This window comes from Devosia lacusdianchii (genome assembly GCF_022429625.1).
Classification (GTDB): domain Bacteria; phylum Pseudomonadota; class Alphaproteobacteria; order Rhizobiales; family Devosiaceae; genus Devosia; species Devosia lacusdianchii.
Genome location: NZ_CP092483.1, coordinates 1,018,020 through 1,475,611, shown reverse-complemented (window position 1 = coordinate 1,475,611; position 457,592 = coordinate 1,018,020). Strand labels below are relative to the sequence as shown.

434 protein-coding genes and 4 tRNA genes (1 of these 438 only partly in view) are annotated in these 457,592 nt (G+C 63.5%); 174 read left to right on the top strand and 264 right to left on the bottom strand.

All coding sequences use genetic code 11. From position 1 onward, the window contains the following. On the bottom strand, nt 1–4,932 hold the beginning of the coding sequence (locus MF606_RS07160) for a DUF5801 repeats-in-toxin domain-containing protein (protein ID WP_240233121.1). 8,598 nt of this gene lie to the left of the window's left edge; 4,932 of the gene's 13,530 nt are visible here — the first part of the coding sequence; it begins with the start codon at nt 4,930–4,932; its stop codon lies beyond the left edge, outside the window. A gap of 314 nt (nt 4,933–5,246) precedes the next feature. Here MF606_RS07160 and MF606_RS07155 point away from each other — a divergent pair, with 314 nt between their 5' ends. Next, nucleotides 5,247–6,050 carry a transglutaminase-like cysteine peptidase gene (locus MF606_RS07155; protein ID WP_240233120.1) on the top strand — a complete coding sequence of 268 codons (804 nt, stop codon included), beginning with the start codon at nt 5,247–5,249 and terminating at the stop codon, nt 6,048–6,050. Nucleotides 6,051–6,056: 6 nt separating this feature from the next. Here MF606_RS07155 and MF606_RS07150 read toward each other — a convergent pair whose 3' ends face one another. The 7 genes from MF606_RS07150 to MF606_RS07120 all read right to left on the bottom strand — a co-directional run bounded on the left by MF606_RS07150 (nt 6,057) and on the right by MF606_RS07120 (nt 12,916). Beyond that, a complete protein-coding gene (locus MF606_RS07150; RefSeq protein WP_240233119.1) occupies nt 6,057–6,656 on the bottom strand; it encodes a ribbon-helix-helix domain-containing protein in 600 nt (199 codons plus the stop codon). Next, nucleotides 6,646–7,977, bottom strand: a complete 1,332-nt coding sequence (locus tag MF606_RS07145) for an HlyD family type I secretion periplasmic adaptor subunit (protein ID WP_240233118.1) — start codon at nt 7,975–7,977, stop codon at nt 6,646–6,648. Before MF606_RS07145 ends, MF606_RS07150 begins: the two co-directional genes overlap by 11 nt. Further along, the gene (locus MF606_RS07140; protein WP_240233117.1) at nt 7,974–10,124 is read right to left on the bottom strand and encodes a type I secretion system permease/ATPase; all 2,151 of its coding nucleotides are present in this window, start codon (nt 10,122–10,124) and stop codon (nt 7,974–7,976) included. The genes MF606_RS07145 and MF606_RS07140 overlap by 4 nt, the downstream gene beginning before the upstream one ends. A gap of 76 nt (nt 10,125–10,200) precedes the next feature. Continuing rightward, nucleotides 10,201–11,607, bottom strand: coding sequence for a TolC family protein (locus MF606_RS07135; RefSeq protein ID WP_240233116.1), 1,407 nt, complete (start codon nt 11,605–11,607; stop codon nt 10,201–10,203). Between the two features lie 11 nt (nt 11,608–11,618). Beyond that, nucleotides 11,619–11,981 (bottom strand): hypothetical protein, encoded by a 363-nt coding sequence (locus MF606_RS07130; RefSeq protein WP_240233115.1) that lies wholly within the window; start codon nt 11,979–11,981, stop codon nt 11,619–11,621. A gap of 103 nt (nt 11,982–12,084) precedes the next feature. Continuing rightward, nucleotides 12,085–12,663 carry a hypothetical protein gene (locus tag MF606_RS07125; RefSeq protein ID WP_240233114.1) on the bottom strand — a complete coding sequence of 193 codons (579 nt, stop codon included), beginning with the start codon at nt 12,661–12,663 and terminating at the stop codon, nt 12,085–12,087. A gap of 160 nt (nt 12,664–12,823) precedes the next feature. Next, nucleotides 12,824–12,916 (bottom strand) — tRNA-Ser (locus MF606_RS07120). A gap of 31 nt (nt 12,917–12,947) precedes the next feature. Between MF606_RS07120 and MF606_RS07115 the strand changes: the two genes are divergently transcribed. Continuing rightward, nucleotides 12,948–13,640: a DUF2147 domain-containing protein gene (locus MF606_RS07115; RefSeq protein ID WP_240233113.1), complete on the top strand. Its 693-nt coding sequence runs from the start codon at nt 12,948–12,950 to the stop codon at nt 13,638–13,640. On the opposite strand, the gene MF606_RS07110 is transcribed toward MF606_RS07115, so the two are convergent. Continuing rightward, nucleotides 13,641–14,339 carry a glutathione S-transferase family protein gene (locus MF606_RS07110; RefSeq protein ID WP_240233112.1) on the bottom strand — a complete coding sequence of 233 codons (699 nt, stop codon included), beginning with the start codon at nt 14,337–14,339 and terminating at the stop codon, nt 13,641–13,643. It lies immediately after the preceding gene. A gap of 100 nt (nt 14,340–14,439) precedes the next feature. Beyond that, on the bottom strand, nt 14,440–14,880 hold the full coding sequence (locus MF606_RS07105) for a glyoxalase superfamily protein (protein ID WP_240233111.1): 441 nt from the start codon (nt 14,878–14,880) through the stop codon (nt 14,440–14,442). Between the two features lie 344 nt (nt 14,881–15,224). Between MF606_RS07105 and MF606_RS07100 the strand changes: the two genes are divergently transcribed. Next, complete coding sequence (locus MF606_RS07100; protein ID WP_240233110.1) at nt 15,225–15,995, top strand: sulfite exporter TauE/SafE family protein; 771 nt, start codon at nt 15,225–15,227, stop codon at nt 15,993–15,995. A 131-nt stretch (nt 15,996–16,126) separates the two neighbouring features. Here MF606_RS07100 and MF606_RS07095 read toward each other — a convergent pair whose 3' ends face one another. The 4 genes from MF606_RS07095 to MF606_RS07080 all read right to left on the bottom strand — a co-directional run bounded on the left by MF606_RS07095 (nt 16,127) and on the right by MF606_RS07080 (nt 22,022). Continuing rightward, a complete protein-coding gene (locus MF606_RS07095; RefSeq protein WP_240233109.1) occupies nt 16,127–18,226 on the bottom strand; it encodes a molybdopterin-containing oxidoreductase family protein in 2,100 nt (699 codons plus the stop codon). A gap of 851 nt (nt 18,227–19,077) precedes the next feature. Continuing rightward, nucleotides 19,078–19,704, bottom strand: coding sequence for a hypothetical protein (locus tag MF606_RS07090; protein WP_240233108.1), 627 nt, complete (start codon nt 19,702–19,704; stop codon nt 19,078–19,080). Nucleotides 19,705–19,962: 258 nt separating this feature from the next. After that, a complete protein-coding gene (gene sugE / locus MF606_RS07085; RefSeq protein ID WP_240233107.1) occupies nt 19,963–20,277 on the bottom strand; it encodes a quaternary ammonium compound efflux SMR transporter SugE in 315 nt (104 codons plus the stop codon). A 143-nt stretch (nt 20,278–20,420) separates the two neighbouring features. After that, complete coding sequence (locus MF606_RS07080; protein ID WP_240233106.1) at nt 20,421–22,022, bottom strand: MDR family MFS transporter; 1,602 nt, start codon at nt 22,020–22,022, stop codon at nt 20,421–20,423. 140 nt (nt 22,023–22,162) lie between these two features. Here MF606_RS07080 and MF606_RS07075 point away from each other — a divergent pair, with 140 nt between their 5' ends. The 3 genes from MF606_RS07075 (at nt 22,163) to MF606_RS07065 (ending at nt 25,437) form a co-directional block, all read left to right on the top strand. Next, a complete protein-coding gene (locus MF606_RS07075) occupies nt 22,163–22,789 on the top strand; it encodes a MarR family winged helix-turn-helix transcriptional regulator (protein ID WP_240233105.1) in 627 nt (208 codons plus the stop codon). Nucleotides 22,790–22,894: 105 nt separating this feature from the next. Further along, nucleotides 22,895–23,533: an OB-fold-containig protein gene (locus MF606_RS07070; RefSeq protein ID WP_240233104.1), complete on the top strand. Its 639-nt coding sequence runs from the start codon at nt 22,895–22,897 to the stop codon at nt 23,531–23,533. Then, a complete protein-coding gene (locus MF606_RS07065) occupies nt 23,533–25,437 on the top strand; it encodes a flotillin family protein (protein ID WP_240233103.1) in 1,905 nt (634 codons plus the stop codon). Before MF606_RS07070 ends, MF606_RS07065 begins: the two co-directional genes overlap by 1 nt. 224 nt (nt 25,438–25,661) lie before the next feature. Here the strand turns inward: MF606_RS07065 and MF606_RS07060 are convergent, their stop codons facing one another. The 4 genes from MF606_RS07060 to MF606_RS07045 all read right to left on the bottom strand — a co-directional run bounded on the left by MF606_RS07060 (nt 25,662) and on the right by MF606_RS07045 (nt 28,947). Then, nucleotides 25,662–27,629: a DEAD/DEAH box helicase gene (locus MF606_RS07060; RefSeq protein ID WP_240233102.1), complete on the bottom strand. Its 1,968-nt coding sequence runs from the start codon at nt 27,627–27,629 to the stop codon at nt 25,662–25,664. Nucleotides 27,630–27,823: 194 nt separating this feature from the next. After that, complete coding sequence (locus tag MF606_RS07055) at nt 27,824–28,030, bottom strand: tautomerase family protein (protein WP_240233101.1); 207 nt, start codon at nt 28,028–28,030, stop codon at nt 27,824–27,826. 5 nt (nt 28,031–28,035) lie between these two features. Then, nucleotides 28,036–28,458 (bottom strand): nucleoside-diphosphate kinase, encoded by a 423-nt coding sequence (gene ndk, locus MF606_RS07050; RefSeq protein ID WP_201655129.1) that lies wholly within the window; start codon nt 28,456–28,458, stop codon nt 28,036–28,038. An 81-nt stretch (nt 28,459–28,539) separates the two neighbouring features. Then, nucleotides 28,540–28,947: a hypothetical protein gene (locus tag MF606_RS07045; protein WP_240233100.1), complete on the bottom strand. Its 408-nt coding sequence runs from the start codon at nt 28,945–28,947 to the stop codon at nt 28,540–28,542. Nucleotides 28,948–29,130: 183 nt separating this feature from the next. Here MF606_RS07045 and MF606_RS07040 point away from each other — a divergent pair, with 183 nt between their 5' ends. The 4 genes from MF606_RS07040 to MF606_RS07025 all read left to right on the top strand — a co-directional run bounded on the left by MF606_RS07040 (nt 29,131) and on the right by MF606_RS07025 (nt 33,367). Continuing rightward, on the top strand, nt 29,131–30,999 hold the full coding sequence (locus MF606_RS07040; protein ID WP_240233099.1) for an ABC-F family ATP-binding cassette domain-containing protein: 1,869 nt from the start codon (nt 29,131–29,133) through the stop codon (nt 30,997–30,999). Further along, a complete protein-coding gene (locus MF606_RS07035; RefSeq protein WP_240233098.1) occupies nt 30,996–31,427 on the top strand; it encodes a cupin domain-containing protein in 432 nt (143 codons plus the stop codon). The genes MF606_RS07040 and MF606_RS07035 overlap by 4 nt, the downstream gene beginning before the upstream one ends. A gap of 78 nt (nt 31,428–31,505) precedes the next feature. Then, nucleotides 31,506–32,369, top strand: coding sequence for a DUF4344 domain-containing metallopeptidase (locus MF606_RS07030; RefSeq protein ID WP_240233097.1), 864 nt, complete (start codon nt 31,506–31,508; stop codon nt 32,367–32,369). Between the two features lie 80 nt (nt 32,370–32,449). Further along, nucleotides 32,450–33,367 carry an ABC transporter substrate-binding protein gene (locus tag MF606_RS07025; protein WP_240233096.1) on the top strand — a complete coding sequence of 306 codons (918 nt, stop codon included), beginning with the start codon at nt 32,450–32,452 and terminating at the stop codon, nt 33,365–33,367. Here the strand turns inward: MF606_RS07025 and MF606_RS07020 are convergent, their stop codons facing one another. The 3 genes from MF606_RS07020 to MF606_RS07010 form a co-directional block, all read right to left on the bottom strand. After that, nucleotides 33,368–33,985: a YitT family protein gene (locus tag MF606_RS07020; protein WP_240233095.1), complete on the bottom strand. Its 618-nt coding sequence runs from the start codon at nt 33,983–33,985 to the stop codon at nt 33,368–33,370. Further along, a complete protein-coding gene (locus MF606_RS07015; RefSeq protein ID WP_240233094.1) occupies nt 33,982–34,431 on the bottom strand; it encodes a DNA polymerase III subunit chi in 450 nt (149 codons plus the stop codon). The genes MF606_RS07020 and MF606_RS07015 overlap by 4 nt, the downstream gene beginning before the upstream one ends. Nucleotides 34,432–34,610: 179 nt before the next feature. After that, complete coding sequence (locus MF606_RS07010) at nt 34,611–36,092, bottom strand: leucyl aminopeptidase (protein WP_240233093.1); 1,482 nt, start codon at nt 36,090–36,092, stop codon at nt 34,611–34,613. Between the two features lie 213 nt (nt 36,093–36,305). Here MF606_RS07010 and MF606_RS07005 point away from each other — a divergent pair, with 213 nt between their 5' ends. The 6 genes from MF606_RS07005 (at nt 36,306) to rsmA (ending at nt 43,641) form a co-directional block, all read left to right on the top strand. After that, nucleotides 36,306–37,376, top strand: coding sequence for an LptF/LptG family permease (locus MF606_RS07005; protein WP_240233092.1), 1,071 nt, complete (start codon nt 36,306–36,308; stop codon nt 37,374–37,376). After that, on the top strand, nt 37,373–38,443 hold the full coding sequence (locus MF606_RS07000) for an LptF/LptG family permease (protein ID WP_240233091.1): 1,071 nt from the start codon (nt 37,373–37,375) through the stop codon (nt 38,441–38,443). Before MF606_RS07005 ends, MF606_RS07000 begins: the two co-directional genes overlap by 4 nt. A gap of 26 nt (nt 38,444–38,469) precedes the next feature. Further along, the gene (locus tag MF606_RS06995; RefSeq protein ID WP_240233090.1) at nt 38,470–40,749 is read left to right on the top strand and encodes an LPS-assembly protein LptD; all 2,280 of its coding nucleotides are present in this window, start codon (nt 38,470–38,472) and stop codon (nt 40,747–40,749) included. A gap of 94 nt (nt 40,750–40,843) precedes the next feature. Then, nucleotides 40,844–41,743, top strand: a complete 900-nt coding sequence (locus MF606_RS06990) for a peptidylprolyl isomerase (RefSeq protein WP_240233089.1) — start codon at nt 40,844–40,846, stop codon at nt 41,741–41,743. A gap of 54 nt (nt 41,744–41,797) precedes the next feature. Beyond that, the gene (pdxA, locus tag MF606_RS06985; RefSeq protein ID WP_240233088.1) at nt 41,798–42,796 is read left to right on the top strand and encodes a 4-hydroxythreonine-4-phosphate dehydrogenase PdxA; all 999 of its coding nucleotides are present in this window, start codon (nt 41,798–41,800) and stop codon (nt 42,794–42,796) included. Continuing rightward, a complete protein-coding gene (gene rsmA / locus MF606_RS06980; protein ID WP_240233087.1) occupies nt 42,793–43,641 on the top strand; it encodes a 16S rRNA (adenine(1518)-N(6)/adenine(1519)-N(6))-dimethyltransferase RsmA in 849 nt (282 codons plus the stop codon). Before pdxA ends, rsmA begins: the two co-directional genes overlap by 4 nt. Here rsmA and MF606_RS06975 read toward each other — a convergent pair. The 8 genes from MF606_RS06975 to fabD all read right to left on the bottom strand — a co-directional run bounded on the left by MF606_RS06975 (nt 43,638) and on the right by fabD (nt 51,373). Continuing rightward, nucleotides 43,638–44,873: an MFS transporter gene (locus tag MF606_RS06975; protein ID WP_240233086.1), complete on the bottom strand. Its 1,236-nt coding sequence runs from the start codon at nt 44,871–44,873 to the stop codon at nt 43,638–43,640. The genes rsmA and MF606_RS06975 overlap by 4 nt on opposite strands. Before the next feature lie 193 nt (nt 44,874–45,066). Beyond that, nucleotides 45,067–45,705 (bottom strand): guanylate kinase, encoded by a 639-nt coding sequence (gene gmk, locus MF606_RS06970; RefSeq protein ID WP_240233085.1) that lies wholly within the window; start codon nt 45,703–45,705, stop codon nt 45,067–45,069. A 10-nt stretch (nt 45,706–45,715) separates the two neighbouring features. Beyond that, nucleotides 45,716–46,606 (bottom strand): YicC/YloC family endoribonuclease, encoded by an 891-nt coding sequence (locus MF606_RS06965; RefSeq protein ID WP_240233084.1) that lies wholly within the window; start codon nt 46,604–46,606, stop codon nt 45,716–45,718. Further along, a complete protein-coding gene (mltG, locus tag MF606_RS06960; protein WP_240233083.1) occupies nt 46,603–47,721 on the bottom strand; it encodes an endolytic transglycosylase MltG in 1,119 nt (372 codons plus the stop codon). The genes MF606_RS06965 and mltG overlap by 4 nt, the downstream gene beginning before the upstream one ends. 163 nt (nt 47,722–47,884) lie before the next feature. Next, complete coding sequence (gene fabF, locus MF606_RS06955) at nt 47,885–49,153, bottom strand: beta-ketoacyl-ACP synthase II (protein WP_240233082.1); 1,269 nt, start codon at nt 49,151–49,153, stop codon at nt 47,885–47,887. Between the two features lie 23 nt (nt 49,154–49,176). Continuing rightward, a complete protein-coding gene (locus tag MF606_RS06950) occupies nt 49,177–49,413 on the bottom strand; it encodes an acyl carrier protein (protein ID WP_035100440.1) in 237 nt (78 codons plus the stop codon). A gap of 216 nt (nt 49,414–49,629) precedes the next feature. Next, a complete protein-coding gene (gene fabG, locus MF606_RS06945) occupies nt 49,630–50,367 on the bottom strand; it encodes a 3-oxoacyl-[acyl-carrier-protein] reductase (protein ID WP_240233081.1) in 738 nt (245 codons plus the stop codon). A gap of 55 nt (nt 50,368–50,422) precedes the next feature. After that, nucleotides 50,423–51,373 (bottom strand): ACP S-malonyltransferase, encoded by a 951-nt coding sequence (gene fabD / locus MF606_RS06940; protein WP_240233080.1) that lies wholly within the window; start codon nt 51,371–51,373, stop codon nt 50,423–50,425. 99 nt (nt 51,374–51,472) lie between these two features. Here fabD and MF606_RS06935 point away from each other — a divergent pair, with 99 nt between their 5' ends. The 7 genes from MF606_RS06935 (at nt 51,473) to alr (ending at nt 58,230) form a co-directional block, all read left to right on the top strand. After that, nucleotides 51,473–53,071, top strand: coding sequence for a GGDEF domain-containing protein (locus MF606_RS06935; RefSeq protein ID WP_240233079.1), 1,599 nt, complete (start codon nt 51,473–51,475; stop codon nt 53,069–53,071). Then, complete coding sequence (locus tag MF606_RS06930; protein ID WP_338084425.1) at nt 52,968–53,477, top strand: VOC family protein; 510 nt, start codon at nt 52,968–52,970, stop codon at nt 53,475–53,477. Before MF606_RS06935 ends, MF606_RS06930 begins: the two co-directional genes overlap by 104 nt. Nucleotides 53,478–53,766: 289 nt before the next feature. After that, complete coding sequence (rpsF, locus tag MF606_RS06925; protein ID WP_240233077.1) at nt 53,767–54,189, top strand: 30S ribosomal protein S6; 423 nt, start codon at nt 53,767–53,769, stop codon at nt 54,187–54,189. Between the two features lie 18 nt (nt 54,190–54,207). After that, nucleotides 54,208–54,462: a 30S ribosomal protein S18 gene (gene rpsR / locus MF606_RS06920; RefSeq protein ID WP_035100429.1), complete on the top strand. Its 255-nt coding sequence runs from the start codon at nt 54,208–54,210 to the stop codon at nt 54,460–54,462. Nucleotides 54,463–54,690: 228 nt separating this feature from the next. Beyond that, nucleotides 54,691–55,263: a 50S ribosomal protein L9 gene (gene rplI, locus MF606_RS06915; protein ID WP_240233076.1), complete on the top strand. Its 573-nt coding sequence runs from the start codon at nt 54,691–54,693 to the stop codon at nt 55,261–55,263. Nucleotides 55,264–55,612: 349 nt separating this feature from the next. Then, on the top strand, nt 55,613–57,097 hold the full coding sequence (locus MF606_RS06910) for a replicative DNA helicase (RefSeq protein WP_240233075.1): 1,485 nt from the start codon (nt 55,613–55,615) through the stop codon (nt 57,095–57,097). A 2-nt stretch (nt 57,098–57,099) separates the two neighbouring features. Further along, on the top strand, nt 57,100–58,230 hold the full coding sequence (gene alr, locus MF606_RS06905; protein ID WP_240233074.1) for an alanine racemase: 1,131 nt from the start codon (nt 57,100–57,102) through the stop codon (nt 58,228–58,230). 18 nt (nt 58,231–58,248) lie between these two features. Here the strand turns inward: alr and MF606_RS06900 are convergent, their stop codons facing one another. Then, the gene (locus MF606_RS06900) at nt 58,249–58,641 is read right to left on the bottom strand and encodes a nuclear transport factor 2 family protein (protein ID WP_240233073.1); all 393 of its coding nucleotides are present in this window, start codon (nt 58,639–58,641) and stop codon (nt 58,249–58,251) included. Between the two features lie 83 nt (nt 58,642–58,724). On the opposite strand from MF606_RS06900, the gene MF606_RS06895 reads away from it, so the two are divergent. The 3 genes from MF606_RS06895 (at nt 58,725) to radA (ending at nt 61,135) form a co-directional block, all read left to right on the top strand. Then, nucleotides 58,725–59,117, top strand: coding sequence for a winged helix-turn-helix transcriptional regulator (locus tag MF606_RS06895; protein ID WP_240233072.1), 393 nt, complete (start codon nt 58,725–58,727; stop codon nt 59,115–59,117). 67 nt (nt 59,118–59,184) lie between these two features. Continuing rightward, complete coding sequence (locus MF606_RS06890) at nt 59,185–59,733, top strand: DUF1697 domain-containing protein (RefSeq protein WP_240233071.1); 549 nt, start codon at nt 59,185–59,187, stop codon at nt 59,731–59,733. A 1-nt stretch (nt 59,734) separates the two neighbouring features. Continuing rightward, entirely contained in the window at nt 59,735–61,135 is a 1,401-nt protein-coding gene (radA, locus tag MF606_RS06885; protein WP_240233070.1) for a DNA repair protein RadA, read from the top strand. 1 nt (nt 61,136) lies between these two features. On the opposite strand, the gene MF606_RS06880 is transcribed toward radA, so the two are convergent. Further along, entirely contained in the window at nt 61,137–61,505 is a 369-nt protein-coding gene (locus tag MF606_RS06880; protein ID WP_240233069.1) for a DUF2200 domain-containing protein, read from the bottom strand. A 229-nt stretch (nt 61,506–61,734) separates the two neighbouring features. On the opposite strand from MF606_RS06880, the gene MF606_RS06875 reads away from it, so the two are divergent. The 4 genes from MF606_RS06875 to MF606_RS06860 all read left to right on the top strand — a co-directional run bounded on the left by MF606_RS06875 (nt 61,735) and on the right by MF606_RS06860 (nt 65,387). Further along, complete coding sequence (locus tag MF606_RS06875; protein WP_240233068.1) at nt 61,735–62,370, top strand: CvpA family protein; 636 nt, start codon at nt 61,735–61,737, stop codon at nt 62,368–62,370. 169 nt (nt 62,371–62,539) lie between these two features. Next, nucleotides 62,540–64,036 (top strand): amidophosphoribosyltransferase, encoded by a 1,497-nt coding sequence (gene purF / locus MF606_RS06870; protein ID WP_240233067.1) that lies wholly within the window; start codon nt 62,540–62,542, stop codon nt 64,034–64,036. Continuing rightward, the gene (locus tag MF606_RS06865; RefSeq protein ID WP_240233066.1) at nt 64,036–64,770 is read left to right on the top strand and encodes an SDR family NAD(P)-dependent oxidoreductase; all 735 of its coding nucleotides are present in this window, start codon (nt 64,036–64,038) and stop codon (nt 64,768–64,770) included. Before purF ends, MF606_RS06865 begins: the two co-directional genes overlap by 1 nt. Nucleotides 64,771–64,781: 11 nt before the next feature. After that, nucleotides 64,782–65,387, top strand: coding sequence for a GNAT family N-acetyltransferase (locus MF606_RS06860; protein WP_240233065.1), 606 nt, complete (start codon nt 64,782–64,784; stop codon nt 65,385–65,387). A 112-nt stretch (nt 65,388–65,499) separates the two neighbouring features. Here MF606_RS06860 and MF606_RS06855 read toward each other — a convergent pair whose 3' ends face one another. The 5 genes from MF606_RS06855 to MF606_RS06835 all read right to left on the bottom strand — a co-directional run bounded on the left by MF606_RS06855 (nt 65,500) and on the right by MF606_RS06835 (nt 70,938). Next, nucleotides 65,500–66,762: a hemolysin family protein gene (locus MF606_RS06855; RefSeq protein WP_240233799.1), complete on the bottom strand. Its 1,263-nt coding sequence runs from the start codon at nt 66,760–66,762 to the stop codon at nt 65,500–65,502. Between the two features lie 283 nt (nt 66,763–67,045). Further along, a complete protein-coding gene (gene der / locus MF606_RS06850) occupies nt 67,046–68,506 on the bottom strand; it encodes a ribosome biogenesis GTPase Der (RefSeq protein WP_240233064.1) in 1,461 nt (486 codons plus the stop codon). A gap of 36 nt (nt 68,507–68,542) precedes the next feature. After that, nucleotides 68,543–69,367, bottom strand: a complete 825-nt coding sequence (locus MF606_RS06845; protein WP_240233063.1) for a tetratricopeptide repeat protein — start codon at nt 69,365–69,367, stop codon at nt 68,543–68,545. Nucleotides 69,368–69,453: 86 nt separating this feature from the next. Next, nucleotides 69,454–69,969, bottom strand: a complete 516-nt coding sequence (locus MF606_RS06840; RefSeq protein WP_240233062.1) for a 2'-5' RNA ligase family protein — start codon at nt 69,967–69,969, stop codon at nt 69,454–69,456. A gap of 405 nt (nt 69,970–70,374) precedes the next feature. Continuing rightward, the gene (locus tag MF606_RS06835; protein WP_240233061.1) at nt 70,375–70,938 is read right to left on the bottom strand and encodes a TetR/AcrR family transcriptional regulator; all 564 of its coding nucleotides are present in this window, start codon (nt 70,936–70,938) and stop codon (nt 70,375–70,377) included. 76 nt (nt 70,939–71,014) lie between these two features. On the opposite strand from MF606_RS06835, the gene MF606_RS06830 reads away from it, so the two are divergent. Continuing rightward, on the top strand, nt 71,015–71,899 hold the full coding sequence (locus MF606_RS06830; protein ID WP_240233060.1) for an NAD(P)-dependent oxidoreductase: 885 nt from the start codon (nt 71,015–71,017) through the stop codon (nt 71,897–71,899). Nucleotides 71,900–71,910: 11 nt separating this feature from the next. Here MF606_RS06830 and guaA read toward each other — a convergent pair whose 3' ends face one another. After that, nucleotides 71,911–73,482 (bottom strand): glutamine-hydrolyzing GMP synthase, encoded by a 1,572-nt coding sequence (gene guaA / locus MF606_RS06825; RefSeq protein ID WP_240233059.1) that lies wholly within the window; start codon nt 73,480–73,482, stop codon nt 71,911–71,913. Nucleotides 73,483–73,591: 109 nt separating this feature from the next. Between guaA and MF606_RS06820 the strand changes: the two genes are divergently transcribed. Both MF606_RS06820 and MF606_RS06815 read left to right on the top strand, forming a co-directional pair. Beyond that, complete coding sequence (locus tag MF606_RS06820) at nt 73,592–74,821, top strand: acyltransferase family protein (RefSeq protein ID WP_240233058.1); 1,230 nt, start codon at nt 73,592–73,594, stop codon at nt 74,819–74,821. 59 nt (nt 74,822–74,880) lie between these two features. Further along, on the top strand, nt 74,881–76,092 hold the full coding sequence (locus MF606_RS06815) for an acyltransferase family protein (RefSeq protein ID WP_240233057.1): 1,212 nt from the start codon (nt 74,881–74,883) through the stop codon (nt 76,090–76,092). On the opposite strand, the gene MF606_RS06810 is transcribed toward MF606_RS06815, so the two are convergent. From MF606_RS06810 to MF606_RS06795, 4 genes are all read right to left on the bottom strand, one after another. Next, nucleotides 76,089–76,574 carry a TspO/MBR family protein gene (locus MF606_RS06810; protein ID WP_240233056.1) on the bottom strand — a complete coding sequence of 162 codons (486 nt, stop codon included), beginning with the start codon at nt 76,572–76,574 and terminating at the stop codon, nt 76,089–76,091. The two genes, MF606_RS06815 and MF606_RS06810, sit on opposite strands and share 4 nt — an antisense overlap. Before the next feature lie 67 nt (nt 76,575–76,641). Beyond that, nucleotides 76,642–77,058, bottom strand: a complete 417-nt coding sequence (locus tag MF606_RS06805; protein WP_240233055.1) for a hypothetical protein — start codon at nt 77,056–77,058, stop codon at nt 76,642–76,644. Then, nucleotides 77,055–78,347 carry an RsmB/NOP family class I SAM-dependent RNA methyltransferase gene (locus tag MF606_RS06800; protein WP_240233054.1) on the bottom strand — a complete coding sequence of 431 codons (1,293 nt, stop codon included), beginning with the start codon at nt 78,345–78,347 and terminating at the stop codon, nt 77,055–77,057. The genes MF606_RS06805 and MF606_RS06800 overlap by 4 nt, the downstream gene beginning before the upstream one ends. Next, complete coding sequence (locus MF606_RS06795; RefSeq protein WP_240233053.1) at nt 78,347–78,784, bottom strand: MAPEG family protein; 438 nt, start codon at nt 78,782–78,784, stop codon at nt 78,347–78,349. The genes MF606_RS06800 and MF606_RS06795 overlap by 1 nt, the downstream gene beginning before the upstream one ends. A gap of 493 nt (nt 78,785–79,277) precedes the next feature. On the opposite strand from MF606_RS06795, the gene MF606_RS06790 reads away from it, so the two are divergent. Beyond that, nucleotides 79,278–79,658 carry a hypothetical protein gene (locus MF606_RS06790; protein ID WP_240233052.1) on the top strand — a complete coding sequence of 127 codons (381 nt, stop codon included), beginning with the start codon at nt 79,278–79,280 and terminating at the stop codon, nt 79,656–79,658. Nucleotides 79,659–79,767: 109 nt separating this feature from the next. Here MF606_RS06790 and guaB read toward each other — a convergent pair whose 3' ends face one another. Beyond that, entirely contained in the window at nt 79,768–81,270 is a 1,503-nt protein-coding gene (gene guaB / locus MF606_RS06785; RefSeq protein WP_240233051.1) for an IMP dehydrogenase, read from the bottom strand. A gap of 276 nt (nt 81,271–81,546) precedes the next feature. Between guaB and MF606_RS06780 the strand changes: the two genes are divergently transcribed. Beyond that, complete coding sequence (locus MF606_RS06780; RefSeq protein ID WP_275693131.1) at nt 81,547–82,941, top strand: MFS transporter; 1,395 nt, start codon at nt 81,547–81,549, stop codon at nt 82,939–82,941. Between the two features lie 27 nt (nt 82,942–82,968). After that, entirely contained in the window at nt 82,969–84,360 is a 1,392-nt protein-coding gene (locus MF606_RS06775; protein ID WP_240233050.1) for an MFS transporter, read from the top strand. Between the two features lie 135 nt (nt 84,361–84,495). Here MF606_RS06775 and MF606_RS06770 read toward each other — a convergent pair whose 3' ends face one another. The 7 genes from MF606_RS06770 to MF606_RS06740 form a co-directional block, all read right to left on the bottom strand. Then, nucleotides 84,496–85,236: an RlmE family RNA methyltransferase gene (locus MF606_RS06770; RefSeq protein WP_240233049.1), complete on the bottom strand. Its 741-nt coding sequence runs from the start codon at nt 85,234–85,236 to the stop codon at nt 84,496–84,498. Then, nucleotides 85,226–86,413, bottom strand: coding sequence for a Ppx/GppA phosphatase family protein (locus MF606_RS06765; RefSeq protein WP_240233048.1), 1,188 nt, complete (start codon nt 86,411–86,413; stop codon nt 85,226–85,228). The genes MF606_RS06770 and MF606_RS06765 overlap by 11 nt, the downstream gene beginning before the upstream one ends. A gap of 155 nt (nt 86,414–86,568) precedes the next feature. After that, nucleotides 86,569–87,363 carry an NAD-dependent epimerase/dehydratase family protein gene (locus MF606_RS06760; protein ID WP_240233047.1) on the bottom strand — a complete coding sequence of 265 codons (795 nt, stop codon included), beginning with the start codon at nt 87,361–87,363 and terminating at the stop codon, nt 86,569–86,571. A 10-nt stretch (nt 87,364–87,373) separates the two neighbouring features. Then, complete coding sequence (locus MF606_RS06755; protein WP_240233046.1) at nt 87,374–89,047, bottom strand: ABC transporter ATP-binding protein; 1,674 nt, start codon at nt 89,045–89,047, stop codon at nt 87,374–87,376. Between the two features lie 8 nt (nt 89,048–89,055). Then, the gene (locus tag MF606_RS06750) at nt 89,056–90,207 is read right to left on the bottom strand and encodes an ABC transporter permease (RefSeq protein WP_240233045.1); all 1,152 of its coding nucleotides are present in this window, start codon (nt 90,205–90,207) and stop codon (nt 89,056–89,058) included. Continuing rightward, nucleotides 90,204–91,187, bottom strand: coding sequence for an ABC transporter permease (locus tag MF606_RS06745; RefSeq protein ID WP_240233044.1), 984 nt, complete (start codon nt 91,185–91,187; stop codon nt 90,204–90,206). Before MF606_RS06745 ends, MF606_RS06750 begins: the two co-directional genes overlap by 4 nt. A 66-nt stretch (nt 91,188–91,253) precedes the next feature. Continuing rightward, the gene (locus MF606_RS06740) at nt 91,254–93,167 is read right to left on the bottom strand and encodes an ABC transporter substrate-binding protein (RefSeq protein WP_240233043.1); all 1,914 of its coding nucleotides are present in this window, start codon (nt 93,165–93,167) and stop codon (nt 91,254–91,256) included. Between the two features lie 174 nt (nt 93,168–93,341). Here MF606_RS06740 and kdgD point away from each other — a divergent pair, with 174 nt between their 5' ends. Beyond that, nucleotides 93,342–94,247, top strand: a complete 906-nt coding sequence (gene kdgD / locus MF606_RS06735; protein WP_240233042.1) for a 5-dehydro-4-deoxyglucarate dehydratase — start codon at nt 93,342–93,344, stop codon at nt 94,245–94,247. 325 nt (nt 94,248–94,572) lie between these two features. Here kdgD and MF606_RS06730 read toward each other — a convergent pair whose 3' ends face one another. Next, the gene (locus tag MF606_RS06730) at nt 94,573–95,580 is read right to left on the bottom strand and encodes a mannonate dehydratase (protein ID WP_240233041.1); all 1,008 of its coding nucleotides are present in this window, start codon (nt 95,578–95,580) and stop codon (nt 94,573–94,575) included. A gap of 183 nt (nt 95,581–95,763) precedes the next feature. Between MF606_RS06730 and MF606_RS06725 the strand changes: the two genes are divergently transcribed. The 5 genes from MF606_RS06725 (at nt 95,764) to MF606_RS06705 (ending at nt 100,208) form a co-directional block, all read left to right on the top strand. Beyond that, nucleotides 95,764–96,492, top strand: coding sequence for a FadR/GntR family transcriptional regulator (locus MF606_RS06725; protein WP_240233040.1), 729 nt, complete (start codon nt 95,764–95,766; stop codon nt 96,490–96,492). Nucleotides 96,493–96,616: 124 nt separating this feature from the next. Then, nucleotides 96,617–97,501, top strand: a complete 885-nt coding sequence (locus MF606_RS06720; RefSeq protein ID WP_240233039.1) for an SMP-30/gluconolactonase/LRE family protein — start codon at nt 96,617–96,619, stop codon at nt 97,499–97,501. 113 nt (nt 97,502–97,614) lie between these two features. Continuing rightward, entirely contained in the window at nt 97,615–98,172 is a 558-nt protein-coding gene (locus tag MF606_RS06715; RefSeq protein ID WP_240233038.1) for a TetR/AcrR family transcriptional regulator, read from the top strand. A 173-nt stretch (nt 98,173–98,345) separates the two neighbouring features. Further along, nucleotides 98,346–99,770, top strand: coding sequence for a DHA2 family efflux MFS transporter permease subunit (locus MF606_RS06710; RefSeq protein WP_240233037.1), 1,425 nt, complete (start codon nt 98,346–98,348; stop codon nt 99,768–99,770). An 84-nt stretch (nt 99,771–99,854) separates the two neighbouring features. After that, a complete protein-coding gene (locus tag MF606_RS06705) occupies nt 99,855–100,208 on the top strand; it encodes a hypothetical protein (protein WP_240233036.1) in 354 nt (117 codons plus the stop codon). A gap of 50 nt (nt 100,209–100,258) precedes the next feature. Here the strand turns inward: MF606_RS06705 and MF606_RS06700 are convergent, their stop codons facing one another. Genes MF606_RS06700 through hemP form a run of 9 tightly spaced genes read right to left on the bottom strand, consistent with a single transcriptional unit; the run spans nt 100,259 to nt 106,828 of the window. Continuing rightward, nucleotides 100,259–101,197, bottom strand: coding sequence for an energy transducer TonB family protein (locus tag MF606_RS06700; RefSeq protein WP_240233035.1), 939 nt, complete (start codon nt 101,195–101,197; stop codon nt 100,259–100,261). After that, entirely contained in the window at nt 101,198–101,647 is a 450-nt protein-coding gene (locus tag MF606_RS06695; protein WP_240233034.1) for an ExbD/TolR family protein, read from the bottom strand. It abuts the gene before it with no gap. Beyond that, nucleotides 101,647–102,339, bottom strand: a complete 693-nt coding sequence (gene tolQ / locus MF606_RS06690) for a protein TolQ (protein WP_240233033.1) — start codon at nt 102,337–102,339, stop codon at nt 101,647–101,649. The genes MF606_RS06695 and tolQ overlap by 1 nt, the downstream gene beginning before the upstream one ends. 3 nt (nt 102,340–102,342) lie before the next feature. Then, nucleotides 102,343–102,768, bottom strand: coding sequence for a hypothetical protein (locus MF606_RS06685; RefSeq protein ID WP_240233032.1), 426 nt, complete (start codon nt 102,766–102,768; stop codon nt 102,343–102,345). Continuing rightward, a complete protein-coding gene (locus MF606_RS06680; RefSeq protein ID WP_240233031.1) occupies nt 102,765–103,592 on the bottom strand; it encodes a heme ABC transporter ATP-binding protein in 828 nt (275 codons plus the stop codon). Before MF606_RS06680 ends, MF606_RS06685 begins: the two co-directional genes overlap by 4 nt. A gap of 4 nt (nt 103,593–103,596) precedes the next feature. Further along, nucleotides 103,597–104,700 (bottom strand): FecCD family ABC transporter permease, encoded by a 1,104-nt coding sequence (locus tag MF606_RS06675; RefSeq protein ID WP_240233030.1) that lies wholly within the window; start codon nt 104,698–104,700, stop codon nt 103,597–103,599. 11 nt (nt 104,701–104,711) lie between these two features. Beyond that, nucleotides 104,712–105,590 (bottom strand): heme/hemin ABC transporter substrate-binding protein, encoded by an 879-nt coding sequence (locus MF606_RS06670; RefSeq protein ID WP_240233029.1) that lies wholly within the window; start codon nt 105,588–105,590, stop codon nt 104,712–104,714. A gap of 8 nt (nt 105,591–105,598) precedes the next feature. Continuing rightward, complete coding sequence (locus MF606_RS06665; RefSeq protein WP_240233028.1) at nt 105,599–106,651, bottom strand: hemin-degrading factor; 1,053 nt, start codon at nt 106,649–106,651, stop codon at nt 105,599–105,601. A gap of 9 nt (nt 106,652–106,660) precedes the next feature. Further along, nucleotides 106,661–106,828: a hemin uptake protein HemP gene (gene hemP, locus MF606_RS06660; protein ID WP_240233027.1), complete on the bottom strand. Its 168-nt coding sequence runs from the start codon at nt 106,826–106,828 to the stop codon at nt 106,661–106,663. A 193-nt stretch (nt 106,829–107,021) separates the two neighbouring features. On the opposite strand from hemP, the gene MF606_RS06655 reads away from it, so the two are divergent. Continuing rightward, nucleotides 107,022–109,124: a TonB-dependent receptor domain-containing protein gene (locus MF606_RS06655; RefSeq protein ID WP_240233026.1), complete on the top strand. Its 2,103-nt coding sequence runs from the start codon at nt 107,022–107,024 to the stop codon at nt 109,122–109,124. A gap of 56 nt (nt 109,125–109,180) precedes the next feature. On the opposite strand, the gene MF606_RS06650 is transcribed toward MF606_RS06655, so the two are convergent. Together MF606_RS06650 and greA are read right to left on the bottom strand one after the other, a co-directional pair. Then, nucleotides 109,181–109,732 carry a glyoxalase superfamily protein gene (locus tag MF606_RS06650; RefSeq protein WP_240233025.1) on the bottom strand — a complete coding sequence of 184 codons (552 nt, stop codon included), beginning with the start codon at nt 109,730–109,732 and terminating at the stop codon, nt 109,181–109,183. 197 nt (nt 109,733–109,929) lie between these two features. After that, nucleotides 109,930–110,412: a transcription elongation factor GreA gene (gene greA / locus MF606_RS06645; RefSeq protein ID WP_240233024.1), complete on the bottom strand. Its 483-nt coding sequence runs from the start codon at nt 110,410–110,412 to the stop codon at nt 109,930–109,932. Between the two features lie 287 nt (nt 110,413–110,699). Between greA and MF606_RS06640 the strand changes: the two genes are divergently transcribed. The 3 genes from MF606_RS06640 to MF606_RS06630 all read left to right on the top strand — a co-directional run bounded on the left by MF606_RS06640 (nt 110,700) and on the right by MF606_RS06630 (nt 112,983). Then, complete coding sequence (locus MF606_RS06640; protein WP_240233023.1) at nt 110,700–111,467, top strand: amino acid ABC transporter substrate-binding protein; 768 nt, start codon at nt 110,700–110,702, stop codon at nt 111,465–111,467. A 71-nt stretch (nt 111,468–111,538) separates the two neighbouring features. After that, the gene (locus tag MF606_RS06635; protein ID WP_240233022.1) at nt 111,539–112,219 is read left to right on the top strand and encodes an amino acid ABC transporter permease; all 681 of its coding nucleotides are present in this window, start codon (nt 111,539–111,541) and stop codon (nt 112,217–112,219) included. Further along, entirely contained in the window at nt 112,216–112,983 is a 768-nt protein-coding gene (locus tag MF606_RS06630; protein ID WP_240233021.1) for an amino acid ABC transporter ATP-binding protein, read from the top strand. The genes MF606_RS06635 and MF606_RS06630 overlap by 4 nt, the downstream gene beginning before the upstream one ends. An 89-nt stretch (nt 112,984–113,072) precedes the next feature. On the opposite strand, the gene MF606_RS06625 is transcribed toward MF606_RS06630, so the two are convergent. Continuing rightward, nucleotides 113,073–113,312: a hypothetical protein gene (locus MF606_RS06625; protein WP_240233020.1), complete on the bottom strand. Its 240-nt coding sequence runs from the start codon at nt 113,310–113,312 to the stop codon at nt 113,073–113,075. A gap of 150 nt (nt 113,313–113,462) precedes the next feature. Between MF606_RS06625 and MF606_RS06620 the strand changes: the two genes are divergently transcribed. Then, entirely contained in the window at nt 113,463–114,212 is a 750-nt protein-coding gene (locus MF606_RS06620; protein ID WP_240233019.1) for an FRG domain-containing protein, read from the top strand. A gap of 8 nt (nt 114,213–114,220) precedes the next feature. Here MF606_RS06620 and MF606_RS06615 read toward each other — a convergent pair whose 3' ends face one another. From MF606_RS06615 to MF606_RS06585, 7 genes are all read right to left on the bottom strand, one after another. Next, nucleotides 114,221–114,583 carry a hypothetical protein gene (locus MF606_RS06615; protein ID WP_240233018.1) on the bottom strand — a complete coding sequence of 121 codons (363 nt, stop codon included), beginning with the start codon at nt 114,581–114,583 and terminating at the stop codon, nt 114,221–114,223. After that, nucleotides 114,568–114,864 (bottom strand): hypothetical protein, encoded by a 297-nt coding sequence (locus tag MF606_RS06610; RefSeq protein ID WP_240233017.1) that lies wholly within the window; start codon nt 114,862–114,864, stop codon nt 114,568–114,570. The genes MF606_RS06615 and MF606_RS06610 overlap by 16 nt, the downstream gene beginning before the upstream one ends. Before the next feature lie 136 nt (nt 114,865–115,000). Next, a tRNA-Gln gene (locus tag MF606_RS06605) sits at nt 115,001–115,074 on the bottom strand. A 138-nt stretch (nt 115,075–115,212) separates the two neighbouring features. After that, nucleotides 115,213–116,571 (bottom strand): FAD/NAD(P)-binding protein, encoded by a 1,359-nt coding sequence (locus tag MF606_RS06600; protein ID WP_240233016.1) that lies wholly within the window; start codon nt 116,569–116,571, stop codon nt 115,213–115,215. Between the two features lie 16 nt (nt 116,572–116,587). After that, a complete protein-coding gene (locus tag MF606_RS06595; protein WP_240233015.1) occupies nt 116,588–117,040 on the bottom strand; it encodes an RrF2 family transcriptional regulator in 453 nt (150 codons plus the stop codon). Nucleotides 117,041–117,151: 111 nt separating this feature from the next. Beyond that, nucleotides 117,152–117,700 carry an RBBP9/YdeN family alpha/beta hydrolase gene (locus MF606_RS06590; protein ID WP_240233014.1) on the bottom strand — a complete coding sequence of 183 codons (549 nt, stop codon included), beginning with the start codon at nt 117,698–117,700 and terminating at the stop codon, nt 117,152–117,154. Between the two features lie 8 nt (nt 117,701–117,708). Beyond that, entirely contained in the window at nt 117,709–117,936 is a 228-nt protein-coding gene (locus tag MF606_RS06585; RefSeq protein ID WP_240233013.1) for a hypothetical protein, read from the bottom strand. 355 nt (nt 117,937–118,291) lie between these two features. Between MF606_RS06585 and MF606_RS06580 the strand changes: the two genes are divergently transcribed. The 8 genes from MF606_RS06580 (at nt 118,292) to MF606_RS06545 (ending at nt 128,533) form a co-directional block, all read left to right on the top strand. Then, entirely contained in the window at nt 118,292–119,221 is a 930-nt protein-coding gene (locus tag MF606_RS06580; protein ID WP_240233012.1) for an ArsR/SmtB family transcription factor, read from the top strand. Between the two features lie 200 nt (nt 119,222–119,421). After that, entirely contained in the window at nt 119,422–120,933 is a 1,512-nt protein-coding gene (gene arfA, locus MF606_RS06575; protein ID WP_240233011.1) for an arabinosylfuranosidase ArfA, read from the top strand. 244 nt (nt 120,934–121,177) lie between these two features. Beyond that, the gene (locus tag MF606_RS06570) at nt 121,178–123,097 is read left to right on the top strand and encodes an ABC transporter substrate-binding protein (RefSeq protein ID WP_240233010.1); all 1,920 of its coding nucleotides are present in this window, start codon (nt 121,178–121,180) and stop codon (nt 123,095–123,097) included. A gap of 293 nt (nt 123,098–123,390) precedes the next feature. Next, nucleotides 123,391–124,395 carry an ABC transporter permease gene (locus MF606_RS06565; protein WP_240233009.1) on the top strand — a complete coding sequence of 335 codons (1,005 nt, stop codon included), beginning with the start codon at nt 123,391–123,393 and terminating at the stop codon, nt 124,393–124,395. Between the two features lie 4 nt (nt 124,396–124,399). After that, nucleotides 124,400–125,257 carry an ABC transporter permease gene (locus MF606_RS06560; protein WP_240233008.1) on the top strand — a complete coding sequence of 286 codons (858 nt, stop codon included), beginning with the start codon at nt 124,400–124,402 and terminating at the stop codon, nt 125,255–125,257. Between the two features lie 199 nt (nt 125,258–125,456). After that, on the top strand, nt 125,457–126,503 hold the full coding sequence (locus MF606_RS06555) for an ABC transporter ATP-binding protein (RefSeq protein WP_240233007.1): 1,047 nt from the start codon (nt 125,457–125,459) through the stop codon (nt 126,501–126,503). Then, nucleotides 126,500–127,411 (top strand): ABC transporter ATP-binding protein, encoded by a 912-nt coding sequence (locus tag MF606_RS06550; RefSeq protein ID WP_240233006.1) that lies wholly within the window; start codon nt 126,500–126,502, stop codon nt 127,409–127,411. Before MF606_RS06555 ends, MF606_RS06550 begins: the two co-directional genes overlap by 4 nt. A gap of 171 nt (nt 127,412–127,582) precedes the next feature. Further along, nucleotides 127,583–128,533: a glycoside hydrolase family protein gene (locus MF606_RS06545; protein ID WP_240233005.1), complete on the top strand. Its 951-nt coding sequence runs from the start codon at nt 127,583–127,585 to the stop codon at nt 128,531–128,533. Between the two features lie 54 nt (nt 128,534–128,587). On the opposite strand, the gene MF606_RS06540 is transcribed toward MF606_RS06545, so the two are convergent. From MF606_RS06540 to putA, 3 genes are all read right to left on the bottom strand, one after another. Beyond that, on the bottom strand, nt 128,588–129,100 hold the full coding sequence (locus MF606_RS06540) for a GNAT family N-acetyltransferase (protein ID WP_240233004.1): 513 nt from the start codon (nt 129,098–129,100) through the stop codon (nt 128,588–128,590). A gap of 120 nt (nt 129,101–129,220) precedes the next feature. Beyond that, complete coding sequence (locus MF606_RS06535; RefSeq protein ID WP_240233003.1) at nt 129,221–130,321, bottom strand: M24 family metallopeptidase; 1,101 nt, start codon at nt 130,319–130,321, stop codon at nt 129,221–129,223. Between the two features lie 239 nt (nt 130,322–130,560). Then, a complete protein-coding gene (gene putA, locus MF606_RS06530) occupies nt 130,561–134,061 on the bottom strand; it encodes a bifunctional proline dehydrogenase/L-glutamate gamma-semialdehyde dehydrogenase PutA (protein WP_240233002.1) in 3,501 nt (1,166 codons plus the stop codon). 161 nt (nt 134,062–134,222) lie between these two features. On the opposite strand from putA, the gene MF606_RS06525 reads away from it, so the two are divergent. After that, nucleotides 134,223–134,690: an Lrp/AsnC family transcriptional regulator gene (locus MF606_RS06525; protein WP_240233001.1), complete on the top strand. Its 468-nt coding sequence runs from the start codon at nt 134,223–134,225 to the stop codon at nt 134,688–134,690. A 314-nt stretch (nt 134,691–135,004) separates the two neighbouring features. Here MF606_RS06525 and MF606_RS06520 read toward each other — a convergent pair whose 3' ends face one another. The 7 genes from MF606_RS06520 to MF606_RS06490 all read right to left on the bottom strand — a co-directional run bounded on the left by MF606_RS06520 (nt 135,005) and on the right by MF606_RS06490 (nt 143,197). After that, complete coding sequence (locus MF606_RS06520; RefSeq protein ID WP_240233000.1) at nt 135,005–136,585, bottom strand: peptide ABC transporter substrate-binding protein; 1,581 nt, start codon at nt 136,583–136,585, stop codon at nt 135,005–135,007. Between the two features lie 96 nt (nt 136,586–136,681). Next, on the bottom strand, nt 136,682–137,746 hold the full coding sequence (locus tag MF606_RS06515) for an ABC transporter ATP-binding protein (protein WP_240232999.1): 1,065 nt from the start codon (nt 137,744–137,746) through the stop codon (nt 136,682–136,684). Further along, nucleotides 137,743–138,780 (bottom strand): ABC transporter ATP-binding protein, encoded by a 1,038-nt coding sequence (locus MF606_RS06510; protein ID WP_240232998.1) that lies wholly within the window; start codon nt 138,778–138,780, stop codon nt 137,743–137,745. The genes MF606_RS06515 and MF606_RS06510 overlap by 4 nt, the downstream gene beginning before the upstream one ends. Next, entirely contained in the window at nt 138,777–139,949 is a 1,173-nt protein-coding gene (locus MF606_RS06505) for an ABC transporter permease (RefSeq protein WP_240232997.1), read from the bottom strand. Before MF606_RS06505 ends, MF606_RS06510 begins: the two co-directional genes overlap by 4 nt. Beyond that, nucleotides 139,946–140,875: an ABC transporter permease gene (locus MF606_RS06500; protein ID WP_240232996.1), complete on the bottom strand. Its 930-nt coding sequence runs from the start codon at nt 140,873–140,875 to the stop codon at nt 139,946–139,948. The genes MF606_RS06505 and MF606_RS06500 overlap by 4 nt, the downstream gene beginning before the upstream one ends. A 214-nt stretch (nt 140,876–141,089) precedes the next feature. Next, a complete protein-coding gene (locus MF606_RS06495) occupies nt 141,090–141,584 on the bottom strand; it encodes a GAF domain-containing protein (RefSeq protein ID WP_240232995.1) in 495 nt (164 codons plus the stop codon). Then, nucleotides 141,581–143,197: a GGDEF domain-containing protein gene (locus MF606_RS06490; protein WP_240232994.1), complete on the bottom strand. Its 1,617-nt coding sequence runs from the start codon at nt 143,195–143,197 to the stop codon at nt 141,581–141,583. Before MF606_RS06490 ends, MF606_RS06495 begins: the two co-directional genes overlap by 4 nt. Nucleotides 143,198–143,637: 440 nt before the next feature. Here MF606_RS06490 and MF606_RS06485 point away from each other — a divergent pair, with 440 nt between their 5' ends. The 3 genes from MF606_RS06485 (at nt 143,638) to MF606_RS06475 (ending at nt 144,847) form a co-directional block, all read left to right on the top strand. Continuing rightward, the gene (locus MF606_RS06485) at nt 143,638–143,958 is read left to right on the top strand and encodes a DMT family transporter (RefSeq protein WP_240232993.1); all 321 of its coding nucleotides are present in this window, start codon (nt 143,638–143,640) and stop codon (nt 143,956–143,958) included. 33 nt (nt 143,959–143,991) lie between these two features. Continuing rightward, a complete protein-coding gene (locus MF606_RS06480; RefSeq protein WP_240232992.1) occupies nt 143,992–144,360 on the top strand; it encodes a DMT family transporter in 369 nt (122 codons plus the stop codon). Between the two features lie 94 nt (nt 144,361–144,454). Continuing rightward, the gene (locus tag MF606_RS06475) at nt 144,455–144,847 is read left to right on the top strand and encodes a MarR family winged helix-turn-helix transcriptional regulator (RefSeq protein ID WP_240232991.1); all 393 of its coding nucleotides are present in this window, start codon (nt 144,455–144,457) and stop codon (nt 144,845–144,847) included. Between the two features lie 46 nt (nt 144,848–144,893). On the opposite strand, the gene MF606_RS06470 is transcribed toward MF606_RS06475, so the two are convergent. The 3 genes from MF606_RS06470 to cysT are packed head-to-tail and all read right to left on the bottom strand — an operon-like array spanning nt 144,894 to nt 147,676. Beyond that, a complete protein-coding gene (locus tag MF606_RS06470; protein WP_240232990.1) occupies nt 144,894–145,931 on the bottom strand; it encodes a sulfate/molybdate ABC transporter ATP-binding protein in 1,038 nt (345 codons plus the stop codon). Between the two features lie 13 nt (nt 145,932–145,944). Then, a complete protein-coding gene (gene cysW / locus MF606_RS06465; RefSeq protein ID WP_240232989.1) occupies nt 145,945–146,817 on the bottom strand; it encodes a sulfate ABC transporter permease subunit CysW in 873 nt (290 codons plus the stop codon). Then, on the bottom strand, nt 146,807–147,676 hold the full coding sequence (gene cysT / locus MF606_RS06460) for a sulfate ABC transporter permease subunit CysT (protein ID WP_240232988.1): 870 nt from the start codon (nt 147,674–147,676) through the stop codon (nt 146,807–146,809). The genes cysW and cysT overlap by 11 nt, the downstream gene beginning before the upstream one ends. A gap of 83 nt (nt 147,677–147,759) precedes the next feature. Here cysT and MF606_RS06455 point away from each other — a divergent pair, with 83 nt between their 5' ends. Next, nucleotides 147,760–149,091 carry an AAA family ATPase gene (locus MF606_RS06455; protein ID WP_240232987.1) on the top strand — a complete coding sequence of 444 codons (1,332 nt, stop codon included), beginning with the start codon at nt 147,760–147,762 and terminating at the stop codon, nt 149,089–149,091. Nucleotides 149,092–149,101: 10 nt separating this feature from the next. Here the strand turns inward: MF606_RS06455 and MF606_RS06450 are convergent, their stop codons facing one another. Beyond that, the gene (locus tag MF606_RS06450; RefSeq protein WP_240232986.1) at nt 149,102–149,590 is read right to left on the bottom strand and encodes a group III truncated hemoglobin; all 489 of its coding nucleotides are present in this window, start codon (nt 149,588–149,590) and stop codon (nt 149,102–149,104) included. Beyond that, nucleotides 149,587–150,270, bottom strand: coding sequence for a helix-turn-helix transcriptional regulator (locus tag MF606_RS06445; protein WP_240232985.1), 684 nt, complete (start codon nt 150,268–150,270; stop codon nt 149,587–149,589). Before MF606_RS06445 ends, MF606_RS06450 begins: the two co-directional genes overlap by 4 nt. 97 nt (nt 150,271–150,367) lie before the next feature. Here MF606_RS06445 and MF606_RS06440 point away from each other — a divergent pair, with 97 nt between their 5' ends. From MF606_RS06440 to MF606_RS06425, 4 genes are all read left to right on the top strand, one after another. Further along, entirely contained in the window at nt 150,368–150,970 is a 603-nt protein-coding gene (locus MF606_RS06440) for a superoxide dismutase (RefSeq protein WP_240232984.1), read from the top strand. Nucleotides 150,971–151,117: 147 nt separating this feature from the next. Continuing rightward, nucleotides 151,118–151,456, top strand: a complete 339-nt coding sequence (gene fdxA / locus MF606_RS06435; RefSeq protein ID WP_240232983.1) for a ferredoxin FdxA — start codon at nt 151,118–151,120, stop codon at nt 151,454–151,456. After that, on the top strand, nt 151,453–152,004 hold the full coding sequence (locus MF606_RS06430; RefSeq protein ID WP_240232982.1) for a flavin reductase family protein: 552 nt from the start codon (nt 151,453–151,455) through the stop codon (nt 152,002–152,004). Before fdxA ends, MF606_RS06430 begins: the two co-directional genes overlap by 4 nt. A 91-nt stretch (nt 152,005–152,095) precedes the next feature. Beyond that, nucleotides 152,096–152,380, top strand: coding sequence for a DUF6894 family protein (locus MF606_RS06425; protein ID WP_240232981.1), 285 nt, complete (start codon nt 152,096–152,098; stop codon nt 152,378–152,380). 258 nt (nt 152,381–152,638) lie between these two features. Here MF606_RS06425 and MF606_RS06420 read toward each other — a convergent pair whose 3' ends face one another. After that, nucleotides 152,639–153,664, bottom strand: coding sequence for a sulfate ABC transporter substrate-binding protein (locus MF606_RS06420; RefSeq protein WP_240232980.1), 1,026 nt, complete (start codon nt 153,662–153,664; stop codon nt 152,639–152,641). A gap of 307 nt (nt 153,665–153,971) precedes the next feature. Between MF606_RS06420 and MF606_RS06415 the strand changes: the two genes are divergently transcribed. From MF606_RS06415 to MF606_RS06375, 9 genes are all read left to right on the top strand, one after another. Continuing rightward, a complete protein-coding gene (locus tag MF606_RS06415; protein ID WP_240232979.1) occupies nt 153,972–158,645 on the top strand; it encodes an NAD-glutamate dehydrogenase in 4,674 nt (1,557 codons plus the stop codon). Nucleotides 158,646–159,086: 441 nt separating this feature from the next. Then, on the top strand, nt 159,087–160,034 hold the full coding sequence (locus MF606_RS06410; protein WP_240232978.1) for a class 1 fructose-bisphosphatase: 948 nt from the start codon (nt 159,087–159,089) through the stop codon (nt 160,032–160,034). 201 nt (nt 160,035–160,235) lie between these two features. Beyond that, complete coding sequence (locus MF606_RS06405; protein WP_240232977.1) at nt 160,236–161,513, top strand: AGE family epimerase/isomerase; 1,278 nt, start codon at nt 160,236–160,238, stop codon at nt 161,511–161,513. Nucleotides 161,514–161,565: 52 nt separating this feature from the next. Then, complete coding sequence (locus MF606_RS06400) at nt 161,566–162,351, top strand: SDR family oxidoreductase (protein ID WP_240232976.1); 786 nt, start codon at nt 161,566–161,568, stop codon at nt 162,349–162,351. 109 nt (nt 162,352–162,460) lie between these two features. Beyond that, entirely contained in the window at nt 162,461–163,333 is an 873-nt protein-coding gene (nadC, locus tag MF606_RS06395; RefSeq protein ID WP_240232975.1) for a carboxylating nicotinate-nucleotide diphosphorylase, read from the top strand. Between the two features lies 1 nt (nt 163,334). Further along, nucleotides 163,335–164,165, top strand: coding sequence for a 3'(2'),5'-bisphosphate nucleotidase CysQ (cysQ, locus tag MF606_RS06390; protein WP_240232974.1), 831 nt, complete (start codon nt 163,335–163,337; stop codon nt 164,163–164,165). A gap of 133 nt (nt 164,166–164,298) precedes the next feature. Further along, the gene (locus MF606_RS06385) at nt 164,299–164,847 is read left to right on the top strand and encodes a PadR family transcriptional regulator (protein WP_240232973.1); all 549 of its coding nucleotides are present in this window, start codon (nt 164,299–164,301) and stop codon (nt 164,845–164,847) included. Nucleotides 164,848–164,861: 14 nt separating this feature from the next. Then, nucleotides 164,862–166,112: an efflux RND transporter periplasmic adaptor subunit gene (locus tag MF606_RS06380; RefSeq protein ID WP_240232972.1), complete on the top strand. Its 1,251-nt coding sequence runs from the start codon at nt 164,862–164,864 to the stop codon at nt 166,110–166,112. A gap of 5 nt (nt 166,113–166,117) precedes the next feature. Next, nucleotides 166,118–169,474 carry an efflux RND transporter permease subunit gene (locus tag MF606_RS06375; protein ID WP_240232971.1) on the top strand — a complete coding sequence of 1,119 codons (3,357 nt, stop codon included), beginning with the start codon at nt 166,118–166,120 and terminating at the stop codon, nt 169,472–169,474. A 55-nt stretch (nt 169,475–169,529) separates the two neighbouring features. Here the strand turns inward: MF606_RS06375 and MF606_RS06370 are convergent, their stop codons facing one another. After that, nucleotides 169,530–170,003 carry a GNAT family N-acetyltransferase gene (locus MF606_RS06370; RefSeq protein WP_240232970.1) on the bottom strand — a complete coding sequence of 158 codons (474 nt, stop codon included), beginning with the start codon at nt 170,001–170,003 and terminating at the stop codon, nt 169,530–169,532. A gap of 76 nt (nt 170,004–170,079) precedes the next feature. Here MF606_RS06370 and MF606_RS06365 point away from each other — a divergent pair, with 76 nt between their 5' ends. Continuing rightward, on the top strand, nt 170,080–170,298 hold the full coding sequence (locus tag MF606_RS06365) for a helix-turn-helix domain-containing protein (RefSeq protein ID WP_240232969.1): 219 nt from the start codon (nt 170,080–170,082) through the stop codon (nt 170,296–170,298). Between the two features lie 8 nt (nt 170,299–170,306). Continuing rightward, on the top strand, nt 170,307–170,825 hold the full coding sequence (locus MF606_RS06360; RefSeq protein ID WP_240232968.1) for a Clp protease N-terminal domain-containing protein: 519 nt from the start codon (nt 170,307–170,309) through the stop codon (nt 170,823–170,825). Between the two features lie 4 nt (nt 170,826–170,829). Here the strand turns inward: MF606_RS06360 and MF606_RS06355 are convergent, their stop codons facing one another. The 10 genes from MF606_RS06355 to MF606_RS06310 form a co-directional block, all read right to left on the bottom strand. After that, on the bottom strand, nt 170,830–172,725 hold the full coding sequence (locus tag MF606_RS06355) for an ABCB family ABC transporter ATP-binding protein/permease (RefSeq protein WP_240232967.1): 1,896 nt from the start codon (nt 172,723–172,725) through the stop codon (nt 170,830–170,832). Next, nucleotides 172,725–173,045: an ArsR/SmtB family transcription factor gene (locus MF606_RS06350; RefSeq protein WP_240232966.1), complete on the bottom strand. Its 321-nt coding sequence runs from the start codon at nt 173,043–173,045 to the stop codon at nt 172,725–172,727. The genes MF606_RS06355 and MF606_RS06350 overlap by 1 nt, the downstream gene beginning before the upstream one ends. 97 nt (nt 173,046–173,142) lie before the next feature. Then, nucleotides 173,143–174,912 carry a LysM peptidoglycan-binding domain-containing protein gene (locus MF606_RS21610; protein ID WP_275693130.1) on the bottom strand — a complete coding sequence of 590 codons (1,770 nt, stop codon included), beginning with the start codon at nt 174,910–174,912 and terminating at the stop codon, nt 173,143–173,145. A 132-nt stretch (nt 174,913–175,044) separates the two neighbouring features. After that, nucleotides 175,045–176,661, bottom strand: coding sequence for a citramalate synthase (cimA, locus tag MF606_RS06340; RefSeq protein ID WP_240232965.1), 1,617 nt, complete (start codon nt 176,659–176,661; stop codon nt 175,045–175,047). 8 nt (nt 176,662–176,669) lie between these two features. After that, entirely contained in the window at nt 176,670–177,164 is a 495-nt protein-coding gene (locus MF606_RS06335; RefSeq protein WP_240232964.1) for a GFA family protein, read from the bottom strand. Next, on the bottom strand, nt 177,164–177,640 hold the full coding sequence (locus tag MF606_RS06330; protein WP_240232963.1) for a GFA family protein: 477 nt from the start codon (nt 177,638–177,640) through the stop codon (nt 177,164–177,166). Before MF606_RS06330 ends, MF606_RS06335 begins: the two co-directional genes overlap by 1 nt. After that, a complete protein-coding gene (locus MF606_RS06325; RefSeq protein ID WP_240232962.1) occupies nt 177,637–177,945 on the bottom strand; it encodes an endonuclease domain-containing protein in 309 nt (102 codons plus the stop codon). The genes MF606_RS06330 and MF606_RS06325 overlap by 4 nt, the downstream gene beginning before the upstream one ends. A 176-nt stretch (nt 177,946–178,121) precedes the next feature. Beyond that, nucleotides 178,122–179,540 carry a cysteine--tRNA ligase gene (cysS, locus tag MF606_RS06320; RefSeq protein WP_240232961.1) on the bottom strand — a complete coding sequence of 473 codons (1,419 nt, stop codon included), beginning with the start codon at nt 179,538–179,540 and terminating at the stop codon, nt 178,122–178,124. Between the two features lie 246 nt (nt 179,541–179,786). Continuing rightward, nucleotides 179,787–180,236: a c-type cytochrome gene (locus MF606_RS06315; protein ID WP_240232960.1), complete on the bottom strand. Its 450-nt coding sequence runs from the start codon at nt 180,234–180,236 to the stop codon at nt 179,787–179,789. A 96-nt stretch (nt 180,237–180,332) separates the two neighbouring features. Next, nucleotides 180,333–181,334 (bottom strand): fumarylacetoacetate hydrolase family protein, encoded by a 1,002-nt coding sequence (locus tag MF606_RS06310; protein ID WP_240232959.1) that lies wholly within the window; start codon nt 181,332–181,334, stop codon nt 180,333–180,335. A gap of 184 nt (nt 181,335–181,518) precedes the next feature. On the opposite strand from MF606_RS06310, the gene MF606_RS06305 reads away from it, so the two are divergent. Next, a complete protein-coding gene (locus MF606_RS06305; protein WP_240232958.1) occupies nt 181,519–182,679 on the top strand; it encodes a DUF2865 domain-containing protein in 1,161 nt (386 codons plus the stop codon). On the opposite strand, the gene gltX is transcribed toward MF606_RS06305, so the two are convergent. From gltX to MF606_RS06290, 3 genes are all read right to left on the bottom strand, one after another. Continuing rightward, entirely contained in the window at nt 182,624–183,961 is a 1,338-nt protein-coding gene (gene gltX, locus MF606_RS06300) for a glutamate--tRNA ligase (RefSeq protein ID WP_240232957.1), read from the bottom strand. The two genes, MF606_RS06305 and gltX, sit on opposite strands and share 56 nt — an antisense overlap. Then, nucleotides 183,958–185,625: an NAD+ synthase gene (locus MF606_RS06295; RefSeq protein WP_240232956.1), complete on the bottom strand. Its 1,668-nt coding sequence runs from the start codon at nt 185,623–185,625 to the stop codon at nt 183,958–183,960. The genes gltX and MF606_RS06295 overlap by 4 nt, the downstream gene beginning before the upstream one ends. Before the next feature lie 122 nt (nt 185,626–185,747). After that, entirely contained in the window at nt 185,748–186,725 is a 978-nt protein-coding gene (locus MF606_RS06290) for a hypothetical protein (RefSeq protein ID WP_240232955.1), read from the bottom strand. A 202-nt stretch (nt 186,726–186,927) separates the two neighbouring features. Here MF606_RS06290 and MF606_RS06285 point away from each other — a divergent pair, with 202 nt between their 5' ends. Further along, nucleotides 186,928–187,368 (top strand): response regulator, encoded by a 441-nt coding sequence (locus tag MF606_RS06285; protein WP_275693128.1) that lies wholly within the window; start codon nt 186,928–186,930, stop codon nt 187,366–187,368. On the opposite strand, the gene MF606_RS06280 is transcribed toward MF606_RS06285, so the two are convergent. From MF606_RS06280 to rpiA, 5 genes are all read right to left on the bottom strand, one after another. Beyond that, the gene (locus tag MF606_RS06280; RefSeq protein WP_240232953.1) at nt 187,365–189,272 is read right to left on the bottom strand and encodes a PAS domain-containing sensor histidine kinase; all 1,908 of its coding nucleotides are present in this window, start codon (nt 189,270–189,272) and stop codon (nt 187,365–187,367) included. The genes MF606_RS06285 and MF606_RS06280 overlap by 4 nt on opposite strands. A 113-nt stretch (nt 189,273–189,385) precedes the next feature. After that, nucleotides 189,386–190,762 (bottom strand): class II 3-deoxy-7-phosphoheptulonate synthase, encoded by a 1,377-nt coding sequence (locus MF606_RS06275; protein ID WP_240232952.1) that lies wholly within the window; start codon nt 190,760–190,762, stop codon nt 189,386–189,388. A 244-nt stretch (nt 190,763–191,006) separates the two neighbouring features. Then, a complete protein-coding gene (gor, locus tag MF606_RS06270) occupies nt 191,007–192,386 on the bottom strand; it encodes a glutathione-disulfide reductase (RefSeq protein WP_240232951.1) in 1,380 nt (459 codons plus the stop codon). A 118-nt stretch (nt 192,387–192,504) separates the two neighbouring features. Beyond that, entirely contained in the window at nt 192,505–193,032 is a 528-nt protein-coding gene (locus MF606_RS06265; RefSeq protein WP_240232950.1) for a DUF2059 domain-containing protein, read from the bottom strand. Nucleotides 193,033–193,098: 66 nt separating this feature from the next. Further along, nucleotides 193,099–193,797 (bottom strand): ribose-5-phosphate isomerase RpiA, encoded by a 699-nt coding sequence (rpiA, locus tag MF606_RS06260; protein WP_240232949.1) that lies wholly within the window; start codon nt 193,795–193,797, stop codon nt 193,099–193,101. A gap of 383 nt (nt 193,798–194,180) precedes the next feature. On the opposite strand from rpiA, the gene MF606_RS06255 reads away from it, so the two are divergent. Both MF606_RS06255 and moaA read left to right on the top strand, forming a co-directional pair. Beyond that, nucleotides 194,181–194,645 carry a L,D-transpeptidase gene (locus MF606_RS06255; protein WP_420842258.1) on the top strand — a complete coding sequence of 155 codons (465 nt, stop codon included), beginning with the start codon at nt 194,181–194,183 and terminating at the stop codon, nt 194,643–194,645. A 224-nt stretch (nt 194,646–194,869) separates the two neighbouring features. Beyond that, nucleotides 194,870–195,883: a GTP 3',8-cyclase MoaA gene (moaA, locus tag MF606_RS06250; protein ID WP_240232948.1), complete on the top strand. Its 1,014-nt coding sequence runs from the start codon at nt 194,870–194,872 to the stop codon at nt 195,881–195,883. Nucleotides 195,884–195,886: 3 nt separating this feature from the next. Here moaA and MF606_RS06245 read toward each other — a convergent pair whose 3' ends face one another. Continuing rightward, on the bottom strand, nt 195,887–196,564 hold the full coding sequence (locus MF606_RS06245) for a TetR/AcrR family transcriptional regulator (RefSeq protein WP_240232947.1): 678 nt from the start codon (nt 196,562–196,564) through the stop codon (nt 195,887–195,889). Nucleotides 196,565–196,630: 66 nt separating this feature from the next. On the opposite strand from MF606_RS06245, the gene MF606_RS06240 reads away from it, so the two are divergent. Further along, nucleotides 196,631–197,857, top strand: a complete 1,227-nt coding sequence (locus MF606_RS06240; protein WP_240232946.1) for a glycosyltransferase — start codon at nt 196,631–196,633, stop codon at nt 197,855–197,857. Nucleotides 197,858–197,872: 15 nt separating this feature from the next. Here MF606_RS06240 and MF606_RS06235 read toward each other — a convergent pair whose 3' ends face one another. The 4 genes from MF606_RS06235 to MF606_RS06220 form a co-directional block, all read right to left on the bottom strand. After that, nucleotides 197,873–198,712 (bottom strand): polysaccharide deacetylase family protein, encoded by an 840-nt coding sequence (locus tag MF606_RS06235; protein WP_240232945.1) that lies wholly within the window; start codon nt 198,710–198,712, stop codon nt 197,873–197,875. Nucleotides 198,713–198,733: 21 nt separating this feature from the next. After that, on the bottom strand, nt 198,734–199,135 hold the full coding sequence (locus MF606_RS06230; RefSeq protein ID WP_240232944.1) for a VOC family protein: 402 nt from the start codon (nt 199,133–199,135) through the stop codon (nt 198,734–198,736). Between the two features lie 16 nt (nt 199,136–199,151). After that, nucleotides 199,152–199,631: an Lrp/AsnC family transcriptional regulator gene (locus tag MF606_RS06225; RefSeq protein WP_240233795.1), complete on the bottom strand. Its 480-nt coding sequence runs from the start codon at nt 199,629–199,631 to the stop codon at nt 199,152–199,154. A gap of 144 nt (nt 199,632–199,775) precedes the next feature. After that, nucleotides 199,776–200,267 (bottom strand): thermonuclease family protein, encoded by a 492-nt coding sequence (locus MF606_RS06220; RefSeq protein ID WP_240232943.1) that lies wholly within the window; start codon nt 200,265–200,267, stop codon nt 199,776–199,778. Between the two features lie 166 nt (nt 200,268–200,433). On the opposite strand from MF606_RS06220, the gene MF606_RS06215 reads away from it, so the two are divergent. Both MF606_RS06215 and MF606_RS06210 read left to right on the top strand, forming a co-directional pair. After that, nucleotides 200,434–201,960 (top strand): sensor histidine kinase, encoded by a 1,527-nt coding sequence (locus tag MF606_RS06215; RefSeq protein ID WP_240232942.1) that lies wholly within the window; start codon nt 200,434–200,436, stop codon nt 201,958–201,960. Nucleotides 201,961–202,034: 74 nt separating this feature from the next. Next, complete coding sequence (locus MF606_RS06210; protein WP_240232941.1) at nt 202,035–203,108, top strand: HD-GYP domain-containing protein; 1,074 nt, start codon at nt 202,035–202,037, stop codon at nt 203,106–203,108. Here MF606_RS06210 and cobT read toward each other — a convergent pair. Continuing rightward, a complete protein-coding gene (cobT, locus tag MF606_RS06205) occupies nt 203,105–204,127 on the bottom strand; it encodes a nicotinate-nucleotide--dimethylbenzimidazole phosphoribosyltransferase (RefSeq protein ID WP_240232940.1) in 1,023 nt (340 codons plus the stop codon). The two genes, MF606_RS06210 and cobT, sit on opposite strands and share 4 nt — an antisense overlap. Nucleotides 204,128–204,190: 63 nt before the next feature. On the opposite strand from cobT, the gene MF606_RS06200 reads away from it, so the two are divergent. Both MF606_RS06200 and MF606_RS06195 read left to right on the top strand, forming a co-directional pair. Further along, entirely contained in the window at nt 204,191–205,033 is an 843-nt protein-coding gene (locus MF606_RS06200) for an adenosylcobinamide-GDP ribazoletransferase (protein WP_240232939.1), read from the top strand. Between the two features lie 80 nt (nt 205,034–205,113). Further along, on the top strand, nt 205,114–205,800 hold the full coding sequence (locus tag MF606_RS06195; protein ID WP_240232938.1) for a retropepsin-like aspartic protease family protein: 687 nt from the start codon (nt 205,114–205,116) through the stop codon (nt 205,798–205,800). Here MF606_RS06195 and dusA read toward each other — a convergent pair. Both dusA and MF606_RS06185 read right to left on the bottom strand, forming a co-directional pair. Next, nucleotides 205,797–206,837, bottom strand: a complete 1,041-nt coding sequence (gene dusA, locus MF606_RS06190) for a tRNA dihydrouridine(20/20a) synthase DusA (protein ID WP_240232937.1) — start codon at nt 206,835–206,837, stop codon at nt 205,797–205,799. The two genes, MF606_RS06195 and dusA, sit on opposite strands and share 4 nt — an antisense overlap. A gap of 59 nt (nt 206,838–206,896) precedes the next feature. Next, complete coding sequence (locus tag MF606_RS06185) at nt 206,897–208,519, bottom strand: ABC-F family ATP-binding cassette domain-containing protein (protein ID WP_240232936.1); 1,623 nt, start codon at nt 208,517–208,519, stop codon at nt 206,897–206,899. Nucleotides 208,520–208,816: 297 nt separating this feature from the next. Between MF606_RS06185 and MF606_RS06180 the strand changes: the two genes are divergently transcribed. Continuing rightward, the gene (locus MF606_RS06180; RefSeq protein WP_240232935.1) at nt 208,817–210,178 is read left to right on the top strand and encodes an FGGY-family carbohydrate kinase; all 1,362 of its coding nucleotides are present in this window, start codon (nt 208,817–208,819) and stop codon (nt 210,176–210,178) included. Between the two features lie 77 nt (nt 210,179–210,255). Continuing rightward, complete coding sequence (locus tag MF606_RS06175) at nt 210,256–211,557, top strand: NAD(P)/FAD-dependent oxidoreductase (RefSeq protein ID WP_240232934.1); 1,302 nt, start codon at nt 210,256–210,258, stop codon at nt 211,555–211,557. Here the strand turns inward: MF606_RS06175 and MF606_RS06170 are convergent. Continuing rightward, a complete protein-coding gene (locus tag MF606_RS06170; RefSeq protein ID WP_240232933.1) occupies nt 211,532–212,446 on the bottom strand; it encodes a DMT family transporter in 915 nt (304 codons plus the stop codon). The genes MF606_RS06175 and MF606_RS06170 overlap by 26 nt on opposite strands. 270 nt (nt 212,447–212,716) lie before the next feature. Further along, nucleotides 212,717–215,239, bottom strand: a complete 2,523-nt coding sequence (locus tag MF606_RS06165; protein ID WP_240232932.1) for a beta-mannosidase — start codon at nt 215,237–215,239, stop codon at nt 212,717–212,719. A gap of 255 nt (nt 215,240–215,494) precedes the next feature. On the opposite strand from MF606_RS06165, the gene MF606_RS06160 reads away from it, so the two are divergent. Next, nucleotides 215,495–217,474: a putative bifunctional diguanylate cyclase/phosphodiesterase gene (locus MF606_RS06160; protein ID WP_240232931.1), complete on the top strand. Its 1,980-nt coding sequence runs from the start codon at nt 215,495–215,497 to the stop codon at nt 217,472–217,474. Between the two features lie 34 nt (nt 217,475–217,508). After that, the gene (locus MF606_RS06155; RefSeq protein WP_240232930.1) at nt 217,509–217,655 is read left to right on the top strand and encodes a YciI family protein; all 147 of its coding nucleotides are present in this window, start codon (nt 217,509–217,511) and stop codon (nt 217,653–217,655) included. 39 nt (nt 217,656–217,694) lie between these two features. On the opposite strand, the gene MF606_RS06150 is transcribed toward MF606_RS06155, so the two are convergent. Together MF606_RS06150 and MF606_RS06145 are read right to left on the bottom strand one after the other, a co-directional pair. Then, nucleotides 217,695–219,554: an ABC transporter ATP-binding protein gene (locus MF606_RS06150; RefSeq protein ID WP_240232929.1), complete on the bottom strand. Its 1,860-nt coding sequence runs from the start codon at nt 219,552–219,554 to the stop codon at nt 217,695–217,697. Nucleotides 219,555–219,872: 318 nt separating this feature from the next. Continuing rightward, entirely contained in the window at nt 219,873–221,723 is a 1,851-nt protein-coding gene (locus MF606_RS06145; RefSeq protein WP_240232928.1) for an ABC transporter ATP-binding protein, read from the bottom strand. 311 nt (nt 221,724–222,034) lie between these two features. Between MF606_RS06145 and pepN the strand changes: the two genes are divergently transcribed. Beyond that, complete coding sequence (pepN, locus tag MF606_RS06140) at nt 222,035–224,674, top strand: aminopeptidase N (protein ID WP_240232927.1); 2,640 nt, start codon at nt 222,035–222,037, stop codon at nt 224,672–224,674. A 264-nt stretch (nt 224,675–224,938) separates the two neighbouring features. Beyond that, nucleotides 224,939–226,600 carry a sensor histidine kinase gene (locus MF606_RS06135; RefSeq protein ID WP_240232926.1) on the top strand — a complete coding sequence of 554 codons (1,662 nt, stop codon included), beginning with the start codon at nt 224,939–224,941 and terminating at the stop codon, nt 226,598–226,600. A gap of 209 nt (nt 226,601–226,809) precedes the next feature. Here MF606_RS06135 and MF606_RS06130 read toward each other — a convergent pair whose 3' ends face one another. From MF606_RS06130 to ccmI, 8 genes are all read right to left on the bottom strand, one after another. After that, nucleotides 226,810–229,692 (bottom strand): bifunctional [glutamine synthetase] adenylyltransferase/[glutamine synthetase]-adenylyl-L-tyrosine phosphorylase, encoded by a 2,883-nt coding sequence (locus MF606_RS06130; protein WP_240232925.1) that lies wholly within the window; start codon nt 229,690–229,692, stop codon nt 226,810–226,812. A 106-nt stretch (nt 229,693–229,798) separates the two neighbouring features. Beyond that, nucleotides 229,799–231,229, bottom strand: a complete 1,431-nt coding sequence (locus MF606_RS06125) for a sensor histidine kinase (RefSeq protein ID WP_240232924.1) — start codon at nt 231,227–231,229, stop codon at nt 229,799–229,801. 3 nt (nt 231,230–231,232) lie between these two features. Then, nucleotides 231,233–231,904 (bottom strand): response regulator transcription factor, encoded by a 672-nt coding sequence (locus tag MF606_RS06120; protein WP_240232923.1) that lies wholly within the window; start codon nt 231,902–231,904, stop codon nt 231,233–231,235. 203 nt (nt 231,905–232,107) lie between these two features. Further along, the gene (locus MF606_RS06115; RefSeq protein WP_240232922.1) at nt 232,108–233,646 is read right to left on the bottom strand and encodes a Do family serine endopeptidase; all 1,539 of its coding nucleotides are present in this window, start codon (nt 233,644–233,646) and stop codon (nt 232,108–232,110) included. A gap of 274 nt (nt 233,647–233,920) precedes the next feature. Further along, entirely contained in the window at nt 233,921–234,364 is a 444-nt protein-coding gene (locus MF606_RS06110; RefSeq protein WP_240232921.1) for a cytochrome c-type biogenesis protein, read from the bottom strand. Next, the gene (locus tag MF606_RS06105) at nt 234,361–236,334 is read right to left on the bottom strand and encodes a heme lyase CcmF/NrfE family subunit (RefSeq protein ID WP_240232920.1); all 1,974 of its coding nucleotides are present in this window, start codon (nt 236,332–236,334) and stop codon (nt 234,361–234,363) included. The genes MF606_RS06110 and MF606_RS06105 overlap by 4 nt, the downstream gene beginning before the upstream one ends. 187 nt (nt 236,335–236,521) lie before the next feature. Continuing rightward, nucleotides 236,522–236,995 carry a cytochrome c maturation protein CcmE gene (ccmE, locus tag MF606_RS06100; protein ID WP_240232919.1) on the bottom strand — a complete coding sequence of 158 codons (474 nt, stop codon included), beginning with the start codon at nt 236,993–236,995 and terminating at the stop codon, nt 236,522–236,524. After that, complete coding sequence (gene ccmI, locus MF606_RS06095; RefSeq protein WP_240232918.1) at nt 236,992–238,191, bottom strand: c-type cytochrome biogenesis protein CcmI; 1,200 nt, start codon at nt 238,189–238,191, stop codon at nt 236,992–236,994. The genes ccmE and ccmI overlap by 4 nt, the downstream gene beginning before the upstream one ends. 123 nt (nt 238,192–238,314) lie before the next feature. Here ccmI and MF606_RS06090 point away from each other — a divergent pair, with 123 nt between their 5' ends. Both MF606_RS06090 and MF606_RS06085 read left to right on the top strand, forming a co-directional pair. Then, nucleotides 238,315–239,379 carry a hypothetical protein gene (locus MF606_RS06090; protein ID WP_240232917.1) on the top strand — a complete coding sequence of 355 codons (1,065 nt, stop codon included), beginning with the start codon at nt 238,315–238,317 and terminating at the stop codon, nt 239,377–239,379. Continuing rightward, the gene (locus tag MF606_RS06085; protein WP_240232916.1) at nt 239,376–241,394 is read left to right on the top strand and encodes an FAD-dependent oxidoreductase; all 2,019 of its coding nucleotides are present in this window, start codon (nt 239,376–239,378) and stop codon (nt 241,392–241,394) included. The genes MF606_RS06090 and MF606_RS06085 overlap by 4 nt, the downstream gene beginning before the upstream one ends. Here the strand turns inward: MF606_RS06085 and MF606_RS06080 are convergent, their stop codons facing one another. The 29 genes from MF606_RS06080 to MF606_RS05945 form a co-directional block, all read right to left on the bottom strand. Continuing rightward, nucleotides 241,395–242,612, bottom strand: coding sequence for a hypothetical protein (locus MF606_RS06080; protein WP_240232915.1), 1,218 nt, complete (start codon nt 242,610–242,612; stop codon nt 241,395–241,397). It lies immediately after the preceding gene. Nucleotides 242,613–242,734: 122 nt separating this feature from the next. Next, entirely contained in the window at nt 242,735–243,208 is a 474-nt protein-coding gene (locus MF606_RS06075) for a hypothetical protein (protein ID WP_240232914.1), read from the bottom strand. A gap of 58 nt (nt 243,209–243,266) precedes the next feature. After that, nucleotides 243,267–244,643: a sensor histidine kinase gene (locus tag MF606_RS06070; RefSeq protein ID WP_240232913.1), complete on the bottom strand. Its 1,377-nt coding sequence runs from the start codon at nt 244,641–244,643 to the stop codon at nt 243,267–243,269. Between the two features lie 2 nt (nt 244,644–244,645). Beyond that, nucleotides 244,646–245,305 (bottom strand): response regulator transcription factor, encoded by a 660-nt coding sequence (locus tag MF606_RS06065; RefSeq protein ID WP_240232912.1) that lies wholly within the window; start codon nt 245,303–245,305, stop codon nt 244,646–244,648. 28 nt (nt 245,306–245,333) lie between these two features. Beyond that, the gene (locus MF606_RS06060; protein ID WP_240232911.1) at nt 245,334–245,627 is read right to left on the bottom strand and encodes a hypothetical protein; all 294 of its coding nucleotides are present in this window, start codon (nt 245,625–245,627) and stop codon (nt 245,334–245,336) included. A 61-nt stretch (nt 245,628–245,688) separates the two neighbouring features. Then, nucleotides 245,689–245,883, bottom strand: a complete 195-nt coding sequence (locus MF606_RS06055; protein ID WP_240232910.1) for a type II toxin-antitoxin system HicA family toxin — start codon at nt 245,881–245,883, stop codon at nt 245,689–245,691. Beyond that, on the bottom strand, nt 245,884–246,132 hold the full coding sequence (locus MF606_RS06050; protein WP_240232909.1) for a DUF1902 domain-containing protein: 249 nt from the start codon (nt 246,130–246,132) through the stop codon (nt 245,884–245,886). Nucleotides 246,133–246,196: 64 nt separating this feature from the next. After that, complete coding sequence (locus MF606_RS06045) at nt 246,197–246,964, bottom strand: glycoside hydrolase family 108 protein (protein WP_240232908.1); 768 nt, start codon at nt 246,962–246,964, stop codon at nt 246,197–246,199. Next, entirely contained in the window at nt 246,957–250,679 is a 3,723-nt protein-coding gene (locus tag MF606_RS06040; protein ID WP_240232907.1) for a baseplate multidomain protein megatron, read from the bottom strand. The genes MF606_RS06045 and MF606_RS06040 overlap by 8 nt, the downstream gene beginning before the upstream one ends. A gap of 73 nt (nt 250,680–250,752) precedes the next feature. Continuing rightward, entirely contained in the window at nt 250,753–251,223 is a 471-nt protein-coding gene (locus MF606_RS06035; RefSeq protein WP_240233794.1) for an NlpC/P60 family protein, read from the bottom strand. A gap of 8 nt (nt 251,224–251,231) precedes the next feature. Next, complete coding sequence (locus tag MF606_RS06030) at nt 251,232–252,122, bottom strand: DUF2163 domain-containing protein (RefSeq protein ID WP_240232906.1); 891 nt, start codon at nt 252,120–252,122, stop codon at nt 251,232–251,234. After that, nucleotides 252,119–252,739, bottom strand: a complete 621-nt coding sequence (locus tag MF606_RS06025) for a DUF2460 domain-containing protein (protein ID WP_240232905.1) — start codon at nt 252,737–252,739, stop codon at nt 252,119–252,121. Before MF606_RS06025 ends, MF606_RS06030 begins: the two co-directional genes overlap by 4 nt. A 174-nt stretch (nt 252,740–252,913) precedes the next feature. Then, a complete protein-coding gene (locus tag MF606_RS06020) occupies nt 252,914–253,462 on the bottom strand; it encodes a phage tail tape measure protein (RefSeq protein ID WP_240232904.1) in 549 nt (182 codons plus the stop codon). Next, nucleotides 253,452–253,640, bottom strand: coding sequence for a rcc01693 family protein (locus tag MF606_RS06015; RefSeq protein ID WP_240232903.1), 189 nt, complete (start codon nt 253,638–253,640; stop codon nt 253,452–253,454). Before MF606_RS06015 ends, MF606_RS06020 begins: the two co-directional genes overlap by 11 nt. Continuing rightward, nucleotides 253,637–253,951, bottom strand: a complete 315-nt coding sequence (locus MF606_RS06010; protein WP_240232902.1) for a gene transfer agent family protein — start codon at nt 253,949–253,951, stop codon at nt 253,637–253,639. Before MF606_RS06010 ends, MF606_RS06015 begins: the two co-directional genes overlap by 4 nt. A 150-nt stretch (nt 253,952–254,101) precedes the next feature. Then, a complete protein-coding gene (locus MF606_RS06005; protein WP_240232901.1) occupies nt 254,102–254,515 on the bottom strand; it encodes a phage major tail protein, TP901-1 family in 414 nt (137 codons plus the stop codon). A gap of 142 nt (nt 254,516–254,657) precedes the next feature. Next, nucleotides 254,658–255,047 carry a DUF3168 domain-containing protein gene (locus MF606_RS06000; RefSeq protein ID WP_240232900.1) on the bottom strand — a complete coding sequence of 130 codons (390 nt, stop codon included), beginning with the start codon at nt 255,045–255,047 and terminating at the stop codon, nt 254,658–254,660. A gap of 3 nt (nt 255,048–255,050) precedes the next feature. After that, a complete protein-coding gene (locus MF606_RS05995) occupies nt 255,051–255,392 on the bottom strand; it encodes a phage head closure protein (RefSeq protein WP_240232899.1) in 342 nt (113 codons plus the stop codon). Further along, nucleotides 255,389–255,955: a head-tail connector protein gene (locus MF606_RS05990; RefSeq protein ID WP_240232898.1), complete on the bottom strand. Its 567-nt coding sequence runs from the start codon at nt 255,953–255,955 to the stop codon at nt 255,389–255,391. The genes MF606_RS05995 and MF606_RS05990 overlap by 4 nt, the downstream gene beginning before the upstream one ends. Nucleotides 255,956–256,219: 264 nt before the next feature. Further along, nucleotides 256,220–257,440, bottom strand: coding sequence for a phage major capsid protein (locus MF606_RS05985; RefSeq protein ID WP_240232897.1), 1,221 nt, complete (start codon nt 257,438–257,440; stop codon nt 256,220–256,222). 10 nt (nt 257,441–257,450) lie between these two features. After that, complete coding sequence (locus tag MF606_RS05980; RefSeq protein ID WP_240232896.1) at nt 257,451–257,927, bottom strand: HK97 family phage prohead protease; 477 nt, start codon at nt 257,925–257,927, stop codon at nt 257,451–257,453. Then, a complete protein-coding gene (locus MF606_RS21605) occupies nt 257,927–258,055 on the bottom strand; it encodes a hypothetical protein (protein ID WP_275693127.1) in 129 nt (42 codons plus the stop codon). Before MF606_RS21605 ends, MF606_RS05980 begins: the two co-directional genes overlap by 1 nt. Nucleotides 258,056–258,059: 4 nt before the next feature. Continuing rightward, the gene (locus tag MF606_RS05975; protein ID WP_240232895.1) at nt 258,060–258,248 is read right to left on the bottom strand and encodes a hypothetical protein; all 189 of its coding nucleotides are present in this window, start codon (nt 258,246–258,248) and stop codon (nt 258,060–258,062) included. Between the two features lie 2 nt (nt 258,249–258,250). After that, the gene (locus tag MF606_RS05970) at nt 258,251–259,405 is read right to left on the bottom strand and encodes a phage portal protein (RefSeq protein ID WP_240232894.1); all 1,155 of its coding nucleotides are present in this window, start codon (nt 259,403–259,405) and stop codon (nt 258,251–258,253) included. Between the two features lie 209 nt (nt 259,406–259,614). Then, the gene (locus MF606_RS05965) at nt 259,615–260,871 is read right to left on the bottom strand and encodes a DNA-packaging protein (RefSeq protein WP_240232893.1); all 1,257 of its coding nucleotides are present in this window, start codon (nt 260,869–260,871) and stop codon (nt 259,615–259,617) included. After that, nucleotides 260,849–261,271, bottom strand: coding sequence for a hypothetical protein (locus tag MF606_RS05960; RefSeq protein WP_240232892.1), 423 nt, complete (start codon nt 261,269–261,271; stop codon nt 260,849–260,851). Before MF606_RS05960 ends, MF606_RS05965 begins: the two co-directional genes overlap by 23 nt. 262 nt (nt 261,272–261,533) lie before the next feature. After that, nucleotides 261,534–261,920 carry a DUF2147 domain-containing protein gene (locus tag MF606_RS05955; RefSeq protein ID WP_240232891.1) on the bottom strand — a complete coding sequence of 129 codons (387 nt, stop codon included), beginning with the start codon at nt 261,918–261,920 and terminating at the stop codon, nt 261,534–261,536. Nucleotides 261,921–262,060: 140 nt separating this feature from the next. Next, nucleotides 262,061–263,320 (bottom strand): Hsp70 family protein, encoded by a 1,260-nt coding sequence (locus MF606_RS05950; protein WP_240232890.1) that lies wholly within the window; start codon nt 263,318–263,320, stop codon nt 262,061–262,063. Nucleotides 263,321–263,635: 315 nt separating this feature from the next. After that, nucleotides 263,636–264,292, bottom strand: coding sequence for a diguanylate cyclase domain-containing protein (locus MF606_RS05945; RefSeq protein WP_240232889.1), 657 nt, complete (start codon nt 264,290–264,292; stop codon nt 263,636–263,638). Between the two features lie 216 nt (nt 264,293–264,508). On the opposite strand from MF606_RS05945, the gene MF606_RS05940 reads away from it, so the two are divergent. Beyond that, on the top strand, nt 264,509–265,402 hold the full coding sequence (locus tag MF606_RS05940) for a DMT family transporter (RefSeq protein ID WP_240232888.1): 894 nt from the start codon (nt 264,509–264,511) through the stop codon (nt 265,400–265,402). On the opposite strand, the gene MF606_RS05935 is transcribed toward MF606_RS05940, so the two are convergent. After that, nucleotides 265,399–265,854, bottom strand: a complete 456-nt coding sequence (locus MF606_RS05935; protein WP_240232887.1) for a YcgN family cysteine cluster protein — start codon at nt 265,852–265,854, stop codon at nt 265,399–265,401. The genes MF606_RS05940 and MF606_RS05935 overlap by 4 nt on opposite strands. Nucleotides 265,855–265,987: 133 nt before the next feature. Between MF606_RS05935 and MF606_RS05930 the strand changes: the two genes are divergently transcribed. From MF606_RS05930 to MF606_RS05900, 7 genes are all read left to right on the top strand, one after another. Continuing rightward, nucleotides 265,988–268,150 carry a transglycosylase domain-containing protein gene (locus MF606_RS05930; protein WP_240232886.1) on the top strand — a complete coding sequence of 721 codons (2,163 nt, stop codon included), beginning with the start codon at nt 265,988–265,990 and terminating at the stop codon, nt 268,148–268,150. Nucleotides 268,151–268,185: 35 nt separating this feature from the next. Further along, entirely contained in the window at nt 268,186–268,437 is a 252-nt protein-coding gene (locus tag MF606_RS05925) for a type II toxin-antitoxin system RelE family toxin (protein WP_338084418.1), read from the top strand. A gap of 9 nt (nt 268,438–268,446) precedes the next feature. Beyond that, nucleotides 268,447–268,776, top strand: coding sequence for a helix-turn-helix transcriptional regulator (locus MF606_RS05920; RefSeq protein WP_240232885.1), 330 nt, complete (start codon nt 268,447–268,449; stop codon nt 268,774–268,776). Between the two features lie 116 nt (nt 268,777–268,892). After that, on the top strand, nt 268,893–269,465 hold the full coding sequence (locus tag MF606_RS05915; protein ID WP_240232884.1) for a DUF1214 domain-containing protein: 573 nt from the start codon (nt 268,893–268,895) through the stop codon (nt 269,463–269,465). Continuing rightward, the gene (locus tag MF606_RS05910; RefSeq protein WP_240232883.1) at nt 269,465–270,007 is read left to right on the top strand and encodes a DUF1254 domain-containing protein; all 543 of its coding nucleotides are present in this window, start codon (nt 269,465–269,467) and stop codon (nt 270,005–270,007) included. The genes MF606_RS05915 and MF606_RS05910 overlap by 1 nt, the downstream gene beginning before the upstream one ends. Nucleotides 270,008–270,037: 30 nt before the next feature. After that, the gene (locus tag MF606_RS05905; RefSeq protein ID WP_240232882.1) at nt 270,038–270,343 is read left to right on the top strand and encodes a metallophosphoesterase family protein; all 306 of its coding nucleotides are present in this window, start codon (nt 270,038–270,040) and stop codon (nt 270,341–270,343) included. A gap of 27 nt (nt 270,344–270,370) precedes the next feature. Beyond that, complete coding sequence (locus MF606_RS05900) at nt 270,371–270,736, top strand: VOC family protein (protein ID WP_240232881.1); 366 nt, start codon at nt 270,371–270,373, stop codon at nt 270,734–270,736. Nucleotides 270,737–270,742: 6 nt separating this feature from the next. Here MF606_RS05900 and chrA read toward each other — a convergent pair whose 3' ends face one another. The 3 genes from chrA to MF606_RS05885 all read right to left on the bottom strand — a co-directional run bounded on the left by chrA (nt 270,743) and on the right by MF606_RS05885 (nt 273,684). Further along, nucleotides 270,743–271,954 carry a chromate efflux transporter gene (gene chrA, locus MF606_RS05895; protein WP_240232880.1) on the bottom strand — a complete coding sequence of 404 codons (1,212 nt, stop codon included), beginning with the start codon at nt 271,952–271,954 and terminating at the stop codon, nt 270,743–270,745. Nucleotides 271,955–272,054: 100 nt separating this feature from the next. After that, complete coding sequence (locus tag MF606_RS05890; protein WP_240232879.1) at nt 272,055–272,744, bottom strand: TetR/AcrR family transcriptional regulator; 690 nt, start codon at nt 272,742–272,744, stop codon at nt 272,055–272,057. Between the two features lie 115 nt (nt 272,745–272,859). Continuing rightward, nucleotides 272,860–273,684 carry a hypothetical protein gene (locus MF606_RS05885; protein ID WP_240232878.1) on the bottom strand — a complete coding sequence of 275 codons (825 nt, stop codon included), beginning with the start codon at nt 273,682–273,684 and terminating at the stop codon, nt 272,860–272,862. Nucleotides 273,685–274,036: 352 nt separating this feature from the next. Here MF606_RS05885 and MF606_RS05880 point away from each other — a divergent pair, with 352 nt between their 5' ends. Further along, a complete protein-coding gene (locus MF606_RS05880) occupies nt 274,037–275,182 on the top strand; it encodes a DUF2336 domain-containing protein (protein WP_240232877.1) in 1,146 nt (381 codons plus the stop codon). Nucleotides 275,183–275,188: 6 nt separating this feature from the next. Here the strand turns inward: MF606_RS05880 and MF606_RS05875 are convergent, their stop codons facing one another. The 3 genes from MF606_RS05875 to MF606_RS05865 are packed head-to-tail and all read right to left on the bottom strand — an operon-like array spanning nt 275,189 to nt 278,496. Beyond that, nucleotides 275,189–275,524: a DUF1491 family protein gene (locus MF606_RS05875; RefSeq protein ID WP_240232876.1), complete on the bottom strand. Its 336-nt coding sequence runs from the start codon at nt 275,522–275,524 to the stop codon at nt 275,189–275,191. Then, entirely contained in the window at nt 275,525–276,724 is a 1,200-nt protein-coding gene (locus MF606_RS05870; RefSeq protein ID WP_240232875.1) for a peptidoglycan-binding domain-containing protein, read from the bottom strand. Next, the gene (locus tag MF606_RS05865) at nt 276,721–278,496 is read right to left on the bottom strand and encodes a PAS domain-containing sensor histidine kinase (RefSeq protein WP_240232874.1); all 1,776 of its coding nucleotides are present in this window, start codon (nt 278,494–278,496) and stop codon (nt 276,721–276,723) included. The genes MF606_RS05870 and MF606_RS05865 overlap by 4 nt, the downstream gene beginning before the upstream one ends. Before the next feature lie 377 nt (nt 278,497–278,873). Here MF606_RS05865 and MF606_RS05860 point away from each other — a divergent pair, with 377 nt between their 5' ends. The 3 genes from MF606_RS05860 to MF606_RS05850 all read left to right on the top strand — a co-directional run bounded on the left by MF606_RS05860 (nt 278,874) and on the right by MF606_RS05850 (nt 280,107). Further along, complete coding sequence (locus tag MF606_RS05860; RefSeq protein WP_240232873.1) at nt 278,874–279,167, top strand: hypothetical protein; 294 nt, start codon at nt 278,874–278,876, stop codon at nt 279,165–279,167. A 202-nt stretch (nt 279,168–279,369) separates the two neighbouring features. Further along, the gene (locus tag MF606_RS05855; protein WP_240232872.1) at nt 279,370–279,633 is read left to right on the top strand and encodes a hypothetical protein; all 264 of its coding nucleotides are present in this window, start codon (nt 279,370–279,372) and stop codon (nt 279,631–279,633) included. Between the two features lie 48 nt (nt 279,634–279,681). After that, the gene (locus tag MF606_RS05850) at nt 279,682–280,107 is read left to right on the top strand and encodes a SufE family protein (protein WP_240232871.1); all 426 of its coding nucleotides are present in this window, start codon (nt 279,682–279,684) and stop codon (nt 280,105–280,107) included. 1 nt (nt 280,108) lies between these two features. On the opposite strand, the gene MF606_RS05845 is transcribed toward MF606_RS05850, so the two are convergent. The 10 genes from MF606_RS05845 to MF606_RS05800 all read right to left on the bottom strand — a co-directional run bounded on the left by MF606_RS05845 (nt 280,109) and on the right by MF606_RS05800 (nt 287,605). Continuing rightward, a complete protein-coding gene (locus tag MF606_RS05845) occupies nt 280,109–280,609 on the bottom strand; it encodes a DUF6456 domain-containing protein (RefSeq protein ID WP_240232870.1) in 501 nt (166 codons plus the stop codon). Next, nucleotides 280,596–280,970, bottom strand: a complete 375-nt coding sequence (locus MF606_RS05840; protein ID WP_240232869.1) for a helix-turn-helix domain-containing protein — start codon at nt 280,968–280,970, stop codon at nt 280,596–280,598. Before MF606_RS05840 ends, MF606_RS05845 begins: the two co-directional genes overlap by 14 nt. Nucleotides 280,971–281,177: 207 nt before the next feature. Beyond that, a complete protein-coding gene (locus MF606_RS05835; RefSeq protein ID WP_240232868.1) occupies nt 281,178–281,600 on the bottom strand; it encodes a Ros/MucR family transcriptional regulator in 423 nt (140 codons plus the stop codon). Between the two features lie 128 nt (nt 281,601–281,728). Then, nucleotides 281,729–282,082 carry a monovalent cation/H(+) antiporter subunit G gene (gene mnhG, locus MF606_RS05830; RefSeq protein WP_240232867.1) on the bottom strand — a complete coding sequence of 118 codons (354 nt, stop codon included), beginning with the start codon at nt 282,080–282,082 and terminating at the stop codon, nt 281,729–281,731. Beyond that, nucleotides 282,079–282,375: a cation:proton antiporter gene (locus MF606_RS05825; RefSeq protein ID WP_240232866.1), complete on the bottom strand. Its 297-nt coding sequence runs from the start codon at nt 282,373–282,375 to the stop codon at nt 282,079–282,081. Before MF606_RS05825 ends, mnhG begins: the two co-directional genes overlap by 4 nt. Further along, complete coding sequence (locus tag MF606_RS05820) at nt 282,372–282,851, bottom strand: Na+/H+ antiporter subunit E (RefSeq protein ID WP_240232865.1); 480 nt, start codon at nt 282,849–282,851, stop codon at nt 282,372–282,374. Before MF606_RS05820 ends, MF606_RS05825 begins: the two co-directional genes overlap by 4 nt. Continuing rightward, nucleotides 282,848–284,386 carry a proton-conducting transporter transmembrane domain-containing protein gene (locus MF606_RS05815; RefSeq protein WP_240232864.1) on the bottom strand — a complete coding sequence of 513 codons (1,539 nt, stop codon included), beginning with the start codon at nt 284,384–284,386 and terminating at the stop codon, nt 282,848–282,850. The genes MF606_RS05820 and MF606_RS05815 overlap by 4 nt, the downstream gene beginning before the upstream one ends. An 11-nt stretch (nt 284,387–284,397) precedes the next feature. Continuing rightward, entirely contained in the window at nt 284,398–284,775 is a 378-nt protein-coding gene (locus tag MF606_RS05810; RefSeq protein ID WP_240232863.1) for a Na+/H+ antiporter subunit C, read from the bottom strand. Then, complete coding sequence (locus MF606_RS05805; protein WP_240232862.1) at nt 284,775–285,200, bottom strand: MnhB domain-containing protein; 426 nt, start codon at nt 285,198–285,200, stop codon at nt 284,775–284,777. The genes MF606_RS05810 and MF606_RS05805 overlap by 1 nt, the downstream gene beginning before the upstream one ends. After that, on the bottom strand, nt 285,197–287,605 hold the full coding sequence (locus tag MF606_RS05800) for a putative monovalent cation/H+ antiporter subunit A (protein WP_240232861.1): 2,409 nt from the start codon (nt 287,603–287,605) through the stop codon (nt 285,197–285,199). The genes MF606_RS05805 and MF606_RS05800 overlap by 4 nt, the downstream gene beginning before the upstream one ends. Before the next feature lie 182 nt (nt 287,606–287,787). Here MF606_RS05800 and MF606_RS05795 point away from each other — a divergent pair, with 182 nt between their 5' ends. The 5 genes from MF606_RS05795 to MF606_RS05775 all read left to right on the top strand — a co-directional run bounded on the left by MF606_RS05795 (nt 287,788) and on the right by MF606_RS05775 (nt 293,694). Continuing rightward, the gene (locus MF606_RS05795; RefSeq protein ID WP_240232860.1) at nt 287,788–289,866 is read left to right on the top strand and encodes a S9 family peptidase; all 2,079 of its coding nucleotides are present in this window, start codon (nt 287,788–287,790) and stop codon (nt 289,864–289,866) included. Nucleotides 289,867–290,018: 152 nt separating this feature from the next. Further along, on the top strand, nt 290,019–291,029 hold the full coding sequence (locus MF606_RS05790) for an AraC family transcriptional regulator (protein ID WP_240232859.1): 1,011 nt from the start codon (nt 290,019–290,021) through the stop codon (nt 291,027–291,029). Between the two features lie 27 nt (nt 291,030–291,056). Beyond that, nucleotides 291,057–292,241 carry an MFS transporter gene (locus tag MF606_RS05785; RefSeq protein ID WP_240232858.1) on the top strand — a complete coding sequence of 395 codons (1,185 nt, stop codon included), beginning with the start codon at nt 291,057–291,059 and terminating at the stop codon, nt 292,239–292,241. Nucleotides 292,242–292,379: 138 nt separating this feature from the next. Further along, on the top strand, nt 292,380–292,985 hold the full coding sequence (locus MF606_RS05780; protein WP_240232857.1) for a superoxide dismutase: 606 nt from the start codon (nt 292,380–292,382) through the stop codon (nt 292,983–292,985). A 163-nt stretch (nt 292,986–293,148) separates the two neighbouring features. Further along, entirely contained in the window at nt 293,149–293,694 is a 546-nt protein-coding gene (locus MF606_RS05775) for a response regulator (RefSeq protein WP_240232856.1), read from the top strand. Here MF606_RS05775 and MF606_RS05770 read toward each other — a convergent pair. Beyond that, a complete protein-coding gene (locus MF606_RS05770) occupies nt 293,691–294,263 on the bottom strand; it encodes an LOG family protein (protein WP_240232855.1) in 573 nt (190 codons plus the stop codon). The genes MF606_RS05775 and MF606_RS05770 overlap by 4 nt on opposite strands. Then, complete coding sequence (locus MF606_RS05765; RefSeq protein WP_240232854.1) at nt 294,260–295,747, bottom strand: helicase HerA-like domain-containing protein; 1,488 nt, start codon at nt 295,745–295,747, stop codon at nt 294,260–294,262. The genes MF606_RS05770 and MF606_RS05765 overlap by 4 nt, the downstream gene beginning before the upstream one ends. 118 nt (nt 295,748–295,865) lie before the next feature. Here MF606_RS05765 and MF606_RS05760 point away from each other — a divergent pair, with 118 nt between their 5' ends. Then, nucleotides 295,866–297,167, top strand: coding sequence for a TIGR03808 family TAT-translocated repetitive protein (locus tag MF606_RS05760; protein WP_240232853.1), 1,302 nt, complete (start codon nt 295,866–295,868; stop codon nt 297,165–297,167). On the opposite strand, the gene MF606_RS05755 is transcribed toward MF606_RS05760, so the two are convergent. The 6 genes from MF606_RS05755 to MF606_RS05730 form a co-directional block, all read right to left on the bottom strand. Beyond that, nucleotides 297,154–298,827, bottom strand: a complete 1,674-nt coding sequence (locus tag MF606_RS05755) for a saccharopine dehydrogenase family protein (RefSeq protein WP_240232852.1) — start codon at nt 298,825–298,827, stop codon at nt 297,154–297,156. The genes MF606_RS05760 and MF606_RS05755 overlap by 14 nt on opposite strands. Further along, nucleotides 298,824–299,285: a thiol-disulfide oxidoreductase DCC family protein gene (locus MF606_RS05750; protein ID WP_240232851.1), complete on the bottom strand. Its 462-nt coding sequence runs from the start codon at nt 299,283–299,285 to the stop codon at nt 298,824–298,826. The genes MF606_RS05755 and MF606_RS05750 overlap by 4 nt, the downstream gene beginning before the upstream one ends. A gap of 82 nt (nt 299,286–299,367) precedes the next feature. Then, complete coding sequence (locus tag MF606_RS05745) at nt 299,368–300,291, bottom strand: GSU2403 family nucleotidyltransferase fold protein (protein ID WP_240232850.1); 924 nt, start codon at nt 300,289–300,291, stop codon at nt 299,368–299,370. Nucleotides 300,292–300,516: 225 nt separating this feature from the next. Continuing rightward, entirely contained in the window at nt 300,517–301,512 is a 996-nt protein-coding gene (locus tag MF606_RS05740; RefSeq protein ID WP_240232849.1) for an asparaginase, read from the bottom strand. A 195-nt stretch (nt 301,513–301,707) separates the two neighbouring features. Further along, complete coding sequence (locus tag MF606_RS05735; protein ID WP_240232848.1) at nt 301,708–302,046, bottom strand: SH3 domain-containing protein; 339 nt, start codon at nt 302,044–302,046, stop codon at nt 301,708–301,710. A gap of 121 nt (nt 302,047–302,167) precedes the next feature. After that, nucleotides 302,168–302,602, bottom strand: coding sequence for a hypothetical protein (locus MF606_RS05730; protein ID WP_240232847.1), 435 nt, complete (start codon nt 302,600–302,602; stop codon nt 302,168–302,170). A 195-nt stretch (nt 302,603–302,797) separates the two neighbouring features. Here MF606_RS05730 and MF606_RS05725 point away from each other — a divergent pair, with 195 nt between their 5' ends. After that, entirely contained in the window at nt 302,798–303,655 is an 858-nt protein-coding gene (locus tag MF606_RS05725) for an NAD-dependent epimerase/dehydratase family protein (protein ID WP_240232846.1), read from the top strand. 20 nt (nt 303,656–303,675) lie between these two features. Here MF606_RS05725 and MF606_RS05720 read toward each other — a convergent pair whose 3' ends face one another. From MF606_RS05720 to MF606_RS05670, 11 genes are all read right to left on the bottom strand, one after another. Continuing rightward, nucleotides 303,676–303,894, bottom strand: coding sequence for a DUF6500 family protein (locus MF606_RS05720; RefSeq protein WP_240232845.1), 219 nt, complete (start codon nt 303,892–303,894; stop codon nt 303,676–303,678). Next, a complete protein-coding gene (locus MF606_RS05715) occupies nt 303,895–305,556 on the bottom strand; it encodes a urocanate hydratase (RefSeq protein WP_240232844.1) in 1,662 nt (553 codons plus the stop codon). It abuts the gene before it with no gap. An 11-nt stretch (nt 305,557–305,567) separates the two neighbouring features. Further along, a complete protein-coding gene (locus MF606_RS05710; RefSeq protein ID WP_240232843.1) occupies nt 305,568–305,897 on the bottom strand; it encodes a TfoX/Sxy family protein in 330 nt (109 codons plus the stop codon). Between the two features lies 1 nt (nt 305,898). Further along, complete coding sequence (locus MF606_RS05705; RefSeq protein ID WP_240232842.1) at nt 305,899–306,993, bottom strand: DUF917 domain-containing protein; 1,095 nt, start codon at nt 306,991–306,993, stop codon at nt 305,899–305,901. Next, nucleotides 306,994–308,247, bottom strand: coding sequence for a Zn-dependent hydrolase (locus tag MF606_RS05700; RefSeq protein ID WP_240232841.1), 1,254 nt, complete (start codon nt 308,245–308,247; stop codon nt 306,994–306,996). It lies immediately after the preceding gene. After that, the gene (locus MF606_RS05695; protein WP_240232840.1) at nt 308,244–309,602 is read right to left on the bottom strand and encodes a dihydroorotase; all 1,359 of its coding nucleotides are present in this window, start codon (nt 309,600–309,602) and stop codon (nt 308,244–308,246) included. Before MF606_RS05695 ends, MF606_RS05700 begins: the two co-directional genes overlap by 4 nt. Before the next feature lie 74 nt (nt 309,603–309,676). Further along, entirely contained in the window at nt 309,677–310,429 is a 753-nt protein-coding gene (locus MF606_RS05690) for an ABC transporter permease (RefSeq protein WP_240232839.1), read from the bottom strand. Then, nucleotides 310,426–311,361 (bottom strand): ABC transporter ATP-binding protein, encoded by a 936-nt coding sequence (locus MF606_RS05685; RefSeq protein WP_240232838.1) that lies wholly within the window; start codon nt 311,359–311,361, stop codon nt 310,426–310,428. Before MF606_RS05685 ends, MF606_RS05690 begins: the two co-directional genes overlap by 4 nt. Next, entirely contained in the window at nt 311,358–312,551 is a 1,194-nt protein-coding gene (locus tag MF606_RS05680) for an ABC transporter permease (RefSeq protein WP_240232837.1), read from the bottom strand. The genes MF606_RS05685 and MF606_RS05680 overlap by 4 nt, the downstream gene beginning before the upstream one ends. 234 nt (nt 312,552–312,785) lie before the next feature. Beyond that, nucleotides 312,786–313,697, bottom strand: a complete 912-nt coding sequence (gene osmF, locus MF606_RS05675; RefSeq protein WP_240232836.1) for a glycine betaine ABC transporter substrate-binding protein OsmF — start codon at nt 313,695–313,697, stop codon at nt 312,786–312,788. Between the two features lie 163 nt (nt 313,698–313,860). Continuing rightward, nucleotides 313,861–315,405 (bottom strand): aromatic amino acid ammonia-lyase, encoded by a 1,545-nt coding sequence (locus tag MF606_RS05670; RefSeq protein WP_240232835.1) that lies wholly within the window; start codon nt 315,403–315,405, stop codon nt 313,861–313,863. A 119-nt stretch (nt 315,406–315,524) separates the two neighbouring features. On the opposite strand from MF606_RS05670, the gene MF606_RS05665 reads away from it, so the two are divergent. Together MF606_RS05665 and MF606_RS05660 are read left to right on the top strand one after the other, a co-directional pair. Further along, on the top strand, nt 315,525–316,658 hold the full coding sequence (locus MF606_RS05665; protein ID WP_240232834.1) for a LysR family transcriptional regulator: 1,134 nt from the start codon (nt 315,525–315,527) through the stop codon (nt 316,656–316,658). Nucleotides 316,659–316,737: 79 nt separating this feature from the next. Then, entirely contained in the window at nt 316,738–316,878 is a 141-nt protein-coding gene (locus MF606_RS05660; RefSeq protein WP_240232833.1) for a hypothetical protein, read from the top strand. Between the two features lie 6 nt (nt 316,879–316,884). Here the strand turns inward: MF606_RS05660 and rhaM (MF606_RS05655) are convergent, their stop codons facing one another. From rhaM (MF606_RS05655) to MF606_RS05625, 7 genes are all read right to left on the bottom strand, one after another. Beyond that, nucleotides 316,885–317,217, bottom strand: a complete 333-nt coding sequence (gene rhaM / locus MF606_RS05655; protein WP_240232832.1) for an L-rhamnose mutarotase — start codon at nt 317,215–317,217, stop codon at nt 316,885–316,887. Further along, on the bottom strand, nt 317,214–318,212 hold the full coding sequence (locus tag MF606_RS05650; protein WP_240232831.1) for an ABC transporter permease: 999 nt from the start codon (nt 318,210–318,212) through the stop codon (nt 317,214–317,216). Before MF606_RS05650 ends, rhaM (MF606_RS05655) begins: the two co-directional genes overlap by 4 nt. Beyond that, complete coding sequence (locus tag MF606_RS05645; RefSeq protein WP_240232830.1) at nt 318,209–318,613, bottom strand: endonuclease domain-containing protein; 405 nt, start codon at nt 318,611–318,613, stop codon at nt 318,209–318,211. The genes MF606_RS05650 and MF606_RS05645 overlap by 4 nt, the downstream gene beginning before the upstream one ends. Nucleotides 318,614–318,783: 170 nt before the next feature. Next, nucleotides 318,784–319,761, bottom strand: a complete 978-nt coding sequence (locus MF606_RS05640) for an ABC transporter permease (protein WP_240232829.1) — start codon at nt 319,759–319,761, stop codon at nt 318,784–318,786. Next, a complete protein-coding gene (locus MF606_RS05635; RefSeq protein ID WP_240232828.1) occupies nt 319,758–321,263 on the bottom strand; it encodes a sugar ABC transporter ATP-binding protein in 1,506 nt (501 codons plus the stop codon). Before MF606_RS05635 ends, MF606_RS05640 begins: the two co-directional genes overlap by 4 nt. Nucleotides 321,264–321,441: 178 nt before the next feature. Next, nucleotides 321,442–322,428 carry a rhamnose ABC transporter substrate-binding protein gene (gene rhaS, locus MF606_RS05630; protein WP_240232827.1) on the bottom strand — a complete coding sequence of 329 codons (987 nt, stop codon included), beginning with the start codon at nt 322,426–322,428 and terminating at the stop codon, nt 321,442–321,444. Nucleotides 322,429–322,480: 52 nt separating this feature from the next. Further along, complete coding sequence (locus tag MF606_RS05625; RefSeq protein WP_240232826.1) at nt 322,481–323,287, bottom strand: DeoR/GlpR family DNA-binding transcription regulator; 807 nt, start codon at nt 323,285–323,287, stop codon at nt 322,481–322,483. A 183-nt stretch (nt 323,288–323,470) separates the two neighbouring features. On the opposite strand from MF606_RS05625, the gene MF606_RS05620 reads away from it, so the two are divergent. Both MF606_RS05620 and rhaI read left to right on the top strand, forming a co-directional pair. Continuing rightward, entirely contained in the window at nt 323,471–325,570 is a 2,100-nt protein-coding gene (locus tag MF606_RS05620) for a bifunctional rhamnulose-1-phosphate aldolase/short-chain dehydrogenase (protein ID WP_240232825.1), read from the top strand. A 7-nt stretch (nt 325,571–325,577) separates the two neighbouring features. Then, the gene (gene rhaI / locus MF606_RS05615) at nt 325,578–326,867 is read left to right on the top strand and encodes an L-rhamnose catabolism isomerase (RefSeq protein WP_240232824.1); all 1,290 of its coding nucleotides are present in this window, start codon (nt 325,578–325,580) and stop codon (nt 326,865–326,867) included. 234 nt (nt 326,868–327,101) lie between these two features. On the opposite strand, the gene MF606_RS05610 is transcribed toward rhaI, so the two are convergent. Further along, a complete protein-coding gene (locus tag MF606_RS05610) occupies nt 327,102–328,598 on the bottom strand; it encodes a CoA-acylating methylmalonate-semialdehyde dehydrogenase (protein WP_240232823.1) in 1,497 nt (498 codons plus the stop codon). 245 nt (nt 328,599–328,843) lie between these two features. Between MF606_RS05610 and MF606_RS05605 the strand changes: the two genes are divergently transcribed. Then, nucleotides 328,844–329,719 carry a LysR family transcriptional regulator gene (locus MF606_RS05605; protein ID WP_240232822.1) on the top strand — a complete coding sequence of 292 codons (876 nt, stop codon included), beginning with the start codon at nt 328,844–328,846 and terminating at the stop codon, nt 329,717–329,719. Here MF606_RS05605 and MF606_RS05600 read toward each other — a convergent pair. Continuing rightward, the gene (locus MF606_RS05600; protein WP_240232821.1) at nt 329,716–330,615 is read right to left on the bottom strand and encodes a LysR substrate-binding domain-containing protein; all 900 of its coding nucleotides are present in this window, start codon (nt 330,613–330,615) and stop codon (nt 329,716–329,718) included. The genes MF606_RS05605 and MF606_RS05600 overlap by 4 nt on opposite strands. Nucleotides 330,616–330,733: 118 nt before the next feature. On the opposite strand from MF606_RS05600, the gene MF606_RS05595 reads away from it, so the two are divergent. Both MF606_RS05595 and ybaK read left to right on the top strand, forming a co-directional pair. Then, complete coding sequence (locus MF606_RS05595) at nt 330,734–330,913, top strand: hypothetical protein (protein ID WP_240232820.1); 180 nt, start codon at nt 330,734–330,736, stop codon at nt 330,911–330,913. Nucleotides 330,914–330,955: 42 nt separating this feature from the next. After that, on the top strand, nt 330,956–331,429 hold the full coding sequence (gene ybaK, locus MF606_RS05590; protein ID WP_240232819.1) for a Cys-tRNA(Pro) deacylase: 474 nt from the start codon (nt 330,956–330,958) through the stop codon (nt 331,427–331,429). A gap of 120 nt (nt 331,430–331,549) precedes the next feature. On the opposite strand, the gene MF606_RS05585 is transcribed toward ybaK, so the two are convergent. The 4 genes from MF606_RS05585 to MF606_RS05570 form a co-directional block, all read right to left on the bottom strand. Continuing rightward, entirely contained in the window at nt 331,550–331,693 is a 144-nt protein-coding gene (locus MF606_RS05585) for a DUF1127 domain-containing protein (RefSeq protein ID WP_240232818.1), read from the bottom strand. 262 nt (nt 331,694–331,955) lie between these two features. Further along, on the bottom strand, nt 331,956–332,087 hold the full coding sequence (gene cydX, locus MF606_RS05580; protein WP_240232817.1) for a cytochrome bd-I oxidase subunit CydX: 132 nt from the start codon (nt 332,085–332,087) through the stop codon (nt 331,956–331,958). A 9-nt stretch (nt 332,088–332,096) separates the two neighbouring features. Then, on the bottom strand, nt 332,097–333,245 hold the full coding sequence (cydB, locus tag MF606_RS05575) for a cytochrome d ubiquinol oxidase subunit II (RefSeq protein WP_240232816.1): 1,149 nt from the start codon (nt 333,243–333,245) through the stop codon (nt 332,097–332,099). Beyond that, a complete protein-coding gene (locus tag MF606_RS05570) occupies nt 333,242–334,849 on the bottom strand; it encodes a cytochrome ubiquinol oxidase subunit I (protein WP_240232815.1) in 1,608 nt (535 codons plus the stop codon). The genes cydB and MF606_RS05570 overlap by 4 nt, the downstream gene beginning before the upstream one ends. 359 nt (nt 334,850–335,208) lie before the next feature. On the opposite strand from MF606_RS05570, the gene cydD reads away from it, so the two are divergent. Both cydD and cydC read left to right on the top strand, forming a co-directional pair. Then, on the top strand, nt 335,209–337,011 hold the full coding sequence (cydD, locus tag MF606_RS05565) for a thiol reductant ABC exporter subunit CydD (protein WP_240232814.1): 1,803 nt from the start codon (nt 335,209–335,211) through the stop codon (nt 337,009–337,011). Beyond that, the gene (gene cydC, locus MF606_RS05560) at nt 337,008–338,660 is read left to right on the top strand and encodes a thiol reductant ABC exporter subunit CydC (protein WP_240232813.1); all 1,653 of its coding nucleotides are present in this window, start codon (nt 337,008–337,010) and stop codon (nt 338,658–338,660) included. The genes cydD and cydC overlap by 4 nt, the downstream gene beginning before the upstream one ends. A 135-nt stretch (nt 338,661–338,795) precedes the next feature. On the opposite strand, the gene MF606_RS05555 is transcribed toward cydC, so the two are convergent. Next, nucleotides 338,796–339,515 (bottom strand): Crp/Fnr family transcriptional regulator, encoded by a 720-nt coding sequence (locus MF606_RS05555; protein ID WP_240232812.1) that lies wholly within the window; start codon nt 339,513–339,515, stop codon nt 338,796–338,798. Between the two features lie 167 nt (nt 339,516–339,682). Between MF606_RS05555 and MF606_RS05550 the strand changes: the two genes are divergently transcribed. The 3 genes from MF606_RS05550 to MF606_RS05540 are packed head-to-tail and all read left to right on the top strand — an operon-like array spanning nt 339,683 to nt 342,572. Beyond that, nucleotides 339,683–341,962 (top strand): heavy metal translocating P-type ATPase, encoded by a 2,280-nt coding sequence (locus MF606_RS05550; protein ID WP_240232811.1) that lies wholly within the window; start codon nt 339,683–339,685, stop codon nt 341,960–341,962. Beyond that, entirely contained in the window at nt 341,959–342,369 is a 411-nt protein-coding gene (gene cueR, locus MF606_RS05545; protein ID WP_240232810.1) for a Cu(I)-responsive transcriptional regulator, read from the top strand. Before MF606_RS05550 ends, cueR begins: the two co-directional genes overlap by 4 nt. A 2-nt stretch (nt 342,370–342,371) precedes the next feature. Then, nucleotides 342,372–342,572, top strand: a complete 201-nt coding sequence (locus tag MF606_RS05540) for a heavy-metal-associated domain-containing protein (RefSeq protein WP_240232809.1) — start codon at nt 342,372–342,374, stop codon at nt 342,570–342,572. Between the two features lie 206 nt (nt 342,573–342,778). Here MF606_RS05540 and MF606_RS05535 read toward each other — a convergent pair whose 3' ends face one another. The 3 genes from MF606_RS05535 to MF606_RS05525 form a co-directional block, all read right to left on the bottom strand. Continuing rightward, nucleotides 342,779–343,726, bottom strand: coding sequence for a substrate-binding domain-containing protein (locus tag MF606_RS05535; protein WP_240232808.1), 948 nt, complete (start codon nt 343,724–343,726; stop codon nt 342,779–342,781). A 75-nt stretch (nt 343,727–343,801) separates the two neighbouring features. Continuing rightward, complete coding sequence (locus MF606_RS05530; RefSeq protein ID WP_240232807.1) at nt 343,802–344,824, bottom strand: ABC transporter permease; 1,023 nt, start codon at nt 344,822–344,824, stop codon at nt 343,802–343,804. After that, entirely contained in the window at nt 344,805–346,346 is a 1,542-nt protein-coding gene (locus MF606_RS05525; RefSeq protein WP_240232806.1) for a sugar ABC transporter ATP-binding protein, read from the bottom strand. Before MF606_RS05525 ends, MF606_RS05530 begins: the two co-directional genes overlap by 20 nt. A gap of 195 nt (nt 346,347–346,541) precedes the next feature. Here MF606_RS05525 and MF606_RS05520 point away from each other — a divergent pair, with 195 nt between their 5' ends. Together MF606_RS05520 and MF606_RS05515 are read left to right on the top strand one after the other, a co-directional pair. Next, entirely contained in the window at nt 346,542–347,567 is a 1,026-nt protein-coding gene (locus MF606_RS05520) for a LacI family DNA-binding transcriptional regulator (RefSeq protein WP_240232805.1), read from the top strand. Between the two features lie 9 nt (nt 347,568–347,576). Next, entirely contained in the window at nt 347,577–347,924 is a 348-nt protein-coding gene (locus MF606_RS05515) for a gamma-glutamylcyclotransferase family protein (protein ID WP_240232804.1), read from the top strand. Here the strand turns inward: MF606_RS05515 and copM are convergent, their stop codons facing one another. Beyond that, nucleotides 347,925–348,272: a CopM family metallochaperone gene (gene copM / locus MF606_RS05510; RefSeq protein WP_240232803.1), complete on the bottom strand. Its 348-nt coding sequence runs from the start codon at nt 348,270–348,272 to the stop codon at nt 347,925–347,927. A gap of 111 nt (nt 348,273–348,383) precedes the next feature. Here copM and MF606_RS05505 point away from each other — a divergent pair, with 111 nt between their 5' ends. From MF606_RS05505 to MF606_RS05495, 3 genes are read left to right on the top strand one after another with little or no spacing between them, the layout of a single operon-like run. Next, nucleotides 348,384–348,731, top strand: a complete 348-nt coding sequence (locus MF606_RS05505) for an ArsR/SmtB family transcription factor (protein ID WP_420842242.1) — start codon at nt 348,384–348,386, stop codon at nt 348,729–348,731. Continuing rightward, entirely contained in the window at nt 348,728–349,201 is a 474-nt protein-coding gene (locus MF606_RS05500) for an SRPBCC family protein (RefSeq protein WP_240232801.1), read from the top strand. The genes MF606_RS05505 and MF606_RS05500 overlap by 4 nt, the downstream gene beginning before the upstream one ends. Then, a complete protein-coding gene (locus tag MF606_RS05495) occupies nt 349,201–349,983 on the top strand; it encodes an alpha/beta fold hydrolase (protein ID WP_240232800.1) in 783 nt (260 codons plus the stop codon). The genes MF606_RS05500 and MF606_RS05495 overlap by 1 nt, the downstream gene beginning before the upstream one ends. 45 nt (nt 349,984–350,028) lie before the next feature. Here the strand turns inward: MF606_RS05495 and MF606_RS05490 are convergent, their stop codons facing one another. From MF606_RS05490 to MF606_RS05480, 3 genes are all read right to left on the bottom strand, one after another. Beyond that, a complete protein-coding gene (locus MF606_RS05490) occupies nt 350,029–350,886 on the bottom strand; it encodes an alpha/beta fold hydrolase (protein WP_240232799.1) in 858 nt (285 codons plus the stop codon). Between the two features lie 125 nt (nt 350,887–351,011). Then, nucleotides 351,012–351,515 (bottom strand): SRPBCC domain-containing protein, encoded by a 504-nt coding sequence (locus MF606_RS05485; protein ID WP_240232798.1) that lies wholly within the window; start codon nt 351,513–351,515, stop codon nt 351,012–351,014. A gap of 11 nt (nt 351,516–351,526) precedes the next feature. After that, nucleotides 351,527–351,868, bottom strand: a complete 342-nt coding sequence (locus tag MF606_RS05480) for an ArsR/SmtB family transcription factor (protein ID WP_240232797.1) — start codon at nt 351,866–351,868, stop codon at nt 351,527–351,529. Between the two features lie 92 nt (nt 351,869–351,960). Between MF606_RS05480 and cobF the strand changes: the two genes are divergently transcribed. From cobF to cobM, 7 genes are all read left to right on the top strand, one after another. Further along, the gene (gene cobF, locus MF606_RS05475; protein WP_240232796.1) at nt 351,961–352,689 is read left to right on the top strand and encodes a precorrin-6A synthase (deacetylating); all 729 of its coding nucleotides are present in this window, start codon (nt 351,961–351,963) and stop codon (nt 352,687–352,689) included. A 54-nt stretch (nt 352,690–352,743) separates the two neighbouring features. After that, nucleotides 352,744–353,898 (top strand): precorrin-3B synthase, encoded by a 1,155-nt coding sequence (locus MF606_RS05470; protein WP_240232795.1) that lies wholly within the window; start codon nt 352,744–352,746, stop codon nt 353,896–353,898. A gap of 2 nt (nt 353,899–353,900) precedes the next feature. Beyond that, complete coding sequence (locus tag MF606_RS05465; protein WP_240232794.1) at nt 353,901–354,533, top strand: precorrin-8X methylmutase; 633 nt, start codon at nt 353,901–353,903, stop codon at nt 354,531–354,533. Next, entirely contained in the window at nt 354,530–355,252 is a 723-nt protein-coding gene (locus MF606_RS05460; RefSeq protein ID WP_240232793.1) for a precorrin-2 C(20)-methyltransferase, read from the top strand. The genes MF606_RS05465 and MF606_RS05460 overlap by 4 nt, the downstream gene beginning before the upstream one ends. Then, nucleotides 355,249–356,010 carry a precorrin-3B C(17)-methyltransferase gene (locus MF606_RS05455; RefSeq protein ID WP_240232792.1) on the top strand — a complete coding sequence of 254 codons (762 nt, stop codon included), beginning with the start codon at nt 355,249–355,251 and terminating at the stop codon, nt 356,008–356,010. Before MF606_RS05460 ends, MF606_RS05455 begins: the two co-directional genes overlap by 4 nt. Further along, entirely contained in the window at nt 356,007–357,212 is a 1,206-nt protein-coding gene (gene cbiE / locus MF606_RS05450; RefSeq protein ID WP_240232791.1) for a precorrin-6y C5,15-methyltransferase (decarboxylating) subunit CbiE, read from the top strand. The genes MF606_RS05455 and cbiE overlap by 4 nt, the downstream gene beginning before the upstream one ends. 61 nt (nt 357,213–357,273) lie before the next feature. Next, complete coding sequence (gene cobM, locus MF606_RS05445) at nt 357,274–358,032, top strand: precorrin-4 C(11)-methyltransferase (protein ID WP_240232790.1); 759 nt, start codon at nt 357,274–357,276, stop codon at nt 358,030–358,032. On the opposite strand, the gene MF606_RS05440 is transcribed toward cobM, so the two are convergent. The 3 genes from MF606_RS05440 to MF606_RS05430 form a co-directional block, all read right to left on the bottom strand. Beyond that, the gene (locus MF606_RS05440) at nt 358,029–359,252 is read right to left on the bottom strand and encodes an OpgC family protein (protein ID WP_240232789.1); all 1,224 of its coding nucleotides are present in this window, start codon (nt 359,250–359,252) and stop codon (nt 358,029–358,031) included. The genes cobM and MF606_RS05440 overlap by 4 nt on opposite strands. After that, a complete protein-coding gene (gene mdoH, locus MF606_RS05435) occupies nt 359,239–360,999 on the bottom strand; it encodes a glucans biosynthesis glucosyltransferase MdoH (protein ID WP_240232788.1) in 1,761 nt (586 codons plus the stop codon). Before mdoH ends, MF606_RS05440 begins: the two co-directional genes overlap by 14 nt. A gap of 155 nt (nt 361,000–361,154) precedes the next feature. Then, nucleotides 361,155–362,759, bottom strand: coding sequence for an OpgD/OpgG family glucan biosynthesis protein (locus MF606_RS05430; RefSeq protein ID WP_240232787.1), 1,605 nt, complete (start codon nt 362,757–362,759; stop codon nt 361,155–361,157). 204 nt (nt 362,760–362,963) lie between these two features. On the opposite strand from MF606_RS05430, the gene MF606_RS05425 reads away from it, so the two are divergent. Then, nucleotides 362,964–363,737, top strand: coding sequence for an SDR family NAD(P)-dependent oxidoreductase (locus MF606_RS05425; RefSeq protein ID WP_240232786.1), 774 nt, complete (start codon nt 362,964–362,966; stop codon nt 363,735–363,737). Here the strand turns inward: MF606_RS05425 and MF606_RS05420 are convergent. Then, a complete protein-coding gene (locus MF606_RS05420; RefSeq protein ID WP_240232785.1) occupies nt 363,734–366,181 on the bottom strand; it encodes a bifunctional diguanylate cyclase/phosphodiesterase in 2,448 nt (815 codons plus the stop codon). The genes MF606_RS05425 and MF606_RS05420 overlap by 4 nt on opposite strands. Nucleotides 366,182–366,400: 219 nt before the next feature. On the opposite strand from MF606_RS05420, the gene dinB reads away from it, so the two are divergent. Further along, on the top strand, nt 366,401–367,648 hold the full coding sequence (dinB, locus tag MF606_RS05415) for a DNA polymerase IV (protein WP_338084454.1): 1,248 nt from the start codon (nt 366,401–366,403) through the stop codon (nt 367,646–367,648). A 42-nt stretch (nt 367,649–367,690) separates the two neighbouring features. On the opposite strand, the gene phnE (MF606_RS05410) is transcribed toward dinB, so the two are convergent. The 11 genes from phnE (MF606_RS05410) to phnG all read right to left on the bottom strand — a co-directional run bounded on the left by phnE (MF606_RS05410) (nt 367,691) and on the right by phnG (nt 377,644). Beyond that, nucleotides 367,691–369,028 (bottom strand): phosphonate ABC transporter, permease protein PhnE, encoded by a 1,338-nt coding sequence (phnE, locus tag MF606_RS05410; RefSeq protein WP_240232770.1) that lies wholly within the window; start codon nt 369,026–369,028, stop codon nt 367,691–367,693. Further along, a complete protein-coding gene (phnE, locus tag MF606_RS05405; RefSeq protein ID WP_240232768.1) occupies nt 369,028–369,996 on the bottom strand; it encodes a phosphonate ABC transporter, permease protein PhnE in 969 nt (322 codons plus the stop codon). Before phnE (MF606_RS05405) ends, phnE (MF606_RS05410) begins: the two co-directional genes overlap by 1 nt. A 139-nt stretch (nt 369,997–370,135) precedes the next feature. After that, complete coding sequence (gene phnD / locus MF606_RS05400) at nt 370,136–371,044, bottom strand: phosphonate ABC transporter substrate-binding protein (RefSeq protein ID WP_240232766.1); 909 nt, start codon at nt 371,042–371,044, stop codon at nt 370,136–370,138. Between the two features lie 62 nt (nt 371,045–371,106). Further along, on the bottom strand, nt 371,107–371,928 hold the full coding sequence (gene phnC, locus MF606_RS05395) for a phosphonate ABC transporter ATP-binding protein (protein ID WP_240232757.1): 822 nt from the start codon (nt 371,926–371,928) through the stop codon (nt 371,107–371,109). A gap of 270 nt (nt 371,929–372,198) precedes the next feature. Then, the gene (locus MF606_RS05390; protein ID WP_240232755.1) at nt 372,199–372,810 is read right to left on the bottom strand and encodes an LbetaH domain-containing protein; all 612 of its coding nucleotides are present in this window, start codon (nt 372,808–372,810) and stop codon (nt 372,199–372,201) included. Then, a complete protein-coding gene (gene phnL / locus MF606_RS05385) occupies nt 372,807–373,508 on the bottom strand; it encodes a phosphonate C-P lyase system protein PhnL (protein WP_240232753.1) in 702 nt (233 codons plus the stop codon). The genes MF606_RS05390 and phnL overlap by 4 nt, the downstream gene beginning before the upstream one ends. A gap of 204 nt (nt 373,509–373,712) precedes the next feature. Next, the gene (gene phnK, locus MF606_RS05380) at nt 373,713–374,489 is read right to left on the bottom strand and encodes a phosphonate C-P lyase system protein PhnK (protein ID WP_240232745.1); all 777 of its coding nucleotides are present in this window, start codon (nt 374,487–374,489) and stop codon (nt 373,713–373,715) included. A 136-nt stretch (nt 374,490–374,625) separates the two neighbouring features. After that, the gene (locus MF606_RS05375; protein WP_240232738.1) at nt 374,626–375,501 is read right to left on the bottom strand and encodes an alpha-D-ribose 1-methylphosphonate 5-phosphate C-P-lyase PhnJ; all 876 of its coding nucleotides are present in this window, start codon (nt 375,499–375,501) and stop codon (nt 374,626–374,628) included. Then, a complete protein-coding gene (locus tag MF606_RS05370; protein WP_240232736.1) occupies nt 375,498–376,586 on the bottom strand; it encodes a carbon-phosphorus lyase complex subunit in 1,089 nt (362 codons plus the stop codon). The genes MF606_RS05375 and MF606_RS05370 overlap by 4 nt, the downstream gene beginning before the upstream one ends. Nucleotide 376,587: 1 nt before the next feature. Continuing rightward, the gene (gene phnH, locus MF606_RS05365; protein WP_240232734.1) at nt 376,588–377,187 is read right to left on the bottom strand and encodes a phosphonate C-P lyase system protein PhnH; all 600 of its coding nucleotides are present in this window, start codon (nt 377,185–377,187) and stop codon (nt 376,588–376,590) included. 1 nt (nt 377,188) lies between these two features. Then, nucleotides 377,189–377,644 carry a phosphonate C-P lyase system protein PhnG gene (gene phnG / locus MF606_RS05360; protein WP_240232724.1) on the bottom strand — a complete coding sequence of 152 codons (456 nt, stop codon included), beginning with the start codon at nt 377,642–377,644 and terminating at the stop codon, nt 377,189–377,191. A gap of 76 nt (nt 377,645–377,720) precedes the next feature. On the opposite strand from phnG, the gene phnF reads away from it, so the two are divergent. Further along, entirely contained in the window at nt 377,721–378,446 is a 726-nt protein-coding gene (gene phnF, locus MF606_RS05355) for a phosphonate metabolism transcriptional regulator PhnF (protein ID WP_240232723.1), read from the top strand. Here phnF and phnN read toward each other — a convergent pair. Together phnN and MF606_RS05345 are read right to left on the bottom strand one after the other, a co-directional pair. After that, nucleotides 378,443–379,006, bottom strand: a complete 564-nt coding sequence (gene phnN, locus MF606_RS05350) for a phosphonate metabolism protein/1,5-bisphosphokinase (PRPP-forming) PhnN (protein ID WP_240232718.1) — start codon at nt 379,004–379,006, stop codon at nt 378,443–378,445. The genes phnF and phnN overlap by 4 nt on opposite strands. Further along, entirely contained in the window at nt 379,003–380,151 is a 1,149-nt protein-coding gene (locus MF606_RS05345) for an alpha-D-ribose 1-methylphosphonate 5-triphosphate diphosphatase (protein ID WP_240232716.1), read from the bottom strand. The genes phnN and MF606_RS05345 overlap by 4 nt, the downstream gene beginning before the upstream one ends. Nucleotides 380,152–380,350: 199 nt before the next feature. On the opposite strand from MF606_RS05345, the gene MF606_RS05340 reads away from it, so the two are divergent. The 5 genes from MF606_RS05340 (at nt 380,351) to MF606_RS05320 (ending at nt 385,622) form a co-directional block, all read left to right on the top strand. Further along, the gene (locus MF606_RS05340; protein WP_240232715.1) at nt 380,351–381,691 is read left to right on the top strand and encodes an extracellular solute-binding protein; all 1,341 of its coding nucleotides are present in this window, start codon (nt 380,351–380,353) and stop codon (nt 381,689–381,691) included. Between the two features lie 65 nt (nt 381,692–381,756). After that, a complete protein-coding gene (locus MF606_RS05335; RefSeq protein WP_240232714.1) occupies nt 381,757–382,641 on the top strand; it encodes an ABC transporter permease subunit in 885 nt (294 codons plus the stop codon). A 10-nt stretch (nt 382,642–382,651) separates the two neighbouring features. Next, the gene (locus MF606_RS05330; RefSeq protein ID WP_240232713.1) at nt 382,652–383,569 is read left to right on the top strand and encodes an ABC transporter permease subunit; all 918 of its coding nucleotides are present in this window, start codon (nt 382,652–382,654) and stop codon (nt 383,567–383,569) included. Nucleotides 383,570–383,577: 8 nt separating this feature from the next. Beyond that, nucleotides 383,578–384,693: an ABC transporter ATP-binding protein gene (locus MF606_RS05325; protein WP_240232712.1), complete on the top strand. Its 1,116-nt coding sequence runs from the start codon at nt 383,578–383,580 to the stop codon at nt 384,691–384,693. 17 nt (nt 384,694–384,710) lie between these two features. Further along, entirely contained in the window at nt 384,711–385,622 is a 912-nt protein-coding gene (locus MF606_RS05320) for a TIM barrel protein (protein ID WP_240232711.1), read from the top strand. A gap of 36 nt (nt 385,623–385,658) precedes the next feature. Here MF606_RS05320 and MF606_RS05315 read toward each other — a convergent pair whose 3' ends face one another. The 5 genes from MF606_RS05315 to MF606_RS05295 form a co-directional block, all read right to left on the bottom strand. After that, nucleotides 385,659–387,386, bottom strand: coding sequence for an ABC transporter ATP-binding protein (locus MF606_RS05315; protein ID WP_240232709.1), 1,728 nt, complete (start codon nt 387,384–387,386; stop codon nt 385,659–385,661). Nucleotides 387,387–387,413: 27 nt separating this feature from the next. Then, nucleotides 387,414–387,725 carry a hypothetical protein gene (locus MF606_RS05310; RefSeq protein ID WP_240232708.1) on the bottom strand — a complete coding sequence of 104 codons (312 nt, stop codon included), beginning with the start codon at nt 387,723–387,725 and terminating at the stop codon, nt 387,414–387,416. 95 nt (nt 387,726–387,820) lie between these two features. Beyond that, on the bottom strand, nt 387,821–388,702 hold the full coding sequence (locus MF606_RS05305; RefSeq protein WP_240232707.1) for a phosphotransferase family protein: 882 nt from the start codon (nt 388,700–388,702) through the stop codon (nt 387,821–387,823). 121 nt (nt 388,703–388,823) lie between these two features. Beyond that, nucleotides 388,824–389,246 (bottom strand): riboflavin kinase, encoded by a 423-nt coding sequence (locus MF606_RS05300; protein WP_240232706.1) that lies wholly within the window; start codon nt 389,244–389,246, stop codon nt 388,824–388,826. Then, nucleotides 389,243–389,749, bottom strand: coding sequence for a flavin reductase family protein (locus tag MF606_RS05295; protein ID WP_240232705.1), 507 nt, complete (start codon nt 389,747–389,749; stop codon nt 389,243–389,245). Before MF606_RS05295 ends, MF606_RS05300 begins: the two co-directional genes overlap by 4 nt. Before the next feature lie 110 nt (nt 389,750–389,859). On the opposite strand from MF606_RS05295, the gene MF606_RS05290 reads away from it, so the two are divergent. Next, nucleotides 389,860–390,459: a PadR family transcriptional regulator gene (locus MF606_RS05290; protein ID WP_240232704.1), complete on the top strand. Its 600-nt coding sequence runs from the start codon at nt 389,860–389,862 to the stop codon at nt 390,457–390,459. Nucleotides 390,460–390,499: 40 nt separating this feature from the next. Here the strand turns inward: MF606_RS05290 and MF606_RS05285 are convergent, their stop codons facing one another. The 9 genes from MF606_RS05285 to MF606_RS05245 all read right to left on the bottom strand — a co-directional run bounded on the left by MF606_RS05285 (nt 390,500) and on the right by MF606_RS05245 (nt 401,545). After that, a complete protein-coding gene (locus tag MF606_RS05285; RefSeq protein WP_240232703.1) occupies nt 390,500–391,852 on the bottom strand; it encodes an NtaA/DmoA family FMN-dependent monooxygenase in 1,353 nt (450 codons plus the stop codon). Nucleotides 391,853–391,900: 48 nt separating this feature from the next. Further along, entirely contained in the window at nt 391,901–392,725 is an 825-nt protein-coding gene (locus tag MF606_RS05280) for an ABC transporter permease (RefSeq protein ID WP_240232702.1), read from the bottom strand. Beyond that, the gene (locus MF606_RS05275) at nt 392,718–393,548 is read right to left on the bottom strand and encodes an ABC transporter ATP-binding protein (protein WP_240232701.1); all 831 of its coding nucleotides are present in this window, start codon (nt 393,546–393,548) and stop codon (nt 392,718–392,720) included. The genes MF606_RS05280 and MF606_RS05275 overlap by 8 nt, the downstream gene beginning before the upstream one ends. 7 nt (nt 393,549–393,555) lie before the next feature. Beyond that, entirely contained in the window at nt 393,556–394,671 is a 1,116-nt protein-coding gene (locus MF606_RS05270) for an ABC transporter substrate-binding protein (RefSeq protein WP_240232700.1), read from the bottom strand. Between the two features lie 295 nt (nt 394,672–394,966). Continuing rightward, complete coding sequence (locus tag MF606_RS05265; RefSeq protein WP_240232698.1) at nt 394,967–396,055, bottom strand: ABC transporter ATP-binding protein; 1,089 nt, start codon at nt 396,053–396,055, stop codon at nt 394,967–394,969. Nucleotides 396,056–396,060: 5 nt separating this feature from the next. Beyond that, complete coding sequence (locus MF606_RS05260; protein WP_240232695.1) at nt 396,061–396,888, bottom strand: carbohydrate ABC transporter permease; 828 nt, start codon at nt 396,886–396,888, stop codon at nt 396,061–396,063. Then, nucleotides 396,885–397,790, bottom strand: a complete 906-nt coding sequence (locus tag MF606_RS05255) for a carbohydrate ABC transporter permease (RefSeq protein WP_240233792.1) — start codon at nt 397,788–397,790, stop codon at nt 396,885–396,887. Before MF606_RS05255 ends, MF606_RS05260 begins: the two co-directional genes overlap by 4 nt. A gap of 78 nt (nt 397,791–397,868) precedes the next feature. Beyond that, a complete protein-coding gene (locus MF606_RS05250) occupies nt 397,869–399,167 on the bottom strand; it encodes an ABC transporter substrate-binding protein (RefSeq protein WP_240232692.1) in 1,299 nt (432 codons plus the stop codon). A 59-nt stretch (nt 399,168–399,226) separates the two neighbouring features. Then, a complete protein-coding gene (locus MF606_RS05245) occupies nt 399,227–401,545 on the bottom strand; it encodes an alpha-L-rhamnosidase (RefSeq protein ID WP_240233791.1) in 2,319 nt (772 codons plus the stop codon). 273 nt (nt 401,546–401,818) lie between these two features. On the opposite strand from MF606_RS05245, the gene MF606_RS05240 reads away from it, so the two are divergent. The 10 genes from MF606_RS05240 to MF606_RS05195 all read left to right on the top strand — a co-directional run bounded on the left by MF606_RS05240 (nt 401,819) and on the right by MF606_RS05195 (nt 412,211). Then, nucleotides 401,819–402,820, top strand: a complete 1,002-nt coding sequence (locus MF606_RS05240; protein WP_240232690.1) for a LacI family DNA-binding transcriptional regulator — start codon at nt 401,819–401,821, stop codon at nt 402,818–402,820. A 209-nt stretch (nt 402,821–403,029) separates the two neighbouring features. After that, entirely contained in the window at nt 403,030–404,565 is a 1,536-nt protein-coding gene (locus MF606_RS05235; protein WP_240233790.1) for an ABC transporter substrate-binding protein, read from the top strand. A 96-nt stretch (nt 404,566–404,661) separates the two neighbouring features. Next, a complete protein-coding gene (locus tag MF606_RS05230; RefSeq protein WP_240232688.1) occupies nt 404,662–405,603 on the top strand; it encodes an ABC transporter permease in 942 nt (313 codons plus the stop codon). Next, entirely contained in the window at nt 405,603–406,466 is an 864-nt protein-coding gene (locus tag MF606_RS05225) for an ABC transporter permease (protein WP_420842241.1), read from the top strand. The genes MF606_RS05230 and MF606_RS05225 overlap by 1 nt, the downstream gene beginning before the upstream one ends. Next, the gene (locus tag MF606_RS05220) at nt 406,466–407,674 is read left to right on the top strand and encodes an amidohydrolase/deacetylase family metallohydrolase (protein ID WP_240232686.1); all 1,209 of its coding nucleotides are present in this window, start codon (nt 406,466–406,468) and stop codon (nt 407,672–407,674) included. Before MF606_RS05225 ends, MF606_RS05220 begins: the two co-directional genes overlap by 1 nt. A 5-nt stretch (nt 407,675–407,679) precedes the next feature. Next, a complete protein-coding gene (locus MF606_RS05215) occupies nt 407,680–408,687 on the top strand; it encodes an ABC transporter ATP-binding protein (RefSeq protein ID WP_240233788.1) in 1,008 nt (335 codons plus the stop codon). Continuing rightward, nucleotides 408,684–409,646, top strand: a complete 963-nt coding sequence (locus MF606_RS05210; protein ID WP_240232684.1) for an ABC transporter ATP-binding protein — start codon at nt 408,684–408,686, stop codon at nt 409,644–409,646. The genes MF606_RS05215 and MF606_RS05210 overlap by 4 nt, the downstream gene beginning before the upstream one ends. 13 nt (nt 409,647–409,659) lie before the next feature. Then, nucleotides 409,660–410,151 (top strand): RidA family protein, encoded by a 492-nt coding sequence (locus tag MF606_RS05205; RefSeq protein ID WP_240232682.1) that lies wholly within the window; start codon nt 409,660–409,662, stop codon nt 410,149–410,151. A 22-nt stretch (nt 410,152–410,173) separates the two neighbouring features. Next, nucleotides 410,174–411,382 (top strand): aminotransferase class V-fold PLP-dependent enzyme, encoded by a 1,209-nt coding sequence (locus MF606_RS05200; protein ID WP_240232680.1) that lies wholly within the window; start codon nt 410,174–410,176, stop codon nt 411,380–411,382. 43 nt (nt 411,383–411,425) lie between these two features. Continuing rightward, the gene (locus tag MF606_RS05195) at nt 411,426–412,211 is read left to right on the top strand and encodes an IclR family transcriptional regulator (RefSeq protein WP_240232678.1); all 786 of its coding nucleotides are present in this window, start codon (nt 411,426–411,428) and stop codon (nt 412,209–412,211) included. A gap of 103 nt (nt 412,212–412,314) precedes the next feature. Here MF606_RS05195 and MF606_RS05190 read toward each other — a convergent pair whose 3' ends face one another. The 8 genes from MF606_RS05190 to MF606_RS05155 all read right to left on the bottom strand — a co-directional run bounded on the left by MF606_RS05190 (nt 412,315) and on the right by MF606_RS05155 (nt 420,035). Beyond that, on the bottom strand, nt 412,315–413,061 hold the full coding sequence (locus tag MF606_RS05190; RefSeq protein WP_240232675.1) for an SDR family NAD(P)-dependent oxidoreductase: 747 nt from the start codon (nt 413,059–413,061) through the stop codon (nt 412,315–412,317). A gap of 17 nt (nt 413,062–413,078) precedes the next feature. Beyond that, nucleotides 413,079–414,257: an L-rhamnonate dehydratase gene (rhmD, locus tag MF606_RS05185; RefSeq protein ID WP_240232672.1), complete on the bottom strand. Its 1,179-nt coding sequence runs from the start codon at nt 414,255–414,257 to the stop codon at nt 413,079–413,081. An 11-nt stretch (nt 414,258–414,268) separates the two neighbouring features. Beyond that, nucleotides 414,269–414,586 carry an L-rhamnose mutarotase gene (gene rhaM / locus MF606_RS05180; RefSeq protein WP_240232670.1) on the bottom strand — a complete coding sequence of 106 codons (318 nt, stop codon included), beginning with the start codon at nt 414,584–414,586 and terminating at the stop codon, nt 414,269–414,271. Between the two features lie 9 nt (nt 414,587–414,595). Beyond that, a complete protein-coding gene (locus MF606_RS05175) occupies nt 414,596–415,372 on the bottom strand; it encodes an L-rhamnose 1-dehydrogenase Lra1 (protein WP_240232668.1) in 777 nt (258 codons plus the stop codon). Then, nucleotides 415,356–416,096: a FadR/GntR family transcriptional regulator gene (locus MF606_RS05170; protein WP_240232666.1), complete on the bottom strand. Its 741-nt coding sequence runs from the start codon at nt 416,094–416,096 to the stop codon at nt 415,356–415,358. Before MF606_RS05170 ends, MF606_RS05175 begins: the two co-directional genes overlap by 17 nt. Next, nucleotides 416,096–417,088, bottom strand: coding sequence for an ABC transporter permease (locus tag MF606_RS05165; protein ID WP_240232664.1), 993 nt, complete (start codon nt 417,086–417,088; stop codon nt 416,096–416,098). The genes MF606_RS05170 and MF606_RS05165 overlap by 1 nt, the downstream gene beginning before the upstream one ends. A gap of 10 nt (nt 417,089–417,098) precedes the next feature. Next, the gene (locus MF606_RS05160) at nt 417,099–418,619 is read right to left on the bottom strand and encodes a sugar ABC transporter ATP-binding protein (RefSeq protein ID WP_240232662.1); all 1,521 of its coding nucleotides are present in this window, start codon (nt 418,617–418,619) and stop codon (nt 417,099–417,101) included. A 228-nt stretch (nt 418,620–418,847) separates the two neighbouring features. Next, nucleotides 418,848–420,035, bottom strand: a complete 1,188-nt coding sequence (locus tag MF606_RS05155) for a sugar ABC transporter substrate-binding protein (RefSeq protein ID WP_240232660.1) — start codon at nt 420,033–420,035, stop codon at nt 418,848–418,850. A 158-nt stretch (nt 420,036–420,193) separates the two neighbouring features. On the opposite strand from MF606_RS05155, the gene MF606_RS05150 reads away from it, so the two are divergent. Next, the gene (locus MF606_RS05150; RefSeq protein ID WP_240232652.1) at nt 420,194–420,871 is read left to right on the top strand and encodes an SGNH/GDSL hydrolase family protein; all 678 of its coding nucleotides are present in this window, start codon (nt 420,194–420,196) and stop codon (nt 420,869–420,871) included. Here MF606_RS05150 and MF606_RS05145 read toward each other — a convergent pair. Continuing rightward, the gene (locus tag MF606_RS05145; protein WP_240232650.1) at nt 420,858–421,985 is read right to left on the bottom strand and encodes a mandelate racemase/muconate lactonizing enzyme family protein; all 1,128 of its coding nucleotides are present in this window, start codon (nt 421,983–421,985) and stop codon (nt 420,858–420,860) included. The two genes, MF606_RS05150 and MF606_RS05145, sit on opposite strands and share 14 nt — an antisense overlap. A 142-nt stretch (nt 421,986–422,127) precedes the next feature. Between MF606_RS05145 and MF606_RS05135 the strand changes: the two genes are divergently transcribed. The 9 genes from MF606_RS05135 (at nt 422,128) to MF606_RS05095 (ending at nt 430,957) form a co-directional block, all read left to right on the top strand. Next, nucleotides 422,128–422,880: a FadR/GntR family transcriptional regulator gene (locus MF606_RS05135; RefSeq protein ID WP_275693126.1), complete on the top strand. Its 753-nt coding sequence runs from the start codon at nt 422,128–422,130 to the stop codon at nt 422,878–422,880. Then, nucleotides 422,877–423,656, top strand: a complete 780-nt coding sequence (locus MF606_RS05130) for an acetoacetate decarboxylase family protein (protein WP_240232648.1) — start codon at nt 422,877–422,879, stop codon at nt 423,654–423,656. Before MF606_RS05135 ends, MF606_RS05130 begins: the two co-directional genes overlap by 4 nt. Then, nucleotides 423,656–424,636 (top strand): C-terminal binding protein, encoded by a 981-nt coding sequence (locus tag MF606_RS05125; RefSeq protein ID WP_240232640.1) that lies wholly within the window; start codon nt 423,656–423,658, stop codon nt 424,634–424,636. The genes MF606_RS05130 and MF606_RS05125 overlap by 1 nt, the downstream gene beginning before the upstream one ends. Continuing rightward, nucleotides 424,633–425,682, top strand: a complete 1,050-nt coding sequence (locus MF606_RS05120) for a Gfo/Idh/MocA family protein (RefSeq protein ID WP_240232633.1) — start codon at nt 424,633–424,635, stop codon at nt 425,680–425,682. Before MF606_RS05125 ends, MF606_RS05120 begins: the two co-directional genes overlap by 4 nt. Further along, nucleotides 425,679–426,500 (top strand): sugar phosphate isomerase/epimerase family protein, encoded by an 822-nt coding sequence (locus MF606_RS05115; RefSeq protein WP_240232631.1) that lies wholly within the window; start codon nt 425,679–425,681, stop codon nt 426,498–426,500. Before MF606_RS05120 ends, MF606_RS05115 begins: the two co-directional genes overlap by 4 nt. Further along, nucleotides 426,497–427,303, top strand: coding sequence for an SDR family NAD(P)-dependent oxidoreductase (locus MF606_RS05110; RefSeq protein WP_240232629.1), 807 nt, complete (start codon nt 426,497–426,499; stop codon nt 427,301–427,303). Before MF606_RS05115 ends, MF606_RS05110 begins: the two co-directional genes overlap by 4 nt. After that, nucleotides 427,300–428,067: an SDR family NAD(P)-dependent oxidoreductase gene (locus tag MF606_RS05105; protein ID WP_240232627.1), complete on the top strand. Its 768-nt coding sequence runs from the start codon at nt 427,300–427,302 to the stop codon at nt 428,065–428,067. The genes MF606_RS05110 and MF606_RS05105 overlap by 4 nt, the downstream gene beginning before the upstream one ends. 653 nt (nt 428,068–428,720) lie before the next feature. After that, on the top strand, nt 428,721–429,665 hold the full coding sequence (locus tag MF606_RS05100) for a tagatose kinase (protein ID WP_240232625.1): 945 nt from the start codon (nt 428,721–428,723) through the stop codon (nt 429,663–429,665). Next, nucleotides 429,662–430,957 (top strand): D-tagatose-bisphosphate aldolase, class II, non-catalytic subunit, encoded by a 1,296-nt coding sequence (locus MF606_RS05095; protein ID WP_240232623.1) that lies wholly within the window; start codon nt 429,662–429,664, stop codon nt 430,955–430,957. Before MF606_RS05100 ends, MF606_RS05095 begins: the two co-directional genes overlap by 4 nt. On the opposite strand, the gene MF606_RS05090 is transcribed toward MF606_RS05095, so the two are convergent. From MF606_RS05090 to MF606_RS05055, 8 genes are all read right to left on the bottom strand, one after another. Then, nucleotides 430,937–431,704 carry an SDR family NAD(P)-dependent oxidoreductase gene (locus tag MF606_RS05090; protein ID WP_240232615.1) on the bottom strand — a complete coding sequence of 256 codons (768 nt, stop codon included), beginning with the start codon at nt 431,702–431,704 and terminating at the stop codon, nt 430,937–430,939. The genes MF606_RS05095 and MF606_RS05090 overlap by 21 nt on opposite strands. After that, the gene (locus MF606_RS05085) at nt 431,697–433,394 is read right to left on the bottom strand and encodes a GMC family oxidoreductase (protein WP_240232609.1); all 1,698 of its coding nucleotides are present in this window, start codon (nt 433,392–433,394) and stop codon (nt 431,697–431,699) included. Before MF606_RS05085 ends, MF606_RS05090 begins: the two co-directional genes overlap by 8 nt. Before the next feature lie 3 nt (nt 433,395–433,397). Next, complete coding sequence (locus MF606_RS05080; protein WP_240232607.1) at nt 433,398–434,126, bottom strand: SDR family oxidoreductase; 729 nt, start codon at nt 434,124–434,126, stop codon at nt 433,398–433,400. A gap of 98 nt (nt 434,127–434,224) precedes the next feature. Beyond that, a complete protein-coding gene (locus MF606_RS05075) occupies nt 434,225–435,133 on the bottom strand; it encodes an ROK family protein (protein WP_240232606.1) in 909 nt (302 codons plus the stop codon). Nucleotide 435,134: 1 nt separating this feature from the next. After that, nucleotides 435,135–435,824: a ribulose-phosphate 3-epimerase gene (locus tag MF606_RS05070; protein ID WP_240232605.1), complete on the bottom strand. Its 690-nt coding sequence runs from the start codon at nt 435,822–435,824 to the stop codon at nt 435,135–435,137. Between the two features lies 1 nt (nt 435,825). Continuing rightward, nucleotides 435,826–436,632, bottom strand: coding sequence for an alpha/beta fold hydrolase (locus MF606_RS05065; RefSeq protein ID WP_240232603.1), 807 nt, complete (start codon nt 436,630–436,632; stop codon nt 435,826–435,828). Further along, the gene (locus MF606_RS05060) at nt 436,629–437,450 is read right to left on the bottom strand and encodes a sugar phosphate isomerase/epimerase family protein (protein WP_240232602.1); all 822 of its coding nucleotides are present in this window, start codon (nt 437,448–437,450) and stop codon (nt 436,629–436,631) included. The genes MF606_RS05065 and MF606_RS05060 overlap by 4 nt, the downstream gene beginning before the upstream one ends. Further along, nucleotides 437,450–438,526 carry a Gfo/Idh/MocA family protein gene (locus MF606_RS05055; protein WP_240232600.1) on the bottom strand — a complete coding sequence of 359 codons (1,077 nt, stop codon included), beginning with the start codon at nt 438,524–438,526 and terminating at the stop codon, nt 437,450–437,452. Before MF606_RS05055 ends, MF606_RS05060 begins: the two co-directional genes overlap by 1 nt. A 151-nt stretch (nt 438,527–438,677) precedes the next feature. Between MF606_RS05055 and MF606_RS05050 the strand changes: the two genes are divergently transcribed. Beyond that, nucleotides 438,678–439,865 carry an ROK family transcriptional regulator gene (locus MF606_RS05050; protein WP_240232598.1) on the top strand — a complete coding sequence of 396 codons (1,188 nt, stop codon included), beginning with the start codon at nt 438,678–438,680 and terminating at the stop codon, nt 439,863–439,865. 120 nt (nt 439,866–439,985) lie between these two features. Next, on the top strand, nt 439,986–441,023 hold the full coding sequence (locus MF606_RS05045; RefSeq protein WP_338084413.1) for a LacI family DNA-binding transcriptional regulator: 1,038 nt from the start codon (nt 439,986–439,988) through the stop codon (nt 441,021–441,023). Nucleotides 441,024–441,091: 68 nt separating this feature from the next. On the opposite strand, the gene MF606_RS05040 is transcribed toward MF606_RS05045, so the two are convergent. From MF606_RS05040 to MF606_RS05025, 4 genes are all read right to left on the bottom strand, one after another. After that, a complete protein-coding gene (locus tag MF606_RS05040; protein WP_240232596.1) occupies nt 441,092–441,841 on the bottom strand; it encodes an ATP-binding cassette domain-containing protein in 750 nt (249 codons plus the stop codon). Continuing rightward, nucleotides 441,834–442,892 (bottom strand): ABC transporter permease subunit, encoded by a 1,059-nt coding sequence (locus tag MF606_RS05035; protein ID WP_240232594.1) that lies wholly within the window; start codon nt 442,890–442,892, stop codon nt 441,834–441,836. Before MF606_RS05035 ends, MF606_RS05040 begins: the two co-directional genes overlap by 8 nt. Nucleotides 442,893–442,994: 102 nt before the next feature. Beyond that, nucleotides 442,995–443,987 (bottom strand): ABC transporter substrate-binding protein, encoded by a 993-nt coding sequence (locus MF606_RS05030; RefSeq protein ID WP_240232592.1) that lies wholly within the window; start codon nt 443,985–443,987, stop codon nt 442,995–442,997. A gap of 489 nt (nt 443,988–444,476) precedes the next feature. Then, nucleotides 444,477–445,376 (bottom strand): sugar-binding transcriptional regulator, encoded by a 900-nt coding sequence (locus MF606_RS05025; protein WP_240232591.1) that lies wholly within the window; start codon nt 445,374–445,376, stop codon nt 444,477–444,479. A 186-nt stretch (nt 445,377–445,562) separates the two neighbouring features. On the opposite strand from MF606_RS05025, the gene MF606_RS05020 reads away from it, so the two are divergent. Then, complete coding sequence (locus MF606_RS05020; protein ID WP_240232589.1) at nt 445,563–446,477, top strand: tagatose-bisphosphate aldolase; 915 nt, start codon at nt 445,563–445,565, stop codon at nt 446,475–446,477. Nucleotides 446,478–446,493: 16 nt separating this feature from the next. After that, nucleotides 446,494–447,912: an ROK family protein gene (locus MF606_RS05015; RefSeq protein WP_240232588.1), complete on the top strand. Its 1,419-nt coding sequence runs from the start codon at nt 446,494–446,496 to the stop codon at nt 447,910–447,912. Between the two features lie 35 nt (nt 447,913–447,947). Here the strand turns inward: MF606_RS05015 and MF606_RS05010 are convergent. Further along, a tRNA-Gln gene (locus MF606_RS05010) sits at nt 447,948–448,022 on the bottom strand. A 176-nt stretch (nt 448,023–448,198) separates the two neighbouring features. Here MF606_RS05010 and MF606_RS05005 point away from each other — a divergent pair. From MF606_RS05005 to MF606_RS04980, 6 genes are all read left to right on the top strand, one after another. Continuing rightward, nucleotides 448,199–448,275, top strand: a tRNA-Pro gene (locus MF606_RS05005). Nucleotides 448,276–448,577: 302 nt separating this feature from the next. Further along, nucleotides 448,578–449,573 (top strand): helix-turn-helix transcriptional regulator, encoded by a 996-nt coding sequence (locus MF606_RS05000; RefSeq protein WP_240232586.1) that lies wholly within the window; start codon nt 448,578–448,580, stop codon nt 449,571–449,573. 61 nt (nt 449,574–449,634) lie between these two features. After that, on the top strand, nt 449,635–450,132 hold the full coding sequence (locus MF606_RS04995; protein WP_240232585.1) for a hypothetical protein: 498 nt from the start codon (nt 449,635–449,637) through the stop codon (nt 450,130–450,132). Further along, a complete protein-coding gene (locus MF606_RS04990; protein WP_240232583.1) occupies nt 450,129–452,345 on the top strand; it encodes a VWA domain-containing protein in 2,217 nt (738 codons plus the stop codon). The genes MF606_RS04995 and MF606_RS04990 overlap by 4 nt, the downstream gene beginning before the upstream one ends. 24 nt (nt 452,346–452,369) lie before the next feature. Next, nucleotides 452,370–453,719, top strand: coding sequence for a hypothetical protein (locus MF606_RS04985; protein ID WP_240232581.1), 1,350 nt, complete (start codon nt 452,370–452,372; stop codon nt 453,717–453,719). Then, the gene (locus MF606_RS04980) at nt 453,719–454,177 is read left to right on the top strand and encodes a hypothetical protein (protein WP_240232579.1); all 459 of its coding nucleotides are present in this window, start codon (nt 453,719–453,721) and stop codon (nt 454,175–454,177) included. The genes MF606_RS04985 and MF606_RS04980 overlap by 1 nt, the downstream gene beginning before the upstream one ends. Before the next feature lie 200 nt (nt 454,178–454,377). Here the strand turns inward: MF606_RS04980 and MF606_RS04975 are convergent, their stop codons facing one another. Continuing rightward, nucleotides 454,378–457,170, bottom strand: a complete 2,793-nt coding sequence (locus tag MF606_RS04975; protein ID WP_240232573.1) for a bifunctional aconitate hydratase 2/2-methylisocitrate dehydratase — start codon at nt 457,168–457,170, stop codon at nt 454,378–454,380. Between the last annotated feature and the right edge of the window lie 422 nt (nt 457,171–457,592).

Here is a 457,592-nt window from a genome sequence, read left to right as displayed (position 1 = left end):
CGAACCCGATGCGGCGGTGAATACGATGGGTTGCGAACCAGGGTCCTGCGGCGGGCCCTGGAGGGCCGACTCGTTCACGTGGTTTGCAATGACGACGCCGGCATTGACCGACAGGTTGGGCAGATTGGGCACCTGCCCGGTCGTGCCGGTGAAGTTGAACGTGGACGTAGTGGTCTGGGTCGAGGGAGCGACAGGCTCGTCCATCTCGGTCGCAGCAGGAGGCGTGCCGATCAGCGCTGGGCTGTCGTCGTCGACGTTGAAGGTCAGCTTGCCGGGGGTAGCATCGCCGTCCCGGTCGATGACTTTGAGGCCGAATTCGAGCCGCAGGTTGTCTTCGAACGAGGTCTCGACGGTGCCGGCTGTTGCCGGGTTGTCCTGCGAAGGATGGCTGAGCGGCCGGAAGACCGTCAGGGTATAGGTACCATCCGACTCCACCTCGAGGGTGAATGCCTTTACCTGGCCAACGCCGGGCACGTTGATTGTACCGACCAGCGTGCCGCCCTGCGCAAAACCGGCGCCAACGCCCGCAGCGTCTGTGCCCGCAAGCCAGCTCGTGACGACGTTGTAGGGCGTGCCGACGCCATTGGCACCGACATAGATAGCCTGGAGCGGATTTACCGCACCGTTCTGGCCGTTGACGGTCAGGCTATCGACAACGATCTTGTCGAGCCCATCCGCACCGGCGTTGAAGTTGATGGCGCCTGTCGCGGTCTTTCCGTCGGCGTTGTCGCCCGGGCCGCCGGGCACACCATGCAACTGGCTGTCGTCGTCGAGACGCTGGACCGTTTCGCTGTCGATCACCTTTGGCGCGTCGTCGCGGAACTGAATCTTGCTGCCAATGTCGACGGTCTGGCTGACGGTGTCGCCATCGTAGTCGGTGACCGTAACCTTGATGCTGATCTTGCCAGCCAAGGTTTCGATGTCGTTGGGACCGTTGTTAGGATCGTGCTGAATCGGCAGATACTGCGCGATAGCAATATGGCCCTCATTGCCGGAAGTGTAGGTCGTAACCGCAAAGGCGACGTCCCCAGCGGGGTCGGCGCTGCCGTCTGCTGCCGCAAGACGCCCGACGATCAGGCCATTTTCCTCGAAGAGGAAGATGGCCGTGCCGCCGGTCGCGAAAAGCCCGGACGGCGTTCCGTTCGCCGCAATTTCCATCGTGACCGCTACGGTCTTGTAGTCGTCGGCTCCGGACGCGCTGTTAATGACGATCTCGGCGTCGCCATCGGCCGCGTAACCGATCCGCGAAGTGATGGATTCCGCCGTCTCGAGCGATTTGAAGAGGTTGCGAACGAAGGACGCGCTGGTGTCATCCGCCTGCGACTGTTGCCCGGCACTCTCGTCGTGCGTCACAACCGAAGCAGTCGTACGCACCGACACCGAGGGAATGTCATCGGTAACCGTGACATTGACCTTGCCGTTGAGCGGCACGCTGTCGCCATCGCCATCGGTCGCCCGGATGATCGAGCCGAAATCTATCGAAGGGATAGATCCGTTCCCCGATACAAGCGCGGTGTTCTCGCTGTTGGTGTTGTCATCGACATGGTCGAGCTGGTCGTTCAGGCGGAAGGTGAAGTCGCCGTCCGCCTCCAAGGTGAAGCCGAACACCAGCCGCGACGCAACCGGGAGATAGAAACCCAGGCCGAGGGTGTCGACGTAACCAATGATGGTATCGCCAATCTTGGTATAGGAAAGCTGCTCGCCCTTGGACTGCAACTGTAGACCGTTCAGCACGGACAACGCGTTGGCAGTGAACGAGAAACCGCCGCCCGCGGCAGCGCCGTCGGCGCCAAAATCCACGGTGGCCGTCAGATTTCCCGAGCTCTTGGCGACACCGAGCCAACCGGGGATCACATACTCCGTTGAAGAGTTGCCGTCCGAACCATTGTCGGGGCTGGACCCACTCGAGCGCAGGCTGTCGATATCGTCTTCATCGACCGTGATCGAGGCATTGGCGCTTCGCACCGCCGGACCGTCATCGTCGAATGACAGGTAGGAGCCCTGGGTGGTGATGAGGTCGATCGTGGCCGACTTGACGATGGTGTCGCCGTCATTGTCCGTGCGAGTGACGGTGTATTGCAGCTGAATGGGTCCGGATTCGCCCTGCAGGCTGAGCACGGCCGACGAATCGAACTGATTGCCGTCCGTATGCTTGATCGCCTGGTAGAGCGTGGTCTGCAGCTGACCATCGACAATCTCGATGTCGAAGACGACCGTGCCATCAGCGGTGCGGCCTTCGATCGTGGTGGCGTTGAGCTGGAACAGGGTGATGGCACCGCCATCGGTGGCCGACAGATTGGTGGCGGTACCCTGGCTGGAAATCCCAACAAAGCTCAGGACGCCGGTGTCGCTGCCGCCGTCGGAGCCAAACGAGCCGCCGACTGCGAATAGCGAGGTCAGGCCGCCGCCACCAACGGTGGTGGTGGTGCGACCGAGATATTCGTTGAGCGGCGCGGTGACGTCGTCATCGGCGTTGCCATCAGCGACCTCGCCCGAACCATTGGCGCGATCCATACCGATGGTTTCGTCCAGTTCGGACTGAAGGCCCTTGAAACCCTCGGGTATGGACGTTTCAACCGTCAGCGTCGGACCGTCGTCGTCGAAAGAGAAGTACGAACCTTCGCTGGTGATGAGGTCGATCCTGGCGGACTCGGTGACAGTGTCGCCGTCGCCGTCTGTGCGGGTCACGGTGTATTGCAGCTGAATGGGGCCGGATTCGCCCTGCAGGCTGAGCATGGCGGACGAGTCGAACAGGTTGTCGTCGTTGGTATGCGCGATCGCCTGGTAGAGTGTAGTCTGGAGTTGGCCATCGACAATCTTGATGTCGAAGACGACGGCGCCGCTAGCGGTGCGGCCTTCGATCGTGGTGGCGTCAACCTGGAACAGAGTGATGGCGCCACCCTCGGTGGCTGACAGATTGGTCGCGGTACCCTGGCTGGAAATGCCAACAAAGCTCAGGACGCCGGTATCGGTGCCGCCGTCGGAACCGAACGACCCGCCAACAGCAAACAGGGAGGTCAAGCCAGTGCCGCCGACCGTGGTGGTGGCGCGGCCGAGATACTGGTTGGTAGGTTCGACTACGTCGTCATCGGCATTGCCGTCCGCGACTTCGCCGGCGCCGTTGGCACGATCGGCGCCGACGGTTTCGTCGACTTCGGACTGGAGGCTCCTGGAACCCTCAGATGAGGTAGCCTCGACGGTGAGCGTCGGGCCGTCGTCCTCAAACGTGATCGCGCCGCCCCGGCCGCCTGAACCGGTCAGCGGGATGGAGGCGGTCTGGCTGGCAACGTCGCCGTCACCGTCTGTCGCGGTGACCGTGTAGGTCAGCGACAGAACCGGACCGGAGCTCTCGCCGCCGATCAGGGAAAGAGACAGAGGTTCATCGGCGTTCAGCGGATTGCCATGCTCCAGCGGCAGCAGCTGCTGCACGACAAGGCTGACGGCGGCCGGATCGGCAGAACCGTTCAGAGAAATGCGGAGGGCGATGAAGCCGTTAGCGCCGCCAATGCGGCCGGTGATGGAGCCGTCGGCCTCGGTGAACAAGTAGATGGTGCGGGCTTCGCTCGGCAGGCCTGCAAGCTCGGTGCCCGGCACATCGGTGACCACGAGGTTGGTCCGCACACCGGCAGCTTCCTCACTCGAGCCGCTGAGGGCGAGCGCGAACTGATGCGCTACGACGCCGCCGTCAGCGCCAAGGCTGACTGTGCTGGAGAACAGGGCACCGAGGGCGCTACCGCCTTCTCCGGCGGAGGTGGAAACCTGCCCGAAAGCCTTCGCGCCGGCCTCCAGGACGTTGCTGGTCAAGTTAGCGGCGGAGAAACTGCCATTCACGTCGTCAAAAGCGGCGTTGAAATCGCCACCCTTTGGGCCGAAGGATTCATCGAGCACCAGATGAACGCCACCAGCGCCCTGCTCGCCGCCCTCACTTCCCTCGCCGCCTTCACCCGACGTCGGGACGAGGCCTACGGTGACAGTCGGGGTATCGTCGTCGACATTGACCGACATGGTGCCGTCGACAAAGTCGCCATCGCTGTCGGAGACGCGATAAGCGATTTCCAGCACGACGTTGTCTTCGCCCGCCCCTGGGTGATGGATGGCGGCCAGTTGTTCGATCGTATAGGCGCCCGTCGTGGTGTCGGTCAGCGTGACGCGCATGACTTCGATGCCATTCTGGCTGATGGTCAGCACCAGACCGTCAGGCGAGACCGCGGAGGAGAAGCCGAGACCAGCGGGGAACGTCGCGCCGGTCAGCAACAGGCTGCCAACGCCGTTATTGCCGTAGTCATGAACGAGCGTACCGGTCAGCGGGCCCGAAGCATCGTCGCCGAGCCCACCGGGATTGCCCCCGGGGAGGTCGTCGTCGTCGAGGAGGCTCGCGCCATTCCCGCCCACGGTCGGCGACGTGTCGGGAAGACCTTCGTAGAACGGCCGATCGACGCCACCACCAAAGGACAGCGCCGTTGGCGGCAGCAGGTCGCCTATCGCGAATGCGTCGCCAATACCGCCCACGGGAACTTCGAAATTACCGCCCGACCCGCGGGCGGCGTCACCACCGGCGGGACCGGCTGCGGCCTGGATGTCGTTGGCAGCAAACAGGGCGGCCACGGTCTGGGGCGGGATTTCCACCGCGCCGATCATGATGGTCAGGCCTTCGATGGCGCCATTGGGCACCACGATGACCGATCCATCCGCCTGAACGAATTCGAGATCGGTGCCATTGACTCGCGGCTGGTCAATGCTGGCCTCGGCCGGCAGACGAACGACGCTGCCCTCCTCGACCGCAAGGACAAGACGCTGCCCGGTTTCACCTAACGCGGGTACTGGTTGCGGTTCGACTGCTGGAGGGGTCGCCTGGGCCACAAGCACGTTGCCCTCGTTCGTCGCACCCTCGAATTGGTCGGCATTCACAACGCCGTCAATACGCTCAACCATGACACACCCATCGACCGAATGGTTAAATATTGGTTGAGTTATAGTCTTACCGAAATGCTAATCACAATTGGGGCACACCGTACTTCACATATCCTGGTATGCTCGACGCGGAAATATCTGCTTAACCTTAATCCATAGGCATATCAGGATATGCGTGTGGTCCGACGGAGTAGCCGGATGGATCGGTGTACCGCCGCGCGCCGTCCAAAGATCGATAAAGTTTTATCGAAACTATTTCACCGAAACAAACCAAGTAAATTTGGCGAAACTCAATACGGCGATGAGAAAGTCCACCTCACCAACGAGGTGGGCAAATGCGCAAGCGCGGTATCAACAAATATCGATCAGTATTGATGACGGCTGCGATTTCAATTCTGTCGCTAGCGCAGATCGGCACAACTAGCGCTATCGATCAGGACTTCAAAAGCAATTCGCCGGCGATCACCAGCAGCCCAAGTATCGTTCAAGAGAAACCGAACGTTGTTTCCCTCGGAGTCTTTCAATCCGTGGCGATTTCTGCTGCGCGGTTGCCGGCCGCCGGCAAATGGATAGATGCGACAAGCAGGGACTATCGGGCGTTTTTCGGGGCGTCCTGCGTCAGCTCCGGTTTCAGCCAGTGCAACACACCCTTTGCGCGCAAAGCTCAGGCCGCCAAGCGCAATGCAACGGATCTATCGGGGCAGCCGCTGCTGCGGTTCGTAAACAGGGCGATCAACAACGCCCTGCCCTACCAATCCGATGCCGATGCCTGGGGACAGGCAGACCGCTGGGTGACCATGTCCGAATTGTCAGCAAAGGGTCGCGGCGACTGCGAAGACTACGCGATTGCCAAGTATTGGTTGCTGCGCTCGCTCGGCTTCCCTAGTGAAAACCTGCAGGTTGTTGTTCTAGCCGATACACGGCGTCAGGTCTTCCACGCGGTGCTGGTAGCGCATTATGACGGTACGCCCTATGTGCTCGACAATCTCTCCAACTCGCTGCGGACAGATGCCAGCCTTCGCAACTACATGCCGATCATGTCGTTTGCCGACGGTAAGAGCTATATCCACGGCTTCACCAACCCAACCAACAATGTGGCCGTAAACCTGAGCACCGTCGCCCCCGGCGAAGGCTTCTAGGATCGGTCAGGTCAGCACGAAGCCAACAAGAACATTGGCGGGTGCAGGCGGCGGAATGACGACGCGAACCTGCGTACGCCGCTCATGGGTGTCGACCCGAATGGACATGGCGCATTCGAGGGTCGTTCCTGGCCGGATTTCGGCAAATAGCTGCTCGATCGGGCGATCCAGCGTCAGTTGGGCTCCATCTGGCGACTGCGCTCGGGCCACGATCGTCTTAAGATAGCGCAAGAACTCGTCATTGACGCGCACAAGCCGCTTCTGGCGGTCGAGCGCGAATGACGGGGATGGCGCCAGCTGCATCAGCTGGACGACCGCCAAAGGCGCTGCCAATGGCGCCATGCGGCTCTGCTCATCCAGAAGGCGCTTGGTAACGGCGCTTCGGACCGCGCGAGAGACGTTGATATTGTCGGGTCGGGCAACTTCGAGTATCTCGCGGACCAGGTCGGTCGGCCGCCGACCCGATTGCTGTGCCAGAACCTGGAGCGCATCCCAAAACGCCGCCTCGAGCCGCAAGGCATGACGTCCCGATGCCGTGCTTACGGTGCGGAAAATCGGCGTAGCCCAGTCCATCGGCGAGCCGGCGGCTTCGGGATTATCGTTCAATGAAGGCCTCCTGCCGGACCTTATTGATCGGCTTGAGGAGGTATTGGAGGACAGAACGGCGCCCGGTGAGAATGTCCACTGTCGTCACCATGCCGGGCAGGATGGCCAGTTCCTGCCCCCGGTAGTCGAGCGCAGCGCGCTCGGCGCGGATGGTGACGAGGTAGTAGGTCTCGCGGGTATTCTGGTCGACAATGCTGTCGGCGGATACGTTCTCCACGGTGCCCTCGAGACCGCCGTAGATGGAAAAGTCGTAGGCGGAAAAACTGATCCGTGCCTTCTGACCGGGGATGACGAAGGCGACGTCGGCGGGCCGCAGCTTGGCCTCGACCAGCAGGAAGTCAGATTTGGGTACGATGTCCAGCAACTTGGCGCCGGCGGTCACCACGGCACCAATGGTCGTCACGTCGATGCTGTTGACGACGCCATCCACGGGCGAGCGGATGTCGGTCCGCGCCACGCGATCCTCAGCGCCGCGCAATTGCTGCTGCGCGCTGGCCAACTCGGCGCTGCGCAAGGTCAGATCAGATAGCGCCTCCTGGCGGAACTGCAAATCCGCTTGCTCCATCTGCAGTTCGGCCTCTCGCAGCGCCGATTCCAGCCGAGCCATGCCCTCTTCTGCTGCCGCGATCTGTCCCGAGAGGTCGCCAACTTCGGCCTGCAAAGCCAGAAGGTCGGTGCGCGCCGCCAGACCGCGCTCGGCCATAGGTGTGATGAGTGCCAGCCGCTCCTGCGAAATGCTGAGATTGCCCTCCACGCGAGCCTTGTTGGCAACGACCTCATTGAGTTCGCGCTGCCGCTGCTCGACGCGCTGCGCGAGAACAAGCTTGGTGCTGGCCAGGCTTGAGAGGCGGGAATTCAGCAGATCGGTCTCGGCTAGACAGACGGCAGGAGCCTGATCCTGGACGGTGCCAGGGCACGTATAGTCCAAGGCCGCACCGCCCGTGCTTTCGACGCGCAGCCGCTCGACCTGAGCGAGCAGCGCAAGTACACGCGCCTCCACCTCGCCCGCGCTGGAGGCGGTCGTCGTATCGTCGAGACGCGCTAGCAGCTGGCCGGCAGACACCTGTTCGCCCGATCGCACCAACAGTTCGGTGACGACACCCTGCTCGGCGCTCTCGATGATCTGTGTCTTGCCCGACGGGATCACCCGCCCCTCGGCACGGCTGATTTCATCGACCTCGGCCCAACTGGCCCACAGCAGGAAAGCTGCAGCAGTCGCGCCGATAATCGCGATGACATAGGCCCAGGACCGTGGCGGTTCATCGGCTGGCAATGCCAGCCGTTGCGCATCCTTGCGGCGGGACGGCCGAAAGAAGTTCATCCGCCCTCCCCGCGAGCGCGCAGTTGCGCCAATACAGCATCCTTGGGACCGTCGGCAATCAGCCGACCGTTGTCGACGACCAGGAGGCGCGTAACCAGGGAGAGCAAGCTGTAGCGATGGGTCGCGATCAGAACGGTCTGGTCGGGCGCGACGCTGGCTTCGAGATGCTTGATGAGCTGCCTTTCGGTAGCCAGGTCCATCGAACTGGACGGTTCATCGAGGAACAACACCTTTGGCTCGACGAGCATTGCCCGGGCAAGCGCGAGAGCCTGGCGTTGCCCGCCAGACAGTAGCATACCGCGCTCGCCCACCGGCATATCGTAGCCCTGCGGATGCCTGGAGACGAAGTCCTCGACGCCGGCCTTGCGCGCGGCGCTGAGCAGGCGCTCCTCGCTTGCGGTCGGGTCGCTCATCAGAATGTTGTCGCGAACGGTGCCGTTGAATATTTCGGGGTCCTGGACCACGAAGCCCACTGCACGACGCAAGTCCTCCGGGTGATATTGGGCGATGTCGATGCCATCGACCAGGATCTCGCCCTCGCTGGCCGTATGGAAATTGACCAGCAGACGGCCGATCGTGGTTTTGCCCGACCCAATGCGCCCAATGATGCCGACCTTCTCGCCCGGCTGGATTGAAAAGCTGATGCCATCGAGGACGAAGACCTTGGAGCCCGGATAGGCGAATCGGACCTTGCTGAATGAGAGGCGGCCGGCCCGAACCACCCGCTGGATTGGGCTTTGCTGGTTTGGGCGCTCATCGGGCAGCTTCATGATTGCATCGATCGTCTGATACGCCTCAACCGCGGTTCGGGCCCGCAACAGGGTCGACGCGATCATGCCGATGGGCGCGATCAACCGGTTGGACAGCATCATCGCCGCAATAATGGCACCGGTGGTCACATCGCCGGACGCGAATTGGTATGATCCGCCCACGATAATCCCGACGAGGGAAAGCTGGGATAAAGCGGCCGTCGTGTTGCTAGCGACGGCCTGCAATTTGCGGATCTGATCCTGCGTACGGGACGATGCCAGTACAGCCGCGTCCCAACGGCGCAGCAATTGGCCCTCTGCCCGCGAGGCCTTCACGGTCTGGACCGCTGTCAGGGCTTCGACAAGAACGGAATTTCGCGCGGAAGATTCACTCAGAGCGGCCTTCACGGCGCGGCCCGACATGCTGCCCACGATCAAGGTCACGATAATGGCGATGACGCCGGCGATGAGCGGGAATACGACCAGCCAGCCGATCAACACGGCGATAATATAGGCGAAGACGCCCAGGAACAGGACATCGACGAACATGACCAGCGAGCTGGCGGCCACGAATTCGCGCAGCACCTCGTATTGCCCGATGCGACTGACGAACGCGCCGGTGGATTCCGGGCGCTTGGCCATGGGGGTATTTAGCACTCTGTCGAACAAGGCGGAGGACAGCCGGAAATCAATGCTGCGGCCGACATATTCGATGACGGCGGAGCGAGCCAATTTCAGCAGGGTATCGAAGATGACCACCGCCGTAACCCCAACCGCCAGCACCCAAAGCGTTGTCTGCGATGCGTTCGGCAGTACCCGGTCATAGACGTTCATCGTGAACAAAGGGAAGGCGAGCGCGAACAGATTGATGAAGGCGGCCGCAAGCAACACATACCAGATGCTGCGGGTATGGCCGGCTACGGCCGACCAGAACCAGTGGCCCTGCTGCGCCAGGCGCTTGCCCGATGCTTCCTGGACGGCCTCATAGTTTGGCGACACCAGCAAGAGATGTTGGGAGCTCTTGCCCTTGATGTCACGTCCGTCGAGGATGACTTCGGCGTGCTGCTCGGGATCGTAGGCCCTGAACGAGCGCCTGCCGGCACGTTCGAGCAGCACGACAGGCGAGCGCGTTTCGGGGAAGATCAGGGCAGGAAAATCGAACTCGCGCAGGCGCGCAGGGGCAACGTGTGCGCGGCGGACACTGACGCCAATCCGCCCGAAGGCCGCCTCAACCTGCTCGGGTCCAAGCAGCCCATCCTTAAGCGGCAGGCCAGCCGTCAGCAGCGCCGCAGAGTCCGACTTCCGCCAGGCCCGTGCGAGATAGCGCACACATTCGAGGATGACATCGATCGGTCGCTCATCGTGAGCGACGACATCGGGCGTAACTGCCGCGTCCATCTATCGCTCTCGTAACAACTGATTACGCCTCCGACTGCCGGCTAATACCATATCGGCAGTCAAACTAGGCGGCCGGTCAATTGCCGTAGGTCGGAATGGTTAGCGGCTGACGTGCCCGCGGCTCGGCATTTTCCCACGACGGGGTGTCTGTCGCGGCCCGCGTATCCGCCACGGCCGTCGGGTCTGCGGCTACGCCGATGAAGGACAGCAGGTCGCCACTTGCGGCGAGAACGCGGTACTCGGCGAACATGACGCTGTACTGCGCCGTCTGCTGCAGCACCTGAACATTGAAGCGTGTGTTCTGTGCATCGAGAACGTCGAGCAAGGAACGTTCACCAATATTGAATTGCTCGCGATAGGAGCCGATCAGCTCCGAAGACGAGGTCAACTGCTGCTGGTAGACATTCGCCAGTTCCGCCTGGCTCTTGAGGCGCAGCCAGGATTCGCGAACCGCCTGCTCTACTTCACGCACCGTCTGGTCGAAGACCAGCTTTGCTTCGCTTTCGCGGCGGATTTCTTCCTGAACCTGCGCTTCCTTGATGCCGCCGTCAAAGATGTTCCAGCGCATGGAGAGGCGCAGGCTGGCATCGTTAGTCATGTTGTCGCTGCCGGAAATGTCGTATCCGGTGGCAACCCGCCCCTCAAGCGACAGCTTGGGGCTGAAAGCGGACTCAGCCTGATCGACCAGCGCCGACGCGGCATCGATATCCGCGCCCGCCGTCAGCATGCGCGGGTTGTTGATGATCGCCTTGGCGATGGCGATTTCCAGCGAGTCAGCGATCGCACCCGCGGCGCGCGGAGGCGCGCTCACAGGGCCGGGCATCATGCCGACAAGTGTCTTGAACTCGATCTGGGCCGCGGCCAGCTCGACACCGGCCTCAGTAAGGCGCGCGCGGGAGGCAGCCAGGCGTTCGATCGACTGGAAGCGATCGGCTTCGGTGAGCTGGCCGCTCTCGATCGCCGAGGCCACGTCGGTGACCATCGCTTCGTGGAAGCCTACATTTTCGCGGGTCAGACCAACGATCTGCTGCTGGAGAAGGACCTGGTAGTAAACCCGGACGATCTGGAGGGCGATGTATTCGCTGCGCTCAAGAACGCGGTAGGAGGCGCTGTCAACACGAGCCGATTGCCGGGCAACCTCGGCATCGCGGAAACCGCCATCGAGCAGGTCGAACGTCGCGACAAGGCCCACCTGGGCCGGAAAGAGCGCGTCGCCGCTAATATTGAGGGCGCGACGCGACGGGTTGTCGAGAAGCTGCACGCCAGCGGACGCTTCGAGATCGACGCGTGGCGAGAAAAGCCCGATCGCCTGACGGAGCTCGAACCCAGTCGCATCGTGATTCTGGACCGCTTGCCCGATCTCTGGATTTGATTCCATGGCGATCTGCACAGCGTCGCGCAGTGGCATGGCGGCCGCAGCATGGGACAAGGCGACGAGCGCCACGCCGGACAGAAGTACGCGCCTGATGAAAACGAGATTCATGTGCTTACACGCTACCTGAACGAGAGGTGACGCTGGTAAAAGCAATCACACTTCTGAATTGACGCAGTGTCGAAATGACCGGTTTCCAAGTAACCGGCCGCAGCCTCGCAGGCCCAGCGCGCTTCCATCGCCCAAACGAAGGATGGGCGCGTGGAAGCCAGAACCGACGGCTCGTTCATGGCACTCTTGGCATTGTCCAGATTGGACCACACGGTTTGACGGATAACGTCGGGTGACTGATTGGCGAGATCGGACTGCGAATAGGAAACGCACGCCCCGCGGTAACCACCCGCAAGGTCGGCAGCCTGAATAGTCCCAGCGGTGCAGAACAATACCAGTCCCGCAACCGCGCTACGCATCAACGAAAATCGCATGAGCCCCCTCCACGAGGGTTCATGATTACTGCATCACATAACTTCGAGCAAGCGTTGAGCTAGGCCAACAAGAATTCGGCAGCTGATATGTTGCCGGAAAGTCTCACGCCGCCCTAGACATCAGAACGTTCACACCCCGCATTTTCTCTAACTTGGCAAGATTCTCTCGAGCAATTCTCTGTCCGTCCGGCAGAGGACCAGAAAACGAAGTAACTCCACCAACACTGACGCCAATTTGTTTGATGGCTCCAGCATTATCGAAGACAATGAGGTCCTGGAGTTGCTCGCAGATGCGGTTGCCTATTCCTTCAGCAAGGTCCGGGGCCACATTGAGCAGGTGGATCGAATACAGCCGCCCGTCAATGTCGGCCACGCGGTCACTTGCGCGAACGCATTGCATTATTGCGTTCTTGAACAATTGCCGTTCGGCAGTCTCGACAGTTCGGCCCGCGGAATCAGTAATCGACACCACGAGTACAGCCGACGATCCGGAGTTGACTGGCTGACCCGTTGGGTTCGCCTGGGGCCGGGAGGCATCACGCAGCAAGTAGTGCCAGGCCGCGCCAGCGATGATTGCCGCAACCGCCACCCAGCGGACCACGTCCAGCATTTCCCTGGGTGCCAGGACGAGACCGCCAAGGACCAGGCCGGTCGCTGCCGCACGTACTACCTTCATATTCATCCGCGACCTCCATCGGGGCGGGACAATCGATAGGGAGCCGTGAGTTTTGTGCTTCGGGATTATGAGCAATGAAGCTCAATTTGTACGAACCGCCGCCGCTCGCGGCCAAAGCTGGCGGAGCCCGGAATTCCAGGTTGTTGAAAACTCAAACCATGGGGAATGGCGGAGAGGAAGGGATTCGAACCCTCGAGACAGTTCATCACCATCTGCGCCCTTAGCAGGGGCGTGCCTTCGACCACTCGGCCACCTCTCCGGCACGGGCTGGATAGCGGGCGAGGTGGGGGATGGCAAGCGGTTTCTGCCGCCAGCGGCGCTGGACGAACAACAGTGAAGCCAAGCGGGCACTTCTACCGGCATTGCGACCGCTAATTGGTTTGTTCGGTGGGAGAATGGCGGGTAATCGTCAGGTGCGCGATGCTCGAATCGGGAAACGAGCTTGGCTAGCGGAGTGCGTCGGGATGGGAAACTGGATCAGGTCGATACTGGTGCTGGCGGCAGTGCTTGGCGGGACGATGGCAGCCGTGTCACAGGAGCCCGTGCCAATCATCGCGGATCCGATCGAGGGCATCTGGCGCACGTTGCTGCTGTCGGAAGTAACCATTGCCCCCTGCCCTGAGGGCTGGTGCGGGACGCTCAGCAAAATCGTGGTGCCGACCGAAGGACTGACTCCGGAGGAAATCGCGGCAGCACAGAGTATGCCGGTCGAGAGCTTTACCGATGCGCGCAACAAAGACCCAGAACTGCGCAACCGGCCAATGCTGGGATTACAGATCGTCACCTTAAGGCCCGGCAGCAAGCCGGGGATATATGACGGAGAGGTCTATAACCCGCAGGATGGCAACATCTATTCGGGCTATATGGAAATGCTGGGACCGGATGCGGTACGGCTCAATGGCTGTGTTCTGTTCAACGTCATCTGCCAGGGCGAGGATTGGGTCAGGGTGATACCCGAACCCGAGGTTGAGGCCAGCCAATAGTCAGCGCTGATTGAACAGAATCTTCTGGGCTTCCTTGTCGGTGGCCAGGTTGTTCACGTGGGTGTCTTTACCCCAGTTGAGGCCACGCGCCACGGCGGGACGGGCATTAAGGCGGTCGAGCCAGGCAGCGAAATTCGGCAGTTCGGTCCGCGAAATGCCGTAGCGCTCCCAGCCCTGGGCCCAGCCGATGCTGGCGATGTCGGCGATGGAATAGTCGCCGGCAATGTAGTCCCTGCCCTCAAGCTGCTTGTTCAGCACGCGGAACAGGCGGTGGGTTTCGTCGGTATACCGCTTCTGCGCATAGGGGATTTTCTCGGGTGCGTAGACGTTGAAGTGGTTGTTCTGGCCCAGCATCGGGCCGAAGCCGCCAACCTGCCAGAACAGCCATTCATCGACCTTGACCTGCTGGCGCGGGTCGGTCGGGTAGAACTGGCCGAACTTGAGGCCGAGATATTTGAGAATAGCGCCAGATTCGAAGATCGAGATGGGCTGACCATCAGGGCCCTCGGGGTCGACGATGGCGGGAATCTTGTTGTTGGGTGAGATAGCCAGGAATTCGGGGGTGAATTGTTCGCCCTTGCCGATATCGATGCGGTGATAATTCCACGGGACGCCCAATTCTTCGAGCAGGATGTGGACCTTCTGCCCGTTCGGGGTGGGCAGCGAGTAGGCCTCGATCGGTTTGGTCTGGGTGGTCATCGCCATATCCGTTTTAGTAGGGAGTGCGTCGATATATCGGCGCTTTACGATGGAAGGCAAGGCCACTTATTGGTGACCTGCCTTCCATCAGATGCGGCGGTCATGCTCGCCGCAGCACCATTTGCGGATTGCCGTTGCCGCGTAGGGCCGACGAGATGCCGTGGATATCCACGGTGGCGACGACGCGCTGGCGGTGAGCGGCGAACATAAAGGTGGGCGTGACGTTGACGGGTTCGTCAAAATTCACGGTCACCTTATAGTGCTGCATATCGCTCATCAGCTGCACGCCGATGAGCATGCCGGTGAATGGCTGATCGAGGTACAGCCCCTTGACCCGGTTGCCGACCTGGAACGGAGCGGCCACGCGGTCGGGTAGCGAGGCGCGGGCGGTGTTCCAGTCGCGGAAACCGTGGGCACGGGCGACGACCTCAAGGGCGGCGCCGTGAGACAAGGTTTCGCCGGCCCTCGAGCGCTCTTCGCGCAGAGCCTTTGCTTCGGATTTGAGGGTTTGGGCGGACGGAATATCCAGTGAAAACGACATGACTTAGGTCCTCTCATTTGCATGAGGCGACTGTTTCATGGGAGCTCGCATTGCCATGGTGCGCCTCGCAAAGATGAACCGGAGTTCGTGTCTTTCGCTTGGTCTGGACTTCACCGTCGGAATTGCTTCCGGCGAGCGGCGGGTGCCAGCGACCTGAGCGCGATATGATCCCCAGCGCGGGTTTTGTCAACGGCATGGCTGGGCTGCGATCGTTTCGGGTGATGGCTGCAATCAGACAAATGTGTTGGGCCGGGGTGTTTTCTGGGGGTATGGGCATTGCTGAGAGCCCTCAGGATGGATTCCGGCCTTAGCCGGAATGACATCGTGGGTTGGGGACAGAGCTGATGATCGAGACGTTGTTTCTGCTGGTAGCCGGCCTGATAGGCGGGGCGTTGAACTCTTTGGCGGGCGGTGGCTCGTTTATCGTGTTCCCAGCCCTGCTGCTGGCGGGGGTGCCGCCGGTGATTGCCAATGCGTCGAACACCTATGCCGCCCTGCCCGGCTATGTGAGCGGAGCGTTTGGCTATTGGCACGCCATGGCCAAGTACAAGGATCGGCTGGTGCTCTACGGCATCGTGGCGGCGGTGTTCGGCTATGTGGGCGCGGAACTGCTGCTGGTGGTGTCGGACGAGTTGTTCTCGCTGGTGGTGCCGTGGCTGATGCTGTTTGCCGTGCTGCTGTTCATCTTCGGCAACCGGCTCAATGGGCTCGTGGCAGCGCATGGTGGCGGGCGGCGCGGCATGAAGGTGGCGGGGACGGCGCTGCTGCTGCTGTTCCTCGCCGGCGTCTGCGTCTATGGCGGGTTCTTCAATGCCGGGCTGGGCATTCTGCTGCTCGCTTTCCTCGCCACCGCGGGGATGAGCGACATCCACGCGATGAACGGGCTGAAGCTGTTCATCTCGTCGACCGTGGCGCTGGTCGCGGTGGCGCGGTTCGCGCTGAGCGGGTCGATCGACTGGTACCATGGCTCGATCGCCCTGGTTGGTGTCGTCGTCGGCGGCTATGTCGCGGCACGAAATGCCCATTTGATCCCCACGCAATGGATTCGCGTGGCGGTGATTATCTATGGGCTGTTCATGACCGGGTATTTCTTTTGGGGGGCTTACGTCGCGTGACGCGCCCTGCAAACTCGATCGTCATCCTCGGGCTTGACCCGAGGGGACTGCACTTCATCAGCACTCGGCAAGTGAAGAGCCCTCGGGTCAAGCCCGAGGGTGACGTGCAGTGAGTGGGGGTGCCAAATGCGCTACTGAAGCTCAGCCCGCCTGATCCAGACCGCTGCGTCGTGGAAGGTGGCGCCGCCGAAGGGTGGGGCTGGCGTGGCGTTGGTCAGGGTGTTGATGCCTTTGCCGCCGCGGTGGGCCTTGTTCTGGTGCAGTCCCTCGGCAATCAGCACGCCGGTGGGCAGGCCGGTGCGGATACGGGCGGTGAGGTCGACATTGCCCCTGCCATTGCCGACGGTGACGAATTCGCCGTCGGCAATGCCGAGCCGTGCAGCGTCATCGGGATGGATGAAGACCGAGGGAACGCCTTCGCGCTTCTGGCTGCCGGGGGTTTCGTTGAAGCTGGAATTGAGGAAGGCACGGGCCGGGCTGGTGGCGAGGCGGAACGGGTGCTCCGCATCGGCAGCCTCGATGATGTCCCAATGGTCGGCGAAGCGCGGCATATCGGCGGGATCGCACGTCCAGAGATAGCCCTTCTTAATGCGGGTTGCCTCCCAGTCGGGGGCGAAGCGGAAGCGCTTGTCGGGCCAGGCAAAGCCGTCGGCAAAACGGGCGACGGAATCGGGACGCTCGCGATCGACGAAGCCCGACTTCTCGACCTCAGCCAGATCGGGATAGTTCGAGCGGCGGAAGGTTTCGGCGACAACGTCGCGGTCGGTGGTGCGGAAAATGTCGTCGTCGAGGCCGAGGCGCAGGGCCAGGGCGTTGATGACTTCGTGGTTGGATTTGGTGCCGGCGAGGCGCTCGATGACGGCGGGGCCGTAGAGGACACGGGTGTGGCCGCCACGGGTGTAATAGTCATTGTGTTCGAGGAACATGGTGGCCGGCAGGACGATATCGGCAAACTCAGCCGTTTCGGTCATGAACTGTTCGTGCACGACGAGGAAGAGGTCCTCGCGGGCGAAGCCAGCATGGGTGCGCGTCTGGTCGGGCGCGACCGAGGCCGGGTTGGTGTTCTGGACGATCATGGCCTTGACCTGACCGCCGCCCTTGAGAGCCTTGGCGTCGCCTGACAGGATGGGGCCAATTTCGGACATGTCGAGCCAGCGTGGGTCGCCCTTTTGCAGATGCGTGCCTTCGAGGCGGGACTTGTCGAGCTTCCAGGTACCGGAATTGGAGTGGAAGGCGCCACCGCCGCGATGCTGCCAGGCGCCGGTCATGGCGGGGATACAGAGTGCCGCATGCATGGCGGTGGAACCATTGCGCTGGCGGGTGAAGCCATAGCCGAGGCGGAAGTAGCTGCGCGGAGTGGTGCCGACGAGGTGGGCGAAGGCGGTGATCTGCTCGACGGAAAGGCCAGTGATCTCGGCGGCCCATTCCGGCGTTTTGGTCGCGAGATGGGCTTCGAAGTCGGGACCAAAGTCGGTGTATTTGGCCATGTAGGCGCGATCGGCGAGGTTGTCGCGCAGCAGGATGTGCATGACCGAAACGGCCAGCGCACCGTCGGTGCCGGGGCGCAGCACGAGGCCCATGTCGGCCTGGGCCATGGTGGCGGTTTCGTAGATGTCGATGACGACGACCTTGGCCTTGCGTTCCTTCCTGGCGCGCATGGCATGGGTCATGACGTTGACCTGGGTGTGCACGGCATTGGTGCCCCAGATGACGACGCAGTCGCTTTCGGCCATCTGCTCGGGATTGACGCCGCCGAGCATGCCGGTGCCGGCGATGAAGCCCGGCCAGGCGGTGCCGGTGCAGATGGTGTCGTATTGGCGGGAATAGCCCTTGGCGGCGCGCAGGCGGTCGATGCCGTCGCGGTGCACGTGGCCCATAGTGCCGGCGTAGTAATAGGGCCAGATGGCTTCAGCGCCGTGTTCGGCTTCGATGGCGGTGAAGCGAGCGGCGATTTCGTCGAGGGCTTCGTCCCAGGAGATGGGCTGCCACTGGCCGGCGCCTTTGGGGCCGACACGACGCAGCGGCTGGGTCAGGCGCTCCGGGTGGTGGACGCGCTCGGCGTAGCGGGCGACTTTTTCGCAGATGACGCCGGCCGTATAGGGATCATCCTTGGCGCCACGAACGCGGCCGATGGTGCCGTTATCGATGATGTCGACATCTAGCGCGCAGGCGGATGGGCAATCATGCGGGCAGACCGAGCGGGCGGTGCGAATGGCGACAGATTGGTTCATGGCGCGAAAGTAGCCGAGGGCGGGCCGGCGCTCAATTGAATTGGGGTGATGGGCGGCATTCGCGACGTGAATGCGTGCGGAAGCGCCGCCTGTGGTGCGGTTGTCGTGTCGTCCCGTGTTCGCCCGCGAGTAGAGCGATGGTGGCGAGGCATCTGCCTCGATGGGTAGTTTGTGTTGAGGCAGTTGCCTCGCCACCATGCCGGGTTGTCTAGCGGGTCCGGGTTCAGGCGCTACCAATATTGCAGGCGCGGCTGCCGAATTTCCCCCGCACAAGGAAGGCGACCCCTCCTCCTCCGGCTATCCCCACGACCATCACTCGTCATGACTGGGCTCTGACGTGGGCAACGGGGGAAGTATGGCATGGGTGTTGAGGGCGGGGATAAGGGGAATAGGGTGGGAGTGTCATCCTCGCCCTCGATCGTCACCCTCGGGCTTGACCCGAGGGGTCTATGCTTTAGCCGGCGCTCAGAAAGTGCAGAGCCCTCGGGTCAAGCCCGAGGGTGACGACCCGGTGGGTGTGATTGGCGAAGGGGTGATTGGCGCGGATCGCCACGGACATTGATTACGGCCGCAGCCTGTCCTCGGGCGCGAAGCGACCCGGGGGCCGGAATGACATCGTGGTGGTGGAGATTGCCGCTTGCTCGATCGTCACCTTCGGCTGATCCGAGGTCTATCGCCGCTTGTGCCGTGTTGGGAGTGGCTCTCGGGTCGAGCCCGAGGGAACGCTGGTGCGTGTATTGGATATTGCCCTCACCAACACCTTTCACTTGCACACAGCCCAATCATTCGGGCGCAGCCTTCGTGGCCTCCGGGCCAAAAAGCTCCATCGGAGCGATTTTTCTGCGGCCAGCTCAGAGGGTCGCGAAAGCCTTCGTGCTCGTTTCGGCGTTGCGGCGGGCGCGGTTGGTCGCGTGGATGGCAAGCTGGGCGGCGCCGGAGTGGAATTGGGAGAAGGTGACCTTTTGAGCGTCGTGCGTGGTGATGGTGACACCACGCCAGTTGGGGCGGACAACCCGCACGTCGGACCAGGCCAGCTTGGTCTCGCGGCCAAAGGCGGTCTTGTGTTCAAGCAGGGTATTGTTCCAGCGGACGCGGTTGAACAGGCCGCCGAGGCCAATGCCAATGGCCCCTGCCCCCAGCAAGACCGAGGCGGCGAAGGTAGCGAGCATCTGGGTTGCTTCGACGTGCTTGGTACCGCCGATGAAAATGACGGCGGACATCAGCACCACGGCAAGGGCGGCCGCACCGTAGCAGGCGAAATATTCGACCATCGATGGCCGCAGTTCCGACCAGCCATCGACGCTGACGGCCTCTTCGCTCTGTACGAGGCGTAATGCAAGGAAAGCTGCATAGCCAAAGGCGACAACACCCGCAGCGCGAGCAAGCGGCAGACCGGCGGTAAAGGGGACGTATTTCAGAACCAGAAGCGAAACGATTACGAACAGTGGCACAGCCACTTCCTGCCAGCGCAAGGGCACTATTGCTCTCCAAGACTATTGGGGGGCCGGCGACGCGAGTTCGGCATTCCTATGCCGTGAATCTAACAAGGATAGCTGATTTGACCATTAACAATTTTGGGAGCGGCCCATGTTCGGATGGAACATCAGCTTTTTTGCCACAGTCGGGCAACTGAGAAAGTGATTCAAGGCGCTGGCCGACTGATTCCGAGAATCCGCCTAACCGATTGAAGCTATGGGTACTTCCCGCAGACCAAACCTGCGGGAAGCGTTAGTTCCTTATGACACCAGCTTGAGCCCGATGATGCCGGCAACGATCAGGCCGATACTGGCCAGACGGGCAGCGGTTGCCGGGTCGCCGAACAGGTACATGCCGAGCAGCGCGGTGCCGACGGTGCCAATGCCGGTCCAGACGGCGTAGCCCGTGCCAACAGGCAGGTCGCGAAGGGCGATGCCCAGAAGCACGACGCTGATGATCATGGCGCCGACGGTGAGCGTGGTGGGAACGAGCTTGGTGAAGCCGTCGGTGTATTTGAGGCCAATCGCCCAGCCCATCTCAAACAGGCCGGCGATGACGAGATAGACCCAAGCCATTGGGATCTCTCCTTGCATTGGCGGGTCGTCCCGGCCGATGAGCGAAAACGCGAGGTCGTCCACGCGCCGCAAAGACATAGGTGGGGCAGTGGGAAAGCGGAAGAGCTTCCCCGGGCCATGAGATGGTCTGGGGAAGCATGGGACTAGCGCGATGCGACGATGGGTGCGCCAACAGCGGCAGCGGTGGCGTGTTCCTCGGCATCGATCTCGGCCTCGGGTTCGGTGCGCAGCGTGGTGGCCAGCGGCAGTTCCTTGAGCAGGAAGGACAGGCCGAAGGCGATGATCGCCGCAGCGGCTGCGGTGAGGAACACCGGGTGGAGGGCCGCGGCGAAGCCTTCGAGCACCTGAACGCGGACAGCTTCCGGTAGCTCGGCGATGGCCTTGGCGTTGAACGCGCCCGGGCCATGCGCCGGCATCACGTCGCCCAGTTGCGCGGCGAGGCCGCTCGAGAAGATGGCGCCGAAGACCGAGACGCCGATGGAGCCGCCAATCTGGCGGAACAGCGTCGAGCCGGCGGTGGCGACACCAACGAGGGACCGCGGCACGGCATTCTGGGTTGCAGTGACGCCGACACTGTTCACCGGACCGATCCCGAGGCCGACGATGAACATATAGACGGCGATCTGCCAGTCGGGCGTATCCAGACGCATCATACCGAGCAGCAGCAGGCCGACAAAGAGGACTACCGTCGCCAGGATTGGCAGGATCTTGTAGCGGCCGGTCTTGCTCATGACGAAGCCGGACAGGGTCGAGGCGCCGATGAGGCCGACCATCATGGGCAGAAGCTGGAACGCCGAATTGGTGGGCGATATGCCCTTGGCGATCTGCAGATACATGGGCAGGAAGGTGATCGACCCGAACATGGCCATGCCAACGAGGAAGCCAATGGAATTGGTGACCAGGAAGGTGTTGTTGCGGAAGAGCTGGAGCGGCAGCACCGGCTCGGACGCGTGGGCTTCAACCCAGATGAAGGCCGCGAGCGTTGCGGCCGCAAGAGCGACGAGGCCGATGATTTGTACCGACAGCCAGGGGAAGGTGTTGCCACCCAGGCTGGTGGCCAGCACGAAAGCAGAGAGCGCCGCGGTCAGCAGGACGAAGCCCATATAGTCGATCTTGTGCGAGACCCGATCCGCCCGTGGCTTGAGGGCGACGCCGATAACGGCGAGCGCCAGCAGGCCGAGCGGCAGGTTGATGATGAAAATCCAGCGCCAGCTCAGGTGTTCGACGATGAAGCCGCCGAGCAACGGACCAACAACGGTGGCCACCCCGAAGACGGCGCCGAAAATGCCCTGAACCTTGCCGCGCTGGCGGGGTGGAATGATATCGGCGACCACAGTCATGGCGACGACCATGAGGCCACCGCCGCCCAGACCCTGCACCGTGCGAGCGAGGATGAGGAAGGTCATGGAATTGGCGAAGGCCGATAGCGTCGCGCCGATCAGGAAGATGACGATGGCGGCCTGCAGCACGATCTTGCGACCATAGAGGTCGCCCAGCTTGCCGTAGATCGGCGCGACCACGGTGGAGCTCAGCAAATAGGCGATGACCACCCAGGTGAGGTGATCGAGGCCGCCGAGCTCGGTGACGATGGTCGGCAAGGCAGTCGAAACGATGGTCTGGCCGAGCGAGGCCAGCAGCAGCGTGACGGCAACAGCACCGATGATAAGGCCCACCGACTGCGCCTGCGACGCGTCGGCGGCCGAACGCGTCTGCGACGCGTCGACGGATTGAGTGTTCTCGGACATTGGGCGATCCTTTGCCCGCAGGTGAGGCCGGATTCGGCCGTTCACTTGCGGATTGCGTTACTGAGGCATATATCTGCCTACAGCAATTACATGTCAATAGCATGCAATTGTGAGAAGCATGCGAAATTGCGAGGACTGCCATGCCCCATACCGGCGGCACGACCGACATCAACCTGCTGTTGCGCAAGGCCGGAATCTCGGAGGCCACGGCCGAGGCGACGATCGGCATCGATGCCCTGTTGCAGAATTGGCGGCGGCGGGCGCAGAAGCGCGAACTGGGACACCGGGCCCTGGCGGACCTCAAGATCGGGCTGGACCTGGCACAGCTCGACGTACTGTTCGCGATCGAGGCACCGGTCGATGAATTCGGCGAGATGGCCGCCGGCGAAACCATGGTGGCATCGGTTGCGGAGCGGCTCGCCATCGACCCGTCGCGCGCGAGCCGGGTGGTCAGCGAGATGGTGGAGATGGGCTACGCGCGGCGGGCTGTGAGCCAGGCCGATGCGCGGCGCACGATCATCGAGCTGACCGATGCCGGACGGACAGTGGTGCGGGCGGTGCGCGCCTACAAGTTCCTGATTATGGGTGATTTTCTCAGTGGCTGGGATGCGGCTGAATTGGCGGCATTCCTGCCCATGCTGCGCAAGTTCGGGCATTGGTCGGAACATACCGATCTCGGCGCGACGAAATTCGCCGACGACATCGCAGAACTGGCCAAGCAAATCGGCGCGGCGACAGTGAAAACCGGTGCAATTGAAACTGTCTGATAAAGAGATCGCAATCTTGACCCGGGGGGCTGCGGCCTCGATATAGAATTGTACAGTCCGAACCGACGGACAATCAGGCCCAATCGACCAGCAGGAGGCTAGCCGATGGACGTGTTTGCAAGCGAGACTGCGCCGTTCGTCGTCGCGCTTGGGCTGACTCTTGCCATTGCATTGATCGAATTGCTGGGCCTGTTGCTCGGCGCCCAGCCGTCGGCCGTGGTCGACAGCGCCCTGCCGGATTTCGATGCTGACGTCGATGGGGTAGAGCTTGGGCCTCTGAGCCAGACGCTGAGCTGGCTGAGCTTCGGCAAGCTCCCTGCCCTCGTCGTGCTCATCCTCATCTCCGCCAGCTTCGGGCTCATCGGTTTCATCGGGCAGGATGTGCTGCGCCGGACGATCGGCTTTGCCATCGACCCCTGGATCGCCAGCGTGCCCGCTGCCATTGGTGCGGCCTTTGTGACGCGGCATGTCGGGCTGGCGCTGGCCAGGATCATGCCCAAGGAAGAGAGCGAGGCCGTCAGCACCAAGGCTTTTGTCGGTCGGGTCGCGACGGTGTTCCGCGGCATAGCCGGCAAGGGTCATCCGGCTGAAGCAAAGCTCACAGATATTCACGGCAAGACGCATTACGTGCTGGTTGAGCCCGATGAGGGCGAGCCGAACATGCCGGAGGGTTCGGAGGTGGTGATCATTGCCCAGGAGGGGCCGGTCTACCGAGCGATCACCAAACTCAAACCGGCTGACTGATGCCCAAGGCCAAGACGCCGCCTGGCGACGCCGGGCCATTGCCCGACATCCCGCCGCCGACGACGACCCAGGACATTGTCGACCTAGCGCCGCCGCCTGATCCGAATACTCTGCCGACAACCACTATCCAAGCAACGCCGCCAACCCCGATCCAGGAGTTCAGCCCCGTGTCCCAATCCCTCAACGACATCCTGATCATACTTGCCGTGATCCTCGTCGCGCTCTTTGCCATCGGCATGGTGTTTGCGCGCCTCTATCGCCGGTCGTCCAAGGAGGTGAGCTTCGTGCGCACCGGCTTTGGCGGGCAGAAGGTGATCATGAATGGCGGCGCGCTGGTGTTCCCGGTGCTGCATGAGCAGATCCCGGTCAACATGAACACGCTGCGGCTCGAAGTGCGGCGCGCGGCGGACCAGGCGCTGATCACCAAGGATCGCATGCGCGTCGATGTGCAGGCCGAGTTCTATGTGCGCGTGCAGCCGGTGATCGAATCCATCGCCAATGCGGCGCAGACGCTGGGCCGGCGGACGATGGAGCCGGCGGCGCTCAAGGAGCTGGTGGAAGGCAAGTTCGTCGATGCGCTGCGCGCGGTGGCGGCCGAGATGGCGATGGAGGAATTGCACGAGCAGCGCGTAAACTTCGTGCAGAAGGTGCAGGCGGCCGTGTCGGAAGACATTCTCAAGAACGGGCTGGAGTTGGAATCGGTGTCGCTGACCGGGCTCGACCAGACCAATCGCGAATTCTTCAATCCGGACAATGCCTTCGACGCGGAAGGTCTCACCAAACTGACGCAGGCGATCGAGGAACGGCGCAAGGCCCGCAACGACATCGAGCAGGAAACGCAGGTGTTGATCGAGCGCAAGAATTTCGATGCCCAGGCGCAGAAATACCAGATCAGCCGCGACCAGGAGTTTGCGCGACTGGAACAGGAGCGTGAAATCCAGGTGCGGCAGGCCGAGCAGAGCTCGCTGATCAAGCAGCAGCAATCGGATCGCGAGCGCGAAGCCGAACAAGCGCGCATCCTGGCGGCGCAGCAGGTGCGCGAGTCCGATATTGCCTCGAGCCAGATCGTGCAGGAACGCGAGATTGCCACGGCACTGGCCGTGGAAGCAGCGGCGGTGGAAAAGGCCAAGCAAATCTCACTGGCCGAGCAGGCGCGCGACATTGCCGTGGCAGTGAAGAGCAAGGAGAAGTCCGTTGCCGACGCTGCCGCTGACGAGGCGCGCGCCCTCGCGGCAAAGGCCGCAGAGGAGGTCACGACATCGCGGCAGACGGCGGTGGCGGAACGCGAAAAGGCGATCCAGCTGATCGAAGCCCGCAAGGCAGCCGAGCAGGCGGCGATCTCGATCACCGTGGCGGCCGAGGCCGAGAAGGCGGCGGCGGCGGACCGGGCCGAGGCCGTACGCATCGGCGCTACTGCAGACGCCGAGAAGGTGCGCGTGGCGGCGAAGGGTTCGGCCGATTCCGAAAAGCTGCGCGCCGAGGCGCTGGCGGCCATCTACAAGGTCGAGGCCGAGGGCAAGCGCAATGTCAACGAGGCGAGCAACACGCTCAACGCCGAGCAGATCGCCATGCAGGTACGGATCAAGCTGATCGAGGCCCTGCCCCAGATCATCGCCGAGAGCGTCAAGCCGATGCAGAATATAGACGGGATCAAGATCCTGCATGTCGATGGGCTGAATGGGTCGAGCCAGAATGGTGGCGGCGAAGGTGCGGGTGTTGCCGGCGGCGGTCTGGCCGATCAGGCGGTGGCGGCTGCATTGCGCTATCGCAGCCAAGCGCCGCTCATCGATGCGCTGATGAGCGAGCTGGGGCTGAGCGGGGGGACGCTGGATGGGCTGGCGGGTTCGGTGACGAATGGCGGGGCGGTGGCCAAGCCGGAGATCGATGTGAAGGCGCGGAAGTAGGCTTAGCCCACTTCCACATTTCACCCACCGGTGCTGCCCGCGGACTTGATCCGCGGGTATTCCGCTGCCTGTGCTGTGCTGAGAGTGGCCCTCGGGTCAAGCCCGAGGGAACGCCGGCGGGTGTGAATGCCACGAGCGGGCCTTGGGTTGCGCGTGCCCCCTCATCCGCCCTTCGGGCACCTTCTCCCACGAGGGGAGAAGGGGGGAGAACTTCGGCCGGTGCCCTAGACCTGTGGTTTGCGCTTTGGCTTGTGGTCTTTCTTGGCGGGCTTTTCCTTCTTGGCGAAGGGGGCGCCATCGGCGGGCTTGCCGGCCCATTTGGGCTTGCCCTTGTCCTTGCTTGGCGGAGCCTTGCTCACTTTGGGCGGGCGGGGCTTGTCGAAGTCCGGGCGTGGGGCGCGCGGTTCGTCGCCTGCGGGGTTCCAGCCGCCGGTGGATGCCGGAGCTTCAAGATCATCCGGGCGGAGGCCAGCCGAGCCATAGCGGGCCTTGCGGTCGGCGCGCTCGGGGCGCGGTGCGTTGGGGTCGTAGCGTTCGACGGGACCTGGGGGACGACGCTGGGACGGGGGCGGACCGGAGCGGCGTTCGCCGGGGCCGTCGACAGCGGAGATGGTGACGCCGCGTTCGCCCGAGCCGTTCTTCTCGATGCTGCGGGCAAAGGCGTCGGCCTTCTGGGCGGCGACTTCAAAGATGGATTCGGTGTCGAAAATGCGGATCGAGCCGATGGCGGTCTTGGTGACGTTGCCGGCCTTGCACAGCATGGGCAGCAGCCAGCGCGGCTCGGCCTTGTGCTTGCGGCCGACGGAGACCTTGAACCAGGTGCCGCCCTCGAACTTTTCGCGGGTGCGCGGGTCCTTGTCGCCGGGTTTGTCGAAGACCGGAGCATCGGACACATCCTCGGGCGCGGGGCGCGCGGCGAGCTGCTGACGCAGGTAAGCGGCGGCAATGGCCTCAGCGGAATGGCGGGCCATGAGCTGGGCGATGAAATCGGTTTCGTCTTCAGCGATGGGTTTGCTCAGCATGTCGTTGGCGAGGATGCTCTCGCGATAGCGGGCTTCGATGGCCTCGGCGGAGGGCGGCGCCATCATGGTAACGTCGAGCTTGGCGGTTTTGAGGACGCGCTGGGCAACGTTGCGGCGATGCATCGGCGAGATGATGACGCAGGTGCCCTTGCGCCCTGCCCGGCCGGTGCGGCCCGAACGGTGCAGCAGCGTATCGGGATTGGTCGGCAGATCGGCGTGGATGACGAGGTCGAGATTGGGCAGATCGATGCCGCGGGCGGCGACGTCAGTGGCGACGCAGATGCGGGCGCGACCGTCGCGCATGGATTGCAGCGCATTGGTGCGCTCGGCCTGGGAGAGTTCGCCCGAGAGGGTAACGACGTCGAAGCCCCTATTGTGGAGCCGCGCAGAGAGGTGCTTCACGCCTTCGCGGGTGGAGGCGAAGACGATGGTGTTGACCGCCTCGAAATAGAGCAGCGTGTTGATGATGGCGTTTTCGCGCTCGGCTGCAGGAACCAGCATCAGCTTGTAGTCGATGTCGGCATGCTGCTCGTTGGCGCTGGTGGCGGCGACGCGCAGCGCGTCGCGCTGGAAGGTTTTGGCGAGCTGGGCGATCGGCTTGGGGACGGTTGCGGAGAAAAGCAACGTGCGGCGATCTTCGGGGGCGGCGTCGAGAATGAATTCAAGGTCTTCGCGGAAGCCGAGATCGAGCATTTCGTCGGCCTCGTCGAGCACGACGGCGCGAAGCGCGGACATGTCGAGACCGCCGCGCGTGATGTGATCACGCAGGCGGCCGGGCGTGCCGACGACGATGTGGGCGCCGCGATCGAGGGCGCGGCGTTCGGTGCGGGCATCCATGCCACCGACGCAGGACGCGGTCTTGGCGCCGGCTTCGGCATAGAGCCAATCGAGCTCGCGCTGCACCTGCAGGGCCAGTTCGCGGGTGGGTGCGATGACGAGGGCCAGCGGGGCGCCGATTTCGGTGAAGCGCTCGGCGTCGCCGAGCAGCGTCGGGGCGATGGCCATGCCGAAGGCGACGGTCTTACCGGAGCCGGTCTGGGCGGAGACGAGCAGGTCGCGGCCGGCGGTTTCGTCTTCGATGATAGCGGCCTGGACGGGCGTCAGGGTCTCGTAGCCTTTGGCAGCAAGGGCACGGGCGAGCGGGGCGAGAATGGTCTCGGGAAGGGACAATGCGTTTCTTTCATGGGACGCCGATCAAGCAACGGCGTCATTCCCGCGTAAGCGGGAAGCCCACTTCTTGCGGATGGATCGGTAAGGGAGACCCGCCGGGGCGGGATAAGCTGTGGTGTTACCGGCACCATAGCACAAACAAAGCAAAAAGGCCGCCCGGCGGGCGGCCTGGTGTTCAATCGGTTTGCGCCACGTCAGTCCTTGGGCTGCTTGGCCAGTTCGGCCACGGACTTGCCCTTATAGCCCCAGTTCTCCTGAGGCACTTCGTCGATCACGACGAAGGTGGTTTCCGGACGCTTGTCCAGCACGCGGACCAACACGTCCGTAATACCCGCGATAACCTCGGACTTCTGCTCGGCAGTGACGTTGTTCTCGAAGATACGGACGTTGACGTAGGGCATTCTTATTAGCCGACCAGTTCGTCGTCGTTGAAGAAGAACTTGATCTCGGAGGCAGCGGTTTCCGGAGCGTCCGAACCGTGGACCGAGTTTTCGCCGATCGAGAGGGCGAATTCCTTGCGGATGGTGCCTTCGGCAGCGTTGGCCGGGTTGGTGGCGCCCATGACTTCGCGGTTCTTGAGGATGGCGCCTTCGCCTTCCAGAACCTGAACGACGACAGGCGAAGCAATCATCTGCTCGACCAGTTCGCCGAAGAAGGGGCGGTCCTTATGGACGCCGTAGAAGCCTTCGGCCTGAGCGCGGGTCATGTGGATCTTCTTGAGGGCGATCGGACGCAGACCGGCTTCTTCGAACTTGGCGATGATCTTGCCGATGAGGTTACGACGGACGGCATCCGGCTTGATGATGGAGAAGGTGCGTTCGAGCGCCATGGGGTCGATCCTTGAATGGGTCTGTTGGAAAGGTCGCGCCTTGTAGCGGGAGACTGCGACGGAGACAAGACGGGGCGGCGATCAGTCGGCTGGTGCGACACAATCCGCACCGGGATCGGCGATCTCGACCGTACCATGCGCCTGCGCATTGTTCTGCGGGTCGAGGACCGTGACATCGAGGTTGGCGATGTCGGCATGCGCCTCGATCACCTGCTCTACCGCGATAGGCACGATCTGCATGGTGCACATTTCAGATGTGCTGACCGTGGGAATAGTGACCGCAACGATGGTGCCGCGCGGCTCGGCCAGCTGGGCCGGCTCAACGGCCTGGCAGGCGCCGCCGTCAAAGGTGGCCGTGAGCAGCACGCGCTCGGCGTCGAGCCGGCAGGCCGAGAGGTCGGTGAAGCTCGGGGCCTCCTCGGCGAAGACAGCGCTGGCGAAGAGGCCGGCGATCAACAGGGCCGGAAGGGTCGTGAAGGGGGCGGGCATAGAATGTCTCTCCTCGATGAAATTCAGGGCCGTCCTGTCGGGGCGGTTGACCACCATGCGACGGCAACGGTTGCCATAAGCCTTGCTTAACTCTATCCAGCGGCAAACACTTTGTCGCAGGTCGTTTGCCGCATTGGCGCCGTTTGCCTTTCGGACCCTGCCCTCTCCTTAGATTGCCTGATCATGCTCGTTATCAATAACCTCACCTATCGCATCCAGGGCCGCGAACTGTTCGAAGACGCTTCGGTGGTGCTGCCGACTGGCTCCAAGACCGGCTTCGTGGGCAAGAACGGCACGGGCAAGACGACGCTGTTTCACCTGATCCAGGGGCATATCGGCGCCGATTCCGGGACGATGGAGCTCAACAGGAAGGCGCGTATCGGCGCGGTGGCCCAGGAAGCGCCGGCCGGCAATGAGAGCGTGCTCGAAGTGGTGCTGGCGGCCGACAAGGAACGCACGGCCCTATTGGCAGAGGCCGAGACAGCGACAGATCCCAACCGGATCAGCGAGGTCTATACCCGCCTGGCCGATATCGACGCCTACTCCGCCGACGCGCGGGCCTCGTCCATTCTCAAGGGACTGGGCTTCGAGCAGGATCGACAGAATTCGCCGACGCATGAATTGTCGGGCGGCTGGCGCATGCGCGTAGCACTGGCCGGCGTGCTGTTCAGCCAGCCCGACCTGCTGCTGCTCGACGAGCCGACCAACTATCTCGACCTGGAAGGCACGCTGTGGCTGGAAAAGTACCTCGCCACCTACCCCTACACCGTCTTCATGATCAGCCACGATCGTGACCTGCTCAACAAGTCGGTCAATTCGATCATCCATCTCGAGCATCGCAAGCTGACCTTCTACAAGGGCAATTACGACACGTTCGAAACGACGCGCCGCATGCAGATGGAGCTCAACAACAAGAGCCGCGACAAGGCGCTGGACCAGGTGGCCCATCTGCAGAAATTCGTCGACCGCTTCCGCGCCAAGGCCACCAAGGCCAAGCAGGCCCAGTCGCGCATGAAAATGATCGAGAAGCTGAAGCCGCCGGCGGCGATGTTCGACGAATATGCGGCGCCGTTCACCTTCCAGCAGCCCAAGGCCGAACAGGCGACACCGATGATCACGCTTGATGGCGTATCGGCCGGCTATGGCGACAGGACGGTGCTGCGAAACGTCACCATGCGCATCGACCCGGAAGATCGCATCGCGCTGATCGGCGTCAACGGCAATGGCAAGTCGACCTTTGCCAAGCTCTTGGCCGGCGACATCAGCCCGATGGGCGGGCAGTTGCGCAAGGGCAAGAAGCTCGAAATCGCGCATTTCGCGCAACACCAGATGGACAAGCTCAAGCCCGAATGGACGCCGTTCGAGCATGTCGTCGACCTGATGCCCACGGACAGCGAGGCCCGGCGGCGGTCGCGGCTGAGCCAGATGGGGCTGACCAAGTCGCGCATGGATACCAAGGCGAAGAACCTGAGCGGCGGCGAGCGGGCGCGCTTGCTGATGGGTCTCATCACGTTCGGCGGTCCGGGGATGATGATCCTCGACGAGCCGACCAACCACCTCGATATCGACAGCCGCGATGCACTGGTACATGCGCTGAACGACTATGAAGGCGCCGTGCTGATCATCAGCCACGATCGCCACCTGATCGAGGCGACCTGCGACACGCTGTGGATCGCCGAGAACGGTACCGTGCGCGAGCTGGACGAGGATCTGGACAGCTACCAGCGCAACATCACCTCGACCAAGGAAGGTAAGGGCAGCGGCGGTTCCAAGGGCGATCGCAAGGCCAACAAGCAGGAGGCCGCGGCCAAGCGAGCCGAGATCGCGCCGCTGAAGAGCGCCATTAAGGATGCGGAAACCAAGATCGCCCGTTTGAAGGTGGAAATCGGCAAAATCGACGCCCAGCTCGAGGACCCCAAGGTCTACAACGGCGCTCCCGACCGCATGATTGCGTTGGGCAAAGACAAGGCGCGATTCGGCGCTGATCTAGAGACCACCGAAGAGCAATGGCTGGCGCTGAGCGCCGAGTTAGAGGAAGCCGAGCGCGCATGAGCAAGCTCGCCGCCAAGGATGTGATCTTTACCCTCGGGATGGAACGCCACCCCGAGGGCGGCTGGTATGCCCGCACATTCGAGGACCAGGTCAGCGCCGACGGTCGTGCCCAGTCTACGGCGATCTATTATCTGCTCGAAGCGGGCGATGCCTCGCATTGGCACCGCGTCGATGCGGTCGAGGTGTGGCACTACTACGCCGGTGCGCCGCTCAATCTGCGGATATCGGACGGCAAGACGGTGGTCGAGCACCGCCTGGGCAATGACCTGCATGCTGGTGAGCGGCCGCAGGTCGTGGTGCCGCGCGATGCCTGGCAGTCGGCTGTCAGCACGGGTGGCTGGACGCTGGTGGGATGCACGGTGGCGCCGGGCTTCCAGTTCTCCGGATTCGAGCTGGCCGACCCCGATTGGGAGCCGGGGAAGGATTAACCTGTCCCTGCCGCCCCCGTTGACAGTGACAGGCCGTTGCCGTCTGCTGTCGATCTCGAAGGTTGCCGAAAGAGCATCATGCGCATCCCTGGTTCAAAGCTGGCCGTTGCCTTGCTGCTTTGCCTGCTCGCATTTATCGGCGCCATTCAGGCGCAAGAGCTGACCAAGAGCCAGCGCGCAGAAATCCGTCGCTTTGCCTATAATAACAGCCTGTTCGTGCTCTATCACGAAGTGGCGCATCTGCTGTTCCACCAGCTCGAACTTCCGATCCTGGGTAAGGAAGAGGATGCGGCCGACAATATGGCCACGTGGATTTTGCTCAACAAGCGCACCGAGGCGACCGACAAGGCCCTGGCCGACGCGGCGCAGGGTTGGGTTCTGTCGGGCATTGCCTATGACAGCGGCGGCGAGGAAAGCGACTACGCGGCCAGTCACAGCCTCGACAAGCAACGCGCCTACCAGATCGTCTGCCTGATGGTGGGCAGCGACGACGCTGCGTTCCGTCCCATCGCCAACGAATACCGGATGGACAGCGACCGCCAGGAAACCTGTGCCTGGGACTATGAGACGGTCGATCGGAGCCTGAAGGGCCTGCTGGGTGGGCGCAATAACAAGGCCGGACAAGGCACTGATGTGACCGTGACCTATCACGACGCCGGCGGCCGGCTCAAAGCGGCAGCGGATGCGTTCAAATCGAGCGGCGTGTTCGATCAGGTTGCGGACGAGCTGCGGCAGAATTACAGCCTGCGCGAGCCCGTGCAGTTCAACGCCAAGCGCTGTGGCGAGGCCAATGCCTTCTATGATCCGGAAACGGTGGAAGTCATCTTCTGCTACGAGCTGATGCAGGACTATATGGACCTCTATGCCGACAGCATGCCCGAGGAAGTGGCCCCTGCCCCACGCCAAACCGGCGTCGGTAAGGAGAAGAACTCCAAGTTCTAGGACCTCGCCTAAAACTTGATATTGACAGTCAATATTAAGGCGATCCACAAAGCGCAGCATTGTTGCCTTGGGGATCAGCCATGACGCTCACGCTTTCTCGCCGCCATTTCGCTCTGGGAGGCGCGGGCATCGTGCTTTCGGGCCTGCTGCCCCGTGCGGCGTTCGCGCAGACGGCCACTCGATCAGTCACAACCAAATACGGCACTTACGACATTCCGGCCGACCCGCAGCGTGTGGTCTGCATCGACTCCCGGCTTGACCTGCAACCGGCGCTGGCGCTGGGCCTACCGGTGGTCGGATACGGGCACTCGCAGCCCGGAGGCTGGGTGCCTGTCCCCGAAGGGCTCGAATTCTATGGCTCCGAGGTCAATATCGAGCAGGTGCTGGCGTCGGACCCCGACCTCATCATCTGCGCCGACTACGATCCGGACAGTGTGTGGTGGCCGGCCAACAAGCTGCGCGAGATCGCTCCGGTAGTGCCGACTTCGGGTGGCAAACCGTGGAAGGAAGCGTTCCGCGAACTCGCGACCCTGCTGGGGATGGACGGCCATGGCGAAGCGGCCATTGCCGAATACGATGCACTGATAGCTGAGATCAAAGAGCGGCATGGCGAGAAGCTGGCTACCAAGACCGTGGTCAGCGTGCAGCCAGGCGAAGGCGTGCTCTATGTTATGAACGGGCCGAAAATGCTGCAGCCGCAAGTGCTCGCCGACCTCGGCGCCAAGACGTTGCCGCCCGCCGCCGACCAGCTCTACGACAGCGGCGAGATTGCTGCGGAGGCGTTCGGCGATACCTTGGGCGGGGTCGACGGCATCCTGCTGGCGACGACATCGCCGGAAGGGGCCAGCATGCTGGATGGGGAGGCCCTCTGGTCGCGCTTGCCGGCAATCGAGGCCGGGGCCCTGATCGCGTCAAACGGCAATATCAACTATGGCAGCCTCTATTCAGCAATCCAGGTCGCCAAGCTGGTGGACGAGCTCTACGGCAAGATCACCTGATCAGGAGAAGCCGACATATCGCCCTGGCTTGTGGTTGAGGGCGATGATGAAGTTCATCACCAGCGCGCCCAGGATCGAGTAGAGCACTCGGTCCAGCGGCAGGATGAAAAAGGCCGCGACCAGGATGACGGCATCGACGCCGAGCTGGAAGTAGCCCGCGCGGATTCCGAAGTTTTCCTGCAAATAGAGCGACAGGATATTGATGCCGCCGACGCTGGCCTTGTGGCGGAACAGCGAGAGAATACCCAGGCCAATCATGCCGCCACCGACCAGCGCGGCGAAGAGCGGGTGAATGCTGCTGATATCGAGCCAGTCGGGAATGTGCGCAGTGAAATAGGATACCAGGCCCACGCAGACGAAGGTCTTGATGGTGAAGGGCCAGCCCATGCGCAGGACCGCCAACACGTAGAACGGCAGGTTGACGGCGAAAAACAACCAGCCGAACGGAATGCCGGTGACGTATTGCAGCAGCAGGGCCAGACCGGCGGTGCTGCCGGTGGTCAGCGTAACCTGCGCGTAGAAGACAATGCCCAGCGATAGCAGCATGGTGCCGATAAGCATGGCGAAGATGTCTTCGTGCAGCCGATGGCGGCTGGGCGTCGAAAGATCAGGCGTCATGCTTTCTTGACCCAGCGGCCGTCGGCTTCCTGCTGCCAATAAGTCAGGGAATTGCCACCTTCCTTGAGGGCCTTCCAGGCAATTCGAGCCTCAGCCACAGCGTCGGGATCGTGGCCGGAGAACATGTAGACGACGCGTTCGTAGCCGTCAGCCGACTGAGGCACGGCACGATCGATGAAGAAGCGGCATGCGGCGCCGTTGGGGTTATCGGTGCCGGTGGTGATCAGGATCGGCTGATGCGCGTCGGGGCCCTCGCCCGCCAAGCCGTGGGCGAGGAAACTGTCCTCGCGATAGGTCCAGAGGTGGGCGTCCAGGGCTTCGGCGCGCTCGGTGGAGCCGACTTCGATGACCGCGCGCCAACCACGCTCAAGCGTCTTTTCAAGAAGCTGGGGGATGACCGCTTCGAGTGGACGGACTTCGAGGTGGTAGAAGAGAACGTCGGGCATGAGCCTACTTAAGCGGTGGAGATGGGCGGGCGGAAGCGAATTCTCCACATTCGCTGTGTCATTCCGGCGAACGCCGGAATCCAGCCTGAGATGACTGAGCCGGCCGTGCTCGTGGAAAGCCCTCAGGATGGATCCCGGCTTTCGGCGGGATGACATCGTGTTTGCCGAGCTTGCGCCGATCAGCCCTGATAATAATCCCTTACCAGCCGATCCAGCAGAGCTACGCCGAAGCCGGGGGCCCAGGAGGTGTTGACCTCGCTGTTGCTGGCGCCGAAGGCGGTGCCGGCGATGTCGAGGTGGGCCCAGGGTACGTCGTTGACGAAGCGCTGGAGGAACTGGGCTGCGGTGATGGAGCCGGCGGGGCGGCCGACCGAGTTGCGGATATCGGCGAACTTGGACTCGATCAGCTTGTCATAGGCGGCGGCCAACGGCATGCGCCAGAGCTTCTCATTGGCGTTGAGGCCGGCGTTGAGGAGCTGGATGGAGAGCTCGTCATTGTTGGAGAACAGGCCGGCATGCTCGTGGCCGAGGGCAACAACGATAGCGCCGGTGAGCGTCGCGAGGTTGATCATGAAGCGCGGCTTGAAGCGGTCCTGCGTGTACCAGAGCGCATCGGCCAGCACGAGGCGGCCCTCGGCGTCGGTGTTGATGACCTCGATGGTGGTACCGCTCATCGCCTTGACGATGTCGCCCGGGCGAACGGATTTGCCCGAGGGCATGTTTTCGACGAGACCTATGACGCCAACGGCGTTGACCGGCGCCTTGCGCGTCGCCAGCGCCAGCATAAGGCCAGTGACGGCGGCGGCGCCGCCCATGTCGCCCTTCATATCCTCCATGCTCGCGGCGGGCTTGATGGAGATACCACCGGTATCGAAGACCACGCCCTTGCCCACGAAGGCCAGCGGCGCGGCGCCGACATCGCCACCGCGCCATTGCATGACGACAAGGCGCGCCGGACGATCGGAGCCCTGGGCGACGCAGAGCAACGAGCCCATGCCGAGCTTTTCGAGGGCTGCGGGTTCGAGGATTTCGATCTCGACGCCGAGCTTGCCAAGCTCCGCGGCGCGGGCGGCGAACTCGACCGGGCCCAGGGCGTTGGCAGGCTCGTTGATGAGGTCGCGGGCCAGCAGGGTGCCGTCGACCGTAGCGCCGCGATCGGCGATGGCCGCAGCGGCCGCAGCGGGATCGGCAACGTGCAGGGTAACGGCGAGATCGGCGACCACGTCGTCGGCGCGGGCCGACTTGTATTTGTCGAACTTGTAGTGCCGCAAGCGCAGGCCGGCGGCGAGTTCGCCGATGGCGGCGGGGGTGACGCCGGGCTCGTCGACTACCACGGCTACCGTTTCGGCGCGCGTCGCGGCGATCTTGGCCAGCAATGAGCCGCCACGATCAGTCCAGCCGTTGAGCGGCGTTTCGCTACTGGCCTTGCCGCTGCCGAGCACGAGGAGGCGTTTGCCGCCCTGCCCCAGGATATCGAGCGACTGCCCCTGCTTGCCCTTGAACGCGCCGGCCGCCGCGGTCACCGACCAATCAAGCCCGGTGGCCGACCAGATCGCGGCAGCGGCGCCAGCGGGCGCCTCGCCTTCGGCGGCATAAATGACGATCAAGGCGGCAGACGCGCCGGCGAGAGCTGACGTGCGGATAGCGAGAGACTGGGACATGAAGATTGGCCTTGGTGGGCAAAATGGCGTGGACGCGCCGGAGACTGAAAGTCCTACATTGAGGTGTTTAGGCGGCGCGTCAATCCCGCAACAGGCGAGCAGACAAATCCGTGCACAGCCGGCGATGCGCTTGTCTGGCGAGACGAACTGGACCAAGTTCGCCCCGGCAGCCGGGACATATTTCTGGCATGCGCGACGACTAGAACGGGCAGCATGAAACGACTGACGGCCTATCTCTCACGCCTGTTCATGACAGACGCGCTGATTCTGTTCGGCGTGGTGTGCTTCCTGCTATGGCTGGTCAACTGCCTGCGCTCGTTCGACGTGGTGTCGGTGAAGGGCCAGAGCATTCTGACGCTGGCGGCGCAGGGCCTGCTGACCATGCCGCAATTGTCGATCGCGTTCTTCTATGTCTGTGTCGGCATCGGCCTGGCGCGGGCGCTGCAGGCCCTGCAGGCCAACCGCGAGCTGCACATCATTCACACCAGTCACGGGCTAGGCTCGCTGTGGAGCGCCACGGCGGTGGTGGCCGGCGCGGGCGTGATCTGCGTGCTGCTGCTGTCGAATTTTCTCGAGCCCTATGCCAACCGCCGCCTCAACGTGCTCACGGCCAGCGTAGCGGCGGACCTGGTTAGCTCGACCCTCAAGCCGCAGCGCTTTACCCAGGTCACCCCGGGCGTGGTGCTGCTGATCGGCGGGCGATCGGGCGACGGCGAAATCCAGGAATTCTTCGCCGATGACCGGCGCGACCCGGAAACGCGGCGAACCTACATCGCACAAGCGGCGCGCGTGTCGACGGATGGCACGAATTACGTGATCGAGCTGCGCGATGGCTCGCTGCAATACACCGAGGCCGATGGCCGGTTCTCGAAGGTCACGTTCGGGCGATATGACCTGAGCGTAGACCGGCTCTCCCAACCGATGGGCGTGCCAAATCCGCTGCTCGAGATCGACAGCCTGACACTGGTCAGCAACGCGATCCGTTCGGGCGCATGGCCGCAGGACGTGGTGTCGCTGCTAGTCAATCGTGCCTCCGAAGGCCTGCGGGTGATCGGCATCTGCATGGTCGTGCTGGCTGTGTCGGGCTTTCCCAGTGGGCGCCGGTCTCGCTTCAATGTGCCGATGGAGGCCATCGTCATGCTGCTGGCCTTCGGGGAGCGTGGCATCAGCGCTTATAGCCCGTTGGGCCCGTCAACCGGGGCGCTGTTGATGATCATCGGCGGTGGCGCGGTTCTGATCGCCAGGACCTGGGTGCGTCCCGCTCCGCAGGTGGTGACGGCATGACGCGCGTCGACTGGGTCGTCCTCAACCGGCTGGGCAGCCGCATCGGTGTGACGGTGTTCGTCTTTTACGGGCTGATCGCGCTGGTGGAATCGCTCGACACTTGGCGGTTCAATTTCGTCGCGGACAATCATGGCCTGCCGATGGCCCTGGTAATGGTGGCCATGAGCGCGGTGCGCTGGACCATCAAGACCCTGCCGGTCACGGTGCTGATGGGGGCCGTTCTGGGCTTCATGGAGTTGAAAGCGCGGCACGAGCTGACGGTCATTCAGTCCAGCGGCATTTCGATCTGGCGGCTGGTTCGGGCACCGACTATCGCGCTGATTTTGGCTGGTTTTGCGATCGCGCTGGCGGCCGAAACCGTGAGCACGCAGATCAACCGGCAGCTCAGCCCCACCCCGCCTGGCCAGGTGAGTCAGTTGGTCCCGGCGGGAGAAATCTGGCTGGAGCAGCGGAGCGGCGACAGCCACTATGTCATCATGGCCAATGGCATGCTGAACGGCGGACGCCTGCTGGCCGATGTTACCTTGTTCCACCTGACGCCGGGAATGGAGGAGCGCATCGAAGCGCCCGAAGCAATGCTCGAAGATGGGCAATGGGTTATGCCGCAGGCGACGACGCGCAGCGCCGACCAGCCGGCGCGGACGCTGCTGAATTATCGGCTGCCCACGAATACCACGCCGGCCGAGCTCAGCCTCAAGCTCTCTTCGACCGAAGACATGACATTTTTTGAGCTGGCGCAGTTACTTCAGGCGGGCGTCGCGGACCCCACGATCCGTACGGCGGCGACCATGCGGCTGATTAAACTGCTGGCTCTGCCGCTGGTGCTAACGGGTTCGCTCTTCATTGCTTTTGCGTTTACCGCAGGTTATCGAAGGTCATCTAATTATGGTCCGGCGGTCCTCTATGGGATCGTGCTTGGCTTCGTTGTGTTCGTGATTACCGAGATGGCCGACCGCGCCGGGTCGACCGGTGTTCTCGATCCCACGTTTGCGGCGGTCGGGCCGGCGTTTGTAGCTATCGTCATCGGTGTGACGGTGCTGTTGCACAAGGAAGACGGGCGCGCGTGAAGACAAGGGGCTGGGGCGAAAGGATTGTGTCGTCGCTTCGCCTGGCTAGCGCCAGCGCGGTGCTGATGCTTGCCCTCGCCACCGCAACCTCAGCGCAGGGTCTTGTTCCGGCTGATCTTTTCAATGCGCCCATCGACTCGTCCGCGCCAGCCGGCGTCGAGGCGAACAGCCTCGTGTTCGAGGGCGCCACCGGCATCATCACCGCCAATGGCGACGTGGTGTTGACGCAAAGCGGCTACACGCTGACCGGGCAAAGCCTGGTCTATGATCGCCGCAGCAAGACGGTTCATTTCAGCGGCGCCGTGACCATCCTCGACCCATCGGGCAATCTGATGGAAACGCAGGACCTGGAAGTGACCGGCGGGATGAAGCAGGCCTTCATCAATTCGCTAACCATCACGACCTATGACGGCGCGCGCATTACCGCTGACAGCGTGGACTATGACGCGGCGCTACAAACGCTGCTGCAGGATGCCAGTTATGCACCCTGTGGCGAGTGCGTCGACGATCAGGGCCGCCGGATCGGCTGGTCGGTCAATGCCGCGCAGATCACCTACAATGCCGAGGATGGCTCGCTCTATCTCGAGCAGCCCACCCTGTCCTTGCTGGGCATTCCTGTTGCCTGGCTGCCGTTTCTGTGGCTGCCTGATACGAGCGAGGCGGCCCTCGCCAATGTGCGTACGCCATCGATCGACTATAGCGATGCCATCGGCCTCAAGGTCGAGGTGCCGGTGACGGCCTATTCGAGCCGCTGGACCGATATCATCCTGACCCCGACGCTGCTGACCCGCCAAGGGTTCCTGTTGGGCGCAGAGTGGGTGCAGAGGTTCGACGCCGGTTCATTCCAGATCAAGGCGTCCGGGCTTTATCAGTTCGACAAGAATGCCTTTACCTTCAGCGAGGCACAAACCGACTGGCGCGGCGCCGTTCAGACATCGGGTGAATTCCGCCCGATCGAGGACTGGAAGGTGGGCTGGAGCTACACCGCCTTCACCGACGCTGCCTATCTTATCGACTACCGGATGAGCACAGCCAAATCGTCGGTCAACGAGGTCTACGCGACCCATGTTACCGACGACACCTTCATCGATGCGCGCGTGCAGCAGTTCAACTTGCTGGGCAATGTGACGGCGGCCGACCAAGGCAAACAGGGGCAGGCCCTGCCCGCCTTGCGGTATGAGCATATCGAAGAACTAGCGCCGGGCCTGGGCCGGATCGAGATCAGCGCGCGGCTGCTGGGCGTGCGGCGCGACCTCGATTCCGCCACTGATATCAACGGCGTGCCCTACACATTCGGCTATTCCGGCAACAAGCAGCATGCGAGCTTCCAGGCCGGATGGCAGACGCAGTGGATTGGCGCGGGCGGCTTCGTCGCGACGCCCTATCTCGGTGGTCGCGCGGATGTCGCATATTACGACGGCAGCAGCGCGCTCCCCGCGGCCCCTGGCGAGACGACGCTATGGAGCGCCACACCGATCGCGGCGATGGACGTGCGCTTTCCCATGGCAGCAAACGACGGCTCGACCGTGCATCTGATCGAGCCGATCGGGCAGTTGGTCTATCGCGGGTCCAACACCACGGCGGTCGGCATCACCAATGACGACGCTCAGAGCTTCGTGTTCGATGACACAAACCTGTTCAGCTACAACCGTTTCTCAGGCAATGACCGGCAGGAGACCGGCCTGCGGGCCAATATTGGCGGCCGCTACCAAGCTAACTTCGCTGACGGCAGCTATCTGGAGCTGATCGCGGGTGGATCGTTCCAGCTCGCCGGCCCCAATGCGTTCGCGGCGGCAGACCCGGCGCAAACGGCTGTCGGCGCGGGCCTGAGCGACGGAGCCTCTTACGCAGTGCTGGGCGCCTATGGCTCGTTCCTGCCGGGGTTCGAGGTGGGCGGCAAGCTGCAGGTCAATGCGAGCGACCCGAAGGTCACCCGAGCCGGACTGGGCGCCAGTTTTGCGAATTCGGGCTACTCTGCGACCCTCGACTACAATTTCATCGCGGCCAACGCCGCGACCGGCCAACTCGCGGACCAGCACCAGATCGGTGCCGAAGTTGGCGTGCCGGTGGCCGAGTACTGGACGGTCCGCGCCAACACCTATTGGGACCTCGCCGCGAACAACTGGCTGCAGGTGGGCGGCGCGCTGACCTATGACGATGGCTATCTGGTGGTCGGCGCCGGTGTGACCCGGACGGGACCCACCCACACGACTGCCAACGATACCCGGTTCACGGCAACGTTCCGTCTAAAGGCCCCCGCCGGGTTCGATCTCGGCTATAGTGGCGGTGTCGGCTTGCCCAGGTGAACCGGATTTTGGCCGTATTCAGCGAGCAATTGACAGCGACATTTTCCCGCCGCATGGAAGCGGGAGCACACGAAATTCGAGGCGAGCGACAATAATGGCGAACGGTTTCTGGGGGCGCGCAACTGGCGCCGTTATCATGGGTGCGGTGCTGACCATTGCTGCGGCTATGCCAGCCCTGGCTCAGAACGTGCGCGTCACCGTCAACGGCACGCCGATTACCGACATGCAGGTTGCCCAGCGCGTGAAGCTGTTCGCGCTCGAAGGCAACAATGGTGGGCAGAAGGGCGCGACCGATCAGTTGATCGATGAAGCCATCCAGATGACCGAGGCCAAGCGCCTCGGCATCACGGTCTCCAATGCGCAGGTGGATGACGCGTTCCTGCAGATCGCTCGCAACCTCAATGTCAGCCAGGAACGGCTGGCGCAGATGCTGCAGCAGGGCGGCATCAACATGGATACGCTCAAGGATCGCCTGCGCGCCGCGATCGCCTGGAACGGCGTGACAGAAGCGGCCATCATGCCGCAGGTGCAGATTTCGGACCTTGACCTGGACCAGCAGGCGGCAGGTCAGCTCCAAGCCTATCAGAACTTCGACTATATCCTCAAAGAGATCATTTTTGTCGGCCAGGGCTCCAGCAACCGCACCGGCCAGGCCAATCGCTACAAGGCGAGCTTTGCTGGCTGCGATACGGCCGTCGATCTGTCGCTTGGTTTCACCGACGCCGCCGTGATCGATGTCGGCCGTCGTCATGCCACGCAGATGCCTGAAGCCATCGCCAAGGAACTGGCCGGCCTCAATGTCGGCGGCATCACCAAGCCGCGTGTCGTGGAGAATGGCGTGTCGATGCTGGCAGTCTGTGAGAAGACGCAGGCGCAGGATCTGACCTTCATCAAGGGCGACCTCCGCGCAGAGGCCGGCAACGAGGCTCTGAGCGGCCGCGTCAGCAGCTACATGGAACAGCTGCGCAAGAACGCCAAGATCATCTACAACTAAGCACGGATGGCCCGCGTCGCGGGCCTTTCTGCCTGTTCACCGACGGGGGCCGAGATGGACAAGCCGCTGGCCATCAGCATGGGCGAACCTGCGGGTGTGGGGCCGGACATCGTGCTGGGCCTCTATGCGCGCCGGCGGGAGCTGGGGCTGAGTCCATTCTGCCTGTTCGGAAACACCGACTTTCTGAGGGCCAGGGCCGAACGCCTGGGTCTGAGGATCGAGATGATCGAAGTGGCGGTGGCCGATGCGGCGCCGGCGTTTGCCGATAGCCTGCCGATCGTGCCAATCGAGGGTCTGGTTTCCGACAATCCTGGACATGCGTCGCCACTATCAGCCAATGCGGTTATCGGATCGATCGCCGCTGCAATGGACGCCACTCTCACCGGAACCTGCCGGGCGCTGGTAACGGCGCCGATTCACAAGGCTGCCCTCTATCATTCCGGCTTCAAGCACCCTGGTCACACCGAGTTTCTCGCTGAGCTTTGCGCGCGGGGCGGCAAGCCGCCGCTTCCTGTGATGATGCTCGCCCACGGCGGATTGCGCACCGTGCCGGTGACCATTCATGTGCCGATCAAGGATGTGGCCAGCCTGCTGACGCGCGACCTCATCGTTGAGACCGTGCGGGTGGTGGCGCATGACCTCAAGCAGCGCTTTGGTATCGCAGAGCCGCAGATTGCCGTGGCAGGCCTCAATCCGCACGCGGGTGAAGGCGGAGCCATCGGGCGGGAGGACCTGGAGATCGTGGCGCCGGCGGTGGCACAGTTGCAATTCGAGGGGATCGCCGTGGAAGGCCCCCTGCCCGCCGACACGCTGTTCTACCCCACGCATTGGGCGCGCTATGACGCGGTGGTAGCGATGTATCACGATCAGGCGCTGATCCCGATCAAGACTGTCGCATTCGAGGACGCCGTCAACGTGACGCTGGGCCTGCCCATCGTGCGGACGTCGCCCGATCACGGAACAGCATTCGACCTGGCTGGAACGGGCCGCGCCTCGTCCAAGAGCTTTCTAGCGGCCATCAGCATGGCCGACGGCATGACGGCGCGCTCATGAGCCAGATCGACAATCTGCCGCCGCTGCGCGAAGTCATCGCCGAGCACGGGCTGCGCGCCAAGAAGGAGTTGGGGCAGAACTTCTTGCTGGACCTCAACCTGACGTCGCGCATTGCGCGGGTCGGCGGTTCGCTCGAGGGTGTGCGGGTGATTGAGGTCGGACCGGGTCCCGGTGGTTTGACGCGAGCGCTGCTGGCCGAGGGGGCGCGCGAAGTGGTGGCGATCGAGCGCGATGCCCGGGCGCTGCCGGCGCTGGTGCAGATTGCCGAGGCTTACCCGGGTAGGCTGACCGTCATCAGCGGCGACGCCATGGAGATGGATTATCGGCTGCTCGCCGATGGCCCGACGAGGATCATTGCCAACCTGCCCTACAATATCGCAACGCCGCTGCTGACCGGCTGGCTGACGCTCGACCCATGGCCGAGCTTTTTCGAGAGCCTGACGCTGATGTTCCAGCGCGAGGTTGCCGAGCGCATTTGCGCCAAGCCCAGTGAGGATCCCTATGGCCGGCTCGGCGTGCTCGCCGGATGGCGGACCGAGGCGCGGATTGCGTTCAATGTGGGCCGTCAGGCCTTCGTGCCGCCGCCCAATGTGACATCGGCCGTGGTTCATCTGGTGCCGAAAACGATCGGTGACGATGTGACGGTGAAGAACCTCGAACATGTCACCCGTGCGGCTTTTGGTCAGCGGCGCAAGATGGTGCGGCAGAGCCTCAAGGCCGTGGGTGTGCCGATGGAGGGCCTGCTGGCGGCCGGTGGACTCAAGGGCGATGAGCGGGCCGAGGACCTGCCGGTGGAAGCATTCCTGGCTATGGCGCGAGCGCTGCCGGCATTGCGGCAGGGCTAGACACCCGCGGGCGGCTCTAGTGGCCGTTCGGGCATAGGCAGCGCTGGCAGCGCCATCAGGCGGATGGCGATGAGCATGGCGACGATGATGGCGCCGCCGCTGACCAGCATGACGCCGTTCCAGCCCCAGGCGATCCAGGCGTAGCCACCCAGCGTGCCGAGGATGGACGAGCCGAGATAATAGGCGAAGAGGTAGATGGCGGACGCCTGTGCGCGCCCGACCAGCGCACGGCGGGCAACCCAGGCGCTGGCAATGCCGTGGGCGGCGAAGTAGCCAATGGTGGCGATCGCCAGGCCGGCGATGATCGCGGGTGTGCTGGGGAGTAGCGTGAGGAATACGCCGACGGCCATTGTCAGGACCATGGCCCAATAGACCTTACGTCGACCCAATTGCTGGGCGAGGCCACCGGCCCAAGCGGAGCTGACACTGCCGAAGAGATAGACCACGAAGATGGCCGCGATGGCGGAGTGGCTGAGCGCGAATGGCGGCAGGGCCAGGCGGAAGCCGGCATAGTTGTAGAGCGTGACAAAGCTGCCCATCAGCAGGAATGCCGAGGCGAATAGCCAGGGAAGCCCGGCGTCGTTGAACTGCACCCGCACGAGATGTGCGAGTTGGCGCAGGCCTGGCCGGGTGCGGGAGGAGTTCTGTGGTGTCGGCAGCAGGATCACGACAACAATGGCCGCTATTGCGATGGCGCCTCCGAGGACGCCGAGCGCCGGGCGCCAGCCGATCCAGTCCGCCAGCACGCCGGAGACCAGTCGCCCGGCCATGCCGCCAATAGCCGTACCGCCAATGTAGAGCCCCATCGAGAAACCCAGAGCGTCAGGGTCGATCTCTTCGGCCAGATAGACCATAGCGACCGCCGGGAGGCCCGAGAGCGTCAGCCCCATTGTGGTGCGGATGATCAGCAGTGACCACCAGTTGGGGGCAAGCGGCAGCAGGAGGCCAAGGCCGGCCGTAAGGAGGATCGCCCATACCATGAGCGCCTTGCGACCCACACGGTCCGCCACCCAACTGGCGAATAACAGGGCGATGGCCAGCGTGGCGGTGGTGACGGAGAGGGCCAGCGAGCTGGCGCCGGCATCGAGGCCGAACTCGGCGGCAAAGATCGGCAGCAGCGGCTGCACCGAGTAGAGCGAGGCGAAGATGGCGAAGGCTGAGAGAAAGAACGCGATGTTGGCGCGGTAGAAGGCCGGGGTACCTCGGCGGATGACGGTGGGTGGCCTGATCATGTCCTGCCTCCTGTTTCCACCGTCATTGCCCGGCTTGTCCGGGCAATCCACCGGCATCGCATGGACCACCCGGATAAGCCGGGTGGTGACGATCGCGAGAAACCTGCGACGTACGTCCATCGCCCGATATGCGTGCCACGACCTCGTGGTTCGACAGGCCCCTCATGAGGTCTCTGATGCCATCGCCCTCTTGTCAGATCGAATCGATCTGACTCTGCAAGTCTTTGACGAAGCTAATCAAATTGATCTGGCGCTCGCGCTCCAAGCGCGCTGATACGAGGATGGAGCGGACGCGTTGGGTTGAGGCTTCGAGATCTTCGTTGACGATGACGTAGTCGTATTCGCTGAAGTGATCCATCTCGGTGCGTGCGTTCTGCAGGCGCTTTTCGATGGTGCCGACGCTGTCCTGAGCACGGCGTTCGAGACGGGCGCGCAACTCCTTGATGGAGGGCGGCAGGATGAAGACCGTCACCATGTCCTTGCGGCTATTGCGATAGAGCTGGAGGGTGCCCTGGTAGTCGATGTCGAACAGGATGTCATTGCCGGCGGCAAGCTGTTCCTCGACTTTGGCGCGCGGGGTGCCGTAGAAATTGCTGTGAACTTCGGCGGATTCCAGCAGTTCGCCGTCGGCCTGCATGCGCTTGAAGGTGGGCACATCGATGAAGTGATAGTGCTTGCCATCGACCTCGTCGGTGCGGCGGGCACGGGTGGTCACGGAGACAGAGAGCCGGATATTGGGGTCGGCACCGAACAGGGCGCGCGAAATCGAGGATTTTCCGGCACCCGAGGGCGAAGCGATGACCAGCATGACGCCGCGGCGCTGAAATTCCATCAGCCAGATCCTACTCGATGTTCTGCACTTGCTCGCGTAGTTGATCGATCGCCGCCTTGAGGTCAAGGCCGATGGCGGTCAGCTCCACTGCGTTGGATTTGCTGCACAGCGTATTGGCCTCGCGGTTGAACTCCTGCGCCAGGAAATCCAGGCGTCTGCCGACTGCTCCACCGCCGGCGATCAGTTGGCGAGCACTGGTGATATGGGCGGTCAGACGGTCGAGTTCTTCGCGGATATCGGCCTTGGTGGCCAGCAGGAGCGCTTCCTGGGCGAGGCGGTCTTCCGGGATAGCGATGTCGGCAGCGATGTCGCTGACCTGCTGGCGCAACTTGGCGAGGATGGCTTCGCGGCTACGGGCCGGATGGGCCTCGGCGCGGGCTACCAGGGACTCGATCTCTCGCAGCCGTTCCAGCAAAACTGTCGCCAACTGGGTACCCTCGTGGCGACGGGCCAGCACGAGGTCGACAAGGGCCTGGGAGACGCCGTCGAGGATGGCAGAGGCGAGGGCTTCCTCGGCATCGGGGGACATCGGCCGGTCGCGCTGCTCGAGCACGCCCTTGAGGGCGAGGATGCCATCAAGCGTGGGTGGCGCTGCCGTTATGCTGCCAGCAAGCTGGTCAAGTGCTGCAAGAACGGTCGCCAATGCCTGTTGGTTGATCAGCAACTCGCCCCCTGCCCCATCGCGCTCGACGGACAGGTTGCAAGTGACCGAGCCGCGCGACAGCATCTTGCCGATGAGCTGGCGGATGTCGCTTTCCAGAGCGTCGAAGCCCGGGGCGAGGCGCAGCCTGATATCGAGACCGCGGCCATTGACCGACTTGATCTCGCAGGAGAACGACGCTCCGGCTACCCCGCCGGTGGCGCGGGCATAGCCGGTCATGCTGGCGAGCGATTGGCTCACGGCTGGGCCGGTGCTTCGCCGGCCTGCTCGGCTTCCAGGGCCTGGCGCGCGGCCTCGGCCTCAGCCTCGGACTGCTGCTCGGCTTCGCGGGCGATCTCGCGGTAGCGGGCGACGTTGTCCTGATGTTCGGCGTAGGTCTCGGCGAAGACGTGGCCCTCGCTGGGGGTTGCGCCCTTGGCCACGAAGTAGAGGTATTCGTGGGTATCGGGATTGGCGACGGCCTTGAGGGCCTCGACGCCGGGATTGGCGATCGGGGTCGGGGGAAGGCCATCGATCTGGTAGGTGTTGTAGGGCGTCTGCGCCTCGATCTCGGAGCGGCGCAAGCCACGGCCCAGGGTGCTCTGGCCCTTGGTGATGCCATAGATGATGGTCGGATCGGATTGCAGCCGCATGCCTTCGCGCAGGCGGTTGACGAAGACGGCGGCGACCTGTGGCCGCTCGCTGGCGACGCCGGTTTCCTTCTCGACGATGGAGGCAAGGACGAGGAGTTCCTCGGGCGTTTCGATCGGCAGATCAGGCGTGCGCGCCGCCCATATGGTGGCAAGTTCGGCGGTCATGGCGGCCTGCATCTTGTCGAGCACGGACTGCCTGCTATCGCCAGGAACGTAGTCGTAGCTGCCCGGGAGAATCGAGCCCTCGGCCGGCAGGCTGGAAATCTCGCCGGTCAGCTGGTTGGCGTCGTCGTTCAGGCGCGCCACGGCCTCCCACGAGGTCCAGCCTTCGGGAATGGTGACCGCGTAGCGGATCGGGTTACCCTCGGTGAGTTCTTTGAGGATATCGGCCATGCTGGCACCGGCCGGGATGCGGAAATCGCCGGCCTTGATGCTGCCGGCGCGCTCCAGGGCGCGACCGCCAAGCTGGAACACGTAGCGATTGCTGATCAGCCCCTGCTCTTCCAGACGCCCGGAAATGGTACCCAGACCGGCACCGGAATCGACGCGGAAGGTCGTTTCCTCGCTCAGGGGGCCATCGCCGTAGAACTGGGAAGCGCCATAGAGAAATATGCCGCCAGCGACGAGCAGGCCGATGACCAGCAGCGTCAGCAGGCCGTTGAGGATATCGATGAAGCCATTACTGGAGCGTCGGCGCTGCCGCCGGGCCTTGCGATCATTCATCGGTGTTCATCCTCGAAGCCCGTTCGCGTTGAGATAGCGCCGGATCTTGTCATCATCCCGACACGGGAGTGCCGGTGGGCGGCATTGTTCGCATGACTTACCGCAAAGACAAGGGGCACACCGCGCGACAACGCGACGTGCCCCTTCACAATCCAAAGAAAAGTCAGCCGACCTTGCGCATAACCAGGGTCGCATTGGTGCCGCCGAAGCCGAAGCTGTTGGACAGTGCCACGTTGATCTCTTTCTTGAATGCCTTCTTGGGCACCAGATTGATCACTGTTTCGACCGATGGGTTGTCGAGATTGAGCGTCGGCGGCGCGACGTTGTCGCGCATGGCGAGTAGCGAGAAAATGGCTTCGACCGAACCGGCGGCGCCCAGCAGGTGGCCGATGGCCGACTTGGTGGAGCTCATGACCGCCTTGGAGGCGGCATTGCCCAGAACGCGGGTGACCGCGCCCAGTTCTATCTCGTCGCCGAGCGGCGTCGAGGTGCCGTGGGCGTTGATGTAGTCGATTTCCGACGCATCAATACCGGCACGCTTGATGGCAGCGCTCATGGCGCGGAAGCCGCCGTCGCCATCGGGCGATGGCGCGGTGATGTGGTAGGCATCGCCGGAGAGGCCATAGCCGATCACTTCGCCATAAATCTTGGCGCCACGAGCCTTGGCGCGTTCGTAATCCTCGAGGACCACGATGCCCGCGCCTTCGCCCATCACGAAACCGTCGCGGTCCTTGTCATAGGGCCGAGATGCGGCTTCGGGATTGTCGTTGAAGTTGGTCGAGAGCGCGCGAGCGGCGGCGAAGCCGGCCAGCGCGAGGCGATTGACGCAGCTTTCGGCACCGCCGGCAATCATCACGTCGGCATCGCCGAGAGCAATCAGCCGGGCGGCATCGCCAATGGCGTGCGCGCCGGTGGAGCAAGCCGTCACCACTGAATGGTTGGGGCCTTTGAGGCCGAAGCGGATCGAAACATAGCCGGAGGCCAGGTTGATCAGGCGACCCGGAATGAAGAAGGGGCTGATGCGGCGCGGGCCCTTTTCGTGAAGGGTAACGGAGGCATCGTAGATGCCGCCGACGCCGCCAATGCCCGAACCGATCAGAACGCCGGTCCGCTCCTGGTCTTCCAGCGTCTTGGGCTCAACGCCCGCATCGTCAATGGCCTGCTTGGAAGCGGCCATGGCATAGACGATGAAGGGATCAACCTTGCGCTGTTCCTTGGTGTCCATCCACTCATCGGGATTGTACTTGCCGTCGGCATAGTCGCCGAGCGGCAAGCGATGAGCGATCTGGCAGGCGATATCGTCGACCTGGAAGTCGTCGACGCGCTTGGCACCACTCTTGCCGGCCAGAATATTGGCCCAAGTGGCTTCAACTCCGCAGCCGAGGGGCGTGACAAGGCCCAACCCGGTGACGACGACGCGGCGTAATTCCATGGTCAACTTGTCTCTGTCGGCTATTAGCCGACAGCCTTGGTGAGGAAGGAAACGGCGTCGCCAAAAGTCTGGATGGACTCGGCGGCATCGTCCGGAATTTCAACCGAGAATTCTTCTTCGAAGGCCATCACCAGCTCGACCTGGTCGAGAGAGTCAGCGCCCAGATCGTCGATGAAGCTCGCCTTCTCGACAACCTTCTCGGCATCCACATTGAGGTGTTCCACAACGATCTTGCGGACCCGATCAGCGACATCGCTCATATTTGACTTCCCTTTTCGAAATCGAGGTTTCGTTTCGCTTCTTATTGGCGCAGTGCCAAATCTTCAAGCACCGTGTTGGCTGACTAAGCGGCAATGTAGGCGCGCTTTCCAGCGCCTGCAAGGCGGTCAGCTACGGCCGACAGCGGGGGCGAGTATCACACTTGCCCTAGCATAGCCATAAGCGGAACCCTTGGTTTTCAACGGCTTTTAACCGCGTCAGATCATTGCCATGCCGCCGTTGACGTTCAGCGTGTGCCCCGTGATGTAGCCCGCCGCGTCGCTGGCGAGGAAAACGGCGCAAGCCGCAACTTCCTGCGCGGTCCCCAGCCGGCCGGCCGGAATCGTCGACAGGATCGACTCGCGTTGCTTGTCGTTGAGCTCATCGGTCATGGCCGAGGCGATGAAGCCGGGGGCGATCGAGTTGACGGTGATGTTGCGCGAGGCAACCTCGTGCGCCAGCGCCTTGTTCATGCCGATGAGGCCGGCCTTGGAGGCGGCATAGTTGCCCTGCCCCGGATTGCCCATGACGCCCACCACCGAGGAGATGCCGATAATGCGGCCGAAACGCTGCTTCATCATTCCACGCAGCACGGCGCGATTGAGGTGGAAGGCGGCAGTGAGGTTGACCGCGATCACCTCATCCCACTCCTCGTCCTTCATGCGCATGAAGAGATTGTCGCGCGTCATGCCGGCATTGTTGACAAGGATATCGAGCCCGCCCATGGCCGCTTCGGCCGCCGGAACCAGCTTGTCGACCTCATCGAGCTTGCTGAGGTTGCAGGGTAGGATCGGGCTTTCTTTGCCGATTTCCTTGGCCGTGTCCTCCAACGCGCCGACGCGGGTGCCGCTGAGGGCGACCGTGGCTCCAGCCGCGGCGAGGGCCTTGGCAATCTCGCGACCGATACCGCCGCTGGCGCCGGTCACCAGGGCGCGCTTGCCAGTCAAATCAAACATTTAGTCCTCCCCACGGAGATAGAGATTCAAGTCGTTAATCGCTTGAATCAGGTGCTTAAGCCGAAAGCTCAGCCACGAAGGCGTCGATGTCACCGGGCGCGCCGATGGCCGAGGCACTGGCGTCGCCGTTGATGCGTTTGGCGAGTCCGGTCAGCACCTTGCCGGTGCCGAGTTCGACCAGATTGGTGACGCCACCGGCTCCGGTCAGCCAGGTCACGCTCTCGGTCCACCGCACGACGCCGGTCACCTGCTCGACGAGGCGCTGACGGATTTCGGCAGGGTCTGAGATCGGTGCGGCGAGAACGTTGGCGACCAGCGGCACCACGGGCGCACGCATGGCCACTTCGCCCAGAGCCGCCGCCATGGCGTCGGCTGCAGGCTGCATCAATGAGCAGTGGAACGGCGCGCTAACCGGCAGCAACAAGGCGCGCTTTGCACCCTTGGTTTTGGCGATTTCGACGGCGCGTTCGACAGCTGCAGTTGCGCCGGAGATGACCACTTGGCCCGGTGCGTTGTCATTAGCGACGTCGCAAACATCGCCCTGTGCGGCCTCTGCGGCCACTTCAGCGGCTGTCGCAAGATCAAGGCCAAGCAGGGCAGCCATGGCGCCGTGGCCAACGGGAACGGCCTTCTGCATAGCCTGACCGCGTGTTTTGAGCAGACGGGCGGTGTCGCTCAGAGAAAACGTTCCAGCGGCACAGAGGGCCGAATATTCGCCCAGGGAATGCCCGGCCACGTATCTTGCATGGTCGGCGAGACGGATGCCCTTGGATTCGAGGACACGCACCACCGCGACACTGACGGCCATCAGGGCGGGCTGAGCATTTTCGGTGAGGCGAAGGATATCATCGGGCCCCTCGAACATGATGGCGGAGAGACGCTGGCTGAGAGCCTCGTCAACCTCCTGAAATACCGCGCGCGCCTCTGGATAGGCGGATGCCAAGTCCTTGCCCATGCCGACCGCCTGGCTCCCCTGCCCGGGAAAGGTAAATGCATAGCTCGTCATGGGACCCCCTTGTTCATCTCAGTTAGACAATCCTCGAGCGGTCTGTCCAGTTGCGCGGCGTTTGCAGTGAGTGTGTGGCGGAGTCAAGGCCACGCGCAGTTGAGCAGATGTCTGACCAATTTCATTAACTTCAGCGATTTACGTTGGAATTTGCTCGCGGGAGTTTCTGAATTGTCTGAACGGCCGGTAACGTTGCGCAGTTGGAATCTGTTGCCAACGCAACCTGTGCTGCAGTCCCTTTTCGTCGGGTTTGTGGTGATGGGGCTGTGCATTGTGGGCATCCACACGCAAGTCCTGTTTTCCCTAGCGAGCGTCTGGCCTGCCAACGCGGCGCTGCTGGCTCTGCTGATCGTCAAACCCGAAACGAATCGACCGCTCACCTGGCTAGCCGCGACGGTCGCATACTTGCTGGCAGATCTGCTGGCGGGGAGCGATATGAGCCGCAGCGTCCTGCTTACGCTGGCCAATCTCGCGGGCGTTGCCGTGGGCGCGATGGTCTTTCGGCTCATGCCCACCGGCGTCACCAAGATTCGCGAGCCGGCCGACGCCATGCATCTCATTGCCATTATGGGTGCGGCCGCTGGCGGGGCAACCGTGGTGGGCGGCATTATTGCGGTCATGCTCCTTGGCATGGAATACTGGGAAGGCATCTACTTCTGGTTCGCCAGTGAGTTGGTCAATTACGCGGTCATCATGCCGGTTGCCTTTGCTTTCGTGATGCAGGAGGACCGACCGGCCAGGACCGACCGCCGCGGCGCACTTCCCGACATGAACCAGGTCGCCGCTCTGGGTGCCCTGGTAGTTTCCCTGGGCGCGCTTCATGCCTGGGGACGGGTCGGTGGAATTGCGTTTCCCATTCCGGCACTGGTCTGGTGCGCAGTGTGTTTCAGGCCGGTTACGGCCATGCTCATCACGGCAATGACATGTAGTTGGTTGCTTTTCGCCGCGCCGCTTGGTCTCATCCCCCTGCATGGGCATCTCGACGAGACCGCGGCCCTGGCCTCGCTGCGCCTGGGCGTGGCGATGATTGCAATTGCCCCCTTCACCGTCGCCGCCCTGAACGCGGCCTGGCTTGGCGCGCATAGACGCCTGCATTTCGCGGCAAGTCACGACGCGATGACGGGCCTGTTCAACCGGGGCGCGTTCGTGGAGCGCGCCAACAATGCCCTCTCCCTGCGATCTCCGGGAGACGACATGTGCCTGCTCATGGTCGACATCGACCACTTCAAGGCTATCAACGATACCCACGGGCACGGTGTTGGCGATCAGGTCATCACCGAGCTGGGGCGAATGCTGCGCGAGAGCCTGCGAAGCGACGACCTTGTGGGGCGCGTCGGGGGCGAAGAGTTTGCCATCGTGCTGCCCCGCACGTCGGAAACGGCAGGCGAAATCATCGCCGAGCGCATTAGACATGGCGCCCAGAGCCTGACGATCCGGGCACGGGATGGGGCCGTCGTCCCAGTCACCGTCAGCATCGGACTAGCCGTGACCATAAGCGGCGACGATCTGAGCAGCCTTATGTCGGTGGCCGATACCGCCCTCTATGAGGCCAAGCGTGGCGGTCGGAACAGGTTGCAACGTGCCGAGCGCGAGTATGAAGGGGTGGCAGCGCAGGTCGCCGCTGCTCGAGCGAAATGGTCGCGCGGCGGAGCGATCACGTTTACACCCGCTCGGCGGAGGCGTAATTTCGATCTGTGACAGGCTCTCAGAAAGGGAGGAAGTTATGCTCACAGATCATCGTGCTTACGCAACCATCCCGGCTGCAGACATGAATCGTGCAAAGTCCTGGTATCGCGACAAGCTTGGCCTCACGCCGGCCATGGAGGACGACATGGGGTGCATGTACAAGCTGGGCGGCGGCACCAGCTTCCTGCTTTATCCCACGCCCAATGCCGGCAAGGCGCCGAACACCCTGCTCTCCTTCGCCACCGACGATGTGGAAGCGGAGGTTCGCGATCTGCGCGAGCATGGCGTCAAGTTCGAGGAATACGACATGCCGGGGCTCAAGACCGTCAACGGCGTCGCCACGATGGGCAAGTTCCACGCTGCCTGGTTCAGGGATTCCGAAGGCAATATCCTGGCCGTTGGCGACGAGCCGAACTAAGCCTGGCGCATCAGTAGGCCGGGCTCGTGTACGACATGGCCCGGCTTCCACCCCGCTGAGCGGCCTTTTCGCTTGATCTTGAGGCGGTTTGGTCCTATGGGACCGCCAGCAATTCGTTTGGCCGGGGGCTGAACGGAGGGTTTGTCGTTTGAATAGACGGCAAATAGGGCCAGCAGCCCGGCCTCCCGTGTTCCCGCTCTTTGCAAGACTGCTTTGATGCCCTTTCCGGCTTCAAGGAGGCTCCGCGCCAGGGATTTGCTGTGTTTGAACCACTTAGGAAGGCGCATCAATGGCCCTTTACGAGCATATCTACCTGGCTCGCCAGGACGTTTCCCAGCAGCAGGTCGAAGAACTGACTGCTGCCCTGACCGAAGTCCTCGCTTCCGGCGGCGGCAAGGTCACCAAGAACGAATACTGGGGCCTCAAGGGTCTCTCCTATCGCATCCGCAAGAACCGCAAGGCGCACTACACGCTGCTGAACATCGAAGCTCCGGCCCCGGCCGTTGCCGAAATGGAACGCCAGATGCGCATCAACGAAGACATCCTGCGCTTCATGACCGTCCGCGTGGACGAGCTCGAAGAAGGCCCGTCGGCAATGATGCAGAAGCGCGATCGCGACGACCGTGATGGCGACCGCGCTGGCGGCCGTCCGGATCGCGGCGGCGACCGTGGTGGCTTCGGCGGCGGCGAACGCCGTCCGCGTCGTTTCTAATTGAAGGACTGAACAGCTATGGCAATCAAAGACCTTACCACCGCCCAGGCCCGCCGTCCGTTCCAGCGCCGCCGCAAGACCTGCCCGTTCTCGGGCGAAGGCGCGCCAAAGATCGACTATAAGGACGTGCGCCTGCTCTCGCGTTACGTTTCCGAGCGCGGCAAGATCGTGCCGAGCCGCATCACCGCCGTTTCGGCGCTGAAGCAGCGTGAACTGGCCCGTGCGATCAAGCGCGCCCGCTTCATCGGCATCATGCCTTACGCTGTCCAATAAGCTCACTGGGACGGCCAGCTAGCAGCAATCTGCTGTGCTTCCGGTGCTCACGTACTTCAGTACGCTCCGCTCCGGTTCTCGCAGATCACCGCTATCTGACTCGTCCCAGCGTCTTCTTGTCCGCGTAAGCGCCAGACTACTCGTGCCCGTTAGGGCACATCGTTGGGGTTTCGGATGGTCCGGGGCTCCTAACCGCCGGATGGCGGGACAGCTACAAGGAATATTCCAATGAAAGTCATTCTCCTCGAGCGCATCGGCCGCACCGGCTCGATCGGCGACGAAGTCAGCGTGAAGGACGGCTTTGCCCGTAACTTCCTGCTGCCGCAGGGCAAGGCGCTCCGCGCGACCGAAGCCAACCGCAAGAAGTTCGAAGGCGAGCGCGCTCACATCGAGAAGCGCAACGAAGAACGCCGCAATGCCGCTGCCGGCATCGCGGAAGGCCTGAACGGCAAGACCGTCGTCATCATCCGCCAGGCTGGCGAAACCGGCCAGCTCTATGGCTCGGTCGCTTCGCGCGATATCGTGGAAGCTCTCGCCGCCGATGGCTTCATCGTGCAGCGCAGCCAGGTCGACCTCGCCGACCCGATCAAGTCGGTCGGCGTCCATGCCGTGCCGCTGAATCTGCATGCCGAAGTCGCCGTTTCGATCAACGTCAACGTTGCCCGTTCGGAAGACGAAGCCGCTCGCCAGAGCGCCGGTGAAGACGTGACCGTGACCGTCTACGAAGACGACGTCGAAGGCGATTTCGCCGCCGGCCAGAAGGACGCGCAACAGGACGACCGCTTCGACGACGAAGTCTGAGACTTCGCTGCAGCGAATTGAAAAGGCCGGGCGTTTTGCCCGGCCTTTTTGTTTGAGCACGCCCCAAACGTCGCCGGCGTCATCCCGCGAAGCGGGGACCCTCTGTTCGGTTGGAGGAAAGAAACGGAGGTTCCCGCTTTCGCGGGATGACGCCGGTGAAAGTGATGCGACTCGTCGGCCATGCTTAGGGCTACTTCGGATGCAATCTTCCGAGTCGGTTATCCTCGCTATTCTCAGTCTTAACGAGGTGAGGCTGTGGACAGTTAACCCATCCGCAACGTCCAAAAGTTTAGGAATCGACTCCAGCATCATGACGGTTAAGACACGTTAACCGTCCCCCGAGGCACCCATGGCAGAGATAGCGCGGCTTCATCCGGCCGAAGACAAATCGTTTCGTCTTGCGCCCCATAACGTGGAGGCCGAGCAGGCCCTGCTGGGTGCATTGCTGCTCAACAATGATGCCTTTTATCGCGTTTCCGATTTCCTGGAGCCGATCCACTTTTACGAACCGATCCACCGCGACATCTATGAGCTTGCCGGCAAGATCATCCGGGCCGGTAAATCGGCCGATCCCACCACGATCAAGACCCACCTGCCCGAGCAATTGCTGCCGGATGTGACCATGGCGCAGTACCTGGCGCGCCTGGCTGCCGAGGCGACGACCGTGCTGAACGCGGCCGATTACGGCCAGGCGATCTACGATCTGGCGATCCGCCGCAACCTGATCCTCGTCGGCGAGGAGATGGTGCAGGTTGCCTATGAGTCGGACGTCGAAATGACGCCGGTGAAGCAGATCGAAAAGGTGGAAGGCGAACTGTTCCAGCTCGCCGAAAAGGGCCGCTATGACGGCGGCTTCCAGAATTTCTCCACCGCGCTCAGCGCGTCGATCCAGATGGCGGGCGAGGCCTATCAGCGCGATGGCGGCCTTTCGGGCGTGGCCACGCTGATGGACGATCTCGACCGGCAGATGGGCGGCCTGCAACGGTCGGACTTGATCATCCTTGCCGGTCGCCCCGCCATGGGCAAGACCTCGCTGGCAACCAATATCGCCTTCAACGTTGCCAAGTCGTGGAAGGGCGAAGTCACCCCCGACGGCAACCAGAAGACGGTCAATGGCGGTATTGTGGGCTTTTTCAGCCTCGAAATGAGTTCGGAACAGCTCGCCACGCGTATCCTGGCCGAGCAGGCCGAGATTTCGTCATCGGATATTCGCCGCGGCCGCATTCACGACAGCCAGTTTTCCAAACTGGTGGATGTCTCCAACATGATGAGCAAGCTGCCGCTTTATATCGACGACACGGGCGGTATCAGCGTGGCGCAGCTGGCGGCGCGTGCGCGACGCCTCAAGCGCCAGAAGGGGCTCGATTTTCTCGTCATCGACTATCTGCAACTGCTGAGCGGCTCGAGCAAGGCATCGAGCCAAAACCGCGTGCAGGAACTGACGGAAATCACCACGACGCTCAAGGCGCTGGCCAAGGAACTGGAAGTGCCGATTGTGGCGCTCAGCCAGCTGTCGCGACAGGTTGAAGCACGCGATGACAAGCATCCGCAACTGGCGGATCTGCGCGAATCGGGTTCTATCGAGCAGGACGCCGACGTGGTGCTTTTCGTGTATCGCGAAGAGTACTATCTGAAGAACAAAGAGCCCAAAGAGGGCACGCCGGAACATCTGACCTGGCAAGGGGAAATGGAAAAGGTGCACGGCAAGGCCGAAGTCATCATCGCCAAGCAGCGCCACGGCCCCACTGGCACGGTGCAGCTCAGCTTCGAGGCGCAGTATACGCGCTTCGGCAATCTGGCACGCGCCGACTACCTTCCCGAGCGCATGGAATAGGCATGGCGCTGACGTCTGGCCTCGGGGGGCAACTTAGCATCGATCTCGGGGCACTGGCCCGCAACTGGCGCGCACTCGACAAGGTGAGCGCGGGAGCGCTGACGGGCGCCGTGGTGAAGGCCGACGCCTACGGTACCGGCATCACCATGGCGAGCAAGGCGCTGCACGCGGCGGGAGCGCGGTTCTTCTTCGCCGCCACCCCGGACGAAGGCATGGCGGTGCGCGCCGCCCTGCCCGATGCCCATATCTTCATTCTCAATGGGCTCTATCCGGGGGCGGCCAACCTCTACATTCGCCAGAACCTGATGCCGATCCTCTCATCCATGGCGATGCTGGAGGAGTGGCTGGCCAAGTGCCTTGAGCGCAATGAGGCCTACCCTTCGGCCTTCCACTTCGACACCGGCATCAATCGGCTCGGCTTCCGTCTCAACGAGGCGAGCCTGGTCCGCGATCGCATCCAGAACCTTGGCTATGCGCCACAGATGGTCATGAGCCACCTGGCCTGTGCCGACACGCCGAGCCACGAGAAGAACCGCACGCAATTGGCGCTGTTCGGTTCTGTCATGACGCAGTTTGCGGGCATTCCGGCGTCGCTGGCCAATTCGGCCGGCCTGATGACGGGCCGCGACTATCATTTCCAAATGGTCCGGCCGGGCATCGCGCTCTATGGCGGGCGGGCGGTCAGCGGGCGCAAGAACCCGATGGCGCCTGTCGTGACGCTGCATGTGCCGATCCTGCAAGTGAGCGAGGCCCGCACGGGCGAGACCGTGGGCTATGGTGCCTCCTATTCGCTGTCGCGCAACAGCCGGCTGGCGATTATTTCGCACGGCTATGCCGATGGGTTCTTCCGGTCGCTCTCGGGCAGCAATACGCGGCCTGGCGGCAAGGTGGCGATCCGCGGCAAGATTTGTCCGGTGGTGGGAAGGGTCTCGATGGACCAGGTGGTGGTCGATATCACCGAACTCGGTTCCGACATTCCCAGCCCTGGAGAAGGCGCCGAGGTGCTCGGCAACCTGATTGGCGTCGACGATCAGGCGGATGCGGGTGGCACGATCGGCTATGAAATCCTGACCGCGCTGAAGGGGCGGTATAGCCGCAATTATGTCGGCGACGGGAATTTGCCGCCGGGCTGATCGCCGCCGCCGAGGGTCTTAGCCCCAGAAAGCGTCCTCAGCCGGCTGGTCGGCGGAGAACAGCCAGACCTCTGCGATCCTGCCATTTTCGACGCGCAACAGATCGACACCCGCCATCGACATGGCCTTCCCACTGGCCCTGGCCGAGAAGACGATGGTGGCAGCCACCAGATCGCCATTGGCAAACAGCTGATCTACGCGGTCGATGCGGAAGCTGCCGGCACTGCGCTCCATGAAGCCGCCGAGCAGGCCGAAGACGGCGGGCTTGCCCCGATGGGTTCCCGACAGGCTGTTACCCCCAGGTTGATGCCAGACCAGATTGTCGGCAAAGGCGTTGCCGGCTGCCTCGAGGTCGCCGCGCATGAGGGCGTCGAAGTAGGCTCGGACCAGATCGGTGTTTTGCTTGCTCATTCGTTCTCTCCAAAGTGAGTAGCCGAATTAGAGACATACATAATCGATTGCAAGTAAGCACCCGAACGTTGTATAGGTACCCAATGGTGACTATTGATAACACCCAACGCCCGGCATGGGACGTCTACAAGCTGAACTGCCCCACCCGGCAGGTGCTTGATTGTATTGCCGATAAATGGGCAGCGCTCGTCGTGGGACTGCTGCTTGATGGCACCTGCCGCTTCGGCGAAATGCGCAAGGCGATCGAGGGTGTATCGCAGAAAATGCTGACGCAGACGCTGCGCAACCTGGAGCGCGACGGGATCGTTGCGCGGAAAGTCTACGCAGCAGTGCCACCGAAGGTCGAGTATTCGCTGACGCCGCTCGGCCACTCGCTAGCGCGAATCGTCGATGACCTGCGGGCATGGTCAGAGAGCAATATCGAGGTCGTACTGGCCAGCCAGCAGGCCTACGATTCCAGGCCCAAAGACGATTGATTGTTCTTTATTTGTTCTTGAATTGCATGGCATGATGCCTTATGGGCTCGTTCGAGCCGAAAGGGACATGATGGGCGTCTTTGTCATCCTGCTGCGGGCCATTGGTCCGGTCACGCATAAGGTCATGTCGATGACCCGGTGGCGCGAAGCCGTGGCCGCTGCCGGTTTCATCAAGCCCGAAACCTATGTCGCCACCGGCAACATGATCGTGGAGAGCGATCTCGATATGGCCGAGGTCACGCGCCGGATGAACGAGATCGTCCGCGCGCTGGGACTTGGGCCCGGCAACACGGCCATTGTCCGGACGGCGGGACAAATGCAGCGTCTGCTTGCTGCCAACCCGCTGCCCGAGGCTGCCGCCGCCAACCCGCAAGCGCTTGCCGTCTATTTCTTTGCCGAGCCGAGACCCGACCTCAAGTGGGTGGCGGAATATGCCGGGTCGGAGACAATCCACATCGAAGGTACGCACCTGATCGTGGACTATGTCACGCCGGTGTCCGGCTCAAGACTGCCTGCCGTCATCGAAAAGAAGTCGGGTACCGTGACAGCACGCAACTGGAACACCCTCAAGGGCCTCGCCACCAAGGCGGCGGCCCGCGAGCATGGGAACGACTGACTTGGCCAAATCGAAATCCTCCTTCATCTGCCAGGCCTGCGGGGCCGTGACCACCCGCTGGCAGGGGCGCTGCGATGCCTGCGGCGAGTGGAACACGATCGTCGAGGAGATCACCGATAGCGGTGTGGGCGCGGGTCCGAAATCGGCGAAGGCCGGCGGGCGGCCGACCAACTTAGTGCCGCTGTCCGGCGAGACGGAAAGCGCGGCTCGTGTGGTGACCGGCATTGCCGAGCTGGATCGGGTGACCGGGGGCGGCTTCGTCATGGGTTCGGCGCTGCTGGTGGGCGGCGATCCGGGCATCGGCAAATCGACGCTGCTGCTGCAATCGGCGGCGGCGCTCGCCAACAAGGGCAGCAAGGTCGTCTACGTCTCGGGTGAAGAGGCAGTGGCGCAGGTGCGGCTGCGGGCGCAACGGCTCGGGCTGGGCGATGCGCCGGTGCTGCTGGCAGCGGAAACCAATGTCGAGATTATTCTGGCAACGCTGGAAAGCGGCCCTGCCCCGGACCTCGTCATTATCGACTCGATCCAGACGCTGTGGACGGACCGGGTAGACAGCGCGCCGGGCACGGTGACGCAGGTGCGAACTTCGGCGCAGGCGTTGACGCGCTTCGCCAAGAAAAGCGGCGCTGCTGTGGTGCTGGTGGGGCACGTGACCAAGGACGGGCAGATTGCCGGGCCACGCGTGGTGGAGCACATGGTCGACGCCGTGCTCTATTTCGAGGGCGACACGAGCCACACCTTCCGCATCCTGCGCGGCGTCAAGAATCGCTACGGCGCCACCGACGAGATCGGCGTGTTCGCCATGACGGAGCTGGGGCTGGAGCAGGTTGCCAATCCATCCGCCCTGTTCCTCGATCAGCGCGACGAAGGCGCGGCCGGTTCGGCGGTGTTCGCCGGCATGGAGGGTACGCGGCCGATCCTCATCGAAATCCAGGCGCTGGTAGCGCCCTCGCCGCTGGGTACGCCGCGACGGGCGGTGGTGGGCTGGGATTCGTCGCGCCTATCGATGGTATTGGCGGTGCTGGAAACGCGTTGCGGCGTGCGGATCGGCGCTAATGACATCTACCTCAATGTGGCCGGTGGGCTGAAGATAAACGAACCGGCGGCTGACCTGGCCGTGGCGGCGGCGCTGATTTCGTCGCTGACCAGTTCGCCCCTGCCGTCGGACGCGGTCTATTTCGGGGAAATCTCGCTGGCGGGCGGGGTGCGGCCGGTGGTGCATGGATCGCTGCGGCTGCGCGAGGCGCAGAAGCTGGGGTTCAAGTCGGTCTCAACCGGACGGCTCAGCAATGCCGACCGCAATAGCGGGATGGACGTGTCCGAATTCACCGCGCTTTCGGACCTGGTGGCGGGGATCGCGGCCAAAGGGAAGCCGCGCGAGCCAGACCGCGAGGAGTGGTAGACTAAGCGGCGCGTTGCTGCCGCAGGATCTTTGCCATGGGACGACCCTTGGCAAGTTCGTCCACGAGCTTGTCGAGGTAGCGGATTTCCTTCATCAGGGGTTCTTCGATCTCCTCAAGGCGGACGCCGCACACCGATCCGGTGATCAGCGACCGGTCGGGGTTGAGACGCGCGTGGGCGAAGAAGACCTCGAAGGTGGTCTTGTTGGCCAGCTCACGATCCAGGGACTCCTGGCTATGGCCGGTCAGCCAGCGGATAACTTCATCAAGCTCTTCCTTGGTCCGGCCCTTGCGTTCGACCTTTTCGATGTAGAGGCGATAGACGCTTGCCACGCTCATGGCATAGACGCGCTGGTTGTTTTTGCTGTTCATGGCCTCGCTCCGCTCGGTGCCAGCAATTTATCGCATGGAGCGGTTCACCAGCAAACAGTCCGGCCGAAGCCGATCCCTGTTCCCGTGTGCGCGGCGCGGGTGTTGCGAGGTTAACAGTTTCTTTTGAAGATCGAACAGCGGGGCGCCTGCCACCCTTGGCATTGTGGCACAAAGCCGCTAAACGAAGCCCCAGACGGCCGGGGCGGCAACTGGAGCTTAGCGAAGTAATATGCTGACAGCGTTCGACGTTGGTGTTGGTGTTCTGGTGCTGATTTCGGCCATCCTGGCTACGGCGCGCGGTCTCACCCGCGAAGTGCTGTCGCTGGCCACCTGGGCTGGTTCGGCGGCCATTGCCATCTATATGTGGCAATACCACCCCGATATCGCCCGGCAATACATTGCCGAAGACATCGTGGCCGACATCGCCACGGTGGTGGTTTCCTTCATTATCTCGCTGATAGTGCTGCATCTTTTGACGATGCGCATTGCCGACTTCGTGGTCGATAGCCGCGTCGGGCCAATCGACCGGACGCTGGGCTTCGTGTTCGGCGTGCTGCGCGGCATCCTGATCGCCATCGTCATCACCATTTTCGGCACCTGGCTGCTGCCCAACAACCTGCCACCGTGGGCCGCTGAATCGCAGTCGCTGCCGCACCTGCAGAATATGGGCAATACGCTGATCTCCATGCTGCCCGAGGGGCTGGAACAGCAGGTTACGGAAATTCTCCAGGGCGGCACCGGTCTGGCCGAAGATCCCGAGGCACCGGCCTCGCCGATCGACGAAGGCACCGATGCGACCGAGGACAGCACGCCAACGCCGCCGGCCGCGGTGCCTCCGGCAGCACCCGCGGCGACGCAGACCTGATCATAATGTGGTGAGCGCGCGGCGTTCGCCACATCCCTGGCCGCTTCGATGAGCAATGGTCGGGACCACCAAAATGGGCTATGGCGTGGAGACAAATCCACCTATTGGCCCCGTCGCCTTTGGCGACACGCAGTTCTGCGGTTGAGGCAGCATTGGCATGGAGAGCCCGGTGAACGTGAACCATCCGAGCGACGACTCTTTTGATCTTGAAAGCGACACGCTGCATGAAGAGTGCGGCGTGTTTGGCATTTTGGGGCATAGCGACGCCTCAACGCTGACAGCGCTGGGCCTGCATGCCCTGCAGCATCGCGGTCAGGAGGCGGCCGGTATCGTCAGCTTCGACGGCCGCCAGTTCTATACCGAAAAGCGCATGGGACTGGTGGGCGACCACTACACCGACCCGGCCGTGCTGGCGAAGCTTCCAGGCTCGATCGCCATGGGCCACACACGCTATTCGACGACCGGCGAAGTGGCGCTCCGCAATGTGCAGCCATTGTTTGCCGAGCTGGAAGCCGGTGGCATCGCCATCGCCCATAACGGCAACTTCACCAACGGCCTGACGCTACGCCGGCAGATCATCGCCACCGGTGCAATCTGCCAGTCGACCTCGGACACCGAAGTGGTGCTGCACCTGGTGGCCCGCTCGCGGCACAGTTCAACCACCGATCGATTCATCGACGCCATCCGCCAGATGGAAGGCGGCTATGCCATGCTGGCAATGACGCGCACCAAGCTGATCGCAGCGCGCGACCCGATCGGCATTCGGCCGCTGGTGATGGGTGAGCTCGACGGCAAGCCGATCTTTTGTTCGGAAACCTGCGCGCTGGACATCATTGGCGCCAAGTACATCCGCGACGTCGAGAATGGCGAAGTGATCATCTGTGAACTGCAGCCCGATGGCTCGATCAGCATCGAGGAGCGCAAGCCGGCGCGCCCGATGCCGGAGCGTCCGTGCCTGTTCGAATACGTCTACTTCGCCCGTCCCGATTCGGTGGTTGCCGGTCGCAGCGTCTATGGCGCGCGCAAGCGCATGGGCATCAACCTGGCCAAGGAAGCGCCGGTGGAAGCCGATGTGGTGGTGCCGGTGCCCGATGGGGGCACGCCCGCGGCGATCGGCTATGCACAGCAGAGCGGCATTCCGTTCGAGCTGGGCATCATCCGCAACCACTATGTGGGCCGCACCTTCATCGAGCCGACGCAGTCGATCCGGGCCTTCGGGGTTCGCCTCAAGCATTCAGCCAATCGCAACGAGATTGCCGGCAAGCGCGTGGTGCTGATCGACGACTCGATCGTGCGCGGCACGACATCGCTCAAGATCGTGCAAATGATCCGCGATGCCGGCGCCACCGAGGTGCATATCCGCGTCGCCAGCCCGATGATCTATTACTCGGACTATTACGGCATCGACACGCCCGACCCGGAAAAGCTGCTTGCCAACCAGCACAAGGACCTGGCGTCGATGTGCAAGTTCATCGGCGCGGATTCGCTTGAGTTCCTGTCGATCGACGGGCTTTACGACGCCGTCGGCGGAGAGGCGCGCAATGCTGCCGCGCCGCAATTCACCGACCATTATTTCACGGGCGACTATCCAACACAGTTGACCGATCTGAACGGCCGCGCCAAGAACGAGCCGAAACAAATCTCCCTGCTGAAAGAGGCCGGCTAATGGCTCAATCGACGGACCTTGCCGGCAAGGTCATCCTCGTCACCGGCGCATCGCGCGGCATCGGCTATGCGGCTGCCATCGAGGCGGCACGCCGTGGTGCGCATGTTGTTGCGGTGGCCCGCACCGTAGGCGGACTTGAGGAACTGGACGACGAAATCCAGGACCTCGGATCGTCCGCAACGCTGGTGCCGCTGGACCTGCGCGATGGCGATGCCATCGACCGGCTGGGCGCTGCCATCTTCGAGCGTTGGGGCGCCCTTGACGGACTGATCGCCAATGCCGGGCAATTGGGCGTGCTGAGCCCCCTGCCCCATGTGAAGCCGGAAGACTTCGAGAAGGTGATGGCGGTCAACGTGACGGCCAATTATCGCCTGCTGCGGGCGACCGACCTGCTGCTGCGCCAATCGGTGGCGGGACGCGCCGTATTCGTATCGTCGTCGTCGGCCAAGTCGGCGCGGCCGTTCTGGGGGCTCTATGCTGCCAGCAAGGCAGCCGTTGACGCCATGGCCAAATCCTATGCCGGCGAAGTGGCGCAGACTAAGGTTCGCGTCAACGTGTTCTACCCCGGCGCCGTCCGCACCGCGATGCGGGCCAAGGCCATGCCGGGCGAAAACCCGGATACGTTGCCCAAGCCTGCGGACATCGCGCCCAAGCTGGTCGATATGGTCAGCCCATCGCTCAAGGAAAACGGCCGGTTGTTCGACGCCGACAAGGGCGCATTCACCGACATTTAGGACGGACACGCATGGTCGAACTGCGAGGCTACGAACCGCGCGATCTCGATGCGCTGTATGAAATTTGCCTGTTGACCGGAGCGGCGGGCCATGACGCCTCCAGCCAGCACAATGACCGCAAAGCCGTCGGCCACATCTATTCAGCGCCCTATGGTGTGCTGGCGCCGGCGCAAGTCATTGTTGCCGAGGATGAGCAGGGCGTGGCCGGCTACATCGTGGGTGCCTACGACACCACTGCATTCGACGACCGGCTCGAGCGGGAATGGTGGCCCGGCCTGCGCCAGCACTATGCAAGCGTCCCGCCGGCCAGCTTGACCGAGGCGGATCGGCAGCGCATCGCGGCCATCCAGCGGCCATCTCGCAACCCGGCGGACATTGTGGCGCAGTACCCTGCGCATATTCACATGAACCTGCTGCCGCGCCTGCGCGGACAGCGCGTGGGCACGGCGTTGCTGGAGCGCTGGATCGAGCAGGCGCGAGCCGCCGGCGTCACCGGCATCCATCTCGGCGCCAGCGCCAGCAATACTGGCGGGATTGCGTTCTGGCAGCGCAGCGGCTTTGAGCCGATCCGGACCGCCGGGACGACGGTCTGGTTCGGTATGTCGCTGGAGGCCTGAGCCTCATTGCGCGGTCTGCCTGGGCAATTCAGCGATGGCGCGGCACTCTATGGACCACCCGGACAAGCCGGGTGGTGACGGCGAGGCAGGATTTCGCCAGAACGTAGCCGCGTCAGTCGAGCTTGGTCATCAGGATCTTGTCGATGCGGCGGCCGTCCAGGTCGAGAATCTCGAACTTCCAGCCATTGTGCTCGAAGGTCTCGCCAACATTGGGCAGCCGGTTGATGATGGACAGGACGTAGCCCGCCACGGTTTCGAACTTGGCATCGCGCGGGATGGACACTTTGAGCCGCTCGCCAAACTCGTCCACCGGCATCCAGCCAGCGACCAGCCACGAGCCGTCCTCGCGCTTGACCAGCGCCGGATCGTCCCCTGTTTCTTCCTGGAACACGCCGGTGATCACCTCAAGGATGTCGCCCGAGGTGACGATGCCTTCGAAATGGCCGTATTCATCCACGACCAGCGCCATATGCACGGTCGAATTACGGATGGCGCGCACGACGTCGAGCGCGTCGGCGTGATCCATCACCACCGGTACGGGCTGCACGAACTTGCGCAGCTCAAGGGGGAGGCCGTTGGCGAACACGCCGATAATGTCCTTGATGGCCACCACGCCGATGATCGAATCGGCATCGCCATCCTGCACAAGCAGGCGCGAGCGATGGGTATCGAGAATGGTGCGGCGGATTTCGTCGCTGTCATCGCCCAGGTCGATCAGGTCGACATCGAGACGCGGTGTCATCAGGCCACGCGCCGAACGGTCGGCGAGGCGCATGACGCCCGAGATCATCGAATGCTCGTCGCTTTCGATGACACCAGCCGTCGTGGCTTCGGCGATGATGGTCTTGACCTCTTCTTCGGTGACCTTCTCTTCGGATTCGCCGGCCTGCCCCAACAAAGCCAGCACGCCCTTGCCCGATATATCGAGCACCCAGATGATTGGTGAGCCGATAGCCGCCAGGAGCTTCATCGCCGGCGCGACGCGGGCGGCGACACCTTCGGCATCGCGCAAGGCAATCTGCTTGGGCACAAGTTCGCCCAGGATGAGCGAGATATAGGTGATCAGGACTACGACGACGCCGACGCCCAAGACGTCGGCGACATTGTCGGCAACGCCGACGGATTCGAGCCAATCAGTAAGGCGTAGGCCCAAGGTAGCGCCCGAAAAGGCGCCCGAGAGGATGCCGACCAGCGTAATGCCGATCTGAACGGAGGAGAGAAATTTGCCGGGGTCTTCGGCCAGGCGCAACGCCGTGGCGGCGCCCCTGTTGCCCTGATCGGCCATGCTTCTGAGGCGGGCCGGACGGGCGGACACGACTGCCAGTTCCGACATTGCCAACAAGCCGTTGACGATGGTCAGGACGACGACGATCAATATTTCTGCGAACAAGGTCTTTTCATGGAAATGCGGCCCCGCACTCAGCATCGGGTCGCTTTGACCGGCGCAATATAGGGGTAAAGCCATGACTTGCGCCATGGCTTTGGAAAATATGTCGCGGGCGAGGCGAAACCCGGCATCTGCAGCACGCGGATCGTCGCCCTCGGCCCTGACCCTAGGGTATTGTACTACAGCCAACGATTGGCAAGTGTAGAGCCCTCGGGTCAAGCCCGAGGGTGACGCGCGGTGGCTGGGTCAGCCTGCGGCAAGGTCCGAGGGGTCAACCCAGCCGGCGCTTTTCCTTGTCGTCGTAGGGGTTGGTGCTGCCGCCGCGAACCCAGAGGCGGATCGGCGTGCCCTTGATGTCGAAGGCTTCGCGCAGGCCGTTGACCAGATAGCGCTGGTACGCCATCGGCAGCACATCCGGGCGCGAGGCGAAGAGGATGAAGCTGGGCGGCCGCGTCTTGGCCTGCGTCATGTAGCGCAGCTTGAGGCGGCGACCGGAAACGGCCGGAGGCGGATGGCTCTCGACCATGCCGGTGAGCCAGCGATTGAGCCGCGCGGTGGAGACGTGCGAATTCCAGCTCCGCTCGATCTTGAAGATCGCGTCCATCAGCTTGTCGATATTCTTGCCGGTCAGGCCGGACAAGGTGACGAGCGGCACGCCGCGCAATTGCGGCAGCAGGCGATCGCATTCCTCGCGCAGCATTTTGAGGGTTTCGTTCTTGTCCTCGATCAGGTCCCACTTGTTGACCGCGATGACAAGCGCCCTGCCCTCACGTTCGACCAGGTCGGCCAAGGCCAGATCCTGCTTTTCGAACGGAATGGTTGCGTCGAGCATGAGCACGACGACTTCGGCATACTGGATGGAGCGCAGGCTATCGCCCACGGCAAGTTTTTCGAGTTTTTCGGTGACGCGGGAACGGCGGCGGATACCGGCGGTATCGACCAGGTTGATCACCCGGCCTTCCCATTCCCAGGGCACGAGGATGGAATCGCGGGTGATGCCGGCTTCGGGGCCGACCAGCACGCGATCCTCCCCAACCATGCGATTGATGAGGGTGGACTTGCCGGCATTGGGGCGTCCGACGATGGCGACGTTGAGGTAGCGCTTGGGGTTCCAGCGCAAAGTGGCCTCGTCGCCCTCGCCTTCGAGCATATCCTCGGTGATATCGACGTCGACTTCGGGAAGCGCGTCGATATCGTCGATGTTGGCGGCGTCAGCGGCTTCCTTCTCGGCGGCCGCTTTATCGATGGCGGCCGAGACGATGGAATAGAGCTCGGACAGGCCCAGCCCATGCTCGGCGGAGAGCGCAATGGCTTCGCCGAAACCAAGCTTGAAGGCTTCCACGAGACCGGCTTCGGCAGCGCCGCTTTCGGCCTTGTTACCGACGAGATGGACATGCTTGCCTGCCTTGCGCAGCACCTGGGCGAAGCGCTGATCGAGTGGCACCACACCTGCGCGAGCGTCGATCATGAACAGGATGACATCGGCTTCCTTGATGGCCAGCTCGGTCTGCTGGCGCATGCGGTCTTCGAGGCTGCCATCGGTGACGTCTTCGTAGCCCGCGGTATCGAGGATGCGGAAAGTCAGATCAGCGATGCGGCCCTCCGCTTCCCGGCGGTCGCGCGTGACGCCCGGCGTATCATCGACCAGCGCGATCTTGCGACCGACCAGGCGGTTGAACAGCGTGGACTTGCCGACATTGGGACGACCGACAATAGCTACGGTGACGGTCATACGGGTGTTTTCCGATCAGGCGGGGACAAGCGGCCGCTATTGCGCGGCCGGCTCGGCCGGGGTGGTGGCAGCAGGCGTTTCGGTGGCGGGGGCAGCCTCGGCGGCCGGTGCCGGTTCGGTGGCCGGCGCAGGCATCTCGTCGCCGACGATCTGGTCGATGGCATTGGCAGCGCCTTCTGCGGCGCTTGCCTCGGCCGGAGCGGCGATAGCGCCCTCCGACAGCAACTGGGCCAGATAGTAACCCATGCGATTGCGGGTGTCGTTCTGGGTCAGGGGATCGTTGAGCACGGCTTCGAAGCTTGTCTGGGCAGCGGTGAAATCACCGGCCTTGTACTGGGCCAGGCCAAGCACTTCCCGCGCTGCATTGCGCAGCGGGTTGCCGTCAACAGCCAGCGTTTCGACGCGGGCCTGCACTTCGGCCAGCGTGCCGTTATCGACCAGCAGCGTACCGGCCAGAACCAGCGCCAGTTCGCGCAGGCGCGGGTTGGACTGGGTATTGGCCAGTGCGTCGTAAGCGGCAACGGCGTCGGCGGTCTTGCCTTCCTTGGCCAGCACGCCCGCCTTGCGGAACTGCGCCAGGACCGGGTAGCTGCCCGAACCGTTGGCGATCAGCGCATCGAGCTGGGTCTGAGCGGCCGGCAGGTCGCCGCCTTCGATCAGGTCGAAGGCAGCGTAGAGCTCGTCCGATGACTGGGCGGCATTGTTGGAATGGTACCAGCTCCAGCCTTCGTTGACGGCAACGATGGCCACGACACCGACGGCAGCGCCAATCACGTAGGGCGCAAAGCGACGCCACAGGGCGCGCATGCGATCGCTGCGCAGCTCCTCGTCGACTTCGCGGAAAATATTGTCCTGGGACATGGCCTGCCTAAAGGTCGGTAGTGAATGGGGCGCACGTTTAGCATGCTGCCGGGGGAATGCAAATGCGCCAGAAAGTGCCGCCGACCTCAGCCAAGCGGCCATTCGCCGATGTAATCGGGGCGTCGTTGTCCGGTGGTGGTGCGGACGAGCCAGAACTTGCGTACGCCCCAGCGAAGCGGCCGCTTAAGCAGCAGGTCCGACACGCGCGCGTGGCCGTACCAGATGGTCAGGTGGGGCACGAATGACCTGGGGCCAACCGGCATGCCCAGACGCTGCATTTCGCGGCGGATGTCGCCGTAGAGTGCCAGGGTTTCGCGGGCGCCGTTAGTGCAGGTCAGGACGGTTGGCACGATGGTGCGGCCACCGGTTTTAGACCGGCTACCGCCAGAAAAGGTCTGGAGCTTATCGAAGGCGATGTCGAAGCCGGGCCGGCGGATCGCCTCGCCGACCTCCTGGGCATCGTCCAACAGGGCGAGCTCGATCTCGTTGACGCTGCGCCACACGCCGTTGAGCGACACGTGCAAGCGATCGGCGCGGGTGGCACTGCGGGCGCCATGATGGCGCGCCAACCGGTCAGCGATGCGCTCGATGTCTTGCGCCAATGCCGGCGGCGGCACGAGCGTAAAGTAGTACCGATGCCGGTAGTGGTCCCGCGATGAGGCTGGTGCGCTCAGCCTAGGATCTGATCCACCTCCGAAGAAATCGAGCTGTCCATCCATCTCTCATGTCCATTTGTTCCCTATTTGTTCTACAATAGGCCAGAGGTCCATGGTGGTCAATTGGGCGTGGGAGATGTGAACAAGTGCCGTTCAGCGATCGAGGGGCGCCAGGCTCCCCCCTCGGAGATGACGTCAGCGCTGCTGCCGATGCCGCCGGAGGTGAGAAGATACGTCATACATAGCCGACCTGGCAGGTGAAAGTATCGCGGTCAGTCGGGGCAATCAGACCAGGCAAAACCGCTTGGACCTTGCAAGCAGCTTGTCGGCAAAGAAGGAGTACGGTGGCCGTTAGGCCGCGCTGGCGATCATGGTGGTCAGAGCGGCAATGGCGTCGTCGACCGTCGTCTTTCCAACCTGGGTTTCGTTCGCCATGGCCTCGGCCGCGCCAAGCATTCCTATGCAACGCAAGCTGAGTTGCTCATCGGTCAGGCGCGAATGCGGCCGCAGGGCTTTCAGCATGATCGCTACATATTCACCCACCATAGCTCGCTGTTGTGCCGCCATCTCATCGCTGCCCTTGAGCGCAGCGGAGATCGCCGGTCCCTCAGCGCCCAAATCGGCATGGCAGTTGAAGTAGGCCCGGCTCATGACCTCGGCAACAGCGAGCAGGTTTGAGGGAGGCGACGACAGAGCACTCCGGAGTTGCTCCACATACCGATCTTCCAGGCGTTGAAACGCTGCAAGCAGCAGACCCGGACGCGTGGTGAAATGCTCGTAGGCAACCGGCCGGCTGACGCCGGCACGCGCGGCAAGCGTTGCCAAGGTCAACGCGTCCGCACCCTCGGTGCGAACGATTTCCAATGCCTGGTCGATGAGCAGCTCGCGCCGTTGATCCCTGGGCAATTTCGTCATTGTTGTCGCCGACTCTTGATTTCTACATTTTGTAAGTTACATTTTGTAGGAGAAAAAGCAAGTGAGAGGATCTGTCATGAGTGACGTCAGCGTCGTGGGGTTGGGCGAGATGGGCGGAGCGTTGGCGCGCGCGCTGATCAACGCCGGCAAGAGCGTAACGGTCTGGAACCGCAGTGAGGCAAAATCCACGGCCTTGGTTGCGCTTGGCGCAAAGGCGCCTGTGGACATGGCAGAAGCCATTGCGGCCAGCCCGGTCGTTATCATCTGTCTTTCCAGCTATGCAGCGAGCCTCGACGTCCTGCAGCAGCCGGGCGTTGCCGATGTGATGAAGGGACGCCTGGTAGTCCAGCTCAGCTCGGGCACTCCCGGCCACGCGCGGTCACTCGATAGCTGGGTCAGGGCAAAGGGTGCGCGCTACCTGGACGGGGCCATCGCGGCGTGGCCAAGGCAGATTGGCGGACCGGAGGCGTCGATCATCGGCGCCGGGCCTGATGCCGATTTCGCGCTTGCCGAACCTCTACTGAGGGTACTGGCCGGCAATGTCAGCTATGTGGGCGCAAATATCGGCCATGCCGCGGCGATAACCAACGCGGCAATGGCCTATTTCGCCGGACACTGGATCGGGTTCGCACAGGGCGCCGCGATCAGTGAGGCGGAAGGTATCGACCCGGCCACGTTCGGCGAAATGCTGTCCGGCATCGGGTCGATGTTTGCCGACGACATGCTCAAGATGGGCAGGGCCATTGCGGATAACCGCTTCGACAATGCCGAGGCGACGATCAAGACGATTACCGGCGACTTGGGCTGGCTCGCCGAATATGCCGGCGACTTGGGGACAGACACCGCTTTCCCGCAACTGGCGGCAGACACATTTCGACGTGCACGCGACTCCGGTTTTGGCGCGGAGCAACACAGCGCGGTGGTCAAGGTTCTCCGGTCACCGGGAAAATCGGCGGTTTGATCCGTGAGGGATTATTCCCACTCGATGGTGCCGGGGGGCTTGCTGGTTACGTCATAGACGACGCGGTTGATGCCGCGGACTTCGTTGATGATGCGGGTGGCGGTCTTGCCGAGGAAGTTCATGTCGAACTGGTAGAAATCCGCAGTCATGCCATCGACGGAGGTCACGGCGCGCAGGGCGCAGACGAATTCGTAGGTGCGGCCGTCACCCATGACGCCAACGGTCTGGACTGGCAGGAGAACGGCGAAGGCCTGCCAGATCTTGTCGTATTGGCCGGACTTGCGGATTTCGTCGAGATAGATGGCGTCGGCCTGGCGCAGGATATCGAGTTTTTCGGGCGTGATGCCGCCGGGGCAGCGGATGGCGAGGCCCGGGCCGGGGAACGGGTGGCGGCCGATGAAGCTGTCGGGCAGGCCGAGTTCGCGGCCGAGGACGCGGACCTCGTCTTTGAACAGTTCGCGCAGCGGCTCGACGAGCTGCATGTTCATGCGCTCGGGCAGGCCGCCGACATTGTGATGCGACTTGATGGTGACCGAGGGGCCGCCAGTGAAGGAGACGGATTCGATGACGTCGGGGTAAAGGGTGCCCTGGGCGAGGAACTGGGCGCCGCCGAGTTTTTTGGCTTCTTCCTCGAAGGTTTCGATGAAGAGCCGGCCGATGATCTTGCGCTTGGTTTCGGGATCGGACTGGCCGTCGAGTTCGCGCAGGAAGACCTTGGAGGCATCCACGTGGACCAGCGGGATATTGTATTGGTCGCGGAACATCGTGACGACCTGTTCGCTCTCGTTGAGGCGCATCAGGCCGTGGTCGACGTAAATGCAAGTGAGCTGATCGCCGATGGCTTCGTGGATCAGCACGGCGGCCACCGAGGAGTCGACGCCGCCGGAAAGGCCGCAGATGACCTTACCCGTGCCGACCTGGGCGCGGATCTTTTCGATCATCTTGGCGCGGTAGGCCGCCATATTCCAATCGGACTCAAGGCCGACGATGTTGTGCACGAAATTGGCCAGGAGCTTGCCGCCATCGGGCGTGTGCACCACTTCGGGGTGGAACATGGTGGTGTAGTATTTGCGGCTCTCGTCGCCGGCGATGGCGAAGGGCGCGTTGGGCGAGGTCGCCATGACCTTGAAGCCCGCGGGGAGCTCGGTGACGCGGTCGCCGTGGCTCATCCAGACAGGATACTGGCCGCCGACATTCCAGATGCCCTCGTAGAGGGCGCTGGGTTCGAGGATTTCGACATCGGCGCGGCCGAACTCGCGATGATGCCCGCCCTCGACCTTGCCGCCCAACTGCAGGCAGAAGGTCTGTTGGCCATAGCAGATCGCCAGGATCGGCAGGCCGGAATCGATGATTTCCTGCGGCGCTCGCGGGCTGCCTTCGTCGGTGACCGATGCCGGCCCGCCCGAGAAGATCACGCCTTTCGGCTGCATGGCCGCGAAGGCTTCAGCCGACTTGTTGAACGGATGGACTTCGCAATAGACGCCCGTCTCGCGAATACGACGCGCGATAAGCTGTGTGACTTGCGATCCGAAGTCGACGATCAGGATCGATTGCGGGCGGTCGGCAGTATCTGGGCTTTGCATGGCGAGGCCATATCGCTGCCGCAGGGATTCCGCAAGATGTCCGCTCGCAGAACTGGGTTGCGACTTGCCACGATTGCCGGGGAATGGCAGCTAATCGGCCGGAGGAACCATGACCCAGACAGAGAGCAGGCTCGATGGGGCCGACTTCGTCCGTGCGAGCGCGTGTTTTGTGGTGCTGTTTCATCATTTGGCACAGCGGATCGATGCGCGCTCGGAACTGGGCGGCAATGTCTTTGCCCAGGTATTCAACACGGTAGGCGGTTTTGGCGTCGGCATGTTCTTCGTGCTGAGCGGGTTCCTATTGGCGCGGCCCTTCTGGCAGGCGCTGGACGATGGGCGCCCCCTGCCCTCGCTGCGGATCTATGCCCTGCGCCGGGCAGCGCGCATCGTGCCGGGGTTCTGGCTGGCACTGACGGTGACCTTCGTGCTCAGCGTGACGGTATTCGGCTTTGCCCTCGATGGCTGGCTGTGTCTGCGCTACGCAGCCGGCCTGCTACTGGTCAGCGACTGGCATTGGACGACGCTGTTTCCGGTCGAGATCAATGGACCGCTATGGTCGATCGGTTTCGAGGTGAGTTCGTATGCGCTGCTGCCGCTGGCTTTCTGGGCCTTGTTCGCCGTCGCGGCAGGTCGGTTGCGCGGCCTGCCGGCGCGCCTGTTGTGGCTTGCGGTGATCGGGGCGGCGCTATTGGCGCATTGGCTGTTCTACAACACTGTCGAGGTCGATCCGTCGCGAAGGGGCTGGCAGTACGGCCTGCAGGGCGGGGCCAAGACCTGGATGCCGTGGTTCAATCCGTTCGGGTTTTTCGCCATGTTCGCGACCGGCTCGCTGGCGGCGGGAGCGCAGGTGATGCTGGCGCGGTTCCGGTCCGTCTGGTTCGACCTGATCGCGCTGGCGGCTATCGTTGCGGCAGGAGCCATCGTCTGGAATGACGGCTTGCTCGGCGGCGGTGAATTCTATGGCTGGCTGCGCGTGCCCTACGAATTCCCGTTGTTCCAGATACTGATCGGGCTGGCGCTGGCCGCAGGACCATCGAGCCGGGTGCTGGGGCGCATACTCGACAATCCGCTGACGCGCTATCTCGCCTCCATCTCGTTCGGCATCTACGTCTGGCACTATGTGGTACTCGAACTGGTGCGGGTGTTCTGGGTGCCCGAGATCGAGCATGGCACGATGCGCGACGCTACGAAATTTCTGGTCACGGGCACGGTGATAACCGGCATCACCATGGTGATCGCCACGCTATCTTATCGATGGCTGGAAGCGCCGGTGATGGCCTGGGCGCGCCGGTTCGAGGGACCGCGGGCGGACGGAACCGGAGTTACCGCCAGGGCTTGACCGCAACACTTGGCTCCGGCAGGCGTTGCTTCCGCAAAAACGGCATCAGGAATTTTCGATTGACCCAACAGCGACTGCTTGGCGCGGACTTTCTGCGTGCCGCCGCGTGCCTGCTGGTACTGCTGCACCACCTGGCATTCCGCATGGACATCAACAAGGTGCCCGAGGCCGTACAGGGGACCATGCGGTTCCTGGTAATGGGCAGCTTTGGTGTGTCGATATTCTTCATGCTCAGCGGCTACCTGCTGGCCCGGCCGTTCTGGCTGGCGCTGGACCGCGGTGACGCGATGCCGTCGCTCGGCGTCTACGCGTTGCGACGGGCGGCGCGCATCCTGCCCGGCTTCTGGCTGGCGCTGTTGGTGAGCCTGGTGCTCAGCGTGACGGTCAGCGGATCGCCGCTGGATGGCGAGCGGATCGTGCGGTTTCTGGCGGGGTTTTTCCTGGTCAGCGACTGGCACTGGCTGACACTGTTCCCGGTGGACAATAACGGGCCGCTCTGGTCGATCGGCTTTGAGGTCACGTCGTATGTGTTGCTGCCATTCTGTCTGGCGGCATTGTTTGCGGTTCGGCTGAGTGGTTGGACGGCCCGGCTCGTCTGGATCGGCATTATTGCGCTGGTGCTGGCCCTGCATTGGATGGTGGTGCAGTGGGCGCCGATCGACGAGGTCGAGCGAGGCTGGAACTACGGGCTGGTGGGCGGCGCCAAGGCATGGATGCCGCGGTTCAATCCGATCGGGTTCTTCGGGATTTTCGCACTGGGAGCGCTTGCCGCCGGTGTACAGGTTCGGCTGGCGGCGATGCGGCATTGGGCGTTCGATGTGGCCGGGCTATCAGCGGTGATTGCCGCCGGCTGGCTGATGGCGGCGCATATTGGCGGGCTGAACGAAGGGTTCGGCTGGCTTGGCGTCCCCTATGGCTATCCGTGGATGCCGCTGGCTATTGGGGTGGCGCTGGTCGCCCTCCCCTCCTCGGTGCTGGCGGGGCGGGTGCTTGATAACAGGGTGGCGCGGTTCGTGGCCGAGATTTCGTTCGGCATCTACATCTGGCACTTCCTCGTCATCGGTCTGATGGCCCGACTGTCGCCGCCAAGCTTCCAGACCGGCGGGCCCGACGGCTGGGCCATCTGGCTGTGGTCCAGTGCGGGCGCCATTGCCATCAGCATCGTCATTGCGACGATCAGCTTTTATGCCTTCGAAGGACCGATCGTGCGCTGGGCTCGCGGTCTCGAGGGGCGTTGGGGCCGCCGCAAGGTCGCGTCGGCCGAGGCCTAGTTCAGGATCGCGATGGAGAGGTTCAACACGCTCGCAAAGCCGACCCAGGCCAGATAAGGCACGAAGAGCCAGACGGCGACGGTGTCGAGCTTCCTGGCCGTGACGATGAAGGCTATGATCAGCGCCAGGATGGCGACGATGACCGCGAATGCGGGCCACAGCATCTGCCCAATGAACCAGATGGGCGACCAAGCCCAATTGAGGAGCATCTGGGCGAACCACACCATCATTGCCGGGCTTTTTGCGTCGATCACCCAGATGCGCCAGCCGGCGACGGCAATCATCACGTAGAGGGCGAACCAGACCGGTCCGAAGATCCAGTTTGGCGGGTTGAAGGGCGGCTTGGCCAAGCCCTCATACCAGACGCCAGGCACCGACTGAGTGCCGATCAGAGCACCGACGCCTATGACCACAACCAGAAAGGCCGCAAGGATCAGCCATGGACGGGGTGTTTTGTAGTCTTCCAGGGAGGCCAGGCTCATCGTGCGCTATCCAGCGTTGGAGAAATGTTAGAGCTTCAACGCCGAACCGAGCCTGGTGGTTCACCGACTATTCGGTCTGCGTGCACAAGACGGTGTCGATGGTCAATGAACCGGTAGAGCCGCTGTCCGAGGCATAGTCGACAGTCACGCTTTCTTCGGTTGAAGACCAGTTGGAGGCGATCTCGTCAAAGAGTGGGTCAGGGCCAGAAATGGCCAGGGGGCAGCCGGTGCGCAGGTGCGTGCCGTCGGCCCGGATCTGGTCGAGAATGGCGACACGACTGCAACCATTGGGGGAGCACAGTTCGGCAAGCTCGATAACCCTTGTACCGGAAGGAGATACGAGGCGATGCTGCGTATCCGGTCCAGGGATGGCGAACCAGACAGCGGCGAAGGCGCCGATGATCACGACCACCGCGACGATGATGAAGCTGCCCAGCCGGATGCCCGTGGGCTGATTGTCTGGAGCCGGATTGTCTGAGGTCATTCGGTGTGGCGCAGGGCGTTGAAATAGAAGCCGTCAGTGCCGGTGAGGCGCGGGGTGAGCGCGACGCCGGAGCCAGCGGTGGTGACGCCGAGGGGCGGCTCCACACCGAAGGCGGCGCGCCAGAGTTGGGCCGGCGGGATAGAAGCAAAGCCGGGATTTGCCGCAAGAAAGCTGGCGACTTGCTCGTCGTTTTCTTCCGGCAGGATGGAACAGGTGATGTAGACCAGCGTGCCGCCCGGTTTGAGGTAGCGCTGACCCTCGGCCAGAATGGCTGATTGCTCGGCGGTGCGCTGGGCGAGCAGCTCAGGCGTCAGCTTCCATTTGGTATCGGGACGGCGGCGCCAGGTGCCGGTACCGGTACATGGGGCATCGATGATGACGCGGTCCATCTTGCCGACGAGATCGTCGAGCGCGTCTGGCTGTGGTGCGCGGACCTGAACGTTGCGGGCGCCGTTGCGCTTGAGGCGGTCGTAGATCGGCGCCAGGCGATTGCGATCGCTGTCATAGGCAAAAATCTGGCCCTTATTGCCCATGGCGGCGGCGAGCGCGAGGGTCTTGCCGCCGGCGCCAGCACAGAGGTCGAGGACCTGTTCGCCGGGCCTGGCGCCGGCGAGGGTGGCGACGATCTGGCTGCCCTGGTCCTGCACTTCGAACCAGCCCTTGAGGTAGCCTTCGTCGGTGGTGACGTTGGGCGTGCGAGCATCGCCCGGGCCGGCGGGCATGGTGACGCCCACCGGGGAAATAGCGGTTTCGACCGGATTGAACCGGGCCAGAGATTTGAGAACGCGGTCGCGCTGGGACTTGAGCGTGTTGGTGCGCAGATCCAGCGAGGGGCGACCGGCCATGTGCTGACCTTCGGCGACCCAGTTGTCATCGAAGGCGCGCTGCAGAGATGGTGCGAGCCATTCGGGGACGTCAGCGAGAACGTGGCCGGACGCGGTATCGGGGAGTTCGCCGACGGCACGGGCTTTCTCTTCGTCGGTCAGCGGTGCGGGAGCATGACTGTCGGTGGTGAAGCTGTCGCTGAGCGCGGCAGGGTCCATATGCCAATCGCGCACCGCGACCGCCAGGACCAGAGCCCGTGGGCTGTCGCTGCCCATGAGTGCGGCATGCGAGGCGCGGCGGCGGAGGGCGTCGTAGACGAGGTTGCCGATGGCGGCGCGATCCCCTGCCCCGGCAAAGCGGTTGTTAAGCCCCCAGGCCTTGAGCGCCTCGGACACGGGGCGCTTGCGGGTCTCGACATCGGTCAGGACTTCGATAGCGGCGGACAGGCGGCCAGGCAGGCGCATCAGACACTCGGGGCTAGGACAACAAGGCGAAGCACGAGCCATAGCCAGAAGATGGCCAATACCGCAAGGCCGGCGGTGTAGGCGGCAAAGCGCATATGGACCCTGTTCGTCGTGACGTGAATGACAGCATGGACATAGCGCAGCGCGACGAAGAGCCAGGCGAGAAGGACGTCGATCCAGCCCGTGGCGGTTGCGAAAAGCGTCAGTAGCGCTGCGACGTAGAACAGCACCGGGAGCTGAAACTGGTTGTCGAAGCTGTTGGAAAGCAGCCGGGCCTGCAGCGGGTAGGCGCTGCGCTCGACGGCTATGTCAGCGACCTTGATCTCGCCCGACATGACGCGCGGAACGCGCTCGCGGCCCATGAGCACAAGGATGATTAGGGTCAACAGGACCTGGGCAGCTGTCGCAAGAAGGAGGAGCTTGGCGGTGAGAGTCACGGAATGAAGCTCCAGAGGAGAGTCGGGGTGTGACGCTAAGTCGTTGTAGCTGAATCGGTTCCCCAGCGCGCGCGGAAGCACCGTCTGCGAGGGATAGGGGGAGGTAGTGACATAGGTCTTTGAGTGGAAAAAAGAGGGATAAGCGGGACCCGCTCTCACACACTCGGTCGTCACCCTCGGGCATGACCCGAGGGCGTTACACTGACCAGGCACTCAGCAAGTGTAGAGCCCTCGGGGCAGGCCCGAGGTTGACGCGCGGTGCGTGAGGCTAGTGTGGGGCACACCTGAAACGGATTCCAGCCTTCGCAGGGATGCCCGCCGGACATGCGGGAGAGGGGCTAAGGAACGCCGTCGAACACCAGGGATCATGTTTGCCTCAAGTGCTGGCTTGCACCTTCCCGCCCAGTTGCCACATGGTCTTGACCCGACCATACGGTTCCGTATAGTCCTCGCCACCATACGCAACCGTATGGACTGACTGAAGGATATTCGGATGATCAGGTTGGCTGGTTGGCTCATGGTTTTCTACGCGGCCGCGCACACGATCGGGGCGCTCACGGTTCTGGGTGCGGCGCGATACGCCGGCGAGTGGTTCGGCGGGGCATTATGGGATGAAGACTTTTCCAACATGAGCCCCGCCGGCAGCGCGCTGTGGCTCAGCCTCGACAGCTTCGGCATACCGCTGCTGGTTGTCGGGGTGATCGTGCTGTGGATGGACCGCAGAGGCATAACGCCACCGCGGTTCATTCCGTGGATTCTGGGCGCCTACACGCTGGTGGACGGCGCCATCCTGCTGTTCACGCCCTGGCCGATCATGCTGGTGGCCAACGTCCTGCTGCTGGTGGGGATTCACCGGAGGTCGGCTGCAGGGTGATCGGAGGTGGGGAGCTTGATACCAGAGCACCGCCACCCGGCCTCCCCCAGAAGGAGGGGGAGGAGAAGAAGGGTTTGGCCCTCCCTGAAGGAGGGAGGCGAAGAAATTGTTAGCGGGCGCTGCGGTAGTTGGGGGCTTCGCGGGTGATGGTCACGTCGTGGACGTGGCTTTCGCTCAGGGCGGCTCCGGAGATCTTCACGAAGACGGAGTTGTCGCGGAACTCCTGGAGAGTATGAGCGCCGGTATAGCCCATGGAGGCACGGAGGCCGCCCGCGAGCTGGTGCAGTACGGCGCCGGCCGCGCCTTTGTAGGGCACCTGGCCTTCGATGCCTTCGGGGACCAATTTCATCTGGTCGCGCACATCCTGCTGGAAGTAGCGGTCGGCCGAACCGGAACCCATGGCGCCGACTGAACCCATGCCGCGGTAGGATTTGTAGGAGCGGCCCTGGTAGAGATAGACCTCGCCCGGGCTTTCGTCGGTACCGGCCAGGAGCGAGCCGACCATCACGCAGGAAGCACCGCCCGCCAAAGCCTTAGCCATATCGCCTGAGAATTTGATTCCGCCGTCGGCGATGACTGGCACGCCCTGTTTGGCGCCTTCCTCGGCGCAGGCCATGACAGCAGCAAGCTGAGGGACGCCGACCCCGGCGACGATGCGGGTGGTGCAGATGGAGCCAGGGCCGATGCCGACCTTGACCGAGTCGGCGCCGGCGTCGATGAGCGCCTTGGTGGCTTCCGCGGTGGCAACATTGCCGGCCACGATGCGGGTAGAATTGGACTCGCGCTTGACGCGTTCGACAGCCTCGGCGACGCGGACGGAATGGCCGTGCGCGGTATCGATGACGAGCAGATCGACGCCGGCATCGATGAGGGCCAGCGAGCGCTCAAAGCCTTGATCACCGACGGTGGAGGCGGCAGCGACACGCAGGCGGCCTTGGGCGTCCTTGACCGCGTTGGGATTGAGCTGGGCCTTTTCGATGTCCTTGACCGTGATCAGGCCGGTGCAGCGGTAGTCGGCATCGACGACCAGCAGCTTTTCGATGCGATGCTTATGAAGCAGCACCTTGGCTTCGTCCTTGGAAACACCATCCTGCACGGTGACAAGCTTTTCAAAGGTCATCAGCTCGCGGATAGGCTGAGCCGGATGGGAGGCGAAGCGCACGTCGCGGTTGGTCAGGATGCCGACCAGCTTGCCGATGGCGCGACCACCCTTGCCGCCATTCTCGACCACCGGAATGCCGGAGATACGGTTGGCCTGCATGAGAGCGAGCGCATCGGCCAGGGTCGCGTCGGGGCCGATGGTAATGGGATTGACCACCATGCCACTTTCGAAGCTCTTGACCGCGCGGACCTGCTCGGCCTGCTCGGCGGCAGTAAGGTTCTTGTGGATCACGCCGAGGCCACCGGCCTGGGCCATGGCTATGGCCATGGCGCTTTCGGTCACGGTATCCATGGCGGAGGAAATGATCGGCAGGTTGAGCGCGATGTCCTTGGTGACGTAGGTCGAGATATCGGTCTCGCCGGGCAGGACGTCGGAGCGCGCGGGCTGCAGCAGCACGTCGTCGAAGGTCAGAGCCGCATCGCCGGTGATGGTGGTAATAATCTTCGCCAAGGCCAGACCTTTCCTGCCTTCTGTGTCGCACAGAAATGTTGGAGTTCGAACGGGGCGGATAGGGAGTCGCCGGGTTCAGGTTGGCGAGGGTCAATAGCACCGGCGCTGCGGCTTGGGAAGGGGTGCGAGGCGCAAGGGTGATACGCGGCGGATCAAGGCTAGAAATGCCAAAACCTACCATACAAGAACCGGTTTTGACTTTTCAGCGTCGTCAAGGCGGCTCATAGTGATTTTGGTCGCGTTCGCGGCTGGCTCGATTCCTCCGGTTCAAATCCTGTGATCCGCGTTACACCCCTTATTCTGGCGGTCGCCCTGTTCATGGAGCAGATGGATTCGACCGTCATCGCGACGTCGCTGCCGGCGATCGCGGCGGATATCGGCACGGAGCCGATTGCGCTGAAGCTGGCGCTGACGGCCTATTTCGTGGCGCTCGCCATTTTCATTCCAATCAGCGGATGGATGGCCGACCGGTTCGGCGCCAAGAACATTTTCCGGCTGGCCATCTTCGTGTTCATGCTCGGGTCGCTGGCGTGCTCGTTCTCGTTTTCGCTGGAAACCTTCGTCATTTCGCGCTTCTTCCAGGGGATAGGCTCGTCGATGATGACGCCGGTCGGGCGACTGCTGCTGGTGCGCTCGACGCCGCGCAACGAACTGGTGGCGGCGATGGCCTGGCTGACGGTCCCGGCCCTCTTGGGACCACTGACCGGGCCGCTGATCGGCGGGTTCCTGACCACCTATCTGAGCTGGCACTGGATTTTCTGGATCAACATTCCGATCGGGATTGCGGGCATTATCCTGGCCGGCATTTTCCTGCAGGTGCCCGACAGCCGTAATCCTCGCCCCATCGACGTGGTGGGTTTCCTCATAGCGGCCGTGGCATTTGCGGGGACGGTGTTCGGCCTTTCAGTGGTCAGCCTGCCGGCGCTGCCAATCATCTATGGCTATCTGACGCTGGCCGTGGGGGTGACGGCGGGCATCCTTTACCTGCTGCATGCGCGGCGGACGCCCTACCCCCTGCTCGACCCGCAATTGTTCCGCCACAAGCTGTTTCGCGCGTCGATCACCGGTGGGTCGTTTTTCCGCATCGGGGTGGGCGCGGTACCGTTCCTGTTGCCGTTGATGCTGCAATTGGGGTTCGGGCTGAGCCCGTTCCAATCGGGCGCCATTACCTTCGTATCGGCGATCGGCGCGATCATGAGCAAGTTCATCGCCGAGCGGGTTTTTGCGCGTTTCGGATTTCCGCGTGTGCTCGGTTTTGCGGCGTTCTTCGGCGGCGGGTTGATCGCGGCGCAGGGGCTGTTCAGCACGGCGACGCCGGTACCGTTGATGATGGGTGTGCTGCTGGCAGGCGGCATCCTGCGATCGGTATTCTTCACCGGCTCGAACGCGATCGGCTATGCAGACGTGGATGACGAAGAAGCCAGCCAGGCGACAGCCATCGTGGCGGTGTGCCAGCAGTTGAGCGTGGCGTTTGGCGTTGCGGTCGCAGGTGCCATTCTTGAGCTCAGCACCAGGCTGCGCGGCAGCGAATTGCAGCTCATCGATTTTCAGATTGCGTTTTTTGTAGTCGGGGGGCTCAGCGCCCTTGCCGCGTTCATTTATTGGCGACTGCCGCCCGATGCCGGCAGCAATGTTTCGGGCCACAAGGCCATCGCCGTCCAGAAGGAGTGACCGGGGCGTTCGCTCCGGCAATTTGCCGTGTCACGTATCACGCCGCTTATCCTTGCCACTGCCCTGTTCATGGAAAACATGGACTCGACGGTTATTGCTACATCGCTGGCCGCCATCGCCGCCGATATCGGGACCGATCCGATTTCGCTGAAGCTGGCGTTGACGGCATATCTGGTGGCGCTGGCCATCTTCATCCCGATTTCGAGCTGGATGGCCGACCGGTTCGGGGCGCGTAACGTGTTCCGCGTGGCCATGCTGGTGTTTGTATTGGGCTCGGTCGCCTGCGCCTTCGCCAATTCACTGACGGCCTTCGTGGGCGCGCGGTTTCTGCAGGGCATGGGCGGGGCGCTGATGACGCCGGTGGCGCGACTTGTACTGGTGCGGGCGACGCCGCGGCATGATCTGGTCAATGCCATGGCGTGGCTGACCATTCCGGGGCTGGTGGGGCCGATCGTGGGACCACCATTCGGTGGTTTCCTCACGACGTATTTTTCGTGGCACTGGATCTTCCTGATCAATGTGCCGATCGGCATTCTGGGTATCGCGCTGGTGAGCAAGTTCCTGCCCGAGACCATGCGCAATGCGCCGCGAGCCATCGACTTCAAAGGCTTTGCGCTGGCCGGGCCGGCGTTTGCGCTGTTCGCGTTCGGGACATCGGTGATCAGCCTGCCGGCTCTGCCGCCGGTCATCGGCGTTGCGGCCACTGCGCTGGGCATTGGGCTGGCGTATCTTTACGCGCGGCATGCGCTATCGACGGATAATCCACTGTTCGACCTGCGGCTGCTGCGGTTTCCATTTTTTCGCAGTGCTGTTGTGGCCGGCACGTTCTTCCGGTTGGGACAGGGGGCGATACCGTTCCTGTTCCCGCTGATGCTGCAGCTCAGCTTCGGCTACACGCCGTTTGAATCGGGGATGATCACCTTTGCCGGCGCGGTGGGGGCGATCATCGCCAAGTTTGCCGCCAATACCGTGTTCCAGCGAATGGGCTTCCGCCTGTCGCTGGCGCTGTCGACGGCGATTTCGGCATGCGGCCTGCTGGCGATGGGGCTCTACACGCCGGAAACGGCCATCGCGCTGATCATCGCCATCCTGGTGTTCGTCGGCTTCTGGCAATCGATCTTCTGGACCGGCAGCAATGCCTTCGTGTTTGCCGATATCGAGGACAAGGATGCCGGTCAGGCCAACGTGATGGCGCAGGTTTCGACGCAGCTATCCATCGCGCTGGGCGTGGCGCTGGGTGGCGGGATGCTGGAGGCCAGCACGGCATTGCGTGGCGGCGAAATCATGCTCGCAGACTTCCACTTCGCCTTCATGATGCTGGCGGCGATCTGCCTGATTTCGACGGTGATGTTCTTGAGGTTGCCGAAGAATGCGGGGCATCAGCTGACGCGTGGGCATGGTGGCGGTGGGGGGCACTAGCCCGTCTTGCCTCTCCTTTGGGGAGAGGTCGACCGTCTTCGGTCGGGGTGAGGGGCCTTACTCAGGCACCTCACCCCGTAAAGGCCCCTCACCCGGCGCTGGGCGCCAACCTCTCCCCCCAAGGGAGAGGTGGGTCTACCGGTCGTATTCGCCCTCGCCTTGCACCGTGTCGTTGCTGCCCTTGAAGCCCTTGGCAATCAGATAGGCCTCGGCAGAGTCGGAGCGGCTGGAGGGGGGCTTGGCGTGGAAGGTGGTCTTGAAGTGGCGCTTGAGCATGTGCAGCAGCTCATGCTCGGTGCCGCCCTGGAACACCTTGGCGACGAAGACGCCGCCGGGGGTCAGAACGTCGAGCGCGAAGGCGGCGGCGATCTCGATCAGTTGCACGATGCGCAGGTGATCGGTCGGGCGGTGGCCCGTGGTCGGCCAGGCCATGTCGGACATGACGATATCAGCCTTCTTGCCGCCCATGGCAGCGATCAGCTGAGCGGGAGCGTCATCGTCGGTGAAATCCTTCTTGAGCAGGATGACACCGGGAATGGGGTCCATTTCCAGATAATCGATGCCGACGATCAGCGGGTTGAGATCGGTCGAGCCCGTGGCCCTGGCGGCGACCTGCGACCAGCCGCCGGGGGCGGCGCCCAGATCGACGACGCGCATGCCCTTGCGAAAGAGCTTATGCTTTTCGTCCATCTCCTTGATCTTGAAGGCGGCGCGGGAGCGGTAGCCTTCGGCGCGGGCCTTGGCGACATAGGGATCATTGAGCTGGCGTTCGAGCCACTTGGTGGAGCTCACCTTGCGGCCCTTGGCCGACTTCACGCGGATCTTGAGGTCTTTTTCGGACTTGCGGCCGCCGGTTCCGAGGGCTTTATCCACCATTGCCATTCCTCCGCGGATAGCGTGTTGCGCGCGACTTCGTCCGGTCGGCATCCATCAGCGAGATCAGTATGCCTTCGCGCAGGCCGCGATCGGCGACGCGCACGCGCTCGGTGGGCCATTCGCGGCGGATAGCCTCGAAAATGGCGCAGCCGGGCAGCACCAGGTCGGCGCGGTCGCGGCCGATGCAGGGATGGGCGACGCGCCGCTCGAACGGCATGCCGAGCAGCACCTTCATGGTGTCATCCACCTCGGCCCGGCGCATCCACAGGCCATCGACCTTCTGGCGCTCGTAGCGTTCGAGGCCCAGATGCAGGCCGGCAAGCGTGGTGACGGTGCCGGACGTGCCGATGAGGTGCACAGGGTGGTTGGCGATCATCTGCCGCAGTTTTTCGCGACCACGGAACTGGCGCAAATGCTCGGAGACGTGCCGGACCATCGCCTCGAAGACCTCGGTGGTGACGTCGATGCCGCCGAACTTCTCGGCAATCGAAACTACGCCAACCGGCAGCGATTGCCAGGAGCGGATCGAGGCCGACATGCGGCCCTGGGACTTTGGACGCCCGCCACGGAAATCGAGCCAGGCCAGTTCGGACGAGCCGCCGCCGATATCGAACATCAGGGCACCGGCAGCAGTGCCTTCGATGAGGTCGGCACAGCCGGTGACGGCCAGTTCGGCCTCGGTGCGGCGGTCGACGATCTCGAGATCGAGGCCGAGCTCTTCCTTGACCCGGGCCAGGAAGGCGGGGCCGTTTTCGGCGGCGCGGCAGGCTTCGGTGGCGATGAGCCGCATGCGAGACGGCTGATGTTCGCGTAGCTTGTTGCGGCACTGCCGCAGCGCTTCCATCGTCCGCTCCATGGCGGCGTCAGAGAGGCGTCCGGTAACGGACACGCCCTCGCCAAGCCGGACGATGCGGGTGAAGCCGTCGAGCACACGGAATCCATGATCATGCGGGCGGGCGATCAGCAGGCGGCAATTGTTGGTGCCGAGATCGAGCGCAGCGTAAATGGGTCCGCGGTGGCGGCGGATTGGATTGGCAGCGGGCGCTGTCCGCTTGTCCGCTCCGGGCGCGGGACCATGGTCCCCTACCCTCCCCGCCTGTCCAGGACCGGACGGGGCACGGATCGCCGGCTCGTCCGGGGACGAAAGCACGGCTGCGGACCGATCGGAATCGGTCACTAAGGTCTCCTGACGTGCGCGGTCGCGGAAACCGGCTCACCGGTTCGCGCCCGAACGCACCTGTTATTGCGTGTCGAGAGCGACGGTAGAGCAAGGGGCACGGAAGCGCAATAAAATCCGCTGCAAGAGGAAGATGCGCGGCGTGCAACGCGGTCCTAAGGAGCAGGCTCGTCGTCGAAATGGCCCCATTCGGCGAAGATGCCGCCGGTCAGCCGATTGCGCGCGTCGGTGGGGTCGAGCGGTTCGTGCGGGTCGGGGGTGCCGAGTTCGAGTGAACCGTGGCGGGGCGACCAGCCGAAATCGGGATCGGGAGAGTTGATGTAGAAGGCGTTGGGATTGTTCGAAATGCCGAAAATGGTGCGGTGGCCGAGCGCTGGCATATCAAGGGCGTGATCGACGAGGCTCGCCAGATCGTCCCGGTTGAACCAGAGCCGCGCTTCGCGCGGGGTGCCCGGATTGCCGGCAGTGCAGATGCGGATGGCCAGGCATTCGATGCCGAACTTGTCGAAGTAGAGCCGGCTGAGCGTTTCACCGAATACCTTGGAGACGCCGTAGAGCGAGTCTGGACGATACGGCTGGTCCAGGGTGATCGGGGTATCGCCAGTCGGGTACATGCCCTGCACGTGGTAGGAGGAGGCGAATATGATGCGGCCGACGCCGGCGTTACGCGCAGCCTCGAAGACATTGTAAGCGCCCATAATGTTGGCTTCGAGCACAGTCTGCCAGCCGGCTTCCTTGGCCATGCCGCCAAAGTGGACGACGGCGGAGATGTCGTGCGCCATCAGGTTGTCGACGGCGGCACGATCGGCAAGGTCGGCGATCGCGATGGCTGCGCCGTCCGATGATGGCGCCATGTCCGTGGCAAGGAATGCGCGGCCTTTGGCCGTGAACCAGTTACGCAGATGCGTGCCGAGCCGTCCGGAGGCGCCAGTCAGCAAGATTTGGGACATTGGTATTTCCTCAGGCGGGCGCGTCGGCACGCAGGCGCGGATCGGGGCGCGGCACAGCGCCAATCAGGGTCTGCGTATATTCCTGCTGCGGATGTTCGCAAATCTGCACCACGTCGCCCACCTCGACAAACTTGCCATTTTTCATCACCGCAACACGATCACAGAAATAGCGGATGACCGAAATATCGTGCGAAATGAACAGGTAAGAGAGCCCATACTCGTTCTGCAGGTCGCGCATCAGATCGAGCACCTGGTGGCGCAGGGAGACGTCGAGCGCTGAAGTGGGCTCGTCGGCGATGATCAGCCGAGGCCGCACGGCGATGGCGCGGGCGATAGAAATCCGCTGACGTTGACCACCCGAAAAGGCGTGGGGATAGCGATCGCCGATATCGGGCGGCAGGCCGACGCGGGATAGCAGTTCGGACACCCGATCCATCATCTGCCGCTCGCTCATGTCGGTATTGGTGCGGAGGGGTTCGGAGATGGTCTGATAGATGGTCATGCGGGGATTGAGCGAGGAATGCGGGTCCTGGAAGACCATGCGCACTTCGCCATAGAGCGACTTCATGCCCTTCTTGCCCAGCGTGGCAATATCGACCGGTTCGCCCTGGCCGGGCCAGTAGATCACCTGGCCGCCGGTGGGGTCGTAGACACGCAGCAGGGTGCGGCCGAGGGTGGTCTTACCTGAGCCGGATTCACCGACCACGCCGACGGTTTCGCCCTCATTAATGGTCAGGCTGACGCCGTCGATCGCCTTGAGATAGGCGGTTGGCCGGCCCATGAAGCCTGAATTCAACGGGAAATGCAGCTGCAGGTTGTCGATGCGGGCGATGGGCTTTTCGGTCGCGGGACGTGGTGGGCGCGGCGCCGGGCTCTCGAGCTTCAGGACGGAGCCGAGCAGCGCGCGGGTGTAGGCCTGTTGCGGCCGCTCGAAGAGGTCGAATACACCGGCTTCCTCGACCTTGGTGCCGCGGAACATCACCATGACGCGGTCGGCGATCTGGGCGACGACGCCCATGTCGTGGGTGATGAACAGCACGGCCATGCCGCGGTCGCGCTGCAGTTCGCGGATCAACGACAGGATTTCGGCCTGGGTGGTGACGTCGAGCGCGGTGGTCGGCTCGTCGGCGATAAGGATTTCCGGATTGCAGGACAGCGCCATGGCGATCATGGCGCGCTGGCGCATGCCGCCGGAGAACTCGAAGGAATAGCGGTCGAGCGCCTTTTCGGGATCGGGGATTCGGACGCGGGCGAGAAGCGCTGCGGCGCGCTTGCGGGCCTCATCCTTGCTGACCTTCTCATGCAGCAGGATGGTCTCGGTGATCTGGTGCCCGATTGTGTGGACCGGCGAAAGGCTGGTCATCGGCTCCTGGAAGATCATGGCGATCCGCCTGCCGCGCACTTCGCGGATGGCATTGCAACGATTGCCAAGGGCGACGATATCGATCTCGCCAGAGCCCGTATCGAGCATTATCTGGCCGCCGGTAATGGAGCCAGGCTTGGCGACCAGTTGCAGAATGGCGCGAGCCGTCACGGACTTGCCGGAACCGCTTTCGCCCACCACGCACAGCGTCTCGCCGCGCTTGAGATCGAAGCTGACATCCTTGACCGCGTGGACCACGGTCTTGTTGACCGGGAAATCCACGCTGAGGTTGCGAACCCTAAGAATCGTCTGGTCGCTCATGGCCCGGCTCACTTCGAATAGGGGTCGGCGGCGTCGCGCACGCCATCGCCGAGGAAATTGAGGGCCAGCACCGCGACGACCACGCAAACGCCGGGGACGAACTGCCATGGCGCCTGGGTGATGGCGCGCAGGTTCTGCGCATCCTGCAGCAGCACGCCCCAACTGACGATCGGCGGTTGCAGGCCGAGGCCGAGGAAGCTCAACGCGGTTTCGGCCAGGATCATGTTGGGTATGGCCAGGGTGATCGCGGCGATGATGTGCGAATAGAGCGAGGGCATCATGTGGCGCATGATCAGGCGGAATTCGCTGACCCCGTCGAGCCGGGCCGCGATGACGAAATCCTCGCGCCGGAGGCTGAGGAAGCGGCCGCGGACAACACGGGCAATCTCGGTCCAGCCAATCAGCGACAGGATGACGAGGATGGCGAAGTAAATCTGGAGCGGCGGCCAATCCTTGGGCATGGCGGCGGCGAGGCCAAGCCAAAGCGGAATGGTGGGCACGGAGCGAATGAACTCGATGACGCGCTGGATCACCCGGTCGATCATGCCGCCGCGATAGCCGGAAATACCGCCGAGGATGAGCCCGATCACCAGCGACAGGGTGACGCCCACAAGACCGATGGACATGGAAATGCGGGTGCCGTGAATGGTGCGGCTGAGGAGGTCGCGCCCAAGACGGTCGCCGCCGATGAGGAAGAACGGCTGGGTGGGATCGATCGGGCCGATGAAATGGCGATTGGTCTCGAAGATGCCCCAGAATTTGTAGGGCTGGCCTTCGACGAAAAGCCCCACCGGGATGACCTTGTCCGGATCGGGTTGGAACAGGCGGCGGAAGCTCTTGGGGTCGACCTGGCTTTTGTAGCCCAGCACATGCGGGGCAAAGCGCGTGCCGTTCTCGTCGGAAACGAGGAAGTGCAATTGCTGAGGCGGCGCAAAGGTGTAGCGCGGGTCGAACTTGCCGGGATCGTAGGGCGCCAGGAATTCGGCGAAGGCGGCGACCAGATAGATCAGGACGACGATGATCAGGCTGATCATGGCGAGCCGGTGGCGGCTGAATTTGTTCCAGATCAGCGTCCACTGGCTGGCCGCAACAAGGCTGCCGGCATGAACCTGCTGGTCGAGCAATGCCTCGTCGTTGGCGGAGTTCACGGGGGTGCTCATGACATTCTGATCCTGGGGTCGGAGATGGCCAGCAGGATGTCGGAAATCAGCGTGCCGATCAGGACCAAGCCACCGGTGAGCAGGATGAAGGCGCCGGCGAGGTACATGTCCTGGCTCTTGAGCGCCTGCAGCAGCAGCGGCCCGGCAGTGGGCAGGTTGAGAACGGTGGACACGATCAACTCGCCCGAAATCAGGGCCGGAAGCACCCAGCCGATGGTGGAAATGAAGGGATTGAGGGCGACACGGACCGGATAGGCGAGGATGAGGCGCGTTTCGGGCAGGCCCTTGGCGCGCGCGGCCTCGACATAGGGTTTGTGCAACTCATCGAGCAGGTTGGCGCGCATGATGCGGGTCAGCGCGGCTGTGCTGCCGAGGCCGATCACCAGGATGGGTATCCAGGCATGCTGAAGGAAGTCCCAGGCCTTGGCCCAGGATAGGGGCGCATTCTCGAATGCCGGCGAGAACAGGCCGCCGACGGATACGCCAAACCACATGGTGGAAATGTAGAGCAACACGATGGCCACGAGGAATTCGGGTACGGCCGTCGCCAGGAAGGCGAAGGTGGTGGTCAGGTAGTCGATGATGGAATATTGCCGCACTGCCGAGATGATGCCGATGGGCAGCGAGACGGCCCACATGGTCAGCAGAGTCAGCAGGGAAATCAGGGCGGTCATGCCCATGCGGCCCCAGACCAGATCGGTCACCGGCTGGTTCCACTCGAAGCTGTCGCCGAAGTCACCCCGGGCGATGCCGCCGATCCATTTGAAATACTGGACGACCACATTCTCACCCAGCCCGTAGCGTTCGCGCAGATTGTTGAGCACGGCGCTGTCCACCGACTCGCCCGACTGGGCGATCTGGGCGGCGTAGGTGGAGACATAATCGCCCGGCGGCAGTTGGATGACGGTGAAGGCCAGAATCGAGATCGCCAGCATGGCTGGGATCATTCCGGCGATCCGCTTGAGAATGAAGATCAGCATGAACTGGCGATCCGATTGCGGAGATGATCCGGCCAGGGTGGCCCGGCCGGATCGGGGGAGAAAGGCCTAGTTCTTGAAGTAGAACTGCTCGGTGTTCAGCGTGCCAGGATCGGGGTGGATCCAGCCGGTTGGAGTGCCTTCCGGCACGTTGCCGAGGTTGTTGGAAACCACGGCCAGCTGCGGGATCGCGGTGCTGATGCCGATCTGGTAGAACTGGTCGGCGGTGATTTCGAGCAATTGCTGAAACAAGGCCGCCTGCTGCTCGGTGTCGGACGTGCCCTTGATCTGGTCGTAGAGCGCCCACTGCTGCTTGACGTATTCGGGCGGCTCAACGCCACCGTCGCCGATGTAGAACTTGGCCCAGTCCACGGCGAAGTTAGACTCGGTGGAGAAGGGGAAGTAGTCGCGCGGGTCGATGAAGACGTCGATGCCTCCCGAGGTCGCGCCCCATACGACGACGTCGTGCTGGCTGGCGGTCTTCTCCTCGTAGAAGCGGGTGCGATCCTGGGCTGAGAAGCGGGCGTCGATGCCCACGGCTTGCCAGTATTGGACCAACAGCTCGGCCGCGTCGGCGTTGGCGCCGAGGGCGGTCACGGCGGCGACATTCACCACCAGCGGGCTGCCATCAGGAGCGAGGCGCAGGCCATTGCCGCCCCGCTTGTCGAGACCGATGGAGTCGAGCAGGCGATTGGCCTCTTCCACGTTATATTCGAGGTATTGGGTAGCGAGGCGTTCGTTGTAGTAGGGCGTGCCCTGGCGGGGCGAGACCTGCTGCGGCGTCCCCTGCCCCAGGAACAGCGTATCAATGATCGCCGTGCGGTCGAGGGCGTGGGACAGGGCGACGCGGAAATCCTTGTTGCCGAAAATCCCAGCCTTAACCGGATCATGCGAATTGAGATTGACCGAGATGGCCAAGGCGTTGCCAACGCGGGACTCGCGGGCGCTGATGTAGAAATTGCCGGCTTCCATGCCTTCGGCCAGAACCGGCAGGTTGGAGGCATTGGCGGTGTGGCGGACTTCGTAGTCGATCTCGCCGGCCAGCACGCTCAGCAACAGCGTCTGCGCCTCGGCATTCACCGAGATGCTGAGCCCGTCGATATAGGGAAGCTGGTTCCCGGATGTATCGACCTTCCAATAGTACGGATTGCGTTCGAAGGCGACGCGGGTGGCGCCGGCTTCGTAGGGCTCGGTGATATGCCAGGCTTCGAGGGTCGGGCGCTCGGGATTGCGCCAGCGCTGGATGTTTTCGATGCCCACGCCGCACATATTGGTCATGTGCTCGGCCCAATCGGCGGCGCCGGCGGCAGTCGCGTTTGCCTCGGCGTCAGGATTGTATTTGGGCATGAACTGGCTGCAATAGGCCTTGTTCAGCAGAGCAAGCTGCACGCCGTAGACGCTCGCCGCGTTGATGATGAAGAGACCGTTCGGCTTGGTCCAGGAGATGGTGAATTCAGTCGGCGAACTGACGGTGATCGTTGGGAGTTCGCCCTCGACGGTGAGCCAGCCCGGCTTGGTCGGGAACAGCTTTTCGTCGGGCAGCACATCCTGAATAAAGAAGGCGACATCGTCAGCAGTGAACGGGCTGCCGTCGGACCACTTCATCCCTTCGCGTAGCGTGAAGGTGAAGGACGTGCTGTCTTCGCTGGCTGTGTAGCCGGTGGCGATGTTGGGGACGACTTCGCCGGTCCAATCGGCATCCCATGCCAGCAGCGGCTCGTAGCCGAAGTAGGTGAAGAGCATATTGCGGTCATTGCCGCCGACCATGCCGCCGCGGAAGGTGCCGCCGTATTTGCCGACTTCGCTGACGGGGACAATCACACGCGGTTCGGCGCCGACGCGCTCGGAGACGGCGGGCAGATCGCCGCTCGCAACCAGCGCGTCAAGTACCGGAGATTGCTGGTAATTCTGGGCCCAGACCGAGGCGCTGCCCAGCGCCAAAAACGAGATGCCGGTGAGTGCGGCGAGTCTCATATGCTTCATTTTTCCCTCCCATCAGGCATCGCTGACGTGGAGCACTTTTGTATGACAGCGCTTTTCATGTCAATAACTAATCATACTTCTTTCTATTTGCCGCCCATCAATCGGTGTTGACAGGCGTGTTTGCGCCCGACTATTAGAAATGAGTATGACTAATTATCGGCCGGGAGACCGAACGTGACCTTCGACGAAATCAAGACCAAGATCGGCTCGGGCCTGCTGTCCTTCCCGGTGACAGATTTCGATGCCGCCGGCGAGTTCGACCGCGACTCCTATGCGCGGCGCCTGCAGTGGCTTTCGTCTTATGAGTCCGCCGGGCTGTTCGCTGCGGGCGGCACGGGCGAGTTCTTCTCGATCGGCTATGACGAATATGACGACGTGATCCGAACGGCGGTCAGCAACAGCGCCGCCAATGTGCCGGTGCTGGCCGGCGTCGGCTATGGCACGCGCATGGCGGTGGACCTGGCGAAGCGGGCCGAGAAGGCCGGTGCGGCCGGCATCCTGGTGCTGCCGCACTACCTGATGTTTGCCGAACAGGACGGCATTATTGCCCATATGAAGGCAATCTGCGACGCGGTCGGCATCGGCGTCATCTATTATGCGCGCGACAATACGCGGCTGACCCCGGACTCCTTGGCCCGGCTGGCGGAAATGTGCCCCAACCTGATCGGCTACAAGGACGGTATTGGCGACCTGCAGCTGATGGTGCAGGTCGCCAGCCGGATCGGCGACCGCATGGTGCATATCGGCGGGTTGCCGACTGCGGAGGTGTTTGCGCAGCCCTACCTCGAGATGGGCGTAACCACCTATTCGTCGGCCGTGTTCAACTTCGTTCCGGAGCTGGCGCTGCGCTTCTATCGCGCCATCCGCCAACGCGACAGCGAGGCGGTGCAGGGCCTGCTCAAGAGTTTCTACCTGCCGCTAATTGCCCTACGCGACCGCAGGCGAGGGTATGCCGTGTCGCTGATCAAGGCAGGGGCGGATATTGTGGGCCACTCGGCCGGCAATGTGCGCAGCCCGCTGGTTGAGCTGGATGCGGACGAGCGAGAGATGCTTGCAGGGCTGATCGCAGCGCATAGTTAGATCCGGCACGGACTCCCTGGTGTCGGAATGGCCCGGGCCGTCAGGTCCGGGCTTTTGTTTGGGGATAGCCGCTGGGTCACTCCCGCGAAGGCGGGAATCCATGTTTGGGACGGAGGAAGGGAACGGAGGTTCCTGTTTTCGCGGGAATGACGGTACGGCTGGGCGGGCTAGTGGATCGTGCGGCGTTACCGCTGTGGCTCGTCCAGGGTTGTACTTGCGCCGCTCTAGTCAAGTGAAGAGCCCTCGGGTCAAGCCCGAGGGTGACGATCGGGGTTGGGACGAGTTCCGCGCGCTCCTCCGCGAGAGGGGAGAAAGCGCCGGCACCCTATCGACCGTAAGGGTCCCAGCCGTTGGCCTGGAACAGGGCGATGATGTAGCCGAAGCTGAAGGCGAAGGCGGTTTCGAAGGGGGCTTCGCCGTCGATGTCAGGGACGTGGTCGGGCATGATCATGCAGTCGACGCCGACCTCCTTGTAGAGGCGCAGGGCGGCGGGCATGTCCATGTCGCCGGCATCGGGAAATTCCTCGGTGAAGGAGTAGCGGCCGCCCTTGATGTTGCGGAAATGGACGTTGAAGATCTTCTTGCGTTCGCCGAACCAGCGGATGATGTCGCCGATCTCCTCGCGTGGATTTTCAAGACTTTCGGCGATGGTGCCCTGGCAGAAATTGAGCCCGTGATAGGGACTTTCGGCAATGGAGACGAACTTCTTGAGGCCCTCGGCGCTGCCCAGAACGCGCTCTTCCATGCCCTTGTAGCCGGGCGGCGTCAGCGGGTCGTGCGGGTGGCAGGCAAGGCGCACCTTGCTCGCTTCGGCGACCGGCACGACACGCTCAAGGAAATAGGCGATGCGCTCCCACATCTGCTCGGTGCTCACCTGCCCTGCTCGCGTCAGCACCTCGCCGTCTTCGGCCCGGTCGGCGCGCCAGGTGGAGAGGATGGCGCCGCCGCGGCCACGTTCGGACGTGGTGCGCGGAATGCCGAGCAGGTTGAAATTGTACTTGGCGGCACCAATGCCCATGGCGCTCAAATCCTCGATCAGCCGGCAGATGCCATCGATCTCGCGATCGCGTTCGGCCCCTCCCAGCACGATGGCGGGCGAACCGTGGGGCTTGTCGATGCCTGACGACGGCAGCGGGAGTTGCACCATGTCAAGGACGAGTCCGGCCGCCTGGACGCGATCGATATGGCGGCGGAGGACGTCGCGCGTCCAAGTATAAGCGCTACCGGGCGGGTCGATGCAGACATGGACGATGCCGAGCTGGGCGAGCTGCCGCAGGTAACGATCACCCACCTCCTCCAGCTTTCCGCCGCTCAATTGGGTGCCTACATACATGGTCCGCGCTCTCGTGTTTTATGACTTCTCTGCAGTTGTATTACAGATTTTGTCATGCTACAAGATTGAACCGCCGCCAGCGATCGTTTTTTGCTTTGAAGCCGCAGGCCCCAAAGCTATCGCAGGATGACAAATTGTCGTATTTTACCACGTAGATGAACGCGTTCTGAATGACAGATAAACATGGTTGAGACCGAAGCGCCGAGGCTGACCGACCGGGTGAAGACCGGCCTGGTACGACTGATCGCCGACGAGGGGCTGAAGCCCGGCGACAAGCTGCCCCCTTCAGACCAACTCTGCGAGAAATTTTCGGTGAGCCGGACGGTGGTGCGCGAGGCGATCGCCAGCCTCAAGGCGGAGGGCCGCTTGCGCTCGCTGCGCGGCAGTGGCGTTTATGTCAGTGCGCCGCCCAAGGCGGTTGGCGGTTCGATGTTCATGGAGGCGCCCCAGGATATCGGAGACGTGCTCGACTTCATCGAATTCCGCATGAGCGTGGAAATCGAAGCGGCGGGACTGGCAGCAGAGCGGCGCACGGAGACCAACCTGCTGCGCATGGAACAGGCGCTGAGCCAGTTTGCGCGGCATCTGGAAGACAATAGCCTAGCGACCGACGCGGATCGCAGCTTTCACCGCGCCATCGCGGATGCGACCAATAATATGCGGTTTCGTCTGTTCGTCGATGAAATGGGCGAGCGACTGATCCCGCGACGGGCGCTGGGCGCGAGCTTTACCGACGAGAAGGACAAGTCGGAATTTCTCGAAAATATCCAGAGCGAGCACAGACGCATCTTCGACGCGATCAGCGATCGGCGGGCCGACGAGGCGCGGGCGGCAATGCGGCAGCATCTGGAGGGTGGCCGGCGGCGCTATCGCGAGTGGAGCCTGGCGCATGATGTGGCGCTGCAGCGGTAGGGCTGATTTCACGGCGTCATTCCCGCGAAGCGGAATCCTGGTTGAGAACAAGGAAGGGAGATTGCCGCTTTCGCGGGAATGACGTTGCGGGGTTGGACGCGGCGGCGGTTGGTGGCGAGCTTCGATGGCGAGTGTTTTGACGATGAATGAGAGCATGCAGCCCGAGATCACTGTCGTGGTCGCCGAGCGCTTTGGCGTGGGCGAAAGTCCGGTATGGGACGGGGAGCGGCAGCGACTGCTGTGGTGCGATATTCCGGCCGGGGTGATCCATGCGCTCGATATTGCCAATGGCGCGCGGCAGCGCTGGAGTTTTGGTGAGCCGGTGCCGAGCTTCGGGTTGGCGCAGGGTGGGCGGCTGGTGGTGGCGCTGCGCAATGACGTGGTGCTGTTCGATCCGCAGAGCGGGGCACGCGAGGTGGTGGCGCGTCTGGAGCATGCCAAGCCGGAGATGCGGCTCAATGACGGCAAGGTGGGGCCGGACGGTGCATTCTGGGTGGGCAGCATGGATGCCGGTGGCGATGCGGCCAAGCTTTATCGGGTGGGGCCTGACGGGTCGGTGCAGGTGATTGCCGAGGGCATTACGATATCGAACGGGCTGGCGTGGAACGCTGCTGGGACGCGGCTCTATCACTCGGATTCGCGTGGCGGCATGTGGCTGGATTGCTGGGATTTTGACGCGGCAACGGGCGCGGTCAGCAATCGGCGGCGGCTGCGTGACCGCAACGAGGCCAATGGGCGGCCGGACGGCGGGGCCTGCGATGTCAAAGGCACTTACTGGTCGGCGGGACCATCGGCGCAGCGCATCAATCGCTTTTCGGCTGATGGGGTGTTGCTCGGTCACGTCGACGTACCGCTGCAGCACCCGACAATGCCGTGCTTCGGTGGCGAGGACATGCGGACGGTGTTCGTCACCAGCCTCGATTCCAAGACTGACGATGGCGGACTCGACGGCATCATCAGCTTCCGGGCCGATGTGCCGGGTGTGCCAGTGGGCAAGTTCCAACGATAGCCGGATCGTGCCATCGCGACAAAGCACCTAAGCCTTGAGCTGGCCGGAAATGGCCTGGCCGAAACGAATGCCGCTTGACACTATTTGTACTGGTGAGTATGTACTCACTCACCATGAAAAACACGCGCACCAATCTCTCCGACTCCGATACCCGCCGCGAAGCCATAGTCGAGGCGGCGCTGGTGGCCTTTGCCAAGGCCGGCTTTGCTTCGACGCCGGTGACCGCCGTCGCGGCCGGAGCCGGGATCAGCCAGGCCTATGTGTTCAAGCTGTTTCCCACCAAGGAGGAGCTGTTCGTAGCGGCGGTGGAGCGCTGCTACGAACGGATCGAGGAGACGCTGGAACGGAGTGCGGCTGCCGCCGAGGGCCGATCGCCGGACGAAATCCTCGACCAGATGGGCGAAGGCTATGCAGATCTCATCGCCGACCGGACGATCATCATGATCCAAGTGCACGCGCAGGGCGCTTCGGACATTCCGGCGATCCGCGAAGTGGTGCGGCGCGGGCTGGCCCGCATCGTGCGGTTCACCAAGCAGCGCAGTGGGGCCAGCGACGATGCCGTGCAGCGCTTCATTGCGTTCGGCCAGCTCTGCCACCTGATCACCACCACCGACATCTACGAGTTCGATGACGATTGGGCTCGCATCGTGGCCCGCAATATCCGGCACTAGCCGGTAGCCGATCCGGCGGAACAACCGCCGGGAATACAATTTCGAAGCTGTCCGCTGGCTTTCACTGGCGCCCTGCCCTCCCCGCCAAGGGAAGGCGTTACGGCGCCATTTCTTGAAACTAGTAAGTGAGTGACTACTCACACTCTATCACCAAACCGACAAGGAGACTGAAAATGACCAATGCAACGTCTGCCGCAATCGCGGCACCTTCCATCCCCCGCACCAGCCACCGCTGGCTGGCGCTTACCGTTCTGGCGCTGGCGCAGTTTCTGGTGGTGCTCGATGCTTCGATCGTCAACATCGCTCTGCCCAGCCTGGGTGCAGGTCTGGGGCTCGACGAGACCCTGCTCACCTGGGTGATCACCGCCTATGTGCTGCCGTTTGGCGGGCTGCTGATGCTGGGTGGGCGTCTGGCCGATCGCTACGGGCACCGTAACATCTTCCTCGCCGGCGTTTTCGGCTTCATCGCGGCGTCGCTGGCGGCGGGCCTCTCGCTCAATGGGGCGATGCTGTTGGCGGCGCGTGCCGTGCAGGGTGCTTCGGCGGCGATGCTTGCGCCGGCAGCGCTGGCGCTGCTGATGCAACTCTTTCCGGCCGATGACGGCCGCGCCAAGGCGCTCGGCATCTGGGGTGCGGTGGCTGGTATGGGCAGCGCCGCCGGCGTGCTGCTCGGTGGCGTGCTGACGGCCAGCTATGGCTGGTCGGCGATCTTCTTCATCAACGTGCCGGTGGGCCTGCTGGTGTTGGCTGTGATCCCCGGTCTAGTCAGCCGCGATGCCGTGACCACCAAGGCAAAGCTCGATCTGCCAGGTGCGGTGACGGTAACTGGTGGTGTCGTAGCCCTGGTTGCGGCGCTGTCGATGGTGTTGGAGCTTGGGTTCCTGTCGCCGGTGACGCTCGGCTTGGCCGCTGCCGGAATCATGCTGCTGGCCCTGTTCGTCGTCATCGAGCTGAACACACGTGATCCGCTGGTCGCGTTTTCGATCTTCGCCAACCGTGCGGTGACGCTGGGCAATGTGGTCATGCTGATGATTGGCGGCGTGACGGTGGGCCTGTTCTTCGTGCTGTCGCTGCATATGCAGAACGTGCTGGGTTACGACGCCATGACGGCCGGCATCAGCCAATTGCCGCTGGCTTTGGCGCTAATCGTCACCGCCGGAATGCTGCCGCCTGTCATCGCCAAGGCCGGTTCGGCCCGGACGCTGGCCGCATCGCTGGTCGTGCTTGCCGTCGGCCTTGCTTGGCTCGCCCTGGCTCCCATTGGCGCCAACTTCGTGCTGCACCTGCTCGGGCCCAGCATCATCATCGGCGTCGGCTTGGGTGGCGCCTTTATCGCCGGGACTGAGCTCGCCGTGCAGGGCGTGACCGAGACCGATAGCGGACTCGCTAGCGGGCTGGTCAACACCAGCCAGCAGGTCGGCGGCGCGCTGGGGCTAGCCCTGCTGTTCACGCTGGCGATGAGCCAGACCGGCAATCTTGCCACGGCCGGCGCCACGAATGTCGCCGCGTTAGCCGGTGGGTACTCGGCCGCGTATTTCGGCGCTGCCGCCCTCTCGCTTCTCGCAGCACTCGTCGCTGCAATCGGCAGCCGCGCCTGAGGCATAAGGCACCGGCGCCCTGTGCCGGTGCTCCCATCCCACCGCGGTTCCACAGCGAACCGCACCATTCAAGGAGCATTGAAAATGACCACCGACAACTTTACCCAGCGCAAGGACAAATCCCACAAGATTGCCCCGCGCTACGTCACCATATCCGCCATTGCCGCGCCGATCATGGTGCTAACCGGATGGGCCTTCATCGCCTCGGTCCCGGTCGTACTGATGGTCTGGGGCACGTGGACCGACAAGCGAATCCGCGCTTTGCGGTGGTGGAGCAGCCTGACGGCTGTGCTCTACGCCATCCCGTTCGTGCAGTACCTGATGCGGACGGATGCGGAGGCCAGCATGTCGTCGATGCTGCACCCGGCCATGGGTATGGCAATCGCGGCGGCGGCGGCGGTCGTGGTCGTCAAGATCTTCAGGAGCCACCGCGGTTGATGTGGCCCGCAGGCCAAAGAAAGGGCGCCTCGGGCGCCCTTTTTGCGTGGTCAGCCGCCGAAGGCCAGGGGGACATCGAAGGTCCAGTTGGCGCGGTTGGCTTGCGGCGGGATTGGCGGGAAGGGAGCGGCGCGGCTGACGGTGGCGAGGCCCGCCTGGTCGACCGCCGCATTGCCGGATGAGCGGCCGATGCTGACGCCGGCGACCTGGCCGTTGGCAAGCACGGTGAAGCGCACCACGACTTCGCCACTGGGGCCATTGCCGCTGCGCAATGCGCGCCGCAGCTTGCGCAGGACTTCGCCGGGGTAACGCGCCGTCTCGGCATCGCCACCACTGCCGCCGCCCGCCTGTTGGGCGGACGATGCGGCTGAGGCGACCGCGTCGGCATTGTTGGAGCCGCCATTGCCGCTTTGCGTGGGTGGCTTGGGGGTGGGTGGCTTGGGTTGCTGCTGAGGCGTTGGACGCGCGGTGGGCTCGCTGGGGCGCTCGAAGCTCAGGGTGCGGGGAACGGGAGCGGCGTTGAGGTCTTCACTGCTCACCGGTTCGATCGACGGGGCTGGCGTTGCGGTCAGGGGCTGGCTGGTGAGGCTGGCGACCGCGGTGGAGCTCAGCAGCGCAACTTCGTTGACCGGCTCAGCCCGCGTCAGCGCTTCGGACTCGGCGGGTTGCTCCAGCGGCGGCTCCGGTTCGAGGGGCTCGATCGGCGTTTTGGGCCGCAATGGCGTGATGGGGTCGGTGACGGGTTCGATCGTGTCGGGCTTGACCGGTTCGACTGACGGCGCTGATGTCCCTGACGACACCAGGTTCTCGATCGCGTCGCTTTGCACGACCTGGGTGGCGTTAGACGACACGCTGGACATGCTGATAATGCTGACGTTCACGGACTCGGCGGCTGGGGCGTCGTCAGGCTGCGGCCAGGCGAAACCGACAAGGCCGACGCCGACAATGGCTGCATGCGCCAGCAGCGAACCGGGAAGTGCGCGCTGCATCTACTGGCTCGGCTTGCGTTCGGTGATGAGACCGATCTGGCCATAACCGGCGGCGGAGAGCGCACCCATCACTTCCATGATCGCGCCATAGGCAGCGGTCGCGTCGCCGCGAACGTAGAGGCGCTCGTCGGTGCCTTCGACGGCCAGGGCCTCGACAGCGGGCACCAGGGTTTCGAGGGTCAGGGGCTGATCCTCGATGGAGATCGCGCCATCGGGCGTAACCGTGACGGTGATCGGCTTGCGTTCGAGCGGCATGGCCTGGGCCGCGGTTTGCGGCAGATTGACCGGCACGCCCATGGTCATGAGCGGCGCGGCGACCATGAAGACAATCAGCAGCACCAGCATGACGTCGACAAGGGGCGTGACGTTGATATCGCTAATGGCGGCGTTGCGGGCCCTGCCCCGCCCGCGACCGCGCGCTGCCTTCGATCCGGCGGCAGACATGCCCATCAGCTGGCCTTCCCAGCATCGAGCTGACGGGAGAGCAGCGCGACCAAGCGGTCGGCGAATGCTTCGAGGCGGCCGATCAGCTTGCCGGCATCGGCATTGAGCTTGTTGTAGGCGATGACCGACGGGATGGCGGCGAGTAGGCCGAGCGCCGTCGCCAACAGGGCTTCGGCGATACCGGGCGCGACCACGGCGAGACTGGTGTTCTCAGCCGAGGCAATGGCGGTGAAGGCATTCATGATGCCCCAGACGGTACCGAACAGGCCCACGAAGGGGCCGGCGCTGCCAATGGTCGCGAGGAAGCCGAGACGCTTTTCGAGTGCGGCACTCTGCTCGCTGACGGCGAGATCGAGGGCGATTTCGAGGCGGCTCTGCAGGCCGCCGGCGGTTGCCGCCTGCTGGGCATGGCTCTTGTCCCATTCCTCCATGGCCGCGAGGAAGACGGCGGAGAGGCCGGTAGCATTGGCATCGACATACTCGCCGCGCAGGTCGGCCAGGGAATTGGTCGAGGCAAAGGCGCGATCGAAGGCCGCCATGTCACGGCGGGCACGGGCATAGGTGGCGATACGGTTGGCGATGATGGCCCAGCACCAGACCGAAGCGAGGAGCAGGCCGAGCATGACCGATTTGACGACCCAGTCCGCCTGCATGAACAGGGCGAACATGGAAAAGCTGTGTGCAGCATCCGCTTCCATGACCTAGACCCCGAACGTGACATCGAGCGAGGTGCTCGGCTTGAGGGCATCAAGGCAGACGGTGGCCGGGCTGATCGTGCCTTCGCAGGCGCTGACGTCGTTGACCAGAAGACGGCCGAGGCCGTCGCATTGGAGACCTGCCAGCTCGAACTGCAGCACCTTGGTCTTGCCCTCGCTCAAATCCTTGAAATCGAGCGTGACGATGCGGTCGATGGTGCCTGATGTGTCGAACAGCGCCAGCTCGACGGCGGCGCGGTCCAGCTGGCCACCGAGTTTATTGGTGGCGAGGAAAGTAACGCGGCAACCGGCTTCGGCCGGTTGCAGAGCATTGAGCTCGAGATCGAGCGACGCGGGAGCCACGTCCTGCGCCACGACGGGCGCGCAAAGGAGGGTGAGCCCCATGAGGGCGGCGAAAGTGCGAGTGGTCATGAGGCAACCTTGACGTTGAAATCGGGACGGCGCAGGCGGCCGGCGGATTGGGGGAGCACGAAAGGCGTGCCCGGGAGCGGCGTCGCGCCCACGCGCAACGGGCAATCGAAGACCTCGGCAATCAGCTGATCGGTCAGGACGTCGCCGGGCGAGCCAAAGCCGGTAACACGTCCATCGCGCAGAGCGAGGATGGTATCGGCATACATGGCGGCGAGGTTGAGATCGTGCAGGATGGCGATAACGCCGCCGCCGGCATCGGCATAACGACGGGCTGCGTCCATGATCATCAGCTGGTGCTTGACGTCCAGGCTGGAGACCGGTTCGTCGAGGAACAGGTAGCGCGGCGCGCCATCGAGGATCGGGGTCCAGACCTGGCAGAGCACGCGGGCAAGCTGCACGCGCTGCTGCTCACCGCCGGAGAGCTCGCCATAGTAGCGGCCGCCGAAACCTGAGAGGTCCACGGCGGACAGCGCCATGTCGGGCAATTTACGCAGCATGCCTGATGGCACGCCTGGACGGCCGGCGGTGAGGCCCAGGGCAACGACTTCGCGCACGGTGAAGGGGAATGGCAGGGTGCTCGACTGCGGCAGCACGGCGCGCATGGAGGCGGCGTTGACGGGGCTGAGAGACGCGAAGTCGCGGCCGTTGATGGTTACACTGCCGGTATAGGCGTGGTCACGGCAGATGGCCTTCATCAGCGTCGACTTACCCGAGCCGTTGGGGCCGATGACGGCTGTGATGGCGCCGGGTGCGGCGGTGAACGACACGTTGTGCAGGATCTGGCGTTGGCCAAGGCTGACCGAAAGCGACTGAACGTTGATCATCGGATCACCAGGCGAAGGCCGCGCGGCGGCGCAGCAAAATCCACAGGAAGAACGGACCGCCGAAGGCTGCGGTAATGATGCCGATCGGCAGTTCGGCCGGCGCCACGACGACGCGGCTGACCGCGTCGGCCGCCAGCAGGAACGAGGCGCCCAGAAGGGCCGTCGCCGGCAACAGGTAGCGATGGTCAGGGCCAATCACGAGCCGCAGCAGGTGGGGCACGACGATGCCGACGAAACCAATGCCGCCACTGACGGCGACGGACGCACCCGTAGCGCCGGCTACAGCCAGTATGGTGAGGATCTTGAACCGCTGCACGGGCACGCCGAGATGCGCGGCGGTAGCTTCGCCCAGGGTCAGGGCGTTGAGGCCCTTGGCGAGGAAACTCGCGACCACCAGGGCAACGGCAATGATGGGGCCGGAAGCGGCGATCTTGGTCCAATTGGCGCCAGAGAGGGAGCCGAGCCCCCAGAAGGTCAGGTCGCGCAACTGGCTGTCGGTGGCGATATAGACCATCACGCCGGTGATCGCGCCGGCCAGTGCGGCAATTGCAATGCCCGCCAGCAGCATGGTGGCGATAGCGGTCTGGCCGCTGCGTGTCGCGACGCGATAAAGCAGGAAGGTGGTAACCAGGCCGCCGGCGAACGAGGCGAGTTGGAGCGCGTAGATGCCCAGAAAGGCGGTCAATGGCGCCAACATGGTGGTGCCGAGCACGATGATGCTCACCGCGCCAAGGCCGGCGCCGGCCGAGACGCCGACCAGACCAGGATCGGCCAGTGGATTGCGGAACAGTCCCTGCATGAGCAGGCCCGAAACGGCCAGCGCTGCACCAACCATTACGCCCAGCAGCATGCGCGGCAGGCGGATATTGTAGATCACGGCATGGTCACGCAAAGCCTGCTCGGCGTGCTCGGGCGCAAAGCCGAACCACCCGCGGATAATGGTCCAGGCGGAGGCACCGGAGGCGCCTGTCGTCATCGACACCACCATCATGACCACCAGCAAGACGGCCAGGACGGCGATGGCGAGGCGCCCGAGACTGCTGCGATCGCCATCGGCCCGGGTGTCCGGAGCGAGATCGGCCCCGGACATGGTCAGTGTGCTCGCCATCGGCCCGGAACCTATTGCGCGCCGTAGAGCAAGTCGGCGAGCTCACCGGCCGCGGCGGCGGTGCGGGGACCGAAGCCGAGGAGGTAGGCGCCGTCGAGGCGGTAGATGGTGGCAGTCTTGCCGGCCGGGGTGAGTGCGATGGCAGGATTGGCAAGTAGATCGGCGTCGGTTGCGGCGTGGTCACCACCACGATCCATCATCACGATAGCGTCGGGGGCAGCGTCGATGATGGCTTCTTCGGTCAGCGCCTTGTAGCCGGAATACTCATCGATGGCGTTGGTTGCGCCGGCCAGGGCGATAATGCCTGCCGCCGCCGTATCGGTACCAGAAGCCTGGATCTTGCCGCCCTGGGTCGAGAGCACGAAGAGGACGCGCTTGGGCTCGGTGATGGTTGCGGTGCGGGCCGCCAGGTCAACGAACTGCTGCTCGACCTCGGTCGCCAGGGCCTCGGCCTTGTCCTCGGCATCGAGGGCCTGTCCGACGGCGCGGATTTTGACCAGAACGCCGTCAGCAGAATAGCCCTCAGGCACGGTCTGGTATTCGACGCCAGCGGTGCTCAGAACCTCAAGGGCCTCGGGCGGACCGCTGCCTTCGATGACCAGCAGGGCCGAGGGGCTGACGGACAGGACACCCTCGGGCGCCAGCTGACGCATATAGCCAACATCGGGCAGCGCCATCGCGGCCTCGGGGTAAACGGCGGTCTGATCACGCGCGACAAGCTTGGCCTCTTCGCCCAGCGCGAAGACGATCTCGGTGAGCGAGCCGCCGATGGAGACTACGCGGGAGGTATCGGCGAAAGGGTGCAAATCCTGCGCGGTGGCGCTGGCTACGCCGAGGGTCAGAGCCAGGAGAGCGGCGCCAGCAAGGCGGGCAGAGTGAAAGGCGTACATGTTGGTTCTCAAGCGGCGTTGGATTGGCTGTGAAGCGGGAGGCGTTCGACGGCGGTGCGCCAGCCGGCCCGTTCGTCGGAGCCTTCCTGCCGCTTGCCGAAGAACTGGATGATGAGTTCGCGATTGCCGTCATAGACCTCGACCGAGGTGACGTGGCCGTCGCTGGTGGGCTTGCGAACCGCCCAGACCGAGGCGATGTGATCGAGCCGCAGGTGCAGGTGGAAGGTCTCGTCCATGACGTTGAGCCAGGGGCCCATCGGCTTGATATTGGTGATCGGGCCGGCATGGATCTGGATGCAGCCGTGATTGCCGACAAAGGCCATGATCGGCAGGTCGGTGCCGGCAACGGAGGCGAACATTTCCTCGACGGCTTTGGCATCGAGCTGCCAGGCGAGGTCTTCGCCGACCATCTCGACAGCGGCCAGACGCGGCAGATTGAGCTTCTTCAGCATGCCGAAGAACTGATGCGTATCGGTTAGCGCCCGCCAATGCTCGCGCAAGGTCGCCACATCGGCGGCCTCACCCGGCAGAGCGACGGGAGCGGCCGGGGCAATCTCGATGGAATCGGCCTGCTCAGCGTGGCGGAGACTGGTCACGAGGACCGACCAGGCTTCGAGATTAGTTGCCGGGCGTGCATGGACCTTGTGCACCGCCTGCCCCTGAGCGTCGAAGAACTGCAGGGAGCGGCGCACTGCGCCCTCCTCGCCCGCCTTTTCGACGGCGAAGCCGAAGGCCCATTTGGACGGGAAGATTCGCAGGTCGATCTGCTCGCCCAAGACCATAGAGGCCATGGGGCCGATGACGACCTTCTCGTAGGGCCCGATCTTTTCGTGGACGGCGCTCTCGTTGCGGGTGAGCGCCATCACTTCGCCGGCAGCGCGAAGGCCGTTGAGCAGAACCTCAACGTCGGGGCGCAGCCGGATGGCGCTGCGGCCGACTTCGGCGGCGACCAGCTCGGCTTCGGAGATGCCGTGAATGCGCGCGAAATCACGTTCGCGCATCTCGGGATGGAGCGCCCGCAGGCGGCGGATTTCGGTCGGGGGCTTGGCGTTCGCGATCAATTTCAAAGCCTATTTGGTCAGGATCAGTTTGTCTTGGCGGGTGATGCGGAGGCGATACGGCACGCCGTTGTGAAGGATCAGGACCTCGCCGCTGCCCTCAAATAGCGCGGCGCTGGTGATGATCTTTGGCGTGTCGACAGTGGGATCGGCAGCGTGAGGCCCGGTGGAGGCCGGCATGGATAGTCCTTATTATTCAGTGACATACCGAAGCCTTAGCTCGTCATCGAGCGCTTCGTATTAACTTGACTCTAATAGCCATATTATCTAGAGACCGCAATAGGTGATCGCAGTAGTCATGTTTTTGACGCGATCGACGCGAGCCAGCCCCCCGCCAGCCAGCAATCAAAGAATCAACCGACTGGAGTCTGAAATGGGGCTGGTACGATCGCGCGCGGCTGCACTGATGTGCGGCGTTGCGCTGGGGGCAATTGCGCTGCAGGGGGCTGCCGCGCAAACCACCACGACGAATACGAATGCAAGCAATGTGACGCTGCTGGAACGGCTGGTGATCGGCCTGGGCGGCGCTCCCAAGGTCGCCATCGACACGCCGCAGGCAGTGACGGTCATCGATCAGGCCGACCTCGACCGCGCACAGGCGACCACGATCGGCGGCGTCTTCGACAGCGTGCCGGGCGTGACCATGGTGGGCAGCGAGCGCCAGTTCGGCGAGGCGTTCAACATTCGCGGCATCGGCACCACCGAGAACTCATCGGACGGCTCGCGCGTGGTGGTGACCGTGGACGGGGCGCCCAAGTTCAACGAACAATACCGCATGGGCTCGTTCTTCTCGGATCCAGAGCTCTACAAGCAGATCGAAGTGTTGCGCGGGCCGGCATCGTCGACGCTTTACGGCGCGGGCGCCATTGGCGGCGTTATCAACTTCACCACCAAGGACGCGTCAGACTTCATCCGCGATGGCTATACCGGCGCGTTGCGGGTCAAGGGCGGTTTCTCCAGCAATGGCCTGGGCACACTGACCTCGGTGGTGCTGGCCCAGCAATTGTCAGAGACGTTCGAAATCCTGGCCACCGGCAACTGGCGGCGCAGTGAGAACCTGGATCTGGCCAAGGGCACACCGCTCGTCGGCTCGGGCTTCGACACCTGGTCGGGGCTGATCAAGGGCACCGCCCATTTCGGCGAGAATGACGAACAGACGCTGCGCCTGTCGTACCAGCGCTGGTTCAGCGATGCCAAGGATCAGGCCTATGCCCAAACCGGCACGCAGGCGGCGTTCGGCATTATCGACCGCACGGTGATCGACCAGACCGCGACGCTGTCGTGGGAGAATCCGGACCTCGACAATCCCTGGGTCGACCTCAACGTCAACCTGACCTTCTCGGACACGACCAACGAGCAGACCAATCACCGGCCGTTCCTGGGCGGGCCGCGCACGCCCAATGGTGGCACCAATATCCTGTCGGACACCACCTATGGCTATCGCACCTTGCAGCTATCGGCCGACAATACGGTGGAGTGGATCGGCGAGGGCTTCGAGAACTACCTGACGGTTGGGTTCCAGGCGTCGACGCTCGACCGCAGCGTCAAGCGCCCTGCCCCATCGCTGCCCCTGCCAGCGCATGCCGAGGGCACCGAGGACAAACTGGGCCTGTTCGTGCAGAACGAGTTCATCTGGGACGAGCGGCTGACGTTGATCGCCGGCGCGCGTGGCGACTTCCAGTGGATCAAGCCGGTCACGGCGGGCCTGCAGCCGCGCAACGGCTCGGCCTTCTCGCCCAAGCTGGCGGCCCACTACGAGATCAACGATAGGGTCAGCGTGTTCGGCTCGGTCGCCCATACCGAACGCATGCCGACGATCGACGAGCTCTATGCGGTTTCGGCCGCCAAGTTCGCCAGCCATAACCTGCAGACCGAATATGCCAATACAGTCGAGGGCGGTTTCTCGCTTTCGGGCTATGACCTGCTTACCTCAGGCGATACGGCCAGCATCAAGACCACCGGATTCTATAGCGATCTGACCAATATGATCGTGTCAAACACCGGCGTCGGCGTGCCCTATTACGGCAATATCGGCGCGGCGCGCATCTACGGCGTCGAGGTCGAGGGCGCGTACAATTCCGAGCAATGGTTCGCCAACCTCGCCTATTCGGTGACCATTGGCGACAATCTGGTCACCAATACGCCGCTCACCACCGTGCCGCAGAACAAGCTGGTGGCGACACTCGGCGCGCGCAATCCGGAATGGAACCTCGAATATGGCGCCACCGTCACGCTGGCGAGCACGGGCGCCTATGTCTATCCGTCGGGCGCCTTTGGCGGCGATGGCAAGGCCGAGGCATTCCAAACGCTGGATCTGTTCGCGAGCTGGAAGCCGGACACCGGTGTTTTCGCCGGGACGGAAGCGCAGTTCAGCATCGAGAATGTGTTCAATGCCGACTACCGCGAGAACCTGTCGACCGACCGTTCGACCGGCCGCACCTTCAAGCTGACCCTGGCCAAGCAGTTCGACTACTAAGCCAACGTCAATCGCCAGCAGCCCTCCGGGGCTGCCGGCTTCTGCCCGCCGGTCCGTCAGGCGGGTTTGCGCTCCATGAAGCGGATGCGGTTGGTGAAAGGGTCGGTGACCATCATTTCGAGGCCCCAATCGGCATTCTCCAGGCCCGGCCGCATCGCGCGGTAGTTCTTGGCCAGGAGTTCGGCGTGAAACGCCCTGAGGCCCTGCGGCATGTAGACGACCATGTTGCCGCCCGGCGAGGCGTCACCGGCATGTTCGGACAGGTGCAACGACAGCTCGCCACGCGAGACCTGGGTGTACAGTGGGGCGTTATCGTGGAAGCGATGCTCCCAATCGACCGTGAAACCCAGGAAATCGAGATAGAAGTCGTGCGCTTTCGGGATATCGAAAATGCGCACGATGGGCATGGCGCGCTCGAAGACGATCTCATCGCCCTGCCTTGCCCGTGACCCGCCCTCTATCTTGGCGGACAGGATGTTCCAGGTGTCGAACCCGAACTGTTTCGCCACGATTTCAAGGGCTTCGCTGTGGGTGATGGTGACCTGTCTGGTCGCCAATGCTTCGCGCATGGCCTTGGCCATGAGCTTGGCGTCTTCATAATTTCGCATGTGATACCGGCTCCAAAGTCGGCACTGGCCCAAGTCGGTGTCCGCATTGCCGATGCCCGCCGACATGAATCCGGAAAGAGCAACTTGCAGAGGCGTTCGCCATGCACCGGAGTGCGCGGACTGCTGGCCGCCTTGAGCCGATGGCATACTAGCGCAGGCCATTGCTGGCGTCATCACCCGAGTCGATTTCCAATGCATCAGGATATGGCGGTGATCTCGAGGTCCTGCTCGCCAACGCTCACGATATCGCCCACGGCCTTGCCCGTGAGCAGGCGCGCGATGGGCGAGGCGTGGGAGATCGAGCCAGCCTTGGGATCGGCCTCGTCTTCGCCGACGATCCGATAGGTCTGCACTCGCCCGTCGTCCCGGCTGAAGGTGACCGTGCTACCGAAGGCGACGGTGTCCGTCGTGGTCGGATCGGGGATGAGCTGGGCGGTGCGGACGCGCTCGGAGAAATAGCGTAGGTCGCGCAGCGGGCCGGCGGACTGACGGCGGCGTTCGTTGACGTCCTCGATCCGGCTCGCGACGTCATAGGCCTCGCGCGCCTCGATCCGCTGCGCTTCCAGCGCCTGCAACCCTGCGGATGTGACGAGATTGGGCTCGGCCGAAATCGGGCGATCGGGGAGCATGGTCTCCGAGGCCGTCTCGGCACTGTCTTCCTTGGTGAAGGCTACGCTCAATGGGTGGATCTCCGAGGCCGGTCAGGAGTGATACCTCGTGAGCCGGTGGCCGTGCAAACGCGGAAGCGGCACCGAACGTTCCTGGGTCTTCCGGCAGCGCGGGATCTCGCAGGAGGGCAAAATCAGCAACAACCGGCTCCCGAAATAATCAAGTGGAGCATGGTTGCATCGGGCGGTCCCGGGGAAGGGAAAGATCCATCCAACCAATTGAAACGCGCCCGCCGGGGGTGCAGATTCCTGGCATAATTCCGGTTCTGAGACATGAACCGGCCACCCAGGAGAAGACAATGAAACTCTCGAAAGTGCTGCTTGCCGTTGGTTTGCTGGCCTTGGCCACCCCGGCATTTGCACAGACCGCACTCGACGCCGTCAAGCAGGCGGGCGCGCTGCGGATCGGCACCGAAGGCACCTATGCCCCCTTCACCTTCCATGATGCCAGCGGCGCGCTGGTCGGCTTCGACGTTGAAATCGGCCGGGCCATTGCCAAGCAGATCGGCGTCGAAGCTGAGTTCGTCGAAGGCCCGTGGGATGGCCTGATCGCCGGCATCGATGCCGATCGCTACGATGTGGTGATCAACCAGGTGGGCATCAACGCCGACCGCCAGGCCAAATACGACTTCTCCGAGCCCTATATCGCCTCCAAGGCTGCCCTGGTGGTGCGCGGCGACAATACCGAGATCACCAGCTTCGAGGATCTGGCCGGCAAGAACTCGGCCCAGACGCTGACCAGCAATTTCGGCAAGCTGGCCGAGGGATACGGCGCAACGCTCGTGGGAACCGAGGGCTTCGACCAGTCGATCGCGCTCGTGATCCAGGGCCGCGCCGACGCGACGATCAATGACAGCCTGTCGTTCTTTGACTTCAAGAAGCAGCAGCCCGATGCCGACGTGAAGGTGGTTGCCACGGCCGCCGATGCCGATTTCTCCGGCGTGCTGCTGGCCAAGGGCAAGCCCGAGCTGCTGGCCGCCATCAACGAGGCTCTGGTGGCCATCAAGGCTGACGGCACCTATGCCGAGATTTCGCAGAAGTACTTCGGCGAAGACGTCTCGCAGTAGCACTCGAACAGCGTATTATCCCGAAGGATCGGCCATGATCGGCCGATCCTTTTCTCATGACGGAAACAGTGATGCCGCAATGGCTCTCCCTGATGATCGAGTCGCTGCCCTCGCTGCTGTGGGCCTGCCTGCTGTTCACGGTGCCGCTGACGCTACTGTCCTTCGCGCTGGGTCTTGGCGTCGGCTTCCTGGCCGCCATTGCCCGGCTGTTTGCGCCCTGGCCACTGGCGGCATTCGTCCGCTTTTATGTGTGGATCATCCGTGGCACGCCGCTGCTGGTGCAGCTCTTCCTGATCTTTTACGGCCTGCCCAGCGTCGGCATCGTGCTCGATGCCTTCCCGGCCGCGCTGATCGGCTTCACGCTCAACGTGGGCGCCTACACGTCGGAGATCGTTCGCGCCGTGCTGCTGGCCGTGCCCAAGGGCCAGTGGGAGGCGGCCTATTCCATCGGCATGACCTGGCCGCAGGCCATGCGCCGCATCATCCTTCCACAGGCCACGCGCATCGCCGTGCCCCCGCTGTCCAATACGTTCATCTCGCTGGTCAAGGACACTTCGCTGGCCGCAGCGATCACCGTGCCCGAACTGTTCCGCGCCGGGCAGCGCATTGTGGCGACCTCCTATGAGCCGCTCATCCTCTATGTCGAGGTGGCATTGATCTACCTGGTGGTGAGCTCGGTGCTATCGGGCCTGCAGGCGCGGGTCGAAAAGCGCTTCTCCCGCTATGGTGGCTACATCGAGGCTGCCTCATGATCGCGCTCGACAGCATCCACAAAAGCTTCGGCGACAATCACGTGCTCAAGGGCGTCAGCATCACGGTGCCCGAGGGCGGCGTCACCGCCCTGATCGGCGCTTCCGGCAGCGGCAAGAGCACCCTGCTCCGCTGCGTCAACCTGCTCGAAATGCCGCAATCGGGCGCGGTGCGCATCGACGATGTGGCGATCCAGTTCGCGCCCGGGGCCAAGATCGGCCGCGATGCCATGCTGGCGCTGCGCCGCAAGACCGGCATGGTGTTCCAGAATTTCCAGCTTTTCCCGCATCTGACGGCGCTGGAAAACGTCATGGAAGGATTGCTGGTTGTCCTCAAGTGGCCGCGGGAGCAGGCACGAGCCCGGGCACTCGAGCTGCTCGACAAGGTCGGCATGACCGCCAAGGCCGACGCCTGGCCATCAAGCCTGTCCGGCGGGCAGCAGCAACGCGTGGCCATTGCCCGCGCACTCGCTCCTGCCCCCAAGGTGCTGCTCTGCGACGAGCCCACCTCGGCGCTCGATCCGCAACTCGCGGGCGAAGTTGTCGATGTGCTGGCGCGGCTTGCCCGCGACGGGACAACCATGCTCATGGCCACGCACGACCTGCGCCTGGCCTCCACCATCGCCAGCAATGTGGTGTTTCTCGGCGCCGGCGAGGTGATCGAAGCCGGGCCGGCGCAGGCGGTGTTCGGTCGGCCGGAGGATGAACGAACGAGGCAGTTTATTTCGGCGCTGACGGCGCAGCATCCGGATTTGGCGATGCGCTAGCACAGGCCTTGTGTCCGGGACGGTCGCGCGTGGACCAAGCACCAGCGCCGCCCGACCTTTGTGGTTTGGCGGCGCTTTCATGTCCTAGGCTAGTTCGGGGTTTCGTCTGTGAACGGCCCGCCCTCACTATGATCAACATAGATGGTGCCGACCTTCCTGCCTGTGTCTTCTCGCAGGTCGATGAAGCCAGTTTCTAGATCGCCGCTTTCGACCATCGCTGCAGCCTTGCGAAGCACGGCAGCGGTGCGTTTGTTGATTTCAGTATCGTCCCAGCCGGAAATGTTGATTTCCACATCGCATTTCAAGCTCGAAATCAGATCGTCGTCCATGTCAGCCCTCCAAACATTTCCGTTCGCAATTGGGTTTTCTTGATCGCCATTCAAGGCGACTGCTGCACACTATTTCTGCAACTTGGGAAATTGACAGTCCGCGACTGCGCCTGATTTTCAGGTGCTACAGCGTTATGAGAGCCATCGAGCATGCGAACATACGTCCTCAGCAATCCATCTATAGCCGAGCTGTTTGCCATCATTGAACGTGAACCCGGCGGCTATCGCCACGTATTTCGTGGCCAAGGTGATGCGACATGGCCGTTGATCCCAAGCATCTACCGGACACGGCCCAACATCATTGGTGGACCAGCCAAAGAGGCTTATGACCACTATGAAATGGAAGGCATCAATCGCTTCTACAGGGAGGCAATGCCGTATCTACCCTCCATTGATCGAAATCAGACGAATGACCGGGTATTGGCTCAACACTTTGGAGTCCCCACATCGCTTCTCGATTGGAGCCATGATCCGCTGGTCGCACTTTTCTTCGCTGTAGAGAACCGAAGGGCGAATTGCGATGCGGCCCTATTTATGTTGTTGCCGGACGCGCGCGTGAGCCCGGACATCATGAGCCTAGGGACGTATCAGGCTTTTGAAATATCCCCGCCTGCTATTGACCGGCGCATCCCAGCACAAAAGTCGGTGTTCACGATGCACCCCTACGGCGACCCGAAGGCGCCGTTTGTTCCCATTGACCAACGTCCCGATATGGGATCGCAGATCACCGATCATGAAGGGAAGGTCACGCGAGGCTTTGCGAAGATCGTCATAGCTGAGAGGGTAAAGCCGTTGTTGCGCGGGGTGCTCTTTGCGATGGGAATTGACCGGAGAAACCTATTCCCAGGTCTCGACGGGGTAGGGCAGCACATAGCGGATAGAACGAGTTGGGTTAGCTAAGGCAGGTGTTACTTGAGAGGCAGCCCGGCCTCGCGCCGGGCTCCATCCACAGCGCTTTCGACTGACACACTGAAGTTAGTGGTGTCAAAACTGCGCATCATTGCCGCCATGTCCGACCCTTCTATCTCTACTGCCTTGGCGTCGAGCGCATCGCGATAACTTTGACACCTTGCGGCCGCAACGCGCACGACATTTTCGCGCTCTAGGTCTGGTTCGCTGATCGCTATTTCGCGACCATTTAAGCGCCCGCATAGCAGATAGGCTTCCGAGAATTCCTGCAGTTCAACTTGCTGCTCATAAGTTGGCTGTTGGGCGGTGGTCGGGCTGGCGAAAAGTGCCATCGCGACAGCGATCACTAGCGGGCGTTCCATGGCTGCCTGAACCTCCCCCACTTGATCTGTTGCTGATACCAGTCCCGCGCAGCGCGTGCAGCAATGAGCCAGCAAAACACCACCGGCGCAGACGCGAGAAGCACGATTACCGCCGCTGCGACGTTCGCAGTCCGCAGATTGTCAAAGAAGAAATAGAGCGGAGCGCCCACAGCGAACAGGCCCCAAGCGAGCATTAGCAGGGCACCAAAGATCACCCGCGTCCAGTAGAACGACATGACGAAGATGATCAGGCCAATCATGAGGCCAATTTGAATGAGCATGATCCCAATCCCCCACGGACCGATTCACGCGCTACTGGCGAGCAGCACTTTCCACAAGCTGGGCTGCCAGCGACAGGTGCTAACGAACTCTGCCAATGGATTTTGCTATGCTGTTGATTTTATTGCAAAAAAATATTGGCTGGGGAACCTGGATTCGAACCAAGATTGACGGAGTCAGAGTCCGCAGTTCTACCATTGAACTATTCCCCAGCAGGCCGATGGACCGGCTGGCGGCGGAGGTGCGGGGCACGCTTCCGGCGCGGGCATTGCATAGACAATGACGGATGAGATTGCAAGCGCCTCTGAGCGTGTTGTTGTGGGCTCGCGGGCGATGGCTGCCGCAGCGGCTCAGTGGGTCGGGGTCGGGTGCAGGATGCGGCTCGCCAGGGTGGCGCATTGGACGCGGATATCGGGGACGGCTTCGATTTCGAAGAAGCGGCCGCGCGTGAGCGGTCCGACGGCGAGCAGGCGCTGCGACGCTTTGCCGTCGCTGGCGACGACGGCGCAGTGATCGTCCACATCGAGGCCGATATGGAGGGGATCGGGTCGGGCCTGGCCGTTGGCGACCAGGTCGCGGATGACCGGGTTAGAGCTGCCGAGCACGTCTACGCTGACGCCGCCGCAATCGTAGACGCGGGCGATATCGATGGTTTTTCGCTCGGTGGTGCCGCGCGGACGGATGCCAGCGCGGACGCCGTCGCCATTGCGCTCGACGCCGACGAACTCGGCGGCGACGAGGCGGACCTGGCCGGTATCGACCGCGCGGGCGAGCCGATCGTGCAGTTCGGGCGGCAAGCGATGGCGGTGGATGTTCCACCAGGGGCGCAGATGGCGCAGGAACTGGCGGCGGGTGTGTTCGGACCAACTCTGCCAGATGCGCTGATTGTAGGGGCGCAGGCCATCGACGACGCTGCGCCAGTCGCCGCCGGCGCGCTCGGTTTCGTCGACCAGCGCGCGGAACCAGCGCAGGAAATAGGGCGCGTTGGTGCCGAAAGGCACATCGGCCGCGTCGATATTGATCGGCGGCACGTCGCGGTGGCCCTTGGGCAGCAGGCCATTGCGCGAGACGACAATGATCTGGCCGCGATGGTCGGCTTCGGCCAGCGACAGCCAGGCATCGACCATGCTGAGGCCGGAGCCAAGCACCATGACCTCGGCCTGGGGATCGAGCGGGGTATCGCGATCGGAACCGACGCGGACGGCGATGCCGCGACCGCGGGCGGGCTGGGTTTCGTGGCCGACGGCGAGCACGGCGGTGTGGCTGACGATGCTGGTGCCATTGGCGAGGACGGTCTCGACGCCAGCCTTGCCCTCGCGGACGGAGACCACCTCTTCGGAGAGGACGACCAAGCGGCCGAGGCGGGATTGGCCGGCCTGGGTCAGGACCTGTTCGAGATAGACGCCATAGAGGCGGCGGGGCACGAAGACCCACGAGCCACGGGCGGCGGGATAGCCGCGGGTCTGCAGCCAGCGCCAGAAATGTTCGGGATCGTCGGCGAAGGCGCTCATGCCGCGCGCCGGCACGTTGACCTTGTGATCGCGCTGGCTTGCGGAATAGGCGAGCCCCCGCCCGAACTGGCCGCGCCGCTCGATGAGGGTCACGCGGATATCGGTATCGGGATCGCGCAGCAGGTGGGCGGCGAGCAAGACGCCACTGGCCCCGCCACCGATAATGGTGACAGAGGGACGGCCGCCCGCGGCGCTCATGGCCGCCTCCAGACCGTCAGGCACTGATCGATTCGTCTGGAGACAGGGACTCGGCTCCACCCATGGCGCGCATCTGGGTGAGGCTGGTGTTGTCCAGCACTTCGGCGATGGCGTTGCGGACGTCGAGCATCAAATGGCGAACTTCGCATGTCGCTTCGTCGCAATCGGTGCAGGGCTGGTAACGGGTCTTGCTGGCGCACGGGATAGGCGCCAGCGGGCCATCGAGGACGCGGACGACGTGGCCAATCTTGATCTCGTCGGCCGGGCGCGCGAGGCAATAGCCGCCGGTCTTGCCCTTGCGGCTATAGACGAAGCCAGCATTGCGCAAATCGGCGAGAATGGCGTCGAGGAACTTCTTGGGAATGTTGTTCTGGCGGGCGATCTCGCCGACGAAAGCGAGCTGGCCCGGCGGGACATCGGCAAGCGCGGCAAGCGCCTTGAGACCGTATTTGCCTTTTTTGGTGAGCATGAACCTACCGGCCTTCCGACGGAAACCTCCGGTAGGAAGGAGACCGGACGGTCGCCAGTGTAAATAAATTCTACAAAGCCGCTAGACAAGGCAAAATTCTCCGTTCGCGCTCTATGCGGCAGCCGGGCGGCCGGTCAGCCGTCGCGCCAGCGCGTAACCGCCGGTCCAGCGGCCGAAGCCGCTGGCAATGTTGATGTGACCGGCATAGCCCAGATCGTGCACGGGACTACCCCAGGCCGCGGCCAGATCGAGCGCAGTGCGGAACGACATGTAGACGTCGTCGCGGCTGGCGACGACAAGGCTCGGAAAGGGCAGCGGGTCGCGCGGCATCTCGCCGAACTCGTAGGTGCGGCGATGGAGTGATGCGGTGCGGTTGATGTCGGCCGGAGCCACCAGCAAGGCACCGCCGACCAGCGGCGCCACCGGGCTGCCGGCAAGACGGGCGGCCAGAACGCTGCCCAGGCTGTGCGCCACGATCAGGGCGCCGGGATTGGCGGCGACGGCGCGCTCCAGCCGATGGAGCCAGCGCGCCGAATCCGGGTTCGACCAATCGTCCTGCTCTACCAGAACCGCATCGCGGTGGTCGCGGCGCCACCAGGTTTGCCAGTGGCCGTCGCCCGAGCCGTGCAGGCCCGGGACAATCAATATCTTGGCCGTCATGGCCCGACTCAATAATGGCGCGGCAGGGTGAGGCGGACGAAGCGCAGCAGCTCGCTGTCGCTGCGGTCGGCCGGCTCGAAACGCTTGCCGGTGAGGAACAGGGCATCCTGTTCGGCACGGCTGGCGCCTTCGTCATCGAGGCGGCCGAAGGAGAAGAAATCGGCTTTGCCGGGGGCTTCGTCGCCGGCGTCGCGGCGACCGAAGTTCGGGGTCAATACACCAAAAAAATGCCCCATCGTCTCCACTCCTCTGCTTTGGCCCGAGGGCCGCTGGTTGGTCGGTGTTCGTCTGGCAGGCGCTGGCTCGCCTATATCAACAAAGTCTATCAGCTCAGTCGTGAATTGCGAGGTTCTGGCTTTCGCTGGATGGCGCGGATGGACAAAATTTTGCTGCCGGGCGTGGGAGCGGCGAGACTGCGGGGGACGGTGTTGGCGGTCCTGGCCAAGGGAAACGGAGGTTTTCGCTTTGGCGGGAATGACTCCGTGGAGGCGGGGCGGACGTGCTCTCAGACGCGCCTGGAGCCGGTGGTTGATTGTATCAGCAATCCTGATAGACATGACCGTCTTGTCTTATTGCCGTGAAAGCCCTGCCATGAGCCGCAATTTCCTGGTTATCGACCCTGAAGAGGGCATGGAGGTTCTCAAGGGGCTCGCGTCGCCGATCCGGGTGAAAATCCTAAAGCTCCTGCATGTCGAGGGGGCGATGAATGGCAATGATATTGCGGACAAGCTCGACCTGCCCCAATCGACGGTATCGACGAACATACAAATCCTGGAGAGTGCAGGACTCATTCGGACCGAGACGCAGAAGGCGCGCAAGGGCAACCAGAAGATCTGCCATTCGATGTTCGACGAAGTGATGGTGATGTTCAAAGAGGACATCAAGCCGCTGCGGTCAAACACCATCGAAGTGGCCATGCCGCTGGGGCTCTATACCAGTTGCGAAGTGTCGGCGCCGTGCGGGCTGTGTTCGACGGAAGGGATTATCGGGCTGCTGGATGTGCCCGATACTTTCCTCGACCCGGAGCGGATGAAGGCGGGGCTGATCTGGTTTACGCGGGGGTATGTCGAGTACCAGTTCCCCAACAATGCCAAGCTGAGCCAGAACCCGATCGAGGGCATGGAATTCTCGATGGAGCTGAGCTCGGAAGTGCCGGGGACGTCGGCGGACTGGCCGAGCGATATCACGCTTTCGGTAAATGGCACCGAGATCGGCACCTGGATGTCGCCGGGCGACTTCGGCGACAAGCGCGGGGTCTATACGCCGGACTGGTGGAAGCTGAAGGGCAGTCAGTATGGCAAGCTCAAGAGCTGGCGGGTGACCAAGGACGGAACTTATGTCGACGGCATGAAGATTTCGCCGATCTCGCTGGTCGACCTGGACCTGGCCAACCATCACTCGATCCGGCTGCGGATCGCGGTGAAGCCGGATGCTAAGCACCCGGGCGGTATCAATATTTTCGGTCGTGGGTTTGGGAATTACGACCAGGAAATTGTGATGCGGTTGCAGACAGAGCGGTAGGCGGAAGGCCGTTCTTGCCAAGAGGATACCCCCTCCTAGCCTCCGCTGATAGGGGGAGGGACCGGCCGGTGGCTGCAGATAGACGGTCGACCAATTAAGTCATATTAATTGCGTACCCACCCCTTGCGCCCTCGCGCCCGCCTCGTTTACAACGGAGTAACTGATATAAATCAGAAAAACGGATTCATTGGGAGGATAGGGTGAAGGCTTCGGTCGTCGCGCATAAGGATTTTACGGTCTCCAAGATTGACGATCGTGTCTATGGGGCATTTCTCGAGCATTTGGGACGGGCGATTTACGAGGGCATTTACGAGCCTGACCACCCGACGGCCGACAAGGACGGGATGCGGGGAGACGTGGCCAAGCTGGTCAAGGACCTGAAGGTTCCGGTGGTGCGCTACCCCGGGGGTAACTTTGTTTCCGCCTATAACTGGGAAGACGGCATCGGGCCGCGCGAGCAGCGCCCTACCCGGCTGGACCTGGCCTGGCACACGTCGGACAGCAATGCTGTTGGCGTGCATGAGTTTGCCGACTGGTGCGCGACGGTCGGCACCGAGATGATGCTGGCGGTGAACCTTGGTTCCCGCGGCGTCGACGAGGCGCGCAATTTCCTCGAATACTGCAACCATCCCGGCGGCTCCTACTGGAGCGACCTGCGCATCAAGAATGGCCGCAAGGAGCCTTTCAACGTCAAGCTCTGGTGCTTGGGCAACGAGATGGACGGCCCCTGGCAGGTTGGCCACAAGGATGCCGACGAGTATGGCAAGCTAGCAGCCAATACGGCGCGCGCCATGCGCATGTTCGACAAGTCGCTGGAACTCGTCGTCTGCGGCTCGTCGCATTCGGATATGGCAAGCTTCCCCGATTGGGAGCGCATCGTGCTCGAGCATACCTATGATCATGTCGATCATATCAGCCTGCACATGTATTTCGCCAACCGCGACAACAATACGCCGAACTATCTGGGGCTGAGCGAAAAACTCGACACCTATATCGAGACGGTGGCGTCGACCATCAAGCAGGTGAAGCACAAGAAGCGGTCAAAAAAGGACATCACCATTTCGTTCGACGAATGGAATGTCTGGTACCACTCCAACAAGCAGGATCGGCAGATCCTCGATGGCAATAGCGGCTGGCCGCACGCGCCGGGATTGCTGGAAGACATCTACAATTTCGAAGACGTGCTGATGGTGGGGTTGATCCTCAACACCTTCATCCGCCGGTCGGATGTGGTGAAGATCGCCTGCATCGCCCAGCTGGTGAATGTGATCGCGCCGATCATGACGGAAAAGGGCGGTCCGGCCTGGGCGCAGACGATCTATTACCCGTATTTCTTCGCCTCGGTGTTTGGTCGCGGCACGGCCTTGCAGCTGGTGACGAACTCGCCGGGCTACGAGACTACGCATGCCAAGGATACGCCGTTCGTGGACGTTTCAGGCGTGCACAATGAAGAGGATGGCACGCTCAGCTTCTTCCTCGTCAACCGCCACACGAGCGAGAGCATCGAGACGGAAGTGAGCCTGCAGGGCTTCGGCAATGGCACGGTTATCGACCACCAGGTGATGACGCATCCTGATCTTAAGGCGGTGAATTCGGCCAAGAAGCAGGATGAGGTCAAGCCCAGGAAGGGCGAGGGTGCAAAGATTGCCGGGGGTACGCTGAGCGTGACCCTGCCGCCGTATTCGTACCAGATGGTGCGGGTGAAGATTTAAGCCAGCAAGAGCTGCAGTCGCTGGCAGCATGCCGCCGGTTTTCTTGCAGCTTCGGGCGTGACGACGACCAAATCAGGGGCGTACCGGCTCGGTGCGCCCTTTTATATTGTGTATCATGTTATTGGATTTACATCATGATGCACGTTGACAACCCCTGACCGACAGTTAAGTATGACTTATGAAGGCGCTGGAGGGTGCCGTCGTAACGGAGTGCGGGAGGCACTTCGAAAAAAGGGAGAGAGACATGGATAGACGCAGCTTCATGCTGGGTACCGCCGCCGGTGCCCTGTTGATTTCGGCAAAGGGTCTGGCCTTTGCCCAAGAGGCAGAAGGCACCTCGCCTGACCTCGCCCAGTTTCCGCGCAACGAGACCGTTATCGTCCACAATCCGGAAGGCGTGATCCGCAATCCGGCCTGGTTCAATCCCTGGGTCGTAGGCGCCGGCAACGGCACCAGCAATGGCCTGCACAACCTGACAACCGATACGCTGTGGTTCATCGATCCGGATGCCGGCGTCGAGGGCGCCAGCGAGAACGCGGTCTACAACTCGCTGGCCGACGGCCCGTGGGAATACAACGCCGATTTCACGGAAATGACCGTGAAGCTCAAACAGGGCATTACGTGGAGCGACGGCGTCGGCTTCACCGCTGCCGACGTGGTCTATACCGTCGAAAAACAGAAGGCGACGCCCGGCACGCCCTATAATGGCGCATTCACCGCACAGGTGAAGACCGTCGAGGCGCCTGACGACTACACGGTGCACTTCGTCCTGAACAAGCCGAACTCGCGATTCCACGCCCTGTTCTCAGTGCGCTGGACGGCAGCCTGGATCATGCCCAAGCATGTAATGGAAGCGCAGGAAGACATCCTCAAGTTCGACAATAATCCGCCGGTGAGCCTGGGGCCGTACACGCTGCATTCGTTCGATCCGAACGGCACCTGGTATATCTGGGAAAAGCGCGCCGACTGGGACAAGACCGCCCTTGGCATGGTCGGTGAACCCAAGCCGCGCTTCATCATCTACCGCAACAATATTTCGACCGACAATCGCCTGATCGAGATCCGCAACGGCAATCTCGACATGGTGCACGACCTGACGCCGGAAGGCACGTTCTCGGTGGTGCAGCAGGACCCGCAGATCCAGGGCTGGTTCCCGGGCTTCCCCTATGCCCACCCCGATCCGACGCTGGTCATGGCCATCCCGAACCATCAGAATCCCAAGTTCCAGGACAAGCGCGTCCGCTGGGCCCTGGCTCTGATGCTCGATGCACGCGCCATGTCGATGGCGTCCTACCGCGGTGCGGCAACGCTGTCGGCGATCTCGGTGCCGCCAACCGGCACGCATCCGCGCGACTATCATGGTCCGTTGCAGCAGTTCCTGACCGATTACGAGATCGACACAGGCACCAGCAAGGTAAAGCCTTACGATCCAACCATCGGCATGCAGATCGCCGAGATGGTGCGGCCGCAGTTTGGCGAAGCGGTGCCGACCGACGAAACCGCCATTCGCAACGCCTTCGGCTATGGCTGGTGGAAGCAAAATATCCCGGCGGCCGAGGAACTGCTCACCGCTGCCGGCTTCACCAAGAGCGGCAACCAGTGGATGATGCCCGATGGCCAGCCATTCGCCTTCGAGGTGATGGTGCCGCAGGAAGGCGTGGTCAACCGTCTCGGCGTGATCATTGCGCAAACCTGGGCTCAGAACGGCATCCAGGCGACGGCACAGGTCGACTCCGATACCTGGGGCCGCCAGCGCGTCGGCGACTATGAAGTCAACATCGCCTGGGCGGTGGAAACCTGGGGCGGTCACCCCGATCTCAGCTTCTTCCTCGACAGCTACCACTCGGCCTATGTCGCCGAGCCGGGCGCTTCGCAGCCAGACCGTAACTGGATGCGCTGGAAGGATCCGCGCCTCGACGAAATCATCGAGAAAATCCGCGGCATCGACTTCAACGATCCCAAGGGGATCGAATACGGCACGGACTTCGTCAAGCTTCACCTCGAGGAAATGCCGAATATCCCGATCATGGCGTATAACGTGTTCTCCATCCAGTCGAACAAGTACTGGACCGGCTGGCCAAATGCCGACAACAACTATGCCAACCCGGTGACCAACTGGTCGAACGGCCGGTATATCTTCACCCAGATTACGCCCGTGGCGTAGCTCGTCCTCCCGGACGGCCCGGCTTAGACGCCGGGCCGTTCTGAGGGGCGCGATCTCCTTCGTGCCCCTCGCAGTTTCGGCGGTGATGCGCTTCGGCGCCAGCCACCGGCGGCTTTCCGTCTCCCCCTGCGGGAGAAGGTGCCCCAAGGGCGGATGAGGGGTTCTGCACGCCCCCAGGTATCAAAGCATGGGTTGGCGCAGCACCCCTCACCCTGACCATTCCGCTGAACGCAGAATGGTCGTCCCTCTCCCACAAGGGGAGAGGGGAAAGAGAGTTGAGGTCGCGAGGTTCGATGCAAGGTTATCTATGGTTCATCGGAAAACGGGCGCTGCAGATGCTGGCGGTCATTTTCTGCGGTATCTCGGCGACGTTCCTGGTGACGCATCTGTCGCCGATCGATCCAGTCGAGCAGGTGCTGGGACGGCTGTCATCCCGAGCCAATCTGTCGCCAGAAGCGATCCTGGCGACCCGTGAAGCGCTCAACGACCTGTTCGGTACCGGCGCACCGATCCTTGAGCAGTATGTCAACTTCTGGACCCGACTGGTTCGCGGCGATCTAGGGCCGTCGCTGATGGCCTTTCCGACGCCGGCCATGGACATCGTGATGCGCGCGATGCCCTGGACGCTGGGGCTGCTGGTCTCGGCCACGCTGATCACCTTCGTCATCGGCAATCTGCTGGGCGCGCTGGCCGGCTACAACCAGAACAACCGGTTTTTCAAACTGTTCGGCATCCTGGCCATGGGCGTGCAGCCCATTCCCTATTACGTCGTGGCCTTCATCCTGCTCATCATTTTCGGCTTCCTATGGCCGGTGCTGCCCATTTCGGGTGGTTTCGCGATGGACGTGACGCCGGGCTACAACTGGCCGTTTATAAGCTCGGTGCTGCAGCACGCCATTCTGCCGACCTTTTCGGTGGTGCTGGTGGGCTTTGGTGGCTGGTTCATCGGCATGCGCGCGCTGGTATCGAACGTCATCAACGATGATTACGTCACCTATGCCGAACTGGCTGGTGTCAAGAAATCGACCATTGTGGGCGGCTATGTGATCCGCAACGCCGTGGTGCCGCAGCTGACAGCCCTGGCCCTGACGCTGGGCGGGGTGTTTTCGGGCACTGTTATCACCGAGCAGGTGTTCAACTATCCGGGCCTGGGCTCGCTGCTGATCGATGCGGTGAATGCGGGTGACTATTCGCTGGTGCTGGCGGTTTCGACGGTGTCGATCACGGCCGTTGCCGTGGCGATCTTCATCGTCGACCTGCTGCACCCGCTGCTCGATCCACGCGTAAAGACGGAGTAGGGCCATGTTTGCCGTCTTCCGCGACCTCATTCGCTACAATATCGAATTCGCCATCGGCCTCATCCTGGTTGTCGTGGTGGCGGTGTTTTCGGCTGCGAGCTTCTTCTCGCCGGTCGATCCATCGCTGATCTACATGACGATCCCCGACCAGCCGCCCTCCCCTCAGTTCTGGTTCGGCACCAATTCGCGCGGCCAGGACATGTTCTGGCAATTATCTGCCGCGTTCCGGAACAGCCTGGCGTTCGGGCTGACCGTAGCCGTGTTGAGCCGCATCATCTCGATCGCAGTGGGGCTGACGGCAGGCTATATGGGCGGCTGGGTCGATCGCGTGCTGATGTTCATCAACGACATCTTCGTGTCGCTGCCGATCTTTCCCATCCTCGTGCTGTTCTATTTCGTGCTGCGCAACCACATGGACAGCTTTACGCTGGCGCTGGTCATGGCCGGCTTTGGCTGGCCGTTCGATGCCCGGCTGATCCGCTCGGTGGCGATCGGTCTCAAGCACCGCGAGTTCACCCGCCACGCAGTATTTGCCGGCATGAGCACGCCCAAGCTGCTGCTGGAAGAGCACCTGCCCTATGTGATGCCCATCGTCTTCGCCACCTTCATGAACAACATGCTGTGGTCGATCGGGCTCGAGGTGACGCTGGCGGTGCTGGGCTTCACCAATATCAACCAGCCCACCATCGGCACGGTGCTGTACTGGGCCAATAGCCACTCGGCCATGGTGGTGGGGACCTGGTGGTGGATCGTCATCCCGGTGATCCTGATCGTCATGACCTTTCTCGGCCTGTTCCTGCTGGCGGTGAGCATGAACGAATATATCGACCCGCGCAGCCGGTTGCGGAGGATGGGGGCATGAGGGTGTTCAACCGCGATCACACCACCACCACCGGACGGCACCTCCCCCTTGATGGGGGAGGTTGGGAGGGGGTGAGAAAGCCCCAATATCGGGGACAAACTACCCCCACCCTTGATCCCTCCCCACAAGGGGGAGGGTGTCGACTGAGAACCCAGCGTCCATCCGTTTCCTATTTCGGCGCGTCTGGAGAGTTCTGCGCATGACCGACGATCTGCTCAAGGTTGATGGCCTCAAGGCCTATTACCAGATGAACTATTATGGCGTGGAACGCGAAGTGCGAGCGGTCGACGACATCACCATGACCGTCCGCAAGAACGAGATCTACGGCATTGCCGGGGAGAGCTCGTCGGGCAAGACCAGCTTCATTAAGGTGCTGGCGGCGGCGATACGGCCGCCGATGCGGATCGTGGCCGGGTCGGTGAAGTATGACTTCAAGAACGGGCCGATCGACGTGGCCAATGCGACCGAGGCGCAGGTGGCGGCGGTGCGCTGGAAGCACCTGAGCTACATCATGCAGGGGTCCATGAGCGTGCTGAACCCGGTACGGCGGATCGGCAAGACGTTCGAGGATTTTGCCAAGCGGCCGCTGGGGCTATCGGGCGAGGCCTATCGCGAGCGGGTGGGCAATCATCTGGAGCGGCTGAAGCTGCCGGCGGATGTGCTCAATGCCTATCCGCACGAGCTGAGCGGCGGGATGCGGCAGCGCGTGACCATCGGGCTGGCGACGGTGTGCCACCCCGAATTCGTCATCGCCGACGAGCCGACGACGGCGCTCGACGTGGTGGTGCAGAAGGAAGTGCTCGGGCTGATCCGCGAAATCCAGCAGGATATGGGCAGCTCGGTGGTGTTCGTGACGCATGACATGAGCGTGCATGCCAATATGACCGACCGGGTGGGCATCATCTATGCTGGGCGGCTGGTCGAGGAAGGGCCGACGCGGCAGATGTTCTTTGCGCCCAAGCATCCCTATACGGCGCATCTGGTGGCGAGCCTGCCGCGCATTGGCGACACGGCGCAAAGGCCGGCGCTGGAGGGGCGGCCGCCGAGCCTCGCCAATCCGCCTGGCGGGTGCCGGTTTCACCCGCGCTGCCCGCTGGCGATCGACAAGTGCAAGACCGAGGTGCCGCCGCTGGTGACTGTGGCCAAGGATCATCGTTCGGCCTGCTGGCGTTGGGCCGAGGTGGAGCCGCTGGTCAAGCCGCATGTGGCGCATGCGACGTTGGCGACGCGGGGAGTTACGGCATGAGTACGCTGCTGGATGTTCGCGACGTCTCGAAGCGCTTCAGCATGGGCGGGCTGCTGGGCCGGCGGATCGTGCAGGCGGTGGACGATGCCAGCTTTTCGCTGAGCGTGGAGAAGCCGGAAATTTTCACGATCATCGGGGAAAGCGGCTCGGGCAAGACGACGCTGGCGCGGATGATCCTGGGGCTGGAACTGCCAAGCAGCGGTGAGATCAGCTTCAAGGGCAAGACGGTGAGCCATCGGGTGGGGCGGGCGGAGCGGCTGGACTTCATGGCCAATGTGCAGCCGGTGTTCCAGAACCCGTTCGAGGCCTTCAATCCGCTCAAACGCATCGATCGCTATCTGGAATCGACGGCGCGGCGGTTTCTGAAGCTGAGCCGGCGGGACGATCTCGATGGTGCCATGGACGGGGCGCTGCAGAAGGTGGGGCTGAGCCTGGCCGAGGTCAGGGGCCGTTATCCGCACGAGATGAGCGGCGGGCAATTGCAGCGGGCAGCGATCGCGCGGGCGCTGATTCCCAATCCGCCGCTGCTGGTGGCGGATGAGCCGGTGTCGATGGTGGATGCGTCGCTGCGGATGAGCATCGTCAATCTGCTCAAAAGCCTGCGCGACGACCTGGGCGTGTCGGTCATCTACATCACTCATGACCTGGCGACGGCCTATTACATTTCCAACCGGCTGATCATCATGCAGCGGGGGCGGATCGTGGAGATGGGCGATGCCCGCACGGTGCTGGATAGTCCGGAGCACGCCTATTCGCGGCTGCTGAAGGCGAGCGTGTTGTCGACGGAGGATGCGGGCGATGGGAAGCTGGGGACTGATCCTGAAATGGTGAAGTTGGCGGGGGACCTGGTGGGGAAGGCGGGACGGCTGGTGGATCGGCCGGATGGGCGGATGGTGCGGGTTTATTGATCTTTCTTCACCTCCCCCTTGATGGGGGAGGCCGGGAGGGGGTGGGCCCGCACGCGCAGGATCTGCGGTGAGATACCCCCACCCTGCTCGATCACGGACTTAGCGAGGGCTAAGTCCTATCTCGCTTCCCTCCCCACAAGGGGGAGGGTGAACTCCGTGGGTGGGACAGACATGAGCGCACCGATTTATCGCGATCCAATCGCCGATGGCGCGGCGGACCCGACCGTCATCCGCAAGAAGGGTACCGACGAGTGGTGGATGTTTTACACCAATCGGCAGCCGGCGACGGATGGGCCCAAGTTTACCTGGATTCATGGCTCCCCGATCGGGGTTGCCGTCAGTACGGACGATGGGGCGAGCTGGCACTATCGCGGCACCGTGGCAGGTCTGGACGATCCCAAGGATGCCGGGCAGCGCAATACGCATTGGGCGCCGGAGGTGATCTTTGCCGAGGGGCAGTATCACATGTGGCTGAGCTATATTCCGGGGGTGCCGGATGATTGGCCCGGTGTGCCGCGCACCATCACGCATTTTACGAGCCCGGACCTTGAGACCTGGACGCGGATCGGCCCGCTGGTGCTGAACAGCCCGCGGGTGATCGACGCCTGTGTGCTCAAGTGCCCGGATGGCCTGTGGCGCATGTGGTACAAAGATGAGAATGCCGGATCGAGCACGTGGAGTGCTGTGAGCGACGATCTGTTCGCGTGGCGGCAGGAGGGGCTGGTGTTGCCGGGATCACCGGATGCGCCGCCGCATGAGGGGCCGAATGTGTTCGTGATGGGCGGGTGGCATTGGCTGATTGTCGACGAATGGCGCGGCCAGGGCGTATATCGCTCGGATGATGCGGTGAACTGGACGCGGCAGGGGCTGATTGCCGACCAGCCCGGCAGCGACCCAATGGACCGACGCTTCGCGCGGCATGCGGATGTGGTCGTCGTGGGCGACCATGGGGCGATGTATTATTTCACGCACCCGGAATGGGACGAGGTGAACGCCAAGGAGGGGCCGCCAGATGTGGCGGCGCGAAAGACGGCCGTGCATCACGGGCGGTTGACGGTGGTGGACGGGGTGTTGGTGTTCGAGCGGGATGTCGCAGTGGGGGTGGCGCTGCTGAGGGGGTAGCTTAACGACATTGTCATTCCGGCGGAGGCCGGGATGACACCGTGTTTTTTGATGCTAGCGGGACCGCTCCAAGAGGATCGACGGGTGGTCCTTGTAGGTCGTGCGCCCATATTCGCGATAACCTAACTTTGCCGCCAGGTTGAGCGATGGCGTGTTCTCGGGATCGATCAGGCAGACCGTGCGCGACATGGATTGGTCGGCCCAGGTGAGGACGGCCGACAGAGCCTCGCTGGCGATGCCCTTGCCGTGATGCTGCGGCAGCAGCACCCAGCCGGCCTCCGGGGCTTCGCCCAATGGAGGCTCGATATCGCGGTGGAAATCGGCGAGGCCGAATTCGCCCATGATGGTGCCGGTCTGGCGATCGGTGGCGACGAAATAGCCGTAACCCAGAAGTTGCCAGTGGCCGACATAGCGCAGGATGCGCGACCAGACTTCTTCAGGTGTGCTGGGACGCCCGCCGATGAAGCGGGTGACTTCGGGGTTGGCCCACAGGATGCAACAGCCGGCGAAGTCGGCGGCCGTGTGCGCGCGCAGGATGAGGCGGTCGGTGGCGAGGATTGGGGGCATTGAACAGTCCTTCCGGGGGGTACCCCCTCCTAGCCTCCCCCTGATAGGGGGAGGAACCCGGCCGGTGGGTGTGGGTGCAATCTCGTTTCGACGCCGGGATGACATCGCGATTGGAGCAGCTTAGCCGCCAGCCACTGCGGTGCGAGGCATATCGGAGAGGATTTCGGCGACGCCGTTGCGGATGATGACGATTTCCTCGAGCCGCAGACCGAACTGGCCCTGGAGGTAGATGCCCGGCTCGATGGAGAAGACCATGCCTTCTTCGAGCACCGTGTCGGCGGTGGCGGTGATGTAGGGGCCTTCGTGGATGTCGATGCCGAGGCCGTGGCCAGTGCGGTGGAGGAAATTGGGGCCGTAGCCGGCTGAGGTGATGACGTCGCGCGCGGCTTTGTCGACGCTGCTGGCACGGGCGCCGGCATGGGCGGCTTTGATGGCGGCTTCAACGGCACGGTCGAGGATGGAGTGGATCTGGCCGAAGCCCTCTGGTGCCGAGCCGTAATAACCGACGCGGGTCATGTCGGATGGGTAGCCGTAAATGCGGGCGCCGGTATCGATCAACACGGCGTCGCCGTCCTTGAGCTGGGTCTCGCCGGTGTGATGATGCGGGAAGGCACCGTTCTGGCCGAAGCAGACGCTGCAGAATTCAGTGGTCGCGCCATTGGCCTTGTAGAAGTCGCGGATCACGGTGGCCACTTCGCGCTCGGTGATGCCGGGGCGCAGGGCGGCGAATCCGGCGGCCATGGCGGCATCGTTGAGAACGGCGCTTTTCTTGAGGGCGCGATACTCGGCGGCATCCTTGCGGGAACGGAGGTAGCCGACCGTGTCGTCGGTGAAGCGCCTGATAGCGCCGGGGAGTGCATCGAGGACGAGCAGGGCGAAATCGGTGCGCATGGTCTCGTCAAGGACGATGGAAGGCGCGGTGCGGTCGATGCCGGTGGCGGCCAGCAGTTCTTCCAGAGCGGCGGATGGGCCGTCGGCGTCGGTCCAGGGGAAGAAAGGCAGGTCGGTGTGCTGGCGGGCGCTATCGACGTTGAGCGCGGGCATGAGGAAGCCGGCAAAGGTGGGCGACACCATGAGGAGGACCGGGCGCTCGTCGCCGTGAGGGGAGAGATCGGCCAGGTAGACCATGTGGCTGGAGGGGCCGATGACCACCAGATCGGTGGCAGTGGCGGCCATGCGGGCACGGAGGCTGTCGAGGCGGCTGGCAAGGATGGTGGTCATGGTGGCTCGGGGTGGGGTTGGGGTGGGTGGCTGATTGTCGTTGGCGAGAGGCACTGGAGACATTGGCGCAGTCGACACCCTCCCCCTTGTGGGGAGGGATCAAGGGTGGGGGTGGGCCGCTTGAATTGAACTCGCGGAGAGATACCCCCACCCTGCTCGATTCAACGGACTTAGCAAACGCTAAGTCCTATCTCGCTTCCCTCCCCACAAGGGGGAGGGTGACGACTGAGAGATCCCCTCTACCCGGCCTGCGCCATCAGGCTGGCGTTGCCGCCGGCGGCGGTGGTGTCGATGCAGACGTGGCGTTCGATGAGCAGGCGATTGACCTCGTCGGGTGAGGTGATCAGCGGGATGATTGCGCCGTCGCGGCTGCTGAGGGCGATGCGGATGGCGCGGAGGGCATCGTCTTCGGCGAAATAGGCAACTGCCTCGAAGGTGCGGGCGTGGGCGACGGCGTCGACGTCGAGCTCCGCAAGGATGGCGGTATTGCCCAGCATGGCGGCCATGGTGGCCTGCGCCTGTTTGTCGGCAGCTGACGGCCCAAGGCACAGCAAAGTGCCACGCGGAGCTGTGTGGAGAATATTGCTTTCCCCCGTTGGGCCCGGGAGCTGCGATGGCCGGGTCTGCACGTCCCCCTGCTCCTGGGTGAAGCGCGGCAGGTAATGCGGGCCGCCGGCCTTGGGGCCCGTGCCGGAGAGGCCCTCGCCGCCAAAGGGCTGCGAGCCGACGACCGCGCCGATCTGGTTGCGGTTGATATAGATATTGCCTGCGCGGACGGTGTTGGACACCGAGCGGACGCGCGAGGAAATACGGGTGTGCATGCCGAAGGTGAGGCCGTAGCCGGAGGCGTTGATGGCCGCGATGACGGCGTCGAGCTCGTCGGCCTTGAAGGTGGCGACGTGGAGCACGGGGCCGAAGATTTCTTCCGGGATGGCGGCGATGCCTTTGACGCGGAGGACCGTGGGGGCGACGAAGGTGCCCTGCCCTGGCGCGCTCAACTTATGAATCAGATTCCCCGAACGCTCGTAACCATCGATATGAGCTTGGATTTTTGCCCGCGCGGGTTCGTCGATGACCGGGCCGATATCGGTGGCGAGGTCCCAGGTATTGCCCAGGGTCAGCTCGTCCATGGCGCCTTTGAGCATTTCGATGGTGCGTTCGGCGGCGTCTTCCTGGAGGTAGAGGATGCGCAGGGCCGAGCAGCGCTGGCCGGCGGATTGGAAGGCTGAGGCCAGGATGTCTCGCACGGCCTGTTCGGGCAAAGCGGTGGAATCGACTATCATGGCGTTGAGGCCGCCGGTTTCGGCGATCAGCGGCGCGGTGGGGGCGAGATTGGCCGCCATGGCGCGATCGATGCGGCGGGCGGTGGGGAGCGAGCCTGTAAAGACGACGCCCGAGATGGCAGGGTTGCTGGTGAGTGCGGTGCCGACTTCGCCGGCGCCGGGGAGAAGCTGGATGGCGTCAGGCGGGATGCCGGCTTCGTGCATCAACTGGACGGCGCGGAAGGCGATGAGCGGGGTCTGCGGGGCGGGCTTGGCGAGGACGGGATTGCCGGCGACGAGGGCCGCGGCGATCTGGCCGGTGAAGATGGCCAGCGGGAAATTCCACGGCGAGATGGCGGCGAAGGGGCCGCGCGGGGCAGCCAGGATTTGACCCTCGGCTTCAGCCGCGTAGTAGCGCAGGAAGTCCACGGCCTCGCGGACCTCGGCGACGGCGTCGGCCCAGGACTTGCCGGCCTCGCGGGTGAGGAGGGCGAAGAGTTCGGGGCGGTTGACCTCGTAGAGGTCGGCCACGGTGCGCAGGAGATTGGCGCGGGTTGCCACCGGGGTCTGGGGCCAGGTGGAGGCGGTGGCGGACGCGATGGCGGTGGCTACGTCATCGGGGGTGGCGTTGGTGACGGAGCCGAGGTGGTCGGCGGGATTGGCGGGGTTGGTGAGATTCTGAGCTTCGTGTGTGCGGCCCCACCCCCTCCTAGCCTCCCCCATCAAGGGGGAGGTACCGCTCCACTCCTGGGACTGGATCGCGTTTTGCCCACCGGACGGCACCTCCCCCTTGATGGGGGAGGTTGGGAGGGGGTGATGGGCAGCCACTAGCGGCGAGGCGTGCCACTGGGTGGTCCGGAATGCTGAACGGGCTGTATCCATCTCCGGGAAGGCGATCGAGTCGGTGAGGTCGAGGCCGGCGGAGTTGCGGCGGGTGCCGAAGATGGCAGATGGCGCCGGAATGGCCGTGTTGGGGATGGCGTCGCCGAGGGAGAGCACTTTGGCGATCGGGTCTTCGGCGACCACTGCGGCGGGAATGTCTTCGTCGGCGATCTGGTAGACGAAGGAGCCATTGGCGCCGTTTTCGAGCAGGCGGCGGACGAGATAGGCGAGCAGATCCTTGTGGGCGCCCACCGGAGCGTAGATGCGAGTGCGGGTGCCATGATTTGTGCGCAGGACTTCGTGCAGGCGCTCGCCCATGCCGTGGAGGCGCTGGAACTCGTAGGTGTCGTTGAAGCGGCCCGCCTGCGCAGCGAGATGCAGCACGGCGGCGGCGGTGTGGGCGTTGTGCGTGGCGAATTGCGGGTAGATGGAAGAGGACGCGAAGAGCCGCCTGGCGGCGGCGATATAGCTGATGTCGGTGGAAGCCTTGCGGGTGAAGACCGGGTAATCGGGCAGGCCGAGCACCTGCGAGCGCTTGATCTCGGCATCCCAATAGGCGCCCTTGACCAGGCGGACCATGATGCGGCGGTCGAGTGATTTGGCCGTAGCGTCGAGCCAGTCGATCAGCGGCAGGACGCGCTTGCCATAGGCCTGGACGACGACGCCGAAGCCGTCCCAACCAGCCAGTTCGGGGGTGGCGAGGACTTCGGCGATGATGTCGAGGGAGAGATCGAGGCGATCGGCTTCTTCGGCGTCGATGTTGAAGCCCATATTGGCGGCCTTGGCGGCCAGGGCGAGTTTGCGAGTCGCTTCAACGAGTTCGGTCATGACGCGGTGGCGTTGCGCGAACTCGTAGCGCGGGTGGAGCGCCGAGAGTTTTACGGAAATGCCGGGGTTTTCGCGGACCGAGCTGGCGATGCAATGGGGGGCGAGGCTGGCTATGGCACGGGCATAGGCGTCGAAATAACGCGCGGCGTCTTCACCGGTGCGGGCGGCCTCGCCGAGCATGTCGTAGGAGTAGCGGTAGCCGAGGGATTCGGGCTTTCTGGCGTTGGTGATGGCCTCGTCGATGGTGCGGCCGAAGACGAACTGGCTGCCGAGAAGGCGCATGGCCTGGCCGACGGCAGTGCGGATGACCGGCTCGCCGAGGCGGGCGACGGCGCGGTGCAGCGCGTTTTTGGGGCCGACCTCGGGATCGCCGAGCACGTCGGCGGTGAGGCTGAGGGCCCAGGACGAGAAATTGACGAGCTGGTTGGACGAAGCGCCGAAATGGCCGGCCCAATTGGAGCCACCGACCTTGTCGTGGATGAGGGCATCGACGGTTTCGGCATCGGGCACGCGGAGGAGCGCTTCGGCGAGCGACATGAGGGCAACGCCCTCGTCGGTGGCGAGGCCGTATTCGGCGAGGAAGCTCTCCATCAGTCCGAGGCGATTGCCGGAGCGGACGGTTTCGACCAGCTTTTGCGCGTGGGCGGAAATGGCGGAGCGGTCGGCTTCGGTGAGGCCGGTGTCTGTGATCAGGCTGCGCACGAGCTGGGTTTCGTCGGCCAGGTTGCGGGCGCGGATCGATTGGCGGGCGGTGGCGATGTTGGACACTGGCGGCGGCTCCGGGGCACGACCTCATGGTTCGACAGGTTCACCATAAGGTCTACTAATTGAGCGGAGAATGACACGAGTTTCGCAGGCGTTTCGCCTGATGTGATGGCGTGAGGCGGCGCAAGACGTTATCGTGAGGGATCAGGCTAGGACAAATCGCCATGAAAACGGTCAGCTACGAGACTTTGGACCAGATCGATCGCAATATTCTCGATGAATTGGCGCGGGATGGGCGGATCAGCGTGGCGGAGCTCAGCCGGCGGGTAAACCTGAGCAAGACGCCATGCCAGGCGCGGATCACGCGGCTGGAGAAGGCGGGGTATATTCTGGGATACCGGGCGGTGATCGATCCCAAGCGCCTGGGGCTGCCGCATGTGGCGTTTGTCGAGGTGAAGCTCAGCGATACGCGCAAGGCGGCGCTGACATCGTTCAACAAGGCCGTGCGGGCGATCCCGGAGGTGGAGCAGGCGCATATGATCGCGTCGAGCTTCGACTACCTGCTCAAGGTGCGGACCAAGGATATTGCGGACTATCGGGAGGTGCTGGGAGAGCGGATCTCGGCGCTGCCGCATGTGGCGCATACGAGTACGCATGTGTCGATGGAGGCGGTTAAGGGGGATGAGGAGTAGGACCAGCTGATATTTGGCTGATGCTGGCCTGCAAACGGCGGTTTGCTGCGCTTCCGGTGCTCACGTACTGATGTACGCTCCGCTCCGGTTCTCGCAAACCACCATTTTCGGCTCAGCCTGAGCCAAATCTCAAGAGGTCCTGGCGCGCCCTCCTGATGTTGTGATGACCATCATCGCAACGCGGTCGTCACCCTCGGGCCTGATCCGAGGGGGCTGCAGTTGAACGCGATCGGCAAGTGAAGGGCCCTCGGGTCAAGCCCGAGGGTGACGCGCGGTGGGTGGAGAGGTGCCGGGATACCCGACACCCCGTTTGATTACTCAGCGATCACCGCATCGCGGAAGTACGGCACGTTCAGCGTTGAGCGCCAGAAGCCGGTCACCTTGGGGCTCATCATCATGTAGTTGTAGCGGTGGTACTGCGGCAGGATGATATGGTCGTTCATCAGGATGGCCTCGGCCTTCTGCATTTCGGCCACTGACTCGGCTTCGTCGCCGGTTGCCTTGGCGGCAGCGATGGCGGCGTCATAGTCGGGGTTGGACCAGTTGGCGAGGTTGTTCGGGCTGCCGGTGACGAAGTTGTCGAGGAAGGTCATGGGGTGCGGATAGTCGGCGCCCCAGCCCATCTGGGCGATCTGATACTCGACCTTCTGCACTTCAGGGTAGAAGACCTGCCACTCGGACGCCTGGATCTGGACGTCGATGTTGAGGTTTTCCTTCCACATCTGCTGAATGGCTTCGAGCAGCTTCTCGATCGGCGGGGACGAGTAGGTGACGAACAGGGTGTCCGGGAAGCCTTCGCCATTGGGGTAGCCGGCTTCGGCCAGCATGGCCTGGGCGGCTTCGACTTCTGCGGTGGGGGCGAGACCGAAGGTGTCACGGCCCTCGGTGAAGTCCTTGCCGCCAAAGGTCATGCCAGGAGGCACGACGCCCAATGCCGGAATATCGGCGGACTGGAGCACGAACTCGACGATTTCCTCGCGGTCGATGGCCATGGAGAGGGCTTCGCGGACCTTGAGGTTATCAAGCGGCGCCTGGTGCGGATTGAAGAAGGCATAGGTGGTGCCGAGAGCCGGGACGACCATGAAGGCATCGGATTCAACCGAAAGGCGAGGGATTTCCGGGGCGGGGACAGATTCGATGCCGTCGACGTCGCCGGCTTCCATGGCCGCGAGAGCGGTTGCCGGATCGGGGATCAGGCGGAAGGTGAGCTTGTCGAGGGAAACGGCGTCAGCGTCGTAATATTCGGGGTTCTTCTCGAAGACAACGGACTCGCCCTGGTTGAACTCGGTGACCCGGAACGGGCCAGTGCCGATGAAGGTGGCCGGATTGCGGGTCCAGCCTTCGGGATCGGCGGTGACCACGTCTTCGCGGACCGGGAAGAAGGTCGTGTAGGTCAAGAGCTGCATCATGTAAGGGACGCGGGCCTTGAGCGTGAAGGTCAGCGTCTTGTCGTCGGGGGCGGAGACGGAGATGTCACCCTTGCCGCCGGCGTCGAAATGCTCCTGGGCGCCGACGATGGAATAGAGCATCGGGGCGTTCATGGCGGCGGTGGCGGGATTGAGCACGCGGGTCCAGGCATAGACGAAATCGCCCGCCACGACGGGCTTGCCGTCACTCCACTTGGCGTCGCGCAGGTGGAAGGTATAGGTCAGGCCGTCTTCGGAGACTTCCCAGGTTTCAGCCAGAGCGGGGACGATTTCGCCATTGGCGTCGAAGCGAACGAGGCCTTCAAAGGTGTTGCCGATGATGGGCGCGGCAAAGGTCTCGGCAGTGGTGCCGGGATCGTATTTGGCGGACTCGTTATTGACCACATAGGTCAGTTCACCCGCGGCGAAAGCGCCTGATGTGGTGGCGAGGAAGGCCGCTGTGAGCAGCGGCAGGAAATGCTTGGTCATGCTTTCTCTCCTTGTTTTGGGGACGGTTCTTCCGGCCCTTTCGTTGTATTTGCCGCCAGCAAGCTGGTGGTTTGCTGGCAGTATTCTTGCGTCAGCTTACGCCGCCCTATTGGGCACCGCATCCCCGGCATAGTGACAGGCGGCAAGATGGCCCCCGCCGATATCTCTGAGATCGGGTTCGACCCTGGCGCACAGGTCCGTCGCCATGGGGCAGCGGGTGCGGAAGCGGCAGCCGGAGGGGATAGCCATGGGGCTGGGGATTTCGCCGCGCACCGGATCGGCCGGGCGCGCTGCGGTAGGGTCGGGCACCGGGATCGAGGCCAGCAGCGCCTGGGTGTAGGGGTGACTGGGTCGGCGGTAGAGATCGGTATTGGAAGCCAGTTCGACGATCTTGCCGAGATACATGACGCCGATGCGATCGGAAATGTGGCGGACCATGCTGAGATCGTGGGTGATGAACAGGTAGGTCAGGCCGAGCTGGTCCTGCAGGTCTTCCAGCATATTGACGACCTGGGCCTGCACCGAGACGTCGAGCGCCGAGATGGGCTCGTCGCAGATGACCAGATCGGGCTCCAGCGCGATGGCCCGGGCAATGCCGATGCGCTGGCGCTGGCCGCCGGAGAATTCGTGGGCGAAGCGATTGGCGTGGTCGGCATGGAGGCCGACGCGGGCCAGCAGCTCGTGGACTTTTGCGGTACGCGAGGCCGGGGTGCCGATGCGGGCGATTTCGAGCGGCTCGGCGATGAGATCGCGAACGGTCATCCGGCCGTTGAGGGACGCGTAGGGGTCCTGGAAGATCATTTGCACGCGGCGGCGGAATGGCACGAGGTCGCGCTCGGAGGCGGCGGCGACATCGACGCCATCGAACAGCATCTGGCCGGAAGTGGGCTGATAGAGGCGAATCAGGGTGCGGGCGAGCGTGGACTTGCCACAGCCGGATTCGCCGACGAGGCCCAGGGTTTCGCCCCTGACGATGTCGAGGTCGACGCCGTCAACGGCGCGGAGGGTGGGTTTCGGGCCGAAGAGGTTTCGGCCAACGGAGAAGTGCTTGGTGAGGTTGCGGATGGAGACGAGGGGTTGGGTCGAAGAGGATACCCCCTCCCGACCTCCCCCTGACAGGGGGAGGGGTTCGATCGCGGCTGTGGTTGGGCTGGTGGTCATGACAAGGCCCCCTCATCCGCCCTTCGGGCACCTTCTCCCACGAGGGGGAGAAGGGAAGATGGCGGGGCATCCGGGTGGTGGAGCCAGCATCTTGCGCCCTGCCCTTCGCCGAAAATCGGCGGCAGGGCGGCTGCGCATTGGCGCATGGCGTGGGGGCATCTTGGGGTGAAGGGGCAGCCCGTTGGCGGATGGGCCATGTCGGGCGGGCTACCGGGGATGGGCGTCAGGCGCTTGTGGGTGTCGTCGCGCAGGTCGGGGACCGAGGCGAGCAACCCTTGTGTATAGGGGTGCATCGGCGTGGCGAAGAGGTCGCGGACGGGGCCGGTTTCCATCATGAGGCCGCCATACATGACGACGATGCGGTCGGTGACTTCGGCGATGACGCCGAGATCGTGGGTGATGAGGATGATGGCCATGCCCAGGCGCTTCTGCAGGTCTTTCAGCAGGCCGAGGATCTGGCGCTGGATGGTGACGTCGAGCGCGGTAGTGGGTTCGTCGGCGATCAGCAGTTTTGGGTCGCAGGATAACGCGATGGCGATCATGACGCGCTGGCGCATGCCGCCGGAGAATTCATGTGGGTAGGATTTGAGGCGTTCGGCGGCCGAGGGGATACGGACCAGTTCGAACAGTTCGATGGCGCGGGCGCGGGCCTGGGCGCGGGTGACCTTGCGGTGGCGCAGGATGGTTTCGATGACCTGTTCGCCCACGGTGAGGGTGGGATTGAGCGAGGTCATCGGGTCCTGGAAGATCATGCCGATCTTGTTGCCACGGATATCGCGCAGATCGTCCTGATCGAGTGCCATGAGATCCTGGCCGTCGAACATGGCCGACCCGCCCTTGATGCGGCCGGTGGACTTGAGCAGGCGCAGAATGGACATGCAGGTGATGGACTTGCCGGAGCCGCTTTCGCCGACAATGCCTAGGATCTCGCCGGGATGGACATCGAAGCTGACGCCGCGCACGGCCTGCACTTCGCCGCGCTGGGAAAAGAAGCTGGTGGTGAGATCGCGGACGGAAAGGATGGGCTGGCTCATTTGCGGAACCGTGGATCGAGTGCGTCGCGCAGGCCATCGCCGAGGAAGTTGAAGGCGAACATGGTGAGCGAAATGGCGGCGGCGGGAAAGAAGAGCTGATGCGGATAGGCGCGCAAGGTTTCGACGGCCTCGGAGGTCAGCGTGCCCCACGAGGCGAGCGGCGGGGTGACGCCGAGGCCGATGAAGCTCATGAAGCTTTCGATGAAGATGGCCGAAGGGATCAGCATGGTCAGGGTGACGATGATGGGACCGATGGAATTGGGCAGCAGGTGTTTGGTGAGGATACGGCCGGTGCCGGCGCCCATAGTGCGGGCGGCGGCGACGTAATCCTGCTGTTTCAGCGATAGAATCTGGCCGCGGACGATGCGGGCCATGTCGACCCAGAAGACCGAGCCGATGGCGATGATGATGGAATAGAGACCGCTATCGAACACCACCATGAGCAGGACGACGTAAAGCGTCAGCGGGATGGTGGAGATGATTTCGACGATGCGCATCATGATGGCATCGGTCTTGCCGCCGATATAGCCGGCAATGCCGCCGTAAAAGATGCCGATGAAGAAGTTCACCAGCGTGGCGACGAAGGCGACGGTGAGCGAGATGCGGGCGCCGTAGAGCTGGCGGACGAGGACGTCGCGGCCGAGCTGGTCGGTGCCGAAGAGGTAGGTGCGGTTCCAGGACCAGCCTGACGGAGCGATGGTGGCGCCATCAGCGGCGACGAGCTTGGCTGGGAGGGTCTTGTAGTCGAGGGTGATGGTGGTGTCGCCGAACTCGAAGGCCTGGGACTTCTTGATCATGTCCTTGCGTTCGCCCCGCAGCAGACCCAGAACGTGACCCTCGGCATCGACCTCGTAGAGGTTGAAGTTGGAGGCGTTGAGGAAGAAGCGCGTTGTGTCCCCTGCCCCATCGGTGACCGAATAGGTTTCGAAGGCGGGCGGAATATTGGCCAGCTTCAAATCCTGCTGGTAATAGGTGAATGGGCTGAACAGGGGTCCGAAAATGGCGCCCAGGATCAGCAGAATGATGAAGCCAATGGAGATGACCGCCGGCTTATTGGCCCAGAGACGGCGGCGGGCATCCTGCCAATAGGTGAGGCTGGGCGCAGAGGCGACGGCGGCGGTTTCGCCGGACGGGAGCTTCTCCCACATATCGGGGGCGATGTCGCTCATGCGGACGCCTCAGTCAGCTTGATGCGCGGATCGAGCACGGCATAGAGCAGGTCGACGATCAGGATCATCACCATGAGGGCGGCGGCGTAAAAGATGGTGATGCCCATGATGGCGGTATAGTCGCGATTGGTGATGGAGAGCACGAACTGGCGGCCAATGCCGGGGAGCGCGAAAATCTGCTCGATGACAAAGCTGCCGGTGATGAGATTGGCGACAACCGGGCCGAGCACGGTGACGACAGGAACCAGCGAATTGCGCAGGCCGTGCTTGAACAGCACCTGGCCGGGGCGCAGGCCCTTGGCGCGGGCGGTTGTCATGTAATCCTGCTCGAAGGTTTCGAGCAGCGACGAACGCGTCAGGCGAGCGACGAAGCTGACCCAGAAACCGGAGAGGGCGAAGACCGGCAGGATGTAGCCGCGCCAATCGTCGAGGCCAAAGGTCGGCACCCAGCCGAGGCGCAGGGCGAAAACGTAAAGCAGCACGGTGGCGATGACGTAGCTGGGAATGGCGACGCCGATGGTGGCGATCAGCATCACCGTGGTGTCAGGCCATTTGTTGCGGTTAAGCGCGGCGATAATGCCGAGCGGTACGCCGAGGGCGACGACGCAGATGACGGCGAGGAGGCCAGTGCGCAGGGTGACCGGCAGGCCATCAGCGATCATGGTGTTGATCGAGACGCCCGGATATTTGAAGGACGGCCCAAGATCGAAGGTGAGGATGCCTTTGAGATAGCTCAGATATTGCGCCCAGATCGGCTGATCGAGACCGTATTTGGCGTTGAGGGCAGCCTGAATTTCGGGTGCCAGCATGCGTTCGGAGACGAACGGACCGCCGGGCACGGCGTGCATGAGGAAAAACGTCAGCGTGACGATGGCCCAGAGGGTCACAAGCATCATGCCGAGGCGCTGGGCGATATAGGTCGGCATAGCTCAGCGGGTTCCGGCGGGTGTTAAAGTGCTGATAAATGTCAGCAATCCGGCGCGGGGACAGTCACACACCGGACATAAAGTTATAGCAGCACTATAATTTTACGCATTCAAGCCCTCCGCGACTAAATCACCGCGATTTTGCCACTTTTAGAGAAAACGCCCACGGGAAGACGCAATAGCAGGCCAATGGACCTGTTGCGACCGCGCTTTCCTATAGCTTGAAATGGTTACGCAGGATGAGGAAGACCGCCGTGGCAGGGATGATGAGGGCGGCAGCGGCCTCTACGACCTCGGGCGTGTAGCGGCCTTCTACATCGAGGGCGTTGATGGTCCCCAGCAGATCGTTGCCGGCCATGACCGGTACGCTGATCGAGGCGTTGCAGCCGAGTGATCGGATGAGGTCGAGATCGCCGAAATTGCCCTCCATATCGGCGGCGGTATTGATGGCGGTGATACGGCGCTCGGTCTGCATGGCGTGAAACCAGTCATCCATGACGAGCGGCTTGGTGCCGAGCACCGGATAGACTTCCGGGTGGCTGGAATAGACGCGGCGGACGTGCCCGGCTGCCATCTCTATGGCGGTCAACGTAAAGATGCGGACGCCGATGAGGGCTTCGGCCAGCTCGTGCAGGGCAGCGCCCGCTTCAAGGGGATCGGTGAAACGGGCCAGCTTTTCCTCGAAGCGGCGGAAGGCGACGGCGCTCATGCGCGCCACCGGCGACGGTCGGCGGCGTCGGCGAGGACAATGACCGGCTCGTCGGCGCAGACAACGCAATCGCGGCCGCCGGCCTTGGCAGCGTAGAGCCGACGATCGGCAATGTGCATCAGCTCGCCCACGGGCTGTTCGCCCTCACCGGCGACGACACCGATGCTGACGGTGACGGCGAGACCGGCGCCAAGATCGGACCAGTTGGTGGCGGAGACGGCGATGCGGACGCCTTCGCAGAAGGCGGTGGCGGTGGTTTCGGCGGCGCCGGGGAAAATCAAGGCAAACTCCTCGCCGCCGAGGCGGGCGGCATGACCATGGGGGCCAAGCTGGCCGACCATGGTGGTGGCGACGCGCTGCAGGACGGCGTCGCCGACGATGTGAGAGAACCGGTCGTTGACCAGCTTGAAGTTATCGAGATCAACGATGGCGATGGCGAATGGCGTTCCGGCCAGACGGTTGACGATCTGATCGAAGGAACGCCGATTGGCAATACCTGTCAGCGGATCGCTGAGCGCCTGATCGGCCAGAATGGCGGCGCGGCTGCGCAGGCGATCGGTCTCGGCGCGGATCTCCTCGACGCGCGCCAGACGTCGGGCGATCTCGCCGGACTGGCGGACATAGAGCTGGTGGAAGCGCTTTTGCAGCGCCAAGGCTTCGCGCGATTGCCCAAGGGCTTCAAGGATTTCGGCGAGCTTGCTCACCGCATTGACCTGATGGTCGATCTGGCCCGTCGCGTCTGCCAGAGCCAGGGCTTCGGTGGCCGCGGTGTGCGCGGCTTCGAGATTGCCGGCGCGGAGCAGGACGTCGCCCAGGGTATAGAGGTAGTGGATGCGGAGGCTAGGGCCGGGATCGCCAGGGAGTTCGGCGGACCGCCCAAGATAACCGAGCGCGGCGGCAAAGCGGCCTTCGAGCGCCAGCATTTCGGCACAATTGCCGAAGCCGACGCGCTGCGTCCAGGCGTCGTCGCAGCGCTCGGCCAGCTCGATGGCGTGTTCGGTGAAGCCGATGGCCGCCTTGCGCTCGGCGGAGGCGGTTTCCGGGTCGTTCAGGGCTGCAGCGCGCTCTGCCAGCTTGGCGTGGCAGAAGCCGCGATTGACGAGGTAATAGGCGGCAGCGGCATCATTGCCCTGGGTGTCGGCGAGGTCGGAGGCGCGTTCGAGCAGGCCGGCGCCAAGCTCGATTTCGCGGCAGACGGTGAGCACTATGCCCTTGGCATTCAGTGCGAAGGCCAAGATGGCGGGGTCTTCGAGCGTTTCGGCGATCACCAGCGCTTCGGCGGAAAGATCGTAGGCCTGGTCGCTGAAACCGAGGTCGAGAAAGGCGATGGCTTCGACGGCCATGGCACGAGATAGCTCAGCCCGATCGCCCAGGCGGAGCCACAGCCATTTGGCGCCCATGGCGCATTCGAGCGCCTGCTCGATCTCGCCGAGCTTGTAGCTGCTCCAGGCCATTTCGCAGAGTGCCGCCGCCATGCTGGCAGGATCGCCGTCCGCTTCGGCCTCGGCGTAGACGGCACGGAACTCCGTCAGTGCCTCATCGCAGAGGCCGGAGCGCAGCAGGCTCGTTCCCCTCGCAAAACCATCGGCGATAGTGCTTCGACGCTCGGACACCACAGACTCTCAATGCGCATTGAGCGCAGCATAGGCGAGAGCCTGTTGCGAGTCTGTGACTAAAGCGCCGGAAAGTATGATAATTCGCCGACCAACGAACCGGCCACGGAAGGTCTCCGCTTTCGTTGCAGGATCGAAGAGCGATCAAGCGGTCGCAGCCCCTGCCCGCACATCGACGCCATAGCCGACCTCAGCGGTTTTCCTAAGCCTCAGCCTAGGCGCGCTCGCGAGTTCGAATATAATTGCATGCGCAAACAAATATATTGACACATCGCATCTCGCATATATATGTATGCGCATGCAACAGAATGTGACGGACGCCTTGGGTCATGCTCGTCCATCGAATGCAGGGGCGATAACGCCAGGCCCCTAGCCCTGGCGAAGAGAGCAGAACGTAACGCGGCCGCATAGCGGCGCATCCGACGAAAAAAGGAAACGAAATGAGCTGGTTGTACTTGGGCGCGGCTGTGGTCTTTGAGGTCGTGGTGGCGATCTCGGCGGGCAATGCAAAGGGCTTCGCGCGGCCCGGATGGACCATTGCCACGCTCGTCAGCGGCGCCATCGCGACATATTTCTTGAGCTTGGCCCTACTGACTTTCGACGTGGGCGTTGGCTATGCGATCTGGACGTCCGCCGCAGGGGTCGGGATCGTCGTCCTGGGCGCCTTGTTCTTTGGCCAGAAACTGACGCTGAACAAGGTTCTGGGAATTCTCCTCGTCATCGGCGGCGTTGTCGGCCTGCAATTGAGCGGCGCAGCCTAAACCCTCGGAATCTCAGCCGAAAAGGAACTCGAAATGTCGAATACAAACGAAAATGCCGGCAGCCGCGGACGCGCCTGGATCATGTTGTTGCTTGCTGGCGTCTTTGAGATTGGCTACGCGCTCAGCGTTGGCAGTAGCCAGGCCTTCAGCGTGTTAAGCTGGTCGCTCGCGGCGGCCATCTTCTTCCTGCTGACGCTCTACTTTCTAAGCGTCGCTCTGAAAAGCATCGACGTGGGGATTGGTTACGCCGTATGGGCCGGTATTGGCGCCATCGGAGCGGCGGTGTTTGGCAGCGTGCTGCTCAATCAGCCGCTGACCGCAGTCCAGGCGCTCTGGCTGGCCGTCATCATTGCAGGTGTCGTCTGGCTAAAGCTCGCCGACAGCGTCAAGCGGAGCGCCTAGAGACCGTTGTGCAAATCCAATACACGCAAGCCGCTCTTGAGCACTTGCGTGTATGGACATACAAATGAGCGATTGAATGAACGGGAAACCGCCAATGTCAAAGCGAAGCGATCTATGGTTCAACATGGTTCAGATGGTCGCAACTATCGAGGCGGATCTGTCCAAGGCGTTGCAGGCATCACACGGTGTGGGGCTATCTGAGTACCGGGCTTTGCAAGTGCTGGCGCGCTCACCCGATTCGGAGCTGCGCATGCAGGAGCTTGCATCCTATCTGAAACTCAACCAGAGCTCGGTGTCACGGATGGCCGAACGGCTCGAGCGCCAGGGGCTCGCCATTCGAGACCTCTGCCCGGATGACAAGCGTGGTGTCTATACCGTCCTTACGCAAAAGGGACGGGAGCTTGTGGACAGGGCCGTAGCCGACTACGAAGCCGCATTGGACGAAGCACTCAAGGCCCAAGGGCGCGACGATCTAATCCCAGCTTAGCGCCATCAACCATGGGGCGCTCGCAGGGCCGGGCCAAAATGCGACTCTAGGCCGTGGGAAAGAGCTTCCAGCGGCGGGGGCGGAAGGCGAGGCGGGTCTTTTCGCCGGCGGGGTGGTCGAAGGGCAGATCGACTTCGACAAGATGGCCTGCGCCACCGATTTCGAGTTCGACGCGGCGGGTGCCGCCAACACGTCTGCTGGTGCTGACCACGCCGGCAAGGGAGGCATCGGCCTCGATCAGCTCGACATCGTGGGGGCGGAAGAACAGGCGGGCAGTGCCGGGATTGGCGTCGCCGGCGGGCAGGCCGATGGCGCGGCCGCCGACCCAGAGTTCGCCATTTTCCACGGTGACCGGCAATTCGCTCGATTCACCGATGAAGCCGAAGACGAAGGGCGAAGTCGGGTGGTCATAGACATTGTCGGGGGTGCCGACCTGCTCGATCTTGCCCTGGCTCATGACGCAGAGCCGGTCGGAGAGTTCGAGGGCCTCTTCCTGATCGTGGGTAACAAACACGGTGGTGTGGCCGGTACGATCGTGGATTTCGCGCAGCCACTTGCGCAGTTCGCGGCGGACCTGGGCATCGAGCGCGCCGAACGGCTCGTCGAGCAGCAGTACGGCGGGTTCGATGGCGAGGGCGCGGGCGAGCGCGACGCGTTGGCGCTGACCGCCGGAGAGCTGGTTGGGGTAGCGTTTTTCGAGACCGGAAAGCTGGACGAGGTCGAGCAGTTCTAGGGCGCGGCGGCGGATTTCACCGGCGGGCGGGCGCGTTGAGCGCGGGCGCACCTTGAGGCCGAAGGAGACGTTCTCCAGGATGGTCATGTGGCGGAACAGGGCATAGTGCTGGAACACGAAGCCGATATTGCGCTCCTGCACGGTCTTTTCGGAGGCGTCGGTATCGCCGAAGAAGATCTTGCCGGCGGTGGGCATTTCGAGCCCGGCGATGAGGCGCAGCAGCGTGGTCTTGCCCGAGCCGGACGGCCCCAGCAAGGCGATCAGCTCGCCCGAATGGATATCGAGCGACACGTCATTGAGCGCGGGAAAGCGGTCGAATTCCTTGCGCACATTGGCTACGCGAACGTCCATAAAGTCTATCCTATCAGTGGCCGGCGCCCGCGGCGATTTCCTCGCCGAAGCGCCATTCCAGAGCGGTCTTCAATACCAGAGTGACCAGCGCAAGCATGGCCAGAAGCGATGCCAGGGCAAAGGCCGCCGTGGCGTTGTATTCGTTGTAGAGCATTTCCACCTGCAACGGCATGGTGGTGGTCTGGCCGCGAATCTTGCCCGACACCACGGCAACGGCGCCGAACTCGCCCATGGCGCGGGCGTTGCAGAGCAGCACGCCGTAAAGCAGACCCCATTTGATGTTGGGCAGGGTGACCCGGAAGAAGGTCTGCCAGCCGTTAGCGCCAAGCGAGAGCGCCGCTTCCTCGTCGCCGGTGCCCTGATCCTGCATCAGCGGGATCAGCTCGCGGGCGACGAAGGGGAAGGTGACAAAGATGGTGGCGAGGACGATGCCGGGCAGCGCGAACAGCACTTCTATGCCGTAGGACTTGAGCCAGGGGCCAAGGACGCTGCCGGTGCCGAACAGGAGCACATAGACGAGGCCCGAAATGACCGGCGAGACCGAGAATGGCAGATCGATCAGGGTGATGAGGAAGGCCTTGCCCTTGAACTCGAACTTGGCGATGGCCCAGGAGGCAGCGAGGCCGAAGACGACATTAAGCGGCACGGCGATGGCCGCGACCAGCAGCGTCAGCCGGATCGCAGCCTGCGCGTCCTTGTTGGCCAGGCCGGCGACGAAACCGCCGATGCCCTTGGCCAGAGCCTCATGGAAGACGGCGTAGAGCGGCAGCAGCAGGATGACCGCCATGAACAAGAAGGCGATGCCAATCAGCAGCCATTGAACCGGACGACTCTCGCTGGTGGGCGAGACGCGGCGCTTGCGGCGGGCGGTGAGCTTAACTGCCATAACCGTACCTCCGGCGCGACCAGGCCTGGATCAGGTTGATGGCGAACAGCAGCAGGAACGAGATGATCAGCATCACCGAGGCGATGGCGGCGGCGCCGGCATAGTTGGTCTCTTCCAGGCGGATCACGATCAGCAGCGGCGCGATTTCGGAGACGAACGGAATATTGCCAGCGATGAAGATCACCGAGCCATATTCGCCGACAGCGCGGGCGAAGGCCAAGGCGAAGCCGGTAAGGATGGCCGGCATCAGGCTGGGCAGGATGACGTGGACGACGGTCTGGAAGCGGTTGGCGCCGAGGGTGGCGCTGGCTTCTTCGACCTCGTGGCTGACCTCTTCGAGGATCGGCTGAATGGTGCGCACGACAAAGGGCAGGCCGATGAAGATCATGGCGATGACGATGCCTGATGGCGTGTAGGCAATGCGCCAGCCAAGCGGCGCGAACAGCGCGCCGATAGCGCCATTGGGTGCATAGATTGCGGTCAGCGCAATGCCGGCAACGGCGGTGGGCAGGGCGAAGGGCAGATCGATGATGGCATCGAAAATGCGGCGTCCGGGAAAGCGATAACGTACCAGCACCCACGCGATGAGCGTGCCGAAAATGACATTGACGCCAGCGGCCATCAACGCGGTGACGAAGCTGACGCGCAGGGCGCCGAGTACGCGCGGATCGGTCGCGGCCTTCCAGAACCCCTCGGGGCCGAGGCCGGCGGAGCGCACGGCCAGCGCGATCAGCGGAATGAGAATGATCAGCGAGAAATAGGTGAGCGTGAAGCCGAGCGTCAGCCCGAAGCCCGGGATAACGCTGCGCCGGCCAAAGGACCAGCGGGGCCGTGCGACAGACGAGACGGCGGTGCTCAAGCGGCAGCCCTGATGGGGGCAGTTTTGGCGGCGCGGTTCATGTCGACCTCTCAACCCGGTTCGGCGGCGGCGACCCTAGTGGATTGGTCGGCATTCTCAAGATGGAGGGGTGGCGTTTGGGGGAAGCGCGGCGGAAAAAAATTCTGCCAGGGCGGCATGGCGGAGATTCCGGGCGGAGGTTGGTCGCGGAATACGGCTTGGCGGAGCAATTTGTGGCGCGATGCCGTGTTTGCGCGCGGCCCCGACTTGAACGCAGTGGCGGCGCGTTGTACCGACGACGCCCCGGTCGAACCAGTTTTTCCCGAATGCCAAGCTCAGTTGCCGCCACCGTTGGACGTATCAACGTCATCCTGGTCTTTGGTCCGTCCGGGGTGGGAAAAAGCACGCTGGCATGGGCGCTGCATCGCCGGCTGAGCCAGACGATGGCCAGCGGGTTCGTGGACACCGACCAGATCGGGATGTGCTACCCCACGCCCGAGGGCGATCCCGGCAATCACCGGATCAAGGTTGCCGGCCTGAGCGCCATTGCCCGGAACCTGAGCGCGGCCGGCACGCGCGTGCTGGTGGTCTCGGGCATGGTTGAGGACGAGAAGACGGCGGGCTTCTATGCCGAGGAACTGGGCTTCGCACCGCACTTGATCCGGCTCAGGGCCGACGAGAACGTGCTGCGCGCAAGACTGGCCAAGCGGGCGTGGAACCTGCACCTGACCGAGGCGAGTGTTGCCCATGCCCGCGCTCTCGACCTAACCGGCTTTGCCGATATCGTGGTCGAAACGTCTGGCCGCTCGGTGGAGGAATTGGTCGATCAGCTCGCCGGCGAATTGCCGGCGGGCGGTTTTGGCCAACCGGGCCGCGCGCCGGACGCGCTAGCGACGGGAGGAGAGGCCTCGCCCAGAATTATCTGGATCGCGGGCGTACGGGCGGTTGGTAAATCCGCCGTGGCATTTGGCGTATTCGGGCGCCTGCTGCGGGCTGGACAGAGCGCGGGATATGTCGACCTGGCGCAGTTGGGCCTCTTTGCGCCGCCGGAGGGCATCCGACATGGCCAGGTTCAGGCGGTGAACCTTGGTGCGGTTATCGACTTGTTTGCGCAGCGCGGCACGCGGACAATCGTGTTGAGCGGGGAGGCCAATGACGACGTGCTGGCGTTGCCGGTGATCCGGCGCGCGGAGCTGGAGCTGATCGAACTCAGGGCCGATCGGGAGGCGCTGCGGGATCGTCTGCGCCGGCGAAGCGAGGGCGGCGGTCCGCCGCTTTCCGGTGACGATTTGCTTGGCATGGATGCCACGACGATCGAGCGGCTCGCTGAGGCAGAGATGCGCGATCAGCAGGGTTCGCCGCTATTTCGCGTGGTCGATAGCTCGGCGCAATCGGCGGAAGAGATTGCGAGCGCGATCGTCGAGGGGCTGAAATAGGCTTGCGACCTTAGCGCGGCGGGGTCCAGAGCGGGGTTTCGCGCTGCAGCGGGCCCATAGTGGTGATGTCCTCGCCGCGGCGCATGGCGATGTTCATGCGGAAGCTGTTGCCGATGCGCTCGGAGCGCTCGATGAAAACCTGGGCGATATCGGGCGGGCACAATTCTTCGACGGTGCGGCGGAACAGGGCCAGCCAGCGCATGAAGTGGGCGTCGGAGAGTTCCGGGATCGCCATATGCTTGGGCATGGGACGGCCGGCATAGCGGCCGGTGCCGAGCAGCATGGAGCTCCAGAAATCGGCGATGGTCGCAAGGTGATGCGGCCAGGCCTCAGGCGCGATGACGCGGTTGAAGACCGGGCCGATGACCGGGTCGCGGCGCGCATCGGCGTAGAAGCGGTCGACGACGGCACGGATCATGGCTTCGTCGAGACCAGCAGGCGTGTCCCAACCAACGCGCTCGTGGCGCGTGCCGACGGGTGGGCGGGGATTGTCGCTCATGCGTCGATCTCGCGGATGGCGTAGCTGCAACGACGGCCGCCGGCGACGATATGCTCCTCCCTGACGACGCTAACATCGGGACCGAGGACGAAGCGGAAAACTTCGAGTTCGGCGCGGCAGAAGCCCTGGCAGGCGGTGGCCGCGGCGCAAATAGGACAGTGGTTTTCGATGAGCACGAGGGAGCCATCGGGTTCCTCGCGCCAATCGGCCATGTAGCCTTCGCCGCTGCGCAGCTCGGCAAGCGCAGCGACCTTATCGCGCAGGCTGGTGCGCTCGGCGACGACGGTTTCATAGGCGGCACGGGTATCGGCTTCGCGCACGGAAATGATGGTGTCGAGCGCGGCATCGCCGAGCGAACTGCTGATAATCTCGAGCAATTGCACCGTCAGGGCCGCATGCGTATCGGGGAAGCGGGCCTGGGCGGCGGGGGTCAGGCTCCAGCTCTGGGTGGGGCGGCCGACGCCATTGGCTTGGCTGGTAGAAACCACCAGCCCCTCCTCGGCCAGGCGCATCAGCTGCTGCCGGGCAGCCTCGCCCGTGGTACCCAGCAGCGAACCCAGTACCGCCGACGACAGCGCGCCATGCATCTTAAGCGCCATCAGCACCCGCTCGCCCGGACTGCGCGGCGACCACGCGACGTTTTCGGGGACGGTAACATTTTCCAAGTTCTGGCTTGACATATTCGTCGCAGAGGTTTTCAAAGTCATTGCTTGGAAATTAAACGGCGCTGCGGCGAAATGCAAGCGCGGCGCTCACAACACAATAAGGAGACCAGCGATGGCCTTTGAACTCCCTGCCCTCCCCTATGCCCATTCTGCCCTCGCCGAACGCGGCATGAGCCAGGAAACGCTGGAACTGCACCACGACAAGCACCACCAGGCCTATGTGACGGCGCTCAATGGCTTCGTCGATAAGAATGCCGAGCTGGCCGGCAAGTCGCTCGAGGAGATCATCGCCTTCGCCAATGGCAAGGCCGACCTGGCACCGGTGTTCAACAATGCCGGCCAGCACTGGAATCACATCCATTTCTGGAACGCACTATCGCCCAATGGCGGCAAGCTGGGTGGCAAGCTCGAGGCCAAGATCGTGAGCGATTTCGGCGCGGTCGACGCCTTCAAGGATGCGTTCAAGACCGCGGCTACGACCCAATTCGGCTCGGGCTGGGCCTGGCTGGTACTGGGCACCGACGGCAAGCTGAAGACGACCAAGACGCCGAACGGATCGAATCCACTGGCAACCGGCGAGGGCAAGCCGCTGCTCGGGCTCGATGTGTGGGAGCACAGCTATTACGTCGACTTCCGCAATCGCCGTCCGGACTATGTGACCAACTTCCTCGACAAGCTGGCCAACTATGAGTTCGCGGAAGCCAATCTGGGCTGATCACGACGATTTGCTCCTTCCCCCGTAACAGGAAGGGGCCGGTGGGCTCGCGCCGCCATCGCACGACCTCCTTGGTTGCGGCCGCGACGTCGCCCTCGCCCTCCCCTCGCCAGGGGAGGGCATAGATTTGCCATACCGGACTTGCCCATGACGTATGTCGTTCTCGAAGACTGCATTGCCTGCAAGCACATGGACTGCGTGGAAGTCTGCCCCGTGGATTGCTTCTACGAGGGCGAAAACATGCTGGTCATCAACCCGGACGAATGCATAGATTGCGGCGTGTGCGAGCCGGAATGCCCGATCGACGCCATCAAGCCGGACATGGAGCCGGGGGTGGAGAAGTGGATCGAACTGAACCAGAAATATGCGCGGCGCTGGCCGAACATAACCGAAAAGGGCATTCCGCCCGCCAATGCCAAGGCGATGGAAGGCGTGCCCAATAAACTCCGCGACCTGTTCTCGGAACAGCCGGGAGAAGGATCGTGACGAGTATCATGGCTGACTTTGAACTGCCCGACACCATGCGGCTGCACCCTGCACGGCGGCCGCTGGTGGGGAATGCCGAATTCCGCGCGGCGATGTCGGCAATGGCCTCGACGGTGAGCGTGGTGACGGCGCGGCGCGGCGACGAGCGGATCGGGCGGACTGTGACCTCGATGCTGTCGCTGTCGATGAACCCGCCGACTATACTGGTTTCGATCGACATCATGAGCCGATTGGCGGACCTCATCGCCAAGACTGGCGGCTTTTCGCTGGCCATGCTGGCGGACGACCAACAGGCCATCGCCGATGCCTTTGCGGGGCAGGTGGATGCCGGCGAGCGCTTCAATCTGGGGGACTGGGCCGAGTGGCCGTCGGGAAATCCGATGCTGCTGGGCGCGGTGACTGCACTCGATTGCGACGTGATCGGCTCGATCGAGACGGGCACGCATGTGCTGTTTGCCGGCGCGATCGTGGAAGCCGAGACGACGACGAGCCGTGCGCCGCTAGTATGGCAGCGCCGACGTTATCACGCGCTTGGCGGGGTCGACTGAAGCCGAAACTGGTGCCAAGCTGGAAGCGTTGATTTGGCCCCGTGGCAACTCTCGCGCCGCTCGGGACATTACTCCCCTGAGGGAGGCGCAATTGCCCCGCTATTATTTTCACTATCGCACCGACGACGAATTGATCCGCGACACGGATGGCAGCGAGCTGCCTGACCTGACTGCGGCCGAGAACAATGCTGCGGCATTAGCCAAGGCGATCGTGGAGCAGGCGGCCAGTACCGGTGGGGATACGCGGTTGCCGCGCTCGATCGAGATCACCGACGCCGCGGGGGAAGAGCTGCTGTATCTGGTGTTCTGGGCCGGACCAAAGGTGGGCAGTGATGGTGAGGATATTCCGGTCGTGCCGCCGACCACGGTGCATTGACGTTTTCAGGTGACGTTGGCGCGCGCACCTCGCCTTTCAAAAGTCACCGGCCGTCACCCTCGGGCTTGACCCGAGGGCACTTCACTTGCCGAACGCAGCACAAGTACAGGGCCCTCGGGTCAAGCCCGAGGGTGACGATCGAGGCTGGGACAAAGATAAAGCCTCCTCAAACGACGCTGCGTCGGCTCTCCAAAAGACAAAAAGAAAACACCGGCCCTTGGGCCGGCGTTTGGCGTCTTGCAAGGGAGGAAGACGGGATTATTGCGCCGGGGTGCCGGTGTAGATCTGGTCGAAGATGCCGCCGTCGCCGAAGAACTTGGGCTGGGCTTCGCGCCAGCCGCCGAAATCGGCGATGGTCACGAGGTTGACTTCACCGAAGCGGGCAATGTCTTCCGGCGCGGCCGCTTCGGGCTTGAAGGGGCGGTAGTAGTTGGCGGCAGCCAGGGCCTGGCCTTCATCGGAATAGAGGTATTCGAGATAGCCCTGGGCGAGGTCGCGGGTGTTGCGGGCATCGACATTCTTGTCGACGATGGCAACCGGAGGCTCCGCCAGGATCGAGACCGACGGGGTGACAATGTCGAAGGCGTCGGGCCCGAGTTCTTCGAGGGCGAGATAGGCTTCGTTTTCCCAGGCGAGAAGAACGTCGCCGATACCGCGCTGCACGAAGGTGGTGGTGGAGCCACGGGCGCCGGTATCGAGCACGGGGACGTGCTTATAGAGCTCGGTCACGAAGGCCTGCGCGGTTTCATCGGAGCCGCCGTCCTGCGCCTTGGCCCAGGACCAGGCGGCCAGCAGGTTCCAGCGGGCGCCGCCTGATGTCTTGGGGTTCGGCGTGATGACTTCGACGCCGTCCTTGATCAGATCGCCCCAGTCGGCGAGGCCCTTGGGATTGCCCTTGCGGACCAGGAACACGATGGTCGAGGTGTAGGGCGCATTGTTGTTCTCGAAAGTGCCACGCCAATCCGCATTGATAAGGCCGGCGTCGGAGATGGCGTTGATGTCGCTTTCGAGCGCCAGCGTCACCACGTCGGCTTCGAGGCCATCGATGACGGTGCGCGCTTGAGCGCCGGAGCCGCCATGCGTCACCTGAATGGTGACGGTCTCGCCGGTAGTCTCCTGCCAATGCTTCACAAAGGCTTCGTTGTATTGCTGGTACAGCTCACGGGTTGGATCGTAGCTGACATTGGTCAGGGTGCGGTCCTGGGCGTGGCCGGTCACCGCGAAGGCCAGCGTCAACGCTGCGGCCAAGCCGGTATAGGCCAAAATCTTTGTCGCGTTCTTCATCTCTGTCTCCCGCTGAGATCGAATGACTAAAAGACTACCAGATCACTAGGGTATCGCAAGGCGCGCGCCGTCGCCACCCTGCCCCGCAAAGAAAACAGTTTGCCCCATTTCGTTCCATGACGAGAAAAAGATCGCCTGGGATGGCCGATCCGCCCTCGTTGCGCAAATTCATTCCAGAACGTGAACAAGACATCACCACGCACACAACGGCGTCATGGTGGCATCGCTTTGCTGCACTATGGTCCAAAGTGGTGGAAGACAGTCCGTCTGCGAATGATAAAGTGCGCCGCGAATAGGGAGTTACGAGATGAATCAGGGCGTATCCAGCCGACCAGCATTGCTGGACCGGGCCGCTGCATTGATGGCGGAGGACGCCGGATTCTCCCGGTTCTTGACGGCGGCGGTGCAGGCTACCGACAGCGAGGACCTGGTGCGGCAGGACCCGACGCAGTTCGAATCGATCATGCGGCGCTCGTATGAACGGGCCCTGAACTATCACGGCGAGAGCAGCCAGATCACGGCAACGCCGCCGGCCAAGTCGGGCGATCCTCTGATCATCGATATCGTGTCGCCGGATATGCCGTTCATCGTCGATAGCGCGTTGGCCGCCCTGCGTGCGGCTGGGGGTACGGTGCGATTGTTTACGCATCCGGTGGTCCGCACGGAAGGGCAGAACGGCCGCGCGCTGAGCGTGCTGCATATTCACAGCGACCCGGTGGCCGAAATCGACGCGGTGACCGACGAGATCGCGTCTACCATGGCCGATGTGACGCGTGCGGTCCGCGACTGGCAGCCAATGCTGGAGCGCCTGCGCAGGGCCATCGGCGACCTGAGCCGGCTGCACTTGCCGCAGAATGACGAGCCGCTGCGGTTCCTCGACTGGTTGATCGAGCACAATTTCACATTCCTCGGCACACGCGAATATCGCGTGATCGATGGCGGGCTCGAGGCCGTGGCGGGCAGCGGGCTGGGCATTCTGCGCGACGACGACGTGCGGGTGCTGCGGAGCGGGCCGACTTTCGTCGAGTCGACACCCCAGCACACCGCGTTCCTGGCCTCGGCTGAGCCGCTGCTGGTGACCAAAGCCAATGTGCGGGCGCGGGTGCACCGGCGGGCGCATATGGATTACGTGGGCATCAAGATCTATAGCGCCGATGGCGGCGCGGTCGGCGAATTGCGGATCGTCGGCCTCTTTACCTCGCAGGCGCAGGCGACACCCCATACCGAAGTGCCGATCATCCGTCGCAAGATTGCCGATGTGATGCGCAAGTCGGGTGTCGATCCATTGGGCCATGATGGGCGGGCGCTGCTGAGCGCGCTGGATTCCTACCCGCGCGACGAACTGTTCCAGATCGATGTCGAGCAGTTGTTCGAGTTTTCGACAGCGATTGCAGCGCTCTATGACCGGCCGCGCGTGCGGGTGCTGCCGCGCATCGACCGGTTTGACAACTTTGTCTCCATCCTCGTCTATGTGCCGCGCGATCGCTATGACGGCGAGGCGCGGGCGCGGATCACGCGCTATCTGGCGCAGGCCTATGACGGGCGCATTTCGGCATTTTATCCGCACTTCCCGGAAGGGGAGTTGGTGCGGCTGCATGTGATCATCGGGCGCGTGGCGGGACCGACGCCACGACCGGGTCGCAACGAGCTGGAGGCGCGGGTCGATGCGCTGACCTCCAATTTTGGCGATACGCTGGTGGCAACGGCCGCCGATCCGGCATCGATCAGCGATTATCGCGGGGCGTTTTCGCCGGCTTATCAGTCGCGCAATTCGGCTGAAGACGCGCATGAGGATATCGCCGTGCTGCGCGGGCTGGGCGATGGCGCCGGGGTAGCCATCCGCTTGCGCACGCGCACGGGCGCCGATGGGTCCCTGGGGCTCAAATTCTACCATCGCGAGAGCGCCATTCCGCTGAGCGACCGCGTGCCGATGCTGGAGGCCTTCGGCTTCCGGGTGATCGACGAACGCACCTATACGATCGTGCCGCGCGATGGGGTGGAGCGGTATCTGCACGACATGGTGCTGGAGCCGGTAGACGGCAGCAGCTTCGATGTGGCGGCGCGCGGCGACGCGGTCGAGGAAGGGCTGCTGGCGGTGTGGGACGGGCTGGCCGAGAGCGACCAGCTCAATGCGCTGGTGACGCGAACGACCCTAGGCTGGAACGATGCGGCGCTGCTGCGGGCACTGGCGCGCTATCTGCGGCAGATCGGGATTTCGTACTCGCAGCGCTATATTGCGCAGGTGCTGGTGAAGCAGTCGGGAGCGGCGTCGGCGCTGGTGGCGCTGTTCAATGCGCTGCACGATCCCCGCGCGGCGGATCGGGAGGCAAAGGCCGAAGAGGCGCGCGAGACGATCGCCGCGGCGCTCGATGCCATGGCATCGCTGGACGAAGACACGATCGTGCGGCGGTTCCTGAACCTGGTCGAGGCGTCGGTGCGCACCAATGCGTTCCAGCGCGATGGCGAGGGCAATCGCATGCCGGCGCTGGCGATCAAGTTCAACAGCCATCTTGTCGACGGCATGGTGGCGCCACGGCCGTATCGCGAGATCTCGGTCTATTCGCCGCGCGTCGAGGGCATCCATATGCGGTTTGGCGCCATTGCCCGTGGCGGGCTGCGCTGGTCGGACCGGCCGGAAGATTTCCGCACCGAGGTGCTGGGGCTGGTCAAGGCACAGCAGGTGAAGAACGCGGTCATCGTGCCGGTCGGTGCCAAGGGAGGCTTCGTACCCAAGCGGCTGGTCGCCGGCATGGCGCGCGATGCATTCCAGGCCGAGGGCGTGGCCAGCTACAAGATTTTCATCGGCGCTCTGCTGGATGTGACCGACAATCTGGTCAACGGCGTGGTTGTGCCCCCTGATAACGTGGTGCGGCGCGATGGGGACGATCCCTATCTGGTCGTGGCGGCAGACAAGGGCACGGCAAGTTTTTCGGACACGGCCAACGGCATTGCGGTGTCGCGCGGCTTCTGGCTCGGCGACGCGTTCGCATCGGGCGGGTCGGCGGGCTATGACCATAAAAAGATGGGCATTACGGCGCGCGGCGGCTGGGAGGCGGTGAAGCGGCATTTCCGCGAGATGGACCGCGATATCCAGAAGGAGCCGTTCACGGTCGTGGGCGTCGGCGACATGAGCGGCGACGTGTTCGGCAATGGCATGCTGCTGTCGCCGCAAATCCGGCTGATGGCGGCATTCGACCATCGCGACATCTTCATCGACCCCAGTCCGGACGCGGCCAAGGGGCTGGCGGAGCGGCAGCGGTTGTTCGCCCTGCCCCGGTCAAGCTGGCAAGATTATGACAAGGGGCTGATTTCGGCGGGCGGTGGGGTGTTTCCGCGCAGCCTCAAATCGATCCCGCTGTCGCCCGAGATGCAAACGGCTTTGGGGCTAACGGCGCAGCACGCAACGCCAGCCGAGGTGATAACGGCCATACTCAAGGCGCAGGTGGACCTGCTGTGGTTTGGCGGCATCGGGACCTATATCCGCTCGAGCGCGGAAGTGGATGCCGAGGTCGGCGACCGCGCCAATGACGCGATCCGCATTACCGGCAGCGACGTGCGGGCCAAGGTTATCGGCGAAGGCGCCAATCTGGGCGTGACGCAGCGCGGGCGCATCGAATACGCGCTCAATGGCGGGCGGATCAACACCGACGCCATCGACAATTCGGCCGGGGTGAATTCGAGCGATCTCGAGGTCAATATCAAGATCGCGGTGGCGCCGCTGCTGGCGGACGGCACGCTGACACTGGAGGCGCGTAATGCGTTTCTGGCTGGCATGACCGATGAGGTCGCGGCGCTGTGCCTGCGCAACAATTACCTGCAGGGATTGGCGATATCGCTGGCCGAGCGATCCGGGCTCGGCGAACTGCCTGACCATCGCGAACTGATCGAGCGGCTGGAGGAGCGCGGACTACTCGACCGCGTGGTCGAGTTCCTGCCGAGCGACGTGGCTTTGGATACGCGGGCTGCGAGCGGCAAGGCGCTGATGCGGCCGGAGCTGGCAGTGATCCTGGCCTATGCCAAGCTGACACTCTATGCAGACCTGCTCGAAGGCAAGTCGATCGACGATAGCTATCTGGGTGGCGAACTCTATCGCTATTTCCCCGATACGCTGCATTCGGCTTACCCTGAGGCAGTCGCACAGCATCGGCTCAAGCGCGAGGTGATTGCCACGGTACTGGCCAATGCGATGATCAATCGCGGCGGGCCGGCCTTTGTTACCGAGCTGACGGCGGCGACCAGTGCCGGCCCGGGCGAAGTGGCGTTGGCTTATGCGGCGACCCGCGACGTCTACGGCCTGACCGACCTCAATGCGGCGATCGATGCGCTGGATGGGCTGGTGGCCGGCGCGGTGCAGTTGCAGCTCTATGCCGCAGTGATGGAACTGCTACGGCAGGAGAGCCTGTGGTTCCTGCGCAATGCCGACGTCACGCAGGGGCTTGCGGGCCTGGTGGAGCGGCATGCCGCCGGGGTTGCGGCGCTGCGGACGATGCTGGCGACTGCCCTGCCCGCCTCGCTGGGCGAAGCCGTGGCGCGATCGGCCTCGGACCTGATGGCCAAGGGCGCGCCCTCAGCGACGGCGCAGCGGATCGCCGAGCTGCCGGTGTTGAGCTATGCCAGCGATATCGTGCTGGTCAGCGAGCGCTCGGGGGTTTCGATCGCGGATGGGGCGGCAGCATTCTTCGGCGTATTCGATGCGTTCAACCTGTGGCCCGTGATCGAGCAGGGACGAGCGATCGTGCTCAGCGATCGGTTCGACCGCATGGCGCTGGATCGAGCCCTGGCCAACCTGATGCGCGCCCAGCGTGATCTCACAGCGGACGTGCTGAAGTCCGACGGCGGTTTGGCGGCGTGGAAGACGCAGCGAACCGCTGGGATCGAACGGACAGCCAAGGCCGTAGCGGAACTGACGCAGGAGTCGTTGACGGTGTCGCGGCTCAGCGTGGCGGCGGGGTTGTTGGGTGATCTGGCGAGCGAGGGCTAGAGCGCCCTTGTTGCCCGGCCCCGCTAATTGAAGCGGAGGCCGGGCTTGGCGACGAAAGCCGCGCGAAACAGCATCAGGGCGGCAAGGCAAGGCAAGGCAGGGCCACGCCAACATCGAGGGCCACAGCATGCTGGCAGCTTGATCTGACTGAGCCACCTGGAACAGAACAATACAGGGAATGGCCAGGACGGCGAAGCCATGGAGTCCGGCGACAATGCGGAGCCAGATGGGCTTGCTTACCGGTCGGCTTTCTCGGAGGACTGCGCTACACTGCCAGTCATCGCAACCACCTATCGCTGCCGATTTGAACGGCTGGCAAGATAGCAGAATTTTCTGGCGCAGCACATTCGATGGCGTCCTTTGACCCATGCGAAAGTCGACCTTGTTTCCGGCGGGCGGTTGGCCACAGTGACTTACCCCTCCTCCACACAAGAGTGCCCCATGACCAATCTCGCCCAATGGCTCGCTGCGCAACCTGTCGATCCAAAGCTGGCCTCGGTGGTCGCGACCATGGCGGCCGCCAGTGCTGAGATTGCTGCCGTGCTGCGATTAGCCCCGATTGCCGGGCAGACCGGGCTGGCGGGGCACACCAATGTGCAGGGCGAGGCGCAGAAGGCGCTGGATGTCATCTCAAACGACATTGTTCTCAATCACATAGGCGAGAATCCCGCTATTTCGATTCTGGTGTCGGAAGAGCTGGATGAAGCGGTTCACTTTGAGAATCAGGGCGGCTTCATGGTGGCGACCGATCCGCTGGATGGGTCTTCAAATCTCGACGTAAACGTCACCGTGGGCACGATTTTTTCGGTTCTGGATGCGGCTGGCGGGTTGCTGCAGAAAGGTTCAGCACAGCTGGCGGCGGGATATGCCGCTTATGGGCCGGCGACCAGCCTGGTGCTGACGTTTGGACAGTCGGTGGCGGTGTTCACGCTGGATGCTGCCGGGCAGTTCGTGTTGACGCTGGACCAGGTGAGGGTCGCGGTGTCGTCGGGCGAGTATGCGATCAACACGGCGCGCGAACGGTTCTGGGATGCGGCGACCAAGGGCTATGTCGACGAGAACGTGGCCGGGGAAACCGGCCCGGCAGGCAAGCGCTACAATATGCGATGGGTCGGCTCGATGGTGGCGGACATTCACCGCATCCTGATGCGGGGCGGCATCTTCATGTATCCGCTCGATAGCGAGACGGTGAGCAAGGGGGGGCGGTTGCGGCTGCTGTACGAGGCCAATCCGATGGCGCTGATCGTCGAGGCAGCGGGCGGGGGCGCGACGACCGGACGCGAGCGGATATTGGAGTTGCTACCGACCGGGATACACCAGCGAGTGCCGGTGATTTTGGGGTCGGCGGAGGAGGTCGCGCGGGTGGAGGGCTGGTACGCCAAGGGGTAGCAGCGACCGCTGTAAGGCCGGTTGAGCAGGCCGAGGCGCCGCTAGAAGTGAAGAGCCCTCGGGTCAAGCCGAGGGTGACGATCCGGGCCTGGGATGGCAATTTGAAGCAACTGGCGAGAGGGTTTGCAACGTTGCTATTCCGCGGCTATAGCTCGGTGAGGAGAGGAGCCAGCGCTTTGTTTTTGCTGGCCGGGAGCGATTATGACTGACGCGGAAGCAACCCTGCCCAAGACCAATTCCAGTCCATGGCAAAGCCGGCCGTTTCACCGGCAATATCTGATGCGGCAGGCCAATAATCTGTTTGATTTCTTCGAGGCACCGTCGATCAACCCCAAGGGTGGGTTTTTCGAGCTGGATGACGATGGCAGGCCACTGAGCGCTGATAATTCGACGCGGCAGATTCACGGCACGTCGCGCATGGTGCACTGCTTCGCCATCGGCAGCCTGATCGGGCGGCCGGGTTCCGACGAGATCGTCGACCATGGCATGCGCTACCTGTGGGACAAGCACCGCGACAAGCATTATGGCGGCTACGTCTGGGGTCTCGACAATAACGGGATTACCGACGGCTCGAAGCAGGCCTATGGGCACGCTTTCGTGCTGCTGGCAGCATCGAGCGCCAAGCTCGTTGGCCACCCCCTGGCTGACCAGATGATCGCCGACGTGACGCAGGTGATCAACGCGCGGTTCTGGGACGAGAAAAGTGGCGCGGTTCGCGACGAGTATAGCCAGGACTGGTCGAAGCTGCTGCCCTATCGCGGGCAGAACGCCAATATGCACATGACCGAAGCGCTGATGGCGGCGTTCGAGGCGACGGGTAATCGGGACTACCTTGTTAAGGCCGAGCGCATCGCCGAGCTGATCATCGCCAAGAATGCGGTTCCACTGGGGCATCGTGTGGCTGAGCATTTCGACGAGAACTGGGTGCTCGACAAGAATTATGCCGGCAACGAGATGTTCCGCCCGTCCGGCGCGACGCCGGGGCATTGGCTGGAATGGTCGCGACTGCTGTTCCAGCTTTGGACGCTGGGCAACAAGCGGCTGTCATGGATGACCAGCGCGGCGCGCCAGTTGTTTCATCAATCGGTGGAGCTGGGCTGGGACAAGGTGCATGGCGGGTTCTTCTACACGCTGGATTGGGACAACAAGCCCATCATGCGCGAGAAGCTGTGGTGGCCGGTGAGCGAGGCGATTGGCGCAGCGTCGGTGCTGAGCACCCATGAGAGGGATCACTATTTCCAATCATGGTACCGCAAGCTCTGGGACTATGCCGAGAACCACGTGATCGACCACGAGCGCGGCGGCTGGCGCAGCGAGCTGAAGGAAGACCTGACGCTGACATCGCGGCTGTTTGTCGGTAAGCCCGATATCTACCACGCGCTGCAGGCCTGCCTGATCCCGCTCTATCCGGCCACAGGCAGCCTGACGGCGGCGATCATCGAGGCCGATCACACTGACAAGAACCGCCACCAGGCGTAGGCCAACCTTCCTCCGTTTCGCGCGTTGTGTGGCGAAACGGAGGGCATGATGGATGGACGATCTTAAGGGCAAGGTGGCGCTGGTGACGGGCGCCGGGTCGGGTATTGGCAAGGCCTCGGCAATGAAACTCGCCGCAGCTGGGGCCATCGTGGTGGCAATGAGCCGGACGGCCAAAGAGGTCGAGGAGACCGCCAAGCAGATCGAATCCGAGGGTGGACAGGCCCGAGCGATGATCGCCGACGCGTCGGAAGATGTTGCGATGCGCCGGCTGATGGCAGGCATCATCCATGAATTCAAGCGCCTCGATATCGTGGTAGCCAATGCCGGCATTAACGGCGTCTGGGCGCCGATCGAGAGCCTCAAGCCCGACGAGTGGGACAAGACGATGGCCGTCAACCTGCGGGGGACTTACCTCACCATCCACCATGCCGTGCCGCATCTGGTGGCGGCAGGCGGTGGATCGATCGTCGTCATCTCGTCGATAAATGGCACGCGGACCTTCACGACGCCGGGCGCCAGCGCCTATTCGGTGACCAAAGCCGGGCAATTGGCGCTGGTGCAGCAACTGGCGCTGGAACTAGCGGGGCGGCGCATCCGCATCAACGCCGTATGCCCGGGGGCGATCGAGTCCGAGATTTCCGACAATACGGAGCAAAGGGACGAGGACGAGACGGAGATTCCGGTCGTGTTTCCGGAGGGCGACATTCCGCTGACTGGCGGCCGGAAGGGCGAGGCGGACGATGTCGCCGATGCGGTGCTGTTCCTCGCCTCGGACGCTTCGCGGCACATTACGGGCACGCCGATCTGGATCGACGGCGGGCAGAGCCTGCTGCGGTAGGGAGCAGGACCCCGGTCGGCGCAAAAACGCACACCTGCCCCAAGAGCGGTGGGAGTTGCAACGGCGGAGCGTGGCGCGTACATCAGCGGCGTCCGCGCGAGAGCCAGCAATGCCCACGTCCAACCGTCTGCCGCCTCAATTGCCGCGCCTGCTGGTGGAGCGCGCGGTTGCCGCTGCGCTCGAAGAGGATCTTGGGCTGGCCGGCGACCTGACCAGCCAGGCCACGCTTTCTCCAACCGCGACAGCCACGGCCGATCTTACTGCGCGCGAACCGGGCATCATTGCCGGGCTTGACCTTGCGGCGGCGGCGTTTCGGCTGGTGGGCGATGGCGTGGTGTTCACGCCCAAGCTGGCGGACGGCGACCGTGTAGCCGCAGGCGGTGTCGTTGCCACGGTGACGGGCCCTGCCCGGCTGGTGATGTCGGCCGAGCGCGTGGCGCTGAATTTTCTCAATCACCTGAGTGGCATCGCCACGCTGACGCGCGAATATGCCGATGCGGTGGCCGGGACCGGCGCGCAAATCTGCGATACGCGCAAGACGACGCCCGGACTGCGGGCGTTCCAGAAATACGCGGTGCGCTGCGGCGGCGGGGCCAATCATCGTTATTCGCTGGATGACGCCATCCTGATCAAGGACAACCATATCGCTGTCGCGGGGAGCGTCACGGCGGCTTATGAGGCGGCCGAGGCCTTTGCCGGGCACCTGGTGGCGATCGAGATCGAAGTCACCACCCTGGCAGAGCTGGAGGAGGCACTGGCCGCCGGCGCTCGTGTCGTGCTGCTCGACAATATGGACAACGATACGCTGCGGCAGGCCGTGGCGATCAACAACGGTCGCGCCAAGCTCGAAGCATCTGGAGGCGTCAAGCTCGACCGGGTGCGCTCGATCGGCGAGACGGGCGTCAATTACATCTCGACCAGCCAGATCACCATGGCGGCCAAACCGCTCGATCTTGGCCTCGACGTGACGATCGGAGCCTGAGTTGGAGGCTCTTACCCAGGCGCCGACCGACGCGGCGCTGACCACGCAGGTGCTGGAAGCGGCCATAGCTGCGGCGCGCGTCATTCTCGATGTGTACGCGCGACCGATTGCCGCAGTGTCCAAGTCGGACGGTTCGCCCGTGACCGAGGCCGATGCGGCAGCGGAGGCCGTCATCCTCGACCATTTGGCAAGCACCGGTATCCCGGTATTGGGCGAGGAAAGCGTGGCGGCGGGGATCGTCCCGGTATTGGGCGAACGCTATTTCGTGGTCGATCCGCTGGACGGCACCAAGGAATTCATCAAGCGCAATGGCGAGTTCACGGTGAACATCGCGCTGGTCGAACACGGCGTGCCCGTCATGGGCGTGGTGCTGGCGCCGGCCACCGGGGAAACCTTTATCGGCGACGCGTCGGGCGCCTGGGCCTGCAACACCGCAAGCGGCATTGCTGACGAAAAGCGTTCCATATCAGTCGCTTCGGTGACGCCACTGCGCATCGTGGCCAGCCGGTCGCATGGCCACGCAGCGTTGGCGACCCTGTGCGAAACGCTAGAGGTTGAGGAGGATGTGTCGGTCGGTTCGTCGCTGAAATTCTGCCTGTTGGCGCGCGGCGATGCCCAGCTTTACCCTCGCTTTACCCCCACCAGCGAATGGGACACGGCCGCCGGCCAAGCCGTGCTAGAGGCTGCGGGCGGAGCGGTCGTCACCCTCGATGGCCAGCGCATGACTTACGGCAAACGCGACCTGGCTTTCCTCAATCCGTATTTCGTGGCGGCCGCGAGCGGGGAACTGGCGCGGCGCGCGGCGGCGGAGATGAGCAAAATCCTCGGCTGAGCCGGCGAGCCATGCAACGCCGTCTTAACTGACTTGCCCAATGAAGCGGGTTAGACAACTTGCGCGATTCACGCCGGAGATATACAGACCCGGCATATATCGGTCCAGCATATGGACGCGGTGAGGACAGCGCGTGAACGTCAGAACCCTTTGTTTGTCGATCCTCTTCGAGGACGAAGCGACCGGCTATGAAATCCGGCGTCGCTGCGTCGAGGGCGAATGCTCGTATTTCGTCGAGGCGAGCTTCGGCTCAATCTACCCCGCCCTCGCCAAGCTGGAAGACGAGAGACTGGTCACCAGCCGCACCGAGCAGCAGGAAGGCAAGCCCGCCAAGAAGGTGTATTCGATCACCGAGGCCGGCCGCACCGCCTTTGCCCAGGAACTGAGCGGGCCGCTCGGCGACGACGTGTTCCGCAGCCCGTTCCTGTTGTTTGCACGCTACGCGCACATCCTGCCGGCCGCGCTGGTCGAGGAACGGATCAATGAATATCTGCAGCGGACGGAAGCCGACCGCAGCAAACTCGAAGAGGCCATGGCGGGACGCACCCTGAGCGCGTCCGACACATGGGTCATGAATTACGGTCGTGCGGTCATGGGCGTTGCAGAACAGCATTTGCGCTCCCATATGCACGAACTGATCACATTAGCGCGAGCCGAGCCAAAGAAAGACGCGGCTGAGTAAAGGGGCGAATTCTCATGCGTGCACTGTATTCCTACGGCGTTGCGTTTCTGATCCTGGTTCTAGCGGGCGTCTGGCTGGCGAGTGGAACGCTGGTCATGGGCGGCAATGGACCCGGCAATGGCGAGCGGCCGATCGTTTCGGTACTCGAAGGCGAAGAGCACGGGCCGATCGCGACCCAGCTTGCCGAAGCCGGCGTGCTGGCACAGCACGAAACCGAACATGCCGTCGATCCCAACCTGACCATTGCCCAGCGCACCGAAGCCGAGACCGGCGCGGTGACCAAGGCGCAGTCGGTGCGCACCTCGACCTATGTGGCACAGCCCATGGCGATCGAAGTGCCGCTACGCGGGCGCACGCAGGCCAAGGCTTCGGTCGGGGCCGTCGCCGAGACCGCCGGAATCGTGGACACGGTTCATGTGACCAAGGGCCAGGACGTGGCTGTGGGCGATCTGCTCTGCACCCTGGACCAGGGTACGCGCGCTGCCGCCGTCGCCCAGGCGAAAGCCGGTATCGAACAGGCCAACGCCTCGCTGGCGCAGGCACAGGCCGATTACGATACCAATGCCGAGCTGCGCAGCAAGGGTCTGGCCGCACCGAACACCGCACGCGGTGTGGAAGTCGCCCTGACCGCCGCCAAGGCCGGTATCAGCACCGCCCAGGCTGCGCTCGACAATGCCCAGGCCGAACTCGACCGCACCGAGATCCACGCCAAGGTGGCCGGTGTCGTGCAGGACCCGATCGTGACCGCCGGCGCCATGCTGGCTCAGGGTTCGCCCTGCGCGACCATCGTCCAGCTCAACCCGATGGTTTTCATCGGCCAGGTTCCGGAGGCTCGTATCGGCCTCGCCAAGATCGGCCTTGAAGCCACCATCAAGACCATTACCGGCCAGGACGTTGCCGGCAAGGTGACCTTCATCTCGTCGGTTGCCGACCCGGCCACCCGCTCGTTCCCGGTGGAAATCGAGATACCGAACGTCGATGGCGCCATCCGCGACGGCATCACCGCGACCGCCACGGTCAATATGGGGTCAGCTCCGGCACACCTGCTGCCACAATCTGTCCTGACGCTGAACGATGATGGCGTCCTCGGCATCAGCTCGGTGGTGGGCAATGCCGTGAAGTTCCTGCCGGTGACCATCGTCAGCGATACGCGCGAAGGCGTGTGGGTGCTGGGCCTGCCGGCATCGGTCGACGTGATCACGGTTGGCCAAGAGTATGTCGTTGACGGCCAAACCGTCGAAGCTACCAACGTAACAGCGAGCTGATAGCCATGCTGGACTTCATCGAACGCATCCTCAGGATGCCGCGGGTCGTAATGACCGTGATGGTACTGCTGCTGGGGGCCGGTTTCGCGGCCTACAGCTCGTTGCCCAAGGAAAGCTTCCCGGCAATCGACATCCCATACTTCTACGTCTCGGTCACCCAGACCGGGGTGTCGCCGCGTGACGCCGAGCAATTGCTGGCGAAGCCGATCGAAGACCGCATCAAGGAAATCGACGGGCTGGAAAACTACACGTCGACCTCGACCACCGGCCATGCTTCGGTGTTCCTCGAGTTCAATGTGAATGCCGACAAGGACAAGGCGCTTTCCGACATCCGCGCCAAGATGGACGGCATTTCCTCCGTCCTGCCCGATGACGCCAAAGAACCGACCGTCACCGAAATCTCGTTCAGCGACATCCCGTCGCTGTCGGTTGCTGTTTACGGCAACGTTCCGGAACGCGAGCTGGTGCGGCGGGCAAAGGACCTACAGGACGAACTCGAGGCCATGCCCGACGTGCAGAGCGTGACCCTGTCGGGTTCGCGTGACGAAGTGCTGGAAGTTACCATCGACCTCAACCGTCTCGAGGCCTATGATCTGACCGCCCAGCAGCTGCTCGACGCACTGGCCAAGAACAACATGGTCGTGCCCGGCGGTACGCTGGATAGCGGCCAGGGCTCGTTCAACGTCGAAGTTCCCGGGTTGATCAAGAACGCCGCCGACGTCTACTCGTTGCCGCTCAAGACCTCGGGCGACACCGTGGTGACGTTTGGCGATGTGGCGACCGTGACCCGCACGTTCGAAGATGCGACGTCCTACTCCCATGTGAACGGCCAGCCGGCCATCACCCTGGGCGTCGTAAAGAAGCTCGGCACCAACGTCATCACCATCTCCGATGACGTGCGCCGCGTGACCGAGGAATTCACCGCCGACTGGCCGCAGGGCATCGAGACCAGCTTCCTGATCGACCAGGCGGACTCGACCAAGAGCCTGTTCCGGTCGCTGGAAGCGGCGGTGCTGACCGCCGTGGCGCTGGTGCTGATCACCTGTATCGCAACGCTGGGCGTGCGCCCCGCTATCATGATCGGCATGTCGATCCCGATCTCGTTCATGATCGCGTTCCTCGTCGTGCAGATGATGGGCATGACCATCAATATGATGATCATGTTCGGCCTCGTGCTGGCGGTGGGCGTGCTCGTCGACGATCCGATCGTGGTGGTGGAATATGCCGAGCGAAAGCTGATGGAAGGCGTCTCCAAGAAGGAGGCGTTCATCCTGGCCGCGCGCAAGATGTTCGTGCCGGTGGTTTCGGCCACCTTCACGACGCTGGGTGCGTTCATTCCGCTGCTGTTCTGGCCGGGCATTATCGGCAAGTTCATGAGCTACCTGCCGATCATCGTGATCGTGGTGATGTGCGCCTCGCTCGTCTCCGCGCTCATATTCATGCCGATCATCGGCGCCTTCATCGCTTCGACCCATGTGGACCCCAAGCACAAGGAAGCCGCCGACGTCGTGATGTATGCCGACAAGTTCGACCCCAAGAAGGTCGGCGGCGTTACCGGTGTGTATGTGCGGACGATGGAGCATCTGCTGCATCAGCCGATCATTACACTCGGCGTCGGCTTTGGCCTCGTCGTGATGATGTTCGTCGTCTACCTGATGAACCCGACCGGTACGGAAGCCTTCCCGGCATCCGAGCCCGAGTTCGGCACTGTGAATGTCATCACCCGCGGCAACTACTCGCCGATCGAAATCCGCGACATGCTGGTGGAAGTCGAGAACGAGATCCTGCAGGTGCAGGGCATCCAGGACGTCATCATGAGCTTTGGTGGCGGTGGCGATGCGATGAGCTCGGGTGGCCCGCCGAACACGATCGGTTCGTTCAATCTGCAGCTGTTGCCGTATAATGATCGCGTGAAGGCCGCCGAAATCTTCCAGAATATCCGCGACCGCGTCGCGCATATTTCGGGTCTCGACGTGCAGATCGCCGCTCAGGAAAACGGCCCGCCGGCAGGCAAGGCCATCAACCTTCGCGTTGAGGGCACGATCTATGACGACATCGCTCCGGCGGTGGAGAAGCTACGCGACTATATCGAGCACGATCTGGGCGACACTATCGACGTCGAAGACGGCCGCCCTGCCCCCGGTATCGACTGGCAGGTGACGATCGATCGCGAAGCCGCGGCCAAGTATGGCATCGGCGTCCGTGAGCTATCGCCCTATGTGCAGCTCGTGACTTCGGGCGTGAAGCTGGGCAGCTATCGTCCTGACGATGGCGGCGACGAACTCGACATCCGCGTTCGCCTGCCGGAAGAAGAGCGCACCTTCGACGCGCTCGACTCGCTGCGTATCGTGACCGCCCAGGGCCTGGTGCCCGTCTCGAACTTCATCGAGCGGAAAGCCGTGCCCAAGGTTGCCAACATTGCCCGCCGCAACGGCGTCTATGCGATGACGGTGGCCGCCAACCTGAACCCGACCAATGCGGCCGGGGAAGCCATTGCAGCCGATGCCAAGATCGAAGAGATCAAGGCGTGGCAGGCAACCCAGGAATGGCCGGCAAGCGTCAAGATCGTGTATGGCGGCGCCGCCGAGCAGGTCGACGACACCAATGCTTTCATCGTCTCGGCGCTGTTCGCAGCCCTGGCGCTGATCGCGGGTATCCTGTTGATCGAGTACAACAGCTTCTATCAGGTGGTCGTGACCCTGATGACGGTGGTGATGTCGCTGGCCGGGGTGCTGCTCGGCATGGTGGTCACCGGGATGAGCTTCTCGGCGATCATGACGGGCCTCGGCATCGTGGCGCTGGCGGGTATCGTGGTGAAGAACGGCATCGTGCTGATCGACACCTACAACCACTACCAGCGCGACGAGAATGTCGAGCCGGTCAAGGCCATGCTGATCACCATCAGCCAGCGCGTGCGGCCGGTGTTGCTCACCGCGACCGTGACGGCCCTGGGTGTGATCCCGATGGCGCTCAATGTCGAGTTCGACTTCATCCGCCGCGAAATCGTGGTGGGCGGCATTGCCGGTTCGTGGTTCATCCACTTGTCGGCGGCACTGGTGTCCGGCCTGTTCGTATCGACGGCCCTAACGCTCGTGATGGTGCCGGTCATGGTGGTGGCGCCGAACGTGCTGTGGAAGCAGATCAAGTGGGTCGGCCATCAGCTCGGCCGTCTTGGCCGGTTCGCCACGGGCCGCGGCCAGGTGGCGGCAGCTGCCGCGCCAGCCGGGTTTGACGGCCTTGCTGTCGAGATCCCGGCCGATGCCGACGGCGCCAAGCGCTACATCGTCAGCCAGGATGCTGGACTGGTCGAGAAGCAGCAGAACGGCGTAACGGTAGTCAGCCGTCCGGAAGCGGCCGAGTAGGCAAGCTTCAACGAATGAGAAAGGCCCGCAGTGATGCGGGCCTTTTTGTTTTGGATCACGCAGTGAAGGCGTACAATCGCCAGTCGTCGCCTTCGAAACTGATATCGCTGATGGCCGGCTGGCGGGATGCCAGAGCGCGCGACCAGAAGGCCTGAGCCGGTCTGTTTTGCTTCGGCGCGCCGATGTGCCAATCGCCTGGGTGGTTGGCGATCGCTGCGTCAAGCGCCGCCCGGCCGGCGCCCCTGCCCCGATAGGCCTTGAGGACGAAGAACTCGGCCATGAACCAGCGCGGCTTGCGGCCGGTCAGCGGGCATTCGTCGATGACGAGGGCGAAGCCCGCAATCTCTTGGCCGGACATGATCAGGAAGGGGAAGCGCCAGAAGCGGTCGAGGAAGTCGTATTCGAAACGACCATCCGCACCGACCGGGAACGGCATGCTCTCGGTCATGTCGTAGAGGTAGAGCTGGATCAGGTTGGCGATTACCGGCCGTTGGTCGGGTGTGGCCGGGACGAGGGAAATCTGGGTCATACGGCTAGCCTAGGATTGGCAAGACGCGCGCGTCAACAGATGTTGACAAATTTGGAGCGTCAACTATTGTTGACGCATGAATGACACCCTATCTGAGAATGGCAACGACGATCCCGAGCAGGCTTTGGCCAGCGTGGTCGCCCTGCGGCTGATGGCCGACAAGCTGGAGCGCAAGGCTGTAGCCGAGGCTTTGGCACAGGGCTGGTCATGGGCGCGCATCGCCCAGGCGCTCGGCGTCAGCAAGCAGGCCGCCCACAAGCGGCTGGCCGGTATTCCGCCTGATATCAAGAGCTAGGAGCAGACATGTTCAAGAGACTGACGCAGAACTTACGCGACATGGGCACGATCAAGACGCTGTGCGAGGCGGCGGAGCGGATTGCGCGGGCGAACCATCAGGAGCGGCCGGGCGCCGAGCACTTCGTGCTGGCGGCGCTGGAACTGCCCGATGGCTCGGCGGGCCGGATATTCGGCAGGCTGGGCCTTGATGGCGCGGATTTCGCTAGGGCTTTGCAGGAGACCCACGAGGCTGCGCTCAGCGTTGCCGGCGTCGGGGCGGATCAGATCGAAGGATCGGAGCGCGACGTGCCACCGCTGGCGGAGCCGAAGGGGCCGTATGCCGCAGCGCCATCGGGTGCGGCGGTACTGCAGGGCCTGGCTGCCCTGCGGAAGCACGGTGTGAGCGGGCCGCTGAGCGGCGCGCATGTGCTGGAGGTGGTGTCGACCATGCAGCACGGCACCACGGCGCGCGCGTTCAGGCTATTGGGCCGGGACCCGGCCAGCGTGGCCGCAGCGGTGCGGACCGAGATGACGCTGGCGGCGTAACCCCCTACTCCGCAGCAGGGGCTCCGCGCTTGACGAAGCCATCGGGATCGTTGGCCGTCTGCAGCAGTTTCTCTTCGGCTTCGGTAGCCTCGCGCTGACGGTTCCACATCTGGGCGTAGAGGCCATCCTTTTGCAGCAGGGCGACGTGATTGCCCCGCTCGGCGACGACACCTTCGCGCAGCACCAGGATTTCGTCGGCATTGACGACCGTTGATAGCCGGTGGGCGATGACCACTGTGGTGCGGTTCTTGGACACGACATCGAGGGCGGACTGGATATCGCGCTCGGTCTTGGTATCAAGGGCAGAGGTTGCCTCATCGAGGATGAGGATGGACGGCGCCTTGAGGATAGTGCGGGCAATGGCTACGCGCTGCTTCTCGCCGCCGGACAGCTTGAGGCCACGTTCGCCCACCGGTGTCTCGTAGGCCTTCGGCAGGGCCTCGATGAACGGGCCGACCTGGGCCATGGCGGCAGCGGCACGGACATCTTCCTGGGTGGCACCGGGACGACCGTACTGGATGTTGTAGCCGATGGTGTCGTTGAACAGCACGGTATCCTGCGGGACCATGCCAATGGCCGAGCGGAGGCTCTCCTGCGTGATGTCGCGCAGGTCCTGGCCGTCGATGGTGATCGAGCCGCCAGTGACGTCATAGAAGCGGTAAAGCAGCCTCGAGATGGTCGACTTGCCGGCGCCGGTGGGTCCAACGATAGCGACGGTCTTGCCCGCGGGCACTTCGAAGCTCACGCCCTTGAGGATGGGGCGATCGGGATCGTAGTGGAAGGTCACGTCCTCGAAGCGTATCACCGGGCCAGTAATGGCCAGCGGCTTGGCGTTGGGGCTGTCCTCGATCTCGGGATTCTGGTCGAGCAGCTTGAACATCTCTTCGATATCGGTGAGCCCCTGGCGGAGCTCGCGATAGACGAAGCCGATGAAGTTGAGCGGCCGGTAGATCTGCATGAGGAAGGTGTTGAGCAGGACGAAATCGCCCAGTGTCAGCGTCCGGTTCATCACGCCCACGACCGCCATGATCGAGATGATCAGGAAGCCGGCATAGAAGATAACCGCCTGCCCGAAGTTCAGGAAACCCAGCGAGGTCCAGATGCGGATGGCCGAGCGCTCATAGCCCGCCATGGCGCCATCGAAGCGATCGGCCTCCATCTTCTCGTTGGCGAAGTACTTCACCGTTTCGAAGTTCAGCAGGCTGTCGATCGCCTTGGAATTGGCGTCGGTGTCGGACTCGTTCATGTCGCGGCGGATGGAAATTCGCCAGTTCGAGGCCTTGATGGTGAAATAGAGATAACCCCAGATCATCACCACCAGCACGCCGAGATAGCTGATGCCGAACATCCAGACGAAGATGACGGCGGTGATGACGAACTCGACCAGCGTCGGGGCGATGTTGAGCATCGTGAACCGGACGATGGTTTCGATGCCCTTGGTGCCGCGCTCGATGACGCGGCTCAGGCCACCGGTGCGACGGGCGAGATGGAAGCGCAGCGACAGGCGATGCAGGTGATGGAAGGTGCGGAGCGCCAGCTTGCGCACGGCATGCTGGCCGACGCTGGCGAAAAGCACGTCGCGCAGTTGCTGGAAGCCAGCGTCGATGACGTTGCCCAGCGCGTAGGCGATGACCAGCACGATCGGCACGGCAAGGCCGAGGATCAGGGTGCTGTCGGGCGTGGCGCCATCGAGACTATCGATGATGCCCTTATAGGCGAAGGGTATGAGGGTGGTCGCGACCTTGCTGAGGAGAAGCGCGCCGATGGCGAGGACAACACGGAGCCGCAGATCGGGCCGGTCGGCCGGCCACATATAGCCCCACAGATTCTTGATCGTGGCGAATACCGAGCCCTCCTCCGCGCTAACGGACGGCTTCTTCTCAACGCTGTCAGACGACATCAGGCCGGTTCCGCTTCCAGTTTCGGGACGGCGGGCCCAAGTCCCGCGACCATGCCGGAATAGGCCGCGCCAAGCGCCGCCAGCCGGTCATGCTGGACGATGTAGCAATTGCGCGTGCCACGCGGCTTGCGCTCGATAAGGCCCGCATCAAGCAGCACCTTGATGTGCTGGCTGACGGTGGACTGGGCCAGGGGCAGTTCTTCGGTTACGTCGGCGCAGCAACACTCGCCGCGCTGCTGGGTCGCCAGGATGCGCAGGATATTGAGGCGCACGGGGTGCCCCAATGCTCGCATGATGGTGGCAATATCGTCGTCTTGCATGGGCTCGACTGCATCAATCGGTGAATTACGATAGAAATGGGGGCTATCAGCCCAAAAATCAATGGCCCGCTTCTCAGCGGGCCATTTTCTGCTCAGTTTAGTTGGCGCCCTCGGGCAGATCGAACACCTGTCCGGGGTAAATCCGATCCGGATCGCGGATCTGCCCAGTATTGGCCTGGTAGATCGTGGTGTACTTGATGCCTTCGCCATAAACGCGCCGCGCGATGGTCCAGAGATTGTCGCCACGGCGGATGATCGCCTTGCCGGATGCGAAACGCTCGGCGTCGGGATCGCCGACTGCAACGGCCACGAGAGTGGGCACGTCGGCTGCCGGTTGAGCCGGCGGAGTTGGCTCTGTTGCTGCTGGTTCCGCGGCGGGCGCGGGCTCGGCCGCTGTCATGACTGGCTCTGCCACAGGCGTGGGCGCGGGGGGAGTTGCGGCCGCTTCTGCTGCCGGCTGAGCAGGGGCGGCAGCTTCCGCCGTTGGCTGAGCGGCAGGCTCGGCAGGAGCCGGCGCCGTTGCTGGAGCCGGTTCTGCGCTCGGTGGCACCTCCGTGGGCGGCGCGGGCGTGTCGGCGGCTGGAGCGGCAGCAGGCGGGGCCTCGGCGGCCGGCGCTGCTTGCTGAGCAGGTGGCGTTGCAGCGGGCGGTTCGGTGGCAGCCGCCGTAGCCTCGTCGGCCTGGGCAACCGCGACCGCCGGTTCGTCGACCGGCAGATCGACCACGAAATTCACCTCGGCGCGCGAGGCCACCTTGGCGCTATCGGGCTGGAGTACGTCGATGCGGATGCGCTGGGATGGCTGGTTCAGCACGTCGCCGGCCTCGACCAGCCAACGGCCGTCGGAGACGATGGTATCGGCGATAAACTGGTCGTTGACATACAGGCGCATGGTGGCGCCTTCCGGTCCGCCGCCGGCAAAGAAGGTCTTGTCGCCCTCGATTTCGATGGCGTCGATGGTGGGCGGGGTTGCGTCCAGAATCGCCGCTGGTGTCGCGGGAGCCGGCTCGACGGCCGCAACGACCGTCTCGGTACCGGCGGCTGGCGGAGCGCTGGGCTCGGCAGCTGGTGCGGCGAGAGTCTCGGCCGGCGGTGTGGCGGCGGCCGGAGGTGAATTGTCGGGAGCCTCGGCCGCAGGCGCGGCTTCGGACGTTGGGGGGACCGACTGCGTAGCGGGGGTTTCTGCCGCTGGGGTGGTGACAGTGGCGACAGCCGGTGCCGCATTATCGGCGGCCTCAGGGGCCGCGGCGACGGGTGCTTCGGCGGGCGCTGGTGTAGCGGCAGCAGGTTCGACGGCCGGGGCGGGTTCGGCGACAGCCACTTGCGTCGGTTTAGCGGCGGGCACATCGATACCCTGCAGGACTTCGCTGGCGGCGCCGGGCGTGCTGGCGACGACGAGCGGCTCGCTGGTCTTGTCTTCATTGATGGCGACAACGAAGGACTGTTCCGCACGGCCGGTCTTGCCAGCCTCACCCAGAGTGATCTCGGTACCGCCCGGCGGGATTGGAGCGTCGGGGACGAAGACCCAGTCACCACTGCTCTCGACTGTGGTTTTGCCCAGCAAGGCGCCGTTGGAATAGACCTCGACCTCGCTTCCCGGGGTGCCGCTGCCGGCGATGACCACCGAACCGTCAGGCTCGGCGCGCAGCAGGCCAAACGTCGCGGCTACGAGGTTTTCCGGTACCTCGGCAGGCGCTGGTTCGGTGACATCGAGCACCGGCTCGCCAATGGCGGTTTCGGCGGCTGGCGGTTGGACCAGAGGGGCTCCAGGTTCGACGGCGGCCGTGGCTGGCGCGGGCAAAATACCGGCCCCGACCATCTTGCCGCGCAGGCACTGGCCCATGCCATCGCTGAAATTGAAGCAGGTCACGACGGACGGGCCCGCCAGCACACCGATGATGACTGCGATGGTAACCGCCGCTGCCCCGAGGGTGAGCGCTAGAGGTTGTTTCGGAGCGGTTTCGGCCAGTTCGTCCTCCCGGAGGACGGCAGTGCCGTCCGGTTAAGCCACCTGTTCTGTTGTCCTCTGCGCCGCTTCAGTCTTCAACAGCTTGTATGTTATCGATTCATACAGAGCTTCAAACGACGCATCAATGATGTTGGGCGACACGCCGATCGTATACCACCGCTCTCCGGTGCCATCGCGACTTTCGACCAGTACACGGGTGACCGCGCCCGTGCCGCCGTCGAGGATACGCACCTTGAAGTCCACCAGCTCCAGGTCTTCGATACGCGACGAATACTTGCCCAGGTCTTTGCGCATGGCCAAATCGAGCGCATTGACCGGGCCGTTACCTTCGGCGACCGACATCAATAGCTCACCCTCGACGCGGATTTTCACCACCGCTTCGGTGACGGTGATCTCCTCGCCATGGGCGTTGTGGCGGCGTTCCACGCTGGCGCGGTAGTTCTCGACAGTGAAATAGCTGGGCAGCGTACCAAGCACTTCATGGGCGAGAACGGCGAAGGAGGCGTCGGCGCCATCGTAGGAATAGCCGCGCGATTCGCGCTCCTTGACCGTGGCGAGGAGCTTTTCGAGGCGCCGGTCGTCCTTGGCCAGTTCGATGCCGTGGCGGGCAAGCGCAGTGAGGAGATTGGACTTGCCCGCCTGCTGGCTGACCATGATCGAGCGCTCGTTGCCGACGCTTTCGGGCGGGACATGCTCGTAGGTCGAGAAGTCCTTGAGCAGTGCCGAGGCGTGGATGCCGGCCTTGGTGGCGAATGCCGATGCCCCGACATAGGGCGCTTGACGCAAGGGGGCGCGGTTCAGCCGGTCATCGAAGGCGCGCGAAATTTGTGTAAGACGTGCGAGGCGCGCCGTATCGATGCCGGTTTCGAAGCGGTCGGCAAAGACGGGCTTAAGCACCAGAGTGGGGATGATGGTGATGAGATTGGCGTTACCACAGCGCTCGCCGATGCCGTTCAGGGTACCCTGGATCTGACGGACCCCGGCCTCTACCGCCGCCAGCGTGTTGGCGACGGCCTGGCCGGTATCATCATGGGCATGAATGCCCAGGCGATCGCCGGGAGCGACGGCGCGTACGGCGGTGACGATGTCGCGCACCTCGCTGGGCATGGTGCCGCCGTTGGTATCGCAAAGCACGACCCAGCGCGCGCCGGCGTCGAGCGCGGTGCTGACACAGGCGAGCGCGTAGTCGGGATTGGCCTTGAAGCCGTCGAAGAAGTGCTCGCAGTCAACAAGCGCTTCCTTGCCCGAAGCCACGGCGGCGGCGACGGTGTCGCGCAGGTTTTCGAGGTTCTCCTCGAGCGAGATTTCCAGCGCGACCTTGACCTGGTGGTCCCAGGCCTTGGCGACGAAGCAGGTGGCGTCAGCCCGCGAATTGAGCAGCGCCTGCACGCCAGGGTCATTGGCGGCAGAGCGCCCTGCCCGCTTGGTCATGCCGAAGGCGGTAAAGGTGGCGCGCTTCGTGCGCTTGCGCTCGAAGAACTCGGTATCGACCGGGTTGGCGCCGGGATAGCCGCCCTCGATATAGTCCACGCCCAATTCATCGATCAGGCCGGCAATGGAAATCTTGTCCTCGAGCGAGAACTCGATGCCGGCCGTCTGCGCGCCGTCGCGCAGCGTCGTGTCGAAGATATAGACGCGGTCTTTGGACATGGGACTACTTAGCTCGGATCGGGCCAGACGGAGGTGTCGTGGTCGGGATGCTGGTGGTTGGACAGGCGGATGGCGGTGGTTGATTCCTCGCCGTCGGCGACTTCGGTGGTACCGAGGTCTTCGATGTCGTTGAGATGGAGCAGAGATGGGTGCTTACCCTCCATGCCCATCTGCCAGCGCAGGGCAATGCGATGTGGTTCGTCAAAGGCGCCGATGGTCAGGCTGACGCGTTCACCGCCCAGACACTGGTAGAAAAGTGGTGTACCGCATTGGGAGCAGAAGCCGCGATCGACGTGTTCGGAACTGCGGAAGCGCGAGGGCTCGCCCCGGGTCCAGGTCAGGTTCTCATGCCGCACGCCGACCAGCGAGGCGAAGAGATTGCCGGTCGCCTTCTGGCACATGCGGCAGTAACAGACATGCGGATTATCGTGCAAAGCTTCGGCGCGGAAGCGCACGGCGCCGCACTGGCAACCGCCGGAAAATGGTCCGTGGGGCATTTCCATCATCGTTCTCCTCGGGGTGGCCAGTCGTCGGTGTCGTGATCGGGATGCTGGTTGGAATGAATGCCGGCCAGGAAATCGCGCCACTCGTCGCTGGCTTCGGTGCGTACCGGCAGGTCGGTCAGACCATCGAAGAAGGGCAGCTTGTCGGTCAGGTTGACCTGGATGACCGGGGCCGCGACCGTCGGGTCGTCGAAGGCGCCGATGGCGAGTTCGAGGCCGAACCGGGTCTCGTAGGCCAGCGGAGTACCGCAATCGCCGCAGAAGGCGCGGCGGGCGGCGTTGGATGACTGGAACCACTTGGGCTCGCCGCGGGTCCAGGTGGCGTTATGCGCGGTCGCTAAGGGCCCGAAGAAGCCGCCGAAGGCTTTCTGACACATGCGGCAATGGCAGATGGATGGGCGGCCCAGGCGGGTGACGCTGAAGCGGACAGCGCCGCATTGACAGCCGCCGGCATGGGCCTCGGGTTTCTTGGTCATACTGGCTCCTGTAGGGCGTTCCAGACGGCGTCGAGCACTTGATCTGGGCGGGATAGGATATCGTTGTTCCAGAGGCGGAGGAGGCGGAAGCCACGTCTCGACAACTCGGCGTCCCTCTCAGCGTCGCGCGTACTTTCGACGTGTTGGCTGCCATCGGCTTCGACGATGAGCTTGGCCGCGTAGCAAACGAAATCGGCTATGTACGAGCCGATGGGTACCTGACGCCTGAACTTGTAGTTGGCGAAACGCCGGTCGCGCAGGAGCAGCCAGAGCTGGCGTTCCGCCTCGGTGGGCTGATGGCGCATAGAGCGCGCAAATCCTTGCAATCGCGGGTTTGGGCGCTCCTTGGCCCCCTCATCCGCCCTTCGGGCACCTTCTCCCACGAGGGGAGAAGGGGATGGAGCTGGTAGCCAACAGTCAGTTCCCTTCTCCCCTCGTGGGAGAAGGTGGTCCGAAGGACCGGATGAGGGGGCTGCGGAACTCACCGCTTCATCTCCCACTTCGTCCTACGTTCGCCGGTTTCGTCCTTGTAGTCCATCAGCGAGATGCCCTGCTCGGCCAGCTGGTTGCGCAGGGCGTCGGCCTTGGCGAAGTCCTTGGCATTGAGGGCGGCGAGGCGGTCGGCGATGGCTGACGCGATGTGGGGCGGTTCTTCCCAGCCGTCGTCGGAGGTCAGCAGGGAATCGAGGCTGAAGCCGAGGAAGCGCAATGAGGCAGCGAGGCAATGGCGGGCATTGCCCTCGTCGCGATTGGCCTTCTTGGCGATGAAGTCGAGGGCGACGCTGGCGCGGTGGAAGTTGAGGTCGTCTGCCAGTTCGGCTAGCACCGAGGCGTCGGGGGCGTCGCCGTCAGAGACCTCGGCGCCGCGAGCGGCGCGTTGCCAGTCGCGCAGTTTGGCTTCGGCTTCGTCGAGGCGCTTGAGCGAGAAGTCGATGGGCTCCCGGTAATGCGTCATCAGCATGGCGAGGCGCAGCACGTCACCATGCCAAGCATGGCCGCCCATGGCGCCGGTTTCGAGCAGGTCGTTGATGGTGACGAAGTTGCCCAGGCTCTTGGACATCTTCTGGCCCTCGACCTGCAGGAAGCCGTTATGCATCCAGATGTTGGCCATGGCGTGGGTGCCGTGGGCGCAGCGGGACTGGGCGATCTCGTTCTCGTGGTGCGGGAAGATGAGATCGAGCCCACCACCATGGATGTCGAAGGTCTGGCCGAGATAGCGCTCGCTCATGGCCGAGCATTCGATATGCCAGCCGGGGCGGCCACGGCCCCAGGGACTGTCCCAGCCGGGCTCATGGTCGGCGGATTGCTTCCAGAGCACGAAATCGGCCGGGTTCTTCTTGTGCGCCTCGACGGCGACGCGAGCGCCGGCCAGGTTGTCTTCGAGGTTGCGACCGGAGAGTTCGCCATAATCCGGCATCGACTTGACGTCGAACAGCACTTCGCCGCCAGCCTCGTAGGCGTGACCGTTGGCGAGTAGAGCCGTGATCAGCGTCTGCATTTCGGCGATATTGTCGGTGGCGCGCGGCTGGATGGTCGGCTCGAGCGAGCCGAGGGTCCTGGCGTCTGAAAGGAACTGCGTCTCGGTCTTTTCGGTGACGCGGCGGATCGCCTGGTTCAGCGGCAGATCGGGGAAGTCGCGCAGGGCCCGCGCGTTGATCTTGTCGTCGACGTCGGTGATGTTGCGGACATAGGTGACGTTATCAGCGCCATAAACGTGGCGCAGCAGGCGGAACAGCACGTCGAAGACGATGACAGGGCGCGCATTGCCGATATGGGCGAAGTCGTAGACCGTCGGGCCGCAGACATACATGCGCACGTTGTTCGCATCGAGCGGAACAAAGGGTTCCTTGCGGCGCGTGAGCGTGTTGTAGAGCGAAAGCTGTGGCGATCCCGTGGTCATGTCGTCCTCTGGCCATGCGGAGTTGCGCTGGCTGACTGGGCTCTTCGGGTATCAGAATTTCAGAATGAAGAAGACCGCGCCGCCAACAAGTGGTTAGCAGGTAATAATGCAGCGGTTAATCAGAATGACTATCGTCTTCATGGTGGCGGAGATTGACCGCAGGCGAAGCGGAAATCAAGCCGAAAAGAAAAGAGGACGGCCCGGAGGCCGCCCAATCGCTTTGGAGGCGATAATGTCGGGCTGTACTCAGCCGCGGAATTGCTGGTGGCAGGCGCCGCAGGTGCCGCCGAGCGCCTGTAGGGCGGCAGCGTAGGCAGCGGCGTCGCCGGCTTCGGCGGCGGCGAGCCCAGCCGCTGCAGCCGTTTTGCCGGTTTCGACAATAGCGGTGAAGCCGTCCCAGTTTTCCCAGATGACAGGGAGCGCTTCGCTCTCACCCACGATGGAGCCTTCGGGGAACAGCTCTGGAATGTGGGTGTAGTTGGTCAGCAGGGTCTGCATGGCCGCGACCGCCTCGGGGCCGGTCAGACTGCCGGCTGAGCGCAGGATGCCGCCATCTTCCTTCATCAGCGCGATACGGGCCTCCACGGCGGCCTCGGGCGTCGCCGGCGGCACGAAGGCGTCCTGGGCGAAAGCGGCGACGACACCCATGGTCATCAGGCCAGCGATCGCCATGGCAGAGATAGTCTTGATCGACATGAGTTGCACCCTCAACGCGCAATTGCACCATTGCCCGGCGAGAGTTGCACGCGGGACATGACGCGCCCAGTGTGCACACGTGAATGTTATCAACGGTTATGCGAGGGCCACGACCTGGTTGATATCACCAAAAGCGGATTTGCCGTCAGCGGCGATGGCGGCGATCCGCACGGTATCGCCGGGCTTGAGGAACGGCGTGCGGGCGCGGCCGTACTTGATCTTTTCGACGGTGCGCGCCTCGGCAATGCAGGCAAAGCCGATGCCGCCGGGCTTGGTGGGCAGGCCCTCATCGTGGCGGTTGGACACAGTGCCCCCACCAATAATGGTGCCGGCGGCGAGGTTGCGCGTGCGGGCGGCCTCGACGATCAGGTCGGCAAAATCGAAATGCATGTCGGTACCGGCATTGGGCTGGCCGAACAGGCCGCCATTGACCTCGACGCGAACCGGCAGGTGCAGGCGGCTGTCGCGCCAGTTGTTGCCCAGGCTTTCCGGCGTCATCACCACCGGCGCGAAGGCAGTGGACGGCTTGGCGTGGAAGAAGCCGAAGCCGTTCTGGAGGTCGTCGACCACGAGCCGCCGCAGCGAGACGTCGTTGCAGATGGTAACGAGGCGGATGGCTGATGCGGCCTGATCACGGGTGGCGCGCATGGGCACGGCGCCGATAATCACCGCGACTTCGGCTTCGAAATCGATCGCCAGGTCGGGATCGGTCACCAGGATCGGGGCGGTGGCCGCGGACAGCGAATCGGAGCCGCCCTGGTAGAGGAGCGGCCGGGCCGATTGAAGCTCGGCATCCTTGCTGCCCTTGAGGCTGCGCACGCGTTCGAGATGGCTGAGATAGCCAGCGCCATCAATCCATTGGTAGGCGCGGGGCAGCGGGGCCAGGGCATGCGCCGTGTCGAAGGGCTGGCCGGCAATGGCACCGGCATCGAGCTGCGCCGCGAGAGCGGCAAGCGCGGGGCCGTGGACGGCCCAATCATCGAGCGCGGCTTGCAGAGTAGGGGCAATGCGACCGGCGGACACGCATTGCGTCATCCCAGCGGAGACGACGACAAGCTGGCCATCCGGCCGACCATTCTTCAGCGTCGCAAGCTTCATAGGCGCATTCTCTCGCTAGAGTGTGACCATGCAGCGCTACCATGACGCCGACGCCGTCACTATAGTGTTGCCACGGGTCGCGAGGCAAAGTTGCCTACAGGCCATGCGGTCGTGTTTCTGCTAGAAACGCAGGCGGCGTTGTCTTAAGGCCCGGTTGCGGCGCGCGGCGCGCCTATGGGATTCGATGGCAAGTTTGAGCAGTATCGGCGCACGCGCCCTCGTTCTTCTGGTGCTCGCCAGCGCCGGCCTGATGCTGGACGTCAGCACCGCCTACGCACAGGCGGCACAATGTTCGCGCCTGCAGAACATGCTGCGGCAGGTCGATCGTAATGGCGATTTCCAGCAGATGGGCGGCAGCTCGCAGGCGGCGCGGCAGGCCCAGCGCGACGTGCAGAACATGGAAAGCCGCTATGTCCGCGATGGGTGCAATGACGACGCCAAGGCCGGGCGGCCGCTGACGCCGCAATGCACGCAGATCGGCCGCGAAGTGTTGCGCCTGCGGGAGGTTGCCGCGAGCGTCAGCCAGCAGGTGGAAAGCGCCAATGCCGTCGCTGGCCAGCGCGAAGCAATCCTTCAGGAAATGGCCCGTTTCGGCTGCGGCGCCGATGGCGGCTCGAGCGCGACCTTCACCACCGAGCGGCAGAACCTGTTCGATCGTATTTTCGGCACCACCTCGGAAGGTGACTTTACCAACGGGCAGATGATCGACGGCGGCGACTATTGGGGCTATCAGGGCTATCAGACCGTCCGCACGGTGTGCGTGCGGCTGAGCGATGGCTATTTCTGGCCGATCAGCTACGCCACCCTGCCCGATTACGTGAGCAACGACGCGCAGACCTGCCAGGCGAGTTGCACGACGACGCCGGTCGAACTCTATTTCTACGACAATCCGGGCCAGGAGCCCGAGCAGATGCGCAACCAGTTCGGCGAGCCCTATTCGTCGCTACCGACGGCGTTCCGCTATCGCGATGCGCTCGACACCAGCCCTTCGGCGAGCTGCAAGGTGGCGCCGCGTTCGGATGGATCGATGAGCGTGGCCACCGGAACCGATGGCAGCACACGCACGATGATCGAGGTGTCCGGGGTGAGCTTTCCGATGCCGCTGCGCGATCCGCGCGGCATCGCGCCGGTACAGGCCCCGACTACGGCGCCGATCGAGACGGCAAACCTGGTTAGCGTGCCCCTGCCCCGTCCGCGGCCGGCTGGTCCTGGCGAAACGGTGGTGACGCGGCCGGTTCAGGCGGCGACCGAGACGCAGCTGCGGCTGGTGCAGTTCGGCGACAAGGTGGTCAGGGTAGTCGGGCCAGACACGCCGTACGCCCAACCAACGGGAGAAGGGACTTAAGCTCTGGCCCGTCGTGGCGCCCAGTCAAGGCCAGGCGCAACGGCAGGAACAGGGCTTTGCCCTTGCGGCCGGTCGAAGTCTTGAGCGCGTCCGTCCAATGCGACCAAGTCGTCTGGTCCCACGGCTCCTGCGGCAGCAAGGCCTTGGCCAGCGCCAGGAAATCACGGTCTTCATCAGCGATGACGGGCTCGATCGGGCCGGTTACCAGCTTGGACAGATCGGTGATATCGGCAAATTTGGCGAGATTATCGCGCAGCAGCAGCCAAAGCGCTTCGCCCTCGAGGCCCAGCGCCGAGAGACGCGCCTGCACAGCCTCGTAGGGCATGGCATGCAATAGGCGGGCATTGAGGCCGTCGAGTTCGGACGGATCGAAACGGGCGGACCCGTGCGAGATCATCGAGAAATCGAGGCGGCCCGCAATTTCATCGAGCGTCTCGTAGGCTTCGATGGGAAGGCTGGTGCCGGTGATGGAGGCCATGATGGCAATGGCCATCGGCTCGTAGCCCTCGGCGCGGAAGTCGGAAATCGACTGGCTGCCAAGGCGTTTGGAGAAGCCCTGCCCTTCGGCGTCGGTCAGCAGGTTGTGGTGGCCGAATACGGGCACCGTGCCGCCGAGCGCTTCGAATATCTCGATCTGGGTGCCGGTATTGGAGACATGGTCTTCGCCGCGGATGACGTGGGTGATGCCCAGGTCGATGTCATCGACCACGGAGGGCAGCGTATAGAGATAGCTGCCGTCTCCACGAACGAGCACGGGGTCGGACATCGAGGCGGTGTTGACGGTCTGCGCGCCCTTGATGAGGTCGTCGAACTGGACCGGACGGCCGTCGAGCTTGAAGCGCCAATGCGGCTTGCGGCCTTCGGCTTCGAGGCGGGCGCGGTCTTCGTCGGTGAGGCTCAGAGCGGCCCGATCGTAGATCGGCGGTTTGCCGAGCAGGCGGGCGCGGGCGCGCTTGCGGTCGAGTTCTTCCTCGGTCTCGTAGCACGGATAGAGCCGGCCGGCGGCAATCAGGCGGTCACGGGCGGCGTCGTAAAGCGCGGTGCGTTCGGACTGACGAACCAGCAGGTCAGGCGTGATGCCGAGCCAGGCGAGATCGACCTCGATGCCGTCGGCAAATTCCCGCGTCGAGCGGGCATGGTCGGTGTCATCCATGCGCAGGACGTAGCGGCCGCCATTGCGGCGGGCGAAGAACCAGTTGAGCAGCGCCGGGCGGGCATTGCCGAGATGGATGCGGCCGGTGGGGGACGGCGCCCAGCGAACAGTCGTTGTCGGGCTGGTCATCCGATAATCCGGTCCTTGTAGCCATTGGTGATCGGGTAGCGGCGGCCCAGACCGAAGGCCTTGACGGTGAGCTTGGGACCCGGCGCCGACTGGCGGCGTTTGTATTCGGCGATATTGAGCAGCCGCTCGATACGTTCCACCAGAGCCTGATCGTGGCCCTTGGCGACGATTTCGGCGATGGAGAGCTCGTCTTCGACAATGGCGGTCAGGATGGCGTCCAGCACCGGGTATGGCGGCAGGCTATCCTGGTCGGTCTGGTTCGGACGCAGTTCGGCTGACGGCGCCTTGGCGATGATGGCCTGGGGGATGACCTCGCCAGTGGGGCCCTTGCTGTCGCCGGGCCGATGGCTGTTACGCCAGGCGGCGAGGCGGTAGACCTCCATCTTGAACATGTCCTTGAGCGGATTGTAGCCGCCGTTCATGTCGCCATAGATGGTGGCGTAGCCGACGCCCATTTCGGACTTGTTGCCTGTGGTCAGCAGCATGGAGCCGAGCTTGTTGGAGACGGCCATCAGTACGACACCGCGCATGCGCGACTGGATGTTTTCCTCGGCCAGATCGGCGGGGCGATTGTCAAAGATGGGGGCCAGTTCGATCAGGGCATCATCGACCGGATTGCCGATGGAGACGATGTCGTAGCGCACACCCAGCCGCTCGGCGCAGTCCTTGGCGTCCTTGAGGCTGGCCTCGGAGGTGTAGCGATAGGGCAGCATGATGCAGTGGACGTTTTCGGGGCCGAGGGCGTCAACGGCCATGGCGGCGACCACGGCGCTGTCGATGCCACCGGAGAGGCCGAGCACGACCTGCTTGAAGCCGTTTTTGTGCACGTAGTCGCGCAGGCCCAGCACGCAGGCGAGCCAGGGGGCTTCGTCGGTGGTGGTCAGCTCGGTGACTTCGCCCTGTTCGCAGGTCCAGCCGTTATCGCCGCGGACCCAATCGGAGACGATGAAATCGGTCTCGAAGGATTTGCCCTGAAACACCAGCTTATTGCCGGGTTCCATGCCGAAGGAGGCCCCGTCGAACACCAGCTCGTCCTGGCCGCCGACCTGGTTGAGGTAGAGCATGGGCACGTCGTCCTCTTGCGTGCGGGCGCGAACGAGGTCTTTGCGGACGTGCTGCTTGTTGGTCCAGTAGGGCGAACCATTGGGGCAGAGCATGATTTCGGCGCCGCGCATGGCGAGGTGATCGCACACATTGGGGTGCCAGATATCTTCGCAAATCGGGATGCCGATCGGCACGCCTTTGATGACCACTGGGTCGGCCAATGGGCCAGCGTTGAAGTAGCGCTTCTCGTAGAAGACATCGGAATTGGGCAGTTCGCGCTTCAGGCGCGTGGCGATGATCTGGCCGTTCTCGGCCACCAGAACGGCATTATGGAGGCCGGTCTTTTCGAGCCAGACGGTCGGCAGCACCAGGACGACATCCGTGCCGGCAGTGTCAGCGATCAGATCGCGAGCGGCCTGCATGGCATCGGTGAGGAATTTCGGCTTGAACAGCAGGTCGTCAGGAAAGTAGCCGGTGAGGAACAGCTCGGAGAGCATCAGTATGTCGGCCTTGGCGGCGACCGCATCGGTCAGCGCCGTACGGGCCAGGGCCAGATTGCCGGTGATGTCACCGACCTTGGGATTGAGCTGGGCGAGCGCAATTCTGAGGCGGTCTGTCACGATGATACTGCCCGTTGGCTGAGTGAAACTTGGCGCCACGGCAGGGGGACCGAACGCGCGCAAGACTTATCCGCTCGCCCTGAGGAGGGCAAGCGGACAACGGGTATGCGATGGTTGGCGGGCTAGAACTTGCCGGTCACTTCCAACAGCGCGCCATAGCGGAAGATGCGGGCGAAATTGCTCGGTAGGGTGAGCGTGGGCTGGTCGGCGCCGAAGGCATTGGAACTGAACTGGGCGTCGAGTTGGCCTTCGAGGTACCAGGCACGGCCACCGACGCGGACGGTAAGGTTCTCGGTGGGATGGAAGCCCACCATGGTCTCGGCCATGACGCCGTAACCGCGACCGCTCAGCGTCGTCGGGGCGCGCTCATAAAAGGGTATGCCCGCCAGGACGAATGGATCAGACCCGCTGCCGCCAACGGTACCCGACACGTGGGCATAGGGGATAGCGGCGACTTCGGCCTGAATGTCGAACATGTCGAAAGTGGCCTGCCCCTTGATGCCAAGGCGAAGGGCGTGGATGTCGAAATTATCCTGGGCAGGCGCAAAAGCCGAAGGCGCGCCGCCGGGGCCGGCAAACGCCGTGCCATATCGGCCCTGGCCTATATCGGGGGCGTCCTTCCAGTATTGATAGCCCACAAGGCCGCCGACGGCGAAGCCATCGGTCATGTTGCCGAAGGGTAGCCAGCCGAAATCGCCACCCGCATAGCCAATTCTAGAGCTTGAACCAATGGCGCCCGAAGATGCCGGGGTGATGGTATAGGTGCCAGTGGTGCCGAGGCTGATGCCGGCCTTGCCGCTCACATAGGTCTGGGTGGAGAGATCTTCGATCTTGCCGTGCAATTCGACGATGTGGCTCTGATCCCGGGTCGAAATCCCGACATCGCCGAGCGGCACGCCACCGACGGTCGCCGTGAAACCGGCATCTTGCGAACCCCAGGAGAGCCAGTAGCGAGCGCCCAGTTCGAAGCGGATCGAATCGTCAGGCTGCTCCCAATTTTCGGGATAGGCTGGGCGCAATTCCGGATAGTCGGCAGCGAGTGCCGGCGCTGCTGTGAGGACTGCCAGCGCCGCAACGGCGCCTTGCAGGGAGCGCTTCATAGTATCCTCCGGATAGGTGGCCCTTCTGGGTAATCTGGGCGAATTTATGAAGCATTAGGGTTAATGTTCCGCTAAGCGGGAGGGCCAGGAAGTTGGTGTTTTGGTAACTGCTCGAGCGCAAACTGACCATAACAGGGTGAATGTGGCCTAGCGCCCGCAACCAGTTGAGCGTCCGCGAGTTTGCTTTTAGGCCAGAAGGCGTGTGACGAGAGTAAGTGTGATGACGTGCAGGATATTGGTGGTCGAGGACGAGATTTTCGTCGCCACCGAGATTGAACATGTAGTCGAAGAAATGGGGCACCAGCCCGTCGGCATAGCGGCGGACCAGCGGTCCGCGTTGGCCCTGGCGGGATCGACCGACATCGCCCTGGTCGACCTCAACCTTCAGGATGGCCCAACCGGCGCGAGTATCGGCCGGATATTGGCGCAAACCCACGGCGTGACGGTACTGTTCATGACGGCCAATCCATCGCAATTGGGTGACGGCGTGCCCGGCACGATCGGGGTCCTGGCCAAGCCGGTATCCGACAGTGACCTGCGCGCCGCGGTGGCCTATGCCGTGGCTTGCCGCGAAGCAGCCGAGGCGACGGTGCCGCAGCGGCTCGTGTTGTTCCCGTGGTCTAGCCAGATGGCTGCCGGCTAGCGATCGGTTCGCAGCCGCGCCGAGCGCTTGAGCGCACTGGCCGGCAAATCGATCTCGATGCGCAGTCCTTCGGCATCCCAGACGCGTTCGATCGTACCGCCCAGCTGCCCCTGTACGCTGAGGTCGATGACGCGGAAACCAAAACCCGTCGTATCCGACACCATGCTGACCGGCTGACCGCCGTGTTCGGCCCATGACAAGTGGTAGCGATCGCCGATGCTTTGGCCTGATATCACCACCCTGCCCTCTTCGGTGAGGAAGGCGCCATACTTGGCCGCATTGGTGGCCAGCTCGTGGAATATCAGCGCCAGAGGCGTTGCGGCCCCATCATCGATCTCGATGTCGTCGCCACTGAAGGCGACCCTGCTGCCGTCCGTGCCCCGGTAAGGCCGCATCAGGCGATCGACGAGTGCCGCCAACGACCCCTGCGCGCCATCCGGCCGCGACGCGCGGCTGTGTGGCTGAACAAAATCGTGAGCCTCACCCAGAGCGTAGATGCGCTGGCGCAGTTCCTCGGCGAAGGGTTTGACCTCAGGGCGGCTGCGCGCTGAGAGGCTGATCAGGCCGGTGAGCACCGCAAAGATGTTCTTGATGCGGTGGCTGAGCTCCTGCGCCACCAGTTCGCGCTCCTCGCCGGCCAGCTTGGCTTCGTGGATATCGGTGCAGGTGCCAAACCAGCGGATGATGTGGCCCGCCGCGTCGCGGATGGGCAGAGCCAGGCCAAGCGTCCAGCGATAGGTGCCGGTATGGTGCTTGAGGCGGTATTCGATGTGGTAGGGCTCGCCCGTAGCCAGGGAGTGCTTCCAGACCTCCCAGGCGCGCTGCTGATCCTCGGGGTGGAACATGTCGTTCCATCCTTCGCCGTCGGTCGAGCCAGCGGGCACGCCGGTGAACTCATACCAGCGCGCATTGTAGTAGTCGTGATAGCCGTCCGGCAGCGTGGACCAGACCATCTGGGGCATGGTGTCAGCCAGGGTGCGGAAGCGCAATTCGCTCTCGGCAAGCGCCTCGGAGGTACGGCGCTGCTCGGTGACATCGACCACGACCCCGGGGAAACGCTGCGCCTTGCCCTCGGCATCGAGACGCGGGCGACCGGACGCTATGACCCAGCGGATCGCGCCGTCTTCGCCAACCAGGCGGTATTCGCTGTGGAGGGAGGAGCCCTCCCTGAGGGCGGTGCCGATCTCTTCACCCAGCCGCTCGACATCGTCGGGATGGACGGCCTGCAGGAATTGCCCGATCGGCACGCCGAGCCCGGCCTGCAGAGGGTCGAGATTATACATCTGGGCGAACTTGTCGTCGGAGGTGACGACGTTGTTGACCACATCCCAGTCCCAGGTGCCGACGAGGCTTGAGCCGCTCAGCGCCAGCGACAACCGCTCCTCGCTGCGGGCCAGCGCCTTTTCGGCCATCACCCGGTCGGTCGTCTCGTGGACGATGCACAGGGTGCCCAGCGGCACGCCATCGTCGTTGAGGATGGGGCTATAGTGCAGGTCCATCCAGCCGGATTCCGGCTCGCCGTGGCGGTTGAGGACAAGTTCCTGGTCGCGCAGGATCAGAGAGTGCCCGGCCAGGCCAAGGGCAATTTTGTGGCGGTTGAAGTCGGCGATCTCAGGCCAGGCCTCGGTCGCCGGCAGGCCAAAGATGGAGGGATGGCGGTCGCCAGCGAATTCGGCATAGGCGTCGTTATAGACGAGGACGCCGTCGGGGCCGACGAGCATCACCATCGGTGTGGAAGCGGCCATCATCACGCGGACCGCACCCTTGAGGCTTTCCGGCCAATCCGGGATGGGTCCCAGACGATTGGATGACCAGTCGTAGTCGTTGATTAGCTTGAGCGTTGGATTCTGCTCAAGGCGCGCCCGGGTTTCGGGACTGGCCGCAGGAAAGAGGGATCTTGGCATGCGCGGCTTTCATGAACACGGCGTCGATTCCGGGAAACCGTAGCATGACAGGCACGCCAGTCCCCTATGCCGCAACGCGCGGCCAGCGGCTTCGGTTCGCGGGCTGGCCCGGATTATTCGCCGGCGGCAACGCGCTGGCGGGGTGGCTTTTGGGCGTGCACTTCCTCCGCAACCAGGAAGGCCAGCTCAAGCGCCTGGCTGGCGTTGAGGCGCGGGTCGCAATAGGTGTGGTAGCGATCCGAAAGCGAGGCCTCAGTAACAGCCGAGAAGCCGCCGACGCATTCGGTGACGTCGTCGCCCGTCATCTCGATATGTACGCCGCCGGCATAGGTGCCCATTTCGCGGTGTATTTCAAAGAAGGACTTCACTTCCGAGAGCACCCGATCGAACGGCCGGGTCTTGTAGCCGGTGGAGGCCTTGATCGTGTTGCCGTGCATGGGATCGGAGCACCAGACGACGGTGCGGCCAGCCTTTTGCACGGTCTCGATGTGGCGCGGCAGGTGTTCGCTGACCTTGTCGGAGCCGTAGCGGCTGATCAGCGTGATGCGGCCGGCGTCGTCGGTCGGGTTCAGCCGGTCGAGCAGGCGGAGCAGGTCATCATTGCTGAGCGAAGGACCGCACTTGATGCCGATGGGGTTCTTGATGCCGGCGAAGTATTCGACATGGGCGGCGTCGGGCTGGCGGGTACGATCGCCGATCCACAGCATGTGGCCCGAGGTGGCGTACCAGTCGTTGGTGATGGAGTCGCGGCGGGTCAGCGCCTCCTCGTAGCCGAGCAGCAGAGCCTCGTGGCTGGTAAAGAAGCTGGTCTGGCGCAGGGCCGGCGTGTTGTCGGGGTTGAGGCCGAGAGCGCCCATGAAGGTGATGGCGTCGTCGATCTTGCGCGCCACTTCTTCGTACCGCGGAAACCAGTTGGAGCCCTTCATGAACCCGACGGTCCATTCGTGGATCCGGGTCAGCTCGGCGTAGCCGCCCATGGAGAAGGCGCGCAGCAGGTTCAAAGTGGCAGCAGACTGGCGGTATGCTTGCAGCATGCGGTCGGGATCGGGGACGCGCGATGCTGCGTTGAAGTCGATGGCGTTGATGATATCGCCGCGATAGCTGGGCAGCTCAACGCCATCGATAATCTCGGTATCGGACGAGCGCGGCTTGGCAAACTGGCCGGCAACGCGGCCGACCTTGACCACGGGCTTGGACGCGCCGTGGGTCAATACGACAGCCATTTGCAGAAAGACGCGGAAGAAATCGCGGATGTGGTCAGCGCCGTGCTCGGCAAAGCTCTCGGCGCAATCGCCGCCCTGCAGCAGGAAAGCCTCACCACGGGCAACGGCAGCCAGGCGGGTCTTGAGATCACGCGCTTCACCGGCAAAGACCAGCGGCGGGAAGCTCGCCAATTGGCGCTCGGCCTCCTGGAGCTTGGCAGCGTCGGGATAGGCCGGAACCTGGGAAATCGGCTTGGCGCGCCAGCTATCGGGGGTCCAGGTGCTCATATCAGGTCTCGCGGTGCAGTTGCTTGCGGGCGGAATACCAAGGCCGGCGGGGCGGGACAAGAATATTCGGGATGGACATTGGTCGTAGGGGTGGGACGAGGGAGTAGTTGGTTTTGCGCGGTGTCATTCCGGCGCAGGCCGGAATCCATGCTGAAGGCCATTCCCGCGCTGGATGTTGCGGCGCGCCACGGACGTGGATCCCGGCCTTCGCCGGGATGACATCGTGATTAGTCGCCACGCACAACTAGCCACCCACCTTCTGGCCGTTGCGATAGGTGTAGCTGGGGGCCTTGAAGGTCACGAGTTCTTCGGCGGCCGTAGGGTGTAGGGCCATGGCGCGGTCGAAATCGGCCTTGGTGGCGCCCATGCCCATGGGGATGGCGACGAGCTGAATCATTTCGGCGGCGCCCGGGCCCAGGATGTGGCAGCCGAGCACCTTGCCGCCATTGGCGCCGACGATGAGCTTGAGGATCATGCGCTCGGTGCGGGTGGAGAGCGTGTTGATCATCGGCCGGAAGCGGGCGACGTAGACGTCGATATCGCCATGGGTTGTTGCTTCGGCCTCGGTGAGGCCGATGACGCCGATCTCCGGGTCGGAGAAGACGGCGGTCGGGATCTGGGAATGGTCGACGGCAAGCGGGTTGTTGTTAAAGACCGTCTCGGCGAAGTACCAGCCTTCGCGAATGGCGACCGGGGTCAGCGCGGCGCGGCCGGTAACGTCACCCACCGCATAGATCGAAGGGACCGAGGACTGCGAATAGGCGTCGACTTTGATCGCGCCAGCCGAGGTCAGCTCCACCCCGACCTTGTCGAGGCCGAGGCCGCGCGTATTGGGCGTACGACCGGTGGCCGTCATTACCGCGCCGTAGGGGGCGGTTACGCCGTCGCTGAACGTAGCCAGGATGTCGTTGCCATGCCGGGCGAGCGACTTGATCGTGGTCTGGTAGACGATCTTGATACCACGCTCGATGAGGCCCGCTTCGAGCCCCACCGCCATGTCGTCGTCGAAGGTGCGCAGGATGCGCTGGCCCCGATAGATGATCGTGGTGTCGACCCCGAGGCCGGCGAAAATGGTGGCGAATTCGACCGCGATATAGCCGCCGCCTTCGATAAGGATGGAATGCGGCAGAGCCGGCAGGTCGAAGGCTTCGTTGGAGGTGATGGCCAGTTCAGCGCCCGGAATATGCGGGACATGTGGGTGCCCGCCGGTGGCGATGAGGATGTACTTCGCGGTCAGGTCGCGCGCCTGGCCGACAAGGTGGACCGTATTGGGGCCGGAGACCACGGCGCGGTCCTTGATGATCTCAGCGCCAGGCTTTTCGAGATTGGTCGTATAGGCGTGCTCGAGCCGGGTGATTTCCTTTTCTTTGGCAGCGACCAGGGTCGGCCAATCAAAGGTGGCGTCTACCTGCCAGCCGAAGCTGGAGGCGACGTCGAACATGTCGTGGAAGCGGCTGGCATAGACATAGAGCTTCTTGGGGACGCAACCGCGGATAACGCAGGTGCCGCCGACGCGAAACTCCTCGATGACGGCGACCTTGGCGCCATAGGTTGCCGCCATGCGGGCGGCGCGAACACCGCCGGAGCCGGCACCGATGACGACAAGATCATAGCTATCAGTCATGTGGCGCTCCTATTGGCCGGGCATACATCGTCAACTACCGATGAATATCATGTGCCGCTTCGCACAAAAAAAGGCCCCGCACAAGGCGGGGCCGGATGATCTGCCATGCGGCAGGTGACTAAATCGCGATGCCCTGGGCACGCAGGTCGGCGCGGACCTTGGCGAAGAATTCGGGGCGCACATTGGTGGTGAAAACCTGAAGAACGCGCTGCAGGTCGATATTGGCCTCAGAGTTGGCCGCCGACAGCTTCTGGCCGGTCGGGGACTCGTAGAAGGCCACGATCTCCTGGAGCTCCTCGATGGTGAAACGGACGGCATAGACGCGCGCAAACTGGTCAAGCAGCTCACCCTTGCGGCCCTTGTACTCTTCCAGGACCTTGCTGATCGCAGCATCGGTCTGCTCGGAAATCTCGGGGTTCTGCTGCACGATCTGGCGCATGGTGCCGATGGCAATCTCGACCAGGGTGGTTTCGTACACTGCGGCACGATCGGTCAGATCGATATACTTGCGCGCCAAAGCCAGCTGTTCGGGCGGAACTTCCTGGGCGAAGGCCGGCACGGACAGCGCCAGAACGAGGGCGCTCAACGCCACTGCCAACAGCGCCTTCGAGCGCACAATCACACCGGTCATCGTCGAAATACCCATCTTGTCACGATCCAATCAGTTCATGCTGCGCGCCGGATTACCGAAACCGTCCTTCGGTCCGACGCTCTAAACTTTGCTCTGAAGCGTTCTTACGCCATCCGGCGCTGCCACATAAGCCGTCTTGCACATTTTCAGGAACAGTCCGTGCTGCACCACGCCGGCAATATCGAGCAAGTCCCGCGATAGCGCTTCTGGCTGCGAAATGCGGCCAAAAAATGCATCGAGAATGAGGTGTCCGCCGTCGGTGACGAATGCCTCACCCGAGGCCGCCTCGCGCAGGCGCAGACCACCTTCGGCGCCATGAGCGGCGATCACGTTGGCCACGGCGCGCCGGGTGGCGCCCAGGCCAAAACGGTTGACCTCGATAGGCAACGGGAAGCGACCGAGCGTTTTGACCAGCTTGGACACATCGGCGATGACAATCATGGCGTCGGAAGCGGCGGCCACGATCTTCTCGCGCAGCAGGGCACCGCCACCGCCCTTGATGAGATTGAGGACCGGATCGATCTCGTCGGCACCATCGATGGTGATGTCGAGGCGATCGAGCGCATCGAGATCGGATAGCGCGATGCCCAGCGACTGCGCCTGACGAGCGGTGACTTCGGAGGTTGGGACGCAGATGCAGTCGAAGCCTGCAGCGACCCTTTCGCCGAGCAGATCGACAAAATGCTTGGCCGTCGAACCCGTGCCCAGGCCGAGACGCATGCCGGACTGAACCTGGGTGAGCGCCATGGCCGCGGCCTGCCGCTTCAAGTCCTCGCTCATGGTGACCTCCCTGCTGATATTCAAGTGCCCATCGCAGGGCGGCAAGCCCCTGTCAATGCAACGAAAGCAGGCACATCACGGATTGGTGAACGCACACTGTAACCCGCTGGCAACACAATTTGGCGAAGGTGGGGCGAGTGTGGCAGAATCGAGGCGTCGTCCTCTTTTCGGTGTTCTGCAAAGCGCGTAAGCAACGACAATTGTTCAAACGTACGAATCGAACGTGCGTTCTACTTCAGAGGCCAAGTCGTCAGATGCTCAAGTTCAAGTCCGCGATAGCAATCGGGCTATCGATACTCCTCTCGGCGACCAGCGTTATGCCGACAATGGCGGCGCGCGTGTACAATGCAGACACCAATATGTGGGAAGAGCCGTCGGTCGCGATGACACGCAACCGTGGTGGCAGCCCTATCCGCAAGGAAATCGTCGACTACGAGACCAGCCAGAAGCCCGGCACGATCGTGATCGAGACGGATGAGCGGCGTCTGTATCTGGTGCTCGAAGACGGCAAGGCGATGCGTTATGGCGTGGGCGTCGGCCGCGACGGCTTCACCTGGTCCGGTACGCACCGCATTACCCGCAAGGCCGAGTGGCCGGGCTGGACGCCGCCGGCACAGATGCGCAAACGCGTTCCCGACCTGCCGGCCTATATGCCGGGTGGCCCCGACAATCCGCTGGGCGCACGCGCGCTCTATATCGGCTCAACGCTGTATCGCGTGCATGGCACGTCGGAGCCGTGGTCGATCGGCCAGGCGGTGTCGTCGGGCTGCATCCGCCTCACCAACGAAGATATTACCGACCTCTACGAGCGCGTGCAGGTTGGCGCCCGGATTATCGTCAACCACTAGCGCCGGCGTCATGATGCTGGGCTGCAAACGGCGGCTATCTGCGCTTCCGGTCCTCACGTACTTGGGTACGCTCCGGTCCGGTTCTCGATAGCCACCGTTTTCGCCTCAGCTTGACCTGGCTGACTTGCCCCTAGCGCCAAATTGATCAGTGGGTCGCCTTCGGCGACCCTTTTTTGTTTGTCTCCCGACTTTGAATTATCGGTGACCGGTACTACGTTCGCGCCATGACCGTGCACACGCCCCCTGCCCGCCCGCTTGTTGACCGCTATGGGCGGCACATTTCGTATCTGCGGATATCGGTGACCGACCGCTGCGATTTTCGCTGCGTCTATTGCATGGCCGAGGACATGACCTTCCTGCCCAAGAAGGACGTGCTCAGCTTCGAGGAAATCGAGACCATCGCGTCGGCCTTCATCGCGCGCGGCGTCGGCAAGATCAGGCTGACGGGCGGAGAGCCGCTGGTGCGGCGCGATATCATGGACCTAGTGGCAACGCTGGGGGCACGGGTGGGCAATGGGCTCGACGAGCTCACCATCACCACCAATGGCAGCCAGTTGCGCAAGCACGCGCAGGGACTGTTCGATGCCGGTGTGCGGCGGCTCAACGTGTCGCTCGATACGCTTGACGCCGAGCGCTTCCGGGCAATTACGCGGCGCGGACGGATCGAGGATGTGCTTGCCGGCATCGACGCCGCGCAGGCGGTCGGGCTGGCGATCAAGGTCAACATGGTGGCGATGCGCGGCGTCAATGATGACGAGATCGAACCCATGATGGCCTGGGCGCATGGCCGAGGCATGGGCCTGACGCTGATCGAGGGCATGCCGCTGGGCGAAGTGGGCATTGACCGGGTGGATAGCTATCTGCCGCTGCGCGAGCTGCACGATACGCTGGCGCGCCGCTACACGCTGCAAAAGCTCGACAAGCGCACCGGCGGCCCGGCGCGTTATGTCCATGTCGCCGAAACGGGCGGCGTGCTGGGCTTCATCACCCCGATGAGCCACAATTTCTGCGAGAGCTGCAACCGCGTACGGCTGACCGCGACGGGGCAGCTTTTTATGTGCCTTGGCCAGGACGACCAGGTGAACCTGCGCGACGTCCTACGTGGCGGCGGCCCTGAGGCGCTGGACGCGGCACTCGACCAGGCCATGCTGCTCAAGCCAAAGGGGCATGATTTCGTGCTGGATCGCAGCCGGACGGAGCCAGCCGTCGCGCGGCACATGAACGTGACTGGCGGTTAGCCGCTACCAGCCGAACAGTTCGCGAGCACTCCCTGGCCGGACCAATTGCACCGTTCGATCCGGTAGGCCGAGAATTCGATCAATGGCGATCCCCTGCTGCACCAGTCGGCGTTCGAGGCCGGCCAGCGCGACCGCACGCTCGTCGGCGGTGGACGCCGACAGGCATCCGGCCACCATGTCATGGGTAACGCTACCAAGGGCGAGAATGATCTCCGCGGTGGTCACGGGGTCGTCGACCGAGAAGAGAGATTCGGTCATGCCCTGCCTGATAACCTCGGCCAGCGGTCGCGCCAGAACAGCCGAGACAGCGCTATGCAGCCGGTGGTAGAGCGCGAGGTTCTCCGGGCGAAAGATGGCGCCGAATGTCGCCGCGGACCGGGAGCCCTTGTCCTCCCCCGCGTGCCCGAAAAAGGCGCGCAGCTTATCCAGGGCCGTCAGGCCCGGCGCTTCAAGCTCGCCTGTAACCCGCGCAAGCGCCTGCTCCGCGGCTCGACCGGCCAATGCTTCCAGCAGCGCCTCCTTGGATGGAAAGTAGTGATAGAAAGCGCCCTTGGACAGCCCGGCCCGGCGGATGATCTCGTCGACCGAGGTGCCGTCATAGCCTTTGTCGCCAAAACGCTCGGCAGCGATGGCGAGGAGCTCGTCCCTCCTGATATCGGGATGTTTGATAACGCGCGGCATGACACACCTTGAAACCGACCGATAGTCGGTATAACTGACCGCCAGTCGGTCTACAATGGATTTGTCATGCGCATCGCCATACATACGCTTGGTACCAGGGGGGATTTGCAGCCTTACCTGGCGCTTGCCCAGGCGCTGAAGTCCCGGGGTCACACAGTCGTCCTTGCTGGTCCCGAGCAGTTTGAGGCGGATGCCTCCGCCAAGGGCATAGACTATGCCGCGCTGCCGGGCGCGTTCCTGGATCTGCTGAATTCGCCGGAAGGCAAAAAGGCGGTGGCCGGCGGCGGTGGGCTTGCGCCCGGCTTCAAGCTAATCGGCGTTGTGACGCCGATGATGCGCGGCCTTCTCGACCGCGAACTCGAAGTGGCCCGGGATTTCCAACCGGAGCTGATCGTCTACCACCCAAAGTCGCTGGCCGCTCCGCATCTATCCGAAGCGCTGGACATTCCCGCCGTTCTTGCATCGCCGTTGCCGGGTTTCACTCCCACGGCGGCTTTCCCCAGCCCCTTGCTCCCTTTCAGCAATCTGGGACCACTGAACCGGCCAAGCCACATGTTGGCAACCCATGGCGCCGGAGTTCTGTTCGGCAAGACGATCCAGGGCTGGCGGCGCGATGCCCTAGGTATGTCGCGAGGAAGCGGTCGCGCCCCAGTGCGAACGCTGTATGCCTATAGCCCGCAGGTCTTGCCAAAGCCAGCGGACTGGGGAGATGACGTTGTGGTCACCGGTTACTGGTTCCTGGATGAGCCCGGCTGGGTCATGCCACCGGCTCTGAATGCGTTCCTCAAGGCGGGCCCGTCGCCGGTCTATGTCGGCTTCGGCAGTATGCCTGGCGTCGAGCCGGGTGCGCTGACGGCGCTGGTTGCCCAAGCTTTGCAACAGGCGGGGCTTCGCGGCGTGCTGGCGACGGGCGGAGGAGCAATGGCTGCTCAACCTGTGGGGACACACGTGCATCTCATTGCTCACGCACCGCATGACCAGCTTTTCCCGCATATGCGCGCCGCGCTGCATCACGGCGGGGCCGGAACGACGGGTGCAGCGTTGCGCGCGGGCCTGCCAATGGCAATCTGCCCCTACTTTGGCGACCAGCCGTTTTGGGCCCGCCGCATGATGGAGCTGGGGGTCGCGGGAACCCCGCTGAATCGCAAAACCCTTGACGCCCAGTCTCTTGCCATCGCCTTGGGGGAGCTGCTGGCGGGCCCCGCGGCCGCTCGCGCCGTGGACCTGGGCGGACGGATTCGCCATGAGAATGGCCTGGCAACTGCCTGCGCCGCGATCGAAGGCGCGGCCTAGTGGCCCATGGCGCGATCAGCCACGCGCCCGCATCGCGTCGCGGAGGCTGCGCATGCCGATGAGTTCGATGCCCGCGGCGTCGAGCAATTCCTTCGCGCGACCGGAGCGGAAGACGTCGTATTCGCCGATGCGGGTTGGCGCGTCGTCGGAATAGAGCTCGATGTCGCCGGGCGCCGCGAAATGGAAGCCACCCCAGTTCAAACCTGGCCCGACCTGACTGAAAATCTCGGCATAGTTTGCCGCATCCGGCGCAAGATTGCCGAATGGCGTGGTAACGAAGCGCTGGAAATCGGGATTGCCGCGTGCGACCAGCCGATCGAATTGAGGCGCGAAATCAGTGCCTTCCGGCGCCATATTGCCGACGTCACGGGCGAGCAATACCGGCAGGCGGAACTCCTCGCCGAGGGCGACGTAGATATCGACATATTCGGGCTGCCAGGTGGTACCCATGTGAGAGTCGAGGTGGGTGACGTCGATACCAGCGTCGAGGGCCGCGATAATCTGCGCGCGAAGCTCAGCCGCGACGGCTTGGCGGTCAGCGTTGCGCGCTTCGGGAACATCCCGCCACATGAAGCCGTCGCTGTCGGTCAGGCCATTGCCCGAGACGCCGGTGAGCGGGCGCCAGCGGAAGCCGGGAAACTCCGCGGTCAGCGTCAGATGGACGCCAATATCGAGGTCTGGTCGCTCTCGCGAAATGTCGGCCATTTCGGGGAACCAGGGACAGGGCACCATCACCGAGCCGCTGGTGACAACGCCCAGGTCGCATAGCTCGACGAAAGCCTTGTTCGCACTGTGGCTGGCGCCGAGATCGTCGTGATGGACAACAAGAGTTGGAGCGGCTGACGCTTCGGTCATCGGGTTGGTCCTCGGACTGGATCAGCGGCCTTCGGCGCGCTCGATGAGTTCGACGATGATGCCGTCGGGATCACGGACGAAGGCCACGCGGCGCATCATCTCGGTGTTGTAGGCATCGCGCGGGCGTTCGACAACCTCGACGCCCGCGGCCTCCAGCTTGCCAATCATGGCGTCGACATCGTCGAAGGCGAAGGTGAGGTGGCGCATGCCGGCCTCGGCCGGCGGGACGTCGCGCGAGCGGTCGATGGCCGATGCGGGAGCGAAAATCTCCAGCATGCCGCCGCCGGCATCAAGGAAGGCCAGTTCGCCCTTGGCGGCGGGCTTCCGCAGGGCCAGCCGCAGTCCAAGCAGATCGCAGTAGAAGGCAATGGTCCGGTCGAGATTGCCTGAAGTCATGCCCACATGTTCGAAACCGCGCAGCATGACCGTTCTCCGAAGCTTACTTGTCGTCGTCGACCACGATGGCGAAATCGAGTGGCAGGGCCGTGGTGTACTTGATCTGGCCCATGGCGAAGGCCGAGCTCACATCGGTCAGATTGATCTTGCTGATGAGCTTTTTGTAGAAGGAATCGTAGGCGCCGATATCGGGCACCACGACGCGCATCAGGTAATCAACCTCCCCGCTCATGCGGTAGAATTCCACGACCTCGGGAAATTCGTCGATGACGCTGGAGAACTTCCGCATCCAGGCGTCGTTGTGTTCATTAGTCTTGACCGAAACGAAGACGGTGACGCCGACATTGACCTTGGCCGGATCGAGCACGGCGACGCGGCGCTGGATGACTCCGTCTTCTTCCATCTTCTGAATGCGACGCCAGCATGGGGTAGTGGACAGGCCAACCTTGCGACCGATCTCAGCCACCGGCATGGTGGCATCCTTCTGCAAAAGCGTCAGAATTTTGCGATCTATCTTGTCCAATGCCATATCGCCCCCGCGAGATCAGATTTCCAAGAATGGCAAAAAACCATCCCCAAATCGGCTGTCTAACTGCCACAGCCGGCCGTAGTTAGCAATAATCTTGCGCGAACCAACTCTAACGGCCGGATTTTACCCAGCGTTAACCTAGAGCCCGATGGCGGACAGAAACCCCCAGGCGCCCTGTGGACGCGGGTGGTCGTCGCGCCAGCTGCGCGGCGTGTCGAAGCCACCGGCCCAGATGCCACGCCGGGCGGCGCGGGCGTCGGCCTCCTCGCTCCAGTAGGAACCCGAAGAAATGGCCAGGCCCTCGCTGACCATGACTGCCCCAAGGTCGCGTCCACCGGCGGTGCAATAGGCGAGAAGCCGTCCATATTGGTCATTGTCTTCGGGCCGGCAATCCACCGGCCCGGAGGACAGCAGCGCCGCCATGCGATCGCGGGCGGCACGCCCGCAGGGCCACTGCCCGCCATCCTCGGCATCGCATTGCTGGGCGAGCTCAGGCGCGTCGAGACCCAGGAGCCGGACGCGGTCATCGCCCAGCCGGAAGCTGTCGCCGTCGCTGGCGCGGGCATTGCCCGCCACAGGCGGTGGCGGCGGGTCGAGGCGCGCGGCGACCACTGCCAGCGCCGCCAACACGATGATGGCCAGGAGGGCGCCGGTGCGACCGGAAAAGATGCTGGTTCGGTAGACTTGTCGACGCAGGATTTCACCACCCGTTAACTACGCTGTCGCTAGAGTTTTGCCTTGAGCATCGCGAACGCGTTTTCGGTTCGCAGTATCTAGTAACGAGTAACGAGTTTCCATGCCGTCCCAGCCGGTTGTCACCGATGACGTCCGTTCGCAAATGGGACGCGATGGAAAGCGCTCGGCGCAGAAAACGGTGCTCGACGCCCGTCAACGCCTCACCTCCAGCTCCGGCACCCGCGCTTCGTTCGATTTCGAACTGATGCACGACTACGCCGAGTCGCGCCTGGCCGCAGCATTGCCAATGGCGGCGATCGTGGCGATTCTCGCTATTGTCGCGACATTCTGGGTGCCGCCGGTGTTCACCTCGCTGTGGGCCGGCATGGTGGTGCTGAGCCTCCTGATCGTGGTGCTGATGGCGCAGCGCTTCAAGCGCAGCGATCCGGCCAAATTCAATGCCGAGCAATGGACGCGCAGCTTCGTCGCCGGCGAGACGCTTTATGGTCTGTCATGGTCGTTGCTGGCGCTATTCACCCTGGTTTCGAACCCGGACACGCTGACGCCAGTCATGTTCGCCATGGTGCTGGTTGCCGTCGCCGCCAATGCGGTGGCGACCAATGCGCTTCCGCCCGCAACGCTGATGAGCACGATGCCGGTGACCGCGACGGTGACCGCCAACCTGATCGCGCTGGGCGGCACGCTGAATTACACGCTGGCGGCGGTGGCGGTGTGCGGCGAGATCTTCTTCGTTTACCTGGCGCGTCAGCTGCATGCCTCAAAGCTTGGCACCATCACCTACCAGGGCGAAAAGGACGCGCTTATCAACGAGCTTGAGGAAGCGCGGCATATGTCGGACGAGGCTCGCCGGCATGCCGAGCAGGCTAATATTGCCAAGTCGCAGTTCCTGGCGACGATGAGTCATGAGCTGCGCACGCCGCTCAACGCCATTATCGGCTTCTCCGAGGTGCTGAAATCGGAGCTGCTGGGGCCGCATCAGGTGCCGCAATACAAAGAGTATGCCGGCGATATCCACGGCAGCGGGCAGCACCTGCTCAACCTCATCAACGAGCTTCTCGACCTCAGCCGCATCGAGGCGGGCAAGTATGAGCTCAATGAGGAAGTGGTGTCGCTGGTGGACATCGCCGAAGACTGCCGTCGTATGATGGAATTGCGCGCCAAGGCCAAGGGCATCGAGCTGGTCTTCACTGTCGGCAACAACCTGCCCCGGCTCTGGGGTGACGAACGCGCTATCCGCCAGGTCGTGCTGAACCTGCTCAGCAACGCGATCAAGTTCACACCGCAGCAGGGCAAGGTCGTGCTACTGGTGACGCGCAGCGGCGACGGCGGCCAATTGGTTTCGGTCAAGGACAACGGTCCGGGCATCCCCGAAGACGAAATCGCGACGGTGCTCTCCTCGTTCGGCCAGGGCTCGCTGGCGCAGAAGACTGCCGAACAGGGCGCGGGCCTGGGTCTTCCCATCGTGCAGAAAATCATGGAACTGCATCAGGGCCGGTTCGATCTCTTCAGCAAGCTCAGGTTTGGTACCGAAGTGATCGCTACATTCCCGCGCGCCCGTGTCATGGATGCGCTGGCGCCTGTCGTCGAGAAGAAAAACCGCCTCGAGATCTATTCCGAAGCCGGTTAGTCCCACATCGCAATAAAATTAGCTTTGCAACAATACTCCCGGCGCTACATTGATCCTGCGTCAGGGAGGGCCATGTGCTCGATCAACTACGGCATGGCGGCTTGTTGCTTGTCACGGACCGAGTCGCCGACGCGCGAATTTCCGCCCTGGCCAAGAGCTTAGGGGCCGAGCCGGTGCATATCGATGCATTCGGCGCCGGTTACCTCGCCCATGACCCCAGCATGATCTTTGATGTCGACCTTCGGCGGATCGACCTCGTCCGCAAGCTCAAAGGTGTGCTGCTAAGGCGCGGTGGCGGCTGCAGGCTGTTCATCGTCGATCCGGATAGCCGCGTCACCACCGTCCACGCCAGCGTGCTCGGGGCCGACATGACCCTGCCGCGTCCGGCCAAAGCATCCGAGATCAATGCCGCCATCCGCAAGCACTTCGGCGTCAGCACGGCGCGGATCGACGACGAAGCGGTAGCGCGATCCATCGAGGCCGGTGTGGAGGCGCTCGACCAAAGCTTCCGCTCGATGACGGAAAATGCGCCGCTCGATACCACCAGCGTGCTCAACGCGAGCGGGCAGATCGCCGAAGCGGTGTCCGAACTCGGCGTCGATGACTGGCTAGCGACGGTCAAGGGCTACCATGTCGGCACGTTTCAGCACTGCATGCTGGTGACGGGTGTGGCCGCGGCGTTTGCCAGCAGGGCAGGAATGGCGCGGCGTGATGTCGTCAGGCTGACCGTGGCGGGCCTGTTGCATGATATCGGAAAGGCAGTGGTGCCCATCGAGCTGCTCGACAAGCCCACCGCATTGACGCCAGAGGAAATGGCCATCGTGCGCATGCACCCGGTCACCGGCTACAACTATCTGGCGGCGTCGAGCACGATCAGCCCCGATGCGCTCCGCAGCGTGCGTCACCATCACGAATTTCTCGATGGTACGGGATATCCGGACGGGCTCAGTGGCAGCGAGATCGATGACCTGACGCGGATCATCACGATCTGCGACATCTATTCCGCATTGATCGAACGCCGCAGCTACAAGGAACCGAAAAGCCCGGTGCAGGCCATGGTCATCCTCAATGCCATGGCTGCCGCCGGCAAGCTCGAGACCAGCCTGGTGCGCGAGCTCGGCCGGATCATGACACCGAAAGCGGCCTAGGCTTCCTTGCCGCTGACGGCGGCGCTTTCGAACGTGGCCATGTTGTTGTGGAGATGCAAAGCCGTCTTGGCGAGCACCGCGGCCAGCGCCGCGCCGCTCCCCTCGCCCAGCCGCATCCCGAGATCGAGCAAGCCCTTCTGGTCCATGGCCGCGAGCGCGCGGGCATGACCGGACTCCGCCGACACATGGGCGAAAATGCAGTGGTCGATCGCCTGCGGATTGACCGCGTGGGCGATGGCAGCGGCCGCGGTGGCAACGAAGCCATCGACGATGACAGGCACCTTCTGGTGGCGGGCGGCCAGCAGAGCACCAAGCATAGCGGCGATTTCGCGCCCGCCCAGCCGAGCAAGGATACCGAGCGGGTGGTCGAGGTCACCGGCATGCCGGGCCAAAGCGCGATCGACGGCGTCGGCCTTGCGCGCCAGGCCAGCATCATCGACGCCGGTGCCGCGGCCCACCCAATCGGCGCCGGTACCGCCATAGAGGGCGGCGTAGACGGCTGCAGCGACGGTGGTGTTGCCGATGCCCATTTCGCCGATGCAGATCAGGTCGGGTTTGCCGGCAATGGCTTCCATGCCGTAGGCGATGGTGGCGGCGCACATCTTGTCGTCGAGCGCGGCTTCCTGGGTGATGTCGCCAGTCGGCAGTTCCAGTGCCAGCTCGAACACCCGCAGGTTGATTTCATGCAGAGCGCAAATCTGGGAGATCGCGGCGCCGCCATTGGTGAAATTGGCGACCATCTGCGCGGTTACCTCGCGCGGAAAGGCGGACACGCCCTGATCCGTCACGCCGTGATTGCCGGCGAAAATGGTGACCATGGGATTGTCGAGACGCGGACGCGCCCTGCCCTGCCAGCGCGCGAGGAACTCCACGAGCCCTTCGAGCGCGCCCAGAGAACCGGCGGGTTTGGTCAACTGCGCATCGCGTTGCCGCACCGCCATGACGGCCGACTCATCGCCATCAGGCACGATGGTCAGAAGCTCGATGACATCGGCATAGGCGGGATTGAGCGAGGGCATGGCGGGTCCGGAATGCTGTGATAAAAGCTGGCGACTTGTTGCGTAGAACGAGGCCAAAAGCAATTGACCGAAGAGCAGCCCAGGGACGCCATCAGCGCCGATGCACTCGATCCCAGTCGCCCGGCCCCGGCCACAGGTGGGATCGGGCTCAAGGACGACTTCATCATGGCATTGCGGTTCTTCTCGCGGCTGCCAACGGGATCGTCGCCCCATCAGCCGCCGGAGCTGGGCCGCATTGCCATGGCGTTGCCGCTGGCGAGCGTGGCTATCGGCATCGGGCCGGCTCTGCTGCTGATCGGCGCGACGCTGATCGGGCTGCCCACCTACTTCGCCGCTGCCCTGGCCGTGGCGGCCATGGTGATCGCCACCGGTGCCATGGCCGACGACGCATTGGCCGATGCGGCCGATGGGTTATTCGGCGGGCAGACGGTCGAACGCCGGCTGGAGATCATGAAGGATAGCCGGCACGGCACCTACGGCGTTGCGGCGCTGAGCCTGTTCATCCTGCTGCGGGTGACGGCTTTGGGCGCCGCGGCCGCGATCAATCCCTTGGCTGCTGCGGCGGTGTGGCTGGCTGCCAGCATTGTCGGCCGCTCCGGCGCCCTGTGGCTGGCAGTGGCGCTGCCACCGGCCCGGACTAATGGCGCCGCGGCGACAGCGGGCGCATTGTCCCCCGCCGGATTCGCTGTGGGCGCGGTGTTCGCCGCCGTGCTGCTGTTCGTGCTGGGAGCGCCGGCAACCAACCTCGTCGCCATTGGCCTCGCGGTGCTGCTCGCGGCCGCGGTCATCGCGGGATGGACGGCGACTTGCCGCCGACTGGTGGGCGGGCAGACCGGTGACCTGATCGGCGCTTTGGGCGCGTTGGCCGAAGTCGCCGTGCTCACGGCTCTGCTACCTTTCGTCTGAGGGTGCGGATTGGCCTTGAAATTGCCGCGCGCAATGCCTTTATCGAGGAATGAGCGAGGCATTTAGCAAAGGCGCAGACCATGATCTTCATCGGCATTGCGCTGCTTATCGCAGTCGGGCTGGCGCTGCTGATCAGCGCCGACGCCGGCAGCCTGGTTGGCCTGACCCAAAACCAGACGGCGCAGCTCATTCCGCTATTGGTCATTCTCATCGTCTTTGCCGGTGGCCTGTTCACGCGTCGGCGCAAAGCATCGGAGCTGCTGACCAGCATCCTGCTCTGGGTCGGCATTTTCGGGGTGGCGGCGCTGACTTATGCCTATCGTGACGAGATCGTCGGCGTGGCTGGCCGGGTGGCGGGCGAGTTGCAGCCGGGCGTGGCGATGGTGGATGCCGAGCAGGGCACGGCGACGTTCCGGCGCGGCATTGGCGGCCATTTCGAGATCAATGCGACCGTCAACGGCCACACCACGCCCATGATCTTCGACACCGGCGCAACGGCCGTCGTGCTGACCATCGCCGACGCCAAAGCGGCGGGCATCGATACGGACAATCTACGCTTCACCATCCCGGTTTCGACAGCCAACGGCACCGGGCGCGCGGCGCGGGTGAACCTGGCCCGTATCGAGGTTGGGGGCATTGCGCGTAAAGGTATCCCGGCCTTTGTCACCGAGGAAAATGCGCTCGATACGAGCCTGCTCGGCATGACGTTCCTGGAAACGCTGAGCCGCTACAGTGTGACCCAGAATTCGCTGGAACTGGCCGATTAACTCGCTTCGGCCAGGCGCGGGCGGCTGACGGCTTCGAGCGCGCGGAACATCACACTGGAATCCGCGCCGGGCTTGCAGGCATCGACGCTCATGATCTGGCGGAACTGGCGCGCGCCGGGCAGCCCATTGGCCAGGCCCAGCATGTGGCGGGCGATATTGTTGATACGCACGCCTTCGGCGGCCTGGCGATCGGCGTAGGCGGCCATGTCCTGCATGATGGCTTCGAGGGTCACCGGCTCGCCGGTGGCGCCAAAGAAGCGGCGATCGACCTCGGCCAGCAGCATCGGATTGTGATAGGCGGCACGGCCCAGCATGACGCCATCCACATGCGCCATTTCGGCTTCGGCCACGTCGAGCGTTTCGAGGCCGCCATTGATCATGACAGGCAACGGCGACAGACGCGCGCGCAGGCGATGCACACGGTCATAGTCCAGCGGCGGGATGGTGCGGTTTTCCTTGGGCGACAGGCCTTTGAGCCAGGCCTTGCGGGCGTGGACATAGAGCGCGTCAACCCCGGCCGCGACCATGGTATCGGCGAAGCGATCGAGGCTTTCCTCGGTATCCTGATCGTCGATGCCGATGCGGCATTTGACGGTGACGGGGCGATCGGTGACGTCGCGCATGGCGCGGACGCATTCGGCGACGAGGTCGGGCTCGGCCATCAGGCAGGCACCGAAGCGGCCCGACTGAACGCGATCGGAGGGGCAGCCGACATTGAGATTGATCTCGGCGTAACCGGCATCATGGGCAAGCCGCGTCGCCGCCGCCAGCTCGGCCGGGTCGGATCCGCCTAGTTGCAGGGCTACAGGCTGCTCGACGGCATCAAAGCGCAGGTGGCGATGGGAGTCGCCGTGCACGATGGCGGCGCTGGTGACCATCTCGGTGAACAGCAGCGCTTCGCGGGTCAGGAGGCGATGGAGAAAGCGGCAATGGCGATCGGTCCAATCCATCATCGGCGCAACGGAAAAACGGCGCGACCGTGCGATGCCCGAAGGGCTGAGCGTCGAATTGCTCTCGATGGTTGCTGCCAAGTCCATGCGTCACTCGATCATGCTTATGCGCTGCCTTCTAGCGCAAATCCGGTGGCGCCGCCAAATCAACTGCGCAGGCCGGGGGCTTCGTGGCCGGTGCTCTGGACGTACTCGGTGTAGCCGCCACCGTAAACGTGAACGCCTTCAGGGGTCAGCTCGAGCACGCGATTGGAGAGCGCGGCGAGGAAGTGGCGATCATGGCTGACGAAGAGCATGGTGCCCTCGTATTGCGACAGCGCGCTGATCAGCATTTCCTTGGTGGCGATGTCCAGGTGGTTGGTCGGCTCGTCAAGGACCAGGAAGTTCGGCGGATCGAACAGCATGATCGCCATGACGAGGCGGGCCTTTTCGCCGCCTGACAGAACCCGGCACTTCTTGTCGATTTCGTCACCGGAGAAACCGAAGCATCCGGCAAGCGCACGGAGCGGAGCCTGACCGGCCTGCGGGAAGCTGTCCTGCAACTGTTCGAAGACGGTGCGGTCGCCATCGAGAACGTCCATTGCGTGCTGGGCGAAGTAGCCCATCTTTACGCTGGGGCCGCGCGCCACGCTGCCCTTGTCGGGGTCGGCGGCGCCGGCCACGAGCTTGAGCAGGGTCGACTTGCCGGCGCCGTTGACGCCCATAATGCACCAGCGCTCGCGGCGGCGGACATGGAAATCGAGGCCATCATAGATGGTCTTGCTGCCGTAGCTCTTGTGGACGTTCTTGAGCAGGGCGACGTCTTCGCCGGAGCGTGGCGGCGCGCGGAATTCGAACTCGACGACCTGGCGGCGCTTGGGCGGCTCGACCTTGTCGATCTTGTCGAGCTTCTTGACCCGGCTCTGCACCTGGGCGGCGTGGCTGGCGCGGGCCTTGAAGCGGGCGATGAAGGCCAGTTCCTTGGCGAGCATGGCCTGTTGCCGCTCAAACTGGGCCTGCTGGTTCTTGTCCGAAATGGCGCGCTGCTGCTGATAGAATTCGTAATTGCCGGTGTAGCTGGTCAGCGAGCCGGCATCGATCTCGATGATCTTGGTGACGATGCGGTTCATGAATTCGCGATCGTGCGAGGTCATGAACAGAGCGCCGGTATAGTTCTGGAGGAAGTCCTCCAGCCAGATCAGGCTTTCGATATCCAAATGGTTGCTCGGCTCGTCGAGCAGCAGTGCATCGGGGCGCATGAGCAGGATGCGGGCCAAGGCCACGCGCATCTTCCAGCCTCCGGAGAGCGCGCCGACATCGCCATCCATCATCTCCTGGCTGAAGCCGAGGCCATCGAGGACTTCGCGGGCGCGGCCATCCAGCGAATAGCCGTCGAGTTCTTCGAATTGATGCTGGATCTCGCCATAGCGCTCGATAATGGCATCCATCTCGTCGGCTTTGTCGGGGTCGCCCATGTCGGCTTCGAGAGCGCGCATTTCGGCGATGATGGCGCTGACCGGGCCGGCGCCGTCCATGACTTCGGCGACGACGCTGCGACCGGACATCTCGCCGACATCCTGGCTGAAATAGCCGATGGTCATGCCGCGATCGACGGAGACCTGGCCTTCGTCCGGCTGCTCCTCGCCGGTGATCATGCGGAACAGGGTGGTCTTGCCCGCGCCGTTGGGGCCAACAAGGCCGATCTTCTCACCGCGCAGCAGCGACGCCGACGCTTCGATGAAGACGATCTGCTTACCGTTCTGCTTGCTGATATTTTCGAGACGAATCATGGGCTACCCACCTGGCGAAAAGCGCCGAGGACGGCGGCCATCAAAATCTGACGTCCCTAAAGCATTGGTGACGGTTTGGCGCAAGGGTCGCGGACGATGGGGAGGGTTGCGTCGCGCAGTGTCATTCCGGCGCAGGCCGAATCCATACGGCGAACCACCCATACGCTGGTTGTTGCGGATGACCACGGACCTGGTTTCCGGCCTGCGCCGGGATGACATCGGGGATATGGTTGTTCTGGAGCCAAAGCAGCTAACATGTTAGCGGTGGACAAGCCCAATTCTCCGAGCGCCAATGACATGCCCCTGCCCCGTTCCATCGCCGTCATCGACATCGGCAAGACCAATGCCAAGGTGGTGCTGATCGATAGCGCAAGCCGGCAGCAGGTGGCGGCGCGGAGTACGCCCAACACGGTGAAGCGCGAGGGGTTGTACCCGCATGCCGATGTCGAGCGGCTGTGGGATTTCCTCGTGGCCAGTCTCGGCAAATTGCATGAGGAGCATGAGATCGAGGGGATTTCGATCACCACGCACGGGGCGACTGCCGCACTGATGGCGGGAGATCGGTTGGCGATGCCGGTGCTCGATTATGAGCATCCCGGTCCGGATGAGACGGGGGCGGCTTACGCGGAAGCACGGCCGGACTTTGCCGAGAGCCTGTCGCCACGGCTGCCGAACGGGCTCAATCTCGGCGCACAGATTTTCTGGCAGAGCCGGACGTTCGTGTCGGCATTTGCCAGGGTGACCACTGTACTGACCTACCCACAGTACTGGGCCTGGCGGCTGACTGGCGTGATGGCGAGCGAGGTGACATCGCTGGGATGCCACACCGATCTGTGGGCCCCCCAGCGCTCGGACTTTTCGTCGCTGGTGACGGAGCAAGGCTGGCGGGGGCTGTTCCCAGAAGTAAGGCCGGCGGCCTCGGTGCTGGGCACGGTTCTGCCTGATGTGGCGGCGGCTACGGGTCTTCCGGCCGACACGCCGGTTACCTGCGGCATCCACGATTCCAACGCATCGCTGCTGCCGCATCTGGGCGCGCATGAGGCGCCGTTTACGATCCTTTCGACGGGGACATGGGCAATCGCCATGACTGTTGGCGGGGATACCGGGGGACTGGACCCAGCGCGCGACAGCCTCGCCAATGTGGATGCCTATGGACGGCCCGTGCCGACGGCGCGGTTCATGGGCGGGCGCGAGTTCGACATGCTGGCGCCGGGCGCAGTAGAGCCAAGTGCCGGGGATATCGAGAGGGTAATCGCCGGCGATGTGCAGGCCTTGCCGAGTTTCATGCCGGGCGTGGGGCCGTTTCCCGGGTTGCAGGGTCGGTGGACCGTGGAACCGGAGACCCTGACGCCCGCCGAGCGTACCGCGGCGGTGTCGCTCTATCTGGCGCTGATGACGGAGACCTGCCTCGGACTCTGTGGACTGGGCCGCGAAATCATCATCGAGGGGCCGTTGGCGCGCAATGCGCTGTTTGGCCAGGCCTTAGCCCGTCTGACCGGCGTGAAGGTGAGCATTTCGGGGGATTCGACGGGCACCAGCCTCGGCGCCAGCATGCTGTTTGGCGGCGCTATGTCCGGGGGTTCAGGACGACCGATCGCGCCGCTGGATCACACTGGCTTCGATGTCTACGCCGAGCGCTGGCGAGCCCGGCTCCGCTAGCATTGGAGCCTTGCATCACATGGTGTTGAACGGCAGTCTCCACGCGCCTACCTGAGGGGCAGTGATGGAGGTTTATGATGGCCGCTCAAAGACATCGCGTGGTTATCGTTGGTGGCGGGTTTGGTGGTTTAGCCGCAGCCCAGAGACTGGCGGGGGCCGATGTCGAGGTCACGTTGATCGACCGGCGCAATCATCACCTGTTCCAGCCCCTGCTCTATCAGGTGGCGACAGCTTCGCTCAGCACTTCGGAGATCGCCTGGCCGATCCGCCACATTCTGCGCAAGCGCAGCGAGGTGACAACGCTGCTGGCCACGGTAACCGGCGTCGATACGGCGGAACGGACGGTGCTGTTGGAGGACGGCACACGCGTGCCCTATGACAGCCTGATCCTCGCGACCGGTGCACGGCATGCCTATTTCGGGCATGACGACTGGGAGAAGTTCGCCCCGGGGCTCAAGACGCTGGAGGACGCGACGACGATCCGGCGCAAACTGCTGCTGGCTTTCGAGGCGGCGGAGCGCGAGACCGATCCGGAGAAACGCAAGGCGCTGCTGACTTTCGTGCTGATCGGAGCGGGTCCCACCGGGGTCGAGATGGCCGGGGCGATCATCGAATTGGCGCGGGTGACGTTGGCGGGAGAGTTCCGTAGCATAGCGCCACACGAGGCGCGGGTGGTGCTAATCGAGGGCGGGCAGCGGGTGCTGGCCAATTTCAAGCCGGAGCTGTCGGAATACACGCTCAAGGCGCTGCGCGACCTGGGTGTCGAGGTCGAATTGGGCGCAGCGGTGACCGAGGTCGACGCCCAGGGCGTGGTCTATGGCGGCAAGCGACTTGATGCCGCGACGATTATCTGGGCGGCGGGTGTGCAGGCGTCGCCGGCCGCGAAATGGCTGGGCGTCGAGCCGGACCGGGCGGGGCGCGTCAAGGTCGAGGCCGATCTGACGGTGCCTGACCATCCGGAGATTTTCGTCATCGGCGATACTGCGACCATCACAATGCCGGACGGGAAGCCAGTGCCTGGCGTTGGCGATGGGGCCAAGCAGGGCGGCAAACACGCCGCGGCGGTGATCAAAGCGCGGCAAGCAGGTAATGCCAGCAAGCTGCCGTTTCGCTACAAGCATGCTGGCGATTTGGCGACGATCGGCAAACGGGCGGCGGTGATCGATTTTGGCTCGTTCCAGCTCAAGGGTTGGATGGCCTGGTGGGTATGGGGCCTGGCCCACATCTACTTCCTCATCGACACCAAGAACCGGCTGGCCGTCGCGTTGAGCTGGCTGTGGATCTATCTCAGCGGGCAACGGAGCGCGCGGTTGATCACGCAAGGCAATGCGGAGCATCTGGGGACGAAGCCCGCTAACGTTCCTCCGCGATCGGCGTAACTGGTCGCGAGAGTTCGCGCTCGCGCAGCCAGATGTAGAGGCCGCTGGCGATGACGATCGGGGCGCCGATATAGAGCCAGAAATCGGGCGCCTGACCGAAGACCAGCCAGCTTGAGCCAGCCAGAAAGATGATCTGGAAATAGGCGAACGGGGCCAGCGCCGAGGCTGGGGCGAGGCGGTGGGCGATCGTCGATAGCTGGTGAGCCAGGTAGCCGGCAATGCCGATGCCGAAAAAGGCGACCCAATCGGCGGGACGCTGTGGCCAGGTCCAGTTGGCGAAGGCGAATGGCGTGAGCGCAATGGTGGCGATGATGGCGCCGTAAAATTGCTGGGTGGCGGTCGAGTCGACACCGGCCAGACGGCGCGTCAGCAGGAAATAGAAGGCCGAGAAGAAGGCGCCGGCCAGGCACAACAGTGCGGCGGGATGGAAGGCATCGGTGCCCGGACGCACGATGATCAGGATGCCGATGAAGCCGACGCCGATGGCGGTCCAGCGCCGCCAGCCGACATGTTCGCCGAGCAGCGGAACCGACAGGGCGCAGAGGATCAGCGGCATGGTGAAGGCGATGGAGCCGGTGACGGTCAGCGGCAGATATTGCACGGCGGTGAGATTGCAGAGCGATGAGCCGAGCAGCGCGATGGCACGCAGCACTTCGAGCTTCATATTGCCGGACCGAAGCAGTGCCTGACGCTGGGTCGGCAGGTAGACCGCGCTGACGATGCCCAGATGGATGGCGTAGCGCAGGAAGACGATCTGCATCACCGGCAGTCCGGCAAGGCCCAGCCACTTGGATGAACTGTCAATGGCAGTGAAGAGGAAATAGGCGCCGAGCACGAGGCCGATACCGAGAAGGCGGCGCTCCTCGATGGGCGCGATAGCAGAAGACATGGCAGGTCCGGATCGCCGCGAGGGAAAGGCGGCGTGGGCTTAGCGTTGGAAGATGCCGCCGGGGTTGTCAATGAGGGGGCAGCAGAAACTTGTATGGAAGCTGACTGTGGGGGTGCATCGCGGTTGCCGATGCGCCACCGGCCGTCACCCTCGGGCTTGACCCGAGGGTGTTGCACTTGCGTCGCCTGGCAAGTGTAGAGCCCTCGGGTCAAGCCCGAGGGTGACGATTGGTGGTCGGGTGGGCAACGGCGCTAACCACTGCCCGTGGTCTCAAAACGTCTCGCTCAAGTTGCGCACCCTGAGCGAGGAGACCAGTTCCGCCGCCGAGGGCGTGGCGCCGTGGCGGGGGGTGAAGGTCAGGTCCGTCTGGCGGCCCGGCAGGAGCGTAACGGCGTTGTCGGAGAAGTAGCCCGGGATATCCACCGTGGCGGTCACGAAGAGGGCCGGCTTGTCGGTGGTGAGGGTCAGCACGAGCTGGCCATCGACTTCCGACCAAGCGGCGCGGATTTTGGGTTGGACCAGTTCATAGGCCTTGTAGGGCTTGGGGAAATAGTCGTTTTCGCCCAGCAGGTTGCCCTTGGCATCGCGCCAGGAAAAGAACAGGAACTCGTCAGCGGCCAGATCGTCAAAGGGGATCGAGGCGACGGTGATGGCAGCGTCGGAACCGATGGCGGTATTGCCGGAGAAGACGACGCGATCGCCGCCGCCGATTTTCACGGCGCGGACTTCAAGCGAGATGCTGACCGGCGCGGCCGTGTCGTTGATGCCACGGAAGACGATGCTGGTCGGAGGGGCATTTTCGACCGGAGTGCCGCGGGAATTGGTCAGCACTTCGTCGGTGTGCGGCACGGCGACGACATTGACCGGCAGGAAGAAGCGCTTGGCCATATATTGCAGCAGCTTCCACTGCCCGCCGTAATCGAGGCTCGACCATGATGCCACCGGCCAGATGTCGTTGATCTGCCAGTAGAGCGCGCCCATGCAGCGCGGCTTGGTGGAGCGCCAGTATTCGATGGCGGTCTTGATGGCGAGACCCTGCTGGATCTGGCTGAGGAACACCATCTGGTCGAAATCGCGCGGGAAGCGGAAGTAGCGCGTCATGGTTTCGAGAATGCGGGCATTGCCGCCGGCATTGCGCTGGTGGTTTTCCATGACCGGGGAAGACGGGTTGCGATCCTTCTCCTCAGCGAAGGTCTCGATGACGTTCATCGAGGTGAAGGACTGGAAGCCGAATTCGGAGGCGAAGCGCGGATTGACCGTGCGATAGGCCTCGAAGGGTTTCGCCGAGTGCCAGACGTCCCAATAATGGGTGTCGCCGCGGGTATCCATCTGCCAGCCATCGGAGAAATCGAGATAGCCCATGGATGGCGAGGACGGCCAGAAACGGCGGGCCGGGTCTTCGTCTTCGACGATATTGCCGAGCATGGAGTTGAGCCGGTCGTAGTTGGCGACGTAGCGCTCGGGTGCGGCTTTGGTCTCGGGATACCAGTGCAGCGAGCCGATGACTTCATTGTCGCCGCACCACAGGGCGATCGAGGCGTGGTGGCTGAGGCGGCGGACCTGCTGGGTGATCTCGGTGCGGACGTTGTCGAGGAACGGTCGATCGGACGGGTAGCTCATGCAGGCGAACATGAAATCGTGCCAGAGCAGGATGCCGAGTTCGTCACAGAGCTCGTAGAAATAATCCGGCTCGTACTGTCCGCCGCCCCAGATGCGGAGCATGTTCATATTGGCGGCCTTGGCGCTTTCGAGCAGGTCGCGGATAACTGCTGGCGTAATGCGCGACGGGATGGCGTCGGCCGGAATCCAGTTAGCGCCCATCATGGTGATGTCGCGGCCGTTGATGCGGCACTTGAAGGTGTGGTCGATCTCGTCGGGCTCGACCACCCATTCGAGTTTGCGCAGGCCGATCTGACGGGTGGTCTTTTCGCCTTCGAGATTGGTGACGAGTTCATAGAGCGGCTGCTCGCCCTGCCCGGCTGGCCACCACAATTTCGGATTGTGGATGGTGACATTGTGGGTGAAGACGTTCTCGCCCTTGTTGACCACCAGCTTGTCCGTGATCACTTGGCCGTCGATGCTGTGCTCAAGTTCCACCTCACCGTGAGCGAAGGCGAAAAGGCGAGTCTTCAGAGTCAGTTCGACTGAAGTCTTGCCATGGGCCTGATCGACCTGGACGCTCTCCTGGCGGGCCAGGCGCGACTTGCGCAGGCTCATGGTGCCATAAACGCCGATAGGCATGATGCAGATGCCCCAGTCCCAACCCGCATGGCACGCGGCCTTGCGGATGAAGTTCATGTGGATGCCCTTCAAACCATTGGTCTGGTAATTCTTGGTGAAAGGGATCGGGAACGGATGGGCATCGGAACGCGCCTTGGCGACGTCAGGCGCGATGTCGAATTCGATGCGTAGCGTGTTGTCGCCCTCGCGCACTTTGCCAGTCACATCGATATCGTTGCGGACGAAGCTGTTCTGGGTTTTGGCGACGACTTCGCCATTGAGCAGGATGGTGGCGACGCAGTCGACCTCAGCCAGAGTCAGGGTCAGGTAGCCGTCGATGTCGGTAGCGCTGGCAGTGAAACTGCGTTCGACTGACCAGGCGGTCTCGTTGACCCACATCACGGTCTTTTCGTTTTCGCCGTAATAGGGATCGGGAATGCGGTCGGCAGCGAGAAGCGCGGCATGCACGTCGCCGGGGAGCGTGATCGGCACGGTGATATCATGGGCAGTTGGCGACGACAGCGCGAAGGCGCCCCCCAGGTCGAGGGCCGAATAGGTGTTGGGGATAGGCATGGTCGTCTCCTCGGGGCAATGCGTGCCACATTGCCAGGCTTGTTTGGTGTCTATGGCGGGATTGGTGGAACCATCTGCCGAAATCGATTGCACTCCGTTCTAGCTCGTCTCAAAATTGCTTCCAATGGGCCAAGTGGCAGTTTTGGCCTTTTGCATCGTTGCGACGGCAAAAATGGCACGAGGCGCCGGCCGGTCGTTTACACATGTATTAGGGTTTGTGCGGGTACGTTGATCGAGCGAGGGGGCTCGTAGACGATGTCTTTGCTGAACAAGGTTGTGCGGTTCTTTGCCGTTCCGGACGATCCGGAGCTGGTGCGGGCGCAGGCTCGCGCCCTCTCCCGCCAGGTTCCGCTGCTCTATGCCATGCTGCTGGCCAATACGCTGATCCTCGCCGGCACGCATCTGGACGTCGCCCCGCCACTCCTGTCGGCCTACATTCCCTCAGCGCTGAGCCTGCTTGGCATTGCGCGGCTGCTCTACTGGTGGCGCGGACGCCATCGCGTGATGGATGCGATTAGTGCCCGGAGGATGCTGACAAGCATGATCTGGGTGGCTGCGGGCCTGGCCATCGGCTTTACCGCCTGGTCCATGGCGCTGTTTCCCTATGGAGACGCCTATCGCCAGTCACATGTCGCCTTCTACATGGCCATCACCGCGATCGGATGCATGTTCTGCCTGATGCATGTGCGGGGGGCCGCGTTGATGGTGGGCGCTTGCGTGCTCATCCCCTTTGCCATTTTCTTTGCCACGTCGGGCCACAGCACCCTGGCGGCCATCGCGATCAACATGGTGTTAGTGGTGATCGCGTTGGTGGTGATCCTGCTCGGTAATTACCGCGACTTCTCCGCCCTGGTCGCCTCGCGCTCGGCGATGAGCCAGAAGCAGGAAGAAACGCAGCGACTGTCGGATGCGAATGACAGGCTGGCCAATGTAGACGAGCTGACAGGCCTGCCCAATCGCCGTTCGTTCCAGCGGCGCCTTACCGAAATGCTGGCCGAGGCCACGGCACAGGGTAAGACGATCGCGGTGGCGCGGCTGAATCTCGACAGCTTCAAATCGGTCAATGACATCTTCGGCCAGATCACCGGTGACCTGGTGCTGGCAGATGTCGCCAGCCGCATCAATGCGCTGCGCCGGCCCACGACGTTCCTGGCCCGCCTGGGGTCAGACGACTTTGCCCTGATCCTGACCGAGCCAACGGACCAGGCGTCGCTGCAGGCCTGCGGCAATGTGCTGACCGCCGCCATGCGTCCTTCGTTCGAAATGAAACTCGGGACTGTGCGCCTCTCGGCTTCGGCGGGGTTTGCGGCTTCCATGCCCGGCGATACCGCCGAAATGCTCTATGACCGCGCTGACTACGTGACGTGGGCAGCCAAGCGGGAAGCACGTGGTGACGCCAAGGTGTTCTCGGATCGCGATGCCCATGATCTGAGCCGGGTACGGCGGATGGAGCATGCACTCCATACCGCCGACCTCGATGCGGAAATCTACATCCTGTTCCAACCGCAGTTCGACATTGCCCTCAATCGCACGACCGGCTTCGAGGTGCTGGCGCGCTGGCGGAGCCCGACGCTTGGCGAGGTTTCTCCGGGCGAGTTCATCCCCCTGGCCGAACGCACAGGCATGATCTCCAAGGTCACACAGACGGTGCTGAGCAAGGCGCTCGAGGTTTCAGAGAGGCTGCCCAAGCCATTGCGGCTCTCGGTCAACCTGTCGGCGCATGACATTGGTTCGACCACTGCCGTCGAGACCATTGTGGCGCTGGTGGAGAAGGCGGGTACACCCTGCCGCATCGATTTCGAGATTACCGAAACCGCCGTCATGCGCGACATGAACCAGGCCAGCAATGCCCTGCTTGCGCTGCTCTCCCTCGGCTCGCGCATTGCGCTCGACGATTTCGGCACGGGTCATTCGAGCCTGACCCATGTGCAGAAGCTGCCGCTCGACCGCATCAAGGTGGACCGCAGCTTCGTCGCCGAGGTGTGCACCGACCCCGCGAGCCGGGCCATCATCAAAACCACGGTGGACCTCTGCCGCAACCTCGGCATTTCCTGCGTGTTCGAAGGTATCGAAAACGAGGAACAGCTGGACGCCCTGCTCGGCCTGGGCGGCACCGTGATGCAGGGCTATCTGTTCGGCCGGCCCATGGCCGAGGAGCAGGCGCTGGAGCACTTGACCGGCGAGCGTAAAGACTGGGGCGCAGCCCGCAGCCACATCTACAGCACAGCAAGCTGACCACCGGCTGCAGACGCCAGTTTTTGACAATGGCGTGAGCCAAGGCGGCGGCGCCAATCCGCTCAGCGGCTACACCATCGTCAATGCCGACAGCCACGATGCGGCCAATGCCATCGCCAAGGGCAGCCCGGTGCTGGCCTCTGGCGGCACCGTCGAAGTCTGCGAACTTATCGACATGTAGAACGACGCGCCCGGCCAATGGCCGGGCGCTTCTGTTTGCCTATTCGGCTGCCGCTTCCAGATCGAGGAAGCCGCCGGACTGACGCTCCCACAGATGCGCATAGTGTCCGCCCGAAGCCAGGAGCTGGGCGTGGGTGCCCTCCTCCACGATCTGGCCCCGTTCGAGCACCACCAGCCGATCCATGGCGGCGATGGTCGACAGGCGGTGGGCGATGGCGATCACCGTCTTGCCCTGCATCAGCGAGGTCAGTTGCTCCTGGATCGCCGCTTCGACTTCGGAATCGAGGGCCGAGGTGGCTTCGTCCAGCACCAGGATCGGCGCGTTCTTGAGCAGGACGCGGGCGATGGCGACGCGCTGGCGCTGACCGCCAGACAACTTCACCCCACGTTCGCCGACATGGGCGTCGTAGCCCGTGCGACCCTTGGGGTCGACCAGGCCGGCGATCACGTCATGCACCTTGGCCTGTTCGGCGGCCCGCATCATTTCCTCGTCGGTCGCCGACTGGCGGCCGTATTTGAGGTTCTCGCGGACCGACCGGTGCAGGAGCGACGTATCCTGGCTGACAAGGCCGATGGCAGCGCGGACGCTTTCCTGCGTCACATGCCGCACATCCTGCCCATCGATGCGGATGGAACCGTCCTGCACGTCGAACATGCGCAGGGCCAGGTTGACCAGCGTCGACTTGCCTGAGCCAGAACGCCCGACAAGGCCGATCTTCTCGCCTGGAGCGACTGTCAGGTTGAAGTCGTCGATGACGGAGCCCTGCTTGCCGCGCCAATAGTTGAAGCTGACATTGTCGTAGGTCAGCTCGCCCTTGGTAACATCAAGCGCCTTGGCGTCCGGTTCATCGACCATGGTCAGCGGCTGGGCGATGGTGTCCATCGAGTCCCTGACGTTGCCGACCTGGCGGAAGATGTTCGACCCGATCTCGAGGATCCAGCCGCTCATGTTCATGATCTGCAGTGCGAACGGGATAGCCGTAGCCACCGCAGCAGCCGTCAATGCGCCGTTGTTCCAGCCGATCAGCGCCAGCCAGGTGACCGAGACCACCAGACCCGCATTGAGCAGGAACAGGATGGACCACATGTAGGTGAACACGCGCATCAGCTTGCGGAAGCTGACCGTGTGATCGATCACGGAGTCCGCCACATACTGATCCTCGTGCCCGCCGGTCGAGAAGGTCTTCAGCGTCTGGATGTTGGTGTAGCTGTCGACAATGCGTCCCGTCATCACCGACTTGGCTTCCGACAACTCCTCGGAATAGCGAGCGATCAGCGGCATGGTGATGGAAAACAGGATCGCGTAGAGCAGCAGCCAAACGCCGATGGGCACCAGCAGCACCGGATCGAGCTGGGCCAGCACGACGATCGCCACCACGACGAAGACCAGGGCATACCAAGCCGCATCGATGGTGAGGTTGAAGCCGATTTCGACGGCTTCACCGGCCTGAATGATCTTGTTGGCGACACGACCGGCAAAGTCGTTCTGGAAGAAGGTCCAGCTCTGCCGGATCACGTGCCAATGGCTCTGCCAGCGGATGATGGCGATGAGATTGGGCACGATGGCGTGGTTGCGGATCAGCGTATCGAGCAGGAAGGTCAGCGGCCGCACCAGCACGACAACGAAGATCATCCAGAGGAAGGTCTGGCCGTGAACGGTGAAGATGTCGCCAGGATTGGTGGTGGCCAGCATGCCGACCACGAGGCCGACAAAGACGGGCATCAGTGCATCGGCGACGGAGCCGATGGCGACCAGGACGATACGAATGGCGAAGGCCGCCCGGAACTGGCCGATGAAGTAGCTGACGAAGGGGCGGAGACCCATGGGCGGTTGCCGGTTCTTGGCAAGCGCAGTGGGGGCATAGATATGGTCGAAGAAGTCGATGACGCGGTTGAACATTTTGAGCTCATTCTTGTGAGCCGCGCCTGACGGAGTTTCTGGCTCAGGTCAGGTTCGGAATCGATGACGATCGGAGGGCTTGGGTTGGCTGGACGCACCGGGGTTGGGGTTGCCGTTCGCTCGGATCGTAATGATGTCACCCATCTGGGTTCTCCTTGGTTGGTTGAAGGCGGTTAGTTCGACGTCGAATCTGCACCCACAGTCGCTTCCCCCGGACTTGATCCGAGGGTCACTGCCAGCGCGTGCCATACGACGAGAGACCGCGGATCAAGTCCGCGGGAAGCAATTGTGGGGCGGAAGCATGGCGCGCAATGATGATCACTGCGCCGCTTCCTCCGGTTGGTCGGCGTCGATGAAGCCGCCGGACTGGCGATGCCAGAGGCTCGAATAGATGCCGCCGGTTTCGAGCAATTGGGCATGGGTGCCGGTCTCGACTACCTTGCCTTTGTCGAGCACCACCAGCCGGTCCATCATGGCGATGGTGGAGAGGCGGTGGGCGATGGCGATCACTGTCTTGCCCCTCATCAGCAGCTGAAGTTGGCCCTGGATTGCCGCTTCGACCTCGGAATCGAGGGCAGAGGTGGCTTCATCCAGCACCAGGATCGGTGCGTTCTTGAGCAGCACGCGGGCGATGGCGATGCGCTGGCGCTGGCCGCCGGAGAGCTTGACGCCGCGCTCGCCGACATGGGCGTCGAAGCCCTTGCGACCTTGCGGGTCGCTGAGGCCGGCGATGAAGTCGGAGGCCTCGGCCAGGTCGGCCGCCTCGCGCATCATCTCCTCGGTCGCGTCGGGGCGGCCATAGACGATGTTCTCGCGCACCGAGCGATGCAGCAGCGACGTATCCTGCGTCACCACACCGATATTGGCGCGCAGGCTGTCCTGCGTGACCCGGGCGATGTCATGCCCGTCGATGAGGATGCGGCCGTCGGCGCGATCGTAAAAGCGCAGCAGCAGGTTGACGATGGTCGACTTGCCCGCGCCGGAACGCCCGACCAGACCGATCTTCTCGCCAGGGCGGATATGCAGGTTGAGATCGTCGATCACGCCGGTTTTCTTGCCGTAGTGGAACGAGACATTCTCGAACTTGATATCGCCGTTGACCGTGCCGATCGGCTCGGCTGCCGGGGCGTCGGAGACGATGCGAGGCAGCGAGATGGAGGAAATACCGTCCTTGACCGTGCCGATATTCTCGAACAGCGAGGACATTTCCCACATGACCCACTGGCTCATGCCCTGGAAGCGCATGACCAGACCGAGGGACACAGCCAGCGCGCCCGGCGTCATCAGCCCCTGCATCCACAGCCAGATGCCGACGCCGCCGACCGAGGCCAGCAGCAGGGCATTGGACCACAGCACCAGCATGTTGAGCACGGTGAACAGGCGCATTTGCCGGTAGACCGTGTCGAGGAACTGGTCCATCGCCTCCTTGGCATAGGTCTCCTCGCGGTTGGAGTGCGAGAAGAGCTTCACCGTGGCGATGTTGGTGTAGCTGTCGACGATGCGGCCGGTCATCATCGAGCGGGCATCGGCCTGCGCCTGGGAAATCTTGCCCATGCGCGGGATGAAATAAATCATCATCGACACATAGCCCGCCAGCCACACCAGGAAGGGAATGGCCAGCCGCCAGTCGGCCGCGGCCGCCAGCACCACGGCGCCGGTGAAATAAACGACGACATACACCAGCATGTCGAGCAGCTTCATCACCACTTCGCGCACGGCGAGCGAGGTCTGCATAAGTTTGGCGCCGATGCGACCGGCAAACTCGTCCTGGAAGTAGCTCATCGACTGGCGGATGAGGTAACGGTGGCTCATCCAGCGAATGCGCTGCGGGAAATTGCCCAGCAGCGTCTGGTGCATCGTGAGCGTGGAAATCAGCGCGAAGCCGGGCAGGACGATGACGATCATCGCGCCCATCAAGGCGAGCTTCCAGCCGTCGGTCTGCAGGAAGGTCTCAGGATTTGCGCCGGCAAGCCAGTTCACGACATCGCCGATGAAGCCGAAGATAACGATTTCGCCGATGGCAACCGCAGCGGCGGCAACGGCCATCAGCGCCAGCCATTTCTTGGCGCCGTGCGAATAGTGCAGGCAGAAGGCCAGGAGGCCCTTGGGCGGCTCTACCGGATCGCCGGCAGGATAAGGATCAAGACGTCGTTCGAACCAACGCAGCATAGCTTCACCACAATACAGACCGGAGATGGGTCACCTTGTGCCAGGCTGCGACGGACAGAGGCTGTCAGTAGCGCGAGTGGCCCGTTGGGATGCCGACCGGGAATTTGGATACCGCGCTCGATGCACCCACAATTGGCGCAGAGGAGCAGCGTGCCGCGACCGGCAATAGCCCCCTCCCCAATGCCGTCCCAATTGGCGTAGAAGAGTGGACCGAAGCGGTCGCTGGCCGACGAGGATACACGAAAGCGTCAACACTACTGTTGCGGCGCAGACACACTTAATTTCAGACCGACGATTTGGCGGACCAGACCATGCGTACCGAAACCGAGCACACGATTTTTCTCAAGGACTACACGCCGAGCCCGTATCGCATCGTGTCGGTCGATCTCGACTTCCGGATCACGGCCGCGAATACGCGCGTCGTGGCGCAATTGACGGTGGAGCCGCGCGAGGGAACCGCGCCGGGCACTCCGCTGGTGCTCGACGGGGATGAGCTGACGCTGACCTCGATCGCTATCGACGGCGCGCCGCTCGCGGTATCGGCCTATGCCAGCGACGCCGATAGCCTGACGATCGTCGAGCCGCCACTGCGGCGCTTCGTGCTGGAGACCGAAGTCTTCCTGCAGCCGGAAGGCAATACCAAACTCATGGGCCTCTATCGCTCAAGCGGCACCTGGTGCACGCAGTGCGAGCCCGAGGGCTTCCGCCGCATCACCTATTACCTCGACCGGCCGGATAATCTGGCGACGTTCAAGGTGCGGATGAGCGCTCCACTCGACGTCGCGCCGGTGCTGCTGGCCAATGGCAATTTGATCGACAAGGGTGACGCCGGCGATGGCCTGCACTATGCCGTGTGGGAAGATCCCTTCCCCAAGCCAGCCTATCTCTTCGCGCTGGTGGCAGGTGATCTCGGCTCAATATCAGACAGCTTCACCACGGCTTCCGGTCGCAAGGTGGCTCTCGCCATCTATTGCACCCACGGCAAGGAAGAGCAGTGCCTGTGGGCCATGGACAGCCTCAAGCGGTCGATGGCCTGGGACGAGCGCCGCTTCGGCCGCGAGTATGATCTCGATGTGTTCAACATCGTCGCCGTGAGCGATTTCAACTTCGGCGCGATGGAAAACAAGGGCCTCAACATCTTCAACGACAGGCTGGTCTTCGCGCAGCCGGACACGGCCACCGACGGTGACTATGAAGGCATCGAACGCGTCATCGCGCATGAGTACTTCCACAATTGGACAGGCAATAGAATCACTTGCCGCGACTGGTTCCAGCTCTGCCTCAAGGAAGGGCTGACGGTTTATCGCGACCAGGAGTTCACCTCGGACGAGCGCAGCCGGGCGGTGAAGCGCATTTCCGACGTCGTCGGTTTGCGGGCGGCGCAGTTCCCGGAGGATGGCGGTCCGCTGGCGCACCCGGCGCGGCCAGACCAGTATCGCGAGATCAACAACTTCTATACGGCCACGGTCTACGAGAAGGGTGCCGAAATCGTCCGCATGCTGGCGACGTTGCTGGGCGAGGCCGGATTCCGCAAGGGCATGGACCTCTATTTCGAGCGGCATGACGGAGAAGCGACCACGATCGAGGCCTTCCTCGCCGTGTTCGCCGAAGCCAACGGCATGGATCTCGACCAGTTCAAGACCTGGTACCTACAGGCTGGTACACCTCGCGTGACGGTCAGCGACAGCTACGATGCGGCGCGCCAGACCTACACGCTCAAGCTCGACCAGGAGACCCTGCCGACACCAGGGCAGCCAACCAAGGAAGCTTTGGTGCTGCCCATCAAGTTCGGGCTTATCGGTCCCAATGGCAGTCCCATGGCCTGGGGTGGGGTCAGCGGCGCCGAAGTGCGCGACGAGATGATCGTGCTGGACAAGGCGAGCGCCGAGATCACCTTCACTGGCGTACCGAACAAGCCGGTACCCTCGTTGCTGCGCGGCTTTTCAGCGCCGGTCAATCTCACGACCAACCTGACGCAAGACGACCAGCTCTTCCTGGCCCGGCATGACAGCGATCCGTTCAACCGCTGGCAGGCCTTGCAGGATGTGGGCATGGCGCTGGCCGTCGACGCCGTCAATGGGAAGCCGTGGAGCGACGCGGCCATCAAGGCGCTGAGCGATGCCTTCGGCGATACACTGGCAAGCGACACGCTCGACGACGCGTTCAAGGCCCTGGCGCTGTCGGTGCCGGCCGAGTCGCAGATCGCGCGGACCGTCGGCAAGGATGTCGACCCGTCGCGTATTCACGAGGTCCGCGACCGCCTGGTGAAGGCCGTGTTCGAGCCGCTGGCGGTCCCGATGCTGCGGGCCTATCTCAAACTCGCGAGCGACCTGCCCTACGCGCCTGATGCCGCAAGCACCGGACGCAGGGCGCTGCGCAATCGGCTGCTCGGCCTGCTCGTCGCGAGCGAGGCTGCCGGTACGGCCAGCCTGGCTTCGCAGCAATATGCCGAAGCACGGAACATGACCGACCGGCTGGCCGCGCTGGCCGCCAGCGCCGGAGCCTGGACATCGGACGCCCCTGCCCTGCTCGCGGATTTCCGCAGCCGCTTCGGCGCTGACCCGCTCGTGTTGGACAAGTGGCTGACGGTTACCGCCAGCGTTCCGTTTGACGGAGTCATCGAGCGCATCGCTGCCATCCTTGCCGATCCGGCCTTCCCCAAGACCAACCCCAACCGGCTGCGATCGCTGGTGGGTTCGTTTGCCATGGGTAACCCGACGCAGTTCGCACGGGCCGACGGCGCGGGCTTCCGATTCGTCGCCGATTTTGTGGCCGAGGTGGACAAGATCAATCCCCAGGTCGCGGCGCGGGTGCTGACCGGATTCCGTATCTGGCCGATGCTGGAAAGCGGCCGGCGCGAGGCCGCGAAGGCCGCGTTGACGGGCCTGCAAGGTACCAGTGGGTTGAGCCGGAATACGGCCGATATCCTGACCCGCATGCTGGCTGGGTGAGGACGAAGACGTGCGGCGAGACGATCTTTCCGAGGATCGTCGGGGTCGAGCCGGGTGACGATCGCGCGGGCGAGGATCGCGCGGCCCATTTCGCAATAATGGAAGAATTTTTCTTCTGCCGCTAAGTGATTCAAGTGACTCGCGATTTCGCGGGTCACCCCTCCCGCCCCCTGTATGGGGGTATGGACAGCCGACGCGGCCTGATTCATTGTTTGTTAAGGGCAAATCGGGCGGGGCTAACACCCTCACAGGACGGAGAATTTTATGCGGTCGGCGGAGACATCCGGCGCCGGTGCCGAAGGATTCGGCGCGGGCAAGCGTATGGCAGGTGATCGCCGTACCGACGACAAGGGCAGGACGCCCGGCCGCAGGCCACTTCATCTCGTTTTTTCGCCAATCACCCTCGCGGTGGCGCTGACGTCGATGCTGGCCGCCGCGCTCTTCGTCATCTACGACACCGCCCGCACCTTCGACGATGCGCGCCGCGAACTGATGATGATCGGCACCACGCTGGCATCGGAAATCGCCGAAATGGCGCCCGATGCGGCCAGCGCCGTGGTCAATGCCTCATCCACCCGCTTTGGCGCGAGCACTCGCGCGAGCCTGGTCCCCTCCGATGTGCAGCAGTCGAGCCCAACGGCTTTACTCAGCCAGTTCGTGCCGGCAGCGCCACATGGCACGCTGGCGCTGGAGAGCGAGCAAGGTGCGGCCTGGGCGGGTATTGCCCAGCGCGCTGCGGCAGCCGTTGCGCTGGCAGCCCTGCTGACCCTGCTCACCTGGCGACGCCGCCACGGTGGAATGCCAGACATGTTGCAACGCCACAATTACGGCACGTTAGCCTCGGCAATCCCGATGGGCGTTGCGTGCTGGACCAAGACGGGCGACCTCGTGGTCTGTAACGAGCAATACCGGGCCCGTCTCAACCTCAGCAGCACCGCCGTCACCTACCATGACGCAGTCAAGAAGCTGATCGTGGGCGGCTATATGAAGCTGCTCAATGAAGACGAGAACAATCGACTGCTGGAGCTGCATCGCGAGGACGGCTCGTATCTGCTGATCGATGAGCGTCCGCTGGCTGACGGTGGCTTCATGACGCTGGTCAGCGATGTGACCGAGCGCAAGAAGACCGACACTATGCTCAATGCCATCCGCGAGGAGCAGCGCCTGCTGGCGCGGCGCTACCACGAGGAAAAGCTCAAGGCGGAAGCGGCCAGCCGCTCCAAGACCAATTTCCTCGCCCATCTCAGCCACGATATCCGCACGCCGCTCAACCACATTATCGGCTTTGCCGAACTGATGCGGCACCAGACCTATGGCCCCCTGGGCGACGCGCACTATGACGACTATGTGCAGTCGATCAAAACCTCGGGCGAACACCTGCTGGCGTCGTTCGCGACCATCCTCGACCTCGCCGAGCTGGAGAGCGGGCAGAAAGACCTGCGAACCGATCCGGTCGGCGTCGACGAATTGCTCGATAGCGTGGCCCAGCGTTTCCGGGCGCAGGCGGCGCGCGCCGGGCTCAGCCTCGTTCGCGGCGAGCCCTGCGGGGCGGTATTGCGCGGCGACCGGTTGGGGCTGAACCGCATGGTCGCCAATATCGTCGAGAACTCGCTGCGCTTCACACCATCAGGCGGCCGCGTTACCCTTGCCGCATTCGCAGCACGGGATGGCGTGGTTATCGAGGTGACCGATACCGGCCTGGGCATGGACGAGGCGCGCCTGGCAAGCCTGTCGCAACCCTTTGCCCTGGGCGACGCCACCTTCACCCGCGAGGGCATCGGCCCGGGGCTAGGCATCTCCATCTCCCGCGCCATTGCCGAACTCAGCGGCGGGCACATGGCCATCGATTCCAGCCCTTCGCTGGGAACCACGGTAGCCATCTCCCTGCCGCTTCATCCCGAAACAGCCCTGCAGGCCGCCGAATGATCAACCGGGAATGGCATGAGGCACACCGGATGCCCAGAAATGCCAATCTCGAAACGCGGATCGAATGGCATCTGGAACATGCCGAGCAATGCGGCTGCCGGGATGTGCCGGAAAGCGTAAAGCGAGCGCTGGAAAAGCGCGGGACGCCAGTGCCGCCACGGAGAGCGGAGTAGCCACCTCTTACCTCGCCCCTCCGGGGCGAGGCGGGCCTAAAGTCCCCGCGCCTTCTCGTACCACCCTGCTGCAGCAGCACTCACCTCGCCACGCATGGCGATGAGGTCCAGTTCCAGGCGCGCGAAATCGGGGTAATGGGTCAGGCCCGCCAGCAATTCCTTGAAGGCCAGGGTCCAGGCCTCGTCCTTGAACGGGCTGACCAGCGCCGAGCTCATCACTTGCAGCACGGTCGAATAGAGCTCGTGGATTTCGGCCAGCCGAGCCCCTTCGGGCACGAGGCCGGTCTCGCCCAGTCGGGCTAGGACCCGCGCCGTCAGCGCCTGCGGCAATCCAATCGTGGCGCCGGCGACGAGCTGGGCCGATTGCGCGATGAACTCGAGATCGACCAGCCCACCCTCGGCAAGCTTGAGGTCAAAGGGATGCCGGGACGGCCGCTCCTTGGCCATCAAAGCCCGCATCGAAACCACATCTTCGATGGTTTTGGTAGCATCCCGGGGCCGCGACATGACCTCGGCGATGGCAGCGTCGACCGCCTGAGCGAATTGCCCATCGGCCGCGATGACACGAGCGCGGCTGAGCGCCAGATGCTCCCAGGTCCAGGCATTGTCGCGGTGGTAGGCGCGGAAGCCGGTGAGGCTGGTCGCTAGCGGCCCGGCATTGCCCGATGGGCGCAACCGCATATCGGCTTCATAGAGCACACCTTCGGCGGTCGGCGCGGTGATGGCCGCGACGAGGCGCTGGGTCAGGCGAGTATAATAGTGATTGGTGCTCAGTGGCTTGTCGCCATCCGATTCCGTCTCTGGCGCGTCATAGAGCAGGATGAAATCGAGGTCGGAGGTGACCGTCATCTCCCGGCTCGCCATCTTACCGAAGGCCAGCAGCGCCACCTTGCCGCCAGCAATGGCGCCGTGGCGACGTTCGAACTCGGCGCGGACGCTGCCCGATAGCCGGTTCAGCAGCGTTTCGGCCAGCGCGGTGAATTGCTCGCCAGCGCCGCTGGCGCTAACCGTGCCCGACAGCAGCCCGGCCGCGATGAGGAATTTCTGCTCCTGCCCGATGATGCGGGCGCGATCGATGATCTCTTCGTAAGAGCGCGCTTCGGCGAGGAAAGCATCGACCTTGGCGATGAGCACGTCGCGATGCGTCACGTCATTGGCGAAGGCGGGGTCGATCAGCCCATCCATCACATGGGCACGGTGGATCACCGCCTCGGACATGCGCGGCGCCGAGGCCATGAGCTGCACCAGCAGCGTGCGCAGATTGGGGTGGGTTCGCAGCAGGGCGAAGAGCTGCACGCCAGTGGGCAAGCGCGACAGGAAATTGTCGAACTTGGCCAGCGCTTCGTCGGCATTGCCGGCTGTGCTGAGGGTGGACAGCAGCGCCGGCAGCAATTCGGTGAGGTGCGCGCGGGCCGCGGCGGCACGCGTGGCGGGGTAGCTGCCATAGTGCCACTTGCGCACCGTCTCGATGGCCTTGGAAGGTTCGGCAAAGCCCATGGCCGACAAAGTTTCGACCGTACCGGGATCGTCGTCATTGCCGGTGAAGACCAGATTGCCTTCACCGCTGCCCAGGGTCTCGCCCTCGGTGAACAGCTCGGAATAATAGCCGACCACCCGCTCCAGCGCGGCACGGTAGCCGATTTCGAACTGGCGCAGGTCGGGCTGACCCATCAGCCGACCGATGATCGCGACCTCGTCCGAGGTGGCGGGCATGACGTGGGTCTGTTCATCGCGCAGCATTTGCAGACGGTTCTCGACGGCGCGCAGATACCAGTAGGTCTGCGTCAGCTCCGTCGCCGCCTTGGGGGTGATCCAATTGGCGTCGGCCAACGCAGCCAACGCATGGGCGGTCGGCTTCACCCGCAGCGCCTTGTCGCGGCCGCCGGCGATCAATTGCTGGGTCTGGGTGAAGAACTCGATCTCGCGGATGCCGCCGCGGCCAAGCTTGACGTTGTGACCCTCGACGCGGATATCGCCGACATTCTTGGCGATATTGATCTGACGCTTCATCGCCTGGATATCGGCGATGGTCGCGAAATCGAGATGTTTGCGCCAGACATAGGGCGCCAGTTCCTTGAGGAAGGCGTGGCCCACACCGATATCGCCGGCACAGGCGCGGGCCTTGATCCAGGCGGCGCGCTCCCAGTTCTGGCCGCGGCTTTCGTAATAGGCGAGCGCCGCATCGAAGGAGATGGCGACTGGGGTCGAGCCCGGATCGGGCCGCAGGCGCAGATCGGTCCGGAACACATAGCCATGGGCCCGGCGGTCCTCCATCAGGCCGACCAGCTTCTGTACCATGCGCGAATAGATCTTGGTGGCTTCCGAGGGGTCGGCAAGAACGCCCTTCTCGGGATCGTAGAAGGCGACGATGTCGATGTCGGACGAATAGTTCAGCTCCTGTCCGCCGTGCTTGCCGAGGGCGAAGATGGCGAGGCCGGAATTGGCGGCATTTGCCTGCTCGGCTGGAATGGCAAGAAGCCCGCGCTCGGCGGCCTGGCGCATCAGCAGGTTGAGCACGGCGTCAAGCGCCGCGTCGGCCAGGTCGGACAGAGCCGCCGTCGATTGCGCCGTGGTCCAGGCGCCCCCGGTCTCGGCCATGGCGGCCAGCAGCGCCGTGCGGCCCTTGCCGATGCGCAGCACGGGGGAGAGGGTGTCTTCGTCGGTTGCCTCCCGACCGGCGCGTTCGACGGCCTCGATGATATCGGTGAAAGCGCCATCGGCAGTGTCTGAGAGGGCGCCGACTAACCAGGCAGCATTCTCCTGCGCCAGGCCCAACAGGTAGGGCGCGGATTCGAGCAAGGGCCCCAGCGTGGACGCGGCGCCTGATATTGCCGACCGCTGGTCGGCGGGCAGCTCGGCGAGCCAGGCTTCGAAACGGGGACAGTCCTGCGGTGGCAGGGATTTCAGAGAAATAGCCATGTGCGAGGGATAGCTTGGCGGCGGAGCGCGAGCAAGGTGGCGGCAAGGAAGAGTACCCCCTCCTAGCCTCCCCCTGGTAGGGGGAGGCTAGGTGGGGGTATTCTTGCTATCCACCAGGCAAATCGATCACCGCCCGCACCCCCGGCGCATTGTCCTCGATACGGAACATCCCGCCGTGAAGGCGCGCCACGGCGTCTACCAACGACAGACCCAGGCCGGAGCCGGATTCGGAACGGCTCTTTTCGAGGCGGACGAAGCGTTCGAGAACGCGCTTGCGATCCTCTTCGGGAATGCCGGGGCCATTGTCGGCCACTTCGATCAGCACGCGGTTCTCGGCCTGACGCAGGCCGACGGTAATCTTGCCGGTGCCCTCGCCGTCGGGCTTGGCATACTTCACGGCGTTTTCGAGCAGGTTGACCATAGCCTGGCCGATCAGTTCGCGATTGGCCCGCAGCGTGACCCTGTCGGCGATGGCGGTTTCGACGATTATGCCTGCGTCCTCGGCCACCGGCCCATAGAGCTCGGCGACGTCGGCCACGACAGCGCTAACATCGACATCGGTCAGCGCGCCCGAGGGCGCGCCGGCTTCGGCCCGGGCAATCATCAGCAGCGCGTTGAAGGTCTGGATCAGGCGATCGCTCTCGGCGATCGTGGTTTCGAGCGCCTGCTGGCGGGCTTCATCGCTCGAACCATCGCGCAGGGCCGTCTCGGCCTGGTTACGCAGGCGCGTCAGCGGTGTCTTGAGGTCGTGCGCGACGTTGTCGGTGACTTCCTTGAGGCCCTGCAGCAGCTGCTCGATGCGATCGAGCATGGCGTTGAGATTGGTGGCGAGGCCATCGAACTCATCATTGCGCTTGGTAATGGGCACTCGCTCGGAGAGGTTGCCGGACATGATCTTGGTCGAGGTATCGCGGATCGTGTCGATACGCTTCAGCACCCGGCGCGCCGTGACGCCGCCGGCAATGACCGAGAACACGATGATGCCGAGCACGCCGAACAGAAAGCTCTGCACGATGATGGCCGAGAAGCCGCGTCGCTCGACCACGTCGCGTCCGACCACCAATCGCATGCCATTGCTGAGCTCCACCGAACGCACGATGGCGAAGCCGGTCTTCCTGGGCCGGGCATTGGCCGGCGCGTCAGACGGATTATCGCCGGGCGGATCGATGAAGGGATTGGCGCGCTCGTAGTCGAAGCTGTAGGTGCCCGGCTCAATCAGGACGTTGGCCGGCACGTCCGCCACATTGCCCAGCAAATACTGGCCCGTCGCGTCGCCGAGGTAGTAAACGCCCGGCCCCGGCGCGCGCGATATCCGCTCCACGGCAAAGGCCAGCGCCCGGATGCCCTGATTGGCATCGATGCGCTGAAGCACCTGCACTTCATTGTCGATATCGTTGGCCTGCTGGCGCTGGATCTGCACGCTCGATTGCCAGCCGATGAAGCCCAGCAGCAGAATCGAGAAGATGATGAAGATCAGGATGAACGTCGCCGTCAGCCTGACCGTCGAAGTGCGCCAGAGTTGGGCGAAGCGGTTCACGGATTACTCGCGGATCATGTACCCGGCGCCGCGAACGGTGTGCAGCAGGGGCGAGGCATGACCTTTATCGATCTTGCTGCGCAAGCGCGACATGTGCACGTCGATGACATTGGTCTGGGGGTCGAAATGATAGTCCCAGACGTTCTCGAGCAGCATGGTGCGGGTCACCACCTTGCCGGCATTCTTCATCAGATATTCGAGCAGGCGGAATTCGCGTGGCTGCAACAGGATGGTTTCGCCATCGCGCTCGACCTTGCGCGAGAGCCGATCCAGCGACAGATCGCCGACATCATAACTGGTGGCCGCTTCGGAGGGGCTGGAGCGGCGGGCGAGTACTTCGACACGCGCGAGCAGTTCGGTGAAGGCATAGGGCTTGGTGAGGTAGTCGTCGCCGCCGGCGCGGAGGCCGGTCACACGGTCGTCCACCTCGCCCAGCGCGGAGAGAATGAGCACCGGGGTCTTGTCGCCCTCGGCGCGCAGCGACTCGACGATGGAGAGGCCATCGCGGCGCGGCAGCATACGGTCGACGATGAGAACTTCGTAGTCCATGCCCGAGGCCATGGCGTAACCGGTCTCGCCGTCAGTGGCGTGATGGGTGATGTGTCCGGCCTCGTCCAGGGCCTGGATCAGGTAGCTCGCGGCCTCGCGATCATCTTCGATCAGCAGAATCTTCACCGCGACGCTCCTTTGGCGCAAATCCCTCAGTCATCTCCCTCCCCTTGTGGGGAGGGATCAAGGATGGGGGTGTCACACGCATTGGACCCGCGGAAAGATACCCCCACCCTGCTCGATGTACAGACTTAGCTCACGCTAAGTCCTATCTCGCTTCCCTCCCCACAAGGGGGAGGGAGACCGACTGAAACGTCGGCGTTTTCGACTTACTCGCTCAGCGGCAGGCCGATGAAGCGGGCTTCGCCGTCGCGGCTGGCCTTGACCAGGGCGGTGTTAAGCCCCTTGGCCTTGACCGCGGCGATCGCGGCTTCGAACTCTTCGAGGCTGGCGACCGGCGTGTTGTTGACCTCGAGAATGGCATCACCCACGGCGAGGCCCTTCTCAGCAGCCTGCGAGTCAGGCGCAACGTCCTGGATCAGCAGGCCGCCCGAACCATCCGAATTCGGCACCAGCGTCAGACCGACGCTGGATTCGCTCGGCAGCGGAGCCGGCGGCACGGGTTCGTCCTGATCGGTCTGAGTGGCGGTGGCATCCTCGTTCAGAGTCTGCAACTGCACCGACAGCTTGGTCTCGGCACCATCGCGCCAGATGGTCAGCTCGACGGTTGAGTCAGGAGCCTTGCCGGCAATGGTGCGGCTCAGGTCCAGCGCGTCATCGATCGGATCGCCGTCGACGGCGGTGATGATATCGCCAGACTTGACGCCGGCTGCCCCGGCAGGGCCATCGGTGGCGGGTTCGCGGACGATGGCGCCCTTGGGATTGGCCAGGCCAACACCATCGGCAATATCACGCGTCACGTCCTGGATGGAAACGCCGAGATAGCCGCGGGTCACCGAACCATCTTCGATCAGCTGCTGGACGATGCCCTTTACGGTCGCGGCCGGAATGGCGAAGGCGATGCCGACATTGCCGCCATTGGGCGAGTAGATCGCCGTGTTGACGCCGAGCACTTCACCCTTGGTGTTGAAGGCCGGACCACCCGAATTGCCGGTGTTGACGGCGGCGTCGATCTGCAGGAAATCGCCATAGTTGGAGCCGCCAATATTGCGGCCGGAACCGGAGATAACGCCCGCCGTCACGGTGCCGCCGAGGCCGAACGGATTGCCGATGGCCACGACCCAGTCGCCGACGCGACTGGCTTCGGTCTCGAAGCCGACGAAGGGCAGATCGGTGCCTTCGATCTTCAGCACGGCAAGATCGGTGCGTTCGTCGGTGCCGACGATCGTGGCGACCTCTTCCCTACCATCGTCGAACACGACGGTAACCTTGGTGGCATCCTCGACGACGTGGTTGTTGGTGACGATGTAGCCGTCAGCCGAAATCACGAAGCCCGAGCCAGCGGCCATGTAATGACGCGGCGTGGGTTCGTCGCCACCGCGCGGACCGCCCTGGCCGAACTGATCACCGAACTGGTCGAAGAAGTCACGGAAGGGGTGATCGGGCGGAAGATCGGGGAAGTTGAAGTTGAACTGACCGCCGCCGCGCCGCTCCATCTGCGCAGCACTTTCCTCGGCTTCGACGAGGATGGAGACCACGGCAGGCTTCACCGCCGCCACGAGATCGCCAAAGCCGGCTTGCGGCTGGGCCGCGGGCGGCACGACGATCTGTGCTGCGTTCTGCACCTGGGCAGTCGCAACCTGGCCGGTCAAGACGAAAGCGGTGGACACGCCACCGATGCCAACCAGCAGTGCGAGGGCGGAAGCCCCAAGCCAGCGGCGGGTACGCGTAAGAATAGTCGGGCGCATGGAAACTGATCTCCTTCGGCAAGCCCTCAACAGCTTGTGGGGCATAGATATGGAACGGTCGAGCTTTCAGCGAGGTTGCGCCAACATTAAGCTTTGGCAATGTTGCGGGCGGGATTGGGGCGATCGGTGGCCACAATGCTGCTGCGAAGTTTGCTCGATACCATCCACCGGCGTTCCCTCGGGCCTGACCCGAGGTCATTCGCCGCTTTGCGCCGTGTTGATAGTGGCCCTCAGGTCGAGCCCGCGGGAACGCCGGTGTTATGAAAGATGATGCCTATTTCAGCTCGTCGAGCGCGGCCTGCTCTTCCACACTCAACCCGGCTTCAACCACGCGACGCCGCCGGCCGACGACCCAGAGCGTGCCCAGCCCGACGATCAGTAGAAGCGGCGCCGCGATCCACAGCACGATGGTGTGACCACCCAGCCGGGGATTGAGCAGCACATATTCGCCATAGCGATCGACCACGTACTGCCGGACCGCCTCGTCGCTGTCGCCGGCCACCAGCCGTTCGCGCACCAGCACGCGCAGGTCCTTGGCGAGGTCGGCATCGCTGTCGTCGATGGATTGGTTTTGGCAGACCAGGCACCGCAACCCCGCCGAGATATCGCGGGCGCGTTGCTCCAGCACCGGGTCGGGCAGGATTTCATCGGGGCTCAGCGCCAGGGCCGGGCCCGTCCACAGCACCAACAGCAAGGCGAGTGCACGCATCCAGGTCATTCCGCCAACCCCGGTACCGGCTTGGCCGCACGGCGTGGCGCGCCGACCCGCACCTTGCGATCGGTCAGCGACAGCACGCCCGCCAGGGCCATCAGGATCGTCCCCAGCCAGATCAGGGTGATGTAGGGCTTGTGCCAGACGCGGACCACATGGGTGTCCTCCAGCGGCTCGCCGAGCTGCAGATAGACTTGCGAGAAGCCATAGGTCTCGATGGCCGCCTCGGTGGTCGGCATGCCTGACGCGACATAGGTGCGCCGGTCGGCGATCGCCTGCCGCTTGCCGCCGTCCGGCGCAGTGATGGTGAAGCGCCCTTCATCGGACACGTAATTGGGCCCGGGAACCTGATCGAAGCTGTCGAAGGTCACGACATAGCCCGAGAGCTCGGCGCTCTCGCCCGGATTGAGCGTGGTGACCAATTCGGTTTCCCAGGCCGACGTCGCGACAATGCCGAGTACGGTGATACCGATGCCGAAATGGGCAATGGCGGTGGACCAGGCACTGCGGGGCAGGCCCACGAGCCGGCGCCAGCTTTCGCGCAGGGGAATGCGGCCGATCTTGCTGCGATCAACCAGTTCGGCCACCGCGCCGAACGCCACCCAGAAGCCGAGGAGCAGTCCGAGCGGGGCCAGCGAGATCGAAACCCCGCCGAGGGCCGAGATCAGGATGGTGGCGAAAATCGCCAGCGCAGCGGCGCCGATCAGGCGCTGCGCGGCCCCGACGATATCGGCGCGCTTCCACGCCAGCAGCGGCCCGAATGGCAGCACCAGCAAGAGGGGCGCCATCAGCGCGCCGAAGGTCAGATTGAAGAACGGCGCCCCTACCGAGATCGTCGTGCCCGCCACCGCATCGAGCACCAGCGGATAGAGCGTGCCGACCAGCACAGCGCCAACGGCAGTCGCGAGGAACAGGTTATTGAGGATCAGCGCGCCTTCACGGCTGACCGGCGCAAACAGCCCGCCCTGCCGCAGGCTCGAAGCCCGCAGCGCGAACAGGAAGAAGGCGCCGCCGATGACCAGCGCCAGCAGCGACAGGATCACCAGCCCGCGTGTCGGGTCGCTGGCAAAGGTGTGCACCGAGGTCAGGATGCCGGAGCGGACGAGGAATGTGCCCAGCAGCGACAGGCTGAAAGTGATGATGGAGAGGAAGATGGTCCAGATCTTGAGCGCGTTGCGCTTTTCCATCACCAGAGCCGAATGCAGCAGCGCCGTGCCGGCCAGCCAGGGCATGAAGCTGGCATTTTCGACCGGGTCCCAGAACCACCAGCCGCCCCAGCCGAGCTCGTAGTAGGCCCAGTACGAGCCCATGGCGATGCCCAAGGTGAGGAAGGTCCAGCTCAGCATGGTCCAGGGCCGCACCCAGCGCGCCCAGGCCTGGTCGATGCGGCCGGAAATCAGCGCCGCAATGGCGAAGGAGAAACAGATCGAGAAGCCGACATAGCCGGCGTAGAGCAGCGGCGGATGGATGGCGAGCCCGATATCCTGCAATACCGGATTGAGGTCATTGCCTTCCATCGGCGGCGGAAAGATGCGGGCAAAGGGATTGGAGGTGAAGATGGTGAAGCCGGCAAACGCCGCAGTCAGCAGGCTCTGCGTTGCCAGAACCAGCGCCAGCAGGTCGGCGGGCAGGCGGCGGCCAAAGGCGGCCACCATGGCGCCGAAGGCCACCAGGATCAGGATCCAGAGGACCATTGAGCCCTCGTGATTGCCCCAAACGCCGGAAATCTTGAAGATCAGGGGCTTCAGCGAATGGGAATTCTCCACCGCCAGCAGCAGGCTGAAATCTGAAGTCACGAAAGCCTGGATCAGCGCGGCAAAGGCTACCGCCACCAGCACGAATTGCAGCACCGCGGCCTGGCTCAGCACCAGTGCAAGGCGCTGCCCGGAGCGCCAGAAGGCATAGCCACCAATGGCCGAGACGGTCGCCACGGCGAAGGCGAGGATGAGGGCGAAGTGGCCGAGTTCGATGCTCATAGATGGCTGCCCCCGCAAGGCCGCTCGGCACCACCTTCACCTCTCCCTTTGGGGGAGAGGTCGACCCTCTTGGGTCGGGTGAGGGTGCCGTTTCTGGATGCGCTGCGGGGGAAAGGCCCCCTCACCCGGCCTGCGGCCGACCTCTCCCCCAAAGGGAGAGGTGAAGAGATGCTTGGCCAAACCGCCATCACTGCCCTGCCTCCGGTCGCCACTCGCCGCTGGCCTTCAGCGCCTCGACGACCTCTTTGGGAATGTAGTTCTCGTCGTGCTTGGCCAGCACATTGGACGCGATGAACTGTCCGTCCGGACCCATCGCGCCCTCCGCCACCACGCCCTGTCCTTCGCGGAACAGGTCCGGGAGAATGCCGGTATAGTGCGCAGCGATATCGGTCGCGCCGTCGGTGACCACAAAGCTGTTGTTCTGACCGTCACGCACCCAACTTCCGTCCTTGACCAGGCCACCGAGCCGGATCGGCTGGCCGGCGGCGACGTCGCGGGCGATCACGTCGGATGGCGAATAGAAGAACACGATCTGGTCGCGCAGGGCGACCAGCACCAGCGTCGTCGCGAGACCAATGACCACGGCCAGGCCGGCGATCAGCGCCAGACGCTTCTGCTTTCGCGTCCAGCCCTTCCTGCGGAGGTCAGCTTGCACAGTCATGGGGTGGCTCCGTTGAGAGTTAGGCCAGCGCCGAGCGCCACGGCGTCGAGATCGCCCCGATCGAATGTCAGCGGATAGGCCGCGATCGCCGCATCGACGGTCGCCTGCGCCTTTTCGGTATCGCCCAGCACGAGATAGGCACGCAGCAGCTGGGTCCACTCCTCGATCGAACCGCCCTGCTCGGCCAGGCGTGCGGCGAGGCCCGACACCATCTGGGCGATCATCTCGGCTTCCTGCGGATTGGTTGGCTCCACGCCATTGTTCTGGGCGGTGGCGAGCCCCTGCCGTGCCGCCTGCAGCCAGGGCTCGTCGCCTTTGGACAAGGCCAGTGCCTCGTTCCAGGCGGTGACGGCGGCCTGGAACTGGCCCTGACGCGTCAGCTCGGCGGCAATATAGAGGCGCGACAGAGCGTGGTTGGGGTCACCGGCGGCGGCCTGGCGCAGCAAATCCATGGCTTCAGCCGAGCTACCGTCGCCAGCCTCGAACATCAGGGCCTCGGCCAGACTGGTCTGCACATCCGGGGTTGCGCCGCTCAACTCGATCACCCGGCGATAGGCGCGCGCCGCGTCGGCAAAGCGGCCGGTTTCCATGTAGACGGGGGCGATCACCGTCCAGCCGCGCAGATCGTCGGGGTTAGCCGTCAAAGCGGCTTCGATGCGGGTAATGGCGTCGCCCAGGTCGATGGACTGGGCGGCAACGTCCTGCCGCCCCGCAAGAGGTTGGCTGGGCATGTCGGGGCTGCCCAACAGGGCATAGAGGCCCAGGGCGACAGCCGCAATCAGCGCCAACCCAACGAATAAAGGAGCCTGCCCAAAACTATTCGACCAGATGCGGCGGGCACCGTCGTCTTCAATGCGTTGCGCTTCGCCGGCCAGATCACCACGCGCTGCAGCGACCACCAGCAACGCGCCGCGAGCCAATGGGCCAGGCTGCCCCGACCGTGAAACACGTCGTGCGTCATCGGCTTTGAGTCGCAGCATCTCGCGCGCCAGCTCGCCCTTGGCGGCGGTGGCTTCGGCCTCGCCCAGCTTGCCGGCCGCCAGATCGGCCTCAATCCCCGACAGGACAAGGCGAAAATGGCTGTTGGCATCGTCCAATTCGGGAGTACCTGCGTTGACCACGCGGGGGCCCGCTGCGTAGAAAAGTGCAGCGCACGCAATGGCGGTAACGGCGATGGCGATAAACCAGAAAAGCATGGACCCTGGACGCTTGAGGCCGGCCTGCGGCAAGGAAGCGCCATGTATAAGCCGACTACGGCGAAAAACCACCAAAACACGTATCGGTGAGCCGGACGCATTGCCACAGGCCCCGGCGGCTGCATGACCCAAGCGCATGCCGATTTCGCCGTATTGGGCGCCACGCCCCAAGCCCGGCTGGTTGCCGCGTTGCTGGCGTCCAGCCACGGCAAGTCGGTGGTGTTCAAGGGCGAAAGCCAATCGGGTTACCGGCTTTCGCGCGGCATCGACCTGTCATCGGCGCTGGTCACGCGGCCTGAGACCTGGGCGCTGCTCAAATCCACCCTGCCCGAAACCACCAAGCTCGTGGCCCGCATCGGCAAGCGCGGCAGCTGGTCTCGCCTTGACCCCATCTTTTTCGCCGACAGTGCGACCGGTCGTGAGGCGCTGGCGCATGTGCGGCACATGGCAGCCGCCTTCGGGCATGCCGCCGAGCGGGTACCGGCGACATTGCTGGGCAGCGGGCGCGACGGGCTGGTGCTGCGCGACGCGGTCATGCTGCATCGCGCCATGCTGGAGCCGGCGCTGGACCGTTGGCTCGAGCAATGCAAGGTGCGCCGGCTCGATGCCGATACGCCGCTCATATTGCGGGCTGATGGTAGCGCCGAAGCCATCGCGGGTGATACGACGATCGAGATCGGCCAGACCATCCTGGCCGATGACGACGCCATCCTCACCCACCTGCCGGCCTCGCAGTGGCCTGAATTGCTGGTGCGTCAGGTGAGCTCGACCATCCTTACCGAACCCACCGCGGCCATCGCTGCAACGGTGATGCATCAGCACGATACCGGCGTCATCCTCACCCAGCACACCGAGCGCGGCATTGTCGCGTTCGGACCCGGCAGCATCGACCAGTTCGCGGCCGCCCTCGGCGTGCTGCTGGGGCGCGCGCGATCGTTCCGCCAGGCCGGGCAATCGAGCTACGAGCGCATCCTCACCAGCGACGGCGCACCCGCTGTTGGCCGGGCAGGTGGCGCGGGGCCGGATATCCTGGCCGGCTTCGACACGATCGGCGCCTTCCTCGCGCCAGCCATTGCGCGCTGGCTGTGCGGGGTAGCCTCGGAAAGCGAGAATATCTGGCTTGGAGCCAGGCTGGTAACCCGGAACCCCAGCGGCAGCATTGTCGCCGATATCGGGGACCCGCGATGACCAAGGGCCAACCCAATCGCCTGAGCGCGGACAATCGGCTGGCGGGCACGGCGATCGACCACCAGAAGGCGCTGCAGTTTCGCCTTGATGGCCGGGTGATCGAAGGTTTTGCCGGTGATACCGTGCTCAGCGCGGTCCTCGCCTCAGGCATAGACACCGCCGGGCGCCGCCACGAAGCGGAGCTTGGCCTCAGCGCCCGGCACGTCCCGGCGATCGCGCCGGTGAGCCTGGCGCGTGATCCCCAACAAGCGCTGGCGATGGAGCGCACCCCTGCCCTGGCCGACGCCGATTACGTGACGCTGCCCGCCGCCAGCCGATCGGGTGGCGCAGCCGATCTGTTGCGCCGGCTCAGGCGGCCGAAACGCTCGCTGGGCCTCGACCTCAATCGCCCCGACGCCATGCAGCGCCCCTGGTTCACCAGCAGCGCCGAAGCCGGCCCCGAAAATGATCTGATCGTGGTTGGGGGCGGCCTCGCCGGATTATCGGCGGCTCTGGCTGGCGCCAAGGCCGGGTTACGCGTCACGCTGGTCGAAGCATGGCCGCGCCTCGGCGGCCATGCCAGGCTGTTCGGCACCCTCGAGGATGAGGAGAAGCCCGACGAAAGCATCAACCGCCTGGTCGATGCCGTCACCCGCTCTGACGCGATCAGCGTGCTGACGCATGCTGAGGTCTTCGCGGCCCGGCCCGGGGCAATCCGGGTGCATGTCATCGACACCGCAGGGGGTGCGCCCGCGCCGCGCGTCGTCGATCTGCACGCGCCACGCATCGTGCTGGCGACCGGCACGATCGAACGGCTGCCGGTATTTCCGGGCAACCGCCTCCCGGGCATCGCCGGAACGCTCGAAGCCTTCGAGATGGCGTATCTTTATGGCGTCTGGCCGGGTCAATCGGCGCTCTTTGCCACGGTCAGCAGCCCGGCCTATCGCCTCGCCATGCTGGCGCGTGACGCCGGCGTGGCGATCCCCCGCATCATCGACGGCCGACCGCTGCCGCAATCGCGGTTCATCGAGTTCTCCAAGGCCTATGGCATCACCCTCGCCGCCGGCACGATCCCGGCGAGTGCGCGGCCCGCCGCCAAGGGCAAGGGACTGACGATCACGCCGCAACTGGCTTTCGGAGGGTTTGACCGCGTGGAAGACGATATTGGGGTCGATCGCCTCATCGTCAGCGGCGGATGGCAGCCCGACCTGACCTTGTGGCACATGGCCGGTGGGCCGAGCCGCTGGAATGCCGTCTCCGCTCAACTGGAAGCGCAACCCGGCCCGGCCGGCATCGCTCTCGCCGGCAGTGCGGCCGGCTATGTCAGCAATCGCGCCTGCCTCGCCAGCGGCGGGTATGCCGTAGATATGCTGCTCGGCCGTAAGCCCCGTGATGTGCACGAACACATCATCGATCCGATCTATGAAACGCCGGATGCGCCCGCGCCTGTCTCGGGCGATGTCGCCGAGCCCGCCGCCCCGGCGTTCCTCGATGCGGGCCGCCGCTACATCGTGCGCCCGCGCACGAAGCCGTCGCGCTGGCCGGCGTGGCTTCCGTTCGGCCCCAAGTCGGCCGGATGGTCGCTGGCCGATACGCCACAGCCGCTCGACATTGCCGATATCGCCGCCGGCGTGCAGCTGGGTGCCATCCCGGCCACCAGCGCCGGCATCGTCGCACAAGAGCGCGTCGCGATGGTCGCCATCGCGGCCCTGTCCGAGGCCTTGTCCAAGCCTGCGGTAAGCGCACCGAAGAGCTTTGTGCTGCCCGGCTATCTCGCTGGACGATTTGGCGGTCAGGCCAACCTCTGGATGATTGCCCCAACCGAATTGCGCGTGCTCGAAGTCGGCGCTCTTATGCATCGCAATGCCGACGCGACCGATCCCATGGCGGCCGTTGGCGTTGTGGCCGGCATGGTCGACGGCGCCGCTATCGCATTGATCGACCGGGACTTTGCCCAGCCAGAGCAGACGGCCTCAGTCCGCGAGCAAGGCCGGGCTATCGCGGTGCGTCTGGTCTCGGCCTATAGGTCGGCCTGATCAGCTGCGCCGCTCGGCCGCGGCGCGGGCGCGTTTCAGGGTTTCGGCATATTCGGGATTGAAGCGGAGCTGGGCCATCTTGATACCGACATCAAGCCGGGCCGAAACGATGTCGTCGCCCGGATTTTGTCGCAGCAGATCGAGATTGCGCTGCAAGTGCATCTCAAGCGCCTGACCCGACTGGCTCCATGCCTGATCGAACAGGGCATTGAGAGCCAGCGAGTCGCGGCAGTCCCTGATCGTGCGGAGCAGGTAGACGCCGTTCAATGCGGCCAGTAGCCGGTCGCTGTCCAAGCGATCGACGCTGCCTTCACGGCCGCGACGCAGCGACTGGTTCATGTCCGACACGATCTCGCGCAGGCGCGGCTCCATGCGGTCGGACACCTGCTTGGTAATGGCCGACAGCACGGTGGCCCAGCGGCTACCACGGGTGAATTCGACATAACCGGTCAACGAGCGGACAAGGCGGTGGAAGCGGTCCAGCGCCCGGCAGACCATGTCGATATCGGCGAACGGCCCGGTGGCCTGCAGCAGGTGGAGCTGGTTCTGCGCATGCGCCAGAATAGCCTCGACCACTGGCGTGAAGCCGCTCCTTGCGACGCCAACCTCGGTCGCATTGCCGGAAAGCCTGATGATGGTGGTGACGACGCGCGTCGGATTGGCGACCTGGCCCAGCGCGGCATGAAACAGCAGCGACGCCAGCGGCGGATCCTGCAAGGGCATGGATTGCAACGCCACACCAAGCGCTGCATCATCCGTGATGGTATTGATGGCCTTGCCGAAGGCCTGCGCCTTGGACAGCAGCGGGCGGGCGCGCAGGGCATTGAGCAATACCGGCAGCGCATCTCGGGCCTCGTCGCTGCCCAGCATGGCGCGCATGCGGCGGCCGAGTTCGGGGTCCTGCTGCCCCTTGGCGATGCCGTCCTTCATCCGCACCATCACCTCGGGCATGATGGACTCGAGATCGCTTGCGGAAAAACGGCCATCTTCAATGGCTTCGGGGGGAATCAAATCGCCGCAAAGATCGCGGTGCACCCAGATCCAGCCGGCCTCGGCATGGCTGCGTACAACCGACCCGGGGAACGAAAATATCGCTGGATCCTCGGCAATCACCGCGTCGATCAACCCGGCAAAGGGCCTGCCCGCTGCGCGCGGAGCGCGGCCGGACGGGCGAATAGTCGGCGAAGTCGTGCTGGATCGGTTGGCGGCTTGGGACATCAACGCAGGGGTCTGGAAAGCGGAACTATCCAAACCCTATAGTGCGTTGGTAAACAATCCTTACCCCGAAGGGTGCCGGAAAGTGCGCCGATGGGCGACCGATCGCGGCCGCCTTAACGGGCTCAGGCGCCCTGTTCGACCGCCCAGTTGCCATTCTGCTCGCGGCAGGCGGTGCCCTTTTTCACGTAGTCCTGGCCATTGAGCTTCACGGTGTGGGTGAAGTCGCGGCAGTCAAGATTGTTGACGCGGACATAGGGGCCGACAGCGACGGTGCCAGTCGTGCCCTTGTCGCCAGCCCAGGCGCGCGGTGCGCCGGGGCGACCGAACTGCAGGGCATAGAACTGGGCGCTATTTGCTGCCGCCGAATCCTTCGCCGTCATCAGCGCCAGGGCGCCGGCATCGACAAAGCCGTTGGCGACGCTCGTGGTCAGCAGGGCCTGCTGGGTGGTCTGGGCTGGCGTCGCGACCAGCGGCTGGTTCATCACAGGTGCCGTAACCACCGGAGCCTGCACGGCGACCTGCGTCGGTGCAGTGCTGGCGCAAGCGGCCAACGTCAGAGCGAGCAGTGGAGTGGCGAGGAGGGCGATGCGGTTCATGTGTTTGAATCTCTATCGATGTCAGCGGTTCATGTTGGCGTAATACGGCAAAAGTGAGTCAAACTGCGGCCGGTTTTGCGATGCCCCCCAGCTTCGCAGTCGGCAACCGTAGTTCGACGAGAAGCCCACCCAGGGCTGAACGTTTCAGGGCCAAGCTTCCGCCATACACATCCACCAGTTCCTTGACGATATCGAGCCCCAAGCCGCTGCCGGGCGTTTTCTCGTCCAGCCTGACACCGCGGCGCAACACTTTTTGGGCGTCTTCCTCGCTGAGACCGGGTCCGTTGTCGTCGATACGGATCAACAGCATGGTACCGGTATCGCTGCGCTCGGCGTCGAGCCGTACGCCCACCTGCCCCTTGGACCATTTGCAGGCATTATCGAGCAGGTTGCCCGCCAGTTCCTCAAGATCGGCCTCATCACCACGAAACCAGGGCAACGACGCGTCGGGCCGCTGGAAGGCGATAGTCACATCGGGGTGGATTTTGCGCATCACCCGCGTCAGGCGCAGCATGATCATGGTGGCGTCGGCTTTTTTGCCGACCACCGAGGTGCGTGCCGCGAGCCGCGCTCGTTCGAGGTAGGTGGCAACCATGGTGCTCATCTTCTCGCTCTCGGCGAGCACGATCTCGGCGAGTGCACCCTTCTTGGCGCCGGCCTCGTTGCGAAGCACCGCGATCGGTGTCTTGAGTCCGTGCGCTAGATTGCCGACCTGATTGCGCGCGCGCTCGATGATCTGGGCATTGGAGCGCAGCAGCTCGTTGACCTCTTCGGCCAGCGGCGCGATTTCGCGCGGATAGGTGCCGGTGACGGTGACGCTTTCGCCCTCGCGCACGCTTTCGATCGCGGCGCTCAATCGATCGATCGGCCGCATGGCAAAGCGCGCCACGATGGCGCTCATAATGGCCAGCATGACGCCCACCGCCCCCAGCACGATGAAGGCCTGACCGCGGAAATCGTCCACCAGTTCGAGGATTTCGCTGAGATTGCCGGTGACCACGATCTGGTAGGTGTTTGGCGCCAAGGTCACCGAGCGCTCCACCACGCGCATGCGGGTGCCAAAGGCGTCGTCCATCATGGCTGTGCGCCGGCCCAGCGTATCGGCCGGCCCCATCATGGCTGGCAGGTTGATGCCAACCACCGATGTGGAGAGGTTGTAGATCTGACCGTCGGCATCGCGGATGACCCAATACCAGCCCGAGCGGGGGCGGTCAAAGCGCGGATCTGTGACCCCGATCTCATCGCTGAGCGGATCGCCGGCTTCCAGCAACGCGCCGGTCAGGCTCTCAGCATGGAAATCGAGCGTGTCGGACAGGGAGTTGTCCAGCGCCCGGGAATAGAGATCGGTCAGCAGGAAGCCTGTCGCCACCAGCGCCAGGATGAGCCAGCCCGCCGACAACCAAAACAGTGACGCCGCGATCGAGCCCTTACGCACCCTTAGTCCTCGGCGATCTGGTATCCCAGCCCGCGGACCGTCTGGATGCAGTCGTCCGGCAGCTTCTTGCGCAAGCGGCCGACAAACACTTCGATCGTGTTGCTGTCGCGGTCGAAGTCCTGATCGTAGAGATGCTCGGTCAGCTCGGTGCGTGAAATCACCTTGCCCTTATGGTGCATCAGATAGCTCAGGAGGCGCAGCTCATGGCTGGTCAGCTTCACCGACTGGCCATCGACCGTCACCTTGCCCGAGCGGGCGTCGAGCCGCACCGAGCCGGCGACGATCTCGTTGGATGCCAGGCCCGCCGCACGCCGCACCAGGGCACGGATGCGCGCCAGCACTTCTTCCATGTGAAATGGCTTGGCGACATAATCGTCAGCGCCAGCGTCGATGCCCTGCACCTTGTCACTCCAACGATCGCGCGCTGTCAGCAGCAGCACCGGCGTGGTCTTGCCGGCGCGGCGCCACTCTTCGAGTACGGAGAGCCCGTCCATTTGCGGCAGGCCGATATCGAGCACGATGGCATCATAGGGTTCGGTATCGCCGAGAAAGTGCCCTTCTTCGCCGTCGAAAGCCACGTCCACCGCATAACCGGCATCGGTCAATGCTTCCATGAGCTGGCGATTGAGATTGGTATCGTCCTCGACAACCAGAATACGCATCGATGCCCCCAGTCGATTCGCTGTCACGCTATTGTGCGCTAACAGTCAGGTTTTGAGCAGTCCCATCGCTGCTGACCACGCCCAGGACCCAGACATACTGTCCGCCCTGATCGCAGAGGCGATAGTTGAGCAACTGATCGTCACTATATCCTGCCTGCGCGAGCGCGTCATACTGGCTGATGATCCGGCCCTCATTGATGAGGGCCTGGATTTCCGCCGAGCTATCGATGCAGGCCTGCGCGCTGGCCGCACCGGTAGCGGCGAGGCCAATCATCACGGCGACAACGATCGATGCGACAAATCTGGAGATCAAGGTTTTCATGAGAGCAACTTAGGGCGAAGTTGCTGAATGGGACATGAATGAGGCGAAAGAGTCAAAAAGCTTAGAACTTCTTGGCGCTTCCGGCGTCCTTGAGAATGGCGTTCGCGGTGTGCCGGCTCATGAGATTATGCGGCACTATCAGCGTCTTACCGGCGGCGCCGACCCATTTCTCGTGCGACCCCTTGGCATTGCTCACGTGGTGAAAACCCAGGGACCGCAGTTCCTTGACCACAGCCGAGTAATAGCCATCGACCAATCAAGCAGCCTTTCCTGGTGGTCGTTGCCAGAGAATTGCCGGAATGAGGTCTTCAGGCGCGGTGGTCGCCAATTCCGCCTTGGACACATGGTTGGCCATCACCAAGCCGGGCGCCACGTCCATCATCACCGCCTCGAACTCGTCGAGGGTTGATGCCTCGATATGGAGCCCGATGATGTCGCTCTCCGAGTAAAAGACTCTAGCCTTGTCGTCCCAGTGGGCGGCGACGCTGTACATGCGCTTGGGCATCACCCTCTCCTGCGTTCGAGCTCTGGTCAAAATATCAGGCACCGGGCCGACAATGGCAAGGGCCTCAAGCCCGCCCGATATCCCCCTTCAACCCCTTGCGCAGGAAGATCACGGCCAGTGCCTCCATGATGAGATGGCCGGCCGACGCGCCCTCCAGCGCCGGCAGGTCGATGCCCAGAACCTGGGCCAGGCCCGCCAGCAGCATGAACGCTGCGACGATGTAGGTCTTGTTGCCGTTGAGAATCTCCATGATCACGCTCCATTTGCTTAGCTTGATTGAGGTCGAGGTCTGATTGCCCGCTGCAGCTAGCGCGGCTTTTCGGACCGCGGCCACACGCGCCGACCAGCCCTTGCCAAAGACGGCAAAGGTCGAGAGGCGCATCAGGAAAGACAGGCGCCGGTCGCAGAGGGCATTGATGAGGTCGGCCGCACCTTTCGCCGCGATCCGGGTCTTGACCGCATCGAGCGTCAGCGGGCCGATCTGGCCGTCGGCAGCGGTGCCGGTCTCGGCCTGCAGCGTCCGGATCGCCCGGTCTGGCCCCGAATTGACCGCAAAGTCGAACAGCGCCAGATCGAGCCCGGGCGGCAGACTGCCGGCCTTGCTGCGGTCCCAGTAGCTGGCCCGATAGATGCGCCCCGCTTCTGCACGCTGCAGCTCGCGCACCTCGGCCTTATCGAGCTTCCACCACGGCGACACCTGCCGCCAGCGCGCCAGCGTCTTGTGAGTAATGCCGAGATTAGTGGCCCCGCCGGGGTCGCTGGGATGATCGGCATAGCCGCCCTCATGCCGCAGCACCTCGTCGAGGCAGATATCGAAGCGCGTCCTAGCCATTGAAGTACCCCTCCGCCGCTTGGCCTGCGCCCAGCACCGGGCTCACCTGCGCGACCGTGAATGTGAAACTTGCCGGCGGCGCGCCGAAATCGGCCACCTGCTCAGCGCTGCCATAGCTTGCCGAAGAACTGGTGCAGTCCAGCTGCCGCACCAGCGTGGTGCCGTTGAATATCTTGACCGCGTAGCGTTCCGGCAGGTGGTCGAGCGGGCTCTCGCTGACACCCCAGCCGTCGCCATCCGCCCGGCTGCGCCGGACCCAACTCAGGCCGATGGAGCCGCCGCTCGATCGCAGCGCGCGCAGATGCACCGGCGGCAGCGGCCAAGCAGCGGCGACGCCCGTTGCGACCGAGACCGCAGTCCCTTCCAGGTCGGTCTGCCCGGCATAGACACGGAAGCCTCTGGTCTCACCGAGCCAATGCGGCTCGACCGCCAAGGTCACGCAACGCCCGTCCAGCACCAGCACGCGGCGGCCAATGGCAGCCGAACCAGCCGCAGTGCCATCGAGCCCCAGCAACAGCCCGCTCAATCGGTACAGTCCTGTCGAAACCAGCGCGGCCTCGGCAAAGCCGATGACTTCCCAAGTGCCCGCATCGGTTTCGACCGCCAGCCGATTGATGCCGGCCAGCACCGCCAACGGTTCAACCGCAGCGAGATGGCCGGCATGGATGGTGACTTCGAGGCTCTGGCCCCGATCCCACACGGCAGTGGGGCCAACCGCTAAGCCGGTTGCTGTGACGCCCAACGTGGCGCGGCGCGGCAGCGTGGCCAGCGTCGCGCCAGTCGCATCGTCGACCAATTGCAGGCTTCCGGGCCAGGGCGCGGCATGGCCGCCGATAACCAGTCGTGACCGCGATGGATCGCTCGGCAGCGGCGGCAGATGAGCAACCGCCACCACCGGCAGCGACCGCACGAAAACGCCGTTCCCTCCGGCTGGCGCCCGGTCGATTTCCGTCGCCAGCGCGGTGCCCACTGCCAGGGTCTTGGCCGTCATCCGCCGGGTCAGCCCGTCGCGAATTTCCGCAATCTCGAATGGCCCTTCCGCCAGACCGTCGATGTCCACCAGGTCACCGGGCTCAAGCGCCAGCATCGCGGCCGGCAGGTCGAGCTCCAGCGTCTCCTGCCTCAGGCCGCGACCATCGAGCATGCGCTCCGCCGCCAGCCGCGCGCCTGAGCCATCGAGCACCAGCGCGCTCGCCTCGCCGACCAGTGGTCCATCGACGCGGCTTAGTGCCGTTACCGTGCCGGTGAGGTAATCGCGTTCGCGATCGACATAGGACAGCGCCAGCCGTCCCGGCGCTTCGGCCGGATCGGTGCGCCGCCGCGTGAGCACGGCCCCCTCATCCACTGCCAACCGCTCGCGATCCACCGCCAGCGGCGTGGCGCTGCGAGAACTGCCCAGATGCAATCCATCCACGCCGTTGCGCAGGCTGGTCGCGGTGATCGAAATCAATGGCTCCAGCGCATCGCGGGCCGTCGTTGCCGTGCCCAACACATAGCCATTGACGAATGGCGCGGCAGGCTCGGCGCTCAGCGCCACACCATGTTCGGCGGCGATGGCCACCGCCAGCTCGTCGCTCGCAACGCCGCCCAATCGACCAGTCAGCCAATGGCCGCTGCGGTGGTTCACGCCGTCGGCCCAAACCTCAGTCAGTGCTGGAAACGCCGGATAGGGCCTCGCATCCCAGGTCCAGTGATAGATCCTGTCGACATCGACCATCCCGGCCGGATTGTTCGCCGGATTGCGCCACCACGCCTGATGCGCCCGCAAAACCTGTCGTTGGATCAACGGATCGGGCGTGCCGACCGAGAAGTACGGGCGCCCACTCTCCGCGCTCTTGGCATCGCCAAAGATGTTGGGCTGGTTGGCCCCCTTGTCGACCGCGCCGCACCCGAGTTCGGTCAGCCAAATTGGCTTCGATCCCGGCACCCAGGCCGTCGGCGTTGCACTCCGCACACCGGCCGGCCGATTGTGGTGCCAATGGCTCCACCAATTGCGGATATCCTTGAACCGCCACACCCACGGCTCGCCATAGGTGCCGTCGCTGATCGGCGTCCGCACTTGCGCCAGCCGGTCGGCGTCGCTGGCATAATACCAATCGAACCCCTCGCCACCGGCAATATTGCCGGCGAGGTAGTCCAAGTCGTAGCCATGCGCTGACAGCGCCGCATCGGCATGTCCGGTGCCGTCGCGCCAATCGGCCAGCGGCATGTAGTTGTCGATGCCCACAGCATTGATATTCGGCGAAGCCCACAACGGATCGAGATGAAAGAACTTCTCGCCGTCGGCCTGATAGCCCGAATATTCGCTCCAATCGGCCGCATAGGTCAGCTTGGTCGCCGGTCCCACCACCGCCCGCACATCCGCGGCCAGCGTTACCAGCGCGTCGATGAACGGAAAGCTGTTGGCGGCCCCGCGCACGCTGGTGAGCCCGCGCATTTCCGAGCCGATGATCAGCGCATCGACACCCCCGGCAGCGACCGACATCGCCGCATAATGCAGCACCATCTGTCGATAGGCCGCGGCAAACGTCGCCACCTGCGCCGCCGCAACCCCGCTCTTGTCTGGCGAGCCTGGTCGCCCTGGCGCCGGATGGCAGGTGATCCGTCCCCGCCATGGATAAGCCGCCTGAGCGACCCCGCCATAGGGGTCTGGCATGCCATTGCCCACGGGCACATCCATCATGACCAGCGGATAGAGCGTCACCCGCACGCCGCGCCGCTTAAGGTCGGCAATCGCCGCCAGCACGCTCGCATCCGATGGGGTGCCGCCATAGGCCGCGCCGCCGGCATGGGTCGACACCACGGGCACCGACCCGCGCCCCAGCCCCATCACGCTCCAACCCGGACCGATCACCTCGCGGTTCGCCGCCTCGACGCGCGGGCCGACCGCGCAATTGGCGCAGCGCAGGTCGTTGCCGAACCAGGCCACTACCAGCGCCACGTGTTCGAGATTGGGGCACAGGTCCATCAGCTCATCGATCGAGCAGGTCCAGTCGCTGACCGACCGCGACACATGGGTATTCTCGCCCATGGTCGAACCCGGCGCTTTGACCAGCACACGCGGTGACGGATCGTAGCCGAATTCGGTTGCTCCCGGGATCACGGTCACGGCGCGAATATTGCGCTCGAGATCGCCCACCACCCGGCACAGCTCCACGGTCAGTTGCGGAATACGGTTGCCAAACTTGCTCAGCGGCAATTGCTCGACCACCAGGTAACAGAGCCCGCGATAGGCTGGCGCCACGCCCTGCGTGGCCTCGATCAGCCCATCGGGCAATTGGCTTTCGCTGCCACGATAAAAGCGCAGCGTCAGTCCCTCGGTATCCAGCAATTGCCCATCGGCCCAGATGCGGCCCATATGGCTGACTTCACCCTCGCAGAACGCCACGGCAAAGCTCGCGCCCACCTCGTCCTGCTCATCGCCTCCAAAGCCCTTGGCGCCACCGCCGTCGGCATTGAGCAGTTCCAGCTCGCGCGCCCAGATAATATTGCCCGAAAGCCGGCTCCAGCCATAAAGCCGGGACACCGCCCCGCCCTCCGACGAGCCCTGCAACCGCAAATCGTTGGCAGCCTGCTCGGCCTGTTCGCCAAACAGCATGCCATCGACGGCACTCCCCGCCAGCGCTCCCAGCGCCCGGCCAATGGTCGCGCCCAACGGCCCACCAAACATGCCGCCAACAAACTGCCCGGCCAGCGAAAGCGCCAGAGTGGCCATGTGACTATTCCTTTCTTCACCTCTCCCTTTAGGGAGAGGTCGACCCTCTTGGGTCGGGTGAGGGGGCCTGACTTCAGAGTTCGGAGAAGGCCCCTTCACCCGGCGCTACGCGCCGACCTCTCCCCAAGGGAGAGGTAAGAACCTCAGGAAACCGGAACCGCCCTTTGACCCGCGTGACCCAGGCCTCGGTCAGGTTCGCCTCGACTACGCCCAGCCGCTCCTGCGCATGGATGAACCAGTCCGGCCCCAGCAAAATCCCGCAATGCTTGGGCTCCGCGGCGCCGTTTAGCCGAAACAGCACCACCTGCCCCGCCGCCAAAGGCCCGTGCTCGGCCAGCAGAAATTGCTCCGCGGCCAGCCGCAACGCCCCTGCGTTCAACGGATCGCGCATGCCCGGCCGATAGGCCGGCATGGCCATTGGCTCATCGCCATAAAGCGCTCGCCACACCCCACGCAGCAAACCGAGGCAGTCGCACCCGGCCCCGGGCGTCGATGCCTGGTGGCGATATGGCGTCCCCAGAAATGCCCGCGCTGCCGCAACCACTGCCGCGCTCACTTGACCACCGCCCGGCCATCAAGCGCGTCCTGATTGCGCGGGTGCCGCAGCACGAAGTCGCTGCCCGGAATATGCGGAAAGCCCCGAAAATTGACCGCATTTGCGAACTTGGCCTTGCAGGTGGCAAACCGCCGATCGCAACCGGCCGTCACGGTCAGCGTATCGCCCACCGCCACCCAGTCGCCCACCTTGACCGAAAAGCCCAGCACGTCCACGCCACCGATCCGGGTATGGGTGGTGACGCCATCGCTCATTCCAACCCGTCGCCCGTCCGTCCACACCGCAGAGCCAAAGCCGAACCAGTCGGCCGCAAAACCGCTCAGCCCCGAGACGACGATGCGATAGGGATCATCGAACCCCGTCACCGTGGCAAAGCCGCGAAACGCCGGCGCCGCCACGTTGACCCCGCAGCGGCCATCCCCCAGCGCCGCATCGCACAGGCCCTGATAGACACGGCCATGCGTGGCATTCAGCCCCTGCTGTGCCGAGCGAAGTTCTGCCCGGAACACCCCGTCCTCGCGGATAATTTCGCCAATCGTATCGCTCCGCAGCAAAACCCGCTGGCTCACATCGCCCCAGTTCACCCGCCAGGTTTCGATCGCGGCGCCGTCATAACGACCCAGCAGAATATCATCCTCGGTAATTGCCTCGGCATGGAGCACGCCCAGCACCTCGCTGGTCTGCACCTGGGCCCCCAGCCGAGACGGCATTTCGCTGCCATCCAGCCCATGCGCCGGCACAAACTCGGTGCCGCCAAAGCTCAACGTCCGGTCGTGATCGGTAAAGCCCAGCACAGCCCCATCCACCCGCACCAGCTTCCAGCAGTGGCACAGCGTCGTCTCGCCCTGCGCTATATGCGCCGCGAAACCCGCATCGAGCGTCCTCATGGCAGGATCTCCACCAGCGGAATGCTTGGAGCCTCGGCACCATCGAAGCTGGTGAGTTCCACATCCAGCCGATCGCTATCGAACCGCACCGGCACATCGAACAGAAATCCCGCCGTCACCGCCGCCCCATTGGCCGGCGCCACGTTGAAGCCAACGACGCCGGTCGAGACATCCACCGTCCAGCCGCTCGACAGTGCCACCCCCGCCACCGCCACCCGTACGCTGCCCGCCACCGGCTTGGTGATCGGCCGAAGGTACGGATCGAACGACGCGCCATATCGTTTGGTCAGTTGAAAGCTGGTCTTGCTGCCGTCCCCGGTCCCGATCGCCTGGTCCAACGCCGTCGGCACGCCGCCATTGCTGGAAAAATCCAGCCCGTCGCGCCACAGAAACCCGTGTAGCCGCCCGCGCCGCTCCTCGAAGAATGCAAGCACTGCGGCCATATCGGCCCGCGACTTGACGCCGTATCCGGCATTGTAGCGCCGGCGCGAATGGTGCCAGCGGCCATTGCGCTGCTCGCCACCGCCCGCCAGCGTTACCACGTCAGTCTTACGCTCCGGCCCACCCCGCGCGCCCAGCGCGACATCGAGCGGGAAGCGAATGGGGTGGAAGGCCATGAAAACTCTCTCTGTCTATGGAACACTGAACAACCAGTCGACACCCTCCCCCTTGTGGGGAGGGATCAAGGGTGGGGTGGATTGGCCCTGATATCGGGGCTCGCACCCCCTCCCCCCCCCATCATGGGGGAGGTGCCGTTCGAGTTTGCGGTGAGGACAGCGCAAGACTCCCAGCTACGACGCCCGCGTCCCGCGCTTCACCGCGCGCAACAGCATGGCGCTGAGTTCGGCCTCGCTCGCGGCAAAGCTCCGCGCGTCGCTGGCGGTCACGTTGAACGTCACGTTCACCGCGCCGCCACCGCCCGCCACACCCAGCCGCCCATCGGAGCCGCGCTGCAGCGGCATGATGGCTTCGGCCCCGGCCTCGCCCATCAGCCCCATGCCATTGCCCAGCGGAAAATAGCTCGGCGTCGCGATCACCCCGCCCTTGGCGAAGGGTGTCACATTGCCGAGCGCCGGATTGGTTCCGGCAAACAGGTTCCCGATCAATCCGCCGAACAAGTCGCCCAGCGGTTTGATCGCGGCTTTCAGCGCAATATCGGCAAAGCTGCGCGCGATATCGCCCAGCACCGATTTGAGCGACTTGCCTTCGAGCAAAGCCCCACGGAAACCGGCGCTGATCGAGCGCGCCACGCCACTGGCCAGATCCTCGATGCGCTCAAGCTCCAGCTTCGTATCGCTCAGCTCATCGCGAAAACTGTCGGGAAAGAAATCATCGGCCATCGGGAAAGCGCTCCATCAATCCATTGAGCTCATCGCGCGCCAGCGAGCCACGATCGCCAATCACAGCGCCCCAGGCCGAAGCCAGTTCGCGCGGCGTCATGCGCCAGAAGTCGCGCGGCGGCAGCCGCAATACGCCCAACCCGAACCGCATTGCCGCCTCCCACGGAAACGGTGTCATGCGGCTTCTCCAAACGTCGCCCTCAGCAGCCGCGCGGCGATCTCCGCCGCACCCTTGAGCCCGCCCTCGATCGACAGCCGCGCCAGGTCGTCATCGCTGACGGCATTACCACCGCCGCGCAGCCCCGCCCCCAGGATCGCCGTAAGATCCCGCGCCGAAACCCGGCCCGACGAGAACCGCTCGGCCAGCCCGACGAGGTCCCCCGCCTGCAACCGCGCCTCCAGCTCCGCCAGTGCCCCCAGCGTCAGGCACAGTGTGCGGGCCTCCCCGCCAATGACGGCGTCAATTTCGCCTCGTTGTGGAATGGCCATGTTTGTTCCTGTTGGTTTGATAACCGTCCTACCCACCGGGTCATTCCGGCGAAGGCCGGAATCCAAGTCCGGCAACCTCGGCAAACTCAGTGTCCCGGGTGATATGCGGACATGGATCCCGGCCTTCGCCGGGATGACATCTTGGATGCCCTAAATCACCGCAAACGTCATTTCCCCGGCGCTTTCCAGCGCCAGGTCGAACGTCACTTCTCCGGCGTGATCGGCCGAAAACTCCAGCGCCACGATCTGGAACGGCCCCTCGACCGTACCGAAATCAGGCAGGATCAATTGCCAGTTGCGGATCGTCCCGGCGAAGAACAGCGCCCGGATCTGCGCATCCGACGCGCCATCCTTGAACACGCCCGCCCCCGAAACCGAGGCCCGCTTCACCCCGCCACCGGCGAGCAACTCGCGCCACCGCCCGGCGCTCTCCTGATCCGTCGTATCGACGGTCGAGGCATTGAATGCCAAGGCCCGCGTTCGCAGCCCCGCCACGGTGAGAAAGCTCCCCGACCCGGTCTGGTCGAGCTTGAGCAACATATTCTTCCCGCTCTGAGCGGCCATGTGATTGTCTCCGAACTTTCCGCAAATTGGATCGTCACCCTCGGGCTTGACCCGAGGGCTCTAAACTTGCTGTACGTCGGTTGAGTGCAGTGCCCTCGGGTCAGGCCCGAGGGTGACGCGCAGTTGGCGTGGCTAACGCGGCCTACTCGCTCATAAACCGCAGCGTCACCGCCGCCCGAGCCCACCCGGTGTCATCGTCGATCACCGTCTCGGTCCGCACATGCTCGCGATGCGTCACGACAAGCCCCACCGCCGTCAGCCCCAGCGCCACCGCGATCACCCGTTCGGCCATGTCCAGCGCCCGCTTGCGACTCGGCTGGTCGCCCCAGCAATGCAGCAGCATCCGATGCTCCTGGCCCGGCGCCGCATCGCCATCGCGCGTGAGCACATCGTGCCTGGCGATCACCACATAGGGCGCCGCCCTGCCCTTGGGCGCCGCGTCGAACACAGCATTCCCCACCAGCGCCGCCAGCGCCGCGTCGCTCTTCAGCGCCGTCACCAGCGCGCCCTGCAACAGGCTGATCGGATGCATGGTCTACCCCGTAAAACTGGTTTCGCTGCAGGTGCAGCTCAGATAAGCCCGCCGCCCATTGAGGTCGGCAGCGCTCACCACATCGAGTGTCCGCCCGCGATAGACCATTCGGTCCCCTGGCTTTACATCGGTGCGAAACCGCAGCACGACCGAATGCGTAATCTCGACCGCGCGCCCGTCGGCGCTGGTGCCCTGCCGTCCGCTCAGGCTGCGCACGCGGGCCCAGATGCTGGTCACCGGAACGAACAACGTGGCGTGCCCGCCTTCGTCCTCGCCGGTCATCTCGCGCCGCTTGAGCTGCACCCGATCCGTCAATGTGCCGATCGGCGGCACCCGCTCGCTCACAGCCGCACCCGCTTATGCGCGGCCACCAGCCGCTCGAAGCCCGATGGCACTACAGTGCCCGAACCGGCCACGATCACCGCATCGCGATGTTCGAACCAATAGGCGACGAGCACCAGCAGCGCCTGGCGGATATCGCGGGGAACATCGCCTGGCTCGGTGCCGAACCCCGCGACATAGTCGATCTCGATCCCCTGCCGCTCGCGTAATGCGGGCATGCCCGCCACATCGGCCGGCAGCAGCAGCCGGTCCGGCTCGCTCATGAACTGCGCCAGCGGCACCAGATGCGCCCCGCCCGCCGCGTCGAACGCGGTGATCTCGGTCACTTCAATGAACGGCGTTACCGGCAGCTTGACTGTCCGGCTCGCCGGCCAGTCATCGAGCACCACGCGCCAGCTCTGCGCCAGCAGCGCCCTGCCCGTCACACCCTCGATATGCAGCCGCGCCGCCCCGATCAGCGTCGTGATCAATCCGTCTTCAGCCGTGTCATCGACCTTCAGAAACGCCTTGGCCTCGACAAGCGAAACCGGCTCCTCCGCGGGCCCCGCGAGAAGGTAGGAAGTCATTGTTGTGCCTTTTGGTTTTTGTGGGAGCCCTAGCCCCGATGTCATTCCGGCGCAGGCCGGAATCCATGTCCGTGGTCCGCCGCATCACCCAGCCCGAGGCCCCGCGCCTGGATTCCGGCCTGCGCCGGCATGACACCGCGTGTGTGGCAGGCTCAGGCCCCTCCACGCCGTCACCACCCGGCTTGTCCGGGTGGTCCATCGCTCAGCCTTTGCTGCTGCATGGATTGCCCGGACAAGCCGGGCAATGACGGCGGAACGGAGCCGCTACGAGACGGCGAATTTCAGCAGCTTGATCGCGTCAAAATCCGCAATGCCGCCACCAACACGCTTGGTCGTGTAGAACAGCACATACGGCTTGCTGCTGAACGGATCGCGCAGCACGCTCACGCCCTGGCGATCCACAATCAGATAGCCCCGGCGGAAGTCGCCGAACGCAATCGACAGCGAGTTCGCCCCGATATTGGGCATATCCTCGGCCTCGACCAGCTCGAACCCCATCAGGCGCGCCTTGCCATCAGCGGTCGCTGCCGGCTGCCACAGGTAATTGCCGTCGGCATCCTTGAGCTTGCGCAGTGCGCCCTGCACCTTGCGGTTCATCACCCAGCTGGCGTTCTGGCGATAGCCGGCCTTGAGCGCATAGACCAGATCGATCAGCACGTCGCTGGCATTGCTGGCCGGCAGCGCGCCGGCTACGCCAGTGGGGATATAGCCCAGATTGCCCCAGCTCCAGCTCGTCTCCGCCACCGCCGTTGCCGTCAGGAAGCCCTTGGGCTTGTTGACGCCATCGCCGGTGACGAAGGCGGTGGTTTCCTGCGCCGCAAAGGCTGCGTTGACCTCGTCGGCAATCCACTGGCCGACATCCACGGCCGCATCGTCGAGGAACGCCGACGTGGCCGCCGGCATGGCATAGAGTTCCATGGTCGGGTAGCTCAGCTCGGCCAGCGTCTGGCTATTGGTGGTCGGCCGTGCCGCCGTCTCGCCCACCCAGCCAACTGCCGGCCCCGTCACCGAAATCGGCCGCTTGTAGACGGCGCCAGACACCTGCCGCACGCCGGCAATGGCGCGGATCGGCGATACCGCCGTCATCAGCCGGGTGATTTCGGTCTCGGTCTCTGATGGCACCACATAGCCGCCATCGGCGCCGACGCCAGTCGACAGCGCCTTTTCCTCGCCGCGCTTCACATAGGCGCTGAACGCTTCCTTGTATTCGCGGTCCAGATGCACGGCCTTGCCGTCGAGCAGCGGACGGGCACGGTCGACGAGCGCGCGATCCATGGCCGCCTTCTGGCCATCGAGCACGGCATTCAGCCGATCCAGCTTGCCTTCCAGCAGGCCATCGGCCGAGCCGCGCTTTTCCAGTTCGCCCAGGCGCTGGTCGTTGGTTGCCTTGAACTCCTCGAAGGCATGCGAGAATTCGGCGAAGAGAGCGCCAATATCGCTCCCCGCGCCGGCCTTGGTTTCAAGGCCGTCACTGGTCATATCCATGCAGATGTCCTTATCGGTTGCGGATGGTTTGGGTGGCGGCCGCAATGGCGGCGCCGGTCGAAAGCGATGAGGGCGCAATCCGCGCGTCCTCCATCATCGGAAAAGTCACGATCGAAATTTCGAACAGGTCGATCTGCCAGAGCTTGCGCTTGCCGCCCTCGCGGGTGGCCTTGACGGTGCGGAAGCCGATGGAGAGCCCATCAAGCGCGCCGTCCTCGATCAGCCGCCGCAGCGCATCGGCCCGCTCGACGCCCGCCACCAGCCGTCCGGCTACGAACAGCCCATGGCTGTCCTCGCCGATCGCCTCCCAGGTGCCGACCGGCTCCTTGGGGTCATGCTGAAACAGCAATCGGATGCGATCGCGCCGTTTCGTCAGGCTCTTGGCAAACGCCCCCGGCATGACGATATCGCCGCCGGCATCGACCCGGTTGAACACGCTCGCATAGCCCGAAAACCGCCCGTCCCCATCAATGGGAATGGAGGCCATCAGCGCTTGCCCACCGGCTTGGCCGCAGTCTTGCCCCCAGCCTTCGAGCTGGCCAGCGTTCCCGCCAAATTCCAGACAAACTGCCGGAACGTCTGCTGCGCATTTTCACGATTGTGCTTGTTGGCCATGGCGTTACTCGTCCTTCCTGAAAAGCCGATTCAAATTCGCGATCTCCTGCACGAACTCGTTGAAGTGTTGATTCACCTTGGCCATCTCCCGCAGGCTCCACACGAGAAGGGCACTCGCGCCACTCGCCCAGAGAAACAGCGCGAGGTGTGCGAGATCACCCCGCTCGATGACCGTTTTGGTTAGGTCGTCCATAATCAAACCCCCAACATCGCCCGCTTCTCTGCGTCGCTCAAAAACTCCGCCGCCCCAACCCGGCTCCACAGCGCCGCACGATCCTCGGCCAGCGCCTCGACCCCGTCGAAATCCGGCACCACCACCGCCCCTCCAAAGCCCGGCGACAACCAATTGCTCAGTTCGTCCGCCACCCGCACCACCAGCGGGATCAGCGTCTGCCGCCACAGCGCCCGATTAGCCTCGGCCAGGTTGGCGTAGGTGTTGTCGCCGGGTATGCCGAGCAGCATGGGCGGTACGCCGAAGGCCAGCGCGATATCCCGCGCCGCGGCATGCTTGGCCTCGATGAAGTCCATGTCGCGCGGCGATAGCGCCATCGCCCGCCAGTCGAGCCCGCCTTCGAGCAGCATCGGCCGCCCGGCATTGCCCGCCCCGGAGAAATTCTCCTCCAGCTCGGCCTTGAGCCTATCGAACTGATCCTCGGTCAGGCTGCCATTGCTGGTGGAATAGACCAGCGCCCCCGATGGCCGTGCCGCATTGTCGAGCAGCGCCTTGTTCCATTGCCCGGCGGCATTGTGAATATCGAGGCTGGTCTGCGCCGCCTCGAGCGGAGCCATGCCGTAGTGGTCGTCAAGCGGATGAAACAGCGCCATGTGCAGCACGGAAGGCACCACGCCCTCGTCCTGCCGCAGCCGCAGGGTGCGCCCTCCGGCTGTATAGTCATAAGCGATCGGCCAGCCATCACCGCCAGCCACCACCTTCATGCGATCCGGCCGCAGGCAGAACAGTCCCTTGACCTCGCCATCGACCAGCCCCGCCTGCAGATAGGCATTCCCCGCCGTCTGCAGATAAGCATAGACCGCCTCCAGCATTTCCCCGCCCGATTGCCGCCCATTGGGCCGCGCCAGCAGCGTCGCCAGTGGATGTTCGTCGACGCGCCGGCCATTCTCCTGCACCACCAGCGGCACCCGGTTGGCCGTCTCGGCGATCAGCCGCACGCAACGATACACGACAGGGTTCCGCGCAAAGCCCTGGTTGACCAGGCTCACAAAACCCCGATTGCTCCATTGGGCCGCCCCAAGCTGGCTAAGGCTGAGGAGCGTCTGCCCATTGCCCGATTTCCGTTCGGCGGGCGTGTTTGTCTGCCCGCCCAGCAGGCGGCTGATCCAGTTCGGCATGTTGCTGTTCCTATAGCGAGCAGTGACCTATCCGTCGGTCACCCTCCCCCTTGTGGGAAGGGAAGCGAGATAGGACTTAGCGTCAGCGAAGTCCGTAAATCGAGCAGGGTGGGGGTATCTCTCCACGAGTCCGGTGGGTGTGGCCCACCCCCACCCTTGATCCCTCCCCACAACGGGGAGGGTGTCGACTGACTACACGGTGGCAATACCTAAAGCCCCCGCACGCGTGGTCGGCTCTCGTTCAGCAGCAAATCCGTCACCGCCCACACCAGCGCATCCACGCGGTCGGGCGAATGCCCGTCACTCTTGCCATCCGGCCCAAACGCGCACATCTCATCCTCCAGCGCCGTCAGCCCATCGACATGGCGCACCAGCCCGCGCCCATAGAGCGCGGCCACCGGCTCCGCCCGCAGCCACTTGCCCCTGTTCGCCCGCACCGCGCGCACCGGCACCTTGGCGTCAACCTGCCCGATCAGCTGTTGCACCAGATCACCGCCCTGGTTGACCTCGACCACGATGGCATCGGCCCCATGCGCCTCGAACGCCGCCACTGCCCGCCGCGCCCAGTCCAGCGGCGCCGCCGGTTTCAGCGTCCGATCTTCCAGTATCACCACGCCGTCGCCGACCCGGCCCGCCACCACAATGCCGCAAGCATCCGATCGCGCGGTTCCCGTCACCGGCGGATCGACCGCCACGACGATCCGGCCAATGTCCCCGCCGTCAAACCGCCTAAACATGCTCCGCTGCCACAAGGCGTCGGGCATATCCTCGATCAATTCCCCATCCAGTTCCTGCCGCCCCAGCACCGAGCCGCGGTAGCGGCCAACCACCTCTTCCATGAAGTCGGGAGCCAGATGCGCCTTATTATCTTCGGTCCGCATCCGGCTAACCACCGTGCGCGGGTCGCCAATCAGGCGACGCAGCAATGCTGTCGGCCTTGGCGTCGTCGTTGCCAGTTGCTGGGGCTTGTCACCAAGCCGCAGGGCAAATTGCAACATATCCCAGGCCGCCTCGGCATTGGGCCATTTGGCGACCTCGTCGCACCAGGCGGCCGCAAATTGCGGGCCGCGGAAACGATCCGGATCAGAGGCCGAGAATAGCGTGGCTTCCACGCCATTCCTCCAGATGAGCTGTGCACCGCGAATTGTCGGCCGCTCGTCGTCACGGCATACCGACAAAATGCCGCTTGGCCCGCGGACCATCACCGCCATCGCCTCCACCATAGTTTCGCCTACCAGCGCGATCGGCGAAACCTTGCGAGCAACGAGGCGTCGAACCCACTCGGCTCCGGTTCGCGTCTTGCCGCAACCGCGCCCGCCCATGAACAGCCAGGTCGTCCAGTTTCCATCCGGCTCCCTTTGCTGATCATAGGCCCACTCCGACCAATCGAAGTATCGATTATAGGCCTCGTCGTCGGAGAGGGCAGCGACGACAACGGCGCCCTCAACGGCGGTTGAACTGGTCAATTCGTTTGGCCAGCTTGTCGCGAATGTCGCGCATGTCGCGCTTCTCTCGCGGTGCATCCACCTTCGTCTCCTCGTTGGCAATGGTTGAGATCTTGTCGAAGTTCTTGATCAGTTCGGTCAATTGTTGTGCTTCCTTGTCGCCCAGCGTTTCGCCACTCGTATTGGCGAGCTTGGTCACCTGTCTTTCCAACACGGCAAAGAGCCGCCCCAGAGTGGAACGCTGCCTGTTGGCCTTGTTGGCCAGTCGCGAAATCCAGCGCTCCTTGCGGTAACGATTTTCGAGCGAGCCCTTGGTCACGCCGAAACGCACGCAGATTTCGCGGATGGTTTCTTCGCCATGCTCATAGGCGCGGCGGATCGCCACCCAATCACGGCTGTCGTGAGGTTTTGGCGCTGTCATGAAATCCTCGGCTGCTCTAAAGGGGCAACCGGCTCATCGCCGCCTCACCCACTTTTCCGACCATGCCTGAACTATACAGGACCAGCGTCACGCGGGGATTAGATGGATAAGTTTCTTGCTGTTGGAGTGGCGCTCGCCACCCACAGATCGTCACCCTCGGGCTTGACCCGAGGGCTCTGCGCCTAAGCACGGCAAGTGTAGCCCCCTCGGGTCAAGCCCGAGGGTGACGATCGCGTGAGTGGGAACCGCGCAGGCAGCTCACTCAAAGCCGGAAGAAATCCACCTTCTGGCAGGCGATCAACTGGCAGCCCGATAGCGAAAGCCTGTCGTCACTGACCAGCGTCACCGAGCCGGAAACGGTGTGGCCGTCATATCTTACGGTGCCACGCCACTTGTTCTCGGCCGTCGCCTTGGCGCCCTGCACCACATATTTGTTGAGCAGCGCCAGGTTTTCCGGCGTCTGGGCATCCTTGCGCAGCCAGGTGAGCTTGGCACAAAGCTGGGTGCCGTCGCCGCAATAGCTCACTGTGTAGCGCGACTCACCGGTTGAGGTCTGCCAGGTGCCGACCGGGGTCAGATCCCCAGCGAAAGCGGGTGCGGCGACAAACAGGGTCAATGCCGCGGCGGCGATGGTTTTCACGAACGTCATGGTCGTCTCCTCGACAACTGTTTCACGGGTTGATCGAGCAAATGCCATGGGCGGCCTGAACCGTTGGGGGCCGGGTCGTTTAACTGGCGTTCATCTGTGGCGGGAAGTGTGGGCTGCCCCACGGGACCCTGAACGTCCCCCTACCCCCCAAACTTCCGCTTCGCATCCATTGCCAGTCCCAACCCCACGCTGCCCAACACGTCCGTACGCACCAAATCCGCCTCGGGGAACAGCGCCTCCAGCCGTCCAGCGATAGCGGGCACCTGCGTCGAGCCGCCCGTCAGAATCAGGCTATCCACTGCGTCGGCGCCAATTCCCGCCCGCCGCAGCGTTTCTTCAATCGTTGATTCAATGCGTTCCACCGAGCTGGCCAGGGCCGTGGTCAAGTCATTGATCGTCATCACGGTTTCGATGCTGCGCTCGCGCACCGGAAAGGCGAACTCCGTCGCCTCGACATCCGACAGCGCAATCTTGGCCGCTTCCACCGCGCCGACCAGCCGATGCCCCAGCCGATCCTCGATCAGTTCAATCATCATCTCCACCCGCTCGGGCGCCCGCGCCTCACGCTTGGTGCCACGCAGGTCGCGCAGCGTCTGGGCATTGTAGAGCCGATTGATACGATGCCAGGTCGAGAGGTCGTAATAGGGGGCGACCGGCAGGTGCCGCTTGCCGTCCTTGTTCATGGTGCCCAGCCCAAGCTCCGGCATAACCTTGGTCATCGACAGCAGCCGGTCGAAATCGGTGCCGCCGATGTGCACGCCAGCGGTCGCCAGAATGTCTGCACTGCGGTCGGTGGCGCGCGCCCGCTCCGGCGATACCCGCACCACCGAAAAGTCCGACGTACCGCCGCCGAGGTCGACGATCAGTGCCAGCCGCTCCGAATTGACCTGCCGCTCATAGTCGAGCGCTGCCGCAATCGGCTCGAACTGAAAATCGATATGCGTGAAGCCCTGTGCCCGCACCGCGCCTTCAAGCTGGCTCTGCGCCGCTGCGTCGGCGACCGGATCGTCATCGACGAAATGCACCGGCCGCCCGCAGACCACACTGTCGACACCCTCGCCCAGCTCGCTCTCGGCGCGCCGCTTCAACTCGCCAATGAAAATGCCGAGAATTTCGAGAAATCCATAGCTGCGCGCCTTGACCCGCGTGGTGTCGCCAATCAGCCCCGTGCCCAGCACGCTCTTGAGCGAGCGCATCAGCCGGCCCTCGGCCCCCGTGACATATTCAGCCACCGCCTGGCGCCCGAAATGCAGGCTGTCATCCTCGAAGCCAAAGAAGATCACGCTCGGGATCGTCGGCTTGCCGTCCTCCAGCCCCAGCAATTGCGGATGCCCATGCTGGTCGACGCGCGCAAAGGTCGAATTGGACGTGCCAAAGTCGAGGCCGCAAGCAAGGGTCATGGCATCCATCCATCATGGGGAAGCGCCATGGGGCGGCGCGCAAGGGGACGCGTTCCTTAATGGGTAAGGCCGGGTGTGGCAACCCAACGAGCGCAGGACCAAGATGGGTAGCTCGCTTGCCCGATCCCTCAGTCGGCCACCTCCCCCTTGTGGGGAGGGAAGCGAGATAGGACTTAGCTTCAGCTAAGTCCGTTGAATCGAGCAGGGTGGGGGTATCTCTCCGCGAGTCGGATGCTTGTGACTCGCCCCCACCCTTGATCCCTCCCCCTGGGGGGAGGGAGACGACTGGGAGGCTGGGTCAAAAGCGATGCAGTCTCACGCAGCCTTGCGCTTGCGCTCCTGCGCTGGCCGCAGGTCCACGGCCTCGATGCGGCTCAGGCCCTTGCGCTGCGCCTTCTTCAGCGCCTCTGCTGCCGCTTCGAAGAATTTCTTGTCGTAGCCGCCATGCGGATTGGTCACGGCCAGTCCCATGCTCACGGTCACGATGCCGGCATGGCTTTCCTTGTGCGCCAGGCTCAGTTTGCGGATAGCTTCGGCGATCTTGGCGGCACTGGCCCGCGCCATCAGCACCGGCAGGTCCGGCAGTACGATCACGAAAGTGGCCCGGCCCAGCCGCAGGCAAGTGTCGCCGCTACGCGGCAGGGCATCGGTCACCGCCCGCATCGTCGCCAGCACGCAGTCGTCAGTGGCGGCCTTGCCATAGGCGTTGAAATAGTCGGTCATGCGGTCGATTTCGATGACGAGTAGGCTTAGCGAGACCTTGCGCGCCGCGGCATTATGCCAGCCATGCACCAGCTCTTCCTCGATCCGGGCGCCAAGCTTGGGCTTGATGCCGATCGAGCGGGCGATCGCCGCTTGCCCGTAGGCCGGGGACCGCTGCTGATCCCGCACCGGCCGCAACGCGCCCAGCGCCGAACGCACACGGGTCCAGAAAGCCCCGTTGGTTTCTTTGACAGTCGCCGCGTCGGTCATCTGGTGCCCATCCTAGGCCAGCCCACAATGGCTGGATCAGGTCACAATATGGTTAATGCCGTGTTAATACTTAGGGCGCGGACGAGACCGCGCGCAGACAGTCCACCAAAAAACCGCGCCATGCCTCCGGTTTTTCTTTCCCTCATATCGGGCTATGGCCTAGTCCATCAACATGCAGTCCAGCGTCGGCCGGGCTTGAGGCGGATGAGGCTGGTTTTGCTGCGCAACAAATCTTTCGCGGGTACGGTGGGCGGCTTGGCCGCCGTGCTCATCTGGTCGCTGACCGCGCCGGTCATCGCCCTGGCCGTGGGCATAGATCCGTTTCTCTACGTCACGCTGGGTGACGGCATTGGCGCGCTGGTCTTCGTCGTGCTGTGGGTGGCCCGCCGACACAATCCGCTGCCGGAACTCAAGACCATTCCGCTCTGGTTCTACGGCCTGGGACTGATCGGCATCAGCGTCCACAACCTGACCTGGGTAGCGGCGCTACAGCAGGCCCCGCCGCTCGAAGCGACCCTGATCATCTATACCTGGCCGCTGCTGGTGATCGTCTTCACGACCATATCGCTGGGCCAAAAATTTCGCTGGTTCCACATCGTTGCCGGTCTTCTGGGCATGGCCGGCATCGCCGTGCTCCTCATGGGGCGCGGGCTGGGCATTGGCGGGTTCAACCTGCTGCCGGGTCACGGCTGGGCCCTGGTATCGGCGCTGACCTGGAGCGTCTTCTCCGCCGTGTCGGCGCGCTATCCCTACCTCACCAGCAGTTTTCTGGGCGTCGTCTTCTTCCTCAGCATGGTGATCAACGGCGCGGTCTGGTTGTTCTACCAAGGCGCGCCGCTGGCACCGACCCAGAGCCTGTGGATCGCCGGGACCGCGTCGATCTTCTTCGCGCTCGGCTATGCCATGTGGGATTTCGGCATGAAGCACGGCAATTCCCAGTTGATCGGCGCCATCAGCTTCCTCACCCCGGTGCTGACAGCGGTCTATCTCGTCCTGCTCGGCAAGGCCGATCTCACCGTCTACCTGCTGGCATCGCTCGCCCTGGTCGTGGCGGGGATCGCCGTCGCCAAATACGGTCCGATGCTGCGCTCGGAGAAGGCACAGCCCTAGAGGCTCTCCGGCGGTTCCCATTCGGGCCAGTCGACGGCGTGCTCTTCCCAGGTGTCAGGCTCAACCTCGGTTTCGAGGAAGGTCCGGCCCTTCACCGATACGCCCACATCCACCACTGTCTGCGGATCGCCCGAGATCAGTGGGTGCCACCAGGCCAGGCCCTTGCCTTCGGCAATGCGACGATAGGCGCAGGTGGTAGGGATCCACTTGATCTCGGTCACGTTCTGCGGCGTCAGCTTGATGCAGTCGGGCACCTTGGCCTGGCGTCCCGGATAGTCGGTACAGGCGCAGGTATCGCCGTCGAGCAGCTTGCAGCGCACGTCCGAGGTGATGAGGATACCGGTATCCTCATCCTCGAGCTTGATCAGGCAGCAACGCCCGCAGCCGTCGCAGAGGGCTTCCCACTCCGTGTCGGTCATTTCATCAAGCGTTTTTTCGTCCCAAAAGGCCATCTTAACCCGGTGCCGGTAAGCTTGTTGCCGGTTTGCTCTTGTCCGGCGGCAAGCGCAATCATATTCCAGCGATTGTGTTGCCTTGACGCCGGGATGCGGACAACAGTCCGTGAGGCGTTGTCGGGGAATTCCGGTGCAGGATCCGTTCTATACCAAAGAGAAGCGCAAGAAGAGCTCCAGCATGCTGGCAGCCGACGCGTGGCTCGATTCCTCTCTCTACGAGTTCGGCCAGTCGCTCGGCCGGGGCTGGACGAGGTTCCAGGACATCATGTCCGTCTTCCACGTCTCGGGCATCAAGCGCTTCTTCGTCGAAATCCTCAGCGACGGTTTCTCCTTCTTCGCCATAGGCTGCGTATTGATGGTGGCACTCGCCCTGCCGGCCTTCGATGCCACCGCGTCGGGCGAGTTCAACAAGGCCGAGGACTACTCCGTCGTCTTCCTCGATCGCTTCGGCGCCGAAATCGGCCGTCGCGGCATCCGCTCGGATGATTCCGTGGCGCTCGCCGACATGCCCGATTACCTGATCAAGGCGACGCTCTCCACCGAAGACCGCCGCTTTTACGATCACTTTGGCATCGACGTGGTTGGCACCTTGCGCGCGCTGATGAGCAACGCGCAGGGCGACAATTCCACCCAGGGGGGCTCGTCGATCACCCAGCAGCTCGCCAAGAACCTGTTCCTCAGCTCGGAACGCACCATTGAGCGCAAGATCATCGAGGCCTTTCTCGCCGTCTGGCTCGAGTGGCATTACAGCAAGGACGAGATCCTCAAGCTCTACTTCGACCGCGCCTATATGGGCGGCGGCAATTTCGGCGTCGTTGCGGCCTCCGACTACTACTTTGGCAAGAAGGTGCAGGACATAAGCCTGGCTGAAGCGGCCATGCTGTCTGGTCTGTTCAAAGCCCCGACCCGCTATGCGCCGCATGTCGACCTTGCCGCCGCGCGCGGCCGCGCCAATCTGGTGCTGTCCAATATGGTGGCTGCCGGCTTCCTCACCGAGGGCCAGGTCACGGCCGCCCGCCGCCACCCCGCGACGCCGATCGACCGCATCGCCGATGCCAATTCGCCCAACTACTTTCTCGATTGGGCCTTCGAGCAGTCCAAGACGCTGATCGAGACCCACAATCATACGTCCAACAATTTCGTGGTGCGCACCACCATCGACAACACGCTGCAGAAATACGCTGAGGAAGCGGTGATCTCGACCGTGCGCGAAGGCGCCGAGCAGTATGACGTCGAACAGGCTGCCATGGTCGTCACCGATACCAAGGGCGCCATCCGCGCCATGGTCGGCGGCATGGACTATGGCAAGAGCCAGTTCAACCGCGCCATCGTCTCCACCCGTCAGCCCGGCTCGGCCTACAAGATCTTCGTCTATTCCGAAGCCTTCGAGCAGCTCGGCCTGACGCCTGCTGACATGATCACCGACCGCCCGGTGTGCATCGGCGACTGGTGCCCGCAGAATTACGGCCGCAATTACAAGGGCACGGTGACCCTCGCCAGCGCTTTCGCCCAGTCGCTCAATACGGTGCCGGTGACGCTCTCGATCAAGACCGGTCGCGATACCATCGCCGCGCTCAGCCACCGCATGGGCCTGCAGGCCGACTACCCCGTGACCCGTTCGCTGGCGCTCGGCGTCGCCTCGGTTTCGGTGCTCGACATGACCTCGTCCTACGCCGTGCTTGCCAATGACGGCTATAAGACCCCGGCCTTCGGCATCACCCGGATGACCACTCTGAGCGGAGAGCTCGTCTACGAAGCCGACCTCTCCGCCCCCCGCGAGCGCGTGCTTAGCGAAACCACGGTCGCCAACATGAACAGCATGCTGCGCGGCGTGGTCACAGGCGGCACTGGACGCCGCGCCGACGTGCCGGGCGTACCCGTCGTCGGCAAGTCCGGCACTACCTCATCTTATCGCGACGCCTGGTTCTGTGGCTTTACCGGCAATTACGTGGCCGCCGTCTGGTTCGGGAATGACGACTATCACCCCACCAACAACCTGACGGGCGGCACCCTGCCGGCCATCGCCTGGCAGAAGTTCATGGCCTACGCCCACACCAATATCGACATCGAACCGGTCTTCGGCGTCGACTTCGTGCCCGAGCCGACCGTCATCGCCGATGCCGATCCCGCCGCCGTCGAGGAAACTGTGGCCGAGCGGCCACCCAGCCTCACCCCCGCCGCCGCCCGCAAGTTGGTCGACCTCGCCGACCTCCTCAACGCCACCCTCACCGCCGGCGGCATCACCACCGAAGCCCGCGCAGCCGTGCCTGCGGTGGCAACGGAGGGGTTGTAGCCCTTGACTGCGGAGTAGCCAATAGCTACATTTCCATGGTGAAGCCCATCACGTACCGCCCTGCGGCGACCAAAGCGCTACGCAAGATGCCGGCCAACTCGGCCCTGCGGATCGTCGCGAAGATCGAAGCATATGCCGCCGACCCGTCGTCTCAAGCGAACAACGTGAAGGCACTGAGGGGACGTGAAGGCATCCGGCTTCGTGTTGGCGACTGGCGTGTCATCATGATTGATGACGTCGTGCTGGATGTCCTCGAAGTCGGTCCTCGCGGCAGCATTTATGACTAGGAGGCGGTTATGACCGAGATGATCACTATTCCGCGCGCCGAGTATGAGCGTCTGCGCGAAGCCGCGGAGGATCTGGCTGACCTCGAGGCATATGACCGGGCAGTTGCCGCCGGTGGCGAGTCAATGCCTGCGGAGTATGTCAAACGCATGATTGGTGGCGAAAGCCCCCTGCGCGTCTACAGGGAGTATCGCGGCTTAACCCAGGCCGCCCTTGCCGAACGTTCCGAGGTCAACCGTGTGCAGATCGCCGATATCGAAGCCGGCCGGAAGACCGGCTCCGTCGCCACCCTCGGCAAACTCGCAACGGCGCTTGGCGTGACCATCGACGATCTGGCTTGACCACCCGATCCGCCCTTCCGCCCGTCCCACCCCCTTGCTATAGCCTTAGCCAGCCACTCCCCGCGCGCAGGTCCACGCCGCCCATGCCCCTTCACGCATCTTCGAGCCGCTGAGCCGTGCGCTTTGTCCTCTACCTGCTGATGATGATCGCCGTTGCCCTGAGCGTCGGCTTCGGGCTCAGCTATTACGCACTGACCGACGGGCGGCTGTTCGGCGTCGCCCGGGTCGGACCGTGGACCGCTTGGCCGGATGTTGGCGCCCCCGCGCCCAACCCCTATACGCGCGGCCACCTAGCCCGAGAGGCCAGCCTGCAATTGGGGCAGGCCGAAGGGCTGCAGTTCACCGCCAGCACCGATAGCGACGGCCAGCCGCTGGTCCGCGCCTGCGGTTATCATATATCTGGCAAAACGCCGCTGGCCACGTTCTGGACGCTCGTGGCGATCGACGCCAAGGGCGCCAATGTCGCCGTGCCCGATGGTGATCTGGCCATGCGCTCGAGTAGCATAGCCCGCACCAATGATGGCGATCTGACGATCAATATCGGCACGCGCCTCATGCCCGGCAATTGGCTGGAACTGACGGGCGATGGCCCGATAACGCTGGTGCTGACGCTCTACGACACGGCGGTGTTCTCCGGCTTTTCCAGCGACGAATCCATGCCGGCGATCGAGCGGGGGGAATGCACATGATGCGTTTCCTGCTTTGGTTACTGGGTGGCGTGGTGCTTGGCGGCATCATCCACATCATCGTCATCCTCACCCTGCCCTTGCTGACCGAGGAAACGGTGTGGACGCGCGCCTCGGCCTTCGAGGCCGACAACCGCGTGGTCATCCTGCCGCCAGTCGAGGCCGGCGCGCCCAATCCGCTCGATCTGGACCCCGATCTGATCTACGGCCTCTGCGAAATCGACCTCGCGAACGGCCCGGCCTATGTCAGCGGCATCCTGCCCGACGCGTTCTGGTCGGTTGCCCTGTTCAACGAGGCCGGCGTCATCGTCTATTCGACCACCAATCGCGATGGCATCGGACAGACCCTTGAGCTCGGTGTCTTCAACGCCGCCCAGACCCGCCTGCTCGCGCAACAGGAGCTCGACGTGGCCGAAGGGCTGCTGGTAGTGGAATCAGCCTCCAACAAGCTCTTCGTCCTGATCCGCCTCGCGCCACCCCACCAAGCCATGCGCGCCCGCTTCGAAGCCAAGCTATCGGAAGCGAGCTGCGGTACGAAGAGCTGATCCGGTTTGGCGTGCTGAAGTGAGAACGATGTGCTCATAGCGCAAATTTCGGACATCCATGCCAGTGCAGGAAACGCCAATCTCGAGGCTTGGGGCAAGGCCGTGGCCTGGCTGAACACCCTCGCCCCCGACGCTGTTATCATCACCGGCGACATCGTCGGCGATGGTTGGGCGACGGGCTACGATGCAATGCTCGACCGGTTGTCAGTGCTGGACTGCCCTGTCTTCGCCCTCCCTGACCGCAATCTGGACGCCCGGGTCCTCCTGGGCCGAACCGAGCACCAGACGTTGGCCCAGTTGCTCCCTCATCACGAATGGCCAGCACCGCTCGCCTGAACGATTTTCCTGTTCAAGATGGATCGAATGAACCTGATCGCCCATGTCGAAATCCCCGTCACCAACCTTGAGCGCGCCATGCAGTTCTACTCTGCGGTTCTTGGCGTGACGTTTGGTGAGATCGCCGACATCCACGGCAACAGGATGGCCTATTTTCCGTTCGAGGCAGGTCAGGACGGCGCCAGCGGTGCACTGGCCGAGGGCCAAGTCTATGTGCCGACCGTCAACGGCGCCATCGTCTATCTGAGCGTTACTGACATCGACGATGTGCTGGCAAAAGCGGAGGCACAGGGAAGCGCCATTCTCTTCCCCAAAACCGCGATTGGCGACAGTGCATTCGTCGCCGAGATCGCCGATAGCGAGGGCAATCGCATCGCCGTCCAGACGGTGTGAGGCACGCTAACCGACAGCGCCAATCGCGCCACCTGCCGCCGCCAGCAGCAGCACAACGATCCAGGGCGGCGCTTTCCAGGCTACCAGCAGCACGAAGCCGGTGACGGCCAGCACGAAATCTAGCGGTCGCAAGATTGCGCTGGTCCAGACCGGGTCGTAGAGCGCGGCGCCCAATATCCCCACCACGGCAGCATTGGCGCCGCGCATGCCCGCTTGTGCCCATGGCCGGCTGCGGGCGGCGTCCCAGAATGGCAGCGCCCCGACCAGCAGCAGAAAGCCCGGCAGGAAGATCGCGACCAGCGCGATAGCCGCGCCCAGCACGCCATCGGGCGGCAGGCTGCCGGACGCGCCCAGAAAGGCGGCAAAGGTGAACAGCGGTCCCGGCACGGCCTGTGCTGCGCCATAGCCGGACAGGAAAGCATCTTTGCTCACCCAACCGCTCGCCACCGTCTCGGCATCGAGCAGCGGAAGCACTACATGTCCGCCGCCAAACACCAGCGATCCGGCGCGATAGAAGGCATCGAACACGTCGATGCCGTGGGCCCCGGTGTTGGCGGCCACCAGAGGCAGGCCAACCAGCAGCAGCGCGAACAGCCCCAGTGCCGCGAGGCCGGCTGTCCGGCTCACCGGAAAGCGCAGCATTCCAGCCGGCGCGGCCACCGTATCGCGGCATAACCACAGCCCGGCCAGGGCGCCGAGGGCGATGGCAATGACCTGTCCCATGGCTCCGGCCAGCAAGACGACCAGCGCCAATGCCGCCACGGCGATTCCGGCGCGCTGTCGATCCGGCGCCAGGCTTTTGGCCATGCCCCACACCGCCTGCGCTACCACCGCCACGGCGACGATCTTGAGGCCATGCAGCACCCCTTGCGCAAACGGTCCATCAAGCGCCGCAGCACTGAGGGCAAAAGCCACCAGCAGGATTGCCGAAGGCAGGGTGAAACCCAGCCAGGCCGCAAGCGCACCGAGCGGCCCCGCCCGCCACAGACCCAGGGCAAATCCAACCTGGCTCGATGCCGGCCCCGGCAGAAACTGGCACAGCGCCACCAGGTCGCCATACCCCTGCTCGTCCATCCAGCGGCGGCGGACGATCAGCTCGTCGCGAAAAAACCCAAGGTGCGCGATCGGCCCGCCAAACGAGGTCAGTCCGAGCTTGAGGAACACAGTGAGCACTTCGGCCGGCGAGCCGCTGCGGCTGGTCGTTTCGTGCAAGTACATTCCCCCACCTTGCCGTTAATTGGCAGCGCTAGTCGGTGTCACCCATCCTACGTAAACGCAACGGGATTACGACACCGCGGCTTGGATCGTGCGTTTCCGCTTAATCCTCGATCGGCAGCAGCGCGTCGACATATCCGGGCTCCACAAACTCAATACTGCCATCGGGCATTCCCAGGATGCGATCAATGATGACGCCCTGGAAGGTCATCGCCTCTTGCAAGGCTTTGTTGGCCGCGGCCCGGTCTTGTCCTCGGGCGGCAAGAGCGGCCGCCACGGTTTCATGACTCATGCTGCCCAGCGACAGAACCGCCTCGGCGGCGACCCGGGCGTTGGGCACGTTGAAGCTCCCATCCTGCTGCCCCGCTTCGATGATTTTCTCAAAGTAGGGCAGCACAGTCTGGATGTTGGTGCGCCTGATCCGCTCATAGAGCGCAATATTTTCCGGCCGCATCAGCGTCTCGAACGCTGCTACCAGCCCACTTGCCGTCTCGCGCTTGAAGTGGCGCAGGCCGCGCAATGATTGGTTGAGCTGTTCGAAGGCCGTCAGCCCCGGCCATGCCATCACCGTCTCCAGTACCGACACCGATACTGCGGCCAGTCGGGCATTGAGCGCCTGGAGCACGTCCTCCTTAGCGCCGAAGTGATGATAAAATCCGCCCTTGGAAACGCCTGCCGCCAGCATCAGGTCCTGTACGGTGGTCGCCTCATAGCCCTTGGTGAAAAACAGGTGCTGCGCGCAATCCAGGATTTGTTCCCGTCGCGCTTCGGCACTCAGATAGGCCCGTGTCACGTCGAAAACCCTCTAAAACCGACCGTCGGTTTGTTTCTCACTCGTACCGCCACGAAAGTCAAGATAAGTGGGTAGGCGCGATGGCCATCGGCGCTTGGGACCGATTCGCCCCGCCTTACTTGGGCAGCACGATTTCCTGGTCGCCGATATTCTGGAAACGTGACGGTATGACGACATCGCCATAGCCGCCCGAGGGGTCTGCTCCGCTGCAGAAATCGTGCCGGTTGGCCCGGCCCACATAAACGGACATCCGCCGCAGCGCCTCGTCCACCGCCACCGACTGCTCATGCGGCGTTTCTACCAGCAGGTTGTCGAGCGCAAAGTCGTAGCTATCGTAGCGATAGTTCAGAGCCCGGACGAACCAGTTGATATGCGCGCTGTTCTCGGACTTGCGCGCCGCCACGTTGAGTCCCCGCTCCGGCGGCAGGCCGCCCCCGAGGCTTTCAAGTGCCAGTGCCCGCTGCCGATCCACCTCGATCACCGCGCAGATAGCCGCGAAGGTCTTGGGAATGGTGTCGATATCGGAGGTGATATGCGCGCCGACCGTGGAATAGCGCGTGCGCGAGGACTGGTAAGGCGTCTGCCGCAGCCAGTTGTAATAGCGCTCGATGGTGAAATTGACGTCCTGGGCCGGAGTGATGCGCGTGCGCTGCAACTCGACGGCGGTATCGTAGAACCAGTCCTTGGAATGGGCGGCGACGAGAAAACGCCAGACGCGATCATGCATCTCGCGCTCCTGGTCGGTTTCGTTGAAGTTCGAGACTGCTTCCTTGCGTTGCCGCGCCAGGAAATCCCCGGCTGCAGGCATGGCGGTATCATGGGTGAAGCCTGGAGTGGCACGGCCGAAATCGCCCACCGGGCGCGCGACGCAGCCAGCGGCTAGGCCGGCCAGTAGGCAAAAGGAGAATGCGCGCAGCAGCGCGCCAGAACGATCACCCACGCTTGCGCTTGGGTCGCGACGGGTCGAGACTATTGGTTGGCGGTGTCCCGCGCTCATAACGCACCCCGGTAAACATCAGTATTTGGGCGTCACCGGGGCTGCGTTTTCCAGCGCCGGCGGGTTTTCGCCGCTGATCGAATTTGACGAGCTTTCCCAAGCCTGCCTCCAGTTCAATTCGCTCCCCCTTCCCAAGGGGGCAGCGTCTCGCGTTGCCAACGATGGTGCGTTGCCCAGCGCACCGCTTCATGTCCGCATTAAGAGATCGTCAAGGTTAACAGTCTGCTAACGAATTGGCGGCAAGAGTGGCCATGCATCAAATGTGATGCGATTCCGAAGTGACGGTCCCCGCAAAATGCTTGGTTTCCAGCCCTACGAGACGTTTCAACTGCTGATCGAGACCGGCGGGGTCGATCGAACCAACACGCTCCTGATCGCCGCCTGCGATGCTTATGCCCGCCGCGGCAAGCCGACCCCTCCCGAAATGGAACAGTTTGAGACCCTGGCCGGGCGGCTATTCCCCATTGCCGGCCCGCAGGCCCGCGCCAAGGGCGCCGCAATCCTGGGGCGCGCCGAAATCCTGTCCCCTGCCCTCGAGCAGCTCGTAGTCGAGAATATCGGCGAGGATCTCAATAGCTTCCTGCAAAGCGCGGTCGAGCTCAGCGAGCCGACCATGCTCGATATCATCGCCCGCTATGACGTCCCCGCTGCTGCCATCATTGCGGCGCGGCCAGACCTGTCGAACGTGGTGCTCGCGAAGCTCTTCCAGATGAATTCGCGCAAGGTCTACCGCGCCCTTGCCGCCAATACCGCCATCGTGCCACGAGGCGCCTATCTCAGCGCCCTGGCCCGCTCAGCGCAGATGGACCACATGGTAGCCGAGGCCCTGGCCAAGCGCGCCGACTTCGACGCCGCCCTGCTCGCCCCCGCCTTCTTCGATCTTTCCGACGATGATCGTGTCAAGGTTATCCGGGCTTATGCCCACCGCGAAACGCCGCTTGCGCCGATCAGCAAGACCATCGAACAGCTCACCGTCGCCAATCAGGAGTTGACCAAAGCCCTGATGAAACTGTTCTCCGAAAATCGCCGTCCGGAAGTGACGCGTCTGCTGAGCCAACTCACCGGCCTCGACGAAGTCCGCTGCGGCCAGATCGCGCATGACGTCACCGGTGCCTCGCTCTTCGTCATCCTGCGCGCCTTCGGCTGCTCGGCTTATGACGGGCTCAAGGTGCTGATCCATGCCACCAGCCACGACAGCGACCGCTCCCGCGCCCTGGCCGATTTCGCCACGCTCTTCGGCAACGTCACCCCGGAATCCATGGCTTATCTCATGAGCGCCTGGCGCGGCGAGGTGAACCTGCTCGAGCTCTCCAAGCCCGAGTACAAGCCCTTCACCGAGACCAGCCGCCGCACCCCCGCGGCCCTGGCCCCGGCCCACAATCCGGTGGTCGAACAGGCCATCGAGGCCTTGGCCCGCATCGGCATCAAGCGCGCCGGCTGAGGTGGCTTAGCTCACCACCTCTATCCCCGGATCATCGCCCCTCAGATCGAGGCTGATCACCCACAGGTCAGGATCAAAATCGATCTCGCGGGCGATTCTCTCCCGCACCTTGGCGGGTTCCGCGCGTGCGAAGCGCCGCTGGAACACCAGATCGGCATCGTCCTTGCGGCTCGCCATGGGCGCCGGGGTAAAGAGGGATATCGTGCCATCAAGGTGATCGACCTCGACGAACACCTGCCCGGCGATCAGGTCGCCGCGGCGTGCCACCACGCACATATTGCCCAGGTCGTTATGGCGCCTGACGAAAGCGCTGCACCAGATATCGGTGCGAAGCAGGCCCACCTAGATGGATGCGCCGGCATCGCGCAGCAGGCCGACCAGGTCAGGCTTTATCTGCCCGGTCACCCGATAGCTGTGGAAGTTCTCGAACTCGCGGATCGCTTTGGCCGTCGCGTCGCCGGGGTGTCCGTCGATCGAGCCATGGTAGAAGCCGAGGCTGGCCAGGCCGCGCTGGATCTGACTGACCAGTTGCACATTATTGGCGGGCGCTACCGTAGTCGCGGCCATCTGCTGGTTCGCCACTGGCTGCTGCTGGATCGCGGTGACCGGCTGCGGCGGGGCCATTGGCTCGAGCGAAGCGACCTGTACGGGCGCCGGCATCGGCTGAGCGCTGGTCGCCGCCATCATCGGCAACGCCGGGATCGGCGCCGCGCCCTGGGCAGCCGGCGTGGTTCGTGATCCGCCGACAGCAGCCACGATCGAATCGATGGTCTCGGCCGCGGCGTTACCGACGGTGTCGACCGCAGCATCGATGGGCGTCAGCTCGGGCAAGCGCGCGACCACGCGGTCGGCCTGCGGCGTCGGCTGGGGAGCAACCTGCTGTTGCACCGCAACCTGCTGCACCGGCGGAGCAACAGGTGCCGCGACCGGAGCGGGTTGCGGCTGTACTGCGACCGCCTGCGGGGCAAAGCCGGAGGCATCTGCCCGCAGAATCGCGTCGACAATACCCGGCGTTAGCGCGCCGGTCGGCACCAGGCCATTGCGTTCCTCGAAGGCACGAATGGCGCGGGCCGTCATGGGGCCATAGAAGCCGTCGACCGTGCCCTGGAACAGGCCCAGTTCGGTCAGCTTCTTCTGAACATCAAATGCCTGCTTGTTGCCCACGGGCGCGTCCGGAATCACCGGCGCCGCAATCGGCGCTACGCTGCCCGTCGTCTCGTTGGCGATAGGCGGCACCGCCGCGGCGGACCGCTGTGCGGGCATCACCGGTTCGGGCGCCGCCAGCGGCTGGGCTGCTGGCGCCACCACCGATACCGGAACGTCGCCGGGCTGGCCGAAGAATGGCGCAGGGTGCCGGGCCGTCTGGAAGTAGAGCGCATTGCTGCCGGCCAGCGCCGTCAGCGTGACCATGGCCAACAGGCCCGTCGAGGCCAGCGGCGCGCGCATATAGCGCGACAGGGTCCAAAGCCCGACGCGACCGAGCGAGGTCGCAATGGCGCTGCCCGCCATCAGAGGCAGGTGTGTGAAGGTCGAAGCCGTCATTGCGCTTTTCTTTTTTCGTCTTGCCATGGGGTGATGGGTGCGGCGGCTGGCTCTTTGCGGAGAGGCGTTACGATAGCAGTTTCCTCGGTCTTTATTGCCGGACCGTTTATGGGAAGTAAAACTGTCACGGTTGTCCCCGATCCGATTTCCGAGATCGCACGCAGCGTGCCCTCGTGCAAATCCACCAGGCCCTTGACGATGGAGAGGCCGAGCCCCGTCCCTTCATAGGGCCGCGACAGGCCGTCCTGGGCCTGGAAGAACGGCTCGCCGACGCGCTTCAGCGATTCGGGCGCCATGCCCACGCCGTGGTCGCTGACCGAGAGGTTGAGGCTCTGTCCCTGGCGCTTCAGCGTTACCGTGACCTTGCCGCCTGGATGGCTGAACTTGACCGCGTTGGAGAGCAGGTTGAGCAGGATCTGCCGGCAGGCGCGCTCGTCGGCCACCAGCATGGGCAGGCTCTTGCCGATATCGGCGACAAGCGTGATCTCGTGCTTTTGGGCCATATCGCGCACCATGTCGAAGCAGGGCTCGACAATGTCCTGGGGCTGGAACGGCTCGGTCTGCAGCTCGAACTTGCCGGCTTCGAGCCGAGACATGTCGAGCAGCATGCGCACCACTTCGAGCAGATGCTTGCCGCTCTGATGGATTAGCCCGGCATACTCGCGGTGCGTCTGTGACAGTTCTCCGCCAATGCCTGATGTCATCATCTCGGAGAAGCCGACCACGGCGTTGAGCGGCGTACGCAGCTCGTGCCCGATGGTGGCCAGGAAACGCGACTTGGCCTCGGATGCTTCCTCGGCTGCGCGGCGCGCTTCGGCCATGGCCGCTTCATTGTCCTTACGATCCGTGACATCGCGCAGCAGCGCCACGACCTCGTGACGCACCGCGGTGGTCTCGGGATCGACCACAGGCGACAGGCTGACCTCCACCCAGATGAAATGCGGCACGTTGCTGGTTGCGTACGGGTCATCCTGGCGCATCCGCACCTCGATGGTGCGCGACTTGCCGCCCTGGTTGGCGTCGGCAAAAGCGGTGAGGTAAGCGGGACGGTCGAGCACATGCAGGCGCTCGCCGAGACCACTTCCGGTCAATTCATAGCGGCGGCAGCCGAACAGCGCCTCCGACGAGCGCGACGCCAGCAGCACTTCGCCATCGCTGGAAAAGCGAATCACTGCGTCCTGCACGTGTTCGATCAGGTGCCGGTAGGCGGTCACCTGCGCCTTGTCGTAAACCTCATAGGCCGCGTTGATGCGGTTGGCGGTGTGGATCACCACACCGATACTGCCGATGAAGGTCACGGCCGAGCAGATCACCAGCGTCGCCGGCTCCATCGGAATGGCGGCGGCGGCGAACAGGGCAGAGAGGCCGGCAAGGGCGCCGACACCAGCCAGCAGAAACCAGCTCTGCCGACGCAATTGCGGACGGCCCAGCAGCGAGGCCAGCACCGGCGCCATGAGCGCGACAGCGAGGCCTGCGTCAGCCAGCCGGCTATCGGCCAGCGCCAGCAGCAGGCCCAGCAGCAGCAAGGTGTGAACCTGCCCGGCGGCCGCCTGCTCGAACATGCGCCGCTGATGCAAAGCAAGCGTGGTCATGCCGCTACCCAGCGCGATAGCGGCCATCACGAATGGCAGCAGGCTGCCCGTGACCAGCCAATAGATGGCGAAAGGCATGGCGAGCGCGCCAAGGACGATGGTGATGCGCGAATTGTTGGCGAGCGTCTTGCGGCGCAGCATTTCCGGCCGATGGCCGGTGCCGGCGATGGCCAGGGACATCTCTTTGCTTGCGCCGAAAGAGAACAGGCTACGCATACGCATTACTCACAATCACGACGCCAGCAGTGACGGTGCCGGTAGCACCTCGAAGCGCGGCCTTGCCCGCTACGCTCCGCCCGAATGACCTTCGGGTCTTGTTGCAGCCACACTGGGGTCCAAGAGCTAAAGCCGCCTTAAACACCTGCCCCGGCAATGGCTTGCGGGCGGCTCCGGGAGGCCCTTTCTCGGGTTAGCGTAAACAAGGTGTTGCCCACCTTCCGGTATCGCGACGGATTTGATTCAAATTTTATCGAATTCTCCCAACGCAGCTTAATGGCCCCCGCCTAGGCTCGGTGATGCAGACGGATCAGGGTCTGCGACAGTTTTGGATCAGGCTAATGTTTGTTGTTGTTCGATCGGTTTTCTGGCTGACGGTCGCCTATATGGTGATCAAGCCCGGCGTCGATCTTCCCGATGCCAGCGCATTGTCGGCCCAGGCCCTGGCGGCCGGGACGAAGGTGGTCGCCGAACAGGTCGTCAACATCGAATGTGACAGTTTTCAATGCGTCGGCGGCAAGGCCGTGATTGCCGCCGCGCTGCAGGCTTCCCCGTCGGCTGGCTTTCCCATGCATGAGACGCCAGCGATCAGTCCGGTCCCCTTCCCCCGGCCCCGGCCGGACTGGGCGGGATAGCGGACGCCCGTCACAGGGCGCCCGAAATCGACCCCAGTGGGTCGCGTCACTTCCCCAAGCGACGCACTCCAGCGACCCCTGGCCCTGCCGCAAGCACGCTGCCCCGTGCTTGCGGCTTTTTCTTTGCCCATTGCGCGGCGTGCCCTTGTTCGGCGGTGTGCTTTGGACGTACCTCTGCGTCTGCAACAAGGGTTCAGCAGACATGACGCAAGACGACCAATCGCCAAAGGGCCCGACGAAACTGATCGTCCTGCTTGCTTTCGACAAGAACGAGGAAGGCGATCTGCTGCCGGCGTTCGAGCCGCGCGAAATGCGGGATGCCGGCACCGCCATCCGGTCGGCAAAGGATTTGGCGCGCCGCCACGCCGGCGTCATTGCCTGGTCTCGATCGGCCGATCTGGTGAACGGGGAGTTCGGCGAGCCCGAGGTGCTGTTCCAGCACGGCGACATCCCCGACATCGAATAGCGGCCGACGGAACTGGAAATGCCTGTGACCTTGGCCTAGATAGCAGACATGACCGAGCCCGCCGCCTTTCAGGACATTGCAGAAAACCTCTCCTTCCTCGACGACTGGGAGGACCGGCTGAATTATCTCATCGAGCTAGGCCAAGCGCTGCCGGCAATGCCGGAAAGCGACATGACGCCAGACACCAAGGTGAAGGGCTGCGTGTCGAATGTCTGGCTGGTGTCCAGCACAGACCAATCGAGCGGTTCGCCAGTCATGAGCTTCCGCGGCCAATCGGATGCCATCATCACCAAGGGTCTCGTAGCGGTGCTCATCGCGCTCTATTCTGGCCGCCCGGCTGCGGAGATCGCCGAAACCGATGCCATCGCCTGGTTCAAGAAGGTCGGCCTGAGCGAGCATTTGGGCATGCAGCGCTCCAATGGCCTGGTCGCGATGGTCAACCGCATTCGAACCGAAGCCAAGGCGCTGAGTTGATCTAGCTCCGGGTCGGCGGCACGTCCGCGATCAGCGGCAGCCTTTCCTCCAACCAGGCCTGCGTCCCCACGCCATCCGCGCCCGTTGCGTGCGGGGTCAGCCCAAACTGAGCCGCCAGTTGGTCGAGACCGATGCGCAATACCAGCTTGGCGCTGCGGCGCGGCCAGCGTCGCTCCGTCTCGACCAGCTGCAGGCCCTTGCCCAGGCCGCAGACGTCGAACAGCACGCCCCAGCAGTCCGCCGGCAGCAGGCCGGCCAGCCGGTTCAGCCGCTGTCGCGCCGCGGCGGCGGTATCGGACGCCTCGGCAACGCCATTGCCCTGTGAACGCCCGCCAACACGGGCGGGGTCATACGACATGGTAACGCGCGGCGAGATTCGGCTCCGCTCGATGAGCCGTTCGAGCCGATCTGCCGCCGCCAGATGATGGCTAAGCAAGAATGGCGCTTCCCCATCGCGCGACGCCGCAAGGCGGGGCAGCGCGTTGTCTTCAATGCGCGCCATTGCCGCCTCCATCGCGCAGGGTTTCCAGCCGCTGTTCCAGTTGCTGCACTTCTTCGTCGAACACCGCATCGTCGCGCATGTCCTCGATCAAAGCGCAAGCATATGAGACAGTAGTCCTATCACGTCCGAAAGCGTCACCGATCTCCGTCAGGCTGCGCCCGAGGATGACATGGGACAGGTACATGGCGATCTGGCGGGCCCTCGCCGCCTGCGCCCGGCAGCGTGACTTATGCGTAAGTAGCCGTGCGGGAACATTTCTTGCACGCGCCACCAGCGCTATGACATCATCAAGGGGCCAGGCGTCCGCTGCCCCGGCATCGTGGAAAGTGGGCGCGGCTGGCCCGGCAAGAAGGTCGTACATCGGCTGGCCTCATCGATATCAAGGAATTTATTCCTAGATATTGCGACAGGGCAAGCGGGACGGGGATAAGTGGGATAACCGAGTGGGGAGCTTATGCCACAAATTCAAACGGCCGCTTTGCGAGCGGCCGTTTGAATTCTGGTTATCGCCGGGGCCTGCACGGTTCTTGGGGACCAGCAAGCGCGACGTTTCGTGGTGTGGACGAGCTTACGCTGCCTTGCGGCCGAGGCCGTTGTCCTTGGCCAGCTTGGAGCGAGTGGCCGAGTAGTTGGGGGCAACCATCGGGTAGTCGGCGGGCAGGCCCCACTTCTCGCGGTATTCTTCCGGCGAGAGATTGTAGTGGGTGCGCAGATGGCGCTTCAGCGACTTGAACTTCTTCCCGTCTTCCAGGCAGATGATGTAGTCGGCCGCAACGGACTTGCGGACAGGCACGGCGGGCTTCAGCTCTTCCACGGGAAGCGGTGCTTCGTTGGAAGAAAGGGCACGCAGTGCACCATGAACGTCGGCGATCAGCTTGGGCAGATCGGTCGGGCTCACGGCATTGTGGCTCACATAGGCCGAGACGATTTCGGTGCTGAGTTCGATCAGGTCTTGCTCGTAACCGGTCGCCGCGCCGGTGGTGTCACTCATGTTCAACCTTTCATTTTTTCTTATTGGGCCGCGAAAAGGGCAGTCACAGCCGTGGTGCATTTCTAGGGCTGTTTACTGCATGCCGCAACCCGACCCGGGGCAATTAACATGTAAGCAGTCGCGGCTATTTATGCAGTGGGAGTTTGGCCGTTTTTAGACTTCAGCTCATCGACCACCATATTTTTGATTTGTGCACTATCAATACGATAACTTGCCCGCGCCAACAGATGAGCTGCAATCGGCGTAGTCAGCAAAAGGAACGCCACGCCAATTATTGCACGCAGCGCAATCGCACTATCGAAACTTACCAATGCAACGGCCAGTAGAATCAGTCCGCCGCCAACGACTCCGGCCTTGGACGCAGCATGCATGCGCGTGAGCAGATCGGGAAGCCGAAGAATGCCGATTGCCGCCAACAGGGTAAACACGGAGCCAAGCAACACCAACAGGCAACCCAGATAGATCATCAAATCGGCGATCATGGATTGTCCTCCTGCTTTACCGGTCGCGACATCAGGTAGCGCGCCAGCGCGACCGTCGCGAGAAAACCGAGCAGTGCCAGGGCTATGGCAATGTCGAGATAGAGCGTGAGGCCCGTGCGGATGGCGATGGCGCCGACAAAGCCCATTGCCACCATGGTGAGCAGGTCGAGCGCCAGCACCCGATCGGCCAATGTCGGCCCAATGATGATTCTGATGGTGGCGAGAACGAGCGCCAACCCCAGGATGACAAGAGCAACCATAGTCGCGAGCGAGAGCATATCGGCCGGGCTCATGCGAACACCTCCTGCACCTTGCGCTCGAAACCCCTTGCGATGTCCGCGATCAGCTGCTCGCGTGACGCCAGGTTCAGCACATGCACATAGAGCGTGGCGCGGTCGTCGGAGACGTCGACGCTCAAGGTTCCCGGCGTCAGTGTGATGAGGTTTGCCAAAAGCGCGATTTCGGCGTCCGATTTTACGGTTAACGGAAAAGCGACAATTGCGGGACGCAGCGCCGACCGCAGGTCGGGCGTCAGCACGATCAGCCCGACGCGCACCGCACTGACATTGAGTTCATAGAGAAACAGCACGGCCAGCGACAGGGCACGCCGCAGTTTGCGCAGCATCGGCGCGCCGCCGAACCAATGACGCAGCAGCAGTGCTGCCGCGCCGCCAACCGCGGCGCCGAGCAGCACGTTTAGCCCGCTAAAGTTGCCGGTGATGGCCGCCCAGGTTAGCGCCAGCAGCGCGATCATCGGTACGACGTTCATGGCGTACCTCCCGCCAGCCCGACCGCCGCCACATAGCGCGCCGGATTTAGAATATCGGCGGCCCCGGTGATGGCGACCTCGAAGAGGAAGTTGGGCCAGAGCCCCGCCGCCGCGATGGCGCCGACCAACAGCCCGGCAGCTCCATAGCGCAGGCGCCACTCGCCATTGCCGACGGCAACCGGGTTTTCTGGAAAGGCTCCGGGCGCCGCGCGCCAGAATATGTGGGCCCATAGCCGTGAGCCGGCGATCAGGGTCAGCACGGCGTTGACGACGAGCGCGCCTACCAGCAATCCGCCGCGCCACCCCCCTGCTCCCAGCCCGGCTTCGAGCAGCAGCAGCTTGGGCCAGAAGCCGAGGAAGGGCGGCACGCCGGCCGCCGCCAGGACCAGCACAAGGAACAGGATGGAAAGTGGAGCGCTGGCGGCATAGAGCCCACCCATCCGCCGCGAATCCATCTGGCCGGTCCCGCGCTCGACGAGCCCGGCCACGAGATAGAGCGCCGTCATCGTCAGGATAGCGTGAAAAATGTACGCCCCGGCCCCGGCCACGCCGCTTTGCGATGGCAGGGCGATACCGGCCAGCACCGCGCCGATGCCGCCGATGACCACAAAGCCGATGGCTCGCCGCAGATTGGTCTCCGCGATTGCGCCCAGGGGCGCAATGACCAGCGTGGCGATGGCAATGCTGGCCAGTACCGGCTCCAGCACGTCGCGGCTGCCCGGCAGGATGGCGACCAGGGCCCGTAACAGCGCATAGACCCCGACCTTGGTCAGCAGGCCCGCGAGCAGGGCCGAAATGACCGCCGGCGGAGTGTGGTAGGATGCCGGCAGCCAGGCATTGACCGGGAACGCCGCCGCCTTCATGCCGAAGGCCAACAGCAGCAACGATGCGACGCCCGTCATCGCCGCCGGATTGGCGGAAGGAGCGGCGCGCAGGATGTCGGCCATGTTGAGCGTGCCGAGGAGGCCATAGAGCAGGCCTAGCGACAGCAGGAATAGCGACGTCGCGAGGAAGTTGAGGAAGCCGTATTTGACGGCGCCATCGAGTCGCGCCGCGCCGCCACCCATGACCATCAGACCGAACGAGGCGATCAGCATCACCTCGAACCAGACATAGAGGTTGAACAGGTCGCCGGTGAGGAATGAGCCGGTCACGCCGGCCAGAAGCAGCAGCACCAGAGCATGGAAGCCGTCCTTACCGTCGCGCCCGCTGCGTTCGGCCTCGGCATAAACCAGCACGATGATCGTCACCAGCGCCGCGGCCAATGCGAAACCCGCTCCGAACAGGTCGGCGGTGAAGCTGATCCCAAACGGCGGCAACCAATTGCCCATGGTCATGCTCACCGGGCCACTCTCCAGCACGCGCAGCAGCAAAGCCACCTCGGACGCAACGATGGCCCCTACGGCCAGCAGCGCCAGCACAAAACCGACGCGGGCTGCCTCGCGTAGCATCACCAACACGGCCGCGGTCATCAGCGCGAGCACCAGCGGTAGCACGATGACCCAATCACCCGGCAGAACTGGGGTGGCTTGCACCAGCGTTTCCATCAGTAGCTCAGCGGCGGGTTGGGCGCGTCATCCGGCTCGGCGACGCGCATGTTGTCGGTATTGTCGGCATCCAGGGTCTGATAGGCCCGATAGGCCAGCACCAGCAGGAAGCTGAACATCGAGAAGCCGATGACGATAGCGGTCAGAATCAACGCCTGCGGCAGCGGATTGGCGATCGGACCAGCCGGATGCTCCAGCCCGGCCGGCACGATCGGCGCGGCCTCACGCGTCAGCCGCCCGGCAGTGAAGATCAGCAGGTTGACGCCATTGCCCAGCACGACGAGCCCAAGCAGCATGCGGATCAGTGACCGCGACAGCAGCAGGTAGACGCCGAGCGCCACGAAACAACCGACAAGGGCGGCGATCACGAAATCCATCAGCTCTCGTCTCCGCTGCTGTCTTCGAGCGCCAGCGCGATCGAGGCGATGGTGCCGAACACGACGAAATAGACGCCGATATCGAACACCATGGGGGTGGAGAACGGCACCGTGGTCTCACCGAGGTCGAGATAGAGCCAGATGCTGGTCATGAAGGGGGTGTCGTTGAAGATCGACATCAGGCCGGAAAGACCGGCGATGAAGACGCCGAAACCGGCGAAACCAAGCGGGTCGAACCGCAGCGCCCGCCGCGCCACTGCCGGCCCCGAGGCCATGCCGAGGATGGCGATGGAGGACGCGGCTATCAGCCCGCCGATGAAGCCACCACCCGGCTCGTTATGGCCGCGCAGGCAGATATAGACCGAGAAGACCAGCATGGTGGCAACGATGAGCGGCGCGAAGGTGCGGAAGATCAGTGTGTTCATACGACCGCCTTCCTGCGCTTGCGTGGCGCCGTCGGAGCCGCTGGCGGAGCCGGCTTCTGGCGGCTGCGCAACAGCACCATGATAGCGATGCCGGCCGCCATCACCACCGAGATTTCGCCCAGCGTATCGAAGCCGCGATAGTCGACGAGGATCACGTTGACGACATTGGCGCCATGCGCCACGGGCACGCTGGTGGCGGTGAAGAAGTCCGACAGCCGCGTATCGAGCGTACCCGACAGCACCACCATCAGCAGCAGGCTCACGCCCGCGCCGCAGACGATCGCCAGCGTGCCGTCGCGCAGCAGGTCCTCGAACGGGCGCTGGTCGCGCTCGTCGAGCCGCAGCCGCGTCATCACCAATGCGAGGATGACCACCGACAGGATTTCGACCATGAACTGGGTGAAGGCCAGGTCCGGCGCGCCGAACAGCAGGAAGATCAGCGCCACCGCCGTACCCTGCACGCCCAGTGCCAGGATAGCGACCAGCCGGTTCGGTGCGGCGAGAATGGCGCTAAGGCCCACCAGCGCCAGTGCAATGACGCCCCATTCGTAAGGCCGCAGTTCGGGCCATTGCAGCCACGCCGACCAATTGCCGAGCTCGGCATTCGGCAGCAGCGCCTCGATGCCGCCAAGGGCAAACAGCGGCACCGCCAAGGCCAGCGCCAGCATGGCGAATACCGTCACGAGATAGAGTTCCAGCCGCCCGTGATGCAGCAGGCGCGTCACGGCGCCAGCAAACCGAATGAGCCCGAACATCACCGCATCGAAGACGGTATCGGCGGTCCAGCCAAGCGCGGCCTCGAGGCGCCGCAGCAAGGTGCGGATTGCCGCGGCCTGACGATAGGCGAGGATGGCCAGTACCCAAGTCGCTACCGAGAGCCAGAGCACCGGGCTTGCGGGATCGATCGCCCAGCTTAGATGGCTCTCCACCGGCTTGTTCAGCACGGCGGAGGCCGTCGGCGCGAGTACGACGCGGCCAAACCAATCCACCATGAGCGCTGTGACGAGGCCGGCTGCACCCAGCACGACCGGTCCAGCGAGCATGGCAACGGGTGCCTCATGGCCCGATTTGGGCGTGGGCGCCAGGGCGCCGAGGAAGGGCCGGATCGCCACCAGCCCGCCCACCGCCGCCAGCAACGCATTGCCGATCAAGAGCGCGGCCAGGATGGCGATCTGCGGCCATTGCAGGCTGACCAGGTCAAGATACATCTCCTCCTTGGCGAAGAAGCCGATGGCCGGCGGCAAGCCGATCATCGAAAAACTCGCCAGAGCCGCGGCGATGAAGGTCACCGGCATCCGATCGGCCAGCCCGCCCAGGGCGGTGATATCGCGCGTCCCCGCCTCATGATCAATCGCACCGACCACCATGAAGAGCCCGGCCTTGTAGAGCGCATGCGCCACGAAATAGATCACCGCCGCCGCGATGGCCGCTTCGCTGCCCATGCCGATCAGCAGCACCAGCAATCCCAGCGACGCCACCGTGCTTTGCGCCAGCATCTGCTTGAGGTCGGTCTGCCGCATCGCGCCCAGCGCCCCCCAGAGCAGCGTCGCGCCACCGAAGCAGATAAGGATGACCGTCCAGGCGGTCGTGCCGCCCAAAACCGGGGTCGTGCGCGCCAACAGGTAGACGCCGGCCTGCACCATGGTCGCCGAATGCAGGAATGCCGAAACCGGCGTCGGCGCCTCCATGGCATTGGGCAGCCAGAAGTGGAATGGCACCTGCGCCGACTTGGTGAAGGCGGCGAGCAGGAAGCAGCCGAGCACGAGGCCATAGAGCCCATGCCCGCGCACGCTGTCGCCGACCTCGCGCCAGGTGCTCAACTCCCAGGTGCCGCTCAACTGATTGACCAGGATCACGCCGACCAGCAGCCCCATGCCACCGATATTGGTGATGACGAGCGCCTGGATAGCACCGCGCCGCGCCGCCTGTCGCTCATGATCGAAACCGATCAGCAGGAACGACATGACCGCCGTCAGTTCCCAGAACATGAAAAGCGCCAGCATGCTGTCAGCAAGCACCAAGCCAAGCATCGACCCCATGAAGGCCAACAGGAAGCCGAGGAACCGCCCCAGATGCGGATGGCCCTTCAGGTAAGACCCCGCATAGAGCACGATGAGCGCGCCGATGCCCGAGATGGTCAGCGCGAAGGTCAGGCTCAGCCCGTCGATGAAAAACGACAGGTCGAGGCCATAGGCCGGGATCCAGCCGATGCGCGCAGAAATGGCGTTACCAGCCGCGATGGGCTCGATAAAATGCAGCAGAAACAAGAAGATGGCCGCAGGCACTAATGCCAGGACCCAGCCGGAAAACGGCCTGGTCAGCCGGTGAAGCACCGGCGCCAGTGCGGCGGCGACGAATGGCCCGATCGCCACCAGCGCTATACTCGCATCCTGACCCGGTTCCAACGCCCCGCACCCCAACTACCGATTCTGAACAGACGGTTTTCGCGCAAGACCTTAGCGTCTGAGTCTCCCGCGACAAGCTAAAACGGCCCGGTGCGTCATGTTATCCCGTGCTGTGGGCCGCCCCTCTTCCTTTGGTTGCCCTAGCGTCCTATGTCAGTGCACCCGCCTCTACGGATCATCCCATGCCCAAGACCGTCCCGCCCGTCGCCGCCCGCAAGTCGCATGTCGTCACGTTCCACAACGTCCAGCGCGACGACCCGTACCATTGGCTGCGCGCAGAGAACTGGCAGGAGGTGATGCAGAAGCCCGAGACGCTGGACGCGGAAATCCGCGCCTATCTCGACGCCGAGAATGCCTATTACGAGGCCGATTTCGGCAAGCCGACCGAGGCGCTGCAGGAGACGATCTACAAGGAAATCCGCGGCCGCATCAAAGAGGACGACAGTGGCATCGCCTCTCCGGACGGCCCCTTCGCCTATAATTCGCGCATGCTCGAGGGCAAGCAGTACCCCCTGATCGTGCGCACGCCACGCGATGGCGGACCTGAGACCGTATTGCTCGATTGCAATGTCGAAGCAGGCGACGACTATTTCGGCTTTGCCGGCGCCGAGCATGATCGCTCGCACCGCTACCTCGCCTGGGCCGCAGATCGCGCCGGCTCGGAATATTATGACATTGTCATCCGCGATCTCGATACCGGCAAGGATAGTGCCGAAATCATCAAGGACACGGCGGGTTCCTATGTATGGACCAACGATTCCAGCGCACTCTACTACACTGAGTATGACGACAATCACCGCCCCTACCGCATCCGCCTCCATACCATCGGCACCGACCAGGCGAGCGATCCTGTTATCTTCGAGGAGAAGGACCCCGGCTTCTTTGTCGGCGTCGGCCGCACGCTTTCGGACAAGTTCATCGTCATCGATGCGCATGATCACCAGACCAGCGAATGCTGGCTGATCGATGCCGAGCTTGGCGGCGAGCCCCGCCTCGTCGCGCCTCGCCTCACCGATCGCGAATACGACATCGATGAGCGCGACGGCCTGCTGTACATCCGCACCAATGCCGATGGCGCCGAGGATTTCAAAGTCTCCGTCGCACCTGTCAGCAATCCCGGCGCCGAGAACTGGACCGACCTCGTCCCTCACCAGCAGGGCGTGCTGATCCTCGACACGATCGTCATTAAGAATCACCTGCTCCGGCTGGAGCGCTTCGAAGGCCTGCCGCGCATTGTCGTGCGCGACCTGCGCACCAACAGCGAGGAAACGGTCAAGTTCGACGAAGAGGCCTATTCGCTTGGCATGTCGGTTGGCTACGAATTTGACACCTCGGTATTCCGTCTCACCTATTCGTCGCCGACCACACCGTCGCGCACCTATGACGTCGATCTCGATACCGGCATCCGCACCCTGCTCAAAGAGCAGGAAGTGCCTTCCGGCCACAATCCCGCCGACTACGAGACGCGCCGCCTCTTCGCCAAGGCCAACGATGGCGAACTGGTTCCCGTAACCGTGCTCTATCGCAAGGGCACCAAGCTCGACGGGGCCGCCCCTGCTTTGCTCTACGGCTATGGCGCCTACGGCATGTCCATGCCGTCGTCCTTCTCAATCTCGGCGCTGTCGCTGGTCGATCGCGGTTTCATCCATGCCACCGCCCACATTCGCGGCGGCATGGAGAAGGGCTATCGCTGGTACGTCCAAGGCCGTCGCGAGCACAAAACCAACACCTTCACCGATTTCATCGCCTCGGCCGAAATGCTGATCGCCGAGGGCTACACCTCCAAGGGCCGTATCGTGGCCCAGGGCGGTTCGGCCGGCGGCATGCTGATGGGCGCTGTCGCCAATCTAAGGCCCGACCTGTGGGGTGGGATTCTCGCCCAGGTGCCGTTCGTCGACGTGCTCAACACCATGCTCGACGAAACCCTGCCGCTCACGCCGCCCGAATGGCCCGAATGGGGTAATCCGCTGGCCTCTGCAGACGACTATGCCCGCATCGCCGCCTACGCGCCCTATGAGCAGGTGGCCGCCAAGGCCTATCCGCCGATCTTCGCCCTTGCCGGGCTTACCGATCCGCGCGTGACCTATTGGGAGCCGGCCAAGTGGGTAGCACGCCTGCGGGCGACCAAGACCGATACTGCCCCACTTTATCTGCGCACCAATATGGGCGCGGGGCACGGCGGTGCCTCCGGGCGCTTCGACCGCCTCAAGGAAACCGCCATGTGCTACGCCTTCGCGCTTGATGTGGTGGGAATGGCGTAGACGCGGGCGCCTTTGAGCTCGTTCTGAGCCAGAGTAATTGCACGGCGTCATTCCCGCTTTCGCGGGAATGACTCGGTGGGTTGCGCTAGCCCGCCCAACCCATATTGATCATCCACCTTGCCCACCGGACGATCGATGAATAAAATCCCCACATGATCAACAATTCGTCCGACACGAGCACGCGACCCACAGACGCCCTGAGCGAGGTCCTGCAGGACTTTCGCCTCAGCGGGGTCAGCTATGGCCGGTGCGAGCTCCGCCACCCCTGGAGCATCACCTTTCCCGAACAGCCGCTGCTGCGCTTTTACTTTGTCAGCGCCGGGCCGTGCTGGGTGCATACCGAGGCCGAAGACTGGCAGCAGCTGAACGAGGGCGATCTGGTGTTGTTGCCGCAAGGTGCGCGGCACCGGCTGGCCAGTGCCCCAGAGCTGCAATGCGACTCGCTTGCGGGGTGCCAGGTCACCAGGCTTGGCGGCAATGTCTCGGAAGTGGTGAAGCAGGGTGAGGGACCGGCAAGCACCCTTTTTTGCGGCACGATGGCGCTGGGTGCCTTTGCCCTGCATCCCCTCATCCGGTTGATGCCGACCATCATCAGGGGGTGTGACGTCGCTACCCATGACCCCATGGTCAATCCGCTGCTGCAGGCCATGGCGGTCGAAGTCAGCGATCCGCGCATGGGTAGCGCCACCATCCTGTCGCGCATGGCTGACTTGCTTACCGCCCGCTTGATCCGCTGCTGGGTCAAAAGCAACGTTGGGCCCACGACCGGTTGGCTCGCCGCCATTCGCGATCCCCATATCGGGCGGGCGCTCGTGGCCATGCATCGCGAGCCCGGCGGCAACTGGACGCTCGAAACGCTGGCAGGCTTTGCCGGTCAATCCCGTTCGGTGTTCGCCGAGCGGTTCAGCGCCATTCTGGGCGAAGGCGCGGCGCGCTACCTGACCCGCCTGCGCATGCAGCTGGCGCAGGAATGGCTGAGCCAGAACGGCAGCTCGGTTGCCGAGGTCGCGGCGCGTCTAGGCTATGAATCCGAAGCCTCGTTCGCACGCGCCTTCAAGCGCATCACCAAGACTTCGCCAGGCGCGGTGCGGCGCACGTCTCCCGGACGAATGGATATGGAATTAGGATTTTTAGACACATATCGTCCGGATCAGGTGGTCTAGAACGCGTCTCCAATTCTGGAGACGATCATGACTGACACAACGTTCCCTCTTGAGAGTGCGCGCGAGCGCTGGAGCGCCAATACCTGGCTCGCGATGCTGTCCATGCTGGCGACCAGCTTCGCCCTGGTCTCGGCCGAATTCTTGCCTGCGGGCCTGCTGACGCCGATGGCGAGCGACCTTGGCATCAGCGAAGGCACTGCCGGCCAGGTGGTCACCGCCACGGCGTCCGTCGGCGCCGTGGCTGCCCTCTTCAGCAATGTCCTGATTGGGCGGTTGAACCGCAAGCTGGTGATGATCGGGCTCAGCCTTCTTGCCATCGCCTCCAATCTGCTCGCGGCTTTCGCAACCGATTTCTGGCTCTTGCTTCTCGGCCGCGCTGGGCTGGGCATTGCACTCAGCGCTTTCTGGGCGCTTTCGGTGGCCGTGGTTGCACGGATCGTCGGCGAGGGCGCCATCGGCCGCGGCATGGCCATGGTCGGCCTGGGCGTTTCCCTTGCGACCATCGCGGCTCCTTCCCTCGGTGCCCTGATCAGTGACTGGCTAGGTTGGCGCAGCGCTATGGCGCTGACGGCTAGCCTTTCTGGCCTGGCTTTGCTGCTGCAATTGCTCGGCCTGCCCACCCTGCCCGCTTCGACCGGCAATAGCCTGGGCGACGTTTTCCGGCTGCTCCGCCGGCCGGGCATACAATTGGGCATGCTGGCCATCATCCTGCTGATGGCTGGGCATATGACCGGTTCGGTCTATGTGCGCCCGTTCCTTGAGCAGGTGACGGCCCTGTCGACGAACATGATCGCGCTGGCTCTGGGCGGTTTTGGTCTCGCCGCCGTGCTGGGTAACCTGGCCGCCGGCCGCCTGGCCGACATCGACGCCGGGCGCGCCCTCGCTATTACCGGCGCGATCATGGCGCTTGCCGCGCTGGCGCTGGTGCTATGGGGTGCCAATGTCGCGGCGGCGTTCACCTTTGTTGCGCTCTGGGGCTTTGCCTTCGGCATGGCGCCGGTGGCGCTTCAGGCCAACCTGTCGCGTGCAGCGCCTGACGCACTCGAAACCTCGGGTAGCCTGATGGTGGTATCCTTTCAGGTGGCGATCACGACCGGCGCCGTCGTCGGCGGCTACGTCGTCGACACCTATTCGGCCGTTGCCAATATGCTGCTGACCGCGATCCTGGCCGCGCTCACGCTACTGCTGGCGCTGGTCCAGCCCAAGGCCTGAGAACTTCGCCCGGCGCGGCTTTGCGCCGGGCAGCACCGTTTTGGAACGATCATCGCTTCTAACGAATTGTTCCAGCGTCACAATCATCCTATACCTGTGGCCGAAATTTCGTAGTCTTTCCCATCCTGGAGGCCATTCATGTCGACCAAGTTCACTTTGCCGCCCCTGCCCTATGCCTATGATGCGCTGGGCCCCTACATGTCGGCTGAAACGCTTGAGTTCCATCACGACAAGCATCACCAGGCCTATGTCACCAACGGCGAAAAGCTCTTGGAAGGTTCGGGCCTCGAAATTCTGCCGCTCGAGGACATTGTCAAGGAAGCCTTCGGCAAGAATGCCGGCCTCTTCAACAATGCCGGCCAGCATTACAACCACGTCCATTTCTGGAACTGGATGAAGCCCAATGGCGGTGGCAACAAGCTGCCGGGCGCCCTGGCAGCCAAGATCGACGAGGATCTGGGCGGTTTCGACAAGTTCCGCGCCGATTTCATCGCTGCCGGCACCACCCAGTTCGGTTCGGGCTGGGCCTGGCTCTCGCTCAAGAACGGCAAGCTGGAAGTCACCAAGACCCCGAACGGCGAATCGCCGCTCGTCCATGGTGGTCACCCATTGCTGGGTGTCGACGTCTGGGAGCACTCCTATTACATCGACTACCGCAATGCCCGCCCGAAATACCTCGAAGCCTGGTTCGATAACCTGGTGAACTGGGAGCATGTCGAGCACATGTTCGAGGAAGCCCGCTAAGCCTTAGCTCCCCGTAGCCCGAGGTTTTGAAAGCCCGCCGCGCATATGCGCTGGCGGGCTTTCGTCATTTCCCCCAGCGAATTATCCCATTTTGGAAGCGGGACTTTCATTGCTCCGCTCGGCCGTGGTAACGTTTCATTTACCATCAGGCACCGGAGATTCAGTGACCGAACCGGCCAAGGTCGTCGCAATCATCGCCGCAAATACTGCGCTTTCGTCCCTGCTCGGGATGGTGGTCGCCGGCGACTCACGCCTGAAGGTTCGCGTCTTCGAGAGCGAGCTCGAACTGATCGCCTATATGCGGCTCGCGCCCGTCCATATGCTGGTCTGCGATTTCGATCGCGAAGGGCGCCCGGCCTATGAAATGGTCGAGGGCATTCGCCTCAATGGTGATCTCGTCAGCCAGGACGTCCCGGTCATCGCGCTGACCCGCAGCATTACGCCGCCCATGCGCCACCAGGCCATCAGCGCCGGCATAGACGAAGTCATTATCAAGCCGATGTCGCCGCGCCATTTGCTGCAGCGCATCCAGACGCGCTTGCGCTCGCGCAGCGTCATCGGCGTACTGGGTGGCTATCGCGGGCCCGACCGCCGCAACCGCATTTCCATGCCTCCGGTGCAACCGGTGCCGGCCCGCCGCTCTACCGACAATGTCATCCCGCTCTTCCCAGACCGCCGCAAGCCGCAGCATCCGGGCCTCGACGGCTAGCGTGCTTCGCTGACCAGCCGGCTGACGCGGCTCCACAGATCTTCGATCGTATCGGCAAACTGTACCGCCCGGTCATAGCCTGGCAGCCCTGGCGACAACACGTCCGCCGCGTAACCGCGCATCACCTCATAGGCCCGGTGCCGATTGAGCATGACCACGGGGCGCGTGCGGCCCAGCGCCCGGGCGGCCGCCCAGGTGCCGAACAGCGCCGAGGCCGAGGCGAGCGAACCCGGCAGTGCCACATAGGCATCGGCCAGTTGCGCCACCCGGTCCAGCCGCTCGTCGCGGGTCGCCAGCACGTCCATGGTCACCCCGACCAGCGCCGGCGGCAGCACGATGGTCGTGTCGGCCACGATCTGCACATTGCCCCCAGCCGCGCGGGCGGCAGTGATCAGCGGTACGGGGATGATGCCGCCCTCGGCCAGCGCGATGATGCGCGCACCGCGCTTGGCGAAATAGGTGCCGGCCTGGCTCATCAGCGACGCGCGCTCGGCGTCGCCGGGGCCCTTGTCCGAGGCGAAGACGGCGAGTGTCGGTGGCGCGGTCGCCGGTTCCATCATGATGCTCATCGGCCGCGCTTCAGGCCGCCGAGGATGCCGCGAACCAATGCGTTCCCCAGCCGGTTGGCCACCGTACGCGCCAGCGAGTTCATCGCCGCCTCAGCCGGGGTCTGCCGGCTCGAGCTGCGGCGCGGACGGTCGTCCTGATAGGTGCGTTCGGCCTTGCGCTGCTCGTCGTCCTGGCGCTGCCGCTCTTCGGCAAGCTGCTTGTCGCGCGTCTTGCGCGCCAACACCTCGAAGGCCGAGTCGCGGTCGACCAGCGCATCGTAAAGACCGGCAACCGGCGAATTGGCGATGATGGCCCGGCGTTCTTCAGGCAAGAGCGGCCCCACCTGCGCCGAGGGCGGCCGAATCAACGTACGGCCGACCATCGAGGGAATGCCCTTGGCCTCGAGCACCGAAACCAGCGCCTCGCCAATGCCGAGCTGGGTGATGACCTCCTCGGTCGAAAATTCCGGATTGGGCCGGAACGTCTCGGCCGCCACCTTCACCGCCTTCTGCTCGCGCGGCGTATAGGCGCGCAGCGCGTGTTGCACGCGGTTGGAAAGCTGCGCGAGCACGGTTTCGGGAATATCGATCGGGTTCTGCGTCACGAAATAGACGCCCACGCCCTTGGAGCGCACCAGCCGCACCACCTGCTCGACTTTGTCGACCAGCACCTTGGGCGCGTCGTCGAAGAGCAGGTGCGCCTCGTCGAAGAAGAACACCAGCTTGGGCTTGTCCGGGTCGCCCACCTCGGGCAGCGCCTCGAACAGTTCGGACAGCATCCAGAGCAGGAACGTCGCGTAGAGCCGCGGGGCCCGCATCAGCTCGTCGGCGGCGAGAATCGAGATGAACCCGCGCCCGTCGCGATCGACTCGCATCAGGTCCTCGATTTCAAGCGCCCGCTCGCCGAAGAAGTTCTCGGCGCCCTGCTGCTCGAGCACCAGCAGCGCCCGCTGGATCGACCCGATCGAGGCGGTGGTCACATTGCCGTACTTGGTCGAGATTTCCTTCGCCCGCTCCTGCAAGTCCACCAGAAGGGCCCGCAGATCCTTGAGGTCGAGCAGCAGCAGGCCCTCGTCGTCGGCGACCTTAAAGGCAATGTTGAGCACGCCCTCCTGGGTATCGTTGAGCTCCAGCATGCGGCTCAGCAGCAGCGCGCCCATTTCCGAGATGGTGGCGCGGATTGGATGCCCCTGGCGCCCGAACAGGTCCCAGAAGATCACCGGGAACACATCGTCCTTGTAGTCGGTGAAGCCGATATCGGTCGCGCGCTGGGTCTGCCAACCCTGCGCCGCACCCATTTTGGCAACGCCCGACAGGTCGCCCTTGATATCTGCGGCGAAGACCGGAACGCCCGCGGCCGAAAAGCCCTCGGCCATCACCTGCAAGGTCACTGTCTTGCCAGTACCGGTCGCGCCAGTCACCAGACCATGGCGATTGCCGTATTTGAGAGCAAGATATTCGGGGTGCGCGCTGGTCCCGAGAAAGATCTTGTCATCAGCAAGCATAGCCGCACCATCCTATCAAAGTTGGGTTCTTATAGCCGCCCCGGTCGCGACGGGACAACTCGTAACTCTGTTTTCCAATCCTGATGGCAAGAGCAACCGAGGCAAGGCATGATACGGCATGACCAAGATGCTGCTTGCCAATCGCCGTCGCATCCTTGCCGGACTCGCGACCGTCGCCGTTGCTACGCCGACTCTGGCGCGTGCTCAAACCACGCTTGATGCCACAACGCTAGGAGTCGCGGGCGACACGACGCAGGACCAGACCTCGGCGCTGCAGAGCGCTCTGGACCAGGCGGCGGCCGCCGGCCAAACGCTTCGGCTACCTCCGGGCATCATCCATGTGCTGGGGATCGACCTTCCCGGCAATCTGGCGGTCGAGGGGGTGCCGGGGCGCACCGAGATCACCACGCTGATCGACGGCAGCGGCGTCGCCATTCGCGACCGCGGCTCGGTGGTACTGCGCGATATCGGGTTCGCGTCCGGTCTGGCGGCGCTGACCATTGAGGCCAGCGAAAGCATTACTCTTGAGCGCTGCCACTTCCGCACGGCCGGCACGGGTGTCGCTATCAGCAACTCGGGCGTCACCATCAGCAACTGCCGTTTCACCGAACTCGGTGACGCTGCCATCCACTCCATGGACAGCCGGGGCCTATTGGTCACCGGCAATCACATCGATCTCTGTGGCAATGCCGGCATCCGCATCTGGCGCAGCGAAAGCGGCCCCGATGGCTCCATCGTCACCGGCAATCGCATCGCCAATATCGACTGGCGCGATGGGGGCAACGGCCAGAACGGCAATGGCATCAACATCTTTCGGGCGGATGAGGTCATCGTCTCTGATAACCACATCGCCGACTGCGCCTTCAGTGCCATCCGCCTCAACACCACAAACAACACCCATGTCAGCAACAATACCTGCTTACGGTCGCGTGAATCGGCGATTTTCTCCGAGTTCGGATTTTCCGGTTCGGTTATTGCGAACAATATTGTCGATAGTGCCGCGTTCGGCATCTCGATGACCAACTTCGATCAGGGTGGCCAGCTGGCTGTCTGCACCGGCAATATCGTCCGCAATATCCTGCCGTCCTCGCCCGTCAATCCCGACAGCAGCCCCGTGGGCATTGCGGCGCAAGCCAACGCGGCCGTTACGGGCAATATTATCCAGAACGTTCCGGGCATCGCCATCGTCGCCGGATACGGTCCGTACCTACAGAATGTGCTGATTTCCTCGAATGTCATTTCGGGTTGCGATGTCGGGATCGGCGTTAGCGTCGCGCCGGATGCCGGGCCAGTGCACATTACCGACAATATGATCTACCAGCCGCTCGATCACGCCGTCATCGGCATGGCGTGGGAAGATATCGTTGAGCCCGACTTGCTGAACAACGCCGCGCGCTACCCGAACGTCACCGTCGGATGAGCCAGCCGCGATAGCGAACGATCAATCCGGTCAGCCGGTGGCCAATGGACACGTCGAAATGGAACCGCCCATCGGCTTCGTGCTCGCGGGCCTCGGTGGTCGGCCCCAGGGCCAGCGGCAAGGGCATGCCGAACAGCGTCCAGCTTCGGATGACCAGCCGTAGGCCCGTCTCGTCGCCGAGCACCGCCAGCGCCACGCGCACGGGTCCGAACCGCTCGACAATCAGCCTCTCGTTGCGTCCGATACCGGCGCTTTGATCGCTGCTGAAGCGCCGCCCGGCGAAGTCGCGGGTCCAGGTCTCGACACCATCGCGCTCCGAGAAGTTGACGCTCACCGGCACGCCCTGCCCGGCCGCCGGAAATCCCATGACACGGTGCACGATCCGCGCCAGCCATCCCGAACCGATAATAACATCGGCCTCGCCGGCCACCACCTGTCCGCCACGCCAGTCATGCAGACAGCGCACCGCGCCGGGCAATCGCTCCCAGGCTTCGCCAAGCACTTCGCGATAGAGCGGGCCATCGGGTTCCGGCCCATCCTCCCACATGCCCCATGCCATGTTCTTGCTTCTGAACCGAGCTTCGTAATCAGCCAGCGACAACGCATCGAGCGCTGGGCGGGCGCCAATGGCCGGTTGCGTGCCGTCAAGCAGTTTGCCGACGATGATCGCGATCGCCATCGAAGGGATGAACGGTCCATCGTCGCCCTCGGCCACCAGATGCCATGACCGCTTCAGCGTCGCCCCGTCGCGCGTGCCGGCGACCTCGACAAACATCCCGCCGCGATGTTCGCCCCAGTGCATCCTGCTCATAAGCCAATGGCCGAAGCCGGCAAGCCAGCCGACCGACGGCAGCAGCCGCAGTCGCACCAGCCAGGCCAGCAGGTTGAGAGCCCGCAGCAGGATTTCGGGCCGCGTCCCGCCGCCCATCCAGACCGATTGCAGACCCGGCTGGGCCGCCGACAGCAGCATCAGTTCCGGCACATCGATCAGCGAGAAGCGCGTATTGCGCAGTGGCAGGCCGCCAGGTGGCGCGATGGTATAGCGGGTGGATTCGGTCAGTGCCGACGCCGTCGTGGTTCGTCCGTCGCGGGTCAGTTGGATCGATTGGCCGGCATAGGACATGATCGCCTGCACTACATTGCCGCCGATGCCCGCGCGGGGCGACGGCGCAATCCCGCCGGTCAGCGATGTGACGCAGCTCATGCCACGGGTCAGCTCACGCATCGCCGCCACCGACAGGACAGGAAAGCTGCTGACGCCCGAAAGAACGAAGACGCCCTGCTCGCGCGCCGCCGCGTCGAATTGCGCGATCCCGGCGACGAAGGCCGAGCTATCAGCGAGATCGAGATAGTGGGCTCGGGCAGCAATCGTCTCGCGCACCAGCCGGAAGGGGTCATCGCCATAGTTCTGGAACGGTCCTGTCGCATCGACCAGCACGTCGACACCGAGCGCCCGGATCTCTCCCGCTGTTCCGCTATCCCGATCAAAGATTACTGGCACCAGTTCCGCCCCCTTGGGCAGGCGGGCAATCAATGCCCCGGCCTTATCGAGCGATCGCCCGCCGATCAGCAGGCGCAGCCGGCTGTCCTCGGCCAGCAATGCCGCCAGCCGTCCGCCAAAGGTGCCGTAGCCGCCTACGATCAGGACGGTGAGCCTCATGCCAGAAACCGCGCACGCGTTTCGGCCGTCGGCACGAAGCACTGCTCATGGCGGCCGAACCAGCGGTAGCGGTTACTGGCCAGCCGATGATAGGCCCAGTTGAGAATTGGCGTGGGCAGGATACGCACCACATTGACCAGCGGAAACCAGCCGGCCAGGCCACTGATCATCTGCAGCGACCCCTCGGCCTCGAACAGGCCCATACCATCCTTGATCAGTATATTGGTCTGATAGTCGGTCGGATCGAGCCCGTAATGGACGTAAAGTGCCCGACCCAGGGCCGATTGCGCTGCGAGGAAGCGATAGCGTCCGCGTCGATCGTGGCGCAGGGCGAACTGCACCCAGCCGGAGCAGAACGCACATTCGCCGTCGAAGACAATGATCGGTTGGTCGTCTGGAAAGGCCGGGACATCCGGATCGTTGCGATAGCTGTAAGGCAAGGCTCTGTCGTTTCGCATCGCAACCTCGGAGGCGGATCAACCGATACCGAACCCTAGCACCCCGCCATCGCAAATCGATCGGACCAAACGCCGCTACGGGCTAGTCCTGCCCCGCTTGTGCGAAGATGAAGGCGGCGTCGTCCACCACCGACATCGGCAGCATGCGCAGGTCGGCAGGATTGGCCGGCAGGTGCAGCAGGAATTGCGCCACGATGGCGCCAACCACTCGCGCCTGCTCGGCATCGCGCCGCTTCTTGATCGGGTCGCGGTCGATGCGCTGGGACACCCAATGCTTGTGGATGGCCCAGACGCGCGGATCGGCGGCGACGATCCGCAGCGGGTAACCGCGCTCATCGATGGCTATCGCCTCGAAGGACGGAGAATTCTCCAGCCAGACCAGCCCCTCGATTTCGGAAGCCGTCAGGTCCGCTTCGGCGTCGCCGATACGGACACGATCCTTTTTCCACGGCGGATTGCGCATAGGCTTGATGAGGTCGACCAGATAGCCGTCCGCGTTCTGCGCGCGATACGCCTGCCTCGTCTTTGCAAAGCTCTTGTCGACGCTGGTCAGCACGTCGAGCAGCGACTGCTCTGATACTTCCTCTGATCCGACGAGGCGCAGCTTCTGACGGCTGTCGAACAGCAGGTCTATGTCGCCCGTCGTCGTGATGCTGGCATCAACGGTCACACCGGCCGGCGCTTCATAAGCATAGATGGCATTGGTGCCGACGATGCGCAGGCCGGCACCGAGCACGCCGGCATCGTTCAACGCACGGATGATTTTGGCACTGGTCATGGGCACGCGACCCAGCGAGACGGCACGATTGATCGCTGCCTGCCGGTCCATCACGACATCGATAGCCTTGAACCGCGTCTTGGCTTCATCGCGGCGCAGCTCGAATTCGATCTTTTGCGCTTCGGTGTCAGCGGATCGGACGCCCAGACTGGTCTGCTTGCGGCGCCCAGTCTTGTCGTAATAGCTGCGCATCAGGTAGTCGGCGCCCTTTTTGGTCTGCCAGACCATAGAGCCACGCGTCTCCAACAGCCTCTGGCGCGCCTCCTGCCAAGCCATGAAGCGTTGTTGTGTGTTGACGACCTCACGCCGCTGATCGTTGTTCAACGCTTGAAATTGCGGCTGTTCCAACACTTTTTCTCAGTTCCTGCAATTTTGTTGGAACTCAGAGATAGCACTGAATTTTCAACTGTTCCAACAAAACTTTCGAACTATGCCAAAAACTGTTGGAACACATTAACAAGCTCGCAGCTCACCCACCTGCATGCCACGAACACTGTTGATCGGCTGGCGCGCATATTTCTCGAGCAGCGCCCGTTGTTCGGTGTCCGGATCGGCTAGCTTGAGCAGTATTCCGGCCAGCATGGCCTGCGAGGCTGCAACATTGCCGTCGTCGCATTTGAGGGCATAGCCCCAGCCCTTGTCGCGGATGGCGCCGCACTGCACGGCTTCCGCACCGACCTTCTGCATTAGCCGGCCTTTGAACGCAGTCATAAGCAAAGTGTCGGGGTGGCCGGTTCCTGCCACCAGATGCGGGTGGCTGGTTGCAGCGTCGAACAGGCGTTTGGCGGCATAAGCGAGGTCGGGGGCCAGACCCTGTCCGGTCGACATGCGGGCGAAGCCGTAAGCGAAGGCACGCAGCGGCGCCGCGAAAGTGGGAATCGAGCAACCGTCGGTACCGCACTTGTCTTCGGTGAGGCGCTCGCCAATCACCGTCTCGACGGCGCTACGCACCGCGCGCTGCACCTCATGCTCGCGCGCCACATAGCCTGAGGTGGGCAGGCCCATGGCCAGGGCGACACTCAGCATGCCGGAATGCTTGCCCGAGCAATTATTGTGCAGCGCACTCGGCTCAGCCCCAGCGCGGCGCAGTGCCTCGCGCGCGGCTGCATTGCTCGGCTGGTGCGCACCGCATTCGAGGTCGGCGACCGAAAGGCCGATGCGCGCCAGCAGCCCGCTCGCCGTCGCCACATGCGCATCCTCGCCATGGTGCGAAGCGCAAGCCAGCGCCAGTTCTTCCTCGCTGTGATGAAACTTGTTCTCGGCGCCGCGGGCGAAGATGGGCAGCGCCTGCATCGACTTGATGGCGGAACGGGGGAAGATGGCGCGCTCGATGTCACCGGCCGAGGCGATGATCGTGCCATTGGCGTCGATAACCACATAGGCGCCGCGGTGGCGATTTTCGACCCAGTTGCCGCGCACGGTTTCGGCGAGAATGGGATTGGCGTCCATCAGAAAAAAACTCCGGTCCAGGCTGTCTTCACGAACAGCGCAGGACCGGAAAAGTCAACAGAGCATGGGAAGGAGGCAGGCACGAAACTCGAAAGAGCCATATCGGCGAAGGTGGAGACCCGGCAGGCTACTGCCACGATCTGCGGCGACGGATCGCAACGACCAGTCAGATCTCCGCCTTCGCCGACATGCGGATCAAATGTCCCAATCTTGCACGACGGTCAGATACTTGGAGTTCACCCAACCGCGGGTGTAGTCGCTATCGACCAGGCACCAGTCGGCGCCGGTCTTTGCCTCGATGCAGCGTTCCACCCAGACATGGGCGCCGGGCTCGAAAGCACCGATCTTCTGCGAATAGGAGGCGGGCCACTTGCGGACGTTGAGGTTGTCCCACTGCGCGACGCCGGTCACCTGGGCCAGCTGATCGACCTGATAGCCGGCGGCCATGGCGGGCTGCACGGCGAAAGCACCGGCGGCGGTGATCACCAGGCCACAGAGGGCGGCGACCAGAACCTTTTCCTGTTGCTTGTTCATTTGATGTCTCCCAAGAGCGAATTTCGTTGCTGTGATTGTGAGCTTGCCACCAATGGTTTGAACCGATGCTGAGATCGACGTTCAGAAACCGTTCATCTTGGCGGCAAGCTCGTGCAGACGCTCAGCGCATGTCGCGCTGGTGGACGTAGAAGATGATGCTGTCATTGCCGCCGAAGCGAACCGAGACGACATCGTTCTGGTCATAATCGCGGGCACGGAGCGCATCGATCAGCGCCGGATTGCGGGCGATCGGCTGCCGCAGCAGCTCGGCATTGCCGTTGACGAATAGCGGGCCGTAATTGTTGCGGCCGGGCACCGTCAGATCCTCGCAGACCGGGATGATGGCGATGTGGGCGGCCACCAGGCTCATGATTTCCGCGCCCTTGGGCGTCCGCATGTAGCCGAGAACGGCAGTACAATCGGGATCGGTGGCCTCGGCAGAGCCCGGGACATTCGGTTTGCCCGCGACGTGGTTGAAGACCGCCGCCGGACTGGCAATGGTGGTCAAGGCGGTTACGAGGCCGGCGATGGCGGTGAGAGTGGTCAGCTTGTTCATTTCGGTTCTCCTCAATTGATGTTGGTTCGGCATTTCGCCGTCCCTTGAGGCCATATGGCGCCAGCGGCCTTGAACCGTCCGTGAGGGCCGCGTTCATCAAGCATTTACCTTTGTCGCCGGGTTGGCAGGCTGCTGCTTCCGTGCGAGGCTAGGCCTCACAAAGGTGCGTAAGTGCTTGAAATTGAGGAGGTTCGCATGGCCAAGGTTTTGGTGACAGGTGGCAGCGGCAAGCTGGGGCGCGCGGTGCTGCGCGATCTGGTGACCCATGGCTATGATGTGCTCAATATCGACCAACAGCCCCTGCCCGAGCTGATTTGCCCCAGCGTGCGGATCGACCTCACCAACTTCGGCGAAGTCGCCGCCGCTATTTTGGGCGGGGTGGATGAGCGCAAGGGGCCGTTCGATGCCGTCGTGCATCTGGCCGCCATTCCCGCGCCGGGCCTGGCGGCGAATGCACGCATCTTCGCCAACAACGTACCCACGACCTACAATATCTTCGAGGCCAGCCGCCTCGCCGGCATCAAGAACATCGTCTTCGCCTCGAGCGAGACCGTTCTCGGCCTGCCATTCGACACCCCGCCGCCCTATGCCCCGGTCGACGAGGAATACTATCCTCGCCCTGAATCGGCCTATTCACTGGGCAAGCTGCTCGACGAAACCATGGCCGCGCAATTCTGCCGCTGGGACCCGTCCCTGCGCATTGTCGGCCTGCGTTTCTCCAATGTCATGAACCCCGAGGACTATGCGGCCTTCCCCAGGTTCGACGCCGATCCACGCAGCCGGAAATGGAACCTGTGGGGCTATATCGATGCCCGCGACGGCGCCCAGGCCGTTCGCCGCTCGATCCAGGCCGACTTCACCGGTTTCGAAGCCTTCATCATCGCCAACGCCGATACCGTGATGAGCCGATCCAACATGTCGCTGCTGGCCGAGGTGTTCCCGACCGTGCCGACCAAGGGCAATCTCAGCGCCAACGGAACGCTGTTGAGCATCGAAAAAGCCAAGCGCATGCTAGGCTATTCGCCGCAATATAGCTGGAAGAGTGAGATCTAGACGGTCATCTCGCCGAGGCGTTAGAGCCCGGCTTTGATCATGTCTCGTATCTTGGCCGCTTTTTCAAAGTGGTCGAGCGCGTGGGTCTTGATCCACCACTCGGCCGCTTCCATCAGCAGTTCCGGGTCGTCGTTGCGGTTGGCGAAGAAAGCATAGAAGGACAGGCCGACGCCGTCGCCCTTCTTGGCAATCTTGTCGTCGCAAACTGCGATGGCTTTCGCTCTCAGGGTGGCTCGCATCTATGTCACTGCAATATGGCCAATGCGCTTGAGCGCAATCTCATCGAGGCTCTCGTCGTACCCGGCGTCGGCGTAGCGCATTACGCCCAGCGCGGTGTCGTTGGTCAGCGCGTGCTCCAGGCGCTCGTCGCCCCCTGGCGTTCCGTCGGCCACCACGGTCACACCCGCCGAGGTCATATAGCCGGCATAGCCGCCGCCGCCCGAATGAACCACCACTAGATCGGCCATGGACGAGCACAACAGCATGGCATCGAGGATCGGCCAGTCGGCGATGGCGTCCGAGCCGTCCTTCATCCCCTCGGTCATGATGTTGGGGTGTGCCATCGCGCCGGCGTCGAGATGGTCGCGACTGAAGGCGACCGGCCCGGCCAGCGTGCCATCGGCCACCATGGCGTTCACCGCCTGCGCCAGCGCCGTGCGTTCACCATGACCCAGCCAGGCGATGCGCGCCGGCAGCCCTTCGAACGGCACATGTTTGCGCGCCAGTGCGATCCAGTTGGTGACGATTCTGTTGTGCGGGAACATCTCCAGCAGCTTGTCGTCAATCTTGCTTATGTCTGCGGGATCGCCCGAGAGCGCCATCCAGCGGAACGGTCCGATGGCGCGCGCGAACAGCGGCCGCAAATAGGCTTCAGTGAAGATGCGAATGTCGAACGCGTTCTCGACGCCGCCGGCTTTGGCATGCGTGCGGATCAGATTGCCATTGTCGAACACCTCGGACCCCGCCTGCTGGAAGGCCAGCATGGCCCGCACGTGATCAACGATCGACGCCCGGCTCGCGGCCATCAACTGCCCCGGCCCCTCGACGCGCAGACGCTTCACCTCGTCGAGCGACATGCCCTTGGGCACATAGCCATAGACCAGATCGTGCGCCGAGGTCTGGTCGGTGACGATATCGGGCACGATGCCGCGCCGGGCGATCTCAGGATAAATCTCGGCCGCATTGCCGACGAGCCCGATCGAGGTCGCCCGCCTCTCGGCCACCGCCTTGTCGATCATCGCCAGCGCCGTATCGAGATCGGGTGCGATCTCCTCGAGATAGCCGATCTCCTTGCGCTTGCGGGCCCGTTCGGCGTCGATATCGAGGCACAGGATCGCCGCGCCGGCCATGCGCCCGGCCAGCGGCTGGGCCCCGCCCATGCCACCAAGACCGGCAGTGAGAATAAAACGCCCCGCCAGATCGCCGCCGAAACGGTTCTCGGCAATGCGCATGAAAATCTCATAGGTGCCCTGGATTACGCCCTGGCTGCCGATGTATTGCCACGCCCCGGCCGTCAGCCCGCCCCAGCAGATCAGACCCTTCTTTTCGAGTTCGTAGAACACCTCTGCCTTGGCCCATTGCCCGACAATGTTGCAATTGGCCATGATCACCAGCGGCGCCTTGGCGTGGGTCTTGAGGAGGCCGATCGGCTTGCCAGACTGGATGATCAGCGTCTGATCCTCATCCATGCGCAGCAGTGTTTCGACGATAGCCTTATGGCTGGCCCAGTTGCGCGCCGCCTTCCCCAGGGCGGCATAGACGATCAGTTCATCCGGGTTCTCGCCGACCGACAGCACGTTTTCCAGCAGGCGCAATAGTGCCTCCTGCCGCCAGCCTTTGGCGCGGAGCTCCGGGCCACCAGGAATGGGGAAATTCGGGTGGCGAGGATTGGCTGTAGGCATCGTCTTCTCCGTCAAATCTTGGGCGGCAGCGTGCGCACGAAGGCGACGGCCGCATCGAGCAGGCGTTTGCGCAGATCGTCGTCAGCGCAAGTATCAAGGCCGGCACGGACCCAGCCGGACATCTCCCTGCCCTGCATCACCATCGGCCCGATATCCGGATATTCCAGCGCCCAGGCATCGTTACCCTTGCCGAGCCGGACCATCAGCCCGACATCGCGTGCGCCGCAGAGCAGGTGCCCATCGAGCATCCAGGCAAGGCCGCCGAACATCTTCTTGTCGCTCAGGCCCGGCAGCGGGCCGAGATCGTCGCGCACCAGCTCTTCCAGCCCCGGATCGCGCATTTCAGCGACCGTCGAGCGCGTATTTCGCCAGCTCGATTCCCATGCGATCTTCGACGAATGGGTAGACTGCCGGATCAAGCACGGACGAACTCAGCGGGATGATCGTCTTGGGCACATGCAGCACGAACACATACATGCCGCGCCCCAATTGCCCCACCGACAGCGCCTGCCCCGCCGCGTCGAGCGTGGTGATGACGTCGGGGAACGTCGCAAGACGGGTGCCGCCGGCGTCCTCCACGGCCATGTATTCGTTCATCACGTGCAGCGTGGTCGCCGTGTCGCCCTCGCCGATGCGGATCTTGCCGATATCGAAGGCTTCCTTGGTGTAGACCACGTCGAGATCGGTGATGTAGCCCTTGGTCAGGATCGTGCCGCCGGTGGTTGCGACGATCGCATCGATCATCTTGCCCGGCCCCTTGCCCTCGGCCGCGATCATCGCCTCGCCCAACTTGAGCGCCAGCGAAATACCGCCCAAAGCTGCGTGCTTCTGCACGTAACTCGCGCGCAGCGGGTTACGGCATGAGGCAATAAAGCCGCCTGACATGTCGGAGGCCGTGCGCAAAATCGGCGAGACCTTGGCGGTGGCGCCGCGCGTCACCAGCTCGATATAGCGGTTTTCCTCGCGATTGCCGCCGACCGCTGTCTGGATCATCTGCTCTGGCGAACCGGCCATGCCGATGGAGCCCATATCGCCCGTCGGATGGGCGCGGATATCGCCCACCGCATCGACGACCTTGGTGCCGAGCACTGCCGAAGGCAGCCAGCCATTGAGCGTCGAAGACTTGCCGTTCTGTCCAACCATCAGCCCGCTCAGCTTCTCGCCCAGCGCGTCCTGCAGCAACTGCACCGCCTTGATGTAGTCGACGCCCTGCATCTCCCATGCCGTCGTCGAAGCCGGCGCGCCGATGGCGGCGGCCGTCGCCACCCAGTCATCGGCATCCAGCTCCTCGATACTGACAAGCTCCGGCTTGCCGATGCTGACTGCGGCTTTGCCGAGCATGCGGCCATGATCGGCCCAGCCGCCGCCACCCGCCGCATAGACGGAGCCTCCGCGTACGGCGGCCTCTACGTCCTTCTCGGTCAGTATCCGACCCATTTATTCAGTTCCTTGCAATTTGGTATCGAGCGCCTTGACGGCATCGAGCAGCACGGCCGCGCCCAGCGCGATATCGTCGCTGGTGGCAAATTCGTCCGGCGAATGGCTGCGGCCATCGACGCAGGGGACGAAGATCATCGCCGACTTGGTGATGCGCGCCATCCAGGCCGTATCGTGCCCGGCCCCCGATGCCATGCGGCGATGACGGGCGCCGGCGGTTTCGCACGCCGCTTCCAGCACATCGATCAGCTCTGCATCGCCTGGCGTGGGGGGATTGTCCGAAACCAGTCGTGGCGTCGAAACCGTCACGCCGGTCTTTTCGGCGATGGCGACCACGCCCTTATCGAGTTCATCGATGAACCGCAGCATGTCCTCGCGTACTTCCGCCCGGGCGTCGATCAGCATGCGGACGCGCGCTGGAACCACGTTGGCGGCATTGGGCGACATTTCAAATTCGCCAACCGTGGCAGCGAAATGCCCCTCACCCGAAGCCAGGGCCTTGCCCAGTTCCTCGACGCCCAGGGCGATCCACGAGGCCGTGGTCAGCGCATCCTTGCGCGATCCCATCGGCGTGGTGCCAGCATGATCGGCGCGGCCGTCGACAATGATTTCGATGCGAGTGATACCGGCAATGGCCGATACCACGCCCACGTCGAGTTTCTGGTCCTGCAGGACTGGGCCCTGCTCGATATGCAGCTCCAAAAAGGCCTTGATATCGCGCCGGACCGCATCACCATGCGCGTCGCCACCAACATCGGTTATGCCCTGCTCGAGCGTCGTTCCATCGCTTTCGCGCGCCAGCCACTCAGCCGGCCGCGTGCCACTCATGCCCCGGCTGCCGATGCAGGAAACGCCAAAGATGGACACTTCCTCGGCCAGGAAATCCACCACTTCCAGGGTGTGATCCAGCACCACACCCTGATCCCGCAGCGCTCGCGCAACTTCCAACGCGGCAATGACGCCGGCAATGCCGTCGAAGCGTCCGCCGTCGGGTACGGTGTCGGAATGCGATCCGACCATGATGGTGCCAAGCTCGGGGCGCTTGCCGGGAATGGTGCCGATGAGATTGCCGGCCGCGTCGATGCGCGTTACCGCGCCGGCCGCCTGCATCGCCTTTTCCAGCCATTTACGGCCTTCGAGGAACATCGGGGTGAAGGCGCGGCGCGTCCATGGGCGGCCCGGCTCGGTGATCGCTGCCAGCGCGTCGATGTCGGAGCCGATGCGGTCGGTGCGTACTTTTGAGTTTAAGATCAATGCTTTGGCTCCGGTCGAACGAACTGGCCAGTGCCCGGTTGGGCGACGTTGGTGCCGTCGAAGACTTGCTGGCCGCGCAGGTAGGTCAGACCGACGGTCCACGGCAACTCGATGCCGTTATAGGGCGACCAACCCACAACGTTATGGCCGCTGGCGGCCGCGTCGTAGCGTATTGGGCGCGGGAAAAGCACCGTGATATCAGCGTCCTTGCCTGCTGCCAGGGCGCCCTTGCGGTGGTCGAGGCGGAAGTGTTTCGCCGGATTTTCTGCCATCAGCTTGGCGGCCCAGGTCAGGGGGATATCGCGCTTCAGCGCGCCCATGACAAAGAGCGGCACCATGACTTCGAGGCCAGGCACGCCGGAAGAATTCGCCAGCATGCTGGCGTTGGTCTTGCGGTTTTCTGACCAGGAGACGTGGTCGGTCGAGACCAGCGTGACATTGCCCTTGCGAACATGGTCCCAGAGCTTTTCAACTTCGACGCGCGGACGGATCGGCGGGTTGATCTTGGCCTTGCCACCGAGCCGGGCGACGTCGTTTTCCTCATCCAGAGTCAGATAGTGGATGCAACACTCGATGGTCGCGGCAAAGCCCTGGTCGCGATAGCTGCGGGCGATCTCGTAGCCGCGACCGAGCGAGCAGTGGACGACATGGGCAGGGCAACCGGTCAGGGCGCCGGTTTCGTAGATTTGCAGTGAAGCGAGCAATTCGGTCAGCGGCGGGCGGCTGAGGGCGTGGGCGCGATAGTCGGTGATGCCCAGCGCCTGGACCTTAGCCATGGCAGCGCGTACAGCCTCGTCATCTTCGTTGTGTACACCGGCCGTGAGGCCGGTCGGGGCGATGGCGGCGAAGCACTCTTCCAGCAGCGCGGGCGGAATGCGGGGAAAGCGGATGGGGTCGGTGCCGAAGGTCGAGAACTTGAAGGCGGCGACCCCGGCTTCAACCTGTTCGAGGATGCGGCTGGCGCCCTCTTCGGGATTGATCGTGCCATAGAGGGCGAAGTCAACGCGGGCCTGTGGCTCGGCATGGGCGACCTTGATCCGTACGGCCTCGGCTGAGCAGACCAGATTGCCCTCGTCATAAGGCATGTCGACAATGGTGGTGACGCCACCGGCCGCCGCCGACCGGGTCGACCAGATGAAGTCCTCCTGGTCCTTCTGGCTCAGCGAGTGAGTCTGGGCATCGATGGCGCCGGGCAGAATCAGGGCATTGCCGAGTTCGTGGCGTTCATGCGCCGATGGTGCCTTGCCCTCACCGACGTGGACGACCTTGCCATCGCGCACTGCGACGTAGCCGTTCTCGACAATGAGATCAGGCAGCACCACGGTGCCGGATAGGACGAGATCAAAATCGGACATCTACAGCTTCCACAAACTCGGAGAAGGCTTCCCTCCCCACAAGGGGGAGGGAGACGACTGAGACACCACCGCCATCATGCCGCGGCCCTCCCCAGTTGGCCGGTGCGCACCATCAGCCAGCGTTCGAGGGCCGATAGGGCATCGTAGATCAGCACCGCGAGGACGCCGACGATGAGACCGCCCTGCAGCACGAAGGCGGTGTTGCTCGACAGCAATCCGGCGATAATGACTTCGCCCAGCGTGCGCGCGGCGACAGTGGAGCCGATGGTGGCGGTGGCAAGTGAAATGACCACCGACAGCCTGATACCAGCGAGGATCACCGGCAGGGCCAGCGGCAGTTCGACCTTTACCAGCCTTTGCCAGCCGGTCATGCCGACACCCTTGGCTGCATCGGTCACGGCCGGCGGCAGGTTGGTGAGGCCGGTCAGCGTGTTTTCGAAGATCGGCAGCAGGCCGTAGAGGAACAAAGCCACCAGCGTTGGCGCCGTGCCGAAGCCCAGCATCGGCACAGCCAGGGCCAGCACGGCTACCGGCGGAAACGTCTGGCCGATATTGGCCAGGCTGCGCGAGAGCGGCAGGAATTCTACGCCAAACGGTCGCGTGACGATGATCGCCAGCCCCACCGCGATGATGGTGGACGCCAGGGTTGCCGCGCAGACGATGCCCAGATGATTAAGCGTGATGTCGAGCAGGCTGCCCTGGTTGTAGATGGCGGGCTGACCATTCTTGGTGAATAGCGCGAAGAAGTGCTCGAACAGATGCGGGCTGACCAAAAACAGCACCAGCACGCCCAGTACGATGACGCGTATGAGGTTGCCTGCGGTCATTGCGGCCTCGCGGCCAGCCGCGACAAGGCGTTGAGGGTCACCTGCCCGACGATCTGGCCATCGCGGCGCACCGGCAGTGCCGGTCGACCCGACCACAGTAGTTCAGCGTAGGCGTCGCGCAGAGAAGCGCTGGCCTCGATGGGTTCGCCGCCGATATCGCCGGCTTCGATATGGTCAGCCACCTTGGCCAGCGACAGCAGCCGGAACGGCCGCTCGCTGCTGCCGATCAGTTCGGCGACGAAGGGCGTGGCCGGGTTGGCGATGATCTCGGCAGGCGTAGCGCATTGCAGCAGCTTGCCCTTGTCCATCACCGCGATGGTATCGCCGAGATGGATGGCCTCTTCCATGTCATGCGTCACCAAGACAATCGTGGTGCGCATGGCGTGCTGGATGGCGAGCAGGTCTTCCTGCGCCTTGGCGCGGATCACCGGGTCAAGCGCGCCATAGGGTTCGTCCATCAGCAATATCTTGGGCTCGGCCGCCAATGCGCGGGCAACGCCGACGCGCTGCTGCTGGCCGCCGGACAATTCATGCGGCAGGCGATCGCGGAACTGCCCAGGTTCGAGTTGAAACAGGCTCAGCAGCTCGTCGACGCGGCTGTCGATCTTGGCCTTGTCCCAGCCGAGCAGCTTGGGAACGGTCGCTATGTTCTGGCCGACGGTGCGATGCGGAAACAGGCCGTGCCCCTGGATGGCGTAGCCGATGCGGCGACGCAGCTCGTAGGCGGGTATGCCGGCAATATCTTCGCCGTCGATGCGAATATGCCCCGACGTGGGTTCCACCAGCTTGTTGATCATCCGCATCAGAGTGGTCTTGCCGGACCCCGACGTGCCCACGACGACGCAGATGGTGCGGGGCTGGATGGTAACGGTTACCCGATCCACCACGACGGTACCGCTGTAGCTTTTGGTGATGTCGTCGATTTCGATCATGAGCTGCGCCCCCCGCGCGACGTCATTTCTACCAAGGCATCCAGCACCACCGCGGCGGCGAAGGCCAGCGCCACGGTCGGCACGGCGCCAAGCAACACCAAATCCATGGCCGTCTGGCCGATGCCCTGGAATACGAAGACGCCAAAGCCGCCGCCACCGATCAGCGCTGCGATGGTGGCGAGCCCGATATTCTGCACCAGCACGATACGGATGCCGGTGAGTATGACAGGAAAAGCCAGTGGCAATTCCACCGCAAACAGCCGCTGCGACCCGGTCATGCCCATGCCCTTTGCGGCATCGACCGCTGCGGGCGAAACGCTTTGCAGGCCAACGACGGTGTTGGAGACGATGGGCAGCAGCGAATAGGCGAAGAGCGCGACAAGCGCCGGAGCCGCGCCGATGCCGGAAATGCCGATGGCAGAGGCCCCCGGTATGTTGGCTGCCACCCAGGCGAGCGGCGCAATCAACAGGCCGAACAGGGCAATGGACGGGATGGTCTGGACGATGTTGAGCACGTTCAACACGGCTGCTCGCAGCGGCCTGACTTTGTAGCAAAGGATGCCTGCCGGCACACCGACAACCACCGCTATCGCTACCGAGCCAAAGGCCAGCGCCAGATGGGTGCGGGCTTCGGCCCAAAAGGCCGGCGCGCGGGTGGCGTATTCCTTGAGAATGGAGAGGTCGTTCCAGCTACCGCTCCACAGCAGCAGCGCCATGGCCGCGCCAACGGCGATGAGAATGACGATGCGCACCAGCGGCTTGAATCGGAGGCGCGTCAGGGCGTCGGTGACGAGCAAGGCGAAGGCGAAGACTAACAGCCAGAAGCCAGCGCCCGGCGACACGCGGGCGAAGGTATCGCCTTCGGGCGTCAGGTAGCTGCCGGACCAGCCGATGAAGACGAAGAGCACCGCGAGAACCAGAAAGCCGCCGATAAGCTTTGCCAGAGTGGGCACGCGCAGCAGGGCAATGGCGAAGCCGACCAGCAGCACACCGAACAGGAACCCCGAGGGAAGGCTCGGCAAGGCATCGAGCAGCGAGCGTGGCTCGCCCGGAACGATGCGGTTGGCGCGAAACAGGGCGAACGGCAGTGCGGCGCCGGCCGCGGCAATGAGGGCGATCAGTACCCCCAGCTTGTCGAGCGCAAGCCAGGCAGGACGATCGGAAACTGTTGTGGTGTCGGCGATGCTCATGCTGGCTCCGGATGGTCGGTCGCTGGCTTCGCTGGTGGCATGTCTCCCACCCGTTCACTGCACTTATCCCAACCCACCGGCCGTCACCCTCGGGCTTGACCCGAGGGCTCTTCACTTGCTGCACACGGATGTAAGTGCAGGGCCCTCGGGTCAAGCCCGAGGGTGACGGCCGGTGGTTGGGGTGGACGCGGCGGCGAAGCTACCGCATCCCGATTGATAGGTCTCGGGGCAGGCTCAGTCCAGGAAGCCACCCTTGGTCAGGTAGTCGGTCGCCACGGCAGCAGCGGCTTCACCGCCAACCTGAAGGCGGCCGTTGAGGTCCTGCAGCACTTCGATGGTCAGGCCTTCGAATACCGGCTTCAGCAGTTCTTCGATCTGCGGGTATTCGGTCAGCACGGCTTCACGGATGATCGGCGCGGGCTGGTAGACCGGCTGCACGCCCTTGTCGTCTTCGAGAACCTTGAGGCCGGAAGGCGCGATACCGCCGTCGGTGCCATAGACCATGGCGGCGTTGACGCCGTTGGTCTGCTGGGCGGCGGCGGCAATGGTTGCCGCGGTGTCACCACCCGAGAGCGTCACCAGTTGGTCGGGCGTCAGGGTGAAGCCATAGACTTCCTGGAACTTGGGCAGAGCCGCCGGCGAGTTCACGAACTCGGCCGATGCAGCCAGCTTGACCTCGCCACCACCGGCAACCCAGGCACCGAACTCGGTGAAGGTGTTGAGGCTGTTGGCTTCGGCGACGTCGTTGCGGATGGCGACGGCCCAGGTGTTGTTGGCCGGCGACGGGCTCAGCCACACGATCTTGTTGGCGTCGTAATCGAGCTTGGCGGCTTCGGCATAGGCCGAGGCGGCATCGTTCCAGATCGGATCGTCGGCCTTTTCGAAGAAGAAGGCGGCGTTGCCGGTATATTCCGGATAGATGTCGATTTCACCGGCGGTGATCGCTTCGCGGACAATCGGCGTACCGCCGAGCTGGATGCGGTCGGTGACCGCGATGTCGTTGGCTTCGAGCACCTGCTTGATGATGTTGCCCAGAACGCCACCCTCGGTGTCGATCTTGGACGAAACGACGACCTGGGCATGAGCGGCGGTCACCGAAATGGCGAGCGCGGCTACGGCGCTCAGAAGCTTGGATGTGAGGCGCATTGGTTTCTCCATTTTTCCGGTAGCCAGCAAACTGGTCCCGGCTGTCCCTAACCTAACGTCTTGGTAGAATTGAGCGAGGCCGCAAATTCTAGAGCCTTGTACGATTTGAGAAAATTCAAATCGCGGGCTCCAGCTTCTCGTTATGGCAAGGTTATTCCTTGCTTCAGGCGACCGGGCCCAAGGCGAAAAACTCGTCCAACTCCATAATTGTCGAGTGAGAGATAAGTTCATTCATCAGGTTATCGCCAGCCAAGGCCTGTTCGACGGCCTCCACTTCCGCCGATAGCGGGCGATCCTGCCAGTATGTGTCAGCATGCTCGCGCACGAGCGCGTAGACGATGCCCGGGACGTTGCCTGGGCGATCGCCGGAAATATCCATGGCCTGCGCCGCGAGGATGGCCTCAAGGGCCGACAGACGCCGCAGCGCCAGCACTTGCCGCTCCAGCCGCTCGACCACCAGCGGCAGGAACGCGGCCTCGTCCTCGATGCCGCCGGCCACGACCATGGAATTGGCCGAGATTGGATTGGTCATGGTCAGGACGCGCGCGAAGAGCTCGCCGGCCAGCTTGATGATCGGCCCGAAGCCAGTGGCGATCTGGCCCGGCCACACCAGGTTGACCGGCAGGCCGCGGCGTCCGCCATTGCCGAGCAGCACACAGCGGTTGAACGAATTGCGCGCGATATGGGCCAGGCCGAGCTGGGCGGTTTGCAGGAAGACGGTGACATCGAGCGGCAGCGAGCCGCCCGAGGTCAGCACCTGTCCACCGGCTACCACGGGATTGTCGTCGGTCCGTCCGGTAGCGGCCAATAGGATCTTGCCTGATGCGACCAGCGTTTCGAAGCCGGTGGCGAAGACCTGGCTCATCATGCGCAGGCTCAACGGGTCCTGAATATGGGTGGCGTTGGGCCAGTCCCAGCCCTTGGCGTTGAAATAGAGCCAGGCGCCGATGCCGGCTTCGCGTTCGGTGCCGACATGGGCCACGGCCTTCCACGGATCGCGCGAGGCGCCGAGCGCCCCTGCCGTGGTGAGGCCGGTCGCCAGCATGACGCGCACGGCGCCAGCGGCGTCGCGGATGGCATTGGCGGCAGCGGCATAGCCCACCGCGTTGGTCGAAATCGAGGCCAGGCTGTCGCGCGGTGCGAGACGGAAGGGTCTGAGGCCGGCAGCGCTCAGCGCATCGCCGGCGGCTTGGCGGCGGCCATCGAACATGGCCTCGCCGGCGCCGGTCAGCACCGCGCCGATCTGGCCCATCAGGCCGATATCGGCGCAACCGATGGAGCCAGTGCGCCGCACGACCGGTACGACGTCGGCTGACAGCAGGGCCAGATAGGCTTCGACCAGGTCGGTGGTGCAGCCGACGCGGCCAGTCAGCGCCATATTGACGCGAATGGCCATCGCCGTGCGCACGATCTCGCTGGAAAATGCGTCGCCCGTGCCGAAGTGGTGGGCGCGCACGAGGCCCATGTTGAACGTATCCAACTGATCGTCGGACCATTCGACATCCTTCATCGCGCCGACGCCGGTGGTCGAGCCGTAGACGGGCTGGTGGTTGGCGATGGCCTCCTCGATTACCACGCGGGCCTGCGCCACGCGGGTCAACGCGGCTTCGTCGGCCACAAGCCGGGCCTTTCGGGCGCCGATGCGGGCGATGTCGGAAAAGCTCAGCGGCTTGCCGCTAAGGGTGATGGGAGGGCTTCGGACTGTCATCGCCAGTTCATTCATGGGGTCACGCTATTGGATAGATTGGCAACTTGGGATATCCCAAATACTGAACAGGCTATGCGGTTTTTCTATGCACCGGACATGGCTGCTCGAATGGTGGGCATATGGATACGGCAACCTTGGTGGCGATGGATCGCGTGCTGCGGCTCCGCAGCGTGCGAACCGCAGCGCGAGCGCTTGGCCGGCCGGCTTCGACCGTTGCGGCATCCATCGCACGGTTCGAAGCAGAAATCTCGGTTCGACTGGTGGAGCGGGCGGGGTCGGGGCTGGTCGCGACGCTCGAAGCCGTGCGGCTCGAACCGGAGATTGGGGCGCTCGCTAAGCTGGCACTCGCGGTATCTCCCCAGCACGCAATCAAGCTGGATGCGCTGGAACGATTTGCCCGCGTCGCGACGCTGGGCAGCATTCGCCGCGCGGCACGGGCCATGGGCTTGGGGCAACCGCAATTGACCCGACAGATTGCCCAGCTCGAAGCGATCTTAGGGGTGGCCTTGTTGCAGCGCGGCAGCGGCGGCTCCACAGTGACAGCCGATGGTGCGCGGTTGGCCGCGACCAGCGAGCAATTGCTGGCGGCCTGGCACCGGCTCTCGCGCATGTCGGAGGAGCGCTTTCGCAAGACGGCGGCAACGGCGCGCCTCGGCTCGGTCATTCCGCTGGGATATGAGAGCGAGATCGCGCGGCTGCTGGCCAATCTGGCGGCCCGCTGGCTTGCCGAGCGCCCGCGCGCGCCGCTCTTTGTCAGTTCTACCACCGCCGACGACCTCCTGGCTGGGCTCAAAAGCGGGCTGTTCGACGTGGCGTTTCTCGATACTGAGCATTTGCCTGCCGATCTCGATGGCAAGGTGGTTGGGCATACACCGCTCGCGGTTGTCGGCGTGCCGGAAGGGCATAACAATGTCGCCGATGCGCTCCTGGCAGCGCCGTTAGCAGTGCCGAGCGCGCGCAGTGGGTTGCGTCAGCGCATCAACCGCATCCTCGACGACCATCTCAACGACACCGAACGCAGTGCCATTCGCCTCATCGAGATCGACTCGATCCCGGTCATTCTCAATCTGGTACTGCATCACGGCTTCGTCTCGGTGCTGCCGCAGGCTTCGGTGGCACGTATCCGCGGCGACCTGCGCCAACTGCCGCTGGCAGGCGTTTACGACATGAACTTCTGGCTTTGCTGGCCCCGCGGTAGCGCGACCGTCGCCCAGGCCATTCTCACCATCATCGGCGAAAGCGATAACAGTTAAGTTACCACTTAATCATTGACGAAGCCGGCGCATGATATTACTAAATTATGTACTTAACTAATATCGACTGGAGGCTATGGTGCCCTATTTGGTTCGACTGCTGTTCAACCAGCGCATTACCGAATGGCAGCATCGCCTGGACCGGCTCGGGGCGTATCTGGCGCGCACCCTGCCCCCTCTCGAAACCCGCGGCCCGCGCCCAAAGAAGAAGGCACCGTGAAGCTTCCTACTTCATCCAGAACATTGGCGTGAGGTCGGCCGAAAGCGGCTCGTTCTTGTCGTTGGTCGCCATGACATCGGCCATGTGCGCCCACCAGCGCTTCATGACCTCGGTATTGGGCAGGTCGGCCATGGTGTGACCCTTCCGCCGCCAGAGCACGCCGAAGAGGATGTTGGTATCTTCATCGAGGTGGATGGAATAGTCCTTCACACCTGCCGCGTGCAGGAGGTCGACGAGCTCGGGAAAAATCTCGTCGTGGCGCTTCTTGTACTCGGCCGCCATGCCGGGATTGAGCCTCATCTTGAAGGCGTGCTTCTCGTAGTCCCCATCTTCAATCATACGCGCTGCCTCCACATGCGGAACAGGATGGGCAGCGCGATGACCACGATCAGCAGCCCGCCGATGAAGATCGACATGACGATCCCGGGCACGTTGAGTAGGCCGAGCCCGAACGTCACCAGCCCCATGATCAGCGCCGCCAGAACCACGCCGAGGATGGATCCGGCGCCGCCCAATATGGATACGCCGCCCAGCACCACCATGGTGATGGCCTCGAGCTCGAAGCCTTCGGCGATCGATGGCCGAGTGGACCCAAGACGCGCCGTCAGCAGTACGGCGGCGATACCGCTCATCAGGCCGGTGAGGCAGAACAGGATGAACTTGATTCGATCGACACGAACGCCGGAGAACTGGGCGGCGACGTCGTTATTGCCAATGGCAAAGACGCGGCGGCCGAAATTGGTGCGATGCAGCAATACCCAATAGATCATGGCACAGACGGCGAAGAGCACCAGTTCGAACGAGATGACCCAGAACACATAACCCTGCCCGAACCAGGAAAAGCTTGCCGGATAGCCTTTGAAGCTCTGGTCGCCCAGCACGATGAAGGCGATGCCGCGGAAGAGGCTCATCGTGCCGATGGTGACGACGATCGAGGGCAGCTTGAGCCCGGTCACGAGGAAGCCGTTGAAGGCGCCGCACAATAGGCCCACGCCAATACCGACGGCCACCAGCGCCGGGGTATCCGCGCCATATTGCAGGACCAACCCCATCATGGTGGAGGCCAGCGCGATGATGGCTGCGACAGACAGGTCGATCTCGCCGGAGATGATCAGCAAGGCCATAGCCAGCGCGATCAGCGCCTTCTCGGTGAAGTTGAAGGTGAGGTCCGAGAGGCTCCAGGCGTTGAGGAAGTATGGCGACGCGAACGAATTGACGATGAAGATCGCCACCGCCACCAGCACCAGCAGGCTCTCCCAGCTCAGTACGGCCGAGCGGAACGGATTATCGAGGCGATTGGGCAGGCTGCGGCCGGTCGCGGGGGTGTCGGTCATGGCAGGATATCGTCCAAGGCACCGCGCAAGCCTCCCTCCCCCTTGTGGGGAGGGAATGAGGGTGGGGGTTGGTCGAGTAGGGCAAGGATGGCGGTCATCACGCCGTCGAGGTTGCGCATGACGTCGCCGTTGGCGACGCGGAGAATGCGGTATCCCTGCCCCGAAATGAACGCGCCGCGATGTTCGTCGTGGGCCGCTGCGGCGTCTGTGCCGTGCGTGTCGCCGTCAACCTCGACTATCAACCGCCGCGCGTGACACGCGAAGTCGGCATAGTAAGAGCCAAGCGGCACTTGCCGGCGAAAATGGAAGCCAAGGCTGCGAAGGTCGCGAAGGGCATTCCACAGCTTTACCTCTGGGGCAGACATGCGTTTTCGAAGTTCTCTTGCACGTTCAATGCCCAATCCGCCCCCCACCCTTGATCCCTCCCCACAAGGGGGAGGGAGACGCGCGCTGTTCCGTCCCCACTCAACGGCATCATAGTGTTTGCTCAAACCAAGGAAAGCCAGGGAGCGAGCTTCCATCCCCCTTGTGGAGACGGGATGAGGGTGGGGGTACGTTCCGCACAAGTCCATCAAGTCGCCTCCGCCTTCTTGAGAATGATCCGGCCCTTGCGGCGTTCGCCACGCGCATTCAGCACTACGGCGAGCAGGATTGCCGTGCCGGAAATCGCCATCTGCCAGAACGGGCTGATGTTGATGACCGGCAGGGCATTATTGATGACGCCGAGGAAGATGGCGCCGAGCAGCACGCCGGCCACGGTGCCGATGCCACCGGCAATGGATACGCCGCCGATGACGCAAGCGGCGATGATGGTGAGCTCATAGCCGCCGGCCACTTCGACCGAGGCGATGACGTAGCGCGAAATCCAGAGATAGCCGCAGAGGCCCGCAACGGCGCCTGATATCACGAAGGCATAGAACTTGGTCCGGCCGACATTGATGCCGGTATAGACCGAGGCGGTTGGATTGACGCCGATGGCATAGAGCGAGCGCCCGAGCGGCGTGCGGGTCATCAACAGCCAGAACAGCAGTGCGACCATGATGGCGAACCAGCTCAGCAGTGGCAGGCCGAGGAAGACGATGCGCTGCAGGCCGATGAAGTCGGGGCTCATCTGGGCGGCATTCACCCAGGCGCCGCCGGAAATAACGAAGATCAGCCCTCGATAGATGGTCAGCGTGCCCAGCGTTACCACGATGGGCGGGATATTGAGCTTCCAGACCAGAATGCCGTTAAAGGCGCCCAGTCCTGCCCCGACGAAGACGCACATGGCGATCAGCAGCGGTATCGGCACGCCCGGGAATGCGGCGTTGGTCATGGCCACGATCATGCCGGTCAACGCCAGATTGGCCGCCATGGAGAGGTCGATGGACCGCGTCAGGATGACCGCCATCTGACCCAAGGCCAGCATCATCAGGATGGAGGTGTCGTTGAAAATGGTCAGCAGGTTGCCGGGCTGGGCGAAGCGCGGGAAACGCGCCGTGACCAGCACGAGCACCAGCAGGATGGCCAAGGCGAGGAAGATCTCGCGATGCTTGAGCAGCCGGTTCATGCCGCTTGCTCCTCGGCAATGCCGGCGGCCAGCCGAACCAGCGTTTCGGGCTTCAACCCCTTGTTCTCGAGCGTTTCGATGATCCGCCCCTCGCGCATGACCACGATGCGATCGCTCATGCCGAGCACTTCGGGCAGTTCGGACGAGACCATGATCACCGACAGGCCCTGGGCCACGAGTTCGGCCATGAAGCCATGCACGGCGGCCTTGGAGCCGATATCGATGCCCTTTGTGGGTTCATCGAGGATGATGACTTTGGGGAGGGTGGCCAGCCACTTGGCGATCACCACCTTCTGCTGATTGCCGCCTGACAGGGTCGAGACGTTCTGGCTGAGCGAGGAGGCACGCAGGTCGAGACGTTCGGTATAGGTGCGCGCCAGGGCGAATTCCTCAGCCATGCGCAGGAAGCCCGACTTGCTGGTCTTGCCCAATGACGGCAGCGACACGTTCTTGAAGATCGGCTCGCCGGTGATGACACCCTGCTTGCCGCGCTCCTCGGGCACATAAACGATGCCAGCCTCGACGGCGTCAGCAGCTGACTTCAGCACAAGCGGCGTTCCATCGAGCACCAGCGAACCGGAGGACGGCTGGGTCATGCCAAATACGGCCTGCATGACTTCGGACCGCCCTGCCCCCACCAGCCCATAGAAGCCAAGGATTTCGCCCTTGCGCACCGAAAAGGAGATGTCCTCGAACTCGGTCGGATGGCTCAGCTTCTTTGCCGACAGCACCACCGAGCCGATCACGGCAGAACGCTCGGGGAAAATGTGGTCGACCGCCCGACCAACCATCAACTGTACGATCTGGCTCTGTGTCGTGTCCTTGATGAGCCCCTTGCCCACCTGCTCGCCGTCGCGGAATACGGTGAAGCGATCGGCGATGCGGTAGATTTCATCGAACTTGTGGCTAATGAAGAGGATGGCCTTGCCGTCAGCCTTGAGCAGTTCAATGAGCACGTAAAGCTCTTCGATTTCCTTCTGGCTCAGCGCCGCCGTCGGCTCGTCCATGATGACGACGCGTGCATCGATGGATAGCGCCCGTGCCACAGCGACCAAGTGCTTCTTGGCGATGCCCAGTTCCTTGAGCTTGATGTCCGGATCGATCCCCGATGCCATGGAGTCCAGCGTTTCGCGCGCCTCGGCCCGCATCTTGCGCCAATCGATCATCCCGAAGCGATTGCGCGGCGCGTGGCCCAGATAGATGTTCTCGGCGACCGTCAGTTCGTCGAACAGAACGGTTTCCTGATGGATGGCGGTGATGCCCACTGCTGAGGCCGAGTGCGCCGTCGGCAGCGCCACAACCTGCCCGTTGATGCGGATTTCGCCGGCGTCAGGCTGGTAAATGCCGGTCAGCGTCTTCACCAGCGTCGACTTGCCCGCGCCATTCTCGCCGATCAGCGCGGTGACCTCGCCCGCATAGAGCTCCAACGACACGTCATTGAGTGCCCGCACGCCAGGGAAGCTCTTGGATATGCCAGTGAGAGTGAGGATGGGGTCGGTCATTCTCGTTCCTTTGTGTCACTACGGCTGCGTTGGGACACAAGGCGCGCAATGCACTCGATTGGACTCCCTCTCCCTTTGGGGGAGAGGGTTGGGGTGAGGGGGCCTTTGGTTCACCACCAAGGCCCCCTCACCCGCCGCTTCGCGTCGACCTCTCCCCCAAAGGAGAGGTGAAGAAAGATCAATAGATCTTCGAAAACTCTTCGATGTTGGACTTGTCGAAGGTGAAGGGAGCCGCCATGGCACCCGAATTGGTGTCGTCGAGGGTCAGTTCACCCATGCGACCCATCGAGAGCACTGCGCCTGGCTCAGCCGTGCCACCTTCGACGAGGTCATTGGCCAGCATCACGGCCGAGTAGCCGAGATCGATCGGGTTCCACAGCGCCACGGCCTGCGACGCGCCGTTGTCGATGAACTGCTTGAACTCGGACGGCAGAGCCAGGCCGGTGACGTTGACCTTGCCGATGAGGTTCTGGTCGGTGACGACCTGGGCGGCAGCCACAACGCCGACAGTGGTCGGAGCAATGATGGCCTTAAGATCAGGATAGGACGCGATCAGGCCCTTGGCTTCGTCGGTCGACTTCACCGAGTCATCGTCGCCATAAACGACCGAGACGAGGTTGATGTTGGGGAACTTCTCGGGGAGAGCGGCCTTGGCGGCTTCGATCCAGGCGTTCTGGTTGGTCGCCGTGGACGAGGCGGACAGGATGGCGACATCACCGCCTTCAGGCAGGTAGTCGGCAGCCAGCTTGATGATGGTTTCGCCGATCAGGTTGGTCTCTGATGGGTTGAGGTGAAGCTGGCGGCCTTCGGGGGCAACGCCCGAATCCCAGGAAATCACCTTGATGCCGCGTTCCATGGCCTTCTGCAGCGCCGGGACCAGCGCGTCCGGATCGTTGGCCGAAATGGCGATAGCATCGACCTGCTGAGCGATCAGCGCGTTGATGACTTCGATCTGGGCTTCTGCCGTGGCGGCCGTCGGGCCGGTATAGATGACTTCGACGTCACCCAGTTCGGCGGCCGCTTCCTGAGCGCCCTTGTTGGCAGCGTCGAAGAAGCCGTTGCCGAGCGACTTCACTACAAGTGCGATGCGGGTCTGGGCATAGGCTGGAGCGGCGAGCAGCACTGCGACGGCAGTGGTCGTAGCCAAAAGCTTCAAGAGTTTCATAGTCGTAATCCCTCCCTGGGACGTTCTGGTCTTTGGTCTTGGTCTTATTGCCTCAGGCCACCGTCGCCTGACGGTCGCCCAGAGCTGTCGTTTCCGCCACGATGAGCCGCACGCCTGCCGTTTCCAGCATTTGACGGTCCTCGTCGCGGATGCCGCTATCGGTGATGACAGCGGATATCCGGTCGAGCCCACACAGGATGAGGCTCGATCTGCCCGAAAATTTGGATGAGTCAGCCAACACGATCAGCTCGTCCGCCTGGCCGATCAGTCCAAGCTCGGACTGGACGATCATCGGATCGGCCTCCATCAGCCCGTGCTGGCCGATCCCCTGGCAACCGATGAACATGCGCTTGGCGTAGAAATGCGAGGCCACCACACCGCCAAAGGGCGAGAGGATGACGTTCTGTTCGCGATAGATCGTGCCGCCGGGAATGACGACCGAGTTGCGCGAATTGTGGATGAGGAATTCGGCGATGCCGAAGCTGTTGGTGAAGACCGAGAGCCGGCGGCCCGTCAGGTGGTGCACCATCTGATAGGTGGTCGTGCCGCCATTGATGATGATCGGCTCACCATCCTTGCACAGCTCGACGGCGGCGCGCGCGATGGCGCGCTTTTGGGCCATGTTGATGGTTTCGTTGACCGAAAAGGGCCGCCCCATCAGCGCCGATTGCTCGGGCGGATTGACGGCTTCGGCGCCACCGCGCACCCGCCGCACCTCACCGCGCACATGCAGTGCCGCAATGTCACGACGGATGGTCGCCTCCGAGGAGCCGGTGACTTCGCAAAGCTCGGCAACGGTCACCACAGGCCGCGTCTGAACGGCCGCAATGATCACTCTCTGGCGCTCGGTTTCGTGCAAGGCTGCTATCTCCCTAGCGCATTCCTTCACATCAATTCCAATCACTGTCAATCAAGAAACAATCAACTTCGAACTGGCACGCAGTGATATGCGCGTTCATGATCGTTTGTGATTGACAGCCATGATTGATCGTGGGCATGTCGGCCAATAATTCGAACGCCAATACCCTCTGGGAGGAGTCTCATGCCCACCACTGCGCCCAAGCGCCTCGCGAACCTTTGGGACGATGCCAAGGCCGCTGCGATGAGCGAGCCGGAACGTCTCGTTTATCGCTCGAACCTGCTCGGCTCGGACAAGCGCGTAACCAATTACGGTGGCGGCAACACCTCCTCCAAGATCATGCAAAAGGACCCGCTAACCGGTCAGGACGTCGAAGTGCTGTGGGTCAAGGGTTCGGGCGGCGACAGTGCCTCGATCAAGCTCGACGGCTTTTCGACGCTCTATATGGACAAGCTGCGGGCGCTGAAGGGGCTCTATCGCGGCGTCGCGTTCGAAGACGAGATGGTGGGCTACCTGCCCCACGCGACGTTCAACCTCAACCCGCGTGCCGCCTCGATCGACACCCCGCTGCATGCCTATGTGAACCGGCCCTTCGTCGATCACATGCACCCCGACGCGATCATTGCCATCGCGGCTTCCAAGAATTCCAAAGAGCTGACCAGGCAGATTTTCGGCGACAGCATTGGCTGGCTGCCGTGGAAGAAGCCTGGCTTCGAACTGGGTCTGTGGCTGGGCAAGTTCTGCGAAGAAAACCCCAATGCCAAGGGCCTGATCCTCGAGAGCCATGGCCTGTTCACCTGGGGCGACACGCCCAAAGAATGCTACGAAATCACGATCGGGATCATCAACCAGGCCATCGAGTGGTTCGAACAGCAGACCGCAGGCAAGACCATTTTCGGTGGCGAAGCCGTCCAGTCGCTGCCGTCAGAACAGCGCCGCGCCATCGCGGCCAAGCTGATGCCGAAAATCCGCGGCCTGATTTCGGAAGACAGCCACAAGCTGGGCCATTTCGATGACTCGGCTGCCGTGCTGGAATTCGTCAATTCCAACAACCTGCGGCCGCTGGCAGCCCTGGGCACCTCCTGCCCCGACCACTTCCTGCGCACCAAGATCCGACCGCTGGTGATCGAGTTCGACCCCGCCAATCCGGATGTGGATGCGGTGATAGCCAAGATTCCGGCGGACATCGCCGCCTATCGCGTCGACTACCAGGCCTATTACGACCGCTGCAAGCACGACAATTCGCCTGCCGTACGCGACCCCAATGCCGTGGTGTACCTGATGCCGGGCGTCGGCATGTTCACCTTTGCCAAGGACAAGGCGACGGCCCGCATTTCCGGCGAGTTCTATGTCAACGCCATCAATGTGATGCGCGGCGCCTCGACGGTGTCGACATATGTCGGTCTGCCCGAGCAGGAAGCCTTCGACATCGAATACTGGCTGCTCGAAGAGGCCAAGCTGGCCCGCATGCCCAAGCCAAAATCGCTGGCCGGCAAGATCGCGCTGGTGACCGGCGGCGCTGGCGGCATCGGCAAGGCCACCGCGGTGCGCCTGCTGCGCGAGGGCGCCTGCGTGGTGCTGGCCGATATCGACGAGACCGCGCTGGCTTCGGCCAATGAGGAACTCGGCTCGGTCTTCGGCAAGGATTTCGTCCGCCCGGTGATCGTCAACGTCACCAGGGAAGACGCCGTTATCGCTGGTTTCGTCCACGCCGTGGTCGAATTTGGCGGCATCGACATCCTTGTGTCGAACGCCGGCCTCGCCTCGTCGGCACCGATCGAGGAAACCACGCTGGAGCTCTGGAACAAGAACATGGACATCCTGTCCACGGGCTATTTCCTGGTCAGCCGCGAAGCCTTCCGGCTGTTCCGCCAGCAGAAGATCGGCGGCAATGTCGTCTTCGTCGCCTCCAAGAATGGTCTCGCAGCCTCGCCGAATGCCGCTGCCTACTGCACTGCCAAGGCGGCCGAAATCCACCTTGCCCGTTGCCTCGCCCTGGAAGGCGCAGGCGAGCAGATCCGCGTCAACGTCGTCAATCCTGACGCCGTGCTGCGCGGCTCCAAGATCTGGGCCGGCGAATGGCTCGAGCAGCGCGCCTCGACCTACAAGACCGACAAGGACGGCCTTGAGGAAATGTATCGCGAGCGCTCCATGCTCAAGCGCTCCGTGTTCCCCGAGGATATCGCCGAAGCCATCTATTTCTTCGCTTCGGAGGCCTCGGCCAAGTCCACCGGAAACATCATCAATGTCGACGCGGGCAATGCCCAGTCGTTCACCCGCTGAGGCCGATATGACCGACCACATCATCGATCCTTCGGTCGTCGAAGCCGAGAACGCCAAGCGCCTGGCCGATCTCAATGTCGATTACGACACGCTTGGCGAGCGCCTTGATCGTCGCGGCATTGCCATCGACGAGGTCAAGGCCAAGGTCTCTGCTTTCTCCGTGGCCGTCCCCTCCTGGGGCGTCGGCACCGGCGGAACCCGCTTTGCCCGCTTCCCCGGCAGGGGCGAACCGCGCGATATCTTCGACAAGATCGAGGATTGCGCCGTCATCGCCCAGCTGACGCAGGCGACCAATACCGTCTCGCTGCATATTCCATGGGACAAGGCTGATCCGAACCGGCTCAAGCAGGCCGCCAGCCGATTCAGTCTCGGCTTTGATGCGATGAACTCCAACACGTTCTCAGATGCCAAGGGTCAGCTGCAGAGCTACAAATTTGGCTCACTGTCATCGGCCGATGCATCGACCCGTCAGCAGGCTATCGAGCACAATCTCGAATGCATCGAGATCGGCCGGACCATCGGTTCCAAGGCGCTGACGGTATGGATCGGGGATGGCTCGAACTTCCCCGGTCAGGTCAATTTCGCCAGCCAGTTCGAGCATTATCTCACATCGATGAAGGCGGTTTATGCCGCCCTCCCCGACGACTGGCGCGTCTATACCGAACACAAGATGTACGAGCCGGCCTTCTATTCGACGGTCGTGCAGGATTGGGGCACCAATTACCTGATCGCCAAGGAGCTCGGCGACAAGGCTTATTGCCTGGTCGATCTCGGCCACCATGCGCCCAACGTCAATATCGAGATGATCGTTTCCCGACTTGCGCAGTTCGGCAAGCTTGGTGGCTTCCACTTCAACGACAGCAAGTATGGCGACGACGATCTCGATGCCGGCGCCATCGATCCGTATCGCCTGTTCCTGGTGTTCAACGAACTGGTCGACATCGAGACGCGCGACCGGGATTTTCATCCCGCACATATGCTTGACCAGTCGCACAACGTCACCGATCCGATCGAGTCGCTGATGCTGTCGGCGTCAGACGTGCAGCGCGCTTATGCGCAGGCGCTGCTGGTCGACCGACGGGGCCTCAAGGCCGCACAACAGGGCGACGACGCCTTGGCCGCAACACAGGCCCTGCGCCTGGCCTATCGCACCGATGTGGAACCGATCCTCGCCATGTCCCGCCTCGAAAAGGGCGGCGCCATTGACCTGCTCGGCACCTATCGCGCCGCGGGTTATCGCGCCAAAGTCGCCGAAATCCGCCCCGCCGTCGAAGGTGGCTCGGGCGGTATCGTCTAGGATTCACGCACCTCCCCGCGTGGAAAAGCGAAGGCCCGTGGAGCGATCCACGGGCCTTTGTTATTTGGTGATGAGGGTCACGATTGCCACTCCACCGCCGTTCGTCACCCTCGGGCTTGACCCGAGGGCTCTTCACTTGCGGACTACAGGTCAAGTGAAGTCTCCTCGGGTCAAGCCCGAGGATGACGCCCCGAGGGCGGTGGTGACGTGCGCCGGCAAAAATAGCCTGGCAACCTACTTCATCGTCGGCATCTGGAACTCAGCGCCGTCCTTGATCCCGCTCGGCCAGCGGGCCGTCACCGTCTTCGTCTTGGTCCAGAACTTGATGCCGTCCGTACCATGTTGGTTGAGATCACCAAACGAGCTCGCCTTCCAGCCGCCGAAGCTGTGGTAGGCCAGCGGCACGGGCACCGGGACGTTGATGCCGACCATGCCGACATTGACCCTTGCCGCAAAATCGCGAGCCGCGTCGCCGTCGCGGGTGAAGATGGCCGTGCCGTTGCCATAGGGATTGTCCATGGTCAGCTTTAGCGCGTCCTCATAGGTCCTGGAACGCACCACTGACAGTACCGGCCCGAAGATTTCTTCCTTGTAGATGTCCATGTCTGCGGTGACGTGGTCGAACAGCGTGGGGCCGACGAAGTAGCCGTTTTCATAACCCTGCAGGCTAAAGCCGCGACCATCGACAGCGAGTGTCGCGCCCTGCTCGATTCCGGACTCGACCAGTGCGGCAATGCGATCCTTGGACGCTTGGGTGATGACCGGCCCCATCTCGGATGCCTTGTCGGTTGCAGGACCAACCTTGAGCTTCTCGATGCGGGGCTTCAGCGCCGCGACGATGCGGTCTGCCGTCTCGTCGCCGACGGGCACCGCCACCGATACCGCCATGCAGCGCTCGCCGGCTGAGCCGTAGCCCGCGCCCATCAGCGCATCGGCGGCCTTCTCCATATCGGCATCGGGCATGATGATCATGTGGTTCTTGGCGCCGCCAAAGGCCTGCACGCGCTTGCCCTCGCCAGCGGCCGTTGCATAGACGTAGCGGGCGATCGGGGTGGAGCCGACAAAGCTCACCGCGCCGATTTCCGGGTGACGCAGGATGCCGTCGACGACCGACTTGCCGCCGTGCACGACATTGAGGACGCCCTTGGGCAGCCCCGCCTCGATGGCGAGCTGCGCCAGCTTGACCGGCACGGATGGATCACGCTCAGAAGGCTTGAGGATGAAGGCATTGCCCGCGGCGATGGCTGGCGACAGCATCCAGAGCGGGATCATGGCTGGGAAGTTGAACGGGGTAATACCCGCGCCGATGCCGACAGGCTGGCGCATGGAATACATGTCGATGCCCGGCCCTGCCCCATCGGTGAACTCGCCCTTGAGCAGATGCGGCGCACCGGCCACGAATTCGGCGACCTCAAGCCCGCGCAAGATGTCGCCCTTGGAATCTTCCACCGTCTTACCGTGCTCGGCGCTGAGCAATTCGGCCAGCTCCTGCATGTCGCGATTGATCAGTGCGACGTAGTTGAAGAACACGCGCGCGCGACGCTGCGGATTGGTCGCAGCCCACTTGGGCTGTGCGGCGGCAGCGGACGCAACTGCCGCGTCAAGATCAGCCTCGGTCGCAAGCGCCACCCTGGCCTGAACCTCACCGGTTGCCGGATTGAACACGTCCTGAAATTCGGCGCTGTTGCCTGCTGTTTCGATGCCGTCGATGAAGTGGCCGATGGTGCGCATGAGGGTCTCCCTTGTTGGGAATTACCTTTGGCGCTACGATCAACGCATCGCAACGCGATAGATTTCGCATCTGTTGTGCAGAAATTGTATCCCGATCGGCTCCTCGGCCGTCTTTGCCCGGCTTTGTTCGGGCAATCCATGATGCGGCTTGCGCTGAAAGATGGATCACCCGGACGAGCCGGGTGATGACGATGGAAGGGAGAGAAACCAGGTTGGCGGAATGCTCATAGAACCGAGAGAAACTCATGAACTGGGATGACGTTCGCATCTTCCTCGCCGTCGCCCGTAGTGGCCAGATTCTCGGCGCGGCCAAGTCGCTCAATCTCAACCACGCGACGGTCGCCCGCCGCCTCACCGCGCTTGAAGATGCGCTGGGTAGCAAGCTTTTCACCCGCAAGACCAATGGCTCGGAGCTGTCAGGCGAGGGCGAGCGCTTTCTGGTCCATGCCGAGCGCATGGAAAGCGCCATGCTGGCCGCCAGCGAATCCGCCGGGGCCGATAGCACGATCGAAGGCACAGTGCGGGTTGGCGCCCCAGATGGTTTCGGCGTTGCGTTTCTCGCCCCGCGCCTCGGCGAACTCACAGAACGCCATAAGGGCTTGCGTATCGAGCTGGTGCCGGTGCCGCGCGCATTCTCGCTGTCCCGGCGCGAGGCTGATATTGCCGTCACACTGGAACGTCCGCGAGAGGGGCGGCTGGTTGCCCGCAAGCTGACCGACTATCGCCTCGGCCTTTATGCGTCACGCAGCTATCTCGACCGCCATGGCACGCCGACCGCCCTCGATGATCTCGCCGGCCATCGCCTCGTGGGCTATGTCGAGGACCTGCTCTATACGGCCTCACTCGACTACACGGCGGAGTTCCTCAAAGGCTGGCATTCGAGCCTTGCCGTATCGTCCGCCATGGGCCAGACCGAGGCCGTGCGCGCTGGTGCTGGCATCGGCATCCTCCACGCCTTCATGGCCAATCGCGATGCCGACCTGGTTCCCGTTCTCGTCGCCCATACGCTCACGCGCAGCTATTGGACGGTGGTACACGAGGACCTGCGCAGCATTCGCCGCGTGGCACTGGTGGCGGAGTTTCTCGGCGAAATCGTCGCGCGCAACCGGGCGATGTTCTAGCTGCGTTGTTGGCCCCGCAGAGACTCAGTGGCCGGGATCAGCCAATCGCGGAAAGCCTTGATCTTGGGGGAGTTCCGGCGTGCCTCCGGATAGACGAGATAGTAGATGTGACCGTCCCAGCCCGTCAGCTCGAACGGCCGCGCCAACCGCCCATCGGCGATGTCTCCGGTATAGAATTGCGGGGTCAGCATGGCGACGCCGCGCCCGGCAATGGCCGCAGCGGCCTCCAGTCCCTGCGAACCGAGCCGGCTGAACGGCGGCGTTGGCGTGCTGTCGCTCGGGAGGCCGGCCAGGCCCAGCCATTTGCACAGCCATGGGTCATCAGGGGTAATCTGGGGAACGCGCAACAAGTCGCGCGGTTCGCGCACCTGATATTCCTCGACCAGCTTGGGGCTTAGCATCGGTGCGAACTCGGCCCGAAGCAGTTCGTGGGCAATGAGGCCCGGCGTGGGGCCGCTGGTGGCGCGAATACCCACATCGAACTCTTCCGTCGAAAAATCCACCAGTTGCGAAGAACTTTCTAGCCGTACGGCCATCTCGGGATGGGCGAACTGGAAAAGGCCGATATTGGCGGCCAGCCAGTGACTGGCGAAGGTCGGCACCGATGAAATGCTCAACATGCTTTCAACCCGACCAAGCAAGTCGGCGAAGGCATTACGCAGAATATCGAAGGCCTTGGCCGTTTCGGGCGCCAGGCGGGCGCCGGTTTCGCTCAGCGCGATCTGGCGGGGTTTGCGCAAGAAAAGTGGGGCGCCGACGCGCTCCTCCAAAATCTTGATCTGATAGCTGACGGCGGCTTGGGTCATGCCAAGCTCATCGGCGGCTTTGGTAAAGCTCAGATGCCGGGCAACGGCCTCAAAGGCCCGCACGGCGGTGAGCGGAGGCAGGGCCGACATGGATCAAATCTCCTTATGCGTACCATCTCAGCTTTAGTTGGAAAATGCGCCGTGGACCAGCCATTTATTGATCATGGAAACCAAAGCAGGAGCCATCCCCATAAGGATGGTCGCAGTCATGATCGCACTCGCAAAGCCATTTGTCGCCCCGTTCCGCCTGCCGGTCGCGCGTCGCGGCAACCTCACCGATATCGAGCATCGTCGTCATCAGGCGACGATCGACCTCATTCACTCTTCGCCCCATCTGCGCCGGGATATCGGCCTGCTGGAAGAGCATTTCACGGGTCGCCATCGCTGATGGCGGACTTGTCCCCGCAGCGCGCTGCGGTACAAAGGTCGCATGTCGAAAACAACTCCCGCCACTCTGGCACTCAGCAAAGCCGGCGTCCCGTTCTCCACGGCAACCTATGACTACGACCCCGATGCCGATCGGGTCGGGTTGCAGGCCGCCGAGGCGATGGGCGTTGCGCCGTCCATTGTGCTCAAGACACTGATGGCCGAAGTCGATGGCAAGCCCGTCTGCGTGGTGGTGCCGTCGGATGAAGAAGTGAACATGAAAAAGCTCGCCGCGGCCTTTGGTGGCAAGTCGGCGCATATGATGAAGCCGGCTGATGCAGAGCGCCTCACCGGCTACAAGGTCGGCGGCATCAGCCCGTTCGGGCAGAAGAAACCGGTACCGACGGCAGTCGAGGAATTGGCGACGCTGGAAGACGAGGTCTTCCTCAATGGCGGACAGCGCGGGTTGCAAATCCGCATGAGGCCGGATGACCTGGTCACAGCGCTTGGCGGCAAGGCGGCGGACCTTATTCGCTGACTGTCTTCACCTCTCCCTTCGGGGGAGAGTGGGTGCCTCAGGCGGACATACGCACCTGCAGAAAAGACAAAAGGCGCCCGAACGGACGCCTTCATCTCAAGACTAGTCTAGTAGTGCGGCTTAGCGAGCTACGCCGCGAGCGATGTTCTTGATGTCGCCCTTGGTGATGCCCAGATCGTTGAGCTGACGTGCGTCGAGAGCGTTAAGCTCGCGCATCGTGCGCTGATACTGAGCAAACTGTGCGATTTTCTGGCGGATGTTCATTTCAATTCCCCTTCGTTTTCGATGACCAATATCTATAGCGGACCAGTCGTGATTAGAAGATGGACTCTGTGCACATCCGTTATGCACTCAGTGCAAGTAAAACAGGCATATCGTTCATTTTGGCTTCATGCTGCGCTGGCGCTGCCCACGAAACGCTGGACGGTATAGCAACTCAACGCATTGAATTTACTATGCAATACGGGCGTCGATCGCTCGACGCCCGTATTTACCGATTTTTGACCATTTGGAAAAGAGCCATGCGTCAGGGTTGCATCGGTTTGCGTCCTTCTTCCCGCGCAATGCGTCGATCCTCGCGCATTTCGAACCACATGGCGTTGAGAATGGCGAAGCTGCAGGCCAGCCCGAGACCCAGGATCCACGAAAAATACCACATAAATGTCTCCTAGTAGGCGTTGGGGTTCTTTTCGAGCGACTTTGTCGAAACGTCGCCGCGCATCACCCGGAACACCCACGAGGTGTAGGCCAGGATGATGGGCAGGAAGAACGCGGTCACCAGCAGCATGATGAAAAGCGTGAGCTGGCTCGACGAGGCGTCCCAGACCGTCAGGCTCGAATTGGGCACGGTCGACGATGGCAGCAGGAATGGGAAGAGCGACAGTCCTGCGGTTGAGACGATGCCGAAAATGGCAACGCTTGAGGCCAGCAAGGTGATCAGCCGCAGTCGGGCCTGCAGGCCGAGCAGTGCACCTGCGAGTCCCACGAAGCCAAGCACCGGCCCGGCAATCATCCACGGGTAGAGTGCATAATTGCTCAGCCACCCACCGCGCGATAGCTCTACCGTCTTGGCCAGTGGATTGATCGCGGCATTGCCATCGACGGGGCTGGTGATGGCATAACCATCAAGCCCGAACGCAACCCAGACACCACCAAGAGCGAACAGAACGATCGTGAGCAGCGCCGCCAGAGACCCATAGGTTCGGGCCCGGTCGGCAAGGGGACCGGTGGTCCGCCCGGCGATCACTGCTGCGCCCTGGGTCACCAGCATGCCCAGGCTGACCAGCCCGCACAGCAAGGCAAACGGCATCAGCAGCAGGAAGAAGTTGCCGGTGTAGAAAGCTCGCAACGTGTCGTCGAGGTGGAACGGCGCGCCGAGCAGCACATTGCCTACCGCCACACCGAAGATAAGCGATGGCACGAAGCCGCCAATGAACAGCGCCCAATCCCATACCGCGCGCCAGCGGGCATCCTTGATCTTGCCACGGAACTTGAAGCCGACAGGTCGCAGGATGAGCGCCAGCAGGATCACAATCATCGCCAGGTAGAAGCCGGAGAAGCTGACCGCGTAGAGTGGCGGGAAAGCGGCGAAGATGGCGCCGCCGCCCAGCACAAGCCAGACCTGATTGCCTTCCCAGGTCGGGCCGATCAGATTAAGCAGCACGCGCCGCTCTTCGTCGGTGCGAGCTGCAAAGGGAAGCAGTGTCCCCACGCCCAGATCGCGCCCGCCCATGATGGCAAAGCCTATCAGCAGGATGCCGAGCAGCGCCCACCAGATCAGGCGCAGGGTTTCGTAGTCCAGCGGAATGCTGCTCATGATCCGAGTTCCTTGGTGGTGGCGGTCGCGGGGAGTGCGGCCATGACGAAGTCATCATCCTCGCCTTCATCGGCAGCGGTGAAGAGCTTGTCCTGCGGGCCTGCCTTGATGGTCTTGATCATCAGCATGATCATGATGACCAGCAGAACGGAGTAGAGGGTAACGAAGAAGATCAGCGATATGACCAGATCCCAGAAGTTGAGACCCGATGCGGCGTAAAAGGTCGGCAGCACGCCCTCGACCACCCAGGGTTGTCGCCCGAATTCGGCGATGAACCAGCCGCTTTCAATGGCAATCCAGGGCAGCGGCAGGATGAAGAAGCTGAGCCATAGAAGGGGCTTGTTGGTTTCGAGCCAACCGCGCGACGCCCGGTAGAACCAGAAGGCGAAGAAGCCGATAAAGAAGAAGCCCAGCCCCATCATGATGCGGAAGGTCCAGAACAGCGGCCACACTTCGGGCACGGTGTCTTCGGCCGCGAGGCGGATTTCCTCTGGCGTGGCATTGCCGACATCCTCGCGATAGCGCTTGAGCAGCAGGCCATAGCCGAGGTCCGGCCAGCGCTCCTCGAAGACGGCCCGCGCCGCGGCATTGGTGCCGTCGGCCCGGATGTCCTGCAGCGCATCGTAGGCGATCATGCCCGAGCGAATGCGGACCTCGGCATGCCCGATAAGCTCGTCAATACCCGGCAATTCCTCGGTCAGCGAGCGGGTGGTGATCAACCCGCCCATCCAGGGAATTTGAATGGAGAAGCTCGGCGCGCCGCCGTCGGAGCCGGGGAAGGCGATCACGGTCCAGGGCGCGGGCGCGGGCTCGGTGTGATAGCTCGCCTCGATGGCCGCTATCTTCATCTTCTGATGTTCGGTCGCGACATAACCGCTCTCGTCCCCGAGGACGACCACCGAAAGGGCGGAGGCAAGACCAAAGCTGGCGGCGACAACCATCGAGCGCTTGGCCAGCTCAACATGCCTGCCCTTGACCAGAAAGAAGCACGAGATGGCAAAGACGAATACCGCGCCACACACATAGCCGGCGCTGACTGTGTGCACGAACTTGGCCTGCGCAACGGTGTTGAACAGCACCGCGACGAAATCGGTGACTTCCATGCGCATGGTATCGGGATTTAACTTGGCGCCGACCGGATTCTGCATCCAGCCATTGGCGATGAGGATCCACAAGGCTGAGAAATTGGTGCCCAGCGCCACCAACCAGGTCACGATAAGGTGGCCCACCTTGGAGAGGCGATCCCAACCGAAGAAGAAAAGGCCGATAAACGTTGCCTCAAGGAAGAAGGCCATCAGGCCCTCGATAGCGAGCGGTGCGCCAAACACGTCGCCGACATAGTGGCTGTAGTAGCTCCAGTTCATGCCGAACTGGAATTCCATGACGATGCCGGTAGCGACACCCATGGCGAAATTGATGCCGAACAGCGTGCCCCAGAACAGCGTCATCTTCCGCCAGATGTCGCGCCCGGTCATGACGTAAACGCTCTCCATGATGGCCATCATCACGGAAAGGCCAATGGTCAGCGGCACGAAGATGAAGTGGTACATGGCGGTAGCCGCGAACTGCCACCGCGAGAGTTCGACAACGGTCATGTCGATCATTGCGATACTGCCTTTATGCTCGGCGGCACGCCTGAGTCGCGGCCGTCACTGCCCACTCTTTGCCCGCTCAACCTCGCTCGCGCCTTGATTCAGATCAAGGGGCGCAGACGCTGTGTCGCTGTATAAGAGATCATGCTTTCGCCAGATGCTGCCAAAACCAATGGACGGCCCCTCCCTCTCGGCGAGGGGGTATTTGCAGCACGCGCATCGGGGCTCCCATCACCCCATCCTCATTCCCTCCCCATCAGAGGGGAGGAAGGCGCAAGATCGACCCTGTCGGCTCCATCGTCTCCCTCCCCCTTGTGGGGAGGGATCAAGGGTGGGGGTAGGCCACACACGCAGAGCGTTCGGGGCGTGCAGTGACAGACACCGACCGGCAAAACGGCAAAACCCTCTCCGGCCTCCGCCGTCTCGGTGGCCCGTGGCTTTCCGCCGCGATCATCTTGCCGCTGATGGGCGGGGGCCTACTCGTCTGGCAGGCATGGACGCTGGCCGATGTCCTCGGCCGCGCGATCGAGGGCGGCGAAGGCGTCAATGTCCTCGCTCCCGGCATCATTCTCATCCTGGCTCTACTGCTGGCCCGCGCGGCGCTCTCCGCATTGGGCGACCGCGCTGGCACCTCGGCCGCCGAAACCATCAAGCGACAAGTCCGTACAGCGCTGTTCGCCAATCTGCTGGCGCGCTCACCGCGCGCTGCCGAGCAGCCGCAATCCGGGGCCGTCTCCGCCGCGATCATCGATCAGGTGGAAGCGCTGGATGGCTTCTTCGCCCGCTACCTGCCCGCGATGATCCAGGCGACGGTGCTACCCTTGGCCTTCGGAGCGATCATCCTGCCGCTCGATTGGCTTGCTGGGCTGCTGTTCCTCATCACTGCCCCCTTGATCCCACTCTTCATGGCCCTGGCCGGCTGGGGCGCCCAAATTGCCACCCGCAAACAGGCCCGGGCGTTGTCGCTGCTCACCGGCCGGTTCTCCGACCGGCTGCGGGGCCTGCTGACGCTCAAGCTGTTCGGCCAAGCCGAGGCCGAGACGTCAGGCATCGTTGCAGCAAGCGACGAGTTGCGCCGGCGCACCCTCCGCGTCCTGCGCATCGCCTTCCTGTCCTCGGCCGTTCTGGAATTCTTCGCCGCGCTGGGCGTGGCCGGCGTCGCCCTCTATGTCGGCCTCACTTTCATCGAATTCCTGCATCTCCGCTCCACCCCGCTCAGCCTGCAATTGGGCCTGTTCCTGCTGCTGATGGCGCCCGAGGTCTACAATCCCCTGCGCCTGCTGGCGGCGCATTATCACGACCGCGCCGCCGCCAAGGCCGCGATCGGGGAGATCGAGGCGCAGCTCTCCTCACCTCTCCCTTTGGGGGAGAGGTTGGCCGAAGACCGGGTGAGGGGGGCTATGCTGGACGTTGCGCTCGGGGCGGGCCCCCTCGCCCGGCCCAAGAGGATCGACCTCTCCCCCAAAGGACGAGGTGAAGGAGCCCTCCCCCTCGCCCTGACCAATCTCACCCTGCGCACGCCCGACCGATCGCGCGTCATCCTGTCGAACGCCAATCTCATCGTCGCGGCGGGCGAGCATGTCGCCATCCTCGGGCCGAGCGGCGCCGGCAAGTCGACGCTGCTCGAGGCCCTGGCCCGGCTGCGGACCGGCGAAGGGTCCATCGATCTCGATGACCGTCCCCTCCTCGACTGGAGCGAGGCCGACTTGCGGGGCCGCGTCACCATGCTGGGCCAAAAGCCCCGCATCTTCGCCGCCAGCATGGCCAAGAACATCGCCCTCGCCCGCCCCAGTGCGACAACCGCCGAAATCCGCCGCGCCGCTGAATTGGCCCATGTCGCCGCTTTTGCCGATGCGCTGCCCGACGGTCTCAATACGTTGCTCGGCGAGGGTGGCCTGGGCCTATCGGGTGGCCAGGCGCAGCGCATCGCTCTCGCCCGCATCTATTTGCGCGATGCCGGGTTGATCCTGCTCGACGAGCCTACTGCACATCTCGACGCTGCGCTGGAGCAACAGGTGCTCGACGACCTCGTGCGCTACGCCCAGGGCCGGACGCTCGTTATCGCCACCCACTCCCTCGCCGTGGCGACGCGCATGGATAAGGCCTGGCGCATCGCGGGTGAGACCATTCTTTCCATGCCGCTGCCGGCACACAAAGGGCGGACCGTCGCATGAGGTCCCTTCTCGCCTTCCGCAACCTCTTCGTACACCAGGGCCGAGGCCTGCTTCTGGCCCTCGTGCTCTCGCTGGTCGTCCTGCTCGCCGGTGTCGCGCTGTTGGGCACCTCGGGCTGGTTCATCACCGCCGCCGCGCTCACCACCGCTGGCCTCGCCTTCAATCTCTTCGTACCCTCCTCGCTTGTACGGGCCTTCTCCTTCATCCGTATCCTCGCGCGCTATGGCGAACGTCTTGCCGGTCACGACGCCACCCTGCGTCTCCTCGCCGATATTCGCGGCTGGCTGTTCGGCCAATTGTTTCCCCGCCTGCCGCTGCGGGACCGCGGCCTGCGGCATGGCGATCTCGTCGGCCGGCTCACTGCCGATGTCGATGCGCTCGACACAGCCTTCCTCGTCGCCATCGGCCCTATCGCTGCGGCGCTGATCGTCGGAACGGCCCTGACCGGCGTCCTCGCTTGGCTGCTGCCCAGTGTGGCACTGCTCTATGGCCTGTGCTTTGCCGCGGCCGTTTTGATCGTTCCAACCGGCCTCATCTTCGCCAGCCGAAGCGCCGGAACCGATGTCGTCGCGCGTGCTTCCGATGCCCGCGCGGCCGTTCTCGACGGCATTGAGGGACATGCCGATATTACCGTCTTCGGGGTTACTGAAACGGTCCAGGCGGATTTCCAAGCCACCATCACACTCCTGGCCAACGCGCGCGGGCGGCTCGCAACCTTGACGTCGATCGCGGGTTTTGCCGTCCAGGCCCTCGCCGCGGTTGCCTTGGCGGGCGCGCTATGGCTGGGCCTTTTGACCTTTTCGAGCGGACAGGTCGATGGTCCGGTGTTGGCGGGGCTGTTGCTGGCCATTGCCGGCAGCTTCGAGGCCACAGGCGCCATTGTCCGCAGTATTGGCAAGCTCACTACTGCCATGGCCGCCGCCGAGCGGCTGTCCGCTATCGCGAAGGCGCCCGTCGCCATCGCCGATCCGTCGGACCCTGCCCCGATGCCGGTCGCGGCGACGATCGAACTGAGCGATGTTGCGTTCGGCTATGACAACGGTCCGCTGGTGCTCGACGGCATCACGCTTAGCGTTGAAGCGGGCGAGCATGTCGCCATGACCGGCCCCAGCGGCGCCGGCAAATCGAGTCTTCTCGCTCTGCTCCTACGGCTCGCCGAACCACGGGCCGGGACAATCACCCTTGGCGGGACCCCGCTCGACGCCTTGCGCCTTGCCGACCTGCATGCGGGCATGGCCCTGCTCGGGCAGGATAGCCCGCTGTTCAACGACACCATCCGCGCCAACCTGCTGATCGCGCGTCCCGATGGCGATGACGATGCGTTGTGGGCAGCGCTCAGTGCCGCCGGCGTCGAGGACTTCGTTCGCGCCCTACCCAAGGGGCTCGACACGCTGGTTGGCGAAGGCGGACGCACGGTCTCGGTTGGGCAGCTACGCCGCATGTGCCTCGCCCGCACGCTGCTATCGCCGGCCCGCGTCCTATTGCTGGACGAGCCGACGGCCAGCCTTGACCGGGCGGCGGAGGTGGCATTCTTCGAAACGCTGCGGACGGCCGCCAAGGGGCGCACGGTGATCCTGGTCACCCATGCGGCCATTCCGACGGGCAGCGTCGATCGGGTGCTGACGATGCGGAATGGAACGTTGGGTTAGCTTGGTCTCTCAGTCGTCACCCCTCTCGCCTTGTGGGAGAGGGTGCCCGACGGGCGGGTAAGGGGTTCTCTCAACCATCGCAGACCCCTCATCCGGCGCTGCGCGCCACCTTCTCCCGCAAGGGGAGAAGGGAAGTCACCCGCACCGCACCCTGAGCCGCGCGATATCGGGCACCGAGACATGCCGATAGTTCTCAATCTCGATCACGCCGTCGGCCTTGAGCTTGCTCATCTGCCGACTCACCGTCTCGATGGTGAGTCCGAGAAAGTCCCCGATATCGGCGCGGCTCAGCGGCAGATCGAACGTGGCCACTTCGCCCTGCGTCGGATCTATATGGCTGGCGATGAGATAGAGGAAGCTTGCCACCTTCTCCTGCGCCGTCTTGCGGCCCAAGGTGACCATCCAGTCGCGCGCTTCGTCGAGTTCGCGGAGGGTCTGCAGCATGATGCGGTGTTCCAGCGCCGGGGTTTCCCGCACCAGCGCTTCCATGGCCGATTTCGGCACTACGCAAAGATCGACATCCGAGGCCGCCTCGGCCGTCACCCGGCTCTCGCTGGCAAACAGCCGACCCAAGAGATCCGGTGCGAACTGCAGACCGACAACCTGCTGCCGACCGTCTTCGAGCACCTTGGAGAGCTTCACCACGCCGCGTAGCACGCTACCGTAGCTGGTGATCGGCATGGCGTCGGCTATCAATTCGTCGCCAGCCTGGTAATGCATGCGCCGCGTGTGTCGCGATAGCGCGGAAAGCTGCTCGGGCGACAATGCCCCGCAAATGCCCTGGTGTCGGGACTCGCAGCTCTGGCAGAGGATGGGAAGGTCGGAATTGTGAATGTCGTTGCGGACGGGCTGCATGGCTGGCGCCTCCTGACGCCCTCGATATAGGCCTACAGCGTCAGGCCTTTAAGCTGCGCAACTGTCGCTGTGCCAACCTGCCGCAGACCGCTTTCGATCAAGTTTCAATCGCCCCTTGACCTTCCCATTACTGGAAGGTCTATATGCTTGTGGACGAGGTGATAGAAATGAATGAACACGTCCACTCCAAGCCCGATAACGCCAAGCCGATCTCCATCGACATTGAAGGCATGACCTGTGCCTCCTGCGTGTCGCGTGTCGAGAAGGCCCTATTGAAGGTTCCGGGCGTGCAGTCGGCTTCGGTCAACTTGACCACCGAGCGCGCCACAGTGCAGCTCGATCATTCGCAGCATTCCGCGCACGAGCATGCGCTCTATCAGGCCATCGAAAAGGTTGGCTACAAGGGCAGCAAGACGCCGGAACACCACGGTCAGCACAGCGGCCACCAACATCATGAAGAAGATGCCGCGATCCTGCGTCGCGACACGCTGATTGCGGGTCTGCTGACGCTGCCAGTCTTCGTGCTCGAAATGGGCAGCCATCTTTATATGCCAATGCATATGTGGCTGCTGAGCCTGGTGCCGCAGCAGACGCTTTATGTCGCCTATTTCGTCGTCGCCAGCATCGTGCTGTTTGGCCCAGGCTGGCGGTTCTTCAAGATCGGCATTCCCACCCTCTTGCGCGGCGCGCCCGAGATGAACTCGCTTGTCGCCCTGGGCGCAGGTGCGGCATACCTTTATTCGGTGGTGGTGACTTTCGCCCCGCAGGTGCTGCCGGCACAGACGCAATACGTCTATTACGAAGCCGCCGCCGTCATTGTGACGCTGATCCTGGTTGGCCGCTGGCTTGAGGCCATCGCCAAGGGCCGCACTGGCGAGGCCATCCAGCGCCTGGTGCGTGAGCAGGCCAAGACCGCGCGGGTGCAACGCAATGGCACGATCGAAGAAGTTTCGATCGAGCAGGTCAAGGCCGGCGACATCATTGTCGTCCGTCCCGGTGAGAAGATCGCCGTCGATGGTGAGATCGTCGAGGGTTCAAGCCATATCAACGAGTCGATGATCTCGGGCGAGCCCCTGCCGGTATCGAAGACCATCGGCGCCGAAGTTATTGGCGGCACCCTCAATACGTCGGGCAGCTTCAGCTTCCGTGCCACCAAGGTCGGCGGCGACACGATGCTGGCCCAGATCATCCGCATGGTCGAGGAAGCCCAGGGCGGCAAGCTGCCGATCCAGGGCGTGGTCGACAAGATCACCGCCTGGTTCGTGCCGGCGGTCATCGTCCTGGCCATCGCCACGTTCGCCGTCTGGACCATCTGGGGCCCGACGCCCGCTTATGTCTTCGGCCTGGTCAATGCCGTCGCCGTCATGATCATCGCCTGCCCGTGTGCCATGGGCCTGGCCACGCCGACCTCGATCATGGTCGGTACCGGCCGCGCGGCTGAACTTGGCGTGCTGTTCCGCAAGAGCGAGGCCCTGCAGCAGCTGCGTGACGTCGCCGTCGTCGCCTTCGACAAGACCGGCACGCTGACCCACGGCAAGCCCGTTCTCACCGATATCATTCTCGATGATGATTTCGAGCATGACGAGGTGCTGGCGCTGGTCGCGGCGGTCGAGGCCAAATCCGAGCATCCGATTGGCGAGGCCATCGTCGCGGCTGCCGAACAGCAGGGCCTGAAGCTGGGCACTGTCACCGACTTCGAGTCGATCACCGGCAATGGCGTCCGCGCCCGCGTCGATGGCCGGCTGGTCGCGATCGGCTCCATGCGGCACTTCAGCCATCTCGATTTCTCCGACTTTACCCCGGCGATCGAGAAGCTGGCCGACGAAGGCAAGACCCCGGTTATTGCCGCGATCGACGACAAGATTGCCGCCGCGATCGTGGTCGCCGACACGATCAAGCCATCCAGCCGCGCCGTGATCAAGGCGCTGCATGAGCTCGGCCTCAAGACAGCAATGATCTCCGGCGATGACCGCCGCACGGCTGCCGCCATTGCGCGCCAGCTCGGCATTGACGAAGTCCGCGCCGAGGTACTGCCCGCCGACAAGGTCGCCGCGCTCAAATCGCTGCGTTCGTTTGGCAAGGTCGCCTATGTCGGCGACGGCATCAACGATGCCCCTGCCCTGGCCGAAGCCGATGTCGGCATCGCCGTCGGCACCGGCACCGATGCCGCCATCGAAAGCGCCGACGTTGTGCTGCTCGGTGGCGATCTCAAGGGTGTGCTCAATGCCCTTACGGTCAGCCGCGCTACCATGAAGAACATCTGGGAAAACCTGTTCTGGGCCTTCGGTTACAACGTGTTGCTGATCCCCGTCGCCGCCGGCGTGCTCTATCCCGGTTTCGGCATCCTGCTTTCGCCCATGATCGGCGCTGGCGCCATGGCGCTCAGCTCGGTCTTCGTCGTGGGCAATGCGCAACGCCTGCGCGCCGTCAAAGGAGTCTCCATATGAATATCGGACAGGCATCCAACGCCTCCGGCGTCTCGGCCAAGATGATCCGCTACTACGAGTCCATCGGCCTCATCCGCGCGCCGCTGCGCACGGGCAGCAATTACCGCGTCTACGGCGCTGACGAGGTGCATGTGCTGCGCTTCGTCAAACGCGCCCGCACCCTGGGCTTCTCGGTCGAGGAAACCTCCACCCTGCTTGGCCTCTGGCAGGACAAGACGCGGGCCAGCGGCGAGGTCAAGGATGTGGCGACCAGCCACATCGCGGCGCTCGAAACCAAGATCGCCGAGCTGCAGGGCATGGTCAAAACCCTCAAGCACCTTGCCCATTGCTGTGGCGGCGATAATCGCCCCGATTGCCCCATCCTCGACGACCTTGCCGGCGAGCACCCCATTTCGAAAGGACATTGATTATGAGCGAAAAGACTGTTTTCACCGTCAACGATATGACCTGCGGCCACTGCGCCGGTACTGTTCGCAGGGCATTGCAAGAAGCCCTGCCGGATGCCGAGATTTCGGTGGACGTCGCCACCCACAAGGTGAGCTTCACCGGCGATCGGGCCAAGGGCGAGGAAGCCATTCGCGAGGCGGGGTATACGCCTGAAGCGGCCTAACAGCGGCAGACCGTGAGGGGCGTTAGTCACAACCACCGCCCGCCACCTCGGGCTTGACCCGAGGGGTCTTCGCTTGCTGAACGGCCACTAAGTACGGAGCCCTCGGGTCAGGCCGAGGGTGACGATCCAGGTTTGGGCCGCATCGTCGACATCGACCAAAACAAAGGGCGCCCACCTGGCGCCCTTCGCATTTTCATCCACCCAGATCAGAACGGGCTGTCGGGGAAGTAGAACTGCTCGGCATTTTCCTGGGTGATCAGCGGCGAGCCCAGGATGTAGCTGCCGGTGACCGGACCGTTGGAGATGAAGTGGTTGACCGTCACGTCCATGGCGGTGGCGATCTGTGCCGGCGGATAGAGCACGTCGACTGGAACCAGCGGATCACCATCCATCACGCCCTTGACGATTTCCTTCATGCCGGCGCCGCCAACCACGAACATTTCGCTCTCGCGGCCAGCCTGCTTGATGGCCTCGACCACGCCCAGGGTGATGTCGTCGTCCTGAGCCCAGACGCCATCGATGTCGGGGAAGCGAGCCAGGAAGTCCTGCATCACCTCGAAGCCGTCATCGCGGTTCCAGTTGGCGAACTTGTTGTCGAGCACGTTAATGCCCGTACCTTCCATCGCGCCCATGAAAGCGTCGAAGCGCTCGGTGTCGAGCACGGTCGGAATGCCGCGCAGGATGACGATATTGTCGCCCTCGCCCAGGCGGGTCTTCATGTACTCGGCCGAGTTCACACCCATTTCGGTGTTGTTACCCGAAACATAGACGTCCTGGATGGACGGGTCGGTCAGGCCGCGATCGACCACGGTGATGAAGGCACCGGTATCGGCGACGGCGCGGACCGGCTCGGTCAGCGGCTCGGATTCGAACGGCAGCACGACGAGGGCCTGGATCTGGTGGACTGAAACGAGGTCTTCCAGATCGCTGGCCTGGTCGGCAGGGCCGTCGGCCGTGACGATGATCAGGTCGATATTGGGATTAGCGGCTTCGAGGCGCTTTTCCGCTTCGGCGGCATGCCAGTTGAGACCGCCCATAAAGCCATGGGTTGCTGCCGGAATGGAGACGCCGATCTTGATCGTATCCTGCGCCACGGCTGCCCCGGCCAGTGCGCTGGTGGCCAACAGGCCCAGTGCGATTGCCTTCAAAGACATAACTAAAGTCCTCCCTACCAATGTTTGACGCCGAAAACTGGCGCCGATGATCCCGCCCGTTGAGGGGACGTGGAATTATTCGGCAGACTTCTTCCGGCCAGTGCGAAGCGAGCCGCGCTGGAGGTAAACTGCCGCGACGATGATCACGCCCTGCACTGCCCCGTTGAGGTAGTTGGAGATGATCTCGGTGAGATTGAGAATGTTGCCGATCGAGGTCAGGATCAGCGCGCCGATGACTGTGCCGCCAATGCGTCCGAAGCCGCCCTTGAGCATGGTGCCGCCGATAATCACGGCCGCGATCGCCTCGAGCTCCCACAGCACGCCGGTCGCCGACGAAGCCGAGCCAAGACGCGGCACATAGATGATGGTGGCCAGCGAGACGCAGAGGCCCTGCAAGATATAGGTCGCGGTCTTGACCCGATCGACCTTGATCGCCGAATAGCGCGCCACGTGCTCATTGCTGCCGATGGCCATGCAATAGCGGCCAAAGGCGGTGCGATTCATCAGCACCCAGCCGATAATGGCCACGGCGATGAAGACCCAGACCGGGATCGGGATGCGCAGGAAGCTCTCGTAATAGACCGGGCGATAGATATCGCGCGCGCCATTGTTGAGCGACAGCGTGCCGCCATCGGCGAAATAGGTCACCAGCGAGCGATAGATGCCCATCGTGCCCAAGGTCACGATGAAGGCCTCGATCTTGGCCTTGGTGTTGAGGAAGCCGTTGATGAAACCGGCGCCGATCCCCAGGATCAGCGAGGAGCCACAGCCCAGCACCACCGTCCAGATCGAGACGCCGAACGTGTCGACCGCCGAGTTCATGATGATGATCATCACGCCGGCGATGAAGGCCGCCATAGAGCCAACCGACAGGTCGATGCCGCCGGCGGTGATGACGAAAGTCGCACCGACCGCGATGATGCCGATAAAGGCCGAACGGGTCAGGATATTGGTGATGTTGCCTTCGTTGAGGAAGGCAGGGTTGAGCAGATAGCCCAATATGCAAAGCACGATCAGCGCCACCAGCGGGCCGGCCGTCTTCAGATCAATGCGAAAGCCCTTGCTCGGCTTTCCTGTCTCATGCGCTGCGACGCTCATCTTCCCCACCCTGCTTGATGCCAGCGGCGTACCGCATGATTTCTGCCTCAACGATTTCGGCGCCTTCCAGCGTCCCGGCCAGCCGGCCCTCGCGCATCACCAGCACGCGATGGCTTAGCCCGATCACCTCCTGCATCTCGCTGGAGATGACGATGATTGACTTACCCTCCGCGGCCAAAGCCGCGATGATGTGATAGATTTGCTGCTTGGTGCCGACATCGATGCCACGTGTCGGCTCATCCATGATGATGATGTCCGGCTCGCTTTCCATGGTCTTGCCCAGCATCAACTTCTGCTGGTTGCCGCCTGAAAGCTGGCCCACCCGCACCGACGCATCGCGCGCCCGGATATCGAAACGGCGCACCGCGCGTTCCAGAGCCTTGGCCTCGCTCTTGCCGTCGAGGAAGCCGTTCTTGAGGTGCTTCTTCAGCGTCAGCAGCGTCAGGTTCGGTTGCAGGCCGACATTGAGCAGCAGGCCCCGGCCCTTGCGGTCCTTGGTCATATAGGCCAGCCCGGCATCGACCGATTTGGCGACCTCGGTGAAGTTCTCGGCCACGCCGTTCACCGTCACATCACCGGCCGTGCGGTGGTTCAGACCGACCACGGCCTCGGCAACCGCCGTGCGGCCTGAGCCGATCAGACCGGCAAAGCCCAGGATTTCGCCCTTGCGCAGGTCGAAGGAGATGTCCTTGACGCCCGGCGCCTGGAGGCCACGCACCGACAGCACAATCGGTGCGTCGACATCGGGCTCATGCTTGGGCGGATAGAGATTGGAAAGCTCGCGACCCACCATCATCTGGGCGATGGAGTCCGGCGTCAGCGCCTCGGTGCCGACAGTGGCGATCAACTGGCCGTCGCGCAGCACGGTGACGCGCTGCGCCAGCTCCATGATCTCGTCGAGCTTGTGCGAAATGAAGATCACTGCCACGCCACGCGCGGTGAGGCGGCGGATTTGCTCGAACAGCGTCTGCGTTTCGCCCACCGACAGCACGGCTGTCGGCTCATCCATGATCAGCACACGCGCGTCGCGGCTGATGGCCTTGGCGATTTCCACCATCTGCTTGTCGGCGACCGACAGCGTATTGATGCGCGCGTCGGGGTCGACATGCACATGCAGCGTTTCCAGCACGGCGGCAGCGCGGCGACGCATTTCGCCAAGATCGAGGAAACCGAATTTCTTGATTTCGCGGCCGAGGAAGATCGAGTCCGCCACCGTCAGGTGCTCGGCCAGGTTGAGTTCCTGATGGATAAGCACGATGCCCATAGCCTCGGCTTCGCCATTGGGCGGCAGTGTCACTGTCTTGCCGTCGTAGCTAATCGAGCCGGACGTCGGCTGCTCGATACCCGAGAGGATCTTGATGAGGGTGGATTTTCCGGCGCCGTTCTCGCCGATGATGGCGTGCACTTCCCCGGCATTGATGTCGAAATCGACGCTGAACAGCACCGGGATTTCGCCAAAGGACTTGCTGATCCGGTGCGCGGACAGAATGGCAGACTTTGGCGTGCCTTCGGCGCTGATCATGCTGGTGCCCCTCCCTCGAACGCGGCGGGTTCACCCCGGCTCTTCGTCCATGATCGAGTGATGTAAAGGTTTTCATGAATGATGTAAAGGTTTACACAATCGGAAAACGGTATAACCGTATCGGGAGTGTCTGGCGTCATTTGCGGCATCTGCTAAAGGCAGCGAACGCAGGCGCCAGTATGGGCGGGGCTTAGGTTGCAGCACCAGAAACTGGCCACGATCGAAGACGTTGCGGCGATTGCCGGCGTGTCCATCGCTACGGTCAGCCGGGCGATCAACGAGCCGACCAAGGTCGCCGACGAAACCCGTCGCCGCGTGACCGAGGCCATCGCCCGCACCGGCTACACCACCAATGCCATGGCTCGCTCCCTGCGCATGCGCCGCTCCAACATGATCCTGATTCTGGCGCCTGATGTGGGCGACCCGAACTTTTCCAACATCCTGGTCGGGCTCGAGACCGAGGCCAGCAAGCGCGGCTATGGCGTGCTGATCGGCAATACCCAGAACGACGCGGCGCGCGAGACCGACTATCTGCGCTTTATCAGCTCGAACCAGGCCGACGGCCTGATCCTGTTCACTGGCCACCTGCCCTATGGCTTTGGCAGTGAGGGCGGCGAGTCACGCCTGCCGCCGATGGTCGCGGTCAATGAGCCGGTCAGCAATAGCGACGTGCCGTTTGTCGGCGTCGATAATTTCGAAGGCGCGCGTGTAGCGACCGAATACCTGATCTCTCAGGGCCATCGCCGCATTGCGTTCATTGGCCATTCGACCAGCAAGGCCGTCAACATCCTGCGCGAACAGGGCTATCGCGCCGCGCTTGCCGGCAGCGGGCTGCCCATTGACCCGCGCCTCATCCTCGATGGCGACGGTACCACCGAAAGCGGCCGCGCCGCGACCGAGCACATGTTCGTTCGCGACGTGCTGCCCACGGCCTTCTTCTGCGTCAACGATGCCACGGCGCTGGGCGTCATCATCTCGCTCAATGCGCGGAAATACGATCTGCCGCGCGAGTTCTCGGTCATGGGGTTCGACGACATCTCCTTCGCCAGCTTCGTCACGCCATCGCTGACCACGATGAAGCAGCCCCGTCTCAAGATCGGCGAGGAAGCCATGGATCTGCTGGTGGCCTTGCTCCAGGGCAAGCCGCCACGGCAGAACGAAGTCCTGTTACGGGCCGAACTGATTGTCCGCAACTCGGTGAGCCGGGTCGGCCGCGACTAAGGAGCCATAATGACTGAAGCACGTACCGAACTGCTGTTTTCCTATGGCACGCTGCAACTGGCCGAGGTGCAGACGGCATCGTTCGGCCGCCTGCTCGATGGCAGCGTCGATGCCATGCCCGGCTATGGTCAGTCGCTGATCGAGATCACCGACCCGGACGTCATCCGCAAGAGTGGCAGCAATTTCCATCCGATCGTGGTCGCGACCGGCAACCCCAGTGACGAGGTTGCCGGCCAGGTATTCGCCGTTACCCAGACCGAATTGGCCGCTGCCGACGCTTACGAAGTCTCCGACTACAAGCGCGTCATGGTCCGGCTGAAATCCGGCAAGGACGCCTGGGTCTATATCAAGGCCTGATTACTGGCCCTTCTTGGCCAGCCATTCGTTCATCCAGGCGATCTCGTCTTCCTGCGCCTTGATGACGGCCTCGGCCAGCGCCTTGACCTCGGGATCGGTGCCATATTGTAGCACGATCTTGGCCATATCGACGGCGCCCTGATGATGCGGAATCATGCCGCGGATGAAATCCACGTCGGCATCACCGGTGAACTCCACGGCCATATTCTCGTGCATGGCCGTGTTTGCGGCCTGGTAAGCCGCACTGGCTGGGCTATCAGCCGTCATCGCGCCGTGGCCAGAATGGTCCTGGGCGAAGGCCGGAGAGACCAGGCCGAAGATGGCGGTAGCGAGCAGCAGAGACTTCATGACAGTTCCTCTTGATTGGTGGTGACATCTGCCTTGCCGGATTCCCCAATGGGAAGGTCAAGCCCGCAAGGCGTGGTTGACACGAGCATCCCTGTTTTGTTACTTAAGCCTATGCTTAATCAACAACCGAATCTTGACTTGATGTTCCAGGCGCTTGCCGATCCGACCCGGCGCGCCATGATCGATCGCCTCAGCCGCGGCCCGGCTTCGGTCAGCGAACTGGCAAAGCCCTTCGACATGTCGCTGCCCGCCGTGGTGCAGCACCTGCAGGCGCTGGAGCATTCCGGCCTGGTCAGCTCGCAGAAAGTCGGCCGCGTCCGCACCGTGCAGATGCAGCCGGAAGCGCTCAGCCTTGCCGAGCAATGGCTCAATGAGCGTCGCACCATGTGGGTGAAGCGGCTGGACCGATTGGGCGAGTTCCTCGCCGAAACCGCAGACGAACCGGAGACCAGGACGTGACCACCCGCACCGTGACCCACGCGACCTTCACCCTTGAACGTCGCTATCCGGCCACGCCGGCCCGCGTCTTCAAGGCCCTTTCCGATCCCGTGACCAAAGCCAAGTGGTTCTACCCACCCGAAAGCTGGGGCAAGGATGACCACAGCATGGATTTTCGCGTTGGCGGCATCGAGACCAGCGTCGGCGGCCCGCCGGGCGGCCAGGTCCATGCCTTCAAGGCGATCTATCAGGACATCGTGCCCAACGAACGCATCATCTATTCCTACGACATGATGCTCGACGACGTGCGTATATCGGTATCGGTCTCGAGCTTCGAGTTGATCGCGGATGGCGATCACACCGTGCTCAAGCTGACCGAGATGGGCGCTTATCTCGACGGCTTCAGTGACGGCAACGACATTCGCAAGCAGGGCACCGCCATTCTCCTCGACCAGTTGGGTCTCTATCTGGTGCGCGAAGGGGCAAATTGATGGCGACGAAATCCGTCAAGGCCGGCGATCTTACCGTCAGCTACGCAGAAACCGGCCACGGTTCGCCGGTCATTCTGCTGCATGGTGGCCTCGCCACACAGGCAATGAGCTGGGGATCTGTGACGCCGCTGCTGGCCGGTCACTTCCGCGTGCTGGCGCCCGATTCCCGCGGTCATGGCGAAACCAACAACCCCACGGGGGTCCTGTCTTACGATCAGATGGCTGATGACGTGGTCGCCTTCGCCCGCGCCGTCGGCGCGGAGCGACCGCTGATCTTCGGCTTCAGCGACGGCGGCCAGATCGCGCTCGAAATCACCCTCCGCTACCCCGGCTTCGCTCGCGCCTATGTGCTGGGCGGCACGGTGAGCGAGCCCTCCCCGGCCTATATCGACGGCCTCAAAGGCTGGGGCTTTACAGGACCTGGCCAGGTCGATCTGGACCAGGTGCAGCAGGCATTCGGCGGCTTTTTCGATGCTATCCGGGTGTCGCATCGCGGCAATGGCGAGCCTGAATATTGGCGTGCGCTGCTGCCACAGGTGGCTACGCTTTGGCATGGCCTGCCCAGCTACAGCCTTGATCAGCTCGGCAATGTCAGCGAGCCGACCCTGATCATCATGGGCGACCGTGACGAACTGGGTGGTGTTGACCAGGCCGCGCGCCTTTATCGTGGCCTGCCAAAGAGCGAATTGGCCATTCTTCCCAATGCAGACCATGCCGCAGTCATGAGCGACCATTTCTGGGCCATCGTGGTGGACTTCCTGCAACGGCACTCAGGCAGCTAGCCGGGGCCTGACCGGCCCCGCTGAGCAGGGCCGGTCGGCAGAGGCTTAGTCGAACATGCCCTTGGGAGTCTCGCCGCGCAAAAACGGCCCGATCAACGCCTTGAGCAGCTCCGGCTGGTTCATCAGCGCCGTGTGCGAGGTGCCTGGCAGGATGGCAAGGCGCGACGCTGGCAGCGGCGCTCCCATGTCGCCCATGGTGCCGCCACCCAGCAGTCGCAGCATGGCGACGGCATGCTCGGGCGACGGCGTGTCGGCATCGCCCTGCACGATCAGGATCGGTGTTTCGATCTTAGCGACGTCAGCCTCCCAGGCCAGCGGTTCGTGCTCAAGCGCGATCAGCTTGTCCACCAGCGCCGGAAAACCTTCGGGATTGGCGGCCAGGCGGCGATATTCGTCCTCAACCGGCGTGCCGACGAAAAATTCCGGCGCCAGTTGCGGCAGGAAAGCCAGAAACTCCGGCTGCCACCCCTTTGCGTCATAGGCGACCGACGCCAGCACGGCGCGGTCCACCTTCTCCGGGTGGCGAATGACCATTTGCAGGCCGGCATTGGCGCCCATCGAATAGCCGAACACGCTGGCCTTCCCGATACCCACTGCTTCCATGAAGCCGGCAACGTCGTCGGCCAGGTTCTGGTAGGTGATCGGCCGATCGATATCTGTCGTCCGTCCGTGGCCCTGCAATTCAAGCGCGTAGACCGTGTGGCTCTCTGCCAGTGCCGGGATAATGGCGCCCATAGTCTCTATGTTCATGTAGGCGCCGTGCAACACGATCAGGGGCGGACCTTCGCCAGACACTTCGTAATACATGTGCATGCCATTGACCTCGACGCGCGCTGGTTCCGGCTGGGCAAAGGCAGGCGTAGTGGCGAGCAGCATCGCTGCTACCAGAGTGGTGCGAAGCATATTTTGTCTCCGGGGGTGGTGGGTGGGCGGCCACAGGACCGGCCCAACCCATGTCCATTTAGTTATCGTCAGCGCCTGGCCGGCGGCGGCCAGGCGGATGGTGCTGGAAAGTCGTGGAGGGTCGCTTACTTCCCGGCCTTGAGCCGTTCCAGGATCTCGTCGACCTTGACCATGGAGGCATTGGCGCCCCATTCCATGCCGGTCTCCACGATGGCGTCGCGGCTGGCGATGTCGGGGAAGTTGGAGGTGGAGCGATAGTAGGTCTTCCCATCGCGCTCATCGAAATGATGCTCCTCGTAGAAGCGGGGATCTTCTTCGTGCATGCCTTCGATCGCGAAGGTGTTGCGGATCAGGCCCTTGGGCGCGACGGCAAGGTAAGTGCCATAGAAGATGAGGATTGACCCATCGGGCATGGTGGAGGCGATGCGCCATTTGCCATCGGTGCGCACGTCATACTCCTTCACCTCGTTGGCGTCGTATGGCCCCCACCAATAGGCGATGTGCTGTTTTTCGGTCCAAACCTTCCACACCAGGTCCAGGGGTGCATCGAACACGCGCGACATGATGATCAGCGGCGCATCGGCCGGCAGGTCGGTCTTGAAGGGATTGGGGAAAGTCTGGTCGTTCATGGCTCGTCTCCTTAGTTCTTCGTCTTGGTTTCGGGGGTCTGCAGCTTCTTGAGGTAGGCGTCGAGTTGATCGAGGTTCTGCTCCCAGAACTTGCGATAGAACTCGACCAGGGAGGCCACTTCGCGCATGGGCGCGGCCTCCAGTTTGCAGGGTCGCCATTGCGCTTGCCGGCCACGGCTGACCAGGCCCGCCCCTTCCAGCACCTTGATGTGTTTGGAGACGGCAGCCAGCGTCATGTCGAATGGCTCGGCCAGCTCGTTGACGCTCGCATCCCCAAGGGACAACCGGGCAAGGATGGCCCTTCTTGTGGGATCGGCGAGAGCGGCGAGCGTGGTGCTCAATGCATCGGTCATTTTCTATTCAACCGTTTAGTATAATACTAATTAGTTGAATACTCCGATGCGCCCGGCTTGTCAACATCCCCGGCGTGGGGCAAGGAAGGCGCATGAAAACCATCCTCATCGTGGGTATCGGCACCGGCAATCCCGAGCACTTGACCGTGCAGGCGATCAACGCCCTCAACCGCGCCGACGTGCTGTTCATCCCCGACAAGGGAGAAAGCAAAGCCGATCTCGCCGACCTCCGCCGCGACATCATCGCGCGTTATGTGACCAATCCGGCGAGCCGGAGTGTCGAATACACGGTGCCCAAGCGCGATACCGCCAATCCCGACTATGGCGCTGGCGTCGATGATTGGCATGCCGCGCTGGCCGAGCGCTTCGCTGCATTGCTTGAGGGCGTTCCGGGTGATGGCGCGGGCGCTTTTCTCGTCTGGGGCGACCCCGGCCTCTACGATTCCACCATCCGCATCGTCGACCGCCTCCGGACCGATCACGCTGTCGAGATCATCCCCGGCATCACCTCGATCCAGGCGCTCACTGCCGCGCATTGCATCGCGCTGAACCGCATCGGCGAACCCGTTCATATCACCACCGGCCGCCGTCTCGGCACCGTTGCCGACGACACCGTGGTCATGCTCGACGGCCAGACCGCCTTCACCAGCACCGATCCCGATCTCGATATCTTCTGGGGCGCCTATCTCGGCACCCCGGACGAAATCACCATTGCCGGCAGGCTGGGGGATGTGCGCGACGAGATCGTCGAAACCCGCAAGACCGCGCGCGAGCGGCACGGCTGGATCATGGATACCTATTTGCTGCGTAAGCGGAGCTGAACAGCGGCATGACTCCGTGTTGGAACAGCGCGCGCAATCGGCTAGAACCTCACCATGTCCGTGGCCCTTTCCATCGCAACCCATCGTCGTGGCGCCTGTCCAACGCTTGACGTGCCGATGCAGACGGGCGACGGCCTCCTGGCGCGCCTGCGCATCGCTCAAGGCCGGCTGACGCCAATGCAAGTCGGCCGTATCGCCGCCCTTGCCGCCGAACACGGCAACGGACTTGTTGAAGTCACCGCTCGCGGCAATCTTCAGGTGCGCGGATTGACGCCGGCGAGTGCTGCGCCTTTCGCCCGCGCCACCGACTCCCTGGTCAAGATCGAGCGCGGCCTTGTCGTCGAGACGCCCCCGCTGGCCGGCGACGACCCCACCGAGATTGCTGATCCACGCCCCCTCGCCGCCTCCATCCGCGCCGCGTCGGTGCTGCTGGCTGCGCGGCTTGGTCCCAAGGTCACTGTTGTCGTCGATGGCAATGGGCGACTGAACCTGTCGCAGCTCAAGGCCGATATCCGGCTCACGGCGATCGGCTCCAACCAGTGGGCCTGCTCGGTCGGTGCGCGCAGCGACGTCATCCTGCGCAACGAAGCGCTGATGATCACCCTGCGAACTCTGCGGCAGATTGCCGATATCGGCATAGACGCGCGGGCCGCCGACCTTCCGGGCGCCACCACCACGCCGCGCCTCACCAAAGATACTTCGCCCATCGGCGTCTTCGCCTTGCGCGACACCACCGCCACGGGTTTCGCCCTGCCCTTGGGCAGCAGTGATCACGCGAGCCTCGCCGCGCTCGCCGCGGCTGCGGACCGGCACGGCATTACCGAGTTCCGCCTTGCGCCGCACCACACCATGCTCGCCGTCGGCGCTGACCCTGCCTTCATGGCCGACGTCGCTGCCCTCGGCTTCATTACCGATCCCGCCGATCCCCGCACCCGCATCAGCGCTTGTATCGGCTCGGACGGCTGCGCGTCCGGCCATATCCCCGCCCGGACCATTGCCGCCAGTCTCGCGCCGGATCTCGCCCCGCAGACCAGTCTCCACGTTTCCGGCTGCACCAAGGGTTGTGCCCATCCCAGCGCCGCCGATATCACGCTGGTTGGTGAACCCAACGGCTACGGCCTTGTCATCTCTGGCCGGGCGGGCGATACGCCACGGGCACTGCTGCGTGCGGATCAGCTTGAGTCCGCCGTTGCGGCCCGCCAAGGATGACGATGACCACATACGACTACATCAAGGACGGCGACGCGATTTACCGCCAGTCCTTTGCCATCATCCGCACCGAGGCCGATCTGGCCCGATTTTCCGCCGATGAGGCAGAACTCGCCATCCGCATGATCCACGCTGCCGGCTCGGTCGACGCCGCCGCGCATTTCGAATTTGGCCCCGGCTTTGTCGCTGCCGCCCGGGCAGCGCTCTCGTCTGGCGCACCGATCTTCTGCGATGCGGAAATGGTCGCTCGCGGCGTCACCGCCGCCCGTCTGCCCGCCGATAATGACGTGATCTGCACCCTGCGCGACCCGGCCACGCCGGCCATTGCCGCCGAGATCGGCAATACGCGCTCCGCCGCGGCGCTGCGCCTGTGGCTGTCGCGCCTTGCTGGTTCGGTGGTCGCTATTGGCAATGCCCCCACCGCGCTGTTCTTCCTACTCGAGCTGCTACGCGATGGGGCGCCGAAACCTGCCGCGATCGTCGGCATGCCCGTCGGCTTTGTCGGCGCCGCCGAGTCCAAGGCCGCCCTTGCTGAAAATTCCTATGGCGTACCCTATGCCATCGTACGCGGACGCCTCGGCGGTTCGGCCATGACGGCGGCTGCTATCAATGCACTGGCGAGGCCAGGCATATGACGGGCAAGCTCATCGGCGTCGGCACCGGCCCGGGCGATCCGGACCTGCTCACCATAAAGGCCCTCAAGGCGATCGAGAGCGCCGATGTCGTCGCTTACTTCGCCAAGCAGGGCAATCCCAGCAATGCCCGAGCCATCGTGGCCGATTTGATCACCGGTCAGATCGAGGAGCAGCTCGGTTATCCCGTCACCACGGAAATCGACCGCCGCCATGAGGACTACAAGGTGGCGACCAACGGCTTCTATGCCGAGGCGGCAAACCGCGTCGCCGCGCATCTCGATGCCGGGAAGACCGTCGCTGTACTGAGCGAAGGCGATCCGCTGTTCTATGGCAGCTACATGCATCTGCATGTCCGCCTCGCTACGCGCTACCCCACCGAGGTCATTCCCGGCATCACCGCCATGTCCGGTTGCTGGTCGCAGGCCGGCCTGCCGCTGGTGCAGGGCGACGATATCCTCTCGGTCCTGCCCGGCACGCTCGACGAGGTCGATCTGCACACACGGCTCGACAATACTGATGGGGCCGTGATCATGAAGGTCGGCCGCAACCTGCCCAAGATTCGCCGCGCGCTCGAACTCGCTGGTCGGCTCGACGAGGCGGTCTATGTCGAGCGTGGCACCATGGCCAACGGCCATTCCATCCGCCTCGCCGACAAGACTGACGATGCGGCGCCCTACTTTGCGCTCGTCCTCGTTCCCGGCTGGAGCACGCGCCCATGACCGGCAGGCTCATCGTGGTCGGCACGGGCCCCGGCAACCCCGACCAGACGACGCCGGAAGCACTGGCAGCTATTGCAGCCTCGCATGTTTTCTTTGGCTACGGCCCCTATCTCGATCGCCTGACCTTGCGCGACGACCAGCGCCGCGTCGCCTCCGACAATCGCGAAGAGCTCGCCCGCGCTCGTGATGCCCTACATACCGCCGCCTCGGGCGAACAGGTCTGCGTCGTCTCCGGCGGCGACCCTGGCGTCTTCGCCATGGCGGCCGCCATCTGCGAGGCTATCGAGGCCGGCCCCCCGTCCTGGCGGGCGCTCGATGTCGTCATCGTTCCCGGCGTCACCGCCATGCTGGCCGTGGCCGCCCGCGCCGGCGCGCCGCTCGGGCACGATTTCTGTGCCATCTCGCTGTCGGACAATCTCAAGCCCTGGACAGTGATCGAAGCGCGGTTGCGTGCGGTCGCCACCGCTGGCCTCGTGACCGCGCTCTACAACCCCATCAGCAAGGCCCGCCCCTGGCAATTGGGCACCGCCTTCGCCATCCTGCGCGAAGTGCTGCCTTGGACCACGCCGGTCATCTTCGGCCGTGCCGCCGGACGCCCCGACGAGGCCATCACCATCATGACCCTCGCCGAGGCCGATCCGGCCAAAGCCGACATGGCGACGTGCGTGATCATCGGCTCATCGGAAACGCGGATCATCGAGCGCGAGGGCCTGCCGCCGCTGATCTACTCGCCGCGTTCGACCGGTGGTCCGCAATGAGCTGGCTTTCGATCGTCGGCATCGGCGAAGATGGCCTCCCCGGTCTCGGCGACGCCGCCAGGGCCGCCATTGCGCAGGCCGAGATCGTCTTTGGCGGCGCGCGCCACCTCGAACTGGCCGCACCGGCCATCACCGGCGAAGCGCGCCAATGGCTGTCGCCGTTCTCGGCATCCATCGACGCCGTGCTGACAGAGCGTAGCCGCAAGGTCTGCGTGCTGGCATCAGGCGATCCGTTTCACTACGGCGTCGGCGCAACGCTTGCCCGCCATATCGATGCCAGCCAGATGGTGGTCTATCCGCACCCCTCCGCCTTCAGCCTGGCCGCCGCGCGCTTGGGCTGGCCGTTGCAGGATGTGGTGGCGCTCTCGCTCCACGGGCGCCCGCTCGATCTCATCCGGCCGCATCTGCATACCGGCGCTCGCATCCTGGCGCTGACCTCGGACGAGCACGGCCCCACCGCGCTCGCCAAGCTGCTCACCGAAGCCGGCTTCGGCATCTCCATCGTTACCGTCCTCGAAGCGCTGGGCGGTCCAAACGAGACTGTGCGCAGTCATGTCGCCATGAACTTTGCGCTTGGTGACATCGACCCGCTCAACATCTGCGCCGTCAGCGTCGTTGCCCTGCCCGGCGCGCGCGTGTTGCCGCTGACGCCGGGCCTCGACGACGCGCTGTTCGAGCACAACGGCCAGATCACCAAGCGCGAGGTTCGTGCTCTAACCCTGTCCGCCCTGGCTCCGCGTCGCGGTGAGACCCTCTGGGACATCGGCGCGGGCTCCGGCTCCATCGCCATCGAATGGATGCTCGCCGATCCAGGCCTGCGCGCCTTCGCCATCGAGGCGGATCCGGAACGCGCCGCCCGCATCTCACGCAACGCCAGCAATTTCGGCGTCCCCGATCTCAACCTGATCATCGGCGCAGCCCCCGGCGCGCTTGACGGTCTCGAGCCGCCCCATGCCATCTTCATCGGCGGTGGCGGCTCTGACCCCGGCGTGCTCGACGCCGCCATCGCGGCGCTCCGGCCAGGCGGGCGTCTGGTCGTCAATGCGGTGACGCTGGAACTGGAAGCACTGCTCCTGGCCCGACATGCCGAACTCGGCGGCAGCCTCATGCGCATCGCGGTGTCCCGCGCAGATGCGGTGGGCAGCATGACCGGCTGGCGGCCCGCCATGCCGATCACGCAATGGGCGTGGGTGAGGTCATGAACCACATCGTTTTCTTCACCTCTCCCTTTGGGAGGGGTGAAGCAGGACCGGAGTCTGTCTCATGACCGTTCACTTCATCGGCGCCGGACCCGGCGCGGCTGACCTCATCACCGTGCGCGGCCGCGACCTGCTCGCCCGCTGTCCGATCTGCCTTTATGCCGGCTCTATCGTTCCGCCCGAAATGCTGGCCTGGTGCGGCCCCCGCGCGCGCCTCGTCGACACCGCGCCGCTGTCGCTCGACGAAATCGAAGCCGAATATGTCAGCGCTCATGCTGTCGGTGAGGACGTGGCCCGCCTGCACTCCGGGGATCTCTCCGTGTGGAGCGCCGTCGCCGAGCAGATGCGGCGGCTCGATCGCCTCGGCATTCCCTACACGCTGACACCCGGCGTCCCCGCCTTCGCCGCAGCCGCTGCCACACTCGGACGCGAACTCACCATTCCCGCCGAAGCGCAAAGCCTGGTGCTCACTCGCGTCTCGGGCCGCGCCTCACCCATGCCTGAGGGCGAAACACTGGCGGCGTTCGGCGCCACAGGCGCGACGCTGGCGATCCATCTTGCCATTCATGCGCTCGACCGCGTGGTGGCCGAGTTGACGCCGCTGTACGGCGCCGACTGCCCGGTCGCCATCGTCTTCCACGCCTCATGGCCCGACGAGAAGATCATTCGCGGCACCCTGGCCGATATCGAGGCGCGCTTTGCGGCCGATCCGGTCGAGCGTACGGCGATCATCTTCGTCGGCCGCACACTGGGCGCCGCCGACTTCCGCGAGTCCTCGCTCTACGATCCGGAATATCAACGCCGCTTCCGCGGTCGCGACTAGGCCGCCTTGGCGCGGCTTAGTTCCTGCGTCTTGGTCAGTACCCAGGCCAGCGCCACCAGCGCCAGCAAGCCGCCGCCGAGCACCAGTCCGTCGAACAACATGTCCGGCTCGCGCCGCGTCCGCACGGCCTGCAGGAACATGCTGAGCACGGTGCCCGTGGCGAAAACGGCCAGCCCCTGCCGGCCCATAAGCCGCAGCGGCGCGACAATTCCAGCGCTCGCCACCTTGCGCATAATCGGCAGGTTGCCCAGCACATAGAACAGCGCGAAGGCGTGTAACAGGCGCGGTGCAGAGAGAAACGTCTTGTCGAAGGCGGTGAAGTAGAAGGGCACGCCAACGCTACCCAGCCATCCCAGCGTGCCGTTCATGGTCTTGCCGATTGGCGGCACCTTCATCCACAGCAGAGTGAAAACCAGCACGGCGGCAGCCAGCCCGAACAGCAGGGGCGAATAGGGGATGAAGCGCTTGCCCACCTTCATCGCCATGCCGCTCAGCAAGCCCATGACAAACAGGATCTGCCAGGAGAACGGGTTGAAGAACCAGCCGCCCGCATTGGGGAAGTTCGGCAGGTTGATGCGGAATTGCCCGGCCACAGCCCAAAGGGCGATCGAGGCGGCCAGCACCAGCCAGGGCTGGCGCAGCCCGGCATAGATGACGAGCGGCGTCACCAGCAGCAGCGTCATATAGAGCGGCAGGATGTTGAGGTAGCCAAGCTGATGGCTCAGCAGCGGAATGCCCACCAGCGTGCTCAACGGCTTCTGGAACAGAGCCGCGATGTTGTTCTTGGTCAACACCTCGGTCAACCCGAACCAGTTGGCGGCACCGGCGAAAATGGCAAGGCACAGCATGGTGATGACGATGTGCACGAAATAGAGCTGCCGGGCCCGCGCCCAGACCTTGGTTGTGGCGGCCCATAGATTGCCGCTGCGGAAGCGGTTGGAATAGGCCAGTCCCGCCGCCAGTCCCGACATGAAGACAAAGGCTTCCGCCGCATCGGAGAAGCCGAAATTGCGGTTGGTCAGCGTTTCATAGACGGTGCCGGGCACGTGGTTGATGAAGATCATCACCAGCGCCAGTCCGCGGAACATGTCGAGACGGTCGTCCCGCCCCACCGGGACGCCCGGTTGAACCGGTGCCGCCGTGGGCGACCAGATGGATCGCATCCAGGTCGGCCCAAGCAGGCCGGCCGAGCGATAGGCGGAGGTCTCAGGCAGGGACATAGCTGGTTGTCCTGCTCACGATCAGTTCCGGCACGACATCGTTGGTAGTCCACGCCGCAACCACCGCGTGAAACTCCTTGATAACAGGGGTCGGCACAAGTTCGGTGTCGGTGCGGAAAATCTGCGACAGCCGTTCATGGCGCGGCGGGCGCGAGGTCCAGGAAATCAGGACGGGGGCGAGGATTGCCGGCAGCATGGCCGGTGCCACCCAGACGGTGATGGCCGGCGCGAAGATTGCCGTTCCGCCCAGCGTCACCGCGCCAAGCGCAACGATCCACCAGCTCGCCTCAATTGCCGCGCGCATGCCGATCCAGTTCTGGCCGCGCTTAGTGGCCGGCCAGCCGCCATCAAGTCCCAGCAACACCTGCGTTACGGCGCGAGTTTGCAGCAGCAGCATCACGGGCGCCATGATGGTCGACAGAACGATCTCGCTGACAATCGATGCGAAGACACGCGGCGTGCCGCCGAAGCGCTGGTTGCGACCATCGACCAGACCACGGATCAGGATCATCAGCTTGGGTAGCACCAGAACGGTGGCAACGGCGGCGCCCAGCACCCACATTTCCAGCGGCGGCTCGTTGAATGGAAGCCATACCGGGCGACGGTCGGGGAAGATTGCCGCCAGGATGCTGGCGATGAACAGCATTAGCCAGAGCGGCGAGGCCAGGTACGCCATGATGCCCTGGATGAAGGTGAATCGGCTCCACAGCTTGAGTCCGGGCGCGCTGATCAAGCGCCGGTGCTGCAGGTTGCCCTGGCACCAGCGGCGGTCACGCTTGGCGTACTCAATTAGGTTTTCCGGGCCTTCTTCATAAGAACCACCTAGGTCCGGATCGACGATGACCTTCCAACCGGCGCGCGACAGCAGCGCAGCTTCCACGTAATCGTGGCTCAAGATATGGCCGCCGAACGGCGGCTTGCCGGAGAGTTCGGGCAGCCCGCAGCTGGCGGCGAAAGCCCGCACGCGGACGATGGCGTTGTGGCCCCAATACGGACCCTCCCAGCCCTGCATCAGGGCAGCGCCACGCGCGAAGTTAGGCGACAGGTAGCCGGCGGAGAACTGCATGGCGCGGCCAAACAATGTCCGGGCCCTGATGATCTTGGGAACGGTCTGCAGCAGGCCGAGATCGGCGTCGGCGTCCATGCGGCGGGCTAGCTCACCGATGGTCTCGCCTTCCATCAGGCTGTCGGCATCAAGGATCACCGCATAGTCGTAGGCTGCACCAGAGCGGGCGATGAAATCTTCGATATTGCCCGCCTTGCGCCCGGTATTGCGCTCGCGGCGGCGATAGAAGATGCGTCCCTCGCTCATCGGCTCATGCAACAGCTGCTCGAACCAGATCGTCTCCTGGGCCGCCGTTTCCATCGACTGCGTGTCGGACAACACAGCGATGTGAAATTTGTGGGCAATGCCGAGCGTGATCAGGCTGCGATTCATCGCGGCAATGCGCGCGAAGGTCTCGACCGGGTCCTCGTTGTAGATCGGGACCAGAATGGCCGTCATGCCCTGCGGCGCCAGCCGCGCGTCACCGCTGCGTTTGGCCGTCGGCACGAATACGCCCATCACCGCGGCCGATCCGCCCCATACGAGCCAGAAGCCGCTCAACACCACCAGCACGCCACGCATGAGATCGAGCGCGGTCAGGCCGCCCTCGCCAGTGAAGCGAAGGAAGAAGTAGCCGCCCAGCCCGCTAAGAGCAGCGGCGGTCAGCAGGGCGACGATGCGGATGAAAGTCGGACGTTGCATGTACTGTGGTGCGCTTTGCTATCGCGTAGCAAAGACCGAGAATACATCCCGGAGCGCGTCAAAAAGAGACCGCCGCTGCAATTCCAGCCGCTGCTTGGGCATGGCCAGCGGAGCATCGGGCAGAGCGCCGGCAAGAGGAAATCGACTGTCGTACTTCATGCTGCGGGTCTCCACTGATAGAGCCAGGTTTCGGTTAGCTGACGACCCGACCCGACCAGGTAAGCCCTGAGCTCGAGCGGTGCCGTGCCATCGGTCTCCACGTCGAAGACCAGACGCCACGCCCCGTTGGCATCAATGCGCGAAAGCGCGGTATGTTGCGCCACCCCGCCGGAAACAGTTGCCACCACATCTGGCGGCGTCTCCGCAGAAATATCCGCCAGCGCAGCGCCGGCGAAGTCGACCACGAACTTGCGCAGGCTGACGGCGTTCTCGACACCCGAGACGCCCCCCTGCCCTGACCGGGTTTCGGCCACGTAAGCCAAGTCCGAATTGATTTCCGGATTAAGGTCACCCCAGATCAGGCGGTAACCGAATTCGCGAGATTGCCCGGCAAGCGCCGGTTCCGCGGGGATCCAGAAGGCCCCGATATTGTCGTCGGCTTCCAGCTTGGCGGGAATCTCGATCAACCTGACCGAACCCTGGCCCCAATTGCCTGCCGGTTCCACCCGCAGCGACGGACGGCGTTCGTAATGCGCGCCGGCATCCTGGTAGGTCTCGAAGTCGCGGCCGCGCTGGTAGAGCCCGAACGCCTTGGGGTTGTTTTCCCAAAGGTAAGAATTGCCCAGCGCCGGGGAATTGTTGAGCGCCCGCCACATGATCTCGCCGGTTTCCCGCTCGATCAGCAGACCGTTGCTATCATGCACCTGCGGCCGGTAATCGTCGAAACCGGCCCGGTTTGCATCGGCAAACAGGAACATTGAGGTCAGCGGGGCGATACCCAGCTCCTTGACGTCGCTGCGGAAATTGAGCCGCGCCGTCACATCCATCACCGTTTCCTGCGCAGCATTGCTGGCCGGAGTGATGACGAAACGATAGGCGCCGGTGACGCTGGCGCTTTCAAGCGCCGCATAAACCACCAACGGTCCGCCGGCGACCGATGGCCGCTCGACGTAGAATTCGGAGAAGCGCGGGAATTCCTCGGGAATATCGAGCCACGAGTTCATCAACAGTCCGCGGGCGCTGAGGCCGTAGACATTGTCACGGCCAAGAGCGCGGAAGTAGCTCGCGCCGAGGAACGTCACCAGCTCGTCGACCTTGTCGGGGCTATTGAGCGGATAGTTGATGCGCAGGCCCGCAACGCCGGGGAAAACCTCGCCGGCAACGGCTTCTTCGACCGCAGCGTCGTGATAGTCGAAATCGGCGGAACCGAAGATCACCGGCTCGGCGAGCCCGTCCTTGATCTCGAATAGCTTGACCGGCTCCTTGAACAGCCAGCCCGGATGGAAAGCATGCACCTGATAGCCGATGCCCAGCGCGGCCCACACACCATGGTCGGGCCGGAACTGGATGCGGCGATAGGCATCGTAGTCGAGGCCGTTGAAGCTTTCCGGCAGGGTGAAGGTCACCGGCTCATAGGCCGTACCAGCCAGATCCTTCATGCGGGCGGTGAAACTGTCGAAGTCGAAAGGCAGCGCTTCAACCGGCTCGCCTTGGGCGAACGCGAAGGAGGTCAGCGAAGTGGTGGAGATCAGAGCAATCGCGGCGCCGGCTCCGAAGAGTACGGCGCGACGGTTCGGCAGGCTTTCGGTGTGACGCTTCACAAGTTTACCTAGGGTCGGATTCATAAATAGCTCTGTCGGCAAATCCCGAACGCCGCATAGTCAGAAAAGTTGTTGCATAGTTGCCATGCGCTGAGCGAATGGCTCAAACATGCCCCAACCCCTTGTTTCGACCGTCAAAACGGGTGTTTCGAAGGCCTGGCAGGTGATAGGCTCGGCCAGTTCAAACAACATCACGACAATTTCATGACAACGCTCCGCATACCTGACCTGTCCGGAAAAGCGCTGTTGATCACGGGGGCCTCTACCGGCATAGGTGCGGCTCTGGCCCAAGCCTTCGCCGCGCAAGGCGCTTCGGTGGGCGTGCATTACAACGCCAGCAAGGACGCTGCCGATGCAGTGGTGCGCGCAATCGCCGCGGCCGGCGGCAAGGCCGTGCTGGTCCGCGCCGACGCCACCAAGTCATACGAGATCGCCCGCGCGGTCGAGGAAACGGCAGCCTCGTTCGGCCGGCTCGATGGCCTCATCAACAATGCCGGCGGCATGGTTGGACGCATGGCCTATGCGGATATGGACGACGCCTATTACGACCAGGTGATGGATCTCAACGGCCGTTCGGTCGTCGCCGCCTCGCGCGCGGCAATCCCGCATCTCAAGCGCCAGGGCGGGTTCATCATCAACACCAGCTCCATCGCCGCCCGCAACGGGGCGGGCAATGGCGCCGGGCTCTATGGATCATCCAAGGCGCTGGTGTCGAACATCACGCGTGGCATGGCCAAGGAGCTGATCGGCTTCGGCATCCGCGTCAACGCGGTCGCACCGGGTGTCATCGATACGCCGTTCCACGAGCGCTATTCGACCGAGGCGCAGATGAAGGCAATGCTGGCGACCATTCCGCAGGGGCGCGTCGGCACGGCCGAGGATTGCGTCGGCGCCTACCTCTTCCTCGCCTCCGAAGCTCTCTCCGGCTATCTCATCGGCCAGGTCATCGAGGTCAATGGCGGTCAGTTGATGCCCTAGCGGGCGTTGACCAGCAACGGTTCGAGCGTGTCGGCCCAGTCGATGTGGCCCGGCCGCCCGAGCAGGAAGCCCTGCGCTTCGTTACACCCCTCGATGCGCAGCACGTCGAGCTGAGCGCTGGTCTCCACACCCTCCGCCAATACCGGCACGCTGAGGCTGCGCCCCAGGGCCAGAATGGCGCGCACGATGGCCTTGGACTGGTCGTTCACCTCCACTTCGGTCATGAACGAGCGATCGAGCTTGATCTTGTCGAAGGGGAAGCTGCGCAGCGTTTCGAGCGAGGAATAGCCGGTGCCAAAATCGTCGATGGCAATCGACACGCCGATAGCCTTGATTTGCCGCAGGATGTGCAGCGCCCGCTTCTTGTCGGCGATGATGGCCGTCTCGGTGACTTCCAGCTCAAGCCGCGCCGGGGCCAGTCCGGAGCGGATCAGCGCATTGCGCACGGTGTCGATCAGCTCGACCTGTGCCAGTTGCAAACCCGATACGTTGACGGCGATCTTGTAGGGTTCGGGCCAGGACGCGGCATCGAGGCAGGCCATGCGGAGAACCCAGTTGCCGATGGCGCCAATGGCCCCGCATTCCTCGGCCACCGGGATGAAGTCGGCGGGCGAGACATTGCCATAGCCGGGCCTGTCCCAGCGCAGCAACACCTCGTAGCCGGTGATTTCGCCGGTCGCGACGGATTTCTGCACCTGGTAGACAAGGTAGAAGGCGTCCATTTCCAACGCGGCCCAGATGTCCTTGGCCATGTCTCGGCGTTGCCGGGCGTGTTCGTCCATCTCTCTTTCATAGTAGCAGATGCGCCGGTCGAACTCGGCCTTGGCCCGATACATGGCCAGGTCGGCATTGCTCATGAGTTTGGAGCGGTCCGCGCCGTCGTCGGGATAGATGGCGACGCCAATGCTGCCCGCAGTGCTGAGTTCGGTGCCGTCGATGGCAACGCGACCAAATAGGGCCGCTTCGATGCGCGCGAGAAAGTCGCGCAGGTTATCCATCGAGGTGAAGGATTTAAGCGCGCCGAACTCATCGCCGCCGAGCCGGGCGACGACTTCGCCATCCTTTAGTCCCTCGGTAAGGCGGTTGGCGAGAGCCTGCAGCACGCCGTCGCCTGCGGCGTGGCCATAGGTATCGTTGATTTCCTTGAACCGGTCGAGATCGATGGCGATGACGGCCAGATTGTTGTCGCCGGCATCGGCTTCGTTGAGAGCCGCCTCAAAGCGTTCGTTGAACAGCGCGCGGTTCGGCAATCCGGTCAGGCTGTCATGGCGCGCCAGGTGGGCAATCGCTTCCTCCGATCGCCGCCGCTCGGTAATGTCGTCGATGGTGGCCACCCAAGAGCCATCGCCGATCGGATTGTGGGTGACGCGCACCGAGCGGTCATTGGCGAAGGTGTGCACGACATCGCCGCCCGCGCCGTGGATAAGCGGCTGGTGCTGGGCGACGACGCGATCGGCAAGGTCTTCGACATTGGCGGGCGCAGGGCCCGGGCCGATGATGGCCAGCCGGCAGACCTCGCGGAAGGTCTTGCCCGTCAGGTCGGTTTCCGGGTCGAGCCCGAGCAGAAGGGGCAGTCGCTTGTTGTGCAGGCGCAGCACGCCATGGCTGTCATAGAGGCTGAGGCCTTGCGCCATGTGACGCATTGCCAGTTCCAGTCGGCCGGTGACCTCGCTGAGCCTCTCGGCATCAGCCTTCTCGCGCTCGCGTTCGCGCGCCGTGCGACGACGGTCGGCCTCGTCGAGCAGCACGCTGCCGAACGCTGCGGCGAGGATCAGTAGCGAAACGAACGCAACGGCTGCAGCAATCCAGCCGCCGGCCAGGTTGCCGTTGGCGGTCAGCGGGAAGCACATCGAGAAGTCGGCCGCACCCATGGCCGTGAAGTGCATCGCACAGATCGCCGCCGTCAGCAGCGCTGTGCCCAGCGCCAGGTTCTTCCAGCCTCCCGACATGGCGGTCACGAAAGAGATGCCACCAAGGATCATGCCGGCGATGATCGAGATGGCGACCATGCCGCTATCCCAACCAATGCTGCCGCCCATCACCAGCGCGGCAATGCCGGTATAGTGCATGGTCGAAATCGCGATACCCACCACCGCGCCGCCAAGAAAGTGGTCCTTCTTGCCGGTACCGTGCATGGCCATGGCAATGCCGAGGGCACAGACAGCGATGGCTAAGCCCAGCGAGACGGCGGTTAGCGCGATGTCGTAGGCGAAATCGAAGCCGGGCCGAAAGGCCAGCACCGCAAGGAAATGCGTGGCCCAGATGCCGAAGCCCACAGCTACCGCCGCCACCGCGTTCCACAAGGTGCGCATGCCCCCTTCGGTGCGGCGTCCATGCCGCACAAGGCTCATGCAGGCATAGGAGGAGATGAGGCACACGACAGCGGCCATGGCAACGAAGCGGAAGTCGTGCCCGACAAAAAAGAAATCGACTACTGAGAACAAGGGAACGCCGCCAGTAAAGATGAGCCGGCATACCCTAAGTAACTTCACTTAACGTGGTGTTACGGAAGGGTTTTCTCCGTTTTCACTTTTTGGACACGACGGCACCATGCCAAAAACAAGCCGACCGTAACGGACCACATGACGGTGAATCCGGTTGTGACCGACCTTGACTCCCCGGCGTATTTGTTCCCTTTATGTTCTATTCGTCAACAAGGTGAAATCGTGGATGCGGCGACAATCCTTCATGCTGACCTCGACGCATTCTATGCCTCGGTCGAGCAATTGCTGGACCCTGGCCTGCGCGGCAAGCCGATCGCGGTCGGTGGCGGCGTCGTGCTGGCGGCGTCTTACGAAGCCAAGCGGTTCGGTGTTTATGGCGGCATGCCGGGGCGCAAGGCGAAGGAACTCTGCCCGCAGTTGATATTCGTCGGCGGCCACTTCGGGGAGTATCAGCGGCTCGGCGACGCTGCGATGAAAATCCTCGACGATTACACGCCGCTCGTCGAGCGCATCTCTATCGACGAAGCCTTTGCCGATGTGGCTGGGACGGAACATCTGTTCGGCTCGCCGGAGACCATAGCCATCGCCATCCGCCGCCGCGTGCGCGATGAACTCGGCCTGCCGATATCGGTGGGGGTGGCGCGTACCAAGCATTTGGCCAAGATTGGCTCGCAAGTCGCCAAACCCGACGGCATGGTCGTGATCGACCCGGCCCGCGAGCTGGAATTTTTGCACGAATTGCCGGTGGAGTTGATGTGGGGTGTCGGGCCGGTCACCAAGGCCAAGCTGGCCGAGGAGGGCGTGGTGACCATCGGCCAGTTGGCGCAGACGACCGGCGGTTCGCTGGAACGCCTGCTTGGCCATGCCGCCGGCGAGAAGCTGTTTGCGCTCGCCTGGAACCGCGATCCGCGCGCCATCGTCACCGACCATCGGGCCCGCTCGGCGGGAGCGCAGTCGGCGCTGGGACGCAGGCCGTTCCGCGAACAGGTGTTCCGCCCTACCCTGCGGCTCCTGGCCGACCGCATCGGCTCGCGACTGCGCGGCAAAGAATGGTCTGGCCGGACGATCACCACTCGCGTGCGTTTCGCCGATATGCGTGCGGTGACCCGGGCCATGACGCTCGGAGCGCCGATCTCGGCAACCACCACCATCGCGGAAGTCGCTGAGGAGCTGGTGCGAGGCGTGCGCCAGGAGTTTCCGCACGAACGCGACATCTCCCTGCTCGCCATTTCGGTATCGCATCTCGTGCCCGACCGGGCCATGCAGTTCGAGTTTACGCTAGGCGGCGCCGAGGATGCGCGCCGCCCCGGCACCCGCACAGGTGCGGCGCGGCGCCAGGCCGATGGGGCCATGGACAAGGTCCGCAACCGCTTCGGCTGGGATGCCATCGGCTATGGATCGGTGATACTGGAAGCGCCACGCTCGGTACCAGACGCGTTCAGGGAGCTGGCGGAGAAGCAGCTGTAGCTCTCTTACCCCTCCCCAGAGGGGCGAGGTAAGAGGTTCGCATCAATGCGCGGCAGGCCCGATCAACCGCGACCGGATGGCATTGGAGATGTTGTCGAACACGAACACTACGCCCAGGATCAGCAGCACCATATAGGCAACCTTGTCCCAGTCGGAGTTGGTGCCCATCGCCTCCAGCAGCTTGAGACCGATACCGCCCGCCCCCACCGCACCGATCACCGTCGCCGAACGCGTATTGCTTTCCCAGAAATAGAGCGACTGCGACACGAAGACCGGCAGCACCTGCGGCACAACGCCATAACGATTGACGGCAGCCGGGCTGGCGCCCACTGACTTCATGCCTTCACGCTGCTTGTCGTCGACGTTTTCTAGCGCCTCCGCATAGACCTTGCCCAGGGCGCCAGTGTCGGTGAAGAAAATGGCCGCGATGCCGGGTATCGGTCCGGGGCCGAAGCCACGGGTGAAGAACAGCGCCCAGATCAGCATATCGACTGAGCGGATGAAATCGAAGAAGCGCTTCATCAGCCAATTGGCCGGCCGGTTGGGCGTGATGTTACGCGCGGCGATAAAGGCCAGTGGGAAGGCGAGCAGTGTCGCGAACAGCGTACCGACAAAGGCCATGACCAGTGTCTGCAACAGCTTGGTCAGGATATCGCCATGCTGCCAGGCCTGGTTGTTCAGCCACTGATGCAGCACGAACTGCGCGTTGGACATGTCCGGGTTGACGCGGTCGCCGCTGAACATCAAGCCGATGCTGCTAAACAGGTCGTTGCCCCAGAGCGGCGAAGTCGGGTCGTAGAGGAAGTTGGCCCAGCCGAGGAAACGGCGCTGCACATAGACCTGGTTGTCGCGGATTTCGGCCTGGCCGGCAAAGCCATAGTCAACCAGCACCTTCTGTCCGTCCTGCACGATCGCGCCCGCCGCATCGGCAGAAGCCAGAGCCGCATCGGGGGTAATGGCGACCGGATAGGTCTGGCCATCGACGGTGACGTTGACCTCGGATGTCGTGATGTCCAGCCGGTCGTCGCCACCAAAGGTGACGGTCATGCTGCCATCGGCATTGGGCACCAGCCAATCGATGGTCGCGTCCTTGGGGTATTGCCCGCGGCTCGACCATTGCGGGGTAATGGTGCCATCCTCGCCAAAGCGCAGACGCGGCGTGGCGCGCCAGGAGAACCAGTCCTGCAGATAGATCGCGGCGCGGTCCCATTTGCCGTTCTGGATGGCCGGGCCGACATTGAAGAAGAACCAGCAGAAGACCAGGTAGAGCGCCGCTGCGCCCAGGCCGAGGGGCAGGCCCCAGCGCTGGAAGACGTTCTGCCGGAAGACCTCGGGATACTTGGCGTGCAGGCGATTGCGCTCGGCAACGGAAATGCTCATCACGCGGCTCCCCGGGCCAGTTCGAAGCTCTGCCTGCCCACCAGCCGCGTGCGCAGCCAGCCCGAGAACTGGTCGATGACGATAATGGTCACCAGCAGCAGGATGATGATCGCATAGGTCTTGGCCGCATGGTCGCGCCCGATGGACATGCGAAAGGCCTCGCCGATGCCGCCGCCGCCCACCGCACCGATAATGGTGGAAGCGCGGACATTGATCTCCATGCGCAGCAGCGCATAGCTGACGAAGTTGGGCATGACCTGCGGCACGATGGCGAAGCGCACGCGCTCGAGCCAGGTAGCGCCCACCGAACGCAGCCCCTCATCGGGCTTCATGTCGGCATTTTCGACCACTTCGAAGAACAGCTTGCCCAGCGCGCCGATCGTATGCAGCGACACGGCCGCGATGGCGGCGATCGGGCCGATGGAGAGGATAGCCGTCAAAAGACCGGCGATCACAATCTCAGGGAAGGCGCGCATGACTTCCATGATGCGGCGCATGATCCAGCGCACAGCACCCGCGCCAACCAGGTTCGTGGCAGCGAAGAAGCACAGGCAGAAGGCCAGCGACCCGCCGATAATAGTCGAGACGATGGCGATGTTTACGGTGATGACGAGCTGGTAGATGTAATTGGGGATGTAGAGGCGATCGGTCAGATAGAACCGCTCGGACGTGTAGTCGAACTTCTGGCTGCCGTCATAATAGGGCGACTCGATATCGAGCATGGCCCGGAAGATCTCGAAGGGATCGTTGGGCACGAAGTTCTTGATGAAGTCGAACATGAAGGGGAGGCGCTCGAAGAACTTCCCCGAATTGGCGGCATTGGCGTAGCTCATCGCCAGGCCGAGAGCGACGATGACTCCCACCACGATCAGCACCGAATAGATCCGGCGCGTCAGCACCTGCCCGCGGTAATGCTGCAGCAGGGTCTGGCCGGCGGGGGATAGTTCGGAATGGGCGATATCGGCCATTGGCAAGCTCTTTCCAAACCCACGGTGTCACCCCGGCGGCGGCCGGGGTCCATCCTGAGATGGTGATCGTGGCAAAATCTCAGGATAGATTCCGGCCTGCGCCGGAATGACATCGTGTGTGGTTCAGGCCAGGTAGCAGTTAGCCACCGATAACCGACTTACGGGCGTCGATGATGGTCTGGTACATCTGCTGGTCGGCGTCGACGAAGTTGGTGTAGCCACCAGCGGTGAAGGCGTCGAAGCACTCGAAGTCGGCTTCCGGCAGGCCCTTGAAGAAGGCCGTGACCTTGTCCTTCATGTCGGCTGGGAGCTTGTTGGAGACCATCAGCGGACCGTTCGGGATGATCGGCGACTGCCAGACTTCAACCAGGTCGTCCATGTCGAGCAGGCCCTTGTCGACCATGATGCGCAGGTTGCCGGAGGTGTAGCCTTCCGAGAATTCGCCCTGGCCCGAGCCAAAGGTGGTGCCGACATCCCAGGTGCCGTCGAGGACCCCGAGGACGAGGTTTTCGTGACCGCCGCCAAAGCCGGTTTCGCTGTAGAATTCAGCGATCGGCGCGCCGATATCGGTCGGCAGCGCAACGTTGGGGATCAGGTAGCCCGAGGTGGAGTCCGGATCAGCAAAGCCGAGCTTCTTGCCCTTGGTCGAGGCCAGGTCGGTGATACCGGAGTCAGCGCGTGCGACCATGATGGTGTGGTAACCGGTCGAGCCGTCTTCCTGCTGGGTGGTCAGAACCGGGTCAACGGCTTCCGGGTCCTGCAGGTAGATCGAGGCATAGGATGACGCACCCATGATGGCGATATCGATGGTGCCGCCAAGCAGGCCCTGGATAATGCCGTTATAGTCAGGCGAGGGGAAGAACTGGACTTCGGAAACGCCGGTGGCGGCCTTCAGCGGCTCGGCAACGCATTCCGAACGGCGAAGCTGGTCAGCTTCGTTTTCGCCGCCATCGAGGCCGATGCGCAGAACGGTGACGTCCTGGGCGAAGGCAGCGGTCGACATGGTCAGGGCCACGGAGGCCAGGAGGACTTTACGGATCGCGGACATGGAGTGTTTCCTTTGGTGACGCGTGGTTGTCGGCAGCCGGATATCCGGCAGCGGAACTTCTGTTACGGCGCCGGATTGACGACGGCGGCGGTCTTGAGGGTGATTGGTGCGATGGAGGTCGAGGTCATCGCCTCGGAGAAGGCTTCCTTGAGCCCGTCGGCGCCGTAGATGGTGCGCGCCACGTCGGTGGTGAGCTCGTTGGGCGTGCCATCGAACACCACCTTGCCCTGCGCCATGCCGATGATACGCTCGCAATAGGCGCGCGCCGTATCCAGCGTATGCAGGTTGGTGATGACGGTGATGCCTTCGGCATTGATGTCGCGCAGGCTGTCCATGACGATCTGGGCATTGCGCGGGTCAAGGCTGGCGATCGGCTCGTCGGCCAGGATCAGCTTGGGGCCCTGCATCAGCGCCCGGGCAATCGCTACGCGCTGCTGCTGGCCACCCGACAGGGTCTGCGCCCACTGCGTCGCCGTCGCGGCGATATCGAGCCGCTCGAGCGCCTTGAGCGCTTCAAGCTGCTCGTCGGCCGAGAACACCTGCAGCAGATTGAGGAGTGGGTTGCGTCCGTTGAGCCGGCCCAGCATCACATTGGTGATGACGTCGAGGCGCGGCACTAGGTTGAACTGCTGGAAGATCATGGCGCAATCGCGCTGCCAGTTCCGCAGGTTCTGCCCGCGCAATTCCGACGTGCGAACGCCCTCGTATTCGATGTAACCAGTGGAGACGTCGGCCAGGCGATTGATCATGCGCAGCAGGGTCGACTTGCCAGCGCCCGAGCGGCCGATAATGCCGACCATCTGCCCTTGCGGGATTTCGAGATTCACGTCGCTGACGGCAAGCTTGTCACCGAAACGTCGTGAAACGTTGGAAATCTTGAGCATCAGGCGCCCTCGCCGTTGAACTGCGGCAGACCTAGGGCGGTGTCATGAAGCTGGGATTACACTTGCGTGACGGTTTGGTGACTGTGCACCGGGCAGCTGTGGTGGGTTGTCGCGGGCGGCAGAAGCACTTTGGCACAGGCGCCGCCAAACCCACCGCGCGTCACCCTCGGGCTTGACCCGAGGGCTCTTCACTTGCGGAAACCTTCGGTAAGTACAAAGCCCTCGGGTCAAGCCCGAGGGGGACGTTCGCGTATGAGAATGGTGCAGCGCCTACTCATACTTCTCCAGAAACGCCTCGATCCCCAGCTTGCGGAAATCCGGCAGCGCCTCGTGCAACTTCTCGTGGCTCCAGTCCCACCACGCCATCGCATCGAGCCGTCCAGCCACATCATCACTAAACCGCTGCTTGATGGTTCGCGCCGGCACGCCCACGGCAATGGCGAAATCCGCCACGTCCTTTGTCACCACGGCATTGGAGCCGATGATCGCCCCATTGCCGATCCTCACCCCCGGCATCACCACCGCGCCATGACCTATCCAGGTATCATGACCAATGGTGATCCCCTGCCCGGCGCGCCAGTCGAAGAAGCCCTGGTCATCTTCCTCACCCTCGAAATACCAGGCCGAGCGGTAGGTGAAGTGGTGCAGTGAGGCCCGTTCCATCGGATGCATGCTGGCATAGATGCGCACATGGCTGGCGATGTTGGCGAACTTGCCAATCTGGGCATAGGCAATCTGCGTATTCTCAACGCAGTAGGCGTAATCCCCCAGCGTCGAACGCGACACATGGCTGCCGGCGCCGACCTCGGTGTACCGGCCTAGCGTCGAGCCCGTCACCTGAGCGGTTGGATGGACGAAGGGTTTTTCGGAAAGCCGGGTCATGCGGCAATCCTCGGCGCGAATGCAGTCACGTCGACGATGCGATCCGCCACCCGTTCCCGCACATCGTCGTCATGAAAAATCCCCAGCAAGGCCACGCCGGCGGCCTTCTTCTCAGTGATCATGGCGACCACTACGGCGCGGTTGGTCGCATCGAGCGATGCTGTAGGCTCGTCCAGCAGCAAGACCGGGTGATCGGTGATGAAGCCGCGTGCAATGTTGACGCGCTGCTGCTCGCCACCCGAGAAGGTGGCAGGAGGCAGCGACCACAGCCTTTCCGGCAGGTTGAGCCGGGCCAGCAGTTCGCGGGCGCGCTGCTGAGCCTCGGTCTTGTCGACGCCACGGATCACCAGCGGCTCGGCCACCACGTCGAGCGCCGAGACACGCGGCACGGTGCGCAGGAACTGGCTGACATAGCCAATGCTGTCCCGTCGGAGCGTCAGCACCGTGCGCGGGTCGGACGCTGCCAGATCGACCGCCTCTCCATGGTGCCGGATCACGATGGCCCCGGCATCGATGCCGTAATTGCCATAGACCATCTTGAGGATCGAACTCTTGCCCGCCCCCGAAGGTCCGCCCAGCACGACGCACTCGCCGGCCTGGACATCGAAGTTCACATTCTCCACCACCGGCAGCACGACGCCGTCGCGCAGATGCATGGTGAAGGTCTTGGCGAGATTTTGAACGGAAAGCGCGGTCATAGCATGTACTCCGAAGTTCCGGCTCTTGCACCCACCCTCCCCCTTGTGGGGAGGGAAGCGAGACAGGACTTAGCTTCAGCTAAGTCCGTTGAATCGAGCAGGAAGGGGGTATCTCGCCGCAAACTGAGCATGCGCGCCCCCCCCCTCCCAGCCTCCCCCATCCAGGGGGAGGTGCCGTCCTGTGGTGGTGACAAGTTCCATGCCTCACACCTGCAAAATCGAGGAAACCAGCAGCTGCGTGTAAGGCTCACGCGGATCATCCAGCACGCGGTCAGTGAGACCGGCCTCGATCACCCGCCCATCCTTCATCACCATCATGCGATGGCTGAGCAGTCGGGCGACGGCGAGGTCGTGGGTCACGACAATTGCTGCCAGCCCCAGTTCGCCCACCAGCCCACGCAGCAGATCGAGCAGGCGCGCTTGCACCGACACGTCGAGGCCGCCAGTCGGCTCATCCATGAACACCAGGCGCGGCCCGGTCACCAGGTTGCGGGCGATCTGCAGGCGCTGTCGCATGCCGCCGGAGAAGGAGCGCGGCTGATCGTCGATACGGTCCGCCGCGATCTCAACGCGCCCGAGCCAGTCGAGCGCCGTGTCGCGGATATGCCCATAATGCCGGTCACCCACGGCCATTAGCCGCTCGCCGACATTGGCGCCGGCCGATACCGTCATGCGCAGGCCATCGGCCGGGTTCTGGTGCACGAAGCCCCAGTCGGTGCGGACGAGGAAACGCCGCTCGGCTTCGCTCAGCTCATAGATATTGCGCCATTGCTCATCGCGCATGCGGTAGAGGGTCCGGCCCGAGCTCGGCTCCAGCGTCGCCGACAGGGAGTTCAGCAACGTGGTCTTGCCCGAGCCGGATTCCCCCACAATGGCCAGGACTTCACCCGGCCAGAGCTCGAAACTCACATCGGCGCAGCCGAGACGGCTGCCGTAATATTTGGTCAGGTTCTCGACGCGGAGAAGGGGTTCGGTAGTCATTGGATATATCCTTCCTTACCTCTCCCTTCGGGGGAAAGGTCGACCCTCTTGGGTCGGGTGAGGGGGCCTTTTCTTGATGCGGTGAGGAGGAAGGCCCCCTCACCCCCAAAGGGAGAGGTGAAGAGTTGCCAATCACTCATTCCGCCGCCTCCTTCATCCCCAGCGCACCAACGTGCCCCGCTTCCCGGCGTTCTTCGCAATTGTCGGTGTCCGAGCAGACGTACATATGCCCGCCCCGGTCATCCAGAATGACCTCGTCCAGATACACCTGCTCCGCCCCGCACAGAGCACAGGGCTCGGCAAAATGCTGGATCTCGAATGGATGATCCTCGAAATCGAGGCTCACCACTTCAGTATGCGGCGGCACGGCGTAGATGCGATGCTCGCGCCCGGCGCCGAACAACTGCAGCGCCTCGCTCATATGCATCTTGGGGTTGTCGAACTTGGGGGTCGGGCTCGGATCCATTACGTAGCGGCCCTCGACCTTGACCGGATAGGCATAGGTCGTGGCGATGCGGCCGTGGCGAGCGATGTCCTCGTAGAGCTTGACGTGCATCAGCCCGTATTCCTCAAGCGCATGCATCTTGCGCGTTTCGGTTTCGCGCGGTTCGAGGAAGCGCAGCGGCTCGGGGATCGGTACCTGGTAGACCAGGATTTGCCCCTGCCCCAGCGCCTTTTCCGGAATGCGGTGGCGGGTCTGGATGATGGTGGCTTCGGCGGTATGGGTGGTCGTTGCCACCTGCGCGACCTTGGCGAAAAAAGCCCGGATCGAAACAGCGTTGGTGGTGTCGTCAGCGCCCTGGTCGATGACCTTGAGCACATCCTCTGGCCCGATGATCGACGCCGTCACCTGCACGCCACCCGTGCCCCAGCCATAGGGCATGGGCATTTCGCGCGACGAGAATGGCACCTGATAACCAGGGATGGCGATGGCCTTCAAAATGGCCCGCCGGATCATCCGCTTGGTCTGCTCGTCGAGATAAGCAAAGTTGTATTGGGCGACGGCGTTCATTCCGCGGCCTCCTTCATTTCGGCCGCATCATGCTCCGCCCGCATGCGCCGGATCAGGTCCAGCTCCGCCTGAAAATCCACATAGTGCGGCAGCTTCAAATGCTCGACAAAGCCGGTCGCCTGCACATTGTCGGAGTGCGAAATGACGAACTCCTCATCCTGCGCCGGTGCGACAATGTCCTCGCCAAACTCGCGGGCCCGCAGCGCCCTGTCGCACAGCGACATGGCCATGGCCTTCCGCTCAGCCTGGCCGAAGACCAGTCCGTAGCCACGGGTGAATTGTGGCGGCACTTTCGCCGAGCCCTTGAACTGGTTGACCATCTGGCACTCGGTCACCCGGATGCGCCCGAGGTTCACGGCAAGGCCCAGCTCGGGCACGTCGAACTCGACATCGACTTCGCCAATGCGGATCTCGCCGACGAATGGATGGCTGCGGCCATAGCCGCGTTGGGTCGAGTAGCCGAGCGCCAACAGGAACCCCTCGTCGCCACGCGCCAGCGCCTGCAGGCGCAGGTCGCGATCCAGTGGAAAGTCCAGCGGCTCACGCGTCAGGTCGCCGACATCGCGATCGGGATCGGTCTCGCCATCGGGCTCCATCAGCCCCTGCCGTCCGAGAAGGTCAGTGACGCGCGGCGCCTGTTCCGTCTCGGCCTCGCGAACGATCGGCGCAGGCACATCGCCATCGACGATCGAGGGATCGAGCAGGCGGTGAGTATAGTCGAAGGTCGGCCCCAGCATCTGCCCACCGGGCAGGTCCTTGAAGGTCGCCGAAATGCGGCGTTCGATCAGCATTTCGCCCGTCTCGATCGGCTGGGAATAACCGAAGCGTGGCAGCGTGGTGCGATAGGCGCGGACCAGAAAGATCGCTTCTATCAGGTCGCCACGCGCCTGCACCAAAGCCAGCGCCGCCAGTTCCTTGTCATAGAGCGAGCCCTCGCCCATGGCGCGATCCACCGCGAGCCCAAGTTGCTCGACGATCTGGTCGATGCGCAGCGCGGGCACCGACCGATCGCCACGGCGGCGGTCGGCCAGCAGTGCGTGAGCATTGGCAATGGCGGCTTCCCCGCCCTTGACGGCTACGTACATGTCAATGTCCTTCCGAAATGCGGGTCGAGCGCGGCAGGCCCATCACCGCGCCATCGGCCACCAGCAGCAGATCGATGCCGCGCGGGAACAGTTCGCGATTGGCCGCCCACTGCGCCACGAAATCCCCGGGCAGCCCGACCGGGCTAATATGGCCGTGCTCCTTGATCCCCGGACCACGGATGATCAGCTCGGCGCCGCCGCTCAAAGCCTCGACGGCCAGCACGATTGTGGTCGAGCGATCGGGGTATTCCTGGGTGCCGAGGTTGAACTGATCGAGGGGCGGCAAATGCGCGGCGCCGCTTGCGAAAGCGAAGTTCGCTTTGCCCGGCTCGGCCACCACCGGCGCACCGGTGTGAAAGTTAACATAGTCCAACACGGCGCGGTCGCTGCGTGTCGCATTATCGAGCCAAATACTGGTGTCGTGGTCGGTCAGCGTTAACAGTGTGCTAACCAACTCGGTCGTCAGGCCACCACTAGCGGTCACGGGTGTAGCGAGTTTTTGGATCGTTCCGGGGTTAGCCAGCGCGTCCATGATCGCCCGGAAACAGGTCTGGGATTGCAGCACAGGTTCGGCAAATCCGCCTTCTAGACCGAGGTCCATCTCAGTTATCTCCCCGTACCATGGTGAAGAAATCGACCTTCGTCGCCGCCGACTCGTCACGGCGCTTCTGATCCGCCTCGATGGCAAGTGCCCGCAGCGGCTCGATAATTTCCGCCTCGACCCGATCAGGCTCACGCTGCCACAGCGCGTCGATCACGGCGATCGCCTCCGCCTTGGCCATATCGCGGCCCAAACAATACCCGTGCCCCACCTGCCCGGTCATAATGCGCACGCTGGCCCTGGCGACGCTGGCCTCGCCCAGGTTGAACGGCGCTCCACCGCCACCGGCGCGGCCCCGCACCATGACCAGCCCGACTTCCGGCCCACGCACCTTTGTGTGCTCCGGCTTGTCGGCCCAGCGGTCCCACAGGTCCGCCAAAGCGCGTGACGGCGCCGCGGCGAGCACATCGAGTGCGGCCTTTCTGGCTCCGTTATCGATGGAGGATGCTGTCTGCATACTTGCCTCTATTTGTCTAATGAACTAGACAACTAATGTCCTGAGTCCGGTGCTACTCTTCCTGTGTGAAAATGCAATGACAGTTTTGAAAGACGAGCTGGGTGGCGTGGCATTGTGGCGGCGCATTGCCGATGCGATCCGCCTCGATATCGTCGGCGGCAAACTGGCCAGCGGCGACCGCCTGCCGACCGAAGCTGTTCTGGCTGAACGCTTTTCCGCCAATCGCCACACCGTGCGCCGCGCCATCGCGGTGCTCGCCGAAGAGGGTGTGGTGGGCGCCGAACAGGGGCGCGGCACCTTCGTGCGCAATGCCAAGCGGCTCAGCTATCCCATCGGCAAGCGCACTCGATTCCGGGAAGGCCTCAAAGGCCAGGCGTCCAGCCTTACCTCACGCAGCATCAGCCACAAGATCGAGAATGCCACGGCTACGGTCGCCACCGCGCTCTCGCTCAAACCCGGCGCGAAGGTAGTTCGCATCGAGGGCATGTCGATCGCGGACGGCCGGCCGATCTCGCGGTCGACGACCTGGCTGCCCTATCGGCGCTTTCCCGATTTTGCCGAGCGCATCGCCCAGATGCAGTCTACGACCGACACCTTTGCCAGCTACGGCATTGCCGATTATTCGCGCGCCTCGACCAGAATTTCGGCCCGGCATGCTGACATCGAGGAGACCAAACTGCTGGGGCTGGCGCCGGGTGCCATTCTGCTGGTGTCGGAGGCGGTCGACGTGGATAGCGAAGGCGAACCAATATCTTACGCGCTCAGCCGCTTTCCGGCGGAGCGCATGGAATTGGTGGTTTAGGCCCGCACGGCCAGACCAGCAGCGTCTTCCAGCAAGCTGACGAATTGCTTGCCCGCCGTCTCCAGCTCGCCTGAATTGTCGATAACCACCGTGCTCGGCGGCAACCGATCCGCCACGCTGCGATCAAGCCGGCGCTGGATCGACTCCGCAGTTTCGCGCCCTCTGCTTGCCAGGCGCTTGGTGATGACTTCGCGGTCGGCGGTGACCGATACCACAATGGCTTCGGGGTAACGCGCCACAAGCGCCGGTATGACCGCACGCGACAGGTTGGCGACCACCACGCGGCCAGCCGCCAGGTCGCGCTCTAACCCGATCGGTAGGCCGTAGCGCAGGCCATGCGCATCCCAGTTCAGCGCAAAGGCGCCGGACTGTTCGGCTTCGGCGAAGGCGGCGACGTCCATGCTGTCATGGTCTTCGCTGCCGCCATCGGCCTGCCGGGTCACCACGCGGCGCACGAAGACTACGCGGCCGCTGGCTTCCAGGCGTTCGCGGGCAAAGCCGATCAGGCTGTCCTTGCCGACGCCACTCGGGCCGACAACGGCGACGAAGGTGCCGTTCATATCACCCGCCTGCCCTGGCGCCAGACCGTCAACACGATCGGAATGCCGTCCTCGACGCGGACGTGAACGAAGTCGGCGCGCTTGCCGATGGCGATCTCGCCGCGATCATGGAATCCGCCTGCTTCGGCGGGGCGCTTGGTGACGAATTGCACCGCCTGGGCCAAACTTATCCCCTCCACGGTTTCGGCGAGCGAGAATGCCGACTGCAACATGGAGAAGGGAATGTAGTCGGATGACAGGATATCGAGCAGGCCCGCTTCGGCCAGGGCGCGCGCCGAGACATTGCCGGAGTGCGAGCCGCCACGAACCACGTTGGGGCCGCCCATGAGGATGGCCATGCCCGCCTGACGCGAGGCCTTGGCGGCTTCGATCGTGGTGGGGAACTCGGCTACGTCGATACCGAGCGCGACGGCTTCCTCGACGTGATCGCGCGTGGCGTCGTCGTGGCTGGCGAGGACGATACCAAGGTCATGGCAGGCCTGGGCGATGGCCCGACGGTGTGGGCCGGCATAGGTCCGCGACTCGGCATTGCGACGCTGGGTGAAATCCTCAAGGGCAGCGTCGCTCATCTTGAGCTTGCCCTGATAGTAGACCTTGTAGGCGTCCATGCTGGCGAACTGACGCTGGCCCGGCGCATGGTCCATCAGCGAGGCCAGGCGCACCTGTGGATCGTCCTTGAGCAGGTTGAATGACTCGAGGCAGTCCGGAGCTGAGACTTCGCAGCGCAGATGCACGTGATGCTCGGCGCGCAGGCGGCCGGCCTTGGTGCCGGCAGCGATGGCGTGCATCAGCGTCTGCATTTCCGTTGCGCCCATGTCCGAATTCTCGTCGAGACCGACGCGGATGGCATCCAGAACCGTGGTTATGCCCGAGGCGGCAATCTGCGCGTCATGCGCCTGCACCGCGGCTACCGGATTCCAGCGTACTTTCGGACGCGGGGCGTAGTGGGTTTCAAGATGATCGGTGTGGAGTTCGACGAGGCCAGGAATCAAATAGTCGCCTTCGAGATCGACCCCACTCCGCCCCGGCGCGCCGATATCGGTGATCACCCCGCCATCGACGCGGATCGAACCTTCCAGCACTTCATTGGCCAGGACGATCCGGGCATTGGTGAGGACGAGTTCTCCGAGGGCGACTGTGTTCATGGCGTGCCGATCTTGCGTTTTATGTGCGTGTGTATGCGCCCTGCGCTAGCCGAATTTCATGACAGTTTGGCGACCAGCGAAGTTCATCCAAGCGTCATGGAACTGTCGGTTAATAGTCACCGCTCTGCAAGGCAACCGTCAAACAGCGTCACTAGGAGTCCGGCCGCCTCTAGGCATTCCCTTTCGGAGACAGGCCCAAATGACACGCACCCGGCTGCTCAGCGCAGCAACAACGATCGCAGCGCTCGCGCTGGCAACTGCCCCCGCCATGGCCCAGACCAAGTTCGAATTCTGGTATGGCCTTTCCGGCGACCTGTCCGACCGCATCCAGGACATGTGCAAGGACTTCAACGCCTCGCAGGCCGACTACGAAATCACCTGCGTGAGCCAGGACAATTACGACGCGAACCTGCAGAACACCATCGCTGCCTATCGCGCCAACAAGCACCCCACCATCACCCAGATCTTCGACGCCGGCACGCTCGACCTGATGCTGTCGAACGCCTATGTCCCGGTCAAGACCGTGATGGGCGAGGCTGGCCTCGACGTGAACTGGGACGACTATTTCTCCGGTATCGCCTCGTACTACTCGACCTCGACCGGCGAACTGCTGTCGATGCCGTTCAACTCCTCGACCGCGATGATCTATTACAACATGGATGCGCTGGCCAAGGTTGGCTACGACGCTACCCCGACCACCTGGACTGAAGTCGAAGACGCCGCGCGCAAGATGAAGGCCGCCGGCTACGAATGCCCGGTCGGCTTCGATCCGGCCGGCGCCTGGCAGTGGTTCGAGCAGTTCTCGGCGATCCATAACCAGCCCATCGCCACCAAGGGCAACGGCTTTGGCGGACTCGATGCCGAGCTCGTCGTCAGCCAGGGCCTGTTCGTCGATCAGCTGACCTGGATCAAGGCGATGTATGACGAAGGTCTGTTCGTCCACAAGAGCAAGGATGTCGGCCAGAACGACCTGGACGCTTTCGCCGCCGGCGACTGCCAGATTTTCTCGGGTTCGGTTGCCGGTCACGGCACTGTCACCGCCAAGGCCATCGAAGGCCTCAACTGGCAGGTTGCCATGCTGCCGATGCGTGAAGGCGTCGAACGCACCAACAGCCTCGTCGGTGGCGCTTCGCTCTGGACCCTCCAGGGCAAGACGGCCGAAGAATATGCCGGCGCTGCCGCCTTCTTTGCCTTCATCTCGACGCCAAAGCAGGCCGAGTGGTGGTCGACCGTTACCGGCTACATCCCGGTGACCAATTCGGGCTTTGACGCCATGACCGCCAACGGCTTCTACAGCGCCGCTCCCTACGCTGGCCGTGAACTGGCGATTGGCAGCCTGACCGCTACCCCGCCCACCGAGAACACCCGCGGTATCCGCCTCGGCAACTACGCCTCGATCCGCGCCGAGATGGTCAAGACCATCCAGAACGTGCTGTTCAACAATGCCGACGTGAAGCAGTCGCTGACCGATTTCGATGCCAAGGGCAACGAAATCCTGCGCAAGTTCGAAGCCACCTACGCTGGCGTTCAGCTCCCCTGATCTGACCCGGGCGCGGGCGGCTAAGCCGTCCGTGCCTTTTTCTGTTCTCACTCGCGGAGGCGGCCATGGAACGACGCGCCTATTACAATAATCCGGTCCTGCCCTGGCTGTTGATCGCCCCCCAGCTGCTGCTTGTGCTGGTTTTCTTCTACTGGCCGACGAGCCAGGCGATGTTCTGGGCGTTCACGCTCGAGCAGCCCTGGGGTGGTGGCAACACCTGGGCCGGGCTCAACAACTTCCTCTCTATCTTCCGCGACAACGAGTATTGGACGACGGTCGGCCGCAGCGCCTTCTACGCCATGCTCACCACCGGCCTTTCCATGACGGTGGCGCTGGTCCTGGCCACGTTCGTCGATCGCGCGCTTAAGGGCACCCGTCTGTTCCAGTCGGTTTTCGTTTGGCCCTACGCCATTGCGGCCCCCGCAGCCGGAGTTGCCTTCCGCTTCATCTTTGCTCCGGAATCGGGGCTGGTCGGCGCCATCAACCAGATGTTTCCGGGCATCTGGAACCCGGCCATCAACGGTTTCCAGGCCCTGTTCATGGTCATCATGTGCCATGCGTGGCTCGGTATCGGCTACAACTTCATCTTCTTCCTTGCTGCCCTGCAGATGATCCCGCGCTCCATCTCGGAAGCCGGCGCCATGGATGGTGCCCGCCCGTGGCAGCGCATGCTCGACCTGCAGCTGCCGCTGATCGCGCCGACGGTGTTCTTCCTCTTGATCATCAACCTGATCTCGAGCTTCACCGACAGCTTCGGCATCATCGACACCATGACCGAAGGCGGGCCTTACGGCTCGACCGAGGTGATGGTCTACAAGATCTATTTCGACGGTTTCAAAGGGCTCGACTATTCGGGCGCCGCTGCCCAGTCGATCGTCCTCATGTTCCTCGTCATCGCGCTCACTTTCGTCCAGTTCAAATGGGTCGAAAAGCGCGTCCACTATCATTGAGGACCGTCCCATGATCGAACGCTCCCCCCTATTCGATTTCATCACCTATGCGGCCATGACGCTGGGCCTCGTGCTGGTGGTGCTCCCCTTCTGGATCACTTTCGTCGCTGCCTCGCAGTCGCTGACGGAAGTCAGCCAGGTGCCGATCGTACTGTGGCCGTCCTCGCACCTTCTCGACAACCTCAACGAGGCCTGGACCCGCGCCGATCTCGGCCCGAAGATGATCAATAGCCTGATCGTCGCGGTGGGCGTCACCGTCGGCAAGATCGTGCTGGCCTCGCTTTCGGCCTTCTCGATCGTGTTTTTCAACTACCGCGCCCGCATGTTCTGCTTCTGGATGATCTTCGTGACGCTGATGCTGCCGCTCGAAGTGCGCATCGTGCCGACCTACTCCATCGCCGCCAACGCACTGCTGCCGTTCCAGATGATACTCGACGTCACGGGTATTTCCTGGCTGATGAACACGCTGGCCGGCGTGCAGGTCTCGCTGGAGTGGAACCTGCTCAACTCCCATACCGGCCTCATCCTGCCGCTCGTCGCGACAGCCACGGGCACCTTCCTCTACCGCCAGTTCTTCATGACCATCCCCGATGAGCTGGTGGAGGCCTCGAAGATGGACGGCTCGGGCCCGCTGCGCTTCTTCTGGGATGTGCTGCTGCCGCTGAGCCGAACCAATATGCTGGCGCTGGCCACGATCCTATTCGTCTCGAGCTGGAACCAGTATCTGTGGCCACTGCTCATTACCACCGACCGGGCCAATTACGGCACCGTGGTTATGCAGCTCAAAGCGCTCATCCCCGATCAGAACGGCCTGCCCGACTGGAATGTCACCATGGCCGGCGCCCTCATCATCATGCTCCCGCCGCTCCTCATCGTTGCCTTCATGCAGCGCTGGTTCGTGCGTGGCCTCATCTCCCGCGATAAGTGAGACACAACATGGCTGCCATCACTCTTTCCGGCGTCAAGAAGCGCTACCAGAAAACCAATGTCGTCCACGGCGTGGATGTCGAAATCGAAGCGGGCGAGTTCGTCGTCATCCTCGGTCCCTCGGGCTGCGGCAAGTCCACCTTGCTGCGCATGATCGCTGGCCTCGAGGACATTACCGAGGGCGAGATCGCCATCGGCGGCACCGTGGTCAACAAGCTCGAACCGCGTGAACGCGGTTGCGCCATGGTGTTCCAGAATTATGCGCTCTACCCGCATATGAGCGTCCGCCAGAATATCGGCTACGCGCTCAAGGTTGCCGGCATGCCGCGCGCCGAACGCGATGCCAAGGTGATGAAGGTGGCGAAATCGGTCAGCCTCGATCCCTATCTCGATCGCAAGCCGGGCGAACTCTCGGGCGGCCAGCGCCAGCGCGTCGCCATGGCCCGTGCCATGGTGCGCGAGCCCAAGGTGTTCCTGTTCGACGAACCCTTCTCCAACCTCGATGCCAAGCTGCGCGTCGCCATGCGTGCCGAAGTGCGCAACCTGCATCGCAGCCTAGGGGTCACCTCGGTATTCGTGACGCACGACCAGACCGAGGCGATGACCTTGGCCGATCGGCTGATCATCATGAATGCCGGTGTGGTCGAGCAGGTTGGCAAGCCGAGCGAGGTCTATCATCGCCCCGCCAGCCTGTTCGTTGCCGACTTCATCGGCTCCCCCGCCATGAACCTAGTGCGCGGTTTCTTTGGCCAGGACGGCTACTTCCGGCATGGCAAGGGCGGGATGATCCACCTGCCCACAGTGGCGCCCGATCTGGTCAGCAAGGAAGTGTCCATCGGCATACGTCCCGAGCTGGTGCAGCGCGTGGCTGCCGGTACCAAGGGGGCCATCACGGCTGTCGTCGATTACACCGAAGAGCTGGGCGCTTCGCGACTGGTCTATGCCGATGCCGATGGCAGCCGCATCGTCGCCGTGGATACCGGCACCGACGCCTTGGGCACCGGCCTGCCTGTTCACCTCGCCATTGCCGAGGCCGACCTGCACGTTTTCAGCCACGATACCGGCCGCCGCGTCGAACTCGGTGCATCTCAACGCGCCGCCACCAATTCCCGCATCAACGCCTGACCCCAGGGAGAGACATTATGGGTAATATCATTGCCACCGGCTTCAATTCCGGTTCCGACGACGGCGAATTGTTCAGCCTCGAAGCCGATCTGCGCCGTCTTGCCGATATCGGCGTCGACACGGTCGAGCTCGGGCTCACCGGTATCGACCTGATCTCGGGCGGCCGCATCCTGCCGCAGCGTCTCGAGCGCCTGATCGCCATCACCAGCCAGTTCGATTTCCGCTACACGGTGCATGGTCTGGTCTCGTCCAACTTCATGGATCCCGACACCGCCCAGTTCCAGATGGAAGCCGCCAAGGCGCTGGTCGAGGTCTGCGACCGCATCGACGCGCGCATCCTCGTGCAGCATGGTGGCGCATTGCGGGCCGATCAGATTCACCAGCGCGCAGAGGCCGATATCCGCGAGCGCGAAGCGCTGACCGAGCTTGGCGATTTCGCCCGCCCCTATGGCGTGCGCATCGCCTTCGAGAACATCTTCACCACCGAGCCCGGCCAGTATCGCCAGACCCCGGCGGAAGTGGCCGAGACGGTGAAGGCAGTGAACCATCCCAATGTGGTCGCGCTGATCGACTTCAGCCACGCCTATATCGAGAGCACCTATAAGGGCCTCAACTTCCGCGAGCAGATCGCGGCCATGGCGCCGGTTACCGGGCACCTGCATGTCCATGACAGCTTCGGCCGCCCGCAGGCCTTCTACAAGGCGTTCCACCCGCAGGAAAACACCGCCATGGGCATCGGCGACCTGCACATGCCGCTCGGCTGGGGCGATATCGACTGGGACTCGATCTTTGCCGAACTCGAGTTTTTGCCTGACACCATCATGATGATGGAAATCGGCCGCCGCCACCGCAGCGAGCAGCCGGAGAGCCTGGCGCGGGCGCGGCGGTTGGCTGGGCTGGATCAGCCGGAAGCGGTTGCGGCGCAGTAACCATCCAATAGAAGGGCGGCCAGAAGCCGCCCTCTTTCATCTACCCGCGAGATAACCGAACTGAGCCTTGTGCAGCACAGCATAGGCGCCGTCCTTGGCCAGCAGCGCTTCGTGCGCGCCTTCCTCGACAATCCCAGTTTCGTCGATCACGACGATCCGGTCCGCATGCTGGATCGTCGCCAAGCGGTGCGCGATAACAAGCGTCGTGCGGCCCTGTGACAGCTCGGCCAGCGAGCGCTGGATGGCGACTTCGGTTGCCGTGTCCAGAGCCGATGTTGCCTCGTCGAGGATCAGGATCGGTGGGTTCTTGAGGAATATCCGGGCAATCGCCACGCGCTGCTTCTGCCCGCCCGAGAGTTTGACGCCGCGCTCGCCGACCATGGTGTCGAGGCCATCGGGCAGACGCTTGATCACGGTGTCGAACCGGGCACGCTTGGCCGCGTCCCAGATGGCCTCGTCGCTGGCGCCGAGCTGGCCATAGGCGATGTTCTCGCGGATAGTGCCGCCAAACAGGAAGACATCCTGCTGCACGATGCCAATCTGGCTGCGCAGCGAGGACTGCGTCATGTCGCGGATGTCGATGCCGTCGATGGAAATCGAGCCGCTATCGAGTTCGTAGAAGCGCGGCAAGAGCGAGCAGAGCGTCGTTTTGCCAGCGCCGGAGGGGCCGACGATGGCGACGGTTTCGCCGGCTTTGACCGAAAGGTTAAGGCCATCGAGCACCTTGCGGCCATGCTCGTAGGAGAAGGCGGCATCCTTGAACACGATATCGCCCTTGAGCGCCGTCACCACCTTGGCGCCCTTGCGATCGGCGATGTCGGGCTCGGTATCGATCAGCTTGGTGAAGCGCCGGAAGCCGGCAATACCCTTGGGATAGCTCTCGAGCACGCCGGTGATCTTGTCGATCGGACGCAGGAAAACTTCGACCAGCAGCAGGAAGCTGACGAAGCCGCCATAGCTCATCTCACCCTGGACGACGAGCCAGGAGCCGGCCAGCATAACCAGCAATTGCACAAGGCGCGTGCTGAGATAGGTGATGGTGATGCTCGCCGTCATGATGGCATAGGCGCGCAGTTTGGTGGAGCGATAGGCCTCGTTGTTGCCGGCGAACAGCTTGGATTCGTGGCCCTCGTTGGCGAAGGCCTTCACCACGCGAATACCACCAATCGAATCCTCGACACGGGTGTTGAATTCACCGACGCGGCCGAACAGCTCCTGCCAGTTCAGCGTCATGCGCGAGCCGTATTTGCTGACCAGCCAGGTGACGATGGGCACCACGATGGTGGTGATCAGCGCCAGCTTCCAGTTGGTCACGAACATCAGCACGAACGCGCCGATAAAGGTCATCACGGCAATGAAGATGTCTTCGGGGCCGTGGTGGGCGACCTCGCCAACATCCTCCAGGTCCTTGGTGACGTGGGTGATCAGATGGCCGGTCTTGTTGTTGTCGAAGAAGCGAAAGCTGAGCTTCTGCAGGTGATCGAACACCTGGCGGCGCATGTCGGTCTCGATGGAGACGCCCAGCACGTGGCCGAAATAGTTGACGACTGCGTGCAGAACGGCGTTGACCGCATAGATCGCGAGCAGCATGGCGCCGGCAATCAGGATGAAGCCGAATTCGGAGCGTGGCAGCAGCTGGTCGATGAAATAGGCGACCGCGAGCGGGAAGACGAGTTCGAGCAGGCCGGCGATCACCGCGCAGCCGAAGTCGAGAACGAACAGGCCCTTGTAAGGGGCATAATACGAGAAAAAACGCTTTATCATGAAGGCACTAACTGTGTTTTGTACCGCTCAGCCGTGGCCAACCGGTGTGACGGAGCGAAGATCAAAGACCTCTTCGGAATCCTCGCGGACTGCATTTGCCGCAATTGCCTGCTCCAACGCAACAAGGTCGAGCACGTCATGGGGCACCCAGCCACATCGACACCCATCGGGGTGGATGTGAGCGTCGGCAACCTCACGATAGATCGAGCCCAAGGCGGCCGCCATGCATTCCAGCGCTTCCAACGGCGACATGCGGGTCGACGCCAAGGATCCGGAATAAGATGACATCAGGGCAGCCCGGATAGCGGCAAAGGCGGCGTCACGATCGATCGACGGCATGCTTGTTGTCCTGAAGCGGGGGAACCGTTACGCGCCTCGATATGCCGCAATGCTGCGGTCTTGGCAACATATATGACTTTCTAAGTCATATTAAATCAGGCAAGGCCATCCGCCGTTTCGGCCCAGGCTTCCAGATTGGCGAGCAGGAGCGCCGAGTTTTCGGGATCGTCGATGAGTTCGGCGAGTTCGGACAGGCGATGGACGCCGGTCAGAATCGAGATGCGGCGACGATCCAAAGGCCGGTCTGTCTCGCGCTCATAGGCGGTGATGATCCGCTCGGTCAGGTCCGCCGCGACGAAACTGGAATAGATGAATTCCCGGTGCAGCGGCCCTACCCCGGAATCGGCAAAGTCGTAGAGGCCGTTCAGGCGACCGTTGGCGTGATCGAAGGCCATGTTCCAGCCATGGCCATCGAAATAGCCATAGGTCACGCCGTAGGGGTCGGGCGGCAGTTGTTCGTATGCGCTGATGGTGGCAGCCGCCAGGCGACGCAGATCAGACGCGAGCGGCGGCAAGGCCAGTTCACGTATGGCGTCCAGTGGCTGCCATGCCCCCACCTCTCCCGCCCCGGCCGCTATCATCCTCTTGTCGTCGAGCCGATGAAGCTGGGCGTAGAACTGGCCCAGCAGGTCCGCTAGCTGCCGGCGCGCGTCCTCGGGCAGCACGTCGTAGTGCGCTGCGAGAAGGTGGTCTCCAGGCAGCTTTTCGTGCACCGAGAACAGCGGAGGGCCCTGGACCAGGCGGAGGTTGGGTACCGGCATCGAGACGTTCGGCCGTATCTCCGCCAGGAGGGCGGCCTCCTTGATCAGCGCCCGTTCGGCCACGTCGTGCCGCGGAAACTTGAAAATCAGGTGGTCGTCGACATCCACCGCGATCGAATCCCACCCGGCGGTAGCCAGTGTGAAGGTGGAGCCGGCCAGATCTGGACGCACAGCCAGGATGGCCGGACGAAACCGCTCCATGTCGTCAGTCGTCATGCGTCTCCCTCGCTGTGGGCCTGCGGGAGCGCTGCTATAGCGTCGTCGACACCGGCAGGCAATGCGCGAGGCCGAACCGCGCCTGTGCGTCCGGCTCGCTGCGTGGCGCTATCGCGGCCGGCTATCGGCCAACTGCGGCTTGCAAGAGTGCTTGCACGGCGCGCGACTGGTCCACGTCGCGCATGGTTTGCTCCACAAGCTCGTCGATGGTGGCGAAGTGCAGCATATCGCGCAGCCGACACAGCACCTGCACCTGGACGAGTTGGCCATAGAGGTCGGCATCGAAATCGTGGATGTACGCCTCCACCTGGCGGTCCGGCACGTCGTCGAAGGTTGGGTTATATCCGATGCTGACCGTGGCGCCGCACAGCTGGCTGTAACCGGCAAGTGCGATCCAGCAGCTATAGACGCCATCCGGGGGACAACAGGCGCCCGCGTTCATCCTTATGTTCGCAGTGGGGAAGCCCAGCACCCTGCCGCGTTTGTGGCCGTGCACCACGACGCCAGAGAATGATGAAAGCTCCACGGGCGCGGCCCTGGTCATGCCGTGCCGGACAGGCCGAGATACTGGCTCTGGTGGAATACCAGGGGCGCGGTGTCGGGGAACAGGCGCGAGGTCAGCACCTCGAGGAGGACGATCTCGTGATCGCCACCGGCCAAATGGTCCCTGACGGCGCAATCGAGCCACAGGGTGGCGCCTTCGATAAACACTGCCCCGCCGTCGCTCGCCTGCCAGGATGCGCCCTCAAAGCGGTTGGCCGATTTCGAGGCGAGTTGCCGCGACAGCAGCGCCTGGCCGGCTCCGAGCACGCTGAGACCGACATGCGGCAGACCAGAAAGGCGCGGCCAGGTGCCGGAATTGCGGGCAACGCAGATCGACACCAGCGGCGGATCAAGAGAAACCGAGCTGAAGGAATTGACCGCCATGCCGACGGGTTCACTCGCCTCCAGACCGCAAACAGCCACCACCCCGGTGGGAAACATCGAGAAGGCCTTGCGCAGGGCCAGTTGTGCCTGATTGGGAACGGCGTTCGCCACACTCGTCATTTACCCCTCCGTATAGTCAATTTTGACTAGTTCAATAAACCTATTCAATTTCTTGCTTTCCGACAAGCGCTTCTCTTGTGCGCTCACCGCAACTGACATAGCTTCGCGCCATGTCGACGATCACCCGCCTTGTCGTTCTCGGAGCTGTTCGCCAGTTTCAGCCGGTGCACGGATATTTCCTGCGCCGTGAACTGATGACGTGGCATGTCGACGAGTGGGCCAATATCCAGCCGGGCTCGATCTACAACGCGCTGCGCTCGCTCAAGCAGGACGGCTACATTGCCGAGAGCGGCACCGAAGCTTCCGGCAAGCGCCCGGAACGCACGATCTACCAGATCACGCCACAGGGTGATGTCGAGCTGATGCGGCTGCTGCGCCAGGCGGTCTGGACCGTCGAAACCTTCGACACCAAGCCGGTCATGGCCCTCACCTCGTTCATGTTCCTGCTCAGCCGGTCCGAAGTGATCGCGGCGCTCAAGTTCCGCATGACCGAGATCGACGCCCGCATTGCCAGTAACGGCTTTGACATTGGCGACGTGAAGCGATCGAGCACCACGCCCTCCTATGTGCGGGAGATCTTCGAACTCTCCTCGCTGCGCCTGCGTGCCGAGCAGGAATGGTCGAAGGGGCTGTTCGAGCGGATCAATGCCGGGGAATACGTCTTTGCCGGCGAGGGCAACAGAGCCCCGCCTGCCCCGGCACAGGCGTGATCGGCGCCAACCAACTCTGGTGGCTGGCGCCGGGCCCATGTCAGGCCGAGAGGCTGCGATAGCCGGAGCCAGGATGATCATCGCGCAGGACCGGCGTCGGCGTGCCCAGCAGGCGTTCGCGCAGCGTCTCGCCTTCGTAGTCCGTCGCCGCCACACCGCGTGCCCGCAGCACCGGCAGGACCTGCGCGACGAAATCGATCGTCGAGGCCGGCTGGATCAGCGGGGTGAACAGGAAGCCGTCGAGATCCGCGCCTTCGGCCATTTCGCACATGATGTCGGCGATCTGTTCGGGCGTTCCGACGAACGGGTTGGTCCGCACGCCATGCGCGTGCCAATCCTTGAGCACGTCGCCCACGGTCTTGTCGCCAAAGCGCGCGACCTGGGTCTGCGACAGCTCGGTGTGGAGCGCGCTCATCTTGGTCGCCGGATCGTAGGACGACAGATCGAGCCCGGTAAACCAGGCATAGGATGCCACGGCGACTTCCGGCGTTTGCGCATCGAGGATTTCGCGATGCTTGCGCTGCGCCTCGGCCTCGGTGCTCGCAACCACGCAGGAGAAGGCGCTCATGATCTTGATCGAATTGCCATCGCGCCCGTTGGCCTCAGCCTCTTCGCGGATCGACTTGACCTGGCTGGCAAGTTTCTCGATCGAGCCGCCGCCGAGGAACACGCATTCCCCGTGCCGGCCGCCAAACTGGCGACCGCGATCGGAGGAGCCGGCCTGGAACAGAACCGGCGTGCCCTGCGGTGAGTAGTTGGTGTTGCCATAGCCGTGCGAGCGGAAGAACGGACCGTCATGGGCGATGGCGTGGACCTTGGACGGATCGGCAAAGCGCCCGGCCTTGTCTCGCTCGAGCGAGCCGGCTTCCCAGGCGCCCTCGAATAGCTTGTAGACGAGTTCCATGAAGTCGTCGGCCATGTCGTAGCGTGCATCATGGGCCACCATGGGCACGCCAAAGGCGGCAACGGCAGTTTCCGCGGTGCCCGTGGTGACGACGTTCCAGCCCACGCGGCCGCCTGAGAGATGGTCGAGGCTCTGCATGCGGCGGGCAAAGGCGTAGGGCTGCTCGAGCAGGGTCGAGCCGGTGATGACCAGGCCCAGCTTCGAGGTGGCGCCAACAATCGCTGCGGCAACGATGGCCGGGTCGAGGCGCGGCAGGTCGAGCCCTTCAAGCGAGCAGATTTCGGGGCGCTGGCCCTTCACGTCCGCCCAGCCCCAGGCATCGGCCAGGAACAGGAAGTCCAGTTTGGCGTCTTCGCAAATCCGGGCGATCTCGCGCCAGTAGCCCAGCGTATCGAACAGGTGACGCTGGCTATCTGGATGGCGCCAGGTGGACGTGCCGGAGTCGTTGGTCTGCGCGTTTTCGAACAGCCCAAAGCGGAGCTTCTTCATGATCATCGCTTTCGTCAGGAATTTGGAAATGTTGAGGTGGACCGGGCGCTAGCGCCCGATCACGTCCTGGTCGCTCCACCAGAGGACGCGCTTGCGCAGCAGCGCCAGCACCGAGACCAGCGTCACGCCGAGCAGGCAGAGCAGCGTGATGCTGGCCCAGGTTACTGGCAGGTTGGCCTGTGCGGCCGCGATGGTCACGAGGGAGCCCAGACCCGCCTGCTGACCGGCGGCCACGAACTCGGCCACCGCCGCCCCCACCACGGCCAGCGGCATGGCAATGCGCAGGCCGGCGAAGACGAAGGGCATGCAGCCGGGGAAGCGCAGGTCGCGGAAGGTTTCCCAGCGGCTGGCATGCAGCGTCTTGAAGACGTCGAGCGCCTTCTGGTCGACATCGCGGAGCCCCGCGAGTGAGTTGACCAGCATGGGGAAGAACACGACCAGCCCGGTCACGATATACTTGGGCATCATGCCGAAGCCGAACGCCACGACGAGCGCCGGGGCGATAGCGACCACCGGGGTGACCATGACTACCACGATCAGCGGCATGACGGCCTTCTCGATGGCTGGCAGTTCGGCCATGGCGACAGCGAGCAGGAAGCCGAAGAGGATTCCGGCCCCGGCGCCGATGACGATTTCCTGGCAGGTGACGAGCAGGTTGGCCCAATACATGCCGGGCGATTCCACCAGGCTGTTGCCGATAGCATCGAGCGTCGGCAACACGTAGGGATTGCTGATGGCGACGAGCTGCCAGAGTACAGCAACGATGATGAAGGTCATCGCCGGCAAGCCCCAGCCCCAGGCCAGGTCGATGGCGTCGCGACGCAGAGACGAACCCGAAGTGGTGGCGGTGGGCGCCACGGTATCGCTAGGCATGGTTTGCTCCCATCACCTTGTGCAGAGAGGCGCGGACCCGGGTTTCCAGGTCTCGGAAGGCGTCGCTGGCATACATGGCCTCGTCGCGCGGACGGGGCAGGTCGACATCGATGATTTCGGCAATACGCCCGGGATGGGCGGCCATCAGCACGATGCGGTCGGACAGGATGATCGCCTCGGGAACCGAGTGGGTGACGAACAGCACCGACTTGCGGTTGGACTGCCAGAAATCGAGCAGGCCCATGCGCTGCTGATCCCGGTTCATCTCATCGAGCGCGGAGAACGGTTCGTCCATCAGCAGGATTTCGGGATCGAACACGAAGGCGCGGGCGATCGCGGCGCGTTGCTGCATGCCGCCGGACAACTGGGATGGATAGCGATCGATGGCGTGTCCCAGCCCGAAGCTGCGCAACAGCTCCTCGGGGTCGCGCAGGTTGCGGCCTGAATTGGCGGACGGATTGATCGTGATCGGCAGGGTCACGTTTTCCTTGATGGTCCGCCAGGGCAGCAGCGCCGGCGCCTGTGGCACGAGGCCTACGGCCTTGTCCCGCGTGGCGTCGCGCACCGATTTGCCGTTGATGCTCACCCGCCCGCTGTCAGCGCCGGAAAGCCCGGCAATGACCTTGAGCAATGTGGACTTGCCGCAGCCGCTTGGGCCGATGACCGAGACGAACTCGCCCTTGCGGATGGTCAGGCTGACGCGGTCGAGAACGGTGGAGCGCCGCTCATCGACCCCGTAGCTCTTGGAAACGGCCTCGACATGGACACCAAGGGCGTCCGTATCGTCGTGCGTGGCCAAGTGATCGTTGCTAGCGCTGAGCATATCGCCCTCAGTTCCCGGGCCAGAGCAGCTTGCCATCCGCATAAAGGGAGGCAACCAGGTCCGTATCCATCATGTCGGCAAGCGGCGGAGGGTTCTCTAGGCCGCCATAGGCCTGCACCATCTCGTACTCGTTCTGCCACTCTTCTTCGGTTTGCACGCCCGGAGCGCCGAAGGCACTGGCGCGAACCCAGGACGATTCCACGCCCCAGGTGCGGGCCTGTTGCTCCGCCGGGAAGGCGCCGCCCTGATTGTTGTCCGCGGCCAGCTTGCTGATCTTTTCGACGCAAGTGGCCTCTTCGGCGAGGCAGAGTTCGAGCGCTTTGAGTGTGGCGCGCATGAAGTCGGCGACCGTCTCGCGATGCTCGCTCAGGAACTCGGAGTTGACCTCCATGACATTGTAGGTGCCCTGCAGGTCGAAATCGGACGGGCGGAATTCGCTGAATGGCAGGCCCATGGCCTTGAGCGTCTGCGGTTGGTTCGAGGCATAGCCGACAATGGCGTCGACCTGCCCGCGCGTGACCACGGTGGGGTCGTAATTGGTCATCTTGATCAGCTCGACCTTGGCGAGGTCGACGCCGGCGGCGTCGAGCATGGCCATGGCGATCGGGGTGATATTGATGAAGTAGCCGAGCTTGCGACCTTCGAGATCCTTCAGCGACTTGACGCTCTCATTGGCGAAGATCGAGAAGGGCGAGGTGCTGCCATAGGTCGCTACGGCCGTCAGGTTGCGGCTGTTGGCGGCGGCGAGGATAACGTCGGATGCCGATCCGAGCGCAGTGAATTGCGCCTGCCCCGACGAGACCAGTTGCTGGCCGCTGCCGCCGGCGGCGTTGATGTCCACTGTCAGGCACAGAGCATCGAAATAGCCGAGCTCCTTGGCCAGGAACACGTCCAACTGGCCGGCACTCGCCGAATAGCCGTAGCCCGACACATAGGTGATGGTTCCAGCGGCCTTGTTGCGCTCGCAGTCGGCCGCGCTGATCAGCACGTTGGACGCGAGCTCATCCGTCTTGGGCGCCTCCGGCGAACAGGCAGCGACGGTTACGGCAAGTGCGGCGATACCCGCGGCGACGCGACCAAAACCGATCGCGGACCGGCCACGGCTAGTGGGTCCCTGAATCACGATTTCCTCCAACCTTCCTCGCTTATGGCTGCGAGAATAGAACCATGTAATATAATCAAACTTGACTATGCAACAGGAATTTCCCTGGCGATCGCGTCAAGCCTGCGTAGCGTGTTGGAGGGCATTTGCGCCGACTATCAGCGCGGCGGCGAAATAATCTGTGGGGCTCAGCAGCTTGGTGAACCATCAGGGGCGTGAGGCCGGTCTGTTGCACTGGGCCAGCGACGCACAAGAAAAGGCGGCGCGCCTATGTTGGCACGCCGCCCGGAAGACGCGGATAACTTTGATGGCGCGCTCAGGCGCGGTCGGGATGTCGCGCCAGCCCGCTGCCGTCGAAGATGACCGCGTTCTTGGTCTCAAAAGCCAAAGGTAAGGCCTGGCCGACGCGCAGGTCGTGATCACCATCGAGCACGGCCAGCCACGACGCACCCGATGCCAGCCGGAGATTGACCACCGTCTCGTTGCCCAGTCGCTCGATCAGATTGATCGTCCCGGTCATGTTGCCGCTGGCAGGTGTGGTCAGGGCGTGGGGGCGCACGCCGAGGGTCACCGTGTCGCCGACCTTGAGCCCGTCGGCCGCGGCAGGAATGGCTATCGGTGTCAGGTCCGGCCCGGAGACCGTCACAGCATCGCTGCCAACCGCGTCGATGGTGACCGGCAGAAAGTTCATCTTCGGGCTGCCGATGAATCCGGCGACGAAGAGATTGGTTGGCCGCTGGTAGAGCTCAATGGGCGAACCCACCTGCTGCACCACGCCGCCATTGAGCACGACGATCTTGTCGGCCAGGGTCATGGCCTCGACCTGGTCGTGGGTGACGTAGATCATGGTCGCACCGAGGTCCTGGTGGAGCTTGGCCAGTTCCATCCGCATATCGACGCGCAGCGCCGCATCGAGGTTGGAGAGCGGCTCGTCGAACAGGAACACTTCAGGTTTACGCACGATGGCGCGACCGATAGCGACGCGCTGGCGTTGTCCGCCAGAAAGCTGGGCCGGCTTGCGCTCGAGCAAGTGTTCCATCTGCAGGATGCGCGCCGCCTCGCGGATCTTGGCGTCACGGACATCCTTGGGGGTCTTGGCGAGTTTGAGGCCGAACCCGACATTGTCGTAAACCGTCATGTGCGGGTAGAGCGCGTAGGACTGGAACACCATGGCGATACCACGGTCGCGCGGCTCGACGGCGTTGCACAGCACGTCGCCGATCCACAGCTCGCCGCCGGTGATGTCTTCCAGGCCCGCGATCATGCGCAGCAGGGTCGATTTCCCGCAGCCCGACGGGCCGACGAAGACGACGAACTCACCATGCTCGACGTCGAGATCGACGCCCTTGATGACCTCGACATTGCCATAGGTCTTGAAGAGCGACTTCAGTTGCAGTCCGGCCATGTGGATTATCCCTTGACGGCGCCAGCGGTCATCCCCGCCACGATCTGCCGGTTGAAGAACAGGAAAACGATCAGCGGCGGAATGGTGATCAGCAGGATGTTGGTGAAGAGCAGGTTGTAGGACGTGTTGTACTGGCTCTGGAAATTGTAGAGCGTCAGCTGCACCGTCGCGTTGGCATTGCCCGGCAGGTAGTAAAGCGGGTTGGTGAAGTCGTTGAAGATGGCAACCGACTGCACCACGATATTGGTGACGGTCACCGGCCAGAGCAGCGGCAGGATGACCCGGAAGAACACGTCCGCCGGCCGCGCGCCGTCGATGATGGCCGCCTCGTCAAGTTCGCGCGGAATGGTCGAGATGAAGGCGCGATAGAGCAGGATCGAGAAGGGCAGCGAATAGGCCACCTCGATCAGCACCATGCCATGCAGCTTGGCGAAGAGGCCTGTGCCCTGCAGCAGCCAGATGGTGGGCACCACCGCCGGCGGGATCATCAGCCCGGCCAGGATGAGAAATTCGATCAGGCCATTCCACCGCGTCTTGCGGCGTTGCAGCACGAAGCCGACCATGGCGGAGAAGATGACCAAGAGGGTGACGCTGGCGACGGTGAGGATGGTGGAGTTGATGAAGGCCGTCAGCAGCATCCAGTTGCGGGTGGTCACCACCTCGACGATGTTGCTCCATAAATGATTGCCGGCCGGCCAGGAGAAGTCGAGTAGTGCCGACTGCTTCTGGTCCTTGAATGCCGTCAGGATGATGAAGGCGAACGGGACCAGGAACACGACGATCGACAGCAGGATGGCGAGGGCGCTGAGCCAATGGCGGCGAACGAAGCTCATTGGTGCCCCTCCTTGCGGTTGAGCAGCATGGTAAGCGGAACCACCAGCACCGCGATGAGCACGAACAGCACCACATTGCCGGCAGTCGACAGGCCGTAGAAGCCTGATTGATACTGCTTGTAGATCACCGAAGCGACGGTGTCGGAGGCAAAGCCGGGACCGCCCTTGGTCATGGCCCAGATCAGGTCAAAGGTCCTGAGGCCGCCGATGAAGCTCAGCGTGATCACGGTCACCGTTGCCGGCCGGCAAAGTGGCAGCGTGACGTAGAAGAAATTCTGCAGCTTGGTCGCGCCATCGATGCGGGCGGCTTCGTAATAGTCCTTGGGGATGGCGACGATGCCGGCAATGTAGATGACGGTGGCCAGGCCCACGCCCTTCCACACATCCACCAGCGCGACCGAGAATAGCGCCAGATTGGGATTGGTGAGCCAGCCTGGGCCCTTGATGCCGAGCAGCGCCAGCCCTTCGTTGATCATGCCATTGGTGGGATGCATGAGCACGGTGAAGGTGATGCCCACACCGACCGTCGACACCAGCACCGGGAAGAACACCACCGAGCGCAGATAACCGCGAGCGGCGACCTGGCTGGTCAGCAACACGGCCAGCAGCAGGCCCAGTATGACCTTGAGGGACGAGGTGATCACCGCATAGAGCACGGTGTTGATCAGCCCCTTGATGAGGAACGGCTCGCGCAGGAACTGCGCGAAATTGTCGAAGCCGATGAAGGTCGAGTTGAACAGCGTCCAGCGCGTCAGGCTGAAATAAAGCGAAGCGACCGTCGGCACCAGGAACAGCACGCCGTAGATGATCGCCGCGGGCAGGAAGAACCATCCCGGATAGGGCGAGCGGCGCTTGAGCGTGGGCACAGGCGTGGCCAGCTCGGCCGTGCCGGCTTGTGTCATGACTGCCATCGGCTTCTCCTCCAGAGACGGCGGTCCCGGGAGAGACCAGACACCCAGGGCCGCCTCATGTGCAAGCGCTTACCAGCCCGGGAGGCCCAGCTGCTGAGCCTGCTTGCGCACGTCCTCGTCGTAGAGAGCAGCGCCATCTGCCGCCGGGCGGATGCCCGAGCCGACTTCGACGGTGATCTGTTCCAGCGCCGGCCCCTTGATCGGCGACAGGAATTCGAGAGCCGGGCCGTTCTGCCCGCCTTCGGCGAAGTAGGGCAGCATGTCGGTCACGGCAGGCGGTACGTCAGCCGGCAGGGTGCAACCGTTGACCAGGTATGGGCCCGAGGCGCCACCGGCGCGCGTCTGGGCATCGCAACCTTCGACGCTGGCGACAAAGGCCACGAACTTCTTGGCCGCATCCATGTTGGCTGTGGTCTGGGGAATGTAGAGCCCATCGGGCATCCACACGGTCAGTCCATTCAGCGCCGCGTCATCACCCGGCTGGGCGAAGAAGCCGACATTGGCGATGTTTTCGGGATAGGTGGCCGCGATGGCCGTCGTCGCGAAGGTCAGCATAGGATAGTGCGCGCCCTCGCCGGCGGAGATCATCCGGATGCCGTCGTCATACTTGGCGGCGCCGAAATCCTCGTTGAAGAAGCCGGCCTCGAACGATTCCTGCAGCTTTTCGAAGCCGCGCAGAGCCGCCGCGTCGGTGGCGAACTTGGCCTCGTTGGCGGTGTAGCGGCTGGCGAAGTTGGGGTCCTTGGCCGAAACGTTGAAGTAGTCGGCAAGCACGAAGAGCTGGCTGGTCCAGGTGTCGCCATAGGTCTGGATCACGGCGACCTTGCCGGCGGCCTTGATCTTCTCGTTGTTGGCCATGAACTCGGCCCAGGTCGTGGGCACGCTGAGGCCCAGTTCCTCGTAGATATCGCGGTTGTAATAGATGCCGCCGCCCATGGCCGCACCCATCGGAGCGCCGCGCACGGTGCCATCCGGCGCTGTCACGACCTGCTTGAACGAGGCCTGCACGTCGGCCTGCCACGGCTCGTTGGTGAGGTCGACCAGGAATTGTTGGGGGTTGATCGCCTGGAACAGCGAGCCCGAATTGTAGCGGAACACGTCAGCCATGGTGCCAGTGGCCAAGCGGGTCTTGACGAGGTTGTCGCCCTCGGAGCCGCCCGGGCGGGTTTCGATATCGATGTTGATATCGGGATTGGCCGCTTCGAACGACTTCACCAGTTCCTCGGCAACGGCAACGCCATCGGCGCCGCTGGGTATCAGGTAGGTCAGGTTGATGCTCTGGGCAAAGGCTGCGCCGGTCAGCGCCGTCATTGCCAGCAGCCCGGCGGACAGACCGGCAAGCGCGGTCCTGCGTGAAGTCTTGGTCATTGGTCTCTCTCCCATTTGTGCCCGCACCGTGCGGACTGTTCATGCCGCCGCCTGTTCGATCAGGGCGTGCGGGCGTTGATGCCATTGTCGGCCCGCACCCTGCGGGGCACCGGCGTATAGGTGAAGGTGATGACATGATGGCCTGCGGCGAGGGCATGTTCCCCCTGCCCGTCCCACGCTGCACCATCGACAAGGACGTCCCGGTAGTCCGGTCGCAGCCGGAGGAGGCCGCGCGTGCCGGCGGGAACGTCGACTTCATAGCGGACGATTTCGCCCTCTGCCGTCCAGCTTGCAGCGATCGGGCCCTTCGGGCTCTCGTGACTGGCCTTAACCGGGGATAGTTCGGCGATAATGGTGGGCTCGAAGATGATGGTGGCGAAGCCCGGATCGCTCTCGTCCGGCCGGAAGCCGGCGACGCCTTCAAGCAACCACTGGCACACCGCGCCATAGGCGTAGTGATTGTAGGAATTCATCTGCGGATTGTAGATGCTTCCATCCGGCTGGATGGCATCCCAGCGCTCCCAGATCGTGGTGGCGCCCATCTTGACCTGGTAGAGCCAGCCCGGCACCTCCTCCTGGAGGAACACGTCGGCGGCGAGGCCGATTTCGCCGATCTTGACCAGCGCCGGCAACAGCGCCGGGGTGCCGATAAAGCCGGTTCCGATACGGCCGTCCGAGCGGGCAATGGTCGCCTTGAAGTAGCGCTTGGCGGCCTCGACATGCTCTGGTGGGACCAGGTCGTGCAGCAGAGCCAGCGCATAGGAGGTCTGGTCGTCATAGGCCAGGCGCCCGGACGCGGTGATGAATTCGCGGGCAAACGCCGCCTTCACCGCTGCCGCCATCGTCTCCATCCGTTCCGCCAGGGCCGTGTCGCCGGTGATGCGGGCGATGCGCGCAACGAGGCTTGAGGTGATGAACAGGTAGATGGTCGCCGCCGCATCGTCGCCGATCGTGGGCAATGGCTTGGCCGAGGGACCGGATGGCTGCAGCCAGTCGCCGAAGGAAAAGCCACGTCCACCCCATTCGCGCGGTGGATTGACGATCGGGCCATTGCTGATGGACCAGACGAAATCCACCCACTTGGTCATCGCCGGCAGGGCTTCGCGCAGGATGCTGGTATCGCCATAATGCAGGTAGAGCTGCCACGGCACGATGGCGATGGCGTCGCCCCAGCCGGTGCTGCCGAAGAAGCCTGGATAGTGGCTCGGATCTTGCCGGGTCGGATCGGGCGACACATGCGGTATCGCGCCATCCTCGCGCTGATCGACGATCAGGTCGCGGACCCATTTGGTGAGGAACCCATGCACGTCGCCCAGGTATGCGGCCGTTCCGGCGAAGACCTGCGCGTCGCCGGTCCAGCCCAGGCGCTCGTCACGCTGAGGGCAATCGGTGGGCACCTCGATGAAGTTCGAGCGCTGGGACCACAGCGTATTGAGCACCAGCCGGTCGACGAGTTTGCTGCCCGAGGTGAAGCTGGCGGTCTGCTCGGTGATCGAGCTGATCGGCACCGACTCGATGGCCGCCACCGTCGCCTTGCCAGTCACGGTCACCCGCGCATAGCGATAGCCCTGGAAGGTGAAGTACGGCCGATAGTGCTCCTCGCCCTGACCGTTCAGCGTGTATTCCGTACGCGCCGCGGCGGTGCGGAAATTGCCGTTGTAGAAGTTGCCGTCCTGATCGAGGACTTCGGCATGCTCGACCGTGACGGTCGCGCCGGGCTCGCCGGTGACAGTGTAGGCGACATAGCCGCCCAGGTTCTGGCCGAAATCGTGAACGATGCGGCCTTCGGCATCCTGCCAGCTCTTGACCGGGGGTAGCGGCGCCATTTCCCGCACCGGCGTCGTTTCGTGCGCGATGAGCGGCGATGTGTCGTAGTCCAGCGCAGCCGTACCGGCGCTCACGACCAGCGGGATGCGCGCATCGAAGATTTCGCCGAAGTAGATGCCCGACTTGCGGATCGGCAGTTCGCCGCTCTCCCAACTGGCGTCGGTGACGAGCAGAACGTCATCCCCGCCGGCATCGGCATGCAACTCGGCGATAGCCGCGATCTTGTCGCCCCAGGTGTTGACGATGGGGTGCTTGCCCCACATCAGCGGCGAGCGCAGCCAGCCATCGGCCAGCCAGATGGTGATGATGTTCTCACCCGGCACCACCAGGTTGCCGACCGGATAGGTCTGGTAGGACAGCCGCTCGTGGTAGGACGTCCAACCTGGCGTCAGCAGGTCGTTGCCGACCCGCTGGCCATTGATGAAGCAGCGGTAGAGCCCGAGCGCGCTGATATGCAGCACCTCGTTCCCCGACACTTCGGGCAGCACGAATGTCTTGCGCACGAAACTTGCCGGCGTGCCCACACCCCGGTCTGCCAGTGGCGCGATCATCTGCGCCGACCAGGCTAGGTTCGAGGCTGCCAAGGTGTTGGCGCGCGACAATACGTGATCCACGAAAGGTCCTCCAAAAAGTCTCTGGCGTCTGCTCGCGCCATTTCGTATAACGTTCTCTGTAGACCGTTGCACAAACTTTGTAAAGTCGCTCGGAAAACGATCTACGGGGGAGCTTGCGAAGAGGAGGCTGCTGGCCTAGACCGGGCCGTAAGGCAGACAGGGCATTCCGTGAATCAGGACAGCGACATCCAATCGGGCAGGACCGGCCGCGTGACCATTCGCACCGTCGCGGAGCACTCCGGCGTCTCGGTGGCGGCGGTTTCCAAGGTGCTGCGCAACGCCTATGGCGTCAGCGCCGCCCTGCGCGCCAAGGTGGAAGCCTCCATCGCCGAGCTGAACTATCGTCCGAGCGCTGCGGCGCGCGGCATGCGTGGCCAGACCTACACGATCGGCGTGTTGATGGCCGATATCCGGAACCCGTTCTTTCCGCAGCTCATCGACGGCATCGACGACGTCCTGGCCGGCACGCAATATGTGCCGTTGATCGGCATTGGCCGCGGCTCGGCGTCGGTTGAGTCCACCATCGTCAACGCCTTGATCGACCGCCAGATGGACGGCCTGATCATGATCGGCCAGCGTCTTGACGCGGCCGAGCTTGAAGCCGTCGCGCGGGCCACGCCTGTGGTTGTCATCGGCCACCACGAGCCGACCGCAACCGCCTACGATTCCGCCAATAACGACGATCGGCGCGGGGGCGCCCTGGTGGTGGAGCACTTGCTGGCGCAGGGTTATCAGCGCCCCGCAATGATCACGCTGGGTCGGGCCAATCTGGGCCGCGTCGACGTCTCTCAGGAGCGCGAACTCGGCTACAAGGCCGCTATGCGCGCCGCAGGCCTTGCCCATTACAGCCGTATCGCACCGGCAGACGATGGGCTCGATGACGTGACCGCGACGGTGCGGGCTTTGCTCGAGAGTCCGGAGCCACCGGACGCGATCTTCGGCTGGGCGGATTATTATGCTCTCGAAGTGCTAAGCGCCGTGCGTTCGCTTGGCCGACGCGTGCCAGAGGATGTCGGCGTCATCGGCTACGACAATTCCCCGCCCTGCGCTTTCACCCAGAATAATCTGACCAGCATCGATCAGGCCGGGCGCGAAGTGGCTCGCGAGGCGACCCGCATGCTGCTCAGTCGCATCGGCGGGCGCACCACTGCCGAGCATTATGTAAAATTGCCGGTCGTCAGCGCCCGAGGCAGTACCCTCCGCGACGGCTAGCCGCCTGCCAGCCCCATTTGTGGGGCGACCCCAAATGCTTCTGTAAGCCCTCGGCACTGCTCGCATTTCCCCGATGATCGCTGGGACCCCTGCCCTTGTGGAGGTGTGCTCACGCACTCCGCTCTTGACGCACGCCCAAGAGAATGCATGCTTACATCTGTAACAAAGGTATATATTCCAATATTAAGGAATATACGGAGGAGGATATGATGAAGCGTACTGCCTTGGCAGTGGCAACGACTGCGGTTGCCTTGCTGTCTCTGAACGGAATGGCCTACGCCCAGACCAAGGGCGGCATCATCGACGTTGCCACGATTGGCGAACCGCCGACGCTCGACCCGATGGCCTCGACTGCCGACTTGGTTGGCATCGTCACCCAGCACATCTTCGAGACGCTCTACACTTTCGATGCCAAGTGGGGTGCAACGCCGCTGCTCGCCGCCGAACTCCCGACCATTTCGGCAGACGGCATGACCGTCACCATTCCGCTGCGTACCGGCGTCAAGTTCCACGATGGCAACGTCATGACCGCGGCCGACGTCGTGGCCTCGCTCGAGCGCTGGACCAAGATCGCCACCCGCGGCAAGCAGGCCGCCGAGGTGATCACCGGCATCACCGCCACCGATGACGCTACCGTCACCATCACCCTCTCCAAGCCCTACGCACCGCTGGTCGCGCTGCTGTCGCTCAACAATGCCGCCGCGATCATCATCCCGGCGGCCAATGCCGCACAGGATCCGCTGGAAGCCTTCATCGGCACCGGCCCCTACAAGCTGCAGGAACGCGTCCCAGACCAGTACATTCAGCTTGTCCGTTTCGACGACTACCAGTCGCTCGGCGGCGAGGCCAACGGCTATGGCGGCGCCCGCAACCAGTATCTCGACGAAATCCGCTTCGTCCCTGTTCCCGATCCGAACACGCGTATCGGCGCGGCCATGGCCGGCCAGTACGACTATGTCGATCAGCTGCCGGTGGAATCCTTCCAGCAGATCAGCGACGGCGCGACCGACCCGGTTGTGCTGGCTCCGTTCGGCTGGCCGGTGTTCATGATGAACACCCAGGAGGGCCTCAACTCCGATATCCGCGTTCGCAAGGCCATCCAGGCAGCGCTCGCCCCTGAAGACATGATGCTGGCCGCTTTCGGCTCGGAAGACTTCTTCTCGATCGACGCCGCCTGGTATCCGGAAGGCTTCAGCTGGCACAGCGAAGTCGGCACCGAGGCCTACAAACCAACGGGAGACATGGAAACCGCCAAGGCCCTGCTGGCCGAAGCCGGTTACGATGGCAAGCCGTTGCGCATCCTGACCAGCCGTCAGTATGAGTTCCACTACAAGATGGCGCTGGTGGCCCAGGCCTATCTCGAAGCCGTCGGCTTCAAGGTGCAGATGGACGTGGTCGAGTGGGCCACGCTCACCACCAACCGCGCCGATCCGGCGCTCTGGGACATCTACATCACCCACAGCCCGTTCCTGCCCGAGCCGTCCCTGATGGGCATCATGTCGGATACTTCGCCGGGCTGGTGGGCAACCGACGCCAAGCACGCTGCCGTCGAAGCCTTCAACGCCGAGAGCGACCCGGCCAAGCGCGCCGAACTGTTCGTCGACGTCCAGAAGGTCATCTACGACGAGGTGCCCGGCTACAAGGTGGGCAATTTCAATGCCCTGGCCGCCCAGTCGCCCGAACTGCAGGGCGTGACGCCCGCGCCGTGGCCCTATTTCTGGAACGCCTATCTGTCCTCCCAGTAGGCTGACCAGCACGCCGCCGCGGCTCCCCCGCGGCGGCCCCTAGCCGGCCAACCCGCGCGTTCGCCAAGCAGTGAGCGCCTTGGCAAGGAACTTCCCATGGTTCGTTCTGCACTCAATCGTATCCTGGGCATGCTGATCGTGATGGCGCTGGTGGTCACCATCGTCTTCGTCATCGTGCGTGTTACGCCAGGCGACCCCGCCGCCGTCATGCTGGGTCCGGACGCGACCGCGGCCGACATCGAAAGCCTCCGCGAGCGGCTGGGCCTCAATGCCTCCATTCCGCAGCAGTTCGTCACCTATGTGGGCGGCATCCTGCGGGGTGATTTCGGGCAGTCGATCTTCCTCAACATGCCGGTGACCGAGGCGCTGATGCAGCGCGCGGAACCGACGTTCTTCCTCACCATCTTCTCGCTGCTGATCGCCACCGTGATCGCCCTGCCCGTCGGTGTGCTGTCGGCCTACTGGCGCGGTTCGATCTTCGATCAGGCAGCCACCACGCTGGCAATGTTTGCGGCCTCCATTCCGAGTTTCTGGCTGGGCCTGATCCTCATGCAGTTCTTCGCGGTCAAGCTGGGCTGGTTCGACACGTCGGGTTATGGCGGCCCCGGCGCCAGCTTCGCCGAGCGCATGCACCACCTCGTGCTGCCCGCCGTGACGCTGGGACTGATCAGTTCCGCCCTGATCACCCGCTTCACCCGCGCCTCGATGCTCGACGTGCTCAACGATGACTATGTCCGCACCGCCCGCTCCAAGGGCATGAGCGAATGGCGCGTGGTGGTGAAGCATGCCCTCAAGAATGCGCTCATCCCCATTCTCACCGTCGTCGGCCTGACCGCCGCGCTGCTCATCTCCGGCGCCATCGTCACCGAGACGGTGTTCGGCCTGCCCGGGGTCGGGAGCCTCATCGTCTCGGCCGTCCTGCGTCGCGATTATCCGCTGATCCAGGGCGCTTTGCTGGTCGTCGCCGGCCTCTACGTGCTGGTCAATTTTGTCATCGACATGCTCTACCTCATCGTCGATCCGCGGGTGCGCTACTGATGGCTGCTGTTGCACAAAGCGGGTTCCGCGAACCCAATCTGCTCATGAAGATGGCAAGCCGCCCGACCGCTATGGCCGGGTTGCTGATCCTGATAGCCATGGTGGTGCTGTCGCTCCTGGCACCGGTGATTACGCCCTATGACCCGGCGCAACTGGCGGTCCGCAACCGCATGCTGCCGCCGAGCTGGGTCAATCTGTTCGGCACCGACGATCTTGGCCGCGACGTGTTTACCCGCGTCCTCTATTCGGGACGCACCTCGATTGCCGTCGGCTTTGCCGTGGTCATCTTCTCGTCGATCATCGGCGTCTTCCTGGGCCTGATGGCCGGCTTCTTCCGCCGGCTCGATGCCCCGGTGTCCCGCCTGATCGACGCCATGATGGCCTTCCCCGATATCCTGTTGGCCATCGCCCTGGTGGCCGCGCTCGGTGCCTCCGCCACCAACGTCGTTATCGCGCTCGGCGTCGTCTATGCCCCGCGCCTGGCCCGCGTCGTTCGCGCCTCGACGCTGGTGATCCGCGAACTGCCTTACGTCGAAGCGGCTCGTGCGCTCGGCGTTCCCACCCATGTCACTCTGGTGCGCCACGTCCTTCGCAACGTCACTTCGCCGCTGCTGGTGCAGGCCACCTTCATCTTCGCCAACGCGATTCTGGCCGAGGCCGGCCTCTCCTTCCTGGGCGTCGGCATCTCGCCTGATATCCCGACCTGGGGCACGATGATTTCCGTGGGCCGCCAGTATCTCGAGCAGGCACCCTGGATCATGTGGTTCCCCGGCGGCGCCATCATCGTCGCGGTTCTCTCGCTGCAACTGGTCGGCGACGGCCTCCGCGACTTCCTCGACCCGCGTCTCGCCAAGGATGTGTGATGTTCGATAACCGCTTCAAACTCCAGGCCCAGGGCCTGCTGATCAAGGGCGCTAGGCCGGTCGGCTTCGGCCAACCGAACCTGCCTGACCTCGTGGACGTTCTGGTCGACGCCAACGGCACCATCCGCGACCTCGGCCCGTCCATTTCGGCCGAGAGCTTCCGTCCCGTCACCGCCAACGGCGCCTGGATCAGCCCTGGCTGGACCGATCTCCACGCCCATGTCTGGTATGGCGGTACCGATATCTCGATCCGCCCCGAGCAGGCCGGCGCCGAGCGCGGCGTCACCACCATTGTCGATGCCGGATCGGCCGGCGAAGCCAACTTCCACGGCCTGCGCGAGTTCATCATCGAACCCGCCCGCGAGAACGTCTACGCCTTCCTCAACCTCGGCTCGATCGGCCTCGTCGCCTGCAACCGCGTCACCGAGTTGCAGGACATGCGCTCGATCGACATCGATCGCACCATCGGCGTCATCAAGGAAAACCGCGATATCATCGTCGGCCTCAAGGTCCGTGCCAGCGCAGTGATCTCCGGCGGTTGGGATCTGGTGCCGCTCAAGCTCGCCAAGAAGCTCAGCCGCATCCTCGACCTGCCCGTCATGGTCCATGTCGGCGAGCCGCCGCCGCTCTATGATGACGTGCTGGGCCTGCTGACCGAGGGCGACATTGTCACCCATTGCTTCAATGGCAAGCAGGGCGGTTCCATCATCGAGGACGAAGACCTCTACCAACTCGCCGAAGAGGCCAGCCGTCGCGGCATCGTTCTGGACGTGGGCCATGGCGGCGCCTCGTTCTCCTTCGACGTCGGCAAGGCGGCACTGGCACGGGGGCTCAAGCCCACCACCATCTCGACCGACCTGCACAATCGCTCCATGGACACCTCGGTGTGGGACATGGCGACGACGATGAGCAAGCTGCTCTCGCTCGGCATGAGTATGGAAGACGTGGTCGTGGCCTCCTCCACCGCACCCAAGCGCGCCATCGGCAAGCCGGCGGACGATCTGCTGGCCATCGGCAAGCCGGCGGAGTTCACGCTGTTCGAGCTGGAAAACACCGACCTAGTGGTCGCCGACAGCCAGGGAACGCGCAGCACGCTGCACCAGACGTTCGAACCGCGCTACGCCATTCTGGGTGCCGAGGCCGTCGCGGCCCGCCGCCATCAGCCCGAACCGGGGCACAGCTGCCCACACTGCGGGGGACCGGCATGACCGACATGGCATCCGACACCATCCTATCGGTCCGCGACCTCAAGACCTGGTTCGTGGGCAAGCGCCTCACCGCCAAAGCGGTCGATGGCGTCACCTTCGATCTCAAGCGCGGCAAGACGCTGGCGGTTGTCGGCGAGTCCGGGTCGGGCAAATCCGTCACCAGCCTCTCCGTCATGGGGCTCCTGGCCAAGCCTGGGCGGATCGTCAGCGGCGAGGCCCTGTTTCGGGATCGCGCCGGCAAAGTTCACGACCTGGCGCAGTTCTCCCCGAGGCAGTTTCGTGCCATCCGCGGCAACGAGATCGCCATGATCTTCCAGGAGCCGATGACCTCGCTCAATCCGCTCTACACCGTGGGCGACCAGATCGGCGAGATGATCGCGCTGCACACGCCGCTCAACCGCACCGACGCACGCGCCCGCGCACTCGAAATGCTCCGGCATGTTGAAATCCCCGACGCCGCGCGCCGTCTCGATGACTATCCGCATCAGATGTCGGGTGGCATGCGCCAGCGCGTCATGATCGCCATGGCGCTGAGCTGCAACCCATCGCTGCTGATTGCCGACGAGCCGACCACCGCGCTCGACGTTACCATCCAGGCGCAGATCCTCGACCTGCTGCAGCGCCTGCAGGCCCAGTTCGGCATGTCGATCCTGTTCATCACCCACAATCTGGGGGTGGTGGCCGAGATCGCCCATGACGTGGTGGTCATGTATGGCGGCCGCGTGGTCGAGCAGGCGCCGGTCAATAGTCTCTTCGCCCACCAGACCCACCCTTACACCAAGGGTCTGCTTGCCTGCACCCCCGATGCCACGCGCGATCTGGGCACCGATGGCGAGCGCCGGGCGCTCTACTCTATTCCGGGCTCGGTGCCCCCCATCACCAACCTGCCGCCCGGCTGCGCGTTCGAGCCGCGTTGCGCCATGGCAATCGAGGCTTGCCGCACCGCCCTGCCCGCGCTGGTCCCGGCGGGACCAGACACCTTTTCGCGCTGTCTACGGAGCCACGAGCTATGACCGATGACACCTTGCTCAGCGTCAAGAGCCTCACCAAGCGCTTCCCCGGCCGCAATGGCCGCATCGTCCACGCCGTTGAAAATGTGAGCTTCGACATCCGCCGCGGCACGACCGTTGGCCTGGTCGGCGAGAGCGGCTCGGGCAAGACCACCGTGGGCCGCTCCATCCTGCGGCTGGTCGAGCCGACCAGCGGCCAGGCCATTTTCGATGGCACCGATATTTTCGCGCTCAACCAGCGCGACATGCGGGCATGGCGCAAGCGGCTCCAGATCGTTTTTCAGGATCCCTATTCCAGCCTCAATCCACGCATGCGCATCGATGCCATTTTGGGCGAAGCCCTCGACGCGCGCGGCTATCCACGCGGCGCCGCGCGCCGGGATCGCATTGCCGAGTTGCTGACCCTTGTCGGGCTGGCGCCGGAATATGCGCGCCGCTACCCCCACGAATTCTCCGGCGGACAGCGGCAGCGCATCGGCATCGCCAGGGCGCTGGCGGTGGAGCCGGATTTCATCGTTGCCGACGAGCCCGTATCGGCCCTCGATGTTTCGGTGCAGGCGCAGGTGCTCAACCTGCTGGGCGAGCTCCAGCAGCGCTTGGGCCTCACCATGCTTTTCATCGCCCACGATCTCAGCGTGGTCGAATATCTCTGCGACGAAGTGGTGGTGATGTATTTGGGCCGCATCATGGAACGGGGTCCGTCGCGTCAGGTTTACGCCAAGCCGCGGCACCCCTACACCAAGGCGCTCCTCGCCACGGCCCCGGTTCCCGACCCCACCCGCAGGCGCACCCATGTGCCGCTGCAGGGCGACATTCCATCCCCGATCGACCCTCCGTCGGGCTGCGTCTTCCGTACCCGTTGCCCGGTGGCCATCGAGGCCTGCGCGCAAACCGTTCCACCCGCCGAGCATCTTGGCGCTAACCACCACGTCGCCTGCATCCGCCATGGCGAACTAGTCTGAGTTGGAGTTCTCCATGAGCATTTCCGAGCTTGCCAAGCGCCCGGATGCCACGCCTTACGATCGCCTTGCGGCCCTGGGCATCGTACTGCCCGCAGCACCCTCGCCGATCGCCAATTTCGTCACCCATGTTGCCGAGGGCAAGTTGCTGTTCCTCTCCGGCCAGGGGCCGACCGAGGCCGATGGGCGCCTTCATACCGGCAAGGTCGGTGGCGGGGTTTCGGTCGAGTCCGCCTATGCGCATGCGCGCCTCACCGGCATCAATCTCATCGCGGTCATGCAGGCCGCTTTGGGCGATCTCGGCCGGGTCCGCCGCATCGTCAAGCTGCTCGGCATGGTCAATGCCACGCCCGACTTTACCGACCACCCTGCCGTCATCGATGGCTGCTCGGACCTGATGCGTGACGTCTTCGGCAGCATCGGCATGCATGCGCGTTCGGCCGTGGGCTTCGGCTCGCTGCCCAATCAGATTACGGTCGAGATCGAAGCCGTCATCGCCTTTGACTGACCACGCCCAGGGGAGACAAGCAATGAACGATAAAGTGGCAGGCGACATTCGCGCCCAGTTGGGGCTGCGCCCCGTGATCAACGTGTCGGGCACCATGACATCGCTCGGTGCCTCCATTGTCGTGCCCGAAGCCGTGTCTGCCATCACGCGGGTGTTGTCCGAGTTCGTCGAAATGGGCGACCTGCACCGCCGCGCCAGCACCGCGATCGCCGAACTCACCGGCGCCGAGGCCGGCTTCGTCACCGCCTCCTGTTCCGCCGCGATCAGCCTGGCGGTCGCCGCCGCCATCACCGGCGACAACCTCTGGGCCATCGAGCAACTCCCCGACACCGGGACGCTCCGCAACGAGGTCCTCATCCAGACCGGCCACATGGTCAGCTACGGCGCGCCGGTGGAACAGGCCATTCGCATCGCCGGCGGCAAGGTCGTCCCGATCGGCCAGGCCACCAGCGCCCATGCCTATCAACTGGCCGGCGCCATCACCGAGCGGACGGTAGCCGCCGTCTTCGTCGTCTCCCACCATGTGGTCGACTACGCCCAAATCCCGCTCAAGACCTTCGCCGAAGTCTGCCACGCCAGGGGCGTCAAGGTCATCGTCGACGCAGCATCCGAGTATGACCTGCGCAAGTTCCTCGCCGATGGCGCCGACGTGGTGCTCTACTCCGGCCACAAGTTCCTGGGCGGCCCGACCTCGGGTATCTGCGCCGGCGACAAGGATTTCGTGCGCAACATCTACCTGCAGAACCGCGGCATCGGTCGCGGCATGAAGGTCGGCAAGGAAGGCATTGCCGGCGTCATCACCGCCCTCGAAGCCTGGAAGACCCGCGATCATGACGGCATCCGCGCCCGCGAGCGCGCCGCGCTCGATCTCTGGGTCGAAACGCTCGACGCCCGCCCGGGCGTCATCGCCAGGATCGTCCCGGACCCAACCGACAACCCGCTCGACCGTCTCAAGGTGGCCATCGATCCGGAGGCCGCCCGCATCACCGCCTGGGACCTCGCCAGCGCCATGGCCCGCGGCGATCGCCCGGTGATCGTCCGCGATCACGAGGCCGAACACGGCCACTTCTTCCTCGATCCCTGCAACCTCCACCCCGGCGAGGAAACCGTTGTCGCCCAGCGGCTGGTTGAGGAACTGGAGCGCGCTCAGCGTTCCAACGAGATGATCTTCACCCCGCTGGCCGAACGCTGGCTGGCGCAGGAAGCTGCAATATTGAACTGGCCCGACTGAAGGCTTAGATGGTCGTAACCATCTCGGTGGCCTGGAGCAGCATGTGAGCGACATCGAAACCACAGTGGAACCGACCCGCCGCTCGCGCACCAGCGGCATCGACCGGGCCCTGCAGATATTCGACCACCTGCAACGCGTCGAGCAGGCCTCCACGGCCTACGAAATCGCGCGCGGCATCGGCGCGCCACTCTCCACCATCTATGCCATAATCGATGACCTGGTGGATAAGGACCTGCTCAACCGCGACGCCAATGGCCTTATCTGGCTGGGACCGCGCCTCTACCACTATGGCCTGACCTACGCTCGCCACGTCGACCTGCTTGGCGCCGCCACCCAGGAGATGCACGAGCTTGCCCGGCTCTCCGGCGAAACCGTGCAGATCTGCGGTCGCGACCAGGACATGATGGTGGTGCTCGCCATGGAAGATGGGAGTGGCCACTTCAACGTCAGCTCCCGCGTCGGCAGCCGCAGCCCCCTAAACTGGACGGCTTCCGGTCGTCTGTTAGTGGGCCATCTGCCAGACGAGGAATTGCTGGGCATTTTCAAACGCTCGGCGCGTGTGTCTCCCACGGGCCGAGCCGAAACGGACCCGCTGGTGCTGGCCGACAACGCTCGCGAGGCACTAGCACAGGGATTTTCCATCCAGGCCGGCGAATCCGATTTCGCCGTAGCCTGCATCGCCGCGCCCATCCGCGACAACAGGGGTGCCTGTCACGCAACGATGTCCATCGTAGTCCCTGAATCCAAGGTCCACGCCGACCTCATCGCCTTGGTAAAAGACAGCGCCAAGCGAGTTGAAATGCGCCTCGGCTGGACGCATGGCTCATAATCGAGCCCCTGCGCGCCAGCCGCGTCGGCCCCAATTCTTCTAGAGAAGCAATTCCCGGCGCTTGTCCTGCAAGAGCCCGAGCATCGGGCCCTTCTCCTCTTGCTTAGTAGGTCGCGCGACCGCCTGAGAGGTCAAAAACAGAGGCGGTGGTAAAGCTGTTTTCGGCCGAAACCAGCCAGGCCACCATGTTGGCGGCCTCTTCCACCTCGAGGAACCGACCTCTCGGAATACGGCTCAGCATGTAGTCGATGAATTCAGGCTTGAGCTCGTCGAGAATGCGCGTCTTGGCCGTGGCGGGGGTAATGGCATTGATGGCGATATCGTATTTCGCGCATTCCTTGCCAACCGCCTTGGTCATGCCGACCACCCCGGCTTTGGCCGCTGCGTAGGCGGCCGCATTGGGATTGCCTTCCTTGGCCGCGACCGAGGCAATGTTGACGATGCGGCCATAATTGCGCGCCTTCATCCCCGGCAGCACGGCACGATTGACGTAGAAAGCGCCATTGAGATCGATGTCGATCACCCGCCGCCACTCGTCGAGGTCATACTCATCGAGCGGCGCATTCTTGCCGGCGATACCGGCCGAGTGGACCAGGATATCGAGACTGCCGAGCGTCTGCTCGACCCGGGCAGTGGCCGCCGCTACTGAGTCATAGTCGGCAACGTTGACCGTGACCGATGACGCGTTCGCGCCGAGTTCAGCCGTGGCGCTGGTCAGCAGTTCTGCATTCATGTCCCACAGGCTGACGCGCGCGCCCGAGGCCACCAGTCGCCGCGCGATAGCAAAGCCGATGCCCTGGGCGCCGCCGGTGATAACGGCCACTTTGCCGTTGAGGTCGATCTGGTTCATCAAAAATCTCCGGCCAATCAGGCGAATGGGGTGAGAAGGGAGCGGTCGGCAATCTCCATGCCGAAGCCGGGCGCGGCACTGACCCTGAGGCGGCCATTGGCTGGCAAATCCTCGCCGGTAAACAGCTTGCCGAAAATCGGGCGGATGGCGCGCCCATCCGGGCTCGCCGCCACATATTCGCAGACCGGGCTGCCCGGCTGGCTGGCGATGAACTGATAGGAATAGGGCCCCGAACCATGCGGAATAACCGGGATATCATAGGCCGCCGCCTGCGCTGCGATCTGCAGCAGGGCCGTCAGCCCGCCGACCCACATCACGTCGGGCTGCAGGATGTCTATCGTCCGGTCCTCGATCAGCCGGCGAAAACCGTAGCGGGTATATTCGTGCTCACCCGTGGTCCATTTGAGCTTTGGATGGGCCTGCTTGAGCAGCCGGAAACCCTCGATATCATCGGGGTGCAGCACCTCTTCCCACCAATAGATATCGAGATGGGCGCATGCTTCGGCGAGCCGGATCGCATAGGGCACCGTCAGCGACATATAGCAATCCACCATCAGCGGAAAGCCCGGCCCCACCTTGGCGCGCTGCGCTTCGAGGAAGGCGACATTCTTGCGCAAGCCGTCCTCGCCATCGAAATGGCTATGCGGCAACGGCACCTTGGCACCCCAGAAGCCGAGGTCTTTGACCGCATCCGGCGCTGGCCCGGTGCAGTAGAAGCTGATCTCGTTGTGGCACTGCCCACCGATAAGATTGTAAACCGGCTCCTCGCGCAACTTGCCGAGCAGATCCCACAGTGCCAGATCGACCACCGAAATGGTGGCAATCGGCAGCCCCTTGCGCCCATAGGGCATGGAGGCGCGGAACATCTGGTCCCACATCTTGGTGATGTTGCGCGCATCTTCGCCGACGAGGAAGCGCGCAAAATGGTTCTGGATCAACCAAGCCGCCGGATGCCCACCAAAGCCGGTCGCAACGCCAGTGACACCCGACGCAGTCTCGATCTCGACCACGATGGAGCCCATTACCCCAATACCCCAGGACGAGCGCGAGGCCTTGTAATTCTCGTAGCCCGACATCGGATTGGCGATCAGCGTATCGATCAGCCAGTGCCCTTTGCCCTGCTGGAAATAGTCGCCACCATCACCCTCGCTCTGAACGAGGGAAACGCGCACGGCCGTGATGGTGAAATCGGACATAGGGGCTCGGATCAGGGAAGGTGGAAAACCTGGACCAGATCGACTGCGGTGGGCGTGCCGTCGTCATTATAGTCCATCACATCGGCCATGAAGTCCCACCAGCGCCGGTTCGCGTCAGTCTTGGGCAGGTCGGCCATGGTGTGGTCGTCGGTACGGATCAGTGTTGCGAACAGGTAGTTTGTCTCCGGATCGTGCCAGATCGAATAATCCGAGACCCCGGCATCCTTCAGCGCCTTGGACAGCTCGGGCCAGATTTCGTCATGGCGCTTCTTGTATTCGGCGACCTTGTCGGGGTGCACCCGCATGCGGAAGGCGACGCGCTCGGCCATCAGGGCCTCCTATTGCAGATTGACGAACAGCCCGCCGTCGACGAGCAGCGAAGCGCCCGTGACGTAACCCGCCATGTCGGAGGCGAGGAACGCCACCACCTTGGCCACGTCCTCGGGCTGGCCAAAACGGCCCAGCGGAATGCGGTTATTGAGATAGGCCCGCTTGTCCGGATCGGACCAGTCGTCCTTGTTGATGTCGGTGGCGATTGCCCCCGGCATCACCGAATTGCAGCGAATGCCATAGGGCCCGAGCGCAATGGCCACCGACTGCATCAGCGAATGCACGCCCGCCTTGGTGGGGGTGTAATGCGTCTGCATCGCCCCGCCGACCAGCGCCGAAATGGACGACGTGGCGACAATGGCGCCGCCTTTCCCCTGATCCTTCATGCAATTGGCCGCTGCCTGCACAGCAAAGAACGCGCCATTGAGATTGGTGCCGACCACCTGCTGCAACAGCTCGGTCGGCATATCGAGAAAGCTGTGAAACGGACAGATACCGGCATTGGAGGCGAGAATATCGACGCCCCCGAACGCCTCGACCGCATGCTGCACCAGATCGCGGCTGACGCCAGGATCGGCAATATCGCCATTGACGGCAATCGCCCGGCGCCCCAGCGCCTCGACCTCGGCGACAACCTCATCGGCAGCGCTATCGCCACCCCGATCCGCCCCGGCAAAATAGTTGATGACCACATCGGCGCCCTGCCGCGCCAGCTCGGTGGCAATGCCGCGGCCAATGCCGCGCGATCCGCCGGTGACGATGGCCCGCTTACCCTCGAGCAGCATCTTGCGCCTGTCCCCCTGCCTGCATGGCGTCGAGCGTTGAATGGTGCACGCTGAGCAGATGCGCCTGCATGGCCGCTTCGGTGGCCGCCGCGTCGCCCGCCTCCAGCGCCGCCAGGATCACCCGATGCTCGGCCAGCGACCGCGCCAGCACACCCGGCGTCGCTGCCGCCACCCGGCGATATTCCATGCCCAGCACATAGAGCGAGTGCGAGATGGTGACGAGGAACGGATTACCGGTCGCCGCGGCAATGGTCTCGTGAAACTCCGTGTCGGACAGCCGGAACCCCAGCGCGTCCTCGGTCAGCCCCTCCTGCACCTTGACCAGTGCATGCAGGCTCGCAATCTGCGCCGGTTCGATCCGCTCCGCCGCCATGCGGGCGATCGAGCCGTCGATCATGCGGCGGCTCTCGTAGAGCGAGCTCAGGTTCTCGCTATCGAGCGTAATCAGGAACTGCAGCGGTCCCAACAGGTCCGATGCCTCCAGCGCCGTGACATAGATGCCCCCGCCCTGCCGCATGCTGAGCACGCCCAGAATCTGCAAGCCCCGCAGCGCTTCGCGCAGGCTGGGGCGGCTGACCTGCATATAGGTCGCCAGTTCCCGCTCCGGCGGCAATTGATCGCCGGGTTTGAGGCTCTTGGTCCGCACCATTTCGAGCAGTCGCTTGGCTACCTGCTCGGCAACCGAAGCGCGCTCGATGGGTGCGTAGGCGTTGATCGCGATCATTAATCACCCAAAGCACGGTTGCGCAGCTGGTCGAGACTGACAGCGAGCATCAGCACAACGCCACGCGTCACATCTTGCCAGAAGCTCGACACGTTGAGCAGTGTCAACCCGTTGTTGAGCGTCCCCAGGATCAGCACGGCCAGCAGCGTCCCCCACACGCTGCCGCGTCCGCCATTGAGGCTGGTGCCACCCAGGATGATCGCTGCGATCACCGTCAGCAATTGCGCCCCGGCCGCGTTGGGACCGGCGGCGCCGAGCATGGCGCCCAGAATAGTGCCACCCACCGCCCCGGCCAGCGCCGAAATGACATAGAGAATGATGACGGTGCGCTCGACCGGAATGCCGATCAGCCGCGCCGCTTCGGCATTGCCGCCCGCCGCATAGATGAAGCGGCCGAACTTGGTCTTGGTCATCAGCACCCAGAGACCGAAGAACGTCGCGACCATGATGATCAGCGGAATGGGAATGCCGATGACGCGCTGATTGCCGATCCAGTTGAAGCCCGGGATCATCAGCGGTCGCGTGCCACCGCCGGTTAGCACCAGCGCAATGCCCGAAACAATGCTCATCATGCCGAGCGTCGTGATCAGCGGATTGAGCTTCAGCCGCGTCGTGAACAGCCCGTTGACCACGCCGATCGACCCGGCAAGGACCAGCGCGATGAATACGGCGATCCATACCGGCACGCCCAGCCCGACCAGCAGCGCAATGACCACGCCCGTCAGCCCGGCAATCGCCGCCACCGACAGATCGAGCCCGCCGGCAATGATCAACGGCGTCCCTGCCGCCGCCATCAGCCCGATATAGGCGACGTTGAGCCCGATCTGCAGCAGGTTATTGGCATTGAGAAAGAACGGCGACAGCTGCGCGAACACCGCCAGCAACACCAGGTAGAAAACCAGCAGCATGACAACGCCCGACCAGGGCTTGCCCAAGAGGTCCATGAAGCGACGTTTGAATGAGGGTGTCGCAGTCTCGATGCTCGTGGCCATAACAGGTCCTTCAGGCGGCGCTGGGGCTGGGTTCGGCCGTGGCGGCCATCAAGGCGGCAGGTGTGCTGCCGCGTGGGAATTCTTCAACGAACCGTCCGCGATCGAGCACCAAAGCACGATCGCTGATGCCGGCTACTTCCTCGACATCCGACGAGAGGATGAGGATGGCATAGCCGCGACCGGTGAGTTCACGCAGCTTGGCGTAGATCTCGCGCCGGGCACCGATATCGACGCCGCGCGTCGGCTCTTCGAGGATGAGCAGCTTGACGCCATCGGCCATCCAGCGCGCCAGGCACACCTTCTGCTGATTGCCGCCCGACAGGGTGCGCAGTTTCTGCTCCGGTCCGCGCGTGCGGATGCTGAGATCGCGGATCCAGCCCTGGGCATGGTTGCGCTCGGCCTCTTCCGAAACGAACAGGCCCTGCGTGAACCGCCCCTGGAACGGCAGCGCGATATTCTCGCGCACGGTCAGGTCGGCGATGATGCCTTCATGCTTGCGCTCGGCGGCCACAAAGCCGATGCCATCCTGCTTGGCGCGTCCCGGCGTCGTCGGCCGATACGGCTTGCCATCGAGAAGTACGGTCGAATTGCGATCGCTATGCACCGCGCCGTAAAGCGCGCGGCCAAGCACCTCGACGCCCGAACCGACCAGCCCGAAAATCCCGACAATCTCGCCCGAGCGCACAGAGAACTGCACATTGTCGATCTTGCCGCGCACGCTGAAGCGCTCGACGCGCAAGACCTCGGTGCCCGGCGGTGGCGGCGCTTCGACCGGATAGAGATCGCCAGCCGTCTCGCCCAGCATGGCGGTCAGCACTTCGGCCTTGTTGGTTTGTGCGGTGACAAAGTCGCCGGCATTGCGCCCATCGCGCAGCACGACGATGCGATCAGAAATTTCGAAAACCTCGCTCATGTAATGCGAGATATAGACCACCGAGACCCGCTGCTCCTTGAGCCGGCGGATGATGGCAAACAGCATGCCCGCTTCCTGCTCGGTCAGCGCCGCCGTTGGCTCATCCATGATCAGAATGCGCGCCTGGCTGGCAATGGCGCGGGCAATCTCGACAATGCGCTGCTCGGCCACCGACAGGCGCTTGACGTCCTGCCGCGTATCGAGCGCTTCAAAGCCGAGCTGCGCCAGCAATTCGGTGGCGCGGATATGGATGGTCTTGTAATCGACCTGCGCAAAGCCGAAGCTCCGCTTCATCGGCAGTTCGCCCAGCAAAATATTCTCGCCCACGCTCATATCGGGCATGATCGAGATTTCCTGGGGCAAGAGCTTCACGCCGGCGGCGATGGCATCGGCCGGCTTGCCGAACATGACCGGCTGGCCATCGACCTCGACTGTGCCGCCATCGCGGCTATAGAGACCGGTCAAAATCTTGACCAAGGTCGATTTGCCGGCGCCGTTGGAGCCGAGCAAGGCAACCACTTCGCCCGCTTCGAGCGTCAGGTTCACATCGGTCAAAACGGCAACGCCGCCAAAGGACTTGCCGATGCCCCGCATGGCGAGACGAGAAGTGCTGGTCATGGTCAGTCCTGAGACACTTTCCTGTTCATCGATTGCACTACCTCTCCGCTGTCACCGGACGACACCTCCCCCTTGATGGGGAGGCTGGGAGGGGGTGTGAGAGCCACGATATTCGAGCTCCCATCCCCACCCTTGATCCCTCCCCACAAGGGGGAGGGTGTCGACTGCCTGGTCAGCTCAATCAACCACTGGCAAAAAACCGAGGCGGCGAACCGCCTCGGCAACACGTCAGTTGGTCGGGATCAGGTTGAGCGAATCCTGCAGCTCGGGGAGCTGGCGGATTTCGGCGAGGTGAGCCTGATAGGCTTCCTCGGGGAATTCGAAGGTGATGGCATCAGCTTCGGCCGCACAGGCGAAATCGCTGTAGAAGTCGCAAACATTGCCATCGGTGACCATGTAATGCGTCATCAGCACCGTATCGGGCACTTCCTTGCCAGCCAGCTCCATCAGCGTCAGCGGGATGAGGAAGTTGCCGTAGCGCTCGGGGAAGTAGCCGACCGAGGCGACGAATTCGGGTTCGTCGACCATGGTCTGCAACTCGTCGGCGCCCATGCCAACCACGATCAAATCGGCCTCGCGGCCGGCCTGCTTGACGGCGCGCAGCATGCCCGTGGCCGCCTGGTCGTTGATGGCTGTCACCATGATCGGCACGCCGGCCGGAATGCGCCCGATGACGTTGTTCATCTGGGTGAAGCTTTCCTCGAGCGTATTCTTGGTGTCGATCTTGATGACGTGATCGTCGGCAAAACCTTCGACCTCGGCCTTGAAACCGGCCACCTGGCCATTGGTGCGCATGGCCGGCACGGCGCCGGACTGCGGCAGTTCGCCGACGACGAAATAGCCTTCGAGAACCTTCTCAGCGCCGAATTTCTGTACGGCAGCCTGACCGAGATAGGCGCCGCCCATGAAGCCGGACTTCGGATTGTTGGCGCCAAAGAAGGTCGCGCCCGGCATCGGGATGTCGATGGCGATCACCTTGGTATTGGCATCGCCCATTTGCTGCATGATGGTGGCGCCGAAATTGGCGTCGGTCTGGAATTCGATGACGAAGTCCACATTGCGCTGCAGGAAACTCTGCGCATTGGCCAAAGCTGTGGCGCCGTCGAGGCGGTTGTCCACCACCTGCAGGTCGATACCCGCGGCCTCGGCATTGGCAATGATGCCCTCTTCCACTTTGAGGCAGAACGATACGTCGCGGGCCAGGTTGGCGAAGCCGATGGTCAGCTTTTCGCCATTGCGCGGCGCATTGGCGGCGATGGCATCGGTCACCATGGCGGCCAACTGCTCGGCGCTGACCATATTGCCATCGAAATTGGCCGGATCAAACCCGTGGAAGTCTTCGGCGAAGGCAGCGCCCGACATGAGCACTGTCGTGAGCCCGGCGAGGGCTGCCAGGCGCAAGCTATTCAATTTCATCTCTCTCTCCCATTTTTGGACAATTGGTCTGTCCAATTATCCGGACAATTGCATGCTCTTTTAGCGTGAGCAATATCAAATTGGTATTTTGGTCAGGCCAATTTTCGTTGACCGGCTTCGCCGCCCATCCTAGCTTTGTACAAAACGAGGAGGACTGTATGCAGGACGGGACCAACCCGCCGCTGAACATCTTGGCCTACGGCGATTCCAACACCTGGGGCGCCATTCCGCAGCCTTATCGCGGCGCAGGCGGACGCTTTGGCACGACGGAACGCTGGACCCGGATCATGGGCGCCGCGCTCGGTCCGCAGGTCGAAATCTTCGAGGAAGGCCTCAACGGCCGCACCACGTGCGTCGACGACCCGATCGAGGGCCCCATCCGCAATGGCGAGCGCTACCTGCCGATCGCCCTGACCACGCATATGCCGCTCGATCTTGTCATCATCATGCTGGGCACCAACGACCTCAAGACCCGTCTGAGCATGCAGGCCGGCGATATCGCCGACGGCGCCGGCAAGCTGGTCGATATCGTCAAGCGCTCCGGCACCGGTCGTGACGGCAGCCCAAGCGTCCTGCTGGTCGCCCCGGCGCCGCTCGCCAAACTCACATGGCTGGCGGACATGTTCGAAGGCGGCAGCGCCAAATCGCAGAAATTTGCCGCCGAATACGCCCGCGTCGCCAAGGCCCTTGGCGTTCCCTTTTTCGATGCCGGTACGTTCATCCAATCCAGCGACGACGACGGAATCCACCTCGACGCCGGGGCGCATCGCGCCCTTGGTCTGGCGCTGGCCGAGCGCGTCCAAACGATGTTGGGGCTTGCCGCTAATCAAGGCTAAGCTCCGCAACCAGCGCCTCGTTGACCTCGATCCCGAGGCCGGGACCCGTCGGCGCGGTAACGACGCCATTCTTGTGCCAGATCGGCTTGTCCACCAGGTCGGTCTGCACCGAAACCTTGAAGGGCTTGAGTTCGAACAGTCGGGCATTGGGAGAGGCCAAGGACAAATGCAGGCTTGCCGCCGTCAGGATCGCAGAGCTCCAGGCATGGGCATTGATGGTAATGCCCGCCTTGCCGCACGCCGCGTCGACCTTGTGAAAACCGGTAATCCCCTCGGCCCGCGATGGGTCGACGCCCAGAATATCCACCGTCCCGGTGTCGATCAGCCGCTGATAGCCGCTGACGGTGAACTCGCGCTCGCCCGAGCCGATGGGCAGATCGACCGCCGCCTTCAGCGCCCGATAATCGTCGATCTGGGTCGGGTAGAACGGCTCCTCGATCCAGCCGATATTGAACTCGGCCATGCGCCGTGTCGTATCGATGCCCATCTGCCGGTCCCAGCGCATGCCGTTGCCGATATCGACGACGATGTCATAATCGTCACCCACTGCCGCCCGCAAAGCGGCGACGAAAGCCACATCATTGTCCGGCCCGGCCTTGCCGATATCGGAAAGCCCGCGCTTGGCAAAGCCAAGCTTGCCGCCGGTAAACCCCTGCTCCTTGAAGCCGACCACCTCGGCCACGTTGAGCTCCCGCGTCGCCTTGTTGACGTGGTTGCAGGCATAGGCCGGCAGGCTCTCGTGCCGCTTGCCACCCAGCAGGTCATAGATGGGCTTGCCTTCGATCTTGCCCTGAATATCCCACAGCGCCATGTCGAGCGCCGAGTATGCAAAGCAGGCAATCCCGCCCTCGCCATACCACCAGGCATGCGCCCGCATCTTGTCCCAGGCTTCGGCAATGGTGATTTCCCCGGCATCCAGGAGCAGCGGCCCGAACCCTTCATCAACAAGCGTGCGCGTCGCCTTGCAGGCCTCGGGCCACATGGCGATGCCCTCGCCCCAGCCGACCACGCCATCCGAGGTCTCGACCCGCACCAGCACCGTGTAGCGCCAGTTGTGGTTGTCGTTGGTATCCTCGTAGCGGATCACGGTCGTGCGGATGCTGCCGATGCGCATCGTATGCTGTCCTCCAATTCCCACTTTCGGGGCGGACCCGTTGGCCGGGCTCGTCGTGCCGATCGATTGACTAGCACCGAAGCGCCTGCTACGTCAATAAGTGGTCAGACCACTTGGCCACTTGTGCAAGAAGACAGCAAGCATGCTGCCAGCGCATTGCGAGGAGAACACCAGCTTGCCTGTGAGTGATTTCAGCGGCGAAGCGCCTCTCAAGAAGGCCGGACTGACCGAGCTGCTGGTGGCCCGCATCCTCAGCCTCGTCACCACGGGCGAGCTCAAGCCCGGCGACCAGCTCCCCTCCGAACGCAAGCTCGCCGAAACCTTCGACGTTTCCCGCCCGACGCTGCGCGAGGCAATCCGCGCATTGGATGTGTTGGGCGTGGTGGAAGTTCGCCATGGCGGCGGCGCCTTCGTTTCCCAACTCGAAGCCAGCGACCTGCTCGGTCCCTTGACCTTCTTCCTCACCTTGCGCGCCAGCGAAGTCGAAAAACTCTATGATGCCCGCAGGTTAATCGAAGGCGAGATCGCCGCGCTGGCCGCCGCCCAGGCCACCCCGGCCGATTTCGACGCCCTGACGGACCTGGTTGATCTGCAGGACGCGGCCAAGCTGGAACCGGCAAAATACCGCGAGCTCGATACCGCTTTTCACCGCGGGCTGGCCGAACTCAGCGGCAACGACTTCCTCGCCCGCGCCGCCCAGAGCCTCAACATTCTCGGCCAGGAATTCCGCAAGACGGCGTCGGAAACGCCCAATGTGATCACCACCTCGATAACAGATCACCGCGCCATCATCGCCGCCCTGCGCGCCGGTGACGCCGAGGCCGCGCGCCTCGCCATGGCCACCCACATGAGCCACGTGCTCCAATCCACCCAAGCCTCCATGAGGGCAAAATGAGCGACAAACGCTGGGGCCTCGACAAGGTCACCGAAGCCGACATTCTGGCTGGCGGCTTCTCCACCCCCTGGGACGCCCCCTTCATCCCGCCCTTCCCCTTCACCTTTCGCAATGCCGAGGTGTTGACGGTGTTCTGGCGCACCGATGCGGCGGCGGCCGCTTTCCTTGCGCCGCCACCGGTCGAACCCACCGGCGATGTGGTCGCCATCCACATCTACAAGATGAACGACACGAGCTGGATCGGCCCCTATCACGAGGCCAATGTGATGTTTGGCGCCAAGCTCCCCAATGGCCGCAGCGGCGCCTATTCGCCCTATCTGTTCCTGTCCTCCGATGGCGGCGTCGCCCATGGCCGCGAGGTGCATGGCCAGCCCAAGAAGCTCGCCAATCCCTTCCTCGATTTTCGCGGCGACCTGATCGTCGGCGGCGTCGAGCGCAACGGCATCGACGTCATCACCGTCACCACGCCCTATAAGCAGCAACGGGCCGACCCGGCCGAAATCCGCGCCCATTTCGACTTCGGCACCAATCTCAATCTAAAGGCCATCAACCACATCGATGGCACGCCGGCGATCCGCCAGATCACCTCGCGCAAGCTCACCGACGTGGTCGTGCACGAATGCTGGCGCGGCCCGGCCACGGTCGAATTGCGGCCCAATGCCCAGGCGCCGATCTTCCGCCTGCCCGTGGTCGAGCCGCTGGAAGCCTTCTACTGGCGCGCCGATTTCACCCTCGTCACCGGCGAGATCGTCCACGATTATCTGGCAGGACAATGATGCGCGTCGTCGTCACCGATTACACCTTTCCCAGCCTCGACGCTGAAGCTGAGGCGGCTCGCGCCGCCGGCGCCGAGTTCGCCGCCTTCCAGTGCCGCACCGCTGAGGACGTGACCGCTGCTGTGGCCGGCGCCGACGTCGCCATCGTGCAATTCGCGCCGATGAGCCGCGCCGCCATTGCCGCCTTAGCACCCGGCGCCGCCGTGGTTCGCTACGGCATCGGCTTCGACAATATCGACATCGCCGCCGCCAATGATCAGGGCGTACCAACCGGTTACGTTCCCGACTATTGTCTCGACGAAGTCGCCGACCACACCACCGCGCTGATCCTGATGCACCTGCGCAAGATCGTGCCGCTTGACGCCAGCCTGCGCCGGGGCGAGTGGGCCGCCGTCAAGATCGCCAAGCCGCTACCCGCCTATGCCGATACGACGATCGGCTTTCTCGGGCTTGGCCAGATCGGCCGTTCAGTGCTGAAGCGCCTCGCGCCTTCAGGCTTCCGCTTCATCGTCGCCGATCCGATGCTCAACGCCGCCACCGCCGAAAGCCTCAACGTCCGCCGCGTCTCGCCCGACGACCTCATCACCCAGGCCGACGTGCTGAGCCTCCATGCTCCCGCCACCGCCGAAACCACTGGCTTCATCAATGCCGACCGTCTCGCCCGGATGAAACCCAATGCCGTCATCATCAACACCGCTCGCGGCGCGCTGATCGACGAGGCCGCACTGGCCGACGCGCTCAAGGCCGGCACGATCGCTGGAGCCGCCCTCGACGTGTTCGGCACCGAGCCCTTGCCGTCGAATTCGCCACTGCGCGACGCCCCCAATCTGACATTGACGCCCCACGCCGCCTGGTATTCCGAGCAGGCCATCACCCGATTGCAACAATTGGTGGCCGACGATATCGCCGCGCACCTGGCCGGACGGCCCCTGCGCAAACCCGTCCCCGGATCCATCGGCACGCAGGGAGGCAAGCCATGAGTGACAAGGTCAATATCGGCGTCATCGGCGCCGGCTGGTGGGCCACGCTGAGCCACATCCCGGCGCTGCTGGCCAATCCCAATGTCGGCACGCTGGCGGTCAATCGCCCCGATCAGGAAGGCCTCGACAAGGTCGCTGCCAGCTTCCCCGGCGTCAAACCCTACCGCGATGCCCAGGCCATGCTGGAGAGCGAACAGTTGCATGGCGTCGTGGTGGCCTCACCCCACACGCTGCACTTCCAGCATGCCCAGATGGCGCTCACGCGCGGCCTCCACACGCTGATCGAAAAGCCGATGGCGACCACGGCCGCCGACGCGCGCACCCTCGTCGACACCGCGCACGCCCACAAAGCCCAGATCGTCATGCCTTATGGCTGGAACTACAAGCCCATCGTCGAGACCGCCCATCGGCTGGTGGCCGAAGGCTGGATTGGCGACGTGCGCCATGTGGTGGCGCAGATGGCCTCGGCCCTGACCGACCTGTTCGGCGGCCAGCCCATGGCCGAAACGCAGGACCACCTGTTCCGCCCGCCCGCCTCGACCTGGGCCGATCCCAACAATTTCGGCGGCTATGGCTGGGGCCAGTTGACCCATGGCCTCGGCGCCCTGTTCCGCATTGTCGACCTCGACCCGGTCAAGGTCTTTGCCCGCACCGGCCTGTCCCCCGCCGGGGTCGATTTCTACGACGCCGCCGTGGTCGAACTCAGCAACGGCGCCACGGTCTCCCTGTCGGGTTCGGCCACCGTGCCCAAGGCGCGCGGTTATCAGATCGATATCCGCGTCTTTGGCACCGAGGGTATGTTGCTATTCGACATCGAGCGCGCCCGCGTCGAAGTCATTCGTCACGACGGCAAGACTCATATCGAAACGCTGCCCGATGACGCGGGCGGCTATGAGTCGATCGCCCCGATCACCCTGCTGGTCGATCTCTGCCGCGGCGCTCCTGCGACCAATCCGGCCGATGGCACGGTCGGCATGCGCTCGGCGGTTTTGCTCGACGCCATGTACCGCTCGGCCCATTCGGGGCGGATGGAGGACGTGCGATGATCCGTTTTTCGGTGACCTCGTGGTCCTTTCCACAACTGACGCTCGACGAAGTCGGCGGCCTCGCCAAAGTGCTCGGCATCGAAGGCGTCGACGTCGGCTATTTCTATCGCTCGGCACTCGACAAGCCGCGTCTCCTGGGCGAACCGGACCGCTACGCCGCCGAGATTCGCCAGCGCCTGCCGGTCGAGATCTCCAACCTCTATCACCTGTTCGGCAATGACACGGTCGAGCGCAACCTGGCCAATCCTGCCCATCGCGCGGAAAACCTCGTCGATTTCCGTCAGGCGCTCAAATTCTGCGTCGCCGCCGGGTCGCCGACCGTCTTCATCCTGCCCGGCGTCATCAACGGCGCCCAAAGCCGCTCACAGGCACTTACCGAAACGGTTGAATCCCTGAAGCCACTATTGGACGCTGCGGCGCAGGCCGGCATTACTGTCTGCATCGAGCCGCATGTCCATTCCTATCTCGAAAGCCCTTCCATCACGGCCGAGCTCTGCCAGCGCGCGCCCGGCGTCAAGCTGGCCATCGACTACGCCCATTTCGCCGTCTCCGGTTATAGACAGGAAGAGATCGACGCCCTGGCACCATGGTTTGGCCACGCTCATCTGCGGCAGGCCCGGCCCGGCGCCCTGCAGACGCGCCTCGACGAGGGCACACTCAATTTCCCCGCCATGTTCGCCACCTTCCGCGACGCTGGCTACCAAGGCTGGCTATCCAGCGAATATGTCCACCAGGGCTATTTCGACACCCTGCACCAGGACGTTCTGACGGAGACTGTAAAGATGCGTGACCTGTTCCGCGCCTGGAGCGCCGCATGAGCGCGATCATCGTCACCGGCGGCGCCGGCGGCATCGGCCGCGCCATTGCCCGTCGTCTCCATGCCGATGGGCACACCGTCGTCGTCGCCGATCGCGACGATGCGGCCGCCCGGGCCGCCGCCACCGACATCGGCTGCGACGCGCAGATGCTCGATATCGGCGACGAAGCCTCGGTCACCGCCGGCGTGCGCGCTATCGCCGACCGGCACGGCGGCCTCTATGGCCTCGTCAACAATGCCGGCATCCACATGCAATCGCTGGTGGTCGAAACCAGCGCCGACGACTGGGATCGCATCCACCGCGTCAATAGCCGCGGCACCTTCCTCATGTGCCGCGAAGCCGCGCGCATCATGGCGATGCAGGGTGACGGACGCATCGTCAACATCATCACCAAGCTCGGCTTCGGCAACCCATTCTCGTCGGTCTATATCGCTTCCAAGAATGCCATCTGGGGCCTCACTCAATGCCTTGCCATCGAAATGGCCACCAGCGGCGTCCGCGTGAACGGCATCGCCCCCGGCCATGTCGGCCCGGGCACCGGCATGGAAGCTGCCTTCCGCCGCAAGGCCGAAAAGCTGGGCAAGGAATGGTCGGAGTTCGAGGCCGAAGTGGTTTCCACCATCCCGCTGCACCGTTGGTGCACCCCCGACGATGTCGCCAATGGGGTCTCCTGGCTAATGGGGCCGGATACCGGCTTTATCACCGGTGAACTGATCAACATCACGGGCGGCTTCCAGGCCTATGCTGCAACACCTGCCGCCGAAACCGTCCGCGAAGCCGCCCAGCGCGGACCAACGAAATGAGCGCACTTGCCGGCAAGATCGTTCTCGTCACAGGCGCGAGGGCTGGACTGGGTGCTGCCATCGCCGAAGCTGCGGCAAGCTTCGGTGCGAAGGTCATCGTCGCGGGGCGACGCATCGAGGATTGCGCGCAGACAATTGCGACAATCACAAAGGCTGGCGGAACGGCCACAGGACTGGCACTCGATGTATCGGACCTGCCCGCTCTGCACGATCGAGCGGCCGCCGCCATCTCTGCCTTTGGGCGGTTGGATGTCCTCGTCAACAACGCGGCAACCATCGAGCCGATGGGACCAATTCCAGGCATTGACCCCATCGCCTTCGATCAAGCGATGCGCGTCAATGTCACCGGTCCCGCAGCGCTGACGGCGGCGCTATGGCCCCACCTCTCGCATGGCCGCGTCATCAACGTTGTTAGCGGAGCAGCCCTTCGCCCCTTGCCCGGCTGGGCCGCCTACTGCGCGTCCAAGGCGGCACTGCTGATGCTGACCCAATCCACCGCGCTCGAAGGAGCGAGCCAGAATCTCAAAGCATTCGCCTTCGCACCCGGACTGGTCGACACCAATATGCAAGCGGCCATACGTACGGCCAAGGTCAATCAAGTATCCGACGTACCACAAGCCGACCTACTGCCCCCCTCGGTACCAGCCAATGCGGTGGCCTGGCTCGCTGCCGGCTTTGGCGACGAGTTCTCAGGAACGTTTGTCGACATCCGCCAAGCCGGCCTGCTGGACCGCATCACAACCGATCTCCCGGTGCGGAACTAAGCGATCTCGCCTGCAGAATGTCGACGTCAATCTGTGCTTGGGTTAGCCCCGCTTGGCGGCGAAACGGTGACGGGTGTGACGGTGATGGACTGCGCGTTGGTTCCGCGATCGTCTACCAGGTCACAAGGCTGACGGTGGCTCAAAATGTCCTGGGGTTCTGCGGCAGGAGCATCAGGGCGGGTACGGTGGCGTTGGCCGGGCGGGTGAGCATGAACAGCAGGACCTCGCACCGCCGATAACGTGGAAGCCCTGCTCGATCTGCGCGAGAGCACGTAATACTCTCCCTCGCGGCAGTGCAGGGGCGACCTGGCTGCCCCTGCACTTTGCAATTAGCTGTTCAGTCCCGATGGACGGGTCCTGTGCAGGAAGAGAAGTCCGGCTAGTAATGTAGTTTCACGTCCGAGACCGGCGGCAAGTCATGGCAACCCCTCAATCCATCCGATACCTCAATGCATTGCGGGCTCTCAACGTGCTGTCCCGCGGCGGCGGCATGAGCCGGGCCGACCTGGCACGCGCGCTGGGCGGGGCGGTTTTGATGCACCAACGCATGCTCTCGGTCGACGATAAAGTCCTTCACCCCGGCGAACAGGGCGTTGCCGGAGCGACCGGTACGCGAACCCTGTCATCCTCTTTTCCGAAAGGCAGCAACCGCTTTGATCAAAGTTGTGACCATTGGCGAGATCGTCGTCGAGATCATGGCCGTCGCGCCGGGCAACGGCTTTCGCGAAGCCATCGCGTTGGTTGGGCCCTACCCTTCGGGCGCCCCGGCCATTTTTATCGACCAGATGGCCAAACAAGGTCAGCCCTGCGCCATGATCAGTTGTGTAGGCAATGACGATTTCGGCTGGCTCAATATCGAGCGGCTCAAGCAGGACGGCGTCGATGTCTCGGCGATCCGGGTCCATGAGGATGCGGTGACCGGCAGCGCGTTCGTACGCTACCGTGGGGATGGACAGCGCGACTTCGTGTTCAACATCAAGCACAGCGCCAATGGACAGATCGGTCTGACCTCTGAGGCGAGAGCGGTCATCGCTTCGGCGGGGCATCTGCATGTCATGGGATCGTCACTCGTGTCAGCGGGTATTATCGAGGCCGTGCTGTTCGCACTCGGCGAAGTCAAGGCGCGCGGCGGCACAGTGTCGTTCGACCCCAATATTCGCAAGGAAATGCTGGAGTTTACTGGGTTACGCGCGGCGCTGCATAAGGTGCTGGCGCAAACGGACCTGTTCATGCCGAGCGGGGCAGAGGTGCTGCTTTTCTCCGACGCAATCACCGAAGAAACCGCCGCCAGGGACATTCTGGCCCGGGGGGTTCGTGCTGTCGTGCTCAAGCAGGGCGCGGCCGGTGCACGCTATGTTGACGGCACGAAAGACCTCTCGGTACCAGCCTTCTCGGTCGAAGAGATCGACCCGACCGGGGCCGGGGATGCCTTTGGCGCAACATTCCTTGCGGGGTGGCTGGCCGGACTGGACGCAGAGACAAACCTGCGCCGCGCCAACGGCGCCGGGGCTTTGGCGGTAGGCCGCAAGGGACCGATGGAGGGGACCTCAACTCGCGCCGAACTCGATGCATTTCTTGCCCGCCAGGTGCAAGCATGAGCACCGCCATGCTATTGGACCTGCCCCGGCAACACCGTGCAGGCGAGCGTGTCGGCATCGTCTCAATCTGTTCGGCGCATCCTCTGGTAGTCGAGAGCGCGCTGCTCGCCGGTCGCGAGAACCGGCATGCTGTGCTCATCGAGGCGACCTGCAATCAGGTCAACCAGGATGGTGGCTATACCGGGATGACCCCGCTCGACTTTCGCCAATTCGTGGAGGCAATCGCGGCGAAGGTCGGTTTCGATACCGGCAAGCTGATCCTGGGCGGCGACCATCTCGGTCCCAATCCCTGGAAGCATTTGCCAGCCGACGAGGCGATGGAAAAATCGCGGGTGATGATCGCAGCTTTTGCTGCGGCCGGCTTCACCAAGCTGCATCTCGATACCAGCATGGGCTGCGCGGCGGAGCCTGTCGCCTTGCCGGATGACGTGACGGCCGAACGGGCGGCGTTTCTGGCGCAAGCCGCCGAAAGTGCCTTGCCCGCCGGCGGTGAAAAGCCGGTCTATATCATCGGCACCGAAGTGCCCGTTCCCGGTGGTGCGCTGGAAGCTCTCGATCACCTGCAGGTCACCAAGCCCGCCGCTGCCTTGGATACGATCGAAGTGCACCGCAGGGCGTTCGCAGCACGCGGGCTTAGTGATCCATTCTCCCGCGTGGTCGGCGTTGTGGTGCAGCCGGGCGTCGAATTCGGCAATGAGGATGTGGTGGTCTATGAACCCGCCAAGGCGCGAGCCCTGAGCGACGTCTTGCAGCAGGCACCACAGTTCGTCTTCGAGGCCCATTCAACCGACTACCAGCCCGAAACCGCGCTCTCGGCCCTGGTTGCAGATGGCTTTTCCATCCTCAAGGTCGGCCCGGCCCTCACTTTCGCCCTACGCGAAGCAATTTATGGGCTCGATCAGGTTGCAGTCGCGCTGGGCGTGCTATCCCCGCGACAGACGGTGGCTCTGGCCATGGAGGAGCTGATGCTGCGCGAACCGCAGCATTGGCAGAAATATTACCACGGCGGTGATGCTGCTCTGCGGGTGCAGCGCCATTTCAGTTATTCGGACCGCATCAGATATTATTGGCCGCATCCGGATGCCGTTTCTGCCGTCAACCGTCTGATGGCAGCCTTGGGGAGCAGCACCATTCCAATGCCGCTGATCAGCCAGTTCCTCGGCAACCTGCACAGCGCCGTAGCAATCGATGGTCACGCGACCGATGCGCGGTCACTGCTGCTGCTGGCGATCCGGCAGCAAATCGACTTGTACGCCCGATCTGCCAGGACCTTAGCGCACGGCAATTCCTGATGTCAGGCCACCATCGATGCGGTGATCTGCCCCGGTGATGAAAGCGGCGCGATGGGACGCGAGGAAGGCGGCCAGTTCGGCCACTTCCTCGGGCTCGCCAATGCGGCCCAGGGGATGGGCTGCCCCGTAGCGGGCGAAAGCGGCGTCTATATCGGCGTCGGGGTCGTTGAGCCTGGCGGCCCGAGCGAGGATCGGCGTGCGGATCGAGCCGGGGCTGATGGAATTGACGCGGATGTGGTCGCCAGCGAAATCGAGGGCCATGGCGCGGGTCATCGCATGGATGGCGCCTTTGGATGCCACGTAGGCCGCCACGTTTTGCTGGCAGGCATGGCCTTGAACGCTTGAGATATTGACGATGCTGCCGCCGCCGCGCTGGCGTAGATGGGGCACGCCGAAATGGGCGGTGAGATGGATCGAACCCACGTTGACGGCGAGGCAATGGGCAAAGGTGGCGGGGTCGGTGGTCACACAGTCACCATACGGATGAACGGCAGCGGAATTGATAATAACGTCGAGGCCGCCGAAGCGGGCGACGGTGTCGGCGATGGCCGCTTCGACGTCATCAGGGACCGATACGTCGGTGAGGCGCACGGCGATATAGCCATCGGCGGTCAGGGCGGCATTACCCGCGATGTCGATCCCCAGAGCCATGACTTTTGCGCCCTCAGCGGCGAGCTTGAGGGCGATGGCGCGACCGATGCCGGTGGTGCCGGTGACCAATGCGACCTTGCCAGCGAAGTCAGCCATGTGATGCTCCCTTGGTAGTTCCGGCGCGGATCAGGTCAGCGCCCTTTTCAGCGATGCAGTAAGTGGCGGCCACGGTATTGGCCGAGACAATGGTGGGCATAATCGAGGCGTCGATGACTCGCAGGCCCTCTACACCATGCACCCGAAGTGTGGCGGGGTCGACGACCGCGTCGGGACCGGTGCCCATGGCGCAGGTGCCGACCGGGTGGAAGAGCGTGCCGACAGTGCGGCGGATGAAGGCATCGAGCGCGCCATCACTTTGCTCGTCGGGGCCCGGATCGACTTCGCGATCGAGATGCGGCCGGAACGGCGACTGCGCAATAATGTTGCGGGCGATGCGGACGCCGGCGCGTAGGGCGTCCATGGTGCTGTCGCCGCGAAAGAAGTTGTAGAGTATGGACGGCTTTTCGGCGGGATCAGCACTTTTCAGTTGCAGGCGCCCGACGCTGCCGGGGCGAAGCTGGCAGACATGCATGAGAAAGCCGTGGCCGGTGAAACCGCCAGCATTTTGGGTATTGCCAATGGCGGTGCAGAAGAACAGCTGGATGTCGGGACGACTTTGGCCGGGGACGGTGGAGACGAAGGCGCCGCCTTCGCCAGTGGTGGAAGCGAAGAGGCCGCGACGGCGGAATAGCCAATCGAGGACGTGGAGGACATTGCGCGGCAAAGCGCGCCAGGAAATGCCGTAGGGCGCCGTCGATTTGGCGCGGTATTCCAGCGTGACGTCGAGATGGTCCTGCAGGTTCTCGCCGACACCGGGCAGGTGCTGGACCATTTCGATGCCGTGGCGTCGCAATTGCGCCGCGTCGCCGATGCCCGAAAGCATGAGCAGATGCGGCGAGACGAAGGAGCCGGCCGAGAGGATGACTTCGCCGGCGGCGATGGTGCCCTGCCCTGTCGCGCTGGTCCAGGCAATGCCGGTGGCGCGTTTGCCGTCCATCAGGATTCTGGTGACCTTGCGATCGCTCAGGACATGCAGATTGGGCCTATGACGCACCGGATCGAGATAGGCGCCTTCGGCGGTGACGCGCTGACCGTTGCGCTGGGTGAAGGTATAGAGACCGGCGCCGGCCTGGGTGGCGCCATTGAAATCAGGGTTGAGTTTCAGGCCGGCCAATCGGGCAGCTTCGAGGTAGAGGCGGGCCAGGGGATTGACGCTTCGCAGAGGTGCAATGTTGAGCGGACCATCGATGCCGTGAAACTGGGGATCGATCTGGTCAGCCAGCGGCCTGCCGGCGAAATCCATTTTGCCTGTCGTGGGATCGACCAGCGCTTCGAAGCGTTCGAGCTTGCGGAAATAGGGCAGCAGATCATCATATCCCCAGCCGGTATTGCCGAGGTCGCGCCAGTGGTCGAAATCCTCGCGTTGGCCACGGATATAGATCTGGCCGTTGACATTGGTGCTGCCGCCCATGCCCCGACCGCGGGGCAGCGCGATCTGCCGGCCCTGCAGGCCGGGTTCGGGCTCGGTCTCGAACCACGACATGAATTTGGGCCCACCAAGAAAGGCCAGCGCCGGAGCCATGAAAGTGACCATGGCAAGCGGAATGCGGACGATGGCCTTGCGAGCATTGCGATCCGGACCAGCTTCGACCAGGGCGACCTGGATGTCGGGATCTTCGGAGAGCCGGTTGGCGAGAACGCAGCCGGCGGCGCCACCGCCGACAATGACGTAGTCGTAGCGGTCCATGGGTCAGATATCCTGGTTCTGCGGCAGGATAACGAGATCGCGAATGGTGACGTGGGCCGGGCGGGTCAGCATGTAAAGCACGGCGTCGGCCACATCTTCGGAGCGCAGGCCTTCGCGGGCGGCGACCTTGCTGGCGATGGCAGCAGGATCGTCATAACCCCAGAGTTCGTTGAGCACGATGCCCGGAGACACCTCCCCGACGCGGACATTGTGCGGCGCCACCTGCCGGCGCAGACCGTGGACGAAGGACTGAATAGCGTGTTTGGAGGCCGAATAGATTGGCTCCCATTGGATGGCTTGATGGCCGGAAATCGAGCTGGTGACGACGATGTGGCCCGACTGCCGTTCGACCATCTGCGGCAGCAGGGCGCGGACGAGGCGGAAGACGCTGTTGACGTTGACCTGCAGCATGGCGTCCCAGGCGCCGGCATCGCCATCGACGACGTCGCCGGGAATATAGAGGCCGGCGTTGGCGAGGAGGATGTCGACACGACCGAAATGGGCCAGTGTCGTGGCGGCCGCATCGTCCACCGCTGCCGGGTTGGACAGGTCGGCGGGAATGACCAGGGCGTCGCTACCGACCTGGTCCGCGACCTCTTGCAGGCGCGCCTGTGAGCGGCCAACGAGGGCGAGTTTGGCGCCTGCATCGGCCAGAGTCAGCGCCAGGGCGCGGCCGATACCCGAGCTGGCGCCGGTGACCAGCACGACTTTGCCAGCAAGATTTTCGCTCATGAATGTCCTCCTGCCCGGCACGTTCATGTGCTTCTGGGTCAGTGGACGCTAGGCCATGAAGCTTCGGTTCGTCAATAAATAAGTTTGCTCGCGTAAAATTAGAGCAGGATGGCGGCCGCGCCAACAAGGCCGGCGTTTTCGCCGAGGCCGGCAACGACGACCGGCACATTGCGGAAGGCTGGCATGGCGTTGGCGAGGATGCGGGCCCGAATGCCCGGCTCGAGCAGAGCGAACCCGTTGGAAATGCCGCCGCCGATAATCACGCATTCGGGACTGTAGAGATGCAGCAGGTTGGCGATGCCGATGCCCAGCCAATCCGCTTCTTCGGCAACGAGTGCCAGCGCGTCGCCATCGCCGTCGGACGCGGCGGCGAAGACCGATTTGGGCGTGCCGGAGGCCATAGCACCGCTGCTTTGGCCGATACGCCGGGCGAAGGCGGTGCCGGAGGCATAGGCTTCCCAGCAGCCGCGATTGCCGCAGGAGCAGAGGGCACCGTCGCGCTGCACGGTCATGTGGCCGACATGGCCGGTCATGCCCATGCGTCCGTGCAGCGGCTTGCCATCGAGCACGACGCCGCCGCCAATGCCGGTGCTGACGGTGATGTAAGCGAGGTGCTGCATGCCGCGGCCGGCGCCGAACTTCCATTCACCGATGGCGGCGGCAATACCGTCATTTTCCAACCGGACTGGCAGGCCGATGGCAGCTTCGAGCATGCTGGCAATAGGCAGGTTCGACCAGCCGGCCAATGTGGGAATGCCCAGCGCCAGGCCGCGTGTGGTGTCGAGCGGACCGGGACATGCTACGCCCGCGCCCGATAGAGACGAGCGTTCGGCGGCGGGCGCGATTTGCGCGACCAGATCGACCACCTGAGCGATCACCGCCTCCGGACCCGCCTGGGCCAGCGTCGCGGTTTCGCGGCGATCGAGGATGGTGCCTGATGTATCGACCAGCGCCGCACGCAGACGGCTGCCGCCGATATCGATGCCGATGGCGCGGGTCTGGTTCATTTCAAAGCGCGTGCAGCCAGGCCATGCGGGCCGGCAGGTCGGGGGCGCCGAAGGCCAGTGAGCCCATGACGACAGTCTCAGCACCGGCGGCGCGCAGGATGGGCACTGTGGTGTCGCGAATGCCACCATCGGCGGCCAGCACGATCGAGCGGCCGCTTGCAGCGATCAGCCGCCTGGCCTCGCGCAGGCGGTCGCCAGCAGTGGGATCGAGCCCCTGCCCTTTGACGCCAATGGCGGTGCCCAGCAGGGTGACGAAATCGAGGCGGTCGAGATAGGGCGCCAACTCGGCAACTGGCGTTTCGATGCGGGCGACCATGCCGGCGGCGACGTCGCGCTCGTCGAGCATGGCCAGGGCGTCGTCGGCTACCTTGGCGTTTTCCACATGGATGCTGATGAGGTCAGCGCCGGCATCGGCAAATTGGGCGATCTGGTCGAGCAGAATGGCATCGGCGGCCATCAGGTGGACGTGGATGGGCTTCTCGGTGGCACTGCGGATGCGCATCACGAGATCGGGGAAGAACAGCAAAGCCGGGGCGAAATGCCCGTCGGCCACGTCGATGTGGAGGATATCGGCATGTGGTTCGATACGAGCGAGATCATCGGCGAGGCGAATGAGATCGGCCGACCACATGGAATATTCGGCAAGCAGGCGATGGCGCGGCAGATCGGCGAGCCAGGTGGTGCTGGGCATTTCAGATATCCTCGAAGAAGGCGCCGAGCGCCGAATGAAGGTCCGCGAGATAGCGGGATTTGTCGATAGCTTTGGGCGTGGCCTGACGCAGATTTGCGCCGGGGATGAGCGCAGCCAGTTGCTCGGCCATCGTCCATGGGTGGATGGCATCCTGACCGGTGCCGATGACCAGGGCCGGGATATTCAGGCGAGCGAGATCGGCTTCGGTGACGCCGGGGCCGTCTGCGGCAATGGCTTGCAGCAAAGCGGCGGTGATAGCGATGGGCTCGCGCTGGAAGAAGCTGAGGAGCGACACGAGATTATCAGGCGCGTCGGCTGCCAGACGTGCGTGGGTCGAACTGGCCGCAAAGGCCTCGCGTGCCGCATCAGGCGGCAGACGGGAGAGCAGTGCGCCTACTTCTGCATTGGGCTGCAGATTGGGCGGGGCGGCCTCGGTGACCCAGGCCGGGCGGACCAGAGCAAGGGCGCGAACCAGTTCGGGGCGAGTGACAGCCAGCCGCGTGGCGATGGCCGCGCCCATGGAAATGCCGCCGACGATCAGAGGACCGAGGGTGAGCTGTTCGATCAGGGCGGCAATGTCGTCGGCGAAGGTCTTGATGCTGAACTGATCGGGATTGCCCGGCTGGGACGCGCCATGGCCGCGGCATTCGAGGGTGATGAGGCGGTGGCCCAAGGGACAGGCTTCGGCAGTCTGGCGGGCATCACCGCAAAGGCCGTGCTGGAAGACAACAGGCACACCCGGACCGCCGGTGTCGTACCAAGCCAGATCCAGGCCATCGCGCTGCATGGTGTGGCGCTGCAGGCTCATTGCAGGGCTTGGCGCAGGAAGCGGGCGACGGCGGGCGCCTCGGCAGCCGTGAGGCCGTGGGTGACGACGTCGCCGGCAAAACCGATGGCGCGCAGGCGGCCGATATAGTGGCGATAGTCGAGGACGCCGGTGCCGGCGGCGGTGAAGGCGCCATCGACGGTGCGGTCCTTGGCGTGGACCATGACGATGCGGTCGGCGAGGAGGTCGATGGCGCGAGAGATGGTATCGCGCTGTTCGGCGAGGCTGGAATGCTCAAAGAGATTGGCCGGGTCCAGCACGATGGCGAGCCTGGGGCTGGCGATCGTATCGAGCAATTGGCGGGCGCGGACGGCGGAATCGACGACATTGGAGAGTTCGGGCTCGATGCCCAGGCGTATGTCGTAGCGCTCGGCGATAGCGACGGCCTTGCCCATTTCGGCCAGTAGGTCGCTCCAGGCATCGGGCGAGGTATTGTCGGGGTGGCCGCGCCATTGATCGTCGGGATCGCGCGTGCCGGTGCAGAGGGTGATGAGGCGGCTGCCCATGGTGGCTGCTGCGGCGGCCAGCACTTCGAGATGGACGAGGCCGGTGGCGCGAACGGCCGGATCGGGGTGGATCATGTTGTAGGTGCCGGAAACGGCGGCGATAGCGAGGCCCGTCTGGGCCGCGGCGTCGCGCACAGCCGCCGCCTGGGCAGGGCTGATGGTGTCGGGCAGCGATGGCAGGCCGGAGCAGGCCATGTTGTATTGCACCGCATCGAAGCCGGCAGCCTGTGCCTGGGCGAGAACGGTGGCCGGATCGCTACCGGGGAAGGTCTTGGCGAAGATACCGAGCCGCATCAGAGGGCGCCCGATACGTCGGCGAGGCGGACGGGTTTTCCGGTTCGGGCCGAGTGGGCAATGGCGACCATGGCGCGGACGGAGGCGATGCCGTCTTCCACATCGGCGCCGGTCATCGGCGCGCCATCGAGGATGGCGGCGGCGAAGCCTTCGAGCTGCCGGCGATAGAAATGGCCGTCAGCACCAAGGACGCGCGAACTGGCGCCGGTGGCTTCGTCGAAGATGTCGACCTCGCTGCTCTTGTAGTACCAGGGGTTATAGGTCTTGCCGAGGATGGAGCCGTTCTGGCCATAGATCTGGAAGCCCTCGTGCCAATCCATGCGGACGGCGACGGTGAGATCGAGGTGGCCAAGGACACCATTGGCGAATTCGACATCGACGAACCAGCAGCGCATGCCGGCGCGGTTGGAGAGGCGGGCATCGACGGCGACGATATCGCCGGCGAAATAGCGGGCCGTGTCGACCAGATGACTGCCATGGGCGAGCATGTAATAGCGGTCGAGATCGGCCTTGGGATTTTCGGGCGGCTTGCGGGCGGCGGTGCTGGCGACGATCAGAGGTTGGACGGCGTCGGTCATGGGGTAGCGATGAGTGCTGTCGCAATACCAGGCCTTGAGAGCCACCATCTCGCCCATGCGATCGGTGATGAAGGATTTCGCGGCTTCGAGGCCGGGATCGAACCGCTTCATATGGCCGACCTGAACCAACTTGCCACTGGTGGCGACGGCGGTTCGCAGGCTCTCAGCTTCCTCGACGCTGGTCGCCAGCGGCTTTTCGCAGAGTACGTGCTTGCCGGCTTCGAGCGCCTTGATGGCGGCGGGGACGTGGAAGGCGTCGGAGGTGGCGATGATGACGGCTTCTAGGTCTGGATCGGCCAGCATGGCGTCGTAGTCGGCGAAGTCTTTTTGCGGGGCGTGGGTTGCCGCCATGCGGTGGCGCAGATCGTCGGCGACGTCGCAGATGGCGTAGAGGTCGGCATTGGCGGCCTTGGTGCAGCTTTCGAAATGCGCCGCCTGTGCGATGGCTCCGCAGCCCAATACGCCCACGCGTAACAACCGCTCCTGCTTTTTGGGCATTCGACGTGCTCCCGCCGCTGGTCGAAGACGCCATTGCCGGGCGGCTCGATAATTTGTTAACTTAGGAAACATAATGGCTGCGGAGTTGTGCTGTCAACATGCGGCGGCTAGACCTTGACGTGATTTTTCGCCGGGCACGGAAGCTGGAAACATGGCCAATCAGTCGCTGGTGCGGCACATTAATGAGCGGCGGCTGCTGGGGATTTTGCGGGTCAGCGGGCCCGTGCCGCGGGCGGAACTGGCGCGGCGGCTGTCGCTGACGCGGGCCTCGATTACCGGGATGATCGACGACCTTTTGGCGCGCGGCATGGTCAGCGAGAAGGCGCGCGAAAGCAATGCTGAGCGGCGCGATGTGGGGCGACCGGGGATCGATATCGCGCTGGAGCCGAATGGAGCCTATTTTCTGGGCGTGGAGATCGGGGTGGGCGTGCTGCGCTTTGCCCTGCTCGATCTGGCGGCAGGTGTGGCCGAGACAGACGAGATGCCGTTCGACCGAGGACTGGTGCCGGAAGCTGTGGTGGGGATGGTAGCCGACAAGCTCGCCGGGTTACGGCAGCGCCCCCCTTATCGCGACAATATCAGGGCGCTTGGAGTAACCGTGCCAGGGCTGGTGCGGCGGGATGGGCACGTGATCAACCTGCCAATTCTGGGGTGGAAGGATGTGAACCTCAGTGCGCTGATCGCGGCGCGGATCGAGCTGCCCTGCCACGTCGAGAACAACGCCAATGCGGCGGCGTTTGGGCACATTTATTCCGATCCACGACAGCACCACGGCGTGGTGGTTTACCTCAAGATCGGAACTGGCTGCGGTGGCGCTGTCATCATCGATGACAAACTGCTGCGCGGGGGCAATGGGCTGGGCACGGAGTTCGGGCATTTGCGGATAGCGGCTGACGGGCCGCTGTGCAGTTGCGGGCAGCGCGGATGCATGGAAACCTTTGTGAACCTGAAGGCACTGCAGCGCTACGCGACCAATCGGGATGTCGATGAGGCGGCGACCGATCCCCAACTGCCGGAACAGGTAGCGGCGGGGCTGGCGAAGGGTGACCCCGATGCTGAGCGGGCAGTAGCCACTCTGGCAGGCCATTTGACCGAAGGGCTGGTCGATATCACCAATATTTTCGACCCCGATGAGGTGGTGTTCGGTGGGGCCATGCTGCCGGTACTCGATGCGGTGGTTGAGCGGATTACCGGGCCGCTGAGGCGGCGCATGGTGCCGGGGATGAGCCTGCCATTGCTGACCGTGTCGAGGATCGGGGCCTTTGAATGTGCGATCGGTGCAGCCGCCCTGGCTCATCATGAGGAGTTTGATCTGTCCAACCTCGACTTACGCACCTGACCCACACGACCCCAGCAGAATGAAAATCTTCTGTGTCAAAATTCTAATTGCCGCATGTAAATTCATGTGGCAGCAAGGAGCATAGCGTCGGCGTGTTCGCCGCGCTGGGGAAGAGCGCGTATGGCACGGATCAGGACGATGGAGCAGTTCGCCAAAGCCATTGGCCTGTCGCGGCCTACGGTCTCCAAATATTTCCAAGATGCCGGCTCGGTGCGCGTCAAGGTGCGCGAAAAAATCGAGGCAGGACTCGCTGAGACCGGGTTCCGACCCAACCTTTTCGCCATCAATCTCAATCGCCGCCGTTCCAAGATCATCGGCCTGATCTTCCCAAGTTCACTCGATCCGTTTTTCATGGGCCTGCGACGGCAGATCGAGCTGGTGGCCAGCGCGGCCGGCTATCTGCCCTTCGTCTTCAGCTCCGACGGCAAAGCGGAGCTCGAAGCCGAAGCCATCGAGAGCCTGACGGCGCTCAACGTTGCCGGCATCATCATGGCGCCGGTCGGCTTGCAGAACGCCCATCACGATAAGATCAAAGCCCTGGCAGGCAACATACCCATTGTCTTCATCGACGCCCCGTTTGACGAAGAAGAAGCGTTCGTGGGCACCAACAATGCCCAGAGCATGACCCTCATCACCGATTACCTGACCCGCTTCGGCGACCGGCCGGCCTATTTTGACATGCCCTGGGTTACAACCAACGGCTATGAGCGTCGCGTTGCCTATGCAACCACCATGGAACGCCGCGGGCTCGAGCCGCTTTTCATCGACGTCGACAAGGCCGAAACCTGGGAATTCGAAAGCCATGCGTTCGAGCAGGCCAACCGGAACCTGGCGCGCGGTGGCTTTCCCAGCAAGATCATCCTCTGTGCCAATGACCGTATCGCCTTCGGCGTCATGGCTGCGCTAAACCAGGCCGGGCTCAAGATCGGCATTGGCCCGGATTGCGACTTTCGCGTAGCCGGGCACGACAACCAGCCGTTCAGTGAATATATCTGGCCGCCTCTGACGACAGTGTCGCAGAACACCACGGAAATGGGCCGGCTGGCCATCAACCTGCTGCTGTCCAAGCTGGATAGTTCGCGCGTGTTCGAGGACCCGCGGATGAAGGGGCATCACATCCTGCTCAACGCTGAATTGGTGCTGCGCGCCTCGGCGTGACGGAGTGCGTCTTCATTTCTCTTCCCTGCGGGAAGGGAAACAGCCTGGAACATCCGGGCTGGACTGGTTCAGCCCCCCACCATCAGCTTGACCACTTCATCGTGGGTTGTTTCGGAGATCTTGCGTTCGCCGGCTTGGACGCCGCGCCTCAGGACGACGATGCGGTCGGAGACGGCGAAGATGTCTTGCAGGTTGTGGGAGATGAAGATCACCCCCCTGCCCTGAGCTTTGAGCTGGTGGATCAGCGAGATGACCTTGCGTTGCTCGGGGACGCCGAGGGCGGCGGTGGGCTCGTCCATGATGAGGATTTGCGCGTCCCAATAGACGGCGCGACCGATGGCAACGGCCTGCCGCTGACCGCCCGAGAAGTTGCTCACCGGAGCCTCCAGCCGATTCACGTGGAAATCGAGCAAAGCCATGGTGGACTTGGCGGCGTCAGCCATCTTCTTGCGATCGAGCACCGGCAGGAAGCCAAACGCCCGACGCATCGGCTCGCGACCGAGGAAGATATTGGCGCCGATGGAGAGGTTATCGGCCAGCGCCAGATCCTGGTAGATGGTCTCGATGCCCTTTTCGCGGGCTTCTTGCGGGGTGGAGAAGCTCACGGGCTCGCCACGCAGCCGGATTTCGCCTGAGGATGGCTTATAGACGCCCGATATGGCCTTGATCAGCGTCGTCTTGCCAGCGCCGTTGTCACCGGCCAGGGCCACGACTTCGCCGGGACGGACGACCATCGAGAAGTCCTTGAGGGCCTGCACGGCGCCGAAATTCTTGGACAGATTGCGGACGTCGAGCAGCGCTTCGGCTTGATTATTCATCGATGCGTCCTCCGGTGAACCGGCGTTGCGCCTGGTCGATCAGAACCGAGATGATGATGACGACGCCGACGCTGATAAACTGCCAGAACGGCTCGACATTGACGAAGACCAGACCGTACTGGATGACCGCAATCACCAGTGCCCCGGCCACTGTGCCGAAGATCGTGCCCGAGCCGCCGAAGAGGCTGGCGCCACCAATGACCACGGCCGCCACGCAATCGAGCAGCAGCGGCTCGCCGGCCTGCGCGGCACCGGCGCTGAAGCGGGCGGAATAGAGCACGCCCGCGAGGCCGGCGCACATGGCAGAGAGAATATAGAGCCGCAGCAGATGCCACTTGATGTCGATGCCGGCGCGGCGGGCGGCCTGCGCATTGGCACCGATGGCATAATTGTGCTGACCGAAGCGCGTCTGGCTCAGCACATAGTGCATGGCGATGACGAAGACCGCGGTGATGATGACGATGTAAGGCACGTTGAAGAGACGGCCATTGCCCATGGCCGCGAAGAATTCATTGCGCACCGGCACCGTGGTGCCGCCGGCCATGAGGAAGGCCACGCCGCGCGCCACGCCGAACATGCCGAGGGTACCGATGAAAGGCGGCACCCGCAGGCGGGAGACGAGCAGGCCATTGACCACGCCCGGCAGTCCGGCAACAAGCACGGCGACCAGGGCACCGAACAGCACTGCAATAGGGAACCCCATGCTGGGCGTCGCCCAGTTGATGACGTGGGCAGCGACCACCGCCGCCAGGCCCATGATGAAACCCAGCGACAGGTCGATACCACCGGAGATGATGACGAAGGTCTGCCCGGTGGCGAGCAGCAGCGGCGCTACCGCGAAGATGGCGATCGACTGGATATTGAATGGATTGAGGATGAAGGTGCCGCCGAATCCGATGCGGGCCCAGGCTTCGAAGCCGAGAATAAGCGCGGCGAGGAAGAGCCAGGCGCGCATGCTGGCAACGCGCTGTATCCAGCTGAGGGCGCGCTCCGAATGGTCCGCCTGCGGCGCCACATGGGCAGGCTGGGCCTGCGGTTCTGAAACGGTCATGGGTTCACCTGATCCGGCGTCGACGCGGGCTTTTGCCCTGCGGGCTGTGCAAGAACAGAGATGGCCCCACCATATCAGGCGGGGCCACTCCGGGAGGAGCCGTTACTCGTTGTAGAGGTACTTGGCGATTTCCGGATCGGCGATGTTGGACTTGTCCATGATGGTGAAGCCGGTGCCGATCGAAACCGGGATGGACTGGCCCGTCAGGTGGGCATAGGCGGAAACCACGCCGTAATAGCCAATTTCAGCGGGATGCTGGGCAATAGCGACGTCGACGAGGCCAGTATTGATGTTGTCCACGATCGATACCGGGGCATCAAAGGCCACCACCTTGATGGCGCCAGTCTGGCCAGCCTGCTGTACGCCATTGGCAGAGCCGAGGGCGGAGAACAGGTTGGCGCCGAAGACGCCCTTGAGATCGGCGTTGCGGGCGAACACGGCCTGCAACTGGCTGGCGGCGTTGTTGGCGTCGTTTTCGTTGAACTGGGTTTCGAGCACTTCCACATTCGGGAAGTTCTCGCTCATTTCTAGCTTGAAGCCTTCTTCGCGCTGATCGGTGGTCGAGATGCCCGGATTGACGTTGGACACGAAGACCTTGCCTTCACCGCCGATAGCATTGGCCAGGGCGCGCGCCGCGATGCGGCCGCCGAGCACGTTGTCGGAGGCAATGTAGGCCAGCGGGAAGTCAGCATCGCCAGCGCCGGTCTGATACGAACCGGTGCCTATGAAAGTATCGACGGTGATCACCGGAATACCGGCGTCGTTGGCCTTGCGCAGCGGCTCGATAAGCTGGGTGGTATCGGTCGGCGCGATCAGGATGGCGTCTGGTGCGCGAGCGATCATGGCGTCGAGCACCGGCACCTGAACGACCGGATTGAACTCGGGGGCGCCCTGGAACACCAGCTCTACGCCGAGCGCATCGGCAGCAGCCTGAGCGCCTTTGCGCATGGTGATGTAGAAGCCATCAGTGGTCAGGCCGGGGATCAGTGCGATCGTCAGCTTGGTATCCTGAGCATAAGACGGCACAGCCGCCACACCCATTGTCGTAACCAATGCGGCGGCAGCCACCGCCTTGAGAATAGAACGACGCTCCATGGTTTCCTCCCTTTGAGCTGTTCATTGACAGTCTTTCGGCTGGTCAAACTAATTTGTTTGTCCAGTTAACATATCTCAACTCGACGCATCGAAATCGTCAAGTGAAATTTTCTTCTGCAACTTACTTCACAAACTGCGACCGTCAAGACCCGCATATTGCAGCGCCGGTCAAGCAGCCGATCGATACGGTAACCTCCGGCGGACCCCTGTCCGTATTCTCCTCGCGGTTCTGATTATTCCAGATATCCGCCCGCCTAGAACTCCACGACGGTGGCGCTGTGTCAACAGGATTTATGCGCGCAAACATCAATTTTTACGCGGAGAAAGATTTGGAGGCGTGTGAGGTCGTGCCTCAGCGTGGCTACCCTCACGGAGTCATTCCGGCGAAGGCGGCATCCATGCTGAGACTGGAACTGAACTCCGGCCCCGCGGGAGTGACGCCATAGGCAGACACTCTCCCAATGGGCTGTGATGTGAAGAGCGACGGCCCTAACCGAGCGTGTCCAGAATCGCTTCCGCCGTGCGCGCATCGGTGACTAGCGCACTGATGAAGCCAGCTTTGGCAGCCCCGATAATGGCACCCACCTTGTTTTCGCCGGCGGCCACGCCGATGACGAGAGGGGCGGCTCGGAGTTGGGCGGGAGAGGCGGCGATCATCCGACCCTCGCCTTCCCACTGGATCAGTTTGCCGTCGCGGTCGAAGTAATGGCGGATCACGTCGCCCACGGCATTACTCAGCGACTGCTCGCTGGGTGTGGCGGCGCTGGCCTCGGGCGCATTGACCGCATGGGGCAAGCCAACGCCGACAATGGCGGCATCGATGCGATCCCACAGGGCGACGCTGTCAGCAATGGCGGGATCGGCAAGGAAAGCGGCCCGAGTCTCGGCCGAAGGCAGATAGGGCGCGTGGATGAAATGCGGCGTGCCTCCCATATGCCCGGCGGCGAGGCGGACGAACTCGTTGACCTGAAAATGCGGGGCGTGCTGCTGCATGCCGCCCGTTGCGGGCACTGTGATGATGCCGGGCAAGGGGGACAGCCCCGCCTGCATGACCGCGCTCACCGCCCTGCCCCAGCCGATGGCCAATACGGAGCCGGCGCCGAGACCCGCGTCTTTGAGTAGATCACCCAAAGGGGCGGCCAGGGCTTCGAGCACCCCAGCGACCGGGGCGTCGATAACGGCAGCGCGCTTGAGGCCGAGGCCGGCGATCAGCCGGTCGCGTAAGGCTTCGGGGGCGACGATATCGCGAATTTCGATGCGGACGATGCCCTCGGCGCGGGCGCGCTGTAGGAGGCGTGAAATCGTGGCCGTCGACACGCCCATGCGCTTGGCGATGTCCACCTGGCTCATGTCGCTCTCGTAATGCAGCTTGGCGACCGCATGCATCATGGAGCGGGAAACGCCTGCATCCCCGGACTGCGAAGACAGCTTGAAATTCCTTTCAGCAATGTGTTACATCGTTGGCAACGATAATCCTTATCGCCCAAACCCCGCTGTTAGGCAATTGCCGCGCAAAGCACCCGTTTTGCGTGACCGGAGCCTCTTTGTCGCAATTTCACGAGGAGCATATTCGACATGGCACGCATGACCACCGCCGAAAGACGCGGCTATCACCAGATCTGTGGACAGGATGGCGCGATGATGGTGATCGCCTGCGACCAGCGCGGCGGCATGCGGACGCTTTTGGCAGCGGACCCGGAAGAGCAGGCCAAGATCAGCAATGACGTGCTGGGCAACACCAAGGCCGATATCACACGCTATCTCGCCAGCCAGGCGTCTTGCGTGCTGGTCGACCCAATTTGCGCGGTGCCGCAGGTGGTGGATGAGGGCGTGTTGTCGCGCGATACGGCGTTGCTGATCGGACTCGACGCATCGGGATGGGATGTGTCGCCTGAGGGATACCGGATTTCCAAGATGGTCGAGGGCATCACCGCGCGCCGGGTGCGCGAGCTGGGCGGCACCGGCGGCAAGATCATGATCTATCTGCGCTCGGACACGCCCGCCGCCAATACGCGGAACATGGCGACACTGGAGCGGGTGATTGCCGATTTTGCCAGCGAGGACCTGCTGCTGGTCGTGGAATTTCTGACCTATGCCCTCGAAGGCGAAAGCAAGGAGACCTATGCGACCAAGATTCCCGAGCTGATCCAGGGTGGTACGCGGCTTTGCCTCGACGCCGGCTCCAAGGTGCTGAAGCTCCCCTATCCCGGTTCGCCGGAATCTTGCGCGGAGGTCACGCGGCTCTGTGGTGAGGTACCGTGGGCGATCCTGTCGGCTGGGGTGGACCACGCTACGTTCTTGCAACAGGTCGAGATCGCCATGCACAATGGCGCGTCGGGAGTGATTGCCGGGCGATCCTTGTGGAAAGACTGCATCTCGCTCGACCGGGCCGTAACCAGGCAACGGCTGGAGACGATTGCCGTGCCGCGTCTGCGCGAAATCCAGGCGGTGATTGCCCGCTATAGCGCCCACCATACGCGGGTCGCCTGAGCGTTGGGAGCGCGCCATGGGGCAGACGGCTATCGGAGTCGATATCGGGGGCACACATATCCGCGCCGCCCGGGTCAGCAATGACGGACAGGTATTGGCCAGCGTGCGGGCGCCGAGTTCGGCAGACCCCGAGCAGGTGCTGGCGACCACGATCGATCTGATCGGCCAACTGATGGTCGATGGTATTGCCGGCATTGGCGTCGGCGTGCCGGGACGGGTCGACGGCAGCACGGGCGTTGTGTTTTCGGGCGGCTATGTCGACCTCTCCAAGCTGCCCATTGCCCAATTGCTTCGCGAGGCGACCGGTCAATTCGTGGTGCTAGAAAACGATTGCAGCATGGCGCTGCTCGGCGAGGCGGCCTTTGGCGCCGGACGGGGCAAGCAGAACCTTGTCATGCTGACGATCGGCACCGGGATTGGCGGGGCGGCGCTGGACCATGGGCACCTGCTGCGCGGACGGAGCACAGCCGGGCAGTTCGGGCATGTCGTGGTGGCGCCCGATGGCCTGCTCTGCGCCTGCGGCCGGCATGGCTGCGTCGAAACCCTGAGTTCGGGCACGGCATTTGCCCGCCATGTCGGCGAGGCAGGCTTGCCGCCGGGTACCAATGCCGACACTTTGCTGGAGCGTCGGAATCAGGGCGATATGCAGGCTGCGGCGGTGCTGACTGCCTGGGCAGGACCATTGCGCCGGGCCATCGATGGGCTAGTGGCCACGCTTGATCCAGATCTGGTGCTTCTGGGCGGCGGCATGGGCACCCGAGCGGCTGCGGCGCTGGCAGGACTTCCCGCCGAGAATTGCTGGTACCAGTGCCCGGTCGTCTCGGCACAACTGGGCGACGATGCCGGGATGATCGGCGCTGCGCGCTGCGCCATGGACCGATTTGCGGCGCGCGGGCGCAAGCGTGCCGTGCTAGTCAATGGCGTGCCGGCCAGCGGCAAAAGCCAGGTGGCGCACGCCTTGTCGGCGCAGACGGGATGGCCGCTGTTGACACTCGACGCGGTCAAGAATCCATTTCTCGAGGTCATCGAGGGGGTGGACCGGGCGTTCAACCGGACATTGGGCAAGGCAAGCTACAAGGTGATCTGGTCGCTGGTGGCGGATGCGCCAGCAGGAACCACCGTAATCGTGGATGCCTGGTTCGGCTTCCAGCCGCCTGAGCTGCTGGAGAGCCACCTTGCCATGGCCGGCGTGAACGAGACCCTGGAAATCTGGTGCCAGGCGCCAGCCGACGTGGTCGTCGAGCGCTATGCCAGCCGCCTCGGAGAGCGGCTGCCGGGTCATCCGGGCGCCGCCTATCTGCCCGAATTGGCGGAACTGGTGGCGCGGGCCGAGCCGCTGGGCCGCGGCCCCCTCTTCGCGGTGGACACAACCGAGCCGACCGACATTGGTGCAATGGCGCAGTGGATCTCCGAACACTGGCCGGGAATGCCGTAAGGCTGGCGTTCAAGCGGTATGGATGAATGGGAGGCTGGCTGGGGTGCTAGGATTCGAACCTAGGAATGCCGGTACCAAAAACCGGTGCCTTACCACTTGGCGACACCCCAACTGGCGCGGTTCCTACACGGTTTGCCTATGGTGCGCAACATGGGTGAACCGGCCTCAAAAACCCTGTTCTTGACGCTTGAACGCGATGACGAGCGCAGCTATAACCCGCCCCATCGCGACTGGCCTAAACTGCTGAAAAGCGGCGCAGCCATCCAATCCCGTGTCGCGCATCTGCCGGAGTATAGCGCAGCCTGGTAGCGCACCTGCTTCGGGAGCAGGGGGTCGAGTGTTCGAATCACTCTACTCCGACCAATCAACCCCGGCCTCTCGCGAGGTCGGGGTTTTTTACACCGACAGGGTCTCGGCGAAAGCGGGCGACCTATCCCGCCTGCGGGCAAAGCCACGACGGTTTTGCGCCCCATTCCGGTCGCTGAACACACCTCAGCGCTTCCTACGAGGGATGCCGGCATTGGCGGAAAGGGAAAGATGCGCGAGCGTTAAATCGAAAAGTTAGATGGCGACGCTGCGCTCGACCATATCGCAACCTTACCCCGAACCAACCAACACCGCTCCACGTCTTTGCCCGGGCAATACGCATTTGCGTTGCCAGCCCGTTGTTTGCAGTCGACAGTGCCTGGGGCGACTTCTTCTGGGCGGTAGCGATGGACGACAATCCGGTTCTGTTGAGGGCTCGACTTGCTCGCCGGACCGATGGGGCTGTTTTGGCCGCCGGCCTCTCCCGCTGGGATCCGGCACTGGCTGCATTGGGCTCCGATGTCGGCCCTGCAATGGCCAGGCTCATCGAGCATGAGCAGTTGCGCGGAGGCTGCGTCGAAGAAGCGATAACCGACGGCGACTGGGAGGTTTCGGCGACAGGAGCCTCGGTGTTCCTGTCTGACGCGGCGGCCCAGGCCTATCTGGCATCGCCGACCCCGTTCTTCGCAGCGCAGCTGATGCGTCAGGTGCTGTCGGGCGAACCGGACGTCGTCCTCAACACCAGGCAGATTGCCCTTGGCAATGCCGGCGACGGGCTCAACCTCTTTGTGCTCGGCTTCACCCATCGCTACGGCGCCGAGGAGCCGCCCATCCTGCGCCCCTTGCTGGCACGCGCCATAGAGCATTTCGTCTATGCCCATCGCGGCTACCGGCTACGTCGCATGCTGCGCGAAGACCCCTATCCGATCGCCGATGTGCTGGTGGCTTCCGGCATGACGATTGCGCATGACTTCGCCGACATCGGCCGCAAGGTGCTGATCGCTGAGCCAAGCCCGGCGGCGCATATCTTTCCATCCTCCACCATTTCCATGCTGTTCAACTGTTCAGCGCCGCAGGTGCTCTATAGCAATGCCGAGCGGCGGCTGCTCGACCTGGCCGTTGACGGGCTTACCGATAGCGAAATCGCCTCGGAACTGGATGTGTCCGGCAATACGATCAAGCAAACCTGGCGCTCGATATATGATCGTACGCAGCGCAGGGTCCCCCTGGCGCTGGCCGCGGCGGGCCAGTCGTCGCTCGACGGAGTCCGGGGCCAGGAGAAACGGCGCCACCTGCTCGCCTATCTGCGCGACCACCCGCAGGAATTACGACCGCACGCGGCTACACCCTTTTAGGGCAATTGCGCTGCGGCAAGACGCTGGCAATGCTAGGCGCGATCTGCGCGGAGGCCCTGCTGTGAACGTTACCCCAACATCCGGCTGCTTTGCCGTCGTCATGATCTTCGGCGCAGCCGCGCCCGCCAGCGCAACGCCGGAGGATTGCGCCGCCATCGGCGACGCCTTTGCCAGGATGGGCACCGTCCCGGCCTTTCACGAAACGATCGAGCAGGATGGCACCAGCCTGGAGGCCATCGCCGTCGGAGACAAGCTCTATATGGTGATGGGCGGCGAGACGACCGAGCTGCCTTTGCAGGCCGGCGGCCGAGCGCAGTTGTTTGCCGGGCTGTTCGACGCATTTACGGTGACGGACTGCGCGGCTTTGCCCGACGAGACCATTGATGGCCGCGCATTGAAAGTCTTCTCCTATGTGCTGCCGCCCGATGGCGGACTGATCCCCGAGGCGATCGAGCAGCGCGTGTGGATCGGGATCGACGACGGTCTTCCCTACCTCGCGACCAATCCTGCAGGCAGCGTCACCATCACCTATGAAGGCGTCGTGGCGCCGACGCCATGATCGCTACTCTTATCCGTGCGGTGCTGGGGGCAGCCTGGCTGCTGGCACTGGGCGCAACCACGCCGGCCAGTGCCACCCCGCCGCTTGTCCTGATCATAGATGCTTCGGGTTCAATGGCCGCCGAACTCGACGGCGAACCACGGCTCGATATCGCCCGCAGAGTCATCCACGACGAGGCGGCGCATTGGGCCAACGGTGCCGAACTGGGCCTGGTCGCCTATGGCCATCGCCGCAAAGGCGACTGCGCCGATATCGAGACCATGCTGCCGGTCGGCCCGCTCGACATGGCGACGCTCGGCAATGCGCTGGACCAGCTGCGGGCCCGGGGCAAGACACCGCTCTCGGCCGCGCTGGTCGCTGCATCCGGGTTGCTGCCGGACGGTGGTTCCATCGTGCTGGTCAGCGATGGACTCGAAACCTGCGACGCCGATCCCTGCGCCGTCGCTGCCAGCCTGCGCCAAGCCAATGTCGACCTGCGCATCTTCGTGATCGGCTTCGGCCTGACCAGGCCGGAGCTGGATACACTGGGCTGCATCGCCGAGAATGGTGGCGGCCTGCTCCTGCCTGCCGATAGCGCCCAGTCCTTGAGCGAGACCTTGTCCACGGTCGGCGAGGCTGCCGCCAGCCCGCCGCCCCCGCCGACAGAACCGCCGCCGCAGCCGGTTGTCGCCAAACCCATGCCAGCCGAGCCCGAACCGGCCCCCGCCACGCCGGCCCCACCGACACCGGTTCCCGTCGACTTCGAGGCGGTCACTGCTCTTGGGCGCATGCCCGCGCCGGTACAGTGGACGGTGAAGCCGGCTGGCGCGGACCAGCCCGTCTATGAAGGTGGCGGCATTGGCATCGCTCTCGATCTGCCCCCGGGCCGCTATGACATTGCCTTGGCGGGCAACAATGTCAGCGGCGGCGCCGAACTGGAGATCACCGGCCCGAGCGATACGCCCATGCCGGTACCGATCGCGGCGGGTCACCTGCTGGTCCATCTGACGGCCGGCAATGGCCTGACCCTGGCCCAGGCGGAACTGGGCGACCAGATCGCCTGGACCATTGCCCCGCTTGATGCTCAGCCACAAACGGCACTAATGACCGGCCTTGATGCCAATGCCGTGCTGGCGCCCGGCCGCTATCGCGTCACCTCGACCCTCGCGGACCACGTCGCAGAGGCCGAAGTGATGGTCGGTGAGGGCGAAACCACCGAGATCACGCTCAGTCTTGCCCTTGGGCGTCTGACGCTGGAACTGATGCTGGATGACGGCCCGGTGACCAGCGGCTCCGGGCTTGACTGGACCATTGCGCCCGCCACCGGTGGCGATCCCGTCGCGGTGGCCGGAACCGCGCGTCCCACGCTCATGCTGCCGGCCGGCAGCTACGTCGTATCCGCCAGGCTGGATGGAGCCACCGTTACCGGCGAGGTCGTGGTCGCCGACGGCGCAGCCACCGTGCTGACCCTCAGCAATGCTGCCGGAACGGTAACGCTCGAAGCTACACTCGGCCCCGGCGGACCGGTGCTCGACGATTGGCGCGACGTGGTGTGGACCGTGTCGCCTTCTGGCGGGCAGGATGTGGGGTCGGCATTGACCGACCATGCCGAAGCGCGTCCGGTGGTGACCCTCGTCCCCGGCGAATGGGAAGCCATGCTCAAATCTGGCGCTGCTACAACGACGCAGCGTTTCACCGTCCAGCCGGGCATCGAGCAGACCATCCGCATCGCGCAGGCCGCCGGCCGGCTGCGGCTCAGCGGCCGGCTGACCAGCGGCAGCGAGCCCTTCTCGGACTGGCGCGACGTTCTCTGGACGGTCCGGTCTGCCGATGGCGCTACGACCCTGCTCGACAGCAGCCCGGACCTGGCCCCCGTCCTCGTCGTGCCCGAGGGCGATTGGCTGGTGACGCTGGTGTCCGGAGGCGCACGCCTCGAACAGCGGGTGACCATTGTGGCCGGCGACGACCAGTCGCTCGACGCGGCGCTCGAGGCCGGACGGCTGAGCGCCAAACTGCCCGATGGCAGTATCGCAACACTGACCATCAGCCCGCTCGACGCCGGCGGCAATCCGCTCGAACCCATGCTGTCCGGAACAGCCGCGCCAAACTTCGCCACCGTGCTGCCCGCCGGCCAATACCTGCTCGAAGCCACCAGCATCGACGGGCGTTACGCCAGCGCGCCGTTCGAGCTGGCGCCGGGCGAGACGCAGCAAATCGACATGACATGGAATTAGCCACCGCCCTCGGGAGAATCGAACATGATCAGGCTATTGATGGTTTTGACTGTCGGCGTTGCGCTTGCCTATGGTGCCGGTCCGGCCCTGGCCCAGCCCGCACCCGTCGTGCCGCAGACCGGGATCGAGCCGGTCGATACATTGGGCAATGAAGTCAACACGGCCGTTCAGAACGCCCCAACCACGGCGCAGGGCCTGGCCAACACGATCGTTCCCGGCTCGGGTGATGCAGCCAAGGCTCTGGTCGACATCGCCGCCTCGGCCGATCCGGTCGGCGCGGTGGTCGGGGCCGTGCTGGGCGGACTTGAGAGCAAGCTGCTCGAAGTCGTCCTTGAACATGGCAAGCTCAAGGAGCGGGTGACGACGCTCGAGGCCGACAATACCAAGCGCGCCGTCGACCTCCAGCACGCCCGCGCCCTGGTTGACCAGCAGGCAACCCAGATCGCCACCTTGACCCAGCAGGTGCAGTCCATGCAGAGCGAAATGGCCGCCGCACTGGGCGCTATGGAACAGCAGGCAGGAAGCCTGCAGGCTAGGATCGCCGAACTCGAACGCACCAAGGGAACGATCACCGCGCCGTTCAAGGTCTTGGATTCGTCGGGTTTCCCGATGGTGCTGATCGATGAAAACGGTGCCACCTTCTCTATCGTCGGCGGCGGTTCGACCAATATTGCCCTCAAGCAGGGCAGTCATCCCCAGATCTATCTGGGCGACCAGGCGAGCGGCGTCTCGATTGAAGCCGGCGAGACCAACCGCATCAGCATTGTCAGCGGCGATAGCGCCGTGTTCGAACTCAAGCAGGATGCCGGCCAGGGCGTCATGATGACCGCAACGACCACCGAAGGCTCGGTGGAGCTGGGTTCGGGCCCGGGCCTTGTCGGCATCATGGTCAAAAAGGGCGATCAGCCAGCAGCGGGCCTCGGCACGTTCGACGGTCGCGGCATTGCGCTGCGGGTCTTTGCCGCCAGCGGCATGGTTGTCGGCGCCATGGGTGAAAATCCGGGCGCGCCCGGCACCGGCATTGCCTATGTCGGCAATGGCACGCAGAACGCGGCAGCACTCGCCGTCGCCCAGGATGGCTCTGGCATCGTCCATGCCTTCGCCACCGATGGCACGGTCGGTTCGGGGCTGATCGGCGGAGACCGCATGGTTGCGGCCTATAATGCGGCAGGCAACGCAGTGGTGACGATCGGCAAGTCCGAGAACTCGGAAGGCGGCAATGTCACCGCGCGTGACCCGGCCGGCGATGGCATCTTTCGCGCCGGCTATAACAGCGCGGTGACCGGCGGCGATGCCTGCGTCTACCGCGCCAAACGGCAGAATGTATTCTGCCTGGGCATCGGCGCGCCGGGCATGGGAATCGGGACCTTCTGATGCCGGCTGAGACCAAGAAGGGGCCGCCCTATCTCGGGCGCCGCCTGCTGATCTTCCTTCTGCTCGGCGTGCCGCTGGGCAGTATGCTACTCCTGCTCGCCCTGCCGCTGGCCATGAACCTCGATATGGGTGAGGCCTATGCCGATCCGGCAGGCCTGCCCCTCTTGATCCTGCTGCCTCCCTTCTGGGTCGTCGGCGCGCTGCCGGCATTGCTCTGCGGCGGTCTGGACGCCAAGCTCGCGCGGACGCCACTCGCGCCGCTGCTGCGTGCACTCTCAACCGGCTGCTTGGCCGCGCTTTTGACGTTGCTCCCAGTGTTTGGATTTTACGCCTCGGGCACGATACGCGGCTTCCTGCCACTTTCAGTCGGCCTTGCCGGGTTGGTTGCCGCGGTAGCGTGCAGCGTGCTGTCAGCTGTGGTCGACAGGATTTCCTCTCAGCACAGCCAGCAGAGCTGACGATCCGTCATCAGGACATGCGACCTTGATGTCGCCGACAGGATTGTGCATCGAAACTCCAATCGGCAAAAGTCTGACTCAGTCGCCAACCGCATTGGCAAGAAGATAGGCGACCCGAGACTGGTGGCCGCAGAGCGCCGCCACCAGCAATTAATCGTCCGCGTGTCGTCGGCGCCGCCCGCTGCCAGCGAGGCGCGGCGCTAAAAGTGGACCGACTTTGAGTCGATCGGGTTCGACGAGGTCGGCGGAGCGAACTTGGTCAGGTCTATCCCGATGACCGCGTCCTTGTATTCCTGAGCGCTCGGCGTACGACCGAGGATAGCCGACAGCACAACGACCGGGGTCGAGGCCAGCAAGGACTCGCCTTTCTTTTCCGGGGTATCCTCAACAACACGGCCCTGAAAGAGACGGGTCGAGGTCGCCAGAACGGTGTCGCCCTTCTCTGCCTTCTCCTGGTTGCCCATGCAAAGATTGCAGCCTGGGCGCTCCAGGTACAGGATGTTCTCGTATTCGGTGCGGGTGGTGGTCTTGGGTTTCAGGTCATCGAACTCGAACCCCGAATATTTCTGCAGGATTTCCCAATCACCTTCGGCCTTCAGCTCATCGATGATGTTGTAGGTCGGCGCGGCGACCACCAATGGCGCCTTAAACTCGACCTTGCCCTCGGCCTTCTCGATATTCTTGAGCATTTGCGCGACGATCTTCATGTCGCCCTTGTGCACCATGCAGGAGCCGACGAAGCCGAGGTCCACCTTCTTGGCGCCGCCGTAATAGGAGACCGGGCGGATCGTATCGTGCGTGTAGCGCCTGGAGACGTCGGAATTGTTGACGTCGGGGTCAGCGATCATCGGCTCATCGATGACGTCGAGATCGACCACCACCTCGGCGAAGTACTTCGCATTGGCGTCGGGCGTCAGCGCCGGCTTTTCGCCCGAGCGGATTTCAGCGATGCGGCGGTCGGCCTTCGCGATCAGGCCTTTCAGCGTCTGGGCGGCGTTGTCCATGCCCTTATCGATCATGATCTGCATGCGCGACTTGGCGATTTCGAGGGATTCGATCAGCGTCTCGTCTTCCGAGATACAGATCGACGCCTTGGCTTTCATTTCGGCCGTCCAGTCGGTGAAGGTGAAGGCCTGGTCGGCGAGCAAAGTGCCGATATGGACCTCGATGATGCGGCCCTGGAAGACGTTGTCGCCGTGCTGCTGCAGCATTTGCGCCTGGGTGGCGTGGACCACGTCGCGGAAGTCCATATGCGGCTGCATCTTGCCTTTGAAGGTCACCTTGACCGATTGCGGGATCGGCATGGTGGCTTCGCCGGTCGCCAGCGCCAGCGCCACGGTGCCGCTATCGGCGCCAAAGGCCACGCCCTTGGACATGCGGGTGTGCGAGTCACCACCGATGATGATGTCCCAATCATCCACGGTGATGTCGTTGAGCACCTTGTGGATCACGTCGGTCATCGCGTGATACTGGCCCACCGGGTCGCGGGCGGTGATGACGCCGAAATTGTTCATGAAGGCCATGAGCTTCGGGATATTGGCCTGGGCCTTTTTGTCCCAGACCGAGGCTGTGTGGCAGCCCGACTGATAAGCGCCGTCGACGAGTGGCGAGATGACGGTGGCCGCCATCGCCTCGAGCTCCTGCGCCGTCATCAGGCCTGTCGTATCCTGCGAACCGACGATATTCACGGTGACGCGGACGTCCGAGCCGGCATGCAGCACCTTGCCCGGCGTAACGCCGACCGCATTTCGGTTGAATATCTTCTCGACCGCCGTCAGGCCTTGGCCCTCGACGGTAATTTCCTTGTTCGGGGCGAAAACCGGGGTCGGTTCGACGCCCAGGGTTTGGGCGGCAAAGGTCTGCAGCTTCTTGCCGAAGACGATGGCGTAGGAGCTACCCGCCTTCATGAATTCGGCCTTCTGCGGCGTGAAGGCCGAGGCGATATCCACGAGCTCCTTGCCGTCAGCGTCGCGCAGCTTCTTGGTCTTGGTGTCGATCTTGAGGACCGTGCCGGTCTCCACCGAGTATTTCTGCTCGAGAACAGGGTTGCCCTCATTGTTGAGGATCGGCTTGCCGTCCTCCCCGAGCTTCTTGACCCAGTTCTTGAGATTGAGGCCGATGCCGCCGGTCACGTCGACCGTCGTGGCAAAGATTGGCGAAATGCCGTTGGTGCCGGCGACAACAGGGGCGTAGTTGACGAAGGGTACATAAGGGCTGGACCGCTTGCCGGTCCACAGCGCCACGTTGTTGACACCGGACATGCGCGAGGAGCCCACGCCCATCGTGCCTTTTTCGGCGATCATCATGACGCGCTTGTCGGGGTGCTGCTTCTGCAGTGCCACGATTTCCCGCTGTGCCTCGGGTGTCATCATGCACTGGCCGTGCAGTTCACGATCCGAGCGGGAATGCGCCTGATTGCCGGGCGACAGCAGGTCGGTCGAGATATCGCCTTCGGCGGCGATATAGGTCACAACCTTGATCTCGTCCTCGACATCGGGAAGCTTGGTGAAGAACTCGGCCTTGGCGTAGCTTTCGAGCACGCCCTTAGCCACGGCATTGCCGGCCTTATAGGCATCGCGCAGCCGGAACATGTCGGCGTCGTAGAGGAAGACCTGGGTCTTGAGCACCTCGCCTGCCTGTGAGGCAACCGCGGCGTCCTCGCCGAGGGCGATATCGAGCAACACCTCCACCGACGGACCGCCCTTCATATGCGACAGCAATTCGAGGGCAAAGGCCGGCGTGATCTCGGGAACCACGGTCTCGCCTTCGACGATCTGCTTGAGGAAGGCCGCCTTGACCGAAGCGGCGGGCGTGGTGCCGGGCAGCGTGTTGTAGATGAAGAACTTGAGCGCATCGGCGCGCTGCGGATTGCTCGCATCGCGGATGATCGCAATGATCTCTCCGGTGAGGCCGCCGGCATCGATGGGCTTGGGTGCGAGCCCTTGATTTTCTCTGCTTTTGATTTCGGCCAGGTAATCGGAGTAGAGGGTCATCATCATCTCAACATAATGGGGATGCGGCGCTTTATAGCAGCGCCAGCAATGGTGCAGTTCTTCTCGGCCGGGGGCTCTGGCGTTCCGAGCACGTCCACCCGGACCTGCGAGGAAGATACCGCATTCAATGAAAAAAAGTACTTTCGATTCAGCAAGGGCCGGTCGAAGAATAGCAACGCTCGAACTTGTCGAATTGGAAACCGTGGCCAAGGTCGTTTCTAGTAGCCTATCTCCGTGCAACCTATCCGGCGAGACGATCGACGGCCGTCCCGATTGCTAGCGACAAATAGCAAACATGATTGACAAAGTCATTGACTCTTCGGGGCCCAGACGCCGCGCCTCGGCCTTGCCGTGGTGGGCGTGGCACTGACCGCAACGGTGACGGCCGCCTCGGGGCCCATCGGCTTTATTTCGCTGGTCGT

Excerpts from the sequence above, each read along its gene's own strand:
- MF606_RS05740 (WP_240232849.1), bottom strand. The coding sequence starts at position 301,512 with ATGGACGCCAATCCCATTCTCGCCGAAACCGTGCGCGGCAACTGGGTC.
- MF606_RS05060 (WP_240232602.1), bottom strand. The coding sequence starts at position 437,450 with ATGCGGCTCGGTATCTTCGCCAAGACCTTCCCCGGTAGCGATCCGGCC.
- MF606_RS06705 (WP_240233036.1), top strand. The coding sequence starts at position 99,855 with ATGACCACCGACAACTTTACCCAGCGCAAGGACAAATCCCACAAGATT.
- cydB (WP_240232816.1), bottom strand. The coding sequence starts at position 333,245 with ATGAGCAGCATTCCGCTGGACTACGAAACCCTGCGCCTGATCTGGTGG.
- MF606_RS05190 (WP_240232675.1), bottom strand. The coding sequence starts at position 413,061 with ATGAACCAGATCGACCTCAACGGCAAAGTGGCCGTTATCACCGGCGGC.
- MF606_RS06470 (WP_240232990.1), bottom strand. The coding sequence starts at position 145,931 with ATGGACGTTCGCGTAGCCAATGTGCGCAAGGAATTCGACCGCTTTCCC.
- MF606_RS05610 (WP_240232823.1), bottom strand. The coding sequence starts at position 328,598 with ATGCGCACCATCGGCCACTTCATCGACGGCATCGAAACAGCAGGCAAC.
- MF606_RS05540 (WP_240232809.1), top strand. The coding sequence starts at position 342,372 with ATGAGCGAAAAGACTGTTTTCACCGTCAACGATATGACCTGCGGCCAC.
- cydX (WP_240232817.1), bottom strand. The coding sequence starts at position 332,087 with ATGTGGTATTTTTCGTGGATCCTGGGTCTCGGGCTGGCCTGCAGCTTC.
- MF606_RS05465 (WP_240232794.1), top strand. The coding sequence starts at position 353,901 with ATGACCACATACGACTACATCAAGGACGGCGACGCGATTTACCGCCAG.
- MF606_RS05865 (WP_240232874.1), bottom strand. The coding sequence starts at position 278,496 with ATGTCCCTGGCCATCGCCGGCACCGGCCATCGGCCGGAAATGCTGCGC.
- MF606_RS06025 (WP_240232905.1), bottom strand. The coding sequence starts at position 252,739 with ATGGCCTTCCACCCCATTCGCTTCCCGCTCGATGTCGCGCTGGGCGCG.
- MF606_RS05330 (WP_240232713.1), top strand. The coding sequence starts at position 382,652 with ATGATCGAACGCTCCCCCCTATTCGATTTCATCACCTATGCGGCCATG.
- MF606_RS06620 (WP_240233019.1), top strand. The coding sequence starts at position 113,463 with ATGCGAACATACGTCCTCAGCAATCCATCTATAGCCGAGCTGTTTGCC.
- MF606_RS06010 (WP_240232902.1), bottom strand. The coding sequence starts at position 253,951 with ATGGCCATTCCACAACGAGGCGAAATTGACGCCGTCATTGGCGGGGAG.
- MF606_RS07100 (WP_240233110.1), top strand. The coding sequence starts at position 15,225 with ATGATCGAGACGTTGTTTCTGCTGGTAGCCGGCCTGATAGGCGGGGCG.
- phnE (WP_240232768.1), bottom strand. The coding sequence starts at position 369,996 with ATGGCCGATATCGCCCATTCCGAACTATCCCCCGCCGGCCAGACCCTG.
- MF606_RS06040 (WP_240232907.1), bottom strand. The coding sequence starts at position 250,679 with ATGGCCACTCTGGCGCTTTCGCTGGCCGGGCAGTTTGTTGGCGGCATG.
- MF606_RS05530 (WP_240232807.1), bottom strand. The coding sequence starts at position 344,824 with ATGAGCGTCGCAGCGCATGAGACAGGAAAGCCGAGCAAGGGCTTTCGC.
- MF606_RS06510 (WP_240232998.1), bottom strand. The coding sequence starts at position 138,780 with ATGAGCCAGCCCATCCTTTCCGTCCGCGATCTCACCACCAGCTTCTTT.
- MF606_RS06685 (WP_240233032.1), bottom strand. The coding sequence starts at position 102,768 with ATGACCACTCGCACTTTCGCCGCCCTCATGGGGCTCACCCTCCTTTGC.
- MF606_RS05960 (WP_240232892.1), bottom strand. The coding sequence starts at position 261,271 with ATGACAGCGCCAAAACCTCACGACAGCCGTGATTGGGTGGCGATCCGC.
- MF606_RS06275 (WP_240232952.1), bottom strand. The coding sequence starts at position 190,762 with ATGAGCACCTGGACCCCCGATAGCTGGCGCGCCAAGCCGATTTCCCAG.
- MF606_RS05850 (WP_240232871.1), top strand. The coding sequence starts at position 279,682 with ATGACCGAGCCCGCCGCCTTTCAGGACATTGCAGAAAACCTCTCCTTC.
- MF606_RS05300 (WP_240232706.1), bottom strand. The coding sequence starts at position 389,246 with ATGACCAGGGCCGCGCCCGTGGAGCTTTCATCATTCTCTGGCGTCGTG.
- MF606_RS06790 (WP_240233052.1), top strand. The coding sequence starts at position 79,278 with ATGATCAGGTTGGCTGGTTGGCTCATGGTTTTCTACGCGGCCGCGCAC.
- MF606_RS05065 (WP_240232603.1), bottom strand. The coding sequence starts at position 436,632 with ATGAGCCTGCAGCGCCACACCATGCAGCGCGATGGCCTGGATCTGGCT.
- MF606_RS06380 (WP_240232972.1), top strand. The coding sequence starts at position 164,862 with ATGCGTGCACTGTATTCCTACGGCGTTGCGTTTCTGATCCTGGTTCTA.
- MF606_RS06710 (WP_240233037.1), top strand. The coding sequence starts at position 98,346 with ATGACCAATGCAACGTCTGCCGCAATCGCGGCACCTTCCATCCCCCGC.
- MF606_RS06750 (WP_240233045.1), bottom strand. The coding sequence starts at position 90,207 with ATGAGCACCCCCGTGAACTCCGCCAACGACGAGGCATTGCTCGACCAG.
- MF606_RS05665 (WP_240232834.1), top strand. The coding sequence starts at position 315,525 with ATGGATACGGCAACCTTGGTGGCGATGGATCGCGTGCTGCGGCTCCGC.
- phnG (WP_240232724.1), bottom strand. The coding sequence starts at position 377,644 with ATGCAGACAGCATCCTCCATCGATAACGGAGCCAGAAAGGCCGCACTC.
- MF606_RS06330 (WP_240232963.1), bottom strand. The coding sequence starts at position 177,640 with ATGACCAAGAAACCCGAGGCCCATGCCGGCGGCTGTCAATGCGGCGCT.
- MF606_RS06670 (WP_240233029.1), bottom strand. The coding sequence starts at position 105,590 with ATGTACGCCTTTCACTCTGCCCGCCTTGCTGGCGCCGCTCTCCTGGCT.
- MF606_RS06800 (WP_240233054.1), bottom strand. The coding sequence starts at position 78,347 with ATGCGCCTGCCTGGCCGCCTGTCCGCCGCTATCGAAGTCCTGACCGAT.
- MF606_RS06590 (WP_240233014.1), bottom strand. The coding sequence starts at position 117,700 with ATGACGGCCAAGATATTGATTGTCCCGGGCCTGCACGGCTCGGGCGAC.
- MF606_RS07135 (WP_240233116.1), bottom strand. The coding sequence starts at position 11,607 with ATGAATCTCGTTTTCATCAGGCGCGTACTTCTGTCCGGCGTGGCGCTC.
- MF606_RS06555 (WP_240233007.1), top strand. The coding sequence starts at position 125,457 with ATGACCGACGATCTGCTCAAGGTTGATGGCCTCAAGGCCTATTACCAG.
- MF606_RS05855 (WP_240232872.1), top strand. The coding sequence starts at position 279,370 with ATGACGCAAGACGACCAATCGCCAAAGGGCCCGACGAAACTGATCGTC.
- MF606_RS06375 (WP_240232971.1), top strand. The coding sequence starts at position 166,118 with ATGCTGGACTTCATCGAACGCATCCTCAGGATGCCGCGGGTCGTAATG.
- pdxA (WP_240233088.1), top strand. The coding sequence starts at position 41,798 with ATGGACAAGCCGCTGGCCATCAGCATGGGCGAACCTGCGGGTGTGGGG.
- MF606_RS06810 (WP_240233056.1), bottom strand. The coding sequence starts at position 76,574 with ATGAGCCTGGCCTCCCTGGAAGACTACAAAACACCCCGTCCATGGCTG.
- cysW (WP_240232989.1), bottom strand. The coding sequence starts at position 146,817 with ATGGCAGTTAAGCTCACCGCCCGCCGCAAGCGCCGCGTCTCGCCCACC.
- MF606_RS05750 (WP_240232851.1), bottom strand. The coding sequence starts at position 299,285 with ATGCGAAACGACAGAGCCTTGCCTTACAGCTATCGCAACGATCCGGAT.
- rpiA (WP_240232949.1), bottom strand. The coding sequence starts at position 193,797 with ATGAGCGAGGACTTGAAGCGGCAGGCCGCGGCCATGGCGCTCACCCAG.
- MF606_RS06610 (WP_240233017.1), bottom strand. The coding sequence starts at position 114,864 with ATGCTCATTCAAATTGGCCTCATGATTGGCCTGATCATCTTCGTCATG.
- MF606_RS05900 (WP_240232881.1), top strand. The coding sequence starts at position 270,371 with ATGAACCTGATCGCCCATGTCGAAATCCCCGTCACCAACCTTGAGCGC.
- MF606_RS06830 (WP_240233060.1), top strand. The coding sequence starts at position 71,015 with ATGAGTGACGTCAGCGTCGTGGGGTTGGGCGAGATGGGCGGAGCGTTG.
- MF606_RS06655 (WP_240233026.1), top strand. The coding sequence starts at position 107,022 with ATGGGGCTGGTACGATCGCGCGCGGCTGCACTGATGTGCGGCGTTGCG.
- MF606_RS05120 (WP_240232633.1), top strand. The coding sequence starts at position 424,633 with ATGAGTGACAAGGTCAATATCGGCGTCATCGGCGCCGGCTGGTGGGCC.
- rhmD (WP_240232672.1), bottom strand. The coding sequence starts at position 414,257 with ATGTCCGATTTCACCATCACGGCCGTGCGCGTTTCCCTCGTTCAGAGC.
- MF606_RS07035 (WP_240233098.1), top strand. The coding sequence starts at position 30,996 with ATGAGCAAGCTCGCCGCCAAGGATGTGATCTTTACCCTCGGGATGGAA.
- MF606_RS06305 (WP_240232958.1), top strand. The coding sequence starts at position 181,519 with ATGGCAAGTTTGAGCAGTATCGGCGCACGCGCCCTCGTTCTTCTGGTG.
- MF606_RS06585 (WP_240233013.1), bottom strand. The coding sequence starts at position 117,936 with ATGGGGCATTTTTTTGGTGTATTGACCCCGAACTTCGGTCGCCGCGAC.
- MF606_RS05745 (WP_240232850.1), bottom strand. The coding sequence starts at position 300,291 with ATGGTCTGGCAGACCAAAAAGGGCGCCGACTACCTGATGCGCAGCTAT.
- MF606_RS05255 (WP_240233792.1), bottom strand. The coding sequence starts at position 397,790 with ATGACACAAGCCGGCACGGCCGAGCTGGCCACGCCTGTGCCCACGCTC.
- MF606_RS07115 (WP_240233113.1), top strand. The coding sequence starts at position 12,948 with ATGGCAAGCGGTTTCTGCCGCCAGCGGCGCTGGACGAACAACAGTGAA.
- phnK (WP_240232745.1), bottom strand. The coding sequence starts at position 374,489 with ATGACTACCGAACCCCTTCTCCGCGTCGAGAACCTGACCAAATATTAC.
- MF606_RS05325 (WP_240232712.1), top strand. The coding sequence starts at position 383,578 with ATGGCTGCCATCACTCTTTCCGGCGTCAAGAAGCGCTACCAGAAAACC.
- MF606_RS05290 (WP_240232704.1), top strand. The coding sequence starts at position 389,860 with ATGTCGACGATCACCCGCCTTGTCGTTCTCGGAGCTGTTCGCCAGTTT.
- gmk (WP_240233085.1), bottom strand. The coding sequence starts at position 45,705 with ATGGAATTTCAGCGCCGCGGCGTCATGCTGGTCATCGCTTCGCCCTCG.
- MF606_RS06820 (WP_240233058.1), top strand. The coding sequence starts at position 73,592 with ATGACCCAGACAGAGAGCAGGCTCGATGGGGCCGACTTCGTCCGTGCG.
- MF606_RS05125 (WP_240232640.1), top strand. The coding sequence starts at position 423,656 with ATGCGCGTCGTCGTCACCGATTACACCTTTCCCAGCCTCGACGCTGAA.
- MF606_RS05030 (WP_240232592.1), bottom strand. The coding sequence starts at position 443,987 with ATGGAGCGTCGTTCTATTCTCAAGGCGGTGGCTGCCGCCGCATTGGTT.
- MF606_RS05845 (WP_240232870.1), bottom strand. The coding sequence starts at position 280,609 with ATGGCGCGCATTGAAGACAACGCGCTGCCCCGCCTTGCGGCGTCGCGC.
- MF606_RS05095 (WP_240232623.1), top strand. The coding sequence starts at position 429,662 with ATGAGCACCGCCATGCTATTGGACCTGCCCCGGCAACACCGTGCAGGC.
- MF606_RS06845 (WP_240233063.1), bottom strand. The coding sequence starts at position 69,367 with ATGTCCCAGGACAATATTTTCCGCGAAGTCGACGAGGAGCTGCGCAGC.
- MF606_RS06350 (WP_240232966.1), bottom strand. The coding sequence starts at position 173,045 with ATGCAAGACGACGATATTGCCACCATCATGCGAGCATTGGGGCACCCC.
- MF606_RS05085 (WP_240232609.1), bottom strand. The coding sequence starts at position 433,394 with ATGGACCGCTACGACTACGTCATTGTCGGCGGTGGCGCCGCCGGCTGC.
- MF606_RS05495 (WP_240232800.1), top strand. The coding sequence starts at position 349,201 with ATGGCGACGAAATCCGTCAAGGCCGGCGATCTTACCGTCAGCTACGCA.
- MF606_RS05935 (WP_240232887.1), bottom strand. The coding sequence starts at position 265,854 with ATGGCCTTTTGGGACGAAAAAACGCTTGATGAAATGACCGACACGGAG.
- MF606_RS06450 (WP_240232986.1), bottom strand. The coding sequence starts at position 149,590 with ATGAGCGACAATCCCCGCCCACCCGTCGGCACGCGCCACGAGCGCGTT.
- fdxA (WP_240232983.1), top strand. The coding sequence starts at position 151,118 with ATGACGTATGTCGTTCTCGAAGACTGCATTGCCTGCAAGCACATGGAC.
- MF606_RS05555 (WP_240232812.1), bottom strand. The coding sequence starts at position 339,515 with ATGCAGCCCGTCCGCAACGACATTCACAATTCCGACCTTCCCATCCTC.
- MF606_RS07110 (WP_240233112.1), bottom strand. The coding sequence starts at position 14,339 with ATGACCACCCAGACCAAACCGATCGAGGCCTACTCGCTGCCCACCCCG.
- MF606_RS05920 (WP_240232885.1), top strand. The coding sequence starts at position 268,447 with ATGACCGAGATGATCACTATTCCGCGCGCCGAGTATGAGCGTCTGCGC.
- rhaM (WP_240232670.1), bottom strand. The coding sequence starts at position 414,586 with ATGGCCGAGCGCGTCGCCTTCCGCATGCGGGTGCACCCCGACAAGGTC.
- MF606_RS05695 (WP_240232840.1), bottom strand. The coding sequence starts at position 309,602 with ATGTCCGATTTTGATCTCGTCCTATCCGGCACCGTGGTGCTGCCTGAT.
- MF606_RS05835 (WP_240232868.1), bottom strand. The coding sequence starts at position 281,600 with ATGAGTGACACCACCGGCGCGGCGACCGGTTACGAGCAAGACCTGATC.
- MF606_RS05925 (WP_338084418.1), top strand. The coding sequence starts at position 268,186 with ATGGTGAAGCCCATCACGTACCGCCCTGCGGCGACCAAAGCGCTACGC.
- ccmI (WP_240232918.1), bottom strand. The coding sequence starts at position 238,191 with ATGCTTTTCTGGTTTATCGCCATCGCCGTTACCGCCATTGCGTGCGCT.
- MF606_RS05305 (WP_240232707.1), bottom strand. The coding sequence starts at position 388,702 with ATGACGACTGACGACATGGAGCGGTTTCGTCCGGCCATCCTGGCTGTG.
- MF606_RS06355 (WP_240232967.1), bottom strand. The coding sequence starts at position 172,725 with ATGTCGTCTGACAGCGTTGAGAAGAAGCCGTCCGTTAGCGCGGAGGAG.
- MF606_RS06020 (WP_240232904.1), bottom strand. The coding sequence starts at position 253,462 with ATGGCCGATGATTTCTTTCCCGACAGTTTTCGCGATGAGCTGAGCGAT.
- MF606_RS06005 (WP_240232901.1), bottom strand. The coding sequence starts at position 254,515 with ATGGCCGCTCAGAGCGGGAAGAATATGTTGCTCAAGCTCGACCAGACC.
- MF606_RS06060 (WP_240232911.1), bottom strand. The coding sequence starts at position 245,627 with ATGAAAACCTTGATCTCCAGATTTGTCGCATCGATCGTTGTCGCCGTG.
- MF606_RS05025 (WP_240232591.1), bottom strand. The coding sequence starts at position 445,376 with ATGATGCATGCGGTCGCCAAGCTGCATTACGAGAGCGACATGAGCCAG.
- MF606_RS05460 (WP_240232793.1), top strand. The coding sequence starts at position 354,530 with ATGACGGGCAAGCTCATCGGCGTCGGCACCGGCCCGGGCGATCCGGAC.
- MF606_RS05870 (WP_240232875.1), bottom strand. The coding sequence starts at position 276,724 with ATGACGGCTTCGACCTTCACACACCTGCCTCTGATGGCGGGCAGCGCC.
- MF606_RS05985 (WP_240232897.1), bottom strand. The coding sequence starts at position 257,440 with ATGGATATGACCAGTGACGGCCTTGAAACCAAGGCCGGCGCGGGGAGC.
- MF606_RS07105 (WP_240233111.1), bottom strand. The coding sequence starts at position 14,880 with ATGTCGTTTTCACTGGATATTCCGTCCGCCCAAACCCTCAAATCCGAA.
- MF606_RS05490 (WP_240232799.1), bottom strand. The coding sequence starts at position 350,886 with ATGCTTCGCACCACTCTGGTAGCAGCGATGCTGCTCGCCACTACGCCT.
- MF606_RS06550 (WP_240233006.1), top strand. The coding sequence starts at position 126,500 with ATGAGTACGCTGCTGGATGTTCGCGACGTCTCGAAGCGCTTCAGCATG.
- MF606_RS07080 (WP_240233106.1), bottom strand. The coding sequence starts at position 22,022 with ATGTCCGAGAACACTCAATCCGTCGACGCGTCGCAGACGCGTTCGGCC.
- hemP (WP_240233027.1), bottom strand. The coding sequence starts at position 106,828 with ATGCCGGCCTCCACCGGGCCTCACGCTGCCGATCCCACTGTCGACACG.
- MF606_RS05215 (WP_240233788.1), top strand. The coding sequence starts at position 407,680 with ATGGCATCCGACACCATCCTATCGGTCCGCGACCTCAAGACCTGGTTC.
- MF606_RS06480 (WP_240232992.1), top strand. The coding sequence starts at position 143,992 with ATGTCGAATACAAACGAAAATGCCGGCAGCCGCGGACGCGCCTGGATC.
- MF606_RS07010 (WP_240233093.1), bottom strand. The coding sequence starts at position 36,092 with ATGTCCCAGTCTCTCGCTATCCGCACGTCAGCTCTCGCCGGCGCGTCT.
- MF606_RS05945 (WP_240232889.1), bottom strand. The coding sequence starts at position 264,292 with ATGACCGACGCGGCGACTGTCAAAGAAACCAACGGGGCTTTCTGGACC.
- MF606_RS05795 (WP_240232860.1), top strand. The coding sequence starts at position 287,788 with ATGCCCAAGACCGTCCCGCCCGTCGCCGCCCGCAAGTCGCATGTCGTC.
- mnhG (WP_240232867.1), bottom strand. The coding sequence starts at position 282,082 with ATGATCGCCGATTTGATGATCTATCTGGGTTGCCTGTTGGTGTTGCTT.
- MF606_RS07015 (WP_240233094.1), bottom strand. The coding sequence starts at position 34,431 with ATGCCCGACGTTCTCTTCTACCACCTCGAAGTCCGTCCACTCGAAGCG.
- MF606_RS05455 (WP_240232792.1), top strand. The coding sequence starts at position 355,249 with ATGACCGGCAGGCTCATCGTGGTCGGCACGGGCCCCGGCAACCCCGAC.
- MF606_RS05205 (WP_240232682.1), top strand. The coding sequence starts at position 409,660 with ATGAGCATTTCCGAGCTTGCCAAGCGCCCGGATGCCACGCCTTACGAT.
- MF606_RS05320 (WP_240232711.1), top strand. The coding sequence starts at position 384,711 with ATGGGTAATATCATTGCCACCGGCTTCAATTCCGGTTCCGACGACGGC.
- MF606_RS06500 (WP_240232996.1), bottom strand. The coding sequence starts at position 140,875 with ATGCCGACCTATATCGCCCAGCGCCTCGGCATGATGCTTGTGACCCTC.
- MF606_RS05210 (WP_240232684.1), top strand. The coding sequence starts at position 408,684 with ATGACCGATGACACCTTGCTCAGCGTCAAGAGCCTCACCAAGCGCTTC.
- MF606_RS05980 (WP_240232896.1), bottom strand. The coding sequence starts at position 257,927 with ATGGCCTCCATTCCCATTGATGGGGACGGGCGGTTTTCGGGCTATGCG.
- MF606_RS05145 (WP_240232650.1), bottom strand. The coding sequence starts at position 421,985 with ATGCGCATCGGCAGCATCCGCACGACCGTGATCCGCTACGAGGATACC.
- phnD (WP_240232766.1), bottom strand. The coding sequence starts at position 371,044 with ATGTCCGCGATCCGTAAAGTCCTCCTGGCCTCCGTGGCCCTGACCATG.
- MF606_RS05150 (WP_240232652.1), top strand. The coding sequence starts at position 420,194 with ATGCAGGACGGGACCAACCCGCCGCTGAACATCTTGGCCTACGGCGAT.
- MF606_RS06615 (WP_240233018.1), bottom strand. The coding sequence starts at position 114,583 with ATGGAACGCCCGCTAGTGATCGCTGTCGCGATGGCACTTTTCGCCAGC.
- MF606_RS04985 (WP_240232581.1), top strand. The coding sequence starts at position 452,370 with ATGATCAGGCTATTGATGGTTTTGACTGTCGGCGTTGCGCTTGCCTAT.
- MF606_RS06405 (WP_240232977.1), top strand. The coding sequence starts at position 160,236 with ATGACTGACGCGGAAGCAACCCTGCCCAAGACCAATTCCAGTCCATGG.
- MF606_RS06030 (WP_240232906.1), bottom strand. The coding sequence starts at position 252,122 with ATGAGGACGCTCGATGCGGGTTTCGCGGCGCATATAGCGCAGGGCGAG.
- MF606_RS06565 (WP_240233009.1), top strand. The coding sequence starts at position 123,391 with ATGCAAGGTTATCTATGGTTCATCGGAAAACGGGCGCTGCAGATGCTG.
- MF606_RS06075 (WP_240232914.1), bottom strand. The coding sequence starts at position 243,208 with ATGAACCGCATCGCCCTCCTCGCCACTCCACTGCTCGCTCTGACGTTG.
- MF606_RS05470 (WP_240232795.1), top strand. The coding sequence starts at position 352,744 with ATGTCCGTGGCCCTTTCCATCGCAACCCATCGTCGTGGCGCCTGTCCA.
- MF606_RS05070 (WP_240232605.1), bottom strand. The coding sequence starts at position 435,824 with ATGCCCAGCACCACCTGGCTCGCCGATCTGCCGCGCCATCGCCTGCTT.
- mltG (WP_240233083.1), bottom strand. The coding sequence starts at position 47,721 with ATGAATGATCGCAAGGCCCGGCGGCAGCGCCGACGCTCCAGTAATGGC.
- phnE (WP_240232770.1), bottom strand. The coding sequence starts at position 369,028 with ATGAGCATTTCCGTTGCCGAGCGCAATCGCCTGCACGCCAAGTATCCC.
- MF606_RS05105 (WP_240232627.1), top strand. The coding sequence starts at position 427,300 with ATGAGCGCACTTGCCGGCAAGATCGTTCTCGTCACAGGCGCGAGGGCT.
- tolQ (WP_240233033.1), bottom strand. The coding sequence starts at position 102,339 with ATGGAAGCGGATGCTGCACACAGCTTTTCCATGTTCGCCCTGTTCATG.
- MF606_RS06895 (WP_240233072.1), top strand. The coding sequence starts at position 58,725 with ATGGTGACTATTGATAACACCCAACGCCCGGCATGGGACGTCTACAAG.
- MF606_RS05525 (WP_240232806.1), bottom strand. The coding sequence starts at position 346,346 with ATGATCAGCGCCGAAGGCACGCCAAAGTCTGCCATTCTGTCCGCGCAC.
- MF606_RS05075 (WP_240232606.1), bottom strand. The coding sequence starts at position 435,133 with ATGAACCAGACCCGCGCCATCGGCATCGATATCGGCGGCAGCCGTCTG.
- MF606_RS05755 (WP_240232852.1), bottom strand. The coding sequence starts at position 298,827 with ATGAGGCTCACCGTCCTGATCGTAGGCGGCTACGGCACCTTTGGCGGA.
- MF606_RS05710 (WP_240232843.1), bottom strand. The coding sequence starts at position 305,897 with ATGCGCGATCCGGGGCTGGAAGAGCTGGTGCGCGACGATCTCGGCCCG.
- cobF (WP_240232796.1), top strand. The coding sequence starts at position 351,961 with ATGAAAACCATCCTCATCGTGGGTATCGGCACCGGCAATCCCGAGCAC.
- MF606_RS07145 (WP_240233118.1), bottom strand. The coding sequence starts at position 7,977 with ATGAACTTCTTTCGGCCGTCCCGCCGCAAGGATGCGCAACGGCTGGCA.
- MF606_RS07075 (WP_240233105.1), top strand. The coding sequence starts at position 22,163 with ATGCCCCATACCGGCGGCACGACCGACATCAACCTGCTGTTGCGCAAG.
- MF606_RS05440 (WP_240232789.1), bottom strand. The coding sequence starts at position 359,252 with ATGTCCCTGCCTGAGACCTCCGCCTATCGCTCGGCCGGCCTGCTTGGG.
- MF606_RS06105 (WP_240232920.1), bottom strand. The coding sequence starts at position 236,334 with ATGAGCATCGAACTCGGCCACTTCGCCCTCATCCTCGCCTTCGCCGTG.
- MF606_RS05635 (WP_240232828.1), bottom strand. The coding sequence starts at position 321,263 with ATGACCGACCCCATCCTCACTCTCACTGGCATATCCAAGAGCTTCCCT.
- MF606_RS06050 (WP_240232909.1), bottom strand. The coding sequence starts at position 246,132 with ATGCCCAAGCGCATGTACAGCGTCGCCGCCCACTGGGACGACAAGGCT.
- rhaI (WP_240232824.1), top strand. The coding sequence starts at position 325,578 with ATGACCGACCACATCATCGATCCTTCGGTCGTCGAAGCCGAGAACGCC.
- MF606_RS05175 (WP_240232668.1), bottom strand. The coding sequence starts at position 415,372 with ATGCTGCTCGAGGGTAAGCGGGCCATCGTCACCGGCGGATCGCGCGGC.
- MF606_RS06545 (WP_240233005.1), top strand. The coding sequence starts at position 127,583 with ATGAGCGCACCGATTTATCGCGATCCAATCGCCGATGGCGCGGCGGAC.
- MF606_RS05155 (WP_240232660.1), bottom strand. The coding sequence starts at position 420,035 with ATGAAATTGAATAGCTTGCGCCTGGCAGCCCTCGCCGGGCTCACGACA.
- MF606_RS06515 (WP_240232999.1), bottom strand. The coding sequence starts at position 137,746 with ATGACCACCAGCCCAACCACAGCCGCGATCGAACCCCTCCCCCTGTCA.
- der (WP_240233064.1), bottom strand. The coding sequence starts at position 68,506 with ATGACCGTCACCGTAGCTATTGTCGGTCGTCCCAATGTCGGCAAGTCC.
- MF606_RS06400 (WP_240232976.1), top strand. The coding sequence starts at position 161,566 with ATGGACGATCTTAAGGGCAAGGTGGCGCTGGTGACGGGCGCCGGGTCG.
- MF606_RS05785 (WP_240232858.1), top strand. The coding sequence starts at position 291,057 with ATGACTGACACAACGTTCCCTCTTGAGAGTGCGCGCGAGCGCTGGAGC.
- MF606_RS06880 (WP_240233069.1), bottom strand. The coding sequence starts at position 61,505 with ATGAACAGCAAAAACAACCAGCGCGTCTATGCCATGAGCGTGGCAAGC.
- MF606_RS05135 (WP_275693126.1), top strand. The coding sequence starts at position 422,128 with ATGCTGCCAGCGCATTGCGAGGAGAACACCAGCTTGCCTGTGAGTGAT.
- MF606_RS05690 (WP_240232839.1), bottom strand. The coding sequence starts at position 310,429 with ATGACCGCAGGCAACCTCATACGCGTCATCGTACTGGGCGTGCTGGTG.
- MF606_RS05820 (WP_240232865.1), bottom strand. The coding sequence starts at position 282,851 with ATGAACGTCGTACCGATGATCGCGCTGCTGGCGCTAACCTGGGCGGCC.
- MF606_RS06770 (WP_240233049.1), bottom strand. The coding sequence starts at position 85,236 with ATGGTGGATAAAGCCCTCGGAACCGGCGGCCGCAAGTCCGAAAAAGAC.
- ndk (WP_201655129.1), bottom strand. The coding sequence starts at position 28,458 with ATGGCGCTCGAACGCACCTTCTCCATCATCAAGCCGGATGCCGTCCGT.
- MF606_RS06715 (WP_240233038.1), top strand. The coding sequence starts at position 97,615 with ATGAAAAACACGCGCACCAATCTCTCCGACTCCGATACCCGCCGCGAA.
- pepN (WP_240232927.1), top strand. The coding sequence starts at position 222,035 with ATGCGTACCGAAACCGAGCACACGATTTTTCTCAAGGACTACACGCCG.
- MF606_RS05275 (WP_240232701.1), bottom strand. The coding sequence starts at position 393,548 with ATGCTCAGCGCTAGCAACGATCACTTGGCCACGCACGACGATACGGAC.
- MF606_RS06310 (WP_240232959.1), bottom strand. The coding sequence starts at position 181,334 with ATGAAGCTTGCGACGCTGAAGAATGGTCGGCCGGATGGCCAGCTTGTC.
- MF606_RS06085 (WP_240232916.1), top strand. The coding sequence starts at position 239,376 with ATGACCAAGGGCCAACCCAATCGCCTGAGCGCGGACAATCGGCTGGCG.
- MF606_RS05050 (WP_240232598.1), top strand. The coding sequence starts at position 438,678 with ATGGCCAATCAGTCGCTGGTGCGGCACATTAATGAGCGGCGGCTGCTG.
- MF606_RS06725 (WP_240233040.1), top strand. The coding sequence starts at position 95,764 with ATGGTTGAGACCGAAGCGCCGAGGCTGACCGACCGGGTGAAGACCGGC.
- MF606_RS05340 (WP_240232715.1), top strand. The coding sequence starts at position 380,351 with ATGACACGCACCCGGCTGCTCAGCGCAGCAACAACGATCGCAGCGCTC.
- MF606_RS04980 (WP_240232579.1), top strand. The coding sequence starts at position 453,719 with ATGCCGGCTGAGACCAAGAAGGGGCCGCCCTATCTCGGGCGCCGCCTG.
- osmF (WP_240232836.1), bottom strand. The coding sequence starts at position 313,697 with ATGCGCCTCACATCCAAGCTTCTGAGCGCCGTAGCCGCGCTCGCCATT.
- MF606_RS05810 (WP_240232863.1), bottom strand. The coding sequence starts at position 284,775 with ATGGATTTCGTGATCGCCGCCCTTGTCGGTTGTTTCGTGGCGCTCGGC.
- MF606_RS06525 (WP_240233001.1), top strand. The coding sequence starts at position 134,223 with ATGAAAACGGTCAGCTACGAGACTTTGGACCAGATCGATCGCAATATT.
- gltX (WP_240232957.1), bottom strand. The coding sequence starts at position 183,961 with ATGACCAGCCCGACAACGACTGTTCGCTGGGCGCCGTCCCCCACCGGC.
- MF606_RS05585 (WP_240232818.1), bottom strand. The coding sequence starts at position 331,693 with ATGAACATCCGCCAGAAAATCGCACAGTTTGCTCAGTATCAGCGCACG.
- MF606_RS05805 (WP_240232862.1), bottom strand. The coding sequence starts at position 285,200 with ATGAACACACTGATCTTCCGCACCTTCGCGCCGCTCATCGTTGCCACC.
- MF606_RS06745 (WP_240233044.1), bottom strand. The coding sequence starts at position 91,187 with ATGCTGATCTTCATTCTCAAGCGGATCGCCGGAATGATCCCAGCCATG.
- MF606_RS05170 (WP_240232666.1), bottom strand. The coding sequence starts at position 416,096 with ATGATCGCGATCAACGCCTACGCACCCATCGAGCGCGCTTCGGTTGCC.
- rhaM (WP_240232832.1), bottom strand. The coding sequence starts at position 317,217 with ATGATTGAAGATGGGGACTACGAGAAGCACGCCTTCAAGATGAGGCTC.
- MF606_RS06360 (WP_240232968.1), top strand. The coding sequence starts at position 170,307 with ATGTTCAAGAGACTGACGCAGAACTTACGCGACATGGGCACGATCAAG.
- MF606_RS05220 (WP_240232686.1), top strand. The coding sequence starts at position 406,466 with ATGTTCGATAACCGCTTCAAACTCCAGGCCCAGGGCCTGCTGATCAAG.
- MF606_RS06475 (WP_240232991.1), top strand. The coding sequence starts at position 144,455 with ATGTCAAAGCGAAGCGATCTATGGTTCAACATGGTTCAGATGGTCGCA.
- copM (WP_240232803.1), bottom strand. The coding sequence starts at position 348,272 with ATGAAGTCTCTGCTGCTCGCTACCGCCATCTTCGGCCTGGTCTCTCCG.
- MF606_RS05780 (WP_240232857.1), top strand. The coding sequence starts at position 292,380 with ATGTCGACCAAGTTCACTTTGCCGCCCCTGCCCTATGCCTATGATGCG.
- nadC (WP_240232975.1), top strand. The coding sequence starts at position 162,461 with ATGCCCACGTCCAACCGTCTGCCGCCTCAATTGCCGCGCCTGCTGGTG.
- MF606_RS05770 (WP_240232855.1), bottom strand. The coding sequence starts at position 294,263 with ATGAGCATCATGATGGAACCGGCGACCGCGCCACCGACACTCGCCGTC.
- MF606_RS06760 (WP_240233047.1), bottom strand. The coding sequence starts at position 87,363 with ATGTCCCAAATCTTGCTGACTGGCGCCTCCGGACGGCTCGGCACGCAT.
- MF606_RS06680 (WP_240233031.1), bottom strand. The coding sequence starts at position 103,592 with ATGATCAACGTTCAGTCGCTTTCGGTCAGCCTTGGCCAACGCCAGATC.
- MF606_RS06640 (WP_240233023.1), top strand. The coding sequence starts at position 110,700 with ATGAAACTCTCGAAAGTGCTGCTTGCCGTTGGTTTGCTGGCCTTGGCC.
- MF606_RS05090 (WP_240232615.1), bottom strand. The coding sequence starts at position 431,704 with ATGGCTGACTTCGCTGGCAAGGTCGCATTGGTCACCGGCACCACCGGC.
- MF606_RS05605 (WP_240232822.1), top strand. The coding sequence starts at position 328,844 with ATGAACTGGGATGACGTTCGCATCTTCCTCGCCGTCGCCCGTAGTGGC.
- MF606_RS06135 (WP_240232926.1), top strand. The coding sequence starts at position 224,939 with ATGCGGTCGGCGGAGACATCCGGCGCCGGTGCCGAAGGATTCGGCGCG.
- phnH (WP_240232734.1), bottom strand. The coding sequence starts at position 377,187 with ATGGACCTCGGTCTAGAAGGCGGATTTGCCGAACCTGTGCTGCAATCC.
- cobM (WP_240232790.1), top strand. The coding sequence starts at position 357,274 with ATGACCGTTCACTTCATCGGCGCCGGACCCGGCGCGGCTGACCTCATC.
- MF606_RS05015 (WP_240232588.1), top strand. The coding sequence starts at position 446,494 with ATGGGGCAGACGGCTATCGGAGTCGATATCGGGGGCACACATATCCGC.
- rplI (WP_240233076.1), top strand. The coding sequence starts at position 54,691 with ATGAAAGTCATTCTCCTCGAGCGCATCGGCCGCACCGGCTCGATCGGC.
- MF606_RS06160 (WP_240232931.1), top strand. The coding sequence starts at position 215,495 with ATGTCTTTGCTGAACAAGGTTGTGCGGTTCTTTGCCGTTCCGGACGAT.
- MF606_RS05480 (WP_240232797.1), bottom strand. The coding sequence starts at position 351,868 with ATGACCGATGCATTGAGCACCACGCTCGCCGCTCTCGCCGATCCCACA.
- MF606_RS06315 (WP_240232960.1), bottom strand. The coding sequence starts at position 180,236 with ATGTCGATCAAGACTATCTCTGCCATGGCGATCGCTGGCCTGATGACC.
- MF606_RS06730 (WP_240233041.1), bottom strand. The coding sequence starts at position 95,580 with ATGTATGTAGGCACCCAATTGAGCGGCGGAAAGCTGGAGGAGGTGGGT.
- MF606_RS06860 (WP_240233065.1), top strand. The coding sequence starts at position 64,782 with ATGGTCGAACTGCGAGGCTACGAACCGCGCGATCTCGATGCGCTGTAT.
- MF606_RS06635 (WP_240233022.1), top strand. The coding sequence starts at position 111,539 with ATGCCGCAATGGCTCTCCCTGATGATCGAGTCGCTGCCCTCGCTGCTG.
- MF606_RS06290 (WP_240232955.1), bottom strand. The coding sequence starts at position 186,725 with ATGAAGCGCTCCCTGCAAGGCGCCGTTGCGGCGCTGGCAGTCCTCACA.
- MF606_RS06445 (WP_240232985.1), bottom strand. The coding sequence starts at position 150,270 with ATGTCAAGCCAGAACTTGGAAAATGTTACCGTCCCCGAAAACGTCGCG.
- MF606_RS06930 (WP_338084425.1), top strand. The coding sequence starts at position 52,968 with ATGAAGGGGTGGCAGCGCAGGTCGCCGCTGCTCGAGCGAAATGGTCGC.
- MF606_RS06365 (WP_240232969.1), top strand. The coding sequence starts at position 170,080 with ATGAATGACACCCTATCTGAGAATGGCAACGACGATCCCGAGCAGGCT.
- MF606_RS07130 (WP_240233115.1), bottom strand. The coding sequence starts at position 11,981 with ATGCGATTTTCGTTGATGCGTAGCGCGGTTGCGGGACTGGTATTGTTC.
- MF606_RS05685 (WP_240232838.1), bottom strand. The coding sequence starts at position 311,361 with ATGATCGAAATCGACGACATCACCAAAAGCTACAGCGGTACCGTCGTG.
- phnC (WP_240232757.1), bottom strand. The coding sequence starts at position 371,928 with ATGCTCAAGATTTCCAACGTTTCACGACGTTTCGGTGACAAGCTTGCC.
- MF606_RS06170 (WP_240232933.1), bottom strand. The coding sequence starts at position 212,446 with ATGTCTTCTGCTATCGCGCCCATCGAGGAGCGCCGCCTTCTCGGTATC.
- fabD (WP_240233080.1), bottom strand. The coding sequence starts at position 51,373 with ATGACGAGCTATGCATTTACCTTTCCCGGGCAGGGGAGCCAGGCGGTC.
- chrA (WP_240232880.1), bottom strand. The coding sequence starts at position 271,954 with ATGTACTTGCACGAAACGACCAGCCGCAGCGGCTCGCCGGCCGAAGTG.
- MF606_RS06675 (WP_240233030.1), bottom strand. The coding sequence starts at position 104,700 with ATGGCGAGCACACTGACCATGTCCGGGGCCGATCTCGCTCCGGACACC.
- MF606_RS05485 (WP_240232798.1), bottom strand. The coding sequence starts at position 351,515 with ATGAACGACCAGACTTTCCCCAATCCCTTCAAGACCGACCTGCCGGCC.
- MF606_RS05250 (WP_240232692.1), bottom strand. The coding sequence starts at position 399,167 with ATGACCAAGACTTCACGCAGGACCGCGCTTGCCGGTCTGTCCGCCGGG.
- MF606_RS06805 (WP_240233055.1), bottom strand. The coding sequence starts at position 77,058 with ATGACCTCAGACAATCCGGCTCCAGACAATCAGCCCACGGGCATCCGG.
- MF606_RS07000 (WP_240233091.1), top strand. The coding sequence starts at position 37,373 with ATGACGCGCGTCGACTGGGTCGTCCTCAACCGGCTGGGCAGCCGCATC.
- MF606_RS06325 (WP_240232962.1), bottom strand. The coding sequence starts at position 177,945 with ATGCGCCATCAGCCCACCGAGGCGGAACGCCAGCTCTGGCTGCTCCTG.
- MF606_RS05285 (WP_240232703.1), bottom strand. The coding sequence starts at position 391,852 with ATGAAGAAGCTCCGCTTTGGGCTGTTCGAAAACGCGCAGACCAACGAC.
- MF606_RS06990 (WP_240233089.1), top strand. The coding sequence starts at position 40,844 with ATGGCGAACGGTTTCTGGGGGCGCGCAACTGGCGCCGTTATCATGGGT.
- MF606_RS07025 (WP_240233096.1), top strand. The coding sequence starts at position 32,450 with ATGACGCTCACGCTTTCTCGCCGCCATTTCGCTCTGGGAGGCGCGGGC.
- MF606_RS06370 (WP_240232970.1), bottom strand. The coding sequence starts at position 170,003 with ATGACCCAGATTTCCCTCGTCCCGGCCACACCCGACCAACGGCCGGTA.
- MF606_RS06560 (WP_240233008.1), top strand. The coding sequence starts at position 124,400 with ATGTTTGCCGTCTTCCGCGACCTCATTCGCTACAATATCGAATTCGCC.
- MF606_RS06595 (WP_240233015.1), bottom strand. The coding sequence starts at position 117,040 with ATGCTCACCAAAAAAGGCAAATACGGTCTCAAGGCGCTTGCCGCGCTT.
- MF606_RS06440 (WP_240232984.1), top strand. The coding sequence starts at position 150,368 with ATGGCCTTTGAACTCCCTGCCCTCCCCTATGCCCATTCTGCCCTCGCC.
- MF606_RS05670 (WP_240232835.1), bottom strand. The coding sequence starts at position 315,405 with ATGACAGTCCGAAGCCCTCCCATCACCCTTAGCGGCAAGCCGCTGAGC.
- MF606_RS05245 (WP_240233791.1), bottom strand. The coding sequence starts at position 401,545 with ATGATCGCGCCACTGGCAGACCGGGGTGTGGGCACGCCGGCAAGTTTC.
- MF606_RS06145 (WP_240232928.1), bottom strand. The coding sequence starts at position 221,723 with ATGCTGCGTTGGTTCGAACGACGTCTTGATCCTTATCCTGCCGGCGAT.
- MF606_RS07125 (WP_240233114.1), bottom strand. The coding sequence starts at position 12,663 with ATGAATATGAAGGTAGTACGTGCGGCAGCGACCGGCCTGGTCCTTGGC.
- ybaK (WP_240232819.1), top strand. The coding sequence starts at position 330,956 with ATGTCGAAAACAACTCCCGCCACTCTGGCACTCAGCAAAGCCGGCGTC.
- MF606_RS06265 (WP_240232950.1), bottom strand. The coding sequence starts at position 193,032 with ATGGGTATTTCGACGATGACCGGTGTGATTGTGCGCTCGAAGGCGCTG.
- MF606_RS05735 (WP_240232848.1), bottom strand. The coding sequence starts at position 302,046 with ATGAACAAGCAACAGGAAAAGGTTCTGGTCGCCGCCCTCTGTGGCCTG.
- MF606_RS05600 (WP_240232821.1), bottom strand. The coding sequence starts at position 330,615 with ATGTCGGCCCTGCCTCCGCTCACCGCCGTGCGGGCCTTTGAGGCCGTT.
- MF606_RS06280 (WP_240232953.1), bottom strand. The coding sequence starts at position 189,272 with ATGCCAAGATCCCTCTTTCCTGCGGCCAGTCCCGAAACCCGGGCGCGC.
- MF606_RS05970 (WP_240232894.1), bottom strand. The coding sequence starts at position 259,405 with ATGCCGAACTGGATCAGCCGCCTGCTGGGCGGGCAGACAAACACGCCC.
- MF606_RS05235 (WP_240233790.1), top strand. The coding sequence starts at position 403,030 with ATGAAGCGTACTGCCTTGGCAGTGGCAACGACTGCGGTTGCCTTGCTG.
- ccmE (WP_240232919.1), bottom strand. The coding sequence starts at position 236,995 with ATGACTGTGCAAGCTGACCTCCGCAGGAAGGGCTGGACGCGAAAGCAG.
- MF606_RS05515 (WP_240232804.1), top strand. The coding sequence starts at position 347,577 with ATGACTGAAGCACGTACCGAACTGCTGTTTTCCTATGGCACGCTGCAA.
- MF606_RS06505 (WP_240232997.1), bottom strand. The coding sequence starts at position 139,949 with ATGAGCGACATCGCCCCCGATATGTGGGAGAAGCTCCCGTCCGGCGAA.
- MF606_RS06415 (WP_240232979.1), top strand. The coding sequence starts at position 153,972 with ATGAATCAGGGCGTATCCAGCCGACCAGCATTGCTGGACCGGGCCGCT.
- MF606_RS06875 (WP_240233068.1), top strand. The coding sequence starts at position 61,735 with ATGCTGACAGCGTTCGACGTTGGTGTTGGTGTTCTGGTGCTGATTTCG.
- MF606_RS05715 (WP_240232844.1), bottom strand. The coding sequence starts at position 305,556 with ATGCCTACAGCCAATCCTCGCCACCCGAATTTCCCCATTCCTGGTGGC.
- MF606_RS06950 (WP_035100440.1), bottom strand. The coding sequence starts at position 49,413 with ATGAGCGATGTCGCTGATCGGGTCCGCAAGATCGTTGTGGAACACCTC.
- MF606_RS05055 (WP_240232600.1), bottom strand. The coding sequence starts at position 438,526 with ATGCCCAAAAAGCAGGAGCGGTTGTTACGCGTGGGCGTATTGGGCTGC.
- MF606_RS06080 (WP_240232915.1), bottom strand. The coding sequence starts at position 242,612 with ATGTCCCAAGCCGCCAACCGATCCAGCACGACTTCGCCGACTATTCGC.
- MF606_RS05730 (WP_240232847.1), bottom strand. The coding sequence starts at position 302,602 with ATGAACAAGCTGACCACTCTCACCGCCATCGCCGGCCTCGTAACCGCC.
- MF606_RS06065 (WP_240232912.1), bottom strand. The coding sequence starts at position 245,305 with ATGCGTATTCTGGTTGTCGAGGACGATACCAATCTCAATCGCCAGCTC.
- MF606_RS05975 (WP_240232895.1), bottom strand. The coding sequence starts at position 258,248 with ATGGACGACCTAACCAAAACGGTCATCGAGCGGGGTGATCTCGCACAC.
- MF606_RS05390 (WP_240232755.1), bottom strand. The coding sequence starts at position 372,810 with ATGACCCGGCTTTCCGAAAAACCCTTCGTCCATCCAACCGCTCAGGTG.
- MF606_RS06090 (WP_240232917.1), top strand. The coding sequence starts at position 238,315 with ATGACCCAAGCGCATGCCGATTTCGCCGTATTGGGCGCCACGCCCCAA.
- MF606_RS05315 (WP_240232709.1), bottom strand. The coding sequence starts at position 387,386 with ATGATAAAGCGTTTTTTCTCGTATTATGCCCCTTACAAGGGCCTGTTC.
- phnF (WP_240232723.1), top strand. The coding sequence starts at position 377,721 with ATGACAGTTTTGAAAGACGAGCTGGGTGGCGTGGCATTGTGGCGGCGC.
- MF606_RS05860 (WP_240232873.1), top strand. The coding sequence starts at position 278,874 with ATGTTTGTTGTTGTTCGATCGGTTTTCTGGCTGACGGTCGCCTATATG.
- MF606_RS05570 (WP_240232815.1), bottom strand. The coding sequence starts at position 334,849 with ATGATCGACATGACCGTTGTCGAACTCTCGCGGTGGCAGTTCGCGGCT.
- MF606_RS06420 (WP_240232980.1), bottom strand. The coding sequence starts at position 153,664 with ATGAAGAACGCGACAAAGATTTTGGCCTATACCGGCTTGGCCGCAGCG.
- rhaS (WP_240232827.1), bottom strand. The coding sequence starts at position 322,428 with ATGAAACTCTTGAAGCTTTTGGCTACGACCACTGCCGTCGCAGTGCTG.
- cydC (WP_240232813.1), top strand. The coding sequence starts at position 337,008 with ATGAGGTCCCTTCTCGCCTTCCGCAACCTCTTCGTACACCAGGGCCGA.
- MF606_RS06700 (WP_240233035.1), bottom strand. The coding sequence starts at position 101,197 with ATGCAGCGCGCACTTCCCGGTTCGCTGCTGGCGCATGCAGCCATTGTC.
- MF606_RS06410 (WP_240232978.1), top strand. The coding sequence starts at position 159,087 with ATGACCAATCTCGCCCAATGGCTCGCTGCGCAACCTGTCGATCCAAAG.
- MF606_RS06110 (WP_240232921.1), bottom strand. The coding sequence starts at position 234,364 with ATGACCTGGATGCGTGCACTCGCCTTGCTGTTGGTGCTGTGGACGGGC.
- MF606_RS05535 (WP_240232808.1), bottom strand. The coding sequence starts at position 343,726 with ATGTCTTTGAAGGCAATCGCACTGGGCCTGTTGGCCACCAGCGCACTG.
- MF606_RS06650 (WP_240233025.1), bottom strand. The coding sequence starts at position 109,732 with ATGCGAAATTATGAAGACGCCAAGCTCATGGCCAAGGCCATGCGCGAA.
- MF606_RS05370 (WP_240232736.1), bottom strand. The coding sequence starts at position 376,586 with ATGTACGTAGCCGTCAAGGGCGGGGAAGCCGCCATTGCCAATGCTCAC.
- alr (WP_240233074.1), top strand. The coding sequence starts at position 57,100 with ATGGCGCTGACGTCTGGCCTCGGGGGGCAACTTAGCATCGATCTCGGG.
- MF606_RS05825 (WP_240232866.1), bottom strand. The coding sequence starts at position 282,375 with ATGAGCCCGGCCGATATGCTCTCGCTCGCGACTATGGTTGCTCTTGTC.
- MF606_RS06835 (WP_240233061.1), bottom strand. The coding sequence starts at position 70,938 with ATGACGAAATTGCCCAGGGATCAACGGCGCGAGCTGCTCATCGACCAG.
- MF606_RS05880 (WP_240232877.1), top strand. The coding sequence starts at position 274,037 with ATGCTTGGTTTCCAGCCCTACGAGACGTTTCAACTGCTGATCGAGACC.
- MF606_RS05260 (WP_240232695.1), bottom strand. The coding sequence starts at position 396,888 with ATGAGCTTCGTTCGCCGCCATTGGCTCAGCGCCCTCGCCATCCTGCTG.
- phnL (WP_240232753.1), bottom strand. The coding sequence starts at position 373,508 with ATGACCGCGCTTTCCGTTCAAAATCTCGCCAAGACCTTCACCATGCAT.
- dusA (WP_240232937.1), bottom strand. The coding sequence starts at position 206,837 with ATGGACTTGGCAGCAACCATCGAGAGCAATTCGACGCTCAGCCCTTCG.
- sugE (WP_240233107.1), bottom strand. The coding sequence starts at position 20,277 with ATGGCTTGGGTCTATCTCGTCATCGCCGGCCTGTTTGAGATGGGCTGG.
- mdoH (WP_240232788.1), bottom strand. The coding sequence starts at position 360,999 with ATGCAACGTCCGACTTTCATCCGCATCGTCGCCCTGCTGACCGCCGCT.
- MF606_RS07045 (WP_240233100.1), bottom strand. The coding sequence starts at position 28,947 with ATGCCCGCCCCCTTCACGACCCTTCCGGCCCTGTTGATCGCCGGCCTC.
- MF606_RS06600 (WP_240233016.1), bottom strand. The coding sequence starts at position 116,571 with ATGAGCGCCGCGGGCGGCCGTCCCTCTGTCACCATTATCGGTGGCGGG.
- MF606_RS06740 (WP_240233043.1), bottom strand. The coding sequence starts at position 93,167 with ATGAAGCATATGAGACTCGCCGCACTCACCGGCATCTCGTTTTTGGCG.
- MF606_RS06580 (WP_240233012.1), top strand. The coding sequence starts at position 118,292 with ATGAGCCGCAATTTCCTGGTTATCGACCCTGAAGAGGGCATGGAGGTT.
- MF606_RS05115 (WP_240232631.1), top strand. The coding sequence starts at position 425,679 with ATGATCCGTTTTTCGGTGACCTCGTGGTCCTTTCCACAACTGACGCTC.
- MF606_RS06540 (WP_240233004.1), bottom strand. The coding sequence starts at position 129,100 with ATGCCCCCAATCCTCGCCACCGACCGCCTCATCCTGCGCGCGCACACG.
- MF606_RS05335 (WP_240232714.1), top strand. The coding sequence starts at position 381,757 with ATGGAACGACGCGCCTATTACAATAATCCGGTCCTGCCCTGGCTGTTG.
- MF606_RS06900 (WP_240233073.1), bottom strand. The coding sequence starts at position 58,641 with ATGAGCAAGCAAAACACCGATCTGGTCCGAGCCTACTTCGACGCCCTC.
- MF606_RS06215 (WP_240232942.1), top strand. The coding sequence starts at position 200,434 with ATGCCGTCCCAGCCGGTTGTCACCGATGACGTCCGTTCGCAAATGGGA.
- MF606_RS05650 (WP_240232831.1), bottom strand. The coding sequence starts at position 318,212 with ATGACCGACACCCCCGCGACCGGCCGCAGCCTGCCCAATCGCCTCGAT.
- cobT (WP_240232940.1), bottom strand. The coding sequence starts at position 204,127 with ATGCCCTCGCTCAATCCCGCCTATGCCGATGTCATCGAGCTTCTGACC.
- MF606_RS04975 (WP_240232573.1), bottom strand. The coding sequence starts at position 457,170 with ATGACCCTCTACTCCGATTACCTGGCCGAAATCAAAAGCAGAGAAAAT.
- fabF (WP_240233082.1), bottom strand. The coding sequence starts at position 49,153 with ATGGAATTACGCCGCGTCGTCGTCACCGGGTTGGGCCTTGTCACGCCC.
- MF606_RS05760 (WP_240232853.1), top strand. The coding sequence starts at position 295,866 with ATGACCAAGATGCTGCTTGCCAATCGCCGTCGCATCCTTGCCGGACTC.
- MF606_RS05725 (WP_240232846.1), top strand. The coding sequence starts at position 302,798 with ATGGCCAAGGTTTTGGTGACAGGTGGCAGCGGCAAGCTGGGGCGCGCG.
- MF606_RS05265 (WP_240232698.1), bottom strand. The coding sequence starts at position 396,055 with ATGGCCGGACTGCAACTGAAGTCGCTCTTCAAGACCTATGGCAATGTC.
- MF606_RS05280 (WP_240232702.1), bottom strand. The coding sequence starts at position 392,725 with ATGCCTAGCGATACCGTGGCGCCCACCGCCACCACTTCGGGTTCGTCT.
- MF606_RS05550 (WP_240232811.1), top strand. The coding sequence starts at position 339,683 with ATGAATGAACACGTCCACTCCAAGCCCGATAACGCCAAGCCGATCTCC.
- MF606_RS06180 (WP_240232935.1), top strand. The coding sequence starts at position 208,817 with ATGCCCCTGCCCCGTTCCATCGCCGTCATCGACATCGGCAAGACCAAT.
- MF606_RS07065 (WP_240233103.1), top strand. The coding sequence starts at position 23,533 with ATGCCCAAGGCCAAGACGCCGCCTGGCGACGCCGGGCCATTGCCCGAC.
- guaA (WP_240233059.1), bottom strand. The coding sequence starts at position 73,482 with ATGCAAAGCCCAGATACTGCCGACCGCCCGCAATCGATCCTGATCGTC.
- MF606_RS06245 (WP_240232947.1), bottom strand. The coding sequence starts at position 196,564 with ATGCCGCGCGTTATCAAACATCCCGATATCAGGAGGGACGAGCTCCTC.
- MF606_RS05040 (WP_240232596.1), bottom strand. The coding sequence starts at position 441,841 with ATGAATAATCAAGCCGAAGCGCTGCTCGACGTCCGCAATCTGTCCAAG.
- gor (WP_240232951.1), bottom strand. The coding sequence starts at position 192,386 with ATGACTGATAGCTATGATCTTGTCGTCATCGGTGCCGGCTCCGGCGGT.
- MF606_RS07095 (WP_240233109.1), bottom strand. The coding sequence starts at position 18,226 with ATGAACCAATCTGTCGCCATTCGCACCGCCCGCTCGGTCTGCCCGCAT.
- rpsR (WP_035100429.1), top strand. The coding sequence starts at position 54,208 with ATGGCAATCAAAGACCTTACCACCGCCCAGGCCCGCCGTCCGTTCCAG.
- MF606_RS06570 (WP_240233010.1), top strand. The coding sequence starts at position 121,178 with ATGGATAGACGCAGCTTCATGCTGGGTACCGCCGCCGGTGCCCTGTTG.
- MF606_RS05950 (WP_240232890.1), bottom strand. The coding sequence starts at position 263,320 with ATGACCCTTGCTTGCGGCCTCGACTTTGGCACGTCCAATTCGACCTTT.
- MF606_RS06115 (WP_240232922.1), bottom strand. The coding sequence starts at position 233,646 with ATGCGCCCGACTATTCTTACGCGTACCCGCCGCTGGCTTGGGGCTTCC.
- MF606_RS07020 (WP_240233095.1), bottom strand. The coding sequence starts at position 33,985 with ATGACGCCTGATCTTTCGACGCCCAGCCGCCATCGGCTGCACGAAGAC.
- MF606_RS06520 (WP_240233000.1), bottom strand. The coding sequence starts at position 136,585 with ATGACCAAGCATTTCCTGCCGCTGCTCACAGCGGCCTTCCTCGCCACC.
- MF606_RS06255 (WP_420842258.1), top strand. The coding sequence starts at position 194,181 with ATGACACGCAACCGTGGTGGCAGCCCTATCCGCAAGGAAATCGTCGAC.
- MF606_RS06485 (WP_240232993.1), top strand. The coding sequence starts at position 143,638 with ATGAGCTGGTTGTACTTGGGCGCGGCTGTGGTCTTTGAGGTCGTGGTG.
- MF606_RS05110 (WP_240232629.1), top strand. The coding sequence starts at position 426,497 with ATGAGCGCGATCATCGTCACCGGCGGCGCCGGCGGCATCGGCCGCGCC.
- MF606_RS05020 (WP_240232589.1), top strand. The coding sequence starts at position 445,563 with ATGGCACGCATGACCACCGCCGAAAGACGCGGCTATCACCAGATCTGT.
- MF606_RS05230 (WP_240232688.1), top strand. The coding sequence starts at position 404,662 with ATGGTTCGTTCTGCACTCAATCGTATCCTGGGCATGCTGATCGTGATG.
- MF606_RS05295 (WP_240232705.1), bottom strand. The coding sequence starts at position 389,749 with ATGACGAGTGTGGCGAACGCCGTTCCCAATCAGGCACAACTGGCCCTG.
- MF606_RS06175 (WP_240232934.1), top strand. The coding sequence starts at position 210,256 with ATGGCCGCTCAAAGACATCGCGTGGTTATCGTTGGTGGCGGGTTTGGT.
- MF606_RS06755 (WP_240233046.1), bottom strand. The coding sequence starts at position 89,047 with ATGAGCGACCAGACGATTCTTAGGGTTCGCAACCTCAGCGTGGATTTC.
- MF606_RS05680 (WP_240232837.1), bottom strand. The coding sequence starts at position 312,551 with ATGAGCATCGCCGACACCACAACAGTTTCCGATCGTCCTGCCTGGCTT.
- MF606_RS05790 (WP_240232859.1), top strand. The coding sequence starts at position 290,019 with ATGATCAACAATTCGTCCGACACGAGCACGCGACCCACAGACGCCCTG.
- MF606_RS05705 (WP_240232842.1), bottom strand. The coding sequence starts at position 306,993 with ATGGGTCGGATACTGACCGAGAAGGACGTAGAGGCCGCCGTACGCGGA.
- MF606_RS07140 (WP_240233117.1), bottom strand. The coding sequence starts at position 10,124 with ATGGACGCGGCAGTTACGCCCGATGTCGTCGCTCACGATGAGCGACCG.
- MF606_RS05910 (WP_240232883.1), top strand. The coding sequence starts at position 269,465 with ATGCGTTTCCTGCTTTGGTTACTGGGTGGCGTGGTGCTTGGCGGCATC.
- MF606_RS05200 (WP_240232680.1), top strand. The coding sequence starts at position 410,174 with ATGAACGATAAAGTGGCAGGCGACATTCGCGCCCAGTTGGGGCTGCGC.
- MF606_RS06130 (WP_240232925.1), bottom strand. The coding sequence starts at position 229,692 with ATGGCTATTTCTCTGAAATCCCTGCCACCGCAGGACTGTCCCCGTTTC.
- MF606_RS06975 (WP_240233086.1), bottom strand. The coding sequence starts at position 44,873 with ATGATCAGGCCACCCACCGTCATCCGCCGAGGTACCCCGGCCTTCTAC.
- MF606_RS06185 (WP_240232936.1), bottom strand. The coding sequence starts at position 208,519 with ATGATTCGTCTCGAAAATATCAGCAAGCAGAACGGTAAGCAGATCGTC.
- MF606_RS06890 (WP_240233071.1), top strand. The coding sequence starts at position 59,185 with ATGATGGGCGTCTTTGTCATCCTGCTGCGGGCCATTGGTCCGGTCACG.
- MF606_RS07030 (WP_240233097.1), top strand. The coding sequence starts at position 31,506 with ATGCGCATCCCTGGTTCAAAGCTGGCCGTTGCCTTGCTGCTTTGCCTG.
- MF606_RS05045 (WP_338084413.1), top strand. The coding sequence starts at position 439,986 with ATGGCACGGATCAGGACGATGGAGCAGTTCGCCAAAGCCATTGGCCTG.
- MF606_RS06535 (WP_240233003.1), bottom strand. The coding sequence starts at position 130,321 with ATGACCACCATCCTTGCCAGCCGCCTCGACAGCCTCCGTGCCCGCATG.
- MF606_RS07055 (WP_240233101.1), bottom strand. The coding sequence starts at position 28,030 with ATGCCCTACGTCAACGTCCGTATCTTCGAGAACAACGTCACTGCCGAG.
- MF606_RS05840 (WP_240232869.1), bottom strand. The coding sequence starts at position 280,970 with ATGTACGACCTTCTTGCCGGGCCAGCCGCGCCCACTTTCCACGATGCC.
- MF606_RS05375 (WP_240232738.1), bottom strand. The coding sequence starts at position 375,501 with ATGAACGCCGTCGCCCAATACAACTTTGCTTATCTCGACGAGCAGACC.
- MF606_RS05310 (WP_240232708.1), bottom strand. The coding sequence starts at position 387,725 with ATGCCGTCGATCGATCGTGACGCCGCCTTTGCCGCTATCCGGGCTGCC.
- MF606_RS05720 (WP_240232845.1), bottom strand. The coding sequence starts at position 303,894 with ATGCGAGCCACCCTGAGAGCGAAAGCCATCGCAGTTTGCGACGACAAG.
- MF606_RS06195 (WP_240232938.1), top strand. The coding sequence starts at position 205,114 with ATGATCTTCATCGGCATTGCGCTGCTTATCGCAGTCGGGCTGGCGCTG.
- MF606_RS06045 (WP_240232908.1), bottom strand. The coding sequence starts at position 246,964 with ATGGCTAGGACGCGCTTCGATATCTGCCTCGACGAGGTGCTGCGGCAT.
- rpsF (WP_240233077.1), top strand. The coding sequence starts at position 53,767 with ATGGCCCTTTACGAGCATATCTACCTGGCTCGCCAGGACGTTTCCCAG.
- MF606_RS06695 (WP_240233034.1), bottom strand. The coding sequence starts at position 101,647 with ATGGGCATGTCTGCCGCCGGATCGAAGGCAGCGCGCGGTCGCGGGCGG.
- MF606_RS05345 (WP_240232716.1), bottom strand. The coding sequence starts at position 380,151 with ATGAACACAGTCGCCCTCGGAGAACTCGTCCTCACCAATGCCCGGATC.
- MF606_RS07040 (WP_240233099.1), top strand. The coding sequence starts at position 29,131 with ATGCTCGTTATCAATAACCTCACCTATCGCATCCAGGGCCGCGAACTG.
- MF606_RS06150 (WP_240232929.1), bottom strand. The coding sequence starts at position 219,554 with ATGTTCAACCGCGTCATCGACTTCTTCGACCATATCTATGCCCCCACT.
- MF606_RS05165 (WP_240232664.1), bottom strand. The coding sequence starts at position 417,088 with ATGGCCACGAGCATCGAGACTGCGACACCCTCATTCAAACGTCGCTTC.
- MF606_RS05505 (WP_420842242.1), top strand. The coding sequence starts at position 348,384 with ATGCTTAATCAACAACCGAATCTTGACTTGATGTTCCAGGCGCTTGCC.
- MF606_RS06495 (WP_240232995.1), bottom strand. The coding sequence starts at position 141,584 with ATGAGCGCCGTCGCCTTCCGCCGCTTCGAGGAAAAGCTGGCCCGTTTC.
- MF606_RS04990 (WP_240232583.1), top strand. The coding sequence starts at position 450,129 with ATGATCGCTACTCTTATCCGTGCGGTGCTGGGGGCAGCCTGGCTGCTG.
- MF606_RS05990 (WP_240232898.1), bottom strand. The coding sequence starts at position 255,955 with ATGACTTCCTACCTTCTCGCGGGGCCCGCGGAGGAGCCGGTTTCGCTT.
- MF606_RS05425 (WP_240232786.1), top strand. The coding sequence starts at position 362,964 with ATGACAACGCTCCGCATACCTGACCTGTCCGGAAAAGCGCTGTTGATC.
- MF606_RS06625 (WP_240233020.1), bottom strand. The coding sequence starts at position 113,312 with ATGGACGACGATCTGATTTCGAGCTTGAAATGCGATGTGGAAATCAAC.
- MF606_RS05765 (WP_240232854.1), bottom strand. The coding sequence starts at position 295,747 with ATGCTTGCTGATGACAAGATCTTTCTCGGGACCAGCGCGCACCCCGAA.
- cueR (WP_240232810.1), top strand. The coding sequence starts at position 341,959 with ATGAATATCGGACAGGCATCCAACGCCTCCGGCGTCTCGGCCAAGATG.
- MF606_RS05035 (WP_240232594.1), bottom strand. The coding sequence starts at position 442,892 with ATGACCGTTTCAGAACCGCAGGCCCAGCCTGCCCATGTGGCGCCGCAG.
- phnN (WP_240232718.1), bottom strand. The coding sequence starts at position 379,006 with ATGAACGGCACCTTCGTCGCCGTTGTCGGCCCGAGTGGCGTCGGCAAG.
- MF606_RS07070 (WP_240233104.1), top strand. The coding sequence starts at position 22,895 with ATGGACGTGTTTGCAAGCGAGACTGCGCCGTTCGTCGTCGCGCTTGGG.
- MF606_RS05640 (WP_240232829.1), bottom strand. The coding sequence starts at position 319,761 with ATGAACCGGCTGCTCAAGCATCGCGAGATCTTCCTCGCCTTGGCCATC.
- MF606_RS06865 (WP_240233066.1), top strand. The coding sequence starts at position 64,036 with ATGGCTCAATCGACGGACCTTGCCGGCAAGGTCATCCTCGTCACCGGC.
- cimA (WP_240232965.1), bottom strand. The coding sequence starts at position 176,661 with ATGTCCAAAGACCGCGTCTATATCTTCGACACGACGCTGCGCGACGGC.
- fabG (WP_240233081.1), bottom strand. The coding sequence starts at position 50,367 with ATGTTTGATTTGACTGGCAAGCGCGCCCTGGTGACCGGCGCCAGCGGC.
- cbiE (WP_240232791.1), top strand. The coding sequence starts at position 356,007 with ATGAGCTGGCTTTCGATCGTCGGCATCGGCGAAGATGGCCTCCCCGGT.
- MF606_RS06000 (WP_240232900.1), bottom strand. The coding sequence starts at position 255,047 with ATGCATCCGATCAGCCTGTTGCAGGGCGCGCTGGTGACGGCGCTGAAG.
- cysS (WP_240232961.1), bottom strand. The coding sequence starts at position 179,540 with ATGACCACGGGATCGCCACAGCTTTCGCTCTACAACACGCTCACGCGC.
- MF606_RS05955 (WP_240232891.1), bottom strand. The coding sequence starts at position 261,920 with ATGACGTTCGTGAAAACCATCGCCGCCGCGGCATTGACCCTGTTTGTC.
- MF606_RS06165 (WP_240232932.1), bottom strand. The coding sequence starts at position 215,239 with ATGCCTATCCCCAACACCTATTCGGCCCTCGACCTGGGGGGCGCCTTC.
- MF606_RS07005 (WP_240233092.1), top strand. The coding sequence starts at position 36,306 with ATGAAACGACTGACGGCCTATCTCTCACGCCTGTTCATGACAGACGCG.
- MF606_RS21605 (WP_275693127.1), bottom strand. The coding sequence starts at position 258,055 with ATGGCCAACAAGCACAATCGTGAAAATGCGCAGCAGACGTTCCGGCAG.
- MF606_RS06240 (WP_240232946.1), top strand. The coding sequence starts at position 196,631 with ATGCGCATCGCCATACATACGCTTGGTACCAGGGGGGATTTGCAGCCT.
- MF606_RS05130 (WP_240232648.1), top strand. The coding sequence starts at position 422,877 with ATGAGCGACAAACGCTGGGGCCTCGACAAGGTCACCGAAGCCGACATT.
- rsmA (WP_240233087.1), top strand. The coding sequence starts at position 42,793 with ATGAGCCAGATCGACAATCTGCCGCCGCTGCGCGAAGTCATCGCCGAG.
- MF606_RS05225 (WP_420842241.1), top strand. The coding sequence starts at position 405,603 with ATGGCTGCTGTTGCACAAAGCGGGTTCCGCGAACCCAATCTGCTCATG.
- MF606_RS06630 (WP_240233021.1), top strand. The coding sequence starts at position 112,216 with ATGATCGCGCTCGACAGCATCCACAAAAGCTTCGGCGACAATCACGTG.
- MF606_RS06720 (WP_240233039.1), top strand. The coding sequence starts at position 96,617 with ATGGCGAGTGTTTTGACGATGAATGAGAGCATGCAGCCCGAGATCACT.
- MF606_RS06335 (WP_240232964.1), bottom strand. The coding sequence starts at position 177,164 with ATGGAAATGCCCCACGGACCATTTTCCGGCGGTTGCCAGTGCGGCGCC.
- MF606_RS06235 (WP_240232945.1), bottom strand. The coding sequence starts at position 198,712 with ATGACCGAAGCGTCAGCCGCTCCAACTCTTGTTGTCCATCACGACGAT.
- MF606_RS05620 (WP_240232825.1), top strand. The coding sequence starts at position 323,471 with ATGCCCACCACTGCGCCCAAGCGCCTCGCGAACCTTTGGGACGATGCC.
- MF606_RS06230 (WP_240232944.1), bottom strand. The coding sequence starts at position 199,135 with ATGCTGCGCGGTTTCGAACATGTGGGCATGACTTCAGGCAATCTCGAC.
- MF606_RS05160 (WP_240232662.1), bottom strand. The coding sequence starts at position 418,619 with ATGACCAGCACTTCTCGTCTCGCCATGCGGGGCATCGGCAAGTCCTTT.
- moaA (WP_240232948.1), top strand. The coding sequence starts at position 194,870 with ATGACCGTGCACACGCCCCCTGCCCGCCCGCTTGTTGACCGCTATGGG.
- MF606_RS06910 (WP_240233075.1), top strand. The coding sequence starts at position 55,613 with ATGGCAGAGATAGCGCGGCTTCATCCGGCCGAAGACAAATCGTTTCGT.
- MF606_RS05595 (WP_240232820.1), top strand. The coding sequence starts at position 330,734 with ATGATCGCACTCGCAAAGCCATTTGTCGCCCCGTTCCGCCTGCCGGTC.
- MF606_RS06015 (WP_240232903.1), bottom strand. The coding sequence starts at position 253,640 with ATGACACCGTTTCCGTGGGAGGCGGCAATGCGGTTCGGGTTGGGCGTA.
- MF606_RS07155 (WP_240233120.1), top strand. The coding sequence starts at position 5,247 with ATGCGCAAGCGCGGTATCAACAAATATCGATCAGTATTGATGACGGCT.
- MF606_RS05080 (WP_240232607.1), bottom strand. The coding sequence starts at position 434,126 with ATGAGCGAAAATCTTGCTGGCAAAGTCGTGCTGGTCACCGGCGCCAGC.